The 461,373-nt window shown below is 50.6% G+C and carries 426 protein-coding genes, 4 tRNA genes, 1 other RNA gene, 12 pseudogenes and 5 riboswitches (2 of these 448 only partly in view); of the genes and pseudogenes, 324 read left to right on the top strand and 119 right to left on the bottom strand.

Going from position 1 to position 461,373, the window contains the following annotated elements; translation table 11 throughout:
• The 5 genes from ACZ5N7_RS10415 to ACZ5N7_RS10395 form a co-directional block, all read left to right on the top strand.
• Positions 1-863: the 3' portion of a ribulokinase gene (locus tag ACZ5N7_RS10415; protein ID WP_464654112.1), read on the top strand. Its footprint begins 808 nt before the window's first position; the window shows 863 of its 1,671 coding nt (coding positions 809-1,671); its start codon lies beyond the left edge, outside the window; it ends in the stop codon at positions 861-863.
• Between the two features lie 34 nt (positions 864-897).
• Positions 898-2,388, top strand: a complete 1,491-nt coding sequence (gene araA / locus ACZ5N7_RS10410) for an L-arabinose isomerase (RefSeq protein WP_464654111.1) — start codon at positions 898-900, stop codon at positions 2,386-2,388.
• A 210-nt stretch (positions 2,389-2,598) separates the two neighbouring features.
• Positions 2,599-4,107, top strand: coding sequence for an arabinosylfuranosidase ArfA (arfA, locus tag ACZ5N7_RS10405; RefSeq protein WP_464654110.1), 1,509 nt, complete (start codon positions 2,599-2,601; stop codon positions 4,105-4,107).
• 44 nt (positions 4,108-4,151) lie between these two features.
• Entirely contained in the window at positions 4,152-4,601 is a 450-nt protein-coding gene (locus tag ACZ5N7_RS10400) for an alpha-L-arabinofuranosidase C-terminal domain-containing protein (protein WP_464654109.1), read from the top strand.
• 49 nt (positions 4,602-4,650) lie between these two features.
• Positions 4,651-5,826, top strand: a complete 1,176-nt coding sequence (locus ACZ5N7_RS10395) for a sn-glycerol-1-phosphate dehydrogenase (RefSeq protein WP_464654108.1) — start codon at positions 4,651-4,653, stop codon at positions 5,824-5,826.
• Positions 5,827-6,281: 455 nt separating this feature from the next.
• Here the strand turns inward: ACZ5N7_RS10395 and glmM are convergent, their stop codons facing one another.
• A complete protein-coding gene (gene glmM / locus ACZ5N7_RS10390) occupies positions 6,282-7,661 on the bottom strand; it encodes a phosphoglucosamine mutase (RefSeq protein WP_464654107.1) in 1,380 nt (459 codons plus the stop codon).
• Between the two features lie 496 nt (positions 7,662-8,157).
• Here glmM and ACZ5N7_RS10385 point away from each other — a divergent pair, with 496 nt between their 5' ends.
• Both ACZ5N7_RS10385 and ACZ5N7_RS10380 read left to right on the top strand, forming a co-directional pair.
• Positions 8,158-10,425, top strand: a complete 2,268-nt coding sequence (locus ACZ5N7_RS10385) for an Ig-like domain-containing protein (RefSeq protein ID WP_464654106.1) — start codon at positions 8,158-8,160, stop codon at positions 10,423-10,425.
• A 307-nt stretch (positions 10,426-10,732) separates the two neighbouring features.
• A complete protein-coding gene (locus ACZ5N7_RS10380) occupies positions 10,733-12,115 on the top strand; it encodes an ADP-ribosylglycohydrolase family protein (RefSeq protein WP_464654105.1) in 1,383 nt (460 codons plus the stop codon).
• Between the two features lie 682 nt (positions 12,116-12,797).
• Here ACZ5N7_RS10380 and ACZ5N7_RS10375 read toward each other — a convergent pair.
• Complete coding sequence (locus tag ACZ5N7_RS10375; protein ID WP_464654104.1) at positions 12,798-13,016, bottom strand: hypothetical protein; 219 nt, start codon at positions 13,014-13,016, stop codon at positions 12,798-12,800.
• A gap of 579 nt (positions 13,017-13,595) precedes the next feature.
• Complete coding sequence (locus ACZ5N7_RS10370; RefSeq protein WP_464659227.1) at positions 13,596-14,300, bottom strand: DUF421 domain-containing protein; 705 nt, start codon at positions 14,298-14,300, stop codon at positions 13,596-13,598.
• 143 nt (positions 14,301-14,443) lie between these two features.
• Here ACZ5N7_RS10370 and ACZ5N7_RS10365 point away from each other — a divergent pair, with 143 nt between their 5' ends.
• From ACZ5N7_RS10365 to ACZ5N7_RS10235, 27 genes are all read left to right on the top strand, one after another.
• Positions 14,444-14,923, top strand: coding sequence for a hypothetical protein (locus tag ACZ5N7_RS10365; RefSeq protein WP_464654103.1), 480 nt, complete (start codon positions 14,444-14,446; stop codon positions 14,921-14,923).
• A gap of 228 nt (positions 14,924-15,151) precedes the next feature.
• Positions 15,152-16,186 (top strand): LacI family DNA-binding transcriptional regulator, encoded by a 1,035-nt coding sequence (locus ACZ5N7_RS10360; RefSeq protein WP_464654102.1) that lies wholly within the window; start codon positions 15,152-15,154, stop codon positions 16,184-16,186.
• Positions 16,187-16,478: 292 nt separating this feature from the next.
• Positions 16,479-17,375, top strand: coding sequence for a carbohydrate ABC transporter permease (locus tag ACZ5N7_RS10355; RefSeq protein ID WP_464654101.1), 897 nt, complete (start codon positions 16,479-16,481; stop codon positions 17,373-17,375).
• A gap of 20 nt (positions 17,376-17,395) precedes the next feature.
• Positions 17,396-18,280: a carbohydrate ABC transporter permease gene (locus ACZ5N7_RS10350; protein ID WP_464654100.1), complete on the top strand. Its 885-nt coding sequence runs from the start codon at positions 17,396-17,398 to the stop codon at positions 18,278-18,280.
• Positions 18,281-18,319: 39 nt separating this feature from the next.
• Positions 18,320-19,624 carry an ABC transporter substrate-binding protein gene (locus ACZ5N7_RS10345; protein ID WP_464654099.1) on the top strand — a complete coding sequence of 435 codons (1,305 nt, stop codon included), beginning with the start codon at positions 18,320-18,322 and terminating at the stop codon, positions 19,622-19,624.
• Between the two features lie 306 nt (positions 19,625-19,930).
• Positions 19,931-20,281, top strand: coding sequence for a substrate-binding domain-containing protein (locus ACZ5N7_RS10340; RefSeq protein ID WP_464654098.1), 351 nt, complete (start codon positions 19,931-19,933; stop codon positions 20,279-20,281).
• A 66-nt stretch (positions 20,282-20,347) separates the two neighbouring features.
• Positions 20,348-21,958, top strand: coding sequence for a response regulator transcription factor (locus ACZ5N7_RS10335; RefSeq protein ID WP_464654097.1), 1,611 nt, complete (start codon positions 20,348-20,350; stop codon positions 21,956-21,958).
• Between the two features lie 23 nt (positions 21,959-21,981).
• The gene (locus tag ACZ5N7_RS10330; RefSeq protein ID WP_464654096.1) at positions 21,982-23,757 is read left to right on the top strand and encodes a cache domain-containing sensor histidine kinase; all 1,776 of its coding nucleotides are present in this window, start codon (positions 21,982-21,984) and stop codon (positions 23,755-23,757) included.
• A 122-nt stretch (positions 23,758-23,879) separates the two neighbouring features.
• Positions 23,880-25,232 carry an ABC transporter substrate-binding protein gene (locus ACZ5N7_RS10325; RefSeq protein ID WP_464654095.1) on the top strand — a complete coding sequence of 451 codons (1,353 nt, stop codon included), beginning with the start codon at positions 23,880-23,882 and terminating at the stop codon, positions 25,230-25,232.
• Positions 25,233-25,310: 78 nt separating this feature from the next.
• Positions 25,311-26,264 (top strand): carbohydrate ABC transporter permease, encoded by a 954-nt coding sequence (locus ACZ5N7_RS10320; RefSeq protein ID WP_464654094.1) that lies wholly within the window; start codon positions 25,311-25,313, stop codon positions 26,262-26,264.
• Between the two features lie 12 nt (positions 26,265-26,276).
• Positions 26,277-27,113 carry a carbohydrate ABC transporter permease gene (locus ACZ5N7_RS10315; RefSeq protein ID WP_464654093.1) on the top strand — a complete coding sequence of 279 codons (837 nt, stop codon included), beginning with the start codon at positions 26,277-26,279 and terminating at the stop codon, positions 27,111-27,113.
• A gap of 14 nt (positions 27,114-27,127) precedes the next feature.
• Positions 27,128-28,126: a Gfo/Idh/MocA family protein gene (locus ACZ5N7_RS10310; RefSeq protein WP_464654092.1), complete on the top strand. Its 999-nt coding sequence runs from the start codon at positions 27,128-27,130 to the stop codon at positions 28,124-28,126.
• A gap of 4 nt (positions 28,127-28,130) precedes the next feature.
• Positions 28,131-29,000 (top strand): sugar phosphate isomerase/epimerase family protein, encoded by an 870-nt coding sequence (locus ACZ5N7_RS10305; RefSeq protein WP_464654091.1) that lies wholly within the window; start codon positions 28,131-28,133, stop codon positions 28,998-29,000.
• A 78-nt stretch (positions 29,001-29,078) separates the two neighbouring features.
• Complete coding sequence (locus ACZ5N7_RS10300; RefSeq protein ID WP_464654090.1) at positions 29,079-29,492, top strand: sugar phosphate isomerase/epimerase family protein; 414 nt, start codon at positions 29,079-29,081, stop codon at positions 29,490-29,492.
• Positions 29,493-29,509: 17 nt separating this feature from the next.
• Positions 29,510-30,562, top strand: a complete 1,053-nt coding sequence (locus ACZ5N7_RS10295) for an oxidoreductase (protein WP_464654089.1) — start codon at positions 29,510-29,512, stop codon at positions 30,560-30,562.
• A gap of 33 nt (positions 30,563-30,595) precedes the next feature.
• Positions 30,596-31,426, top strand: a complete 831-nt coding sequence (locus ACZ5N7_RS10290; RefSeq protein WP_464654088.1) for a sugar phosphate isomerase/epimerase family protein — start codon at positions 30,596-30,598, stop codon at positions 31,424-31,426.
• A 37-nt stretch (positions 31,427-31,463) separates the two neighbouring features.
• Positions 31,464-32,234, top strand: coding sequence for an SDR family NAD(P)-dependent oxidoreductase (locus tag ACZ5N7_RS10285; protein WP_464654087.1), 771 nt, complete (start codon positions 31,464-31,466; stop codon positions 32,232-32,234).
• 98 nt (positions 32,235-32,332) lie between these two features.
• Positions 32,333-33,100 (top strand): alpha/beta hydrolase, encoded by a 768-nt coding sequence (locus ACZ5N7_RS10280; protein ID WP_464654086.1) that lies wholly within the window; start codon positions 32,333-32,335, stop codon positions 33,098-33,100.
• 42 nt (positions 33,101-33,142) lie between these two features.
• Positions 33,143-33,904 carry an SDR family NAD(P)-dependent oxidoreductase gene (locus ACZ5N7_RS10275; protein ID WP_464654085.1) on the top strand — a complete coding sequence of 254 codons (762 nt, stop codon included), beginning with the start codon at positions 33,143-33,145 and terminating at the stop codon, positions 33,902-33,904.
• 27 nt (positions 33,905-33,931) lie between these two features.
• Positions 33,932-34,903 (top strand): sugar phosphate isomerase/epimerase family protein, encoded by a 972-nt coding sequence (locus ACZ5N7_RS10270; RefSeq protein ID WP_464654084.1) that lies wholly within the window; start codon positions 33,932-33,934, stop codon positions 34,901-34,903.
• Positions 34,904-34,948: 45 nt separating this feature from the next.
• Positions 34,949-35,722, top strand: a complete 774-nt coding sequence (locus tag ACZ5N7_RS10265; protein ID WP_464659226.1) for an SDR family NAD(P)-dependent oxidoreductase — start codon at positions 34,949-34,951, stop codon at positions 35,720-35,722.
• A 17-nt stretch (positions 35,723-35,739) separates the two neighbouring features.
• The gene (locus ACZ5N7_RS10260; RefSeq protein ID WP_464654083.1) at positions 35,740-37,731 is read left to right on the top strand and encodes a YjhG/YagF family D-xylonate dehydratase; all 1,992 of its coding nucleotides are present in this window, start codon (positions 35,740-35,742) and stop codon (positions 37,729-37,731) included.
• A gap of 19 nt (positions 37,732-37,750) precedes the next feature.
• The gene (locus ACZ5N7_RS10255) at positions 37,751-38,878 is read left to right on the top strand and encodes a Gfo/Idh/MocA family protein (RefSeq protein ID WP_464654082.1); all 1,128 of its coding nucleotides are present in this window, start codon (positions 37,751-37,753) and stop codon (positions 38,876-38,878) included.
• A gap of 48 nt (positions 38,879-38,926) precedes the next feature.
• The gene (locus ACZ5N7_RS10250; RefSeq protein WP_464654081.1) at positions 38,927-39,754 is read left to right on the top strand and encodes a sugar phosphate isomerase/epimerase family protein; all 828 of its coding nucleotides are present in this window, start codon (positions 38,927-38,929) and stop codon (positions 39,752-39,754) included.
• A gap of 300 nt (positions 39,755-40,054) precedes the next feature.
• The gene (locus ACZ5N7_RS10245; protein ID WP_464659224.1) at positions 40,055-41,641 is read left to right on the top strand and encodes a spore germination protein; all 1,587 of its coding nucleotides are present in this window, start codon (positions 40,055-40,057) and stop codon (positions 41,639-41,641) included.
• The gene (locus tag ACZ5N7_RS10240) at positions 41,631-42,857 is read left to right on the top strand and encodes a Ger(x)C family spore germination protein (RefSeq protein ID WP_464654080.1); all 1,227 of its coding nucleotides are present in this window, start codon (positions 41,631-41,633) and stop codon (positions 42,855-42,857) included. Before ACZ5N7_RS10245 ends, ACZ5N7_RS10240 begins: the two co-directional genes overlap by 11 nt.
• 24 nt (positions 42,858-42,881) lie before the next feature.
• Positions 42,882-43,982, top strand: a complete 1,101-nt coding sequence (locus ACZ5N7_RS10235) for a GerAB/ArcD/ProY family transporter (protein ID WP_464654079.1) — start codon at positions 42,882-42,884, stop codon at positions 43,980-43,982.
• Between the two features lie 34 nt (positions 43,983-44,016).
• Here ACZ5N7_RS10235 and ACZ5N7_RS10230 read toward each other — a convergent pair whose 3' ends face one another.
• Entirely contained in the window at positions 44,017-44,247 is a 231-nt protein-coding gene (locus ACZ5N7_RS10230) for a hypothetical protein (RefSeq protein WP_464654078.1), read from the bottom strand.
• Positions 44,248-44,442: 195 nt separating this feature from the next.
• Here ACZ5N7_RS10230 and ACZ5N7_RS10225 point away from each other — a divergent pair, with 195 nt between their 5' ends.
• From ACZ5N7_RS10225 to ACZ5N7_RS10090, 28 genes are all read left to right on the top strand, one after another.
• On the top strand, positions 44,443-44,649 hold the full coding sequence (locus ACZ5N7_RS10225; RefSeq protein WP_464654077.1) for a spore coat protein: 207 nt from the start codon (positions 44,443-44,445) through the stop codon (positions 44,647-44,649).
• Between the two features lie 16 nt (positions 44,650-44,665).
• On the top strand, positions 44,666-45,028 hold the full coding sequence (locus tag ACZ5N7_RS10220; RefSeq protein WP_464654076.1) for a spore coat protein: 363 nt from the start codon (positions 44,666-44,668) through the stop codon (positions 45,026-45,028).
• A gap of 21 nt (positions 45,029-45,049) precedes the next feature.
• Positions 45,050-46,186: a zinc-dependent alcohol dehydrogenase gene (locus tag ACZ5N7_RS10215; RefSeq protein WP_464654075.1), complete on the top strand. Its 1,137-nt coding sequence runs from the start codon at positions 45,050-45,052 to the stop codon at positions 46,184-46,186.
• A gap of 21 nt (positions 46,187-46,207) precedes the next feature.
• Positions 46,208-46,420, top strand: coding sequence for a hypothetical protein (locus ACZ5N7_RS10210; protein ID WP_464654074.1), 213 nt, complete (start codon positions 46,208-46,210; stop codon positions 46,418-46,420).
• Positions 46,420-46,716: a spore coat protein gene (locus ACZ5N7_RS10205; RefSeq protein ID WP_464654073.1), complete on the top strand. Its 297-nt coding sequence runs from the start codon at positions 46,420-46,422 to the stop codon at positions 46,714-46,716. Before ACZ5N7_RS10210 ends, ACZ5N7_RS10205 begins: the two co-directional genes overlap by 1 nt.
• Positions 46,717-46,858: 142 nt before the next feature.
• Complete coding sequence (locus ACZ5N7_RS10200) at positions 46,859-47,074, top strand: hypothetical protein (protein WP_464654072.1); 216 nt, start codon at positions 46,859-46,861, stop codon at positions 47,072-47,074.
• Positions 47,075-47,270: 196 nt separating this feature from the next.
• A complete protein-coding gene (fdhF, locus tag ACZ5N7_RS10195; RefSeq protein ID WP_464654071.1) occupies positions 47,271-50,237 on the top strand; it encodes a formate dehydrogenase subunit alpha in 2,967 nt (988 codons plus the stop codon).
• Between the two features lie 2 nt (positions 50,238-50,239).
• A complete protein-coding gene (locus ACZ5N7_RS10190) occupies positions 50,240-50,719 on the top strand; it encodes a helical membrane plugin domain-containing protein (protein WP_464654070.1) in 480 nt (159 codons plus the stop codon).
• 11 nt (positions 50,720-50,730) lie between these two features.
• Positions 50,731-51,138, top strand: a complete 408-nt coding sequence (locus ACZ5N7_RS10185; RefSeq protein WP_464654069.1) for a phosphate-starvation-inducible protein PsiE — start codon at positions 50,731-50,733, stop codon at positions 51,136-51,138.
• 6 nt (positions 51,139-51,144) lie between these two features.
• A complete protein-coding gene (locus ACZ5N7_RS10180) occupies positions 51,145-51,510 on the top strand; it encodes a Na-translocating system protein MpsC family protein (RefSeq protein WP_464654068.1) in 366 nt (121 codons plus the stop codon).
• Positions 51,497-52,318, top strand: a complete 822-nt coding sequence (fdhD, locus tag ACZ5N7_RS10175; RefSeq protein WP_464654067.1) for a formate dehydrogenase accessory sulfurtransferase FdhD — start codon at positions 51,497-51,499, stop codon at positions 52,316-52,318. Before ACZ5N7_RS10180 ends, fdhD begins: the two co-directional genes overlap by 14 nt.
• 142 nt (positions 52,319-52,460) lie before the next feature.
• On the top strand, positions 52,461-52,961 hold the full coding sequence (locus ACZ5N7_RS10170) for a DUF3892 domain-containing protein (protein WP_464654066.1): 501 nt from the start codon (positions 52,461-52,463) through the stop codon (positions 52,959-52,961).
• Positions 52,962-53,204: 243 nt separating this feature from the next.
• A complete protein-coding gene (locus ACZ5N7_RS10165) occupies positions 53,205-54,461 on the top strand; it encodes an ATP-binding protein (RefSeq protein ID WP_464654065.1) in 1,257 nt (418 codons plus the stop codon).
• A 52-nt stretch (positions 54,462-54,513) separates the two neighbouring features.
• Positions 54,514-55,422 carry an aldo/keto reductase gene (locus ACZ5N7_RS10160; RefSeq protein ID WP_464654064.1) on the top strand — a complete coding sequence of 303 codons (909 nt, stop codon included), beginning with the start codon at positions 54,514-54,516 and terminating at the stop codon, positions 55,420-55,422.
• Between the two features lie 563 nt (positions 55,423-55,985).
• Positions 55,986-56,690 carry an HAD family hydrolase gene (locus ACZ5N7_RS10155; RefSeq protein WP_464654063.1) on the top strand — a complete coding sequence of 235 codons (705 nt, stop codon included), beginning with the start codon at positions 55,986-55,988 and terminating at the stop codon, positions 56,688-56,690.
• Positions 56,683-57,543, top strand: coding sequence for a MurR/RpiR family transcriptional regulator (locus tag ACZ5N7_RS10150; RefSeq protein ID WP_464654062.1), 861 nt, complete (start codon positions 56,683-56,685; stop codon positions 57,541-57,543). The genes ACZ5N7_RS10155 and ACZ5N7_RS10150 overlap by 8 nt, the downstream gene beginning before the upstream one ends.
• Before the next feature lie 19 nt (positions 57,544-57,562).
• Positions 57,563-59,131, top strand: coding sequence for an ABC transporter substrate-binding protein (locus ACZ5N7_RS10145; RefSeq protein WP_464654061.1), 1,569 nt, complete (start codon positions 57,563-57,565; stop codon positions 59,129-59,131).
• Positions 59,132-59,162: 31 nt separating this feature from the next.
• The gene (locus tag ACZ5N7_RS10140; protein WP_464654060.1) at positions 59,163-60,116 is read left to right on the top strand and encodes an ABC transporter permease; all 954 of its coding nucleotides are present in this window, start codon (positions 59,163-59,165) and stop codon (positions 60,114-60,116) included.
• 21 nt (positions 60,117-60,137) lie between these two features.
• Complete coding sequence (locus ACZ5N7_RS10135; RefSeq protein ID WP_464654059.1) at positions 60,138-60,935, top strand: ABC transporter permease; 798 nt, start codon at positions 60,138-60,140, stop codon at positions 60,933-60,935.
• Positions 60,928-61,959: an ABC transporter ATP-binding protein gene (locus ACZ5N7_RS10130; protein ID WP_464654058.1), complete on the top strand. Its 1,032-nt coding sequence runs from the start codon at positions 60,928-60,930 to the stop codon at positions 61,957-61,959. Before ACZ5N7_RS10135 ends, ACZ5N7_RS10130 begins: the two co-directional genes overlap by 8 nt.
• The gene (locus ACZ5N7_RS10125) at positions 61,934-62,734 is read left to right on the top strand and encodes an ABC transporter ATP-binding protein (RefSeq protein ID WP_464654057.1); all 801 of its coding nucleotides are present in this window, start codon (positions 61,934-61,936) and stop codon (positions 62,732-62,734) included. Before ACZ5N7_RS10130 ends, ACZ5N7_RS10125 begins: the two co-directional genes overlap by 26 nt.
• Before the next feature lie 40 nt (positions 62,735-62,774).
• The gene (locus tag ACZ5N7_RS10120; protein ID WP_464654056.1) at positions 62,775-63,506 is read left to right on the top strand and encodes an MBL fold metallo-hydrolase; all 732 of its coding nucleotides are present in this window, start codon (positions 62,775-62,777) and stop codon (positions 63,504-63,506) included.
• A gap of 215 nt (positions 63,507-63,721) precedes the next feature.
• Positions 63,722-63,792, top strand: a tRNA-Gly gene (locus ACZ5N7_RS10115).
• A 9-nt stretch (positions 63,793-63,801) separates the two neighbouring features.
• Positions 63,802-63,874 (top strand) — tRNA-Arg (locus tag ACZ5N7_RS10110).
• 485 nt (positions 63,875-64,359) lie between these two features.
• Positions 64,360-65,340, top strand: coding sequence for an aldo/keto reductase (locus ACZ5N7_RS10105; protein WP_464654055.1), 981 nt, complete (start codon positions 64,360-64,362; stop codon positions 65,338-65,340).
• A 73-nt stretch (positions 65,341-65,413) separates the two neighbouring features.
• Positions 65,414-65,809: a MerR family transcriptional regulator gene (locus tag ACZ5N7_RS10100; protein ID WP_464654054.1), complete on the top strand. Its 396-nt coding sequence runs from the start codon at positions 65,414-65,416 to the stop codon at positions 65,807-65,809.
• 168 nt (positions 65,810-65,977) lie between these two features.
• Positions 65,978-66,295 (top strand): family 4 glycosyl hydrolase, encoded by a 318-nt coding sequence (locus tag ACZ5N7_RS10095; RefSeq protein WP_464654053.1) that lies wholly within the window; start codon positions 65,978-65,980, stop codon positions 66,293-66,295.
• A gap of 52 nt (positions 66,296-66,347) precedes the next feature.
• Positions 66,348-67,607 carry a multidrug effflux MFS transporter gene (locus ACZ5N7_RS10090; protein ID WP_464654052.1) on the top strand — a complete coding sequence of 420 codons (1,260 nt, stop codon included), beginning with the start codon at positions 66,348-66,350 and terminating at the stop codon, positions 67,605-67,607.
• Positions 67,608-67,709: 102 nt separating this feature from the next.
• Here ACZ5N7_RS10090 and ACZ5N7_RS10085 read toward each other — a convergent pair whose 3' ends face one another.
• Entirely contained in the window at positions 67,710-68,033 is a 324-nt protein-coding gene (locus ACZ5N7_RS10085) for a 2Fe-2S iron-sulfur cluster-binding protein (RefSeq protein ID WP_464654051.1), read from the bottom strand.
• 164 nt (positions 68,034-68,197) lie between these two features.
• Between ACZ5N7_RS10085 and ACZ5N7_RS10080 the strand changes: the two genes are divergently transcribed.
• Both ACZ5N7_RS10080 and ACZ5N7_RS10075 read left to right on the top strand, forming a co-directional pair.
• On the top strand, positions 68,198-69,103 hold the full coding sequence (locus tag ACZ5N7_RS10080) for a DUF2971 domain-containing protein (protein ID WP_464654050.1): 906 nt from the start codon (positions 68,198-68,200) through the stop codon (positions 69,101-69,103).
• A 126-nt stretch (positions 69,104-69,229) separates the two neighbouring features.
• Positions 69,230-69,949: a hypothetical protein gene (locus ACZ5N7_RS10075; RefSeq protein WP_464654049.1), complete on the top strand. Its 720-nt coding sequence runs from the start codon at positions 69,230-69,232 to the stop codon at positions 69,947-69,949.
• Between the two features lie 393 nt (positions 69,950-70,342).
• Here ACZ5N7_RS10075 and ACZ5N7_RS10070 read toward each other — a convergent pair whose 3' ends face one another.
• From ACZ5N7_RS10070 to ACZ5N7_RS10055, 4 genes are all read right to left on the bottom strand, one after another.
• Positions 70,343-71,671 (bottom strand): MFS transporter, encoded by a 1,329-nt coding sequence (locus ACZ5N7_RS10070; RefSeq protein ID WP_464654048.1) that lies wholly within the window; start codon positions 71,669-71,671, stop codon positions 70,343-70,345.
• 190 nt (positions 71,672-71,861) lie between these two features.
• Positions 71,862-72,026, bottom strand: a complete 165-nt coding sequence (locus ACZ5N7_RS10065) for a hypothetical protein (RefSeq protein ID WP_464654047.1) — start codon at positions 72,024-72,026, stop codon at positions 71,862-71,864.
• Between the two features lie 474 nt (positions 72,027-72,500).
• Complete coding sequence (locus tag ACZ5N7_RS10060) at positions 72,501-72,809, bottom strand: hypothetical protein (RefSeq protein WP_464654046.1); 309 nt, start codon at positions 72,807-72,809, stop codon at positions 72,501-72,503.
• Positions 72,810-73,125: 316 nt separating this feature from the next.
• A complete protein-coding gene (locus ACZ5N7_RS10055) occupies positions 73,126-74,640 on the bottom strand; it encodes a HEAT repeat domain-containing protein (protein WP_464654045.1) in 1,515 nt (504 codons plus the stop codon).
• 248 nt (positions 74,641-74,888) lie between these two features.
• On the opposite strand from ACZ5N7_RS10055, the gene ACZ5N7_RS10050 reads away from it, so the two are divergent.
• On the top strand, positions 74,889-75,569 hold the full coding sequence (locus tag ACZ5N7_RS10050; protein ID WP_464654044.1) for an MgtC/SapB family protein: 681 nt from the start codon (positions 74,889-74,891) through the stop codon (positions 75,567-75,569).
• 221 nt (positions 75,570-75,790) lie between these two features.
• Positions 75,791-75,955 (top strand): annotated as a pseudogene (locus ACZ5N7_RS10045) (cytochrome C); the annotation flags it as partial.
• A gap of 60 nt (positions 75,956-76,015) precedes the next feature.
• On the opposite strand, the gene ACZ5N7_RS10040 reads toward ACZ5N7_RS10045, so the two are convergent.
• Positions 76,016-76,204, bottom strand: coding sequence for a hypothetical protein (locus tag ACZ5N7_RS10040; protein ID WP_464654043.1), 189 nt, complete (start codon positions 76,202-76,204; stop codon positions 76,016-76,018).
• 5 nt (positions 76,205-76,209) lie between these two features.
• The gene (locus ACZ5N7_RS10035; protein ID WP_464654042.1) at positions 76,210-76,407 is read right to left on the bottom strand and encodes a cbb3-type cytochrome c oxidase subunit I; all 198 of its coding nucleotides are present in this window, start codon (positions 76,405-76,407) and stop codon (positions 76,210-76,212) included.
• Positions 76,408-76,867: 460 nt separating this feature from the next.
• Here ACZ5N7_RS10035 and ACZ5N7_RS10030 point away from each other — a divergent pair, with 460 nt between their 5' ends.
• Both ACZ5N7_RS10030 and ACZ5N7_RS10025 read left to right on the top strand, forming a co-directional pair.
• The gene (locus ACZ5N7_RS10030) at positions 76,868-77,272 is read left to right on the top strand and encodes a DUF423 domain-containing protein (protein ID WP_464654041.1); all 405 of its coding nucleotides are present in this window, start codon (positions 76,868-76,870) and stop codon (positions 77,270-77,272) included.
• A 46-nt stretch (positions 77,273-77,318) separates the two neighbouring features.
• Entirely contained in the window at positions 77,319-79,226 is a 1,908-nt protein-coding gene (locus ACZ5N7_RS10025) for a putative bifunctional diguanylate cyclase/phosphodiesterase (RefSeq protein ID WP_464654040.1), read from the top strand.
• A 654-nt stretch (positions 79,227-79,880) separates the two neighbouring features.
• Here the strand turns inward: ACZ5N7_RS10025 and ACZ5N7_RS10020 are convergent.
• Positions 79,881-80,429 carry a hypothetical protein gene (locus ACZ5N7_RS10020; RefSeq protein ID WP_464654039.1) on the bottom strand — a complete coding sequence of 183 codons (549 nt, stop codon included), beginning with the start codon at positions 80,427-80,429 and terminating at the stop codon, positions 79,881-79,883.
• A 169-nt stretch (positions 80,430-80,598) separates the two neighbouring features.
• Here ACZ5N7_RS10020 and ACZ5N7_RS10015 point away from each other — a divergent pair, with 169 nt between their 5' ends.
• From ACZ5N7_RS10015 to ACZ5N7_RS09975, 9 genes and pseudogenes are all read left to right on the top strand, one after another.
• Entirely contained in the window at positions 80,599-80,901 is a 303-nt protein-coding gene (locus ACZ5N7_RS10015; RefSeq protein ID WP_464654038.1) for a YunC family protein, read from the top strand.
• A gap of 166 nt (positions 80,902-81,067) precedes the next feature.
• A complete protein-coding gene (locus tag ACZ5N7_RS10010; RefSeq protein WP_464654037.1) occupies positions 81,068-82,330 on the top strand; it encodes a glucuronate isomerase in 1,263 nt (420 codons plus the stop codon).
• A gap of 19 nt (positions 82,331-82,349) precedes the next feature.
• Complete coding sequence (locus tag ACZ5N7_RS10005) at positions 82,350-83,201, top strand: sugar phosphate isomerase/epimerase family protein (protein ID WP_464654036.1); 852 nt, start codon at positions 82,350-82,352, stop codon at positions 83,199-83,201.
• Between the two features lie 175 nt (positions 83,202-83,376).
• Positions 83,377-84,861 (top strand): FTR1 family iron permease, encoded by a 1,485-nt coding sequence (locus tag ACZ5N7_RS10000; RefSeq protein WP_464654035.1) that lies wholly within the window; start codon positions 83,377-83,379, stop codon positions 84,859-84,861.
• Positions 84,862-84,886: 25 nt separating this feature from the next.
• The gene (locus tag ACZ5N7_RS09995; protein ID WP_464654034.1) at positions 84,887-85,252 is read left to right on the top strand and encodes a hypothetical protein; all 366 of its coding nucleotides are present in this window, start codon (positions 84,887-84,889) and stop codon (positions 85,250-85,252) included.
• A 125-nt stretch (positions 85,253-85,377) separates the two neighbouring features.
• On the top strand, positions 85,378-86,259 hold the full coding sequence (locus tag ACZ5N7_RS09990) for a YitT family protein (protein WP_464654033.1): 882 nt from the start codon (positions 85,378-85,380) through the stop codon (positions 86,257-86,259).
• Positions 86,260-86,774: 515 nt separating this feature from the next.
• Positions 86,775-87,734, top strand: a complete 960-nt coding sequence (locus ACZ5N7_RS09985) for an alpha/beta fold hydrolase (RefSeq protein ID WP_464654032.1) — start codon at positions 86,775-86,777, stop codon at positions 87,732-87,734.
• A gap of 10 nt (positions 87,735-87,744) precedes the next feature.
• A complete protein-coding gene (locus ACZ5N7_RS09980; protein WP_464654031.1) occupies positions 87,745-88,701 on the top strand; it encodes a D-2-hydroxyacid dehydrogenase in 957 nt (318 codons plus the stop codon).
• A gap of 126 nt (positions 88,702-88,827) precedes the next feature.
• Positions 88,828-90,165: pseudogene (locus ACZ5N7_RS09975) on the top strand (IS1182 family transposase); the annotation flags it as partial.
• 558 nt (positions 90,166-90,723) lie between these two features.
• Here ACZ5N7_RS09975 and ACZ5N7_RS09970 read toward each other — a convergent pair.
• Positions 90,724-91,494, bottom strand: a complete 771-nt coding sequence (locus ACZ5N7_RS09970; RefSeq protein ID WP_464654030.1) for a class I SAM-dependent methyltransferase — start codon at positions 91,492-91,494, stop codon at positions 90,724-90,726.
• Positions 91,495-91,727: 233 nt separating this feature from the next.
• A complete protein-coding gene (locus ACZ5N7_RS09965; RefSeq protein WP_464654029.1) occupies positions 91,728-92,606 on the bottom strand; it encodes a polysaccharide deacetylase family protein in 879 nt (292 codons plus the stop codon).
• 361 nt (positions 92,607-92,967) lie between these two features.
• Between ACZ5N7_RS09965 and ACZ5N7_RS09960 the strand changes: the two genes are divergently transcribed.
• The 12 genes from ACZ5N7_RS09960 to ACZ5N7_RS09905 all read left to right on the top strand — a co-directional run bounded on the left by ACZ5N7_RS09960 (position 92,968) and on the right by ACZ5N7_RS09905 (position 103,429).
• Positions 92,968-93,585: a DedA family protein gene (locus tag ACZ5N7_RS09960; protein WP_464654028.1), complete on the top strand. Its 618-nt coding sequence runs from the start codon at positions 92,968-92,970 to the stop codon at positions 93,583-93,585.
• Positions 93,582-94,259, top strand: coding sequence for a response regulator transcription factor (locus ACZ5N7_RS09955; RefSeq protein ID WP_464654027.1), 678 nt, complete (start codon positions 93,582-93,584; stop codon positions 94,257-94,259). The genes ACZ5N7_RS09960 and ACZ5N7_RS09955 overlap by 4 nt, the downstream gene beginning before the upstream one ends.
• Entirely contained in the window at positions 94,256-95,662 is a 1,407-nt protein-coding gene (locus tag ACZ5N7_RS09950; RefSeq protein ID WP_464654026.1) for a HAMP domain-containing sensor histidine kinase, read from the top strand. Before ACZ5N7_RS09955 ends, ACZ5N7_RS09950 begins: the two co-directional genes overlap by 4 nt.
• 22 nt (positions 95,663-95,684) lie before the next feature.
• Positions 95,685-96,296 (top strand): undecaprenyl-diphosphatase, encoded by a 612-nt coding sequence (locus ACZ5N7_RS09945; protein WP_464654025.1) that lies wholly within the window; start codon positions 95,685-95,687, stop codon positions 96,294-96,296.
• Between the two features lie 118 nt (positions 96,297-96,414).
• On the top strand, positions 96,415-97,338 hold the full coding sequence (locus ACZ5N7_RS09940) for a hypothetical protein (RefSeq protein WP_464654024.1): 924 nt from the start codon (positions 96,415-96,417) through the stop codon (positions 97,336-97,338).
• Between the two features lie 73 nt (positions 97,339-97,411).
• Positions 97,412-98,149, top strand: a complete 738-nt coding sequence (locus ACZ5N7_RS09935) for an ABC transporter ATP-binding protein (protein WP_464654023.1) — start codon at positions 97,412-97,414, stop codon at positions 98,147-98,149.
• The gene (locus tag ACZ5N7_RS09930; protein ID WP_464654022.1) at positions 98,142-98,885 is read left to right on the top strand and encodes an ABC transporter permease; all 744 of its coding nucleotides are present in this window, start codon (positions 98,142-98,144) and stop codon (positions 98,883-98,885) included. Before ACZ5N7_RS09935 ends, ACZ5N7_RS09930 begins: the two co-directional genes overlap by 8 nt.
• A gap of 13 nt (positions 98,886-98,898) precedes the next feature.
• Positions 98,899-100,386, top strand: a complete 1,488-nt coding sequence (locus tag ACZ5N7_RS09925) for a sensor histidine kinase (RefSeq protein ID WP_464654021.1) — start codon at positions 98,899-98,901, stop codon at positions 100,384-100,386.
• Positions 100,383-101,072: a response regulator transcription factor gene (locus ACZ5N7_RS09920; RefSeq protein ID WP_464654020.1), complete on the top strand. Its 690-nt coding sequence runs from the start codon at positions 100,383-100,385 to the stop codon at positions 101,070-101,072. The genes ACZ5N7_RS09925 and ACZ5N7_RS09920 overlap by 4 nt, the downstream gene beginning before the upstream one ends.
• Positions 101,073-101,774: 702 nt before the next feature.
• On the top strand, positions 101,775-102,077 hold the full coding sequence (locus ACZ5N7_RS09915) for an RNA polymerase sigma factor (protein WP_464654019.1): 303 nt from the start codon (positions 101,775-101,777) through the stop codon (positions 102,075-102,077).
• A 165-nt stretch (positions 102,078-102,242) separates the two neighbouring features.
• Complete coding sequence (locus tag ACZ5N7_RS09910; protein ID WP_464659191.1) at positions 102,243-102,539, top strand: transposase; 297 nt, start codon at positions 102,243-102,245, stop codon at positions 102,537-102,539.
• A gap of 8 nt (positions 102,540-102,547) precedes the next feature.
• On the top strand, positions 102,548-103,429 hold the full coding sequence (locus ACZ5N7_RS09905) for an IS3 family transposase (protein WP_464654018.1): 882 nt from the start codon (positions 102,548-102,550) through the stop codon (positions 103,427-103,429).
• Between the two features lie 64 nt (positions 103,430-103,493).
• Here ACZ5N7_RS09905 and ACZ5N7_RS09900 read toward each other — a convergent pair whose 3' ends face one another.
• Entirely contained in the window at positions 103,494-103,853 is a 360-nt protein-coding gene (locus ACZ5N7_RS09900) for a winged helix-turn-helix transcriptional regulator (protein WP_464654017.1), read from the bottom strand.
• A gap of 506 nt (positions 103,854-104,359) precedes the next feature.
• On the opposite strand from ACZ5N7_RS09900, the gene ACZ5N7_RS09895 reads away from it, so the two are divergent.
• A complete protein-coding gene (locus ACZ5N7_RS09895; RefSeq protein ID WP_464654016.1) occupies positions 104,360-104,767 on the top strand; it encodes a VOC family protein in 408 nt (135 codons plus the stop codon).
• 33 nt (positions 104,768-104,800) lie between these two features.
• On the top strand, positions 104,801-105,667 hold the full coding sequence (locus ACZ5N7_RS09890) for an aldo/keto reductase (protein ID WP_464654015.1): 867 nt from the start codon (positions 104,801-104,803) through the stop codon (positions 105,665-105,667).
• Between the two features lie 115 nt (positions 105,668-105,782).
• On the opposite strand, the gene ACZ5N7_RS09885 is transcribed toward ACZ5N7_RS09890, so the two are convergent.
• Entirely contained in the window at positions 105,783-106,028 is a 246-nt protein-coding gene (locus ACZ5N7_RS09885; RefSeq protein ID WP_464654014.1) for a hypothetical protein, read from the bottom strand.
• A 92-nt stretch (positions 106,029-106,120) separates the two neighbouring features.
• On the opposite strand from ACZ5N7_RS09885, the gene ACZ5N7_RS09880 reads away from it, so the two are divergent.
• The 9 genes from ACZ5N7_RS09880 (at position 106,121) to ACZ5N7_RS09840 (ending at position 117,311) form a co-directional block, all read left to right on the top strand.
• Positions 106,121-107,623: a tagaturonate epimerase family protein gene (locus ACZ5N7_RS09880; protein WP_464654013.1), complete on the top strand. Its 1,503-nt coding sequence runs from the start codon at positions 106,121-106,123 to the stop codon at positions 107,621-107,623.
• 26 nt (positions 107,624-107,649) lie between these two features.
• Positions 107,650-108,927, top strand: a complete 1,278-nt coding sequence (locus ACZ5N7_RS09875; protein WP_464654012.1) for a glucuronate isomerase — start codon at positions 107,650-107,652, stop codon at positions 108,925-108,927.
• A gap of 433 nt (positions 108,928-109,360) precedes the next feature.
• Complete coding sequence (locus ACZ5N7_RS09870) at positions 109,361-110,257, top strand: polysaccharide deacetylase family protein (protein ID WP_464654011.1); 897 nt, start codon at positions 109,361-109,363, stop codon at positions 110,255-110,257.
• Positions 110,258-110,312: 55 nt separating this feature from the next.
• A riboswitch (cobalamin riboswitch) is annotated at positions 110,313-110,499 on the top strand.
• A 241-nt stretch (positions 110,500-110,740) separates the two neighbouring features.
• Positions 110,741-113,029 carry a 5-methyltetrahydropteroyltriglutamate--homocysteine S-methyltransferase gene (gene metE, locus ACZ5N7_RS09865; protein ID WP_464654010.1) on the top strand — a complete coding sequence of 763 codons (2,289 nt, stop codon included), beginning with the start codon at positions 110,741-110,743 and terminating at the stop codon, positions 113,027-113,029.
• Positions 113,030-113,391: 362 nt separating this feature from the next.
• Positions 113,392-113,754 (top strand): CidA/LrgA family protein, encoded by a 363-nt coding sequence (locus ACZ5N7_RS09860; RefSeq protein WP_464654009.1) that lies wholly within the window; start codon positions 113,392-113,394, stop codon positions 113,752-113,754.
• Positions 113,735-114,436, top strand: coding sequence for an LrgB family protein (locus tag ACZ5N7_RS09855; RefSeq protein ID WP_464654008.1), 702 nt, complete (start codon positions 113,735-113,737; stop codon positions 114,434-114,436). The genes ACZ5N7_RS09860 and ACZ5N7_RS09855 overlap by 20 nt, the downstream gene beginning before the upstream one ends.
• 186 nt (positions 114,437-114,622) lie before the next feature.
• Complete coding sequence (locus ACZ5N7_RS09850) at positions 114,623-115,714, top strand: GGDEF domain-containing protein (protein ID WP_464654007.1); 1,092 nt, start codon at positions 114,623-114,625, stop codon at positions 115,712-115,714.
• Positions 115,715-115,799: 85 nt separating this feature from the next.
• On the top strand, positions 115,800-116,663 hold the full coding sequence (locus ACZ5N7_RS09845) for an MBL fold metallo-hydrolase (RefSeq protein WP_464654006.1): 864 nt from the start codon (positions 115,800-115,802) through the stop codon (positions 116,661-116,663).
• 12 nt (positions 116,664-116,675) lie between these two features.
• Positions 116,676-117,311: an SGNH/GDSL hydrolase family protein gene (locus ACZ5N7_RS09840; protein ID WP_464654005.1), complete on the top strand. Its 636-nt coding sequence runs from the start codon at positions 116,676-116,678 to the stop codon at positions 117,309-117,311.
• A 298-nt stretch (positions 117,312-117,609) separates the two neighbouring features.
• Here the strand turns inward: ACZ5N7_RS09840 and mtnA are convergent, their stop codons facing one another.
• On the bottom strand, positions 117,610-118,698 hold the full coding sequence (gene mtnA / locus ACZ5N7_RS09835) for an S-methyl-5-thioribose-1-phosphate isomerase (RefSeq protein WP_464654004.1): 1,089 nt from the start codon (positions 118,696-118,698) through the stop codon (positions 117,610-117,612).
• An 18-nt stretch (positions 118,699-118,716) separates the two neighbouring features.
• On the bottom strand, positions 118,717-119,922 hold the full coding sequence (mtnK, locus tag ACZ5N7_RS09830) for an S-methyl-5-thioribose kinase (protein WP_464654003.1): 1,206 nt from the start codon (positions 119,920-119,922) through the stop codon (positions 118,717-118,719).
• Between the two features lie 212 nt (positions 119,923-120,134).
• On the opposite strand from mtnK, the gene ACZ5N7_RS09825 reads away from it, so the two are divergent.
• The 6 genes from ACZ5N7_RS09825 (at position 120,135) to sufB (ending at position 126,195) form a co-directional block, all read left to right on the top strand.
• Positions 120,135-120,704 carry a DUF1802 family protein gene (locus ACZ5N7_RS09825; RefSeq protein ID WP_464654002.1) on the top strand — a complete coding sequence of 190 codons (570 nt, stop codon included), beginning with the start codon at positions 120,135-120,137 and terminating at the stop codon, positions 120,702-120,704.
• A gap of 160 nt (positions 120,705-120,864) precedes the next feature.
• Positions 120,865-121,698 carry a Fe-S cluster assembly ATPase SufC gene (gene sufC / locus ACZ5N7_RS09820; RefSeq protein WP_464654001.1) on the top strand — a complete coding sequence of 278 codons (834 nt, stop codon included), beginning with the start codon at positions 120,865-120,867 and terminating at the stop codon, positions 121,696-121,698.
• A 23-nt stretch (positions 121,699-121,721) separates the two neighbouring features.
• Complete coding sequence (gene sufD / locus ACZ5N7_RS09815) at positions 121,722-123,035, top strand: Fe-S cluster assembly protein SufD (RefSeq protein WP_464654000.1); 1,314 nt, start codon at positions 121,722-121,724, stop codon at positions 123,033-123,035.
• A complete protein-coding gene (locus ACZ5N7_RS09810) occupies positions 123,032-124,258 on the top strand; it encodes a cysteine desulfurase (RefSeq protein ID WP_464653999.1) in 1,227 nt (408 codons plus the stop codon). The genes sufD and ACZ5N7_RS09810 overlap by 4 nt, the downstream gene beginning before the upstream one ends.
• Positions 124,245-124,670 carry a Fe-S cluster assembly sulfur transfer protein SufU gene (gene sufU, locus ACZ5N7_RS09805; RefSeq protein ID WP_464653998.1) on the top strand — a complete coding sequence of 142 codons (426 nt, stop codon included), beginning with the start codon at positions 124,245-124,247 and terminating at the stop codon, positions 124,668-124,670. Before ACZ5N7_RS09810 ends, sufU begins: the two co-directional genes overlap by 14 nt.
• Before the next feature lie 127 nt (positions 124,671-124,797).
• Positions 124,798-126,195, top strand: a complete 1,398-nt coding sequence (gene sufB / locus ACZ5N7_RS09800) for a Fe-S cluster assembly protein SufB (RefSeq protein ID WP_464653997.1) — start codon at positions 124,798-124,800, stop codon at positions 126,193-126,195.
• A 416-nt stretch (positions 126,196-126,611) separates the two neighbouring features.
• On the opposite strand, the gene ACZ5N7_RS09795 is transcribed toward sufB, so the two are convergent.
• Entirely contained in the window at positions 126,612-127,664 is a 1,053-nt protein-coding gene (locus ACZ5N7_RS09795; protein WP_464653996.1) for a ThiF family adenylyltransferase, read from the bottom strand.
• 86 nt (positions 127,665-127,750) lie between these two features.
• The gene (locus ACZ5N7_RS09790) at positions 127,751-128,464 is read right to left on the bottom strand and encodes a molybdenum cofactor biosynthesis protein (RefSeq protein ID WP_464653995.1); all 714 of its coding nucleotides are present in this window, start codon (positions 128,462-128,464) and stop codon (positions 127,751-127,753) included.
• A 107-nt stretch (positions 128,465-128,571) separates the two neighbouring features.
• Here ACZ5N7_RS09790 and ACZ5N7_RS09785 point away from each other — a divergent pair, with 107 nt between their 5' ends.
• The 12 genes from ACZ5N7_RS09785 (at position 128,572) to ACZ5N7_RS09730 (ending at position 140,503) form a co-directional block, all read left to right on the top strand.
• On the top strand, positions 128,572-129,093 hold the full coding sequence (locus tag ACZ5N7_RS09785; RefSeq protein WP_464653994.1) for a hypothetical protein: 522 nt from the start codon (positions 128,572-128,574) through the stop codon (positions 129,091-129,093).
• Positions 129,094-129,121: 28 nt separating this feature from the next.
• Positions 129,122-130,552: a bifunctional metallophosphatase/5'-nucleotidase gene (locus ACZ5N7_RS09780; protein ID WP_464653993.1), complete on the top strand. Its 1,431-nt coding sequence runs from the start codon at positions 129,122-129,124 to the stop codon at positions 130,550-130,552.
• An 83-nt stretch (positions 130,553-130,635) separates the two neighbouring features.
• Positions 130,636-131,439, top strand: coding sequence for an undecaprenyl-diphosphate phosphatase (locus ACZ5N7_RS09775; RefSeq protein ID WP_464653992.1), 804 nt, complete (start codon positions 130,636-130,638; stop codon positions 131,437-131,439).
• Between the two features lie 136 nt (positions 131,440-131,575).
• Entirely contained in the window at positions 131,576-132,655 is a 1,080-nt protein-coding gene (locus ACZ5N7_RS09770) for an HD-GYP domain-containing protein (RefSeq protein WP_464653991.1), read from the top strand.
• Positions 132,656-132,686: 31 nt separating this feature from the next.
• Positions 132,687-133,817 (top strand): radical SAM/CxCxxxxC motif protein YfkAB, encoded by a 1,131-nt coding sequence (gene yfkAB / locus ACZ5N7_RS09765; RefSeq protein WP_464653990.1) that lies wholly within the window; start codon positions 132,687-132,689, stop codon positions 133,815-133,817.
• A gap of 78 nt (positions 133,818-133,895) precedes the next feature.
• On the top strand, positions 133,896-134,609 hold the full coding sequence (locus ACZ5N7_RS09760) for an FAD-dependent thymidylate synthase (RefSeq protein WP_464653989.1): 714 nt from the start codon (positions 133,896-133,898) through the stop codon (positions 134,607-134,609).
• A gap of 11 nt (positions 134,610-134,620) precedes the next feature.
• Entirely contained in the window at positions 134,621-135,658 is a 1,038-nt protein-coding gene (gene ytvI / locus ACZ5N7_RS09755; protein ID WP_464653988.1) for a sporulation integral membrane protein YtvI, read from the top strand.
• Positions 135,659-135,956: 298 nt separating this feature from the next.
• Positions 135,957-137,240, top strand: a complete 1,284-nt coding sequence (serS, locus tag ACZ5N7_RS09750) for a serine--tRNA ligase (protein ID WP_464653987.1) — start codon at positions 135,957-135,959, stop codon at positions 137,238-137,240.
• A gap of 85 nt (positions 137,241-137,325) precedes the next feature.
• Positions 137,326-137,583, top strand: coding sequence for a DUF7667 family protein (locus ACZ5N7_RS09745; protein ID WP_464653986.1), 258 nt, complete (start codon positions 137,326-137,328; stop codon positions 137,581-137,583).
• 141 nt (positions 137,584-137,724) lie between these two features.
• Entirely contained in the window at positions 137,725-137,937 is a 213-nt protein-coding gene (locus ACZ5N7_RS09740) for a hypothetical protein (protein WP_464653985.1), read from the top strand.
• A 192-nt stretch (positions 137,938-138,129) separates the two neighbouring features.
• Entirely contained in the window at positions 138,130-139,623 is a 1,494-nt protein-coding gene (locus ACZ5N7_RS09735) for a mechanosensitive ion channel (protein WP_464653984.1), read from the top strand.
• A 211-nt stretch (positions 139,624-139,834) separates the two neighbouring features.
• Positions 139,835-140,503 carry an HAD family hydrolase gene (locus ACZ5N7_RS09730; RefSeq protein ID WP_464659070.1) on the top strand — a complete coding sequence of 223 codons (669 nt, stop codon included), beginning with the start codon at positions 139,835-139,837 and terminating at the stop codon, positions 140,501-140,503.
• Between the two features lie 22 nt (positions 140,504-140,525).
• Here the strand turns inward: ACZ5N7_RS09730 and ACZ5N7_RS09725 are convergent, their stop codons facing one another.
• From ACZ5N7_RS09725 to ACZ5N7_RS09705, 5 genes are read right to left on the bottom strand one after another with little or no spacing between them, the layout of a single operon-like run.
• Positions 140,526-141,635 (bottom strand): YheC/YheD family endospore coat-associated protein, encoded by a 1,110-nt coding sequence (locus ACZ5N7_RS09725; protein ID WP_464659069.1) that lies wholly within the window; start codon positions 141,633-141,635, stop codon positions 140,526-140,528.
• Between the two features lie 6 nt (positions 141,636-141,641).
• Entirely contained in the window at positions 141,642-142,802 is a 1,161-nt protein-coding gene (locus ACZ5N7_RS09720) for a YheC/YheD family endospore coat-associated protein (RefSeq protein ID WP_464659068.1), read from the bottom strand.
• Positions 142,803-144,140 (bottom strand): YheC/YheD family endospore coat-associated protein, encoded by a 1,338-nt coding sequence (locus tag ACZ5N7_RS09715; RefSeq protein WP_464659067.1) that lies wholly within the window; start codon positions 144,138-144,140, stop codon positions 142,803-142,805. It lies immediately after the preceding gene.
• Positions 144,137-145,291 carry a YheC/YheD family endospore coat-associated protein gene (locus tag ACZ5N7_RS09710; protein ID WP_464659065.1) on the bottom strand — a complete coding sequence of 385 codons (1,155 nt, stop codon included), beginning with the start codon at positions 145,289-145,291 and terminating at the stop codon, positions 144,137-144,139. Before ACZ5N7_RS09710 ends, ACZ5N7_RS09715 begins: the two co-directional genes overlap by 4 nt.
• Positions 145,292-145,303: 12 nt before the next feature.
• On the bottom strand, positions 145,304-146,677 hold the full coding sequence (locus ACZ5N7_RS09705) for a YheC/YheD family endospore coat-associated protein (RefSeq protein WP_464659063.1): 1,374 nt from the start codon (positions 146,675-146,677) through the stop codon (positions 145,304-145,306).
• A gap of 215 nt (positions 146,678-146,892) precedes the next feature.
• Here ACZ5N7_RS09705 and ACZ5N7_RS09700 point away from each other — a divergent pair, with 215 nt between their 5' ends.
• From ACZ5N7_RS09700 to ACZ5N7_RS09675, 6 genes are all read left to right on the top strand, one after another.
• Positions 146,893-147,225, top strand: a complete 333-nt coding sequence (locus ACZ5N7_RS09700) for a YlbF family regulator (RefSeq protein WP_464659062.1) — start codon at positions 146,893-146,895, stop codon at positions 147,223-147,225.
• A gap of 105 nt (positions 147,226-147,330) precedes the next feature.
• Positions 147,331-148,380, top strand: coding sequence for an acyltransferase (locus ACZ5N7_RS09695; protein WP_464659060.1), 1,050 nt, complete (start codon positions 147,331-147,333; stop codon positions 148,378-148,380).
• 105 nt (positions 148,381-148,485) lie between these two features.
• Complete coding sequence (locus ACZ5N7_RS09690; protein WP_464659058.1) at positions 148,486-148,764, top strand: hypothetical protein; 279 nt, start codon at positions 148,486-148,488, stop codon at positions 148,762-148,764.
• 311 nt (positions 148,765-149,075) lie between these two features.
• Complete coding sequence (locus ACZ5N7_RS09685; protein ID WP_464659056.1) at positions 149,076-149,840, top strand: HAD family hydrolase; 765 nt, start codon at positions 149,076-149,078, stop codon at positions 149,838-149,840.
• A gap of 197 nt (positions 149,841-150,037) precedes the next feature.
• Positions 150,038-150,373 (top strand): DMT family transporter, encoded by a 336-nt coding sequence (locus ACZ5N7_RS09680; protein ID WP_464659222.1) that lies wholly within the window; start codon positions 150,038-150,040, stop codon positions 150,371-150,373.
• A 274-nt stretch (positions 150,374-150,647) separates the two neighbouring features.
• Positions 150,648-151,982: a DRTGG domain-containing protein gene (locus ACZ5N7_RS09675; protein WP_464659054.1), complete on the top strand. Its 1,335-nt coding sequence runs from the start codon at positions 150,648-150,650 to the stop codon at positions 151,980-151,982.
• A gap of 3 nt (positions 151,983-151,985) precedes the next feature.
• Here the strand turns inward: ACZ5N7_RS09675 and ACZ5N7_RS09670 are convergent, their stop codons facing one another.
• From ACZ5N7_RS09670 to ACZ5N7_RS09660, 3 genes are read right to left on the bottom strand one after another with little or no spacing between them, the layout of a single operon-like run.
• The gene (locus ACZ5N7_RS09670) at positions 151,986-152,291 is read right to left on the bottom strand and encodes a YtpI family protein (protein ID WP_464659052.1); all 306 of its coding nucleotides are present in this window, start codon (positions 152,289-152,291) and stop codon (positions 151,986-151,988) included.
• Positions 152,292-152,349: 58 nt separating this feature from the next.
• Positions 152,350-152,844, bottom strand: a complete 495-nt coding sequence (locus tag ACZ5N7_RS09665; protein WP_464659220.1) for a hypothetical protein — start codon at positions 152,842-152,844, stop codon at positions 152,350-152,352.
• 2 nt (positions 152,845-152,846) lie between these two features.
• Positions 152,847-153,182, bottom strand: a complete 336-nt coding sequence (locus ACZ5N7_RS09660; protein ID WP_464659218.1) for a YtrH family sporulation protein — start codon at positions 153,180-153,182, stop codon at positions 152,847-152,849.
• Positions 153,183-153,343: 161 nt separating this feature from the next.
• Here ACZ5N7_RS09660 and ACZ5N7_RS09655 point away from each other — a divergent pair, with 161 nt between their 5' ends.
• From ACZ5N7_RS09655 to ppk1, 8 genes are all read left to right on the top strand, one after another.
• Complete coding sequence (locus ACZ5N7_RS09655) at positions 153,344-157,129, top strand: DNA polymerase III subunit alpha (RefSeq protein ID WP_464659051.1); 3,786 nt, start codon at positions 153,344-153,346, stop codon at positions 157,127-157,129.
• A 95-nt stretch (positions 157,130-157,224) separates the two neighbouring features.
• Entirely contained in the window at positions 157,225-157,746 is a 522-nt protein-coding gene (locus ACZ5N7_RS09650) for a phosphatidylglycerophosphatase A family protein (protein WP_464659050.1), read from the top strand.
• Between the two features lie 372 nt (positions 157,747-158,118).
• The gene (locus ACZ5N7_RS09645; protein ID WP_464659048.1) at positions 158,119-158,307 is read left to right on the top strand and encodes a glutamate decarboxylase; all 189 of its coding nucleotides are present in this window, start codon (positions 158,119-158,121) and stop codon (positions 158,305-158,307) included.
• 58 nt (positions 158,308-158,365) lie between these two features.
• Positions 158,366-159,247 carry an acetyl-CoA carboxylase, carboxyltransferase subunit beta gene (gene accD / locus ACZ5N7_RS09640; protein ID WP_464659046.1) on the top strand — a complete coding sequence of 294 codons (882 nt, stop codon included), beginning with the start codon at positions 158,366-158,368 and terminating at the stop codon, positions 159,245-159,247.
• Positions 159,237-160,211, top strand: coding sequence for an acetyl-CoA carboxylase carboxyltransferase subunit alpha (locus ACZ5N7_RS09635; protein ID WP_464659044.1), 975 nt, complete (start codon positions 159,237-159,239; stop codon positions 160,209-160,211). The genes accD and ACZ5N7_RS09635 overlap by 11 nt, the downstream gene beginning before the upstream one ends.
• Positions 160,204-161,958 carry a pyruvate kinase gene (gene pyk, locus ACZ5N7_RS09630; RefSeq protein WP_464659043.1) on the top strand — a complete coding sequence of 585 codons (1,755 nt, stop codon included), beginning with the start codon at positions 160,204-160,206 and terminating at the stop codon, positions 161,956-161,958. Before ACZ5N7_RS09635 ends, pyk begins: the two co-directional genes overlap by 8 nt.
• Positions 161,959-162,104: 146 nt before the next feature.
• On the top strand, positions 162,105-162,524 hold the full coding sequence (locus ACZ5N7_RS09625) for an acyl-CoA thioesterase (protein ID WP_464659216.1): 420 nt from the start codon (positions 162,105-162,107) through the stop codon (positions 162,522-162,524).
• A 102-nt stretch (positions 162,525-162,626) separates the two neighbouring features.
• On the top strand, positions 162,627-164,705 hold the full coding sequence (ppk1, locus tag ACZ5N7_RS09620) for a polyphosphate kinase 1 (RefSeq protein ID WP_464659041.1): 2,079 nt from the start codon (positions 162,627-162,629) through the stop codon (positions 164,703-164,705).
• On the opposite strand, the gene ACZ5N7_RS09615 is transcribed toward ppk1, so the two are convergent.
• Positions 164,674-166,206 (bottom strand): Ppx/GppA phosphatase family protein, encoded by a 1,533-nt coding sequence (locus tag ACZ5N7_RS09615; protein ID WP_464659039.1) that lies wholly within the window; start codon positions 166,204-166,206, stop codon positions 164,674-164,676. The two genes, ppk1 and ACZ5N7_RS09615, sit on opposite strands and share 32 nt — an antisense overlap.
• Positions 166,207-166,470: 264 nt before the next feature.
• On the opposite strand from ACZ5N7_RS09615, the gene citZ reads away from it, so the two are divergent.
• The 4 genes from citZ (at position 166,471) to ACZ5N7_RS09595 (ending at position 170,740) form a co-directional block, all read left to right on the top strand.
• The gene (gene citZ / locus ACZ5N7_RS09610; RefSeq protein ID WP_464659037.1) at positions 166,471-167,586 is read left to right on the top strand and encodes a citrate synthase; all 1,116 of its coding nucleotides are present in this window, start codon (positions 166,471-166,473) and stop codon (positions 167,584-167,586) included.
• 120 nt (positions 167,587-167,706) lie between these two features.
• Positions 167,707-169,002: an NADP-dependent isocitrate dehydrogenase gene (gene icd / locus ACZ5N7_RS09605; RefSeq protein ID WP_464659036.1), complete on the top strand. Its 1,296-nt coding sequence runs from the start codon at positions 167,707-167,709 to the stop codon at positions 169,000-169,002.
• Positions 169,003-169,031: 29 nt separating this feature from the next.
• Positions 169,032-169,973, top strand: coding sequence for a malate dehydrogenase (mdh, locus tag ACZ5N7_RS09600; RefSeq protein WP_464659035.1), 942 nt, complete (start codon positions 169,032-169,034; stop codon positions 169,971-169,973).
• 338 nt (positions 169,974-170,311) lie between these two features.
• Positions 170,312-170,740, top strand: coding sequence for a hypothetical protein (locus ACZ5N7_RS09595; protein ID WP_464659033.1), 429 nt, complete (start codon positions 170,312-170,314; stop codon positions 170,738-170,740).
• 53 nt (positions 170,741-170,793) lie between these two features.
• Here ACZ5N7_RS09595 and ACZ5N7_RS09590 read toward each other — a convergent pair whose 3' ends face one another.
• Positions 170,794-171,942, bottom strand: coding sequence for a polysaccharide deacetylase family protein (locus tag ACZ5N7_RS09590; RefSeq protein WP_464659031.1), 1,149 nt, complete (start codon positions 171,940-171,942; stop codon positions 170,794-170,796).
• Positions 171,943-172,212: 270 nt separating this feature from the next.
• Between ACZ5N7_RS09590 and ACZ5N7_RS09585 the strand changes: the two genes are divergently transcribed.
• The 3 genes from ACZ5N7_RS09585 (at position 172,213) to ACZ5N7_RS09575 (ending at position 176,409) form a co-directional block, all read left to right on the top strand.
• Complete coding sequence (locus ACZ5N7_RS09585) at positions 172,213-173,760, top strand: fumarate hydratase (protein WP_464659030.1); 1,548 nt, start codon at positions 172,213-172,215, stop codon at positions 173,758-173,760.
• Between the two features lie 39 nt (positions 173,761-173,799).
• Positions 173,800-175,605, top strand: a complete 1,806-nt coding sequence (gene pnpS, locus ACZ5N7_RS09580; protein ID WP_464659028.1) for a two-component system histidine kinase PnpS — start codon at positions 173,800-173,802, stop codon at positions 175,603-175,605.
• Between the two features lie 87 nt (positions 175,606-175,692).
• Entirely contained in the window at positions 175,693-176,409 is a 717-nt protein-coding gene (locus ACZ5N7_RS09575) for a response regulator transcription factor (RefSeq protein ID WP_464659026.1), read from the top strand.
• Positions 176,410-176,638: 229 nt separating this feature from the next.
• On the opposite strand, the gene ACZ5N7_RS09570 is transcribed toward ACZ5N7_RS09575, so the two are convergent.
• A complete protein-coding gene (locus ACZ5N7_RS09570; protein WP_464659024.1) occupies positions 176,639-177,496 on the bottom strand; it encodes a helix-turn-helix domain-containing protein in 858 nt (285 codons plus the stop codon).
• A gap of 129 nt (positions 177,497-177,625) precedes the next feature.
• Between ACZ5N7_RS09570 and ACZ5N7_RS09565 the strand changes: the two genes are divergently transcribed.
• Complete coding sequence (locus tag ACZ5N7_RS09565; RefSeq protein WP_464659022.1) at positions 177,626-178,714, top strand: Gfo/Idh/MocA family protein; 1,089 nt, start codon at positions 177,626-177,628, stop codon at positions 178,712-178,714.
• Between the two features lie 127 nt (positions 178,715-178,841).
• Here the strand turns inward: ACZ5N7_RS09565 and cydS are convergent, their stop codons facing one another.
• From cydS to ACZ5N7_RS09545, 4 genes are all read right to left on the bottom strand, one after another.
• Positions 178,842-178,943 carry a cytochrome bd oxidase small subunit CydS family protein gene (gene cydS / locus ACZ5N7_RS09560; protein WP_464659021.1) on the bottom strand — a complete coding sequence of 34 codons (102 nt, stop codon included), beginning with the start codon at positions 178,941-178,943 and terminating at the stop codon, positions 178,842-178,844.
• Positions 178,944-178,950: 7 nt separating this feature from the next.
• On the bottom strand, positions 178,951-179,970 hold the full coding sequence (locus ACZ5N7_RS09555) for a cytochrome d ubiquinol oxidase subunit II (protein WP_464659019.1): 1,020 nt from the start codon (positions 179,968-179,970) through the stop codon (positions 178,951-178,953).
• Positions 179,963-181,312 carry a cytochrome ubiquinol oxidase subunit I gene (locus ACZ5N7_RS09550; RefSeq protein ID WP_464659017.1) on the bottom strand — a complete coding sequence of 450 codons (1,350 nt, stop codon included), beginning with the start codon at positions 181,310-181,312 and terminating at the stop codon, positions 179,963-179,965. Before ACZ5N7_RS09550 ends, ACZ5N7_RS09555 begins: the two co-directional genes overlap by 8 nt.
• Before the next feature lie 436 nt (positions 181,313-181,748).
• On the bottom strand, positions 181,749-183,665 hold the full coding sequence (locus ACZ5N7_RS09545; RefSeq protein WP_464659015.1) for a methyl-accepting chemotaxis protein: 1,917 nt from the start codon (positions 183,663-183,665) through the stop codon (positions 181,749-181,751).
• A gap of 238 nt (positions 183,666-183,903) precedes the next feature.
• Between ACZ5N7_RS09545 and ACZ5N7_RS09540 the strand changes: the two genes are divergently transcribed.
• From ACZ5N7_RS09540 to phoU, 5 genes are all read left to right on the top strand, one after another.
• Positions 183,904-184,785: a phosphate ABC transporter substrate-binding protein gene (locus ACZ5N7_RS09540; protein ID WP_464659013.1), complete on the top strand. Its 882-nt coding sequence runs from the start codon at positions 183,904-183,906 to the stop codon at positions 184,783-184,785.
• A gap of 197 nt (positions 184,786-184,982) precedes the next feature.
• A complete protein-coding gene (pstC, locus tag ACZ5N7_RS09535; RefSeq protein ID WP_464659214.1) occupies positions 184,983-185,822 on the top strand; it encodes a phosphate ABC transporter permease subunit PstC in 840 nt (279 codons plus the stop codon).
• On the top strand, positions 185,819-186,676 hold the full coding sequence (pstA, locus tag ACZ5N7_RS09530) for a phosphate ABC transporter permease PstA (protein WP_464659011.1): 858 nt from the start codon (positions 185,819-185,821) through the stop codon (positions 186,674-186,676). The genes pstC and pstA overlap by 4 nt, the downstream gene beginning before the upstream one ends.
• A 5-nt stretch (positions 186,677-186,681) precedes the next feature.
• Positions 186,682-187,440: a phosphate ABC transporter ATP-binding protein PstB gene (pstB, locus tag ACZ5N7_RS09525; RefSeq protein ID WP_464659010.1), complete on the top strand. Its 759-nt coding sequence runs from the start codon at positions 186,682-186,684 to the stop codon at positions 187,438-187,440.
• Positions 187,441-187,487: 47 nt separating this feature from the next.
• Entirely contained in the window at positions 187,488-188,147 is a 660-nt protein-coding gene (phoU, locus tag ACZ5N7_RS09520; protein ID WP_464659008.1) for a phosphate signaling complex protein PhoU, read from the top strand.
• 95 nt (positions 188,148-188,242) lie between these two features.
• Here phoU and ACZ5N7_RS09515 read toward each other — a convergent pair whose 3' ends face one another.
• On the bottom strand, positions 188,243-188,995 hold the full coding sequence (locus ACZ5N7_RS09515; protein ID WP_464659006.1) for an HAD family hydrolase: 753 nt from the start codon (positions 188,993-188,995) through the stop codon (positions 188,243-188,245).
• A 169-nt stretch (positions 188,996-189,164) separates the two neighbouring features.
• Here ACZ5N7_RS09515 and polA point away from each other — a divergent pair, with 169 nt between their 5' ends.
• From polA to ACZ5N7_RS09490, 5 genes are read left to right on the top strand one after another with little or no spacing between them, the layout of a single operon-like run.
• The gene (polA, locus tag ACZ5N7_RS09510; protein WP_464659004.1) at positions 189,165-191,813 is read left to right on the top strand and encodes a DNA polymerase I; all 2,649 of its coding nucleotides are present in this window, start codon (positions 189,165-189,167) and stop codon (positions 191,811-191,813) included.
• Between the two features lie 15 nt (positions 191,814-191,828).
• Positions 191,829-192,683, top strand: coding sequence for a DNA-formamidopyrimidine glycosylase (gene mutM, locus ACZ5N7_RS09505; protein WP_464659002.1), 855 nt, complete (start codon positions 191,829-191,831; stop codon positions 192,681-192,683).
• A gap of 60 nt (positions 192,684-192,743) precedes the next feature.
• The gene (ytaF, locus tag ACZ5N7_RS09500; protein ID WP_464659000.1) at positions 192,744-193,421 is read left to right on the top strand and encodes a sporulation membrane protein YtaF; all 678 of its coding nucleotides are present in this window, start codon (positions 192,744-192,746) and stop codon (positions 193,419-193,421) included.
• Positions 193,422-193,437: 16 nt separating this feature from the next.
• Positions 193,438-194,034, top strand: coding sequence for a dephospho-CoA kinase (gene coaE, locus ACZ5N7_RS09495; protein WP_464658998.1), 597 nt, complete (start codon positions 193,438-193,440; stop codon positions 194,032-194,034).
• Positions 194,031-194,609, top strand: a complete 579-nt coding sequence (locus ACZ5N7_RS09490; protein WP_464658996.1) for a lytic transglycosylase domain-containing protein — start codon at positions 194,031-194,033, stop codon at positions 194,607-194,609. The genes coaE and ACZ5N7_RS09490 overlap by 4 nt, the downstream gene beginning before the upstream one ends.
• A 70-nt stretch (positions 194,610-194,679) precedes the next feature.
• Here the strand turns inward: ACZ5N7_RS09490 and ACZ5N7_RS09485 are convergent, their stop codons facing one another.
• Positions 194,680-194,940 (bottom strand): small, acid-soluble spore protein, alpha/beta type, encoded by a 261-nt coding sequence (locus ACZ5N7_RS09485; RefSeq protein ID WP_464658995.1) that lies wholly within the window; start codon positions 194,938-194,940, stop codon positions 194,680-194,682.
• A 109-nt stretch (positions 194,941-195,049) separates the two neighbouring features.
• Between ACZ5N7_RS09485 and nrdR the strand changes: the two genes are divergently transcribed.
• Both nrdR and ACZ5N7_RS09475 read left to right on the top strand, forming a co-directional pair.
• Positions 195,050-195,529 (top strand): transcriptional regulator NrdR, encoded by a 480-nt coding sequence (gene nrdR / locus ACZ5N7_RS09480; RefSeq protein WP_464658993.1) that lies wholly within the window; start codon positions 195,050-195,052, stop codon positions 195,527-195,529.
• Between the two features lie 224 nt (positions 195,530-195,753).
• A tRNA-Ala gene (locus tag ACZ5N7_RS09475) sits at positions 195,754-195,826 on the top strand.
• 124 nt (positions 195,827-195,950) lie between these two features.
• Here ACZ5N7_RS09475 and ACZ5N7_RS09470 read toward each other — a convergent pair.
• The 3 genes and pseudogenes from ACZ5N7_RS09470 to ACZ5N7_RS09460 form a co-directional block, all read right to left on the bottom strand.
• Positions 195,951-196,766 carry a site-specific integrase gene (locus ACZ5N7_RS09470; RefSeq protein ID WP_464658991.1) on the bottom strand — a complete coding sequence of 272 codons (816 nt, stop codon included), beginning with the start codon at positions 196,764-196,766 and terminating at the stop codon, positions 195,951-195,953.
• A 111-nt stretch (positions 196,767-196,877) separates the two neighbouring features.
• Positions 196,878-197,243 (bottom strand): annotated as a pseudogene (locus tag ACZ5N7_RS09465) (transposase); the annotation flags it as partial.
• Between the two features lie 220 nt (positions 197,244-197,463).
• Positions 197,464-197,787, bottom strand: a complete 324-nt coding sequence (locus ACZ5N7_RS09460; RefSeq protein WP_464656153.1) for a transposase — start codon at positions 197,785-197,787, stop codon at positions 197,464-197,466.
• A gap of 398 nt (positions 197,788-198,185) precedes the next feature.
• On the opposite strand from ACZ5N7_RS09460, the gene ACZ5N7_RS09455 reads away from it, so the two are divergent.
• From ACZ5N7_RS09455 to ACZ5N7_RS09445, 3 genes are all read left to right on the top strand, one after another.
• Entirely contained in the window at positions 198,186-198,728 is a 543-nt protein-coding gene (locus ACZ5N7_RS09455; protein ID WP_464658990.1) for a TOTE conflict system archaeo-eukaryotic primase domain-containing protein, read from the top strand.
• An 8-nt stretch (positions 198,729-198,736) separates the two neighbouring features.
• Positions 198,737-198,913 (top strand): tyrosine-type recombinase/integrase, encoded by a 177-nt coding sequence (locus ACZ5N7_RS09450; protein ID WP_464658989.1) that lies wholly within the window; start codon positions 198,737-198,739, stop codon positions 198,911-198,913.
• A gap of 967 nt (positions 198,914-199,880) precedes the next feature.
• Positions 199,881-200,246, top strand: coding sequence for a hypothetical protein (locus tag ACZ5N7_RS09445; protein WP_464658987.1), 366 nt, complete (start codon positions 199,881-199,883; stop codon positions 200,244-200,246).
• A gap of 91 nt (positions 200,247-200,337) precedes the next feature.
• On the opposite strand, the pseudogene ACZ5N7_RS09440 reads toward ACZ5N7_RS09445, so the two are convergent.
• Positions 200,338-200,642 (bottom strand): annotated as a pseudogene (locus ACZ5N7_RS09440) (transposase); the annotation flags it as partial.
• Between the two features lie 241 nt (positions 200,643-200,883).
• Between ACZ5N7_RS09440 and ACZ5N7_RS09435 the strand changes: the two are divergent.
• Entirely contained in the window at positions 200,884-201,300 is a 417-nt protein-coding gene (locus ACZ5N7_RS09435) for a MarR family winged helix-turn-helix transcriptional regulator (protein ID WP_464658986.1), read from the top strand.
• Positions 201,301-201,532: 232 nt separating this feature from the next.
• A complete protein-coding gene (locus ACZ5N7_RS09430; RefSeq protein ID WP_464658984.1) occupies positions 201,533-201,919 on the top strand; it encodes a CBO0543 family protein in 387 nt (128 codons plus the stop codon).
• A gap of 17 nt (positions 201,920-201,936) precedes the next feature.
• On the opposite strand, the gene ACZ5N7_RS09425 is transcribed toward ACZ5N7_RS09430, so the two are convergent.
• Complete coding sequence (locus ACZ5N7_RS09425; RefSeq protein WP_464658982.1) at positions 201,937-202,452, bottom strand: recombinase family protein; 516 nt, start codon at positions 202,450-202,452, stop codon at positions 201,937-201,939.
• A 245-nt stretch (positions 202,453-202,697) separates the two neighbouring features.
• Complete coding sequence (locus ACZ5N7_RS09420; RefSeq protein ID WP_464658980.1) at positions 202,698-203,219, bottom strand: hypothetical protein; 522 nt, start codon at positions 203,217-203,219, stop codon at positions 202,698-202,700.
• A 364-nt stretch (positions 203,220-203,583) separates the two neighbouring features.
• Here ACZ5N7_RS09420 and ACZ5N7_RS09415 point away from each other — a divergent pair, with 364 nt between their 5' ends.
• The 4 genes from ACZ5N7_RS09415 to ACZ5N7_RS09400 all read left to right on the top strand — a co-directional run bounded on the left by ACZ5N7_RS09415 (position 203,584) and on the right by ACZ5N7_RS09400 (position 207,624).
• Positions 203,584-204,210 carry a DUF4337 domain-containing protein gene (locus ACZ5N7_RS09415; protein WP_464659213.1) on the top strand — a complete coding sequence of 209 codons (627 nt, stop codon included), beginning with the start codon at positions 203,584-203,586 and terminating at the stop codon, positions 204,208-204,210.
• A 196-nt stretch (positions 204,211-204,406) separates the two neighbouring features.
• A complete protein-coding gene (locus tag ACZ5N7_RS09410; protein ID WP_464658978.1) occupies positions 204,407-205,726 on the top strand; it encodes a hypothetical protein in 1,320 nt (439 codons plus the stop codon).
• 197 nt (positions 205,727-205,923) lie between these two features.
• Complete coding sequence (locus tag ACZ5N7_RS09405; RefSeq protein ID WP_464658976.1) at positions 205,924-206,472, top strand: hypothetical protein; 549 nt, start codon at positions 205,924-205,926, stop codon at positions 206,470-206,472.
• Positions 206,473-206,913: 441 nt separating this feature from the next.
• Entirely contained in the window at positions 206,914-207,624 is a 711-nt protein-coding gene (locus ACZ5N7_RS09400; protein ID WP_464658975.1) for a histidine kinase dimerization/phospho-acceptor domain-containing protein, read from the top strand.
• Between the two features lie 261 nt (positions 207,625-207,885).
• Here ACZ5N7_RS09400 and ACZ5N7_RS09395 read toward each other — a convergent pair whose 3' ends face one another.
• Together ACZ5N7_RS09395 and ACZ5N7_RS09390 are read right to left on the bottom strand one after the other, a co-directional pair.
• Entirely contained in the window at positions 207,886-208,605 is a 720-nt protein-coding gene (locus ACZ5N7_RS09395) for a glycosyltransferase family 2 protein (RefSeq protein WP_464658974.1), read from the bottom strand.
• Between the two features lie 72 nt (positions 208,606-208,677).
• A complete protein-coding gene (locus ACZ5N7_RS09390; protein ID WP_464658972.1) occupies positions 208,678-209,604 on the bottom strand; it encodes a cation diffusion facilitator family transporter in 927 nt (308 codons plus the stop codon).
• A gap of 318 nt (positions 209,605-209,922) precedes the next feature.
• Between ACZ5N7_RS09390 and ACZ5N7_RS09385 the strand changes: the two genes are divergently transcribed.
• Positions 209,923-210,885: a GGDEF domain-containing protein gene (locus ACZ5N7_RS09385; RefSeq protein WP_464658970.1), complete on the top strand. Its 963-nt coding sequence runs from the start codon at positions 209,923-209,925 to the stop codon at positions 210,883-210,885.
• Between the two features lie 39 nt (positions 210,886-210,924).
• On the top strand, positions 210,925-211,917 hold the full coding sequence (locus ACZ5N7_RS09380) for an HD-GYP domain-containing protein (protein ID WP_464658968.1): 993 nt from the start codon (positions 210,925-210,927) through the stop codon (positions 211,915-211,917).
• Between the two features lie 106 nt (positions 211,918-212,023).
• On the opposite strand, the pseudogene ACZ5N7_RS09375 reads toward ACZ5N7_RS09380, so the two are convergent.
• Positions 212,024-212,125, bottom strand: a pseudogene (locus ACZ5N7_RS09375) (hypothetical protein); the annotation flags it as partial.
• A gap of 62 nt (positions 212,126-212,187) precedes the next feature.
• Here ACZ5N7_RS09375 and ACZ5N7_RS09370 point away from each other — a divergent pair.
• The gene (locus ACZ5N7_RS09370) at positions 212,188-212,325 is read left to right on the top strand and encodes a helix-turn-helix domain-containing protein (protein WP_464658967.1); all 138 of its coding nucleotides are present in this window, start codon (positions 212,188-212,190) and stop codon (positions 212,323-212,325) included.
• 95 nt (positions 212,326-212,420) lie between these two features.
• Here the strand turns inward: ACZ5N7_RS09370 and ACZ5N7_RS09365 are convergent, their stop codons facing one another.
• Positions 212,421-213,254, bottom strand: coding sequence for a helix-turn-helix transcriptional regulator (locus ACZ5N7_RS09365; RefSeq protein ID WP_464658966.1), 834 nt, complete (start codon positions 213,252-213,254; stop codon positions 212,421-212,423).
• A 266-nt stretch (positions 213,255-213,520) separates the two neighbouring features.
• Here ACZ5N7_RS09365 and ACZ5N7_RS09360 point away from each other — a divergent pair, with 266 nt between their 5' ends.
• From ACZ5N7_RS09360 to msrA, 5 genes are all read left to right on the top strand, one after another.
• Positions 213,521-214,801, top strand: coding sequence for an ABC transporter substrate-binding protein (locus ACZ5N7_RS09360; RefSeq protein ID WP_464658965.1), 1,281 nt, complete (start codon positions 213,521-213,523; stop codon positions 214,799-214,801).
• An 83-nt stretch (positions 214,802-214,884) separates the two neighbouring features.
• A complete protein-coding gene (locus ACZ5N7_RS09355; protein WP_464658964.1) occupies positions 214,885-215,823 on the top strand; it encodes a carbohydrate ABC transporter permease in 939 nt (312 codons plus the stop codon).
• Positions 215,824-215,843: 20 nt separating this feature from the next.
• Complete coding sequence (locus tag ACZ5N7_RS09350) at positions 215,844-216,677, top strand: carbohydrate ABC transporter permease (protein ID WP_464658963.1); 834 nt, start codon at positions 215,844-215,846, stop codon at positions 216,675-216,677.
• 443 nt (positions 216,678-217,120) lie between these two features.
• Positions 217,121-218,647 (top strand): L,D-transpeptidase, encoded by a 1,527-nt coding sequence (locus ACZ5N7_RS09345; RefSeq protein ID WP_464658962.1) that lies wholly within the window; start codon positions 217,121-217,123, stop codon positions 218,645-218,647.
• Positions 218,648-219,198: 551 nt separating this feature from the next.
• Positions 219,199-220,176, top strand: coding sequence for a peptide-methionine (S)-S-oxide reductase MsrA (msrA, locus tag ACZ5N7_RS09340; protein WP_464658961.1), 978 nt, complete (start codon positions 219,199-219,201; stop codon positions 220,174-220,176).
• Positions 220,177-220,267: 91 nt separating this feature from the next.
• Here the strand turns inward: msrA and ACZ5N7_RS09335 are convergent, their stop codons facing one another.
• Entirely contained in the window at positions 220,268-220,654 is a 387-nt protein-coding gene (locus ACZ5N7_RS09335) for a Na-translocating system protein MpsC family protein (RefSeq protein ID WP_464658960.1), read from the bottom strand.
• Between the two features lie 123 nt (positions 220,655-220,777).
• Positions 220,778-220,946, bottom strand: a riboswitch (cyclic di-AMP (ydaO/yuaA leader).
• Positions 220,947-221,123: 177 nt separating this feature from the next.
• Positions 221,124-222,422 (bottom strand): alpha-galactosidase, encoded by a 1,299-nt coding sequence (melA, locus tag ACZ5N7_RS09330; protein WP_464658959.1) that lies wholly within the window; start codon positions 222,420-222,422, stop codon positions 221,124-221,126.
• A 175-nt stretch (positions 222,423-222,597) separates the two neighbouring features.
• Here melA and ACZ5N7_RS09325 point away from each other — a divergent pair, with 175 nt between their 5' ends.
• Together ACZ5N7_RS09325 and ACZ5N7_RS09320 are read left to right on the top strand one after the other, a co-directional pair.
• Positions 222,598-223,458, top strand: a complete 861-nt coding sequence (locus ACZ5N7_RS09325; RefSeq protein WP_464658957.1) for an AraC family transcriptional regulator — start codon at positions 222,598-222,600, stop codon at positions 223,456-223,458.
• A gap of 151 nt (positions 223,459-223,609) precedes the next feature.
• Positions 223,610-229,354 (top strand): HAMP domain-containing protein, encoded by a 5,745-nt coding sequence (locus ACZ5N7_RS09320; RefSeq protein ID WP_464658956.1) that lies wholly within the window; start codon positions 223,610-223,612, stop codon positions 229,352-229,354.
• A gap of 88 nt (positions 229,355-229,442) precedes the next feature.
• Here ACZ5N7_RS09320 and ACZ5N7_RS09315 read toward each other — a convergent pair whose 3' ends face one another.
• Complete coding sequence (locus tag ACZ5N7_RS09315) at positions 229,443-230,237, bottom strand: alpha/beta fold hydrolase (protein WP_464658955.1); 795 nt, start codon at positions 230,235-230,237, stop codon at positions 229,443-229,445.
• 278 nt (positions 230,238-230,515) lie between these two features.
• Here ACZ5N7_RS09315 and ACZ5N7_RS09310 point away from each other — a divergent pair, with 278 nt between their 5' ends.
• From ACZ5N7_RS09310 to ACZ5N7_RS09295, 4 genes are all read left to right on the top strand, one after another.
• Positions 230,516-230,677 carry a mechanosensitive ion channel protein MscL gene (locus ACZ5N7_RS09310; protein WP_464658953.1) on the top strand — a complete coding sequence of 54 codons (162 nt, stop codon included), beginning with the start codon at positions 230,516-230,518 and terminating at the stop codon, positions 230,675-230,677.
• An 81-nt stretch (positions 230,678-230,758) separates the two neighbouring features.
• A complete protein-coding gene (locus tag ACZ5N7_RS09305) occupies positions 230,759-230,899 on the top strand; it encodes a hypothetical protein (RefSeq protein ID WP_464658952.1) in 141 nt (46 codons plus the stop codon).
• 270 nt (positions 230,900-231,169) lie between these two features.
• On the top strand, positions 231,170-232,123 hold the full coding sequence (gene coaA, locus ACZ5N7_RS09300) for a type I pantothenate kinase (protein ID WP_464658950.1): 954 nt from the start codon (positions 231,170-231,172) through the stop codon (positions 232,121-232,123).
• Between the two features lie 31 nt (positions 232,124-232,154).
• Positions 232,155-232,451 carry a hypothetical protein gene (locus ACZ5N7_RS09295; RefSeq protein WP_464658948.1) on the top strand — a complete coding sequence of 99 codons (297 nt, stop codon included), beginning with the start codon at positions 232,155-232,157 and terminating at the stop codon, positions 232,449-232,451.
• A 15-nt stretch (positions 232,452-232,466) separates the two neighbouring features.
• On the opposite strand, the gene ACZ5N7_RS09290 is transcribed toward ACZ5N7_RS09295, so the two are convergent.
• Positions 232,467-232,625 (bottom strand): hypothetical protein, encoded by a 159-nt coding sequence (locus ACZ5N7_RS09290; RefSeq protein WP_464658946.1) that lies wholly within the window; start codon positions 232,623-232,625, stop codon positions 232,467-232,469.
• 213 nt (positions 232,626-232,838) lie between these two features.
• On the opposite strand from ACZ5N7_RS09290, the gene ACZ5N7_RS09285 reads away from it, so the two are divergent.
• Together ACZ5N7_RS09285 and ACZ5N7_RS09280 are read left to right on the top strand one after the other, a co-directional pair.
• A complete protein-coding gene (locus tag ACZ5N7_RS09285; RefSeq protein WP_464658944.1) occupies positions 232,839-233,132 on the top strand; it encodes a hypothetical protein in 294 nt (97 codons plus the stop codon).
• 128 nt (positions 233,133-233,260) lie between these two features.
• Positions 233,261-233,662 (top strand): hypothetical protein, encoded by a 402-nt coding sequence (locus tag ACZ5N7_RS09280; RefSeq protein WP_464658942.1) that lies wholly within the window; start codon positions 233,261-233,263, stop codon positions 233,660-233,662.
• A gap of 176 nt (positions 233,663-233,838) precedes the next feature.
• Here ACZ5N7_RS09280 and ACZ5N7_RS09275 read toward each other — a convergent pair whose 3' ends face one another.
• Complete coding sequence (locus ACZ5N7_RS09275) at positions 233,839-234,093, bottom strand: hypothetical protein (RefSeq protein ID WP_464658941.1); 255 nt, start codon at positions 234,091-234,093, stop codon at positions 233,839-233,841.
• A gap of 324 nt (positions 234,094-234,417) precedes the next feature.
• Between ACZ5N7_RS09275 and ACZ5N7_RS09270 the strand changes: the two genes are divergently transcribed.
• From ACZ5N7_RS09270 to ACZ5N7_RS09250, 5 genes and pseudogenes are all read left to right on the top strand, one after another.
• Positions 234,418-234,591, top strand: a complete 174-nt coding sequence (locus ACZ5N7_RS09270) for a hypothetical protein (RefSeq protein ID WP_464658939.1) — start codon at positions 234,418-234,420, stop codon at positions 234,589-234,591.
• Between the two features lie 4 nt (positions 234,592-234,595).
• Positions 234,596-235,033, top strand: coding sequence for a DUF86 domain-containing protein (locus tag ACZ5N7_RS09265; protein WP_464658938.1), 438 nt, complete (start codon positions 234,596-234,598; stop codon positions 235,031-235,033).
• Between the two features lie 654 nt (positions 235,034-235,687).
• Positions 235,688-236,359, top strand: a pseudogene (locus tag ACZ5N7_RS09260) (G1 family glutamic endopeptidase); the annotation flags it as partial.
• Between the two features lie 77 nt (positions 236,360-236,436).
• On the top strand, positions 236,437-236,775 hold the full coding sequence (locus ACZ5N7_RS09255; RefSeq protein ID WP_464658936.1) for a hypothetical protein: 339 nt from the start codon (positions 236,437-236,439) through the stop codon (positions 236,773-236,775).
• Between the two features lie 446 nt (positions 236,776-237,221).
• Positions 237,222-237,860, top strand: coding sequence for a helix-turn-helix transcriptional regulator (locus tag ACZ5N7_RS09250; protein WP_464658935.1), 639 nt, complete (start codon positions 237,222-237,224; stop codon positions 237,858-237,860).
• Between the two features lie 319 nt (positions 237,861-238,179).
• On the opposite strand, the gene ACZ5N7_RS09245 is transcribed toward ACZ5N7_RS09250, so the two are convergent.
• Positions 238,180-238,821: a bifunctional 4-hydroxy-2-oxoglutarate aldolase/2-dehydro-3-deoxy-phosphogluconate aldolase gene (locus ACZ5N7_RS09245; protein WP_464658933.1), complete on the bottom strand. Its 642-nt coding sequence runs from the start codon at positions 238,819-238,821 to the stop codon at positions 238,180-238,182.
• 139 nt (positions 238,822-238,960) lie between these two features.
• Between ACZ5N7_RS09245 and phnD the strand changes: the two genes are divergently transcribed.
• The 16 genes from phnD to ACZ5N7_RS09165 all read left to right on the top strand — a co-directional run bounded on the left by phnD (position 238,961) and on the right by ACZ5N7_RS09165 (position 254,289).
• Positions 238,961-239,884 carry a phosphate/phosphite/phosphonate ABC transporter substrate-binding protein gene (gene phnD, locus ACZ5N7_RS09240; protein WP_464658931.1) on the top strand — a complete coding sequence of 308 codons (924 nt, stop codon included), beginning with the start codon at positions 238,961-238,963 and terminating at the stop codon, positions 239,882-239,884.
• Between the two features lie 34 nt (positions 239,885-239,918).
• Positions 239,919-240,665, top strand: coding sequence for a phosphonate ABC transporter, permease protein PhnE (gene phnE, locus ACZ5N7_RS09235; RefSeq protein WP_464658929.1), 747 nt, complete (start codon positions 239,919-239,921; stop codon positions 240,663-240,665).
• Positions 240,665-241,411: a phosphonate ABC transporter ATP-binding protein gene (phnC, locus tag ACZ5N7_RS09230; protein WP_464658928.1), complete on the top strand. Its 747-nt coding sequence runs from the start codon at positions 240,665-240,667 to the stop codon at positions 241,409-241,411. The genes phnE and phnC overlap by 1 nt, the downstream gene beginning before the upstream one ends.
• 192 nt (positions 241,412-241,603) lie before the next feature.
• Entirely contained in the window at positions 241,604-242,662 is a 1,059-nt protein-coding gene (selD, locus tag ACZ5N7_RS09225; protein ID WP_464658926.1) for a selenide, water dikinase SelD, read from the top strand.
• Between the two features lie 47 nt (positions 242,663-242,709).
• A complete protein-coding gene (gene mnmH, locus ACZ5N7_RS09220) occupies positions 242,710-243,753 on the top strand; it encodes a tRNA 2-selenouridine(34) synthase MnmH (RefSeq protein WP_464658924.1) in 1,044 nt (347 codons plus the stop codon).
• A 163-nt stretch (positions 243,754-243,916) separates the two neighbouring features.
• A complete protein-coding gene (locus ACZ5N7_RS09215) occupies positions 243,917-244,387 on the top strand; it encodes a DUF948 domain-containing protein (protein WP_464658922.1) in 471 nt (156 codons plus the stop codon).
• Positions 244,388-244,389: 2 nt separating this feature from the next.
• The gene (locus ACZ5N7_RS09210) at positions 244,390-244,755 is read left to right on the top strand and encodes a YtxH domain-containing protein (protein ID WP_464658920.1); all 366 of its coding nucleotides are present in this window, start codon (positions 244,390-244,392) and stop codon (positions 244,753-244,755) included.
• 260 nt (positions 244,756-245,015) lie between these two features.
• Entirely contained in the window at positions 245,016-245,825 is an 810-nt protein-coding gene (gene racE / locus ACZ5N7_RS09205; RefSeq protein ID WP_464658918.1) for a glutamate racemase, read from the top strand.
• 203 nt (positions 245,826-246,028) lie between these two features.
• Positions 246,029-247,240: a M14 family zinc carboxypeptidase gene (locus ACZ5N7_RS09200; protein ID WP_464658916.1), complete on the top strand. Its 1,212-nt coding sequence runs from the start codon at positions 246,029-246,031 to the stop codon at positions 247,238-247,240.
• A 246-nt stretch (positions 247,241-247,486) separates the two neighbouring features.
• Positions 247,487-248,515 carry a BMP family lipoprotein gene (locus ACZ5N7_RS09195; RefSeq protein ID WP_464658914.1) on the top strand — a complete coding sequence of 343 codons (1,029 nt, stop codon included), beginning with the start codon at positions 247,487-247,489 and terminating at the stop codon, positions 248,513-248,515.
• Between the two features lie 296 nt (positions 248,516-248,811).
• Positions 248,812-249,045, top strand: coding sequence for a hypothetical protein (locus tag ACZ5N7_RS09190; RefSeq protein WP_464658912.1), 234 nt, complete (start codon positions 248,812-248,814; stop codon positions 249,043-249,045).
• 29 nt (positions 249,046-249,074) lie between these two features.
• Positions 249,075-249,785 (top strand): FadR/GntR family transcriptional regulator, encoded by a 711-nt coding sequence (locus ACZ5N7_RS09185; protein WP_464658910.1) that lies wholly within the window; start codon positions 249,075-249,077, stop codon positions 249,783-249,785.
• Between the two features lie 135 nt (positions 249,786-249,920).
• Complete coding sequence (locus ACZ5N7_RS09180; RefSeq protein ID WP_464658908.1) at positions 249,921-250,706, top strand: (Fe-S)-binding protein; 786 nt, start codon at positions 249,921-249,923, stop codon at positions 250,704-250,706.
• Positions 250,703-252,211, top strand: coding sequence for a LutB/LldF family L-lactate oxidation iron-sulfur protein (locus ACZ5N7_RS09175; RefSeq protein WP_464658906.1), 1,509 nt, complete (start codon positions 250,703-250,705; stop codon positions 252,209-252,211). Before ACZ5N7_RS09180 ends, ACZ5N7_RS09175 begins: the two co-directional genes overlap by 4 nt.
• Positions 252,204-253,157 carry a LutC/YkgG family protein gene (locus ACZ5N7_RS09170; RefSeq protein WP_464658904.1) on the top strand — a complete coding sequence of 318 codons (954 nt, stop codon included), beginning with the start codon at positions 252,204-252,206 and terminating at the stop codon, positions 253,155-253,157. The genes ACZ5N7_RS09175 and ACZ5N7_RS09170 overlap by 8 nt, the downstream gene beginning before the upstream one ends.
• Positions 253,158-253,608: 451 nt before the next feature.
• On the top strand, positions 253,609-254,289 hold the full coding sequence (locus ACZ5N7_RS09165; protein ID WP_464658903.1) for a uracil-DNA glycosylase: 681 nt from the start codon (positions 253,609-253,611) through the stop codon (positions 254,287-254,289).
• Positions 254,290-254,396: 107 nt separating this feature from the next.
• Here the strand turns inward: ACZ5N7_RS09165 and ACZ5N7_RS09160 are convergent, their stop codons facing one another.
• The 5 genes from ACZ5N7_RS09160 to map all read right to left on the bottom strand — a co-directional run bounded on the left by ACZ5N7_RS09160 (position 254,397) and on the right by map (position 260,174).
• Positions 254,397-255,512 carry a Ger(x)C family spore germination protein gene (locus ACZ5N7_RS09160; protein WP_464658901.1) on the bottom strand — a complete coding sequence of 372 codons (1,116 nt, stop codon included), beginning with the start codon at positions 255,510-255,512 and terminating at the stop codon, positions 254,397-254,399.
• Positions 255,502-256,644: a GerAB/ArcD/ProY family transporter gene (locus ACZ5N7_RS09155; RefSeq protein ID WP_464658899.1), complete on the bottom strand. Its 1,143-nt coding sequence runs from the start codon at positions 256,642-256,644 to the stop codon at positions 255,502-255,504. Before ACZ5N7_RS09155 ends, ACZ5N7_RS09160 begins: the two co-directional genes overlap by 11 nt.
• Complete coding sequence (locus ACZ5N7_RS09150) at positions 256,634-258,124, bottom strand: spore germination protein (protein WP_464658898.1); 1,491 nt, start codon at positions 258,122-258,124, stop codon at positions 256,634-256,636. Before ACZ5N7_RS09150 ends, ACZ5N7_RS09155 begins: the two co-directional genes overlap by 11 nt.
• A 165-nt stretch (positions 258,125-258,289) precedes the next feature.
• On the bottom strand, positions 258,290-259,402 hold the full coding sequence (gene ytvI, locus ACZ5N7_RS09145) for a sporulation integral membrane protein YtvI (RefSeq protein ID WP_464658896.1): 1,113 nt from the start codon (positions 259,400-259,402) through the stop codon (positions 258,290-258,292).
• Positions 259,403-259,424: 22 nt separating this feature from the next.
• Complete coding sequence (gene map, locus ACZ5N7_RS09140) at positions 259,425-260,174, bottom strand: type I methionyl aminopeptidase (RefSeq protein ID WP_464658894.1); 750 nt, start codon at positions 260,172-260,174, stop codon at positions 259,425-259,427.
• 228 nt (positions 260,175-260,402) lie between these two features.
• Here map and ACZ5N7_RS09135 point away from each other — a divergent pair, with 228 nt between their 5' ends.
• The 3 genes from ACZ5N7_RS09135 to helD all read left to right on the top strand — a co-directional run bounded on the left by ACZ5N7_RS09135 (position 260,403) and on the right by helD (position 263,386).
• Complete coding sequence (locus ACZ5N7_RS09135) at positions 260,403-260,705, top strand: HesB/IscA family protein (protein ID WP_464658893.1); 303 nt, start codon at positions 260,403-260,405, stop codon at positions 260,703-260,705.
• Positions 260,706-260,733: 28 nt separating this feature from the next.
• Positions 260,734-260,958, top strand: coding sequence for a YuzB family protein (locus ACZ5N7_RS09130; protein ID WP_464658891.1), 225 nt, complete (start codon positions 260,734-260,736; stop codon positions 260,956-260,958).
• Between the two features lie 166 nt (positions 260,959-261,124).
• Positions 261,125-263,386 carry an RNA polymerase recycling motor HelD gene (gene helD / locus ACZ5N7_RS09125; protein WP_464658889.1) on the top strand — a complete coding sequence of 754 codons (2,262 nt, stop codon included), beginning with the start codon at positions 261,125-261,127 and terminating at the stop codon, positions 263,384-263,386.
• A gap of 71 nt (positions 263,387-263,457) precedes the next feature.
• On the opposite strand, the gene ACZ5N7_RS09120 is transcribed toward helD, so the two are convergent.
• On the bottom strand, positions 263,458-263,625 hold the full coding sequence (locus ACZ5N7_RS09120; RefSeq protein ID WP_464659212.1) for a TylF/MycF/NovP-related O-methyltransferase: 168 nt from the start codon (positions 263,623-263,625) through the stop codon (positions 263,458-263,460).
• Positions 263,626-263,825: 200 nt separating this feature from the next.
• A riboswitch (cyclic di-GMP riboswitch) is annotated at positions 263,826-263,917 on the top strand.
• An 83-nt stretch (positions 263,918-264,000) separates the two neighbouring features.
• Here ACZ5N7_RS09120 and ACZ5N7_RS09115 point away from each other — a divergent pair.
• The 4 genes from ACZ5N7_RS09115 (at position 264,001) to ACZ5N7_RS09100 (ending at position 274,128) form a co-directional block, all read left to right on the top strand.
• Positions 264,001-264,297, top strand: a complete 297-nt coding sequence (locus tag ACZ5N7_RS09115) for a hypothetical protein (RefSeq protein ID WP_464658888.1) — start codon at positions 264,001-264,003, stop codon at positions 264,295-264,297.
• Between the two features lie 152 nt (positions 264,298-264,449).
• A complete protein-coding gene (gene ilvA / locus ACZ5N7_RS09110; protein ID WP_464658887.1) occupies positions 264,450-265,697 on the top strand; it encodes a threonine ammonia-lyase IlvA in 1,248 nt (415 codons plus the stop codon).
• A 235-nt stretch (positions 265,698-265,932) separates the two neighbouring features.
• Positions 265,933-267,036, top strand: a complete 1,104-nt coding sequence (locus ACZ5N7_RS09105) for an S-layer homology domain-containing protein (RefSeq protein ID WP_464658885.1) — start codon at positions 265,933-265,935, stop codon at positions 267,034-267,036.
• Between the two features lie 927 nt (positions 267,037-267,963).
• Positions 267,964-274,128 carry a PKD domain-containing protein gene (locus ACZ5N7_RS09100; RefSeq protein ID WP_464658883.1) on the top strand — a complete coding sequence of 2,055 codons (6,165 nt, stop codon included), beginning with the start codon at positions 267,964-267,966 and terminating at the stop codon, positions 274,126-274,128.
• A gap of 6 nt (positions 274,129-274,134) precedes the next feature.
• Here ACZ5N7_RS09100 and ACZ5N7_RS09095 read toward each other — a convergent pair whose 3' ends face one another.
• Entirely contained in the window at positions 274,135-275,289 is a 1,155-nt protein-coding gene (locus tag ACZ5N7_RS09095; protein ID WP_464658881.1) for a THUMP domain-containing class I SAM-dependent RNA methyltransferase, read from the bottom strand.
• Between the two features lie 119 nt (positions 275,290-275,408).
• On the opposite strand from ACZ5N7_RS09095, the gene ACZ5N7_RS09090 reads away from it, so the two are divergent.
• Positions 275,409-276,047 carry an O-methyltransferase gene (locus tag ACZ5N7_RS09090; protein WP_464658879.1) on the top strand — a complete coding sequence of 213 codons (639 nt, stop codon included), beginning with the start codon at positions 275,409-275,411 and terminating at the stop codon, positions 276,045-276,047.
• 483 nt (positions 276,048-276,530) lie between these two features.
• On the opposite strand, the gene ACZ5N7_RS09085 is transcribed toward ACZ5N7_RS09090, so the two are convergent.
• On the bottom strand, positions 276,531-277,766 hold the full coding sequence (locus ACZ5N7_RS09085) for an MFS transporter (RefSeq protein WP_464658877.1): 1,236 nt from the start codon (positions 277,764-277,766) through the stop codon (positions 276,531-276,533).
• Positions 277,767-277,923: 157 nt separating this feature from the next.
• Between ACZ5N7_RS09085 and ACZ5N7_RS09080 the strand changes: the two genes are divergently transcribed.
• On the top strand, positions 277,924-278,496 hold the full coding sequence (locus tag ACZ5N7_RS09080; protein ID WP_464658876.1) for a spore coat protein: 573 nt from the start codon (positions 277,924-277,926) through the stop codon (positions 278,494-278,496).
• A gap of 82 nt (positions 278,497-278,578) precedes the next feature.
• On the opposite strand, the gene ACZ5N7_RS09075 is transcribed toward ACZ5N7_RS09080, so the two are convergent.
• Positions 278,579-279,268 carry a GGDEF domain-containing protein gene (locus ACZ5N7_RS09075; protein WP_464658874.1) on the bottom strand — a complete coding sequence of 230 codons (690 nt, stop codon included), beginning with the start codon at positions 279,266-279,268 and terminating at the stop codon, positions 278,579-278,581.
• A gap of 195 nt (positions 279,269-279,463) precedes the next feature.
• On the opposite strand from ACZ5N7_RS09075, the gene ACZ5N7_RS09070 reads away from it, so the two are divergent.
• Positions 279,464-280,093: a fumarylacetoacetate hydrolase family protein gene (locus tag ACZ5N7_RS09070; RefSeq protein ID WP_464658872.1), complete on the top strand. Its 630-nt coding sequence runs from the start codon at positions 279,464-279,466 to the stop codon at positions 280,091-280,093.
• Positions 280,094-280,222: 129 nt separating this feature from the next.
• Positions 280,223-281,056, top strand: coding sequence for a DUF92 domain-containing protein (locus ACZ5N7_RS09065; RefSeq protein ID WP_464658870.1), 834 nt, complete (start codon positions 280,223-280,225; stop codon positions 281,054-281,056).
• Positions 281,057-281,222: 166 nt separating this feature from the next.
• Here ACZ5N7_RS09065 and ACZ5N7_RS09060 read toward each other — a convergent pair whose 3' ends face one another.
• The 6 genes and pseudogenes from ACZ5N7_RS09060 to ACZ5N7_RS09035 form a co-directional block, all read right to left on the bottom strand.
• Positions 281,223-283,610 (bottom strand): beta-propeller domain-containing protein, encoded by a 2,388-nt coding sequence (locus tag ACZ5N7_RS09060; protein ID WP_464658869.1) that lies wholly within the window; start codon positions 283,608-283,610, stop codon positions 281,223-281,225.
• Between the two features lie 218 nt (positions 283,611-283,828).
• Positions 283,829-284,104, bottom strand: coding sequence for a LapA family protein (locus tag ACZ5N7_RS09055; RefSeq protein WP_464658867.1), 276 nt, complete (start codon positions 284,102-284,104; stop codon positions 283,829-283,831).
• Positions 284,105-284,280: 176 nt separating this feature from the next.
• Positions 284,281-286,071, bottom strand: a complete 1,791-nt coding sequence (gene pepF, locus ACZ5N7_RS09050) for an oligoendopeptidase F (RefSeq protein ID WP_464658865.1) — start codon at positions 286,069-286,071, stop codon at positions 284,281-284,283.
• Between the two features lie 231 nt (positions 286,072-286,302).
• Positions 286,303-286,485 carry a hypothetical protein gene (locus ACZ5N7_RS09045; RefSeq protein WP_464658863.1) on the bottom strand — a complete coding sequence of 61 codons (183 nt, stop codon included), beginning with the start codon at positions 286,483-286,485 and terminating at the stop codon, positions 286,303-286,305.
• A 303-nt stretch (positions 286,486-286,788) separates the two neighbouring features.
• A pseudogene (locus ACZ5N7_RS09040) lies at positions 286,789-287,292 on the bottom strand (YjbE family putative metal transport protein); the annotation flags it as partial.
• Positions 287,293-287,625: 333 nt separating this feature from the next.
• Positions 287,626-287,859 (bottom strand): hypothetical protein, encoded by a 234-nt coding sequence (locus ACZ5N7_RS09035; protein WP_464658862.1) that lies wholly within the window; start codon positions 287,857-287,859, stop codon positions 287,626-287,628.
• Positions 287,860-288,048: 189 nt separating this feature from the next.
• On the opposite strand from ACZ5N7_RS09035, the gene ACZ5N7_RS09030 reads away from it, so the two are divergent.
• The gene (locus tag ACZ5N7_RS09030; protein ID WP_464658860.1) at positions 288,049-288,246 is read left to right on the top strand and encodes a cold shock domain-containing protein; all 198 of its coding nucleotides are present in this window, start codon (positions 288,049-288,051) and stop codon (positions 288,244-288,246) included.
• A gap of 473 nt (positions 288,247-288,719) precedes the next feature.
• On the opposite strand, the gene ACZ5N7_RS09025 is transcribed toward ACZ5N7_RS09030, so the two are convergent.
• Both ACZ5N7_RS09025 and ACZ5N7_RS09020 read right to left on the bottom strand, forming a co-directional pair.
• The gene (locus ACZ5N7_RS09025; protein ID WP_464658858.1) at positions 288,720-289,367 is read right to left on the bottom strand and encodes a nitroreductase family protein; all 648 of its coding nucleotides are present in this window, start codon (positions 289,365-289,367) and stop codon (positions 288,720-288,722) included.
• 224 nt (positions 289,368-289,591) lie between these two features.
• Positions 289,592-290,917, bottom strand: coding sequence for a multi antimicrobial extrusion protein MatE (locus tag ACZ5N7_RS09020; RefSeq protein WP_464658857.1), 1,326 nt, complete (start codon positions 290,915-290,917; stop codon positions 289,592-289,594).
• Between the two features lie 155 nt (positions 290,918-291,072).
• Between ACZ5N7_RS09020 and ACZ5N7_RS09015 the strand changes: the two genes are divergently transcribed.
• Genes ACZ5N7_RS09015 through pfkA form a run of 4 tightly spaced genes read left to right on the top strand, consistent with a single transcriptional unit; the run spans position 291,073 to position 294,118 of the window.
• Positions 291,073-291,390, top strand: coding sequence for a hypothetical protein (locus ACZ5N7_RS09015; protein WP_464658855.1), 318 nt, complete (start codon positions 291,073-291,075; stop codon positions 291,388-291,390).
• A 58-nt stretch (positions 291,391-291,448) separates the two neighbouring features.
• Positions 291,449-292,039: a hypothetical protein gene (locus ACZ5N7_RS09010; protein ID WP_464658854.1), complete on the top strand. Its 591-nt coding sequence runs from the start codon at positions 291,449-291,451 to the stop codon at positions 292,037-292,039.
• A 47-nt stretch (positions 292,040-292,086) separates the two neighbouring features.
• Positions 292,087-293,115: a tetraprenyl-beta-curcumene synthase family protein gene (locus ACZ5N7_RS09005; protein WP_464659210.1), complete on the top strand. Its 1,029-nt coding sequence runs from the start codon at positions 292,087-292,089 to the stop codon at positions 293,113-293,115.
• A 34-nt stretch (positions 293,116-293,149) separates the two neighbouring features.
• Positions 293,150-294,118: a 6-phosphofructokinase gene (gene pfkA / locus ACZ5N7_RS09000; protein WP_464658853.1), complete on the top strand. Its 969-nt coding sequence runs from the start codon at positions 293,150-293,152 to the stop codon at positions 294,116-294,118.
• A gap of 283 nt (positions 294,119-294,401) precedes the next feature.
• Here the strand turns inward: pfkA and ACZ5N7_RS08995 are convergent, their stop codons facing one another.
• Positions 294,402-295,568, bottom strand: a complete 1,167-nt coding sequence (locus ACZ5N7_RS08995) for a putative glycoside hydrolase (RefSeq protein WP_464658851.1) — start codon at positions 295,566-295,568, stop codon at positions 294,402-294,404.
• Positions 295,569-295,797: 229 nt separating this feature from the next.
• On the opposite strand from ACZ5N7_RS08995, the gene ACZ5N7_RS08990 reads away from it, so the two are divergent.
• On the top strand, positions 295,798-296,949 hold the full coding sequence (locus ACZ5N7_RS08990; RefSeq protein ID WP_464658849.1) for an MFS transporter: 1,152 nt from the start codon (positions 295,798-295,800) through the stop codon (positions 296,947-296,949).
• A gap of 703 nt (positions 296,950-297,652) precedes the next feature.
• On the opposite strand, the gene ACZ5N7_RS08985 is transcribed toward ACZ5N7_RS08990, so the two are convergent.
• The 5 genes from ACZ5N7_RS08985 to ACZ5N7_RS08965 all read right to left on the bottom strand — a co-directional run bounded on the left by ACZ5N7_RS08985 (position 297,653) and on the right by ACZ5N7_RS08965 (position 300,545).
• A complete protein-coding gene (locus ACZ5N7_RS08985; RefSeq protein WP_464659209.1) occupies positions 297,653-297,895 on the bottom strand; it encodes a twin-arginine translocase TatA/TatE family subunit in 243 nt (80 codons plus the stop codon).
• A gap of 82 nt (positions 297,896-297,977) precedes the next feature.
• Positions 297,978-298,166, bottom strand: coding sequence for a hypothetical protein (locus tag ACZ5N7_RS08980; protein ID WP_464658847.1), 189 nt, complete (start codon positions 298,164-298,166; stop codon positions 297,978-297,980).
• Between the two features lie 169 nt (positions 298,167-298,335).
• On the bottom strand, positions 298,336-299,157 hold the full coding sequence (locus ACZ5N7_RS08975) for a YitT family protein (RefSeq protein WP_464658845.1): 822 nt from the start codon (positions 299,155-299,157) through the stop codon (positions 298,336-298,338).
• 108 nt (positions 299,158-299,265) lie between these two features.
• Positions 299,266-299,970 carry a DUF4247 domain-containing protein gene (locus ACZ5N7_RS08970; RefSeq protein ID WP_464658844.1) on the bottom strand — a complete coding sequence of 235 codons (705 nt, stop codon included), beginning with the start codon at positions 299,968-299,970 and terminating at the stop codon, positions 299,266-299,268.
• A 41-nt stretch (positions 299,971-300,011) separates the two neighbouring features.
• The gene (locus ACZ5N7_RS08965) at positions 300,012-300,545 is read right to left on the bottom strand and encodes a DUF4178 domain-containing protein (protein ID WP_464658843.1); all 534 of its coding nucleotides are present in this window, start codon (positions 300,543-300,545) and stop codon (positions 300,012-300,014) included.
• A 333-nt stretch (positions 300,546-300,878) separates the two neighbouring features.
• Here ACZ5N7_RS08965 and ACZ5N7_RS08960 point away from each other — a divergent pair, with 333 nt between their 5' ends.
• Positions 300,879-302,450, top strand: coding sequence for a DEAD/DEAH box helicase (locus ACZ5N7_RS08960; RefSeq protein ID WP_464658842.1), 1,572 nt, complete (start codon positions 300,879-300,881; stop codon positions 302,448-302,450).
• A gap of 47 nt (positions 302,451-302,497) precedes the next feature.
• Here the strand turns inward: ACZ5N7_RS08960 and ACZ5N7_RS08955 are convergent, their stop codons facing one another.
• The gene (locus ACZ5N7_RS08955) at positions 302,498-302,593 is read right to left on the bottom strand and encodes a YjcZ family sporulation protein (RefSeq protein WP_464658840.1); all 96 of its coding nucleotides are present in this window, start codon (positions 302,591-302,593) and stop codon (positions 302,498-302,500) included.
• A 150-nt stretch (positions 302,594-302,743) separates the two neighbouring features.
• Between ACZ5N7_RS08955 and ACZ5N7_RS08950 the strand changes: the two genes are divergently transcribed.
• The 5 genes and pseudogenes from ACZ5N7_RS08950 (at position 302,744) to ACZ5N7_RS08930 (ending at position 305,831) form a co-directional block, all read left to right on the top strand.
• Entirely contained in the window at positions 302,744-303,607 is an 864-nt protein-coding gene (locus tag ACZ5N7_RS08950; RefSeq protein WP_464658838.1) for a YesL family protein, read from the top strand.
• 79 nt (positions 303,608-303,686) lie between these two features.
• A non-coding RNA gene (gene ssrS / locus ACZ5N7_RS08945) (6S RNA) lies at positions 303,687-303,866 on the top strand.
• Positions 303,867-304,034: 168 nt separating this feature from the next.
• Complete coding sequence (gene fsa / locus ACZ5N7_RS08940) at positions 304,035-304,691, top strand: fructose-6-phosphate aldolase (protein WP_464658836.1); 657 nt, start codon at positions 304,035-304,037, stop codon at positions 304,689-304,691.
• A 168-nt stretch (positions 304,692-304,859) separates the two neighbouring features.
• Positions 304,860-305,363 (top strand): annotated as a pseudogene (locus ACZ5N7_RS08935) (general stress protein); the annotation flags it as partial.
• A gap of 99 nt (positions 305,364-305,462) precedes the next feature.
• Positions 305,463-305,831, top strand: coding sequence for a YsnF/AvaK domain-containing protein (locus ACZ5N7_RS08930; RefSeq protein WP_464659208.1), 369 nt, complete (start codon positions 305,463-305,465; stop codon positions 305,829-305,831).
• Between the two features lie 51 nt (positions 305,832-305,882).
• On the opposite strand, the gene xylB is transcribed toward ACZ5N7_RS08930, so the two are convergent.
• The gene (xylB, locus tag ACZ5N7_RS08925; RefSeq protein WP_464658834.1) at positions 305,883-307,430 is read right to left on the bottom strand and encodes a xylulokinase; all 1,548 of its coding nucleotides are present in this window, start codon (positions 307,428-307,430) and stop codon (positions 305,883-305,885) included.
• A gap of 184 nt (positions 307,431-307,614) precedes the next feature.
• On the opposite strand from xylB, the gene ACZ5N7_RS08920 reads away from it, so the two are divergent.
• The 3 genes from ACZ5N7_RS08920 to ACZ5N7_RS08910 all read left to right on the top strand — a co-directional run bounded on the left by ACZ5N7_RS08920 (position 307,615) and on the right by ACZ5N7_RS08910 (position 309,568).
• Positions 307,615-308,793 (top strand): ROK family protein, encoded by a 1,179-nt coding sequence (locus tag ACZ5N7_RS08920; protein WP_464658832.1) that lies wholly within the window; start codon positions 307,615-307,617, stop codon positions 308,791-308,793.
• Positions 308,790-309,008 carry a DUF2905 domain-containing protein gene (locus ACZ5N7_RS08915; RefSeq protein WP_464658830.1) on the top strand — a complete coding sequence of 73 codons (219 nt, stop codon included), beginning with the start codon at positions 308,790-308,792 and terminating at the stop codon, positions 309,006-309,008. Before ACZ5N7_RS08920 ends, ACZ5N7_RS08915 begins: the two co-directional genes overlap by 4 nt.
• 170 nt (positions 309,009-309,178) lie before the next feature.
• Positions 309,179-309,568 carry a DUF1499 domain-containing protein gene (locus ACZ5N7_RS08910; protein ID WP_464658828.1) on the top strand — a complete coding sequence of 130 codons (390 nt, stop codon included), beginning with the start codon at positions 309,179-309,181 and terminating at the stop codon, positions 309,566-309,568.
• A 233-nt stretch (positions 309,569-309,801) separates the two neighbouring features.
• Here the strand turns inward: ACZ5N7_RS08910 and tpx are convergent, their stop codons facing one another.
• On the bottom strand, positions 309,802-310,320 hold the full coding sequence (gene tpx, locus ACZ5N7_RS08905) for a thiol peroxidase (RefSeq protein ID WP_464658827.1): 519 nt from the start codon (positions 310,318-310,320) through the stop codon (positions 309,802-309,804).
• A 114-nt stretch (positions 310,321-310,434) separates the two neighbouring features.
• On the opposite strand from tpx, the gene ACZ5N7_RS08900 reads away from it, so the two are divergent.
• Positions 310,435-311,031: a rhomboid family intramembrane serine protease gene (locus ACZ5N7_RS08900; RefSeq protein WP_464658825.1), complete on the top strand. Its 597-nt coding sequence runs from the start codon at positions 310,435-310,437 to the stop codon at positions 311,029-311,031.
• Positions 311,032-311,076: 45 nt separating this feature from the next.
• Positions 311,077-311,973, top strand: a complete 897-nt coding sequence (locus ACZ5N7_RS08895; RefSeq protein ID WP_464658823.1) for a LysR family transcriptional regulator — start codon at positions 311,077-311,079, stop codon at positions 311,971-311,973.
• A gap of 195 nt (positions 311,974-312,168) precedes the next feature.
• Here the strand turns inward: ACZ5N7_RS08895 and ACZ5N7_RS08890 are convergent, their stop codons facing one another.
• Positions 312,169-312,858 carry a zinc metallopeptidase gene (locus tag ACZ5N7_RS08890; protein ID WP_464658821.1) on the bottom strand — a complete coding sequence of 230 codons (690 nt, stop codon included), beginning with the start codon at positions 312,856-312,858 and terminating at the stop codon, positions 312,169-312,171.
• 35 nt (positions 312,859-312,893) lie between these two features.
• Complete coding sequence (locus ACZ5N7_RS08885) at positions 312,894-313,328, bottom strand: MerR family transcriptional regulator (RefSeq protein ID WP_464659206.1); 435 nt, start codon at positions 313,326-313,328, stop codon at positions 312,894-312,896.
• Between the two features lie 381 nt (positions 313,329-313,709).
• Here ACZ5N7_RS08885 and ACZ5N7_RS08880 point away from each other — a divergent pair, with 381 nt between their 5' ends.
• Genes ACZ5N7_RS08880 through ACZ5N7_RS08870 form a run of 3 tightly spaced genes read left to right on the top strand, consistent with a single transcriptional unit; the run spans position 313,710 to position 316,980 of the window.
• A complete protein-coding gene (locus ACZ5N7_RS08880; RefSeq protein ID WP_464658820.1) occupies positions 313,710-315,113 on the top strand; it encodes an ammonium transporter in 1,404 nt (467 codons plus the stop codon).
• Between the two features lie 37 nt (positions 315,114-315,150).
• Positions 315,151-316,239, top strand: coding sequence for a DUF294 nucleotidyltransferase-like domain-containing protein (locus ACZ5N7_RS08875; RefSeq protein ID WP_464658818.1), 1,089 nt, complete (start codon positions 315,151-315,153; stop codon positions 316,237-316,239).
• 3 nt (positions 316,240-316,242) lie between these two features.
• The gene (locus ACZ5N7_RS08870; RefSeq protein WP_464658816.1) at positions 316,243-316,980 is read left to right on the top strand and encodes an exonuclease domain-containing protein; all 738 of its coding nucleotides are present in this window, start codon (positions 316,243-316,245) and stop codon (positions 316,978-316,980) included.
• 5 nt (positions 316,981-316,985) lie between these two features.
• On the opposite strand, the gene ACZ5N7_RS08865 is transcribed toward ACZ5N7_RS08870, so the two are convergent.
• Positions 316,986-317,429, bottom strand: coding sequence for a M67 family metallopeptidase (locus ACZ5N7_RS08865; RefSeq protein WP_464658814.1), 444 nt, complete (start codon positions 317,427-317,429; stop codon positions 316,986-316,988).
• Between the two features lie 89 nt (positions 317,430-317,518).
• Positions 317,519-318,826 (bottom strand): MFS transporter, encoded by a 1,308-nt coding sequence (locus ACZ5N7_RS08860; protein ID WP_464658813.1) that lies wholly within the window; start codon positions 318,824-318,826, stop codon positions 317,519-317,521.
• Positions 318,827-318,979: 153 nt separating this feature from the next.
• Here ACZ5N7_RS08860 and ACZ5N7_RS08855 point away from each other — a divergent pair, with 153 nt between their 5' ends.
• Entirely contained in the window at positions 318,980-319,522 is a 543-nt protein-coding gene (locus ACZ5N7_RS08855) for a TlpA family protein disulfide reductase (RefSeq protein WP_464658811.1), read from the top strand.
• A 125-nt stretch (positions 319,523-319,647) separates the two neighbouring features.
• Here the strand turns inward: ACZ5N7_RS08855 and cimA are convergent, their stop codons facing one another.
• On the bottom strand, positions 319,648-321,267 hold the full coding sequence (cimA, locus tag ACZ5N7_RS08850; RefSeq protein WP_464658809.1) for a citramalate synthase: 1,620 nt from the start codon (positions 321,265-321,267) through the stop codon (positions 319,648-319,650).
• Positions 321,268-321,437: 170 nt separating this feature from the next.
• Between cimA and queF the strand changes: the two genes are divergently transcribed.
• From queF to ACZ5N7_RS08835, 3 genes are all read left to right on the top strand, one after another.
• Entirely contained in the window at positions 321,438-321,797 is a 360-nt protein-coding gene (gene queF / locus ACZ5N7_RS08845; RefSeq protein ID WP_464658808.1) for a preQ(1) synthase, read from the top strand.
• Positions 321,781-323,073 carry a DNA polymerase IV gene (locus ACZ5N7_RS08840; RefSeq protein WP_464658806.1) on the top strand — a complete coding sequence of 431 codons (1,293 nt, stop codon included), beginning with the start codon at positions 321,781-321,783 and terminating at the stop codon, positions 323,071-323,073. Before queF ends, ACZ5N7_RS08840 begins: the two co-directional genes overlap by 17 nt.
• A 74-nt stretch (positions 323,074-323,147) precedes the next feature.
• Positions 323,148-323,384, top strand: a complete 237-nt coding sequence (locus tag ACZ5N7_RS08835; RefSeq protein ID WP_464658804.1) for a ferredoxin — start codon at positions 323,148-323,150, stop codon at positions 323,382-323,384.
• An 82-nt stretch (positions 323,385-323,466) separates the two neighbouring features.
• On the opposite strand, the gene ACZ5N7_RS08830 is transcribed toward ACZ5N7_RS08835, so the two are convergent.
• Both ACZ5N7_RS08830 and ACZ5N7_RS08825 read right to left on the bottom strand, forming a co-directional pair.
• Complete coding sequence (locus ACZ5N7_RS08830; RefSeq protein WP_464658803.1) at positions 323,467-323,691, bottom strand: hypothetical protein; 225 nt, start codon at positions 323,689-323,691, stop codon at positions 323,467-323,469.
• 119 nt (positions 323,692-323,810) lie between these two features.
• Positions 323,811-324,275, bottom strand: coding sequence for a hypothetical protein (locus tag ACZ5N7_RS08825; protein ID WP_464658802.1), 465 nt, complete (start codon positions 324,273-324,275; stop codon positions 323,811-323,813).
• 192 nt (positions 324,276-324,467) lie between these two features.
• On the opposite strand from ACZ5N7_RS08825, the gene ACZ5N7_RS08820 reads away from it, so the two are divergent.
• The 8 genes from ACZ5N7_RS08820 to ACZ5N7_RS08785 all read left to right on the top strand — a co-directional run bounded on the left by ACZ5N7_RS08820 (position 324,468) and on the right by ACZ5N7_RS08785 (position 335,082).
• Positions 324,468-326,639, top strand: a complete 2,172-nt coding sequence (locus ACZ5N7_RS08820) for a 5'-nucleotidase C-terminal domain-containing protein (protein WP_464658800.1) — start codon at positions 324,468-324,470, stop codon at positions 326,637-326,639.
• Between the two features lie 353 nt (positions 326,640-326,992).
• Positions 326,993-328,456, top strand: coding sequence for a L,D-transpeptidase (locus ACZ5N7_RS08815; protein WP_464659205.1), 1,464 nt, complete (start codon positions 326,993-326,995; stop codon positions 328,454-328,456).
• A gap of 79 nt (positions 328,457-328,535) precedes the next feature.
• Positions 328,536-329,633, top strand: coding sequence for a quinone-dependent dihydroorotate dehydrogenase (locus tag ACZ5N7_RS08810; RefSeq protein ID WP_464658799.1), 1,098 nt, complete (start codon positions 328,536-328,538; stop codon positions 329,631-329,633).
• Positions 329,634-329,779: 146 nt separating this feature from the next.
• The gene (gene yjbM / locus ACZ5N7_RS08805) at positions 329,780-330,601 is read left to right on the top strand and encodes a GTP diphosphokinase (RefSeq protein WP_464658797.1); all 822 of its coding nucleotides are present in this window, start codon (positions 329,780-329,782) and stop codon (positions 330,599-330,601) included.
• Between the two features lie 85 nt (positions 330,602-330,686).
• A complete protein-coding gene (locus tag ACZ5N7_RS08800; RefSeq protein ID WP_464658795.1) occupies positions 330,687-331,088 on the top strand; it encodes a DUF309 domain-containing protein in 402 nt (133 codons plus the stop codon).
• A 98-nt stretch (positions 331,089-331,186) separates the two neighbouring features.
• Entirely contained in the window at positions 331,187-332,800 is a 1,614-nt protein-coding gene (locus ACZ5N7_RS08795; protein ID WP_464658793.1) for a hypothetical protein, read from the top strand.
• Between the two features lie 18 nt (positions 332,801-332,818).
• Complete coding sequence (locus tag ACZ5N7_RS08790; protein WP_464658791.1) at positions 332,819-334,333, top strand: RsmB/NOP family class I SAM-dependent RNA methyltransferase; 1,515 nt, start codon at positions 332,819-332,821, stop codon at positions 334,331-334,333.
• A gap of 5 nt (positions 334,334-334,338) precedes the next feature.
• On the top strand, positions 334,339-335,082 hold the full coding sequence (locus tag ACZ5N7_RS08785; RefSeq protein WP_464658790.1) for a pseudouridine synthase: 744 nt from the start codon (positions 334,339-334,341) through the stop codon (positions 335,080-335,082).
• A 141-nt stretch (positions 335,083-335,223) separates the two neighbouring features.
• Here ACZ5N7_RS08785 and ACZ5N7_RS08780 read toward each other — a convergent pair whose 3' ends face one another.
• Entirely contained in the window at positions 335,224-335,319 is a 96-nt protein-coding gene (locus ACZ5N7_RS08780) for a YjcZ family sporulation protein (RefSeq protein WP_464658788.1), read from the bottom strand.
• A gap of 201 nt (positions 335,320-335,520) precedes the next feature.
• Between ACZ5N7_RS08780 and ACZ5N7_RS08775 the strand changes: the two genes are divergently transcribed.
• The 5 genes from ACZ5N7_RS08775 (at position 335,521) to queC (ending at position 339,203) form a co-directional block, all read left to right on the top strand.
• Positions 335,521-336,636 (top strand): hypothetical protein, encoded by a 1,116-nt coding sequence (locus tag ACZ5N7_RS08775; RefSeq protein WP_464658786.1) that lies wholly within the window; start codon positions 335,521-335,523, stop codon positions 336,634-336,636.
• Between the two features lie 314 nt (positions 336,637-336,950).
• Positions 336,951-337,196, top strand: coding sequence for a hypothetical protein (locus tag ACZ5N7_RS08770; protein WP_464658784.1), 246 nt, complete (start codon positions 336,951-336,953; stop codon positions 337,194-337,196).
• Positions 337,197-337,313: 117 nt separating this feature from the next.
• A complete protein-coding gene (queD, locus tag ACZ5N7_RS08765; RefSeq protein ID WP_464658782.1) occupies positions 337,314-337,784 on the top strand; it encodes a 6-carboxytetrahydropterin synthase QueD in 471 nt (156 codons plus the stop codon).
• Positions 337,785-338,465: a 7-carboxy-7-deazaguanine synthase QueE gene (locus ACZ5N7_RS08760; protein ID WP_464658780.1), complete on the top strand. Its 681-nt coding sequence runs from the start codon at positions 337,785-337,787 to the stop codon at positions 338,463-338,465.
• A 15-nt stretch (positions 338,466-338,480) separates the two neighbouring features.
• A complete protein-coding gene (gene queC, locus ACZ5N7_RS08755) occupies positions 338,481-339,203 on the top strand; it encodes a 7-cyano-7-deazaguanine synthase QueC (RefSeq protein WP_464658779.1) in 723 nt (240 codons plus the stop codon).
• Between the two features lie 72 nt (positions 339,204-339,275).
• Here queC and ACZ5N7_RS08750 read toward each other — a convergent pair whose 3' ends face one another.
• Together ACZ5N7_RS08750 and ACZ5N7_RS08745 are read right to left on the bottom strand one after the other, a co-directional pair.
• Positions 339,276-341,015 (bottom strand): alpha-glycosidase, encoded by a 1,740-nt coding sequence (locus ACZ5N7_RS08750; RefSeq protein WP_464658778.1) that lies wholly within the window; start codon positions 341,013-341,015, stop codon positions 339,276-339,278.
• Between the two features lie 141 nt (positions 341,016-341,156).
• Positions 341,157-341,540, bottom strand: coding sequence for a helix-turn-helix domain-containing protein (locus ACZ5N7_RS08745; RefSeq protein WP_464658777.1), 384 nt, complete (start codon positions 341,538-341,540; stop codon positions 341,157-341,159).
• Positions 341,541-341,774: 234 nt separating this feature from the next.
• Between ACZ5N7_RS08745 and ACZ5N7_RS08740 the strand changes: the two genes are divergently transcribed.
• Positions 341,775-341,981 (top strand): helix-turn-helix domain-containing protein, encoded by a 207-nt coding sequence (locus ACZ5N7_RS08740; RefSeq protein ID WP_464658775.1) that lies wholly within the window; start codon positions 341,775-341,777, stop codon positions 341,979-341,981.
• 12 nt (positions 341,982-341,993) lie between these two features.
• Here ACZ5N7_RS08740 and ACZ5N7_RS08735 read toward each other — a convergent pair whose 3' ends face one another.
• Positions 341,994-343,163 carry a GGDEF domain-containing protein gene (locus ACZ5N7_RS08735; protein WP_464658774.1) on the bottom strand — a complete coding sequence of 390 codons (1,170 nt, stop codon included), beginning with the start codon at positions 343,161-343,163 and terminating at the stop codon, positions 341,994-341,996.
• Between the two features lie 314 nt (positions 343,164-343,477).
• On the opposite strand from ACZ5N7_RS08735, the gene ACZ5N7_RS08730 reads away from it, so the two are divergent.
• From ACZ5N7_RS08730 to ACZ5N7_RS08720, 3 genes are all read left to right on the top strand, one after another.
• On the top strand, positions 343,478-344,608 hold the full coding sequence (locus ACZ5N7_RS08730) for a glycosyltransferase family 4 protein (protein ID WP_464659203.1): 1,131 nt from the start codon (positions 343,478-343,480) through the stop codon (positions 344,606-344,608).
• A 149-nt stretch (positions 344,609-344,757) separates the two neighbouring features.
• Complete coding sequence (locus ACZ5N7_RS08725; protein WP_464658772.1) at positions 344,758-346,038, top strand: metallophosphoesterase family protein; 1,281 nt, start codon at positions 344,758-344,760, stop codon at positions 346,036-346,038.
• Positions 346,035-349,262 (top strand): AAA family ATPase, encoded by a 3,228-nt coding sequence (locus ACZ5N7_RS08720; protein ID WP_464658771.1) that lies wholly within the window; start codon positions 346,035-346,037, stop codon positions 349,260-349,262. The genes ACZ5N7_RS08725 and ACZ5N7_RS08720 overlap by 4 nt, the downstream gene beginning before the upstream one ends.
• A gap of 151 nt (positions 349,263-349,413) precedes the next feature.
• Here ACZ5N7_RS08720 and ACZ5N7_RS08715 read toward each other — a convergent pair whose 3' ends face one another.
• On the bottom strand, positions 349,414-350,178 hold the full coding sequence (locus ACZ5N7_RS08715) for an SDR family NAD(P)-dependent oxidoreductase (RefSeq protein ID WP_464658769.1): 765 nt from the start codon (positions 350,176-350,178) through the stop codon (positions 349,414-349,416).
• A 98-nt stretch (positions 350,179-350,276) separates the two neighbouring features.
• Positions 350,277-351,317, bottom strand: coding sequence for a YkvI family membrane protein (locus ACZ5N7_RS08710; protein ID WP_464658767.1), 1,041 nt, complete (start codon positions 351,315-351,317; stop codon positions 350,277-350,279).
• 138 nt (positions 351,318-351,455) lie between these two features.
• Between ACZ5N7_RS08710 and ACZ5N7_RS08705 the strand changes: the two genes are divergently transcribed.
• Complete coding sequence (locus ACZ5N7_RS08705; RefSeq protein WP_464658766.1) at positions 351,456-352,067, top strand: DedA family protein; 612 nt, start codon at positions 351,456-351,458, stop codon at positions 352,065-352,067.
• 267 nt (positions 352,068-352,334) lie between these two features.
• Here the strand turns inward: ACZ5N7_RS08705 and ACZ5N7_RS08700 are convergent, their stop codons facing one another.
• Positions 352,335-353,027 (bottom strand): hypothetical protein, encoded by a 693-nt coding sequence (locus tag ACZ5N7_RS08700; RefSeq protein ID WP_464658765.1) that lies wholly within the window; start codon positions 353,025-353,027, stop codon positions 352,335-352,337.
• A gap of 334 nt (positions 353,028-353,361) precedes the next feature.
• Here ACZ5N7_RS08700 and ACZ5N7_RS08695 point away from each other — a divergent pair, with 334 nt between their 5' ends.
• Positions 353,362-353,931 (top strand): xanthine phosphoribosyltransferase, encoded by a 570-nt coding sequence (locus ACZ5N7_RS08695; protein ID WP_464658763.1) that lies wholly within the window; start codon positions 353,362-353,364, stop codon positions 353,929-353,931.
• 66 nt (positions 353,932-353,997) lie between these two features.
• On the top strand, positions 353,998-354,324 hold the full coding sequence (locus ACZ5N7_RS08690) for a hypothetical protein (protein ID WP_464658762.1): 327 nt from the start codon (positions 353,998-354,000) through the stop codon (positions 354,322-354,324).
• A 111-nt stretch (positions 354,325-354,435) separates the two neighbouring features.
• Here the strand turns inward: ACZ5N7_RS08690 and ACZ5N7_RS08685 are convergent, their stop codons facing one another.
• The gene (locus tag ACZ5N7_RS08685) at positions 354,436-354,741 is read right to left on the bottom strand and encodes a hypothetical protein (RefSeq protein ID WP_464658761.1); all 306 of its coding nucleotides are present in this window, start codon (positions 354,739-354,741) and stop codon (positions 354,436-354,438) included.
• Between the two features lie 153 nt (positions 354,742-354,894).
• Here ACZ5N7_RS08685 and ACZ5N7_RS08680 point away from each other — a divergent pair, with 153 nt between their 5' ends.
• The 4 genes from ACZ5N7_RS08680 (at position 354,895) to ACZ5N7_RS08665 (ending at position 356,916) form a co-directional block, all read left to right on the top strand.
• Entirely contained in the window at positions 354,895-355,119 is a 225-nt protein-coding gene (locus ACZ5N7_RS08680) for a hypothetical protein (RefSeq protein ID WP_464658760.1), read from the top strand.
• Positions 355,120-355,254: 135 nt separating this feature from the next.
• Positions 355,255-355,339: transfer RNA gene (locus tag ACZ5N7_RS08675), tRNA-Leu, on the top strand.
• An 897-nt stretch (positions 355,340-356,236) separates the two neighbouring features.
• Entirely contained in the window at positions 356,237-356,776 is a 540-nt protein-coding gene (locus tag ACZ5N7_RS08670) for an accessory gene regulator B family protein (protein WP_464658758.1), read from the top strand.
• A 17-nt stretch (positions 356,777-356,793) separates the two neighbouring features.
• Positions 356,794-356,916, top strand: coding sequence for an AgrD family cyclic lactone autoinducer peptide (locus ACZ5N7_RS08665; protein ID WP_464658757.1), 123 nt, complete (start codon positions 356,794-356,796; stop codon positions 356,914-356,916).
• Between the two features lie 255 nt (positions 356,917-357,171).
• On the opposite strand, the gene ACZ5N7_RS08660 is transcribed toward ACZ5N7_RS08665, so the two are convergent.
• The 3 genes from ACZ5N7_RS08660 to ACZ5N7_RS08650 form a co-directional block, all read right to left on the bottom strand.
• Positions 357,172-358,098, bottom strand: a complete 927-nt coding sequence (locus ACZ5N7_RS08660; protein WP_464658755.1) for a hypothetical protein — start codon at positions 358,096-358,098, stop codon at positions 357,172-357,174.
• Between the two features lie 185 nt (positions 358,099-358,283).
• Positions 358,284-359,228 (bottom strand): YqhG family protein, encoded by a 945-nt coding sequence (locus ACZ5N7_RS08655; protein ID WP_464658754.1) that lies wholly within the window; start codon positions 359,226-359,228, stop codon positions 358,284-358,286.
• A complete protein-coding gene (locus ACZ5N7_RS08650; protein WP_464658752.1) occupies positions 359,225-361,012 on the bottom strand; it encodes a DEAD/DEAH box helicase in 1,788 nt (595 codons plus the stop codon). Before ACZ5N7_RS08650 ends, ACZ5N7_RS08655 begins: the two co-directional genes overlap by 4 nt.
• 157 nt (positions 361,013-361,169) lie before the next feature.
• Here ACZ5N7_RS08650 and ACZ5N7_RS08645 point away from each other — a divergent pair, with 157 nt between their 5' ends.
• Both ACZ5N7_RS08645 and ACZ5N7_RS08640 read left to right on the top strand, forming a co-directional pair.
• A complete protein-coding gene (locus ACZ5N7_RS08645) occupies positions 361,170-362,267 on the top strand; it encodes a hypothetical protein (RefSeq protein WP_464658751.1) in 1,098 nt (365 codons plus the stop codon).
• Between the two features lie 4 nt (positions 362,268-362,271).
• On the top strand, positions 362,272-363,117 hold the full coding sequence (locus ACZ5N7_RS08640) for a lipoate--protein ligase family protein (protein ID WP_464658749.1): 846 nt from the start codon (positions 362,272-362,274) through the stop codon (positions 363,115-363,117).
• A gap of 13 nt (positions 363,118-363,130) precedes the next feature.
• Here the strand turns inward: ACZ5N7_RS08640 and dat are convergent, their stop codons facing one another.
• Entirely contained in the window at positions 363,131-363,964 is an 834-nt protein-coding gene (gene dat, locus ACZ5N7_RS08635; protein ID WP_464658747.1) for a D-amino-acid transaminase, read from the bottom strand.
• A gap of 414 nt (positions 363,965-364,378) precedes the next feature.
• Here dat and ACZ5N7_RS08630 point away from each other — a divergent pair, with 414 nt between their 5' ends.
• On the top strand, positions 364,379-366,985 hold the full coding sequence (locus ACZ5N7_RS08630) for an adenosylcobalamin-dependent ribonucleoside-diphosphate reductase (protein ID WP_464658745.1): 2,607 nt from the start codon (positions 364,379-364,381) through the stop codon (positions 366,983-366,985).
• A 466-nt stretch (positions 366,986-367,451) separates the two neighbouring features.
• On the opposite strand, the gene ACZ5N7_RS08625 is transcribed toward ACZ5N7_RS08630, so the two are convergent.
• Positions 367,452-367,853, bottom strand: a complete 402-nt coding sequence (locus tag ACZ5N7_RS08625; protein ID WP_464658744.1) for a VOC family protein — start codon at positions 367,851-367,853, stop codon at positions 367,452-367,454.
• A 545-nt stretch (positions 367,854-368,398) separates the two neighbouring features.
• Positions 368,399-369,223 (bottom strand): annotated as a pseudogene (locus tag ACZ5N7_RS08620) (transposase); the annotation flags it as partial.
• 93 nt (positions 369,224-369,316) lie between these two features.
• On the opposite strand from ACZ5N7_RS08620, the gene istA reads away from it, so the two are divergent.
• Positions 369,317-370,555 carry an IS21 family transposase gene (gene istA / locus ACZ5N7_RS08615; protein WP_464655773.1) on the top strand — a complete coding sequence of 413 codons (1,239 nt, stop codon included), beginning with the start codon at positions 369,317-369,319 and terminating at the stop codon, positions 370,553-370,555.
• Positions 370,556-370,568: 13 nt separating this feature from the next.
• Positions 370,569-371,333 (top strand): annotated as a pseudogene (istB, locus tag ACZ5N7_RS08610) (IS21-like element helper ATPase IstB); the annotation flags it as partial.
• 110 nt (positions 371,334-371,443) lie between these two features.
• On the opposite strand, the pseudogene ACZ5N7_RS08605 reads toward istB, so the two are convergent.
• Positions 371,444-371,866: pseudogene (locus ACZ5N7_RS08605) on the bottom strand (IS110 family transposase); the annotation flags it as partial.
• 279 nt (positions 371,867-372,145) lie between these two features.
• On the opposite strand from ACZ5N7_RS08605, the gene ACZ5N7_RS08600 reads away from it, so the two are divergent.
• The gene (locus ACZ5N7_RS08600; RefSeq protein WP_464658742.1) at positions 372,146-372,949 is read left to right on the top strand and encodes a putative protein N(5)-glutamine methyltransferase; all 804 of its coding nucleotides are present in this window, start codon (positions 372,146-372,148) and stop codon (positions 372,947-372,949) included.
• Positions 372,950-372,957: 8 nt separating this feature from the next.
• Here the strand turns inward: ACZ5N7_RS08600 and ACZ5N7_RS08595 are convergent, their stop codons facing one another.
• From ACZ5N7_RS08595 to yyaC, 3 genes and pseudogenes are all read right to left on the bottom strand, one after another.
• The gene (locus ACZ5N7_RS08595) at positions 372,958-373,299 is read right to left on the bottom strand and encodes an alpha/beta fold hydrolase (protein ID WP_464658740.1); all 342 of its coding nucleotides are present in this window, start codon (positions 373,297-373,299) and stop codon (positions 372,958-372,960) included.
• Positions 373,268-373,475, bottom strand: a pseudogene (locus ACZ5N7_RS08590) (mercury(II) reductase); the annotation flags it as partial. The pseudogene ACZ5N7_RS08590 and the gene ACZ5N7_RS08595, both read right to left, overlap by 32 nt.
• A complete protein-coding gene (gene yyaC / locus ACZ5N7_RS08585; protein ID WP_464658739.1) occupies positions 373,466-374,047 on the bottom strand; it encodes a spore protease YyaC in 582 nt (193 codons plus the stop codon). The gene yyaC and the pseudogene ACZ5N7_RS08590, both read right to left, overlap by 10 nt.
• A 195-nt stretch (positions 374,048-374,242) precedes the next feature.
• Between yyaC and ACZ5N7_RS08580 the strand changes: the two genes are divergently transcribed.
• From ACZ5N7_RS08580 to ACZ5N7_RS08550, 7 genes are all read left to right on the top strand, one after another.
• Positions 374,243-375,184: a carbohydrate ABC transporter permease gene (locus ACZ5N7_RS08580; RefSeq protein ID WP_464658737.1), complete on the top strand. Its 942-nt coding sequence runs from the start codon at positions 374,243-374,245 to the stop codon at positions 375,182-375,184.
• Complete coding sequence (locus ACZ5N7_RS08575; RefSeq protein WP_464658735.1) at positions 375,181-376,029, top strand: carbohydrate ABC transporter permease; 849 nt, start codon at positions 375,181-375,183, stop codon at positions 376,027-376,029. Before ACZ5N7_RS08580 ends, ACZ5N7_RS08575 begins: the two co-directional genes overlap by 4 nt.
• Before the next feature lie 152 nt (positions 376,030-376,181).
• Positions 376,182-377,480: an ABC transporter substrate-binding protein gene (locus ACZ5N7_RS08570; protein ID WP_464658733.1), complete on the top strand. Its 1,299-nt coding sequence runs from the start codon at positions 376,182-376,184 to the stop codon at positions 377,478-377,480.
• Positions 377,481-377,621: 141 nt separating this feature from the next.
• Entirely contained in the window at positions 377,622-378,443 is an 822-nt protein-coding gene (locus ACZ5N7_RS08565) for a sugar phosphate isomerase/epimerase family protein (RefSeq protein WP_464659201.1), read from the top strand.
• A gap of 26 nt (positions 378,444-378,469) precedes the next feature.
• Complete coding sequence (locus ACZ5N7_RS08560; protein WP_464658731.1) at positions 378,470-379,660, top strand: Gfo/Idh/MocA family protein; 1,191 nt, start codon at positions 378,470-378,472, stop codon at positions 379,658-379,660.
• Between the two features lie 206 nt (positions 379,661-379,866).
• On the top strand, positions 379,867-381,477 hold the full coding sequence (locus ACZ5N7_RS08555) for a response regulator transcription factor (protein WP_464658730.1): 1,611 nt from the start codon (positions 379,867-379,869) through the stop codon (positions 381,475-381,477).
• 27 nt (positions 381,478-381,504) lie between these two features.
• A complete protein-coding gene (locus ACZ5N7_RS08550) occupies positions 381,505-383,256 on the top strand; it encodes a cache domain-containing sensor histidine kinase (protein WP_464658728.1) in 1,752 nt (583 codons plus the stop codon).
• A gap of 49 nt (positions 383,257-383,305) precedes the next feature.
• Here the strand turns inward: ACZ5N7_RS08550 and ACZ5N7_RS08545 are convergent, their stop codons facing one another.
• Both ACZ5N7_RS08545 and ACZ5N7_RS08540 read right to left on the bottom strand, forming a co-directional pair.
• Positions 383,306-383,443 carry a hypothetical protein gene (locus ACZ5N7_RS08545; RefSeq protein WP_464658726.1) on the bottom strand — a complete coding sequence of 46 codons (138 nt, stop codon included), beginning with the start codon at positions 383,441-383,443 and terminating at the stop codon, positions 383,306-383,308.
• Positions 383,444-383,573: 130 nt separating this feature from the next.
• Complete coding sequence (locus ACZ5N7_RS08540) at positions 383,574-383,894, bottom strand: NIPSNAP family protein (protein WP_464658725.1); 321 nt, start codon at positions 383,892-383,894, stop codon at positions 383,574-383,576.
• A 206-nt stretch (positions 383,895-384,100) separates the two neighbouring features.
• Here ACZ5N7_RS08540 and ACZ5N7_RS08535 point away from each other — a divergent pair, with 206 nt between their 5' ends.
• The gene (locus ACZ5N7_RS08535) at positions 384,101-384,856 is read left to right on the top strand and encodes a TrkA C-terminal domain-containing protein (protein ID WP_464658724.1); all 756 of its coding nucleotides are present in this window, start codon (positions 384,101-384,103) and stop codon (positions 384,854-384,856) included.
• A 247-nt stretch (positions 384,857-385,103) separates the two neighbouring features.
• Here ACZ5N7_RS08535 and ACZ5N7_RS08530 read toward each other — a convergent pair whose 3' ends face one another.
• Together ACZ5N7_RS08530 and ACZ5N7_RS08525 are read right to left on the bottom strand one after the other, a co-directional pair.
• Positions 385,104-385,379: a hypothetical protein gene (locus tag ACZ5N7_RS08530; protein ID WP_464658722.1), complete on the bottom strand. Its 276-nt coding sequence runs from the start codon at positions 385,377-385,379 to the stop codon at positions 385,104-385,106.
• 176 nt (positions 385,380-385,555) lie between these two features.
• Entirely contained in the window at positions 385,556-386,623 is a 1,068-nt protein-coding gene (locus ACZ5N7_RS08525) for a hypothetical protein (protein ID WP_464658720.1), read from the bottom strand.
• Positions 386,624-387,097: 474 nt separating this feature from the next.
• Here ACZ5N7_RS08525 and ACZ5N7_RS08520 point away from each other — a divergent pair, with 474 nt between their 5' ends.
• The 10 genes from ACZ5N7_RS08520 (at position 387,098) to ACZ5N7_RS08475 (ending at position 399,787) form a co-directional block, all read left to right on the top strand.
• Positions 387,098-388,816 carry an alkaline phosphatase gene (locus ACZ5N7_RS08520; RefSeq protein WP_464658718.1) on the top strand — a complete coding sequence of 573 codons (1,719 nt, stop codon included), beginning with the start codon at positions 387,098-387,100 and terminating at the stop codon, positions 388,814-388,816.
• Positions 388,817-388,895: 79 nt separating this feature from the next.
• The gene (locus tag ACZ5N7_RS08515) at positions 388,896-389,615 is read left to right on the top strand and encodes an ABC transporter ATP-binding protein (protein ID WP_464658716.1); all 720 of its coding nucleotides are present in this window, start codon (positions 388,896-388,898) and stop codon (positions 389,613-389,615) included.
• The gene (locus ACZ5N7_RS08510) at positions 389,612-390,904 is read left to right on the top strand and encodes an ABC transporter permease (RefSeq protein ID WP_464658714.1); all 1,293 of its coding nucleotides are present in this window, start codon (positions 389,612-389,614) and stop codon (positions 390,902-390,904) included. Before ACZ5N7_RS08515 ends, ACZ5N7_RS08510 begins: the two co-directional genes overlap by 4 nt.
• Positions 390,905-390,914: 10 nt before the next feature.
• Positions 390,915-391,799: a hypothetical protein gene (locus ACZ5N7_RS08505; RefSeq protein ID WP_464658712.1), complete on the top strand. Its 885-nt coding sequence runs from the start codon at positions 390,915-390,917 to the stop codon at positions 391,797-391,799.
• Positions 391,800-392,142: 343 nt separating this feature from the next.
• On the top strand, positions 392,143-392,298 hold the full coding sequence (locus tag ACZ5N7_RS08500; protein WP_464658710.1) for a CpXC domain-containing protein: 156 nt from the start codon (positions 392,143-392,145) through the stop codon (positions 392,296-392,298).
• A 53-nt stretch (positions 392,299-392,351) separates the two neighbouring features.
• A complete protein-coding gene (aceA, locus tag ACZ5N7_RS08495) occupies positions 392,352-393,641 on the top strand; it encodes an isocitrate lyase (protein WP_464658708.1) in 1,290 nt (429 codons plus the stop codon).
• A 20-nt stretch (positions 393,642-393,661) separates the two neighbouring features.
• On the top strand, positions 393,662-395,254 hold the full coding sequence (gene aceB / locus ACZ5N7_RS08490; RefSeq protein WP_464658707.1) for a malate synthase A: 1,593 nt from the start codon (positions 393,662-393,664) through the stop codon (positions 395,252-395,254).
• Positions 395,255-395,551: 297 nt separating this feature from the next.
• A complete protein-coding gene (locus ACZ5N7_RS08485) occupies positions 395,552-396,892 on the top strand; it encodes a DRTGG domain-containing protein (RefSeq protein ID WP_464658705.1) in 1,341 nt (446 codons plus the stop codon).
• Between the two features lie 68 nt (positions 396,893-396,960).
• Positions 396,961-397,132, top strand: a riboswitch (M-box (ykoK) riboswitch).
• Positions 397,133-397,269: 137 nt separating this feature from the next.
• Positions 397,270-398,517, top strand: a complete 1,248-nt coding sequence (locus ACZ5N7_RS08480) for a magnesium transporter (RefSeq protein ID WP_464658704.1) — start codon at positions 397,270-397,272, stop codon at positions 398,515-398,517.
• Between the two features lie 16 nt (positions 398,518-398,533).
• Positions 398,534-399,787: an Nramp family divalent metal transporter gene (locus ACZ5N7_RS08475; protein ID WP_464658702.1), complete on the top strand. Its 1,254-nt coding sequence runs from the start codon at positions 398,534-398,536 to the stop codon at positions 399,785-399,787.
• Between the two features lie 48 nt (positions 399,788-399,835).
• Here ACZ5N7_RS08475 and pssA read toward each other — a convergent pair whose 3' ends face one another.
• A complete protein-coding gene (gene pssA, locus ACZ5N7_RS08470) occupies positions 399,836-400,324 on the bottom strand; it encodes a CDP-diacylglycerol--serine O-phosphatidyltransferase (RefSeq protein ID WP_464659199.1) in 489 nt (162 codons plus the stop codon).
• A gap of 113 nt (positions 400,325-400,437) precedes the next feature.
• On the opposite strand from pssA, the gene ftsW reads away from it, so the two are divergent.
• Positions 400,438-401,571, top strand: coding sequence for a putative lipid II flippase FtsW (gene ftsW / locus ACZ5N7_RS08465; RefSeq protein WP_464658700.1), 1,134 nt, complete (start codon positions 400,438-400,440; stop codon positions 401,569-401,571).
• Here ftsW and ACZ5N7_RS08460 read toward each other — a convergent pair.
• The gene (locus ACZ5N7_RS08460) at positions 401,561-402,697 is read right to left on the bottom strand and encodes an FtsW/RodA/SpoVE family cell cycle protein (RefSeq protein WP_464658699.1); all 1,137 of its coding nucleotides are present in this window, start codon (positions 402,695-402,697) and stop codon (positions 401,561-401,563) included. The two genes, ftsW and ACZ5N7_RS08460, sit on opposite strands and share 11 nt — an antisense overlap.
• Positions 402,698-403,230: 533 nt before the next feature.
• On the opposite strand from ACZ5N7_RS08460, the gene ACZ5N7_RS08455 reads away from it, so the two are divergent.
• On the top strand, positions 403,231-405,954 hold the full coding sequence (locus tag ACZ5N7_RS08455; RefSeq protein WP_464658697.1) for an EAL domain-containing protein: 2,724 nt from the start codon (positions 403,231-403,233) through the stop codon (positions 405,952-405,954).
• 83 nt (positions 405,955-406,037) lie between these two features.
• Here the strand turns inward: ACZ5N7_RS08455 and bshB2 are convergent, their stop codons facing one another.
• Positions 406,038-406,730 carry a bacillithiol biosynthesis deacetylase BshB2 gene (bshB2, locus tag ACZ5N7_RS08450; protein ID WP_464658696.1) on the bottom strand — a complete coding sequence of 231 codons (693 nt, stop codon included), beginning with the start codon at positions 406,728-406,730 and terminating at the stop codon, positions 406,038-406,040.
• A 26-nt stretch (positions 406,731-406,756) separates the two neighbouring features.
• A complete protein-coding gene (locus ACZ5N7_RS08445; RefSeq protein WP_464658694.1) occupies positions 406,757-407,107 on the bottom strand; it encodes a YojF family protein in 351 nt (116 codons plus the stop codon).
• 672 nt (positions 407,108-407,779) lie between these two features.
• Between ACZ5N7_RS08445 and ACZ5N7_RS08440 the strand changes: the two genes are divergently transcribed.
• From ACZ5N7_RS08440 to ACZ5N7_RS08375, 14 genes are all read left to right on the top strand, one after another.
• Positions 407,780-408,961, top strand: coding sequence for a MalY/PatB family protein (locus ACZ5N7_RS08440; RefSeq protein WP_464658693.1), 1,182 nt, complete (start codon positions 407,780-407,782; stop codon positions 408,959-408,961).
• An 85-nt stretch (positions 408,962-409,046) separates the two neighbouring features.
• Complete coding sequence (locus tag ACZ5N7_RS08435) at positions 409,047-409,349, top strand: MFS transporter (RefSeq protein ID WP_464658691.1); 303 nt, start codon at positions 409,047-409,049, stop codon at positions 409,347-409,349.
• Positions 409,350-409,690: 341 nt separating this feature from the next.
• Positions 409,691-411,019: an ABC transporter substrate-binding protein gene (locus ACZ5N7_RS08430; protein WP_464658689.1), complete on the top strand. Its 1,329-nt coding sequence runs from the start codon at positions 409,691-409,693 to the stop codon at positions 411,017-411,019.
• A gap of 135 nt (positions 411,020-411,154) precedes the next feature.
• Positions 411,155-412,108: a carbohydrate ABC transporter permease gene (locus tag ACZ5N7_RS08425; RefSeq protein WP_464658687.1), complete on the top strand. Its 954-nt coding sequence runs from the start codon at positions 411,155-411,157 to the stop codon at positions 412,106-412,108.
• A 78-nt stretch (positions 412,109-412,186) separates the two neighbouring features.
• Entirely contained in the window at positions 412,187-412,951 is a 765-nt protein-coding gene (locus ACZ5N7_RS08420; protein WP_464659197.1) for a carbohydrate ABC transporter permease, read from the top strand.
• 210 nt (positions 412,952-413,161) lie between these two features.
• Positions 413,162-413,800 (top strand): TetR/AcrR family transcriptional regulator, encoded by a 639-nt coding sequence (locus tag ACZ5N7_RS08415; protein ID WP_464658685.1) that lies wholly within the window; start codon positions 413,162-413,164, stop codon positions 413,798-413,800.
• Between the two features lie 327 nt (positions 413,801-414,127).
• Complete coding sequence (locus tag ACZ5N7_RS08410) at positions 414,128-415,873, top strand: ABC transporter ATP-binding protein (protein WP_464658683.1); 1,746 nt, start codon at positions 414,128-414,130, stop codon at positions 415,871-415,873.
• Positions 415,857-417,728: an ABC transporter ATP-binding protein gene (locus tag ACZ5N7_RS08405; protein WP_464658681.1), complete on the top strand. Its 1,872-nt coding sequence runs from the start codon at positions 415,857-415,859 to the stop codon at positions 417,726-417,728. Before ACZ5N7_RS08410 ends, ACZ5N7_RS08405 begins: the two co-directional genes overlap by 17 nt.
• Before the next feature lie 94 nt (positions 417,729-417,822).
• A complete protein-coding gene (locus tag ACZ5N7_RS08400; RefSeq protein WP_464658679.1) occupies positions 417,823-418,785 on the top strand; it encodes an AAA family ATPase in 963 nt (320 codons plus the stop codon).
• Positions 418,786-418,795: 10 nt separating this feature from the next.
• Complete coding sequence (locus ACZ5N7_RS08395; protein WP_464658677.1) at positions 418,796-419,908, top strand: DUF58 domain-containing protein; 1,113 nt, start codon at positions 418,796-418,798, stop codon at positions 419,906-419,908.
• Entirely contained in the window at positions 419,905-421,179 is a 1,275-nt protein-coding gene (locus ACZ5N7_RS08390; protein WP_464658676.1) for a DUF4129 domain-containing protein, read from the top strand. The genes ACZ5N7_RS08395 and ACZ5N7_RS08390 overlap by 4 nt, the downstream gene beginning before the upstream one ends.
• Before the next feature lie 58 nt (positions 421,180-421,237).
• Positions 421,238-421,738 (top strand): DinB family protein, encoded by a 501-nt coding sequence (locus ACZ5N7_RS08385; RefSeq protein WP_464658675.1) that lies wholly within the window; start codon positions 421,238-421,240, stop codon positions 421,736-421,738.
• A 162-nt stretch (positions 421,739-421,900) separates the two neighbouring features.
• Positions 421,901-422,251 carry a hypothetical protein gene (locus ACZ5N7_RS08380; protein WP_464658673.1) on the top strand — a complete coding sequence of 117 codons (351 nt, stop codon included), beginning with the start codon at positions 421,901-421,903 and terminating at the stop codon, positions 422,249-422,251.
• 608 nt (positions 422,252-422,859) lie between these two features.
• Positions 422,860-423,873 (top strand): zinc-binding alcohol dehydrogenase family protein, encoded by a 1,014-nt coding sequence (locus tag ACZ5N7_RS08375; protein ID WP_464658671.1) that lies wholly within the window; start codon positions 422,860-422,862, stop codon positions 423,871-423,873.
• A gap of 127 nt (positions 423,874-424,000) precedes the next feature.
• Here the strand turns inward: ACZ5N7_RS08375 and ACZ5N7_RS08370 are convergent, their stop codons facing one another.
• Both ACZ5N7_RS08370 and ACZ5N7_RS08365 read right to left on the bottom strand, forming a co-directional pair.
• Positions 424,001-425,527, bottom strand: a complete 1,527-nt coding sequence (locus ACZ5N7_RS08370; RefSeq protein WP_464658669.1) for an NAD(P)H-hydrate dehydratase — start codon at positions 425,525-425,527, stop codon at positions 424,001-424,003.
• A gap of 39 nt (positions 425,528-425,566) precedes the next feature.
• Positions 425,567-425,860, bottom strand: a complete 294-nt coding sequence (locus ACZ5N7_RS08365; protein WP_464658667.1) for a hypothetical protein — start codon at positions 425,858-425,860, stop codon at positions 425,567-425,569.
• Between the two features lie 257 nt (positions 425,861-426,117).
• Between ACZ5N7_RS08365 and ACZ5N7_RS08360 the strand changes: the two genes are divergently transcribed.
• From ACZ5N7_RS08360 to ACZ5N7_RS08300, 13 genes are all read left to right on the top strand, one after another.
• Positions 426,118-426,453 carry a hypothetical protein gene (locus ACZ5N7_RS08360; protein ID WP_464658665.1) on the top strand — a complete coding sequence of 112 codons (336 nt, stop codon included), beginning with the start codon at positions 426,118-426,120 and terminating at the stop codon, positions 426,451-426,453.
• Positions 426,454-426,653: 200 nt separating this feature from the next.
• Positions 426,654-427,631 carry an ABC transporter permease gene (locus ACZ5N7_RS08355; protein ID WP_464658663.1) on the top strand — a complete coding sequence of 326 codons (978 nt, stop codon included), beginning with the start codon at positions 426,654-426,656 and terminating at the stop codon, positions 427,629-427,631.
• Between the two features lie 22 nt (positions 427,632-427,653).
• On the top strand, positions 427,654-428,532 hold the full coding sequence (locus ACZ5N7_RS08350) for a carbohydrate ABC transporter permease (protein WP_464658662.1): 879 nt from the start codon (positions 427,654-427,656) through the stop codon (positions 428,530-428,532).
• A 51-nt stretch (positions 428,533-428,583) separates the two neighbouring features.
• Positions 428,584-430,113, top strand: a complete 1,530-nt coding sequence (locus ACZ5N7_RS08345) for an extracellular solute-binding protein (RefSeq protein ID WP_464658660.1) — start codon at positions 428,584-428,586, stop codon at positions 430,111-430,113.
• 201 nt (positions 430,114-430,314) lie between these two features.
• Positions 430,315-432,666 carry an AraC family transcriptional regulator gene (locus ACZ5N7_RS08340; protein WP_464658659.1) on the top strand — a complete coding sequence of 784 codons (2,352 nt, stop codon included), beginning with the start codon at positions 430,315-430,317 and terminating at the stop codon, positions 432,664-432,666.
• Between the two features lie 87 nt (positions 432,667-432,753).
• A complete protein-coding gene (locus ACZ5N7_RS08335; RefSeq protein ID WP_464658657.1) occupies positions 432,754-433,410 on the top strand; it encodes a TetR/AcrR family transcriptional regulator in 657 nt (218 codons plus the stop codon).
• A 98-nt stretch (positions 433,411-433,508) separates the two neighbouring features.
• Positions 433,509-434,102 carry a DUF5317 domain-containing protein gene (locus ACZ5N7_RS08330; RefSeq protein WP_464659196.1) on the top strand — a complete coding sequence of 198 codons (594 nt, stop codon included), beginning with the start codon at positions 433,509-433,511 and terminating at the stop codon, positions 434,100-434,102.
• Positions 434,103-434,275: 173 nt separating this feature from the next.
• On the top strand, positions 434,276-436,129 hold the full coding sequence (locus ACZ5N7_RS08325; protein ID WP_464658655.1) for a bifunctional diguanylate cyclase/phosphohydrolase: 1,854 nt from the start codon (positions 434,276-434,278) through the stop codon (positions 436,127-436,129).
• A gap of 385 nt (positions 436,130-436,514) precedes the next feature.
• The gene (locus ACZ5N7_RS08320) at positions 436,515-438,689 is read left to right on the top strand and encodes an efflux RND transporter periplasmic adaptor subunit (protein ID WP_464658654.1); all 2,175 of its coding nucleotides are present in this window, start codon (positions 436,515-436,517) and stop codon (positions 438,687-438,689) included.
• Entirely contained in the window at positions 438,686-441,838 is a 3,153-nt protein-coding gene (locus ACZ5N7_RS08315) for an efflux RND transporter permease subunit (protein WP_464658653.1), read from the top strand. The genes ACZ5N7_RS08320 and ACZ5N7_RS08315 overlap by 4 nt, the downstream gene beginning before the upstream one ends.
• 41 nt (positions 441,839-441,879) lie before the next feature.
• Positions 441,880-444,693: an RCC1 domain-containing protein gene (locus ACZ5N7_RS08310; RefSeq protein ID WP_464658652.1), complete on the top strand. Its 2,814-nt coding sequence runs from the start codon at positions 441,880-441,882 to the stop codon at positions 444,691-444,693.
• A 93-nt stretch (positions 444,694-444,786) separates the two neighbouring features.
• A complete protein-coding gene (gene lepB, locus ACZ5N7_RS08305; protein WP_464658651.1) occupies positions 444,787-445,338 on the top strand; it encodes a signal peptidase I in 552 nt (183 codons plus the stop codon).
• 30 nt (positions 445,339-445,368) lie between these two features.
• On the top strand, positions 445,369-446,079 hold the full coding sequence (locus tag ACZ5N7_RS08300; protein ID WP_464658650.1) for a cyclase family protein: 711 nt from the start codon (positions 445,369-445,371) through the stop codon (positions 446,077-446,079).
• A 31-nt stretch (positions 446,080-446,110) separates the two neighbouring features.
• Here the strand turns inward: ACZ5N7_RS08300 and ACZ5N7_RS08295 are convergent, their stop codons facing one another.
• A complete protein-coding gene (locus ACZ5N7_RS08295) occupies positions 446,111-446,749 on the bottom strand; it encodes a DedA family protein (protein ID WP_464658649.1) in 639 nt (212 codons plus the stop codon).
• Positions 446,750-446,924: 175 nt separating this feature from the next.
• Here ACZ5N7_RS08295 and ACZ5N7_RS08290 point away from each other — a divergent pair, with 175 nt between their 5' ends.
• The 10 genes from ACZ5N7_RS08290 (at position 446,925) to ACZ5N7_RS08245 (ending at position 455,759) form a co-directional block, all read left to right on the top strand.
• Complete coding sequence (locus ACZ5N7_RS08290; RefSeq protein WP_464658647.1) at positions 446,925-447,344, top strand: GTP pyrophosphokinase; 420 nt, start codon at positions 446,925-446,927, stop codon at positions 447,342-447,344.
• A 39-nt stretch (positions 447,345-447,383) separates the two neighbouring features.
• Positions 447,384-448,025 carry a LytTR family DNA-binding domain-containing protein gene (locus ACZ5N7_RS08285; protein ID WP_464658645.1) on the top strand — a complete coding sequence of 214 codons (642 nt, stop codon included), beginning with the start codon at positions 447,384-447,386 and terminating at the stop codon, positions 448,023-448,025.
• Between the two features lie 132 nt (positions 448,026-448,157).
• A complete protein-coding gene (locus ACZ5N7_RS08280; RefSeq protein ID WP_464658644.1) occupies positions 448,158-449,672 on the top strand; it encodes an acetyl-CoA hydrolase/transferase family protein in 1,515 nt (504 codons plus the stop codon).
• Positions 449,673-449,944: 272 nt separating this feature from the next.
• Positions 449,945-451,018 carry a Gfo/Idh/MocA family protein gene (locus tag ACZ5N7_RS08275; protein WP_464658642.1) on the top strand — a complete coding sequence of 358 codons (1,074 nt, stop codon included), beginning with the start codon at positions 449,945-449,947 and terminating at the stop codon, positions 451,016-451,018.
• 131 nt (positions 451,019-451,149) lie between these two features.
• The gene (locus tag ACZ5N7_RS08270) at positions 451,150-451,455 is read left to right on the top strand and encodes a hypothetical protein (RefSeq protein WP_464658640.1); all 306 of its coding nucleotides are present in this window, start codon (positions 451,150-451,152) and stop codon (positions 451,453-451,455) included.
• A gap of 169 nt (positions 451,456-451,624) precedes the next feature.
• Positions 451,625-451,888 carry a YciI family protein gene (locus tag ACZ5N7_RS08265; protein WP_464658638.1) on the top strand — a complete coding sequence of 88 codons (264 nt, stop codon included), beginning with the start codon at positions 451,625-451,627 and terminating at the stop codon, positions 451,886-451,888.
• A gap of 31 nt (positions 451,889-451,919) precedes the next feature.
• Positions 451,920-452,717 carry a sensor histidine kinase gene (locus ACZ5N7_RS08260; RefSeq protein ID WP_464658636.1) on the top strand — a complete coding sequence of 266 codons (798 nt, stop codon included), beginning with the start codon at positions 451,920-451,922 and terminating at the stop codon, positions 452,715-452,717.
• Between the two features lie 3 nt (positions 452,718-452,720).
• Entirely contained in the window at positions 452,721-453,380 is a 660-nt protein-coding gene (locus ACZ5N7_RS08255) for a response regulator (RefSeq protein ID WP_464658634.1), read from the top strand.
• Positions 453,381-453,429: 49 nt separating this feature from the next.
• Positions 453,430-455,058: a copper resistance CopC/CopD family protein gene (locus tag ACZ5N7_RS08250; RefSeq protein WP_464658632.1), complete on the top strand. Its 1,629-nt coding sequence runs from the start codon at positions 453,430-453,432 to the stop codon at positions 455,056-455,058.
• Positions 455,059-455,078: 20 nt separating this feature from the next.
• Complete coding sequence (locus ACZ5N7_RS08245) at positions 455,079-455,759, top strand: YcnI family copper-binding membrane protein (protein ID WP_464658631.1); 681 nt, start codon at positions 455,079-455,081, stop codon at positions 455,757-455,759.
• A gap of 281 nt (positions 455,760-456,040) precedes the next feature.
• On the opposite strand, the gene ACZ5N7_RS08240 is transcribed toward ACZ5N7_RS08245, so the two are convergent.
• Positions 456,041-456,289, bottom strand: coding sequence for a hypothetical protein (locus ACZ5N7_RS08240; protein WP_464658629.1), 249 nt, complete (start codon positions 456,287-456,289; stop codon positions 456,041-456,043).
• Between the two features lie 78 nt (positions 456,290-456,367).
• Positions 456,368-456,501, top strand: a riboswitch (cyclic di-AMP (ydaO/yuaA leader).
• Between the two features lie 215 nt (positions 456,502-456,716).
• Positions 456,717-456,983 carry a hypothetical protein gene (locus tag ACZ5N7_RS08235; protein WP_464658628.1) on the bottom strand — a complete coding sequence of 89 codons (267 nt, stop codon included), beginning with the start codon at positions 456,981-456,983 and terminating at the stop codon, positions 456,717-456,719.
• Between ACZ5N7_RS08235 and ACZ5N7_RS08230 the strand changes: the two genes are divergently transcribed.
• From ACZ5N7_RS08230 to ACZ5N7_RS08220, 3 genes are all read left to right on the top strand, one after another.
• Entirely contained in the window at positions 456,959-457,363 is a 405-nt protein-coding gene (locus ACZ5N7_RS08230) for a CAP domain-containing protein (RefSeq protein WP_464658626.1), read from the top strand. The genes ACZ5N7_RS08235 and ACZ5N7_RS08230 overlap by 25 nt on opposite strands.
• Positions 457,364-457,507: 144 nt before the next feature.
• Positions 457,508-457,942, top strand: a complete 435-nt coding sequence (locus ACZ5N7_RS08225; RefSeq protein WP_464658624.1) for a GNAT family N-acetyltransferase — start codon at positions 457,508-457,510, stop codon at positions 457,940-457,942.
• Positions 457,943-457,954: 12 nt separating this feature from the next.
• On the top strand, positions 457,955-458,197 hold the full coding sequence (locus ACZ5N7_RS08220; RefSeq protein WP_464658623.1) for a hypothetical protein: 243 nt from the start codon (positions 457,955-457,957) through the stop codon (positions 458,195-458,197).
• A gap of 127 nt (positions 458,198-458,324) precedes the next feature.
• Here ACZ5N7_RS08220 and ACZ5N7_RS08215 read toward each other — a convergent pair whose 3' ends face one another.
• Positions 458,325-458,879 carry an acyl-CoA thioesterase gene (locus ACZ5N7_RS08215; protein WP_464658621.1) on the bottom strand — a complete coding sequence of 185 codons (555 nt, stop codon included), beginning with the start codon at positions 458,877-458,879 and terminating at the stop codon, positions 458,325-458,327.
• 150 nt (positions 458,880-459,029) lie between these two features.
• Here ACZ5N7_RS08215 and ACZ5N7_RS08210 point away from each other — a divergent pair, with 150 nt between their 5' ends.
• Positions 459,030-459,923: a LysR family transcriptional regulator gene (locus tag ACZ5N7_RS08210; protein ID WP_464658619.1), complete on the top strand. Its 894-nt coding sequence runs from the start codon at positions 459,030-459,032 to the stop codon at positions 459,921-459,923.
• Between the two features lie 23 nt (positions 459,924-459,946).
• On the opposite strand, the gene ACZ5N7_RS08205 is transcribed toward ACZ5N7_RS08210, so the two are convergent.
• Positions 459,947-461,373: the 3' portion of an LTA synthase family protein gene (locus ACZ5N7_RS08205; RefSeq protein WP_464658617.1), read on the bottom strand. Its footprint extends 676 nt past the window's final position; only the last 1,427 of its 2,103 coding nucleotides appear in the window; its start codon lies beyond the right edge, outside the window — the gene reads right to left on this strand; the stop codon is at positions 459,947-459,949.

Below are 461,373 nucleotides of genomic sequence, written 5' to 3'. Positions count from 1 at the left end.
GCAACGTTGACGCGCATGCCGCCGTAGCGGGAGTGGGCGTGGTTACACCAGGCAAAATGGTAATGGCCATGGGGACCTCAATCTGCCACATGCTGCTCGGCACGGAGGAAACCCATGTGGAAGGCATGTGCGGAGTGGTGGAGGATGGTATTATCCCGGGGTATCTGGGCTATGAAGCCGGCCAATCCGCGGTGGGAGATATTTTCGAGTGGTATGTGGAAGAAGGGGTCCCGTCCTATGTAAAGGAAGCAGCGCAAAAAGAAGGTGTAGGTATACACGAATGGCTGGAACAGCGGGCATCTGAGTACAAACCCGGCGAGACCGGCCTGCTTGCGCTTGATTGGTGGAACGGCAACCGCTCCGTCCTAGTGGACACCGATTTAACTGGCCTCTTGATCGGCTGCACTCTGCTGACCAAGCCTGAGGAAATTTATAGGACGCTGCTGGAAGCGACCGCTTTCGGAACGCGCAAAATAGTGGACGCCTTCCATTCAAACGGAGTTGAAGTGAACGAGCTGTATGCATGCGGCGGTCTTCCGCAGAAAAATCGCCTGCTGATGCAGATTTACGCCGATGTCACCGGCCGGGAAATTAAAGTCGCGGCTTCCAGGCAGACTCCGGCGGTAGGGGCGGCCATGTTCGGCGCCGTGGCGGCGGGTAAGGAGAAGGGCGGGTTCGATTCCATTGTAGAGGCGGCACAGCAAATGGCCCGCGTACGTGAAGAGACGTATAAGCCGATTCCTGAAAACGCTGCCATATATGAAAGGTTATACCAGGAGTATTCCAAACTGCATGATTACTTCGGACGCGGCGGGAATGACGTGATGAAGCGCCTGAAGGAAATTAAAGAAACCGTGAGCTAAATTAGCCTGACTATGAAAAGGAGGATTTATACATATGTTAAAAGTTAAACCTTATCAATTTTGGTTTGTAACCGGAAGCCAGCACTTATACGGTCCCGAAACATTGAAGCAGGTGGAAGAGCATTCGAGAACGATCTCGGAAGGCTTGGATCGGGACGACGCGATTCATTTCAAGCTTGTATTCAAGCCCGTATTGACAACACCGGATTCGATTCGCAGATTGGTGCTCGAAGCGAATGCGGATGACGAGTGCGCGGGCCTCGTTACATGGATGCACACTTTCTCTCCGGCCAAAATGTGGATCGCCGGTCTGTCGCAGCTGCAGAAGCCTCTGCTGCACCTGGCGACGCAGTACGACCGCGACATTCCGTGGGAATCGATCGACATGGATTACATGAACTTGAACCAGGCGGCGCACGGCGACCGCGAATACGGCTTTATCGGCGCGCGTATGGGGATCTCCCGCAAAGTCGTGTTCGGCTATTGGGAAGACGCTCAGGTCCGCCGCCGCATCGGAGGCTGGATGAGCACCGCCGCCGCTTTTGCCGAAAGCCGTAATCTCAAGGTCGCGCGTTTTGGCGATAATATGCGCCAGGTAGCCGTCACCGAAGGAGATAAAGTGGAGGCGCAGATCCAGTTCGGCTGGTCCGTCAACGGCTATGGTGTGGGCGATCTGGTGGAGCGGGTGAACTCCGTCTCCGAACAAGAACTGAATCGTCTGATGGACGAATACGCGGAGCTGTACGAAATTGTGGCGGAAGGTCAAAAAGAGGATTCGGTGCGCGAATCTGTCCGTTACCAGGCGCGGATCGAATTGGGATTGAAATCTTTTCTTGAAGAGGGCGGGTTCGGAGCGTTTACAACAACCTTCGAAGACCTGCACGGACTTAAGCAGCTACCAGGTCTTGCCGTGCAACGCCTTATGGGCCAAGGCTACGGTTTCGGGGGGGAAGGCGATTGGAAGACCGCCGCTCTTGTGCGGCTCATGAAAATTATCGCCGGCAATGAAGGCACCTCCTTCATGGAAGATTACACTTACCATCTGGATCCGAACAATGAGCTCGTACTGGGAGCCCACATGCTGGAGATTTGTCCGACGATCGCGGCGAACAAACCGAGGCTCGAGGTGTATCCGCTCGGCATCGGCGGCAAGGAAGATCCGGCCCGCATGGTATTTGACGGCAGATCGGGGGCAGCGATTAATGCGTCGATCATCGATTTGGGCGGCCGCTTCCGGCTGCTTGTCAACGAAGTGGTTGCTGTGCAGCCGCAGATCGCTCTGCCGAAGCTTCCGGTAGCGCGCGTGCTGTGGAAGGTGCTGCCGAACCTGAAGGATGGCGTGGAAGCATGGATAAATGCCGGCGGCGCCCATCATACCGGGTTCTCCTATGTCGTGACAACCGAACAAATGACGGATTTCGCCGAAATGGCGGGAATTGAATGTGTGCTCATTAATAAAGATACGACTCCGCTTGCTTTCCGCAATGAACTTAGATTGAATGATATGGCTTGGAGGCTGCGGTAATAATACGGCGACTTAAGCTGAATAAAGCTTGCCTGCCGCCTGCCCTGCGGGCGGCAGCAAGCAAGCTCGTTAACGGCAGGGGCTTACAAGGACTTGCCTTCAATAATTTTGTATTCAACCAAAGGCGGGCAATAAGCGGTGCGGGTTTCCATTTGCCTGACCCAAGAATCCTATTGATTATACAATCACATTTCCAGGAGGCATGCCGCAATGAGTTCGCTAAAAGCCAAAATGATTCTCGACAAAGACTTTGCCATCTCCGCCATCGATCCCCGGATTTATGGTTCGTTCATCGAACATCTGGGGCGGGCCGTTTACGGCGGGATTTACGAGCCGGGCCATCCGCAGTCGGATGAAAATGGTTTCCGCAAAGATGTGGCAGATCTCGTACGAGAGTTGAACGTTCCGATCATTCGTTATCCGGGCGGGAACTTCGTTTCCGGCTACAACTGGGAAGACGGCGTCGGTCCGGCAGCCAATCGTCCCCGCAGGCTTGAGCTGGCATGGACAACGGTGGAAACGAATGAAATAGGCACGAACGAATTTGCCGAATGGGCCAAACTGGTCAATTCCGAAGTGATGATGGCGGTCAACCTGGGTACGCGCGGGCCAGATGAAGCAAGGAATCTGGTGGAATACTGCAACCACAAGGGAGGCACCTACTGGAGCGACCTGCGTGCCAGCCACGGTTACAAAGAGCCTCACAAAATAAAAACATGGTGCTTGGGCAACGAAATGGACGGTCCTTGGCAGATCGGCCACAAGACAGCTGAAGAGTACGGCCGCATCGCCGAGGAAACCGCGAAAGTGATGAAATGGGTCGATCCTTCCATCGAGCTCGTTTCGTGCGGCAGCTCCAGCACGAAAATGCCGACATTCCCTCAGTGGGAAGCGACGACGCTGGATTATACTTACAATCACGTCGATTTTGTATCGCTTCACCAATATTACGGCAACCGCAACAACGATACACAGAGTTACCTGGCTTATTCGCTTGATATGGATCATTTTATCCGCACGGTCATTTCGGTTTGCGATTATATAAAGGCGAAAAAACGCAGCAAGAAAACGATCAATTTAAGCTTTGACGAGTGGAACGTGTGGTTCCATTCCAATGAAGCGGATAAGAAGATTGAGCCGTGGTCCATTGCTCCGCCGCAGCTAGAGGATGTGTACAATTTCGAAGACGCTCTTCTGGTCGGCTGCATGCTGATCACCTTCCTGAAGCATGCCGATCGTGTCAAAATGGCGTGCATGGCGCAGCTGGTTAACGTGATTGCGCCGATCATGACGGAGAACGGCGGGCGGTCCTGGAAGCAAACGATCTTCTATCCGTATCTTCACGCGTCCGTTTATGGCCGCGGAATTGCGCTCAATCTGGTCGTGAATTCCCCGAAATACGACAGTAAGGAATTCACCGATGTGCCGTATCTGGAGACGACGGCGGTGTATCGTCCGGAGAACGAAGAAGTGACGATTTTTGCCGTGAACCGCAGTCTGGATACCTCGCTGCAGCTGGAAGCCGATATCCGCAGCTTTGCGGGATACCGTGTCATCGAGCATCTTGTGCTGGAGAACGACGATTTGAAGGCAGTCAATACGGCGGTGCATGAGGCTGTCAAACCGCACAGCAGCGGTAACGCCAACGCCGAAGACGGGACACTGCTCGCGAACCTGTCCAAAGCGTCATGGAACGTCATCCGGTTGAAAAAGCAATAACCGATGTCTCTGTATCCAGGCATCACAATAGCATTTGATTTGCCGTGAGCATTAAGGGAGGCGCCGGGCTTCGGCCCGCTGCCTCTCCAATGGCGGACGCCGTGATCAGCGCATGCTTTTTTAACCAATGCCTCAAGCACTTCGACGTTGTCGGCATGGCCAACTTCGCCCCGACGGTTAATGCGCGCGGATCGATTTACGCGCATAAAGGAGGCATCGTTCTTCGTTCAACGTATTTTGTGTTCCTGCTCTACACCCGGCTGATGGGGGATACCGTGATCGACTCGTGGATGCCGGAAAACGAGGTTGATTTTGAGGTGGAGCATCGCGGGGAACGGTTGAACGTACCGGCCATAGATATGATTGCCACAAAGGTTTCGGCAACCGGCCGCGTCAGCGTGTCTATCGGTATACGTGTTAGTGCTCTCCTAAAGAGAAATTGCGTTTATCTTTTAAGACAGCCCGGGTTCGATAACTTACCGAATGCGGGTTGACCTGTGTAAAGGGGCTGTAAAATAAAGGTATGGAAAAGGGGGAATCGGCATGGCGGACATCTTGAATAAAATCAGGCAGGCGGCGGCAGGACTGGACGAGAATACCCGGAGAGCGATCGACATCGATATCATTGCTGTAGAATCCGGCGCGATCGGGCAGGTTGCCGCGTATTTGAAAGATAAGTCCTTTAAAAAAGTGACGGTAGCGGCTGACGCTAACACTTATGAGGCTGCCGGCAGAATGTTGATGGAGTCTTTTGCAGACGCCGGCATACCCGCTTATCTTACGCTCGTTGAGCCGGACCATCAGGGCGACGTAATCGCCGATGAGGCTTCAATCATTCAGCTCATTCTCGACATGCAGCAGTGTTCGGCTGAGGTTGTGGTTGCGGTTGGTTCCGGTACAATTCATGATATCGCGAGATATTCCGCTTACACGGTGGGTGTCCCTTTCGTTTCAGTACCGACGGCGCCGTCGGTCGACGGGTTCAATTCCAAAGGAGCGCCGATCATCATTCGCGGAGAAAAGAAAACGATTGCGGCTATCGGACCGGATGCGATTTTCGCCGATCTGGACATATTGACAAAAGCGCCTGCAGCTATGGTGGCGGCCGGTTTTGGTGATATGCTCGGGAAGTATACGTCGCTTTTCGACTGGAAGTTCGGAAGCCTTACTGCCGGCGAGCCTTACTCGCAAACTGCGGCTGATATTACCAGAAACGCGCTGCAGATGTGCGTGGATCATGCAGAAAGCATAGCGAAGCGCGACGAAGACGGTATCCGCCTGCTTATAAGCGCGCTGATCGAGTCCGGCCTGGCCATGCTCCTGTTCGGGCAGTCGCATCCGGCGTCGGGTGCGGAACACCATTTATCGCATTATTGGGAAATGGAGTATATCCGTCTCGGCAAAAAGCAGCTGCTGCACGGAGCAAAGGTAGGCGCGGCCTGCGCGGAAATATCGGGGCTTTACCACCAAATAGCAAACGGCCAGGACAAACGTATAGCTGCATCAGCCAACTGGGAAGAGATTGAAAAGGAAATCCGTCAAATTCCGGACCAGGAATCGCTCCGCGCACTGATTCGGACGGTTGGCGGCCCCGTTACTCCGCAAGCGCTCGGCGTGGACGATGAGCTATTGGCGCGCAGTTTGCGGGAGGCCCACCATGTCCGCCCTAACCGTCATACGCTGCTTCGGTCTTACAACGAAGTGGCCATTGTTCGTTAATAGTACTCACTCGCGGTTCGTTGCACCGTATAAGTGGACAGGCCCGTTGTGCGATGGCCTGAGTGAACCTTGCTGTGCGCATCGGTATTTCTAATAGATTTGCTCACCTACTTAAAACGAAAGTAGACCGCCCCTCGACAAAGGAAAACGGTCTACTTTTCGGTAGCTAACCAACTTCTTTTGAAGCCTGCCGCCCTTAAAAGCGGCTGTCAACGAATTGGGACGGTGTTACTAGCACCGTTCCTTTTTACTGCTGATTAACCGTTCCTCACCCAAAAACGTTAATTTGATGCCAGTGGTCGATACCTCAATTACACCATACCCAATTTATGGTCGCAATATTCCGCATCATCTTTCGGGAATATCTCTCGTAGCTGGCACCCACACACCTTCGAACACCCTAAATGACACTTTTTTACCAAGAGAACCTACATTTAATCGCGGTCGCTCATGTATTAAACGGTGACAGCTTCTTCGAGCATTTCCCTTCTATGATCCCCTAACTCTTCACTAACGACATGGGCAATTTGCTTCACATAGGCCTCCAGCTTGGCGGCATCGGGTCCCTCCACCATGATGCGAATCAAAGGCTCCGTTCCGGAAGGACGTACCAGCACGCGCCCCTCGTCCCCGAGTTTGGCCTGCACGGTCTCTATCGCGTTCCTGATGTCAGCATTCGACTCCCAACCTTGTTTGCTTGCTACCTTCACATTCACAAGCAGCTGCGGATATTTGCGCATGATTGTACGCAGCTCGCTTAAAGGTTTGCCGGTTTTGGCCATAACGCTTGCCAATTGAACGGCTGTCAGGATTCCGTCCCCTGTCGTGTTATGATGGAGCATAATAATATGGCCCGACTGCTCTCCACCCAAGACAAAGCCTCTTTCGCGCATGGATTCTATCACATAACGGTCTCCTACAGACGTCTGGACTAATTTGATGTTTAAGGCTTTCATCGCTTTCACAAAGCCCACATTCGACATAACGGTCGTAACGACTGTGCGGTGGTCGAGCTGCCCTTCCTCCAGCAGATGACGGGCCAATATGGCAACCGTGTAGTCGCCGTCTACAAGCTCTCCGCTCTCATCGACTGCAATCAAGCGGTCAGCATCGCCGTCGAACGCAAGGCCCAACTGCGCCCCTTCCCTCAGGACGGCGTCCTGCAGGGCTTCCGGATGAGTAGATCCGCAATTGTCATTGATATTTAAGCCGTTCGGTTCTGTTGCCAATAGTACGAGATCCGCGCCTAAGGCCCGGAACACTGCCGGAGCAATGGAAGATGCGGCTCCATTCGCACAGTCCAAAACAATCTTCATCCCGTCCAGGCGTTCATGAATGCTTTGCTCCAGAAATTTTACATACAAATCGGCTGCGGCTTCACGATAGAAGATTCGTCCCACATCGGCGCCGGAAGGACGCGGCAGAGGGTCAGTCGGCTGATCCATCAATTCTTCAATCAGTTCCTCCATCTCATCGAGCAGCTTAAAACCGTCATGGCCGAAAAATTTTATCCCGTTGTCGGCCACCGGATTATGCGAAGCCGAGATCATCACACCGGCATCCGCTTGCAGCGTACGGACCAAATAAGCGACACCCGGAGTTGAAATGACGCCCACACGAACGGCATGAACCCCCACCGAAAGGATGCCGGCGATTAATGCCGATTCTAACAAATCACCCGAAATACGGGTATCTTTACCCACTATGATCGATGCCTGTTTTTTTCTTTTGGTTAACACAAAAGCGCCCGCACGCCCTAATTTATAAGCCAGCTCCGGAGTCAGCTCTTGATTGGCTACACCTCTTACACCATCCGTACCGAAATAAAGTCCCACTGATTCATTCCCCTTTTCTTAAAATAGATTGGTTTTCAGCATGCTCAGGTACAAGCAGACTCTCCTCTGGCGAGGTGACCGGTGTCTATGTACATGCTTGATTGTACCATAGCGTTCGTTATATAGAATGGTCCCAATGTATTATTTTGCTTAAAGTTCTATTAAGAATAGATAAAAATGACATGAGATACCTCTCATCGACAGAATGATTCGACACCCGCAGGCAGGTATTTGGTCCCATTCCGCTTCCAGGAAGCGCATCTTTTGCAGGCCGGTGTTGATTGTATGTGGGGTTTACAGAAATTTAAAAATATTTTTATTTATTGAATAAATACTACAAGATTTGAGTCATTTTTTTAACTTGTGGGCTTATACTTAAATTATTAACATTTTCTTAATATGACCTCCGGACAGGGGGGCGGAACCCCAGGACGAGAACAACGGTCCATGGGTGAAAGAGGAATGGATACGCAAAAATTTGAGAGGAGGATTTGGCATGGCAGTCAGAGCGATTAGAGGTAACCTTTTGTGCAAATGTATGGCGTTATTGGTGGCATTTGCGCTTCTGCTCCCGGGGGGATTGTTTCATCCTTCCAAAACGCTCGCGGCAGGAGGAGTGACGATCGATTCACATTCAAATGGCAGCCCAGTCCCGGTCGGAATTGTCAAGGTTTCAGGAAGTTATACGAATGCATACGACGTCAAGCTTTTTATCAATGCGGAAAAACGGGTAGACGTCCACATGGTTGATCCCAACGGACACGACACGGGAACCTGGTATTACGATTTGGACACCAGTGCCTATGACGGCAAAATTGAAATTGTCGCCTTGGCGATCGATACGGTCACCCGGTACGGGATATGGTCGCCTTTTGTCAATTTACAGGTGGACAATGCAGCCGCGAATATACCTGCAGTCTCAATCTGGAATCCTTCGGATGGAGCTTCCGTAAGCGGCATCGTGCCCGTTAAGGTATCGGTCCAGGCAAGAAATCCGGTGAGCTACGTGCAGGTCAGGGTAAACGGAGGGCAGTGGCGTCCAGCGATAAAAAACGGAAGCTCCTATGTATTCAACTGGAACACATCGGGCATCGGCGACAAAACCTGCAGTATCGAAGCCAGAGCCTTCGATTCGATGGGGAACATCGGCAGGAGCCTGACCGCTTACGCCAACGTCGGAAAGGGAACGCATGAGCAGGGCAAGGCAGCGAAGCAAGACCGCGCGATGTGGATATGGGAGCTTTCGGCGTATAATCTGCTTCTCAATCCCGGTTCCAGAACCATCCTGGATACAATGGCGAAGGATACGGCCTCTTTTAACTCGAATCCGGTCACGACCTTATATTTCGCGGTTGGCCAATACGGGGATAGAGCAATATTGGAGGACGATCCGGCCAAAGTCCGTAATTTTATAGCCTGGGCCCACAACAAGGGCTATAAGGTGCAGGCCTTGATTGCAGGCAACACGACACCCGCCGCTTTCGGAACATACAGCCGGTATCACGACAGGGCGGTTAGACTGATGGAGCAGCTGATCAACTATAACATCGCATCCGGTTCCAACGAAAAATTCGATGGCGTCAACGTGGATATCGAACCGTACATTGTACCCGAGTTTGCCGCCCAGGGCGCATCCATACAAACCCAATACCTGGACGGCCTGAGCAAAATGATTCAAAGAAGAAATGCATCCGGATTGTACTTGCCGTTCGGGCCCGCCATTCCCAAATGGTTCGATTCGCAAACCTTTAACCTTACCTGGAATGGCTCTACGAAGGTGCTATCCCAGCATGTGCAGGATATAAGCGATTACATTGCGATTATGGATTACAGGGACACGGCGGACGGACCGGCCGGAATTATCCAGGGCGCGAAGGACGAGATCGATTATGCTAACGCTATAGGCAAAAAGAACTCCGTTATCATAGGCGTGGAAACGTTAGACATTGCGGACGGCGGGGATCCTGCAACGATCACCTTCCGTGAAGAGGGCAGGACGTATATGGAGGGCGAGCTGAGAAAAGTATACGCGGCATACGGCGGCAATGCGGCTTTCGGAGGAATTGCGATGCACCATTACGATTCCATCCTCGCTCTTCCGTCGGATTGGAGCCAAACCGGCAGTTTATGGCTTCCCCCTGCGGACTCTATAGCTCCTTCAGCGGTCACAGCGGACCCGGAAGCCGCCGTTTTCGATTTTCAGAGAATCGATCTCCATTATGGAAGAGCGTACGATAATATGGATGTGGACCATTATAACATCTACCGGGGATTGGCCACCGGATTTTCGCCGGGACCGTCCAACCTCGCCGGCAGTACAAAAGAAACCGATTTCCAGGATGCAGGTCTGCTGCCGAATACCACTTATTATTATAAAGTAGCCGCGGTGGACGCCAGAGGCAATGTCGGGCCCGTTTCGGGAGAAGCCTCGGCAACGACGGGAACGACCACACTGAAACCGATGATCATTGACGGCATGTCCGTCTCTTACACCGGGACTAATGCCACGGTTACCTTAAGGGTAGTGGATAAAAAGACGAAAGCGGGAATTACAGCCGCGGTGCACGGACGGTTTACTTCCTCGGGCGGCAGCTATGTCAACATTACCACGGCGCCGGACGGTTCGGCGAGCGCCTCCTCCGAAGCGATTGCGAGCGGCCTTCAGGTTGGTTTCGAGCCAAAGCGTGTAATGGCGGACGGATATTATTGGGCGCAGGCTTACGATAACCCGCACACTGCGGTGCTTTTCAAGACTTCCCCGTAAGCGGCCGCTGCACAAACAACATCAAAGGCGGGGAAAAAGTTTAGCGGTTCAAACTTGGCTTCCAAGTGCCGCAGTATAAACCCGCCGACTGTTCAGCCAGAGGCGCATGGAGCATCCGTGCGCCTGATTTCAGTGTGTCGACATGATTCAAAAAATTAAATTACCATCTTTTCTATTGCAACTATATCAGTAAAAGTAGGAGTGTTTTCGCGGATAATCCGAACTGTTCAATTTATTTTGCAGGAATCATTGCCGGGACGGTTTGGCTGTGGTATGTATAAGATAACAATCGCAGGGAGTGGATGATATGGCGGGTTGGGAAGGTCTGGCCGAGTTATTGCGCTTGGAGGTCGTTCAGCGGCGGGAGGAAGGCTGCAAGGTCGACGGGTTTATTGAAAGGGTGGAGGAAGCGAAAGAGGATGAGGGCCGGTTAATGGAGGTGTACGAGCAGCTGCGGCAGTTGGAGGTGGACGAATCATTTCCTTTTTCGGAGCCTTCCGAGCTGCAGGAAATCCGGTCCCAGCGTCCGGCCGGTCCGAGGAAACTCCCGCTCGAGCTGTCGGAGAAGGAGCTGCTTGACAAGTTTCATGGCGCTTGGTTGGGAAGGTCGGTGGGGTGCGCGCTCGGCAAGCCGCTTGAGGTGCCGTGCTTCATGAAAGGGTCGGAAGGACGTCCGGGTTGGAAAAATGTGCAGCTGTGGTTCGAAGGCGCGGAAGCCTGGCCGATTCGCGATTATACGCCTTCATCTTCCCGCGCGAGCGAGGCCTTTAACCTGAAGTTTCCCCATTTGAGCGCGAAGAGCGAAAGGGGGAACATCCGCTTCATGGAAAGCGATGACGATATAAGATATACGGTGCTCGGAATGATTTTGCTTGAGGAAAAGGGTACCGACTGGAGTACCTGGGATATCGGCAAGCTTTGGCACAGCCACCTCGCTTACAGCCAGGTTTGTACGGCGGAGACGCAGGCATTTTTGAATTTCGCGCAGGTCACTTCCCACATGGAAACGAGCGTGCCCGACGATTGGGAACAGAAAAAGCACTGGGTGCGAGCTTATTTAAACCCTTACAGGGAATGGATCGGAGCGCAAATCCGGGCGGACGGACTGGCTTACGGTTCGGCCGGGAACCCGCAGCTGGCAGCGGAGCTCGCTTGGCGGGACGCTTCTTTCTCTCATGTGAAAAACGGAATATACGGCGAAATGTTCACAGCAGCAATGATTGCGGCCGCTTTCGTGGAGACGGACCCGCGCAAGCTGGTGGAAATAGGGCTCAGCGAAATCCCGACTCAAAGCCGTTTGGCTCACGATATTCGAAAAGCAGTAGAAATTGCAGGCCTGGCGAAGGATCAACTGGAGCTGGTAGAGAAGGTGTGGGACGCGTTTAAACATTACCATGAGGTTCATACAAACAATAATGCCGCTTTAGTGGTCGCGTCGCTCGTATTTGCCGAAGGAGATTTTGAAAAGGCCATAACGACAGCTGTTCTCGGAGGTTGGGATACGGATTGCAACGGAGCGACCGTCGGGTCCATTATGGGGGCGATGCTGGGTGCCGGCCAATTGCCGGAAAGCTGGACTTCCAAGCTTAATGATACCCTCTACGCTGAGTTCAGCGGGTTTCATCCGATCGCCATCTCGGAATGCGCCCGGCGAAGCTACGAAGTATTCCGCAAAATCAATCCTGTTTGACGCAGGACACGAAATCGGAGGCGCATACTCCGATTTTTTTACATTATAGATGGGGGAGCATTAGGGTTTCCCTTTTCGCGCCGCTTTAAAGTCAGATACATATATAAGTCCAACTAAAGCTTGAAACGGTCGCTTATGCCTCAAGCAACAGGAAAGTTCAGCTAGAGTTTGGAATGGATACGGTTACGCATCAAGCAACTGGAAAAGCTCCATCTAATCTGCTTTCTTATATTTACGTATTGGATCTAACGGGATTTTCTCCATGTAATTGGGCACTTTGTCCCTACAGGAAACGTTTTCACATCATTAACTGGAGCTTTTCCAGCAAAAGTCTCCTGAAGATCGCATCCGGGCAAGATTAGCGGGACGTTTTCCAGTTAGTCTTGTATGCGATTTTAGCAAAAAGAAGAATCAATGACACCAAGGAAATTTCCCGAATATGCAATATATCTGAGGTTCAAGTAAGTGCAGCCTTACAATTGTTGGCCTGCAAGAATTTAATTCCTGATGCTGGTTGATGAAAGAAATTGGCAGCAACCATCTGTGAAAAAAGAGTCAATCGGTATTACCGTCATGACTCTTTTTTGATGCTCAAGCTTCCCGGTTTTACCGTTCCAAAATCCTAAGCGGCCCCGGGAAAAATGTCCGGGTATCAGGTGAAGCATTCTCAATGTGTAGTACGCTATGAGTTGGATCCCTCTTCCGTCGTTATATTTTGTTGATCATCTTTTAACTTCAGCATGGATAATTGATTTATCGCTATTTCTACAAAGTGCAGAGTTTGTCCTATTTCCCGGTCATCGTTTTCGAATCGATTAAGCGCAACGACCTTTCTTGCTCCCCTGAGGTCCCTAATCGCCGCATGTAGATCCCTGATCGCTTTCTGTTGACTAATTTCCATTTTTTACACTCCCTCCCTCCGTTGTGTATTGTGAAAACGTTTTTCCAAGTCTTTGCAAAATTCGTCGTAAACTATTTCAATCGGGAAATCGGAAATGAATTCTCTTGTAAGAAATTCATACCACAAGTGATCAAAAGACATATTTACTTTATAGTGCGTACTCATGGTTATAAGACGGTCCCATAATCTCCAACGAATTTTTTCTAATTCAGAACGTACGACCATTCTTCCTCCTGAAAACCTTCATCCCAATACCCCAAATACAGCTCAGGCATAGCTTTGGTTGCTTAGGTTTGTATGAACTCTGAATAACAACAACAGTGTATGGGGAAGAACCTAAGATGGACACGGCATTTGCCTAAGTTTGTACGGGCACTGGGCATATGGCCTGCTGGTTGGAAATAATGAATGGAATTTATAGGTGGTTTAGATTATTCATTGAGGAATTTAACGAGCTTGTCCGGCGCGGTTTTCCAGAAGCTCGATAGACTTGTACACAAAATAGACCATTTCCCATAGTCTATTTTTTCGCATCCAATCATACTGACCTTAACCCCCGTGGTTTCAGGTCAAAGCCGTTCACTCTTGATCAATGGGATGCCGGATGTGGTCCTGGTAAAGATCGTAGAACAGTTCCCCATTGCTGCCCCTTACAGCGTAACAGACCTCCTCCGCGGTCACGCCCCGCTTTTGCAGCTGCTTTGAGAGCCACCCTGGCGACAGTCTATGTTGCTGCAGGTTAGCGTTCATAATCTTTCCGTCCATAATGAGCTCAACGGGGAATTGCGTCTTGGCCGGGCTGGCCAAATGCAAGTCTTTCAGCGTGACCGGCCGATATTCAGGCTTTTTCAGCACGGACAGTTTGCCATTAAGCTCGAGGACGGCATATTCAACTTCTTGAGGGTCAAAAATATCTTTCTCCCGCAATTCCTGATTTAACGTATCAAGTGAAATTTGGATTTTCCTCAAGTTCTGTTCCATGATTTTACCGTTCTCGATCACTATCGTCGGCTTGCCCGCAAACCACTTGCGGGTTTTTCGGCTTTTCAAGCAAAGAAAGGCGATGAGATAGGCGATCCCGCTAAAAGTCACGAATGAAACGATAAGATGCCACATCTTCAAATGAGTGTTAAACGCAAGATTTGCGGTGATCGCCCCCAGTGTAACGGAAGCTACAAAATCATGATAAGTCATGCGTGAGATCGCATGTTTCCCGATAACCCGCGTAATGACCATTATAAGCGCAAAAGCAATCACCGTCCGAAGAATAGTTTCCAGCAGCATACCCACCACGCTTCACCTCCAAGCACCAGTATAGGTAATATGTCACCCGGTGATACCTTGAAGTGTCGAAATTAAATGAATCATTTTGCCGCTCACGCATACACTGTATTGTTTATTCAAACAGCATTAAGGAGAGATCAACATTGCTAACCGCACAGGCAACTATGGCCAGTATACCATCCCCGACCAAATGGGGTATCCACGCCGATATAATAGGCAGGCCGGTAGTTTGGGGCACACTCGTCATTAACTCAATTTCTGATAACAGGGTAACGGGCGCGATTAATTTTCGCGGTATGCCTAATGCAATCCATGGCTCCTGGAATGAAGGCACTAAACAAATCGCATTTGATTCACCTTATGCCACATACTATGGTCACTTAACCATATTTGACGATACTGTGATTAGAATCCGGCATTTTGTTTTAAACGGACGTCTTGTTATGAAACCCCCCTCTCTGCAAGCGGGTCAACGTGGGACCTGGATTGCCGCAACTGACATAAGTCTGGACGAATACCCCATGGCCGGGACCGCCTCGCCCGATACGCACATTGATCAACTGCCTCCTGTCGGAACCTTTTTAACATCAAATTTACTGCATCAGCAGAATTTCAGGAGATAATTGGTCTTGATTAAAGGATACGTTTTGCCGAAAATGAAGAATCAGCTCATGACGGAATTTTTCCGGGACATGGGCTATTTTTTTGCTATGAACGCACGCGCGCGAGACCATTGTCTTCCAAGGGGAAATTCATTTTAATAAATTGTTAATTTCAAATTATTGAATTATAATGAATTTAGATTGAATTCCATTTTGTGCGATGGATGCTGAGGACACGGAGGCTTGGAAATGGGAAAAGGAAGAACAACGATGAAAGATATCGCGGAGGCGCTTGGGGTTACCCCTTCCACGGTATCGCTCGCCATGAGGGACGACCAGCGCATCAGCAGCGTGACAAAGCAAAGGGTTCTGGCCATGGCAAAAGAATTGAATTTCCGGATGACTCCCCATCTGATTGCGCAAAACCAGGCGACCCATACGATCGGCATCTGTATCTACGGTTATGATTTCGCAACGCACCCGTTTCACGGCGGCACGATCAAAGGTATTGAAAGCGAGGCGGCGAAATACGGCTTCTCCTTGCTTTTATGCAGCAACAATATGGATCACGCGGGGAACAGCCGGAATACCTTCTTTGTCAACCTGGCGGAGGAAGGCAGAATCGACGGCCTGATTATTCACCGCGGGAAAACGGAAGACATTCTGAAGGTGAGAAGCTTGGGCGTGCCTGTCGTACTGCTGCATACGCATAATGAAGATCTGCCCGACGTTCCTGTAATACATGTTGATTTTGAGCATGCGGTCCGCACGGCGACGGAACATTTGATCGAGTCCCTGGGACACCGGAATATCGGGTATATCGGCTCTGACTTGTACGATTTGGTCGGCAGGGAAGGGCTTTCGGGATATAAGGCCGCTCTCGCCAAGCACGGTGTACCTTTTGATGAGTCCAAAATCAGGTTTGCCGAATATGACGATCCCGAGCAAGAGTACAAAAACGCACTGGACCTGCTTTCCGGCGATGACCGCCCGACCGCGGTCGTAACCATAGACGATTATTTCGCAATGTATACGATGAATGCCGCCTTCGATTTGGGGCTCTCGGTGCCGGAGGACGTCAGCATTACCGGAGTGTATGATTTTCCGACATCGGCCATGCTGGTCAAACCGTTGACGACGGTGAGAATCGGCATCCACGAATTGGGTGTAAAGGCGTTTCAACTGCTGCACCAGCAAATAGAAGGAATCGAGCTTGATCAAAAGAAATATTGGATACGGGGAGAGCTGATCTCCCGCAAAACAACCCGGTTTGCCAAAAGGTGAGGTACACCTCAGCTAAAGCCCGCTTATTAAGGTAAGCGGGTTTTTCTATGCCCTGGGTCATGGTTTTATGATCAACTTTCAATTATTTTAACGAAAAATTAATTTTATTGAATAAAACAGTTTACAATTGAATAGGTATTTTGTATGATAAATCTACAACAAGAGAGCGGATCTAATAATCACCTAAGGTAAGGAAGGAGCGTAGAGCGAACACAATATTCTGAACTGACGCGTGCGGTCGAAGTCACAATACGAGATTCAAGCTAACGCATTGTGAAAAGGAGAGAGAATTTTGAGAAGAAAATATTCAGACTATGCGGCAGGGTACCTGTTTACTCTTCCCTATATGGTAGGAGCGGCAGTTTTCTTCTTAATACCGGCGTTCATGTCTCTTTACTACTCTTTCACCAAGTTTAAGGTCATTTCCCCGCCGGTTTTTAACGGATTAAGCAATTTTCGGGAATTAATGAAGGACCCGCATTTCTGGACTTCTTTTAAAAATACCTGGTATTTTGCATTGCTGTACGTCCCTGCGCAGGTGCTTGTACCCTTATTGTTTGCCGTTTTGCTGTATAATTCAGTCAGTTTTTTTAATGAAAAATTTGCTGCTCTGCTTAGATCGATTTATTACTTCCCTGCTATTCCCTCCTGGTTTATCGTCGGCATGGTGTGGATCTGGATGCTTAACACGGACGTCGGTATGATTAACCGTTTCATCTCCTTGCTTGGCATGCAGAAGATAGCGTTCCTCGAGCCCGGCTCAACTACTTTAATACCGACACTGGCGGCCGTAGGCGTGTGGAAAGGTCTCGGTTACGCCATGTTCATTTATTATATCGGCCTCAGGAATATTCCCCTGTCATTATATGAGGCTGCTGATATAGACGGCGCGAACTGGCTGCAAAAGCTGATAAACATTACCGTTCCCATGCTTTCACCTACTACTTTCATGATCTTGATATTATCCATTGCCGATGCTTTCAGAACGTTCGACCAGCATTTTGTAATGGTATACAACCGAAACGAATATGCAGACAGCCATACTATGATTTATTTATATATGAAGGCATTCAGATTTTTGGACATGGGGTACGCTTCCCTTATAGCTTGGATCATCTTCGTTTGTCTAGTTGCGGTAACGCTTTTCGTGATGGCTCTTCAGAAGAAATGGGTTCATTATAATTATTAAAGCAGCGGGCGGTGGAAGGGATGAAGGGCACGATTATCGTGGAAAGCAACAAAAGATTGCGGGTGCAAAGCAAAGTGTCACTGTTTGAATTGTTTTGCAGCGCGGTCGTAATATGCGGGGCGGCCAGTATGCTGCTGCCGTTTTTCTGGATGCTGCTCGCGTCTCTCAAAACCAATGCGGAGTTCTATAATTCGTTCAAATGGTTCCCGCAACATTTGCGGTGGTCCAACTATCAAGAGCTGTTGTTTCCGAAGCAAGGTTACACTTTTATTCATTATTTTTATAATACCGTGAAGGTTACACTCCTTTCTGTAATCGGTATGGTCCTGTCTTGCAGTCTTATCGCCTTTGCCCTCGCGAGAATTGATTTTCCCGGGAAAAATATCATTTTCACATTAGCGATCATGTCCATGTTTTTGCCGACTCAGGTTACGATGATTCCCCAATTTATTATATTCAAACATCTGAATTGGCTTGGTACGCATTATCCCTTGATCGTGCCGTCCTTCTTTGGCGGGGCGTTCGGAATTGTTTTGATGAGACAGTATTACCTATCCATTCCCAGGGAACTGGACGAGGCCGCAAAAATAGACGGGTGTGGTTGGTTTCATATATACAGCAGAATTCATCTTCCGCTCGTTATCTCTCCCATGGTTACTCTTGCCATTCTTACTTTCCAGGAAAAATGGGCCGAACTCCTGTCCCCAATGATTTACGTTGGCAGAAATCAAGCGCTTTGGACGATGGTTTTAAAGATCAAAGATATTTCAACAGGACAATACAACTCGAGGCCAGAGCTGGAAATGGCCGGAGACGTCATGTTAGTGCTGCCGGTTGTGCTTCTGTTCATCTTCGCACAGAAATACTTTACTCAGAGTATAACGGCGGAAGGCGTTAAAGGTTAACTCTCTTATACTTAAATCTGAAATTGCGAGGGGAAAAGTATGAAAAAATTAGCGGCAGTGTCACTGACCTCCACACTTGTTTTTTCGCTTGTTTTAACGGCTTGTACAGATACCGGCAGCACAAGCAATCCTCCCACTTCAACGCCAGGCAATGAAAAACAAGTAACAATCAAAGTTGCTTACTATGCCGATGAACCTGCCAGACCGACAATGGATAAGATCATAAACAAATTTATGGAACAAAATAAAAGCATCAAAGTGCAGATATCGTCCACGGATTGGGAAACGCACTATAATAATTTAAAAGTGGATTTGGCCGCCGGGCAGGGACCAACCGTATTTTTGCTTGACGGTCCTTATATACCGCAGTATTCCAAAGAAGGAACAATCGCAGATCTGACGGACCGGCTCAAGGACTTGAATTTAAATGATTACTATGGCTTTGATGTCATCAAAAACCCGAGCGGCAAAATTTTCGCCGTACCGCAGGCAATTCAGGTTAACGTTCTTTATTATAATAAAGATATGTTCGATCAGGCCAAGATTCCTTATCCTAACGAAAATTGGACGACGGATGACGTTTACAATGCCGCATCGAAATTATTTGATAAATCAAGAAAGCAATTCGGCATAGGGCTTCCGCAGCATATCCGCTATGGTTGGTATACGGTTGTACGCCAATTTGGCGGGGATCTGCTTGACAAGGAAAGAAAACACAGCACATTCGCTTCCAACCCAAAGGTAAAAGAAGCATTCGAATATATGAAAAAGTTCTGGGATCAAGGGTTAACCCCTAATTTGAAAGATCAGGCAGGCGAAGCAAGCGAAAAGTTCAATACATGGATTTCGAGAAAAATTGTCCCTATGTTTTATGACAACTATCAAAGAAGATTGTCAAACGATAAGGAAGGCATCAATTACGACGTAGCGGTCGTTCCGAAAGGCGCAAACGGAGGAGAACACTACAGCGCATTTGTTGCAAATACCTGGGTATTGAATGCCAAAGCAAAAGAAGAAGAGCAGAAAGCCGGGTTAGCTTTCATGAAATATTTCCTCGGAGAAGAAGCGCAAAAAATAAATGCATCGATGGCAGAAGGTATTACAGCGAACAAGAAAATTGCTCAGGAAGTCATCGCTAATAATCATGGCAAACCGGAACATAGCCAAGTTTTCCTGGATAGCATGAAATATGCCGGCGATTTAGGCGACAGTCCTGTGTGGGAAGAATGGCTGGGAGCGGTCAATCCTGTTATTCAAGACTATTTATCAGGTAAAACGGACATTAACAAGATGCTGACAGACGCCGATAAAGCGGCACAGGCGGTGCTTGATAAAGCAAAATAACTTTTAAAATGCAGTTTAATCCGCAAAAGGGGCGATTCCATGCAGGCAAAATCTGCTTATGGAAGTCCCTTTTTTTCATGAAAGAAAAGTGTTGCAACCGCTTACGCAAGAAAATATAATGTAGTAACGGATATGACGATGTCAGCGAGCGGATAAGAAGAAAGATCAGGAAATAGCGGAAAATCTGGATTATTCTCCCAATGTTACGGCAAGAAGCCTGGTATCCAAGAAAACCTATACCGTAGGAGTCATCTTCTACGGAGTCGAGTATGCCGGAGTCAAAGGCAATTTCGCTTTTGAACTTTTATGCGGAATCACACCAACATCGCCATGATCAATGGATACCTGGAGGCGTATGTTAGCCAGCAAAGATTGCAGGGTTATCAGCAAGCGCTTTCAGCTGCCGGCTTGTTGTTCGATCCCTCCAAGGTGTTCAACGGCGAGTTCACGGAAGAAGGGGGAGAACGGGCGATGCAACTCATTTTATCCCGGCACCCCGATGTGTCCGCAGTTTTTTGCGCCAGTGATATTATGGCCTTGGGTGCTGTGAAGGCGCTTGAACGGCTGGGCCGCCCGGTCCCGGATTCGGTCTCTATCGTCGGCTACGATGATATGGTGATCTCCTTATACTGTACTCCTATTTTCTCTTGCAGATGAAGCAATCTAACTACAAATGGGTTGCTTCATTTGTATCTACAGTCCATAGAATGGGGGCAAACGGTGATGTATACCTTGCTTATCGTCGATGATGAAAAGTGGGTGCGTGAGGGATTGCGGTTAACGATCGATTGGGAATCGGAAGGAATACAATTGCAGGGGGAAGCGGCTGACGGAGAGGAGGCCTGGAAATTAGCCGAGGCCCATGCGCCGGATATCATCATTACAGATATCAAAATGCCCGGGATGGACGGCATTGCGCTTATCGAGACTTTGGCGGCGCGCAAATTCCATACCAAGATCATTATTATCAGCGGATACAGCGATTTCAATTATGCCCAGAAGGCATTGAAGTGCGGTGCGTTCGATTATGTTTTGAAGCCGATCGAGGAAACGAATATATTGGAGGTTGTGCGCAGATGCGTGTCTGTATTGGAAAAAGAGCGATCGACGCACGACCAGAAAGAGAAGATGTCAGACTGCATCAGGGAAAGCTTGCCCCTCGCGCGCCAGCGTTATTTGGAAATGATATTGCAAGGCGAGACCGCATCGCTGGGAAACGTGCAGAGACAATGGGAAGTTCTGAGCATCAATTTGGACCCTGATCATGTAACAGCGGTGACCGTGAAAATTTTCAATTGGGGAATGCGGGGAAAGGAAAAAAGAGAAAGGCCGCTGATCCGATACGCTTTGGGCAATATGGCGGAAGAAATAGGATCCGGGTGGGGAAGCACAGTGGCATGTCCGCTTCATAACCATGAGGACGCAGACCTGGTCATTTTACAATCCGCACGGGGACTGTTTGCCGACCAGAATCAATTTAACAATACAATCGTTTCTTTCATCCAGGCTGCGCACAGTTATTTGGATGTCGAGGCCAATGTCGGCGTGAGCCGGAAAAGAACGCGGACGATGCTGTCCCAATCCTTTGAAGAAGCGGTTTATTCAGCCGCTTACGCTTTTTACGACGGCTACGGAAAAATATATCATGCTGCGGAGCTGCCGGAAATGAGCAGTCCGCATCAGGAATACAGCGGTCTGGATGCTTGGGAAACACGTCTGGTCCATGCAATGAAATTAGGGGATGAAACAGTACTAATGCAGTCGGTACAGGAAATTGTAACCCAGCTGCAGATCAGCCGAGATAAATATTGTCCGCTGGTTTTACAACGGGCCTTGAAACTGCTGATGCAAAAGGCGGTAAAGAAACTAAAATTATGCTATCCGCTCCTTGATTCCCAAGACAGCGTCATTCCGGAGCTGCAGGTCCCTTTATGCCCCTTGTCCGAGTTGAAAGACCAATTATGGAATACATTGATGCAGTTCAATCAAGTCATCCGCACTCTCGGCAACCGTAAAAAGGTGATAGATTCGTCGTTGAAATATATAGAGGAGCATTTTATGGAAGGCATTATGATGAATGACGTCGCGGAACGCCATTACTTGAATCCTTCTTATTTCAGCAAGGTGTTCCATGAAGAAATGGGGGAAACGTTCAGCAAATACCTGCAGCGTATCCGGGTAGAGAAAGCCAAGGGATTGTTGAAGCAGTCCAGCCTCAAAATCTATGAGGTCGCCACCGAGGTAGGGTACAACGATTTTCGGCACTTTGCCAAGACGTTCAAGGAAGTGGAAGGCATCACCCCCGCTCAGTACCGGGATTTCGGAATAGAATGACGATGTTAAATGGAGGGCTGATTTTGCGCAAGTGGGGATCGGTTGGATATAAAGTGTTTATTCTCTATTTTGTCAGCATGTCGATTTCTATTACCTTCATGGGTTACTTTTTCTATCGAAAGGCAAGCGAAATCATTAAATCCAAGGTATCCGAAGTGGCTTTGCAGACCATCCAACAGGCGAACAAGCGGCTTGAAAACATTTTCGAGGAATATGAGAACCGATCCCAATTAATCATGGGCTATAAGGATCTGCAGAAAGGCATTCTGAGCAAATTCCCCGATTCCTATCAGCATAATCAGAATACAGTGCAGATCATCAATTTTTTGTCCAATATGGTCAATTCCAAAAACGACACGGTTCGTGCCTATATTCTTGGCGAGCAGATGGCCTCTTACCGCTATTCGGTGAACGATACCCCTACCATAGCCGAGCTGCCTCCCGTGGGTAACGCAATCCGGTCCCAGGACTGGTACAAGAAAATAAAAGAAGCCGACGGACGGATTGTCTGGTTCGGCATCCGGCCGTCTTTCATAAAACAGGAGGGGGCGGCGGAGGATAAAAGGCTGGTTTTTTGCCTGGGACGTGCATTGAAAAACCTGGACCATATGGATGAAGTCATCGGAGTTACATTATTGGAAATCGAGCCGGACAAGATACAGAATATTTTATCGGAGCTGGATTTTCATGCATTTGGCACAGCCATTATTGTAGATAAGGACAACCAGGTGGCTGCGGACGCCGGCGGCATGCATACCATGCAATCCTCGGGTTTAAAGCTTCCGGAGGCAGACAGCGGAATAGAGCACAGTGTCGTTCAGGGGGAGGAAATGATTACTGTTTTTGACCGATTAAGCGTAGGCGGCTGGAAGCTCGTAGGGATGGCGCCCGCCAAAAATCTCGTTCAGGATACAAGTGAAATCGGGCTTTATACATTATATCTTGCAACCGGTTTCATGCTCGTCTCCATCTTGCTTGCCTTCATAGCCGCCAGGGAAATTCAGCAGCCCGTGAGAGTGCTGTTGAAATCGATGCGCAAAGTGAGGGAGGGCGATTTCGACGTGCAGATCGACAGCCGCAGGAAGGATGAGTTCGGCGTCCTGTTTGAAGGATTCAATGTGATGGTCACGCGCATAAAAACTTTAATTGATGAATTATATGTCCAGAGGCTGCTCAAAACGGAAACTCAGTTGAAAATGCTTGGCTCACAAATTAACGCCCATTTCTTGTACAATACGCTGGACTCGATACATTGGATTTCGCGCATACACAAAGTCGATAAAATCAGCGAGATGATTTTCGGCCTTTCCAAATATTTACGGATCAATTTAAGTGAAGGGAAAGACCTGGTATCGGTGAGGGAAATCGACGAGCTTCTGGAAAACTACCTGTTGATCCAAAAAATGAGATACGAGGATAAGTTTGAGGTGAATATAGAGCTGGAGCCCGGATTGCTTGATAAAAAGGTGCTCAAATTCGTCTTTCAGCCATTGGTGGAAAACGCCATCTATCACGGGTTAGAAAGCAAGAAAGAGAAAGGAAGGCTGGATATCCGATGGTTGAAGCTGGACGAAATTTTATGCTTTGAAGTGATCGACGACGGCGTCGGTATCCAACCGGATAAACTCTCCGAGTTGAAAGAAATGCTTGACAATCAGGATACGCCGGGGGAGGACAATTTTGCCCTGAAAAATATCAATATGCAAATAAAGCTGACTTATGGCCCGCAGTACGGCTTATACATAAAAAGCGAACCTGGCATAGGGACGAAAGTGGCGATGGTGTTCCCTTTAAGATAGCAGGAATAAATTTCCAAAAAATAATACACCAAAAACAAAAATAGCCTCATTACTATTTGTATTGAAAGCGGATACAATTTGATTGTACTCGTTCGAGAGTATAAAAAAGAGGAGGTTGCGAAATGAAACAAAGCAGAGAACCATGGCAAGGAATGAAACCGCTAAGTGCGCTCTTGATCGTCAGTCTTGTTTTCAGCTTAGTGCTTGCTGCCTGCAGCGGCACGGATAACAAGAAAACCGACACGAAGGGCGCCGGTAAAGAGGCTGTCACCATTGACTTCTGGTTCCCGTGGGCGGGAGATTACCAGAAGGATTTCAAAAAGAATGTGGTTGATGTATTCGAGAAGAATAATCCTAACATCAAAGTGAAAATGACGTTTGTCGAAACGACCGGTTCCACCCAGGCATCAGATAAACTGCTGACGGCCATCGCCGGGGGCAATCCTCCCGATGTTGCATTGTTTGACCGCTTCCTGATCGGGTCGTGGGCCGCCAAAGGATCGCTGACAGATTTGACAGATTATATGAAAACAAGCGGCATCAGCGCTACGGATTATTATCCGGGGCTGTGGAAAGAGGCCGTTTATAAAAATAAAGTGTATTGCCTCCCTTGGGGTACGGATACCCGCGCGCTCTACTATAACAAAACCTTGATGAAAGAGGCGGGCCTTGATCCGAACACTCCTCCGAAAACAATTCAGGAATTGGATCAAATGGCCGAGAAAATTTACAAAAAAGGCGATAACGGAAAATACTCTCAAGTCGGCTATATACCGTGGATGAACCAGGGATTCTTCTACACGCAAGCCTGGAACTGGGGCGGCAAGTGGGAAGACGGCCAAGGCAAGATCACAGCCAACGACCCGCAGAACGTAAAAGCGCTGGACTATATGGCTAACTACGCCAAGAAATACGACATTTCCAACTTGACGAGCTTCTCCGACGCTATGGGCCAAACCGGAATGAATCCGTTCTGGACCGGAAAAGTCGGATTCGTCCTCGACGGAAACTGGATTATGAACGATCTTAACAAATATAAGCCAAAATTCGAATGGGGCGTGGCTCCGATGCCTCCCGCCGAAGGGTACAAGCCTGTGACCTGGGCAGGCGGTTGGTCCTACATTATGCCCAAGGGCGTCAAACATCCGAAAGAAGCATGGGAATTCATTAAATTTGTAGCGCATAAAGAAGGTACGCTGCTGTGGGCCAAACGCCCGACTGCAGGAAACGATCTTACGGCCATGCCTGCAGTGAACGAGGAATTGAAATTGGCTGACAACCCTAACCTGAAATTGTTTGTTGACGGATTGCCCACAGTTTTTACAAGACCGGTGTCCCCGGTAGGCTCCTTCCTGTGGAACGAAACCATGCGCGTGCAGGATCTTGCGATTCACGGCAAAGGACAAGCACAGCAGCTCCTTGATGAGGTACAGAAGAATGTAGACGCGGAATTGGCTAAAGCTGGCCAGCAGTAAGCGCGGGAAAAGGGTAGCGGATAAATCTACCCTTTCTTTTATACATCTTTGATAGTATTCTAAAAGGAGGTCATGACATTGCCTGATATTGGTTCTGCAGTAAAAACAAACCTAAAATCAGCCGCCCAATTGAAACGCAAAGGGAACCGATTCGAAAGAAAACTGGCCGTTATGGGCGTTATCTTTGCTTCCCCCTGGATATTGGGATTTATATTGTTTCACGCCTATCCGCTCATCATGTCCGTTTATTACAGCTTCACTTCGTACAGCATCCTGGAAGCGGGCGAATGGGTCGGATTGGAAAATTACCGCATCCTGGCACATGACGACATCTTTTGGAAAAGTATATACAATACGCTGTTTTTTACTATATTCTTCGTTCCCGTCAGCATAATCTTTGGAGTAGGGCTTTCCATGATATTAAACGCGAAAATCCGCGGCCAGGGGTTTTACCGGACGGTGTTTTTCATGCCCAGCCTCGTTCCGCCGATTGCGACGACGATTATTTGGTTGTGGCTGCTAAACCCGCAGTTCGGTTTAGTCAATTATTGGCTCGACCAGATCGGCATTTCCGGACCTCCGTGGATCGGTAGCGAGCATTGGTCGAAGCCTTCCCTCATATTAATGAGTTTATGGGGGGTTGGGCAGTCCATTGTCATATATCTCGCCGGACTGCAGGACATTCCGCAGGATTACTACGATGCGGCGGACGTGGACGGGGCAGGGATGTGGCAGCGTATCAGGCATATTACATTGCCTCTGCTTACTCCGGTCATCTTTTTCAATTTGATTATGGGCACGATCGGCGCCCTGCAGAACTTTGTGCTGCCTTTTGTGCTCACTAACGGCCAGGGGACGCCGGCCAACTCCATGATGTTCTATGTGATGTATCTCTATTTAAACGCTTTCAGCTATTTGAAAATGGGGCTTGCCTCCGCCATGGCATGGATCCTGTTCCTGATTGTGGGCCTGCTCACGGCGGTCATTTTCATTACGCAGAAGCGCTGGGTCCATTACCAGGGAAGGGAATAAGGGGGTCATCGGATGAGAAGTCAAAGCTCAGTTGTACGCGCAAAAGCAGTTGCGGCCCATACCTTTCTGGTTTTGGTCGGACTCTTTTTTCTGTCGCCGTTCCTGTGGATGGTCTCCACTTCCTTGAAATCGAATGACGAACTGTTTTTGTGGCCGCCCAAATGGATCCCTAGCACCTTAGTGTGGTCCAATTATCCGGATGCGGTTAACTATATCCCTTTCTTTACTTATTTGGGGAACACACTGACGATATGCGGGCTGGCCACTCTGGGTGTGCTGTTCTCCTGCCCGCTCGTAGCTTACAGCATGGCGAGAATTCCCTGGAAAGGCGCCAAGCAGCTGTTTGCGATCACGCTGGTCGTGATGATGATCCCCTACCAGGTTACGATGATCCCGATTTTTATCGTTTTCAAGCATTTCGGTTGGGTGGGTTCCAATATTCCACTTTGGCTGCCCGCATTTTTCGGCGCTCCGTTCTTTATCTTCCTGCTCCGCCAGTTTTTCATGGGGCTGCCTAAGGAGCTTGAGGACGCGGCTAGAATGGACGGGGCCTCCGAATTGCGCATTTACTGGCAGATTATTCTTCCTTTATGCAAGCCTGCGCTGCTGACCATCGCTTTATTCCAATTTATGGGGAGCTGGAACGATTATCAGGGACCTCTCATCTATTTGTCGGATGAGGCGCAGTACACCTTGATGCTCGGAATGCAGGCGTTCAAATCCCAGCACGGCGCCGAATGGCAGATGATGATGGCTGCACAGGTTTTGGTCACTCTGCCGATTATCATACTCTATTTTCTGGTTCAAAAGGCGTTCATCAGAGGCATTACGTTTTCAGGAATAAAATAATGGGAGGCAAGGACATGGGAAAAATTCGTTTGGGTATGATCGGTACCGGAGGCATCGCACATTTGCATGCACGCCAGCTGCAGGAACTGGAAGAAGTGGAGTTCGCGGCTATCGCGGATACCAGTGCCGCAAACAGGGATAAATTCGTTTTCAAGTTTGGGCTCCAAAGCGTCAAGCAGTTTGACGGATATTTGGAGATGCTGAATCAGGTGGAACTGGATGCAGTTGTTATTTGCTCTCCCCATACGCTGCATTTCCAGCAGGCGACCGATGTATTGAACCATGGCTGCCACGTATTGATTGAGAAGCCGATGACCTGTTCGTCCGCGGAGTCGGAGCTATTGATTGAAACCGCGAACAGAGCGGGCAAAATACTGCAGGTTTCCTATCAGCGCCATTTCCAGCCGGAGTTTCTGTATATTCGGTCGGCCATTGCCGATGGGACGATAGGCAAGCTCACATCCGTCACAGCGTCGCTGTACCAGGAATGGAAGCAGGGTACGACCGGGCTGTGGCGGCAGGTACCCGAGTTATCGGGCGGCGGCATGCTGATGGATTCGGGCAGCCATATCATGGATGTGCTGCTCTGGACGACGGATTTGACCCCGGCCGATGTGAAGGTGCAGCTGCATCAGCACGGGGCCCCGGTGGAGATCGATTCGTTCACATCCCTCCGCTTTGAGGAAGGCCCGGTCGCTGGAGTCAACATAGTGGGCTTCGCACCATGCTGGCATGAAACGTATGTCTTCTGCGGCGAGGACGGCGGCATCTTCTATGATAACGGTAACATCACAATTCGGCGTCTCGGACAGGAACCGGTGGTGCCGGATCTGCCGAAGCAAACGACGAACCAGGACAAGAGCTTCGTGGATGCCATCCTGGGACGGCATGAAGTGATGGTGCCCGGCAGCTTTGCTCTCAAAGTGGTGAAATTGACCGAAATGATCTATCAAGTGGCAGGCTATAATCCGTACTCCGCTTTCTCCGAGCAGCTTGTAGAGGAGGCTCAATAAGAACATGGGTTTCAAAATAGGCATGCGCATCCCGCCCAAAATGGGCGGGGAAGGGCTGGAGCGGTTGGCTTCCTGGAGTGCACAAGCAGGGCTTGACGTACTCGATGTACAGAGGCTCACGCCGGAAGTGAAGCAAATTTGTGACGCAGCGGGTATGGGTATCGGTTCCGTCGATTCGGTCGAGATGGGCGGTCTGTTAAGCCGTGACGACTCTCGCCGGATGAACGCTGTTGAAGCGGTAAAGAAACAGATGACCGAGATGTCCGGCTTGGGCGCCCGGGTTATGTTCATGTGCCTCGTGCCGGAGGACCGCAACACACCACGCGAGGAAAGCTTCGCGATTTGGAAGGATACGTTCCCGGACCTCGTCCGCCATGCGGAACGCGAAGGCGTGTATATCGCCATAGAGGGCTGGCCCGGACCCGCTCCCCAATATCCGACGATTGGCTGCACTCCGGAGATGTGGCGCGCGATGTTCGAGGCGATTCCTTCGAAGCATTTCGGGCTGAATTATGACCCGTCCCATCTTGTTCGTCTGGGAATCGATTATTTGCGGGCGCTGACGGAGTTCGGCGAGAGAGTGAACCACTGCCACGGCAAAGATACCGAAATCCTGCATGACGAATTGTATGAGTGCGGTATTCTGCCTGCAACCTTCGGCGCCAAGTACGGATTTTCGGAAGGCTCATGGAGATATACGATTCCAGGGCACGGCGAGGTGGAATGGAGCAAGGTAGCGGTTCGCCTCGACCGTCTGGGGTACCGGGGGGCCGTCAGCATTGAGCTGGAGGACCACCGGTTCTGGGGCACTTTGGAGAAGGAACGAGAAGGGATTGTCAAGGCTGCCCAACATTTGGCTTTATATTTTAAATAAAATACGTCAGGGATGAGGGGGATTCGGATATCCTCCTGATCCCGTTTCTATTGGATTAAACGCGAAGGACGGTTAAAAATGAAAAGGTTTCCAATCGCTTTGCAGCCGTATACGATTCATGACTGGGAGTTCAAGAAAATCGGCGGCGAATACATTTTTGATATTTTGCTGCGTGAAACCGATGCCGAGTATGTAAAGCTGGAACTGGATACGTACTGGGTGAAACGCGGTGGGGAAGATCCGGCGGAATACCTCGAAAAGCTGCATAACCGCTGTCCGCTGCTTCATATCAAGGATATGGAGGAAGGGGACGAACAATTTTTTGCGGAAATCGGGGAAGGCATTCTCGATTTTACGGAGATCGTGCAAATGGCGGAGAAAGTCGGCACCGAATGGCTTGTCGTGGAACAGGATGAGAGCCGCAGAGACCCGTTCGAAAGCTTGGCGATCAGCTACCGCAATTTGAACAGAATGGATATTATCGAGCGGTAAAAAGGGGGAGACACGCAATGGGCAACCAACTCCGTGTAGGCTTGATCGGCTATGGCTTTGCCGGCAGGACCTTCCATGCGCCGGTCATTACGGCTGTTCCCGATTTGAACCTGGCAAAAGTAGTCCAGCGCAGCGGCACGTCGTCCAAGGAGAGGTATCCATGGGTCGATGTGGTGGACAATGTCCAGGATTTATACCGAGACGGCAGTATCGACCTGATCGTAGTTACCACTCCCAGCACCGACCATTACCAATTCGTGAAGGACGCCCTTCAGGCGGGGAAGCATGTCATTGTCGAAAAGCCGTTCACGGTAACAACCGCCGAAGCGGACGAGCTGATCGATCTGGCACGGGAAAGGGGAAAAGTGCTGAGCGTGTTCCACAACCGCCGTTGGGACGGAGATTTCCTCACAGTCCGGGAAATAGTCCGCCGGGGGATGCTGGGCCGGATCAATGAAGCCGAATTTTGCTGGGATTCTTATCACCCGAAAGTAGGGTCGAATTGGCGGGACAGCGGCGCGTCGGGTTCGGGTGTGTTTTATGATCTTGGCGTGCATTTTCTCGACCAGGCGCTTTCATTGTTCGGCACGCCGGCAACGATCAACGCCGATATCGGCAGCACGCGCCGGAACGCTGCGGCAGACGATTACTTCAGTGTGGTGTTGGGCTATGAAGAGGGGTTAAGGCTGCGCCTGAAGTCTTCCTTGCTGGTGCGCGAGCGCGGTCCGCGTTATACGCTGCACGGGACGGAAGGCTCATTTATCAAATATGGAATCGATCCGCAGGAGCAAGCGCTCATCAACGGAGAAACGCCGTCAAAGCCGAACTGGGGGACTGAGCCGGAGAGCCGGTGGGGAACACTGAACACCTCCATAGCGGGCCTCCATTATGTGGGCCGTATCCGTACGTTGCCAGGCTCATACACCTCCTACTTTCAAAATGTTTACGACGCCGTCACAGGCCGCGACGAGCTTGCCGTCAAACCGGAGCAGGCCCGCATGGCCATCCGGTTGATCGAGCTGGGGCTGCAGAGCAGCAGCGAAAAAAGAACCTTTGAAGTGACGCCCTAGGCGTGATCTTCAAGAAAGAAAGGAGCAGCAGAGATGTTTCCGTTTAAAACGGCGCTTAATGCGTCGACCTTGTTTCCTTTTAGCCTGGATGTCCGTGAGCAGGTGCGCATTGCGGCTGAAGCCGGATATGAGGGGATTGAGCTGTGGGTCAAAGATGTGGACGCTTACCTCGCCGGCGGAGGCACCGTCAATCAATTGAAAAGGTACATCTCGGACACGGGCATAGCGGTTGTGAATGCGATTGCTTTTTTTAAGTGGTCGGATGAGGACGATGCGATAAGGGAGCGGGCATACGTGCAGGCCGAGAAGGAAATGGCCATGCTTGCGGAGCTCGGCTGCGCCGCGGTGGCGGCGCCTCCTTTTGGCGATGTGGAACAGGTTTCCCTGGACAGGATGGCTGAAAATTTTGCCAGGCTCTCGCAATTGGCAAGCAGCATCGGGATCAAGCCGTATCTGGAATTTTGGGGCAGGGCCAGGAAACTGTCCCGCTTAAGCGAGGCGATGTATGTAGCGATGGAAAGCGGTGTGCCGGATGCGCAAATTTTGCTGGACCCGTTTCATATGTACACGGGCGGCAGCAGCGTGGACAGCCTCAGCTATGTGAACGGGAAACGGATCGGCATCGTCCATGTAAACGATTATCCCGCCGAGCCGGCAAGACAAGCGATTGAGGACCGGCACCGCGTTTTTCCGGGAGAAGGCAGCGCGCCATCGCGGCGGTTTGCCAGTTCGCTGTACGAGATCGGTTATAGAGGATATTTATCGCTGGAACTGTTTATCGAAAGCTATGGGGGGCAAAGCGCTCTCGAGGTGGCCAGGTCGGGATTGGAATCAGTCAAGAACACTTACAGTGCAGGCGACTGAAAGAAACTTCATTACATAAACGGGGTGAAACAAAACTATGGGAAACAGGCTTAGCGAAAAGGTTGTCGTCGTGACAGGGGGAACAAAGGGAATCGGAAAAGGCATCGCTTACATGTGCGCCGCAGAGGGTTCGCGCGTTGTCATCAACGGCAGGAATGAGCAGGACGGCACAAGGGTTGTGCGGGATATCCAGGAAAAATATGGTGCTGAAGCGTTGTTCGTAAAAGGCGATATCAGCCGAGAACAGGCCTGCAAGGAGCTGTTCGATGAAGCGGTGGGCCGTTTCGGCAGAGTTGACGGCCTGGTCAATAATGCGGGCATTTTCCCCCGGGGTACGATGGTGGATACATCGGAGGAGCTGTTCGATTCGATTTTTGCGGTCAATATGAAGGGCGCTTTCTTTTGCTCCAAGTATGCGATTCAATCGATGTTAAAAACAGGCGGAGGCTCCATCGTCCACATCGGTTCCACGAACGGCTACAAAGGCGCCAAAGAGCTTGCGGCCTACTCCTGCTCGAAGGGTGCGATGCTTACATTAAACCGCCACATTGCGGCCCACTACGCCGGGGAACACATCCGCTCCAACTGGGTTACGGTCGGCTGGGTGGCCTCCGAAGGCGAGATTGAGCTGCACCAAAACATGGGCCTCAGCCCGGATGAACTGAATAAAATGGCCGAATCCCGAATCCCTGGCGGACGCATGCAAACTCCGGAAGACATGGCATACGGCACCGTCTTTTTATTATCCGACGAAGCCAGCCAAGTGACGGGCACCGAGCTGCACATAAACGGGGGCCTCGGCTTGTAATTTGCGTGCACAGCTGTGCATCCCGCCCCGGTCATGAAAAGCGTATGCTGCCTATGACGCGGCTCGGCGCTTTCACTCTATCGTATAGGAGGATTTACATGGCTCTCATTCAATGTCATTTTTTTTCCGAGGTGCTTGGCTTAAGCACTTCCATGACCGTCATCCTGCCGCAGCAAACGAAGAAGCAGATCGGCATGGAAAATGTGGCTTCATCCGGCAAACGCCATCCGACGCTCTATCTTTTGCACGGGTTGTCGGACGATGACACGATATGGCTCAGACGCACGTCGATCGAACGTTACGCAGCTCCGCTTGGGCTGGCGGTAGTCATGCCGCAGGTGCATCGAAGCTTCTACACCGATATGGCTTATGGCAGCCAGTACTGGACATTTATCAGCGAAGAGCTGCCTGAAATCGCGCAATCGTTTTTCCCGTTGTCGGATGCGAAAGAAGACAACTTTGTTGCCGGCTTGTCCATGGGCGGTTACGGGGCTTTCAAATGGGCGTTGCGCCAGCCTGAGCGCTTTGCAGCGGCAGCCAGTTTATCAGGGGCGCTCAATATGGCGCAGAGAAGCAACACCATGCAGGATTACCGTCTGATCTTCGGCGATGAAGGGATGGAAGGGACAGAGGACGACTTAATGTGGCTGCTGGGGCAAAGGGACACGGAGAGCGATTCGAAGCCCAAGCTTTATCAATGCTGCGGCACGGAAGATTTTTTATATGAGGAAAATGTGGTTTTCCGCGACGCCTGCAAGGGGACAAGCTTTGAGCTCACTTATGACGAAGGACCGGGAGCCCACGATTGGGCTTATTGGGACAGCAAAATCCAGGATGTACTCGCATGGCTGCCGCTAAACAAGTAGTCCGTCATTCTACTTTCTCTTCTAAAGGAGATGCATAGGTGCATGGTCGATTTTAGGCTGGATGGAAAAGTTGCTGTAATTACAGGCGGCTGTCAGGGATTGGGATTGGAATTTGCCCGCTCGCTGGCCAAAGCGGGGGCAAGTGTGGCCGTGACAAGCCGCGATGCACAGAAAGCGAAAGAAAGCGCGGATGCGATCCGTGGCGAAACAGGGCGGGACGCTTTAGCTATCGCCGTGGATGTGACGGACTCCGTTCAAATTGGGCGTATGGTAGAGGAAGTGGTCGGAACCTTCGGCCGTTTGGATATTTTGGTCAACAACGCCGGGGTCAATATCCGTAAACCGATTCTGGAGTATGACGAGCTGAGCTGGGACCTTGTCCAGAACACGAACCTGAAAGCTCCGTTTTTGTGCGCGAAAGCGGTGGCCCCGCAGATGATCAAACAGAAATTCGGGAGAATCATCAATATCGCCTCCATGCTGGGTACGGTAGCGCTTGCCGAAAGGTCCGCTTATTGTTCGAGCAAAGGCGGTTTAATTCAATTGACCAAGGTTATGGCCCTGGAATGGGCTGAACACAACATTACCGTTAACGCGGTCTGTCCGGGACCTTTTGCTACAGAATTGAACCAGGTGGTTATCAATAATCCGGAAGCCAACCAGTTTTTCCTGAGTCATTTGCCTGTTAAGCGATGGGGCCAACCGGAAGAATTGACGGGACTGATCATTTATCTCGCCTCCGATTTATCCAGCTTCATGACCGGATCGTCACTCGTAATCGACGGCGGATGGACCGCCGAATAAGGAACGGAACAAGGAGGCACCCGATCAATGAAATATGGACTAACTGCCTACGGGACAGTCTATTATATGGGGATCCACCCGGAAACGAATCGGGACCGCATCACGGCGGTGGAGCTCATGAATATGGCCGAATCATACGGTCTTCAAGGTATTGAGGTCCCTTATGACATTCTGAAGAGCGGCGATCCGGATGAGGCAGCCGAATGCGCGAGAAAGAAAGGGATGTTTATCAATATTGCTGCTGCGGGCTTCGACCCGGCGGGGCTGAAGGAAGCGATGCAGCTTGCGCAGCGGGTCGGAGCGCTGACGGTAAGAACGGTTGTCGGCGGGGCTAAGCTTGGAGGCGACCGGCGCCATATGGCGGGTTCGTGGAAACCGTTCCTGGAAACGATTACAAGGTCGCTGCAGGAGGTTGTGGATTCGGCGGAGCCGGACGGCCCCAATCTTGCGGTCGAAAATCATCAGGACCTGGCCTCGGAAGAACTGCTTTGGCTGTGCGAAAGCATCGGTTCCGGGAAGTTCGGGATTACGCTCGACACGGGAAACCCTTTGGCGACGGCTGAAGAGCCGGTGGACTTCTTTCGCCGGGTTGCACCTTTTGTGAAAAACGTTCATTTGAAAGATTATGCGATCTATTGGTCGGAGGAAGGTTATCGGCTGGTTCGCAAACCGCTCGGTCAAGGAGTCATCGACTTTCCTGAATTGCTGCGCATTTTTAATGAAGTCAATCCGCAAGTAACCATGTCCGTGGAACACGGCGCTTTGGAAGCCAGACACGTGCGGGTGCTGGAGGAAGATTATTGGACGGAGTATCCTGAACGCTCCGCTCGGCAGTTGACCCGTTTGCTACGCTTCGTGGAGAATCACGCAAGAAACAGGGGCGACTGGCGCACGCCTTTCGAGAAAGGCGCATCGCCTGACGAAATCGCCGGTTACGAAATCGAGGAATTGAACATCGGTATGGCCTATTTATCGTCCTTGCTCAAGCGGTATGCGTAAACATGGAGCTTTTAATTATCCAATGGGGTGATGCGGGTGGAAGCGATGGATTTGACAGGGAAAAATGCACTGGTAACCGGTTCCAGCCGGGGCCTTGGAAAGCAATATGCTTTGGATCTGGCGCGTGCGGGAGCGAGTGTGATCATTCACGATGTGAATGAAGAGGCGGCGGTGCAATTTAACGAAGCGGCTTCAGGCAGCGACGTTGCGAAAGAGATTGCCGGGCTCGGCGTTAAGGCTGAATTTATCGCCGGCGATTTGTCCGACCCCGATCATGTGAAAGCATTAATCGAACAATCGATCCAGGCGTTGGGTTCGATCGATATTTTAGTTAACAACGCCGGAGGCGACATCGGCCGCAGAACGCCTCGCCCTGAGCCTAATGATGCCCTGGATATTTCCGTGGACGATATTCGTTCCGTCGTGGAACGCAATTTGCTGTCGACAATGTACGCGTGTAAATTTGCCGGGATACATATGCGTGAGCGGCGCTTCGGGAAGATCGTGAATGTAGGCTCGATCGCCGGACATCTGCCCGTGCGGGAGGGTGTAATTTATGCTGCGGCAAAAATGGGGATTTCGCAATATACGCGAAGTTTAGCTGAGCAGCTGCGGCCATATGACGTGAACGTAAACTGCATATCTCCGGCGCCGACTTATACCGCGCGTTTCCTCGCAACGAGGACCGTCGCAAGCGAGGAAGGAAGATCGCGACTGCAGAGAATCGCCCAGCCAGAGGATATGTCGAACATCGTTTTGTTCCTCTGCGGGCCGCAGTCCGATGCGTTATCCGGCGAGACGATCGTCTGCTGGAAATAACCTTGGCGAGGTGAAAAATGAGCGAAGCGATGACTTTTATCATGGGGCAGGAGGACACGGAAAGCTTTAGGCTCCAAACTCATGCGCCCGGCCCGGAGGGAACCCTTCCGCTGACAAGCGACATGCTTCTGAATTGGCCAAGCGGCGATTTATTCGGACTCAGCCAAAATGTAGGGATGGGTTGGAAGCCGGATCGTCTGAACGGGAAGCAGATCCTGATTCTAAGCACGCAAGGGGGACTGCGGGCCGACGACGGCACGCCGATCGCCCTCGGCTATCATACCGGCCATTGGGAAGTCGGCCTGCTGATGAAAGAGGCGGCGCTGGAAATTGGCGAACTGGGAGGAGTTCCTTTCGCGGGATACATAAGCGATCCCTGTGCCGGGCGTTCCCAAGGAACGACCGGCATGTTCGATTCCCTGCCTTACCGCAATGACGCGGCCATCGTATATCGGCGCTTGATCCGCTCGCTGCCGACCCGCAGCGGGGTGATCGGAATCGGCACCTGCGACAAGGGACTTCCCGCAACCATGATCGCGCTTGCATCGATGCACGATCTGCCCTGCATCATTGTGCCCGGCGGGGTTACGTTGCCGCCGACGCAGGGCGAGGATGCGGCCAAGATCCAAACGATAGGCGCCCGCTTTGCCCAGGGACAAATTTCGCTGCAGGAAGCGGCGGATATGGGCTGCCGTGTTTGCGCGACTCCGGGCGGGGGGTGCCAATTCCTGGGAACGGCGGCGACGGCCCAGGTAGTGGCGGAGGCCCTTGGCATGGCCCTGCCGCATTCCGCCCTCGCGCCATCCGGGCAGCCGTTGTGGAAAAATATAGCCAGGCAATCCGCAAGGGCCATCTATCGGATGCAGCAGGGCGGCTTGCGTATGGGCGATATTTTGACCGACGCCGCAATCGCGAACGCCATGGTCGTTCATGCGGCTTTCGGCGGATCCACCAATTTGCTGCTGCATATCCCTGCGGTTGCGCATGCTGCGAAATGCCGCATTCCTGATGTTGGCGATTGGAACCGGATCAATAAAAATGTGCCTCGCCTGGTCAGCGTTCTGCCGAACGGACCGGAATATCATCCGACTGTTCGAGTTTTCCTGGCCGGAGGCGTTCCGGAAGTGATGCTGCATCTGCGGAAACTCGGATTGCTGGACGAGAAAGTGAAGACGGTTGCAGGCGAAAGCCTTTCGGCAGTGCTCGACTGGTGGGAGTCTTCCGAGCGGAGATATTTGATCCGAAAGCATTTGAAGGAGACGGACGGCATCGACCCGGGTGATGTCGTCATGAGCCCCGTACAAGCCAAGACGCGGGGTTTGACGTCTACGGTTACTTTCCCGACAGGGAACCTAGCGCCGGAGGGCTCTGTCATCAAATCGACGTCCATTGATCCCGAGCTGGTCGGGAACGATGGCATCTATCGCCACACTGGCCGGGCTAAAGTGTTCACAACGGAAAAAGCGGCGGTCAAGGCGATAAAAGAGGGAAAAATCGTGAGAGGCGACATCCTTATTTTAATGGGCAGGGGGCCTTCTGGGACGGGGATGGAAGAAACCTACCAGCTGACCTCCGCGTTAAAGCATCTCCCTTTCGGCAAATATGTCACGTTGATCACGGACGCGCGTTTTTCCGGCGTATCGACAGGCGCATGCATCGGGCATGCAGGTCCGGAAGCATTAGCCGGCGGCCCTATCGGAAAGCTTCGCAACGGGGACTTGGTCGAAGTGACGATCGATGTGAACCGTTTGGAAGGAAGCGTGAACTTCATAGGGCAGGAGGAAGAGCGGTTCAGTCCGGAAGCCGGGGCGGAAATCCTCGCTTTGCGCGCTCCTCATCCTGAGCTTCAACCGGATCCGCAATTGCCGGACGATACGAGGCTGTGGGCGGCTCTGCAGGCCGCAAGCGGAGGGACGTGGCGCGGAAGTGTCTACGACGTGGATCGGATCATCGAGGTACTGAATGCGGGTCACACTTATTTGCAACTGGATAGAGAAAGCGGAAAGTAAAATAAGGAAGGTGATTGTGATGCAGAAAGTGAAAATCGGCCTTATTGGATGCGGAATGATAAGCGGTATTTACCTGAAGAACTGCACGCAGGTTTTTAATCATATTGTGGAAGTTGCCGCCTGCGCCGACCAGGTGCCCGAGCTCGCCGTAAAACGCGCGGAAGAGTTCAATATCCCGGTGGCCTGTACGGTCGAGGAGCTGCTTGCCAATCCGGAAATTGAGATCGTTCTCAATTTGACGGCTCCCGCGGCACACGCACAGATAAATTTGAATGCGCTCCAGGCCGGCAAGCATGTGTATACCGAAAAGCCTTTTGCCCTGACGCGCGAAGACGCACACGAAATATTGGCGCTTTCCGAGTCCAAGGGTTTGCTTGTCGGCTGCGCGCCCGATACCTTCCTGGGAGCCGGGCTGCAAACTTGCCGGAAACTGATCGATGAAGGGTGGATCGGCACCCCCTATGCTGCAAACGCAACCATTATTATGGGTCACGCAGGAGACGGCACGCATCCGAACTTCCACAATTTCCTGAAGCTTGGCGGCGATCCGCTTATGGACATGGGGCCTTATTATTTGACGGCACTCGTTAACCTGCTGGGACCTGTGCGGAGAGTAACCGGGTCGGCTGGCCAGCTGCACAAGGAAGTAACCGTCCACAACCCCAAATCCACCCGCTATGGGGATACCGTTCCGGTGGAAGCGCCTACCAATGTCACGGCTGTACTCGATTTTCACAATGGGGCGATAGCGAGCCTGCAGGCGGCCAAAGAAAGCTTCGGCTATAAGCCGAGGCTTGAAATCTTCGGGACGGAAGGCAATATGACTGTGCCTGATCCGAACTTTTTTGGACCTGTCCCTGGCCTCGACAGTACAATCCGCATTCAATTCAGCACCGGACAGACAAAGGAGCTTCCGCTCTCGCACGGATTTACCGAGGACAGCCGGGGAATCGGAGTGGCCGATATGGCTTATGCGGTCAGAACGGGCAGAGCTCATCGGGCAAACGGCCGATTGGCTCAGCACGTTCTGGATATTTCGCTGAGCATTTTTGAAGCGTCGGTATCGGAGAAGCATGTTCATATTCAATCCGCGGTCGAGCGTCCCGCTCCGCTGCCGATGGGCCTCAAGTACAACAAGCTGGATTAACCGAACACTCGTTTTATAGACTGGAAATTACACTGAGGGGTGAAGAAAATGCCTTATTTATCTCTGACTACATGGAGCTTGCACCGGAACCTGGGACCATTGCGCTGGACCCGCTGGGACGAAGAAAAAGGAACCCAATCGACCGACATCAATGTTCAGCCCGAGACGATTTCGCTACTGGAGCTGCCGGCTTATATCGCGGATAAGGGCTACCGCAGTTTGGATATATGCCATTTCCAGATTCCCGATACCAGCGAAGATTATTTACGCCAGCTGCGGAGCTCGCTGGAAGAAACGGGTATCCGTTTATACACGCTGCTCATCGATTATGGCGACATTTCCAGTGAAAATCCGGCCCGCAGAAAGTCGGACATCGAATGGATGATGCAGTGGATAGACATCGCGGCTTTGGCAGGCGCCGAGCGTGTCCGCATCATTGCAGGCGACGCGGATCCTGCCAACCGGACGGCTCTTGCCCGATCGATCGAGTCGCTGCGATTTCTGTGCGATTACGCCTCCGGCAAAGGAGTCCGTATAGTGACGGAAAATTTCCGTCCCCTTTCTTCAAGCGCGGACAATTGTCTCGCCCTTCTGGACGCTTGCGGCGATCGTCTTGGTTTGATTGCGGATTTCGGCAATTTCAAAGGACCGCAAAAATACGAAGAGCTGCAAAAGATCGTACCCCGCAGCGAGTCGATTCATGCAAAGGCGCTGACGGACATGCAAGGGCTTCCCGACAGGGAAGAATTCCTGGAGTGCATGGAGATTGTCAAGCAGTCCGGCTTCGAAGGACCCATCACCATCGTATATGACGGACCGCATGACATGTGGGAAGGGATTGAACGGGTAAAGGAGCTTGCTACTCCTTTCCTGTGACGTGAGGAACCCATACCCTTTTACGTAGAATCCGCATAATTATGCTTTATATTAGGCTCTGAATGGGTTTGTCAAGCTGAATGAATTACATTAAGCGCCTTTTCAGTGGGCGGTCTTCTTTTGGTCAGTATAAATTGGGAAGCCTTAAGGTTTCCCCTTTTTGATTTTCCGCAGCTTCTCCCTCCCGCAGTCCACGTTCGCCATACACACGTATAAAAAAAAATCTTATGTCAATAAATGTCTATATATGTTGAAGCAGGGGGGATAAGCTTGTCCTTTAAAGGCCGGCTTCGTAGAAATATGAACAGGGGCAATGGAAACGAAGAAACGGCGAGCGATGCCACAACACCCCTTCCCCGTGACTTAAAAATCAATATGAAGCAGATTCGGCAGAAGTTTGGAAACAGCCCGGATGTGGTTATCCGGGAATTCCGGATTGCAAGCCTGCAGGTTCAAGCGGCCGCGGTTTTCATCGACAATTTGATCGACAAGAAATTGGTCGACGATTTTGTCATGCGTTCCTTAATGATCGATACTGCCGAGGAGACATTCAAAAACCTGGCATCCGATAAAAATGTCCTTGATATCATCAAATATAATGCTTTGGCAGTCGGAGAAGTAAAGGTCATCAAAGATTGGAACGCATTACTAACGGGCATATTATCTGGAGATACGGTCATCCTAATCGACGGCTCCGCCGAAGCGATCAGCAGCAGCACGAGAGGAGGGGAATCGAGGGCGGTTGAGGAACCGTCGTCCCAAGTGGTCATTCGAGGACCGAAGGACGGTTTTACGGAGTCCATCGCGACTAATATTTCCCTTGTCCGCCGGCGGATTAAAAGCCCTAATCTGTGGTTAGAGGGTATGCAAATCGGCGATGTGACCCAAACGAACGTGGGGATCATGTATATCAAAGGGATTGCCAACGATGAAATCGTGCAGGAAGTAAAGAAAAGGCTTAAGGGTATACAAATTGACGGCATCCTCGAATCCGCTTATATCGAAGAGCTGATCCAGGATCAAACCTTCAGCCCATTTCCGATGCTTTACAATACCGAGCGGCCGGATAGCGTCGCCGCGAATTTGTTGGAAGGCCGAATAGCCATTTTCGTGGACGGTACGCCTTTTGTCCTCATTGCTCCAGCTACGTTTTTTATGTATTTTCAATCCGCTGAAGACTACTATCAACGTTACGATATCTCAACGATGATTCGATTGCTGAGGTACGTATCCTTTTTGATTTCATTATTGGGCCCTTCTATCTATATTGCGGCCATCACCTTCCACCAGGAGATGATTCCAACTCCTCTATTGATCAGCCTGGCGGCACAGCGGGAAAATGTCCCTTTCCCTGCGCTTGTCGAGGCTTTAATGATGGAAGTCACTTTTGAGATTCTGCGCGAGGCAGGCGTTCGAATGCCGCGGGCGATCGGTCAAGCGGTATCGATTGTAGGCGCGCTCGTATTGGGGCAGGCGGCGGTGCAAGCGGGGATTGTATCGTCAGCTATGGTGATCGTGGTATCTATTACCGGGATTGCCAGTTTTGCCACACCGGCTTTCAATATGTCGATTTCCATTCGTTTGCTCCGGTTTGTGATCATGATTGCAGCTGCGACATTTGGTTTTTACGGGATTGCAATCAGCAACATAATCATCATTGCCCATATGTGCAGCTTGCGTTCTTTCGGGGTTCCTTATATGTCTCCTCTTGGCCCGTTCATTGCGGCGGACCAGAAGGATGCAGTGCTGCGTTTGCCCTTATGGTCACTCCTTACCAGACCCCGGTTGATCGGCTCAAATAACAAGACCAGGATGGGACGAAATCTGCAGCCTTCTCCTCCCAAGCAAAAAAGCAATATGTCTAAGGGGGATATGGATGAAAGCTAAATGGGGGTTACGAACCGTTATTCTTTTTGGAGCGGTGCTGCTGCTGACAGGCTGCTGGGACAGCAATGAGCTGAAAAATATGGCGATTGTCATGGCGATGGGGGTAGATAAGGCGCCAAAAACAGATCAATATCGGGTATCGTTTCAAATTATCAATCCGGGTGCCATAGCGACAGGAACAACTGGAGGAGGAGGAGGAGGACTAACTGTTACCCCGGTAACGGTCTATACGGGAACAGGCAGTACTCTGGCAGAAGCGGTCCGCAAATCATCGCAAAAATCGCCGCGGCAGCTTTTCTTTCCGCATCTGCAGCTGCTGATCATTGGAGAAGATTTTGCAAAGGATGGAATACAGGACTTATTTGACATTTTCGAACGGTCACATAAGGCCCGTCTCACTACTATGGTGCTTGTCGCAAGAGGAAGCGAAGCTTATCCGATTCTCAGAACCCTGACGCCATTGGAGAAAATACCGGCAAATGCTGTTGCAGGGAAAATCAAAAATACGGCCAAACTTTGGTCTGAGAATAGTAAAGTCCAAATTGATGACCTGATTAAGTCGTTATCAAGCAAAGGAGATCCGATTATCAGCGGAGTCCAACTCGTCGGGGACCCGGAAGCAGGATATAAGAAATCCAATGTGGAACGGTCTGCACTGCCAGCCGAGCTGGATATCAAAGGGATAGCCCTTTTCAAGGACGGAAAGCTAAAACGCTGGCTGGATGGACCTGAGGCGCGTGGAACCGTATGGATTAAAAATAAAATGAAGGGCACTATTGTCAGTCTTGATTGTAAAGATAAAAAAAATGCCATCGGCATAGAAAATATTCGTTCACATACGGATGTTAAGGCGGAAGTCCAGGACGGGAAGCCGATTTTCCATATCCGTATACGGGAAGAAGGAAATGTGCTCGAGGCTAAATGTCCAATTGACCTGAGCAAGGCAGAGATAATCAACGGACTTGAACAAGAGTGGGCAACGGAGACAAAGACAGAAGTCATGAAGGCTGTGAAAGCCGCCCAGAGCGAACAAAGCGATATCTTTGGTTTTGGAGAAGCCGTGAATCGGACAAACCCGAAAGCGTGGGAGAAAATGAAGAAAGACTGGGGCAAATCTTTTGCTGAAAGTGAAGTAGACGTCCAGGTGGATGCTTACATCCGGCGTACAGGCATGCGGTTGAAACCGTATATGTCAAAAAAAGAGGAACAAGAGTGACCATGAAGGGCGGAACAGGATGAAATGGAAAAAGCGAGGATTAACGCAAAGCAATTGTTCGCTTTGATCGTGTTGTTTGAACTCGGTACCGCAATTGTTGTTCCAGTGGGACTAACGGTACAAAGGGGTGTCTGGCTCTCGATCCTGTTGGCTTTATTAGGGGGGATCCTGTTATTTCTCGTTTATGAGTATCTTTTTCGTCAATATCCCGATCTGCCTATAAGCGGATATGCTCGGAAAATTCTCGGCAAATATGTCGGATGGCCCTTAGGGCTGTTATATGTTGCTTTTTTTATTTATATCGCTGCAAGGGACCTGCGTGATGCAGGCGACCTGCTCATCACCTCTGTGTATGACCGGACGCCGCTGTTTGCAATTAATGCTTTGATGATTGTTGCGGTTGTTTATGTACTCCATAAAGGGATCGAAGTGCTGGCAAGAACGGGAGAAATCTACCTGGTCATACTGATTGTTTTAGGTTTTTTGGGCAATCTGTCTGTGCTGTTTTCCGGAATAATCGATCTTAAGAATCTGCTTCCATTGTTAGAAAAAGGGTGGAAACCCATATTAACGGCAGCATATCCCAATATATTCATGTTTCCGTTCGGTGAAATGATTTGTTTTACCACGATGCTTCCCTTTTTAAATAAACGCCGATCTGGGAGGAAGACAGGATTGACCGCCCTGTTGTTCAGCGGCATTATATTAAGTGTGACGCATGCAATTCAAATCTCTGTTCTTGGGGAGGACATTTACGGCCGGGCTGTCTTTCCTTTATTGACAACGATCGGCAAAGTGAACCTGGCCGATTTCCTGCAGCGGATGGATATCATTGCGATCCTCACATTCTTTATCGGCGACTTTTTCAAGGTCGCAATCTTTTGTTATGCCGCAGTGATAGTGGCCTCGGATTTATTCAAGGTGCCGAAACTGCAAAGGCTGGTGCTGCCTGTCGGAATCATCGTCCTATACTCCTCAATGATGCTGGCAAGCAATTTCCCGGAGCATTTGCAAGAAGGGAAACTTAATCTAATATTTCTGCTGCCCCTTTTTTCTGCCGTAATTCCCGTGTTGCTTTTGGCAGTCCATCTGATCCGCAAACGGTTTGGCCTATACCGTCCGTAAACCGTCCTTTAAGCTGAGCGCAAACTGCGGCTATTTACCGGTTTTGGCCTGTTTCCTTTTGTTTGAGGTAAGAGACAACAGGAGGAATGAATACAGCTGACAGCAGGACAACGAAGATGGCATACTCCGGGATAGTCATGACGCGGAAAGGGTTTGCAAGATTTCTAAGCGACATGGAAAGATTCAGCCCCATCATCAGATCCATCACTATAACTAAGGCTACGCTCATTAGAAAAAACAGGAAAAAAGCAAAGATTATTTTCATGCGGCAAACAGCTCCTCAGGCGACGCTTGATCGGAATTTACAAAGGTTAATCTAACCAAACCCGGATCAATTATGTATGTTGCACGCTCATTTGAACTCATGTTCCCTACTGCGGATTTGAAGTTATGGTGAATGGATAGCCTCAAATGTTATGGAGAAAATAGCATTGTTCAATGAGTGGAGGTGAAGGGCAAGATGGAACGACAAAGTTTGGCGCCGCATGAATCAATGGAAATCCATGAAATGCTGAATTTCAAAACGATTTGTTTGACCAAGTCGAAAATGATGCAGGGCCTGGTTTTTGATAAAGACCTGAAAGCACTGATGCAAAAAGACGTAGAGCAGTCGATGAGAGCGATCAAGGAACTGCAGAACATTTATACAAAGGCTCCAATCCATTAACAGGAGGCATGTAACATTGAACTACGATTATTTAGACCCGATCAACTCCAAAGGAATGCCCAACATGGCCGACTCGATGTTTGCCCTCGATTTTTTGATGGCTGCCAAGAATGGGGTTAGAAACTGCTCAGTGGCACTGTCGGAAACGGCTACGCCTGACGCCAGAAAGATCCTGCGGAGGCAGCTGGAGGAAGCCCTTCAGCTTCATGAGGAGATCGCCCAGCTTATGATCAGCAAAGGTTGGCTGCATCCCTATAATCTGGACCAACAATACCAGCTGGATATGAAGTCCGCGAAGACGACGGTCCAGATTGCCGAGATGAAGATTTTCCCTGACCACACCTCCCGCCTTGGCACATTCGCAGACCTGGATCATTAAAATTAGGAGGTCATCCCTATAATGAAAGCCGTAACGTATCAAGGCATCAAAGATGTGAGGGTCAAAGAGGTTCAAGATCCCAAAATCGAAAAACCGGACGATATCATTGTCAAACTCACCAGTACGGCGATCTGCGGGTCGGATTTGCATTTGATTCACGGAATGGTCCCCAATTTCCCGCAGGACTATATTATCGGGCATGAACCGATGGGAATTGTCGAAGAAACGGGCCCGGACGTAACCAAAGTGAAAAAAGGGGACCGCGTCGTTATTCCTTTCAACGTGGCCTGCGGTGAATGCTTTTTCTGCAAGCATGAGCTGACCAGCCAGTGCGACAACTCGAACCCTCACGGGGAGGCCGGGGGCTACTTCGGATATTCCGAAACTTTCGGCGGGTATGCCGGAGGGCAGGCCGAGTTCATGCGGGTGCCGTACGGCAATTTCACCCCTTTCCGGCTTCCTGACAACTGTGAAGTGGAAGACGAGAAACTGGTGCTGATCGCCGACGCGATGTCGACTGCTTACTGGACGGTCGATAACGCCGGAGTAAAAGACGGGGACACGGTCATTGTGCTTGGATGCGGTCCGGTTGGACTGCTCTCGCAAAAATTCGCTTGGCTGAAAGGCGCAAAAAGGGTCATTGCGGTCGATTATGTCGATTACCGCCTGGAGCACGCCAAACGCACTAATAAGGTTGAAACGATAAATTTTGAGCAGGAGCAAAATATAGGAACTCACCTGAAAGAAATTACGCAGGGCGGGGCTGACGTTGTATTGGACTGTGTCGGCATGGATGGCAAGATGACGCCGCTGGAATTTCTTGCGACCGGTTTGAAGCTGCAGGGCGGTTCCATGGGCGCGCTCGTGATAGCTGCCCAGGCTGTGCGCAAAGGCGGCACCATCCAGATCACGGGAGCTTACGGCATGCGGTATAACGCCTTCCCGCTGGGAGATATTTTCCAGAGAAACATTAATATCAGGTCCGGGCAGGCGCCGGTCATCCCTTATATGCCGCACCTGTACAACCTTATAGCAGAAGGCAAAGTAGATCCGGGGGATGTGGTCACCCATGTCATACCGCTCGACCAAGCCAAAAAAGGATATGAATTTTTCGATACCAAAACGGACGGCTGCATTAAAGTCGTTCTGAAGCCATAGCTGCCGGAGGTGAATAATCAAATGGATACCAAATACGGGCTGCACGAAACGCTAGAGCTGCATGAGCTCACCGTATTCAAAACGGTTTGCATGACTAAATCCAAAACCATGCAGGCTCTTGTCGAAGACAATGATCTGAAGAATATTTTACAACGGGACGTCCGGATGTCCACCGGGCAGATCCAGGAGCTGGACGGATTGCTTTCAAACGCGATGAAACAGGAGATGAGATAATGAACAGGATCATTGAAAATTTAACGGGAATGAACATGCTGACCGACCAGGTCATTGCGGCGGATTTTCTCATTTCGGCTAAATCGGGGATCAAAATGTACTCGCTGGCCCTCACAGAAACCGCCACACCCGAGATTAAAACGGTGCTGCGCAAGCATCTTGAGGAAGCCGTCGAGACACACGAGCAAATCACGGCTTATATGATGCAAAGAGGTTTTTACCATCCATATGATGTAACCGAGCAAATCCAGCTTGATCGTAATAATGCCCAGACCGCTTTAAATATTCCCTCCTGATCGTCAGTCCGCAGCACCGAATCAGCCTTCATGCCGAGTTCATGGAGGTTTTTTTGTTATGCAGCAGCAATTGAAACCGGTTCGCGTTGGAATTATTCCCATAATTTGAGGTTCGAAATAGACGATAACACGGGGAGAGGGGTTGCGTAAGAATCATCCGGTGGAAGAAATCGGCACGATATTTCATCATGCCTACATGTATGCCCCGACTGGTATTGCGATAGTCTCACCCGACGACGGCGTTTGGCTGCGAGTCAATCCGTCCTTCTGTAAAATGCTGGGTTACGGTCCCGACAGTCCGGCAGGGGCAGCCGGCAAAGATAAATTTGCCCGTTCCATTGACACATCGGGCCAGTAGGTCTATCATAAGTAACAATGCGATGGCGGGTGGACTTGGTATGAAGTTCATCCACTATGGATAGTTTGGATGATTGGATTGGTAAAAGGCATTTTGCGATGCCGGCTATACATCCATCATAAAGACCAGCCATTACCGGTAAAGGTAAATGGTTGCTTTATGATGGATCTTTTTATTTTAAAGGAGGCAATTCTACATGAGATCCATTTCTGTAACCATTAATGGGCAGACACAAGAAGTTGACGGCCAGACGCGCATTCTCGACCACTTGCTCAAAGAAGGCGTCGAGCACCCGCATATTTGTTACTCCGAGGTCATGGGCCCGATCCAGACATGCGACACCTGCATGGTCGAGGTCAATGGCCAACTGGTGCGCGCCTGCGCGACCGAGATCAAGGACGGAATGGTCATTGAAACGCAATCGGACCGCGCCAAAGGTGCGCAGGCCGAAGCCATGGACCGCATTTTGGAGAACCATCTGCTGTACTGCACAGTTTGCGATAATAACAACGGGAACTGCCGTGTCCACAATACCGCCGAACTGCTGGAGGTCGAACACCAGACACGTCCTTTCCGCAGCAAAGGCTATGAAAAGGACATGTCCAATCCTTTTTACCGGTATGACGCCGATCAATGTATTCTTTGCGGACGGTGTGTAGAAGCCTGCCAGGATTTGCAGGTCAATGAAACTCTGTCCATCGATTGGGAAGCGGGAATGCCGCGGGTCCTTTGGGATGGAGGGAAGCCGATCAACGAATCGTCCTGCGTGTCCTGCGGGCATTGCGTAACGGTGTGCCCTTGCAACGCCCTACAAGAGAAATCGATGCTTGGGGAAGCAGGCTTCCTTTCCGGCATCAAAGACCCTGTGCTTCAACCGATGATCGATTTGGTTAAAGAAGTGGAGCCCGATTACAAAACGATTTTTGCGCTTTCCGAAGTGGAAGCTTCCATGCGTGACACACGGACGAAGAAAACCAAGACGGTTTGTACGTTCTGCGGAGTCGGCTGCAGCTTCGAGGTGTGGACGAAGGACCGCAAAATCCTTAAAATCGAACCTGTGGAGCAAGCGCCGGTCAACAGTATCTCCACTTGCGTCAAAGGGAAATTCGGCTGGGATTTCGTCAATGCCGACCAGCGTTTAACCACACCGCTCATCCGCAAAGGCGATTCGTTTGTGGAAGCCTCCTGGGATGAGGCGCTGACTCTGGTTGCGGAAAAGCTTGCTGGCGTCAAGCAGACTTACGGCAGCGACGCGATCGGATTCATCAGTTCTTCCAAGATGACTAACGAAGAGAACTACTTGATGCAGAAATTGGCCCGTCAAGTGTTCCAAACCAATAACGTCGATAACTGCTCCCGGTACTGCCAGTCTCCGGCTTCTTGGGGCCTGCAGCAAACCGGCGGTATTGGCGGCGACTCCGGTTCGATCCATGACATTGCGGCCGCAGGTCTTGTGATCCTGGTCGGATGTTCCCCCGCCGAAGGACATCCTGTTTTCGCGACTCGCATCAAACGCGCACAAAAGCTGCACGGCCAGAAGCTGATCACAGTAGACCTTCGCAAGCATGAAATGGCCGATCGCGCGGATCTGTTTATCCGTCCGAAGCAAGGAACCGACTATGTGTGGCTAACCGCCGTGGCTAAGTATATGATCGACCAGAAATGGCACAAACCTGAGTTTATCGAACAGCATGTTAATTTCTATCCCGAATATCTTAGATTGATTGAGAGATTCACATTGGAATTTGCCGAACAGGAAACAGGCATTTCCAAAGAAACCTTGATCCGGGTGGCGGAAATGATCCGCGACGCGGACGGCACTGTAATCTGTTGGGGCATGGGCGTCACTCAAAATATAGCAGGCTCGCATACATCGGCCGCTATTGCGAACCTGCTGCTTGTTACGGGTAATTTTATGCGTCCCGGCGCGGGTGCATATCCGCTGCGTGGACATAATAACGTTCAAGGCGCGGCCGACATGGGAACGATGCCTAATATTTTCCCCGGCTACCAGCCGGTGGCAAACGATGCGATCCGCTCGAAATTCGAAGAAGCCTACGGCGTTCAAATTCCAGCTAAGCCGGGTATGGATAACATACAAATGCTTGAGGCGATTCACCGCGGCGACATGAAGGCGATGTACATCTCTGGGGAAGACATGGCCTGGGTGGATGCAGACTCCAACCATACTCAGGATATTCTGGCGAATGTTGACTTCCTTGTGGTGCAGGACATCTTCCTGACTACGACGGCCCAATTTGCCGATGTCATTCTGCCGGCTGCTCCTTCCCTTGAAAAAGACGGAACATTTACCAATACCGAGCGCCGCGTACAGCGTCTTTATCAAGCGCTTGACCCGCTGGGGGACAGCAAACCCGACTGGTGGATCTTCAGCCAACTGGCTAACCGTCTGGGATTTGACTGGAACTACAGCCATCCGAGTGAAATTTTCGCCGAAATGGCCTCCCTTACGCCGTTCTTCTCGCAGTGCGATTATGGCGTTCTGGCAGGCTGGAACAGCTTCCATTGGGGATCGCCGGACGGCAGCAATACGCCGCTTCTCTTTACCGATGGATTTAACTTCCCTGATAAAAAAGCGCGGCTCGCGATCCTCGACTATGTGCCGCCTGTGAAATTCCCGGAAGAGTTCGATTTGACGCTCGACAACGGACGTTTGCTGGAGCATTTCCACGAGGGCAACCTTACAAACAAATCCGAAGGCATTCAATATAAATTCCCTGAAGTTTTCGTGGAAATTTCTCCTGAACTGGCCAAAGAGCGGGGAGTCCTTGACGGAACGCTGGTGCGTCTGGAATCGCCATATGGCGCGATAAAACTTCGCGTGGTGGTCACCGACCGTATGGAAGGACACAACATTTACGTTCCAATGCACTCCGCAAGCCACGAGAGCGCGGTGAATCTGCTCACAGGCGGGTCGTTCGACGTTCAAACGAACACTCCGGCCTACAAGCAAATCAAGGTGCGTATGCAGATCCTGCAGCTGGAAGGGAAAAATCCGCTTCCTAAATACAATCCGCGCAACGCCAAACGGACACCGCAAATGGGCGTGGAAGTTTTCCGCAAATGGGGCCGGTCCGATTACGACCCTATCGCGGATACGAATGAATATATCAAACCCGGCTCCCGTCAAGGAGGGAACTAACCGTGGCTAAACCGATCACTACTGTACAAAGTCCGGAACCAACGCCGCAGCAGCAAAACGAACAGACTCTCAATCAATTGATCGGCACCTTGATCGAGAACGCGGACGGGGTGAAGCAAACCGCAAAACTGCTGCAGGAGTTGAACGGGAGCGGCATTCTGCCCGCTCTCCAGGCGCTCCTGGAAGCAAAGGAACAGGTGGCGGAGATTGCCGTGAATCAAATGCTGCGTCCGCCTGTGACCAACATGATGAACAACGCCATGGCAGCAGCCGGCGCTCTCACTTCAATCGAACCTGAAACGACGAAGAAGCTTATGGCAAGTCTTGCGGAGGGACTGAAAAAAGCGCAGCAAGGATTGTCGGACAACGAAACTACCAGCGTGTGGACCCTGATGAAAGTCATGACGGACCCGGACATAAATCGCGCATTGACCTTCGGGCTGAACCTGCTCAAAGGCCTGGGCCGAGGATTAAAAGAATAGGAGCCTGTCTAATGACTTCCAAATGGAACCGTAATGTCATCCAGTCCGCGCAATTTATGATGAACGTGTCTTTGATCGCCGTTATGCTGGTTCTCCTGTGCCTCATGGTCAAAGAAGTCGTTTCCATTGCAGTTCTCGCGTGGCATGGCTCCTCGCAGGTGCATGAAGTGCTCGCTGAAGTGGTGAATTTCTTTTTGTATTTCGCGTTCGTCTCAATGATCGTGGTTTATTTTAAAGAGGACTACCATTTTCCGATCAGATATTTGCTGTATATCGGGATTACAGCCACCCTTCGGTTTATCATTATCAGCCGGGATAATGCGACGCAGAATCTGCTGCTGTCCGTGGTGATCGTTTTGCTGCTTATCGGCTACCTTTTGCTTGACCCGAGAGGCAAGAGAAAATCCTCGGAAGGATGATATGCGATGCAGAAGAAAGAGCATTTATTCAACGAGATGGTCCGCAGGGTCCGAAAGGAATTGTTCGGAAAAAGCCCTCACGATGTGAGGACGGTGTTTGTGGACAACATGGCGATTACAATGATGAGAGGCAATTTGACGCCGGTGGAAAAGTTCTTGACTCAGACCGAGCAGGGCGTCCATATGGTCCATCAAGCCCGGACGAGGCTGATCCAGGAATACTACGAGCGCCAGGTGCCGGAGGGAATGGAAGAATTGATAGGCTCCAAATTTTTGAGCTTGTTTTCCGACATTCATGTAAAAGAAGATGAGGCCGTCTCGGTGTTTATTTTTGAACAGCCGATCAGGAGCGATGTCAATGGAACGGATTGAAACGAATCGAACGATGTTTCACTATGATCAAGGCGAGTGGTCCAAACGGGAAGATACGGTGGTCACCGAGTTTGCGCTGACGATCAAGCTGAACGAACGGGAATTTGCGACAATGGTATGTACGCCCGAATATATGGAAGATCTGGTGGTCGGATTTTTGGCTTCGGAGCATGTGATCTCACGCGCATCGGACATAAAAAATCTGTGGATCGACCGTTCCCTGGGCTTCGCGCACGTGACAGTGGACCAAAGGAACGACCTGTACGACCGGTTCCATTCGAAGCGGTACATTACATCATGCTGCGGGATGTCCCGGCAGGGCTTTTATTTCGTCAATGACGCCATGACCGCCAAAAAGATGCATCGGAACCCGATTTCTTTTACGCCGGAGCAATGCATTTCCCTGATGCAGATGATGCAGTCGCAGGCCGACACGTTTCAGCGGACAGGCGGCGTCCACAACGCCGCTCTCTGTGACCGCGATGGCGTAGTCATATCTCGAGTGGACATCGGACGGCACAACGCGCTTGATAAAATCTACGGCCATTGTCTGAAAAACGACATTTCGCTCGAGGACAAAGCGCTGGTCTTCAGCGGCAGGATTTCCAGCGAAATCGTGGTCAAGACGTCCAAAATCGGCTGCGCCGTCCTGCTGTCCAAATCGGCCCCTACCGAATTGGCCCTGCAGCTCGCGGATCAGCTGGGCATGACGACGCTGGGATTCATCCGAAATCAATCGTTTAATGTCTATACGCATCCTGAGCGGATCTTGTCATGCCCGGGAAGCGCACCAAGTGACACTCCATAGAATCCTGCATGGAAACAGGCATGCTGCTGCGGCGGCATGCCTGTCTTGCAGTTCCGCCGGCTTACGGTTGGCATAACGTTCATAAAAGCGACGCATGCTATAAATGTTGGCAAACATCCTAACGAAAGGAGCTGGTCTGTCTATGCCGCGACGCCGACGCGGGCTGCAAAACAGCCAAAGTCAGCAGTATGGGATGATGAATCAACAAATGGGCCCGTCTCCAGTTTACGAGAATGCGGAGGCAGGCAGCTTGAATGCCCCATATGGGCAGCGCAACACAGGTATTAACAATGCGGATGCCCGCAGCGTGGGCTTTCAAGGGGGCTACACCGGCTATGGCCCTGACGGCCAACCGGTCCAGTACGGCACTTTTATGCGAGATGGAACCCAGTATGGAGCAGGTCCCCACACAATTGATCCGAATAAGGCGATCATCCGGGCCGTCCGCTATGATGGGGGCGGGATCAGCGCCGTACAGTTTCAGGACGGGACCGTAGCGGACATCGCGTATGCCATAGCTATGGCGGAAGCGGGCATGATAGAAGACGTAAACACAGGCAGGAACCGTGAAGGCCAAAAGACGCTGAGATCCTATCCCGACGGTTATCCAGGCAACAATCTGTCGAACCTGCCCCGTTTCTAATGCCCACACGCGCACCTCTCCCGGCGCGCGTCGTGGCGTTGCAGCCCCAAGGAGGTAGAAGGTTCGGCGCCGCGCCCAAGGCTTGTCAGGCATGTCAGCAGCTGTGGCAGCGACCTGATGCCTTGGGCGCTTTTCATTTTTCTCCAAACGGCTGTAAATCATGCGTGACAACCCATTCCGCCAATGTTACTATAACTATGGTAGAAATTAGCACCCAAAGCTTACAGATATGGGGATTAACCAATGATCAATTATCATAAAGACTTCCTATTGAATATATTCTTTATTTTTTTTCCGCTGGTGTTTTATCCATATACCCTTAAAGCTAGGAGCAACCTCCTGCTTCATCGCTTCTTACTATATATCCTTTTTGCTGTGCCGCTCCTATCGACCATGTCCTTTCCTTTGAAATTAAACGGATTAATTTATGATTTGCGTTCCATCCCTTTGACGATTGGTTTTTTATACGGAGGGCCGCAGGTCGCAATAATGCTGTACATAACCCTAGTGCTGTATCGTTACGTTATGGAGAATCCCAGCAATCTTTTATACTGTATTGCATTGCTGCCAACCTATTTCATAGTAATTTGGTATATGAAAACATGGCATTCCCTGAAAGTATACCGTAAAGTGATTGATTCGATTATTATATGCTCATCTATTAAATTGCTGACGTTCACGATCTTCCTCTCATTGACTTCCAACCTTCAACTTTTATATAATTATCCGCTTCGGCATCTGGAAACTTTTCTTTTGCAAGCGTTCATTGTCGGTTTATATGTGTATCTGCTGGAGTCGGTGAACAAATATTTTATTATGCAGGATGAAATTATCAAAAGCGAGAAAATAAAAATTGTAAGCGATATAGCGGCATCGGTGGCCCATGAAATCCGAAACCCGCTGACCGCCGTGAGAGGTTTTATACAACTGATGGGAAGCGATAAGCTGACTCAGGACAGAAGGGAGTTTTATCAAAAAATATCCCTTGAGGAGCTGGACCGGGCGCAGCTTATTATTTCGGACTATCTTTCGCTTGCCAAACCGGATCCGGACCACATCGAGAAGATAGATATCAACGCCGAAATCAAATATGTCTCGAATATTCTTTGGACTTACGCCAATTACAAAAACGTGCAGATACACGTGGATTTATTGGAAAATAGGCTAATTTTTATTAGAGGAGACAGGTACAAGCTTCGCCAGGCGTTAATCAATATCGGAAAAAATGCGATCGAGGCGATGCCGGAGGGCGGAGTTCTGGATTTCAAGCTGAACGCGGCGGGTGAGGCCGTTGTACTGACCGTGTGCGACACGGGAGTCGGGATGACGGAGCAGCAGATCAACAGACTGGGCACCCCCTATTACTCGACAAAAGAAAAAGGAACCGGTCTCGGCACCATGGTATCGTTTGGTATCATCAGAAAGATGGACGGGAAAATCGATATAAAGAGCGAGCCCGGAAAGGGCACGGAATATAATATCAGCTTCCCTGCAGTTTAGTCGCGCTTGCTCGCCCGGCTGCCGATAAACGAACAAAGAAAGGAGCAATGCAATGAAGATCAATCGTTTGGGGTCATCCGAGTTGTATGTCAGTGAGATAGGATTCGGCTGCATGTCTTTGGGAACCGATGAGTCAAAGGGGGTTGCCGTTATACATGCAGCCCTAGACCGGGGCGTAAACTTTCTGGATACCTCCGATTTGTACGATGAAGGACGCAATGAAGAGATTGTCGGCAAGGCGATTCGGGATCGGCGCGCGGATGTTATTTTGGCGACCAAGGTCGGCAATCGCAGAGAAGCCGGTAAGGAAGGATGGACGTGGGACCCGTCGAAAGCATACATAAAAACGGCGGTGAAGCAAAGCCTCAGGCGGCTCCAAACCGATTTTATCGATTTATATCAGCTGCACGGAGGCACTTTGGATGACCCGATTGACGAAACCATAGAAGCTTTTGAAGAGCTCAAGCAAGAAGGAGTCATTCGTTATTACGGAATTTCCTCCATACGCCCCAATGTAATCCGGGAATACGTGAAGCGGTCGAACATTGTAAGCGTAATGAGCCAATACAGTATTTTGGACAGTCGGCCGGAGGAGGAAGTGCTGCCTCTTCTGGACGAGCATGGGATTAGTCTGATAGCGCGGGGGCCGCTGGCTAAAGGGATTTTGACCGACAACGGCTATGCTAAAGCGGACAACGGCTTCCTGGACTACACCAGGGAAGAGCTGCTGGAGCTCCACGGGAAGCTGATTACGCTGCTAGACGGCGGAACGAATCTCACACAAACCGCTCTGCGCTACCCGCTGTCGCATCCCGCCGTTGCCACCGTTATACCCGGAGCGAGCACGTTGCATCAGCTTTTGCACAATATTCAAGCGGGTGACGTACAGCCGCTCCCACCGCAGGTATGCGAGGCAATCCGCAGGATAAGCAAACCGGGCCGCTACGCCCAGCACCGCTAGGCTGCTGTCCCGGACTGCTCACGCGGCACCGGGCCTACACACAGCACGCGTTATGCTGCACAGTCCGGTCGAAGCAATCACGTTCACTTCAGCTGAGGAGGTGGCAAGCATGCAGGAATTTGTCGGTCATTGCGCAAAGTGCCGGAAGCAGATTTTCTGTCGCGACGGGTTTCTGGACGGTATAGTTCTGGAGGATAAATCGTTGGTATGTTTTGATTGCGCAGATGAAGAGAGAGACTCTCACACGAAAGAAAGCAAAATTTGATAGTACCAAATATTCCACAACCGGCTGCGCAAGAGCAGCTGGTTTTTTTGTTGTATAGGAAACTATGCGGAAGCAAGTTCTGTGGATAACCGAGCAATAATTTGATTTACTGCAATGATCTACAGGACGCCGCCAGGCGATTTTTTTCGCTTAATCAGTACACAGTTCGCTTAACAATTTATTTAAAAACAATTAACACCGGGATGACAAAGCAGGATTACTATAAAAAATGTAGCCAATCCTTCATTGAATGTAAAATGTAGTCTACACAACCGGAAAGAATTGGAGTGGAACTGGGTTGAAAAAAGTAATCGGATTCGATTTGGGCTACACGCTTCTTTATTTGGAAAGAGAAAAGCCCTATCAGGAGGCGTTAAAAAGCATCGGCATCCACCGTTCTTTAGAGAGCATCGAGCGGGCCCAGCATTGGGCGGACAAATTGTTCATGAGAGAGTTTGGGGGGGTGCTGGGCAAACAAGCAGATACATATTTTCCATGGTATACGGGAACTGTCAACTATCATTTGGGTGTATCCGTCAATTTGTTTGATTTTTGCAGGACTCTTGCGGAAGCGAAGGACCGTGAACGGCATTGGGCCGTATACCCGTGGACCCATGAGGTTTTGGACAAGCTGAAATCGCAGGGCTATCGTCTGTTTCTGCTGTCCAATTGGGATCAAACGGCGCGGGAGATTTTGGGCAAATTCAAACTGGAACGCTATTTCGATGAAATCATCGTATCTTCCGAAGCGGGCTGCGAGAAACCGGATCCCCAAATTTTTCAACTGGCTCTTAAGCGCATGCAGTCCAAACCGTCCGAAGCCTTATATGTAGGAGACAACTTTTACGACGATTGCGTCGGAGCGGGAAATGCGGGGATAGCGTCCTTGCTTATTAACCGGTTTGAACGCTTCGGGATTGAAGAAATCCGGAACCAGACCGTGATCAGAGACATTCGTTTTCTACAGGAAAACCTGGACAGGGAGAACGAAGAAGTTGGATAGACGGGAATCAACAATTGAAGCCATTATCGATAACAAGTTCGGCGGTCTGAGCAAAAGCATGAAAAAGGTCGCGGCCGAAATCAGGCGGGACTGGGTCGGTACAGCGTTTCTTTCGGCGTCGCGAATCGGTGAAATTTCCGGGGTGAGCGAGGCAACGGTGCATCGGCTGGCGACTGCCCTGGATTTCAACAGTTTTTCGGATATGCAGGAATTCCTGAAATCCAAAGTTATGGAAAATCGCACGATCGTGCGTTTGAAAAGCTCTACCGAGACCTCCCGGGGGCAGTTATTCAAGCCGGATCAAGCGCAGCTGACTGACATTGAAAATTTGCAAAAGACGCTTGACCTCCAGCAAAATGTACAGATTTGGGCTGCCGCCGACTTGATCTGCAAAGCCAAACGCATCCACGCGGCCGGGTGGAAAGCCAGTCTCTCCGTCAGCGGGTTTCTCGCGTACAGCCTGCATTTTATGCTGGGCAATTGTTCGCTGATCCAGCAGGGAGATGTCGCTGAAAGAGTCGCCGTCCTGGAACCCGGGGATTTATTTTTGGCGGCGGGGTTTCCAAGATATTCCCATATTCTGCTGAAGGGGGTAGAAATGGCCAGGCAGCGCGGGGCCCAAATCGTGGTTATCACGGACAGTCCGATTTCTCCGTTTTGCCAATTTGCGGATGTGTCGCTTTTTGCAGCTACATCTTCGGACGGGTTCCTGGATTCTTACACGGCCCCGTTGTCGCTCAGCAACAGCCTGATTCAAGCCGTCAGCCACCTTTGCAAAGAACGGGTGTTGGAGCATTTGGAAAAAATGGAGCAAAGCCTCAAAGAACTCCGTGAAATATATCAATGGAATTAAACATTAGGAGATGAAACCAATGACACGGTTTACCAAAAAGCACGGAAAACTCTTGACAGTCTGTTTATTGACGGCAGCCCTTTTGGCCGGATGCGGGCAAAACGCTCAACCATCGAGCGGCGCTTCCGATAAGGGCTCGAAACCCGAGAAAGCCGCTTCCGCCCCGCAGCAAGGAGGCACGCTTCGAATAGCGGTACAAAATGATGTGGACGGTCTGGATCCTCAGCGCACCGTATCCGCTTCAACGTTCCAGGTGACCAACAGCATTTTTGACACGCTTGTGGGGACCGACCCGAACGGCAATCTTATTCCGCGCCTTGCTTTGAAATGGACGCCTTCGGCTGACGGCAAGATTTGGGTGTTTGAGCTTCGCGACGATGTACAGTTCCATAACGGAAGAAAATTTACGGCGGAGGACGTAAAGTTTTCCCTGCAGCGTTTGATGGAGAAAGGCAGCCCTCGCGCGGGCGATTATGCCCTGATCGAAGATATTTCCGTTGACGGTTCCTCGAAAGTAACCATAAAACTGAAAGACGCAAATACGCCTTTTCTTTCCTCGCTCGCCATGCCTTGGTCCGCCATCGTCCCCAAAGAAGCTGTGGACCAGCTGAAGACGCATCCGGTCGGCACAGGAGCGTTTGCATTTAAAGAGTGGACCCCGCAGCAAAAAGTAGTACTAGAGAAAAACAAATCTTTTTATATGAAGGACCGCCCTTATCTGGACAGCGCCGAGTTTCGGGTCATGCCCGACACAGCGACACAGCTGATCAATTTGAAAAGCGGGCAGATCGATGTAGCCACCGTGGACGGGGAACAAGCCGATCAAGTAAAGAAGGATTCCAACCTGAGCCTGGTTACGAAGCCTTCCAACGCCGTTCAAATTCTGACCATGAACAACTCGGTCGCTCCGCTTGATAATTTGAAGGTTAGACAAGCAATTAATCTGGCTGTTGACAAAAATGTGGTTATCGCCGGTTCCAACTGGGGATTTGGCGATCCGATCGGAAGCCATATGTCTCCCGCGGACCCCTTTTATGCCGACAAGAACAATGTGTGGAAGACCGATATAGCTAAAGCAAAAGCGCTGCTGAAAGAAGCGGGCTTTGAGAAAGGCTTTGACATCACGCTGTCGCTGCCCCAGCCTTATGCGATCCACGTAAAAGCAGGACAGGTGATTGCGGACCAGCTTAAACAAATCGGTATCAATGTGAAGCTGGAGACGGTGGATTGGGGCAAATGGGTGAAGGACGTGTATACGGGACGGAATTATCAAATGACCGTCATTTCGCACACCGGGCGTTTGGATCCTGACGCGATGCTCAGCCGGTACGAGTCCGCCAATAAAGAAAACTATATGAATTATAAAAATCCGGCGGTCGACGAAGCCCTCAAAAAAGGCAGGACAGTAACGGACAAAGCTGAGCGGAAAAATATTTACGCATCCATCCAGGAGCAGCTGGCCAAAGACGTGCCGGCCGTCTACCTGCAGACTCCGAGAACGCTGCTTGGAACCGGCAAGAAAGTGACGGGGCTTGAAACTTATCCGATAGACATTTACGAATTATCGACAGTGTATTTGAATAAATAATAAGTTTCGGAATATTGGGAGGAAAGATACGATGCCGCAAATTTTCATTAAAAAGTTGACAGGCGCTTTAGGGCTCATGTTGACCGTATCGTTCCTTGTCTTTTTCTTTCTCCAGATCGTGCCGGGGGATGCCGCGCAGATCAAGCTCGGCATGGACGGTTCCCCGGAGGCGGTGCAGGAGCTTCGGCATCAATTGGGATTGGACCGGCCTTGGCCTGTCCGATATTTACATTGGCTGGGTCATGTGCTGGCAGGAGATTTGGGACAGTCGTCGGTTTATGGCAAACCGGTGGCCGGCTTGATTGCCGAGCGGCTGCCGGCCACTGTTTCTTTAGTGGTATTCAGCCTGTTTATCAGTGTTGTGCTCGCGCTGCCTCTTGGAGTGCTGGCTGCGGTGCATGCGAACCGGTTGGCCGATTACGTATGCAGGATATTGATGCAGCTGGGGATGGCGGTTCCGTCATTTTGGGTCGCTATTGTACTCATCATCGGTTTTTCCATTTATCTTCCCTGGTTTCCGCCAGGCGGCTACGTTGGTATGGGAGAGAGCCCCGGCGGGTTTATAAAAAGTCTAGTCCTCCCTTCCCTGTCTCTTTCCATCATTGAAACGGGTGTTCTGCTTCGCATGGTGCGCGCTTCCATGCTGGAGGTGCTGTCTCAAGATTATGTTTACTTTGCCAGAAGCAAGGGCATCAGTGCATTTCGCTTGTACTTCCGCTATGGACTGCGCAACGCCTTGATCGCTCCGGTTACTTTGATCGGACTGCAGATTGGCGGCCTCTTGGCCGGCGCGATTGTAATCGAAGAGATCTTCGCGATCCCGGGCATAGGCAGATTGATACTTGTAGCTGTACAGCAAAGGGACGCGATGCTGCTCGAAGGGTTGGTTTTATTTGTAACCGGGATGATCGTATGCCTAAACCTTGGCCTTGAAATGCTGTACCGTAAGCTTGATCCCAGGATGGAGCAGACTTTAACGGTGTAAATACAGAAAGCGGGAATAATTATGATAGTATGGAGATATCTCGGAGTGACTCTCGTTTCCATAACGGCGTTGCTGGCCTTGACTGCCCTGTTCTATACGCCGCATGATGCGAACCAGATGAATATGGCGTTTCGGCTGGCGAAGCCGGATGCGAGCCACTGGTTAGGAACGGACCAATTCGGGCGTGACGTGTTAAGCCGAATAATGGTAGCCTCGAAAAACGCTTATGAGGTCGGACTGGTTTCCGTCCTTCTCGGCGGGCTTGCCGGAAGTTTGATAGGCGGTATCGGAGGCTATCTGCGGGGCTGGGGCAGCGAGATCTTGATGCGGTTCGTCGACGGATTATTCGCTTTCCCGCATCTGCTTCTCGCCATGATGATCATTGCAGTGATGGGTGCGGGTAAAATCAACGCCCTCGCGGCCATAGCCCTGTTTAACATTCCGGTGTTCGCCCGTCTTTCGTATGGAATGGTCATGGAGACCAAACAGGCGCTATTCGTCAAAGCGGCACACACGTACGGCGCGGGAGCGGGGTATATTTTATTTCGGCATATCCTGCCCGCCTCCTTTCATCGTCTGCTTGCTCAAGCCACTTCCAGCTTCGGCATTGCCATTTTGACGGAAGCTTCTTTATCCTTTCTGGGACTGGGCATTCAGCTACCGGAGGCCAGTTGGGGCGGAATGTTGGAGGAATCGCGCAAATTTATGGCGCTCGCCCCTTGGTTTCCGTTTATTCCCGGGCTGGCGTTGATCATGACGGCGCTGGGCGGAAACTTGATCGGAGATTCGCTTCGCAAAGGGAGGGGATCGCATGAATAAAGGGGTCATGGTGGAAGGACTCACCGTTGAAGTTAAGACGGAACGGGGCTGGCAGCCTTTTGTCCGCGACTTCTCCTTCCAGCTCGGCGCCGGCAAAGTGATGGGTATCGCCGGCGAATCCGGTTCGGGAAAATCGATTACCGCCAAAGCGATGGCGAGGCTACTGCCGCCTACCGTGCGGCTCGTTTCGGGGAACGCGTCGCTGGACGGGGAGTCTTTTCTCGATATAAAGGATGCGGCGTTCAACCGTAACTTCCTCGGCCGCAAAATTGCCTTTGTGCCGCAGAACCCGATGACGTCGTTAAGTCCGACCCTTACGATCGGGGAACAGATGATGGACGGCTATCGATTCCATTATCCGCACGAGTCGAAAGCAAGCGTCCGGGACTGGGCTTTCGATCTGCTCGAACAAGTGGGGATTCGTGACCTGAACCGCGTTTTTAACGAATATCCGCACCGTTTAAGCGGCGGGATGAGACAGCGCGTCATCATTGCGGCGGCAATGATGTGCCGTCCGTCCCTGCTGATTGCGGACGAGCCCACAACCGCCCTGGATGTGACAGTGCAGGCGCAAATACTGAAATTATTGAACGATTTTCGCGAGAAATACAGTCTGTCGCTGTTAATCATCAGCCACGACTTGGGGCTGCTCGGACAAATCTGCGACGATATTACGGTCATGTACGCCGGCCGGATCGCAGAACAAGCTCCAGCGGCCAATATATTTTCATCGCCCGCGCATCCTTACACGGAAGCCCTTTTTCGGGCGACACCTTCACTGCACGATTCACTTGACGATTTGAGAGGTATTCCCGGCAGCGTACAGGCGCAGACTGCAGCCGGTCAAGGCTGCGTTTTTCATGAGCGGTGCGCGTACAGACAGGAGCGGTGCCTAGCCGTGGAGCCAAGCCCCGTGCCGGTTTCCTGTACCAAGGAAATGCTGCACAGGGCGGCATGCCATCATCCGTTAGTGCACTTTGAGAAGGGAGGCGGGGCAGATGCCAAACCATCAAAGTTTGCTTGAGGTGGAAGGTGTGGTTAAAAGCTACACGCACAAAAGATTATGGGGCAAAAAAGAGACTTTTACCGCAGTGGACCGAATCAGTTTTCATGTCGAACAAGGCACGACGATCGGCATCGTCGGAGAAAGCGGAAGCGGCAAGTCCACATTAGGAGAGCTTATTCTTGGTCTAAAGCAGCCTGAAGCGGGGAAAATTTATTATAAAGGAATCGACATTGCCGGGGCTAATTCGGAGCAACGGAGGCTTGTCAGGCGCGACATGCAGGTCATTTTCCAAAATTCCGTTGAAAGTCTCAACCCCCGGATGAATGTCGAGGAATTGATATCGGAACCGATGAAGATCCACCGGATGTATGCGTCCCGGGAAGTGCTGCGGAAGGAAACATATAAGCTTATGCGGGAAGTCGGATTGCCGGAAGAATTCGGGCATAGAAGACCGGCGGAATTAAGCGGAGGACAGTGCCAAAGAGTTGGCATAGCGAGGGCCTTGGGGCTGAAACCGAAGCTGCTTGTCTGCGATGAGATCGTATCCGCGCTGGATGTCTCCTTGCAGACGCAGGTGCTTTTGCTGTTAAAAGACCTTCAGCGCGAGTACGGGATCACCTGTTTATTTATATCACACGATCTGCATGTAGTGCGGTTGATCTGCGATTCTATTCTGGTCATGAACCAGGGTCAAATCGTGGACAGAGGCTCCGCGCGTTACATTTTTGAGGAGTCCGTCGTGCCTTATACGAGACGGCTGATTGAATCGATTCCGAAGCCCGTATTTAATTGAATATCGCTGGAGTAGTTATAGAAGTCAGGAGAAGAGCATAATGAACATAACAATTCTAGGCTGCTGGGGGGCATACCCTGAAGCCGGCGAAGCGACGGCAGGGCTGCTGCTCGAATCCGCAAACCGGCGTATTTTGCTGGACTGCGGAAGCGGAGTGCTCGCCCAATTATTTCGTCATACACAGATCGAAGACCTGGACGCCGTCGTTTTAACCCACTATCATGCGGATCATATAGCTGACTTGGGCTGCTTGCAGTATTCGGCTCTGATCGCGACCCAGCTCGGGAAAATGAGCCGTCCGCTTCCCATCTATGGGCACGACCAGTCCGGGCATTTCTTCAAACTTTCCTACGAATCCTATACGAAAGGGCACCTGATACAGGAGAAAGAAGATCTGGAAATAGCCGGTCTCAAGTTCCGCTTCCAGGGAACCGTTCATCCCGAGTACAACCTGGCGATCCGGATTGAATCGGAAGGGAAACATATGGTGTATACGGGGGATACGGCATTCGACGAAAGACTGGCGGATTTCGCTGCGGACTGCGACCTGCTCATCTGCGAATCAAGTCTGTACGACGGCCAGAATGGCGATAAAATCGGTCACTGCACTGCACCCGAAGCCGGGAAAATTGCTCAATTAGCCCGCGCGGGGAGGTTGATCCTTACACATCTGCCTCATTATGGCGACAGAGAATTGTTGGTTGAGCAAGCTTCCCGGACGTTTGCTGGGCCGGTCGAAATGGCAAGATCAGGTATGCGCATCACGCTTTAACCTTAAGGCACTGTCCTGAAATATAAGGATAGTGTTTTTTAATTCGAGGGATTTCCTTTTTTTCAACGAACTGCAACTAAATGGATAGCATAGACGTGATATGATAAATTAATTGTCCCCGGGTGATGTCAATGTACAACGTCATACGAGGGAAGCACTAGTTAGATGCTGTGGTTTTGAGCATGCCGTGTTAATTCCCACCATGGAAAAAGTGCGCGGATGTAGTTCAATGGCAGAACTCCAGCTTCCCAAGCTGGTGGCGTGGGTTCGATTCCCATCATCCGCTTAGTCATTTGTCTTAGTAGCTCAGCTGGATAGAGCAACGGCCTTCTAAACCGTGTATCAGGTTTCGAATCCCTTCTAGGACGTTTTCCCGTTAAAAATCTTGTCAGATCAACGTTTTTCGTATGTTGAATGTGACGATAGGCTAATAAAACAACAAGCGTTAGATTACGATTTGGACAATGCCTTCGGTTTGTTTTATAACGTTAAGAAAGCCGAAGGTATGCGTGAGCGAACGTTAGCAGACTACAAAGCACACTGGCGGTATTTCCGTTATTGGATTGACGCCTGTGCATCCCGGCATACAGCTACGCGAAATAACACCGATCATAGCGCGAGAATACGTTTTATACATGACGAACGGTCGCATTAAATACAAAGGAATCTCTAACCGCGAAAAATCAGGTGAATCGCTATTCGATAAATCACCGTAGCAAGATGAGGACGAATTTGAGGCCTTTACAGACGAACTATTTCGCTTGCTGCTAGAATCGCTTGACTTGGAGTTAACTCCAAGGAGTAAACTACATTTGAAGGAAATAATATCTATTGCAAAGTGAGGAACAATCAAATGGAATATGTGAAACTTGGGAATACCGGCTTGGATGTATCTCGGCTTTGTCTTGGCTGTATGAGCTTTGGTGTAGCAGAGCGGTGGGTTCATCCATGGGTACTTGATGAAGAGCGCAGTCGTCCTATTATTAAAAAAGCCCTTGAGCTTGGCATCAATTTTTTTGATACGGCGAATGTATATTCAGACGGAACAAGCGAGGAAATTGTTGGACGTGCTCTAAAGGATTATGCCAATCGTGATGAAATTGTCCTCGCGACAAAGGTTCATTTCCGTATGCATCAAGGTCCAAATGGTGCTGGTCTTTCCCGAAAGGCAATCATGAGTGAAATTGATAAGAGCCTGAAGAGACTGGGAACAGATTACGTAGACCTTTATCAAATCCATCGGTGGGATTACAATACTCCTATTGAAGAAACGATGGAAGCATTGCATGATGTTGTGAAGGCTGGGAAGGCGAGATACATTGGTGCTTCTGCCATGTACGCATGGCAGTTTCTGAAGGCGTTACATGTAGCTGAGAAAAATGGATGGACCCGGTTTGTATCGATGCAGAATCATTACAACCTCATATACCGTGAAGAGGAGAGGGAGATGCTGCCGCTTTGTAGGGAGGAAAAAATCGGAGTGATTCCATATAGCCCGCTCGCATCAGGAAGATTGACGCGTGATTGGTCGGAAACAACATATCGCTCCGAAACTGATCAAGTTCAGAAATCTAAATACGATGCGACTGCAAATACTGATCGGTTGATTGTGGAGCGCGTTGCAGCAATCGCAGAAAAACGTGGCGTTCCCCGAGCTCAAATCGCACTTGCCTGGTTGCTGCAGAAAGAACCAGTAACAGCTCCCATTATCGGTGCTACGAAAATGTCCAATCTCGAGGATGCGGTAGCTGCTCTTTCGATTACGTTAACACCAGAAGAAATTGTGTGGCTAGAAGAGCCATATGTTCCCCATCCGGTAATTGGTGCAGTTTGATATAAGAAACGACAAGAACGCCCTAACCATTTTCATGGGCGTTCTTGATCTGAAATTAGGAGGTGAAATCTGCATGTTGATCGCAGAAGTAAGTGAAAAATTTGATCTCTCACAGGATACACTCCGCTATTATGAACGCATCGGACTTATTCCACGGGTGAACCGCAATAAAAGCGGAATCAGGGATTACACGGAAGAAGACTGCAGGTGGGTCGAATATATCAAATGTATGCGAGGCGTAGGACTTCCTGTTGAACTTTTAATTGAGTATGTTGGGTTGTTTCAACAGGGGGATGAAACCATTGAGGCTAGAAAAGAACTCCTGATCAAACAGCGTAAGCAGCTCATAACAAGCATGGAAGCTATGAAGAAAGTGTTGGAACGCCTGGATTATAAAATTGCAAGATATGAACAGACATTAGTTGAAAAAGAAAAAACACTAAAAAGACCTGCAGGATTTGTTTTGTGAATTACAACGGGTTTGGGAACCATTCCTCGAGCCGTTCGGACAGGTACGGCGAGACGTTTGTCATTGTACCGGCCCTTGTGATTACGATTTCGGCTTTGATTGTCTTGAGCTTCTCGACCGGAAGTTTGGCGTGCTCATTTCGGCGGTTCTGTACGGTATTGCTCTGTTGTGGAAACTAACGCGATTTTCAGCCGTGACAGCATTAAACCGGTCGTTTCTGGCCAGCTGCCGCCTGAAATCAATAATCTCGTCCTGCGTCATGTGCTGAATCAAGAGACCACTTTGCAAGCGGCGCTGCGCACGGATAGGGATAAAGCTTCCCGCGCCTTCGTGAACGACCCGCTGGTAAGTTTGCCGCCCGCTGAGGCCAAAGAATTGTTTGATCAGATGCTGAATACACCAAAGCTTATCTGCCAGGATGGCCGTTGTGATCGCAGATTCTTTTTGAATAAAAAAGGAAATTTTCTGGGATTGACGAATAGTTAGTATAAGATAAAAACCTGCTGCCGAGTTTATACCAACTATACTAACAGATAGGATGCATAGGATGAACAGAATTCAAAACGAATTGACTGTCAAAATTGCAGCCCGTCCTGCAATAAGGTTACACAGGCTGTGGCTGGCTTTTGTGTTAGGGGCGCTGGCTGCTTTTGGTCCGCTGTCCATCGATATGTATCTGCCTTCCTTTCCGACGCTTTCCAAAACTTTACACGCCAGCACATCGCTTGTCCAGCTGAGCTTGACGGCCTGCCTGCTAGGGCTATCTATGGGACAGCTGCTGGCAGGTTCCGTAAGCGACGTTTACGGGAGGCGAAGGCCTCTGTTGGCAGGGCTCGCAGTCTATGCGGCAGCATCGCTGCTATGCGCATTCAGCCCTTCGATCTGGGCATTAATTGTGCTGCGGTTTATCCAGGGGATGGCCGGAGGCGCAGGGATCGTGATTTCCCGCGCAGTCGTCCGGGATTTATACTCCGGGCCGGAGCTGACGAAGTTCTTCACTCTTCTGATGCTTGTTAACGGCACGGCTCCGATTCTTGCGCCGATTGCAGGCGGACAGATTCTGCGGATAACCTCATGGCCGGGAGTTTTTCTGTTGTTGGCGGCTGTGGGCGTCGTCATGCTGCTGATCGTTTTTTTCGGTTTGCCTGAGACGCTAGTCGACGAACGCCGTTCCAAAGGCGGTATCAGGAACACTTTATTTACCTTTCGCAGGCTCGTCAGCGACCGCAGCTTTATGGGTTATGCCTTAGCCCAGGGACTTGTGTCTGCCGGCATATTCTCGTATGTGTCGGGATCGCCGTTCGTCATCCAGGATATTTTTGGGGCGTCCCCGCAAATGTTCAGTTTGTTTTTTGCGATCAACGGTTTCGGTATCATCGTCGCCGGACAAATCACCGGCAGATTGGCCGGGCGCATCAATGTGAGCAGGCTGCTTGTTTTCGGACTCGGCATAGCCGCTGTGGGAGGCGTTTCCACACTTGCCAGTATAATGACAGGAATGGGGCTGTTCGCCCTGATGCCTTCCTTGTTCCTGGTCGTATCCAGTATTGGGATCGTGGGCTCCACCAGCTTTACGCTAGCCATGCAAAAGGAGGAAAAATCGGCGGGCAGCGCTGCGGCCCTGCTGGGGTTAATCTCTTTCATCGCCGGCGGAATTGCAGCGCCTCTTGTCGGTCTGGGCGGCAGCCACACAGCGGTACCGATGGGGGTTATGATCGCCGCGTCGGATGTGGGAGCGGCACTTTGTTATTATTTCCTGGCCAGGCGCGGACAGAATGATTCCAAAGGCCTTAAATAAGCGGCCATAAAACGCTGAAGCTGCGATATTTTGAAGAAAACCGCGCTGCTTTCCTCCCGGAGGGGAAAAGGCAGCGCGGTTTTGTTGCCGGCAATCACTTGTTTAATCTTGAGGCCGCTTGCCCGGTTCCAGACCGGATCCGGATATAGTCATCACCGGCTTCACGGTCAGGTCGGTATGTATGCGGATCTGGCAGGAAAGACGGACGTTCGGCTCCGTTATCCCCTTCGTCTCGCGAATAGCCGCTTCCGCTTCACCCATTGGACCTGGGATCCCCTCCAGGATTTCCACTCTGCAAGTTGTGCATCTTGCGTTACCTCCGCAGCGGTGCAGCATATCCACCCCGTTGTCCTCCAGCGCAAGTACCAGTTTCTTGCCTTCCTCGGCTTGGAACGAGCCTTTTCCTTCTACTTTAATCGTTGGCATTTGCATTCCTCCTTTCTATTCTATTTTACCTGAAGTAAGCATTAAAAAACGAGGGCAAGTTAATGGAGGATGAAAATAAATTGATTACCTGGACCGCTGTAAGGATGTGCTTTTGATTCCGCCATGTTCCCGCCGGGTAATCATTTGTGCAAGGGGGAATTAAGATGAACGATTTGACTATCGAGCAGCTTAGAATTTTTATTCGTGAACGTCCCATGCCCATCCCCGAAAAGCCGGAACAGTACATGCTGTATCATTATACAAGCGTCGAAGGGCTGCTGGGCATTCTGGATAACTGCACGATATGGGTGACGAAGAGTGATTTTCTAAATGATTACTCGGAGCTCGTCTACCTTCGCCAGGTGTACGCAAACCTTCTGCTGCGATTGAAGTCGGAGAAGGATGAAATGTTCCGGTGCAAGCAGTTCTACGCTATACTGGCGGGGATTATGGAAACGATAGACAATCCGGGATGGCTGCAGGAGCAGGACCTCTTCGTGCTGTCGCTCACACATCATGCGGACTCGTATACCCTTTGGTCCAATTTCAGCGGCCACCACGGCTACAACATCCAATTCGACTATTCCAGCCTGCTTGAGGTGTGGCGGGAGGAGGGTTTCACGCCGCTGTGCATGGGCCGGATAGTTTATGACAAGCAGGAGCAGAGGAACATTTTATATCAAGACCTGAATGAAGTGTACCATACCTGGGAACAGGCGGATAAAGGCTGCAGCCATCTGAAAACGGCGGAAATCGTAAGGGAAGCCATTTTGGACCGCTGCAAGATGTATTCCATCTTTTTCAAAGACGAGTGTTTTACCGAGGAGAACGAATACCGCATAGTATTCACCGCGGAGCGCGATACCGTACGTTTCAGGCTCAGGAACGGAGCCATTATCCCTTATATCGAGATTCCGGCCGGGAGCCGGGAGTCCAACGCCATTTTCGACATCACCATTGGCCCGAAGCTGAACATAGACATCGCGGAGAAAGGCATGGTTTACTATCTGAAAACTAAAGGATATTCCGAAGCCAAGGTGAAGCGTTCCCGAATTCCTCTCAGGTATTGAGTTTGAATGCCGGTCATTTTGTAGCCAAAGTTTTAGTTTATATTCATCTTTCATTCATGTCGCTTTAAGAAACCTGGGTTATATTTCTAATTGTAAGGCAAACCCAAAGAAAAGGTGGAATAAAGCATGAATTCGATCAAAAAGAAAATCGTTGCAGGTACTATGGCAGCCGGAGTTATTTTGGGAGGCGGATGGGTTGGAGTGCTACATAACCAGGCTTATGCTGCGGAAAGCACAAACACAACGGCGGACGCTGCTTCTCCAAATAAGGCGGAGCACGGGAAACACAAAGGCTTTGGCCATGAAACTCATATGATTAAAGAAGCCGCAACTATCCTAGGCGTGGATGAGAAAACGGTCATAGACCAATTGAAGCAAGGCAAAACGCTGGCTCAAATCTCCCAGGACAAAGGTGTGAGCGAGGAAGTTCTCCTGCAAAAGCTGACTGAGGCCGAAAATCAATCGATTGATGCTGCAGTGGCTGCAGGCAAGATTACTCAAGCCCAGGCAGACAAGCATAAATCCGGATTGGCGGATCGATTGAAGAAAGAAGTCGAGAGCACCGTTAAACATGTCCATCATGAAAAAGGCCGTTTTGAGCCATTCGCCGACAGGGCAGTGTTATCGCAAATCCTCGGGGTCACCCAGCAGGAACTGGCTGCAGATTTAAAAGCAGGTAAATCTCTCTCCGAAATTGCGCAAGCAAAAGGGATCGAGAAGGATCAACTGGTCAGCAAAATCAAAGACAGCATGACGGACAAAATTTCGAAATTTGTAGACAAAAAGCATAAGGATGAAAAAAGAACGCCTGAAGCTGCCGACTCAGCCGCGACACCCGCAAACTAATAGCAATCCGTACACCAATTCAAATTCAGCAAACCAATACAAGAGCAAGAGCCCTGCAGACCGGCTGCAGGGCTCTTCGCCCATCGGGTTATATCGTGGAGGAACGATTCAGCTTCAGCTATGTTTCCCTGGCTTAACGGTTTGTGCACCCGCCGTGCAGCACCGTAACGCGCTCCGGGAGAAGTGTCGCATGGATAACCTTGCGGCGCTCGTTGGGATAAGTTAACGGGAAATCATGGATCTATTTGACTCATATCGCTAGAGGGGGCATTTACCTGGAAAACTTCCATCAAAATCAGAGGTTTTTCTAATTATAAAAAAGCTGTGCGGTAAAACCGGAGTGACGTGAATTTCTATTAACGAACACTCTGGTTTTTACTGTACAGCTCAAAGTCAAGAGGCAGCCGAATCCGTCTTATTATTGACCGATTTGCGCTGGATCCAGTTAAGGACGAGCGGGGACAGGATGACCAGGAAGCATAACGCGCCGAAGATCCGGGCGGCCCCTATCATTGACATGCACGCTTCGTAAGACACAGAGGAAAAAAGCCTCATGCCCACGAGGGGAGCAAAAATCGCCGAAATCTGAGAAAGCGTCGTATAAATCGCGATTGCCCGCTGCCGTCCCTGCTCCGGGACGATTTCCAGTAAACGGTTAAACATCGACTGCTGAAAGCCCGCCGTGGCGAACCCGCCGATAAAGTCATACACATAGACCCAATTCATATTCGGGGCGTAAATCCAGAAAATCGGGGTAAGCGCTAACATCAGGGCCGAACAGAACACGGTCCATTCCGTGCTTTTGCGGTCTGACAGCATGGCCCACGGGCGAAATCCAAGCAAAGAACCGATCGCTCCGGCAATCGTATCGATACTGATCATAGTATTGGTTGCGTGCAGCGTGTCGACTTTAATTTTTGTATAAATCGGCCAAGCCGCCTGCCATGCAAAGATATAGATCAAGGCGCTGACGCAGAATAAATAGTAGGCCACGCCTGCGTTCAGCTTGTATTTGCCGATAGCGCTGCGAAGCGCAAAACTGCCGTGGCCGCTCTCACGGCTGGCAGAGGCACCAGAGGCATGAGCGGCAGACTCCGCTGGCTGCCGCGGAGCGCTGTCGGGTTCCTCGCTTGGTATATGCAGCCTCATAAAATACCAGGTCTCCACCAAAGCTGCGATAAATCCGATGGTAAAAGCTGCCTGATAACCGTACGGATACGGAACCCGGTCAATCCCCCACCCCGCCACAAAAGCCACCAACATCCCGACAAGTCCCGTCCAGATATTGCGCTGTGCAAATACACGGTTGCGGTACTTGATGGGAATGATTTCACCCATCATCGACTGCCAGGCGACGGCAATGACCGTATTGGTGGCATTATACATGCCGACGAGCAGGATCAACGCCATCATCGCAGAAACATGGAGCAGAGGGACGAACACCAGTAAAAAGTAAAAGAAACGGGACAAAAGAATCATACCGGCAATGATCCTTTTTTGCTTCCGAAAACGGCTTATAATGACGGCGGCCGGCAGGGTAATAAGAATGGTCAGCAGCGCGGGTATCGAGGAAAGCAGCGCATAGTCATTGTTAGTGGCGCCCAATTGGGCGGCGAGCACTCCGATAAAGGGAGTGACGAAGTTAAAGCCGATGGCCCAGGCAATGCCGTTCCACAGATTATTTTGGATGTTGCCGCGCAGTACTCTGTATTCTGATTTCATGAGGTCACCTGGATCTCCGTGCAAAAGTTTGACATATCTCTCTCATTGTATCTCATCCGGGCCGGTCCATCCATTACAATTTTGTTTAAATGATGTCCAATTTTTGTATAGAAAGAGATTAGCTTTGTTAGCAAAAGGAGACAGGCAGCATTGAACCGGTTCTTGCACTGAACAAGTTTAAATAGAAGAATTAGCGAAGGCGGGCAAGCCGCGGTGAATCAAGCGACAAAGGCCTCGGCTGCGTTCGGATAACGAGACGAAGCTTGGAAAATTGGCCGCCCGCAGCACCTTCAAGCAAGCGCCTGCAGAACCTCGAAGCGGCGCCAGCAAACATTGCAGCCAGCGTTCGCAGCATGTCATAGCCACCGCTCGGAGCCCCTTCAAGCTGCCACTCGCAGAACCTCCTAGCTCTAGCAGCCGCCCGCAAGCGATAGCGTACATTTTTTCCGCTATTCTCAAGTTATGCTACATATCGACTAAAATAGCGGAATCTAGTTCCGCTATTTTATGTGAATTGGTTTTTTTACGCTTTTTACCCGAAATATCGAGATATAAAGGAACCGCGTTCTGCTAATTTTGGGAAATTTCCGGGAAATAGAGCTTTAGCGGAAAAAAATTCCATTATGCTGATGCGCTGTATCGGACAACTGGCGAGAATTGGCATGGTTGCCTTGCTCTCGCAGTCGAGTCCGCATTAGTCAAAGGAAAGTCCATCCTAAACTTGAAATCACTTCGAATATAGCTGTCGTCAAGCACCCAAAGCACACGGCAGTTCTCACGGCGCCCGCTGCGGCAGTTATGGCACAACCCTATTCCGATTATAGAAGGTTTAACGTCCGCTCTGCTTTCGTTTTCCGATTTCCTCCGTCACCACGAAAGCCAGCTCGTCGTTGTCATAGAGCGATAAAACGCTGAGCAGCGTTTCATCCGGGACTTCGCCGGCTTCCTCTTCAGGTACGGTCAAGTCGACAGCCTGCTGCAGGGCGGGGCTTGCCGCTTGATGCGGATATGCGCGCAAGTACAACTCAGTCGGATCCAGATCATGGTTGACGCACCACTGCGCAAACAGGAGGACCATCATCTGTTCGTCCCGCTGATAGCTGCGGATGATCTGCTGGTCCCTCTCTTTTTGATTCATTGTAAATTCACCATCCAGACGGTAATATGGGTACATTATAGCGAAAGTTCAGGTGGAGCCACAATGATCATTAATGAGAAAATCAAGGTGGCGGAAGTTCGGCTGACGTCCAGCTAGCCGGAAAACAGGCAGCCGTTCAGGTCGATCCGTTGTAAGGCTTTTCATTTGAGGCAAAATGGAAAAAGCCACGTTCTCTCATGACAGAGCGAGCGTGGCAAAAGGTCGAAGCACATCGCACATGCTCCTCCACCCAGAAAGCGCGGCTTCACCAGTCAGACCCAGATGCTCTGCCAGCCCTAGTGCGCGGCTTTACCGGTCAGAATGTGCTCGCCTTTGTAGTGGCCGCGCACCAACGGGACGTTCTTAGAACGCTTAGCAGAACTTCCTTCGCTTTTTCCGTACCGATGCGGTACAAAGCTTCCATGGCGTTCGCGCGCACATACCGGTCCTCGTCCTTGAGTGACTCAACAAGAGAATCGACCGCTTCTTCAGCGTCGGCTCCGAGCCGGGCGATGGACAAGCCCGCGGTGAAACGCACTTGGGAATCGCTGTCGCGCAGGCTGGAGCACAGTCCGGCAATGACCGGCTGGCTTGGAATATCGATCAAGCCTAATGCCTCGACAGCAGATCTGCGCACGAGCTCAGAGGAATGGCTCAGCAGGGCAAGAATATTGGGCAGAACCTCTTCCGAATAATGCCGCAGCTCACCCAAAGCGAACACCGCATGTGCCGCCGTGTCGGGATTGAAGCTCTGCAGCGCTTCAGCCAGCGGCTGGACGGCGGCTGGCCCCGCTGCGGCTAAGCCGTATCCGGACAGGCGGATAAGCGGCTTCGATCCGCTGTTCAATCCGCGCATCAAAGCCTCGACGCCGCGTTGACCCGCACGTGCAAGTCCGTAAGAAGCGTTCAGCGCCACAGGCTCCCACTCATCCTGCAAAGCGTTTTCCAGAGCGGACAAGACAGCATCGGAAGAATCGGAATTCACTCGCAGGGAGAGTTCGTCGGCAGATTTCACGCGAATATTGCGCTCCTCGCTGCCAAGGCCCGCCAGCCATTCAGCAGTCTGCGCATCGTCGCCAACTGCAGCCTGCTGTGCGGGCGAGCCGTTGATTTTGCCGGTCAGCCAGTCCCAAGCTTCACGCCACTGTACCTGCTGCGAAGGAAGGGAGGTTGTGAAGGCTGCCGGATTCCGCCATTCCTCATCCTCGCAATTCCATTCCGGCTGAGCGGGAGCCTGTGTGCGCACAAACTGGAACTTCAGCATGTAGCGGTCCTTTCCCGCCAGATTGGCGTTGGAACGGTGCCAAATATCGTAATGCACCAAAGCGAAGGTGCCCGCCCTGCCTGCCGCCTTAACCTCTTCCGCCGTTTCATCGGATTCGAAATACCGGCTTTGATGGTTCTGGCTTCCGGGCATCACACCGGTCGGGCCCATATCTATTGTACATTCCTGCGGGAAGTAGAAAATCATCGCCCACCAGGAGTGGTGGTTGCGAATTTTGGAGTGGCCCCAATAGCTGTCTTTGTGCCAACCGCCGGGATCGGACACCTTGTTGAAATGGCCGTGCCGGTGCGGGTGCATCATGTAGCCGCAGCCGAGTACGCTGGTCAAAGCGCCGGTGACCGCAGGGTGGTCGAATACTTTTTGCAGTTCGGGGATCCTTGGCAGAATGTTGTTTCCGGGGTTTCCTTCGTTCTGGTAAACATCGTTTAATTTCTCCAGCAGCCCATCATGGAATTCCTGTGGAAAATCGGTATTAAGAAGCAGAAAACCTTCCGAAACAAACTTCCTCATTTGCTCATCCGTAAGTAAAAATTCGCGATCCGACAAGGGGACGACCTCCTCATAATCGATTTCCAAGCCAACCGGCGGCCGGCTGGTACCGTAATTTCATTGTACGGAGTCCGCCTCCAAAACTGAATGGAAGAAGCTAATTTCTACTTGCACAATATTAACCTTTTGCAAAAAGAACATCCCCGCCCTGAACGGAGTACTATGGTATCGAAGCCTCCGGTTGCGTATCGAACGAGGGCCTCGAAGAGAGCGTAAGGCACCAGTGATGGAAACGGGGAGAGCGAATGACTTATGAAATTTTGGCCCAGTTTGGCTCAGCCATGTTTTTGGGGCTTCTGATCGGCATCGACAGACAACTCAGGCACAAACCGCTGGGCATAAAGACCAGTATGGTGATTTCGGTGGCCTCCTGCCTGCTTACGATCGTTTCCATCCACTCCGTCCAAAAGTATGCTGTGCAAGGGCTAACCAATATGGATCCGATGCGCCTTGCGGCACAAATCGTAAGCGGCGTGGGTTTTATCGGGGCGGGCGTAATTCTTCGGCGCAGCAACGACATGATCTCCGGCTTGACTACAGCGGCTATGGTCTGGGCGGCTTCGGCGCTCGGTATTGCATCGGGGGCGGGATTTTATACGGAGGCTTTTGCCGCCGTGCTGTTCATCATTTTGGCAATCAATCTGTTCCCGCTTATCGTCAGGATGCTGGGCCCCGAGAAGCTGAGAGAGAAGAATATTTCCGTCAAAGTGACGATGAATTATAACGAAGAAATTCTGTACCTGATCGATTTTATCCAAAAGAAGCACAGAATCAAGCATATAAAAGTAAAAGACTTGCCCGGAGACCGGCAGGAAATTCAAATGATCATCACCGCGTCGGAAAAATACCGTACCACCAAGATGTATTACGAGATTAAACAATTAAAGCATGTGCTGGCAGTCGAGGTGGAGAACGTTTCTACCTGACGGGCCAGGATTATTCCAATGTTAAACGAGGACGTTTCCCTATTTCCAAAAGTGCGGGAGAGAGCTTTTTGAAGCTTTAACTCGCGGTCGCTCATCCATATAGGGCCTCGATAAAGGTTTTCTTATGCGTAAAAAGGGACTTTCAGACGAAAAAGTTGGCAAAAAAGATTTCCCGGAACCAACGTTAACGCAATGATCGTGCCCGGAGAGGTGAACCACTCGCCTTCTCCATGTTCGCCACCTTTGAAATCAGAGGCCGCGCACTTGGCGCCAAAAGGCTGTTCGGCTGGTTCCGCAAGCTGCCCTGGAAGGACGCCCGATTCTTCGCGTCTTTTATGGTAATGGTGATCTTCATTCCAGTCGGAGCCGGAGGCATTATCAATGCCATCGTTGTCTTTTTCCGCAAAGAAAGCCAGTTCGAACACGATATACAGTATCATCAGGACTCAGATAAAAAGAATTCCACCGCCATATGCCATCAGCCGCTGCAAAGGAATCCACGACAGCGCGTCAGCGGCTCCGCCGTACAGCGTATAAGCCGTTCTGCGGGGAGCGCCGAGCAGACCAACGGTATGCATCGGACCCGACAAAAGGAACATGCCGATCACCCATACCCAGGTTTGGGCAATGGCCATTTTGTTCATTTCCGGGTGAACTTGCGACCGCTGACGACAGGGATCAGCCAATATGCAATGCCGAAGAAGGTCAATGCCATGCTTGTCGCCACGGTCAGATGAAAATGTCCCGTCACCCACAGCATATTATGGATTACGGCGTTCATCTGGTTGCTGGATACAGGAATTCCCTGTTGCGGAAGTATCGGAGGACGCTCAGCCAACTCCCGCTATATTCGAGCGCTGGGGACTGTGGGTCGGCATTTTGGTGGTGCTGATCGTCGTCGTGTATACCGTTCCTGTACTCGATACTCTGCGGCACGATATGCCGGGCTCCAAACCGTTTATTACATGGTAGACTGCGTTTCACAGACCGGTCCTTTCCTTGGAAAGGGTCGGTTTTTTTGTGTCCGAAACATTTGGGATATTTTTACTTGCGACAATATTCACGAATTGTTGGCATTATTCGGCAGGATTCTCATGTTTCTAAGCGAATATTAAGGTGAGACACTACGTAACAAAGTTCACGTACAGGATCAATCGGCCTGTTTAGAATCCGCGAAATGGAGACAGACTGGTTTTTGAAGGCAGCCCTCCCGTAGGCGGTACATATACCCGGACAAAGTGAAGAAGCTCCGGAGCACCGGGGCGTCGCCGCAGAAAGCTTATTAAAGGAGAGACATCATGGCAAACAGCGAATCAAATTCCGTTTTTCGGACATATGCCGCATTAGGCAGTTTGAATTCATTTCTCTGCATTGCTATAGGAGCCTTTGGGGCGCATGCGTTAAAGCCGGTCCTCGGAGCGCAGCAGTCCGTATTCGAAACCGGAGTGCAGTATCACATGATGCATGCTTTGGGCCTGTTCGTCGTCGCCTTCCTGGCAGACAGGCTAGGCCCGTCCAATTCCCTCCTATGGGCCGGAAGGCTAATGCAGCTTGGAATCATCCTCTTCTCCGGTTCGCTTTATGCGCTTGGAATCTCCCACGTTTCCGTACTTGGAGCGATTACTCCCTTGGGCGGGGTTTCCTTCCTGCTGGGCTGGTTTCTGCTCGGAAGGGCCGTCCGGAACTCAGCCGGGGTCAAATGAAAGACTGTAAGATGAGCTTCGGTGACGAGGCGGGAGGAGAGTTCGATTGAAAAAGTTTACCTTGGTAAAAGGAGCGCCGGCTAAGTGGATTCCGATTATTGTCTCGGTATACGCCCTGGCCGGCGCGGTTTGGCTTCAGTGGCAGGCGGGCCGCTTTCTTTGGGGCCAGCTGATTATGATTGCACTCGCTCTCATGGCGATTTATTTGCTTATATTTAAAGATTCGTTGGCTGCATTCGTTCTTGGACGAGAACAACAGGAAGCTCTGGATCGCCTGCACACCTCCGAGAGTGAGTTTAATTCGTTTTTTCACTATAATCCGAACCTTGTAGTTTTATTCGATAAGCATGGCGGTTTCCGGAGAGTGAACGAAACGGCCAAATCGCTGCTGGGCTATTCGGAGGAGGAGCTGCTGGCGGCCGGATGGAGCATTTTTGCAACGGGAAACGACAGGCTTAAGGCAGGCGAGCAGCTCAGGCATGCGTTCGGCGGATCGCCTCAACCGCTCGATACGGCTATGCTGCACAAAAGAGGCTACCGGATTGACCTGCGGGGGACAGTCGTGCCGGTTCAATCCGGCACGGGCAGCGGGGGAGCTTTCCTGATCTGCCAGGATGTGACCGACAGGATGAGGACTGAAGAGCAAATACGGCATCTGGCTTATTACGATGATTTAACGGGAGTACCCAACCGCAGGCTGTTTACGGCCCATCTGCAGGAGGCCATAGAAGCGGCGCGCAGCCATCAATCGCTGGTTGCGGTCATTCATCTGGATATCGACCGTTTTAAGCTGGTGAATGACAGCTACGGCCACGATTACGGGGATATGCTGCTGCTGCAGGTGGCGGAGCGTTTAACCCGCGTTTCGTCGGAGAATTCCTTTGTGGCGCGGACGGAAGGAGATAAATTCGCCGTTTTCTGCACGGGGCTCACGGACAAGGATGAGGCGTTGAAAATAACAGCCGGGTTTTCCCGTATATTGGACCAGCCCTTTTATCTCGAGCAGTATGAAATCCACACCACTTCCAGCATAGGGATCGCTCTATATTGCTCGGGAAATGACGATGCGGAGGCTTTGATCAAGCAGGCCGACATCGCACTTTCCCGGGCCAAGGAGACAGGAAGGAACAACTGCCAGATATATAATTCGGATATGGCGGTGCAATCGATCCAGAAGCTGACCTTGGAGAACGAGTTGAGGAGAGCTTTGGCGCAGGATGAATTCGAGCTGTTTTACCAGCCGCAGGTCGATATTTCCAGCGGCATGATCATAGGGGTTGAGGCGCTTATCCGGTGGAACCATCCCGAGAGGGGACTCGTTGCGCCGGGCGGATTTATCCCTTTTGCGGAGGAGACGGGACTCATCGTGCAGATCGGCGCGTGGGTGCTGCAAACAGCCTGCAGGCAAAATAAACTTTGGCAGGACATGGGCTTGCCCCGCATTCCGGTTGCCGTTAATTTGTCCATACGCCAATTCATGCAGAGCGATTTACGTTTGCAAATAGAGCATGTGTTGGATATGACCGGATTGCAGCCCGAGTATCTGGAGCTGGAAATCACGGAGAGCATGGCCATGGACGCGGAAATTGCGGCAAGGTCGCTGCGGGAGCTGAAAGAACTTGGAGTGAGGGTTTCGATCGACGATTTCGGCACAGGCTACAGCTCGTTCTATTATTTAAAAAAATTCCCGCTTGACAAACTGAAAATCGACCGGTCTTTCGTTCGCGACATTATGGAGGATCCGAATGATGCGGCTATCGTGGCCTCCATTATTGCCATCACACATCACTTGAACTTGAAAGTGGTTGCCGAGGGAGTCGAGACGGAGGAGCAGCTGCAGTTTCTGCACAAAAACCGGTGCAACGAAGTTCAGGGCTATCTGTTCAGCCCTCCCGTTACCTCCGGAGAAATGCTGTCAATGCTGCGCGGACAAAGCCGCATAGCTCTCGTATAATCGGAAAAACCTCATGGACGAGGGAAAGCTCCATGAGGTTTTTTTGAAAGGACAGAATGTATTAATCTGAGGTCAGCGGGCTCCCTTCAGTGGCAGAAACTTCTGTGAATGGTGCATGAACGGCGGTAACGGTTTTTTATTTCTTTATTCACAGATTTCCCGCTCCCAGCCTGACATTAACGGAATTCAATTCCTCTATTTTTGGCAAACAGGCTTTTTACCCATCCGGACCAGCGTTGTTGACATAAATAACAGAAGCATTGTCCGTTAATTCCGGGCAATTACAGGGAAATACCGCATTAGCAGAATAAAATTCTTTTAATTTCGGGAAATGTCCGGGAAATAGCCAGGAAAACGGAAAGACATCTCGGAGTAGACACAAAAAAGAAAAAAGGGTATGGGCAGGTGAAACGGACACTTCGCGATGGGCCGCCTTTGGAGTCGTTTTCCCGCCTCTTAACCCTCATCAAGGAATGAGGGCACCAACAACGGCTGGAACCCCATACCCTTTTCTTCTCCACGCCCAATAGTTTGGTTTAATGCAAGGATCTAAGGACGCCGCCAGGCGTTTTTCTTACGCTTCGGCGGTTCAGCCGGCGCGGCAGCTGTCTATGTGAACTCGCTTATCCGGCAGGCCCGGTTTACTTTCTTCGTTTACTGCGTGACGATTTCGTCAATCTCATTTAAATGGAAGGTGTAAACCGTCTTTTCATCTACATGATACACGGACACGTTGCCGCTCCCGGCATCCATGTTAAGAATCCGGCAGGGAAGACTTAGCTTGATCCCTTTGGCTTTGATCACGTTCAAGCGCACGAGCACATTCTTCCGGCGGTATTCCTGAAGGACCTCTTGAATGCCGAGATTGCCTGCTGAAGCGGTGAAGAACGGCTTATCCGCCGGATTGGGCGAAGATCCGGGTGAAGAATGTCCAAGCTCACCGTGCCCAGAAGAGCTGCCGGAAGCCGCGTCCGGCGCGCTGTTTGCTTGCGGATCGGCCGAAGTATCGGACGATTGGCGGTTAAGAGCCGCAGAAATCACCGGACCCAGAGCAATGCCTCGTATAATACGGTAATCGCTGATTTGCGGGTTATCGAGCAGCCCGAGCAATTTTTCCAGTGCCTTGCCGTTCGTCTCTTCTTCAATCAGTATTTCGACAGTAAACAGATGTCCTTGTTTGTTCGATTGTTGTTTACTCACCATCAAAACGCCTCCGTGTTTAGTACAGCAGTGATCCTATTGTATCATTAAAGCGAGTCGGCTTGTATAGGGCAATCGGTCGCTTTTTCCCGGCAAAAACCGTTCGCTGTACACTTCTTTCCGAGTGTCTTCATATACTGTAGCGAACACGGTAAAAAGGGGATGCTTGAGAATGATGAGAATGGAGCCGGTTTCCATAGGCGGAAGGACCGCTCTCGCGGTCGAGGTCAAGCTTCCGAAGACCACATTGCTCGCCGTGACAACCGATAAAGGCTACATTATGTGCGGTGCGTTGGATGTCGGACTTCTGAACGAAAAATTAAAAGACCGTGGAATCATAGCCGGCAGGGCTGTAGGCGTAAGGACGATCCAGGAGCTCCTGGAGGCTCCGCTGGAATCGGTTACCCTGGAAGCCGGGCGGATGGGAATCCAGCCGGGGATGAAAGGGATCGACGCGGTCGCATTGATGTTCTAAACCTGCCATAGTCAACACCCAAAGCTTTCTCGAGGATATGGTCCTTTACGACGATGCCGAGGAGAGCTTTTTTTGCGTTGAGTGCAAAAAACTGATACCAATAGAGCGCAAAGTATTCTATAATAGGAATTGGAATGTTAACGTGTGCATAAAGGAGGGGCTGTCCATGTCCATTACAACTAAAGAACAACTGCAGTCAGCTGTGAAGGAAGCGGTAAAGAACCAAAAAGTAACCGACATGCACACCCACCTGTACTCGCCGAATTTCGGCGAACTTCTGCTGTGGGGAGTGGACGAGCTGCTCACTTACCATTATCTGATCGCTGAGGTGATGCGCTGGAGCGAACTGGATGTCGAGGAGTTCTGGAAATTAAGCAAAACCGGGCAGGCCGATCACATTTGGCAGACGCTGTTCATAGACCATTCTCCGGTCAGTGAGGCTTGCCGGGGAGTATTGACCTCTCTGCAGGGCTTCGGGCAGGCGGTGCAAACCCGCGATCTCGCTGCGTTCCGTGAAGCTTATGCGAAGTCGGATGCTTTTCAGCATACGGATAAAGTGCTGGAGCTGTCGAATGTGGACCATGTGGTGATGACTAACGACCCGTTTGACGACCTGGAGCGCCCGCTGTGGATGGATGGCATGAAGCCGGATCCGCGCTTTCATGCGGCTTTGCGGATCGACCCTCTGCTTAACGATTACGGGAACAGCAGGAACAAACTCCGCGAATGGGGATACCAAGTGGAGCAGGAGTGGACCGCGCAGTCTGTGAAGGAAGTGAGACGCTTCCTGACGGATTGGATCGGACGGATGAATCCGCTGTATATGGCCGTTTCACTGCCGCCGACCTTTGCTTTCCCCGAAGAATCGGACCGCGGACGGATCATACGGGACTGCATCCTGCCGGTGTCCAGGGAAACGGGGATTCCTTACGCCATGATGATCGGGGTGAAGCGGGCGGTCAACCCTTCGCTGCGCGGTGCCAGCGATACTTTGGATAAAGCAAGCCTGGAATCGTTGGAATATATACTGAAAAATTATCCGGACAACAAGATCATCACTACCTTCCTGTCGCGGGAAAATCAGCATGAGCTGATCGTGCTTGCCCGTAAATTCCGCAATTTGCTGGTGTTCGGCTGCTGGTGGTTCCTTAACAACCCGAGCCTCGTGGACGAGATCACCCGGATGCGCGTAGAAATGCTGGGCCTAAGCATGGTTCCTCAGCATTCGGACTGCAGAGTGCTGGATCAGCTCATTTACAAATGGAGCCATTCTAAAGAGATAATTGCGGGTGTGCTGATCGACAAATACAACGACATTATTCGTACGGGCTGGACGATCGAAGAATCGGAGATCAAACGCGATGTAGCGGATCTGCTGCGCAACAACTTCTGGCGCTTCGTCGGAAGGAACGATATGGTCCAATATTAATCGAGGGGGATGGAAGTACATGAAATTATCCGTATTTACTGTCGTAACACCCGATCTGACTCCGGAGGAGCTCGCCGCAGCCGCGAAGGAAGCGGGCATCGAAGGAATCGAATGGCGCTTTAAGGAAATTCCTGAAGAGGCCAGGCATGAAGAGCCCTCCTTCTGGAGGCACAACCGCTGCTCCATCGATCCCGCCGCGCCGGACGAAGAGCTGGAACGCTTCAGGAAAGCGGCCGCAGACAACGGGTTGACCGCTGTCAGCGTGACGCCTTATCTTCAATGCGGCGACCTGGAGGCAACCGAGCATGTCATGCGCGTGGCCAAGAAAGTCGGCGCCTCCACGATCCGTGCCGGGGTCCCGGGATACAGCGGAAAAGAAAACTACAACGCCCTTTTCGACAAAGCCGTGGAATATCTGCACGGCGTGGAAGAGCTTTCCCGTACATACGACGTGAAAGCGCTTGTGGAAAGCCATCACATGACCATTGCCCCAAGCGCAGGATTGTGCCACCGTCTGGTGAGCAGATTCAATCCCGACCACATCGGCGTCCTGTACGACCCGGGCAACATGGTGCATGAAGGCTATGAGAACTTCCGTATGGGTATGGAGCTGCTCGGGCCTTATCTGGCGCATGTGCATGTAAAGAACGCGGGCTGGATTCCCACAGGAGGGCGCAAACACCACGCGGCAGAGTGGAAATCCGTGTGGTTCCCTATCATGGAAGGCGCCGTACAATGGAAACAGGTCATCCACGACCTGAAAGAGGTCGGATATGACGGCTGGCTCGGCGTGGAAGACTTCAGCGGAGCGTACGGGTCGAAAGAGCTGCTTCACAGCTACGCCGCCCAAATGAGACGGATGTTGGAATAGCGGCTAGTAACAGATAAACTCCAAGCTGTCCTTAGCACAGGACGGCTTGGAGTTTTTTTCATACATTTCTTTTTTGATAATGAAAATCATTATTGACAACTGCACTTAAACTCAATAAAATAAATCTTGTGCCAATCAATGATAATGATTATCAATCACAACAAAGGGAGGGCATATGAATAGATACAGCTTTCTTATAATACTCCTGCTCCTGCTGCTTTTTCCCTCGACGCTGCATGCCAAGGGAGTAGAACAGGAACTGGCAGCGGCCGACAAACATGTACAGCAAGCGGTACAACTGGCCAAACAGAATGATTTGAAAGCGGCCAAGGATGAATATGAGCTTTTTCATTCCGGCTGGTATCAATTTGAAGAAGGTGTGAAAAAGAAATCCAAAGGAGCCTACCGGGCGATTGAGGATCAGATGGGGGAAATCGGGTTTTCCTTCGCCCAGCAGCCCCAGAATAAAGACACCGTGGTCAAGGCGCTGCAGGGACTTGCAGACATCAACAAGAAAGTGATTGAAGGAGACTTTTCGTCGTTCAAGGATGCCTCATCGTCAGGTGACGGCAAAGCCAGTGTGGCCGGACTTGTCTCCCTGCTCGATCAATCGCTGGCCGATTTAAAGCAGAACCATCCCGCCGAGGCCAAAGCCAGCATCCAAAAGTTCCGTGAATCATGGCTCGAGATCGAGGGTGTGGTGCTGACGCAATCCAGTAAAATTTACACCGACGCCGAACGGGATATGGTCAGTTCCTACGCAATGCTGTCGTCAAACCCGCCGGATACGGCAGGAGCGGAGCGCACGATACGAAGCATGAGGGACTATCTGGCCCCTCTAAGCGCCAAAACCAGTTATACGGTGCTGGATGTCATTACGATTTTGCTGCGCGAAGGCCTTGAAGCCCTGTTGGTTGTGGTCGCGCTCCTGGGGTTTCTGCAGAAATCCGGCCACGAAGACAAGAAAAAGTGGATCTGGTATGGTTTGGGCAGCGGAATGGTGGTCAGCATTATTTTGGGTGTGGTGGTGCAGCTGTTGTTCTCCGCCGGGGCGTTTGGCAGCAACAACTTTCTGATTGCGGGATGCACGGGTATTTTTGCCGCAGTCATGCTGCTCTATATGAGCTACTGGCTGCACAGCAAGTCAAGCCTGGCTAACTGGCACCAATACATAAGCAGCCAGAGTACGAAGGCGCTCGCTACAGGCAGCTTGTGGTCGCTGGCAATCCTGTCGTTCCTCGCGGTATTCCGGGAAGGGACCGAAACGGTGCTGTTCTTCATCGGTATGGCGTCATCGGTTGAGTTGTCCACGCTCCTGCTCGGAATTGCATCGGGCGCAGCCATTTTGGGAATTGTCGCTTATTTGGTGCTTAAGGTTGGCTTGAAAATCCCGATGCGGCCCTTCTTCCTGGTTTCGAGCGTGCTGGTGTTCTATCTGTGCTTCAAGTTTCTGGGCATGGGCATCCATGGGCTGCAGTTGGCCGGAGTACTTAAAGCTTCGCAAATTAAACACCTGCCGACAATAGATTTTCTGGCGCTTTATGCCACATGGCAAAATCTGGTACCGCAAGCAATTTTGCTGATACTGGCAGTGGCTGCCGTTCTCTGGAACCGCAAGCGCGACCAGGTGATCAAAAAGCAGTTTAACGCACAATCTTAAAATAAATTACAAGGGAGAATTATAATTGAAAATCAAATTACTTATTCCTTTTATCGCTATCATGATGGTCATCCTGTCGGCCTGCTCATCCTCGTCTATTTCTATCGCTGACGGAAGCAAAAAAATGAAGGAAACGATCGTGGAGCTCAAGAAAAGCGTAGATGCCGGCGATGCCTCCAAAGTGAAGAAAGAGTACGAGGACCTGGAAGCAAGCTGGGTGAAATTCGAAGATGATGTGAAGAAGAAAGACGCGGCTTTATACGGCAAGGTGGAAGATCCTCTTCATGCGATCAAAGCAGGCGCCAAAGCCGCCAAAGTGGATGCAGCTTCGTTAAATAAATCGATCGCCGACCTGAACTCCGCTTTGGATCAAGTGCAGAATTTGAAATAGCCCGATAAATTGTTCGATTAGGCAAGAGGACTTTAACCTGTGAAGGTTGAAGTCCTTTGGTGCTTTTTACAGGGGAGGCCGCTGTGCTAAAATAGTAGTTACGCGATAAAAATACAGGAGGAGCTATGCCGCCAATCAAAGACTATTCCAAGCGTTCCAAGTTATCTCCATTGAAGCTGTTAAGCCGTATTCTGCTCCTCGTGCTGGGAGCTTTTCTCGTATCCGCGGGCCTTGAAATATTTTTGGTCCCCAATAATATTATCGACGGCGGAATCACAGGGATCTCGATTATGCTGTCGCACGAAACCGGTCTGCCGCTCGGAATTTTCCTGACCCTGCTCAACCTGCCCTTCTTATTTCTGGGATATAAGCAGATCGGCAAAACGTTTGCCCTTTCCACTTTGTTTTCCGTCATCGTTTTGTCCGTCGGCACGGCGCTGCTGGTTCCGGTTCCGGCCATTACTCCCGACCCGCTGCTCGCTTCCGTATTCGGCGGAATTATACTCGGGATCGGTGTCGGCCTGGTCATCCGCTCGGGCGGATCGTTGGATGGAACCGAGATTGTCGCTATCCTGATCGGCAAGACAAGCCCTTTTTCCGTTGGCGAGATCGTCATGTTCCTGAACATTTTTATACTTGGCAGCGCCGGGTTCGTGTTCGGTTGGGACCATGCCATGTATTCGCTGATTGCTTTTTACATAGCTTTTAAAATGATTGACGTGACTATCGAAGGGATCGATCAGTCCAAATCCGTATGGATCATCAGCGACATGCATGCGGAAATCGGGGATGCGCTTACGGACCGGCTCGGCCGAGGCGTGACTTATTTGCACGGAGAAGGCGCTTTTACCGGAGATGACAAGAAGGTGATCTTTACGGTCATCACCCGTCTGGAGGAAGCCAAGCTGAAAGCCATCGTCGACGAATGGGATCCTAAGGCCTTTGTTGCGATAGGCAATATTCATGACGTAAAGGGCGGCAGGTTCAAGAAAAAAGACATTCACTGAGGCCGCGGTTTTCGGTGGGAAGCGATCGTCCGGAAAATGCGTTCAAGAGCCATGGCCGTAAAATCGGTAAAGGAGAAGAACATGGCAAGAGCAAAAAGCAGCTGTGCCATTTAAGGCTCTGGACGCTGAATTTCCTGGGCGAGATTGATATTTTCTGTGTACGATTGCTACCTTCCTCGAAGCCTGCGGCATTCTATCCGGCCGTTTGGACAAAGAAGAACAATGGGTATTTCCGCTTGCCGAGCAGGTGCTGACGGATATGGATTATTTGTTTGCTTAGTATGGATAATGGGTAGAGCAGTCAAAGGGAAAAGGGCCTTGGGGGGAAAGAATGCGCTTCATTGGTCCTTTTGTGTATGTCGATGCATAAAAGTTCAAGCCAATCCTCCCGGCACCCAAATTCCTCTACCTTAACAATCCAATATCTTGTAAAATGGGGCTTGAGGAAATTTGCTGCTTGGGCTCAGGCATAAATGCCCCTTTGCAGGGAGCCGACTGATGTGGGAGGAAGAAAAATGCCGCTAATCGACATGCCTTTGGAACAATTGAAGGAATATCAAGGAAGGAATCCGCGGCCGGATGATTTTGAGCTGTATTGGGAAACCGCATTGACGGAAATGAGGGGTGTCCGCGCGGATGTTGCGCTGGTTCCATCGGATTTTACGGTTCCTTTTGCCGAGTGCTTCGACCTGTATTTTACCGGTGTCAGAGGAGCGAGAGTGCACGCCAAATACATAAGGCCCAAAAATGTAAGCGAGCCGCATCCCGCCGTTGTGCAGTTTCACGGCTATACCGGCAGCTGCGGGGATTGGCAGGACAAGCTCCAGTTTGCCGCGCTGGGCTATTCCGTCGTTTCCATGGATGTCCGCGGGCAAGGCGGTCAGTCGCAGGATACGGGGAATGTGCTTGGGAACACGCACCACGGCCATATCATCCGCGGATTGGACGACAAGCCGGACAACCTCTTTTTTCGGCAGGTGTTTCTCGATACTGCACAGCTCACTTCCATTGTGATGGAGCTTCCGGAGGTGGACGAAACCCGTGTGGCAGCGGCAGGCGGATCCCAAGGAGGAGCCTTGGCCCTGGCTTGTGCGGCACTGGAGCCCAGGGTGGCCAGAGTCGCCGCCAACTTTCCTTTTCTATGCGATTACAAGCGGGTTTGGGAAATGGACCTGGCCAAAGACGCTTATGCGGAGCTGCGCACTTATTTCAGATTATTCGATCCTCAGCATAAGCAGGAAGATGGCATTTTTACCAGGCTCGGCTATATCGATATCCAATACCTGGCGCCCCGCATACGTGCCGAAGTGCTTGCAGGAGTCGGTTTAATGGATACCGTATGTCCGCCTTCCAGCCAATTCGCTGCGCTGAATAAAATCAGTTCGCCGCTCCAGCTGGAAATTTATCCGGATTTCGCCCATGAGAACCTGCCCGGCATGCAGGATAAAGTGTATCAATTTTTAATGGGATTGTAGGGTGAGAAAAATGAACATTTCAGTGCTGGACGGCTATACGCTGAATCCGGGAGATTTAAGCTGGGACGCTCTCGGACGTCTGGGAACCTTATCGATATATGACCGTACTGCTCCGGAAGAGATCATTGAACGGGCAGTTTACGCAGAGATTGTGCTCACGAACAAGACTCCGCTTTCCGCGCAGACGCTTGCCGAACTGCCCAAGCTGCGTTATATCGGCGTGCTGGCTACCGGCTATAACGTGGTGGACATTGAAGCGGCCGCTGAGCGGGGTGTCACTGTAACGAATGTGCCGACTTACGGCACCCAGTCGGTAGCCCAGTTTGTGTTTGCGCTGCTGCTTGAACTGTGTAGCCATGTCCAGGCGCACAGCGACGCCGTGCACGAAGGGGAATGGACGCGCAGCAGGGACTTCTGCTTCGCCAAGACGCCGCTAATCGAGCTGGCCGGCAGGACGATCGGGCTGATCGGCCTCGGCCGGATCGGCAGCCAGACCGCGCGCATAGCCAACGCGTTCGGGATGCGTGTTCTGGCGGTTGGCAGCGGCAGAAGGACTCCTCCGGATGCGGAGGGCGTGGAGTGGGTGGAGCTGGATGAGCTGCTGGCGCAGTCCGATGTGGTCAGCCTCCACTGCCCGCTGACGACGGACACGGAGAAGCTCATCAATGCCGAGCGGCTTGCTCTGATGAAGCCGACGGCGCTGCTGATCAACACTTCCCGCGGAGGCTTGATCGCAGAACAGGATTTGGCGGATGCGCTGAATGAAAGCCGGATCGCCGGCGCCGCTGTGGACGTGCTCAGCTCGGAGCCGCCTGCTCCGGATAATCCGCTGCTGTCTGCCCGCTGCTGCATCGTTACTCCGCATATCGCCTGGGCCACGAAAGAAGCGAGAGCGCGCCTGATGGACACGGCGGTGAACAATGTCTCGGCCTTCCTGGAAGGCCGCCCTGTGAATACGGTAGTGTAAACCCTGCTGAAAGAAAACCCTTCATTGGAAGGGTTTTCCAGCCTGTAGACAAAGTTCCGCGAGGAGCAGGATCTACAGGCTTATTTGTCGTATAGATAAGGAAAACGGTGAATTGAGGTATGGGAGATGCTGAGTAAGAACAATTACGAAGGCCGGTTTCAGGTTTCCGTTCATTCGTTGGACGAACTGGTCCCCAAAAATCATTTGGTTCGCAAAATTGAAAATGCTATTGACTTCAGTTTCATCTATGATTTGGTCCAAGATAAATATAGTGCAGAAACGGGACGTCCGAGCGTCGACCCCGTTGTGCTCATCAAAATTGTACTCATTCAGTACCTCTTCGGAATCCGCTCCATGCGTCAGACGATCAGAGAGATCGAGACGAATGTGGCGTATCGCTGGTTCCTTGGCTATGACTTCACACAGCCCATTCCACATTTCACAACGTTCGGGAAAAATTACGTACGCAGGTTCCGGGATACCGACATTTTTGAGATGATCTTTTCACGCGTCCTTGAAGAGGCTGTCGAACAGGGTTTTGTTGAGCCGGATGTTCTTTTCGTGGACGCGACTCATGTGAAAGCCAATGCGAATAAGAACAAGTATGTAAAGGCACTTGTACAGGAGCAGAGCAAGAAGTACCAAGAGCAGCTTGAGGAAGAAATCAACGAAAACCGCATCAAACACGGAAAGAAGCCGCTTGGAAAAAAGCCTGAGCCTGCTCTGAAAGAGGCGAAAGTGAGCAAGACTGACCCTGAGAGCGGGCTGTTTGTAAAGGGTGAGAAAGAACGCGTATTTGCCTACACATTCCATACGGCTTGCGATCGAAACGGCTTTATTTTGGGGGCGAAAGTGACACCTGGAAATGTACACGATAGTCAAGTGTTTGAGGACGTATTGGAACTGGTTAAAAAGCCATTCGGAAAGCCAACGGCCGTTGCGGTAGACGCAGGCTACAAAACGCCCTACATAAGTAAATTGCTAATGGATGATGGTATTCGGCCAGTCATGCCTTACACCCGGCCCCACACAAAAAATGAATTTTTCAAGAAGCATGACTACGTCTACGACGAGCACTACGATGCGTATATTTGTCCAAACCATGAGTTTTTAACTTACGAACTGACGAACCGTGATGGATACCAAATGTACCGTTCCAATCCGGAAACATGCAGAAGCTGCCCCTTCTTGAGTCGTTGCACGGAGAGCAAAGATTTCACCAAAAGGATCAGCCGCCACATCTGGGCGGACTATTTAGAAGAGGCAGATCACCTGCGCCACACGGCAAAGAACAAACAAATTTACTCGCAGCGCAAGGAAACGATTGAACGCGTGTTTGCGGACATGAAAGAAAAGCATGGCATGCGATGGACCACCTTACGAGGACTGCGGAAGGTGTCCATGCAGGCGACGCTCGTTTTTGCTTGCATGAATCTCAAAAAATTAGCCACCTGGCTCTGGAGGACAGGTGGCTCGAAACGAAGATTCGTTACATTTTTATATTTCATAGCCATGAAACAAAACAAACTCCTGAGTTCCATTCGGAACAAAGGAGTTTGTCTGCAATCTGGAAAACCCTTCATTGGAAGGGTTTTCTTATCTGTTACATGCCAGGTTGAACAAATGAGCCACACGTGTTACTTGATAGCTCTGCAGCCTTCTGCGCGGCATGGCACGGCATCCACTTCAGCGCAAAGCACCCGACAAGACGAACAGGAAAAGCTCCAGCTAATCTTGTCCGGCTGCGCTCTGTAGGATCCTCTTGCGGGAAAAACTCCCGTTAATGTTGTGGAAAATGTCTCCTGCATGGTCAACGTGCCGAATTACAGGGAGAAAATCCAGTTAAATCTTATACATACATCTGAGAAAGCGGATTAGATGGAGCTTCTCCATTACTTGATGCGTAACCGTATCCATTTCAAACTTTAGTTCAACTCCCCTCGGTTTATCTAGGTCATGGAGCAACCTGAAATACAATGGAGAGGGAATTAAGAGCTTCGCTCAAAGGGAAGCCGGGGAAGCTTAAGGCTTGAAAGCCACAATCCGCAGCCGCTTGTAGTCCGCGTACCAGGAACCGCCGCGAAAAAGCTCTCTTCTTAGCGCCGAGGCGATTTTGCTGAAGATTATCCTTTTCTGCTCCTCTGTGAACTCCGCAAAAAAATCATCGCCGAAGCTCGTCAACCAATGGTCCAAGCCGTCCTCGCCATCTTCCAGCTTCGTGTCCCGGTCGAAATGGCAGGCGTAGGCAACGCGAAAACCCTGACTCTCAAGCAGCTGGCTGTATTCGCCGATGCTGGGAAAGAACCAGGGATTACGATCCAGCGGGTTATCTATCCCGAAATCCCGTGACAGCACTTCGGCAATCGCGTCCGCGATTAGACCGACGTTGCCTTTTCCGCCAAATTCCGCGACGAATCTGCCACCATGGCGGAGTGCGTCCCACACGCAGGCGATAACTTGTGACGCCTCCTTCATCCAATGCAGCGCCGCATTGGAGAACACCGCATCAAATTTTCCCTCCAAATGAAAGCTTTGCGCATTGCCCGTTGTAAACTCAATATCCGGATATTTGCTTCTGGCTTTCCCGATCATTGGCGCCGACAAATCCATCCCTGTGACAATTGCACCTGTCTTGGCAATTTCGTGCGTCAAATCGCCCGTTCCGCATCCCAAATCGAGAATGGTCTCCTGCGGTTTGGGATCAAGCAGCGCTACGACGCCCCTGCCAAATTCAGAAACAAATCCGAGCTTGCTGTCATATAATTCAGGCTTCCAGCTGTTAATGGAGTTCATGGTCTTCCTCCTCCTTGGTTTGAGCTTAAGACCATTGTCACATTAATTGCATTATTTATGAAATATATAATAATGATTAGTTTTATAGGATTTAGCTATAGATAACGGCCCGAATGACGGCCAGAGAGACGGCCCAAGAGACGCTCCGCCAAACGACCCGGGCCTATCCCCTGGCGGGCTGCACGGTCCAATCTTCCGGCGTCGATGCAGATCCTTCGCTTCAAAACAGCCCGCTACTTGTCCTTCAGCTGCAGCAGCTCCGGAACGGTGACGAGGCTGTAGCCGTCCGCCCTGAACCTGTCGATCAGCTTGGGCAGTGCTTTCACTGTCCCGCTCAGATCCTCTTTCGCTCCCCCCGCGCAGTGCTGCAAAATAATAGAGCCCGGGATCACATTTTTGGTGATGTTGTTGTACACCGCGGCTTCACTCAAATTTTTCCAGTCCAGCGAATCCACATTCCAGTTCACAATGAGCAGATGGTGCATCTGCGCCCACTTCAACTGCTCCTCATTGATGGCGCCGTACGGCGGCCGGAACAGTGTGGGCGCCTGCCCGGTCAGCTTTTCCAGAATCGACTGCGTGCTCATGATTTGCGTTTCGAAAGATGCCATCTTGAGTTTGGTGAGCAAAGGGTGGCTGTAGGAATGGTTGCCTACGGTATGCCCCTCGCTGACCATCCTTTTGACTATGTCGGGATGCGCCTCGGCATGCTGCCCCGTGATGAAGAAGGTGGCCTTCACTCCATACGCTTTCAAAATGTCCAGAATTTGCGGGGTATACTTATCATCCGGTCCGTCGTCGAAGGTAAAGGCCACCTTCATTTCGGCCACGGAACCGTGCAGCTTGAACACGTCGGGATATTTTTTGGCGAGTTCCGACAGGGTCAACTGATGGTGCTTGTGCGCCTCAATGCTTTTGCCGCGTGTGTGCGTAGAGTCCAAAGGAGCCCGCTCGTCTGACAGAAAGGATTGCTGCGAAAAAGATTCCGTCGTCTCATAATCGGGTACAACGTGCGGCATTGGCCCGTTGTACCCGGAAGTTGTACTCGGTTTGGCGCCGCAGCCTATAGCAATTGTCAGGCATAAGAAACCGGCGATACATGGATTAATCAAGTTCCCACCTGCTATTTTTTAGTTTTCGACGGGGTTATTTTGCCTAAAATGGGTGAAAATCATCCGACGGACGATAAAAGTAACAGGCAGCCAACTTATGAGTTTATTCACGAGAAGCCGTCAATGCTATCGTAAAGTGCGCCAACTTATCAGTTTATTTGCGCTGCTCACGATAGGTCGTCAATGCTATCGTTCAGTACCAACCGATGTGTATATTTGCGTTGTTCACGATTGTATGGTAAATTAACGCCACAATTTTGGCGCAACTTATATAGGGGCTTTTTTTCTCATCAAATTCTAATCCGCTTTTCATCTCCTTTTTCATTGCCGCTATTATGCTTGGGTTGAAAGGGTGAGACGAATGAAGCATATGGTCATGGCATTGATGGAACAGTACGGTTACGCAACAATTTTCGCATCCATGATGCTAGGTATTATCGGGGTGCCATTGCCTGACGAATTTATTCTCTTTTTTGCCGGTTCCCTGGCGGGCGCCGCTCGGATAAATATGTTCCTGCTGGTAGCCGCTGCTTGGGCGGGATCTTCGCTGGGGATGAGCGTCAATTTCTATCTCGGACATAAAATCGGACTAAAGCGCATCAGTAAACTAACCAAATGGATCCACATGCCCGAGGAACGGCTTGCCAAATGGGCGGAGCAGTTTCAGCGGAGAGGCCCGTGGTTTATTTTTATCGGTTTCTACGTGGCCGGCCTGCGCCATGCCAGCCCTTTTATTGCCGGCGCAAGCGGGATGCGGTTCAGACGGTTTGCGGTATATGCCTTTGCAGGCTCCCTGCTGTGGATTTCCATCTTCGTCGGGCTGGGAGTGCGCTTCCGCAACGAATGGCACCGTGTATCGGCCATTACGCATCACCCGCTGCTGGCCGCATCGGTATGCCTGGCCATCCTGGGCGTCTACGTGATCCGCAAGTGGAAGGTATCCGGGAAGGCAGTGAAGTTATCGGAGGGGAACAGATGAAGAAGATCATGCTTGTTGAAGACGAAAAAAATTTGGCGCGTTTTATCGAATTGGAGCTGCAGCATGAATCCTATTCCGTAACGGTCGTGCATGACGGTAGAACGGGTCTGGAGCTTGCTCTTGAAGAAGAGTGGGACATCCTCCTGCTGGACATCATGCTGCCCGGCTTAAACGGGATCGAAGTCTGCCGCCGCGTAAGAGCGGTAAAAAAGACGCCGATCATTATGATTACAGCGCGAGACAGCGTGATGGACCGGGTATCCGGGCTTGACGCCGGAGCTGACGATTACATCGCCAAACCTTTTGCGATTGAAGAGCTGCTGGCGCGGATACGCGCTGTTTTTCGGCGGATGGAGGAAGGCTGGAAGGATGAGGAAACGGTCCTCAAGCATCGCAGCCTGCAGGTGGATTTAAGTGCGCGGACGGTGAAAACAGGCCAAGATCAGGTGGAATTAACGAAGCGGGAATACGACCTGCTCGTCATGTTCATGCAGAATATTAACCGCGTCCTGACCAGAGACCAGCTCCTGGACAAAGTGTGGGGCTACGATACGGGGGTTGAAACCAATGTGGTGGATGTGTATGTCCGCTACCTTCGCAGCAAGATTGACCGTCCCGGAGAAGAAAGCTTTATCCATACGCTGCGGGGAACCGGGTACGTGATGCGCGAATGAACAAGCTGACCCTGATGTTATCCAGACTGCCGATACTTTGGAAGCTTACTCTCTATTCCTCGCTGCTGCTCTGCCTGTTATTTGTCGGTTATAACACCATCCAGTATTTTGTGATAAAACATTGGATTACATCGCAGACAGAGGCCGCGATCCAGAAAAGTATGGGAGAGCTGCAGGTTTATTACCAGGAAAAAGCCCCCGCGCTGGATGTCAGGCATATTCAGGAGAGCAGAAGCTTTATTGAAAAATTAAACCAGAACAACCAGATGATCCGCATAGTGGACAGCAAAGGCGCGCCTGTGCTTACAGTTTCCAATGGGCTGCCTCCGGATTGGGTAGCGCCGCGTTACAAGTCTGAACCCGAGATGGCTTACACCTGGCACATGGAGGATCACTTGTTGGTCCTGCGCAGTCCCCTGGTCTCGAATTCTTTTCAAGGCACCATCGAAATCGTCAATCATCTGGAGACCTTCGATAAACTGAACGATATCATTTTTGTCGTGATGATTGCCGGCGGGCTCGTCGCCATTTTCTTCAGCGGATTGGGCGGGAGGCTTTTGGCCCGCCAGCTGATCAAGCCGGTCCAGTCCATTACGGATACGATGGGCAAAATCAAGCAGACCGGGCTGCAGGAGCGGGTGGATTTCATAGACAACCATGACGAAATTTCCGATCTGGCCCGGATGTTCAATGAGATGATGGATCAGCTGGAGGATGCGTTCCGGCAGCAGCAGCAGTTTGTAGAGGACGCCTCCCATGAGCTGCGGACGCCGATCGCGGTCATAGAGGGACACTTGTCCCTGCTCACCCGCTGGGGGAAGAACGATCCCGCGGTGCTCGACGAATCCCTGAACGTTTCTCTGCAGGAGCTGCGGCGGTTAAAAGAGCTAGTGCAGGAGCTGCTCGTGCTGTCCAAGGCGGAATCGGAGCATACTGACGCAAAAGCCGGGGTTGTGAATCCGGAGCAGGCGATCCGGAACGTTATCAAGAAAACTTCAGCCGTCCATCCGGAGTTCGTGTTCGAACAGGACCTCTCGAAGCTGCACAGCGCGACTATCCAGATAGCGCCCAGGCATTTCGAGCAGATCCTTTTTATACTGCTGGACAACGCGATGAAGTATTCGGCGGAAAATAAACGGATCAGGGCCGAAGGCTCCGTGCAGGACGGCTTCGCGCAGATGGAGCTGAGCGATTGGGGAGTGGGCATTCCGGAGGAGGATCTCCCTCATGTGTTCGACCGTTTCTATCGCGCGGATAAAGCGCGGAGCAGAGCCCATGGCGGACACGGGCTGGGACTTGCCATCGCCAAGCGCCTTGTGGAGAGGTACGGGGGCACCATCGCCGTCAAAGCGAACCCGGAGGGCGGAACGACCGCGGTGCTGCGGTTTCCGGCGGTAGACTAATCATAAAAAAGAAAGAGAGAAGATGAATATGTTATCCGGTATAGATTTTCAGCTATTTCAAAGCATCAACAGCCTGGCGGGACAGGTGAAATTCCTCAATCCGCTGATGAGCTTCCTGGCGCAGGACGCCGAATATTTATTTTATCTCGGCATCATCATTTACTGGTTTACACGGACCGAAGAGAACCGCAGGATGGTGGCGGAAGCCCTTATATCCGCCTGCGTCGCTCTCGGGATCAGCGGAGCGCTGGGTTCGCTCTTTTACCGGGACCGTCCTTTCGTCACTCATTCCGTAATCCAGTTGATCAAGCACGCGGCCAACGCTTCTTTCCCAAGCGACCATGCTATAGGCGCCTTCGTGATTGCCGCGGCGATCTGGCTGTTCCGCCGAAATGAAGGCAAGGTCTGGCTGGCTCTCGCGGCGAGTATCGCTTTTTCCCGGGTATGGTGCGGCGTCCATTATCCTTCCGACGTCATTGCCGGGGGACTCATCGGATTTGCTGCCGCTTTAGCCGTACATCAGCTGTTCGCCCATTGGACGCCTGCGGGCAGAATCCTTGATCTGTTGATCGATACCTATGAAAAGCTGGAAAATAAAGTGTGGGCGAACAAGAAAATCTCTTCCCGCTCATAAGGCCGATTTTATAATAGTTTATTTTTATTTAAGATTTGATTTATAGCAGGTTAAGATTTGAAGTTTAAGATAATAGAGGGAAGTCTATAAGCAGTATAAGCATGGAGGAGGAGACAAGATGAACAAAAAAATGATGATTGCCGGCGTGATCGGCATCAGCAGCATTGCGATGGTTACCAGCGGATTTGCCGCCATGGCGAACACATCCGGGTACGACGCTTACAAGGCGGCCGTGAAGCAAACGAAAACGCTGCAAAGCTTGAGCGTCGACGCAAAGGCCGACCTGCAGGACAACGGGAAGCAGCTCGCGGGCGCCGCAGGAAGCGCAAAGGCGGTCTTGGCCGGCGAGGCGGGAAGCGGAACAGTGACTATTGACAGCAACGGCAGCCAGCAAACTTTGAATTTTTACCGACAAGACAACCAGACGATCGTGAAAAGCAGCGCAAGCGATGTCTACACTGTAGAGCAGGAGAAGCAGGGCAAGCGTCACAAAGAAGCGAACAAACCCGACCAAATGTCTAAGGAAGTCGAGAACGTCATCGACTCTCTGGTAGGCAACCTGCAGGATCATATCACAGTTGACAACAAAGCGGACGGCACCAAGGAAGTATCCCTTCAACTGTCCGATACGCAGGTTCCCGCAGTAGTCAATGCGGTAGGAGCACTTATGGTCAAGAAAGCCGCCGAAGAGGAAAAGAAACACGCTCAGGGCACGCAAGAGCAGCAGGACCCCGCCGAAGGGTTCATGCTCCAGAATATGAAGCCTAATCTTCCAAAGCTGACTCAAGACATCAAGATTAAAGCTGTAAATGTAAAAGCCGATATCGACGCTTCCAATTACATCAAGCATCAAGAGGCGCATATTACCGTGACCGGCAAGGACAGCGCGGGGGCGGACCATGAAGTGGTACTCAATCTCCAGGCTGATCTGTCTGGCCTTAACAGCACGACTCCCGACAAAGTGGATTTGACAGGGAAGAATGTAAAGACTGTCCAGCACGGCCATGACGGCGAGCGCAAAGGACAAGGAAAACAGCAATAAAAGTTCCGGCACATTTGCAGGTAGAGCGGAATCCGTGCTCTATCTGCATCTGTATTTACAGGGGGCCCTAAGTATGGAGAAAATCATAGAAATCAATGGAGTTTCCAAAAAATATAAAAATGAACGTGGAATTTCGGATATCAGCTTCGACGTTTGCCGGGGCGATGTCTTCGGCTTGTTCGGGCCTAACGGGGCGGGCAAGACGACACTGCTCAAAATCATCACCGGCTTGTCGAGAGCGGGTAAAGGCTCCGTGCGTTTGTTCGGCCACGGGATTGACACCGAATACGAGAAAGCGATGGAGCGGGTAGGCTGCATCATAGAGACGGCGGAATGCTACGAATATTTAAGCGCATACCATAATTTGAAGCTCGCCGCTTCCTTTTACCCGCAGGTCACGGAAAAGCGCATTGAAGAAGCGCTCGAGCTTGTAGGTCTGCTCACCTACCGCAAGGAAATGGCGAAGCAGTTCTCCTCCGGGATGAAACAAAGACTGGCGCTTGCCGGGGCTCTGCTATCCAATCCCGAGCTGGTCATCCGTGACGAACCCACGACAGGGCTGGACATTGAAGGCATGGTCGATTTCCGGAGGCTTATCGGGCAGCTGGCCGCGGAGCGGGAAATCACTTTTCTTATTTCCAGCCATATGATCAATGAAATGGAACTGATGTGCAACCGCATCGGTATTATATATAACGGCAAGCTCATCTCACAGGGGCTTGCCCGCGAACTGCTAGCGGGACAAACTTCGCTTGAGCAGTATTATATTGACCGGATTCAGCAGGCCAGAGGAGGTCACGGATATGAATAGCTTGAGCGCGGGCATCAAAAACGAACTGATCAAACTGTATTTCCATAAAAAAATATCAGCGATATTTATCTTTTCCGCTTTGGTCCCAGCCGCAGCCGCCCTGCTGATCAGCAAGCTGCAGAGCCTGCTGGGAATCATCGCTCTTAATGAAGCTTTTCCCGTACAGGTCCTGAGCCTGTTCACCTTTTTTTTGCTGCCGCTGTTCATTTTCCTGATTTCGGCGGATTTATTTCCGGAGGAGCTGGCTGCCGGCACTCTCAAAATCACACTGCTCCGTCCCATCACGCGGTTCCGCGTCTTTCTGTCCAAAACGGCGGTCCTTGGTATCTGTATTGCCGCGCTTCTCCTGGTGATTGGGATCTCATCTGCGGTCGCTGATCTTTTTATCGGCTCCGGCGCCGGTTTGGGTATCCTGTCTGGCGTAAAAGCGTATGTAGCCGCTTTTATACCCATGATGGCGCTCGGTATCGCTTCCGTGTTCGTGGCTCAATTTTTCAAGGGGACGAGCGGGGCTATCGTTTTCTCCATCCTTCTGTATGCCGCGGCCAAACTTCTTCCATTATTCTTCCATTCTGCCTCCGCTTTTTCCATTGCGGCCTATACGGACTGGCATACCTTGTGGCTCGGCGGCCAGGCGGCGTCAGGTAAGCTTGCGAGCACCTTCCTGTTCCTTGTTTCCAGCTCTGTCTTGCTGTTCACCGGCGGGTATTATATGTTTGACAGAAAAGAACTGTGACAGGTGATGCCCGATGTCGATAAGACTTAGACTCATTCTCAGCTATGCGGCGATGCTGATCGTTCCGCTGGTTCTGTTTATGCTGGCCGCGCTTCTGCTGGTTCTTGTTTATAAGGGGGATTTGCAGAATATCCGCAATATTTATATCGCTAATAACTATAATGCCTCCTTATTTACAGACCACGAAGATAGAGGCTTGCGCAGGGAACTGAAGCGGACGCTGGAAAAAAATCCTGACGCTTTCACGGACGTCTCCTACTTATCCGAGATAGACACTGAGCTTAAAAACTCGCATATTGGGGTGGCAGTCAAGAAAAACGGCCGCTTTACCTATATTTCTAACCCCGTGAATCAACCCGATATTATGAATGAGCTCCCTTCTGTCCAGAAGGCGGGCCTGCATGATGACGGATACACCAAACGGATCGGCGGTAAATTTTATTCGTTCGAGCATTATGAAATGCATTATTCCGACAAAAGCCCGGGCGATTTATACATGGTGGGCGAGACGAATCCGCTGACGAACTTTGCCAGAAGGTTTTTTCCGCTGCTGTTCTTCTCTCTGCTGGTCATTCTGGTCGTCACCAACTCGGTGCTCACCTACCTGGTGTCTAGGAGCATTATCAGGCCGCTGAACAGATTGAAAAAGGCAGCGGAGGAAATCAAAGAAGGCAATCTAGATTTTAGCGTCGAATCCGCGTCCCGTGACGAAATCGGCCAGCTCAGCAACGCTTTTGAAGAGATGAGACATCAGCTTAAGGTGTCTATCGAGCGGCAGCTCAGGTTTGAGGAAAACCGCAAGGAACTGATCTCCAACATCTCCCACGATTTGAAAACGCCGATCACGGCAATTAAGGGGTATGTGGAAGGAATCCAGGACGGAGTCGCGGACACGCCGGATAAAATGGACAAGTACGTCAGGACGATTTACGCAAAGGCGGACAGTATGGACCACATGATCGACGAGCTTTTTCTCTATTCCAAGCTGGACCTGAAGCATCTTCCGTTTAATTTCGAGAGTGTCGATATCGGCGCTTATCTGCAGGACTGCATCGACGAACTTTCCTTTGACCTGGAGAAAAAGGGTGTCCGGCTGCATACCGGCATTTCGGCAGTCCAAGGCTGCTTGGTTACGGCGGACAGGGAAAAGCTAAAGCGCGTCATCTTGAATATTATCAACAACAGCGTTAAATTTATGGATAAGGCCGAACCCGAAATCAGTATAGACGCCAAGGAAACGGAATCCGTGGTCAGTATCTCAGTTGCAGATAACGGGCAGGGGATTCATCCCGAAGCGCTGTCGTCCATTTTTGACAGGTTCTACAGGGCGGAGCTATCGCGTAATACGGAGACGGGAGGCACCGGGCTGGGACTCGCGATCGCCGAGCAGATTATTGAAGGGCACGGCGGGAAGATCTGGGCGGAGAGCGCTTTGGGGATGGGGACGACGGTCACTTTTACGCTAAGAAAAAGGGCGGATAAAGCTGGTGAAATCGCATGAATAAAATATTGATCATAGAAGACGAAGTCAGCATCGCCGAGCTGGAACGGGATTATCTTGTGATGCACGGGTACCAGGCGGATATTGAGGGAAGCGGGCAACAAGGGCTGGCAAAAGGGCTGTCGGGCGAGTATGACTTGATTATTCTCGATTTGATGCTGCCCAAAGTGGACGGGTTTGAGATCTGCAGGCAAATCCGCGAGCAGCGGGATATTCCGATTCTTATGGTTTCGGCTCGTAAGGACGATATCGATAAAATCCGAGGCCTCGGGCTCGGGGCGGACGATTATATTACGAAGCCTTTCAGTTTGGGCGAGCTGGTGGCGAGGGTGAAGGCGCATCTTTCCCGGTATGAGCGTCTGATGGGCAGCAAACAGCATAAAAATCAGGAGGTCCGGATCCGCGGGCTGGTTGTTGATTTGGACTCCCATAGAGTGTTTGTGCGCGGCAGGGAAGTCAATCTGACGAACAGGGAATTTGAGCTGCTGGCTTTTCTGGCCGTGAACCCGAACCGGGTGTTCAGCAAGGAGCAGCTGTTCGAGAGAGTGTGGGGGCTCGATTCCCTGGGGGAGATCCCTACGGTGACCGTGCATATCCGCAAGCTGCGGGAAAAGATCGAGCTGGACCCCTCCAACTCCGAATACATAGAGACCATTTGGGGAGCCGGGTATCGGTTTAAGGTCTAGCTTGGGGTATTTTGAAGTGGGCGAGCTTATTTAAAGTGGTCGAAAGGGAGTTGAACTAATGGATCACACGTGATGCTTGGTTACTCTGCAGCCATCTGCACGGTATGGGCAAGGCACCCGCTTTTGTGCAAAGCACCGGATATGATCGGCGTGGCAAAACTCGGGCTAATCTGACGCGGCAGCGCTCGTGCGGCATAGTATGGCACCCACTCTAGCGCAAAGCGCCGGATAAGATCGAAGTGGCAAAACTCCGACTAATTTGTCCCCGGTTGCGTTCGTGCGACATAGTACGGCACCCACTTGAGCACAAAGCGCCCGGCATTAGCGAACTGGAAAAACTCCGGTTAATCTTTCCCGGATGAGCTCTGAAGACTCCTTTTGCTGGAAAACCTCCCGTTAATGTTGTAGAAAATGTCTCCTGCATGGTCAACATGCCGAATTAAAGGCAGAAAATCCCGTTAAATCCTGTCCATACCTCTAAGAAAGCTGATTAGATGAAGCTTTTCCTGTTACTTGATGCGTAACCGTATCCATTTCAACATATAGTTCAAGTGCGGCGTGCGAGGGGGTTGATTATTTGGGTCTGTTGTCGGGTTGCGCTCATGGGTACCTCCCTTTGACCGAGCTTCCCAAGGATTGGTTCCTTGTTCCAGCGGTCCGAAGTTCCAACCAGGTAGATACGACCCGAATGTAAATTATAATATGCTGCGGATCATCGAGGATCAGGATAAGTCCGATGCCGAGGATATTTGTCAGGAAGTACTTATCAAGGCATTGCAGCGGGCCAGAACTGGAGTTCTGCAGGAAAAAGCATGGCTAATGCGAATTGCAGTCAACCTGTGCAAAAATCATCTGGGACGGAAAACGAGAGGCACGCACAAAGAAATCCGGTCATTCCTTCTTTTGGGAACAGTTCATGACCAACGTATCGAAGAACTTGTGGAGCGCAAGGAACTTTCCGATGAACTAGGCAAAATGTTCGGTAAACTTCCGGTGAGCCTTTGATAATATATGATTTGGCAGTTAATTGGTGGATAGCTGGCCGAACGAGGCATCTGGTATAAGCGTTGTATTTGAAAACAGAACCCCCCACCCTTTGATACGATCCCCTCATAGTAGACAGAAAAAAGAAAGCCATTTACTATGTCTATTGTGGAGGGGATTTTTTCTATGGGCGAAATAGCGAGAACATACGATGTTGCATTCAAGAAAAAGGCAGTAGACCTTTATCTTAAAGAAGGAATGGGCTATAAGACCGTAGCGAGGGAATTAGCGATTGACCCTTCCCTTGTTCGTCGGTGGGTGAAGAATTTTGAGGCAGAGGGCATAAAGGGGCTTGAGGAAAAACGGGGAAAAGCAAATGGCCCTGGAAAAGGCAGACCGAGAACACGACCCGAAGATCCGGAGGTGAAGCTGAAACGTCTTGAAGCGGAGAATGAACTGCTAAAAAAGCTCTTAAAAATGTGAAAGGAGGCATGGATGCTGTACAAAGCGGTAAAAAGTTTGCCATTATCCAGGAATTAGCCAGCAAGGGTTACGATGTCATCTTGCTATGTGAGCTGGCCCAAGTGTCCAGAAGTGGTTTCTATAGATGGAAAAAACGACAGACATTTGTGTCCCAAAAACAACGGGAAGACGAGGCAATTAAAGGGAAAATGTTAGAATGCCATGGACAATTGAAAGGGATTTATGGATACCGTCGTGTAAAGGTCTGGCTTATGCGGAAACATGGGCTGCACCTCAACCATAAGCGTGTGCAAAGGCTCATGCGAGAGCTAGGGATAAAGGCAGTCATTCGAAAGAAAAGACCTTACTACGGCAAGAAAGAGGCTTACGTTATCTCGGACAACCACCTTAACCGGGAATTTACAGCCTCTAATCTAAATGAGAAGTGGGTAACCGATATTACTTATCTAATTTTCAATGGACAGAAACTTTATTTGTCTGCGATTAAAGACCTGTACAACAATGAGATTGTAGCCTACCACATCAGTCGCAGAAACGATTTAAAGCTGGTGTTTGACACGATCAGGAAGGCAAAGAGAAAACGGAATGTGAAAGGGATCCTCCTGCATAGCGACCAAGGCTTCCAGTACACGTCTCGTCAATTTAACAACTTGCTTAAACGATACCATATGAAAGGTAGCATGTCCCGAAAAGGAAACTGTTGGGACAATGCATGTATGGAGAACTTTTTCAGTCATTTTAAGTCAGAGTGCTTTGATCTTTATTCCTTTCATTCGGTTGAACAAGTAAAGCACGCTGTTCAACGTTATATCCATTTTTATAACAATGAACGTTTCCAGAAAAAATTAAACAACCTGAGTCCTTATGAATACAAGACTCAGGCTGCTTAAAAGTTCTTTTTAATAGCTGTCTACTTGACAGGGGTCACATCACTTTGGGGTGGGAGAGCTGTTATCAGGTCCATTTGGCGGACCAAAGCTTCATCTCTTTAAGAATCTGGTGCAGGTCCTCGCCTTTGGGCGTCAACGAATATTCGACCGTCACGGGTACGGTAGGAAAAGCGGTCCGTTCCAGTACTCCCTGCTCCTCCAAATGGCGCAGCGTGTCCGTAAGGGATTTCGGATTGATTCCTTTGATGCTCCGGTTGAGCTCGCCGAATCGTTTGGTGCCGCAGAATAGCTCTCTAAGCACAAGAAAGGACCATTTGCCGCCGATTACATTTAAAGTTTTTTCTACAGAGCATTCAATTGTTGCAGGCTGCTTGGGCATATAATTGTCAGGGACAACAGCTTGTTCGCTTCTTGCAGTAGACATGGGCTTGTATGCTCCTCTCCATTGTTTGATTCTTCCACTTCCGGCATTAATGCGCTTTCAAAGAGTAAGCTGCTATGTAACAAATAACTTGATGTAAACCTTTGCACTACTTTCATAGTAAACCATTACTGTCGGGAATAGCAACTAAACTAGAGAAGGAAGGAGTAGAAAAATAAGTGACCGTGGGAGTTCGTGCCGAATCGGCGCAAAAACTGTGGAAGCATCAATGGCGGCAACACAACGAAAAGCGCCCTGCTGCGGCAAGTTTTAACCGCCAGACAGGGCACAGCTGCTTTGCAAGATAAAGCCCATAACTCTGGAGTGGAAGTGGCTGTTAATTACTGAAAATGTTGTTCCCTAGTAACGTAAACTTAAGTAATCCCTTATTTTAAAGAATGGAGAATAGTGGAAAATGAATCCGATTACATGTAAACTGGAAGGGTAAGCCTTCATTAGATCATGTGATGCCATACTATTTCCCATTAAAACTAAGGAGGTTCTTCGATGTGATTAAAGGGATCGGACATATCGCTTTAAACGTGGAGGATATAGAGTCGTCGCTGCATTTTTACTGTGATATTCTCGGTTTTTCCAAAGCTTTCGAGCTTCGTGACGACAAGGACGAGCCCTGGATCGTCTACATCAAAGTGGCCGAGCGGCAGTTTATCGAGCTGTTCTACGGCGGAAAGAACAAGCCTTTGCCGGTTGAACGGCAGATCGGGTATAACCATTTGTGTCTGGAAGTGGACAGCATTCAGGAGATTGCAGAGCATATGAAGGAGCACAGCGTTACTTTGGATGTCGAGCCGAAGCAGGGGAAAGACAAGAATTACCAATGCTGGGTGAAAGATCCCGATGGAAACCGGATTGAATTTATGGAGTTGAATCCGGAATCGCCGCAGATGAATTGCTGACAGGAAGTACTTAATCAAAAGGAGGCAAATACGATGTTGAAAAGGGAACTTGGGAGACTGAATTACCAAAGCTCTGTTGTCATGTTCGGGGCAGCCAGCTTGGGGGATGTGACACAGGAGGAGGCAGACGCATCCATTGCGTATGCGCTGGAGCATGGGGTTAATCATTTCGATACCGCAGCAAGCTATGGCGACGCCGAGTTAAGAATGGGTCCTTGGATGCCGAAGATCCGGAACGATATTTTTCTCGCCACCAAAACCGGGGAGCGCACCAAGGAGAAGGCCAAGGAGGAAATTTACCGTTCTCTTGAGCGTCTGCAGACGGATCGTCTTGACCTGATCCAGCTGCATGCTGTCGGTACGTTGGACGAGCTGGATAAATGCACCGGCAAGGATGGAGCGCTGCAGGCGGCAATAGAGGCAAAAGAAGAAGGGATCGCCAAAGCGATCGGCATTACTGGGCACGGCCATCTTGCTCCCGCCACCCACCTGGAGGCACTGGACCGGTTTCCTTTCGACACCGTGCTGCTGCCGTTGAACTATCATATGTATTCGCTGCCCGAATACCGTGAAGCCTTTGACCGGCTGGTGGAGGAAGCGGGCAGGCAGAACACGGCTGTGAGAGTGATCAAGGCAATTGCCAAGGGGCCATGGGCTGAGAATCAGCAAAGGACGTATGCGACCTGGTACGAGCCTTTTGACCACCAGCAGGTGATCGACGCCTGCGTCCATTTCGTCCTGTCGTTCCCGGGAATAGCCGGCTTCGCCAGCGCAGGGGACGTCCGGCTGTTCCCCAAAATCGTCGACGCAGTCGAGCGGCTCGGCTCGATGGACGAGGAACAGTCGGAGCGGATATTAAGCGGCATCAGCGGATACAGCTCGCCTTTTGTAAACGCGTAACAAGACGCAAGCCCTCGGGATTTCTCCGGGGGCTGTCGTTTTTTGTTGTTTGATAGTAAATTATGATTTTTGGCGGCTATGGATAAAGTATTTATTGTGCGTAAGTGTGGGTCCGTCATGCACCACCGCGACGCACTCCGGGAGAACCGCGTGTTGGGATAAATTTATTGGAAAGGATGATTTCATTTCCGATTTTCCAGCCGACAGCGGGCGATAAAGCTTGCGGTATGTTTGGGGAGCATGGTTTGTCAGCTTTTTGAAGCGCGCCCGAAACGAAATGAGAGATGTTGTCAAAGCCTACCGGCCCCTGGAAAACAGCGGTTTTCTTTTGCATAATAGAAATCGCTTTCATGTTCAGCAAGAATTGCATACTCAAACACGATCTTAGCAAAAATCGCGGTGAAAGCCGTCCTGTTTTGCATTACGATAAAGAAAACCGAGGAGGATGAATGCATGAGTGCTGTTGCGAGTGTGGCCCAAGCGTTGAGGCAGGGCGAAGACGTATTTTCCGCTGGCGAAGAGGTAAAAGTGTACCCGCGGTCAATCACCGAATCCGGCTCCACCAAGCTGGTGATGATCAAAATAAACCAAACGAAGTATGTTCTCGCCGTGGGTGAAGGCCCGTTGTATAACGAGCTGCAGGGAACCGAGGAAGAGGGGGGCAAGAAGTGCCCGCTTACCCACGAAAACCGCCTGATCCTGAACAAATATCTGGATTACACGGTGCCGCGCGCCTTTGGAACCCAGGTGGCCACCTTCGGATTGGGCGACCGTCTGGGGATCGCGTCTCCCGGCCATATCCAGACGATTCGCGGACGCGCCGTCTATCCGATCCTGGCACAGCAAAGCATCCGCGAGCTGAACCTGACCGGACGCGACTATAAGCAGGTCGTGGACGCCGCGTGCTTCGCCGTGTTCCAGGAGGGCTTCAAGGACGGCTTCGGCGCAGACGGCGACCATCTGAAAGTGGAGCAGGACATCGAGATGGCGCTGGAGCTGGGCTTTACGATGCTGACGCTCGACTGCTCCGAGAAGATCGACAACTCGGTGGAAGGTGCCTCCGCAGCCGAGCAGGAAGAGAAATACGCCAAGCTGCCGGAGGAGCTGCGCAATCATTATGAGTCCCGGTATCTGAATCAAACTTTCCAGGTTGCGGACACCGTTATCAGCTTCAGCCGGGAAACGCTAATCAAGAACGTGCTCATTTATTCCGCAGCGATCGATTATATGGAGCATATCCATAACAACTACATCAAGAACGCATCCCGTGAAGTCGATTTCGAAATCTCCATTGACGAGACGGCCACTGCGACGGCGCCGGAGTCCCATTTCTTCGTGGCCCAAGAGCTGTATGACCGTGGCCTGGCGATCTTTAGCATGGCTCCCCGCTTCTGCGGAGAGTTCCAGAAAGGGATCGACTACATAGGCGACATTGCCCAATTCGAGAAAGAATTGATCGTGCACGCGCAGATTGCCGACCATTTCGGCTACAAGCTAAGCATCCACTCCGGAAGCGATAAATTCAGCGTGTTCCCAATCATCGCCAAGTACACTAAAGGACGCTTCCATGTAAAAACGGCCGGAACCAACTGGCTGGAAGCCGTGCGCACCGCAGCGAAGGTCAACCCATCCCTGTACCGCAGAATGCACCAATACGCGCTTGAACATTTTGAAGAAGCGGCAGCTTACTACCACGTCACTACCGATTTAAGCAAAATTGCACCTTTGGACGAAGTTAGCGACGCCGGGCTTCCCGAATATATGAACGAAGACAATGCCCGCCAGCTGATCCATATTACCTACGGCATTCTGCTGCAGGCAAAGGACGGGCAGGGCCGGCCGCTGTTCAAGGAGGAGTTCTTCCGCACGCTGAGCGAGCAGGAGGACGCTTACGCTCAGTCGCTGGCAGCCCATATCGGCAGGCATCTCGAGCTGCTGGGCAAACAGGCCAACTAAACAGGAATAGGGGAGGAGAAAAATCGATGGCGATTCAAACGAAAGAGCAGCTTAAAGCGGTTGTGGACCAAACGATCCGAAATACGCCGATTTCCGATATCCATACGCACTTGTTTACCGAAGCCTTCGGCGACATTCTGCTGTGGGGCATCGATGAGCTTCTTACTTACCATTATCTCGTTGCCGAGATGTTCCGCTTTCGTCCGGAGCTGCCTTATACCGAGTTCTGGGCGATGAGCAAAACGGAGCAGGCCGACCTCATCTGGCAGACGCTGTTTATCGAGCATACTCCTTACAGCGAGGCCTGCCGAGGAGTGCTAACCGTCCTGAGACGGCTCGGGCTCGATGTGGAAAGCCGCGACCTGCAGGCGTACCGCGATTATTTCAAGAAGATGACGACAGGCGAGTACATCGACCTTATTTTCTCTCTGAGCAACGTGGCCAACGTATGCATGACGAACGACCCGTTCGTGGACGCGGAGCATGAACAATGGGAACGCATGGGCTCTGCAGATTCCCGCTTCAATACAGCGCTGCGTATCGACCCCTTGCTGAACCAGTGGGAAACAGCATGGACGAAGCTGAAAAATTGGGGATATGAAGTGGAACAGGAGCTGACGGAAAAAACGTTTGGCGGCATCCGCAGCTTCCTGAAATATTGGATCGCCAAGATGAACCCGCTTTATATGGCGGTGTCCCTGCCTCCGACATTCGCTTATCCGGCAAAATCGAGCCGCGGCCGCATCATCGATGAGTGTATCCTGCCTGTCGCGCGTGAAGCGGGCATCCCGTTTGCGATGATGATCGGCGTGAAAAAGAGTGTCAACCCCTCCTTGGGCGATGCCGGGGACAGCGTGGGCAAATCCGACATTTCTGCGGTCGAGAACATCTGCGCCCTGAATCCGGACAACAAGTTCCTGTGTACGGTTCTGTCGCGCGACGACCAGCATGAACTGACGGTAGCGGCGCGAAAGTTCCGCAACCTGCATGTTTTCGGCTGCTGGTGGTTCCTGAACAACCCGAGCATTGTCGAAGAAATGACCAGGCTTCGCTTGGAGCTTCTGGGCGCGAGTGTAACCCCGCAGCACTCGGACAGCCGTGTGCTCGACCAGCTGCTCTACAAGTGGGACCACTCCCGCGCGATCATCGGCAAGGTGTTGTACGACAAGTACAGCGACGTAATGGACACCGGCTGGAAGATTACGGAAGCCGAGATCCAGCGAGATGTTGCCGACTTGTTCGGCGGCTCGTTCTGGAGGTTCCTCGGCAAGCCCAATCCGGTCAGGGTGCAGGTGAATGTGTAAGTTTCCCGTGTGAAAAGGGAACAAACAACAAGCTGATCTCTAAGTGGATATATTCACTTAGAGATCAGCTTCTTTTGCGGCGGGATGGATTGCTTCATCGTCGCAACCAGTCCAATGCTCGCGACAGGCCAGTCAATCAAGCGCAGCCAAGCTAATCTCCTATCTCATAAGCGGCTCTAAGCCGAATCGGATAGAAGGGCAGCAATGGGCCGCCATTAGGGGCAACTCGCGCATTAGCAATTGTATATTACAATAATTACCAATTCTGAATTGTTTATTTTTTTAAGCGTTGCTTGAAGTATCATTACATTGGTTAAAAACTTTGTACAGCAGAAAATTAATCCAACTGCCGCTGCCATATTCGTGCTATGATAGGAACGGATTGATAGTTTTGCGAAAAAAAGTATTCTTTATATGTGGGTGGGACTAATTAATGAAACCGAATTTTAAGCGTTTGATGGTGCTGTCGCTTTCTTTCTCTTTTGCATTGACCGGATGCCAATCTGCTAACAAGCCCTCTTCCCCTGCAAAAGATTCCCTTTCGGCCGATATCAGCCATGCTGGTCCCGCAAAGCAGGCTGAACAGCCGCAGTCCGCGGATATGACGCCTTCGGCGAACATGAAGCCAATTGAACAACCGACTCCAGTCGCAGCTGAACAGCCGTCCGCGGAGGTCGTTCCGAAAGACTTTGAAAGCGGCAAGGCCAAGGAGGAGCCCAATGTTCCGGCCGCCGGGGCCAAGAGCAGGCAGTCGGGCCTGCAGCCTATTTACGGGGTGGATAATGGTACGGTCGCGATTACGATAGACGACGGGCCGACGAAATATACGAACGAACTCTTGAAGGTATTGAAAGACAACGACACGAAGGTCACCTTCTTTTTGCTGGGACAAAATGCCGCGGCTTACCCTGACTCCGTTATCAAAGCGGTCTACGACGGGCATGAGATCGGCTATCATTCCAATTCGCATCCCAAGATGACGCAGCTCACGTTGAAGCAGCAGGAGAGCGAGTTCGAGCTCGGGCTTTCCAAGCTTAAAAAGCTGGACAGCAAGCCGATTCAATTATTTCGGCCGCCTTATGGCGCTTACAACAACGACACGAAAGCGGTCATCGAGGAACATAACATGAACATGGTGCTGTGGAATGAGGATCCGAGAGACTGGGCCACCACAGATCCCGCAAAAGTAGCCGACAACGTCCTGTCGCAGGTGCACTCGGGCAGCATCATCGTTATGCACGATCGTCCGTCTACTATAGCCGCGCTTCCTACTATCATCAATGGAATTAAGAAAAAAGGACTGAGGCTGGTTACTATCGGATCCAAATAATCGTTGCACATCTGGCCAAAACGCTTTATGATAGGAACAGTTTAACTGAAACAGTTGAATATTTGTGGAAACAGGTGCTCCGGTACATCCGGAGCTTAATAGGGAAGTTCGGTGCAATCCGACGCGGTCCCGCCACTGTACAGAGGAGCTTGCGGCAAGAAGCCACTGATCGGAACGATCGGGAAGGCGGCAGCAGGCGATGATTCTTTAGCCAGGAGACCTGCCTGTTTTGACGACACTGCTTTTACCTACGGGAGATAGGGAGGTGTTAGACGGCTGCCGCCGATCATACGGTGAACTTGTGGCGTCTTGACCTTTGTTTTCTTTGGGTGAAGACGCCTTTTTTGCGTGCTTTTTTTGTATCCGTGCTATTTTTCGTCGGGGCTCCCCGCACAATAGTCGGCATAGGCTTCGAAGGTTCAGTCACTTTGCGAGGAATATTTTGGACTGATTACAATTCAATAACTGGAGGGTGTAGGCATTATGGGAATAACAGCAGGTAATTTGGGCTATCCGAGAATCGGAGCGAACCGGGAGTGGAAGAAGGCTCTGGAGGCTTTCTGGGCAGGGCGTCTGGAGGAGCAGGCGTTCACGGAGGAGATGAAGCAAATCCGCCTGGGCCATCTGAGGCTGCAGCGGGAAAAAGGGATCGACTGGATTCCCGTGGGAGATTTTTCTTTTTACGACAGCATGCTGGATATGGCCTCGATGTTCGGGGTGGTGCCGAAGCGGTTCGGATATGAAGGCGGGAAGGTGCCGCTGCAGACGTACTTTGCCATGGCCAGAGGAAACGAAACTGCGGCCGCCTGTGAAATGACCAAGTGGTTCAATATGAATTACCACTACATTGTACCGGAGCTGAAAGAAGTTAAGCCTCAGCTCAGCGAAAACCGTCCTCTTGCCGCTTACCGGGAAGCCAAACAGGAGCTCGGAATTGAGGGCAAGCCGGTGATGATAGGGCTGTACACGTTTATCAAGCTTTCGAAGGGATACGAATCCGGCAGGATAGGGGAGATTATTGAGGATTTCCTGCCCTTGTACATACAGGTGCTGCAGGAGCTCAGCCGGGAAGGCGCGGCTTGGGTGCAGATCGACGAACCGGTTCTTGTCACTTCGCTGCAACGGGAAGAACTCAAGTGGATCCAGGCCATTTATTCGAAAATAGGACAAGCGGTTCCCGGTCTGAATATTATGCTGCAGACTTATTTTGACGATGTGGAGTTCTACGAGGAGCTGTTGGCTCTGCCTGTTAAGGGAATCGGGCTGGACTTTGTCCACGGCAGCGGACGCAATCTCCAATCACTGCAAACCTCCGGATTTCCGCAGGACAAAGTGTTGGGTGCGGGAGTGGTCGACGGCAGGAACATTTGGCGTTCGGATGTCGCAGCGAAGCTGCTTCTTATGGAGCAAATCTCCGAAGCCGTTGCGCCGGAGCGGCTTGTTCTGCAGCCTTCCTGCTCTCTGCTCCATGTGCCTGTCACCACGAAGTCGGAAGCGGAGCTGCCTGCGGATTTGACCGCCGCCATGGCGTTTGCCGACGAAAAGCTGGAGGAAGTCGTGCAGCTGTCCCGAGCCGCACAGGATGCTGCACTTGCAGACCGCCTTGCAACCGAAAGCGCACAAGTGCTGGGCCGGTTGAACGCCAATCCATCAAGGCACAGGGCTACCGTGCGGGAAGAAACGGCTCGGTTCGCACTGCTGCACAGCGCACGGAGCAGCAGCTTCGCGGTACGGCAGGACGCCCAGCGCCGGAAATGGAATTTGCCGTTTCTGCCGACGACAACGATTGGGAGCTTTCCGCAGACGAAGGAGGTACGTGCCGCCCGCCAAAAGTGGAGAAAAGGCGAATGGACGGACGCCGGATACACTGCTTTCCTGCATGAGCAAATACAGATCTGGATCGAGCAGCAGGAACAGATCGGACTGGACGTGCTCGTCCACGGCGAATTTGAACGCACGGATATGGTGGAATATTTCGGCGAAAAGCTGGGCGGTTTTGCTTTTACAACCAATGGCTGGGTGCAGTCCTACGGTTCCCGCTGTGTGAAGCCTCCGGTAATATACGGTGACGTGGAGTTCCTGGAGCCGATGACGGTGGCGGAGAGCATGTTTGCCCAGTCGCTGACCCTGAAACCGGTGAAGGGCATGCTGACCGGTCCCGTTACGATCCTGAACTGGTCTTTTGTGCGGGACGATCTTCCCAGAAGCCAAACCGCCAATCAGATTGCACTTGCGTTACGCAAAGAAGTGGAAGCGCTCGAGGCCGCAGGTGTTGGCATGATCCAGGTAGACGAGCCGGCTCTGCGAGAAGGACTGCCGCTGAAAAAGAGCGAATGGCAGCACTATCTGGATTGGGCGGTCAACGCCTTCCGTCTGGCGGTTGCCACAGTCAAGGATGAAACCCAAATTCATACTCATATGTGCTATTGTGAATTCCACGACATCATTGACTCGATCCGAGCGCTTGACGCGGATGTGATTTCCATCGAGACCTCGCGCAGCCACGGCGAGTTGATCCACAGCTTCGAGGAGCATACGTACAACCAGGGAATCGGCCTCGGAGTATATGACATTCACAGTCCGCGGGTTCCTTCGGTGGAAGAAATGGAGGCCATGATCGACAGGGCGCTTCAGGTGCTGGATCCGTCCCTCTTTTGGATCAATCCCGACTGCGGATTGAAAACCCGGGGGATGGCGGAAACCGCCGCCGCCCTGCGGAACATGGTGGAAGCCACAAGGCGGGCAAGGCAGAAACGTGCGGCCGTGAAATAGCCGCCAGTAAGAAACAAGAAAACGGAAATTTCAACAACTTTTACCGCACTACAAACGACCGTCAGGATATTTCCTGGCGGTTTTTGTAATCTTTTTTATTTTACAATTATCACCTATTATCCTATTCCATGTTATATAATAGATTTGCTAGGATTAATCCGTCCCAAAGGCATCATTACTATATTATTGCGCAGATGAATACAATGGCTGGATCATTTATAAAGGCGTTTCCTTGTTTCAAAGTGTGCATATAATCCGGCTGGACACGCTTTACGGAAAGCGTTCTGATGGCTATGTGCCATGCGAAAGAGATGGGAGCGGACCATTAACTACATCATTTGAATCAGGCAGGAGTGGACATCATGACCGGATTGGCTATTCTGACACTGTTTTATTTTTCGGGCATCGTGCTGCGGACGGTTTTGGGCATTCCTCTGCCGGCCAATGTTATCGGGCTGTTGCTGCTGACGCTGGGGCTGTTTACCAAGACTTTCAAACTGGAATGGGTGGAAGACGCAGCACAATTTTTGCTCAAGCATTTGATGCTTTTTTTCGCGCCTTTTATCGTAGGGACCATCGTCTTTTTTCCGCTGTTCCGAGCGCAGTGGGAGCTGCTTGTCGTTTGCCTGGTAGGAGGAACCCTTCTGCTTCTGCTCATTACGGGAAGTGCAGCCAAAGCACTCGAAAAAAAGGAGGATGGCCGCAATGAACCCGATTCCCTCTGAGTTGGTTCAATCCCCGGCTTTCGGGGTGGCTGTGACATTAACCGCATATGCGGCTGCGCTCGCGCTGCGCCGGAAGTGGAAGTGGATTCATCCGCTGTTTGTCACCTCGGGGGCAGTCATGCTTTTGCTGCTGGCCGCCCGGATTCCTTACCAGGAATATCAGATCGGCGGGCAGATGCTGAGCTTCTTTCTGGGACCCGCCACCGTCGCCCTGGCCGTACCGCTGTATAAGAACGCAGCGAGAATCAAGGAGCATTTTCTTCCTATTATGGCTGCTCTTGTAGCCGGCAGCGTCTCTTCGCTGGCAACGACAGCGCTGTTCGTATGGCTGCTGCACGGGTCCAGGGAGCTGCTGCTGACTCTGCTGCCCAGGTCAGTGACCTCACCGGTGGCTATAGAGATTGTGCGCAATCTGGGAGGAGTGCCCGAGCTGGGCGCCGTAGTGACCGTGCTGGCGGGGCTGCTGGGCAGCATGGTAGGGCCGGAAGTGCTGAAGCTGGCCGGCATCCGGTCGGATATCGCCATCGGCACCGCTGTTGGAACGATATGCCATGGCATCGGCACGGGGCGCGTGCTGCAGGACTCGGAGCTGCAGGGCAGCGTCAGCGGCTTCTGCATGGCGATGAACGCCATTGTGACGTCCGTACTCGTGATCCCTCTCTACAGCTGGCTTGCTCAATGAAGAAATTTCAAAACAAATGTTTAGATGGCGTAAATTTTGGGTAAAGACAATTGATTGAACATAAGCAAGATAGATAGCAAGATAATAGTAAAAGGAATAATTTGTAAAAATACATAAAAACCTCGGGTTCCTTACCAGCTTGTTATCGCAATATGCAATGGCGACAGGTTTTAGGGAGATGAATACATGGAGCATGATTCCATTGACAGCGTAAAGCTGTTGAATGCAAGGATTTTAAAAGCATACTGGTTTGTTATCGGGACGGTTTTTTCGATCGAGATGGTTTATCTGTTGGCTTCCCCGCCGCAATCCGGCAGCCACTGGATCGCGTGGGAGGCCTCTGCCTCATTGTATCTTCTGTTGATGCTGCTCGCAGAGTGGATTAACCGCCGTGCCAGGCGTCCGCGGCCCATGTTTTTTGTCCTTACGGGAGCGGCGCTGACCAATATAACGATTCTGGCGCATGCAGGAGTGCACGGCATCATTTCGCTGTACGGCATTCCGATGCTGGGTTCCGTCTTTTATTTGAACAAAAAATTTTTGCTGGCCAGCTGCGTGCTGAATGTTCTTTCATTTGCGGTTATTTATTTACTACACCCTGTTATGCAAGCCCATATGACTGCCAACGATTTCTGGTGCGTGCTCGTCATTCTAGTGGGCGGCGCTTATATGGCCAAGATGATAGTGGACAGGGGAAAGGAAGTTTTCGACTCGCTGCAAGAAACGCTGGTGACCAAGCAGGAATTGATGGTACGCAACATCCTGATGGACAAGCTGTCAAAGATGGACACCCTGACCGAATTGTATAACCATATGACATTCCATGAATATCTGGATAACCTGATTGAACAGAATGCGCAATACAAGTTTCCGATTCTGCTGGCCGTCCTGGATATCGATAATTTCAAAAGGGTCAATGACGAGTACGGACACCGTGCCGGAGACTCCGTCTTGGTTCGTGTGGCGGCGGTCATCCGCGATAAGCTGAGGCCCAACGATTTTGCCGCAAGGTACGGCGGTGAGGAATTTGCAATCATATTTGCGGACTGCAGCTTTGAAGAAGCCTACACGGTTGTGGAGCGAATCCGGCGGGAAGTGAGCGCGATTGTCCATGAAGAACTGGGGTATCAAGCGGTGACCTTGTCCGCGGGGCTTCAACAATACGAGGCCAACACAGGGAAGGAAAAGCTCTTCAAAGGAGCTGATTCTTCGCTTTACGCAGCCAAAAGAAGCGGCAAAAACAGGACCATATGCGGCAAGTCCGCCGAGGCTGTTTAAAAACGCAGGCCTTTGTGCGGCGTGTGCAGAACTATTGAGCAACAGGTACCGGCAGATGTCCACAATTAGACAGGGGGGCTGAAGTTTGTACAAGGATTACAAAAAAGGGGTCACCGGGCAATCGCTCATCGAGCAGATGAACGGCACCGAAGTGAATAACAAAGAGTTGGGCCTTTGGCATTTAGGGCAGTTGGGCTTTGCCGTAAAGGGCGGCAGCAGCATGTTCTACTTCGATCCTTATTTGACCGATGCTTTAAACGGGAGCGGCAGCGCTCCGAGAGCTTTCGAATCGCCTATTCTTCCGGAGCATGTTTCCAATGCTGATTACGTAATCATTACTCATGACCATGGCGATCATCTCGATCCCGCTACGCTCCAGGCGATCTCCCGGATTTCGCCCCAGTCCAAATATATTGTACCGCCTCATTGCCGGCAAACGTTGATCGATCTCGGCATTGAGGATAACCGGATCATTTCGGCCAAAGCGGGAGAGGTCATTTTTGCAGAAGGAGCCCGTATTTTTCCTGTGGCTGCGGCCCATGAAACGTTCGAATACGACGGGGAAGGAAACCACAAGTTTCTTGGATATATTCTTGAAGCGAACGGAGTCACTCTCTATCATGCCGGTGATACCATCGTCTACGACGAGCTGCCGGAAAGCCTGAAGGCATTCGACGTCGAAGTGGCCTGTGTGCCGATCAACGGGAGAGATTGGAAGCGCCGCGCGGCCAATCTGGCAGGGAATATGAATTACCGGGAAGCGGCCGACTTAGGGGCTGCGATCGGCGCGGATCTGTTGATTCCTTTGCACTATGACCTGTTCCGGAGCAACTCCGAGAACCCTGCTTACTTTGTGGACTATTTATATCATGAATATCCGGGACAGCGGTTCAAAATGTTTGCGCCCGGCGAAAGAATGCTCTATTTATCCGAACGGAATAATGCCTAAGGAGGAACGGAATTGGACGTAAGAATAAAATCCAACGATGTCGTGGTTTTCCAGGGAGACAGCATTACAGACGCGGGACGGAGCATCGGAGACAGCGCGGATTTAGGAAAAGGCTATGCGCTGATGGCGGCCGCTTTATTGGGATCCAAATATCCGGAGAGACAAGTCACGTTCAAGAACCGCGGGATCAGCGGCAACCGGGTAAAAGATTTGCAGGGCCGTTGGCGGTTGGACTGCCTGGACCTGAAGCCTGATTGGGTTTCTATCTACATAGGCATTAATGATACCTGGAGACGGTATGACAGCAATGACCCTACTTCGGCGGAAGCCTTTGAGGAAGGATATCGGGATCTGTTGAACCGCACCAGAGAAGCAGTGGGCAGCCAAATTATCCTGCTCGAGCCGTTCGTGCTGCCGGTTAAGGAAGGACAAGAGCAATGGCGTGAAGATTTGGATCCCAAAATTCAGGCGGTGCGCCGGCTGGCGAAGGAATTCAAAACGCTGCTGGTACCGTTGGACGGCCTGTTTGCCCAGGCTTCCACTCTGGTTCCAGGCGAATATTGGGCCGCAGACGGAGTTAATCCCACCCCGGCAGGACATATGCTGATCGCAAAAGCATGGCTTCAAACCGTAGGGCTCGAGGTATAAGCTTGAAAGTATAAATCCGAGGGCAGCGTGCTCTATGCAGTGGCGGGTACAACTCTGAATGGTGCATTCGCGTTAATGGATTTTTACCCATCCAGGCCAGCGTTTTGGCCATAAATATCGGAAGCGCAGTGCGTTAATTCTGGGCAATAACCGGGAAATACCGCATTAGCGGAATAAAATTCCTTTATTTCTGCTGCAAAGTTCTAAAGGACGCCGTTAGGCGTTTTACTTCCATTGATATTGCCTTTGGACAGCAATTACGGATATCTCTTCCGTCTGAAGCGCTATTTCCCCGTAATCAGTCCTCAAACAATTTTCTGAGATTCTCGGAATAAGGCGCGCGTACGATACCCTTTTCCGTAATAATCGCAGTCACGTACTCATGGGGAGTCACGTCAAAGGCCGGGTTGAACACTTTAATCCCCTGAGGTGCGGTCCTCTTGCCGAACCCTTCGGTGATTTCCGCTTCATGCCGCTCTTCGATCGGGATCTCCGCACCGCTGGGCGTGTTTAGATCGATGGTAGACATCGGGCACGCGACATAGAACGGGATGCCGTGCGCCTTGGCCAGGACGGCTACGCTGTAAGTGCCGATCTTGTTGGCCACATCGCCGTTTGCGGCGACCCGGTCGGTTCCCACGATGACCGCTTGAATCCAGCCTTTGGCCATCACCGAACCGGCCATATTGTCGCAAATCAGCGTTACATCCACGCCGGCCTGCTGCAGCTCGAAAGCGGTGAGCCGCGCGCCTTGCAGAACGGGCCGGGTTTCATCTGCAAATACTTTAATGTCCCAGCCTTTTTCTTTGGCAAGGTAAAAAGGCGCCAGCGCCGTACCGTATCTCGCGGTAGCCAGCCCGCCGGCATTGCAGTGGGTCAGCACACCCATATCGTCCTCGAACAGGGTAAGTGCATACTCGCCGATCATCCGGCACGTTTCCTCGTCCTCGGCTTGAATTTGTCTCGCTTCTTCCAAAAGCGCATTTTTCAAAGCGTCCAGCGCGGGTTTTTCTTCGCCCGAGACGAGCTGGGCCGCGCGGTTTTTCATCCGGTCCAGCGACCAGAACAGGTTAACGGCTGTCGGTCTCGATGTAGCCAAATATTCCGCTTGCCTCACGACATTTTCCTGAAACAGCCGGTAATCCTCCGTTTGCGACCCGGTGGATGACAGGCTTCTGACCCCCAGATAAATTCCGAAAGCAGCAGCGATGCCGATCGCGGGAGCCCCTCTGACCTTCAGCCGGGAGATGGCCTCCCACACCTCCTCCGCTGTAGTAAGATCCAGATAAACGATATCTTCAGGAAGCAGCCGCTGATCCAGCAGTTCAAGATGATCCCGGTTCCAGCGCAGCGACTGCAACCAATTTTGAGTTTCCTGTAGGCCCATGTAGAGACACCTCCAACATTATTGAGTGTATAGTTTGGCAATATCGATCAATTCTTCAATGGACGCCGATTTTCTGTGGTGCTTAATCGCCGCTTTCCCGATCGATAGAGCGAGTCGCTGCGCCTTTTCTCTAGCCGCGTCATCCTCAATCCCGTCGATGTCCGCCACATGGGCCAATCCGACGATTCTGCGGACCATTTTGGCGCCGGTAAAACCGATTGTCTCCTGAAGAAGCCCGCTTATAAAATGCTCCTGGAACTGAGGCGTCGAGAACATCCGATCCGCCCCGTGCTGCTGCCACAAGGAACGGAATTCCTGCTCAAAGTTCGACCACACTTCCTTCACCGTTTGAAGCAGATACTGCCTATAGGAGCCGCGGCTCTCCGCGTCGGCGCTCCAGCCTTCCTGTCCGGCATAATTCAACAGCAGATTAGCGATTACCGCGCCGATATCAAAGCCCATCGGGCCGTAATAAGCGAACTCCGGGTCGATCACTTTGGTGGATTCCTTGGTTATAAAAATGCTTCCCGTGTGCAGGTCCCCATGCAGCAGCGATTGGGCCTTCGTCAAAAAAGCGTGGCGCAGCAGGGCAACTTCGAAATGCAGCGCGGTGTCGCCGCGCAAAGCTTCGGCCTCATCCTTTATCGCAGCCTCGAAATTATTGGTCTCCGCGTTAGTATAAGGATGGTCGAAGATCAGATCCTCCGTGATTTTGCACAGATCGGGATTGACGAAAGTCTTCAAACGCATTTTTTTCTCCTGCTGGTTGCTGCCAAAGTCTGAAGTGTAAAACAGTGTGCGCGCCAGGAAAGTTGCGATATGCTCGGAGAATAACGGATACTTGTTGCGTTCGATCAACCCTTTTCGCATGATGACATGGTCGCTTAAATCCTCCATTGCCGTCATGGCCAGATCCGGCTCGTACGCGTAGACCTTGGGCGCGAGGCCCGGGCAGATGTCGCCGTGGAGCAATAAAGCTTCGTTCTCGATCCTCGCCCTGTCCAGCGACAGCGGCCAGGATTCGCCGACCACCTTGGCGTAAGGAAGCGCCTGCTTGATGACGATGCTTTTGTCCGAACGGGCGTCGGTTATATGAAATACAAGATTCAAGTTGCCGTCCCCGATTTCGCGGCAGTGCAGCTCGGCTTCGCCGTCGAACAGGTCCGGAATGCTTCTCGCGTACTCTATCGCTTCGTTTTCCGAAAAAGGATGATATGTGGACATGGAACTCCCCCTGACTCAAAACAATTAGTTTCCAATTAGTATAGATGAATTTGCTGTTCCAGGGAATAGCCTGAGCCAAAATAGAGCAGCCGCGCCATGAACGTTTACGGCATTTTAATAGAGCGCATATGGTCAGCGATTTGCATGCGCTCCTCGACAATTCTATAATAGAGAGTGATTTCAGTAACGGAAAAACGAGGTGGGGGCATCTTATGGACGAATCGGCTTTGGCTTTGAAGGAATGGGCTTCGGCCCTTAAAGCTATGGAGGACGGACAGCAGGTCGTATTATTGAGAAAAGGGGGCATCATAGAGGAAACAAAAGATTTCCGGGTGCAGGGGAATTCCTTTTTCTTATATCCGACTTACGAGCATCAAAGAGCCCATCTATTGAAGGATGATCACCGGCATTATGTCGAGGAAACGCTTCGGGGATGGTCCCCGGAAGATAGTGATGTCCAGATCCGCCTGCACGCGGAGTTGATTGAGGATCTCGAGATTGGAACCCGGGAAGAGCTGGACAAGCTGGCCCCTTTTCATATCTGGACGGATGAATTCGCGGACGAAAGGTTGAGATGGAAACGAAAGCAGCCGCTTCATGTGCTGGTTCTGCGGGTATATGTTTTGGATGAGACTATTGCGCTGCCGGTGAAACCGGAATACCTTGGCTGCAAGTCATGGGTTCAGCTTCAGGGGGTCAAGGGTCGGCGGGGGACGAAGCCCGTGCTGCCCGAAGAAGAAATGAACCGTAGGGTGCATGAGTTGAAGAGGGAGCTGCAATAACAGAAATTTTATGAAAATGGGCGGTTGAAAAGGTTCTTTATTGTTTTCCATGTATAGGTTATAATAAAATAATATCATTGAGAATCACTGATAATCATTTTAGAATGATTATTTAGATAAAATAAAATTAAATTAACAATTCACGGAGGAATGCAAGCAAATGAGTACTTCACCGAAACTTACGATAGAAAACCTGAAAGCGGCTATTGAAGGAAAAGAGATTTTGAAGGGCCTGAACTTGGAAATCAAGGGCGGAGAAGTTCATGCCATCATGGGGCCGAACGGAACGGGTAAAAGTACGCTGGCATCCACTTTGATGGGCCATCCCAAATATGAAGTGACCGAAGGATCCGTAACTTTGAACGGTGAAGATGTTCTGGACATGGCTGTCGATGAGAGGGCGCGTGCCGGACTGTTTCTGGCTATGCAGTATCCGAGCGAAATCACAGGCGTCACCAACGCGGATTTTCTTCGCAGCGCGATCAACGTAAGACGCGGAGAAGGAAACGAGATTTCGCTAATCAAATTTATCCGCCAAATGGAAGGCAAAATGAAGACTTTGGAGATGAATCCCGAGTTCATGCACCGCTATTTGAACGAAGGCTTCTCCGGCGGGGAGAAGAAGCGCAACGAAATTTTACAGATGCTGCTTCTGGAGCCGCAGATCGTAATCCTGGACGAGATCGATTCCGGCCTGGATATCGACGCGCTCAGAATTGTGGCGGAAGGTGTCAATTCCCTTCGTTCCGAAGAGCGCGGGTTCCTGATCATCACCCACTACCAGCGTCTGTTGGACTACGTCAAGCCTGATTTCGTACACGTGATGATGCAGGGACGCATCGTTAAGTCCGGAGGCCCTGAACTCGCTGAGCGTCTGGAGAAGGAAGGGTATGATTGGGTGAAAGAGGAACTGGGCATCGTCGATGAAACGGTTGGCCAGGAAGAAGAGGATTTCAAAGTACCCATGAACACGACAGCACCGAAATATAATTGAGGCGAGATTTTAGGAGGAAAACCATGAGTACAGAAACCATTCTTCCCATCGACCGGAATACTATCGAGACCGGATCCCAGGCGGCGGCCGAGCCGGAATGGATGACCCGGCTTCGTCTTAGGGGCTTGGAGCTGGCAGGATCGTTGGAACTGCCCCGGTTGGAGAAAACAAGAATTGACCGTTGGAACCTGGACTCCTTCGGATCCTATAAATCGGCGCAGCCCATAACATCGATTGATGAGCTGCCGGAGACGGCGGCCAAGCTGCTGAAGCCGGAAGGGGAGACTTTATCCGAATGCCTGATCGTACAGCGGAATTCCAATGTGGTATACAGCCAGCTGTCCGAGGAAGTGAAGAAGCAGGGCGTCGTGTTTGCTTCCCTGCAGGAAGCTTTGAAGACGCATGGAGACATTATCAGCAACCATTTCATGCAGGTAATCAAAGCCGATGAACACAAGCTGACGGCGCTTCATTCCGCTATGTGGAGCGGGGGGATATTCCTTTATGTTCCCAAAAACGTTCAGGTGGAAGTGCCGCTTCAAGCGCTGTTTCTCACCGACGATGCGGAAGCGAGCTTATCCCCTCACATTCTGGTTATAGCCGAGGCGAATTCTTCCGTAACCTACGTGGATAATTTTACATCGGCGGGGACCGGCGGACCTTTGGTACAGAACGGCATCGTTGAAGTTGTCGTCAAATCAGGAGCCAAAGTGAATTTCGCATCGGTGCACCATTTTGGAGAACAGGTTACGGACCTGACCTTCCGCCGCGCCCTTGTGGAGAACGACGGGCAGATCAACTGGGTTATCGGCGAAATGAATGAAGGAAACGCCGTTTCCGACACCACCTCGGTGCTCAGAGGCAACGGTTCGAATTCGGATGCGAAAGTCATATGCGTCGGTTCCGGCAGCCAAAAGCTGAACATTACGACCAAAGCCGTCCATTTCGGACTAAGCTCGAACAGCGACATGATTACCCGTGCCGTAATGAGGGACGAAGCGACAGCCATTATCAACGGCATCACGAAGATCGAGAAGGGCGCTACCGGGGCCAACGGACAGCAGACGGAGAAGGTGCTTATGCTGAGTCCGAAATCCCGCGGAGACGCGAACCCGATCCTGCTCATCGACGAGGATGACGTAAAGGCGGGCCATGCGGCCAGCGTAGGCCAAGTCAATCCCGATCAGGTATTCTACATGATGTCCCGGGGAGTCACCAAAGAAGAAGCGCAGCGTTTGATCATTTACGGGTTCCTTGCCCCGGTCGTTTCCGAAATTCCGTTAGCCAATTTGGAATCGCAGCTGCAAAGCATGGTGGAAAGGAAGTTAGGACAATGAACACAGCCGACATACGTGAACAGTTTCCCATCCTTCATCAATCCGTAAACGGTCATCCGCTGGTCTATTTGGACAGCTCCGCGACCTCCCAGAAGCCGCGGGCGGTCATAGAGGCAGTGAAGAAGTATTACGAGTGGGATAATTCCAATGTTCACCGCGGCGTTCATACTTTGGGCTCCAGAGCCACCGACGCTTATGAGGGCGCAAGGGAAAAGCTGGCCCGGTTCCTCAATGCGCAAACGACAGGGGAAATTATCTTTACTCGCGGCAACACAACGGCAATCAATATGGTTGCCTCCGGTTACGCCAGAAAGATCTGCGGCGAAGGTGACGAGATCGTGATCACTCCAATGGAGCATCACAGCAACTTGATCCCGTGGCAGCAGGCGGCGAAGGCCACCGGAGCTACCTTGAAATATATTCCTATGCAGGAGGATGGTACGATTTCTCTTGCAGACGTTGAACAAACGATAACTGCCAATACCAAAATGGTCGCGATCGTCCATATTTCAAACGTTCTCGGAACGATCAATCCGGTGAAGGCTGTCGCCGAGATCGCTCACCGTCACGGGGCCAAAATCCTGATCGATGGCGCCCAAAGTACTCCACATATGAAGGTCGACGTGCAGGATCTGGACTGCGACTTCTATACCGTTTCAGGACACAAGATGTGTGGACCTACCGGAATTGGGGTATTATATGGGAAAAAGGCGCTGCTCGAGCAAATGGAGCCTTTTGAGTACGGCGGCGAGATGATCGACTTCGTCGATCTCTATGAATCCACATGGAAGGACCTTCCATGGAGGTTCGAGGGCGGCACCCCGATTATCGCCGGTGCCGTGGGTTTGGGAGCAGCTGTAGATTTTTTGCAGCAGATCGGTATGGACGAAATCCATCAGCATGACCGGCGGATTACCCAGTATGCCATGGAGAAGCTGTCGGGAATTTCGAATCTGGTTATTTACGGTCCGGAGAAGGACCGCGGCGGACTTATTACTTTTAACCTCGGAGATATTCATCCCCATGACGTCGCTACCGTACTGGACGCCGAAGGTGTGGCAATTAGAGCCGGGCACCACTGCTGCCAGCCGCTGATGAGATGGCTGCAGGTATCGGCTACCGCCAGAGCCAGCTTCTATCTGTACAACACGGAAGAAGATATCGACCGGCTTGCAGCGGCGTTACTAAGGACAAAGGAGTACTTCGACGATGCAACTGGATGATCTTTACCGCAGAGTTATCATGGATCATTACAAAACTCCGCGAAACCGCGGAAAGTTTGAAGACGGTGCTCTGACGATTGATATGAATAACCCTACGTGCGGAGACCGGATTTCTCTGCAGCTTCGCATTGAGGACGGTATGGTGAAGGACGCGAAGCATACGGGAGAAGGCTGTTCTATAAGTATTTCCTCGGCTTCGATGATGTCTGATGCGGTTAAAGGCAAATCTGTCGAGGAGGCGCTGCGGATTGCTGATGATTTTTCCGGATTGATGAAAGGCGAGCCTGCGGAATTTGAGTATGAAGACATTGAGGCGCTGTCGGGCGTAAATAAGTTTCCGGCAAGGATCAAATGCGCCACATTGGCCTGGAACGCGCTTCGCAAAGGAATTGAGCAGAGCAAACAGGGGTAAGCCGGGTGTGACCACCCGCCGTGCAGCGCCGCAACCGCGCGCCGGGAGAACCGCTGCTGACGGCTTTTGAATAGGTGTGAGAGTTGGCAAGAGTAATTAGTGATATAAAATAAGGAGGTTGTCAACGATGGCTAAAAAAATGCCGGAACTCGGCGATTACAAGTATGGCTTCCGTGACGAGCACAAGGCCGTTTTCCAAACGGGAAAAGGTCTCACTCGCGACATCGTCGCCGAAATTTCCAAAATGAAGGGCGAACCGGATTGGATGCTGGACTTTCGTTTGAAGTCTTTGGAGATTTTTCAATCGAAACCGATGCCGCGTTGGGGCGGTAATATGGAAGACCTGGATTTCAACGACATTCAATATTATGTAAAGCCGTCCGAGAAGCAAGGTAAAACATGGGAGGAAGTTCCTTCCGAGATCAAAGAAACGTTCGATAAATTGGGAATTCCGGAAGCCGAGCAAAAGTTCCTTGCAGGCGTATCCGCACAGTATGAGTCCGAGGTTGTATATCACAGTATGCAGAAGGATCTCGAGGATCAGGGCGTTATTTTTACAGACACGGATACGGCTCTTCGCGAGCATCCTGAAATTTTCAAGGAATATTTCGGTACGGTGGTTCCGCCAGCGGACAACAAATTTGCTGCTTTGAACAGTGCGGTTTGGTCCGGAGGCAGCTTCATCTATGTGCCGAAAGGCGTGAAGTGTGAAATTCCTCTTCAAGCTTACTTCCGCATCAACTCCGAGAACATGGGACAATTCGAGCGTACGTTGATCATTACGGACGAAGACAGCTTCGTTCACTATGTCGAAGGCTGTACCGCTCCGATCTACAGCACGAACTCGCTGCACAGCGCCGTTGTAGAAATCATCTGTAAAAAGAATTCCCGCGCTCGCTACACTACGATTCAGAACTGGGCTCCTAACATTTACAACCTGGTAACGAAGCGTGCTGTGGCAGAAGAGAATGCGACGATGGAGTGGGTCGACGGCAACATCGGCTCCAAGCTCACGATGAAATATCCAGCTGTAATTCTCAAAGGCCGCGGAGCGAAAGGAAGCGTGCTTTCGATCGCCGTAGCGGGCAAAGGCCAGCATCAGGACGCCGGAGCCAAAATGATTCACCTGGCGCCGGATACTACTTCGACCATCGTGTCCAAGTCCATTTCCAAGCATGGCGGAAAAGTGACTTACCGCGGTCTTGCCACCTTCGGACGGAACTCCCAGGGTTCCAAAGCGAACATCAAGTGCGACACGCTGATTATGGATAAAGAATCCACTTCGGATACGATTCCATACAACGAAATCATGAACGATAATATCACTTTGGAGCACGAGGCTACCGTATCCAAGGTATCCGAGGATCAATTGTTCTATCTGATGAGCCGCGGCTTAACGGAAGCTGAAGCGACCCAGATGATCGTAATGGGCTTCATCGAGCCGTTTACGAAAGAGCTTCCTATGGAGTACGCCGTGGAAATGAACCGTTTGATCAAGTTTGAAATGGAAGGTTCCATCGGGTAACGCAGTTTTAGCCGCGATCTGTTTAGATCCCGGCTTTTTTGTGTTGATTTTAAGTGATACATCACTACGAACTTCGCATAATGGGCTCCATCCGCTGTTGAAATGGAGTCCCCTTGGATCAGGCTTATTGGTAGGTACTCCATTTCAAAGGCGGACGCTCTGCTCTTCCACCCCTTATGCAAGCTCTCCACTGCAGCATCACACAGCAACTACAACCAAGCTGCGCTCCTTTTAAAAAGGTTCGCGGTTAAAACGTGAGAAGCAGTACAAAAAAAGATAGCGTCCCCTTCGTTCTGCCAAGTAGGGAAGGGCCCGCCGAGAATCGCAGGTTTACCAGGCGTTTCCCGTGAATAAAGCAAGGGACCGATCGTAACTTTCGGTCTCTTGCTTTTTTGAACGATAAAGAAAGCTTAAAATCACATCCCGATGTAGCGGCTGTACAAGCTCTTGGCGGCCGTGACGTCATCCGTACCTTGCACGAGTACCCGTCCGTCCGGGAAGAGCACCAGCCTCACCTGCTCGCTCGCATGGAATTTTAGCAAGAACGGATTTCTCTCTACATTGCCAAGAGGGGCTAAACGTTCCTCCCATTGGGCTAATGACCAAGTGGAAGGACGCACGGGCACGATCTGGATGGTATCCCTTCCGCAAAGCGATTGGATCGTATCTTCTTCCATATTCGCATTCAGGTAGGGAAACTCTCCTTTGCCGCACACCGGACAATCGCTTTTGCGCGCTTGCGACAGGTCGATTCCTCCGAAGTGGTTATACCAAAGGTCCCACTGCATCATTTTGGTGTTTAGGCGGCCTGCGTCCCCTACGAGCAGTTTGAGCGCTTCAGCCGCCTGATAGGAGGCGACCACATGAATGATGGAACCGATGACGCCCGAGGTGTCGCACGTTTCCGTTGTGCCCTGAGCGGGAGCTCCGTCGAAAATACACCGCAAGCAGGGGGTTGTTCCCGGTATTATCGTGAAAGCTGTTCCTCGTGAAGCCACAGCCCCTCCGTATATCCAGGGAATGCCCAGCTTCACGCTGACCTCATTAAGAAGAAACCGGACCGAAAAGTTGTCGGTCCCGTCAAGTATCAAATCGACCTCGCCCAGCAGGGATTCGGCGTTCATGGTGTTAAGATCGGTTACAACCCCATCGATCCGGACCAGGGAATTGATCTCCCTCAGCTTTGCGGCTGCGGCCTCTGCTTTTGGGGAGGACGCCAGCGCGTCTGCCTCGTCATAAAGCATCTGGCGCTGGAGGTTGCTCGGCTCGACAAAGTCTCTGTCAATCAGCCGGACATATCCTACTCCAGCCCGAACCATATGGTTCGCGAGCACCGAGCCCAAAGCCCCCATCCCCACTATGGCAACCCGGGATTGCTGCAGCTTGCCCTGCCCTTCCGGTCCGATCGGTTTGAACAGCATTTGCCTGGAATATCTGGCATCAATTGCCGTATCTATTGTTTCAGGCATGAAAAACCCTCCAGTGAATGTAAATTGATGTAATGTTGTATTGAGCTTCCCCCCAAGGAAATTTCGATCGATACTGTTTACCACCGTTATAGATTCATCGAAGCCATCGGATTCCATGGACCTGTTTGGTGGCCTTTCCATTCCGAACCGTCTTCCCATATTTCTTTCTTCCAGATGGGCACGATCTGCTTCAGCCTCTCAATGGCGTATCTGCTGGCTTCATAGCAATCCGCGCGGTGCGGAGAGGAAACGGTAATAATGACGCTGATTTCCGCTATATCGACTTTGCCCAACCGGTGGGAAATCGCGCATAGAGTGCCTGGCCATTGTCTGGCGACTTCTTCGCCGATCTGCTTCAGCGTACGCCGGGCCATTGGAATGTAGGCTTCATATTCAAGGTGGAGGGTCCGCTTTCCCTGCGTGAATTCCCGAGTTGTGCCCACAAAGGTGAGGCAGGCCCCATGATGGGGATGGATCACTTTGCGCGTAACCTCATCCACGGAGATTTCATCGTAAGTGATTTCATACAAGCGCTCATCGGCTGAAGGCTCTTCCCCTCCGGATACAGGCGGAATCAATGCGATCTCGTCTCCCTCGGAAACCGTGGCGTCCGGACCGGCGTAGGCCTGATTTTTGGCGAAAAAGGCGCTTTGAAGATGGGCTGACAGCTGCGGATACCTCGAGGCGATCAGATCTTTAAGTTCCTTTATTTCAATAGTATCCATTTCCGTTTCGACGGTCAGATAGGGCTCGCCGAAAGCGTCAGCCAAACCTGCAAACAAAAAAATCGTTAATCTCATGTCAAACCTCTATTCTTATGTAGGCTAAGGTCCTTTAAGCATATCATATTTTTAAATAGAAGTGATATAATGGGAGTAGCCTTAATGAAGCGGGAGGACGGCAAGCTATGATACGTATATTTGACGAACTGTCGGGCCAGGAAGAAATGACCGTAGAGAGGATGGCGGGTCTGGCGCCGCAGCATTTTGACATATCGGAGAGAGTGCCGGGAACAACGGGGATGGCTTTTGACTTCATGGTGTGGGTCCGGGCATGGAGAGAATCGCGCGAAGCGGCGGAAAACGGGAAACCGGGCACGGATGCGGAAGGCTCCACCACGCGTGCAGGCGTGGAATCGGTCAATAGGGTGAATTACACGCATATTAAAGTCCGGGCAACTGATGAGTTTGAGGCGTTGATTCCATGGAGCGAGCTTTCTAAAGCGGCTTTTTTGTACGAGCAGGACGGCAAACCGTTGCAAAAAGGATATCCAATCCGACTTTACGTGCCGGACGGAAGCAGTACTTGCCTTAATGTAAAAAGCGTGTCAGCTCTTTATCTGCTGCACGATACGCAGTTGGGCCGGGAAGCTGTGTACGGGTACCGCAATCAATTAAGCGCAAACGATTTGAAGAAGAAACCGCTATAAAACATCACAAAATGCAGGGGGTGGTCTAATGTCCGATTCCGGCAAGCTCCTCATTCTTCACACGAACGATATTCACAGCCATCTGGAGCAAACGGCCAAGGTCGATACTCTGTTTCGAAGCCTTAGATCCGGGTATGGGCCCCACCAAACGCTGACACTGGACATTGGCGACCATATGGATCGGATGCGGATGGAAACCGAGGGGACGGACGGCAGGGTTAATATAGATATCCTTCAAAGGACCGGGTACGACGCCGTTACTCCCGGGAACAACGAAGGGCTGACTTTCTCTGCAGACGTATTGGAACAGCTGTACAGTGACGCCCCTTTCACGGTGATCTGCTGTAACTTAAAGGAACAATCCACAGGGGAACACCCCCGCTGGATGAAGCCGTACGATATCCTGCAGAAAGACGGGGTTACCATAGGCCTGATCGGCGCGACTGCGGCTTTCTCGGATTTTTACGAGCTGCTGGGCTGGACGGTGTCGGAGCCTGTGTCGGAAATACAGCTGTGGGTGGAGCGAATCCGGCCGCAGGTGGACATCCTTATCCTGATGTCTCATCTTGGACTCCGCGATGACGAGCATATTGCCAAGACGATCCCGGGGATTGATTTCATTCTGGGCGGTCACACGCACCACCTTTTGGAAACGCCGAGGAGGATCGGGAATACATGGATCAGCGCCGCGGGCAAATTCGGCAACTATTGCGGCATGCTGGAAGTTGAATATGATCTTGTCTCACGTGCCGTCAGCCGTGTAAAGGGCTGCTGCATCGAAACGGAACCGGCAGAGCCTTCCGCCGAGATAGATCAGGTTATTGAGGAGCATGTGCAAAAGGCCGCGGCAAGATTGGACCAGTCCGTGTGCGTCCTGCCGGAGAAACTTGAGATTTCGTGGGGAAAAGAGTCTCCGCTCGGTAATCTCTTAGCGTCCGGGCTGCGGAGCTGGGCTAAAGCGGACATCGGCATCGTCAATGCCGGACAAATTCTGGAAGGGCTGGAGCCGGGCAAAGTGACCCAGGGCAGGCTGCTTGAAATTTGCCCTTCGCCCATCAATCCGTGCCGGATTAAGCTGAAAGGAAAGTATATCGTGCAAGCTCTGGAAGAGTCGCTTTTGCCCGAATTTATCCAAAAGAGCATCTACGGCTTCGGGTTCCGCGGAAAAGAATTGGGCACGCTCTGTGTAGACGGCATGACGATTGAATATGACGACGGTCTGCCGCCTTACAGCAAGCTGAGAAGCGTGTGGGTAGGCGAGGAGCCTCTGGACCCGGAAAAGGAATACATCGTCGGGACGATCGATATGTTCACTTTCGGCATCGGCTATCTTTCCTTGGCGCAAGGGACGGACATCGTCTATTATTTGCCGGAGTTTCTCAGAAAGGTTCTGGCAGAGCTTCTGCTCGGCTTCCGCGGCGGTTCTGCGATACAGACTCCCCGCTGGAGGACGTTATAATTATTTTATTTGAATCCCGTGTAAGTACAATGTAGAATTAAAAAGGTGTTTTTTCAGGAAAAAGACAATCTCAGGAGGAAGTTATGTTAAGTTTATGGGTTGCATTTATTATCGGAATTGTTGAAGGTCTTACCGAGTTTTTGCCTGTGTCTTCGACCGGGCACATGATCCTTGCCAGTTCACTGCTCAATATCCCGGAACAGGATGAACTGTACAAGTCTTTTGAAGTGGTTATCCAGTTCGGAGCCATCCTGGCTGCGGTCATTATTTACTGGAAGAGGATCCTGTCGCTATTCGGTCTAAGCAAAATCAAGACAACCGGCCCTCAAATGAACCTGGTCCACATTCTTGTCGCTATCGTGCCGACCATGCTTCTCGCGTTCATGTCGAGACACTTCATTAAAGACTATCTGTTTTCTCCTTACACTGTTGTAATCGGGTTGGTGCTCGGCGGTATTTTCATGATCATAGCCGAAAAATTCCAGCCTAGAGTAACGGCCGACAATGTGGATGAAATTACATACAAGCAAGCTTTCCTAATCGGGGTCTCCCAATTCCTTTCCTTGTGGCCCGGCTTTTCCCGTTCGGGTTCCACGATGGCTGGCGGAATGCTTGCCGGCACCAGCCGCGCCGCGGCCGCCGACTTCACGTTTATCATCGCGATTCCGATTATGACGGCCGCAGCCGGGTATGAATTGCTCAAGAGCTACCATTCCCTTTCCTCCGATTACCTGGCATTTTTTGCAGTAGGCTTTATTGTGTCGTTTGTTGTCGCATTTTTGGCGGTCGTTACCTTCATCAAGTTTGTGCAGAGGGCTTCCTTGACCTATTTTGCTTACTACCGGTTCCTTGTGGCTATTATTTTCTGGTTGTTTTTGCTGAAATAGCGTCCGATGGTGATTCGGATCCCGTTTGACTGCGGCGTTTCCTCTCTCACATTGATTCTTGGCGCTTATTGACATTTTGGAGGAAACTATTACAGTAGGGAATAGACTACAACATTTAGGAACGCGGGGGCTGTCTATGCGCCTAATGCCACTGGAGAACGTGGTTCCCGGTATGAGGCTTGCCAAGAGTATTTATAACCAAGACGGTATGGTGCTGCTGAGTGAAAATGTCGAATTGACTCATAATTTGATGCAAGCTCTCAAGCGCCATGGATTTCTCAACGTATATATCAGTGAGCCGAGCACGGACGATATTACTTTCTTAGACCCGATTTCGGATGAAACCCGTCTGCGGGCGATTTCCGAAATCCGCTTGAATTTCCGCAAGGTGATGGATGAGAACAACCGGAAGAGATTGCCCAGCTATCATCTGGGAAAATCCTTCAGCAACGTAATGACCATGATCATTGACGATCTAAGCTCTCACCAGGACGCGATGATCATGCTTACGAATATTTGCATCGTCGACCACTATTTGTATCAGCACTCTTTGAACGTCTGCATTTATGCCACATTGTTAGGCATTGCATACGGTTATTCCAGGGACGAGTTAATGACGCTCGGTCTCGGAGCGCTGCTTCATGATATCGGGAAAACCCTGATCAGCCCAAATCTGCTTCAGAAGCCCGGTGAACTCAGTGATGACGAATATGACGCGGTGAAGAAGCATTCCGAGCTTGGCTTCTCGCTGCTGAAGGATGAGCCCAATATTCCTCTGCTTTCGGCCCACTGCGCCTACCAGCACCATGAAAGAATCGACGGGAGCGGATATCCGCGAGGCATCAAAGGCGATGAAATCCATGACTACGCCCGTTGGATAGGGATGGTTGACTCCTACGACGCGATGACGAGCAACCGGATTTACCGTAAGGCTATGCTGCCTCACCGCGCGCTGGAGGTTCTTTTCACCGGAGCGGGGACGTTGTATGACAAGAACAAGATCGAGCTGTTCAGAGACAAGCTGGCCATTTATCCGATCGGTGCCGGCGTTGCTTTGAGCACACTCGAGAAAGGCGTGGTAGTCGACCTGAACTCGGTATCCCCGCAGCGGCCGATTATAAGGATTCTGCAGGATGCGGCCGGACAGAAGCTTGAAGTTCCATACGAGATCGATTTATCGAAAAAGCTGTCGGTCATGATCGTCGATGTGGAATGATTTTTATTTTTTTAAGTCAGGTGTGAAGTACATGAACGACAAGAATGGTATTGCGCGACTGGCTCCGCTTACCCCGCACAATGACCCGTGGGATCCGATCCGCTCTTTGACGCGGCACGGCCGGCATGTGCTGACCAGCGTCGAATTCACGGTCACCAATCTTTGCAATATGAGATGCGAGCACTGCGCGGTAGGCGACGCGCTCGCGATGAAAGAGGGACCCAAGCTGCCCCTCTCTTTCATTTTCAAGAAGCTGGACGAAGTAGAGCATCTGGAAACGATCAGCATCACCGGGGGAGAACCGTCGTATAACAAAAACACGGTAAGCGAGTACATCGTTCCGCTGCTGAAATACGCCAGGGACCGCGGAGTCCGGTCCCAGATCAACTCGAATATCACGCTCGATTTATCGCGTTATGAAGAGATGGCGCCGTATCTGGACGTTATGCACATTTCTTTTAACTACTTGAATGGCGACGATTTTCACGAAATCGGTTTCGCCGGATCGCATCATCAGGTTGCCAGGGAAACGGCGTGGAAGATGTATGAGCGAATGATGGACAATGCCAAGGCGTTAAGCCAGGGCGGTGTGTTCGTTTCCGCCGAATCGATGATTAACTATAGAACCCGCGATAAGCTGCCGCAAATCCACCGGTTGATCGATGAGATGGGCTGCAGCAGGCATGAGGTCCATCCGATGTATCCAAGCGCATTCGCCTCCCGTCTGCCGATCCTTTCATTAGATGAGTTCCGTCAGGCAATCCATGCTCTGCTCGATCACCGCAATCCTTCGCTTTGGATGCTGTTCGGCACTCTTCCTTTCTTCGCCTGCAGCGATTCGCCTGAAGATCGCCGTGTGGTGCAAAGATTAAGGGAAGAGCCGAACGTAACGGTACGCAACGATCCGGACGGCCGCAACCGGCTGAATGTGAATTTGTTTACAGGCGATATTTTTGTGACGGATTTCGCGGATTTACTGCCCTTGGGCAACATAACGCGTGATGATACGCTGGATGGTGTGTTCGAGGCTTGGGCGGGCCATCCGCTGAACGGAACGGTCAATTGCCACTGCCCGGCGGCGAGCTGCTGCGGGCCGAATCTGCTGGTGGCTGATTCTTACTATAAAAGCGTAGACTTCAAAAAGAGAACAGCGCTGATTTAACCGTAATGGCGCAATTTTGATATAATGTTGCCGGAACGTCTGTTTAATCGGGGCGGACAAAAGGGGGAAGCGTTATCCATGTTTGATGTAAAGCTGATCCGTTATTCGGATCCCGAACGCACTTATTTGGCTCATTCAGCCGCCGTTTATTTGGGCAAGCCTGATGTGGACAACGTGAAAAGGCCTCTCAGCATCATCCGCAAAGGCGACACTCTGGCTATTTTCCGCGGCGAGCATGCAAGGTTTGAATTCAAGACGACCAAAGTCGTATATGATCATTTGATCACTTATACGACCCAGAACATGAGAGCCTGCGGCGGACTGAGGGCTAACGAGGCGACCGTGTTCGTTCCGCCTGTCGAGGATGACGATCCGGTGTATTCGGAGCTTGGGATGAAGCACCTGAAAGCTTATCAGGACCTGGTGCACGGAATTGATATCGAAACCAACGACCCCGTGAAAAAGAAAAGGCTGCAGGCCGCCAGATCCGTCGCTCCGATGAGTGTGCAGCTCCACTATGTGTTCGAGTTTAACCTGGGTACTTTAATTGAGGCCATCTTTCCGCAGCGGATCTGGACACCGGGCGCCCAGCTGGACACGAAACAGGTGGTTCAGCGTATGTATGAGCTTGTGCATGAGCAGGACCCTGAGATGTGGGACCTCATATATGACTATTACGGGCCCGAAGCCCAGGCATGGAAGAAGGTCAGGAACAAGCTGAGAAAAGAAGACCCGCAGCTCTACTCTCAGATAATGGAAAAGTACGGAGCAATGAAATCCATGTGGGAATAGGAGCAGCGTGAATGCCATATCAAACGTTAGCGATTTTAGCTGCAGGCTTCGCTTTGCTTTATGGTTTGTTTACCGTAGGATCTCCCTTTTTGCTGGCTTTGGTTACCGTCATCTTCCTGGATCCTCTGATTGTGTTAATCATGAAATACAATAAAATGGGGCGCATGGCCGCGGCTTCGATCGTGTGCAGCCTGTTCGTCCTGCTGACGCTCTTCCTGACGTATTTGATCGGCCTCAAAATCGTCACCGAACTGGGGGCCTTTGCGGCCAACGCGCCCAGGTATCTGAATGATGCCAATCTTTATCTGCAGGACGCCTCCGACCGTTTATACAACGCGCTACCCGGCAATATTGCCGAAGGGCTGAAAGGGTGGCTCGCAGGCGGATTTAATACGCTGACAGACACGCTGAAAAGCCTGATCGCGGGCTTCTCGTCGTATGTCCTGAATGTGGCCAAGACGATTCCGGGTTTATTTATCTATTTGATTGTGTACACGATGGCAGTCTATTTGTTCGCGTTCGGCGTGCCTTCCTTGAAGGAATCGTTTCTCGGGCTGTTCGAGCCTGCGTCACGGGCGAAAATGGATACCGTACTCGGCAAGCTGAGGGGAGCTGTATTCGGTTTTCTGCTGTCGCAAATCATTTTGAGCCTCCTTACTTATGTTATGACTTTATTCGGCCTTCTCATTCTGGGCGTGGATTTTCCGCTGGCGATCGCCCTGCTCATTGTTGTTGTGGAAGTTCTGCCCATTCTGGGCACTGGCTCTGTGCTCATACCCTGGGCCGTATACGAGTACATAGCCGGCAGTGTGTTTCTTGGCAGCGGACTCGTTGTCATGTTCCTGCTGATTTCGATCGTCCGACGAATTATTGAGCCCAAAGTCCTCGGCAACGCCGTAGGAATTAACGCCTTGGCTGCATTAATTTCCATGTACGTCGGATTCAAGCTTTTCGGTGTCATGGGATTGATTCTCGGGCCGGTTGCCGTAGTCGTCTATCAAGCGATGAGAAAAGTGGGACTGCTCAGTTTTAAATTTAAATTGGAATAATCGGAAGCCTGGATTGTAATTTTCTTACAGCCGGGTTATAATAATTGGAAATCGAACATGAGCATCAGGCCGATGAAGAGAATCCAACTCGGAGGCGTTTATGACCAGAGCGTCTGGAATCGAATTGCTCCCTAAATAAACCGGGAACCGTCCCGTTATCGCGGAACCAAGCGGACTGTGTTTGCTTTTAAGGCAGATATGGTCAAGTTGGGTGGCACCGCGAGCAGAGCGCTCCTCGTCCCAATCGGATGAGGGCGCTTTTTGTGTTTTTTAGAAATATAAAAAAGGAGACGGTGCTATGTTAAGCATCAGGTTTATCAGGGAGCATGCGGAGGAGCTGCAAGCGGCAGCCGAGCAAAAAAAGCTGAAGGTCTCGATCAAAGAAGTGCTGCTGCTCGATGAGCGCAGGAGGCAATTAATGCATACCGTTGAAGAGCTGCGCGGGGAGCGGAATGGGAAGTCGCAGGATATAGCCGCAAAGGTGAAATCGGGAGAACTGGAGGAGGCCGAGCGGATCCGGGCGGAGGTAAAGAGGATCAACGGGCAGGCCGCACCCTTGGAACGCGAACTGGCTCTGGCGGAGCAGCGCTATCAGCGTGAGATGGCATTGGTGCCCAATCTGGTGTCGCCGGATACACCTGCCGGAGAGTCGGATAAAGATAATGTGGAGATCAAAAGGGCGGGCGAGCCTCCTGTGTTTGATTTTCCGGCGGAGGATCATGTGCAGCTCGGCGATAGGCTGGGCCTGATCGACATACCGAGAGGAGTGAAGGTGGCTGGCACCCGGAATTATTATCTGAAGGGAGCCGGGGTCTATCTCCAGCGCGCCGTCCAGCAGCTTGCGCTGGATATGCTGCATGAGCGCGGATTTACTCTGCTTGAAGTGCCGCATATGGCCGGCGGGGAAGCGATGTTCCATACTGGATTTTTCCCTCTGGGCGAGGATCAGACGTACCGGATCGGCGAAGAGGACAACAAGTGGCTGATCGACACGGGGGAAGTCCCTTTGGTCGCTTATTACAGCGGTGAAGTGATCGATGTATCGAAGCCCGTCAAGCTGGCTGCGGCGTCGTATTGTTTCCGCAAAGAGGCAGGCTCGGCAGGGCGGGATGTGCGCGGCCTGTACAGGGTGCACCAGTTTGCCAAAGTCGAGCAGGTGATTATATGCAGGAACGATGCGGAAGAAGCGGAGGCGATTTTGCAGGAGATTACGGAAAATGCCGAGGAGTTTATGCAGCGGCTGGAGCTGCCTTACCGGCTGGTCGCTGTATGCTCGGGGGATCTCTCGCAGAAAAATTACAAGCAGTACGACATCGAAACCTGGATGCCCAGCCGGGAAAGCTATGGGGAAACCCATTCGTCATCTCTTTTGCTCGATTTTCAGGCCAGACGGTCGAACATCCGTTACCGTGACGAAGAGGGCAGGCTGCAGTACTGCTGCACGCTTAACAATACGATGGTGGCTGCGCCCAGGATCCTCATTCCTTTGTTGGAAAACCACCAGAGAGCGGACGGGACGGTGTATATTCCTCTGGCACTCCGCAAATATATGAACGGGATTGAAGAAATCAGGCATGCATAAAAGCTTTCCCCGCTGTGTTATATTTTCGCCAAATTTTGTAATACTGGGTACTATAGGCGAATTCAGAACAGGACGGGTGATTACGATGCAGGCAGTATATCAAAGAATGGCGGAGCTCTGGACGACCAGAAAACGGAGGAAGCTGACGGATGAGGAACAGGATGAGCTCAATCTCTGTCTGGAGGCAAACGCAACGCATATTTGGAAGAAGCTTAGAATCGAGAATTTATCCTTGCTCGCCTCGATGACGGGCGATTACGACTGGCTGCATGAGCTGTGTGCGGAACTCGAGCAGATGGAACCCAAGCCCCCGGCCAAGAAAGAAAACGATTCCTGCGGATAGGCAAAAAGTAACAGTTGCCGTTCCGCTTTTTTTTGCATATAATAAGAACAAGTGTTCTGTTTATCGGGATTCAACGAGTGTTTTGCAGATAAAGCCGTCATACTTAGACTCGTTTTACAGGGAAATCCGGGAGGTGTTCTAATGAAGGAGTCACTGCTTCGCTTGGTTGGCAGAAGGGTGGAAATCGTCTATTTAGACAGGCATAACCGATTCAGCCAGAGGTACATCGAAATTCGCAGCATAGAAGGAAATCAGGTGAAAGCCTTTTGTCTAACCCATGGAGCCCCGCGTGTTTTCAGGACCGACCGTATTTTGGCGCTAAGACCGGCAGGTTGGAGGGCGGCTGGACAATAGCGGCTGAATTCTAACTGCGGCAGGTCCCCGGATCCTGGAAGGTCTTCAGAGCACAAAAATGGCTTAATTCCAGTGCGTATTTTTCCCTTTTTGTTCCAAGCTTGAAGGTATTCATTCAGGGATTGTTTCATCTGTGTGTACTCGGGTAATTCAGTATAGGAAAGTATATGTCGAGGAGAGGGAGATCAACAGATGGACAATAGTGTAAACGATTGGAATTTCTTTCTTATGAACAATGGCGGGGTATGGCGAATCCTGGCTGGGTTGCTCGTTCTCTTCGTGGGACTGGCGGTCGCCAAGTTTGCGGGGAAAGCGATACACAAAAGTTTGGCGAGAACTTCTTTGGACAATCACGGGAAAGTATATTTTCCCGAGAATATGAGCCTCAGCTCTGTGATTGGCTCGGTAGTAAGAGGCTTCCTTGTCCTCGTTACTTTGCTGATTGTATTGGAGCTGCTCAGATTCAGTTTCATCCTGAATCCGTTCGTCGGCATCATTAACGGCATTACGGCCTATGTTCCTCTGCTGCTTGGCGCCCTGCTGCTTGCCGCCGTCGCTCATATTATTGCTACAATCGCAAAACGGACGGTACAGTACTTGCTGGGCACGGAAACCGCCAAGCGGGCCGTTCCCTATCTCGCCCAGTATAAAGATGTCGCTGGAAGCTTGATGTATGCGCTCATTCTTCTGCTGTTTGCTCCCAACATCCTGGATGCGCTGCAGATCAGGGCCATCTCCGAGCCGATCGGCATGGTTGTGAACTTGATCATAAATTATCTGCCGATGATTGCGGCTGCACTTATTTTAGTTATAATCGGACATTTTATAGCGAAATTCGTCGCCACTTTGACGGAACAGGTAGCCCGTTCCCTGAATTTGGAAAGATGGACAGGACCGGAAGTGAATGCGCCGGTGATTCTGGGCCGCACGGTGTATTTCCTCATCCTGTTCCCTCTCGCGGTACAAGCATTGGGCCTGCTTCATATCAACGCGATTCAGGAACCCGCCCAGCGCGTTCTGGATACTGTGATGTCCTGGATTCCGCGGATTGCTATCGCGGCAGCGCTGATCTATGTAGGGTATCTGATTGCCAGGATCGTCTACAATCTGGCGCTCACCTTTCTGTCCCCGCTTAAGATAGATGAGAAGCTGGCTCGTTTGCTGCCTTCCATCCGGACGAAACCGGATTTGTTGAACGCGGACGGCACGCCGTTGTCGGCTTCGCCGGGAGCAGCAGAGGAAGCTCTTTCCAAAGATTCCATCGCCGGAAGCAAATCTTCTATTACCCATTGGATCAGCTGCCTGATTTCGGTGTTGGTATTCGGATTCTTTCTGGTCGAAGCAACGAATTTGCTCGGACTGCAGTTTATCTCAAGCTCAGCGGCGGCCTTGATGGTACTGCTTCCCAGATTGGTGCTTGCGGCGATTATTATCTATGCGGGAATCTTTCTTGGAGAATTGGTTGAACGCAAACTCAGCGCACAGAGCCCTTTTAAAGGATTCATGAAGCCTGTTATTGTAGTGCTGGCGGTAGTGATCGGACTAACGGAGGTAGGTTTGGCCTCGATCATTGTCACCTCCGGGTTTATGTTCGTCATGGGCGCTATGGCCGTAGCTTTTATGATCGCAGTAGGAATCGGCAGCATCCCGGCCGTGAAGCGTTTCTGGGAGCACAGACAGCAATAAGCTTCCGGAATATGCATAGATACAGCAAAGCCAAGAGCCTCCTCCATGAGGCTCTTGGCTTTGCTGTATTTCTATGTGGCTGCCAAGTTTACCACAGCGGCCAAGCTTGCCTCACTTTTGCTGCATAGATTTTTGTGCGGCTAAATGCGGCGATGTATGCTAATATGGGTAATAGTGTGAACATATACAAAAACAAGGGAGAACCGTGAGAATGACTGTGAACAAAGTCGCGCCAGAGGCTATGATTTTTGACTTGGACGGCACGCTGTTTCAGACGGAAACGCTGCTCGTGCCTGCTTACCATGCCACTTTCGAGAAGCTGAGAGAGGAACGGCTGCACACCGGAGAAACGCCCGACGTCTCGATAATGCTGGGCTGCCTGGGCATGCTGCTGGAGCAAATTTGGAAGCAGGTCATTCCCGACGCTTCACCGGAAGCGCATCGCAGAGCGGACGAGCTGTTGGAATATTTTGAAGATCAGGGGTTAAGGCTGGGACAGGGACTGTTATATCCTGAAGTCAAGGAAACTTTGGATCAGCTGCACAGGAAGGGGATCCGCCTGTTTGTTGCGAGCAACGGCCTGGAGTCGTACGTAAAGGGCGTCATCCACAGCAAGGGCCTGGCTCACTTGTTTGATGGGCTTTACAGCGCGGGAGAATACAAAACGAAAACGAAAGTGGATCTGGTGCGGATACTTCTGGAAAAGCACGGTGTGAAGACGGCCTGGATGGTAGGCGACCGTTCTTCCGATGTGGAAGCGGGTAAAGGCAACGGCCTGGAGGTGGTCGGCTGCCGCTATGCAGGGTTCGGGAAGGAAGACGAGCTGGCGGGCGCGGATCGGATCATTCAACAGTTCAGCGAGCTGGCCGTGCTCGTTTAAGGAATAAAACAAAGGAGGCTTCCTAAGACGAAGTCTCCTTTGTCTTTTTCTGCTTCAGCAGCCAAGCCGCGTACTCCAGCGGCCTTGAAATGGCCTTCTTGTACGTTTCCGTTTCTCCGATCCTGTAGAAAATCTCCCGGGACGGTTTCGGATTCACTTCCAGAATCCAGGGATGGCCTGAAGGATCGACGGCGATGTCGATACCCAGCTCACACAAATGGCCGAATTTGGTCTCCAGATACTCCGCCGTATCAAAGCCTAATTTATTCAGCTTGCCGATCACCTTCCCGATCCTTTCTTCGGAACTGAATGTGCGCTTCAGCAATGTTTCCAGAGGAACGGCGGCGCCTCCGCCATGCAGATTGGATGTGATGCTGCGCTTCGGCCCGATCCGGCCCGCGCATCCGGTGATGTCCCATTTTCCGCTTCTGTCTTTCTGGATCAAAAGGCGGTAATCGTGGACCCGCCCATCGGAAAGGGTCAAAGGAATACCTTGCTGAATGACATATTTGTCGGACAATCCCCATGCTTTTAATTGGGCTGTAATCTGCCGCTCGGTCATTCTGCGAGGGTGGAGCATGTTTCTTTGCGGGTCTCTGCCCTGTACAATATATTCCTGTTTGGAGAGGCGATGCAGCTTGAGCACTCCCCTTCCACCGGTGCCGTTGATCGGCTTGAGAATGAGCAGGCTGTGGCCCGGAAGAAAGCTGCTCAGGTCCTTCCCGCTGCTGTATTTGCACGTCTTCGGTATATGCCGCGTCAGTTTGTCGCAATCGCTTAAAATTCCATGCATGACCCACTTATTGGCAAGCGGCTTCCCCAAGTAGTCGATATGGGAGTTCCTTTCCCGGAAGTCTTTTACTTTTGCCGACATCTCGGCACCCTGATAACGGGCCCGGTCATAGACCAGGGAAGGAATGCGGATACGTTTCCTCACCCATTCGCAGGATAAGGCATTATAGTATAAAGCGTTCACGGTGCCCTCCTCCGGAGCCTCGTCGTCAGGAGTAAAAACGAAGACCTCGATTCCATATCTTTTTCCCTGCAGGCACAGCTTCCTGAAATAGGAAATTTCCTCCAGCTTATTGCCGTTTAAATATACGGCTAATACCCCGAGTCGTGCTTTGGCCAAGGCTGGTCACCTTCTTTTTCTTTCGGCAGTCTTTACCCCAGTCTTCTTTCGCTTTTGTTTGCACAGGAAAAGGCTGTACCTTATGATCTGTTCCAATGAGGTTTTCCGTATGTCAGGCTCATCGAACTTCATGGGCTTGGAGTTCGCCTCAAAAAACCAGATTTGCCCCTCCCGGTCGACGCCGAGGTCCATGGACATTTCGCCCAAGGTGTTGCCGCAGGAGTTTTCAATTTGCTTGGCTATCAGCAGTGCGGCCTGCTTCGTCCGGGACAGTACGCGTTTGGCGTCACTGACGCCGAAGGAGGAAGTGAGCAGCTTGCCGGGATCATCGATCATACCGCCTCTCGGGACATGCGTCGTAATGCTGAGCTTGCCGGCCACTCTCGCTCCGATGCCCGATAATCTCCATCTTCCGGCGGAGTTTTTCTGCATGAGGACGCGCAGGTCGTACGGCCTTTGCTTATAAGACGCCAGATCGATCCCCTGCTGGACGATATAATCCTCTGTGTTGATCTGCAGTAATTTGATACGGTTCCAGACGCTGCGAATGTCAGGGTAGCTGGAAATGTGGCTTAGCTTGCCGTCCTGTATCGACAGCCGGAACTCTCTTCTTTTGTGATTGCCGCTTCTGCGTTCCAGCTTCATAATCCCTTTGCCCGCTTTGCCTTTGCTCGGCTTCAGATATACGGAGGAGTAGCTTTGCAAAAGATTCTCCAGCGTCTCGGCATCCGTCAGTTTATGAGTGGAAGGGATATATTTTTTCGTCGCTTTGGATTTATTCAGCCATTCGAACAATGTCCATTTATTGAAAAAGCAAGGGTTGAACAGTTTCACCGAACTGCTCTTCATGCAAGCCTGTATGGCCTGCTGCACCTCGGGGAGCTGTTCCTGGGAGCGGTAAGGAACGCGATTATATACCACCTTGGGAGCAGGAACGCTCGTGCGGTACCACTTGCTGTTCAGAAAATTGTATTGAAACCCGTTCAAATGAGGGACGGATAAAGAAAACTCTTTGGCTGTCACTACATACACCAACAGCCCATGCTGCTGCCCGGTCCGGATCAGGTCGATAAAATTTTCCTGATTCCCTTTGAACAACCCCGCCCCGTCATCCACGGTCAGGATCGCCATTGCCGGTACGATGTGCTCGTGGTAGGTGAATCCCATTCAGGAGTCCCTCCTCACGCGGAATTTACTTAAATACAGGCAGTAATCCACCAGATTCTCAATCGATTCCCTGCCCTGGGATTTCAAGGAGGGGTGCTTGAAGATAGAGCGCCCCGGTTTGGCGTTGGCTTCGAACATCCACACCTTCTCATCCTGGTCGATCCCAAGATCGAAGCCGAGCTCACCCAGCAAATATTTGTTGTTCTTCTCGATCTGCTGCGCCAGCATCACGGCGGTTTCTTTGGCGTTGTCGAGCACGGCTTCGGCTTTGGGGCCAAAGGTTTGCTTCAGCGCCTGTTCCGGCGTCATCAGCACGCCACCGCTGCGGATATGGGTCGTTACGCTTCCCTTACCAGCCTTCTTGGCCCCGATTCCAGCGACGATCCACTCGTTGTTTCCGTTCTTGGTCATATGGAAACGGAAGTCGATCGGGCAGGAATCGATTTCAACCAGCCGGATGCCCTGCTGCGCCACATACTGGTTGAATATGGATTTATTTTTGAACAGCTTCATCAAGTCGCTGAATTTGTTGAACCGAAGTAGCACATTTCTGCTGCCGCTGCGGTATCTTGCAAAATATCCCCGTTCGGGCGCATAGGTCAGACGGTAAATTCCGATGCCCAGGCTCCCGCCCGTCGGCTTTAAATAAACGAATTTGTGCTTTTCAAGCATTTCCTTCAGTTCCGCGGCGGTTGGGTTGGTAATCGAATCGGGCACATGCTTGTGGGCCTCCTCCCCTTCCAGCAGCCGGTAAACGTCGGATTTGTCAAAAAAACTCCAATTGTAAAGCGGAATATTCCTTCGCACGAACCTTTCTTTAAACTCGTTGATTTGAAGCGTGGCTTCCACTTTGCGGTTGTGCAGCCGGTTGTAGACGATATCGGGCAGCGGGACGGTTTTTCTTGACCAGCCTCCGTTCTGATGGATAAAATAACCGGTTATCGTCTCCTGCTGCCAGTTCACATCCGAAGGAGTAAAGGCGAAGGGGATGGACTTTTTGGCGCAGGCCTGCACAAAGGATTTGATGAATGCGTTGGGCCCGGAACCGGTCAGCACGCCGATCAGCGGGCCCAGCCGGATTTCGTTTATGGAATCGCTCTGGATTGAACAGGCTCCGGTTTTCGGTATTTTTAACAAGTTCATTATGGAGACCGGGATATGAATCTGGTTGCCTATTCTTTTTACCGCTCTGACCTGAACCGTTACCGATTTCGAGCCCAGCTTCAGGGAGACGGTCTTTGCTTTGCCAAGTTTTAGAGCCTTGATTAAGGATGAGGATAAAAAAACCGCTTTTTCCGTACGCTGTGCGGCATGGATCGTGCAGGTAGTCAAACTCATGGGTAGCCTCCTAAAATCACTCTATTCGATAAGGTCCGGTCAGCCAGATAGCGGGCATACCGGAGCGGATTGACCACGGAACAGGCTTTGATTTGCTGATCGGGCAGATGCTCAAATGCGGAGCGGCCTGGTTTGGAGTTGGCTTCCAGAATCCAGATCCGGCCGCTCCGGTCAATGCCGTAATCGATGCCGAGCTCAAGCAGCCTGCCGAAGGACTGCTCAAGCAAGGGGGGGATTTTGGCGGATAAACGGTTTAATGTTTGCAGGATAGCGGAGCTTTCATCCGCGCCAAACAGCTTCTGCAGAAAGGGCGCTGCCTCCCAAGCGGTCCCTCCGCCGTGCAGGTTGGAAGTGATTCCCCCTGCTGCGCCTTTCCTGGCGGCGAATCCCGTCAGCGTCCAGCCTCCGGTGCCGTCCTTCTGCACAAGCGCCCGTATATCGTACGGCTCCCCCCAGAAGTCGGTCAGCTGCAGGAAGGGCTGAAGCAAATACCGGCGTTGTCCGGTGAAGGCTTGCAGCCAGCCCAGCAGCTCCCGGGAGTCCCGGAAGCTGATCTCAATTTGCCGGTTGTTAAAATCTCTTCCCTTGACCGAATATTTATCCTCGGAAGGCTCTCCGCAGGAGCGCCTCTCGACCAAGAGGCCTCCTTTGCCTTGGGAACCGGCTTCTGGCTTAAGATAGGCAGCATCGTGCCGCTGAAGCCAGGTGAGCAGGGCCTGCTTCTCCAGCTTAATCGTATAAGGCAGGCAGGGCTTGATTTCGGCATCCGCTGCAAGCGCCGCGTACACATCGGCTTTGCCTTTGAGTACGCTGCCGAGCAGCCGGATGCCGGGTTCCCTGCGGATTCTGCGCAGCTGGGTCGCGTATTCGTTGAACTGGCTCCCGTTTGTGCAGAAGCAGCGGTCATACACAAAATCAGGGAACGGGCACAATCGCCGCTCCCATCCGGAGGTTTTCCCGGAATAAACATAGCCGGTGACATGGCCGGCCTCCCAGTGGATATCGGCTGGAGAGAATACAAAAACATAGAGTCCCAGACGGCTGCCTTCCCTGCAGAGCCGGCTGTAAAACTTTTGGCTGGCGAAGGGCGGAAGGCCAGGGGATGCGGCGGTCATGATGCCTACGCTGATGTTTTTCCTGGATGAAGCCATTATGGACCACCTCTAGAACTTCGCCAGGTAACGGGCGTAAGTTACGGTTTTGTTTACGGACGGCCGGATTTTCTCTCCCCCCGAGGTGGAGGAATTATCGTCCTTGGAAGGCTTGGAATTGACTTCAAGCAGCCAAATCCTGCCGCTCCGGTCTATGGCCAAATCCACACCCAGCTCGGCAAAATGGCCGTCGACATACTTTTCGATGCCTGACGCGATCTCCAGAGCGGCCCTACGCAGCTTCGGGGAGTAACCGGTTTTGGCGCCGGCCTCCAGATCCGAGTTGGACGTGGCATCATTCACCGAGCTTAACCGGCCTCCTTTGGCAATATTGGATACAAAATGCTGCTTGCCCGCAATCCGTGCTACAGCCGATGTCACGCTCCACTGCCCTTTGTCGTTTTTCTGCACCAGCACCCGGAAATCCACCGGACTTCCGTCTACGGACATCAAGGATAGCCCTTGTTGGATTTGGTAGTTCCGCTGCTTGATTTTTCCCGACAGCCGGGAGTAGAGCTGGCGTAACCTGGCGAATGACGTACGTTTAGCGCCGTCCTCCCGGGTTACGTGGCAAATGTAAGAACCGTTTCCACGGCTGACACGGATAATTCCTTTACCCAAGCTGCCGGTGATCGGCTTCAGGAACACGGAATCATATTTTGACATCATTTCTTTGAGTACTGCATAACTTTGGAGCATATGGGATTCAGGCAAATATTTATGAAGGCCGCGCTCGTTGTTTAAAGCGTCGAAGACTTCATTTTTGTTCAAATATTTTTCGTTAAACACGCCGGCGCCATGCTTTTCCTTGACTTCACTCATAAAATGCTGCACGGCCTGGAGATTCTCCAGCTTGCGTGAGGTCAGGCGGTTATAGACGACATTCGGCACGGGAAAGGTTTTTTTCTTCCATCCGTGATGAAAGGTGTAGCCGCTGATCGCTTGGGAACCCTCTTTCAATTCCTGCGGAGTAAAGAAGAAGACGAAGGCTCCATAATTGGAACAGGCTTGTGTCAACTCTTTGCAAAACGAAGTCGTAGATCCGAACGGACGATCCGGAGTGTGTGTATGGACGCGGGAAACCAGCACGCCGATGATGGGACCGAGCCTTAACGTCCGGGAACCGGTTTGGCAGCTTGCGCAAAGCTCCATATCGCGTTCGATCTGCATCCTGCCGGCCAGGCTCACATTCATTCTAAGCAAGGATGGGTGGGCGGACGGAACGGCTTTTACCTCCTGCTTCATGGACCCGAACTGCAACTGGACCGTTTCCCCCGACGGAATCCTGCATTTTTTCATAAAAGTTTGGCTGAGCATGATCGTTTGGTCTGTAAGGGAGCTGCTGGCGCTTTGGATCTGAATTTTTAATTTGGCTCTGATATTCATTCATGAACCTCCTTCCAGCATCGCAGATACCTGTTTCTGACTGCCAATTGACTACTCCATCATATGAAAGCCCAAAACTCTTGGTGAAAATAAAGCGGAAAACGTTTTGCCGGGCAGAAAATGACGAAATGAAGAAGCTCATTGATTCATGAAGCGAATTCTGGCACAATAGAGGGTGCATTGACACTTGCTTTAATTAAAGGAGAGATCATCAGTTGAATATCCACGACATTGCCCACGATTTGGCGAAAGCACTTAAAGCAAGCCAGGAAATAAGCGACATTAAAAAATACAGAGCCGAAATTGAAAAAGATCCGCAGACAAAAGAGATGTTCGACGACTTCAGAAAACGCCAATACGACATCCAGCAGCAGCTGGTTTCGGGACAAAGCCTTTCCCCGGAAACATCCGAAAATATGGACAAGCTGTATCAGGCGGTTAATTCCAACCCGCTCATCCGTCAAATGTACGAAGCAGAAAACAGGCTTTCCGTCATCATGGACGATATTCAGAGAATTATTACGGAACCGATCAGGGAAGTATTGTAAATCATCGGGGGCTGTTGGAACTCTGACAGTCCCTTTAAGTTTCATTCAAATCCACTGCACGCTTGTATAGACAAAAAGAGGTGACAGGGAATAAAAAAGCAGAAGTTGACGGAACTGGGTGTGGTCCGGGCGCTCGCGATTCTCGCGGTGCTTGTTATCCACGTCACCGCGCAGGGGACAGTTACCCTCCCGCAGACGGGGCTGTCCGGACTTGCTTATTTATGGGCGAACAAAATCAGTTATTTTGCCGTGCCGCTGTTTATCGCGCTGAGCGGCCTGGTGCTTTTTTACAGGTATGACGGAGATTGGTGCGGCCGGCAGGCCGTACAGTTTTGGATAAAAAGAGTGCGCCAGATTGTAATCCCTTATCTGATCTGGACGGTTATCTACACTTTGTACGAGGCCTGGGTATATGACCCGAAGGCGTTCAAGCTCAATTTCGACCGTTTTGGAGAAACGGTATTGTGGGGAGAAGCGAAGTACCATTTGTATTATCTGGTCATTATGGTTCAGTTTTACCTGCTTTTTCCTTTGCTGATGACGCTCGTGCACAAGTTTAGAAGCTTCAGGGTCTTGCTGCCCGTCGCAGGTGTTGCCATTCAGCTTGCCGTGTACGTGTACAGGTACCGGCTGGAGAAGCCTCTTGAGCACGCCTATCTGTATTGTGCGACCTATTTCGGTTATTTTGCGGTCGGCAGCTTTATCGGACTGCACTACCGTGCCATCCACGAATGGCTGGGCAAGCATAAAACGGCGGTTTACTCGCTGTTTGCCGCTGCGGGAATCGTTTACTCAGGCATGTTCCTGCTGAATCGGTTTGAATTCTTTTTCCCCGGCTACTGGTATGACCTGGTGTACTTCATGTACTGCTGCGCTGCGCTTCTGTGCTTTATACTGGCGGGAAGCCGGCTGCCGGGCCGGATGCCCGGAGTTTACCGTGTTCTGAATGCTTTAGCCGGTGTTTCCTTCGGAATTTATCTCATCCATCCGATGGTTCTTACCGCGTGGAACCTGAAATTTACGGACCATGCTGCACAGCATACATTTTTGCTGATGTCCTTGCTCGGGTTTGTTGTGACCCTTGCCGTTCCTTGGCTCGCGATGATTGTGTACAGAACAGGCCAAAAGCAGTTTAAGCGTAGGGTATCCCGTTAACAGCAAATCTGACGGTCAAGCCGGCTGACTGAAAAAGCGATCATATTTTCTCTCCCAGGCTAATAAAATAGAATGTACAAGTAGTCAGATGGGGGAGTGAGGGCCGTGAAAGGTACCAAAAATATGGTTTATATGGCTGTTGCACTGGGAATGCTGATTTATGCGCTGCCCCAGTTGGAAATTGGACAAGGGCTGACGGCGCCTACGATTTTCGGGATTTTGTGGATTTGCCTGGCGCTGCTCATTATCGCTGCGCATCTGCATGAGCTGCTCGGTGTGGACGCGGAGATGAAACAAAGAATGGCGCAGGTGGAACGCATGAAAGCGTGGCAGATGGAGCAAGCCGTCCAAGGGCGCCGTAAATTGTTTCAGTTCCGCAAGTAGGAGATGACGGTGTCTTTGACGCATCTTTTCTCTTTTAGCGCGAGCTTAAAAAAAGCCGGATGCAGCGATCAACTCGCGCATCTGGCTTTCTATTTTAACGTTATAGAAAACTGCCGGAGGGCAAATGGAGCATCTTGGTTCTTGCTCTTTCCGCAGAGGAAACCGGTTCTGTAGGACGGTAAGCAAACGGCGGCGGAGCTCAATGAGCAGGCGGTTTCGCAAGGCTTGGATTTTATAGTCATCACTTAACACAATATTCTGCAGGCCGCTTGCGAGGATTTAAAGCAATATGCATAATAGGAGGGGCAAGAATGCCGGTTTTGACCGTTCAACAACAGCAGTTTTCCATCGAAGGGATTCTGTTTGATAAGGATGGAACGCTGTTGGAATTTTTGCGGCTGTGGGGCGTATGGGGCAAACTGATGAGCGATCAGGTTTGCAACAGGGTGGCCGCTTTGGGCGGCGACATTTCGGGTGAATTCAGGGGCAAGCTTCTCGGCACTCAATATGATTCACTGGGGCAGCTCGCCGGCTACGATCTGCAGGGCCCTTTATCGATAGCTTCGATTCCCGAAGTGGAAGGCATTCTCGCCTGGCAGCTTTACAAACACGGCTTGCCATGGAATGAATCCCTCACCGTTATCCGCGGCTTTCGCGATAAAGCGAATGAGGAAATCGAACGAACACGTCCGGCAGTCCCTACGCCGGGACTGCTGCCATTCCTCGAACAATGCGTGTTATCCCGAATTCCTCTGTGTGTGGTGACTGCTGACGATACAGCTGAGGCTCGTAAGCATTTGACATGGATGAATGCCCTGCACTATTTTCAGGATGTCATCGGAGACGACCAGGTGACGGAGGGAAAGCCGGATCCGGAGATGGTAAGACTCGCTTGTGAAAGATTAGGGATTGAACCCTCGAGAGTGGCCGTGATTGGAGATACGAACGGGGATATGCAGATGGGAAGAGCGGCTGGAGTTGCCGTAACGATCGGTTTAAACGCGGATCCCGAAATCCGTTTGAAGCAAGCTGACTTTATGATCACCGATTTCAGCCAACTCAGCGTACTTGCTTGACAGACAGACATGCAAGATGGAGCGGTGAACGAATGAAGAAGCATGCCCAGGCATTCAGGACACGTGAAGCACGCCGGATGCCTGAAGCACGCCGGATGCCTGAAGCACGCTGGCTGCCTGAAGCATGCCGGATGCCTGCAATAGTTTTCGCACCCCCTTCGCGTACCTGAATAAAATGAATGGAATGATGAATAATGATCGGCTGGTTGTTTTTAGCTTTAGCGATTGTATTTGAGCTGGCCGGGACGATAACGATGAAGTTTTCAGGGAGCTTTACCAATCTGCTTCCTTCGATCATCATGTTTGTCCTTTACGGCTGCTCTTTGACCTCTTTGACCTTTGCAGTAAAAACCATCGACATCAGTGTAGCCTATGCAATCTGGTCGGGACTCGGAACAGCGCTAATCGCGATTGTCGGGTTCTACGTTTTCCACGAGCACATCACGCTGTTAAAAATATTGTCCATCTTCATTATTATTGCGGGAGTTGTGGGTGTAAACCTGGCCTCGGGTTCGAGTCATTTCCTTCGGTAGCGGATTGCACGAGCATACAATGAAAAACGAGCGGCGTAACTTTTAGCAGCCATCGCTGCACGTTTTTGTAATAGAGGCGTTGTGCTCACTCCCGCAGAAGCAGCTGCCATCCAACTGACGATCCGTATTCCCGTGACCGTTATACTTACACTGCACTTTTCACCGCCACCTCTCTTTTCGCCGACTCCTCGTTTTGCCGCATACCTTGCTTGTGCTCTGTTCTAATACAGATTATAATAAAAATAGTAGTACAGTTTATGAACGGGGTGTCGGTTTGGACCGGACAAGCAATGATTCCATAACTAAACACGAAAACATTCTTCAATATATCGAGGACTTGAAGCTCGGTTCCAAAATTTCCGTAAGGAAAATCGCCCAGCGAATGAAAGTGTCCGAAGGCACGGCCTATCGCGCAATTAAAGAGGCGGAGAACCGGGGACTGGTATCTACCAAGGAGCGCATAGGGACCGTCAGGGTGGAGCGCAAGCACAGGCAGGACATCGATAAGCTTACTTTTGCCGAAGTCGTTCACATAGTGGAAGGAGAGGTGCTGGGCGGCGAAGGCGGAATGGGCAAAACGCTGCACAAGTTCGTTATCGGAGCGATGGAACAGGACGCGATGCTGCGTTATATCGAGCCGGGCAGCCTGCTGATCATCGGCAACCGCTACCAGGCCCACAGCCTTGCGTTGGAGCATGGTGCGGCAGTGCTCATCACCGGCGGCTTCCACACGAATGACGAGAACCGGAAGCTGGCGGACCAGCTGCAGCTTCCGATCATTTCAAGCTCCTACGACACGTATACGGTGGCTTCCATGATCAACAGGGCCATCTACGACCGGCTTATCAAGAAGAAAATTATGCTCGTTGAGGACATCATCGCCCCCGGCGCACCGGTGAGCACGCTAAGTCCAGGCTCAACCTTGACCGAATGGAGGCTGCTCTCCGACGAAACCGGGCACAGCCGCTTTCCCGTCGTGGACGAGCGGAACCGGGTGATCGGGATCGTCACCCCCAAAGATATGGTGGGAGCAACCCCCGACCAGACGATCGACAAGATGATGAAGCGCAATCCGCTCACCGTCTCGCCCCACACTCCGGTGGCATCGGCGGCCCATCTCATGATCTGGGAAGGGATCGAGCTGCTGCCCATGGTCGATGAAAGCCGCAGGCTGCTCGGCGTCATTTCCAGGAACGATGTGATGAAAGCTATGCAGTATATCCAGAAGCAGCCGCAGAACGGCGAAACGTTCGAGGACTTGATCTGGTCCCAGTTTGAGGAAGCGACCGACGAGCAGGGCCGGCTGATCTATAAAGGGACGATTACCCCGCAGATGACGAACCACCTAGGCACGGTGTCCGAAGGCGTGCTCACCACACTGATGACCCAAGCCGCATACCACGTGGTCCAGGAGCACAAAAAAGGTGACATGGTCATGGATAACCAGTCCACCTATTACCTTAAGCCCGTGCACATCGAAAGCCAGGTGCAGATCTGCCCCAAAATTCTCGAATCCAGCCGCAAGTTCAGCAAAATCGATGTCGAAGTGTTCCACGCCGGATCGCTGGTCGGCAAAGCGCTGATCACGGCTCAAATGATCGAAGGGTAGCGGTCACCGCCTGGGCCGAGTATAAAAGCCGAAATTGCGGATACCGGCAAACAAATTGAACAGCCCCAGCAAAAAACACACCGTGCCAAACATGCGCCTGGTATTGGAATCCGAGAAAAAGAACAGCTGCGTCACCGCGATAGCGACCAGCATCATGCCCATCGCGATATTCATCTTGGCGGCATAAGTCCCGCGAAGCTTGGGCTCCTGCTGCCTTCTGTATTTGAAGCTGTAATAGACGGAGACGCCTGCGGATAGGCAGATAATTAGAAAAAGTGCGGTTTGAATCGTCTGAAGCAATGGGATCATCCTTTGGAGGTTTTGCTTCTACTTTATCGATTTCGGACGGCAAAATCAAACGTTTTCCTCAAGGCTCCACCCCTTTGAATACATCGGCGTTAATCCACACGATCAGTTCCGTCTGCACAAGCATCATCGTCCGTACCGTCACGGTGTAATTTTTCTCGAGTATGCCATGGTAGACTTTCCCGGAGATCAGCTTCTCATAGAGCGGATAGCTCTCCCCGAAGGCGGCGCTATCGCGTCCCAGAACGATGCTGAGATCGTCCCTTACCCTTCTCCTAAGCTCCTGCTCCGTCCCTTTGTCAATCGTGTTCTTGCCCCCCTGCAGCACGCGGATATCGAGCTTTTTGATCACTCCGGCTCTGTTGCTGGTTTTGTGGAGCAGTTTCATTTCTTTATGCAAAATCTCTATTTGCGCTTGCAGTTCCAGGTTCCGGGTATAGACCAAATCGATTGTACGGCGGTTAACCGCCAGGAATAATGCACAGCCGACAATCACCCCGACCAGAAAAAGACCCGACCCCTGCATCAGTCTGCGGTATCGTTCGAAAGGAGGCACCCTCAAGACTGTCCGCCGCCTTTGCACATCCATTGAATCAGCGAACAGGACATGGAAGCGCCTATAAAAGCGCAGACGATCAGCAGGATTTGCTTTACGGCGGGGGACAGATGGCCTTCCACGAAATTGGATTCAATGACCCGGATCGGATCGATCGTGCCGCCGATGGCCGCGACCATGGCCCATATCTTGATCTGTTCGGAGATGCGCAGCATCGTTTCTGTCGGAGGCTGAAGGATCAGCACCGCGCCGATCCCGCCCAGCAGGCTGCCGCCAAGCACAACTCCAAAGGCTACAAAAAAATCCAGCGCCATTTTGGCTATAAAATTAATCGGCATCGATATCCCTTCTTTCACAAGGCTAGTCCATTTCCACATGAAGCGGCTGCCTAGATTGCACACTCATTGCTATATGTATATGGGAATCTATGTTCTATTATGATAAAATAATTTTAAGAAACCCCGCGGGCAGCAGCCGGGAAAATGAAGGGAGAACGAACATGAGCCAGTTTGTGCATCTGCACGTTCACAGCGAATACAGCCTTTTGGACGGAGCGGCCCGGACCAGCCAGCTGGTGGAGAGGGCGGCGGAGCTCGGCATGACTTCGCTGGCCCTCACGGATCACGGGGTCATGTACGGCGCCATTCCTTTCTACAAAGCCTGCGCTGCCCGCGGGATCAAGCCGATCATCGGGTGTGAAATGTACTACACCGCCGGTTCGCTGAGAGATAAAGGGACACGGCAGGAGCAGCCTATCTACCATCTGATTCTGCTCGCGAGAAATATGGCCGGCTACCAGAATTTGATGAAGCTTTGTTCGATTGGCCATTTGGAAGGCTTCCACTACAAGCCCCGCATCGACCACGAGCATCTCGCCCTGTACGGGGAAGGGCTGGTGTGCCTCAGCTCCTGTCTCGGAAGCGAAATTTCCCAGCATCTGCTGTATGACCGGAAGGAAGAAGCCAGGGCGGCTGCCGAGCGGTACAGGGGCATTTTCGGGGAGCATTTTTATCTGGAAATCCAGGATCACGGCCTTGTGGAGCAGAAAAAAGTAATGAAAGCGATGATCAAGCTGTCGGAAGAGACCGGGATCCCGCTCATTTGCACCAACGATGTGCACTATGTCGCGGCCCAGGACGAACCCGTGCAGGACATTCTCGTCTGTATCGGCACGGGCAAAACGGTAGAGGACGAAGACCGGCTGAAGTTCTCGACGAACCAGATGTTCCTGAAGAGCGCGGAAGAGATGGAGCGGCTGTTTCCCCATGTTCCGGAAGCGCTGGCGAACACTTTGAAAGTGGCGGACAGCTGCTCCTTGGAGCTGGAATTCGGCCGCTCTATCCTGCCGGAGTTCAAGCCTGTGCCTGACGGGCAGTCAGCGGCGGACTATTTGGCGGATTTGTGCTGCAAAGGCTTGTGGGACAGATATTCCCAAACTGCAGGCTGGGAGGAACAACCGCACCGCAAAATGTTGGAGGACAGGCTCCGGTACGAGCTGGATGTCATCGACCGGATGGGCTATTCGGATTACTTTCTGATCGTCTGGGACTTCATCCGGTATGCCCATGAGAACGGGATACCGGTAGGTCCCGGACGGGGATCGGCCGCAGGCAGTCTGGTCGCATACGTGCTCAAGATCACGGACGTCGACCCGATCCGTTTCGGGCTGCTGTTCGAACGGTTTTTGAACCCGGAGCGGGTGTCGATGCCCGATATCGATATCGATTTCAGCGACGAGGACAGGGACCGGGTCATTGATTACGTCGTGCAAAAATACGGCTCCGGGCATGTGGCCCAGATCATCACATTCGGGACGATGGCCGCGAAAGCGGCTGTCCGCGACGTCGGAAGGGCGCTGAACGTTCCTTATAACGAAGTGGACAAGGCGGCCAAAATGATTCCTTACGGAGCCCATAATTTGGAAGAGGCGATAAAGCTGAATCCGGACCTGAAAACGCTGGCCGAGCGGAGCGCCCGCACCGCGGAGCTGCTGCAGATGGCGATGAAGGTGGAAGGCATGCCCCGCCACGCTTCCACGCACGCGGCGGGCGTCGTCATCTCGCGTGAGCCGCTCACCCGCTACGTTCCGCTGCAGGAAGGCTCGGAGCAGACCGCGCTGACGCAGTATTCGATGGAGAACCTGGAATCCATAGGCCTGCTCAAAATGGATTTTCTCGGCCTGCGGACCTTGTCGATCATTCAGAGGACGGTCCGCTGGATCGAAGAGCAGTATGGGGTTGCGATTGATTTTCAGAACCTTCCGATGGACGATGAACCGACCTATGAGCTGCTGAGCAAAGGGGATACGACCGGCATATTCCAGCTGGAGTCCGCGGGCATGCGGCGGGTGCTCAAGGAGCTGAGGCCGTCGGAATTTGAGGATATCGTCTCGGTGCTGGCTTTGTACCGCCCGGGACCGATGGAATTTATCCCGAAATATATTGCCGCCAAGCACCAGCAGATTGAGGCGGAATATCCGCATCCCGATCTGGAACCGATTCTTGCCGATACTTACGGCATCATCGTCTATCAGGAGCAGATTATGCAGATCGCGTCCAGAATGGCGGGATTTTCGCTGGGTGAGTCGGATTTGCTGCGCCGCGCCGTAAGCAAGAAAAAGCGCGAAGTGCTGGACGAGCAGCGGGCGCATTTCGTGGCCGGCAGCGCAGATCAGGGGTACACGGAGGAAGAGGCGAACAAGGTGTACGACATGATCGTCCGGTTCGCGGATTACGGCTTCCCCCGGGCGCACGCGACCGCATACGGGGTGCTCGCTTTCCGGACGGCTTACCTGAAGGCGCATTTTCCGGTGCAGTTTATGGCTTCGATGCTGACCGCCGTAGTCGGCAACCACAGGAAAACGGCCGAGTACGTCGACGAATGCCGCCGGATGGGGATTCCGGTGCTTCCTCCGGATGTGAACGAGAGCGGCGTCGCTTTTACGCCGGTGGAGAACGCTGGGCAGAGGCGGGCTGCGGCCCCGCTTGAAGCAGGCGGGAGCGCCGGATGGGCGGGAGGAACCGGGTCTGCAGCAATGGCGGCGGACGAGGCCCGCCAAGGCTTGGTAGCCGCGGGAGCTGCAGGACAATCGGAAAATAGAGCGCGCGGACATGAGGCGCCTATGTTTGGGGCGATCCGGTTCGGCTTGGGAGCGATCAAGAATGTCGGAACTCATGCCATCGATACGATCCGCACAGAGCGGCGCGAGAGCCCGTATGCGGATTTGCTCGATTTTTGCCGGCGCGTCGATCTGCGCGTATGCAACAAGCGGGTGATCGAGTCGCTGATCCACGGCGGCGCGATGGATTCGCTTCCCGGCCACCGCGCCCAATTGATCGCGATGCTTGAGGAAACGCTGGAGGCTGCCGTCAAATGGCGCAAGGAACGCGAAGCGTTCCAGCTTTATCTCGAAGGCTTCGAGGAGCAGATCAACTGGACGATCGAGTATCCGGACATCCGCCCGTTCAGCGCGATGCAGCAGCTGGAGATGGAACGCGAGCTGCTCGGCCTGTTCCTTTCCGGGCATCCGCTCGATGCTTATGAGGAGGCCCTGAAGGAACTGGAGCCCGATCCGCTGCATCTGCTCCAGGAATATGAGGACGGCGCCGAGGTGACGGTCGCCGGGATGATCGTCTCGCTTAAGACGATCGTCTCCAGGAAAGGGCAGGCGATGGCCTTCGCCGAGCTGGAGGATCGCATCGCCAAGGTCGAGGTCGTCCTGTTTCCCGAAACTTGGAAACAGGCCTCCGCCCTGGCGCAAAAAGGGCGCCTCGTCCTGCTGAGAGCAAAACTCCAACAGCAGGACGAGGACGCCAAGCTGCTGGCGGACCAGCTGCTTCCGCTGGAGGAGCCGATGGATCGGCTCCTCCGGCTGAAGCAGCGACGGTCCGCCCCAGCCGCGGCGCCGGCGGCGCAGCGCGCGCAGCACGCGCGCACGGCTCCGCCGGCGGCGCAGCCGCAAGCGGCCGCCGCCGGCGCTGGCGCCAGCGCCGCAGCGCGCGGCCCGCGGCGGCCGACTGCGCCCCGCGGCGCGGCGTCGGCAGCACCCGCAGGCAGCGCCCAGCGGGTGTTCGTCAAGATCGGCGCGGCCCTCGAGACGCCGTACAGCCTGGAGCAGCTCAAAACGCTGCTCCAGTCGCACCCCGGCCCGCTCAAGGTCGTCCTGTTCTACGAACGCACGAAGCAGGTGATCGAGCTGACCGGTCCTTACACGGTCAAGCCCTCCCCCGAGCTGTTCGGCCAAATTGAAAGCATCATGGGCAAAGATTGCGTAAAAGTGAAATAATCCGGCATTTCCCGGCATAGATTTAAGAACCCGTGAGAGCGCAGCTCTATGCGCGGCACGACCTTGGCGGGGTAAAGGATCCGGGAGGTTTGCCTATGTCTCAACATTTAGTCGTACTTTTGGAACAGCGAGGCGTAAAGATCGACGATATAGCCGATATCGTGTTCGCCCTGCAGAAGCCTTACAATGACCGGCTGAGCAAGGACCTGTGCACCGAAAGCGTGCTGGCCGTGCTGCAGAAAAGGGAAGTGCAGTATACTTTTTATACCGGGATCGCGCTGGACGAATTGGCGGAACGGAAGCTGCTGCCGGAACCTCTGCAGTCGATCATGGAAGCCGATGAATCGCTGTATGGCGTCGATGAGACGCTGGCGCTGGGCATCACGAACGTTTACGGAATGATCGGACTTACTAGCTTTGGCTATTTAGATAAAGTAAAGCCGGGCATCATCCAGGAATTGAACAACAGCGCGACCCGTATCCACGTGTTTTTGGACGATTTGATCGCTGGTTTGGCGGCGGCGGCGTCCGCCCGTATCGCCCATAAGAACAAAAACGCGGCGAGCTACCACCAGCCGGCGGATCCTTGTGGAAACCCGGCAGACGATGTGGAATAGCCTCAAAATCCGTCCAATCCCCGGGGTTAACGAGCCAAAAACCGGACTTGCCTCCAAGGCGGGTCCTTCTTTTTCTATGGTTCGGCAGCCCTTTAACTTCGATCAGGAAACGCGGGAGCAAGCATCCAGGAAGATCCTTCCTTTTCTATGGTTCGGCATGCTTCGCTCCTCCAAGCGGAGCGGTAGCATGCCCGGGAACACACCGTTTTGCGCCCGCGCCAGGCCGATGATCCCGTCATTCAAACCCTGATCGCTTATAACCGCTGTTGCGGTAAAAAAACAACTTATGTTATTATTATTCCATTATGTCGGCGTGCTTTGTGTGAAAAGCTTTATCAATCGGCTGCTGCATTCGATCGGGAGGTTTGTCCTATGTGGACGGTAATTTACATTGCCCCAACGGCTAGAATTGCCGAACGAATCAAAAACAAGCTCTCCGAAGAGGGCTTTCTCGTACAAGTCCGGGCTGTTTCTTTGAACAACAATCAATACGAAATCCTGATTCCCGAAGGGGAGCTGGAGGAAGTCCAGGAAGTTCTCAACGCCATTTTACATAGGTGAAAATGGTTTTTTAGTCTGTCCGTCCCGCGTCACAATAACGGCTTGGTGAGGTGTATACGTGTTAAAGGACTTATTTCAAAAACGAAAATACGCAACGATACCTTCGGAGACGGCAACAGCGCGGTCTGAGCGGCGGGAGATCCCCGAAGGATTGATGATTAAATGTATAAAATGCGGCACCATCCAGTACAGCAAGGAGCTGGAGAAAGGCCTGAAAGTATGCTCGGCCTGCGGCTACCACTTTAAGCTTACGGCAAAAGAACGGATTGCCATGCTTATGGATGAAGGCCGTCTTTTTGAATTTGAACAGGATATGGTGTCCGAGGATCCGCTGCTCTTTCCCGATTACGCGCAGAAGTACGCAAAAGCACGGCAGAACACCGGACTTAACGACGCCGTAATTACAGGTGAAGGCACAATCGGCGGATTTCCAGTCGTGGCCGCCGTCATGAGCTTCGATTTTATGACCGGGACATTGGGTTCGGTGGTCGGCGAGAAGGTGACCCGTGCGATAGAGACGGCGATGCAGAAGAAATATCCGCTCATTGTGTTCTCCACTTCCGGAGGGGCGAGGATGCAGGAGAGCATCCTGAGCCTAATGCAGATGGCCAAGACCAGCGCCGCCCTATCCCGTTTCAACGAGTCGGGAGGACTGTTCATTTCCGTCATCACCGATCCGACATACGGCGGTGTGACGGCAAGCTACGCCATGCTGGGAGACATCATCCTTTCGGAGCCCGGCTCCGCTTTCGGCTTCACCGGACCGAGGGTCGTAGAGCAGACCATACGGGCGAAGCTGCCGGACAATTTTCAGACGGCTGAATTTAACCAGGCGCACGGTTTGATCGATAAAGTGGTGCACCGCAAGGATCTGAAGACGGTGTTGACCGGGCTGCTGGACATGCATATGGAAAAGGGGGACCGGTCTTATGGCAAATGAGATGCCTTTTGAGCAGCCTCTGGCGGAACTGCGCAGCAAAATCGAGGAATTACGTAAATTCGGCCTGGATAAAGGAATCGACTTCAGCGAAGAAATCAAGCGGCTGGAAGACAGATACCGCCAGCTGGAAGCGGAACTGTATCAGGGAATGAGCACGTCCGAGCAGATGCAGCTGGCGCGGCATCCCCAGCGTCCCACTACACTCGACCTGATCCCTCATATTTTTACAGATTTTATGGAGCTGCACGGGGACCGTCTCTATGGAGACGACCAAGCGGTTGTAGGCGGGCTCGCCAAGCTTAACGGCATTCCGGTCACTGTGGTCGGCCACCAAAAAGGAAAAGACACGAAAGACAATATTAGCCGTAATTTCGGAATGTCCCATCCCGAAGGCTTCCGCAAAGGGCTTCGTTTGATGAGGCAGGCGAACAAATTCAAAAGGCCGATCATCTCCTTTATCAATACGCCGGGGGCTTTTCCCGGGAATGCGGCGGAGGAGCGGGGACAGGGCGAGGCTATCGCCCGGAATTTAATGGAGATGGCGTCCTTTGGAGTTCCCATCATCTGTGTTATTATAGGGGAGGGAGGAAGCGGCGGGGCGCTGGCTTTGGCAGTAGGCAACCGTGTGCTGATGCTGGAGAACGCCATTTATTCCGTCAGTACGCCCGAGGCGGCGGCTTCCATTCTTTATAAGGACGCGGGCAAGTCTATGCAGGCAGCCGAAGCGATGAAAATCACGGCGGACCACATCCATTCCCTGGGCGTGGTCGACGAAATCGTGCCGGAGCCCAAAGGCGGGGCCCACCGTGATGTGGCCGGACAAGCCGCTACGATCAAAGAGATGGTATGGCGCCATCTGCAGCAGTTAATGCCGATGACAGATGAAGAGTTGCGGGAAGACCGCTACCGGAAATTTAGAGAAATCGGCAGATTCACCTATATTCAGGAGGGAAACCATGCGTAAAACCAAGATTGTCTGTACCATCGGACCTGCCAGCGAATCGCTCGAGAACCTGACGAAACTGATTGAAGCGGGTATGAACGTAGCTCGCCTGAACTTTTCCCATGGAGATTTTGACGAGCACGGCAACCGGATAAAGAATATTCGGGAAGCCGTCAGGAACACAGGCAAGAATGTAGCTGTGCTCCTCGATACCAAAGGCCCGGAAATCCGTACGGGAAAGATCAAGGAAGAGCCGATCGAGCTGCAGCAGGATGACCGCATCATCCTGACGACGGAAGAAATTCTGGGCGATGCGAGCCGCATTTCGGTCACTTATAAAGATCTTCCCAATGATGTTTCTAAAGGATCGACAATTCTGATCGACGACGGATTGATCGGTCTGGAGGTGCTTTCCACCAGCGGGACGGAAATCGAATGCCGCATAGTCAACGGCGGGCCGATCAAGAGCAAGAAGGGCGTCAATGTGCCGGGAGTGAAGATTTCCCTGCCCGGCATAACCGAAAAGGACGCGAGCGATATCGTTTTCGGAATCGAACAGGGCATCGATTTCATCGCCGCTTCTTTTGTGCGCAAAGCGGCCGACGTCCTTGAGATCCGCGAGCTGCTGGAGAAGCACAATGCGACGCATATTCAGATCATTTCCAAAATCGAGAACGAAGAAGGCGTGGAGAATCTGGATGAAATTCTGGAAGTGTCCGACGGTCTGATGGTTGCCCGAGGAGACTTGGGGGTTGAAATTCCGACCGAGCAGGTGCCGCTGGTCCAGAAGACAATTATCCGAAAGTGCAACATGGCCGGCAAGCCGGTTATCACCGCAACGCAAATGCTGGATTCCATGCAGCGCAACCCGCGCCCTACGCGCGCTGAAGCGAGTGACGTGGCGAACGCTATCTTTGACGGGACGGACGCCATCATGCTGTCCGGTGAAACGGCTGCGGGCAAGTACCCGGTCGAATCCGTGGAAACCATGGCCCGCATCGCGGTTAAAGCGGAATCCGCGCTAGAATACCGCGAAATTTTCCTGAGACAAAGCAACGCCCAGCAGACCTCCGTTACGGAAGCGATCTCTCAAGCGGTGGCGAACTCCGCGCTGGATCTTCACGCCAAAGCGATCATCACGGCTACGGAAAGCGGATATACCGCGCGTATGGTATCCAAATACCGCCCGAGTGCGCCGATCATTGCCGTCACCTCCGATGAAGGAGTTATGCGCAGGCTGGCACTCGTATGGGGTGTCATTCCGATTCAGGGAGAACAAGCGAAGTCAACCGACGACATGTTCGATCTGGCTGTTGAGAACGGCAGGAAGACCGGCATCATCGGCTTGGGCGACCTCGTCATCATCACCGCGGGGGTTCCTACCGGCCGCTCCGGCTCCACCAACCTGATCAAAGTGCATCACGTCGGCGAAATGATCGCCAAAGGTTTGGGGATCGGCACCCAGACCGCTACCGGGAAAGTCGTCGTTGCCCGCTCGCCTGAAGAAGCGGTCCGCAAAGTGACGCAGGGCAGCGTGCTCGTTACCGTCACAACGGATAAGGACTATGTCCCCGCATTCGAGAAGGCGGCCGCCGTCATCACCGAAGTGGGAGGCATCACTTCCCATGCCGCTATCGTCGGCCTCAGCCTGGGCGTACCGATTATCGTAGGCGTGGACAAGGCGACGGAGCTGCTCAAGGATGGAATGGAAGTGTCCTTGTATCCTGAAGTCGGCGTTATTTACAGCGGTAAAGCGAAAGTTCTGTAAGCCTTGCCCGCTTGAAAAAAATACGACGGATAGAGTGAAGTCAGAGGCATCTGATATTTCACTCTTTTTTTCTTCAAGGAGAGGTTGACTTGATTAAAAAGTGGTTCAAACACACCATCAGGGTGCGCTACCAGGAAACCGACGGCATGGGAGTCGTCTATCACGGCAACTATATCAATTGGTTCGAGCTGGGCCGTACGGAGTTGATCCGCCAGCTCGGCCTGTCCTACCGCAGGGTGGAGGAGCTGGGGCTCATGCTGCCCGTCCTCGAGGTGGAGGCCAAATATCATCTGCCCGCCCGTTACGATGACATTATCGACATATACACCCGTATAGATTATTTTGACCGTCTGAGGATGGATTTTCGCAGCGAGATTCGCAGGAAGCATGCTTACACGGAAGGAAACGACAAGCTCGCACAACCTGGCTCCGCCGGGGAGCCCGCAGGGGAACTCTTGGTGAGCGGGGGCACGAGGCATGTCTGGGTCAACGGCGAATGGAAGCCCGCCCGGCTGGACCGGAGCGCTCCGGACTTATACAGGCTGCTGCAGGAAAGTAAAGCATGATTGTTCCAGCCTGGAGGGCATAGTAAAATATGCTTACATACACAAAACGGTTCTATCCGTAATCTTGGATAAACTACTGTTTTATTGGAGGCTTCTTGATCGATGAACACAAATGGAGAGCAACCGGTCCGGGAATATATCAACCGGGATTTAAGCTGGGTGGAGTTTAACCGAAGAGTTCTGGAGGAAGCGCAGGACGAGACGACGCCTTTACTGGAGAGGGCTAAGTTCCTGTCTATCGTTTCTTCCAATCTGGACGAGTTCATGAGCGTACGCGTGGCAGGAATTCACGACCAGATCAAGGCGGGCTATGCCAAGAAGGATTTTACGGGATACACTCCTGGAGTGCTTGTGCGGCGAATTATGCGAAGGATCGGAAAGATGGTGTCCGACCAGTATAAGACGTACCGTACAATCACGAAGGAGTTTGCCAAAGAAGGAATATACATTTCCCATTATAAAGATTTGAACGCAACGCAGAAAAAGGCAGTGGACGCCTATTATCACGATATCATTTTTCCGGTGCTTACTCCTATGGCGGTGGACCAGAGCCGTCCTTTTCCGCTCGTTCACCATCATTCGGTCTATTTATCCGTGGTGCTCACCAGCAAGGAGGAGCTCGAAACGGATGAGCCTTATTTTGCCATTCTCCAGGTGCCTTCGAATTTGTCCCGCACGATCCGGGTGCCGTCACGCCCCAACAGCAAAAAGCAGGAGTTCATCATGATGGAAGACCTGATTGAGCAGCATATTCAATCCCTCTTCAGCGGCTATATCCCGATCGACGTGCACGCTTTCCGCTTGACCCGCAACGCAGACCTGCCATTGAACGAGGAAGGGGCCGAGGATCTCCTGGAAGAGATTGAGAAAGAGCTGCTCAAAAGGCGCTGGGGCGCTCCGGTCAGACTGGAAGTGGAGAAGGGCATACACCCGTACGCGCTTGATATGCTGAAGGAAGAATTCGAGATTACGGATGAAATTTTTATGATTGACGGACCGGTGGATTTGACATTTTTGATGAAAATGGTTTCGGGCCTAAGCGGTTTTCATCATTTGCGCTATGAGCCGATCGAGCCGGTCTACCCGGCAGAGCTGGCCGATACTGACATCTTTGCAGCGCTGCGGCAGCAGGATGTAGTGGTGTACCACCCGTATGAGTCGTTTGAAGCGATGACCGATTTTATATGCAGGGCCGCTGTAGATCCTCAAGTTCTGGCTATCAAAATGACGCTGTACCGGGTGAGCGGAAATTCCGCGCTGATCCAGGCGCTCGGCCATGCTGCCGAATCGGGCAAGCAGGTTACGGTCGTTGTGGAACTGAAAGCGCGGTTTGATGAGGAACGCAATATCGCCTGGGCGCGCAAGCTGGAGAAAGCCGGCTGCCATGTAGTTTACGGGCTGGTCGGTCTGAAGACTCACGCGAAGATCACTCTGGTCGTCAGACAGGAGCAGGATTCGCTGAGAAGGTACGTTCATGTGGGGACAGGCAACTATAACGATAATACCGCGCGGCTGTACACCGATGTAGGGCTGTTTACTTCCCATCCGGTGATCGGGGAGGACGCGTCGGAGCTGTTCAACGAGATGACGGGGTATTCCACCCCTCACGAATGGAAGGCTTTTGGCGTGGCTCCAAGCATGCTCAAGGCGTCGCTGTTTGATCTGATCCGCCAGGAGGCGAGGAATGCGGCGGAGGGGCGCAAAGCGAGAATTATTGCCAAGATGAACTCGCTCTCCAATCAGGAAATGGTGGACGAGCTGTATGCCGCTTCCAGAGCGGGGGTCAAGATTGACCTGATCGTGAGAGGCGTATGCTGCCTTCGTCCGGGTGTGGAAGGACTGAGCGAGAATATTACGGTAAGAAGCATCGTGGACCGCTACCTTGAGCATTCGAGGATCTTTTACTTCGAAAATGACGGAGAGCCCCTTGTATTCCTTTCCAGCGCGGACTGGATGACCAGGAACTTGACCCGCAGGGTGGAATTGATGTGCCCGGTATTCGATCCCGGCATCCAGCGGATCGTCATCAGGATTCTCGAGCTCAGCTTGAATGACAATGTTAAGGCGAGGGAGCTGTTGTCCAGCGGCCTGTACCGCCGTATAACCGATGACCGTCCGCCGCTGCGCAGCCAGTTCGAAGCGATGGATATCAGTTCATGGAAACCAAAGGGGAGAAAATGACCTGCAGCCGCCAGATTTTTTCAAAATCTTTGGAGACGGCCTCGGCTTCCCTCAGCTCTACGGAAGCCTCTCCCTCGCATTTCAGCTGCAGCCGCAAAATATCGTTCTTGACCTTGGCGGTCAGTTCCTGGACCGGCTGTGTCTGGCTGCGGTCCAAGGCGATAGCCAAATTTACCAGCGAACCAAGCTGGCTGATCAGTTCCGGATCGGACTCCTGCAGAATATCGGCGTATTTGCCCGCGGTCTGTTGGGTCTGATTTTTTGTTTTGAAAGAGGCTGTCATGGCGCACAGCAGAATATCCCGATGGGTTAAGCCGTCTATGCGGGAATTTGCGATCATGTAGAACGTGTGCTTGATAAATTGATAATAATTCACAGTCACCCCTATCCGGTAGAGCAGCGCCGCCGTGCGGATGTAGGTTTCAGCTTTGGGATCCAGCTGCCGATGCTGTTTCAGCCCGTCGAACAAAGCGCAGGCCAAACGGCTCACCTGCTCAACATGGCGGACGGTGGAAGTCGGGTGCAGCGCCAGCAGATTGCGTATGCTGTATTCCAGGACATTGTCCAATTTGGGCCTATCCGGTTGGACGATCTGGAAGAACAAGCCGTCTCTCAAGCCTGAGCCGCTGGTGACATATTTGCCGGCGCCCACGGTTTTGCCTACCGTTTCCAGGATGGCGGCCCCGGAAACGATAATATCGGCGCGCTCTTTGGACAGGCCGTCGATTTTCTTTCTTTTGTCTAGAGGCATCTCCGCCATCCAATGGATTAAATCCTCCATCTCCCTGCTGGAGATCTCATAGTTGTGCGTTAGCGGAAGAGAGTATCTCGTCCTGCGCTGATGGATTTTGCCCAAGCTTCGCATGGTCCCTCCCAGGCCGATGAGCGGAACGCCGGGAGAGTTCAACGTCCACGGATGCCGTTCCATGGCGCTTTGTACCATTTGACGCAGCTCCTTCAGGCTCTCCGGACTGAACTCTCCCGACTTCGCATAGCGGCGGGTCGAATTGACGGCGCCGAAGGGAAAAGAGTAGCTGTTCACGATTTCACGGTCACGGAACAAAGTGAGCTCCGTGCTGCCGCCGCCGATATCGACCAGAAACCCTTTGTCGACATCCATCGTGTTGGCCGTTCCCAGAAAGCCGAGATACGCCTCCTGCTCGCCGGAAAGAATCTGCACGTCCAGTCCCGTATGGGCTTTCAGCAGGGAGACGATTTCGAGCGAATTCGAAGCGTTGCGGATCGCGGCGGTTGCCACGGCCTTGACCCGGGTGGCGCCGCTTGCTTCGCACAGCGCTTTAAAATGGGAGAGAATGGATACAATATTCATGATCTGGCTATGGGCGAGCCTGCCGTCGGCTCCGATGCGTTCGCTCAGCCGAGGGGATTCCTTGGCTTCGTCTATGATCCGGTGGGAATCCGTAGTAAGTTCGTAGATAACAAGACGTATTGAATTCGAACCGATGTCTATAATGCCTAACCTGGTACCCTTTGTGTCCATCGAGAAGCCTCCGTTGCTTGATTTACAACTATTTTACCATCGTTTCACTGGCCGTCCAAATGGCATGCAAGAAAGAAAGTTTATAGTGGCGATAATGAAGTTTTATGTCTTGTTTTGTTCCTTTCGGTCGTAAATTCCTTTATAGTAAAGATTAGGGCAATGTATTTTACATGAAATATCGATCTTATGTTTCTGGCTGGTGAAATGAAGCCAGCATTCCAGGCTGCATGGAAATGTGACAAGCACTGCAAAGGAGAGATATGAATGACAGCTACTAAAGGTTTGGAAGGCATTGTCGCCACGACGTCCGCTATCAGTTCCATTATTGACGGTGTGCTCACTTACGCCGGTATCGATATTGACGAGCTGGCCGAACACGCATCGTTTGAAGAAGTTATTTATTTACTGTGGTTCAAGAAGCTCCCTACGCAATCCGAATTAAATCAATTGAAATCGGACCTCGGCGCCGGCGCTGCAATCCCCGCTGAAGTCATTGAACAAATCAGGCAGTATCCGAAGGACGCGAATACGATGGCGGCTCTTCGTACCGCAGTGTCCAGCCTCGCTTTATACGACGGCGAAGCCGACGATATGAGCTACGAAGCCAACGTCAGGAAGGCAATTCGCCTGCAGGCGCAGCTTCCGGCAGTTGTCGCAGCTTTCGACCGCATCCGCAAGGGGCAAGAGCCTGTCGCACCGAAGAGCGGAGTTTCCCTAGCAGAGAATTTCCTGTACATGCTGACAGGCAGCGAGCCGAATGAAGTCGCGATCAAAGCGCTGGACAAAGCCTTGGTGCTCCACGCCGATCATGAGCTTAACGCTTCCACTTTCGCCGCGCGTGTAACCGTTGCCACACTGTCCGATATTTATTCCGGCGTCACTTCAGCCATCGGCGCCCTGAAAGGGCCTCTGCACGGCGGGGCCAATGAAGCGGTCATGGCCATGCTTGAAGAGATCGGATCCATCGAGAATGTCGACGCTTACATCCATAAAAAATTCGAGAATAAAGAGAAAATCATGGGATTCGGGCACCGCGTCTACAAGAACGGCGATCCCCGCGCCAAGCATCTGATGAAAATGTCCAAGGAGCTCGGCGAGCGCAACAACAACTTGAAATGGTACGATATGTCCATCAAGGTGGAAGAACTGGTTACCCGTATGAAAGGCCTTAAGCCCAACGTGGATTTCTATTCCGCTTCCGTGTATACTAGCTTGGAAATCCCCCGCGACCTGTTTACGCTGATCTTCGCAATCAGCCGTACGTCCGGATGGACGGCGCACATTCTTGAGCAGTACGAGAATAACCGCTTGATCCGCCCGCGGGCGGAATACACCGGACCGGTGAACGCGAAATTTGTTCCTGTCGGACAGCGCAAATAATAGCTTTATAAGTCTGCAACGGGCGGAATCGCATGGGAGGCGTCCACATTGAAGGAACGGCTTCGCTCGGTTCTCCCGTTGGTCCGTGTTTAAAGCAATCGAACCCAGGGAGGAATAATCATGGCTCAGTTTGAAAATTATGAAGCTCCAACGCAAGGCGAGAAAATTACGATTCAGGACGGCAAACTGCAGGTGCCAAACCAGCCCGTCATCCCTTTCATCGAAGGCGACGGAACAGGCCCGGACATCTGGGCGGCTTCCCGGCGCGTCCTTGATGCTGCGGTTGAGAAAGCCTATAAAGGCGAGAAGAAGATTGCCTGGTATGAAGTGTATGCAGGGGAGAAAGCTTTTAACAAATACAACAACTGGCTTCCTAATGATACGCTGACTGCAATGAGAGAATATATAGTATCCATTAAAGGGCCTTTGACCACTCCGATCGGAGGCGGTATCCGTTCCTTGAACGTGGCGCTGCGCCAGGAGCTCGATCTGTATGTGTGCCTGCGCCCTGTCCGTTATTTTGACGGAGTCCCTTCTCCTGTGAAGCATCCTGAGCTGGTGGACATGGTTATCTTCCGTGAAAATACCGAAGATATTTATGCAGGCATAGAATATGCCGAAGGCTCGGCTGAAGTGAAGAAAGTGATCGATTTTCTGCAGAAGGAAATGGGAGCGAACAAAATTCGCTTCCCTGAAACTTCCGGTATCGGTGTAAAGCCTGTTTCTTCCGAGGGCTCCAAGCGCCTTGTACGCGCAGCTATCGAATACGCGATTAAGCACGGCCGCAAGAGCGTGACGTTGGTTCACAAAGGCAACATAATGAAGTTCACTGAAGGAGCTTTTAAAAACTGGGGTTACGAGCTGGCCGAGCAGGAGTTTGGCGACAAGACCTTTACTTGGGCCGAATACGACCGTATTAAAGCGGAGCAGGGCGCGGAAGCAGCCGACCAGGCTCAAAAGAATGCGGAAGCATCAGGCAAAATCATCATCAAAGACGCTATCGCGGATATTGCTTTGCAGCAGGTGCTTACCCGCCCCAAAGATTTTGACGTGATCGCAACTTTGAACCTGAACGGGGACTACCTGTCCGACGCCTTGGCTGCGCAGGTTGGCGGAATCGGTATCGCGCCCGGCGCCAACATCAACTATGTGACAGGACACGCCATTTTCGAAGCGACTCACGGAACGGCGCCTAAGTATGCGGGCCTTGATGTGGTCAACCCTGGCTCTGTAATTCTTTCCGGCGTTATGATGCTGGAGCATCTCGGATGGCAGGAAGCGGCCGACCTGATTTATAAAGGCATGGAAACTTCCATCAACAACAAAACCGTAACTTACGACTTCGCCCGTCTGATGGAAGGCGCTACGCAGGTGAAATGCTCGGAGTTTGCCGATCAAATCATCGAAAATATGTAATTGATCTTTATCCCAAGGAGGTCTGCCCCATGGCTATTCGCCGTAAAAAGATCACTGTAGTCGGAGCGGGATTCACCGGTGCAACGACTGCTCTCATGCTTGCACAGAAAGAATTGGGCGATGTCGTTCTTTTGGACATCCCCCAGCTGGAGAATCCGACCAAAGGGAAAGCGCTGGACATGCTGGAAGCAAGCCCGGTGCAAGGCTTTGACAGCAATATTATCGGCACATCGAGCTATGAGGACGCGGCAGGTTCCGACATCGTAATCATCACTGCGGGTATTGCGCGCAAGCCTGGCATGAGCCGCGACGACCTGGTCAACACCAACGCCGGCATCATGAGATCCGTCAGCGAGAACGTGAAGCAGCAGTGCCCTGATTCGATCGTCATCATCCTGAGCAACCCGGTTGACGCCATGACTTATGTGGCCTTCCAGACGCTCGGTTTCCCTAAAAACCGTGTCATCGGTCAATCCGGCGTCCTGGACACCGCCCGCTACTGCACATTCATCGCCCAAGAGCTGAACGTATCCGTCGAAGACGTCCGCGGCTTCGTGCTTGGCGGACACGGCGACGATATGGTGCCATTGGTTCGCTACTCCAATGTGGGAGGTATTCCGATCGAGAAGCTGATCCCGCAGGACCGCATCGAAGCGATCGTTAAACGTACCCGCACAGGGGGCGGCGAGATCGTCAACCTGCTTGGCAACGGCAGCGCTTATTACGCTCCGGCGGCTTCCTTGGTACAAATGACGGAAGCGATCCTGAAGGACAAGAAGCGCATTATTCCCGCCATCGCACTGCTGCAGGGCGAATATGGGTACGATAACCTGTTTATGGGCGTACCGACTTTGCTGGGCGGAGACGGAATCGAGAAAGTGTTTGAATTGGAACTGACCGCGGAAGAGAAAGCGGCATTGGACAAGTCCGCCGAATCCGTTCGCAATGTGATTCAAGTGGTAAACGGCTAAGCAGCGTATAAAGAAAGGAAGGCATCCGGCATTTATGCTGCGGTGCCTTTTTCTTGATAGGAAATTGTGATTGAGGATCGATTCAGTCCCAACTCACTTTTGTCCCTGTTCGCGGCCTCTTTTCAAACCCTTTTCCCGTGCTTTTGAACAGCGACTTTCTTTTTGCTCTCCTTCTTTAGGTGCTTTGGGTTCAACGTGGCGATACAAACGTATTCAAACATTGCATAAATGAAACCTGGAGAAACCGTAAGGCTGTGCGGGCCCATTAGCTTGTGCTGTCTTTCACAATCCTTTATAATTAAAAACAAATAAAATCATCGTACTGATAGGAGGCATCCATGCATCAGCTGTTCGTTTTTCTTCATGTGCTAAGCGCGATTTTTATGGGGATATTCCTAATGCTGCCTTTCCTTGCCGCCAGAATCGGCTCCCTTTCAGGCCAGGCGCAGGCCGGTTTCCTTGGTGTTCTCAGAGCGGCTGTCCGCTCATCGCAATATGCGATCCTGGTCGCTTTCCTGACCGGCGGCTATTTGGTCGGCAAAGCAGGTTATTCCGTTCTATGGATGATTCTGGCGGTTGTACTGCTGCTTGCGCTCACTGCCTTCAGCGGAATCCTTCTGAAACGGCTGAGACTGTTTATGCAGCAGGTGAGTGGAGGAGGCAAGGGGACGGAGTCGGACCTTAGCCGTATCAAGACGTTCAGCCTTTTATCGGCGGTTGTGTTCTTATTGATCATCTTCTTGATGGTTTACCCGAATGTTTTTTAAACAGACTCAAAAAGAGCAGTCCTCACGGGATCTGCTCTTTTTTTGTATGCTGATCAATTCGCTGCATTAGTCGTCGCGCGGGCGGAAAACTTTTGAACATTAGGGTTGTAAACGATCTGGAAGCCTAACACCGTCTGAAGATCATCCAGGGAGATCAGGGCTCGATTGTTCTTTTGAATGATGGGCTTGACGAGATTTACATTTTTGCCCCCGGTCGAGAGCGTTTTGGAGTTCACTTTCCCGGTCCACTGCTTGCCTTTGTATTCGATGGTCAAGTTCTCTTTGTCCACTGCAAGTTTTCCGCCTAATTGTTCCAAAGCATCCGCAAGGCTGATCTCGCTTAACGGGGAATTCGCGGCAACGACACGTCTCAATATGGATGAATGAAGGCCTTCCGGGGTGATCGAAGGATTACCGGCATTAATTCTGGGAATCTGCATAATGTCCGTTCCACGGGTCGTCATATCAGGAGTGACTGTAAAAGCGTACTTGATTCCGCTCTGCATAAGCAAGCTTGTGGCTAGGGGCGTGAAGATTCCGAAAGGATAAGCAAATGAGTCGACTGGCTCGGGATACAGCTCGCTGATCTTCTGGACGCACGTTTTGGTATCGTTCAATATCCGCTGCTTGTACTCGGCTTCCGTTTCTTTCCTGGCGCCTGCGTTGTCCAATCCGATCAATGCGGCGCTGCCGTCGGCCATCTTATAATGAAGCTTGTCGGTATGGCATTGGATATCGATGAAGTTGGTGTCGTGTGTCATTTCGATGATTTCTTCGCGTGACATGGAGGGAATGTAGCTGGCGAGCGGGTTATCCAAATCTCCGGTTATGGCGAAGTTCACTGCGGGTATTCGCATGCTTTTGAGGATAGGGTAAGCATTGTCGTAAAAGCTGGCATATCCGTCATCAAAGGTAACCAGAACCGCGTTGTTGGGAACGGATGAGCCCTGCAAATATTCTTTGAACTGCTTTAACGTGATAAATTGATATCCTTTTTCTTTCAAATACGCGAGCTGGTCCCGGAACAGCTTGGTTGTAACCGTACCCGAGCTTCTCGCCATATCATCCACATGGTGGTACATAATGACGGCAACCTGTTCCTTATATAATATAGTGTTGTTTTTGTCGGCTCTGAGAACAGGGGCGATGATCGTTATCCCAATTAGAGTCAGGATAAAAATTTTCAACAAATTTCTTGTCATGTAGTTCGATACTCCCTTACTTATGTGGTTCAATATTCCCGATATTATAATAATTAGTCCTATTTTCGCAATATCCTGCTTCTAGTAATTATAGATTGTGTAAATATAAATTCGCTTCCAAAAATTGTAATCGCTTTCATTATAATTGCCTAGCTATTTTTTCGCAATAGTAAAACCGCTCTTTCGGGGATCAATTATGCTATAATGGAATTACTTTAATTTGGAGCAGTCTACTTTATTCTATGAGTCCCGAGAGGAGTTATGCGATTTATGCAAGGTTTTCAAAAAAGTATATACCATCTCATTGTAGAAGCATCCAGCAACCTGCCGGCAGACGTAAGAAAAGCGATCGCAGCGGCGCAGGAGCGGGAGGACCAAGGTACCCGTTCGGCGCTTTCGCTCAGTACGATTGCGGAGAATATAAGCATGGCCGAAACGAACGTGTCCCCGATCTGCCAGGATACGGGAATGCCCACGTTTATTATACACTGCCCTGTAGGCGCGAATCAGATCGCTATGAAGAAAGACATACTCTCCGCCATCAGGCAGGCGACACTGGAAGGCAAGCTGCGTTCCAACTCCGTAGACTCCCTCACTGGCGCCAACAGCGGAGACAACCTGGGACCGGGGACTCCGGTGATTCATTTTGAACAGTGGGAAAACGACGATATAGAAATAAAGCTGATCCTGAAGGGCGGCGGCTGCGAGAACAAAAATATTCAGTACAGCCTGCCTGCCGAGTTGCCCGGACTCGGCAAGGCGGGACGCGATCTCGACGGAATCCGCAAATGCATTCTGCATGCGGTCTATCAGGCGCAGGGCCAAGGCTGCAGCGCGGGCTTCATCGGCGTGGGCATCGGCGGAGACCGTACGACAGGGTACGAGCTGGCCAAGCACCAGCTGTTCCGTAAGGTGGACGATGTGAATGAGAACGGTCAGCTGCGCGAGCTGGAAGACTATATTATGGAGAACGCCAACAAACTTGGGATCGGAACGATGGGATTCGGCGGACAGGTTACGCTTTTGGGATGCAAAATCGGAGTGATGAACCGGCTGCCCGCCAGCTTCTTCGTCTCCGTCGCCTATAATTGCTGGGCTTACAGACGCCAAGGAGTGCTGCTGGACGCGACCGACGGAACGATCAAGGCATGGGTTTACCAAAGCGGCAGCGAGCTTCCGATGTCACCGGGCGCGGCCGAGCCGTCGGAAGCTGCTGCCTTAGGCCAGCCTGAACGCAGAGAGGTGGTGCTGCACACGCCGATCACGGAAGAGCAGGTGCGCCAGCTGAAGGTCGGAGATGTGGTGATTATCAACGGGTTGATGCACACCGGCCGGGATGCTCTGCACAAATATTTGATGGACCATGACGCACCTGTCGATCTGGACGGATCGGTCATTTACCACTGCGGCCCGGTCATGACCAAGGATGAGCAGGGAGAATGGAAGGTCAGAGCCGCCGGGCCGACTACCAGCATACGGGAAGAGCCTTACCAGGGCGATATCATTAAGAAATTCGGCATTCGTGCGGTAATCGGAAAAGGCGGCATGGGAGCGAAGACGCTTGCAGCGCTTGGAGAGCATGGTGCTGTCTATTTAAACGCCATCGGAGGAGCGGCGCAGTATTATGCCGAATGCTTCAAGAAAGTGAAGGGAGTCGATTACATGGAATTCGGTATTCCCGAAGCGATGTGGCATCTGCAAACCGAAGGCTTTGCGGCTATCGTGACCATGGACTCCCATGGAAACAGCCTTCATGCGGACGTGGAGAAGAATTCAATGGACAAACTTTCCTCGATGAAGGAACCGGTATTTCAGTAAAGTACAAATGGTGCAGTGTGCAGGGAGGCTGTCATTTTCGTGTTTAAATTCCGTACGAAGCTAACGTTTATATTTATTACTCTCATCGGCCTGTCTGTTCTTGCATCCGGAATTTTCGTAGCTAAAATGGTACAGCAATCCCATATTGAAAATTTGCGCAACCATTTATTACGTGAATTGAGAATTATAAGCACGACCGTCGACTGGCAGCGCACAGGCTCCGAATCCGAGCTCATCGCCTACTACTCGGCTGAAGTAAACAAGCTGAAGGAATCGGCGAATGCCCGGATCACGTATATCCGGGCGGACGGCAAGGTGCTTGCCGACTCCGACACGGATCCGGCCCAAATGGACAACCATCTGACACGGCCGGAAATCATCGAGGCAGGCAGAAACAATGTCGGCGAAGCGATCCGGTTTAGCCAGACGACGCAAAGCAACATGCTCTATGTCGCCGTTCCGATGAAGAACGACGGTGCCGTCACAGGATATTTGAGGCTTTCCATAAGCCTTACGGAAATCGAGCAGTCCATCGAACATATATGGTACGTCCTAGTGGCCGGTTTGTTCGCTCTCTTCATCGTCGCGGGTCTTATTTCCTTCCGCATAGCGCACGGGATTACCCAGCCCATTGCGAAAATTACAAGGGTGGCGCAGCAGATTACGCATATGAATTACAAGGCGCGGGTCAAATTCCGTAAAGGCGATGAAATCGGGCAGCTCGGGCAGGCGATCAACCGGATGGCGGATTCCCTGCAAATGCAGATGGACCAGATTCTGGAAAATGAAAGCAGGACCAAAAGCGTGCTGGAGAACATGCCGAGCGGCCTGCTCATGATCGATAAAGACGGCAGGATCATGCTGCTCAACCGCTCCGCAGAGGATATTCTGGGCTTTTCTTCCGCCGAGCTGGTGGGCAAGCCTTATAATGAAGCGAAGCAGCCTTTTGAGTTTACCCAGATGATCCAGGAATGCATAGATACCCGTCAGCCTCTCAGGGATGAGATTATTTTCTATTATCCGGAGGAGCGGATCCTGGAAATTTCACTTAGCCCGATCTCGCAGGCGGACGAGGAGTGGTCCGGAGTTTTGGTCATGCTCCACGATATAACGGCTGTCCGCAGGCTGGAGCGGATCCGCAGCGAATTCGTGGCCAATGTGTCCCATGAGCTGAAGACCCCTATTGCCGCGGTCAAAGGCTTCGCGGAAACGCTGCTGGCCGGAGCGATGAACGATAAAGAGACGACCAGGTCGTTTCTGCAGATTATTTTCGATGAGAGTGAGAGGCTTAACAGGTTGATCGGCGACATTCTGGAGCTGTCCAAAGTGGAGTCGAAGCGGATTCCGCTGAATTTCTCGCCGATTCATATGCACAGCTTTATCTCCAAATCGCTTGACATGATGAAGACCGAAGCGCAGAAGAAGAAGATCGGTCTCGAGATGTCCGTCCCCGAATCGATTTATTTGGAGGCGGATGAAGACCGGCTGCGCCAAATTATAATCAATCTTTTGTCTAACGGGATCAACTACACTCCCGAGGGGGGACATGTCCGCGTGAAAGTGGAGCCCGTCCTGAACGGAGATGGAGAAGACGAGCTGCTGCGGATAACGATATCGGACACCGGATTAGGCATTCCCAAGAAGGATCTGCCGCGCATCTTCGAACGTTTCTACCGGGTGGACAAAGCCCGCTCGCGCAGCTCCGGCGGCACGGGACTCGGGCTGTCCATCGTGAAGCACCTTGTGGAGCTGCACAGGGGAACGATCCGGGTCGAAAGCGAAGTTTCGATCGGATCGCGGTTCATTATTGAGCTTCCTATTGTCCATGAGCAGCGGGGGCCATAAGAATTAACATGAATTTTACAATTGTTTTGTAAAATCATGATATGATAAGTTTTGATTAAGTAAGTATTTATAAATCGGGGGATTCCCATGTCGCACAAAATTCTTGTCATTGAGGACGAGCCTACGTTAGCGAGACTTTTGTCCTACAATTTGAATCAAGAAGGCTATCAGACCCAAGTCATCGATCATGGGGGAGACGGCCTGCAGGCTGCTCTTCAACAGCCTTTCGATCTTATCGTTCTCGACATTATGCTGCCCGGTCTCAGCGGGTTTGAAATTCTTTCCAAGCTGCGGCAAAAAGGGATAAAAACTCCTGTGATCATCCTTACAGCGCGTAATGCGGAAGAAGAAGTCGTCCAGGGGCTTAAACACGGAGCGGACGATTACATTACGAAGCCGTTCGGGGTCGCCGAGCTGCTTGCCCGCGTAGCGGCCGTATTAAGGCGCACAGCGGCGGAAGAAATCGTAATGGACAAACCGGACGATGGGGAAAAAGTGATCACGATCGGAGAACTGAATATATATCCCGAGAAATATGAAGTGCTTCTGAACGGTGAGTCAATCCAATTGAGGCCGAAGGAGTTTGAAGTGCTGCTTTACCTGATCCAAAGGCCCGGAGTGGTCGTAACCCGTGACGATCTGATGAACATCGTATGGGGCTTCGATTATATAGGCGGCCAGCGCACGGTAGATGTGCACGTGAGCTCGCTCCGCAAAAAGCTAGAGATGAATCAGCAGTCCATACAGATCGAATCGATCCGGGGAGTAGGCTATAAACTTGTCTCCCAGACAAGCAAGAAATAGCTTTCTATGCGAGCCTTCCGGATGTACATTCTTGACGTTAAGAAGGCAAGTTGTCGATAACGGTAAAGCCGCTTTTTCACAGTGTTGGCTGCGAGGGGCGGCTTTTTTGTTGTATAGGAAATTATGCGAAGCAATTACTGTGGGATCAAGGGCGTTCCTCCAAAAGTAGTGGAAATATATGCTTCGCAGGTTTGTTTCACTTTTGGGGGATTTGTTCCGTCGGGCAGGTTTAAAGCATTTTCTTGCGGAATTCGTTAGGGGAACAGTGATTGAACTTTTTGAAGATTTTATAGAAATGGGCCATATTGGGCATACCGATCTGCTCGCCGATATAAGCCACGCTGTAGTCCTGGGTAAGCAGCAACTGCTCGGCTTTTTTGATCTTTTTGTAGTTAACGTAGTCGAGGAATGACATCCCAAGCACCTTTTTGAAATATTTCACAAAATAATAATAGCTGATATTGGCAACCCTGCTGGCTTCTTCGACATGGATCTTGTTGGTAACGTTTTGTTCGATGTAGTCGAGCACGGGCTTTAAACGCATTATATCGGCGGAATCCTTCTGCGTCAGCCCTTTCCTGGTGTCGTTGCGCACGAGGGTAAGCACCATTTGTTTGATCAAGATGGAGATAGCGATCTCATAGCCTTCCTGTTTGGCTACGGTTTCAAAATAGATTGCGTTTACATTGTTATAAATAGCTTGTCTGGCCGAGGCATTTTCCTGAAAAATGTAATTCAGTTCGCTTAAAGGAGTATGCGTTTCTGAGAAAAACTTCAAATAAGGAAGCGTGCTGGGATCAAAATATTGGCCTACATCAAACTGCAGTATGATATAATGCAGACCTGCGCCTTCATAGCAGCGGTCCTTGTGCAGCTCGGAGGATCCGATAAATAGCACGTCCCCCTGTGAGAGTTGATAGACATGGTCTCCAATGTGAATATCCATATAACCTTCAAGAATGACCAGAATTTCGAGCTCTTTATGGTAGTGCCATCTTCCGAAGGATTCCTGGTTTCTCTGAGTCCTGATCACCTTCATGGAAAGAAAAGGATTTTCGTAGCTGATCTTCTCGTTAAATGCTTCCATTACTTGGCCTCCAACAACAAAATTGCATACAAGTTTCCCTATATACGCAATATCTTTTTTATCAAACAAACTCTATATTATATATTGTAGTATTCCATCGCTCAGATTAAAAGGAGGATTTTTTAGGACATGACCAGAAAATTGTTCAGAATCGGAATTATCGGCTGCGGCGGAATCGCCAACGGCAAACATTTGCCCAGCTTGTCTAAATTGACCAATGTTGAGATCGTTGCTTTCTGTGATATTGTCATGGAGAGAGCGCAGGAAGCGGCTGCAAAATATGGGACGCCCGAAGCGAAAGTCTACAGCGATTACACTGAACTGCTTGAAGATAAAACACTGGATATCATCCATGTGTGTACGCCAAACGATTCCCACGCGGAAGTTACCATTGCCGCTCTCGAATCCGGCAAGCACGTTATGTGCGAGAAGCCAATGGCCAAAACAGCCGATGACGCGCGCCGTATGGTGGAGACGGCGAAGCGCACAGGCAAGAAGCTGACTGTCGGCTACAACAACCGTTTCCGTCCCGACAGCCAACATCTACATAAGATTTGCTCCGAAGGAGAGCTTGGCGAAATTTACTATGCCAAAGCCCACGCGATCCGCCGCCGTGCAGTTCCTACTTGGGGCGTGTTCCTGGATGAAGAGAAGCAAGGCGGAGGCCCGCTGATCGATATCGGAACCCACGCATTGGACTTGACATTGTGGATGATGAACAACTACAAGCCCAAGGCCGTCCTTGGAACTACGTTCCATAAATTGTCCGGTAAAGAAAACGCTGCCAATGCTTGGGGCCCTTGGGATCCGGCAAAATTCACAGTGGAAGATTCCGCTTTCGGCATGATCACTATGCAGAACGGCGCAACTATTGTCCTTGAATCCTCTTGGGCATTGAATACGCTTGATGTGAAAGAAGCCAAGTGTACGCTTTCCGGTACGGAAGGCGGAGCCGATATGGAAGACGGCCTTAGAATCAACGGCGAGAAGCACAGCCGCATGTATACTACCAACATCGCGCTAAACTCCGGCGGAGTGGCTTTCTTTGAAGGCGGCAAGGCGGAAAGAGATTCGGATCTGGAAATGAGACTTTGGATCGACGCCATCGAGAATGACAAAGAGCCGGTTGTAACGGCAGAGCAGGCTTGCGTCGTTTCCGAAATTCTTGAAGCGATCTACGAGTCGGCTAGAACCGGGCAAGCAGTATACTTTGAATAATCTATAACCGTCATACCGTGGCCAGCAGCCCATTTGGGATGCTGGTTTTGCTTTTGCCGGAGGGAAGCGTGGGGTGCGGCAACCCGCCGTGCAGCACCGCAACGCGCATTGGAAGAACGCACGCCCGTTAACGAATGTTGTCCTTAGTCAGCGTCCCCCATACGAAAAGCCCGACAACGGCCAGCATTACGACAAGGGGCGGGGCGATCATAAGCAGAAAAAACTCCATGGCTGGATCATCCTTTCTTGATTTTTCCCTGCACATAGGCGGCGTCGAACAGGAAAAGCCGCATGAGGAGATACAGTGAAGGTATGAGCAGGAGCAGCCCGGCAATAAATGCCACCACCAAGGCCAGCGCCATCGTATCGTTGGTGAAATTTTCATATAACGAAATGTACGGGTAAAGAATGTAAGGCAGGTGAGACGCCCCGTACCCGAAGAAGGCGAAGGCAAACTGCAGCATGATCATGAAAAACGCGAAGCCGTACCGCTTTCGCTGCCAAACGAAGTACACGGCGGCCAGAAAGCAGAGGAACGACAGGACGAACATCCAGGACAGGCGCACCATGTTGTTGAAGTGTTCGGGATTGTGCCGGCTTATGGCGAAAAATACGAGCAGGGAAGCGAGGATGGTAGGCGAGCTCCACCACAGCATATAGCCCCGTACCAGCTCAAGCGCATCCTTATCCTTGGCCTTATCGGCGTAATAAGTGAGAAAAGCGGAGGAAATGTACAGGACACTCACGATGGCCAGCAGGACGACGGACCAGGAGTAAGCGCTCGTGAACAATTTTTCATACAAAAGTATGACGTTCCCGCCCGTTTTGGTAATATAACCTCCTTCGGAAATCGTTAAAACCGTGGACAAAGAAGCCGGAATCAGCAGCCCGGTCGCCCCGTAAAGAAACAAGTAGATCGGCGTATGCCTGGTGCCGTATGTGCTGAAGGCGTAGTATGAGCCCCTGATGGCCAAAAGCACAATCGCAATGCTGCCGGGGATAAGCAGCGCCGTGCCGTAGTAATAAGCCGCATCCGGGAAAAAACCGACCAGTCCGACAAAGAAGAACACCAGAAAGACATTGGTCACCTCCCACACCGGGGATAAATAACGTTCGATAATTTTCTGGATAATGTGGTTTTTGCCTGTTTTTAAGCTGTAGTAGCTGAAAAAGCCGGCGCCAAAATCTATTGATGCGACAATCAGATAGCCGTACAAAAATATCCAAAGAGTGGTAACGCCAAGCAGCTCATACATGGGCAGGCCCTCCTTCGATCCCTTTTGCTATCAGCTCGTCCTCTGCGGTATTGTTGCGAAACATTTTTCTCAGTACTCTGGCGGAGGTCCAACCAAGCACGATATATAAAAGAAGGAACATGATGAGCGTCAGCCCGACATGGCCCGAGGTCGTCGCTCCCTCGGCTGTTTTCATGTAACCTCTCAGAATCCACGGCTGACGGCCCACCTCGGCGAAGATCCAGCCGAATTCAATGGCAAGCAGCGCAAGCGGTCCGCTGGCGACAATCAGCCGCAGCAGAATGCGGTTGTAAGGATTCCATCTGCGCAAGGTGGAAGACACGACGAACATGAGGCTGACGAGGCTCAGCAGAATGCCGATCCCGACCATGGCATCGAACAAATAATGGATAAACAGCGGAGGAGTGTTCTCCTTGGCGATCTGGTCGAGGCCCTTAACTTCGGCGGCCGGGTTCCCATGCGCCAAGATGCTTAAAGCAAAAGGAATTTTAATCGCGAATTTCACTTCATTGTCATGGGTTAGCACGCCGCCGATCAGCAGCGGGGCTTTCTCCACCGTTTCAAAATGCCATTCCGCCGCAGCCAGCTTCTCCGGTTGATAGACCGCAAGGAACTTGCCGGACAAATCGCCGACGAATGCCGTAGTCACCGAGAACACGAGGGCGGACACCATCGTGAACCTCAAAGCTTTGCGGTAGTACACATGCGTACGGTTCTTGAGCAGGGAGTAAGCCGCGATGGATGCCAGCACGAATGCGCTCGTCATGTAAGCGGAGGACAGTACGTGAGCCACTTTGCTGGGAGTGGCGGGGTTAAACATAGCCGTTAAAGGCTGAATGTTCGTAATTGTGCGGCCCGCGAGAGTAAAGCCCTGAGGTGTATTCATAAATGCGTTGACGGTCGTAATGAAAAATGCGGATGCGGAAGATCCGATCACGACGGGGATGACCAATAAAAAATGCTTGAGCGGATTGCCGAACCTGTCCCAAGTATAGAGATAGATACCCAGGAAGATGGCTTCAAAGAAGAACGCGAACGTCTCCATAAAAAGCGGCAGCGCAATGGATTGGCCGGCTATCTGCATGAAGCTTGGCCAGAGCAGGCTTAGCTGGATCCCTATACATGTGCCCGTGACGACGCCGACGGCGACGGTAATCACGAATCCACGGGCCCAGCGGCGGGCTAGCAGAATATAGTGGGGATCTTTTTTATGGATTCCGACCCATTCAGCCAATGCCACCATGAGAGGCACACCCACCCCGATTGTGGCGAAAATGATATGAAAGCCCAAAGTCAAAGAAGTCAGCATTCTGCTGTATGTTGCCGGGTCTTGATTGAACATGAATAAAATCACTCCTTTGGTTGTTCGTGGGTTACAAGTGCTGCACACGGATTACTTTAATGAAAAAAATGGCTCGCGAGAGACAGAAGCATAACGAAAGCGACGACCGCGCACAGAAGGATCAACCGTTTTTCCTGTTTTCCGTACTTGTCCATAATGGAAGGCTCCCTTTCTATATTTTATGCCGAGTATGTGATTTTTTTCACAATAAATATGTTCATTGTATGAAAATTGTTTGACGGGTTTATGTACATGCGGCCGACGGGAAAGGATTTTCAAACATACAGATATTACTAAAAGATAATTACCCAAAACAATTTAACTTGAAAATCAAATCAAATCAAATAGAAGCTGCCCTTAAACGGATATTCCCGCATATCGGACAGCCCCTTATTATGGCTTTTCGTTCATTCCGCCTGACAGCTGGTTATTCGCTTTACACCAGCACGGGCTCTTTTTCTGGCTTCGCTTGTTTTTCATCGCTTTTGCCGTCCGTCTCTTTGCTGTCCGTTTTATCCGGCTGCTGCGTCGCATGTCCTTCCTCAGTCTTGCCTCCTTGGTCGGGAGAGTAAGGAGGGGTGTCTTCAGACGGAGCGGCGTCTTCGATCCGGAAACGGTTTATTTCCATGAATAAATTCTGGGCCAATGTGTTCATGTCGGCGGCCTGAGCGGCAATTGCGCGAATGGCCTCATCCTGCTGGAAGGAGGCGGAGTTCACTTCCTGGACGCCGGCCGCAGTCTCAATCGCGGTGGCGGAGACGGTCTGTGCGGACTTTGCCAATATGGCGCTGCTTGCCGTAGCCTGGTCTACTTTCGTGTAAATCTGTTCGATCTGGGAAGAAATGAGCTGTATCGATTCCCGGATGGAATCGAAGGAGTGATGGGACTCCTCCACCTTCGAGCTTTGGGACTGAAGCGTTTCCCTGGCCAGCCTCATCTGGCTTTGCACTTTCTCCATCTGCTGCTGCAGGGTGTGGATCATAACTGAAATATCCTTGGAGGACTGGTTTGTCTGCGTGGACAAATGCCTCACTTCGTCCGCAATAACGGCGAAGCCTTTGCCATGCGCTCCCGCCCTGGCCGCTTCTATTGCGGCGTTTAAAGCCAGCACGTTGGTCTGGTTTGAGATTTCGGTAATCGTATTTACGATTTTCCCGATTCTAACGGAGCTCGCGCTTAACGTTTCCAGTGAAGTATACACCTTGTTCAGCATGTCTTCGGACAGCTCCGACGACTGTTTCAGGGAGTTCACGGCTTCATAGCCTATACGGGTCTTCTGGTTCGCCTGGGTGCCTGTTTCCTTCATGATGTCCGTATATTTGGCGATGTCCGAGATTTTGTCCTCCAACTCGTTCAGGATACTGGCGCTTTGTTCCGCAGCGGACGCCTGATTGTCGGCACCGACGGCGATATCCTCAATAGCTTTCAGAATGTCCGCGTTGGCATGGGCGGTGACTGATGACGATGATTGGAAGTCGAGGGAGGAGCGGGACAGTGACAGGGCAATTCCCTGCAGGTTCCCGAGCATGGCTCTGACGTTTCCGGTCATTCTGTCAAACCCCCTGCTTAAATCCCCAAGCTCGTCTTTACGCGTTTCATTCAGTGTATGCCGGAGATCTCCCTCCGCCATGAACCCTACCGCATGCTGAAGTTTCAGAATAGGGCCGAGCAAGGAACGAAGCAGAATGTACCCGATGACTGCGGCGAACAAGAGGGCAATGACAGAGGCCCAAAGCATAGCCCTGGAGGTGTTCGCGGAGGTTTGGTGCAAGGTCGCTTTAGCCTGGTCCGCTTCATTCGAGAACCTGACGTAAAATTGATCAACCAGACCGAAAATATTATCCTTAAGCATTTGAGATTCATTGTATAGATAAAGCATGTTTTTATCGATATCGACAGGATTCAAGCTTTTGTCCTGGACGGTCCTGGCGGCTGCATCAAAGTTGTTGATATAATCTGTGGAAGCCATAATCAGCTGGCTGCGGAGTTTCATTTGTTCAGCCGTCATGGCAGTTTCTCCCAACTTTTTGACCATCTCATTATAAGGCGCCTTTTTTTGGTTATACTTATCTATGTATTCAGGTTTCTTTGACAGTTCCAGGCCCGAAGCGATGATATTCATCTCCTGCACCGTCTCTTTCAATTCCAGGGAGAGCAGTTTCAACTGGACTTTGGCATCCTGCGTTTCAATGTCCCGGTTGATCGCCCTCATCTGCTGGAGGTTGAAGATAGCGACAATCAGGAAAAACGCCAGGACGATGCTGAAGCTTAAAATCAGTTTAGCGCGCAAAGAGAATTGCAAAGAGAACGGCAGCATTTTTTGGATTCTTTCGTCGATAAACTTTCGGAACACGTCGATTCCCCCACTTATGTAATGGTTCAATACAGTTTCACTACTACTATAAGGTTGATATGTTAAGAGAAAAGAACGCATTTGTCAATCCATTGTAAAAATATATCGAAAAAGCGAAAATTCTATCGAATCCTATCATTTTACAGAGAGTTTACAATTATCGGCATCATCGTTTACAAACCATTGATATGATGACGTGGTAAGGAGATTTTAACCATTTGATAGGAGGACATGGGAAATGTCGAAAAAGCTTGTCAGCTTCACCATGATTGCGATTCTAATCTTGGGGGTTCTAGCCGGATGCGGAAAGAAAGCAGAAAACACACCGACACCGGGCGCACAACCGACAACGCCAGCACCTAAAGCAGAAGAAATAAGCGGAACGGTAACAGCTTCAGGGTCAAGCGCGCTGCTTCCTCTGGTTAAAGAAGCTGCAAAAGATTTTATGGATAAGAATCCTAAAGTTACGATTAACGTAACTGCCGGCGGTTCCGGTACTGGCTTGAAGAACGTTGCCGACGGAACATCCGATATCGGTAACTCCGACGTGGCAGCAGGCGACGAATACAAAGATAAAGGTCTTGTTGACCATGTGGCCGCTATCGCTCCTTTTGCTCTGATCGTTAACAAAGATGTAACTATCGATAACTTGACCAAACAGCAAGCTGCCGATATCTTAACCGGCAAAATCAAGAACTGGAAAGAAGTTAACGGCAAAGACGCTCCGATCGTTATTGTGCACCGTGCAGAAGGTTCGGGTTCCCGCAAGCTTGTACAGCAAATCGTTCTTGATAACAAAGAGTTCACTAAAGAAGGCGTAGTACAGGATTCCAGCGGCGCAATGAAAACTGCAGTAGCTTCTACTCCTGGCGCCATCGGTTATGTGGATACTCCTTACGTGGACGACAGCTTGAAGGCATTGAAATTCGAAGGCGTAGCATTCAGCAAAGACGCTATCCAAACTAAAAAATATCCTCTATATGGTATTGAACACATGTACACTAAAGGTGAAGCTAAAGGTGCTGCCAAAGCATTCATCGACTACATTGTAAGCAAAGACTTCCAAGATAAAAAAGTCGAAGAGCTGAAATTCCTTCCTGCCAACCTGTTGAGCAAGTAATAACTGCTTGAATGACTATAACGGGACGCTATGATAGTGTCCCGTTATTGCCATGATCGGAAGTAAATGTTAATCTTTTGTAAAGAAAGAACAGTGTGAGGGGGTACCCTATCTTGCTTGAATCTGTAAACACAGACAAGGCACGCAATTCTTGCAATGCGTCCAAATGGACAAGATCTCAACAGAGCATCGACGTAATGATGAGATGGCTATTTATTGTCAGCGCTGTTCTTGTATCCATAGTTGTATTTTCCATTATTATTTTCGTAGGTTTACAAGGGTTGAAAACATTTCAGGACGTTTCACCGGCCCAGTTTTTCTTCAGCGGGGAATGGACGCCCAGTCAAAATAAATTCGGTGCTTTTTCTTTTTTGTACAGCACTTTATTGTTAACGTTTCTTTCCGTACTTTTTTCCGTTCCGCTAGCATTGTCCGGCGCCGTGTTCCTGGCCAAGATCGCGCCGAACTGGATGAGAGAAATAATGAGGCCGGCTACGGATTTGTTTGTAGGCATACCGTCTGTTGTGTACGGATTAATCGGACTTACCGTCATTGTGCCTACGCTGGGAAAGATATTTCATAATATCGGGTACGGCATTCTTCCGGCGGCCATAATATTGGCGATAATGATTATGCCGACGATTCTTTCCATTTCTGAGGATGCCATCCGAACCCTTCCCCGAGGCTTGGAGGAAGCGTCCCTGGCTCTGGGAGCGACTCGTTGGCAGACCATCTGGAGGGTGCAGATCCCCGCGTCGCTGCCTGGAATACTGACGGCGATCATTCTTGGCATGGGCCGCGCGATTGGCGAGACGATGGCTGTGTTTATGGTCATCGGCAACTCGCCAAAGCTGCCGAAATCATTGATGGATTCAACCACGGTTTTGACTACCGCAATCGTTAAAGATATGGGGTATACCCAGTACGGCACCACTTGGAACAACGCTTTATACCTGATGGCGCTCGTGCTGATGATTGTTTCGCTGCTTTTGATTTTGATCATTCGCATTGTGGCAAGGAGGAATGAGATTAAGTGAACAGTAAAACGACGGACCGGATTGCAACGATGTTTTTTTGGCTGTCCGGAATACTGATTATTCTTCTTTTGTCATGGTTTATCATCCGCATTCTCGGAGACGGGCTGCCTTATCTTACCTCGAAATTTATCTTCGGCAAGCCCCAGGAAATTATGGCCGGCGGAGGAGTAGGGCCCCAGTTGTTTAACTCCTTTTATATTCTCGCTCTTTCTTTGCTGTTCTCTTTGCCGATCGGGCTCGGGGCCGGAATTTATATGGCGGTGTACGCCAAGCAAAACAAATTCACCGATTTCATCAGGGTGTCAGTGGAAGCTTTGTCATCCGTGCCTTCCATTGTACTGGGGCTGTTCGGATATTTGCTGTTCGCCAACCTGATGGGCCTTAAATTTTCCATTCTCGGCGGGGCGGCCACTTTGTCCTTGTTGAATTTGCCGATCTTGGTCAGGGTGACTGAAGAATCCATCCGCAGCGTGCCGGGCTCTTACTGGGAAGCCTCTCTTGCACTTGGCTCCACGAAGTGGCAATCTATTCTCAAGGTGCTGATCCCTTCCTCTCTGCCGGGCTTGATAACCGGTGTGACCTTGGTCGCGGGCAGGGCCCTCGGGGAAACGGCGATTTTAATCTATACGGCGGGCCTGTCCGTTTCCCGACATTTCCCGGATTTCAATCCGCTCACAATGGGAGAAACATTATCCGTACATCTGTGGTATATCCAATCGGAAGCGATCGTTCCGGACGCCAAGCAGATTGCCAAAGGCAGCGCCGCGCTGCTGCTCATCATCGTCCTGATCTTTAATCTTCTCGTTGGAATACCGAGCCGTATTCTCCAAAAACGACTTTCCGGGGGGAACTAAACACTATGGCATCGCATAAAATTAAAGTGAATTCACTGAATCTGTTCTATGGCAGCAATCAGGCCCTTTATGACATAAAGATGGATATTTTGAGCAACTCGGTGACAGCTTTGATCGGACCATCCGGCTGCGGGAAGTCTACATTCCTGAGAACGCTGAACCGGATGAACGACCTGATCGACAATGTGAAAATAACCGGGGAAGTTCTAGTGGACGGCCAGAATATTTATGATGCCGATACGGACGTAGTCGTCCTGCGCAAGCGCGTCGGGATGGTATTCCAGCGGCCTAATCCGTTTCCTATGAGCATATACGACAACGTTGCTTACGGATCGAGAATCCACGGCACGAGAAAGAAGCAGGTGCTGGACGGGATTGTGGAGCGGAGCTTGAAGCAGGCGGCTCTGTGGGACGAAGTGAAGGACCGGTTGAACAAATCGGCGCTTGGTCTATCCGGCGGACAGCAGCAAAGGCTTTGCATTGCCCGGCTGCTCGCGGTCGAGCCCGATGTGCTTTTGATGGATGAACCCACTTCCGCGCTCGACCCGATCTCTACCTTAAAGGTCGAAGAGCTCACCCAGCAGCTGAAAGAGCGGTACAGCATCATTATCGTAACCCATAACATGCAGCAGGCGGCCCGTATTTCTGATTATACTTCCTTTTTCCTGAACGGAATCTTGGTCGAATCCGATCAAACCGAGAAGATTTTTACAAACCCAAACGATCAAAGAACCGAAGATTATATTACCGGAAGATTCGGCTAGCCTGGAAAGCGAGCTGATAAATGCAGTCTTGAGAAGGGGCGAACATAATGGATACAAGATTCAATTTTCATCAAATGGTGGAAGATCTGCAAAAGGATATCCTCACGATGGGAGCTTTAGTCGAAAGCCAGATCCGGCAGGCGGTGGAATCTCTTGCCTCTTTGGATGAAAAATTAGCCAGGGAAACCATTGGCAGAGACGACAAAGTCGACAACATGATGCTGGAAATCGAAGAAAAATGTCTCCGTCTGATCGCTCTGCAGCAGCCTATGGCGAGCGATCTGAGAATCATCGGCATGGCTTTCAAAATCACAAGCGACCTTGAGCGGATTGCGGACCATGCGGTCGATATCGCCAAGATCGCGCTCCGGCTGTCAGGCGAAAAGCTGTTCAAGAAGCTGATCGATATTCCGAGAATGGCCGAGCTGACCCAAGAAATGATCCGTGAGGCCCTGCTAAGCTATACGGAGAGAAATGTGCACAGAGCCGCTTCTCTTGCCGAGAAAGACGACGCTGTGGATAAGCTGTACGGCACGGTCATGACGGACACGACCGCAGCTCTGGGAGCCGACGCGGCTTTGAACAGGCAGGCGGTGCAGCTTATGTTTGTCGCCCATTTCCTGGAAAGAGTCGCAGACCATACGACCAATATCGGGGAAGGCGTAATTTACATGGTGACCGGAAAAAGAAAAGATTTGAACATCTAGGAAGTGAATGTGACCGCGGACAACGGGACCGGCGCAGGTTGGACAGATCTGAAACGACAGGCATGCAGGTCTCCCGCGCAGAGAAAGTGTTGCAGTCAGAACAGATCGAGCAGTTGTTTGATTTTTACAATCGTAATCACTTTACCGTTCCCAACCTTGCGTTGGGACATTTTTTTTGCGTGGTTCGGATGAATCCATACGGCGTCCATGCCGGATTGGGTGGCACCGCATATGTCGTTTCGCCAGGAGTTTCCCACCATTACGCTTTGGCCGGATTTAATGTCCATCGATTTCAGAGCATGCTGAAATATGGTCGGGTTCGGCTTTTTGTATTCCCCTTTTATCGATGTGAAAATGTTTTGTTCGGGAAAAAACTCCGAAAGGTTCAGGCGCGTCAGGTTGGACTGCAGCAAATCCTTGTTGCCGTTGCTGATGATGGCAAGAGAATAGGAGGGAGATAAGGCGGTGAGCGTCTCCAGCACGTCGGGGAACAGCTCCGTATGGCTGCCTTGAATCTCCTTCATGCGGGAAAAAAACATTTTCGGGAAATTTTCACTGACCGGCACAGAAAATGAGGAAATGGCTTCCTTGAGGCAGAGCTGCTGGATTTGTTCTTTCGTTTGGTTTTCCGTACGGTATCTGAGCTTGCCTTTATCATTCCAAAGGTTCTGGTAAGCGTCAAGCACAGCCTCCGGTTTCCACTCGGCTTCCTCCGCGGACCACCTTCCAGTAAATTCATTCAGTACTTCCAGAAAACAGCCGTAAAAGGTTTTCTTTTGATCGACCAACGTATTGTTCATATCAAAGAAGATCACTTTCTTTCGGCCGGGGGAGAAAAAACGTTTCATCTTCGATCCTCCTTCCCAACAAACAATGGCTCCGTTATCACTCTATATATTATGTTATGTAACGAAGCTTCACCAAGTACCTATAGAGCTTGATTGGAAAGGGTTTTCTTTTTCAGTTGGGCGCGCTTTATGATATGATGGTTGTAGAATGTAAAATGAGGTGCGGCAAATGGGCAAATTGATTTTGGTCGACGGCAACAGTATTGCATACCGGGCGTTCTATGCCCTTCCGTTATTGACGAATTCCAGCGGGCTGCATACCAATTCGGTGTACGGCTTTACAACTATGCTGCTGAAGCTGATAGATGAACAGAAGCCTACTCACTTCCTTGTCGCTTTTGACGCGGGGAAGGTAACGTTCCGGCACGAGGGCTATGCGGAATACAAGGGCGGACGCGAGAAGACGCCTTCGGAATTGAAAGAGCAGTTCCCGCTGATCAAGGAGATGCTTGAAGCTTTTCGGATCAGGCAGTTTGAGCTGGCCGGCTATGAGGCTGACGATATTATCGGGACTTTAACCCGCCTTGCGGATGAAAAAGGGCAGGAAGTGCTGGTCGTCACGGGAGACAAGGATATGCTGCAGCTGGCTTCCGACCATGTGACCGTTGCTTTGACGCGCAAAGGGATCAGTGAAGTGGAGCTGTACAATCCGGATGCGATCCGTGTGAAATATGATTTGAACCCGGCCCAGATCATTGACCTGAAAGGTCTGATGGGCGATCCTTCGGACAATATTCCGGGAATTCCGGGTGTTGGGGAAAAGACGGCGCTTAAGCTGCTGCACGAGTATGGCTCTGTAGAATCTGTGCTGGACAATGTGGAACAGTTGAAAGGCAAAATGAAGGAGAGAGTGGAAACTCACGCCGAGGACGCACGGATGAGCAAGAAGCTGGCTACCATCTACCGGGAAGTGCCGGTGGATTTGCAGCTGGACGAGCTGGAGTTCACTGGCGCCAAAGGACAAGCGTTGGCGGAATTGTTCCGTAAGCTGGAGTTCAAATCGCTTCTGGAGAAGAACGATTTCACCGGTCCGGAACAGGTAGAGTCGGCGGAAGAGGAAGTGATCGAATTTATAGTGGCCGATTCGTCCGACATCGCTGCTTTAATACAGTCGCTTCCCGAAGTGCAGACGATCCATGTGGAAGCCTTCGGCGATAATCCGCACACAGCTTCCGTCCATGGCGTCGCTTTTCATTACGCGGACAAAGGCTACTATGTGCCGCTGGAGGTGCTGCAGGGAGCGCCGGCCGCTCCTGTCAGGAAATGGCTGGCGGACCCGGCCTGCAGCAAATGGATGTTTGATCTGCACAGGGCGGAGGTCGCTCTAAGCTGGGAAGGCATTGAACTCAAAGGCGTAGCCTTTGATGTACTGCTGGCAGCCTATCTGCTCGATCCTACGGAGTCCACACGCACCTTGAACTGGCTCGCTTCAAAGTATGGCGTACCGGGGTTGAAGCAGGATGAAGAAGTGTTCGGCAAAGGGGCCAAGTTCAAGCTTCCCGGGATCAGTGTAACAGGCGAGCATATGTGCCGCAAGGCGGCCACAATACAGCATCTGGTGCCTCTTCTGCAGGCGGATCTGGAAAAGAATGAGATGAATCCGCTCTGCTACGATCTGGAGCTTCCATTAGCCAAGGTGCTGGCCGACATGGAACGGCAGGGCATTAAGGTGAATGTGGAGGAACTTAAGGAGTTCGGCAAAGAGCTCAGCGGCAAGCTTGACCTGATTATGGCCAGCATCTATGGACTAGCGGGAATGGAATTCAACATCAACTCTCCGAAGCAGCTTGGGGAGATACTGTTCGATAAGCTCGGCCTGCCGGTGGTGAAAAAGACGAAAACCGGTTATTCCACCGATGCGGAGGTTCTGGAGAAGCTTGAACCGCATCACGAAATCGTAAGAGAGATTCTGAACTACCGGCAGCTTGCCAAGCTGCAGTCTACCTATGTGGAAGGCCTGCTGAAAGAAGTAAAGCCGGAGACGGGAAAGGTCCACACCTATTACCAGCAGACGATCGCTGCTACCGGCCGGCTGAGCAGCCAATTCCCGAACCTGCAGAACATTCCGATCCGGCTGGAGGAAGGCCGCAAAATCCGCAAAGTATTCGTGCCTTCGGAGCCCGGATGGTTCATCCTGACCGCGGACTATTCACAGATCGAGCTTCGCGTCCTGGCCCATATTTCCCAGGATGAAAGGCTGATGGAAGCGTTCCGGGAAGATATGGACATCCATACGAAGACTGCAATGGACGTATTCGGAGTGGACGAGTCCCAGGTGGATTCCAATATGAGAAGACAAGCCAAGGCGGTCAACTTCGGGATCGTCTATGGAATCAGCGATTACGGCTTGTCCCAAAACTTGAATATTACCCGCAAGGAAGCGGCTGCCTTCATTGAGCACTATTTCCATGTGTTCCAAGGGGTACGCAAATATATGGAAGATATAGTACAACAAGCACGCCAGAACGGCTACGTGACTACGCTTTTGCAGCGCCGCCGCTATTTGCCGGAAATCACTGCTTCTAATTTCAATTTGCGCTCCTTTGCCGAGCGGACTGCAATGAATTCGCCCATCCAGGGAACGGCAGCGGATATCATCAAGCTGGCCATGGTTCAGATGGACGAGCGACTGCGGCGGGAGAAGCTGCAGAGCCGAATGCTGCTGCAGGTGCATGATGAATTGGTGTTTGAAGTGCCGGAATCCGAGCTTGAGACGATGCGCTCCCTGGTGCCCGAGATTATGGAGGGCGCGTTGAAGCTGGACGTGCCGCTCAAGGTCGATGTGGATTATGGCAGCAACTGGTATGAAGCAAAATAAGGAGGAGGGAGACCGATGCCGGAACTGCCGGAAGTCGAGACGGTCAAGCGGACGCTCAATGAGCTGGTCGCAGGGCACACGATCGAACGGGTAACCGTCCTGCTCCCCCGGATCATTCAATATCCCGATGATATAGACCAGTTTGCGCTGATGCTTGCGGGTCAGACCATTGGGCGTGTTGAACGAAGAGGGAAGTTCCTGCGCTTTATGCTCGATGATTATGTTATGGTGTCCCATCTACGGATGGAAGGCCGCTATGGCGTGTACCGCAAAGAAGAACCACTGGAGAAGCACACTCATGTCATTTTTCATTTGACTGGCGGGCTGGAACTAAGATACAAGGATGTCAGGCAGTTTGGAACGATGCATCTGTTCCCCGCGGGCCAGGAGCTGGTATCTCCACCGCTGGTGAGGCTGGGGCTCGAGCCCCTCGACGACAGCTTTACTTTCGAAGCTTTCAAAGCCAGGATCGGCCGCCGCACCACCAAGATCAAGCCGCTGCTGCTCAATCAGGAATATATTGTCGGTATCGGAAATATTTATGTGGATGAGGCGCTGCACAAAGCTGGAATCCATCCGGAGCGCGAGGCGCATGAATTAAAGAATACTGAATTAAGGAAGCTGTATGAGGCGATTATCTCGACACTTTCGGACGCGGTAGAGGCCGGCGGCTCTTCAGTCAAATCGTATGTGAACGGTCAAGGAGAAATCGGGATGTTCCAGTACCAGCTGCAGGTATACGGACGGGCATCCGAGCCCTGCAGAAGCTGCGGACATCCGATCGAAAAATATTTCGTGGGCGGAAGAGGCACCCATCTATGTACCAAATGCCAGCCGCTGAGAAGGAAAAGAAGGACACCGGCAAAGTAACGCCCTGCACCATCTTTTTCCGAAGCCCATATGATAAGGAGAATGGAAAGGAGGAGAAGAATGCTTCCTATATTTTCCTTATTCATATTAGCTTTAGGCGCAAGCCTGGACGGCTTCAGCGTCGGGGTCACTTACGGACTTCGCAAAATCCGTATTCCGCTCCTGTCAGTGACGATTATTTCGATTTGCTCCGGTCTGGTCGTTTTGAGTTCCATGTTGATCGGTGCGGCCCTGATCCGTCTGCTTCCGCTGGCTTATACGAAATCTTTGGGAGCAATGATCTTGATCTGTGTGGGAGTCTGGGCCTTATATCAAATAAAAAAGAACAGGGAGGATGCCGCGGGAAAAGACGCTGCCGAAATGGAAGCCGCTTCCAAAACCGCCGAGCCTACTGTGAGGCAAATTATTCTCATAGAGCTTAAACGGCTGGGAATCGTCATTCAAATCATTAAGACTCCTTCTGCGGCGGATATGGACAGATCAGGGAACATTTCGGCTTCAGAAGCGGCTTTTCTGGGAATCGCCCTTTCCCTGGATGCTTTCGGCGCGGGAATCGGCGCTGCTTTGATCGGATTTTCGCCGCTGGTTACTTCTTCAGTGATCGCTTTGGTAAGCGGCACTCTCCTGACAATGGGACTCCGTGTAGGATACACTTATTCCGATTTAAGCTGGATCCGTAAACTGGCTGTAGTGCCTGGGTGCCTGCTTATCATGATAGGAATTATGAGGTTTTTTTGAAAGAAGGTGTCAAGCCATGAATATTGGTTTAACAGGTGGGATTGCCTGCGGCAAAAGCACAGTTGCGGAAATGCTGGTTAGCCGGGGGGCAATACTGGTGGACGCGGACCGTATAGCGAGAGAAGTGGTTGAGCCGGGCAGCCCTGCCCTGGCTCAAATCGCCGAGCGGTTCGGACAAGCTGTCCTGCTGCCCGACGGTTCATTGCACCGCAAGGCGTTAGGGCAAATTGTGTTTGCTGATCCCGCTGCGCGCCAAGAGCTGGAGGGCATTCTGCATCCCCGTGTCAGGGCGTTGATGAAGCAAAGGATGGAAGCTGCGGAAAAAGAACAGCCGGACAAGCTAGTCGTAGTGGATGTCCCTTTGCTGTACGAGTCGGGATTGCAGCAAACGTATACGGAAGTGATGGTCGTGTACGTACCGAGAGAGATCCAAATAGAGCGGTTGATGAACAGGGACGGTTTGGCGAGGGAGGAAGCCGAGCGCAGGCTGATGGCCCAATGGCCAATCGACAAGAAAAGGAAGCTTGCCGATATTGTCATTGATAACGGTGGATCTCTTGAGAAAACGGAAGCGCAGGTGGAAGAATTCCTTCGCGCCAGAGGACTGCAATGAGGCTTTTTCGGCGAAAACGGTGGTTCATCCTGCTGCTGATCGTCTTTTTGGGAATACTGTTTTTCAACAGTACCTTGATCGGCAAATGGTTATACCCGATCTATTACCAGGATGAAATCAGGTCGAATGCCAAGGCTTATGGCGTAGATCCGTTATTAATCGCGGCCATCGTAAGAGTCGAAAGCAAATATCAAACCGGAATCACTTCCAAAAAAGGGGCCATCGGCTTAATGCAGCTTATGCCGGACACTGCGCAATGGGTTATGGAGAAGGGTGATTTTGCCAATCATACGATCGACCAGATCCATGAGCCGCATGTTAATATTCAGATGGGCTCATGGTATCTTAGCTGGCTCTCCACACAATATAACGGGAATATCGTGGCCGTCACGGCGGCCTATAACGCTGGACAAGGGAATGTGAACAAGTGGATCAGCAGCGGCCGATGGGACGGCACCTATGAGCACATTAATTCGATTCCTTTTGGAGAGACCCGGCACTATGTACAAAGGGTCATGTATTATTATCATAAATATGATAAAATTTATTCTAACGCGACGGACCGGGAACAATAGAAGAAGCATTGGACAACTCGGGGAGAGTTGATCCAATACTTCCGGGTTATCCGTTATAAGCTGTTAAAGCTTATCGGGATTGACCACCAGTTGGAAAAGATTGGCTAGCAAGCTGCTCTTCAGCCAATTGGATCATACGGCGTACCATATGTCCTCCGATAGCTCCAGTATCGCGAGTAGCCATATAGCCGTAGTAGTTGTCTTGAGGAACTTGGATACCCAATTCCTGAGCAACTTCATATTTCAGTTGTTGCAAAGCTTGGTTAGCTTGAGGAACGACCAGAATGTTCTGGTTACCGCCTCCGCCGCCTTGACGACCGCCTCCGCCCATTGAATTCACCTCCTTTTCTGTTGGTAAACATATTATGTGCGGTTTTCTGAGGATCATAACAGGGAAGGATTGGTAATAGAATGACGCTTCCGGAAAGGAGTATTGCGTGATGAAATGCCCTTATTGCGATTATTCGGGGACCAAAGTGCTCGATTCCAGATCCGCGAACGATAACAAATCCATCCGGCGCCGGCGTGAATGCGAGCAGTGTGCCAGAAGGTTTACCACCTTCGAAACCATAGAGGAAACGCCGCTGATGGTGATCAAGAAAGATGGCAGCAGAGAAGAGTTTAGCCGGGATAAGATACTAAGAGGCGTAATCCGCGCCTGCGAGAAGCGTCCAGTGTCTGTTGACCGTCTCGACACCCTGGTGTCTGAAGTGGAGAAAAGGGTGCGCAACACCGCGCAAGCCGAAGTGGAAGCAAGGGACATCGGGGAATTGGTGATGGAGGAACTGTACACAGTGGATGAAGTGGCCTATATCCGCTTCGCTTCCGTATACCGCCAATTCAAAGATATAAACATGTTCATGAAAGAACTGAACGAGCTCTTGGGCAAAAACCATCTGGACGACTCCCGCGGCAAATAGTAGTGGAAGAAGCAAGAGTTGTTCCAGTAAAAAAAGCTTGCATTAGCGCCTCACTTCGTGTAAAATAAATTCTTGTCGGCGGTTTGAAAATCAGTTGGGGCCGTAGCTGAGCTTGGGGCGGATGCGGGTTGGTTACACTGGTTTACAGCTTAATTAGCTCAGCTGGGAGCACAAGTTTCTTGGTTACAGTGCCTCAAGAATTTAATACCAGCATGTTTATGCACGGGGAATTAGCTCAGCTGGGAGAGCGCATCGCTGGCAGCGATGAGGTCAGGGGTTCGAGCCCCCTATTCTCCATAATAAGAAGCATGAAGAAAACCCTTGAGAAATCAAGGGTTTTTTGCATTCTTTGCTTCGATGTTGGGAAGTATAAATTATGTGGAAACTAGTATTTGGTGGCATTTTGGTGGCATACTGTAATTTATACCTTGGAAAGGAACATTTTCCCGAAATTTTTTGCTACTTCTGATTGCATGTTTGGCAATAAATGTGAATAGGTGTCCAAGGTGATTCTAATGTCAGCATGTCCTAGACGCTCTGACACCACTTTGGGGTGAACGTTTTGTTTAAGTAATAACGAGGCATGAGTGTGCCTTAAGTCATGGAATGAAATCCTTGGAATATCTGTGTTTTTAATTAGCCTATAGAATGATCTAAGTAGGTTCCTAGGGATAATTGGAGTTCCAATCATTGTGCAAACAATCAGATCATTATTCTGGTACAGACTTCCGCTCTGTAATCTAACTTGAGCTTGGAATGATTTATGTTTTCGAATTTCTTCCAAAGCTTCAGTTGGCAGCGTAATCGATCTATTCCCCGCTCTAGTCTTGGTTTCAGGAATAATCTTCTTGCCATCATGGCTTAGTGTTTGATTAACTGAAATGATCCCAGCATTCAGATCAACGTCTTTCCATCTAAGACCTAAAATCTCAGCTTGACGCATTCCTGTGGAAAGAGCTAATAGGAAAGCTACGTAAAGTGGATCATTTTTCGAGTTAATTAAAAACTGCTCCATCTCAAGTTCATTCCATACGTGAACTTCCTTTTTCCGTGCTCTCGGTTTTTCAACGAAAGTTGCCACATTCTTGGATAAATACCCCCATTGAACAGCTTTATGTAATGAGTTATGTAGTACTACATGGATATCCTTTATTGTTCTTTCTGAGATGTTGTGTTCGCTTCTTGGCCTATGATAAAACTTGTGAATCATTTCCTGATTTAAATATTGCAGTTCCACATTACCTAAATTCGGGCTTATATACCTTGTGATATCGGCTAGGCCCCCTAAATCCGGAGTCCGCACCAATTAAAACCGTAGTTTATCAGAATAGCTCTATTTCTTGAGATTTTACAGGGCTTTGTGGAAGATCGAACGGTCTTCCAGTTGCATGACCCACTCTGAAAATTTAGCAGGCGGCATTCGTTTTAAGCTGCCGTGCATTTTTCGATTATTGTAAAAGTCCATGTAACGATCGATCTCGGCGTAAGCCTCCTCAAAGGACATGAAGTCCATCTTTGAAAAGAGGTCACGTTCCAGCAAGCTATGGAAGGATTCAATATATGCATTCATGTTTGGGGTTCGCGGCGGGATCCGCTCATGAACCATTTCGAGACTTTCACAAGTATCTCCGAAAAGTGTGCTGACGAATTGAGGCCCGTTGTCCGTGCGAATCACGGGTAGCGTTTCTCCCGCATGGATTCGCTTCTGTAGCGCTCGCCATAACGCAAGAGCCATTCTTTAATCTGTTCATCGCTTATTTTCTTCCCTTCGGTTGTCAATGAATAACCGGGGCAGGGCCTACCTTTCTGGCCGTTAGACGCGTGAACTGTCTCTGTAGCCGCTCGCTTCCTCCGATCGTAGTAAGTTGACTCTGACAGACCTATGATTCGCAGAACTAGCGCTGCTTGTTCACCCCGCTTAATAAACCGGTCTGCTATTTCGTATTTTTCGGATAAGCGGGGTTCTTCTTTTTTAAGAGTTCACGCAGTATTTCAATCTCAAGCTCTTTTTCACCAAGAATTTTGACTGCTTTCTCATATTTCTCTTCGACCTCTTGAAGCCTTTTCAGCTCCTGAATTTGTTCATCAGTCGAAGGGATTTCGTCGGTACCCACTTGATCTCGGTACTCCCTAAGCCAGTTACGGATGGTCTCGGGATGAATCTCGTATTTTCTAGCTAATACCGCAATCTTGATCCCTGAGAGGGCCTCTCGAACGATCTTTAACCGAGTCTCTTCAAATACTTTTTTCGAACGCATTTTGTCCCGCCTCCCATTACCTTCAGTCTAATTTATTGGGGGCTCGGACTCCAGTTTAATTAGGGGGCCTAGGAGAAACAACAAGGGAAGCGGGTTGTGCATTTATCCGCAATCCCGCTTCTCAAAAATTAAAATTGATTTTATACAAATTGGGTGGGGGAGTAGGCTTTGTTTCCCTACTTTCCCTAATAAATTTAAGGAGCAATTCATATCAACAATAACAAGCGGAATGGCGAAAATTTCATTATTAAATCGCAAAGGTTGGCGGGATGGCTGATGTTGAACGGGCAAAAACTCCATAATAAGAAAGTCTCAAACGTTGGGAGTAAGTATCTTTTTCAGCTGCAACGAACAATTTTCAGATTTGATTGATGAATGTAAAACCAGAAAGGGGATAAGTGAGCAAAACCAAAAGTACGAAAACAAATGTAGAAGAGGTCAGCAAACGTTTAATTGATTTATATTTCGTTCAGGCACAAAAGTATCTTGTACAAACCAAAAAAGCCGAATACATAACGTGTGATACGAAGAAAAAAACTGCTAAAGGTAACAAAATTCATCCAGTATGTGATTGGCAGATTATTAACCACTTAAAATACAAACACACATTAGGTGCATACGGTGGAGTTTTCAAAAACAAATTCATTTGCTTTGACGTAGATTTTCATGACCCACAAATTGCGAAATGGATTACATATAAGGTTGCAAATGCTCTTGATGAATTAAGGATTGATCAATATTACATAAGTTTTAGCGGCGGTAAGGGTTATCATATTGAACTGTTTTTTGAAGACTTGATCTTACTCGATAACGCTAAAAAATTCTTTGAACTTGTATTGTCTAAAGCCGATGTTCGACGACACTCTAACGAAGCCAATAAAGTAGAGTTTCGAGTAACAGACCGTCAGGGTGTAAATGGGTTAAATATCGTCAAACATTAACGAAAGAGATGTATTGCGATTCACCTTATCTATTCGTTTCAGAGCGTACTGGTAAGCTTGGAGCAAGAGGAATCCAAGTTATGTTAGATAAATATGCTGAACTAGCACATATGGATAATATAACTCCTCACAGATTGAGACATTCATTTTGTAAAAACCTTGCCAATACCGGAGTTCTGTTATAAGACGACTAGCTAGACATGAGAATATACAAACAACAGCAATTTACGTTGATTCATCACAAAAGGAACAAATAGATGCATTGAGAAGAATGTAAGATGTGAAGAAGGAGTCAATGGAATTACAAACACTATTCTAAAAACCATTCGGTTATCGATAACAATGTTTATGCATATCGCTTAAACCCTTGATTTATAAGGGTTCTTTTTTAATTTTTATGACTCGACTTTGGTCTTTTCCTATATTAAACATACATGTATCAAAGATTAAAGAGCAAATAGCCTTTATTTATAAGGGTGTAACGCTTCACGACGATGTGGTGTTACGATTGAATTTTTATACATTTTATGTATATTCAAGTGAAGCTTATAATGAATAATAGTGAAAAATCCTTATTCTACAAGAGTTTTAACTTATTGATAAAAACCCTCAATGTATAATATGCATAAATTTAAAGCTCAATTTTTTGCCTAATCCAATCGCATATTAACAATCTTGTCAGATTACGTCACTTATTTACATTAAAGTATTAACGATTTATTGCTGTAACACATTATCGCTTTAAATATTTTAATATTTCTTTCACCTGTTAACACAAATTCTAATAAAACATGTCTTGATGAACCTGAAGTTCCAGGTCGATGCTCCATTTTGTTGTTGAATCATTTTCCCGGTAACTATTGCATTGACATATTGATGAGGGAGTCTAACACATGGCATCAACATAACGTTGAAGATGCTGATTGGAAACTTCTTATCATTTCCACCTGTTAAATTATTAAGCACTTGTTATTATTCGATTGTACATTAGTATTGGACTATGTACTGGTATTGGACATTATATAGAGGTGAAAGCACGTAGGTTTCATTTCTTAGGTCAAGGGTAATAAATAACTGCTCATTATTTCAGGTTATGTAACGAAAATATTGTTTATTTACTATTTCTTTAGTTAGAACAAGGAGGCGATATTTGTGGATTGGAAAATTGTTGGGGTATTTAACACGGAATACGATGCGATTAAAGCGCTTGATGATTTGAGGATCCGGGGATATCATTCCGATCATATTTTCTTAGTAGGGAAAGAAAAAAATCTGAAAAACATTCCGGTTACAAAGATTCAAGAAGTGATTATTAGTTGGGAAAAATTTCATTATCTAAACGGTATTGACCTTCCCAGATGCGAAGTAAGACAATACCGAAATTTTGTAAGTCGTGGAAAAATGCTATTGTTAGTTAATACAAAAGCAAGAGATATTAATGATATCGACAATGTGTTTCAGACGAATCACGTGCTAGCTGGCGGGCAATTTCTTTGTTTGCAAAAGCAGATACAATAGAAAGTTAACCATAAATTTAATACTGCATTTCAAAAAGTTCACGACCTGTGCCTACTTGAAATTGTTCTTGCACGCTCAGATTCAACAAAGAGATGGGCTGCGTGAAGTCATAGCCAAGGAACCAGCGATACGCCAATTCGTTTCGATCTCTCTGATCGTCTGACGCATGGAGCGGATTCCGAAGAGGTACTGAATGAGCACAATTTTGATGAGCACAAAGGGGTCGACGCTCGGACGTCCCGTTTCTGCACTATATTTATCTTGAACCAAATCATAGATGAAACTTAAGTCAATAGCATTTTGAATTTTGCGAACCAAATGATTTTTGGAGACCAGTTCGTCCAACGAATTAACGGAAACCTGAAACCGGTCTTCGTAAATGTTCTTACTCAGCATCTCCCATTCCTCAATTCACCGTTTTCCTTATCTATACGACAAATAAGCCAGTAGATCCTGCTCCTCGCGGAACTTTGTCTACAGGCTGATATGTATAATACATACATCTTCAGGAAATTATTATGATGTTGCATTTACAACTAGAAGGAGGAATCATACACTGTGAACGATCATTTAAAAAAGCAAATGGTATTAACGATTAGAGCGTTATATTTCTCCATACTCGAGGAATGGTCCGTTGGTGGAAAGATCACATAATCTTTCTTCTGCACAACAACACATTCTTTTTATTTTATCATCGAGTGACGAGCCTCTGACAATAGGTGAAATAAGTAAACTAGGTTCTTGGCATAAATCTACAGTAACGAGGCTGTTACAGCCATTAATGCGAGAAGAGTACATAATGATTAAAAATGGAAATGGTAAATACAAATATGTTTCGCTAACCGAGATGGGAAAACAAAAATTAAAGAAATTGGCTCTAGGTGTAATGTGGAAGGATGATGATTTCCCTTTCAATTTCACAGGTCTTGATAATAAATCGCTTGAAAAATTTCTGCAAGTTGGTATGAGGATGCTGGAAAACAAAAAAGGTAAGTGTTTTACTCAATGGTTAAATGAATCGGAACCAAAAGCTATATCTATGGCTTTGAGATAAAATGAATCTGAAGACGAATCGAGGTGAGGTCAATTAAATGTCTGATAAGGGGATTTACTTTAACAAGGCAAATGAACTGTATGACAGAATTGCCGCTATACACGCTGAAAAAAAGGCGTTTTGGATGGAGAATGTCCTTTTCACTTGGCAATGGTGGTTCGGTGTCACATTAACGGTGATCCCATGAATTATTTGGCTATTATACATATGAAAAAAAGGATATGCGGTTCGATTGTTTGCATCTGGTGCTTTCGTTATGGCTATTAGTTCTTGGTTGGACTATATCGGAGTCGCGCTTGGGCTATGGCATTATAACTATGATGTTATTCCATTGCTGCCCGCTTTTGTACCTTGGGATTTCACATTAATTCCAATATGTATCATGGCCTCAATTCAGTTAAAACAGCATGTACATCCATTTATAAAAGCAGTTATTTTTGCCGGATTAAGTGCATTTATTGGAGAACCATTCTTCCATTGGATACGAACGTATGATCCTGAGGAATGGAAATATATATACTCGTTTCCCATCCTAATCGTGATTTATATGATTGCACATTTCATAAGTTCAAAAGACAAGCTAAAACGAACATTATTAACCCAAAGAGACCCTGTGTAGAGGGTCTCTAGCCCTAATTACAGGGCTTCTCTTGTTTGATTACGTTCCTTCAGCGCTCTATACAATGTCGGTTTCATAATTCCTGTTGCATCAATGATTTCTGCAACTGAATGAGTATTTGTATCATAAAGCTTCAAAGCCTTATTTATTATCTTTGAATCGGTCTTAGGTCTTCCTCCATTACGTCCTCTTGCTCTAGAAGCAGATAAACCTGCTTTAGTTCTTTCAATAATCATTTCACGCTCTAATTCAGCAATTACACCAATCATTTTAAACATCGCCCTTCCAGTTGGTGTTGTCGTATCTAATCCATCACATATACTGACTAATTCAACTCCAAGTTGAGTCATTTGTTCATATACCTCAATTAGCTTCTTAGTTGAACGTGCCAAACGATCAAGCTTGTAAACAACGAATACGTCACCTTCTCTTAAAGAGTCTAAAGCACGTTGTAATTCCTTACGATCATCCTTTGCTCCACTCGCTTTCCCTGTATAGATACGCTCACACCCTGCATTATTTAGTGCATCCATTGTAGCTAACCATTCATTTCGTTTGTAACTTTTTTACTTTACTGAGATAAAGCAATTTGCACATCAAGCAACAGAGCGCTGTTGAAGGTGAAGCGATTGGTAGTATTTATAAGGGTTTTTAAGTAGGAGGGGGATATTTTAGCATCAAAAAATTTTAGGCGTGAAGTAATCCCTAATGTCTCTGCAGCTAGAAATAACCCACCAGAGAGTTACATACTTGGAGGGTTACTTTTTAATAAACATATTTAAGCAATTTGATTAATTAAATTCCCACTGGAAGTATTACTTGAGAAGAGTTGACTTGCTTGGGAATATGCCGTTTGCATCAGGTTTGTGCTGTATAAAGCATTCTGTCCTAACGCTGATGGTGCAGTGTTATTGTTCATGTAAGCAAATTCACTGCTTGTCATGCTTGAAAGTTGGTCAAACGAATTCATCCAAGATGTATCTGGAGTGTTTGAAGTTAGGGATGAATTATCAACGGACATCATGCTGCTGACGATTCCGCCATCAATTTGTGAGTTGAATTGATCAATGCTTGGAAAACTGCTTGAATTACTAATTGTTGGCTGACTAAATGGGCTATTTGCATAAGGATTTCTATACAGATAGAGATCAGTCGTATTCCCCGACACTGTTTGATTTTGAACATTAGTACTGGTTGGGGGTGTCGAGGTATTCGTTGTACCGTTTGAACTATTATTTGAACTACTGATAAAAGGGCTGCTATATATGTAAGGACTGTAAGAAAAACTACTAATATTCATTGTCTTCACCTCCTCTCTGAAAGTAATAATAAAACTATTCATTGATTCTGCTGAAGGTTATGAATAGCTATATAATGAATATCGTCAAAAGTAAATTGATATTTTAGAATCTTACCTCACAGTTGCTGTTTTTTTGGGGTTGTAGTCGTTGCGGCTACATACAAAAGAGCGAAGGGAAAAATTCTTGTCTCGTCTTATCTGACCAGAAATAGGGCTTTTCTTATTCTGATTCTTCGTAGTTTAAATTAATTGAGGAACATGATATTATGAATCGTCACAAAGATATCGTAAGTGAAAATCAGCTTTTTACTAAGTGATTTAAAGTACAAAAATATTTAAATTGAGAGAACGGAGTTTGATTCAAGTGGAAGAAAACTTTGGAATTGAGAATCCTCTGGAAAAAGTCGAAGAAGAAGTCAAAGAACTCGAAGAAAAAGAGAAAAGGCATGAAAGGGAGGAGCAGAAACGAAGCAGATTTAATAATTTTGTGGCCATCACAATAAGTATTTATGCCGTTTTTACTGCTCTTGCGGGTTTAAAGGAAAGTCAAATAACAACTGATACTTTGCTACAAATGGATAATGCTGTTCTTTTGCAATCACAAGCATCCGATCAATGGGCATATTATCAAGCTAAAGGCATTAAAGAAGAGATCTACAAAAGTCAATCAAAATCACTTTCCGTAACTGGAGATCAACGTTCAACAGAGATTCAGAAAGAGTTTGAAGCGAATGCAAGCCGATACGACAAAGAAAAAAAGGATATCGAAAAGAAGGCAAATGAGCTAGAAAAAAATCGAGAAGAAAAAATAGGGGAAACATCAGCGCTCGTCCATAAACATCATAGTGCTGGAATGGCGATGACTTTCCTTCAGGTTGCAATCGTTCTGGCTTCTGTATCCAGTTTATTACGAAAGAAATTTTTGTGGTTTGGAAGCATGGGTATAGCCGCAGTCGGATTAATTTATTTGTTTCCATTACTCTTCAAATAGCATTCGCTTGTCAAAAGCCGAAGGATACCCTCCCTTGGGCTTTTTTCTTTGTTCCATGGAGCGGGATTATGAGGTGATGAATGTCGGATTTTATTGACTTTTAGAACTTAAATAAGTCAATAATATCAAGGAATTATCAAAGGTGATCTTTAATAAATAAGTCCGGGTTTCCCTATACAAGAAGAGGGAGTGTGTTTTGTTTCGGAAAAATAAGATAATGATATTATGTATCTTCTCTGTACTTCTTTTTGGTTGTGATTCTCAGAAATTTAAACAATATGTTGCAGAAGGAAAAAAAGCTTTAGACGAAAATCGGTATCAAGATTCTATTGATGCATTTAATTTAGCACTAAAGGAAAAAAACAATGATAGTAACGTAGAGAAGTTACTTGATGAAGCCCGAAATAATTTAGATGTCCAAAATTATTTTATACAAAATAACAAAGACTGGGATACAGTCATAAATAAAGACCTAACTAAATTTTTTTTAGCAATCGGTAATAATAATAAACTTGCGGAAGCCGTTTCTCAACTAGAAAAAACACTTAACGGAGTAAAAAATATGAAAGTACCTGATAATGAGCAAGTCGAAAAGTATCATCAGGATTTTATTAACTGGGTTGAGAGGTATTACCAATCTAAACAAAAGTATTTAGATGGAAGTAAACAAAGAAATCTTAAGTTAATGGAAGAGGCTAATAATGAACAAAAAGAACTGAACAAAGAGATAACCTTATTAAGACAAAGAGCAACTGAACTTAATAAGAAGAAGAGTGATGATTCTGTTTCTAATCTAAATTTAAAAGAACCGGAGGTAAAAAATAGTGATGAACAGTATCCAGAACCATATAAACTTGCCTTAAATCAACTTAAACAAGGCAATATTGAAGATGTTATTAAATATCTAGATTTAACAATAACTGATTTCCCAGACAGCAATTTTGTGTATAATGCTAATTTATTAAAAAGCATTATATATGTGTCAGAACTGACCACGAGTAGTACTTTGGCAGATATACTTTCAACAGGAGCACAAAAAGGAAATGTTCTGTATAAAGACGAAGATTTCAAACTGTTAAAGAATTATGGAGATAATCTTCAAGGAGATTTTAATGAATATTCTTTGAAACTTTTTGAAGCTGCGGAATATGTGATAAATTATTATTCAGACGATAAAAATAGTTTAAACTTTAAAAATATTTCATTTGAAAATAAATTAGGTTCGCGTGATTTAAAATCTTTTAAAAGTGTAGGTTATCCTATTCCAAAAGAAGATGAAATTTTAGATTATAAAAAATCCTCGGATCATATGTTGTTTTCCTCGCTCATTACTCAAATTATAAAGGACAATAAGGTGTTGTATTCGGAATACTTTAAATATATGGGTTATGGAATTCGTGGTAACGATAAAATTTCAGCAAAAAAATATTTTGAAAAAGTTATCCAACTTACAGAGGATGATAAGTATAATAAGTCCCGATTAGATGCGGAAGATGCATTGAAGAAACTTAAATAGTTACAGTAAAAACACAATGAAGTGTTGTGGTCAATCCCCAATATAGTAGACACTAAAAAAGCCTCTAGCTGTTTTCATAAAACGTTAATGGTTCGATAAATGTATGAAGATGATTTATTAACAAAATGCGGTCATGAATTGGATGATGATAATTTGTTTTATGTATTGATTCAAGCATACAAAGGAGCATTATCAGTATGAAATTACACTTTATTTTGCTTGGAACAGTTGTCGCGATAGCTTTGTCGGCTTGTAGTAACACGAACAAAACTACATCTGCTGTCCCTACACTAGCTAATGCAACAGAAGTTCAAAGACCCCAAGTGACTGTGAAGAATTCTGATTATGATTCGTTAGCCGTAAGTGCTTTGAGTTCAATTACTGATGTGCTACTTACATGTCAGAAGCAAATCGTTAATGCTGGTGATTTACCAGATGGTAATTTGCCAAGCGCTAAGGATTTGGTACTCGCCAAAATCAATACTACTGAATATAATTTCAAAAAAATCGACTATGTACCTGAAGAAAGAAAGGATATACACGAATCTTTAACCAAAGCAGTAAACTCCGTTCTCGACATCAAAAATGATATTGCGTCTTATCAGAATACTGCGGCAGAAAGGAATAAGATTAACGAAAAGCTTAAAAGCACTATGTTGCAGGTATCAACATTTATGACAAAAAGAGACTTGATCAGGCAACAAGAAATCGATAAGATGAAGAAAGACCCTCTTTACCTACCTTAGCAAACAGGGGTATTCAACACACTCTCAAAGAGTGGAAGCGATAACAGCCACAAAAATATCTTTTATTAAACCATAAAAATAACGATAGTTCTCTATTCTTATTTGGTGGCATTTTGGTGGCAAACCAATAATAATCAAAAAATAACCACAATGTATAATTGAGATCAACATTGTTGAGATACTTGATAATAAAGGATTGTAGGGTACGAAAAATAACTTGTAACCATTACTTCTCTACGCTGGCAGCGATGAGGTCAGGGGTTCGAGCCCCCTATTCTCCATAAGAGATTGGCGAGAAAACGGCAGAGATGTCGTTTTTTTTGTTTTTGATTTTGCTTTTCCCTTTATGCCGGAAAACGAAGAAAGTAGATTGAAAATGTATCAAATTATGGCTATCATTCGGTCAAAGCAACATTGACTGAAGGATAGCCTTTTTTTACGATGATAGCCAAATGGGTGTATCAACATGGTGAAGCGGCTGGGAAGGGGTCAAGCACCTTGAGAGAGACCTCCGGCTTTTATGTTCCATTGCGTATCGAGGATCAGGTTTACGGAGTTTTGGCTGTAAAACTTGAGAGTACGGATGGTACACTTTCACCTGATACTCGGCGTTTACTGGAGGCTTTAGGCGGACTGGCTGCCATAGGTATCGCCCGAGTGAAGCTGACAGAGGAAGCAAAGATCGCTCATCTTACTGCCGAATCGGAAAGACTAAGGACTGCATTACTCGATTCCGTTTCTCATGAACTAAGAACTCCACTCGCAACCATCATCGGTTCTGCAACTGGATTAATTGAAGGAGACGTGCTATTCTCCACTGAAGATAGACTGGACTTACTTACCACGATTCGAGTTGGTGCTTTGCGGATGAACCGTCTTGTCACTAATTTACTTGGGATTGTTAAATTAGAAAGCGGTATGCTTCGGCTTCACAAGGATTGGTGCGATGTAGAAGACATCATCGGGGTGGCTTTGTCCCAGCTAAAGGGTTTTCAACAGCATCGAGATATACGCGTAAGGTTACCGGAACGTGTTCCTTTGATTTTGGGAGATGAAGTGCTGCTGGAGCAAGTGCTGGTCAATATCTTGAGCAATTCCATCAAATATTCTCCCGATTTTGCCAGGGATTGGGTATCGGTTTCTTTCTCGTGATTAAAGATTTTTGTTCCAAAGGCGCACCGAGATAGTTCTTTGACTCTGGAACGGAATGGGCTGCTTCAACTAAGACAAATTTTAGAAGACAAAAAAAACGGCAGTTATGCCGTTTTTTTTGTGTAAGCAATTATGGGAAACAGGAAAAGGGTCTGAGGGATTACTTGTGAGAGCATGTCAGAGTTTACAATCAATATGCATGAACAGTATCACAACAAACACTTAATCGTCACAAAAGAACAGATATCCCGGGTCTTGTTCCTATTTTACTTTTCGAATAGCGATGGCACGGTAACGTATCGTTTTCGCTACGGGCTGGCTTCCCGCCAAGTAAAAGCGGTCATTGGCCTTCCATGTATGGTTGCTCTTGTTTTTTCTACGAATATAAACGTAGTTATATGGGGAGGTAGCGTACACTTTGTAGCCTTTCTTCCTGCAGGCGCTCAAGAATGTCACATCTTCACCTACGGTTCGATTGGCAAAGCGAACTTTTTTTAAAACACGCCTCCGGAACAATATAGTTCCTCCCTGCACAAAGTCTAGGAATTTATTTTTCTCGCTGGGAGACCGGATGATAACCTTCTTTGTTGCAGCCAGATAAACCAGACACGCGTGTTTGCCGACAACATCGCTGCGTTTACGAACGAGCGCTTTGACCTGCTCCAACAAATAATAAGGCGAGTAATAATCGTCGTCATCAAATTTGGCAATGAGAGGGAATTTGGTTTTGACGATTCCACGATTTAGGCAATGGCCTAGAGATATGTTCTGTGGTACCTTATATACGGAAACATTCGGATAGGGAAGAGCTTTTTTGCGAAATTTATTTAAATCCATACTATTTTTATTTAAAATAATGATTAATTCTTTATGCCGATAGCGTTGACTATGATAATTCTTCAGAATATTCATAAAAAATCGGGGGCGATTGGTGCAAGTGATAATTGAAACTCCATATTTCTTGCCGATTGTTGCAGTCAAAGTGCATCCCTCCGTTTCACTCTCTTCATTGTATGAGGGTCGGAGCTGAGGGGTTTGGGCACTTAACCTTGTTCAAACAATTTCATCCGGTGCCAAACCACATTCAAAAGAGCCGTTCTCGATCTGAATCGTACAATGCTCGATGCCGAATTGATCGTGCAGTTCCTTACACACGTTGTGCAGCAAAGCATCTTGATCATTGTGCCGGTCCACTACGAGGTGGGCGGTGAGGGCTGTCTCCGTCGTACTCATGCTCCAGATGTGAAGGTCATGCACCTGAGTCACCTCAGGAAGACCCGCCAAATACGCTTTTACAGCGGTAATGTCAATTTCCTCTGGAACGGCGTCAAGCGCCATATTTATCGAATCTTTAAGCAGTCCCCATGTGCCGAGAAAAATGACGGCAACGATAAGCAGGCTTACGGCAGGATCGAGCCACAACCAGCCGGTGTATAAAATAACGATTCCGGCTATTACAACTCCAAGCGAAACTATCGCGTCTGAAGCCATATGCAAAAATGCTCCGCGCTGATTGATGTCACCCTTGCGGCCCGACAGAAACAGCAAAGCGGTTGCCCCGTTGATCACTATTCCTGCCAGCGCGACCCAGATGACAGTCTGTCCTGTGACCGGTGTCGGATCGCTAAACCTTCGAAAGGCTTCCCATGCAATAGCTCCGATCGAAAATAATAAAAATAGCGCATTGAACAATGCAGCTAATATGGAAGAGCGGCGATAACCATAGGTCCGCCGTGCGGAGGGAACCCTTTTGCTTAATGCGCTGGCTGTCCATGCAAGCAATAGTGACAATACATCTCCTGCGTTATGCCCTGCGTCCGCAAGCAAGGTAAGGGAGTGTGAGACAACTCCGTAAACAGCCTCGACTATGACAAATGCCGTATTGAATATTATCCCCAGAGCAAAAGCTGTATTAAAATTCGGCGGCCCGTGTAGATGACCATGGGAATGTCCGTTACCGTGCAGGTGGGAGTGCCCCATAAAATACCCCCCAATCATGGCAAACTTAATGTTAGTTTATGCAGGAAGCGCGCCCGCGGAAATTTGTCCATTGCCAAACGGCTGAGCCTGGATTGACTGCACCGCCCGCCGGTGCTTCCACAATGGTTTACCTCGCTTATGCTACTCTTTTTAAAACATTTTCACAAAAGAGTAACAGTAATAAACGATTTAAGCATATCGAAATTTGCCGAATTATGCTACATTTTATTTGTATGCCAAATAGATGTTTTGAAGGTGGTTGCGAGAGACTAAAATATGATTTGATTTTGGTGATTCCTAACATTGGAGTGTATTTTAATGGAAAAGTGGAGTACTGTTCCCAGCCTGGAAGAGATACATATACAGCCCGGCCACACAGTTGATGAGAATCAGCTGCTGGGTGATTTTATGAATACGATAAAGGCGCAAAAGTCGTCTAACCGTATATATGTCGTTATGAGCGGCGCGAAGCCGGTCGGGATTATCCGCAGTGTGGATATGCTTCGCTTATTAGGGACTCCTTTTGGCGTAGCATTAAATTATAAAAAGCGACTAAGCGAAGTAATGTACTCAAATATTCTTATAGTCGACTCCGGTATCCAAGTGGATGAAGCATCGAGAAAAGCTATGGCAAGAACGTATGAAGATATCTACGATGACATTTTAGTGACCAGGGCGCAGCAGTTTATTGGAGTAATACCCGTCTATGAATTATTGAACTTTATGACGGAGTTCAAGCTTAAGGAAGCCGTTCAGCAGAATCCTTTGACGCGGCTGCCGGGAAACGAATATATCCATAGTTATCTCGTGTTTAAAATAGAACAGAAACAACCGTTTTCCATCATTTATATAGACATCGACCATTTTAAATCCTATAACGACGTGTATGGCTTTAAATACGGTGACGACGTGCTTAAATGGGTTGGCAGAATTCTGTCCTCCGTTCATTATACTGAACTGTTTGTCGGACACATTGGCGGCGATGATTTTATCTCATGTCTTCCCTCCCATCATGCAGAAGAGTATTGCAAGAAAGTGATTGAGCAGTTTGAATTGGAAAAAAGCCGTTTTTACTCGGATGAAGATTATTCAAACAATTACATTTATTCGCTGGATAGAGATCATAAAATGCAAAAATTTAAGCTTCTAAGTTTATCCATGGTGATTATAGACGTTTCCTCGCAAAAATTCACGCAGCTTTCCGAGATTTCATTGGCAGCAGCAAAGTTCAAGAAGCAGGCAAAGCAGATAGACGGAAGCAATTATATTAAGGTAAGTTAAAATGGTAACCATCAAAAAACATTCAGTTGTAGGAGAATTATGGCTAACTCTTTAGCGGAAAAAATTTTAAATTGGTTGTTTGAGCGCCGGGTTTATACGCGCTGCGTCTTCTTTGTCACTTTTTTGATGTGTGCCAGTATAGATTACTATTATTCCAAAGTAAATTTAACCGGCATCTACATTCTGCCTATAACTATTGCAGGATTTGCTTTCTACAGCACGATTTGGATACGAATTTTCCTTGCAGGTGTCAGCACCTATACGCGTTACAAATTGGCTCCGTATAGTTCCCCGGGTGCCGGTATTTTTGCTCTTCAATGGCTGACTTATTTTATAGTAACAGAAGCGACATCCAGTCTAATCAGAAATAGAATCAGAGAAAAGGAGCATACACTCAATTTAACAATGGCCCTAGCCAAATCACTCGATACACGTGACCCCTATACGGCTTACCATTCTGAGAATGTAGCGAATTACGCGTTAATGATTGCAAAAGAAATGAAGCTGTCCAAGACAGTGTGCCACAACATTTATGTAGGCGGGCTGCTGCACGATATCGGCAAGATTGGGCTCCCTGAAACGATATTAAGCAAGCCGTCCAAACTGACTGACGGTGAATTTGAAAAAATCAAACAGCATCCTGTCACCGGATACGAAACGCTTAAGCATGTCTCTTCGTTTGAGAAGAATGGGGTTTTGGATATGGTTTTATACCACCATGAAAGATATGACGGAAAAGGCTATCCCACAGGGTTAAAAGGAGATCAAATTCCTCAGGCGGCAAGAATTATGGCAGTGGCCGATTCTTTTGACGCAATGACCTCACGGCGAGTATACAGGCAGCAAAATAGTTTGGAATACGCTGTAAAGGAAATACGTAAAAGTGCAGGGGCGCAGTTTGATCCTGAAATCGCAGAAATTTTTTTGGGGATCGTAAAAAGAGAAGGAAGCCGGATTTTAAGGAAACATAATGAAGATGAAAAAAATAAATGTATCCAGCTGCAAAAGAATATTCAAACCAATCTCTCGTAAATCGATGAGCGCAAGCTTTACTGGCAAAACATCAAAAAAGCTGGCGCCGCAAATGATGCGGACGTCAGCTTCTTGCTCTTACTCTACTCTCACCTCAGCGTCCGAGCTACTCGTTCCGGATCCATACCGCCATTTCGCCCGGTGTGCGGTTGCTCCAGGCAAAATAAGGAATCGCTTTAAACGCGGCCGGAACTCGCCGATAAGCATGCGTTGTATATAGAGTGCCCTCGTCGTCAGGTGTAAGCTCGCTGCGGGTACCGGTGTCATGCCATGGAAGAGATTTCGGTGACCGATGTTGCGCAGAAGTTTATGTACAATAAAGATTATCTCTCCCGCTTTTTCAAGAAAAAGACAGGGTTTACCCTCCAGGAATACATCCACCTGATGAAAATATCCAAGGCAAAGTAACGATGAAAAAGATTTTATGCGGCTATTCAAGAGATACGAGAATATGACGCCGACCGAGTACAGACAAGCTTATTATAAATCCATATGAACAACCATTAGCTGTGAAGCTTCCTGAACTGGTCGGGCGTCATGCCGACCGTTTTACGGAAAGTAGCGATAAAATGGCTGGCGTCGAGGAAGCCTACTTTATTGGCAACCGATTTGACGGTAGACTGCTGATCCGCGACAAGCGCTTCCTTCGATTTTTGAATGCGGAGATGAACCAGGTAGGAATACGGGCTAACGCCAAAAGTGCTGCGGAACAACGTGTTCAAATGCTGCGGGCTTAGATGTACCCTCTGTGCCATGGCGACCAAATTAATGCTCTCGTCCGGATACACCTCTTTTAACCAATGAAGCAGCGGCCGCAATCTTTCGTACATCCGCGACAATGAAGTCTGGTTATTGATTTGGCCGTATTTTTTCAGGTAAATCAAAAATTGGTACAGTTCAATAGAACCGTCCAGCCCGGAGAAATCCGGATCATTTTTTACTTTTAACAGGATTTGTTCGACGATTTTGCCAAGCGGCGAGCAGTCTTCCCAACTATAAAGTGTGGAAAAATGCAGACCGAGCGTAGTCAAAATGGACTGCACCTGCAATCCGCCGAAAGTGATATACATGGTTGTCCATTTGGATAGTTTCCTTTCATAGGAATGAGGAACATCGGGGAATAGAAATATGCCATAGTTGACGGGGAGAGAGAGGCGCTCGCCGGAGAAGTGAAACTCCCCCTCACCTTCCAGTGTCTGGAGCCAATGAAAGTAAGGATATCCTTCTTTTCGATGAATGGGCTCCTGGTCCGACATGATGCCGATACTTTCGATAAACAAGGGGAGATGCTGATCCATCAAAGACAACAGAAAAAGTCTGCGAAAAAATTGGCTCATCTAGAAGCAACTCCTTTTTCTCTGGAAATAGCAATCTTCATTTTCTCATATATATCCAGAATTATACTATATTTACTAGGTATTACCATCGTTTTATAATAAAAATATGTTATATATCTCTTAGGGAGGGGCTGCAATATGATTCATCGAAATTCAGCAATGAGGTTTATGGAGGCGGTTACAGCTTAAAAATCGAATTAATGTAAGCGCTTTAACGCATGTATTGAATTAATTTACCTTTATTAAACTTAGGGGGAGAAATGCAAATGTCGAGAAAAACATGGGTAAGCCTGGTCTTGATTGCAGCGTTAATGATAGCGTCAGTTGGATGCAGCAGCAGCCAGCCGGCCTCAACCGCGAAGGACAGCGGTAAAATACCGCTCACATTATGGTATTGGAACCGCTCCATTGACGATAATTTGCTCAAAGAAGTCGGCAAGCAGTTTCCTAATATCGATTTGAAAGCGGAAAAAATCGGCGGCGACTTCAAAGCCAAATTAACGACTACATTGGCGGCGGGAACCGGCGGACCGGACATAGTTGGTTTGAACGACTGGGTTGCGGAGCTGTTCCCGAACAAAGACAAGTTCGTCAATCTGCTTGATTACGGCAGCGATAAGGAGCTTGCGTCTACATATCTGGAATGGAAATGGAAGCAGACGATCACTCCTGACGGAAAATACCAGATAGCTTTGCCTATGGATACTGGCCCGACCGCATTCTTTTACCGCACGGACCTGTTTCAACAAGCGGGCCTGCCGACGGATCCAAACGAGGTAAGCGCGCAAATTAAATCTTGGGATAACTATCTGGAGGCAGGAAAAAAACTTTCCGGGTTATCATCAGGCGGCAAGAAGGTTTACATGTTCGATAATATCACCAACGTTTTCAATCAAAGCCTGGGTCAAAACGACAAATTGTATTTCGATAAATCGGATAACTTTATAGGTGATAAAGAGCATGTGAAAAGTGCATGGGACAATGCCGTAAAGGTCCATCAACTGGGATTGAACGCCAAAATCAGCGGCTGGACACCGGAATGGAACGCGGCGATGAATAACGGCGCGGTGGCTTCCTTTATCGGCGCTGTGTGGATGAAGAAGGTACTGGAAGACGCAGCTCCCGACACAAAGGGAAAATGGCGCATTGCCAGAGCGCCCGGCGGAGACGGAAACCAGGGCGGTTCCTTCATCGGCATCACCAAACAGTCCAAGCACCCGAAAGAAGCCTACGAGGTCATCAAGTGGCTGATGACGCCAGAACACCAGCTCAATTCACTGGTTACGATGAATTTGTTCCCTTCGACGCCAAGCATTTTTAAGGATGCCAAGATGACACAGCCAGAAGATTTTTACGGCGGCCAAAAAACAAATGAGATCTTTATCAAGTCTGCCGAAAATGTAAAACCTGCCTATCGCGGATCCAAATTTTCAATTGCCAACACGATCTTCCAGAACGAGCTGACTAACATCGAGAAGCAAAACAAAGATCCGGAAAAAGCCTGGAACGATGCAATCGCCCAGATTAAGAAGGAACTGTCACGTTAATAGTTCTCCACAATAAATCTATTGGGATTCGGACATTCGAATCCCGATAGATTTCATTCCAATATAGAAGGAGGATTAAGCTGATGAACAAATTGGATACGCTGCCGGTCCGTGCGCAGAAGACCGGAGGCAGCCAAGTGAAATTATGGCGGGAAATTTATCGCAATAAAACGATCTATTTATTCATTTCTCCGTTCTATATTTTATTTTCAATATTCGGCTTGTTTCCCATCGCCTTTTCTTTTTACCTCGCTTTCCATAAATGGGATGGCATAGGGCAAATGGAGTTTGTCGGGTTAAATCAGTTCCGCTTTCTGCTGACGGATGCTGATTTCTGGAAGTCGATCAAGAACACTTTCGAAATATGGGTATACTCGACGATCCCTATGCTGTTCTTTGCCTTGCTCATTGCCTTTCTGCTGAATTCGGCTTTTTTGCGCTACAGGAATGTTTACAGGATTTTTTATTTTTTACCTAATGTCACTTCAATTGTAGCCGTTGCCATTATATTTGGGACGTTATTCGGTAACAATTACGGCTTCCTGAATTTTATCCTGACCACTTTAGGGTTGCAGCCGATTGAATGGTTGAACTCGCCTTTCTGGCTTAAGATTGCTATCGCATCCATGATTGTATGGAGATGGACCGGATACAATGGGATTATTTACCTGGCGGGCCTGCAGAGCATACCGGGTGTGCTGTACGAGGCAGCGCGTATTGACGGAGCAAGCACGGCCCAGACATTTTTCAAAATAACGATTCCTCTGCTTAGGCCTGTCATTTTATTCACTGTCATCACATCAACCATCGGCGGCATGCAGACTTTTACTGAATCCCAGATCTTGACGGGAAACACCGGCGGTCCGGGCGGAGAAGGAATGACTGTCGTCCTGTATTTATACCAGCAGGCTTTTGTTAAAAATTTATTTGGTTATGGTTCCGCAGTAGCCTGGGGATTGTTTGTCGTGATTGCGCTTTTCTCTTTAGTGAATTGGAAAATTGTGCAAAAGTCTGAATCATAATAACAGAAAGGGGTTTAGACATGGCAGGCAATCAGGCATATATAAAAAAAATGTTTTTACACGTATCGTTGCTCGTCGGGGTCATGCTGTCCATGTTTCCGTTCTACTGGCTCACGGTGATGTCAACAAGAACAACCAGCGACATTTACCGATTTCCGCCTAAGCTTACTTTTGGAACGCAATTGCTTACTAATATAAAAAATGTTTTGGCGAACATTGACTTTTTTGGCGCTTTTATGAACACTGTTTTTGTAGCCGCGGTATCTACGCTGCTGGTATTGTTCTTTTGTTCTCTGGCCGGTTTTTCATTTGCCAAATTTGAATTTCCCGGGAAAAAAATATTGTTTATACTGCTGCTGGCGACCATGATGATTCCGGGACAACTGTCCCTAGTGCCTTCCTTTATCATTATGCAAAAGCTGGGTTGGGTCGGCACTTACAAAGCGCTGATCATTCCTCATATGGCTTCTGCCTTTGGAATATTCTGGATGAGGCAGTATGCATCAGGGGCGATACACGATGATTTGTTGAATGCCGGGAGAATAGACGGCTGTAATCATTTCCGTTTGTTTTGGAATGTGGGGCTTCCTGTGCTGCGGCCGGCTCTCGCTTTTCTGGGGATCTTCACTTTTATCGGAAGCTGGAACGACTACTTGTGGCCGCTGATCATCCTCAATAATCCAAAAAAATATACACTTCAGATCACTTTGTCGCAATTAAACGGTATTTATAACACGGACTTTGCTATGGTCATGGCAGGCACATTGATGGCGACGCTTCCTTTAATCATCATGTTTCTGCTGGTCAGCCGCCAATTTATCTCCGATTTAGCGGCGGGGGCTATCAAGGATTAAACTATCAGCTTGCGCTGACAAAAAGAACCTCCTGACAGGGCAGGAAAGGTTCTTTTTGTCTTTTCCATGATTCGCTAACGCTTAGCATCTGACACGACAATAAAAACTACCTGTAAAGTACTTAATAATATATTCCAGCATACTCCGACAACAGTTTTTCTTATTTCGCGTTCTTCGGGAGCGGGCAAAAGTTTCGGGACTTGATTTCACCTAGTGACTCGTTGTAGTAAGGTACTTTTTTTTCGTTATTTACAACTTCTCGTGCATGCAAGAAATCATAAAGGAACTGTATTCCGCTATTTGATGTCCAGAGGGGGTATTTCGGGCAGAGTGTTTTTTTAAGCTGAAAGATACAAAACGTATCCAGTTGTCAATATAAGGATTGGCAGTAGTATTCAACATATGATACAATATGTATCAAAAACTGACAGGAGGACAACCTTTTGGAAAATGGGGAAACTTCGGCCGGAACGGTGCAGGATACGGTGCATCCTCGGTTTAAACATTATTTGAAATCCAATTTGATCCATATTCGCAAAAATCTTTACCTGAATTCGAGCGACCCTTTATTTTATGAGAAAATGCTGCGCTACTCTGATCCCAAATCCCCTGAAGCACATTACATGCTTGCCAGGAAATACGAGAAAGACGGTGCTTTGGCCAAGGCGCTGTTTCATTACCAGGAGGCAGCCGGAACGATCACTTCTCCCTATGCAATGAAAGCGAGACAAGCGGCAAGAAACTTGAGAGGCCTAAGTCAAGCGGGACAACAGCAGCTGCACATGATGGCTCCGCAAAGGAAAGTCTCAGGCTGGGTTAAATGGCTTCTGCTCATCCTCCTTGCCGCCAATCTGGTGCTTCTCATTTTATTGTTGAACATGGATACGGTAAAAGCCGTTGTGTCCAAAGCCAGACATTGGCCGGTTGGAAAGGAAGTGGTTTACGAGACGGTTGATGTCTCTTTTGTGATCTATCTCCCCTACAACGAGGCAGTCGAGAAAATAGAAAAGACACTATACGGCAAAGCGATGGAGATGGCAAGCAATCAGCCGGGACGCAATATTCAGCTTTTCGGCATCATGACCTCGGACCGGTCGCTGCTGGGCAGAACGATTCCTTTAACCAGCGAAGCTCTAAAACAATCGGCTTTCGTACAAGCTGAGTATAACGCTTCCATCGACCCGTCGGTGAGGATCCGGTTCATAAATCGCGATGTCAGCAAGCAAAGCGCTGTCTCGACTCCACTTAATCAGGTGGCGGTAAATCTGGTGAGAACGGCGCTTCAGTCATACATACAGGAGAAGGGTTCTCCCCCTACCAGCATAGAGTCCCTCACAGCCGATTACCCCGATAATTATTTAAGCATCATTCCTGGCGAGGCAGTGACGGGGGATAACCATGTTGCAGCCAGTTTTGACGGCAAGGGGGGATGGGTGTTCCATCCGAGCGCAGGACAGGTTGAGGATATGTTCTATCCGAACAGCGTGGACGAGCAGCAGGCGAAGCAAATTCCCTATGAACCTGTAAAAATCATAGTCTCGAAGCAAGACTACACCTTGAAGTTGGTGAGCGGGTCCACCGTTATTGCAAGCAAACCGGTGGGGCTCGGTAACCAGGATGCGACGCCGGAAGGGGATTTTACGATACGGGAGCGGGTGATCAAGCCGACGGGCAGTCAGCCGAATGTTTATGGTGAAGCGGGTCTGGGCATGGGCCAATACGCGATTCACGGTACAAATGACCCATCGTCGATAGCGGCGAATAAATCGCTGGGCTGTGTCAGGTTATCCAATCGGGATATCACGGAAATATTTCCACTCGTTCCGAAAGGGGCTCCCGTTCAAATCGTGCAGGGCTTCCCGCCGGCATATGAGAATATTGTTGCATTGAATGTCGACAGACTTATTTCCAACCAAAAGCCGAACAAGAATGAAACCGCTGCCAAATCCGTTTTTTATTGGTTGGGATAAACAATTGAAAGCGGATTTTTACGTGACTTACTCTTGAGTAATCAAGGTTTTTTTGCGTTCATCGGCTTGCATATTTCTTTCTTTTTTCATCAATCAATGCCTACACAGGCATTTCCTACTTCCTTAAGCTCAAAGACAGAAGGATGTACCGACGGATTATGGACTATAAAAGAAGCTTCTGATCGAAGCGTTCTTGAGGTTGGTGCGTAACGTGCATTTAGCATAGCGGTACGGCCGGGGCCAATGCCGGTAAATTCGGAGCCGACTATTACAACTTTCAACAGCGGCTTCTTCCCGTTTAAATGGGGGAGCCGCTTGGTTTTTGCTTAAACCTGCAGTGATGCAGGGATCTTAAGCGTTCAGCTTCCTGTGCGGTTGGAACTCGTTCAACGTGCTGAATTCGATAGGACTTTCTTGGAATTGAAAAGGTATTTCAATGATTACTGCCGGAGAGCCATTATGACGATCTGATCTTAAACCGGATCCGGAGGGCGGGATTTTTATTTTGCGCGGCGATTCTGGTATGCTGTTAGGTAAAGGAGAGTGATCGCATGAGCGCAGAGCAAATGGAATCAAAATATGAACTCGCGACTTTTGCAGGGGGCTGCTTCTGGTGTATGGTCACGCCGTTCGAGGAACTTCCCGGCATAATAAAAGTGGTATCCGGTTATACAGGCGGGCACAAGCCGAATCCGACGTACGAGGAAGTATGCTCGGAGACTACGGGGCATGCCGAGGCGGTTCAAATCACATTCGACCCGGGCATTTTCCCTTATTCAAAGCTGCTGTCGATTTTCTGGCAGCAGATCGACCCGACCGACGCGGGCGGGCAGTTCTTTGACCGGGGCGAGTCGTACCGTACGGCGATTTTTTATCATAACGAGGCGCAGAAGGAACAGGCGGAGGCCAGCAAAAAAGAGCTGGAGGAAAGCGGCCGATTTGACCGTCCGATCGCCACGCAGATCGTTCCCGCAGCGGAATTCTATCCGGCCGAGGATTATCATCAGGACTATCATCACAAAAACCCGATGAGGTATAAAATGTACCGTAAAGGCTCGGGCCGCGACGCCTTCATCGACAAACACTGGAAATTCACCAAAAACCCGGATGAACTGAAGTCAAGGCTGACTGAGCTGCAGTATCACGTCACGCAGAACAACGGCACGGAGCCTCCGTTCCGCAATGAATTCTGGGATGACCATCGGGAGGGCATATATGTGGATATCGTATCCGGCGAGCCTTTGTTCAGCTCCATGGATAAGTTCGACTCCGCGTGCGGCTGGCCGAGCTTCACGAAGCCGATGCATCAGAGCCAAGTGATCGAGAAATCCGATTTGAGCCATTCCATGGTGCGGACGGAAGTACGCAGCAAACAGGCGGATTCCCACCTGGGTCATGTCTTCAACGACGGTCCGCGCGAAACGGGAGGCCTGCGTTACTGCATCAACTCCGCTGCACTGAGGTTCATTCCCAGGGAAGAGCTGGAGCGGGAAGGCTACGGAGAGTATTTAACGCTGTTTGACAAATAGAAACAAATACAATAACTCACAAAATAAAACAAGCAAGCAAAACATCCTGTTTTGCTTGCTTGTTTCAAAAGAGGCGAACATGGAAATCGGGTTAGTCGCCTAACTGGTGCGGCGTCTCCAGGATGTTCTCAAGGTTGCAGTCGAGGGTGTACAGCTCCGTCTTCTCGCCTGTCACCTCGCAAACAGCGGTAAAAGAGGAAACCACCTCGCAGCGCGTAACGAAGGAAAGGGCTTTCTTCATCAAATCGCCGCCCGCCTCGTCCGTTTCGCCTTCGCCTGTCTGGGTCGGCTCCACGTCGGGCGCACCTGCGAAGGCAAAGGTTTCTTCCACCGGAGTTCCCTGAGAGATAATCAGGATTTTATTCTTGACGATATGAATTTCGGTCCGCTCCGAACTGCTGCCGAGCATTTCCGTTTCGTAGTGCTTATACCATTCGCTGATCGACTGCTTCATAGCGGCTCTTGCATCGGTTAACATTGTGCTTTCACTCCTATTCGGCAATGTTTTGCGGGAGACAACAAAAGAAGCCCGTCGAAATAGAGGGAACTCTATTCGTGGACTTCTTCCCACACGGCGGAAGCCGTGCATTGCACGATAGTTGTTGCCTCTCCCTATACGCTTGCGAGGTTAGCTGACGGATTCGGGCGTGAGAGTCACCCTACCAAAGAAGCCTTCCTGTGGATTCACCCCTGGAATTGCCGGCGCGCCGGCAGCTCCGATTGGTTCCCCCGCTTCTCATTCGAAAATGAGAATTCAGCGATTTAAAAGTTCACTTAAACAGATAAAGTGCTGTACATCTATTATAAACTACAAAAGGCACTCCTGAAACCATGTCAAACCGCTAATATGACCGTTTACAGCGAATATTTGAAGATTATTGGCGAAAATAATGATATTTTATTCAAGGTATCTGCCATATACTCTCGAAATCTGTCGTTTACACAGATTATTGGTATTTGGGCAGCCAAGAGCCATGGGCTTCAATCAGCTCGTCGCACATGGCCACGATGTCGTCAATCGACAGCTCGGCGGCTGTGTGAGGGTCTAGCAGCGCCGCATGGTAGATGTGCTCTTTCTTCAGCGTCATTGCCGCTTCGATGGTCAGCAGCTGGGTGTTGATATTGGTACGGTTCAACGCGGCCAGCTGAGGGGGCAGATCTCCCACATAAGTCGGAGTGACGCCGTTCTTGTCCACCAGGCAGGTTACCTCCACGCAGGCTTCCTTCGGCAGGTTGGTGATCAGTCCGGTGTTCATCACGTTGCCGCCGATGCGGAACGGCTCGTTGGTTTCCATTGCCTCGAACATATAAGAAGCGTACTCTTTGGAACGCGTATGTTCGAGATTCTTGTTGTTCACCATCTCTTCCCTCATTGTCTTCCAGCGGTCGATCTGGCGGACACAGCGGCGCGGATACTCGTCGAGCGGAATATTGAAGCGGTCGATCAACTCCGGATAATTTCTTTTGATGAAGTACGGGTGATATTCCGCATTGTGCTCGGAAGACTCGGTCACGTAGTAGCCGAAGCGGAACATCATCTCGTAGCGCACCATGTCGTCGTGCTTTTCTTTCTGTCTCTCGGCGGCTCTGCGCTTGATCTCGGGATACAGGTCCCGGCCTTCCCTGGTTACTTCCAGCAGCCAGGCCATGTGGTTGATTCCGGCGATTTTGGCCTGCACTCCTTCGGTGTCCATTTCGAGGCTTTTGAACAGATGCGGGATGCATCCCTGCACGCTGTGGCAGAGTCCGACTGTTTTCACTCCTCCGTAAGTGTTCATTACATTGGTGAGAACAGCCATCGGGTTCGTGTAATTTAAGAACAAAGCGTCAGGGCACACTTCCTGGATATCCCGGGCAAAATCGAGCATCACCGGGATCGTGCGCAGGTTGCGGAAAATGCCGCCGATTCCGACAGTGTCGGCTATCGTCTGGCGCAAGCCGTATTTCTTCGGAATTTCAAAATCGGTAATCGTACAAGGGTCGTATCCGCCGACCTGGATGGCGTTTACTACAAATTTCGCGCCCCTGAGCGCTTCTTTGCGGTCGCTGTAAGCTTTAATGCTGCAGCCGCTGCCTGTAGTGGCCTTCAGGTTGTTCAGCATGTTCTCCGAATCCTTCAAACGCTCAGGGTCGATATCGAACAAAGCTAATTCATAATCCTGAAGCGCGGGGGTCATCATGCAGTCTCCAAGGACATTTTTGGCAAAAACGGTACTTCCTGCTCCTAAAAAGGTAATTTTCGGCACAGCTGTGTTCCTCCTTGAAAGTGGTTTCATTTCTAAACAAACTATACGCCTATATACAACGGTTTCGAATGGAGAGATTCCACTTTCATATGGACAGATGTAGTTTTTTGTTGATAAAATGAGAAATAATAGCCTGAGTTCCTGTGAACCGGAAAATCCGAAAGGAGTGCGGCTTATGCCGGCCTATTCACATGCGGTGGCGATCAATCCCTCTCCCGGCAAAGGTGAGATCACAGTCCTGTTCAGCGGAGAATCGCAAACCCGGGCGTCCCATAAAGTGGGCCCCCAGCTTTTGGATTATTATTTGCTGCATTTTGTAACTTCTGGTAAAGGAAGCTTTTATTCAATGGGAAAAGGATATGAGATTGGGGCGGGCAGCAGCTTTATTATTTTTCCGGGAGAGTTGTCCAGCTACGAATCGGATCCGCATGAGCCCTGGAAATACCGTTGGATCGGATTCAGGGGCGACCGTATCGCGGAATATCTCAGCCAAATCGGAATTTCTCCCCACCAGCCTGTCATCCATACGGAACAGAAGCGGAGAATCAATGCGCTGCTGAGCCAAACCTTCGTCTGCCTTCAGAGAGCCGAAAGGGGCTGCGACATGAAGACGGGCGGCTATATGAGGCTGCTGCTGGCGGAATACGCCAAAGAATCGAAGACCTCGGTAAAGGAGCAGAAGGTGAGCGAAGCCATCCGCCAGCAGGTGGAACAAGCGGTCCGGTGGATTACACTGCAATACTCCCAGCCGGTTTCGATCGAAGAAATGGCACGCTCGCTCGGGTACCACCGCACGTATTTGTCCAAGATGTTCAAGCAGTTCACTGGGATGTCGCCGATGAATTTTCTGCTTAAAGTACGGATGGAGCGCGCCAAATTGCTGTTGGACCAGCCTTTGACGATTGAGGAGGTCGCTTCTTCGGTGGGTTTTGCGGACCCGCTCTATTTTTCCAAGCAGTTTAAAAAATGGTACGGCTGCTCCCCGACGGAGTTCCGCGGCAAAATCCATACGGAAGACGGTAACTGTGTCGTATGATGAAAATAAAAGACTGCCGGGCCTTGTCAAATCCGCGGTCAATGTGCAATATTTTACAAGACAAAAGAGGGAGTAAAATAGTACAATAGAATGTGGGAGAAAATAGGCAACTCGTACTGACAGCAAAACTGATCTGGAGAGGATACGGAATATGTCGGAACAGGAAAATAACAACGGACAGGACCACAACCTGCAAAACAACCAATCTGATGTGCAAATAGATACCAGAGAGCTGCTCAACGCGTTGATTGCTCTGAAGAACGGAAAGTTTGACTACAGGATGCCGTACGACCAGACCGGAATCACGGGAAAAGTCGCCGATACCTTCAATGAGATCATGGAGATGCAGGAAAGTCTCGTCAATGAGGTCAAGACGGTGGCGAGAGTCGTCGGCAAAGAAGGAAAATTGTCCAGAAGGTTTACGCATAAAAATACGGGCGGCAGCTGGCAGGATTGCTCCGAGTCGCTGAACGGACTGATTATCGACCTCATCCAGCCTACCAGCGAAATGGTCCGCGTAATTAACGCGGTGGCTCAAGGGGACCTGTCGCAAAAGGTGGAGCTCGAGTACGAAGGGCGCGCCCTGACAGGCGAATTTTTGAGGACGGCCAACAACATCAATATGATGGTGAACCAGCTGTCGACATTCGCTTCCGAGGTTACGCGCGTTGCGCGGGAGGTAGGTACGGACGGCAAGCTGGGCGGGCAGGCGGACGTCAAGGGCGTATCCGGAACATGGAAGGACCTGACCGACAGCGTCAACAACATGGCGAGCAATCTGACCGACCAGGTCCGTAACATCGCCGGAGTGACGACGGCTGTGGCGAAAGGGGATCTGTCGAAGCAGATCACCGTTAACGCGAAGGGCGAGTTCCTTGAGCTGAAGAACACGATCAACACGATGGTGGATCAGCTTTCCACGTTCGCCTCCGAGGTTACGCGTGTGGCGCTCGAGGTAGGTACGGAAGGGAAGCTGGGCGGCCAGGCGGACGTGAAAGGCGTCTCGGGCACATGGCGCGACCTGACCGAAAGCGTGAACAATATGGCGAGCAACCTGACCGGCCAAGTTCGGAACATCGCGGTAGTCACCACTGCCGTGGCGAACGGGGATTTGTCGAAGAAGATTACGGCGGACGTTCAAGGGGAAATGTTCGAGCTGAAGAACACGATCAATACAATGGTGGACCAACTCTCGACATTCGCCTCCGAGGTGACGAGGATGGCCCGTGAGGTCGGCACCGAAGGGATTCTCGGCGGACAAGCCGAGGTTACGGGCGTTGCCGGCACATGGCGCGACTTGACCGAAAGCGTCAACTATATGGCGAGCAATTTGACCAACCAGGTGCGCAACATCGCGGAGGTTACCACAGCGGTCGCGAACGGAGATCTTGGCAAGAAAATCACCGTTGATGTCAAAGGGGAAATGCTGCAGCTCAAGAGCACCATCAACACGATGGTGGAGCAGCTGTCCACTTTCGCTTCCGAGGTTACAAGGGTGGCGAGAGAGGTTTCGACGGAAGGCAAGCTGGGCGGGCAGGCGGACGTGAAAGGCGTGTCGGGCACCTGGAAAGACTTGACCGACAGCGTGAACTACATGGCGGGCACATTGACCGACCAGGTGCGGAATATCGCCGAGGTAACGACCGCGGTCGCCAAAGGGGATCTGTCCAAGCAGATCACCGTCAACGCGAAGGGCGAAATCCTGGAGCTGAAGAACACGATCAATACGATGGTGGACCAGCTCTCCACTTTCGCCTCCGAGGTTACAAGGGTGGCGCGCGAGGTTGGTACGCTCGGAATACTTGGCGGACAAGCCCAGGTTAAAGGAGTTGCGGGCACATGGCGCGACTTGACCGAAAGCGTTAACTATATGGCCAGCAATCTGACAGACCAGGTGCGGAATATCGCCGTAGTCACCACTGCGGTGGCGAACGGGGATTTGTCGAAGAAGATTACAGCCGACGTTCAAGGGGAAATGTTCGAGCTGAAGAACACGATCAATACGATGGTGGACCAGCTTTCCACGTTCGCCTCCGAGGTTACGCGCGTGGCGCGAGAGGTAGGTACGGAAGGGAAGCTGGGCGGCCAGGCACAGGTGAAAGACGTAGGCGGCACATGGAAGGATTTGACCGAAAGCGTTAATAACATGGCGCGCAACCTCACCGACCAGGTGCGGAATATCGCCGACGTGACGACGGCAGTTGCCAAAGGGGACTTGTCGAAGAAGATCACGGTAGATGTCAAAGGAGAAATTCTGCAGCTTAAAAACACCATCAATACGATGGTGGACCAGCTGAGCAACTTCGCTTCCGAGGTTACCCGCGTATCGCGCGAGGTAGGCACGGAAGGAAAGCTGGGCGGCCAGGCGGATGTGAAGGACGTTTCCGGAACGTGGAAAGATTTGACCGACACGGTGAACTATATGACGGGCAACCTGACTTCTCAGGTGCGTAACATCGCAGGAGTAACCACAGCGGTCGCGAACGGCGACCTTTCGAAGAAAATCACGGTGGACGTCAAAGGCGAGCTGCTGGAGCTGAAGAACACGATCAATACGATGGTGGACCAGCTGAATTCCTTCGCTTCCGAGGTTACGCGCGTTGCGCGCGAGGTAGGTACGGAAGGTAAGCTGGGCGGCCAAGCGACGGTCCGCGGCGTAGGCGGTATCTGGAAGGACCTGACCGACAACGTTAACATCATGGCGAGCAACCTGACCGACCAGGTGCGGGGAATCGCCAAAGTCGTGACCGCGGTAGCGAACGGTAACTTGAAGCAGAAGCTCACCGTGGATGCAAAAGGCGAAATCTCGGAGCTGACCGATACGATCAATAACATGATCGACACGCTTGCCACCTTCGCCGACCAGGTAACTACGGTTGCCCGCGAAGTGGGCGCGGAAGGGAAACTTGGCGGCCAGGCGAATGTGCCGGGCGCCGCGGGAACTTGGCGGGACCTGACCGACAACGTTAACTACATGGCGAGTACGCTGACCACCCAGGTGCGCGCGATCACGAACGTTGCGACCGCGGTTACCAAAGGAGACCTGTCGCGTACGATTGCGGTTGCGGCGGCCGGAGAGGTTGCCGCTCTGAAGGATAACGTCAACGAGATGATCCGCAACCTGAAAGAAACTACACGCATCAACACCGAGCAGGACTGGTTGAAGACGAACCTTGCGAAATTCAGCCGGCTGTTGCAGGGCCAGCGCGATTTGTACGCCGTATGCCGGATGATCCTGTCCGAGCTGGCTCCGCTGGTGTCGATGCAGCACGGTGTGTTCTATATGAACGAGCCTGTGAACGGAGAGCCTGTGCTGCGGCTGTTCGCAAGCTACGCTTATCAGCAGCGCAAGCATTTGTCCAACGAGTTCAGGCCGGGCCAAGGGCTGGTAGGCCAATGCTACATCGAAAAGCAGCGCATTCTGCTCACGAATGTGCCCGGCGACTATGTGGTCATTTCGTCCGCTTTGGGAGAAGCGACGCCGCTTAATATTGTGCTGCTGCCGATTATTTTTGAAGACCAGGTACAGGCGGTCATGGAGCTGGCTTCGTTCCGGCCGTTCAGCGAAATCGATATCGACTTCCTGGATCAGCTGACCGAATCCATCGGTATCGTGATCAATACGATGCAGGCGAACCAGCGTACGGAAGAACTGTTGATGCAGTCCCAGTCTCTGACGGAAGAACTGCAGAAGCAGCAGATGGAGCTTCAGAACACGAACGAAGAGTTGGAGGAAAAAGCGAAGCTGCTGGTCATTCAGAAGGCGGAAGTGGAAAGCAAGAACAACGAGGTGGAGCTGGCCAAGCGCTTCCTAGAAGAGAAAGCGGAGCAGCTTGCACTCACATCCAAATACAAGTCCGAGTTCCTGGCCAATATGTCTCACGAGCTGCGGACGCCGCTCAACAGCCTGCTGCTGTTAGCCGAGCAGCTGTCTGAGAACCCTGATGAGAACCTGACGGACCTGCAGGTGAAATTCGCAATGACGATCCAGGAATCCGGCCTTGAGCTGCTGAATCTGATCAACGATATTCTCGATCTGTCCAAGATCGAATCGGGAACGGTGACTCCGGATTTGGTCGAAATGCCGATAGTGGAACTGACGGAGAGCCTGGACAGAACTTTCCGCCATATCGCGGAGGACAAGAAGCTGGACTTCAAGATCAAGACCGAGCCTAATGTGCCTCAAGCGATGGTGACCGATCCGAAGAGGCTGCAGCAGATTTTGAAGAACCTGCTCTCCAACGCCTTCAAGTTCACTGAAAAAGGGCAGGTCATGCTGCTGATCCGGCGCGCGTACGAAGGCTGGAGATCGGACAACGAAGCTTTAAACCGGGCCAAAATGGTGGTCTGCTTCTCCGTCAGCGACACAGGAATCGGTATTCCGCAAGAAAAGCAGCAGATTATTTTCGAAGCGTTTCAGCAGGCGGACGGCAGCACTAACCGCGAGTATGGCGGCACTGGGCTTGGACTAGCGATTTCCCGCGAAATCGCGGCTATGCTGAACGGTGAAATTTCGCTCTACAGCGTCGTGAACATCGGAAGCACGTTCAATGTGTACCTCCCGCTGGACGTGGAGCAGCTTGATCTGCAGCCGCAGCCGCCGAAGTATGTGCCGGAAGTGATTGACGTCACACCGCCCAAGCGCACCCGCGGAACATCGCTTGCCTTGAACTCAGCCGGAGAGCTCACGGACGACCGCGACTCCATCAAACCGGAGGACCGGGTATTTCTTATCATCGAAGACGACGTGAAGTTCAACCAAATCCTGCTGGAACTGCTGCGGAAGAAAGGCATTAAAGTGATCATTTCCACGACCGGCAACAATGCGCTCGAACTGGCCCGGAAATATCAGCCGACGGCGATTACGGTGGACCTCCGCCTTCAGGACACGGACGGCTCACTGGTGATAGAGCATCTGAAGAACGATATCAGCATCAGGCATATTCCGATCTGCGTCATCACTGTGGAGGAAGACGAGGTCAAGCTTCTCCAGCGCGGGGTTTACGATTATGTCTGCAAGCCTGTGAACAACGAAGAGCTGGAGAAGGCGATGGATAAGCTGAACGCTTTTGCCGAAAGGACTTCGCATTCCCTTCTTGTAGCCATACATGATGAAGAACGGCGCCAGCAAGCGCTGGAATACATTGAGAATACAGATATTAAAGTGATAGTGAGCGACACCGGCCGCAAGGCTTTGAACCAGCTGAGGACCAAGGATTTCGACTGCATCCTGACGGATATGGATTTGCCGGATATGAGCTGCGTCCATTTTGTCCGGGAGATGCAGAAGAACGCCAAGAACAGGCTTAAGCCCGTCATCATATACCGCAGCAAGAAGCTGAGCAGCGAGGAAGAAGCCGATTTGGAAGAGCTGCTCAAGACGGCTGTCGTGAAAGAAGTGAAGTCGCCGGTCGGCATGATGGACGAGACTACCTTGTTCCTTCACCGCAAAGCGGAAAATCTGCCGGAAAGACAGCGTGAAACGCTGGTAAAGATCCACCAATCCGACGAGATGATCGAGTACAAAAAGGTGCTTGTCGTCGATGACGATATACGGAACATTTTTGCTCTGACTACGATTCTGGAGAGGCATAATATGAAGGTGATACCTGCCGAGAACGGCCAGGACGCTATCCAGATTCTCGAGCAGACGCCGGACATTGAAATCGTGCTGATGGATATCATGATGCCGGTGATGGACGGTTACGAAACGACCCGAGCGATCCGCCAGAATCCCAAGTTCAAGGATCTGCCGATTATCGCCCTGACCGCGAAAGCGATGAAGGGCGACCGCGAGCAGTGCCTCGAAGCCGGGGCATCCGATTATATTACGAAGCCGGTGAACAGCGCCCAGCTGCTATCGATGATGCGCAGTTGGCTGGACAGCGTGCAATAAGCAAAGGAAGTCCCCGCCCTGTCGGTCGATAGACGACAGGAAGCGGGGACTTATTTGTTTTTGGGCATATTTAAAGAGGCGATGCGCGCTATTTATCTAACGTTTCCAGAAACTGCTCCAGGGCGCGGTTGAACTGCTCAGGCTGTTCGACCGGAGTCAGGTGCGCAGCCTGCTTGATTTCTGCCATTCGGCTTCCGGGAATCCGGTCCGCCATGTTTTTCATGATCTCCAGGGTTGATATTTTGTCGTTGTCTCCCGCAATGACCAGCGCAGGCACGGAAATCCGGCTCAACTCCTCGCTTGAATCTTTGCGGAAGGCCATCGCCAGGCTGGCGTGGACCAAGCCAAGAGGGTCCATAGCATCAATCATGGAGCCCAGAAATTCGACCAGCTCGGGCCTTGTTTCATATGTCTGCTCTGTGAGCATCTTGGGAACCATAGCTTCCTTGGCTGCGGACGTTCCTTTTTCCAGCAGGTCTGTCGCCATCTTAAGGCGGTTGATCTGCCCTTCCAGAGTGTCCGCTTCAGGACGCGTATTGGCCAGCACGACCGCTCTGACTCTTTGCGGAGCTTTACGCAGAAGGGAGAAAGCGATGTAGCCTCCCATGGAGAATCCGGCAACAACGGCTTTTTCCAGCTCAAGAGCATCCATCAGCTGAATGACATCCTGCGCCATGGCATCCAGGGAAGAGACGTCGCGGTGCAGCTCCGTCCGGCCCATACCCCTTAGATCGGGCGCGATGATGCGATACCGCTCTTGGAAGAAGCCGATTTGGCTCCTCCACATCGTATGGTCTAATGGAAAACCGTGCAGAAGGATGACAGCATCCCCTTGCCCTTGATCTTCGTAGAAATACTGCAGCCCATTGATTACAGTAAACATAAGAGGCACCCCTAAAATAAAATTTATGGTTACGCAAGACGCTGCCCTGATTATGGTCACGCAGGTTTTTATATCATTTTACTCCAAACCCGTCAGATTGAAACATATTTCAGCCGGCCATATGGCGGGATGGGGCGTGCGCAATGTGCCGCATTTTTGATACAGAATTAACAATGTTCACAAAAACGATAAAGTTTAGCGCATCTCGCTTGACACTCTTTGCCTACAATGAACGTATAAATGACAGATACATAAAAAGAAATGGAGAGGAACCGCCCATGGTTGTGTTTGATGTTGTGGTAAACGGCGAGGTCAAAGAGACGATCAGGCCTTTAAACCAGCGGCTGAAAGACATTTTGAAGCTCATGCAGGCACAGAAGCAGGTCATCGCCCGCAAATACGGCAGCAATGCAATGATCAAAAGAAGAATCCTTTATTAAGCAGAAAGAACCTCCGGCGGAGGCTTTTTTTGTTTTTGGCTTCGCTCGTTGAGCCATACTAACTCCGGAGGTGAAGGCAATATGCCGGAGCAATTCAAGAAAACCGAAGGCGGCAAGTACAATAAGAATGATAATTACGCCGATCAAGTGCTAAAGAAGAACACCGGTCATGAAGCGCAAATGAATCTGGAGAACAACACCAAAGCGAGAGACCAGATCTAACGGCGGCGCCCGTGGCCAAAAGGCTTGCTCTTAACAGAGCAAGCCTTTGCTGCGTTGGAGCTCGGCGTTGCGGCCAAAATCACTTCCAAAGCCGCAGCCACGAGGTTCATCATAGGCCTTTGCTGCATTGGAGCTCATCGCGCCTGCGGCACATTTTGCGGAAAAATGCTGCGTAATTTACGGACTGTACGTACAAATGTCGACTTTTAACGGAATTGGCATTAGAATAAGCTGTATGATCAAAAAGGACGCATGCAAAGGGGCAAAGCGATGGTGACACAACGACTGGATAAAGTGAAATATTCGCCATACGTGACGATGAGCAGGGAAGAATGGAGAAAGCTGCGCGACAACACTCCGCTGACGCTTTCTGAATCGGATCTGTTGCAGCTGAAGGGAATCAACGAAAATTTGTCGATGGACGAGGTCGTCGATATTTACCTTCCGCTCTCCCGCCTTCTGCACCTGTACATAAGCGCTACCAAGGATTTGCACCGTGCTACGAACACCTTTCTCGGCAAGCCGACGGCCAAAGTGCCGTTTATTATCGGCATCGCCGGAAGCGTCGCGGTGGGCAAAAGCACGACTGCGCGCGTACTTCAAGCGCTGCTCGCCCGCTGGCCCCATGCGCCGAAAGTGGAGCTGGTAACGACGGACGGCTTCCTCTACCCGAATGCCGAGCTTGAGCGGAGAGGGCTGATGCAGCGCAAAGGCTTCCCCGAGAGCTATGATGTGCAGAGCTTGATCCGGTGCATCGCCGATGTCAAATCGGGACGCCCTGAAGTAGCGGCGCCTGTGTATTCACACTCGTCCTACGATATCCTGGAGGAAAAAGAGCAAGTGATCAGGCAGCCGGACATTCTCATTGTCGAAGGATTGAACGTACTGCAGGTCGGGGAAACAAAAAAGCAGCGGAAAGTGTTCGTTTCGGATTTTTTTGATTTTTCCATTTATGTGGACGCCGGCAAACCGGATCTGCAGAAGTGGTACATCGAGCGGTTCAAAACACTGTGCCGTACCGCTTTCAAAAGGGAAGACTCCTATTTCCACCGGTTTGCGTCGCTGACGGAAGCACAGGCGATTGAGACGGCGGCAAGGATCTGGAAGGAGATTAACGAGGCGAATCTGGACCAGAACATTTTGCCTACCAGAGAACGCGCCCAGTTGATTCTGACGAAGGGACAGGACCATTTTGTCCACCAAATCAAGCTGAGAAAGCTGTAAGCCGGATTGGCGTATTCGGAGTGTGAAATCTATGAAATTTATGTCTAATGAAGCTTTATATTGGGTGTTGCTGTTATTTATTTTTGTGCTGACTATGGTTGCCGGACTCCTCCTGATGCGAAAAACGAATTCGCTCAAGACGTCTTTTTTTGTTTCCCAGGCGTTGAATTTTGTGCTGTCCGCAGCGGCAGCCTATTGGTGGGCGGGCATCGACGAAGCGCATTACAGCAGGCTGTTCCACATAGGCTTTTACGGGATCGCTTTCTTCAACAATCTTCTGCTGACCATGTTCGCCGTTCTCTCCATACAAAAGAAAAACCCCCGCTAAGGAGGATCGCGCCAGCTATAGCCCGCATGAACCAGGATAACCGTCGCTGCGCTTCATTTCATCCAAATGCTCCCGCATTTCCTGGTCCTGAGGCATTTCCGCCACAATTTTCGGTTGATCGTCACGCGCAGCGGGCCCGTCAGCCGCTTTTTTGTTTTGATTATCGTTATCCACTGCCATCCCTCCCGTATTCGGTTGAATATCGTTGACAGGATTAGGATGCTCGTCTTTATGGACCTTTATTCTAGCGGAAAAGCTGGATCAGCAGCAGGACCGCTTTGTTCAGCGCTTTGGGCTTCGGTTCCCACCACAGCTTTCGTTCCACGCGTTCCTACGCTTTTTCTTCCAGCTCCATCCTCACTATCTCACACTTCGCAAAGCCTATACATGATGGCCAAGGAAATGCTGCAGGACGCGGATCTCATTCTTAGCGAGTTTGTGATGGGAGAAGAATACGACTTGTCACAGCTGGAGATCTATCAAATGACAGGACGTTATCTAAGGGAATATATGGGCAAGGAGATGGAAAGCATGGACCGGCTCGTCGACGAGCTGTTGAAGGAACCGCTGCCGGCGGAGCGAAGGACCAAATTGAGGAGCTGGAACGGCTGCTCACCCCGCAGGCGGGAATCGTTTTTCTGCTGCATAAAAAATATGTGGCTTCATTTCCCCGTTCGGTAAAAAGGGATCTCTCTCACTTCGTTGGGGATGATAGATTTCAAGCAGGTATGGTTCCAGCCGGAGCATTCATAAGAAGAGGCGCACAAGGAGATACTTGGTACATCACAATGTGCCCAAAGGAGGTCTCCATGTTTAAAGTAAACAACGCGCAAACGATGATGGTGGTAGAATACGACGACAAGCCCTGTGCATTGGTCGAAGTGGAGCTTCAGGGCCATGAGGATGAATACATCGCGGGTTTCTCCGAGCTATGCTTCAATGTGCCGGAACTGATGATGGTGTATCGCCGCGATGCGAGCGATGAGTCAGACTCGTTTGATAACGATCTCCATGAAGCGTTCCAGGAAGCGAGCAGCGACCTGTTCGGCGGCGGCGAAGCTGTAATGGGGAGCAGCCGCGCAGCTTTTGTCGATGCGGTGCTTAGCTTCGGCAGCGTGAGGGAGGATATCCGCACCGCGCTGAGGCACTACAGCATTATGGATCTGGAGGCAGGCCGCGCCTCGGACGAAGCTTCCCAGTTCAGCTTCTAGCAGAATGGAAATTAACAACCCGATGGATGCACTCAGGGCGTTGGCTTGACCGGTTTGTTAGGGTGAAGCGAGAGCGGCAGGAGTGGGGTCTGGCCGACCCGCCGTCAGCGCCGCAACACGTTGGAATAACCGCGCGGTGTAGCTGATATCGGGTTTTTTGCATGCCAGCGGGACCGTCAGGAAGGACCTCCGCCGTATCTGCGCTCCATCGATTGCCAGCGGGCGGTGCCGATGAAGAAGCCAAGGGTGGCGAACACTGCCAGGCGGACGAAGAAGAAAGGCAGCGACACCTGATGAATGGCAAACACCTCTATCAACGAAAACAGCACAGAGAGCAGGAGCCCCCAAGCAAGCACCCCGTAATATAAAACATATTTGGATCTGCCGATCTGTTTGCAACGCTTCCATTTCAACATCTGCCGGTCGTTCATAAGGAAAATCCGACTCCTTTTTTTGTCTACGAATAATCTTCGGTTGCAGTATCGCTTTCATCATAACAAGGGGCTTTGTTTCCGTCAAAAGGTTTGTTCACGCGTGCCCTGCATAGTATCTTGTTGTAACCGCGAAAGAGAGGACGCCAGTTATGGATCTGACTACCCGCCGTGCATCCCCGCAAAGCGCGTCTTGACGCTGGGCGGAGGCAGGGATACACTGTAAAAGTAAAAAAGCGTGTACAAAAGGGAGCTTTCTCACATTTAGAAGGCAGGCCTGAACAAGATTCGAAACTCATATAAGATGATAAAAGGGTGAACCTGATGACGAATACAGCAGCCATGTATCTGCGGGCTTCCACCAACCTTGCAGCCGGAGACAGCAAAGACCTCTCCCTGGAATATCCGATGCAGGCGATTACATTGATTGTGGTCATTATCGCCACATTTGCGGCCATGCTTGTTTGGTCCAAATGGAACAAAAAGAAACGGAGATAACTCTATGTATTTTCTTAATGAAGAGCAGATCGAGCTGCGACTCAGCTTTCTTTCCGAAGTAACTGAAACGTCGAGGCAGGTGGCGGAACAATGGGACGAATCCAGCCTCGTTGTCAAATATGCCCATGACCGTGTGCTGCATCTGGCGATCGAATGCGTTACCGACATCGGCAGCCTGCTTATCGACGGATTCATCCTGCGGGATGCGAGCTCCTACGAAGATATTATCGATATTCTTTCTACGGAAAAAGCAATAACCGCCGAGGTGGCGGAGCCTATACTGGAGCTGGTCCGCCTGCGCAGGCCTCTGGTGCAGGATTTCGCCCAGCGGCCCATTACAGGGCTTCATCCGCTCATTCCGGCGCTGCCGTCGCTGCTGTCCGCTTTCGAGGCTCAGGTCAGGGCATTTATTAAAGCTGAACTGGGCAGGCAAGAAGCGTGAGATTCTAACGTCAATCGTCAGTGACAAATGTCATTATAAATAGCCTTAATTGTTCAGTGAAAATGTCACATTTGTGTGGTGAAGCGAGGGGTTGACTGGGAGCCTCTGTCAGCTGAGTGTGAAGGCGCCGCGGCAACTCCCCGTAGAGAGGGAGTCACCTTGGCAAGCAGCCTACTCGACCGCCTTCTCCCTGTAAACCCATCTAGGCAAGGCGCTTCTTGTTTACCAATTGCCTTGCGCATAACTGTTGTGCTGAGAGTAGATGGCGTCTGGGAAGCGAGATTATATAAAAAATGGTTCAGTAACAAAGTCCGGGCAATATAGATCGACAAATCGACAAGAAAAGGAAAATCCAAATCATCGTCGTAATGGTAAAGTACCGCTACCCACCATACGAAAGGGATGATTTGGATGCTCTCCCATTTTAGCATGGCGTCTGAAATAAAAACAGAGTCTTATCGGATTTTGCATCAAGTCGAGATTCCTTACGGTTATCCGAATGCTGGCCTACACCGGCAATTAGCCCTTCATACTCACGGAGGGCACTTTCCGGACTGCGGAACATGGTCCGGTAACGTTTATGAACAAGTACAAAAGTGGTGATTTCAGGAGAAGGCCTTACCTTCTGCAACTGTAACTTCTCCAAATTGGTCAGGTTACGTGGTCGATACTAGCGCAGGTAATGCCCCCTACACAAAAATTGCAGGTGATTTTGTGATACCGGACGTTTCTTCATCAACGCAAGATTCCTATGAATGCAGTTGGGTAGGACTTGGTGGATATGGAGATGCTCGTTTAATTCAAGCAGGCACCGAATCTGACGCTACTACTCATTGGTTCGGGCCGACGACTGCCAATTATTATGTTTGGACCGAGCAGTTGCCGGATCAACCGACAGAACAAATGATAAGCAATTTCCCTGTCTCACCGGGTGACCAAATGTATGTACACCTTGAATATGGTACGCACATTGATTCCTCTGGTGTAGAGGTTGGTAACGCAACATTTTATATTCAAGATTTGACTAAGAATACTTACACTAGCTTTACCAGTGGTGTAAATGCAATGAATGATTATTTCGGTGGAACTGCAGAGTGGGTTGATGAACGTCCTGCATTTAACAATGTGCCTGCATCTCTTGCTAACTTTAATACCGTACAATGGACAAATCTGTTTGCTGCAAATCCCAGTGATTCAAAAAAATTAGGCGACTGGGGCCGTGATCAAATCATTATGGAAAACGGCACTAACGTACTTGCTTCTCCCTTAGCCTCTTATGATTACAATACCAACTCATTTGTAAATCGCTGGTTCGATTATAACTAAACGTGCATAAACACGGTAGCAACATTATCGAACTCCAAGCCGTCAGATATGTATATCAGTGCAAAGGAGCTACTCAAATGAAGACTATTTTATTATTACTGGCTCTGCTGACGGCAGGTTGTTCCTCCGTCACTCAAGGCAATAAAGGGAGTGCAATATCCGTCGGTTATCGTGATGTAAATGGAGTTCGATACATTGCCACCATTGAAGGAATCAAGCAGGTAGGAAAGGAAATACCTTCAAAAGAATCAAAGACCTCTGAGTTTTTTGAAATACCAGACTTAGATCCCAATGAAGCTATTGCAATGAAAAAGGATAGCGGGGGGTATATTAAGTTAGTGCGAAAAGATATCTGGTGTGCTTCACCCCAGGCATCAGATCCAGCTTTGCAAACGGCGGGACAATGTACAAAATGATTATGTGGATATGTTGAATTCCTACGGATGCAATTCCAATGATTGAGCAGGTCACCACAATGGTCTTGCTCTTTTTTTTGCTTTTTAATTCATAAACGTTTTTGCTATGCTGAACTTGCTTCTGAGTGTGGTCAATCGGTGTTTTCCACGGAGGTCCAGCGGCGGGTTTAAGTGGTGACGCAGAGCTCAACTTTTTTGCGTTTTGTGGTGCAATCGCACGTTCCGGTTATCCGGTTTCTCGCAGTTGAACTGCACTGCCTTGACGAAACACGACGACGTTTCCTAGCATGGTTTCACGGACCGCTACGATCGTCTTGGCATCAAAGGTCACACCTGGCTTGAGGCTATGGTGTACAACGACAGAAGCGTGAGATTCTAATTTACTAAAAACCGGGTATCGGTTAAAATAGGGGAACAATCCTTACGAAGCGGGGAGCGGCAAGCTCATGAACGAACAGAAATCCTCGACGCGCAAGGTGGTCCTCACTCTTTTAAAGACGGAAGGCTCACTTAGCGTGAGCGATCTATCCAGGCAGTTAGGCATAACCGAAATGGCCGTCCGCAGGCACGTCAATACGCTGGAGCGGGACGGGCTTATTGAAGCGAAGCTGGTGCGCCAGCCATTGGGCCGGCCTGCCCAGCTTTATTCTCTGACACGGTCGGCGGATGACCATTTTCCCAAAAGGTACCACCGTCTGGCTCTGGAGCTTTTGTCCGAGCTGATGGAGGAAGAAGGGGAAGAACGGGTCGGCCGGCTGTTTGAGCGCAGGAAAGAGACAATGTACAGCAAATACAGCGGGCAAATCGAAGGGAGAGATCTCGTCGAGAAGGTTGCAGAGCTGGCAGCGATTCAGAACACGAACGGTTATATGACCGAGTGGTCCCAGGAGAAGGCGGGCGAGTTCCGGCTCACGGAGCATAACTGTCCGATTTCCAGAGTGGCGAATAAGTATCAGCAGGCGTGCGCTTGTGAGCTGGCCTTATTCCAAAGGCTCCTGGGCGCCGAGGTGGAGCGGACGGAATGCCTGGCTGAAGGCGGGGCCAAATGTGTGTACCTGATCCGGTCGGTGGCCTCCATCGGCTAACATCTTTCACAGCAGGGCGACAGGTTAGGTGAACGAAATTGTACATGGCAGCCAATTGGCTCACTGCGGTTTAAAAAAGACTCTGTTCGCATCGTGCGGGATTCACCGTACCACGTGACAAAAAACCTCATTGCACATATTCTTGCTGCAAATCCATAAATTTAGATACTTCCGCTAACGAATCAGCCACGTACCACGTCAATTCCTCGGGATGTGGATTGGCACTGACGATTTTCTACATGGACTGGCTCGAAGATTTCTGCATATGGACCAGCGCCGTTGCCCGGCCGGGCGGCTGCGTCCGGCCGAGCGGCTGCAGTTACACCCGACTAGTCGACAAAGCCGACAGTCTGCTTGCTTTCTCCTTGACCCAACCATAATTTCCTTGGCGGATTTCTTTCAAGTTGATCAGCGAGCCACCGATGCCTAGAGCGTAGCAACCAGCGTCCAAATATTGGAGCAGGTTGTCTTCCGTTATGCCGCCAACGGCGATGAGAGGGATATGATTGAGCGGTGCGATGACATCTTTGATGTACGGCAATCCGACGCTGGCGCAAGGGAACAGCTTGACTGCGGCGGCTCCCGCTTTCCAGGCCTTCACGATTTCCGTGGGCGTAAAGGCGCCCGGAAAGATCGGCACACCCTGCTCCACCGCATAGCGGATGACTTCTTCCTCCATGTTCGGGGTGACCAGGTAAGCAGCTCCGGCCGCAATGGCCTCTTTGGCCTGATCCACATCCAGCACCGTTCCGGCTCCGATATACATTTTCTCCCCATGGGATTCCTGCAGTCCGGCTATCATAGACACCGCTCCGGGCGTATTCAGAGTCACTTCCATCACGGTTACTCCACCTTCGTACAAGGCATCCGCCACAGGAGCCAAATGCTCCCGTTCTACTCCCCGAAGAATGGCGATGATCCGCGTTTTTTCGATTTCGCTGAGCCCTTTTTCACGTTTCAATGTCTATCACACTCCAATATTGGTTATGCCATCTATTATACATGCTTTTATTATAATGCAAACTGTGCTAATCTCATGGATGGGCCACTCTCCCGAGGGAATAAAACCATCCCTAATATGGAAAGGAGTTTATTTTGTCATGAAAAAATCTGTTTCTGCTTTGTTATGTTTATTGTTGATGGCCTCCGTGCTCCTCGCAGCCTGCGGCAAGAAAGAAGCGGCTCCCGGAGGAGGGACGTCGTCTGCACCCGGTAAGGCAAGCGCCCAGAAGGAATTTCTGATCGGCGTCATCCCCGCTTTCACTGAAGGGAATCCCAGGGTGGCGATGGACAAGCTCGGCAAACTGATGTCGGAGAAGCTGAACCGTCCGGTAAAAGCCTCCCAGTATCCGGATTACAACGCCGTAGTTGAAGCTTTGGGAGCGGGCAAGATCCAAATGGCCTACCTGGGACCGCTCACTTACGTCATCGCGAACGAAAAGTACGGCGCCAAAGCGATCATGGCTATCGAAGTGGGCGGGAAGCCTTACTATTATTCTTATCTGATCACGCACAAGGATTCGCCTTACAATTCCTTCGATGATGTGGTAAAGAACGCGGATAAGATCCAGCTTGCGTTCGGCGATATCAATTCGACTTCGGGCAGCCTCGTTCCGGGCATGGCTTTGAAAAAAGCGGGAGTATTCGAGTCCAAGGACAAATATAAATTTAAAAAAGTGACCTACACCGGAACCCATGATGCAACCGCCCTGTCGATCCAGAATAAAACCCAGGACGCGGGAGCGATTGACAGCGCGATTTATGATACATTGGTAAAAACGAACAAGATCGACGGCAGCCAGTTTAAAGTGATCTGGAAGTCGGAGCAGCTGTTCCAGTATCCTTTTGCCGTGGAAAAATCAGTGTCCGATGCCGACATCAAGCTGATTCAAGACACTATGAAGGACATCAAGGATCCGGACATCCTGCTGGCGTTCAACGGCGCGAGCTCCTTTATACCTGCGAAGAACGAAGATTACGCCGCCATCCTGAAAGCAGCCAAAGAGGACGGCAGGATCAAGTGACGCGTTCCCGCAGGAGAGAGGAAGATCAGGCGCCATGAGAAAAATAATCGCCCTGCTCACAGTGCTGTTCCTGCTGGTCTGGTCCGCTTACGGCATCGGCTTCGATTGGAAGGCTTTCGGCGATATCGGCAATACGGTGAAGTTCGTTGGCAAGCAATGGTTTCCCCTCGATTGGAGCGAAGCGGGCTACGCCTTGAAGGAGACGGCGGCGACGCTGCAGATCGCGCTGTTCAGCACTTTGGCCGCTTTGTTCGTCGCGCTGCCGGCGAGCTTCCTGGCTGCACGGAACACAACGCCATTACCGGGCATTTATCACGTTATCCGGTCCGTGTTTAATTTTGTGAGGTCGGTGCCCGAAATGGTGCTGGCCCTTATCTTTATCCCAACGCTCGGTCTCGGGCCGATGCCGGCCGTCATTGCGCTCATTATCCACAATGTCGGCGTGTTCGGCAAGCTGGTCTCGGAGATGATCGAGGCGATGGATTCCGGGCCGCAGGAGGCCGTCGAATCTGTCGGCGGAACCGGCGTGCTTGTCGCGCTGTACGGGATTATGCCGCAGATGGTTCCGCATGTCATTTCGCAATATTTTTACAGATTGGAAGTGGCGATTCGGACTTCGCTCATTCTCGGCGTCGTTGGGGCTGGAGGAATCGGCCAGCTGTTGTATAATGATTTTAAACTGTTTGCGTATCAAAAAGTGGCTGTAGAGGTTTTATTCATTGTTGTGCTGGTGACCTTCGTCGATTACCTGGGCGCATATATCCGAAAGCGGGTGCTGTAATGCTGGAAATCCAGGGACTGAGGAAGATTTACCCCGGCGAGAAGCAGCCCGCATTGGAAGGGATTGACCTGACTGTGGAGACCGGAGAGTTTGTGGCCGTGCTCGGCAAAAGCGGAGCGGGCAAGTCGTCCTTGATCCGCTGCATCAACCGGCTGGTCGAGCCGGACGAGGGACGGATCGTGTGGAACGGGCGGGAGATCACCGGCCTGCCCGCCAAGGAGCTGCGCAGAGCGAGAGGGAAGATCGGCATGATCTTCCAGCGCTTCAATCTGCTGCCGCGGGTCGGTGTGCTGACGAATGTGATCGTCGGCGATTTTTCTTCGCTGCCGCTGCGGCGCAGCCTGTTTTGGAGCTTCTCCCGGGCGGAGAAGGACAAAGCTTTGGCGGCGCTGCGCGAAGTGGGCCTGGAGCGTTATGCGGGCAGGCGGGTGGACGATTTGAGCGGCGGCCAGCAGCAGCGCGTCGCGATTGCGCGGGTGCTGATGCAGGAGCCGGAGCTGCTGCTCGGCGACGAGCCGGTCGCAAGCCTTGATCCGCTCACGTCGGAGCGGATTATGCAGTTCGTCGCCCGGCTCCATCGGGAGCGGGGAATGACCGTCATCATGAATCTGCATGATGTCGGTTTGGCACGGCAGTACGCGGCCAGAGTGATCGGCTTGGCCGATGGCCGCGTCGTTTTCGACGGACCGCCTGAGCTGCTGGACGATGAGGCGCTGAAGCTGATTTATCCGCAGGACGAGGAATGATGGATAAGTAACAGGAATTCGGACAAGGGCTGGGGGTATACTGAAGACGGAATGGGCTATAGAATGGGCTCCGACCACCCGTCGTTCAGCGCCGCAACGCGCCGGGAGAACCGCGCGTTGGGCGATCTGCTGCGTGGAGGATCAATATATGGCAGGGCTATCACTGTATACCTTGAAAGGATGAATATTCGTATGAGTGAATCACAAGAAACCCAGGTAAAGCTGACGTCGTTTTCCACGAAGGGAGGCTGCGGCTGCAAAATCGGCCCGGCGGACCTGTCGCAGGTGCTGCGCAATTTGCCGGAGGCGGAAGCCGACCCTAATCTGCTGGTCGGCCTGGATACAAGCGATGATGCTGGAGTTTATAAGATCAGCGAGGATCTGGCTTTAGTGCAGACGGTCGACTTCTTCACGCCGATCGTGGACGATCCGTATTCGTTCGGACAAGTCGCCGCTGCGAACGCGCTCAGCGATGTCTACGCGATGGGCGGCAAGCCGCTGACGGTGCTGAATATCGTCGCTTTTCCGATCACGAAGCTGGATAAGTCGATTCTGGCGGAAATTTTGCGCGGCGCCGGCGACAAGGTGCGGGAAGCCGGCGCGACGCTCGTCGGGGGCCATTCGATCGACGACAATGAGCCGAAGTTTGGCCTCGCGGTAACCGGCGTCGTCCATCCGAACTCGGTGAGGACGAACGCGGGAGCAAAGCCGGGTGACCGGCTCATTCTCACCAAGCCGATCGGCGTAGGCATCCTGACGACGTCGATCAAGCGCGGCCTGCTCAGCGCGGAGGAGATCGAACGGGTCACGAAGGTGATGACGACGCTGAACAAGACCGCCGCTGAGATCATGGAAGGCTACGACGTCCACGCCTGCACGGACGTCACCGGCTTTGGCCTGCTCGGACATGCTTCCGAGATGGCCAAAGGCAGCGGCGTCGGCGTGCGCATCGGGCGCAGCCAGGTGCCGGTGCTGCCGCGCGTCCGCGAGCTCGCGGAGGCGGGCGCGGTGCCGGGCGGAACCAAGAACAACTTCGTGCACCTCGAGGGCTCGGTCACTTTCGCCGAATCCATTGACGAGCTGGGCCAATGGATTCTGTGCGATGCCGTGACCTCGGGCGGCCTACTGATGGCGGCGTCCGCCGAGCATAGCGAAGCGCTGCTGGAGGAGCTTCGCTCTGCCGGTGTCGAAGCGAGCCTGGTAGGAGAAGTGACCGCCGAGCATCCGGGTCACATTACGGTAACGGAATAAAGGGGTGATCCCCTTGTTCCGTCTGCAGCACAAAGGAGAGTTATCCATTGTTTGAGGACATAACGATAGAAGAACTGCTCGAGATGAATAAAAAGGGCGAGGTTGCGCTGGTCGATGTCCGCTCTCCCGGGGAATATGAAGAGTTTACGATCCCCGGGGCGGTCAATATTCCGTTGTTTACAGACGAAGAACGCGCAGAAATCGGCACGCTTTATAAACAGGAAAGCGTCATTGCCGCCAAGGACAAAGGACTGGAGATCGTGTCCGCCAAACTGCCCTCTTTTATCAAGGAGATGGGGGGCATGTCGAGGCCGAAGGCGGTCTTCTGCTGGAGAGGCGGCATGAGGAGCAAAACGTCCGCGACTGTACTTGCGCTGATGGGAATGAAGGTGTACCGCCTGACGGGCGGGATTCGCGCGTACCGCCAATGGGTGGTGGAGACGCTTGAGAACTTCGAATTAAAGGTCCCTTGCATCGTTATCAGCGGAAATACGGGCTCGGGTAAAACCCTGATTTTGCAAAAATTGGCGGCTGAAGGATATCCCGTCATTGATATAGAACAGATGGCTCAGCACCGGGGCTCTATTTTCGGGGAGATCGGAATGCATGCCAACAACCAAAAGGAATTCGAATCGCTGCTGGTGACGGAATTATTGAAGCTGGAGGGCCGGCCCTATTTTCTGATGGAATCGGAAAGCAAACGGGTGGGCAAGGTCGTGATGCCTGATTTTCTGGTCAAAGCCAAGGAGGCGGGAATTCCGTTCCAGCTTGAGATGCCGATGGAGGAAAGAGTGCGCTACATTTTGGAGGATTACAAGCCGCATCTGCACAAACAGGAATGCATAGAGGCTTTTTCCCGTATAAAATCACGCATCCATACGCCGGTAGCCGCCGAGATTGATAAGCATCTGCTGACCGGGCGTTTTGCCGAGGCGGTTGCTCTTATGCTGGAGCACTATTACGATCCCCGTTACGAATACGCGGGACAGCAGTATATGCAGGATCCGGTGAATTTTGAAGTGTCCGATGTGGATGAAGCGATCGAGCGGATCAAGGAGAAGCTGGACGAGATGTTTCCCTCGCGGCATTGAGGAGGTGGCGGCAAAATATCGTAGTAGTTGCATCCTTGGGATTTTTCCCAAGGTTTTTTCTTTTTTCTGTGTCAAAAAGGCACCCGCCGCCATATGGTGTTATCAAATAGGCTTGAGCCTATGGGAGAGGAAAGCCGGACCAGAAAGGAAAGTGGGCGGGCGTATGATAATTGAAGTTTGCGCTGTCATCGCTGTTCTCGCATTTGTAGCCGCTGTGGCGGCATGGATCCGGACGCTGAAGCAAGCGAGTGAAGCTTTGGAAGAACTCCGGAAGTCGTGTGCCGATATTCAAAGCAAGGTGGATTCGGTCAGCGCGCAGTCCATGCAATCCTTGGAATCCGCCCGGAAGCTGACCGAGGAAGTTCGGGAGAGGCTGGGTTCTATTGGAAATCTGTTTCAAAAGGCCGACATGATGGTAAGTAAGAGCAAACAGGTAACGCAATCTTTACAGAATGCGAAAGCCGCCATTAGTGGCACTCCCAAAGATGCCGAACAGAACATCGCCGCAAACCGCATGGACATAGCGGAGATAGCGGAATGGACTGCGGGGGGTATCCGGCTCTGGCAAACCTGGCAAGCCCATAGGCAATCCAAGGGGAATCAGCCGAATCAATTTAAAAAAGGAGATGAGTAACAATGGCAAACGGAATGATGACAGGCGCAATTGTTGGTGGATTAATCGGTGCGGTTTCCGCGCTGCTGCTGGCGCCAAAAACAGGTCGCGAGATGAGGGAGGATCTGGCTAGCCAATATTCTTCCCTTCGCGATAAAACAAAGGATATTGCTTCTACGGTAGGACAGAAGGCACAGGAGGTGGCAAGCACTGTTTCCAGCCAAACTTCCGATTATGTAAGCAAAATGAAAAGCACCGCTTCCGATATTTCTTCCGATCTGAAGGATTTGAAGAACCAGGCAGCGGAAAAAGCGGAAAACCGCATGGAAGATATCAAGCAGGATTATAAGCCGTCTACGGCTCCTAACGCTAACCCTGCAGGAGTATAATCTTCCGGTCAGAAACCGAAACCTCCGGATACGTTCCGGAGGTTTCGTCGCGTCTTGCCGCTTTATTTAGCGGTTCGATGCGTTGGCTATCGAGATTTCGGACAGGTTTGGGGCATGAGATTTCTTCCAAATGAAGGAGTTCATTTGATATTATTGACGACTCTTTGGTAGAATGGCCTAGGTACGTTTGTTTGGAGCGTGTCATATGGTGTACCAAGGAGCAGTGTAATTCAAAAACATGGCAAAGGAAGCGAGTACTTGTGCAGCAAGCGATAGCCATATTGGATTCAGGAGTGGGAGGACTAACCGTAGTCAAAGAAGTCATGCGCCAGCTCCCTCAGGAAAAAATCATCTATTTCGGCGATACGGCGCGAACGCCGTACGGACCCCGGCCTGCGGAAGAAGTTACGCTATTTACCAAGCAGATTGTCGATTACCTGGTAAAGTTCGATCCGAAAATGGTAGTGATTGCCTGCAATACAGCTACAGCCATAGCCTTGGACGAAATCCGCTCCAGCTTGAATATTCCCGTCCTCGGGGTGATTCACCCGGGAGCACGGGCGGCGATAAAGCATACACGCAGCGGCCAAGTAGGTGTTATCGGAACGGAAGGGACGATCAAGAGCGGGGCTTACGAGCTGGCTTTGAGGCAGATTTCGCCCCAGATCGAAGTGGTTTCCCAGGCTTGTCCCCTTTTGGTGCCGCTTGTAGAACAAGGAAAGTTCGATGTAGAGCAAAGCTTGGAAACCGTGCATTTATCCTTGGATCCTATTCTGAGCAAACCGATGGATACATTAATCCTCGGCTGTACGCATTATCCTTTTCTGGCCAGGGCGATTTCGCGGGTGATGGGGCCCAGGGTGTCCATCATTTCTTCAGCGGACGAAACAGCTCGCGAAGTCAGCACAATCCTGCACCATAAAGGCCAGCTCAATACATCGGGATTAATGCCCGTCCATCAATTTTTCTGCAGCGGCAATCCACGCGTTTTCCGCAGCATTGCGGAGACCTGGCTTGGAGAGCAGGTTCGGGTTAGACCTGTTGTGTGGCAGATCCCGCATATTATTTAAAAATCCGTCAATCCCGCCCGCTTGGGCACATATGGCGGCGGGCAGGTTTGTGCGATTGAACCAGGCTGGCGGGAGGATTTTTGAAGCCTGGAGGGCAAAACGGCTGCCCGCAGACTTCCTTGACAAAATGGTAATAATTTCTAACTAGAGAAATGCGAGAAGCGATATAATGTGTACATAGACTCTTAGCACGGGAGGCTGCTGTGTTGAGCAATGGTCCGATGTATGTTGTCCAGATCGGCGATACGATCCATCGTATTGCGAGAAAATACAAGATTGCAGTCCACAGCCTGCTGCAGGCGAATCCCCAGCTTGCGCTGGCAGAACAATTGCGGGCCGGGCAAATGGTCGCGATTCCACCGCAGCCGCCAAGCTATTATATGATACAGCGGGGTGATACTTTCCACGCGATTGCCGAGGGAATGAATGTAAGCATTCCTGATTTGCTGGAGGCCAATCCCGGAATTCAGCCTTCGCGGCTGCTGATCGGGCAGACGATAGTGATTCCGGCCGGCCGGGCCTTTAGAGTGGTCAGCTCTCACTATGAATACGGGTACCAGGAGCTGGAGGAGGACCTGTCTTTGCTGTCGGGGCAGTATCCTTTCCTGCAGCTGTCGAGCATCGGGAACAGCGTAATTGGAAAGCCTCTGTATGCGATACGAATCGGGACCGGCAGCAAAGAGATCCATTATAACGGCGGAATTCATGCCAATGAATGGATCACTTCCCTGATGCTGATGACTTTTCTGGAAGACTATGCTATGGCTGTTCGTCACGGTCGACTTTTAAGAGGAGTTTCGGCTGCAAAGCTCTATGAAGAGGTTTCTTTGTGGGTTGTTCCGATGCTGAACCCGGACGGCACCGAGCTCGTGCTGCAAGGCTGCCCGCCCGGCCATCCTCACAGGGAGCGGCTGCTGGAGTGGAACGGCGGGTCCCAAAGGTTTCAACGGTGGAAAGCGAACATACGCGGAGTCGATCTCAACGACCAATTCCCCGCAAGCTGGGAAGAGGAGCGAAGACGAAGGAACGCATCCGGCCCGGGACCCTGTCACTATGGTGGGACGGCTCCGTTGACCGAACCGGAGGCTGAGGCCCTGGTCAATTTTACCCGGGAGCATGACTTTGCCTCCGTCTTCGCTTTCCACACCCAAGGCCGGGAAATTTATTGGAATTATCGCGGTCTGGAGCCCAGCCATTCGGAGAACGCGGCCCGGCTGCTCGGTCAGGCAAGCGGCTACCGTCCGGTGAAGCTCACCGAAAGCGATGCGGGATATAAAGATTGGTTTATCCAGGAATATCGCCGCCCCGGCTTCACGATTGAATCGGGAGTCGGAGTAAATCCTCTACCATTGGAGCAGTTTGCGGAAATGTACGAAGATACCATCGGGATTATGGTTCACGGACTTCTGGTTTAACGCGAGATTTGTTTTAGGTGACAGACATGTCTCATAAGTTACGAATAAGCGCATCCAGCCAAGCTTCGAAAGCTTAGCTGGATGCGCTTTTTGTTGCGGCTTGTTTTGAGATCCCAGTGAAAGGAACCGGATCTGGCTCAGACGCTTTGTTTCACTGAGTGGCAAATAACAGAATAAATGCCCAATATTTATTCATACTAATAGTGACTTTTTAAAAATTTGCACATCGCTCAGGAGGTATTCCCTTTGAAACCAATAATCAAGCTCGGTTCGGTTTTGTTAATCTCTATTAGCCTGATTCTCCCGGGCTGCGGAAATAAAGGGCCAGCAAGCAATCCCGGCACCTCCGGACAAGGCAAACCAAGCGGCCCGCACATCGGAATGGTCACCGACACAGGCGGGGTCAACGACAAATCTTTTAACCAAAGCGCATGGGAGGGCCTGCAGAGACTTGAAAAGGATACCGGCGCGCGGGTAAAGTATTTGCAGAGCAAGTCTGATGCGGATTACGTGACAAACCTGAACACTTTTGTAAAGGACAACTACTTGTTAAGCTGGGGAATCGGATTCCTGATCTCCGATGCCGTCAAGCAGGTGGCGGCACAGAACAAGGATGCGAAGCTCGGGATTATCGATAACGTGGTGGATGCTCCTAATGTGGTATCGGTTACTTTTGCGGAGAATGAGGGCTCTTACCTTGTCGGTGTCGTCGCGGGAATGATGACCAAAACGGGAAAAGTTGGCTTTGTGGGAGGAATCGATTCCCCTCTGATCAAGAAGTTCGAAGCAGGCTTTAAAGCCGGGGTTGCGGCAGCGAATCCATCTGTAACTGTAGCGGTGAACTATGCGGGAGCTTTTGACAAGCCGGATACGGGAAAAGCGGCGGCTTCCACTTTATACAATAACGGTGCCGACATTATTTTTCACGCGGCAGGGGCTACGGGAAACGGAGTGTTCAATGAAGCGCGGGACCGCCAGAAGAACAGCTCAAAAGTATGGGTTATCGGTGTGGACAAGGATCAATCCCTGGATTACGGCAACGACATCACGCTGACCTCGATGGTGAAACATGTGGACCAAGCGATTTACCAGGTCTCGAAGGATGCGGCGGGCGGGACATTGCAGGGCGGAAAGGTCATCACGTTGGGATTGAAGGAGAACGGTGTGGGGCTGCCGGATACCTCCAGAAAGAACGTGCCTGAGGATGTTTTGAAAAAGGTGGACGAGTACAAGCAAAAAATTATCAACGGTGAGATCAAAGTGCCCGTCAAGTGAAACGTGCGCTGTTCGGACTCAGAGCGGTGTGGAAGCTTCGGAAAATGACCGCGATACCAAAAAACTCTCTATAAAGGAGCGGTATACCGTACCGTTCCTTTAAATTCTTTTTTACCGGGAAATATCTGTCGAAAACCCGGGTTCCGCTAAATTGGCTGGCAGGGGCACGAGGAACTCGTGACCAGCAATAACACCGCTGTAGTGAAACGCTCACTTTTTTGCTGGAGTGTCATTTTACGGTGTACCGGGTATTGGAGTATAATAAACAGTAAAGTACGAACAGGAGGCAGACCGCCATGAGAAAGTTGCTGTCCTTACGCCACTGGTCCCATGTTTTCCGGCGGGTTTTCCGACTGCTCAGATCGCCGCAGATCCCTTTGTCCGAAAAGCTGCTGCTTCTCGTTCCCGCCATCCTTTACTGGGTGCTCCCGGATATCATGCCGTTCGTTCCTATTGACGATATAGCCGTTACGATGTTCCTCGCCAACTGGTTTTCCGCCAGAATGGAGAAAAAGTACCCTTTGCAATGAAGACGACCTGAAGCCGAAAGAGTGATGTTATGGAGATAGAGAAGCTGGCTCACCGCAAGATTTACGAAGTGATTGCCGACAAAATGAAGGCCCAGATTATCGAAGGCCGGCTGCAGCCGGGAGAGAAGCTGCCTTCCGCACGGGAATTGTCCGAAAGCTTTCAGGTCGGCCGTTCTACGGTAAGGGAAGCGCTCAGCGCTTTAAAAGCAATGGGGCTGGTGGAAATCCGTCACGGAGAAGGCACTTATGTGCGAAGCGTAGATCCGGCCTCCCTGGAGATGCCGCGTTTGGATTCGTTCCTGTTAAGCCGGGAAACGGTTCTGGAGCTGCTGGAAGCCCGCAAAGCGCTGGAGGTGGCCAATGCCGAACTGGCTGCGGTAAAACGCACGGAAGCGGATCTTGCAGCCTTCGAAGAAATACTGCAGCGGATGGAGCGGCATCTCGGAGATGAACGCGAGGGGGAACAAGCGGATGTCCTTTTTCATACGACTCTTGCCCAGGCCACTCATAATTCCATAATGGTCCGGCTGCTGGAGACGATCTCCGAGAAGATGGAAGCCGCTATCCGCGAGACACGCAGGCTGCAAATGTATTCGTCCTCTTCCGTGTCCGCGCAGTTGTGGCAGGAGCACCGGAGCATTTTTGAAGCAGTGAGGAAGGGCGATGCGGGAGAAGCGGCGGAACAGATGAAGGTGCATCTTTTTCATGTCGAGAAGGTGCTGATCAGCCATTTGAGATAAGGCAAGCCGGCTCTGCGGGGAGCCTGATTTTACCGGTGTTCCGGGATATCACTCTGTTGCTATATAATTTGGCTTCACAAAATTCAACTTATCTGATAACCTGATAAGTAATGAAGACCAAAAGAGGTGACTGATGTGAAGGTTTCCCTGTTTATTACCTGTCTTGCCGACCAATTGTACCCGCAGGTTGGAGTAAGCGCTGTCAGACTGCTTGCGCGGTACGGCTGCGAAGTGGATTTTCCCGAAGGGCAGACCTGCTGCGGCCAGCCCGCTTTCAACAGCGGTTACCAGGACGAAACGCGCGAGGTGGCGCGCCGGATGATCCGGGCTTTTGAGCACAGCGATTATGTTGTCTCCCCTTCCGGTTCCTGTACAGGCATGATCCACCATTACTATCCTTATCTGTTCGAGAAGGAGCCCGAATGGAAGAAGAAGGCCGAACAGCTCGTGGAGAAGACTTACGAATTCTCGCAGTTTTTGGTGCAGGTTCTTGGTCTGGAGGATTTGGGGGCCGAGTTTTCCGAAACGGTGACCTACCATCCGTCATGCCATGCGATGAGGCTGCTGGGAGTGAAGGAGGAGCCCGTCAAGCTGCTGTCGTCGGTGCAGGGCATGACAATGGAGGAGCTTCCCCATAAAGAGGACTGCTGCGGGTTCGGAGGGACTTTTGCCGTGAAAATGGCGGATATGTCCGAGGCTATGGTCTGTGAAAAAGCGGTGAATGTGTGCAGGACGGGGGCTTCTGTGCTGGTGGGAACCGACATGGGCTGCCTGATGAACATCGGTGGACGGTTAAACAAAGAAGGCCGGCCGATTCGCGTGATGCATCTGGCGGAGCTGCTGGAGGAAGGCGTGAACAATAAGGAACGCAAGCCTGGAGCGGACCGGGCGGCGGCAGGGAAAGGAAGTGGAACTGAATGAGCCGGGCATTGGAAAAGGAAGCGCTGATCGGCAGCGGGTTAAAGGCAAGAACGGAGAAGGCGCTGGGCGACGAGTTTCTGCGCAAAGCGGTAGCGTTTACAACCGACAAACTGCGGACCGGCCGGCTTGGCGCGGCTGCTGATCTCGGCGATTGGGAGATTTGGCGGGAACGGGGGAGAGCTATCCGCCAGCACACGGTTTCCCATCTGGACTACTATTTGACGCAGTTCAGCGACAATGTGGCCAAGGCGGGGGGCCATGTTTACTTTTGCCGTACAGGGGCAGAGGCGGTGCGCCGTTTTCTGGACATTGCGGAGAGCAAACAGGCCAAGCTGGTCGCCAAAGGAAAGTCGATGGTGTCCGAGGAAATGCACCTCAACCATCATTTGGAGGAGAGAGGCATCGAAGCGATCGAAACCGACCTCGGGGAGTACATTCTCCAGCTTGCCAAAGAGACGCCTTCGCACTTGATTATCCCTGCGATCCACAAAAACAAGCAGCAGATCGCAGATTTGTTCGCTGATGAGTCGGGCAAGCAGTTTCCGCCGGAAACGAAGGTACTCGCGGCTTACGCGAAAGAAAAGCTTCGCAATTATTTCCTCGAAGCGGACATCGGGCTGACCGGCTGCAACTTCGGCGTGGCAGAATCGGGGTCTATCACCCTCGTGTCGAACGAGGGGAACGGCCGTATGGTGTCGACGCTGCCGAAGACCCATGTGGTCGTAATGGGGATGGAGCGGCTTATCCCGACGTTCGAGGACCTCGAAGTCATGCTGAACCTGCTGGCGCGGAGCGCCACCGGTCAAAAGCTGACGACGTATACGTCGTTGATCACGGGACCCCGCCGGCCGGCCGACCTTGACGGGCCGGACGAGCTGCACGTGATCATCCTGGACAACGGGCGCTCGGCGCAGCTCGGCGACCCGGTGTTCCAGGATGTGCTGCACTGCATCCGCTGTGCAGCCTGCCTTAACGTATGCCCGGTATACCGCCAGGTCGGCGGGCATACGTACGGCTCCGTGTACAGCGGCCCGATCGGCGCTGTACTGACCCCTCTCCTTCAGCAGGACATGAAGGAGGCGGGGCAGCTTGCTTACGCGTCCAGCTTATGCGGCGCGTGCTATGAGGCGTGCCCGGTGAAAATCCCGCTGCACGACATGCTGGTTCACCTTCGCCACCGCAAGGTGAAGATGAAGCTCACGCCGATTGCCGAGCGGATGGCCTTCAAGACCTTCCAATTCGCCTTCGGGAATGTGGCGGTCTACAAGGCCGCGACGAAATCGGCGTACTACATGCAGAAGCCGCTCGCGCGAGGCGGCTTCATCAAGAACGGGCCCGGCCCACTCGCGGGCTGGACACAATCGCGCTTCCTGCCAATGAAGCCGAAGATGTCGTTCCGCGAGCGCTGGCAGGCGCTGCAACAGGAGCTGAAGCATGCTGCACGGCAGCAAGCGCCTGAGGCAGCCGCCCCTCCCGCTTCCAGGGGAGGTGACCTGCATGGCTAATGCCAATCAGACCGGCATTATACAAGGCCGCGAAGCCTTCATGAGCAATGTGGCCCGGCGATTGGGCCGCGGCGAGCCTTTGAAGGCTCCGCCGGAAAGGCAGCACGTCGGGGCACCGGAACATTACCGGGCCATCCGCTTGAATCAGGACGAGAACGTCCGATTGTTTATGCAGAACTGGACGGCGCTGAGCGGAAAGGTGCTGGTCGTCCGGGAACAGGAAGCCGAGCCCGCTGTCAAAGCTTTCCTGCTGGAAGCGGTGCGGGAGCTGGAAGTAAATAGAATCACCCGCTGGGAGCATGACGGGCTGATTGCGCTGAACCTCGACGACTGGTTAGCAGACCAGGGCATCGCTGTAGTGCCCTGGCGGCAAGACGCAGACGAAGCACCGGCAGCATCCCTTAGCTCAAACGCGTCTGAAGCACTAGGTTCACCCGCTGCTTTGTCTGCCCTTACCTCAAACGCATTAGCAGCGTCGACCGGAGCCCTTGAGCCAGCTGCAGCAAAGGCCGAGCTGCCGGAGACTCCGTTTGCCGGTGACAGCAAACTGTTAAACTCCAAAGCGTCGCAGGCACTGGAGCAAGCGGCTGCCGAGGCCGGGCCGACGCGCTGGAGCCGGCGCAGCGGGCTGCTACAGGCGGCGGAGCGCTGCCAGATGGGCATCGTCTGGCCGGACTACGCAATAGCTAATACGGGAACGCTGGCGCTTGCCGCACACGGAGGCAGAGGAAGGTCGGTCAGCCTGCTTCCTTCCATTCTTTTCGCCGTGTTCCGGGCGGACCAGCTCAGGACACGGATGGGAGAGGTGTTCGCCGAATTGGATCCGGATGAGATGGCTTCGTCGTTTAACCTCATCACCGGCCCGAGCCGAAGCGCAGACATCGAGAACGATTTGACAATCGGAATCCACGGTCCCGGCAAGGTGTACGCTGTCATTATCGAATAGCCGGCACTCCCCGGCCTTGCAATCGCATTATCAAGCCGCTCCCCGTCTTCAATACGGTGTGAGCGGTTTTTTCTTGCAAGACAAGAAAGTATAAATCCCAGGGCAGGGGGCTCTATGACCATTACATCGCGTGGCTCGCCAGCCTATCATGCCCGGCCCTCCATGTAAAGCCGCTTTTAGAATCGTAAACGTATTTTTATTCTGTTTGCAGTGCGTTAATTGTGGGAAATAACGGGGAAAAACCGCATTAGCGGATTAAAGATCCTTTATTTCTGCTCTTGCAATCAGCCTGAAATTGACATCCGGCAGTGGAATTTATAGAATAAAATAAAATTTAAACGACTTAGAAATCGCTAGCATTTGATTAATTGTTCCGGCGGAGGCCGTACTATGCTTGAGCAGGTCAACCTGTGGGAACTTACCGTATGAAACCGTGCAGGGGGTGATGTGCATGCTCGATTTGCCGAATGACTGGCAGGCTTTATTGGAGCCGGAAATGGACAAGCCGTATTTCAAGGAGTTAACCGAATTTTTGGAGAATGAGTACCGATCCGGCCAAATATTTCCCGGTCGGGAGCATTTGTTTCAAGCGCTTCGTCTAACCTCCTATGAAGACACCAAGGCCGTAATCCTCGGCCAGGATCCATATCACGGACCCGGTCAAGCGCATGGACTGAGCTTTTCCGTCCGGTCGGGAGTCGCCGCTCCGCCTTCCCTTAAGAATATTCTGAAGGAGTACAAGGAAGACACCGGCAACCCCATCCCTGAGCACGGCTGCCTGACGGACTGGGCGGAGCAGGGCGTACTGATGCTCAACACCGTCCTAACCGTTCGATCGGGCGAACCGAATTCCCACAGGAACAAGGGTTGGGAAAAATTTACCGACCGGATTATTTCTCTGCTTAACCAGAAGGAGCAGCCTGTCGTTTTTATACTGTGGGGATCCCCGGCGCAAAAAAAGCTGCATTTGATCGATACCGCAAAGCATGGTGTGGTCGCTTCAGCACATCCCAGCCCGCTTAGCGCGAGACGCGGATTCTTCGGCAGCAGACCGTTCTCCAAAGCTAACGAGTTCCTTGTACGCCAAGGCTTGGAGCCGATTGACTGGAAGCTGCAGGACTGCCGGCTGTGATAGTACGTTCATATTGACTTCACCTTGCGAGGGTTGCTTTGTACCGGGGGATCCCCGCAAAGTAATAGGAATAAGCTTTCAGAGGTGCCTTCACTTTACGGCTATATTCACTGTGCCTTTCCGGTACGCATGATCTTCGTTTGAACATCGATGTCGAACTTTGCTTTTGAAAAATCGCTGTGCCACTGGTCATGAGTTATATTCGAATTCCGGTTGGAAGAACGGTACACTTCCCCAAAACCAAAAGGATCCACGGGAATCTGCTGCATCTTCTCCAACAACTGCCGGCACTGCGCCTGCAGTTTATTGTCTATGGCCTTTTCAAGCTTTCCGAGCGTGCCGGGATCTCCGAAATTAAAGCTGGACGTCGCCTCCTGAAGATCCACTTTCATCTTGATTTTTACTTTAAATTGTAAATTTTCAGCCGACACAAGCTTTAAACTGCTTCGGCTGTGGATGTTATTGAGCACCACATTCAGCCGATCCCCTTCTGCAGGCAGATCGCCGATATCATCCTTTGTCAGATTAAACTCCATAAAGCCGGTCTTGAATCGGCCTCTGATCAGCTTGATCAGCAGGCTGTCGCGCATAGACAGAGTATGCACCATTTTGTCATTGTTAAAAACGGCTACATTCTTTATTACAATTTGATCCCCCTGGCGCGCCAGTATCGGAAGGACCGGATCCTCCAAAGCGTACAAGGAGTACAGAAACTCATGCAGCGTACAGGAAATCAAATCTTCTCCCTGTATATTCTGACGCAGCAGATTGAACAAGAAAGCGCCGATATTTTTGATATGGGAATATCTATGGGACAGAAAATCATGCACATCCCCGTCGACAACGGACAAATACACGGCGTTCGAAATCTGCGGGTCCCGGAATAAAGTGCCCGTCAGGCTTTGCAGCCCTTTTTGAGCAAGCTCTTTACTGTACAGAACAACACGAAGCTGCCCGGCCAGCAGTTTTTTACCGGATTTTCTGTTTTCATTTTCGCGCAGTCCTTTGCTTGTTGCGGCGGTACTGGTGATGACCTGTACTTCCGTTTGCGAACCGGGTTCGACCTGCTGGACTACGGTAGAAGCTTTCAAGTTGCCGTCAGTCCCTGTTTCATATCCCGCTGCGACCACAAGCCCGATTCTCTCCAGAATCCTGGTCGTGGAGCAGCCGGTTAATGTGACAATTGCCAGCAGAAGCAGGCCCGCTCTCCAATTACGCTTCATTGGCTTCACCCTTTTTCCGGTGTTTTTTGATTGCGGCTTTTAGCAAAACTGCAAGATAAAGGACCAGAGGGTAGATGAACAGGAGGTAGAACGAAAAGTTGGAGAACTGGTTGTTTAAGGCATCGATTTGCTGGCGAGACTGAAAAAACAAGCTGCCGATAAAGATAAGCAGGACTGCAGGCACTACAGCTTGTTTTTGTTTAATGTGCCACATTTTTTTTGCTCCTTTGCTTGCCGCCCAAATGTACAGCGACATGTTCGGAATAATGACCAAAAGCCATATACTGACACCTACAAACTCGAATCTCTCAAGAAACGGAAACCTGATGTTGGACATCATCGTAAATGTGGCCCAATCCGAACGGACCAGCTCTTCATCGCTAAAAAATGCTATGGCCGACACGATGACGATCGTGTAAATCGTCGTAGTGAGCCATGAACCGCTATGTGCATATAAGGAAGCTTTACTTTTCTGCTTAATATAGGGGTAGACGAAATAAATCAATTCGAATCCGGCCATTGTGAAGGACATATCTTTAACGCCGCTCAGCAGCTTCCCCGGGTTCGCTTCCATTATGGGAAGAAGATGTCTCCAATGGGCGTATTGAAGCGGTGCGTAGATTAGAAAGATCATCCACAAGGTAAAAAGCGAAAAAAGCAAGCATGTCCCTACAAGGACCCGAATGCCCCCGGTTATGGTGTAAATTGCCAGGCAGGCCAGCAAGAGAGCGATTGCCCATGTGTTTATGTCGGGGAATAGCCAAACCTGCACCATTTCTATGTAGTTTCTCATGATAACCATGCTAGCGATAAGCAGATATAGTATGTATAGCGCATTAACCGCGTTTCCCGCCCATTTGCCGTAGATTTCGCGTTGAATTTCAAAAAGATCCTTGTCTTTGAATTTTTCCAATGTTTTCAGCATCACCGAAATCAGGATATGCACGCAGACTCCTGAAAGCAGCACGGAAATCCACGCGTCGTGTCCGGCGTCTTTATAGATTACGCGCTCAAAGCCGACAAGGCCGACTCCCGTTTGGACTTTATAAACAACAAAAACAAGCAGGAAAGCGCTGAACAGGAAAGGTCTGCTTGTTTGCTTTCCTTCGGTTGTTAAAGTATCAGTCTTCATCGATATCTTTTCCTTCTTTCTTGCGGTTTGTCATGTGCCATAGATCCTCATTTTGGATGAGCGGCGAACGTATACCGAAGAAAGCAAAAGGCATTCGGAATATCGTGTCCTTTACTTTAGACGGCTTGAGCGGATAGAAAGGAAAAAGATACGATTTTTTCAGCGAAGTCTGGCGGATCAGGTGAATGAGCAGAAAGGCCATGCCTGCCGTAATTCCCAAAAAGCCGAGAGTTCCGGCAAGAAGAATCATGGGAAAGCGGAGAATCCTTATGGATGTGCTCATGTTGTAAACCGGCGTGGTGTAGGAGGACAGCGCGCTTAGAGCGACAATAATGATCAGTATATTGCTGGTGAATCCGGCCTGCACAGCCGCCTGTCCGATCACGATACCACCTACGATACCGATCGTTTGGCCGATTTTGGTTGGAAGCCGCGCTCCCGCCTCCGCAAGCAGCTCGATAATGTACTCCAGGAACAAAGCCTCGAACAGCGGAGGAAATGGAACCTGGGTGCGGGATCTGGATAAAGAAACGACTAGCGCCTGCGGGATGACCTCATAATGAAAAGTAAGCGCCGCAACGTAAAAAGCGGTAAACATCAAAGACATGAATAAAGCCGTTACCCTTAACAGGCGAATAAATGTGGTTCGCTCCCAGCGAGTGTAGTGGTCTTCCGTCGATTTGAAAAAATCGATGAAAGTCACCGGAGTAATGATGGCAAAGGAGCTTCCCCCTACAAAAAGGACCATTTTTCCCTGCAGAAGGGCAAATACGGTGCGGTCCACCCGTTCGGTCATCAGCATTTGCGGAAATAAAGACATCGAATTGTCTTCGATCCACTGGACCAGCATCGCGCTGTCAATAACCGCTTCAAAATCCACGTCCTGGATTTTTCGCTTGATAAGCTCAACGTCTTCCTGCTTGACGAGATCTTTCAAATAAAACACAGCCACCTGCGTATTTGTCCTCTTGCCTATATTCAGCGATTCCTGGACCAATGAAGGGCTTGGCAGATATGCGGTGAGCAGATTAATGTTGCTCTGTATGCTCTCCGTATATGCAATCCTTGGGCCGAGGATCTGGTCTTCCACTTTAGGCGTGTCTACCGATCTTGCAGCCCGTTTGTAAGTATTGACGAGTAAACCTTTAGCGGTGCCGTCCACCTGCATATAAGTCCATCCGGCGAGAATGAGACTTATTATTTCTTTGAAATCCTTCGCCATTCTGTTTTCCGCTACAGGAATTTTGTGCAGCAGATGGTCTACGGTTACAGGCTCCGATTCCCGAAACGTGATGGCAGGCAGGAGGTCCCGATTCATCATGGCGCTGTCCACCAAGGATCGAAAATAGAACAGACATATCTTTTTATTGTTGTATTGAATACATTTCATTTGCAGATCGGCATTATCGGATAAATTTACCTTCAGAGAATCCTGCATTTCTTTGCAGGATTGGGGGATATCGATTCTGCTCAGAAGCATATCCGGCGCTCCTTTCCGGTGCATGGTCTGATTTGTAGCTTTTCCCATCACGGGTAAAAAAATGTACCGGACATGCCTCCACACATATGAATCACCAGGTGAGCGGCAAAAAAAACCGTTTCGGCGGAAACGGTTTGGATGGAGAAACGATATCGTTTCGATCTATTATTTATACACTGCAGCTTCGTATTCTTCCTCAGGCAGGCGGATCCACTTCTTCAAGTATCCTTGTTCGTGCAGAGCTTTGATTGTAATGATCAGCACAGGAGCAATGATCAAGCCGGAGACGCCGAACAAGGACAGCGAAACGATCATGAACGACAGCATTGTAAAGGCCGATACGCCGAGAGTGTCTCCTGTAATTTTGGGCTCGAGGATCTGCCTCGTCCCCATCGCGACGGCCAGGAGCACAAGCAGAGACACCGCCATATTGGTATTGCCGACAATGAACAGATAAACGATCCACGGCACGAAAATGACAGGCACGCCAAGCAGCGGCAGGATATCGAAAAAGGCGGACAAGAGCGCCAGTGAGAACGCGTTGCCTACTCCCAGGATAATGAGGCCGGCCAGAACGATGGCGAAAGTGATGGAAACCAGCTTGAGCTGGGCTTTGATATATCCGATTATGCCGCGCAAGACATTGTGTTTAACGAAATAGTAAGCGGTTTTGAACGTTCTCGGGGTATTCTCTGCCGCTGATCTTTTCCAGAAATCGATCTCCGTGCTCAGGAAATACGCCAGGACAATACCTATGACAAAATTGGCGGCAAAAGAGAAAATCGCGCCGGAGAACGAGGTCAGAAAGCCGTAAATCGCTCCAAGCAGATAGGTGGCGATTTTGGACAGGTTATCCGTAAAGGAAGCGAAGTAATCTTTGATCTGCTGCACAAGATCTGGCGGGAGCGATGCCCACCGGTTCTGCAGGTCGGGAATCCTGTAATTGATCTGCTCCTGCAGAAGGGCGGTATAGCGCGGAATGATTTCCTTCAGCGCCAGAATCTGCGAAGCCACAATGACGCCCAATCCGACCAGCACGGCCAGAACCAGCAGTACGAAGATAAGGGTGGAGAAGGCGGAGGCCATCGGTTTCTTCAATCCTCTGCGGTGAAGGAGACGGGCCAGCGGTTCGATGATCAGGAAAATGATAAAAGCGAGAAAGATCGGCGCCGCAATCCTGTAGATATAGCTGAAGAGCAGCATGAATAAATACACGGTCAGCAGCAGCAGCGCGATGTCGAACGCCGTTTTGTAGTATTTTTTATAGAAGGAAAGCATCGTCCTACCTCCGAAATTCCGATTACTTTTGCTCGGTCAGGATGAGCGGCCCGTCCGAGGTTATGGCGATCGTATGCTCATACTGCGCGGACAGGCTGCCGTCCCAGGTTCTTGCGGTCCAGCCGTCTTCTTCCACGTAGCTGTAGTGCTGGCCGATATTGAGCATCGGCTCGATCGTAATGACCATGCCTTCCTTGAGGCGTGTTCCCCTGCCAGCCGGGCCGTAGTGCGGAACCTGCGGTTCCTCGTGCATCTGCTGTCCGATCGCATGGCCGCAGAAGTCCCGTACGACCGAGTAGCCTTTGCTCTCGGCGTATTTCTGGATCGCGCTCGATATATCTCCGATCCGGTTGCCGACCACCGCTTTCTCGATGCCGAGGTAGAGCGATTCCTTGGTCGTCTGAAGAAGGCGCCTGGCTTCATCCGAAACTTGGCCGACCTCATAGGACCAGGCCGAGTCCGCCAGCCAGCCGTTAAGGTTGACGACCATATCGATCGTCACAATGTCGCCTTCCTTGAGCGGCTCGGCCTTCGGGAATCCGTGGCAGATCACATCGTTGATGGAAGCGCACGTGGCGAAAGGGTATCCGTGATACCCTTTCTGCTCGGGAGTCGCCCCGTGGCGGGCCAAATACTGCTCTACGAATTGGTCGATCTCTATAGTCGTAATGCCCGGCCGTATCATCCGCGCAATTTCTTTGTGGCAGGAGGCCAGAATTTCTCCCGCTTTCTTCATGTAACCGATTTGTTCTCTTGTCTTGATCGTCATCATGGTTGATGTTCACCTCTGTCTTAAGGGTAGCGCGGCAAAAGCGCATACAGCCATCATACCGAAAATCGGCTTCAGTTTCCATTGGCTGTATAAAAGAAAGAAAATCTTTTTGATGTTAATATACCCACGGAAGCGGAAGAAGGGGAAAGAATCGAATTATCCGCGCCTGATTGCAATCCGTTTCACGATTCTTTACAATATAGAGAAACTGAGAGGGGAGTGGGCGGCATGAAAGTGAAGATTTCCCGCAATGCGGCGAAAATGCTGCAGCAGGAACTGGACAAGGAAGAGAACAAGGAGCTGAAGCTCCGCGTGCTCGTTACTCATACACATGGAGACCATGCCCACTACGGGATGGATATGGACAAGCCCGGCGAGAATGACGAGGTGGTCATGACCGATAAAGGGATAGAAGTGGTTGTCGCCAAAGACGAACCCCTGCTTGACGGGATCCGCATTGATTATTTTTATGTGCCGGAGGAAGGGTTTGCCATTACAAATCCATCCCACGGCAATCATGGGGACCACTAAAGGCTCTACAGGAAGGTGAAGTTATACCATGGCGAATGACATAAGAATTTGCAACAAATGCAAGCATATGAGTGTCAAGACGGCACTGCCCAAAATCAACAAAATCGCTCCGGAAGCGGAAGTGAAGGTAGGCTGCAAATCCTACTGCGGACCCTGCTCGCGGTTTGCTTTTATCTACATCAACGGCCGGTATGTCACCGGCGCAACCGAGGACGAAGCGATCGAAAAAGCAAAAAAGTATGTAAAACCGTAATCGGACGTGCAGGCGTCCTTTTTTATCGTTCAAGAAAGAAGGATAACCCGGGCGGATTATCCTTCTTTCTAATTCCATTATAGCATACAAATCCACATTTTTACAGACTGTTTCTTCGCGGGCTTTTCTGGTTATAATGCATCTATCTTTATGGGAGGTGCGGAGGATGAATTCATTGGAATGGCAAGCGGAAACACAGCGTCTGGATGAAGTCAAAGGGGTGATCCGGCGCCAGATCGACAGTATGCAGGACACCGTAGAGCACCGCAAATCGGAAATGCGTGAGCTCCGCGAGGAGTTCTGGGACGACACGACTCTGAATACAGCGAACAAAGACGACCTGATGGAAATGAAAGCGAGCATAACGCAGCAGTCGAGGCTCATCCAGGAACAGGAGCGCAGCTACTCCAGAGCCGAATTGGCTATCAGGGCACTGCGGAGGCTGCTGCCTTCCCCTTACTTCGGACGGGTGGATTTTACGGAAAAGGGCGCAAGCGAACCATATACCATTTACATTGGTGTGGCTACGATAACGGATGAAACGTCAAACGAACCCGTCGTTTTGGACTGGAGGGCCCCGATTTCCCAGCTGTTCTACGATCACACTCACGGACCCGCGGAGTATGAAACGCCGGTAGGAAAGCAGGAAGTGGACATACGCTTGAAGCGGCAGTATATCATTCGAGACGGGCGGCTCGAGAATATGCTCGACACGGGCGTCCACGTCGTGGATGAAATGCTCCAGACGATGCTGACGCAGAGCGCCGATGACCGGATGAAGTCGATCGTCACTACGATACAGAGCGAGCAAAACCAGGTGATCCGTGAGACGCGATATCCCCTTGTCATCGTGCAGGGTGCTGCGGGAAGCGGTAAAACCTCCGTTGCCCTGCAGAGGGCGGCCTATCTGCTGTACAAATACCGGAATACGCTGGCAGCCGAGCAGATGATCCTGTTTTCGCCGAATTCCCTGTTTAACGACTATGTATCGAATGTCCTCCCGGAGCTTGGCGAGAACAATATGCGGCAGACAACGCTTCCCGATGTGGTGGCGCATTCCTTGCATGCATGGAAGAAGGAGACGGAGGACTCCTACGGGCAGCTGGAAGCCCTGCTCACTGCGGAAGACGGACCGGATTATGAGGCAAGGCTGGCGGGAATCGAGTGGAAATCGTCGCACGATTTTGTCCGGCTCATTCAAACTTATGTGAAGATGCTGCAGGAACAAGGCATGATGTTTACAAGCTTCCGGATTGAAGATAGAGATATACTTTCGGGGCACAGGATCGGGAACTATTTTTACAGTAAAAATACCCACCTCCCGGTCAGCAGACGCCTGGAAAAACTGAAAGAGCGAGTCGAGGGCGAGCTGGAGGTGCTGCAAAAGGAAGAGGAGCGCGCCCTATACCAAGAGCTGGTCAGGGTTCCCCAATATATCGGGACGGACGTGGAGCTCAGGCAACAGAGCCGGAAGACGATGAACAAAGTTTTCACCGATTTCAGAGCCAGCGTAGAGCGCCTCGAATTTATCGACGTGGAATCGATGTACAGACGGATTTTCTCGGATATGGAGCTGCTGGATAAGCTTCTGCGCGAAAGCGGTGTGAACAAGCCCGAACAATGGAATGCGATCGCTTCGCAAACGTTGGAAAAGATGGAGCATGGAATTATCGCCTACGAGGACGGCGCGGCTGCGCTTTATTTTATGGAGCTGCTGGAGGGAAACCGGCTTTACTCCGGGATCCGCCACGTCATTGTGGACGAAGCCCAGGACTATTCTCCTATCCACTATGCGCTGCTGCATGCGATGTTCCCTCACAGCCATATGACCTTATTGGGAGACCTGAACCAGGGCATCTTCCCTTATTCAAGCGGCCGGAACTACGAGTATGTACGCGAGCGTTACGGAAGCGACAGGACCCGGATGTTTGTGCTGCATAAGAGCTACAGATCCACGAAAGAAATTGTGGAGCTGTCAAAACGCATTGTACCGGAAGGAGAAAATGTGAAGGCCTACAGCCGCAGCGGCGAGCAGCCGGTTATAGATAAGGCCACTTCCCAAGAGGAATTGACCCGGCTGGTCTCTTCGGACATACAACGTCTTCAGGAGCAGGGCGCAAGATCCATTGCGGTGCTATGCAAAACGGCAAAAGAAAGTCTGGCCGCCTATGAGCTGCTGCAGCCGCTTGCGCCTTTGAAGCTGATCACGAAAGATACCCGCACCTTTGTGTCCGGAGTGCTCCTGATGCCCGCGTACTTCGCGAAAGGCTTGGAATTCGACGCTGTCATCATTTTTAATGCCGATGAGGAGATATACGGAAGAGAGAACGAGCGCAAATTGTTTTATACCGCTTGTACAAGAGCGCTGCATCACCTGCATGTATACCATACGGGCCGGCTGACCCCTTTTCTGAGCGGCAATCAGTAATTTTTATAGTAATAAGCGCAGGTTGAAGCGGAGGGATTATCCTTTTCTGGACAATTCATAAAACCGCCCTGTTAGGGCTGTTGATAATAAGGGTTGGAAAGCACAGTGCTTCTCAACCCTTTTATATCACTTTTCTCCAAATAAACACCCATTGCACCCAATACGAATTGCATACATTGATGCAAATTATCCATGCGAAATCTTCCAATCATACTATGTGCAAATGCAGGCCAATCCAGACCTTATGTGTGCCAGTTACTTCAATAAGAAAATCAACATAAAAGTTTAACATTCTCGTTATTTTGGTACATTTCGGCGTGCAGTAGGCCTTTGGCATTAGTCCGCTCAGTAGGAAATAGGTTGCAAGTATGTTGCATTTAGACCATGAATCCTTTATTCTATTTATTAGGAATTACATATTATAACAAGATTCGATAGAAATCGATATTGGCATACATGACGAAAGTCAGCGACGCAATGCTACAGGAGCTTACGCGTATCTGTGGATCCGCATGCCAGCCAGTTGCCGAAGAAACAAGGGATGCTAGTTATAGCAGAATCCCTCCTTCTTGATGGGGAGGTTTTTCATATTTTTGCAGGGAAGGAGGCTCCTCATGCCGTCGATGTATCAGGAAGTGAGAAATGAAGGGTTTTATCTGAAGAACGGGGAAGATGCGATTAAGGTTTCGTATTCATCCAAAGGACCGCTGCTGACCGTAAATGACGAAAGCTACCCGCTGAGCGGCGATAATTGGGACGTTGAGTTCTACGCCGGCAAAGTGTCCCATGTTTTCGTTCTCTATTGGGAAGGTCAAGTGAAGCTGTCTGTACGTTACCCTGCCAATCTCGATCTTCTGATGAACTTGTACCACTATCTTCAGTGGAGTCGCGTAAATAAACAGCTGGCCTAGCCGGATATCATAGAATTGATTGATACTAAAGGATCTCATTTGGAGGTCTTTTTTTGTTAAAATGATACTACTTTACATACGCGGGACAAAAGAGCTATGATTAGTCTAATTTTGATGGATTAGAGCTTGTCTCGCCTGGGGAGGTAACGTTTTTGGGAAAGGTTACGATAGAAAACATCTTGGCTGCGTACCATACGGTAAAAGAAGCCGCCGTGCAGACACCGCTGCAAAGAAATGCCATTTTATCGGACAGATATCAATGCAACGTTTATTTGAAGAGGGAAGACCTGCAGGTGGTCAGATCCTTCAAGATCCGCGGAGCCTATTACCTGATGAAAAGCCTGTCCGATGAGCAGCTGGCCCGCGGAGTGGTATGCGCCAGTGCGGGAAATCACGCCCAGGGGGTTGCTTTTTCCTGCAAAGCATTGGGGGTCACGGGCAATATCTTCATGCCGTCCACGACGCCAAGGCAGAAAATTACACAGGTGAAGCTGTTCGGGGGCCCTTTTGTGGAGGTGATTTTGACGGGGGATACGTTCGATGACGCTTTGAGTGAAGCGTTGAAATATTGTGAGGACCACTCCAAAGTGTTCATACATCCTTTCGACGACGCCAAAGTGATTGCGGGACAAGGGACGGTTGCGGTAGAAATTCTGAATGAGATCAAAGTTCCCGTGGATTATTTGTTCACCTCGATAGGTGGGGGAGGCCTCGCTTCCGGGGTAGGTACCTATATCAAAGCGGTCAGTCCTCATACCAGCATGATCGGAGTGGAGCCGCAGGGGGCGCCGTCCATGAAGCAGTCTTCGGAACGGCAAGAGATCGTCGTGCTGGACAATATGGATAAATTCGTGGACGGGGCCGCTGTGCGCCGGGTCGGCGAGATCACATTTGACATATGCAATCAGGTGATCGACGAATACGTGCTTGTTCCGGAAGGAAAAGTGTGTACGTCCATACTGGAGCTCTATAACGAGAACGCTATCGTTGCGGAGCCCGCGGGCGCCCTGCCGATTGCAGCGCTGGATGCTTACTCGGAGCGGATCATCGGGAAGAACGTGGTCTGTATCGTAAGCGGCGGCAACAACGATATTGAAAGAATGCAGGAGATTAAGGAAAGATCATTGATTTATGAGGGGATGAAGCATTATTTTACGATCAACTTCCCTCAACGGGCCGGAGCTTTACGGGAATTTCTGGATGAGGTTCTCGGACCGACGGACGATATTGCGAGGTTCGAATATACCAAAAAGAACAGCCGCGAGAATGGTCCCGCACTTGTAGGCATTGAGCTCAAGCATAAAGATGACTATGAGCCGCTGATTGATAGAATGGTCAAGAAAGGCGTGCAATTCGCCGAGATCAACAAAGACCCTTATTTGTTCCATTTGTTGATTTGACGGGTGTGGAATTATAAATTGTCCAAAAGAATCTCCCAAAAGTAGAATCTCCTATTGCCAGAAACGAGGTATAGTGGTAATATAAACAGGAAAGTGACGAGCGGAGGAACCGCCTGTGATTGCGTGTATACGTGATCCGGGCGGTTTTTTGTTTTTCTCACAATATTTGTCCTCATTGCCGAAACAAGTAATGCTAGAATTTTCAATTCACAATCAATAGAACGGAGTGACAGTTATGTTTAACGGCAGACTTGCAGTAACTTTATTGCTGTCTTCGATTGTCGTATCGGGCTGCAGCCAGACCGGCTTTACGCCAACGGCGGCAGCGGAGACCAGGAAGGCCGTACAGTTTAAGGATATTGGCGGCCATTGGGCAAAGGACACTATTAGTCTGGCGGTGAGCAAAGGCTATGTTGACGGGTACGTTGACGGAAGTTTTTTGCCGGATATGAAGGTAACGAGAGCGGAGTTTATTAAATTAACGATGTCAGGCTTAGGAAAATATGTTGTCCCTGATAATGGGCTCGAATGGTATAGACCCTATGTGGCGGCAGCGGTCAACGGAGGGATTCTGACAGAGGGAGAGTTTTCGGGCAGCCAGATGAATGAGCCGATCACCCGCCAGGAAATGGCCCGGATCGTCGTCCGCGCAGCAGCTCCGAGTGTAAAGCCGGCGACGGACGAGGAATTTATGTATGAAGCGACGAAAGCGGGGCTGATTCAAGGTTTGAGCGGTGGGGAGCTTGGCAGGGAAGAAGCGACTACTCGGGCGCAATCGGTCACTGTGATTGAACGGATTCTTACAGTGAAGTCGGGCGGCAAGCTGCCGGTGGACAAAGCGGCAGTCAGCTATGCAGAAGTGGACTGGCGCGGGACAAACCTGTTCACGATGTGGAATTCGAAGCCGGTGCAGTTTCCTTTGGAAATTACTCTTGGAAGTGGCATTAAACTAACGATCTATCAGATGATTGTCGTGGATATGACTGATCCGAGTGGGGCTTATTATGAGGGGTTTAGGCAGATGAATGTAGAGGGACGTAGAGGGCCTCTCAATAACGAGTATGTCATAGGTTATAAAATCAGCGTCAAGAACGAAACAGTAAAGCAGCATGAGACAACTGCACTGCCGTTTTTAATGAATATGGTGGATTACAATTGGACTTATTCTAACCAAGATATCAACGGGTTCTGGCTAGATCAAGTCGCGAACAAAGATGGTTGGCTATTCTTTAACCAAAAGAAAGACATTGTTGACGAGAGAATTAAAAAAGTGGGGTTTGTCAGAAATATATTTTTAAACAAGGCCATAGGTGGGTCCGTACCTTTAAACAAAGAATAATCCGCTGCTGCTGAAAGTCCCTGATTAAAATTGGGGACTTTATGGAGTCATCTGATTAGGGGAGTGAAGGCTGTGAATAGTAGAAAGAGAATAATAACCAGTGGAATATCCATATTGCTTGTCATTACTATTGTGATCGGATCTTTTTTATTACCTGCCGATTCCGCGCAAGCTCAAAGGCTATATATTGATTTTACAAATTGTTCGTTGTCCGGCAGTACATTGCAAGATTTCTATTCGCCAAATAAAAGTTTGCCGATGAATCTCAACTTGGCCGGAGGGGGCCCCATTCTAGGTTATAAAGTATATGACAAAAATGGGTTATTGCTCACCAATCAAGGCACTCTAAATGGCAATACATTAGCGATCACGGTAAATGGAACAGCTCAAAAGTTATACGGAAAAAATTCTACCAATCCGGGTCATCATATTTATCGTCTTCCTAACGGAAAGCGTTGGGAACATAAGGGACAAAAAACTCCTGCCATTCAATTTAACCCTCCGTCAGACACCTTCAAAGGGGGAACTATTACCCAATATCCAGGCATTATCCCCTTGGATGGATATGATCGGGATACCAGTAAAGTATTACCACAATACCCGACGGACTTAAGATATGCGTATAATTACGATAATTCTAATATGCCCGTACAAGATCAGGCTCCCAATAATGATTTTGTGGGGGCAGCTGTAACCAGAGCTTATGAAGCGCCACCGGCAACAGAGTTTTACCCACCTCTTGCTGGCTCAGAACCTGGTAAAGAGGTACCTGATAAAAATGGACCAATGCAGACATTGGATAAATTAGACCTCTCTAGCATTACCATACATTACGCAGAAGCAACAGCTGACACCCCACATATTCAGCCTTTCTTTTGGGGACCATCACCTACTAAAAGTGGTTTTGGCGATATTAAAGTTCGTTTGATGCTAACCGAAAACCTTACCGATCCAAAGGATTATTATCAAACACCAGACCTCACGGATCCCACCGGCATCGGTGAAGATCGCAACTATTTTATGACCGTGGACACTTTCTGGAGCGGGACGACTTACGTATACAGCGGTTATGTGGAAGTCGAATATGACCTAACCAAACCGGATCTGGTGCCGGTCAGCATCACCACCCCTGCAACGATACAGATCAACACGCCTGTGGACTTTGATTTTTCCTTTAAGAATAACGGTCGATACATAAATCAACCTTTTGAGATCAAGATCATCGATCGGGACACGGGGAGCACTGTTTTCCAGAAAAGGTATACCGGATACAGTGACCAGAGTCGCTTGGATAAGGGCGGAACGGTGACCGGAAAGTTCACCACCAGCTTCGCCACCAAAGGCACCCAGTACCTGCGGATATATGTGGATTCAGCAAACGATATTGATGAGGGTACAGACGGCGGGGAGAACAACAATTATGCGGATTACCCGTTCACGGTAAATTTCGGCTTAGACGGGGATTTTGAAATAGAACCTAATAAAATCCAATTCAGGGACTCTTTTAAACTGACACCGAAGCCTTTCACCATTCCAGCCGGCTGCAGCTATTTCTCGCATCAGTACAAATTTGAGGGGCTTCAAACGTGGGTTTCCAATCTTATCAACAATCCAACCGCCGAGACCAATATGAGTTATTCGGACTATCAAGGCAAAATTGGAGTGGGAAGTACACCGGTTTCCATCAATATTAGCACGGATTGCGGAGACAGCGGCTGGATCAAGCAAAAGCTGCTGCAAGTGGATACGAGCTCCCGGCCGAACAGCCCGCCGCAGTTTAATATCGGATGGTTCACCGACAGCAACCGCTATGGTACAAGCCCGGATGCGAATCCCACCGTTGTAGGCGGGAAGGTAAACGTAAGGGTCATTCACGATGCCGGTGCGGGAGAACCAAAAGACCCTGATGGTGACCCGATTACTTATACATGGGACTTTGATTCCAGCAGCAGCGCCTGGGTGCGAAATGTCGGCAACCAAGTGAAGGGCTCGTATGGACTGCATGATGAAGGCTATTACAATTTAATGGCAGATACGGCAGGGTTCCACACCGTAACTGCAACCGCCTGCGATTCCTTGGGAGCCTGCAGCACGCGCTCATCTACTTTTGAAGTGATTCCGCCGAATCCCATCCCGAAGGCGGCCTGTCCGCCCGAAACGAAAGCATTCCGGCCGGTTCCCGCTTCATCGTTTAGCGCTCAGAAAAGCTACAGCCCGCTGGGAAGAACCATCGATCACTCCAAGGATGTATGGAACAATAAATTACCGAGCTATTCCAACGATACGACGAACGATATAACAGCCAATGTGACGCTTGCGCAGGTGACGGACAGTAGCGGATTACAGTCTCTTTCCAAAGATGCCGACACCTGCAGTATCGTTGTACATCCGGATTTGCCGCCGATTGCGAAGCTGCAGGTGCCGCCGCTTGGAATCCGGAACCAAAACATTACCATTTTGAATAAATCGTATTCTCCAGACGGAGACCCTATTATTCGGATGAATTACAAATACAAATACGATTGGGGAAACAACGGATTTTACGATGATGGATGGTATGACATTCCGGGGGATCTGAACGGTTTCAATTTCAACCCGCCAAAGGTCGGGAAGTACTATTTCTACGCGCAGGCCTGTGAAGAATATCAATGCGGCGACACCTCCTCGACGAATGTTTTTTCGCTGGTGCTTGATGTTGTGAATGACGCTCCTGAGGTGTCCTTTACGGCAGCGGGCAAAAATGATCAGCCGACACTTACCGTTGCTTCCTACTACTCACCGGATGCGATCTATAACAATTGGCCTTTATATGAAACGGATTCGAATACCGTGATCCAAGACAAGTCCAAATCGTATGAGCTAAGGAACGGATATTTGAGGTCAAAAGAAGGAAAAGACTTCCATAATCAGGATTACGTCCTGGATGCTAAGAATGCTATGGGTGGGGGATATACCATTGAACCAGTTACGATGCCTGACAACGGCTATGGTAATAACCGGCTTTCGCCATGGAGATCCATTGCTGGAAATGTGACTTATCGTCCAATGAAAGACCCGACTGACGTAACAAAAAACATCCCTGCTTATACATGGAAATCTACCGATCAATCACAAGACCCTAATGCCCGTAATTGGCTTTATAACAGCAGACCCTATTTTGGATTCAATAAGAAATACGTCTACTTTAATTACAAGGGTAAAATATGGGGCTTAAATAAGTATAAAATGAATGACCCTAACCCTTATGATTTTACAACAGGAAATTTTGATATCGGGGGAAAAAAGGGAATCTTTGCGGAAAATAATTTCTACGTTGCGGACTCCGTTATTTTCGCTCAGAGATACGCTACTTATTGGAATGATAACGGTGATCCGACATATGACCGTGATTTGGTATCAATCGATGCGGTAACAGGACAAAAAGTTGGAGAATCTTACAATAAGAATGTACCCATTCAGGCCATTACCTCAGCCTTTACTTACGGTGACAATATCATTGTAAGTGACGGCGTGGGTGATGATGTAAGACACTTTGCCGAATATGATAAAAACTTTAACGTACTCCGTCAATTGACCTTGCCTAATCTGGCTCCCGCTTTTCGGTCCGGCTATAGCAGCTCTTATACTTGGAAATTCATGACTTCCAGACCGTTTAGAGGGGCGGACGGAGAATTGTACGTCTATCAACAAGCGTATGCGGTAGGCGCAACCAAAGGCGGAGCAGGTATTCCGCTATATGGCGATTATGCGGTTGTCATAAAAATCAATAGAGATTTGAGTATCGGGGGAACAACTCCGCTTATACTTCCGGGAATGACAAATGCAGGATGGTATAAAGGCACTTATTGTAGCTCCTGCGCTGAGAATGACGGTATTACGGATAACTCTTTCCCATCCATTGTCGTCAATCCGTTAGCGAAGTTCATTATTGCCAGAAGCTATGGAAATGAGATTACAGATTCTGCTTATAACAAAATTTGGATGAGCAACATGTCTTCCTTCGAATCCAACAGAGGCAGCTATGAACAAGGGAGATTTTATGCAAGCAACGGCAGCTTCAGATTTGATTGGAATGGAAATATAGCAGGCACACAATCAGGAACAACAACTTCTGATGGCTATTACATGGACAGAAATGCTATCTATGATGCTGGCGGTGCCTTAGTTTCAAGCTTAAATCCCTACTCGGCAGCTCAGGGAGCATCAGGCATGCAGAAAATAATCTTTAATGAATATGTCGGTGACGGCATCATGCTTACCTTAACCAATGCGATCGACTCTAAAGGACTCATTTTTGGAATCGCAACAGGAACACCATCAACCAATCCGCTTGTTCATAAGGGCTTTGCGGTTGGACAGTTCCGTTCGCCCGTTGCAAAGGCAGATGCAGAGATTGGGTTAATCTTGAATATGGCGGATATAGATGGATCGGACAGAGCGGGGCTGTCTTTCCGGATGCAGGACTCCCTGAATAAATATACTGTAGAGACCGATGGTTCAACTGTATATCTCGCCCGCTATATAAACGGAAGTCGATCCGTGCTAGCACAGCAGGCTTACCCTTTAGTAAAAGGTACGGATTATGCCATTAAGGTAAAAGCGCAAGGCTCGACGATGAACGTGTGGTTTAATGGAATCCCGATGTTCAGCAATGTATCCGATTCGGCGTTCTCCAGCGGAACCTTTGGCATGTATTCCAATCGCTCCTTTGTAAACTTTAAAGGATTATATGCGAAGGACCTGGACCCGGGTAATTCAACCGACTGGCTCACCAACTACGCGATTTGGGATGCAGGAACCGCCCGAGCCGACGTCCGCTACGATAATATTACCTGGACGGACCCGGAGAATGACCCGATTGCCGGAAGCTATAAGTGGAAATATGTTCAAACGCCGAAATTTTTGAACAATCAAGGATATTCAGCGATGAATGGCCAGACGTATGACGGCCCTCAAATGGTTTTCGACAAAGTGGGCGTCTACGCAGTGACGCTGAATGCGCGAGACGATCCGCATCCGGATCACCGGTATCCGGACAACGCGTTTGACAGTTACAGAAAGTGGTCAAACTCCTTTACTCAAAACGTCGTCGTGCACAGAAGACCGGTGGCGCAGTTTACGCTCTCTGCCAATGGTGACGGCACGATTGCATGGAACGACACTTCCTGGGATCCTGACCGGTTTGATCCGAACACCGGGGCAGCTTCGGCTCCTGATGTGACAGGCTACAATTACGCGGCGAACCGGGGGATTTTGGAACGCAAATACTCTTATACCAGTCCGAGCGGTACCTTCGTAAACGGCAAATTGACCCGTCCATCGGAAGCGGGAACCTATACCGCTTATCTGCAGGTAAAAGATGAATATGGTGCTTGGAGTACTCCGGCCAGCTTTGACATTTATTCGGCAGGCGGATTGCTGCCTCATAACAAACCGGCGGCAACACTTACTTATCCGAATGGTTCGCAAGCCAGTCCGACACTGGTTTATACGACCCGGCCGAACCTCACCTGGGCACAGTCCGATCCAGACGGGGATATTCTTAAGAGTTATGATATCCAGGTGCTCGATGAGTCCGGGGCTTACATTGTCGGCAGCGGGGAGACAGCGCAGTGGAGCAATGTGACCAATTGGACGGTACCGCTGGATTTGCAAACAGGAAAGAAATATCAAGTAAGAGTCCGGGTTGCCGACGACTACGATTGGTCAAATTGGTCCAATACCGGATGGATGATCATCAACTCGCCGCCGAAAGTGAGCATCACCGATCCGAACGGACGGGACAAGGATACGTCAATGCTTATCGTCGATAACCGCAGGCCGCAGATCACATGGAGACAATCGGATAAAGAAAACAATTTCTTCAAGAAGCTTTATATCCAGGTATTGGATCAATACGGCAACCTTCAGTATGAGACGGGATGGGACACTTGGCAGAATACGGGCTCAAATACCAACAGCTTTACGATCCCGCAGGATTTGCCGACGAATGTGCCGCTGCAAGTAAAGATGAAAGTCACGGACGACGATCCTAATATATGGTCGGATTGGAGCAACACAGCTTGGCTGCTGATTGATATGACACCTTCCGCGGATGTGACGAATCCATCCGGCAGCCAGACAGCGCCTGCGCCGATGAGTCCGACACCGATGATCTCATTTAACGAATGGGATCCCGATCCGTTAAATGCATTTGCCAAATACCAGGTGCAATTTATTAATGAAGCGAACACCGCTGTCCTGCATGACTCAGGAGAGATGTCTCAAAACTTGGCTGGACAATGGAGAGTGGTCAATTACAAGGTGCCTGACTATGCGGCGCTGCCTGCAGGGGTGAAGGTACAAGTCACGGCTAGGGTATATGACGGTTATGTATGGTCGCCTTGGTCTCCAAGAAAGTGGCTGCTTACGAACAGGCCTCCTGTGCCTGATTTCGATTGGACACCCAAACCGGTCTGGGAGGGGGATCCCGTTAATGTGATCAACCGGTCTTCAGATCCGGACGGAAATTCTCTTTCTTACGAATGGACAGTGAGAAGGCCGGATGGCACAGTATATACAAGTACAGCTGTGAATTTGAGTTTGCTGTTTACGCAGGCAGGCGGGTATGAAGTCATTCTTACCGCCTCGGACGGATACGAAAGCCGTACTGTCGCCAAAACGATAACCGCACAGCCGCTGACGATCCGCTCCTCCGTAAACCATACCGCCGAGTGGCAGGCTAACCATGTACGGGAAGGCCACAATACTTCCCGACCGCCAAAAGATTTTTATTCAGGTGAGATCTTTGTAGTGGATACGGAAAGCTCGCCGACCGCGGTCGGCGAGGTCACTTCCTGGATTGACGCCACAGGGATAGACGGCAACCGAATACAGATTGCCGCCCAGCTTACGGCGGCTCCAGGTTCAACACTCTATAAGGGGGAGTTGTTCGACAAGAAGCTGATGTCCATGACAGAAGGACTTCCCAAAGGGCTGCAGAACATACGCTTCCGCATACGGTACGGGAATGGTGTGATAAAAGAAGAGACAGTGCCGGTCCGCATCATGGGCAATGTCAATGAGGCAGTGCGTGTGCACCGGAGGCAGTAGCATTTCTTAATCAGTCGGCTGTTCCTTATTTCGCGGAGGCAAAGGGCCAAAGTACTGGTAGTAATGGCACTCGATCCGACCGTTGAACAGCTTTCGCTTTTTGTCGGCAGGGCGGCCCAGATAATGCTCGACCTGTTTGTTAGGGTTTAACACGAAGACCGACCAAGTGGGCAGGCTCCGGGCAACGGAGCCCAGCTGCCGCAGGACGGTCTCTACTTCGCTGCGGTCACCTAACCGCTCCCCGTAGGGCGGGTTGGTGACGATGCACCCGTAGTCGCCGCGCGGGCGGACCTTGGCAACAGGCTCCGCATGAAAGCGGAGCTCCTTGCCAAGGCCGGCCGCCTTAGCGGCGGCCAAAGCGACATCGACCGCCTCCGGGTCGATGTCAGAGCCTGCGATCTCGAGCGGGATATCATCCCGCACGAGATCGAACGCCTCCTCGCGGGCGTCGGCCCAAAGTGCCTCTGGCACATTGGGCCACGCCTCGGAGGCGAAGCTGCGCCGGATGCCCGGCGCCAGGTTCCACCCGATCATCGCAGCCTCGATCGGGATCGTTCCGGAGCCGCAGAACGGGTCGTACAGTGGCCTGTCGACCCGCCAGCGGCTCAAAAGCACAAGCGCCGCCGCCATCGTCTCTTTCAGCGGCGCCTCAGTAACAAGCTTGCGGTAGCCGCGCTTATGCAGCCCCACCCCTGTTGTATCCATCGTCAGGGTGGCGATGTCATTAAGGAGCGACACCTCAATGACAAATCGGGCTCCGGTTTCCAGGAACCACTCGGTCCCGTACCGCTCTTTCATCTTCTCAACGACGGCCTTCTTCACGATGCCCTGGCAGGCGGGGACGCTGGAAAGCTGCGATTTATGCGAGCGGCCTTCCACAGGGAATTCGGCATTCCCGGGAATCCAGTCCGGCCAATCCAACGCTTTCGTTCCTTCGAACAGCTCGTCGAAAGTGACGGCCCTAAACTGCCCCATCTTGACGAGCACCCGGTCCGAGGTGCGCAGCCACAGGTTACAGCGGGCTATTGCCGACGCGTCGGCACGGAACGTAACCCTTCCGTTCTCGACGGTCTGGTCCGTATATCCCAAATCTTTCAGCTCCCGGGCTACAATAGATTCCAGCCCCATGGGAGCGGTAGCGATCAATTCCAAAAGCGGCATACTGGCTAAGTCACTCCTTTAAGTTGATCTCTCCCCGGAAAAATCATACAATTAAGTATAGGACAAACCGGGACCGCATACAAATAAACACCTTATTTTTAACGAAAGAAGGGATACATATGACAGAAATTCTGAATGCGGAGCAGTACAATGAATCTTTATACCCGAGGGACGAGCAGCTGGAAAAAGTGCTTGAAGGCATCGCAGCCCACCAAATGCCGCAAATTTCAGTTAAGCCAGGCTACGGCAGGCTATTGACGCTTCTGGTCAAAATGTCCGGGGCCCAAAAGGTGCTGGAGATCGGAGCTTTGGGTGGTTACAGCGGCATCTGCCTTGCCCGAGGACTGGATGCGGAAGGACGCCTTACGTCGCTTGAACTGAAAGATGACTACGCACAGCTCGCACACCGGCATTTGACGGAGGCGGGACTGGGTGACAAAGTGGAGTATCGTGTCGGCGAAGCTCTGGACAGCCTGAAGCTGCTCGAGGAGGAGGGGCGGCGGTTCGATTTTTACTTCATTGACGCTGACAAAGGAAATTATCCGAATTATTTGGAATACGCGATCCGGCTCTCCAATCCGGGCGCCGTCATCATCGGTGACAACACATTAATGCACGGCAGGACAATGGACCCCGAGGAAAAAGGCAACTCAGTGACGGCGATGAGAGCGTTTAACGAAATGATGGCAACGGATTCCAGGCTGGACAGCACCCTTCTTTCCGCATACGACGGTCTGGCTGTAGCCCGTGTAAAGTGATACGCTCCGATAAGAGCTTTCCCTGACACAGGAGAGCTCTTTGTTTCTATTTGATAGGAATATATGAAATTTGGCAGAGTCGATAAAGTATCCATTGTGCATAAGTATGGCTTTAGATACATTTAACCGCTAGTGAGAGGTTGTTTTGCATCGCAAATCCCTCTGTTTCGAATCCGGTAGATCGACTTTTCGCCCTCCGGTGTCATATCGTGCAGGATCGATTAAGCCTCAGGGATATTTCTCTGGCTTAACGGTAGGAACACCCGCGGTGCAGCGCCGCACTCGCGCCGGGAGCGCTGCGCGTTCTAATCATCCTTTGTCCCTCTCCCAACTTCTCTCCGGCAAACCCGGTGACCTGACCGCCTCTACCTCTCCCAACCTTCTCTCCTGGAAACCTTCATGTAAAAAACTTCCCTTGTGGGATGCTGTCTCCGATTTCAACGGACAACGAGCATGATCTATTGTGCACTTGTCCGGCGGGATTTATTCCGATGGGTGCGACTGTACGGGATCCAATTCCAAGAGGGAATGGGCACGGCGGATCAGCGATTTCCGAACCCAGAAAAAGTTGCCCACAAGCAGAGCCGCTGCTATATAGAATATCCCTCTCACTCCCAACAGGCCAGAGAAAACCCCGCCCATGACAGGGCCCAGCATGTTGCCGAAGGCCAAGGCGCTCGTATTGTAAGAGATGGAGCGGCCCTCCATTCCTGCGGGAGTATATTTGTTGATCAAGGACAGAACCGAGGGAAGCAGACCCCCCATAAAAATGCCGAGCAGGAACCGGCAGCCAAGCAGCTGCCACACATTCTGTACGAGCGCCTGGGGAACAAAAGACAAAGCCGCCCCAACCAGGCAGAACCCGAGGATTTTCTCCGCGCCGAGCTTATCGCCCCATTTACCGAACACAGGCGAAGAAATCATATTGGAGAAGCCTGTGATTGAGCTCACCAATCCGGCAAACAGGGCGATGCTTTTGCTTGGCCCATAGAGCTCCTGCACATAAAGCGGCATGATAGGATTTGTGCTTAAGAAGGCGAATTGAATAAGGATGGTCACGGAATAGAGGGCGGGCAGCTGGGGGATGGCGGCTATTTGCCTGAGTCCCTTGACGAACGGTACTTTAGGCTTCGCCGCCACCGACTTGCGGTCAAAGTTTTCTTTCACCAAGAGCATCGTAAACACGGTAGCGATAAACAGGCAAACCCCGGTTATGTAGAAAATATCTTTATACCCTATATATTGCGCAAGCAGCCCTCCGATGAGCGGCCCCATAATCGTTCCGGCGACAGCCCCGGACTGCAGCGTGCCGAGCGCAAAACCGATTTTTTCCTTGGGTGTGTTGGTTGACATAAGGGCCGTTCCGGCAGGAATAAACCCCGATATTACGCCGTTCAGCAGCCTCAGGAACAGAAGGTGGACCGGCAGCGTGGCAAATCCCATAGCTCCCGTGACCAAGGCCATTCCGAATCCTGAGCGAAGCAGCATGATCTTGCGTCCCTTACGGTCCGCAATGCCACCCCAGATGGGCTGGAACATAAACGAAGTGACGAAGTTCGCAGCGAAAATGACACTGGACCACACCGCGACCTGATGAGTCTCCTTGACACCCAGCTCCTGTATGTAATAAGGAAGAAAAGGCATCACCATGCTCATTCCGGACATCGCCAGAAATTGGCCGAACCAGAGCACGATGAGATTGATTTTCCATCTTTCCATGGTGGGACCTCTTTTCTTGGCTGAAGAATGAACCCTATGAAATGGCACTGCCATTATTATACCGTTTTCGAAAAGTAAAAGGAATCGATGAATACACTCCGGAGTGTGGGGGAATAGTAAACTTTGGAAAAAGGAAACTGATGAAGGAGTGTTTACTATGCCTTTCGGCGCCCACGAGACGATGGAAGTCCATGAATTGCTCAATGAAAAAATGAATATGATCGCTCACTTTTCGTTATATTCGCAGCAGGCACGCACTCAGCAAATCCGGGAACTGGCGCAGCGCCACCTGCAGATGGTGGCAGAGGGCTATGACCAGATGGTCGGCTACACGCATGATTACAACGCGGCGGAAGGCGGCGCACAGATGGCAGGGATGCAGGCGGTCGATCCCCGGGACATCGTGTACGGGCTGGATAATCCAAGCACAGTCGCGCCGCAGACGGGCGGAGGGCTGGACGATCGGCAAATTCTGAGCGCCATGCTGGTCTGTCACAAGAACAGCGCCAAGAATCATATGGCCGGTTCCTTGGAAATTGCGGACCCGAATATCCGGCAGATGGCGATCAACGGGGCGGTGAGCTGCTCCAATATGGCTTACGAGATATTCCTTGTAATGAACCGCGATGGGTTATACCAAGTGCCGACCATGCACGATCACACCGCGAAAACGATGCTTCACACGTACCAGCCGATGAATTATCCGACGGAGCAGCGTTTTGACCAATAGTTGAGGGGCAGTGCCCTGGGACCGGCAAAAAGCCGCCTTGTTCCCGTACGGACAAGGGCGGCTTTCCTATTGTACTCTATTTTCACATTGAAACGGCATCGGAGGCTTTGAAAGGAACGACTTTATTCTTTTGTCGTTTGGCTGTGTACATAGCTGCATCCGCATTCATCACCAGTTCTTTTAATGAAGAACCGTTCGCCGGCAAAGAAGCGACCCCGGCGCTGATCGATGCTTTAATCTTCTCCCCTTTGCTTGTGTCGATCGCCAGCTCGCTTATGAGCCTCCTGATCCTCTCCGCAACCGCTAACGCTTCCTTCTCATCCGCCCCGGGCAGAACTACCGCGAACTCCTCGCCGCCCCAACGGCCTACGAAATCACCCTTGCGCACGCCTTTGCAGATAGTTTCCGCTATCGATAACAGCACTGCGTCTCCTGTCAGGTGCCCGTACTTATTGTTAAAGCTGCGAAAATCGTCCACATCTATCACCGCGAGGCCCAATGAGCTGCGGTCACGCAGCGCCTGCTGGTGCTCGATGGCCAGCCGCCGGAACAGGTAACGGCGATTATACAGCCCGGTCGCGTCATCCTTGATGCTTTGCTCGTGCCAGCGCGATCCGATCAGCGTCAGCACCGCTCCCCCGGCAGCCGTGAACAATATTGCCGTAACGACGCCGTACGCAGACAGCCGGGCGAGGACCAGCCCGCCAATCATCGTCAAAGCGCCCATCAAGGCTCCTGCCGCTGCCATTTTGAATATGGATAATCGGTCCAAGGGCCGTCTCTCCTTTCGAAGCGGTAGAAGCTGAAAGTTTTGCAATGTCATAGTTTCGTAGTTTCTGTGTTTAATATTATAGGTCTTTAGTTACTTATCTGTCAAATATTTACATAAATTGCCATCCGGTTCATAGACGTATTTGCTGAATTTTGTTAGGATGTAAAGAGCACTTATACAAAGGAGAGCACGATAATGAACAGCATTCGCAACATTTATTGCGTAGGACGCAACTACGGGCTGCATGCAGCGGAATTGGGAAACGATATTCCGGAACAGCCGATGATTTTTATGAAGCCGACTCATGCGGCGGTGTTTATGGATGGCAGCGAAATTACGCTTCCTGCCGGCCGAGGCTCCGTTCACTATGAAGGAGAGCTTGTACTGCGGGTTGGAAAGCCATATGAGCAGGGGATTCCGGTGGATCAGCTGGTCGACGGCCTGGCGCTGGGCATCGATTTCACTTTACGCGATGTGCAGAGCGAGTTGAAGAAGAAGGGTCACCCGTGGCTGGCGGCAAAAGGGTTTCCGGGATCCGCGGCGCTCACTTCTTTCCGCCCTTTTCCCGGGGAGAACGCTTTGGCCGCTGTTCCTTTTTGCTTGGTCAGGAACGGCGAGGAGGCTCAAAAAGGGACGGTAACGGAAATGATCTTCTCACTTCAGCAGGTTGTCGATTTTATTGCGGCTCATTTTGGACTGGGTGAAGGGGATATCATTTATACGGGTACCCCTGCCGGTGTGGCAGCCGTGCAGAACGGCGACCATTTCTTGCTCAAGCTGGGCGAGGACACACTGGGTGATTGTGCTGTGAAGCTGAGTGTTTAATGGCATGGCGGCCGATGACGGATGGGTTTGATGCCCGGCTGCAAACTTAGAAGGCGTACTCGTATCGGCAGAGCATGTGTATAGTCAACCATTATTGCAGAAAGATTAGGGCGGAGGTGTACTCGACTAGTGTACACGGATTGGGCAATCGGCTTTATCGGCTCTTTGTTTATCGCGGGGGCCGCTTATTGGAAGAAGTCTTTATCCGGATCGGGCATGGCGGCGGCCGTTGTCCTAGGAACCGTTATGTATGCGGCAGGCAGCGAAGCGTGGTTCGGCACGTTAATCGCCTTTTTCGTTACATCGACACTGTTGTCCAGGTGGAAGAAGAGAAGAAAATCCGCTGTGGAGAGCGGTTATGCCAAAACCGGGAGACGGGACGCAGGCCAGGTTGCGGCAAACGGAGCCCTGGGCGGGCTGCTGTGTGTGTTGTTCGCGCTGAAGCCAAGCCCCGTATGGTGGGTTATGTTCATTGGAGTGATGGCAACGGTGAACGCGGACACCTGGGCTACGGAAGTCGGTGGACTCAGCAGGACGCTTCCCCGCTCTATTGCTACAGGCCGCACGGTTCCGGCCGGGACTTCCGGAGGAATAACAGCGCTGGGGTTGACCGCTACGGCGGCGGGAGCCGTATTCATCGGAATTGCCGCCTGGTTGTTCATGCATTTGGACAGGCGATCGACAGTCGGAGCACAATGGGAAGCTGCGTCTCTTGCCGGTTTTTGGCCGTTGACCGCGGCAGCGGGAATAGGCGGGATTGTGGGTTCCTTGGCGGACTCTTTACTAGGCGCCACTGTCCAGATCATGTATAAGTGTCCGTCATGCGGTAAAGAAAGCGAAAAAAAGCATCACTGCTCTGTGCCGGGCGTGCCTGTGAGAGGATGGAGTTTTATGACGAACGACGCGGTAAATGCGCTCAGCTCACTGATTGGCGGGGCCGCCGCGCTGGCAGTCAGTCTTTGAAATCAACGATACTAATTTGATAGGAAAAACTCCGGCCGGGTAAGCGTCAAACCTAATTTTTCCTGTGGGAGTCCGCTCTTTACTTTTAAAATAACAATCGCCCGCTTTTTGGCTGATCCGGCCTTAAGCGGGCGATTCGTCGTGCTGACTTTTGTGCTGGAACTTTTTAAGGAATCTGCAGCGTATTCTTATCCTCTAAAGTGGACAGGTCGTTTGCCTTGACCGTTCCTAGCGATACCGTGTACAGTGTGTTTCCAATGTACATAATGCGCAGGACATGGTGATCGCCAAAATACTGCTGGCCTGATTTCTGCAGCTCTTCCTGTGTGATATGCGTGATCTTTCCTTTAAGCTGGAAGCCCTTGGCAAGGTCCAGATTATAAACATACGCGCCCTGGAAAGCGAATTTGCCGTTTTGCGGGAAGCGTCCTGCCTGCGGCGATGACTCATTCGGATCGATTTGCATCACCTGTACAGGGAAGGACAGCAAATTCTTCTCTTTGTCGAACAGCAGCGCTTTATGGTAATGAAGAAGCTCCGAGTCGGTTCCGCGGTCTCCGATCGATTCTTTATACAATTCCTTTGGATGGTTCACGTCGGTGACATCAAACAGCGCGATTTTCATACCCTGATAAAAGGCGGCCGGGGTGTCTGTGCCGTTCACGCCTTTGCTGCTCAATTCAACCGTATCTTTGCCGAAGCCGATCAGATGGTTCTCGTCATAAGGCTGCAAATAGTCGCTGTAGCCCGGAATTTTGAGCGCCCCCAGTATCTTCGGCTTGGCAGGGTCCTTCACATCGATGACAAAAAGCGGGTCCACATTTTTGAAGGTCACCATGTAAGCCCGGTCCCCCATAAAACGCGTGGAATAGATCCGCTCTCCCGGCGCGATGTTCTCGATCTTGCCATATTGCTTCAATGCGGAGTCCAGGATGTAAACGTTGTTCTGCGCGACATTGCCCTGCTGGCCCCAGACTTCGCCGGTCGTCGTGGTTAACCGGAAATAGCCGTTGTATTCATCCATGGAAAATTGGTTCAGCAGGCGCCCGGGCACTCTGGCCGTGTTTTTGTATTCGGTTTTACCGCCGTTCATCGCAAATTGATAGATTACGGTTTCCTGCTTGGGCGGCTCGTACGGCTGGGGCTGAGGTGACGGCAATCCCTTGGCAGACGGCCGGATTCGGGACATCCCATTCTCTGTTACCGCGACATACATGTTCTTTTCGGATGCGTAAACGTTTTGTCCTGAGCCCAAGTAAGCCGTTACGTTGACTTTTTGGTCCAAAAGGTTCAGGTCCAGTCCTCCGATGAGCACGTAACCCGGCTCGACCGCTTTAGGCAGGTAATAGACCTGGTCAAGCGGTACGGAGGTAAAGTTGGCACCGTCCAAAGAGTCCCGGTAGGAGGGGGATAGCTGATCTTTGAAATCGTCAGATCTGCTGTTGTCCTTGCCGTTCATGATATAGTGGTCTAAGTTTTTATTTGCGATAAAATAGAGCGATGATCCCACTTTGCAGGAGGAAACATAATACCCTTCAAGTTCAGCTTCTTTTACGAGATTCAGCTTGCTTTTGTCGGAAAGGTCATAGACCCTCACCTTCGTCGTTTGGCGGCCCATCGGGGGATAGATCATCATTTTCCGGTCCGCGGCTTCATTCGCAGGGGTCACCTTGCCGGCGGCTGGAGTATAGCTCTGCCCAACCAGTGTGAGGTATTTGTTGTCAACGTACATTTCCCTGGGCTGGAAGGAGCCCTGGTCAAACGTGAGCGTGGAGATAACCTTCATCTGATCCGACGGATAAGCCTGGGAGACGACGACCCGATTTTTGCTTACCTGGTAAATATAGGTGCCGTCATTCTTGACGATATCCGACTCCTCTACGCCTTCAACCTGAACGTTCGTCTTTGAATAATCGGCTGCACTGGCAGACTGCGCGGAACGGGGTGCGGATTCGGCTTTGGAATCCGCCATGCTTCTGCTTCCGATAGCGATGGCGGGGGAAGCTGCCGGTGCCGCGCTGCCGGTCGCGGTCATTCCTTTCAATGCAATTTCTGCTGAATTGCGATTCTGCGTAAGAAGCGTCAGCAGATGGTCCGCAGTTCCGACAACCGGCAGACTGCCCGTCAGCCTCGTAATAGCAACGGCTCCTGTAACCGAATCCCAGCGGACGACGTGATTCAAGGTTTCGGCAAAGAAGCGGATCGGAACGAGCAGCGTTCCGTTCTCGATGTAAGGCGTTCCAGATGTCGTAATCGCTTGATCGCCGAGCAGGGCATAATCCGAGTCCGCGGTCAGCTTCAGCTTGACGTCTCCGCCTGTGAAGGTTGCGGCTCGCTCCGCGTTGTCCCATGCCACGTCCATGCGGAAGGCTGCGGCCAAATCCCTTGCAGGAGCCATGAGCACACCGCCTGCCACCTTCGGCTCCTGAGTAAATGCCACAGGGCTTCCCTCCAAAAGGACGGCGGGAGCGGCCGAAGTTCGAACGGGGGAACCCGTCGATGTGAACACGGCGGCGGCGAGCAGTGCAGCGGCTAAAACGGATTTCGTTTTCATCCAAGTTCATCCTTTCGCAGCATAGTGGGCATAAGCAAATTTTGTCTTAATACCCTCTTAACGGATGAACCGCCCTTTTTGTTACACGGAAAGAAAAATAAAAAAACCTCTATCGAGGCCATTCAAGGATGAGCGACTGCGATTTAGAGGAATACCGGTCCGGCATTTCCTCTTTGGCCACAGCCCCGCGGGAAACACTGGAACGAAGCTTGTCGCATTTAAGAGAAGATCTCAACACCGGCTTTTATTTTCAAATCGCCGATCTCCTTCTCGAGCTGTTGAATCTTTCGCTTCATCCGGTACTGGCGGATAATGCCGACAAGTCCTATCATCATGCCGCCCAGCAGCACCGAGCCCAGAATGACCAGTATGAGCGGAATCCTGGCGGAGCCGAACAAATAGTTGACCTGGACGGAGTCGACATTAATCACCGCGAAAACGGCAGTAATCAGCGCAAAAAGTAATATGACAATAATCGTCGATTGAGTCTTCATCAAATGCCTCCCTAGCAAAATTACCCCACAAAGATAACCCCACAAAGTGAAGTGAAGCTTCGAAGTTTAATCCGAGTACTTTGCGGGGAGCCCCGAAAGGTTACCCCACAAAGCCTGCCGTTTTAAGTAAAAAGCGGGGCTCAGCCGTTACCGTCATAAGCCCCGCCGCTTCCGAATTACTTGGTCAGCTCTTCCATTTGATTGATAATGCCTTCAAACACGCTCATCGCCTGCTTGATAGGCTCCGGACTGGACATATCGACACCGGCTTTTTTGAGGATGTTAAGCGAATAATCGCTGCCGCCGCTGCTGAGGAAGCCAAGGTAGCGGTCCACGGCAGGCTGCCCTTCTTCCAGGATCTGTTTGGAAAAGCTCGTCGCCGCCGAGAAGCCTGTCGCATATTTGTACACATAGAACGAAGTGTAGAAGTGGGGAATGCGCGCCCATTCCATTTCTATATCTTTGTCTACTGTCATTTCTTTACCATGATATTGAAGATTCAAATCATAATAAATTTGCGAAAGCTCTTGCGGTGTCAGGGAATCGCCTTTTTCCATTTTTTCATGCGTAATCATCTCGAACTCGGCGAACATCGTCTGCCTGAATACCGTGGTACGGAAATCGTCCGCGTAGTGCGTCAACAAATACAGTTTTCCTTTAGGATCCGTGGTCTTTTTCAGCAAATAATTCATCAGCAGCGCTTCGTTGAGAGTGGACGCCACTTCGGCAAGGAAAATCGTGTACTGCGCGTAACGGTATTTTTGATTCTCGTCGGACAAATACGAATGGATTGCGTGGCCCATTTCATGCGCCAGGGTAAACATGCTGTTGACGTTATCTTTATGGTTGAGCAGCACGTAAGGGTGGGTGCCGTATGCGCCCCAGCTGTAAGCGCCGCTTCGTTTGCCTTCATTCTCGTATATGTCGATCCACTGGTCGTCAAAGCCTTCCTGCAGAATGCCCAAATATTTCTCGCCAAGCGGCTTCAGGCTTTCTTTTACCATTTCCTGCGCTTGCTTGTAGTCTACGCTCATTTTGTACTCTTCCACCAGCGGAGTGAACAGGTCGTACATATGCAGCTCGTCGACCTTGAGCAGCTTTTTCCGCAGTGACATGTAGCGGTGCAGCAGTGGAAGCGCGTCGTGAATAGTGGAGATGAGGTTCGTGTACACTTCTTTCTTGATGTTGTCCCCGAACAGCGACATTTCCAGGACAGACGGGTAGTTGCGGGCTTTCGAGTAAAAAATGTTCTTGTTGATATTGGAAGTCAACGTAGAGGCTAATGTGTTCTTCTGCTTCCGGTACGTGTCGTACATCGCGTGGAAAGCGTTCTTGCGCACTTCGCGGTCACGGCTTTCCAAAAACTGGATGTAACTGCCGTGAGTCAATTCCACTTCCTTGCCTTCTTCGTTCTTCACTTTCGGAAATTTCATATCCGCGTTGTTGAGCATCCCGAATATCGTGCCCGGAGCCTGGGCCATAGTGCCCGCTTGCGCTAACAGCGCCTCTTCCGGCTTGGACAGGACGTGCGGCTTCTGCCGGATCAATTCCTCCAATGAACGCTTATAAAAGCCCAACTCAGGCGATTCTACAAGCTTCTTCAACTGCTCGTCGGATAAGCTTAGAATTTCCGGAGAGATATAAGAAGTCGCTTCTCCGGCTTCCACGCTGAGCTTTTTGGCTTTGTCGGACAGCGCCTGGTTGCCAGGCTCGGCCATATCCTCGTGGTGCCTCATGTTCGCATATACGTAGAGCCTCTCCGTGTGCTGGGAAATTTCATCGTCCAGCTCGAAGCATTCCTTGATGCTGTTCGCGTTGTTCAATTTGCCTTCGTACTGCTTTACTTTGGCCAGAAGCTGTTTGACCTCCTGGTATTCCTTGTCCCAAGCCCCTTGGTCTGCAAAGAGATCTTCGAGCTTCCAGCGGTGTTCTGCAGGCACATCTTTTCTGGCAACGGTTCCGTTCATTGGAGTCCTCCTATAGCTTGGTTTAATTTGGTTTCGGTCGGCAGCATATGTAAGAAATGGGTTTAATGCGGCGGCCAGAAGGCCGGTTGTCACAATCAGAGGGATCCATCTCATCTCGCACGCTCCTAAAGCATGGAAAATCCAAATTTCCCGTTAGTATGACCAATGTTACCAATTCTTATGATAGCAGAAAACAGCGTTTTGCCCAAATCTTTCCTTATCGTTTAGAGCTCACTGTGACATGGTAAAGAAGCTGTACACAATGAATCCGAAGGCTAAAACGATCATCACCAATGCCAACAGCGCCATCGGCCTTTTTGCGCGGTGAGGGATCGAGTCCTTTTTGAAAATAAGCACAAGCGCGAAAGCGAACGAAACAAGAATAAACGTTAAAAGGGTGCCTGAATTCGTCATGGCGTTAACCTCCAACCGGGTCTTAGGGTTCCGGCTTTAAATTTTCCATCCGGCAGCATGGGGTCTGACTACCCGAAGTGCAGCGCCGCAACGCGCGCCGTGAGAACCGCGTTTTGACGCCAGGGAGTAAGCCAGAGACAATAATGCTATTGTATATGTACTTAACCAGTTTTCCAAACAGAACGCGCTTCCTAGTGCAGGAGTGCCGGGGGCCGCTCAAAGCCCGGAAAACAACCCGAACATCTGTAGATCTCCGGGCGATAAGGCTAGCCTGCGGTTTGGCCGTACACATCATTGTCCGGTTCCGATTTCACGAGTTACGGGAAACCTTTCTATGAGACGGATGAACAGTGTGCTTCCCCATAGGACGATCGGCACGCTGACGAGCAATCCCAGCAGAACAAGGGTAAAGCTGCCGTGTGCAGCCCCCGCGACAGCGATCACGTTATCCACTCCCATAGCTGCGTCTGCGATAATAATAGTCCGAATGGCTGCGCCCATGCTCTTCTTGGACGCGATGCTGTGATCCTTTTTGTCCACGAGCAGTTTGTAAGCGATCCAGAGGAGCAGCAGGCCTCCCACAAGCATTAACCCGGGCAATTTCAGCAGATAGACGACGAGAAAAGTACCGATCGCCCTGATCAGGATTGCACCGAGGGTTCCGTACAGCACGACTTTTTTCTGCTGCTCCTTCGGCACATTTCTGGCCGCCATACCGATTACGATAGCATTATCGCCGGCAAGAACCAGATCGATAACAATAATACTGAGCAATGAAGACATAAAACCTTGAGATAACCAATCCATACACGTTCACTCCTTCTTTTTTTCTAGCCATAAAGGCATTTGCAGCTTCACTTGCGCTTGACTATAGCGCCCGCAAAACACCTTTTGAGCTGAAAGCGCCGAATAGAAAAAGGGCCCAACCGCTGAAGCGGCAAGGCCCTGTAGAACAGAAAAGACCTTCACCACTCGCGATGGCAAAGGTCTTGCTAACAACGTTACGTTGCCAATAAAGCCGGGGCATATGCCCGAATTGACGACTTTACTGTAACAGCTACTCCTCTTTGAAAGGAATATTAAATTTCTGCTATTGTAACTATAGGCCATTCTCTTGTCAAGCAGCCTTGTCAGATTGTGTCAAATCTCGCGGAACGCATCCAGAATGGCTTCCCGCTCTTCTTCTCTGCCGGCGTATTTTTCTTTAGAGAATCTATGCTCGGCCCAATTCATCATTTCCGGCCTGCTCAGAAAGGTTTGGGATTCCTCTCCCCACTGGTCGGATATCTCACGCAGGATAAAACGCGTACCGTTCACCTCAACGGTCATCATATTCCATTTATCATGCTTATAAATTTGATGTTTTTTGATCATATCGAATACTCCAATCATCGGATAGTTACTATGGCAGCATTTGGTTGAATAATACCTTAAAGGTTAGAATAAATCAACAGATCCGAGGGATGATTTCAAAGGCCGGGCCCTGGATTTGATTTATAAAATGCATGATGGTATAATGTCTTTACTCGTCATAGATGACGATATTTTTAGGAGGTTGTAAGTATGAAAGGTTCAGTTAAATGGTTCAACGCAGAAAAGGGATATGGCTTTATCTCAGTTGAAGGTGGAGAAGACGTATTCGTACATTTCTCCGCAATTCAAACCGAAGGATTCAAAACTCTTGATGAAGGTCAAGAAGTTGAATTCGACATCACCGATGGAAACCGTGGTCCTCAAGCAGCTAACGTAACTAAATTATAATAGAATAGCTTCCTTTGAAGTTATTCGGGGATGCCGGACGCTTTAAGCGAAAGTTTTTCTTGGACAATAAGATTAACATCCAGCGCCATCGGATTATAATAAGTTAAATGAGCTAATAAACCGGAGACAGTTAGGAATTTTATTCCTAGCTGTCTTTTTGTTTTGAGCGGGCTCTGCGAGGAAACGGTGAAGACTAATGCTGGCAGCGGCGGGTGTGCAAGTGGATACCAGCGACAGAACTCGGGATTTATGCATGGGGTCTCGCCACCCGCCGAGCAATGACGCAATATGCGCCGAAAACCCGGCGAGCAGAAACGCAACGTGCGCCGACAACCCACGCCGGCGACCCGCTGAGCAGGGCCGCAACGTGCGCCGGCAACCCGCTCCGGGAGAACCCCGCAATGGATAAACCGCTCAGCCAAACAGAGAACGCAGTTCACCTGTCTTCGAACGGCATATCGCTTAATTACACACTACTTCACGACCGTCAGGATCTCGTCCACTTCTTTTCGCGCCAGGCGTCCAGGCTGTTCCGCAGGATGGCCGAGAGCGATGACCATGTTGATCTGCTGCTCTTCGGGAATATTCAAGTATTCTGTCAAACGGTGCTGCGCAAGAAGGACGGGACCTGTCATCGGGCAGGTTGCGAGGCCTTTGGCATGAGCGGCCAGCATTAAGTTCTGGGAAGCCAGGCACGAGCTCTTGATGCCTTCTTCGGCCCATACTTCTTCTCCTACAAGCCCGATCGGTTCGAAAATTCTTTCCCGGAACTTGGATTCGTACGGAGTGGCGAGACAGATTATCAGCACCGGGGCGCCGGAGAAGGCTGTAGCGTAGGGTCCGAACGATTTCAGCAGCAGCCGTCCCTCCCGGCTTAGGCCTTTTTCTTCGGCCTCGGCCGCTTTTTTTCGCAGCTCTTCCCAGGTCATTTCTTCGATAGCTTTAATTTTCTCCGGGTTCATGACCGCCATGAAATGCCACGTTTGTGAATTCGTATCGCTTGGAGCGTATCTTGCACAGTCGATAATTTCACGGATATCCTCTACGGAAACTTCATCTTCGGTAAATTTGCGGATGCTTCTTCGATCCAAAATAATATTTTTAAAATCCAGGTAATTCAAGATCTCACCTCATAGGCCAGTTTCAACACTTGGTACTAATACTTAATCCTAATTATATGCGGTCACGCCGAAGAATTCAATTGATGGGAGAAGGAACTGTTTTTATAGACGGCATGTGTGAAAAGAAAGCCGGACATCGAAACAAATGCCAGGCCGGAGACAACGAGATAAACTGCATAGGCACCCCACGTATCGAACATCTCTCTCTCACTCCATAATAGATGCTATAGGCTTGGGGACAACGGCTTTTGCGCGCTTCGGGCTGCGGACAGCAGCACATAAGCGACCACGGAAAGCTCTGCGGCCGTGCCGAGCGATTGGGCCAGCGCGCCGATCATCCCGTTCCAGCCGGGGGACAGGGAGACCAATATGAACAAGGTGATGAGCGTAACCAGCAGGTTGGCGGATTGGGACCAGAGCATGACCTTCGTGTCGCCTTTTAACATCAGGAGGCCGTTGCAAAAATCAAGCCATGGAAACACGAGTGTGGTCAGCATAAAAACCCGGAGCGTATGAATGGAGGCCGCCATCAACCGTTCATTCACTCCCATTATATGTGTCATCAGCCACGGACCAACCGGAGAGTAAGCCAAAGCCGCGATCAGAAAGGTAGGGATAAAGCCTGCAAACAAAGCGAACCGGGCAACGGCCTTTTGATCCCGCAGGTAAAAATTCAATACGATTTGATGGATGTAGGAGAAAAAGCTCAACACCAAATTCATCAGGGAGAAAGCAATCGCATAGGAAGCTATGGCGAGCTCGATTTGGGATGTTTTCCCCAGCATTGCGTTAATAGCAGGCCCGGACAGGACAGCCAGAAAGGAAGAAAGCAGCAGTGGCCTCAGAAACTCAAACACCTGCCTTCTGCGCTCGATCGCATGGCCGGCTTTTTTCAAAGGGATTTCTTTTTGTAAAAGGAGCCTGCCTTCCAGGAAGCTGACCAAGCTTTCAACCATCATACCCGCCAAAAAAATAACGGCGCCTGCATTTCCGGAATCAATCCCTCCCACAGCTATGTAATAATAAGAAATGCAGGCCATCACCAATAACCGGATCACCATGCCTATCGTAAGCCATTTCGTTCTCATGTTGAAAATGATGATGCCCTGGTACAAGCAGCGGATACCGGAGAACAAGCTGACAAACATCATGATTCGATAAACGTGGACGATAGGATCCAGCAGAGACGGGTTCACTCCGAAAATGCCTAAGAATATCCATTTTCCAAGCGGTGTGTACGACACAAGGGCCCCGAAAATAAGGAGGCAGGCGAACACATAGAAAGCGATGGAAGCCATGGCGCGAAAAGAAAGCCGGTCCCTCACCAGCGCCGAGCAGGTCTGTCGGATTAGGATCGCCGGCCGTTCCGTAATGCCAAGAAGGCTTAAAGCGATGGCGTAGGAGGCGATCACCGTTTCGGGGCTTGACGCTCTGGCCAGCGTAGAATTAATTATAACATGAGAAACGGTGACGAGTGTCGCTGAAACGCCCAAAGGCAGGAAGAAAGCGCTTAACTGTTTGAAGCTGACGGCATCACCCCGATGAGGCATTGTACACCCCTCCCCCTGAATGCAAAGTTAAATAAAATTATACCATGAAATCGATTCTGAAATAGCGATAAAATAGGAAAGCAGTTAATCTATTGGAACATATTATGATATAATGTCTTGAAGCGTTCTTTACCGGATTTGGAGGCGGGAGCAAGATGACCTGGACATTCGAATATAATGAAAGATTGGGAATCGAACTGCCTCATCTTGAACTGGAGTGGGAGGAATATTCGGACAACCAGCGCGAGCAAATTGTACTGCGGTGGGAAGAGATTCGGGGCGCCATTCCCGAGCAAATCTTGCAATTGGAAAAAAAGATCGTCCTCAAACAAAATCAGCTGGAACAGGAGGAGAACTTTGCGGTTTCCTGCCTGTTAACTTATCAAATAGCCGATTTGGCCAGCGCAATCAACGACCTTCATCTATGGTTCCGGATCAATCAGGACCTTCAGCCGTCCGCATCGCACTACTGACACAACCTTTAAAACTTGATAATTATGGGAATACTGGCGAGAGGAGGAAAGCCAAGGAATGCAATCGATGCCCGCATTTATCGGGAAGCTGCTGGAACGCCGGCCTTCCCTCTATCCGAATGAAGAATGGGATGACATTCTGGATATCCAGATCCGCAAATATTCTCCCGAGCTGCGTACGGACCGGCCCGATGCCGGAGAGTTTTTAAAAGCGTTCAAGGCCGGTTTGTATCTTTTAAATGAAAGCCTGGACGCTTCACACGTGTTATCCCAGGACTTGGAGCAGTCCACAGGAAGCTATTGGCACGGCATTATGCATCGTATGGAAGGCGACTACAGCAACGCCAAGTATTGGTTTCGCACTGCCGGCCGCCATCCCATGCTGGAAGACCTTTGGATGCAGTCCCGGCCGATACTGCAACGGCACGAGACGTCTTCCCTCCAAAGCGTCAGGCTTCGCGGGCTGCTGGCTGAGATGGCGAAGACGGTACAGTGGGACCCGTATCTTATGACGGACGCCGTGCAAGTGCAGGTGGGCATGGCCAGGGAAGCTGAAGGAGAAACCGTTTTACAGGAGCTGCAGGCGCTTGAAATCCGTCTGATGCTGGCGTATTCTTATGAGCAATGCTGCGGAGGGAAATTGTTTTGAATACATCCAGAACTGACACTCGAATCCCCAAGGGGCCTATGAGGCTGATGTACAGGGTTTATAAATATGTGCTGCCTGAGGTAAGGTCCAGGCTGGCCGAATGGAGGAAGCAAGCGGAACGCATACCTGATTCGGAGCTTCGCAAGCAGGCGATAGACAGCATGTCCAGCAAGCAGTTTCACTGCGAAGGCGGCTCCGTGTACGCTGCGGCGAATCTCGAATATAAAGATGTCCTCGTCGAAGTTATCGTGGCTTTCCAAACGATCAGCGATTATCTTGATAATTTATGCGACCGCAGCACCTCCCTGGATCCCCGGGATTTCCGCCAAATGCATCAATCGATGCTGGACGCTGTGGACCCGGCCGCTCCGGTCAGCGATTACTATATGTACCATCAAGAGAAAGACGACGGCGGGTATCTGCTTAAGCTGGTGACCACATGCCAATCCGGGCTCGCTCTGCTGCCTTCCTACAAACGTGTTGCGCCGGAAGTGATCGAGCTGGTGGGCTTATACTGCGACCTTCAGGTGTATAAGCATATTCGCCATGATCTGAGGGAGGCGGAGCTGTTCAAATGGTGGCGGCTTCATCACGAAAAGTATCCCGAATTGGGCTGGAATGAATTTGCGGCCGCCACGGGCTCGACTTTAGGGATGTTTATGCTGTTTGTAGCTGCGGCGGAACGCGACATTGCGGCTGCGACAATAAATAATATAAAGAAAGCTTATTTTCCCTATATATGCGGCCTTCATATTCTCCTCGATTATTTGATTGACCAGGAAGAAGACCGTAAGGGCGGAGACCTTAATTTTTGCTTTTATTATGACAGCATGGAAACCACGGTCGGCAGAATCGCCTACTTTGCCAAGCAGGCCCGTTCCCATACCAGGCACCTGGAGTACCCCCGTTTTCATAAAATGATTATTGAAGGATTGTTAGCTCTCTATTTGTCCGACCCTAAGGTGAGAAGCCAGAAAGAAGTCCGGCAGATTTCCCGTCAGTTGATGCGAAACAGCCCGATGGCCAGAGTATTTTTCATGTTTAATACGATGTTTATCAGATCCACTTCAACTTAGATAAATAGCGATAGGAGTATAGGAGGAAATCATCATGTCAGCAGTTAAGTCCATTGCAGTATTAACCAGCGGGGGAGACTCCCAGGGAATGAATGCGGCTGTCCGCGCCGTTGTCAGAAGCGCTCTTTTTCAAGGAATCGAGGTTTACGGAGTCCAGAGGGGATATCAGGGATTAATTAACGACGATATCCGCAAAATGGACCTGCGCAGCGTCGGAGACATTATCCAGCGCGGTGGAACGATCCTTCAAACTGCGAGAAGCAAGGAGTTTATGCTGCCGGAAGGCCAGCAAAAAGCTGCTGATCATTTGCGGAACCGCGGAATTGACGGATTGGTGGTCATCGGCGGCGACGGCTCTTATCAAGGGGCGAACAAACTGAATAAACTCGGCATCAAAACGATGGGCCTTCCTGGCACCATCGACAACGACATTTCGTATACCGACTTCACTATTGGTTTTGATACGGCTGTCAGCATCGTCGTCGACGCGGTCAATAAGCTGAGGGATACGATGTCTTCGCACGAGCGCTCCTCTATCGTGGAAGTCATGGGCCGCTACTGCGGGGATATTGCTCTGTATGCCGGACTTGCCAGCGGAGCCGAAACCATTCTTGTACCGGAAGTGCCCCATGATTGCGACGAGATTGCAGGCCGGATGCAGGAAAATTTCCTTAAAGGCAAAAGGCACAGTATCATTCTCGTCGCCGAAGGGGTTGGTAAAGGAGAAGACATCGCGAAGTTGATCCATGAGCGCAACGGTATCGACGCCCGCGTCACTGTCCTGGGGCATATCCAGCGCGGCGGCACCCCTACGCATAATGACCGGATTTTGGCGAGCCAGCTGGGTGATTTTGCGGTCAGAAGGCTAATGGAAGGCGACTCCGGCAAGGCGTGCGGCATTATTAAAGGAGAGCTGGTCGCTACAGATATCGATGTTGTCGTAAATACAAAGAAGGAATTCAATATGGAGCTGTATGAGCTGGCGCTCCGCCTTTCCCAATAAGCATAGGGAAGACGGCATGTTTCTAAATAAAGTGGAAATTGTATTATCTGATCACACGGTCTATATCATTGTACTCGGGAAAATTGAAGGCAAGGCCTTCGATTATGTCGAGTGAATTGATCCGGCATTTCATAGCGCCTCTATTGGTGAAAGAGTTAGCGATAATAGAAGCCGGTCTTAATGGGGGCGGCTTATGTGATTGAAACGATGTGAAACTGCCTCTCACGCAAAACCCAGCCTCGGGCATATCCAAATCCGGGGCTGGGTTTCTTTGTTTCGCTTTTTACTTGTAATCGACTCCAGGTGTATACGTGTTGACTGCGTTCCATAAAAGATACTCTTCAATTCCATTATCTTTGAGGGCTTTAATCTGCTGCTCCACTTCGTTCTTTCCGTACTTGATGTGGCCGGGTATCCATGAGGCGGTAAAATCCTGGATCCAAGGGCGCACAATCGGCTTCTGCTCGCCCAGAGGCTCAAGCTTTTTGTTCGTGTCGACCGCAGCGCCATTGATAGTTTGGTAGGGAGCGGCATCAGGCACTTTCGATCCAAACCAGTCGGCGCCGTAGTGGCTCGGGTAGATCATAGGGCAGATGACGTTCACGTTCTGGGATATTTTCTGGAAATCCTGGCCGATCCCTTCGGCGGCGGGGACGGAGGCGGCATAACCGAAGATGTCGACGGACACCCTTGCACCTAGCGGTTCCAGCTGCTCTCTGGCGTATTGGACGAATTGACTGACCGCTTCGGTTCGCGTGCGCTCGTCTTTCTGATAGAGCAGTTTATCTGCTCGGTTCTCAAATCCTTCCGGGAACCTGACATAATCGAACTGTATCTCCTTAAAGCCTGCTTTGACGGCTTCTTTGGCTACGGCTACATTGTAGTCCCACACTTCTTTGCTATACGGATTTACGAAGCTGTCGGGCGGATTCTTGCTGTTGCCCCAGACGCTGCCGTCGGGGTTTCTGTATGATAGCTCAGGCTTCTTCTTGGCCAGCACCGTGTCCTTGAATACTACGACTCTTGCAATCGGATATACTTTATGTTCCTGGAGAGTGGTCATCAGCTTGGGAATATCCGCTATGATCTTCTGGGTGGTTCCCATAGCTTCCAGATCAGGGTTGCCGGTGTTGTATGTAATATATCCCCAATCATCCTTGATATCGATAACCAGAGAATTGAGTTCCGTGTCGTCAAGCAGCTGAAGCAAGGTGCCCAGTCTTGACCCGCCCGCGCTGTGCGCTGTGGCATACAGCCCTTTTACCTTGGGAGCGTCTTTCTGGGGATCCGCTTTATTGACCGGAGGCAGGGAAGGGTCTCCCGGCTTGGACTGGACTACCGCCGTTTTGGAATCCATAGAAGCTTTTGCCAGCTGTTCCAGATTGACATCCTGATGGCCTGCCGTCACATTTCCCCAAAGCAGCACTAATGACGCGAGCAAAAGCTCCATATCTTTTCTACTCTCCCTATTGATTCTAGTTGGACAATTCTATTATAACCGAACCTTCATTCCAATCACATAAAAAAATGTCGCTTTTAAAGAATCATCCGGTTTTCTGACAGTCAAATAAAGCCTCTTTCCGAAATAATAATTTTATAAACAAACTCTACTCTTTTGAACCATTGTAAGGTAGGATAAGAGAAGATTTAATCATCATGCAAACGAAGGGAACAGCACATTGAACAGGCAGATTGTGACATTGAGAGGGTTATTTTTCACTTATTATGCAACTACCGCGATCCTGGGCCCGTATTTGCCGCTGTATTTTCAAATGCAGGGCTATACCGCTTCGGAAATCGGATTGCTGATTAATATCGGACCTTTTATCGCCATATTGGCCCAACCGTTCTGGGGGTTTGTCAGCGACAGGCTAAATTCCGTCAAATCGATCATCGGCGCATTGTGGGCCTTGACCGTCTTGTGCAGTATCGGATTATTCACCACACAGGGCTTTGGCTCCGCGTTTTGGTTTGTACTTCTCATGTTCTTTTTTATGCTGCCTTCCGTGCCTCTGCTTGATGCCTTTGCCGTCAAATCCGCCAGCGCGCTGGGAATCGGTTACGGCTCCGTACGGATGTGGGGGTCACTCGGCTACATGTCTGTCGCCACTTTATCGGGCATTGTGCTGGCGGGACTTGGCGGAGTCGCTAATATTCCGTACCTTTATTGGGTGCTGTGGCTGCTTCCGCTGCTGCTGCTTTTCTTTTTGAAGGATGAAAAAGGGGCCGGGGAAGGTGTATCACTGCAGTCGGTCCGTAAAATAGGGCAAAACGCGACTTTTCTATGGTTTTTATTCCTTATATTTCTCATTTCGGTTCCGCACCGGATGAATGACGCGTTGTTCTCTTTGTATTTGGGAAGCAAAGGGGCGACCGAGGGCATGGTCGGTTGGGCATGGGCTTTTGCGGCGGGAAGCGAAATTCCAACCTTTGCGCTGCTGAACCGTTATATGAACCGTTTTAACGAACTGTCCACGCTTGGTGTGGTGTCTTGCATCTATGTGGTACGGTGGCTGTTTGTAAGCGTAACGGACGATCCATGGATCCTGCTGCTGACTCAGGCTTCTCACTGTATTACTTTCGCTGTGCTGTGGATCGTGGCTGTCCAATATACGGCGAGGCTTATGCCCGGGGAATTCAGCTCTACGGGACAATCGCTGCTCGGAGCCGTGTTTATGGGAATGGCCGGACTTACAGGTGGCTTGGTGGGCGGATGGATCAACGATGCGTTGGGCGGCAGGCAGATGTATGTTTTCGGCGCTGTCATGTCCTTTATTGCAGCTGTTTTATTTTTTGCCACCCAGATGTATGAAAGAAGGAAGCGGGTTTAGTACGTCTTCAAGAATATGGATCTTTATGGTAAAGAAAAAAATCACCCTGCGGGTGAATAAAGAAGTGTTTCTAAGGATCGGGACTGTCTTGTTCATACATTATAATCAGGGATAAGTGACGAAGAAAATACCATTCCATTCTGACGAGTGGGAGCAGGACGTTTTTCTGTTTTTATGGAGGGGTATGAGAGACTGACTTGGCTGGCCGTTCCCGCCGAAAGAGGTAGAGCGTCATTTTTTAAAACATAAGACGGGGGTCTTGATGTGGAAAAAGTTATGTACAGAAGGCTGGCTGCCCCCTTCTTTGCGAGGCAATGGTGTAAGGGTTGCCCGGAATGTGCTGGCCCGCGGCATGCTGGATTGCTTTGATTAACAGGAAAATATGCTGATATTTGCTCGTTTGATTGCCTTCCTATCATCCCGCGATTCTCCGGGCGACGATGCGACACTGCACGGTAAGTGCTCAGACCTTTAAAGCAGGGGAAATATCCGATGAAGCTGAATCGATGCAACACAACTATAACGCTAAGGTGATCTTCTGGATTGGAACAGAGGGGATTTACCAAAACAACATCTCCCAGCGGATGAATGTATCTACCCACACTTATCCACAGCTACCGAAAATCATAATTTCCTTATACAACGAAAAAAAATCCCGACTCCTGAGCAGGAATCGGGATTGCTGTATACCGGGAGCAGCTTCTTATTTGGAAGCATCTTTCGGAGCAGGTGCTTGATGAACCTGGGTTCCAGTCTGCACCGGTGTTTCGATCGGCTTCACCTCTTGCGCCTGCACTTCTTGCTTCGACCGATTGTCATCTGACATCATCCCGCTAGTCGCGTCTTTAAATTCACGAAACATTCTTCCGAAACCGCGTCCCAATTCAGGCAGCTTGCTTGGCCCGAATAAAATCAAAGCGACAATGGCAATGAGCAGGACATGCATGGGAGTCAACAAATTACCCACTTACAAACACCCCAATTCAAAACTTGATGATTTCTATTATAACAGGAACCCGTACAAAAACCTACTGTAAAAACGCATCTTTCTGATGTTCGGAAATACTGAGCTTGACAATTTCAGCGGCGTCTTCGGGATCGAGTGACCCAAATCCGTACCTGAGGATAATATCCGAATCCAATTCCGTCTTCTTCAAGAATGGAAAGAGCTCCGGAGTTAATTCCGCTACAATCCTGGACAGTTTTACCGTTTCCACAATGCATCACCTTCCAATCGTCATTTGGTAGTTCGATCAGAAAAGATTTCAGAAATGCAGGCAAGGGAAAACCAGAACTATATGAAATTACCCCTTTATTATAACATGAAAACCTTAATTTGTCGGGTACAAAATTGTAAAAACGGTGTATTTGCCGTATAAGCTGCAGCTAATTTTTATTGAAAAGTCCCATCACGCCTACGGTTTCCGTAATATTAACGAAAGCTTTCGGGTCGGTTTCCTTGATGATTTTTTTTAATTCCATGAGCTCGTAGCGGGTGGTCACCGTCATCAGCAGGTCTTGTTCTTTTCCTGAGAAAGATCCCTGCGCTTTAATGACTGTTACGCCCCGCGGAAGCTTAAGGAGCTTCTGCAGCAGCTTGTCCTTCTGCTGGGTAACGATAAACACCGTCACTTTAATGTGTTGGATATACACCGTATCCATAATTTTGACGGACACAAAAATAGAGACCATGGAGAATAAAGCCAGGTCCCAATTGTTTTTATAATAACCGAGAAAAAGAATGACGGCGCCGTTCAGAAGCAAGATAACCGACCCGATCGGAAAATCAAAGCGCCGGGTCAAGATCGACCCGATGATATCGAAGCCTCCCGTAGAGCCGCCGGCTCTAAGCGACATGCCGCTGCCCAGGCCGACCAGCAGCCCTCCGAACACCGCCCCAAGGAGGGGGTCCTTGGTGATGGAGGCCGGCTGTACTAGCTGTAAAAACCAGCTGGTAAGAATGACGGAAATGACGCTGAGCACAATGTATCTGCGCCCGATCACAAGCAAGCCCCAGACAATGACCGGCAGGTTGAGCAGAAGATAGAGATAGCCGATATTCCAGTTTGTAAAATACCCTATAATCATCGACACGCCTGAAATTCCGCCACTTAGCAGCTGGTGGGGAATCAGCATGAAATTGAATCCCGCCGCCACGAGAAACGCGCTAATGGCAATGACGACAACAGCGAAAATTTGTTTCAACAAATTCACCTCAAATTTAGTATGTTATCTTATACCAATATAATGCATCCGAAAAACAAATAAACCAGGGCGAGTAAAATACAAAAAAGCAGGCTTTCCTGAATGGAAAGCCTACTTTTTACGAGAGAAGGAGCCGGAACGCGAACTGGTCGACGGCTTCGAGCTGGAGCTCGAGCCGGATTTGTAGCTCGGCGTCGAGCCGTCATTTTTTTTGATTGAATCCGAGCCTGGAGAAGAACTGCCAGCGTCGCCCCCGGCGTCTTTCCCGAAGCTGCCGGTACGGTCGGAAGTCGAGGGTTTGTCAGACTGGCTGCCGGTGGAAGAATTCGGTGAGGAGTATGAGCCGCCCGGCGAATAATTTCTTGGAACGGAAGTATACCCTCTGTAAGTCGACGGCTGACTGCTGTTAAACCAGCCGCCTCCGAGTACCGAATGCAGCACGGCTGCGGTCAGCATCCCCTGCAGGAACGAGGAGTCATAGTTCTGTCTCGCATACTCGATCGTATCCACTTCGACCAAAGTATTCTCTGGATGATCCGGATTTTTCTGCAAATTAATGATTTTGTCCTGATAAACGAGAAACATCTGGTCCTGGGACGTCTTGCTCGTTTCCTTCGGTTTCTCCTGGTCGGCAAGCTCCCTGGCTACAGTTGGGACATCTTTGCCTTCCGCTTCATATATCTTCGCGGCGGTTTTGCCTTTGCCCTGCACATTTACCAGCGGATATTGGTCCTGTACATAGCCTGTGGCGTTGCCGCAGCCCGCGAGAAGCGAAAGGATAAGTAGGAAAGCCAGCGCCGGCTTCCATGCTTTCATTGATTTTCACCTGCCTTTGACGCTTTGGGTTCACGAGCGGATTAGTTAGAACCTTTCATGAATTTTATTTGGCTTGCCGGAGTCCGGGCCCCTTCCAAAGCGATAAATTTGCCGTCCTGCCATTGAAGGAAGAAGTACTTGTCTTCCGGTCCGTAATATCTCCAGAATAACACTTCGTCCCCGTTTCGGAAATCAGTATTTCCTTCCGTCTTTGTCACATCCGTCCTGTAATGCTCAAGTTCATATAAAAACCCGCCGCCGACATCGAGTTTGCTCGGAACGTCGTTGGGATCGTCCAGCGCGCCCTCCATGAAATGGCAAAGGATGCAGTCATAATTGCGGCCCTTTTCTATTATAAGACAGGAAATTTGTTTGCCGTTCTGCAGGTAATAGGCGAAGCGGTGGTTTGGAAAGCCTCTGTCAAAATACGAAACCTTGCCGGAAACGACATATTCCTCCAAATCGACATTGATGATGTCCCCGACTTTGGAATCCTCAAACGGATTGGCCGCCGGAACAGGCTCCTGAGGCTTATTGCTTTTTATAATCGAGCGCATTCTTTCAAAAATAGACATGAGCGCATTCCCCTTATACCTTTTTTGAATTCTTAAATATGTATACGCTCGGGATCCGGCTTGGTTTCATTCCGTGCAGAGAATGGATTAGACTGGCAATCACTCTTTGTTTTATGCTATAATGTGAAAGATATTCTTAAGTACGGACACTTTTATGCGTGAATACACGCTTAACTATGTACAGATACCGGTCCGCTCGGGCAAAAATAAATGTGAAATTAACCTTTTGTTATGGACGGATTGTGGATACTCTATAAAAGTATAGGACACGCACTTAAGGGTATACAGAAGAGAAGGGCTGAATCTGCCCTTACGCAAAGGAGATTGGACGATTTGAAAAAGTTTGAAGAGTTTGGCCTGGAGCCGAAGGTACTGCGCGCGATTACGGAGATGGGGTTTGAAGAATCGACGCCGGTTCAGGAGAGAACGATCCCGCTGGCCATGGAAGGGCGCGACCTGATCGGGCAGGCGCAGACAGGAACCGGGAAGACAGCCGCTTTTGGTGTTCCGTTGGTCAATAAAATCGATATCAAGGAAGAGCGCATTGTCGCGCTGATCATGTGTCCCACAAGGGAGCTGGCCATTCAGGTGGCTGAAGAAATAGCGAAACTCGGCCGTTTTAAAGGTACTCGTTCCCTGCCGATTTACGGCGGTCAAGATATCGTCAAGCAAATTCGCGGGTTGAAGAAGAAGCCGCAGATCATTATCGGAACGCCGGGACGCCTGCTTGACCATATCAACCGCAAGACGATCAAGCTGGACGATGTCCAAACCGTGATCCTTGACGAAGCGGACGAGATGCTGGACATGGGCTTTATGGACGACATCCAGTCCATCCTGTCCCTGGTGCCGGCGGAGCGGCACACAATGCTGTTCTCCGCTACAATGCCGGCCAACATCCAGAAGCTTGCGCATCAGTTCCTGAGAAACCCTGAGCATGTTTCCGTTATTCCCAAGCAGGTCAGCGCACCGACCATTGAACAATCCTACATCGAGCTGCACGAAAAGCAAAAATTCGACGCTTTAAGCCGTTTGATCGATATGGAAGCGCCTGAACTTGCGATCATTTTCGGACGCACCAAGCGCCGCGTAGACGAATTGTCCGAAGCCCTGCAAAAGAGAGGTTATGCAGCCGAAGGGCTGCACGGCGACCTGTCCCAGAACCAGCGCGATAACGTTATGCGCAAATTCCGTGACGGCAGCATCGACGTTCTGGTCGCGACAGACGTAGCCGCCCGCGGACTGGACGTGTCCGGCGTCACTCACGTAGTGAACTTCGACCTTCCGCAGGATCCGGAAAGCTATGTTCACCGTATCGGCCGTACTGGACGGGCAGGCAAAGAAGGAAAAGCCTACACCTTCGTAACTCCAAGAGAAATCGATCATCTGCATTTCATAGAGAAAGTCACCAAGCACCGTATAACCAAGAAGCCGCTTCCGAGTATGGCTGAGGCGATCGAGGGCAAGCAAAGGATGACGGCGGAGCGGATACTGGAGCAATTGCAGGATGAAGGACATAACGAATACAAAGGCGCAGCGATCCAATTGCTGGAGCAGTATGATTCGGTCAACCTGCTGGCCGCAGCAATCAAGCTTCTGACCGGTGAGAAGAAGGAAGTTCAGATCGACCTGACACCGGAAGATCCGATCCGAGCCAAGAAAAGATTCAATGACGTCCGCAGCCAAGGCAGACGTGTGGGCGGCTCGTACGGGGGCGGCAACCGGAACGGCGGAGGCCGCGGCGGCTATTCCAACGACCGCGGCGGCTACCGTGAAGGCGGCCGCGGCGGATACAGCAAGGACGGAGGAAACCGCTCCTCCTATAAAGGCAACCGCGATGGAGGAAGCCGGGAAGGCGGCAACCGCGATGGCGGCGGCAGAGACCGCAACCGAAACTATGTATAATAAATAAAGTGAGACGAAGGCCGATGAAGCCTTCGTCTTTTTCACTCTTAGTAGAAGAAAGATCTGGTGATGATAACCAAAAGAATGAACAGCACCAAAATGGCTCCTACGGAGTGTCCGTATCCTACACCTACACCTGTCATGAGTCTAACCTCCTTTGCTCTTTGCTCCTTACTGCCAGAGGAACACTATATCTTATGCTATTTGTCTGGTTCGGACTAGACGTCTACCTATACATAGCAAAATGGGCTATAATACGAACATAGACATACTAAAAGAAGCAGGAGGCTGCCATGGAATTCAACGGGCTGATGGGCGGTTTTTACAAAATTTGCGAATGGATCATGAGATTGTCAACAATTAATGTTTTATGGGTTGTTTGCTCGCTGCCTTTCTTTTATCTTGCTTTGGCAGGCTTATATTCCGGCGGACCGGAGGTGCTCCCGATGATGGGCATCCTTGCTCCGTTTACGTTGTTTCCGGCTACGGCCGCAATGTTTGCCGTGGCGCGCAAGTGGGTGAGCGGAGATGCGGATGTGCCTCTTCTGAAAACCTTTTTCCGCAGCTATAAAGAGAACTATAAACAGAGCATGCTGGGAGGGATCATTTTTCTGATCCTGGGCGCGGTCATCTACACGAACTATCAGTTCTACCATAAACAGAGCGGGGTTCTGAGCGTTCTTTCGATTCTGTTCATTACTTTTACGGTGGTCATGACGGCGGCATTCTTTAATTTCTTCTCCATTATGGTACATTTGCATATGAAATTCTGGCAGCTTGTGAAGAACAGCATCCTGATTACGGTCGGACAGCCCATCAATTCCATCGTCATCCTTGTACTAAACATTACAATTCTATATGTCAGTTTGGTCAAATTTACATTTCTCGTTCCTTTCTTTATGGGAAGCTTAATGGCGATCATCTCGTTCTTCATGTTTTACCGAAGCTTTAACCTGCTTCAATCCAAGCACTTGGCGACGGAGGGAGATGTGGCGGCAGAGCAACAGGAGGAAGGTGAGAACACTGGAAGCGGACATACAAGCTTCGGCCGGCAGCCCGGATGGAGCAAAGAGCAGTCTGATCAGGGTGACCATGATGGCAAGAAGACGGAGAACAGCGCGGAGACGCTGCCAAAGAAAGGAAAAAGTGTGGACTAGCCTCCGGCTTTGACATTTATGGGTGAATTTCACAGAGCGGCAAGGTTTACTTTCTGCTGCTGAACGTCTATAATGGGGATACATCCTGCGATGCACGTTACGATTTAAAGTTGTTTTGAACCAATGACTGTTTCTTGGGAGACCTACATCGCCCTGCGGCTGACATGCCCTCGAAAAGGGACTTCAAAAGCACGGTTGCGGACACCCACCTGCGAGAGCGGGTTTGAAGCAATAAATCGGACGGCAAAGCGGGTTCTTTTTTACATATATATGAAAACGCTTTCATAGGCGAGACTTGATAAATTTTGTAATAAAATCTATACTAAACAAGAAATAATCCCGCAACCTTGCGATGCGTATTAGCTTATTCGGATTGTGGGCAGCTGTAAAAAAATAAAACCTTTACCGATGGAAGGATGGGAGCAAAGTGCATATTTTTATCGACACAGCGAACGTAGAAGATATTCGCAAAGCTCATGATTTGGGAGTGCTGTCCGGAATTACGACTAATCCGTCGCTGATCGCGAAAGAAGGAAGAGACTTTTTCGAAACGGTGCGCGAAATTATCGAGATCGTTGGAGATATTCCTATTTCTGCCGAAGTCGTGTCTCTCCAAGTGGATGAAATGGTCGAGCAGGGCAAAAAGCTGGCCGCTCTGGGCAACGGTGTGGTTGTGAAAGTGCCGATGACCACTGAAGGCTTGAAAGCGACCAAGAGATTGACCGATCTCGGAATCAAGACGAATGTCACGTTGATCTTCAATTCAACCCAAGCACTTTTGGCAGCGCGCGCGGGCGCCACTTACGTATCGCCGTTCATCGGGCGGCTGGACGATATTAACCAAATCGGCATGAATTTGATCAAAGAAGTTAGCTCCATCTTCACGATCCATGGTATCACCTCGCAAATTATTGCAGCCAGTGTACGCCATACGGCTCATGTCATCGAAGCGGCTCTGCTCGGGGCCCACATCGCTACGGTACCTTATAAAATCATCGAGCAGATGACCAAGCACCCGCTGACAGACGCAGGCATCGAAAAGTTCACCAAAGATTGGGAAGGCGCTCAGCAAAAACCGTTCTGATAACAAATACATAACCGGAGAGGAGAAATCCTTTCCGGTTTTTTGTGCTTTGAAGGAAAGTTGGTTGACGAATCTGGTGCATTCTCATTTTTTTGGTGCAGTTTCCTCCATTAGGGTTAAATAAAGGAGGTGCAGCACTACAAACCCAATCACAAGGAGGCACTTACCATGAAAAAGAAAATTGTTGGAGTCTTTGCATCGGAACAGGAAGCCATTCGCGCGATTGAGGAGCTTAAAAGTTTGGGTTATACTTCGGATGAGATTTCCGTGGTTGGCAGAAATAAGGAAGAAATGAAGACAATTACTGACGAAACGGGCTCGAAAGCTCCAGAAGGTGTGGCCACCGGCGCCGCCACCGGAGGTATGCTGGGCGGTTTGACCGGATTTCTTGCAGGAATCGGGGCTTTGGCTGCTCCAGTTGTGGGTCCGATCCTTGCGGCAGGTCCGATAGCGGGGGCACTGACAGGAGCGGCCGTTGGGGCCGGTGCGGGCGGTTTGGTTGGCGGTCTGATCGGTCTTGGAATTCCTGAAGACGAAGCGAAGCGCTATAACTCTTATGTAGAGGAGGACAAACTGCTGGTTATGGTCGAAGCGGATGACGCCCACCGTTCAAGGGTCTATGACATTTTCCGCAATCACGGGACTTTAAACTCTGATTTGTACAGTTACGATACTAATAAGGATAGCGATATCCTTTCCGATAAGGCCGCCGCAGGAGAAGTCAATGTTGGCGAGCGCGACAAGCTGCGTCTTCATGAAGAAAGATTGGACGTGGAAAAGGAACGGGTAAAGACAGGAGAAGTTCAGGTTCATAAAGAAGTGATAAAAGATAATAAAACTATCAATGTCCCCGTTCAGCGCGAGGAAGTCGTTATCGAGCGGAACGCCCTGGATGAAAGAGCAGCTGACGGAGAGGTGATAGGCAAAAACGAAACCATCCGCATCCCGGTAAGCGAGGAGCGGGTGAACGTGAAGAAGACGAATGTCGTCACCGGCGAAGTATCCGTCGGCAAACGGACGGTGCAGGACAACGAGCAGGTAAGTGACACGGTCAAGAAGGAAAGAGCGGACATCGAACGTACAGGCAACGTTCGGGTGGAAGGCGAGAAAGAGTTGACAGGTCGCAGAGACCGCCGATAATCACTGCAAAACCAAGAAGCTTGGACCCGGTTGGGTCCAAGCTTCTTGGTTTTACATCGGGCTTTCGGCGAATTCCGCCAAGTCCGTCAGCTGGTGAAGGGTATTTTTTAAAGCAGGATAAAGGCTACGGTAGACGGTATAATATTTGTCGTATCGTGTCTGGTTTTGCGGGTGGGGTTCTACCTGGTCTACCACTTGAATCCACTCCTCGCAAAGCTCGGCGATCGGCCTGCCAAGCACCCCGGAGGCAGCCATAACCGCAGCGCCGTAAGCGGGTCCGTCCGTGGAGTTGACAGTGACCACGGGATAGCCGAAAATATCGGCGATCATCCGTCGCCAGAAAGCGCTCCTGGCGCCTCCGCCATTTACCCGCAGCTCCGATATCTCGATGCCGGAAGCCTTAATCAGTTCCATCGAGTCGCGGAGCCCGAAGGTGATGCCCTCCATGACGGCGCGGGTCAAGTGAGCTTTGCCGTGGCGGAGATTCAAGCCGATAAAGCCGCCTCTGGCCTTCGGGTCGGGATGCGGGGTTCTCTCTCCCGTCAAATACGGGAGAAACAGCAGCCCTTCGCTGCCCAGAGGAGCGGTCTCGGCGATTGACGTTAAATATTCGTAGACGTCGCGGCCTTCCTCCTGAGCCTTCCGGAGCTCCTCGAAGGCGAAGTGGTTTTTCCACCACTGGAAGGAGCCTCCGGCTGACAGCATTACACCCATGCGGTGCCATTTGCCCGGCACGCCATGGCAGAAGGAATGAAGCCGGAACGCTTCATCCGCCTGATAGCTGTCGTCGTGGACGAACACGACGCCTGAAGTGCCGAGGGCAACGCTGGCGATGCCCTGCTTGACGACGCCGACGCCGACGGCGCCGCAGGCCTGGTCGCCGCCGCCGGCGACCACAGGCGTGCCCGCAGCCAGGCCGGCGGCGCGCGCAGCCTCGGGCTGGACGGTGCCGGCCACGGCGTTGCTCTCGAAGAGCGGCGGCAGCCATTCCATCGGAATGGCCAGCTTAGCCGCCACTTCGGCGGACCAACGCCTGCCCGCCACGTCCAGCAGCAGCGTGCCGCTCGCGTCGGCCATGTCCATGCCGAGCTCGCCGGTCAGCTTCAGCCGGACGTAATCCTTCGGCAGCAGCAGATGCGCTACGCGGCTCGCATGCTCCGGCTCGTGCCGCTGCAGCCAGACTACCTTCGGCGCAGTGAAACCGGTCAAAGCCCGGTTTCCGGTGAGGTGCCCCAGCTCGTCCCGGCCGACAGCGGCTTCGATCCATTCGCACTCCGACGCGGTGCGCTGGTCGCACCACAGCAAAGCCGGGCGAATGACCTGCAGATCGGAGTCGAGGAATACCGATCCGTGCATTTGGCCGGAGAGGCCGATTCCGGCCACCTCCGTGCCCTTGACGGCCGCTTTGCCCAGCAGCACAGCGATACATTCGACAGTGCCGTTCCACCAGTCCTCGGGATGCTGCTCCGCCCAGCCGGGGTGCGGCTGAAGCAGAGGATACTCCACACTGTGGCTTTTTTTGACATTTCCCGATTCGTCTACTAAAATACATTTCACAGCCGATGTGCCCAGATCAATGCCAAGAAAATAACGGCCCAAAAAAATCACCTCGCAGTTAAGGTAAAAAGAGTGAGGCCTGAAGCCTCCGCACCCAAATCTTTGTTTAATTATTATACAAAGATTGTTATACTATATTCTCAGTCAACAGGCAAATCCCTTCTAAGGCACATCAATTTACAGGCATGGTTTGCAGCAACTTTTATCAGGAATAGAGGTCACTTCAATGAAAAGCCTACACGTCTCGGGAGACAGCTCATTGCTGAAAGCGATCAATAAAGAAGCACTGCTTAAGCTAATCCGGCGGTTCGCACCACTTTCAAGGGCGGATCTTTCTAAAAGGACGAAGCTGACGCGCGCCACGGTATCGGCTCTTATAGAGGAGCTTATCCAGGGGCATCTCGTCGTGGAGTCGGGTATCGGAAGCTCTTCGGGCGGCCGAAAGCCGATGTTGCTTGAGATTAACCGGCGCGGAGGCTTTGTGATCGGAGCGGATCTGCGGGCAACCGGGATTTTTATGATTGTAACAAACCTGAACGGCGAGAAAATATCCGCAAGATATATCAAATATAAAGATTCCGCTAAACCGGAGGCCGTGCTGCAGCAGCTGATTGAGGCGACAGCCGGGCTCCGCGACGCACTCCCTCAATCGCCGCTCGGTTTGATTGGCCTCGGCCTCGGCATACACGGCTTTGTCCAGCACCCTTCGGGGCGGATTTTGTTCGTACCGCATTTCGGCTGGCATGAGCTGGAGTGGAAGGTTCGGCTGGAGGCAGCGCTGGGAGTGCCGGTGTGCATTGACAATGAAGCCAACCTGGCGGCCCTTGGAGAGCTGGAGCACGGAGCGGCTGCGGAATGTTCGAACGTGCTTTATGTCAGCGTCGGTTCCGGGATAGGCGCGGGGATTATTTTTGAAGGCGAATTGTTTAAGGGCAACTTCGGTTATGCCGGGGAGGTCGGCCATACGACGATCGAGCGGGAGGGCCGGCTGTGCACCTGCGGCAACAGGGGCTGTTGGGAAATGTACGCGTCCGAGAAAGCATTCGCTTCGCTGCTGGGGCTTCCTTATACGCCCGAAGTGCAGCGGGAAATCAGGCACAGGCTGGACGCCGGGGACCCTGCCGCCCTGGCTGCGGTGCACAAGATTGGAGCAGCACTTGGCGTTGGATTGGTGAACTTGATGCATACCTTAAACCCCCAGATGATTATAATCGGCAACGCGATGGCACAATATGCTAAGTGGATCGAAGCGGAGGTAGTCCAGGCGTTGAACAGCCGGATTCCGTTTCCTCATATGAGGGAGATCAGCGTAAAGTATTCCCGGCTTGGGGCGGAAGCCTGCCCGATCGGCGCGGCTGCGCTGGTCATCCGAAATTTTATGAATTTGGAAGAGGTGAAGGCATGAATCCCGTTGCAAAAATGTTAATCACAGGCGGAATCGTTTTATTGGTGATCGGGCTTCTGTGGCAGTTCGGAGGAAGATTTCTGCATCTGGGCAGGCTGCCGGGAGATATTTCGGTGGAAAAAGGAAATGTCCGGTTTTATTTTCCGATTGTCACCTGCATTGTCATTTCTGTCGTTCTTTCTTTGATCATGGGACTTCTGCGCTGGTTCAGGTAAGTGATGCAGCGGAAGTTGCTGCTGCGGGCGGAAAACGGCGTTTCTCTTAAACTACTTTTTTTACTCTTAAATATTCCGGAAAATGTTCAAATTGCCTTTGATTAATGTTATGATTGAAAGTAATATAAAGAGAAGTGTGAGATTCGGAGTCGAGTTGAGGGGGAAGGCTGTTGCTGAAGAGATCATTAATCGGTTTGCTCCGCAGTTATGAACAAACAGGCGAGAAGGCAAAAGATCCGCTTTTAAAGACCAAATTTTACAAATTATCGATGGACAAGGCATGGGAGGAAGTTAGTACCACACTCAAGAAAATGAACGGCTACAGAGTGCTGCACGAGGTGCGTAACGTCGGCGAGATCGTGCTTGAAAAACGGACGGTGACCGGGCGGACGCAGGATATTACGGTCACTCTTTTCTCCATTAATCCGCTGAAGACCGCCATAGACATTTACTCCGCTTCCAGAGGCTCCCTTGGAGATCTGGGCTCCAACTACCGCACGATTCTCGATATTTACAGGCAGTTGGACAAACGGTTAGCGCAGTATCGTTCGAACGACTAGATCCGGCGATGTGCTTCCTCCTTGGGGAGCATTTTTGTTTGCCGGGAAAAGAAAGAGGCTCCGCAGAACCATACAGCTCCAGGACGGCAGCTGAATAGCATTGAGGGAAGCGGCGGTTCATCCGGCGCGCGATACTGCGATCCTCGGCGTCTGGTCAGACCCCTCCCCATCACAGAAAAAAGACGCCTATCACTTGAAGTCATAAGCGTCTTGCTTCAGGACAAACTATAGCATTAAAGCAAGCTTTTTACAGCCGCAATCGCTTTGTCGTAATCAGGATGGTTTGTCATTTCTGGCAAGTATTCTACATAGCGGATCGTGTCGCCAGCGTCCAGTACGAAAATGGAACGCATATCCAAACGCAGTTCTTTAATATGTACGCCATAAGCTTCGCCGAAAGACATGGATTTGTAATCGGACAAAGTGACCACTTTATCGATTCCCGCGGCACCGCACCAGCGCGCTTGAGCAAACGGAAGGTCGGCGCTCACGGTAAGAACGACAACATTCTCTCCCAGTTCAGCGGCAGCTTCGTTAAATCTGCGTGTTTGAGCGTCGCAGACGCCAGTGTCCAGGGAAGGCACAACGGAAATCAATTTCACTTTACCCGCAAAATCGGAAAGGGAAACCTGGTTCATCAAATCTTTGTTCAGCTTGAAATCCGGGGCTTTGTCTCCCGCTTGTAATTCCGGTCCGATTAGTGTAATCGGATTGCCTTTCAGAGTGGCAACACCCGTGCGTTCTTGAGCCATGTTCTTCTGATCCTCCCTTAATTTAAGCATATTGAGATGAATTACCTTTTCTATTATAATCTTTTGCTTTGGAACTTGTCCAATTGCCCATCCATAGCCGAAAGGATTGAAGAGATGTTTGTCAGGTACGAAAGCCCCCGGCAGTATGTACGCATGTATCCTGTGACGACCCTGCTGATCGGAATCAATGCAGTTGTGTTTTTGCTGCTTACGGTAAGCGGAGGTTCTACAGACACAAACACGCTGCTCCGGTTTGGGGCGATGGTTAACGCGGCACCTTACCAAACGGAGTATTGGAGATACGCCGCGGCGATGTTCCTCCATATCGGCTTCGAGCATCTGCTGTTCAACGCTTTTGCGCTGCTCGTGTTCGCACCGCCTCTCGAGAGCATACTCGGATCGCGGCGGTATTTTCTTTTTTACATTGCGAGCGGAATCATGGCCAATATTGCCGGTGTGCTGCTGCAGCATAACGCCGTATTGTCTGCCGGAGCTTCCGGGGCGATCTATGGAGTATACGGGGCGTATTTATATATCGGATTATTTCAAAAAGCTGATCTTGACCGCGGCTCTCGCACTACGATTATTACGTTAATCGTGACGGGGTTCCTGTATTCCGTAGCGGTCCCGCAGATCAGCCTGATCGGCCATTCGGGAGGTTTTGCGGCCGGTTTTATCCTGTATCACTTATTGAAACGGTCTATAAAATAAGAGGGCTATCAAGACAAATTATCGACAACAGTACGGAGGATCCGTGTGGAATTAAGACAATTATATTACTTTGTCAAAGTGGCCAGAAAACAGCATATGACTCACGCCGCCGAAGAGCTGCATGTGGCCCAATCGGCGGTAAGCAGACAGATTCATCAGCTGGAGGAGGAACTCGGAGTCCAATTGTTCGTGCAAAAAGGGCGAAACCTGCAACTGACCTCGGTCGGCAAGCTGTTTCTGAGCCGTGTGGAAGCGATTATCGCGGATCTGGACAGGGCGGTGAATGAAATCCACGAGTTTCTTAACCCGGAGGCGGGTGAAGTCCGCATCGGGTTTCCCCACAGCCTCGGAATTTCTCTGCTTCCGACCGTCGTGGCGGACTTCCGTAAAACCCATCCCAATGTCAAATTCAAGCTGCGCCAGAGCACCTTCAACAGCCTGATACGTGACGTAGTGAACGGAGAGATCGATCTGGCTTTTATATCGCCTTTTCCGGAGCGGCATGAGCAAGTGACCGGGGAACTGCTGATCACGGAAGAACTGTTCGCGATTCTGCCTTCCGCCCACAGGCTGGCAGGGCAGGAATCTATCAGGCTGGAGCAGCTCAAGGAGGAGCCTTTTGTCATGTTCAGCGAGGCTTACTCTTTGCGTGCCATCGTTCTGGAAGCATGCGCTGAGGCGGGATTCCGGCCGATGATCGGGTTTGAAGGCGAGGAAACGGATACGATCAGGGGGCTGGTCGCGGCAGGCATGGGAGTGGGCCTGCTGCCGGAAATGGCGCTCACCGAGATCAGCGAGCTGATGCCCGCCAAGGTGAGGGTCACCGACCCCCGGGTCACCCGCACGATCGGTCTCATCCGCCGCAAGGGCGAGAAGCTGCCTCTGGTGGCAAGGGTGTTTCAAGCCTTTTTGTTCGACTATTTTCAATGCGATAAAAAATAAAGCGTGCAGGAGGCGGACCGATTGGCCCGCTTCCTGCACGCTTTATTTATTGTATAGGAAATTATAGATGGCTGTCAGACAGATGTGTGCCAGGCCCCATAAAAATAGAAAACGTCCCGCTTCCACTCGTCAGAATGGAACGGGACGTTCTTCGTCACTTGCACAATCCGAAGAGCTTTCGAGCAAACGTGCTTTTTAATCATCCGATCGGCTGTTGAAGATCATGATATACTTTGCCAGCTCCAGCACGGAAATCAACGCAGCGGCTACGTAAGTCAATGCAGCGGCATTCAGTACTTTAGCCACACCGTGTTCTTCTTCGTTAGTGATAAAGCCGCTGGCCACCATGATATCCCTTGCCCGGGAGCTTGCGTTAAACTCAACAGGCAGGGTCACCAGCTGGAACGCTACCGCCGCCGAGAAGAACAGGATGCCCAGCCCAAGCAGGAAGTTGAACTGCTGAAAGAACAAGCCGGCTAGAATCATCAGAGGGGCCACGCCGGAAGCAAAATTAACGACAGGGAACATATTATGCCGCATAGTAAGCATCGGATAATGTACTTTATGCTGAATAGCGTGCCCGACTTCATGGCAGGCCACCGAGACAGCAGATATGGAATTTTCATAGTAGACTGGTTCGGAAAGCCTTACTACCCGCTGGACAGGATCATAGTGATCCGACAAGGCGCCGGGCACCGGCTCAACCGGCACATCGTAAAGGCCGTTCGCGTCCAGCATTCTTCTGGCAGCTTCGTATCCGGTCATACCGGACTGCACAGGGTTTTCGGACCATTTGTTAAATGTGCTTCTTACCCTGAATGAAGCCCAAAGCGACAGACCGAACGCGATAAAGATAAAGATATCCATGAAATGGAAACGAAACATGCCTTACTCCTCCTATATTCATTTAATGCGAGCCCTTATAGATTAAGAGGGCCCTCCCCTAGAAGGATCAACAAGGCTTCGATGCAGGCAGCGGTATAGGGCGTCAGCATCTTGTGATACTGCTTTACCTGTTTCGGACGGAGACTGTTGATAATCGGTCGGATTTCATGCACTTCATCCGCCAGCTGTTTTAAATGAAGCTGCAAAGATGTAAGTTTATCTGCCGCCTGTTCATCCGGGCACACCTTGCTCCACTGCATCAGCTTGGTCTTAATTTCTTCTAGGCTATATTTCTCTTTTTTCAATTTTTCAATACGTTTCAAACGGGATAAGGTTTCATCGCTGTAAAATCTGTAGTTTGCAATAGACCTTGTCTCAGGCCGGATCAAACCGAGCTTGGTGTAATAGTCGATCGTCCTTGGGCTCATGTTGCACAGTTTGGCGAGCTCGCCTATTTTATAAAGCTTTATATCCCCATCTGTATTCACCTCTTGTCCGACTTAGTATGGAGAACCGTAGTTTCCGACAAATCCGCATAATAAATGTTTCATTGCACTCACCATCAACGTGATTTTATGATACTAGAACTCAAACTATACAGTCAAACGTAATGCTTCGCATTAAACATTCGTTACAGGAATGTATTTCCCGCTTCATGTCAAGTTTATAACAGATCCCTGCCTCTATATTATGAAAAAACCGAATTATGCTTGTTATATGTCAGGTTATTTTCGTATTTACTCATAATTATTAAAAAATATGTTGTCAATGAAGGGTCGGATGTATATAATGACATTAAGAATTTCATTTAATGTTATAAAATATAACATTTTGAGGGAGTGGTCAATTTGATGAAAAAGTTTATTCCGGCTTTCGGCTTCATGGTTATGTTATTCCCTGCCTTCGCCTTCGCTGCGGATGAAGCACCGAAGCCCGAGCAGCTGCAGGCCGCGATAGACGGCGTTTGGGTAATGCTCGCCGCGATTCTGGTCATATTCATGCAGGCCGGCTTCGCATTGTTGGAAGCGGGATCCACCAGGATGAAGAACGCGGGACATGTTGCCGGCAAAACGATCCTGACTTTCGGAATTTGCGCCATTGCTTTCTGGGCCGTTGGCTTCGGATTCGCCTTCGGCGACGGAAGCGCGTTTCTGGACAACAACCTGATCGGAATTTCCGGATTTGGAATGGACGGAACGGAAGCGCAAGCTAAACAAGTATTCGGCTCCTTGTCAGCTTCCGACGCGCCGATCTCCATCAAATTCTTGTTCCAATTGGCCTTCGCGGGTGTGTCACTGGCCATCGCCTGGGGCGGATTCGCCGAAAGAGCCAAGCTGCCTGTCTATTTTATCTTCGGAATCTTGTTTACGGTCATCGTTTATCCGATTGTGGCTCACTGGGTATGGGGCGGAGGCTGGCTGTCCAAAATCGGCATGCAGGACTTTGCCGGGTCGACGGTCGTTCACCTTCAAGGCGCTACGGGAGCATTGGTGGCTACCTGGCTGCTCGGGCCCCGCATCGGCAAATTTAATAAAGATAAAACCCCAAATTTGATTCCCGGCCACAATCAGGTATTGTCCGTACTGGGTGTGATCATTCTGTGGATCGGCTGGTTCGGATTTAACCCGGGCAGCACTTTAAGCGCGATGGGAGACGGATTCTTCGGTTATATCGCACTGACTACCAACCTGGCGGCGGCGGCCGGCGGTGTGGCTGCCCTTATCGTATCGTGGATGTATTTCGGCAAGTCGGATATTCCAAGCATGCTGAACGGTGTATTGGCTGCCTTGGTTGCCATCACAGCGGCTTGTGCTTTCGTTACTCCGGGAGCTGCCATTCTCATCGGAGCCATCTCCGGCATCGTGACCTTCTTTACCGCCCAGTGGTTTGAAAAGGCCGGGCTGGACGATCCGATCTACGCCTTCTCCGTGCACGGGATTGCGGGAGTCTGGGGAACTTTGTCCACGGGTTTGTTCGCAACGCCTGAATTGGTCGAAATCGTAAAAGTCGGCAAACCCGGGTTGCTCTACGGCGGGGGTTTTGGACAGCTTGGAGTTCAAGCTCTGGGCGTGCTAGGCGCGTTCGTGTTCGTCCTTGTCGTATGTTTGATCATTCTGGGAGCCATCAAAGCAACTATCGGCCTGCGCGTAACGGAAGAAGAAGAAGTAATCGGCCTCGACCTTTCAGAGCATGGAAGCTACGGTTATCCGGAGCAAATGAAAAAGGCGTCTGTTCAGGATCCGGCAGCTGTGTAATACTGAAATCATTGAACCGGATGAAGGGGATGACACCATGGAACAACTTTCATGGCAGCTGCTGATGGAGCGTATCGAAAGGACTGACGACCTGGATACACTGAGCTCCCTCCGGGCAGAGGCCCATGCAAGGCTCCAAGGGCATCTCCTTTTTTCTTCCCAAGTGGAACGGAATGAGTTTTTGAACCGGTTCCACGATCTGCTGATGAGAAAAGTCGTGCTGCTCACCGAAACGGTGATGGTCGGCAACGGATGGGGTGCACCGCCGGCGGAATACGCTTTTCTGGCGTTCGGCAGCGGGGGAAGGAGAGAGATGACCCTATGGAGCGACCAGGATAACGGACTTATATATGAGGATGTGGAAGAATCATTCAGGGATGCGGTGGAGCGGTATTTTGCCGCTTTTGCCGGAAGCTTGGTAGCTTCCCTTGAGAAGGTGGGTTACCCGCCTTGCGAAGGAAATGTACTGAGTACGAATCCGCAGTGGAGAAAACCTCTCTCTGCGTGGATCCGCATGATTGCGGAGTGGTTCGGCGAACCGGACTGGGAGAACGTAAGGTATCTTCTCATTACCGCCGATTTTCGCTGTGTGTGCGGGCAGGAAAAGCTTTTGGATCAGCTTAAAGAGGTTTATTTCAATTATGTCAAAAGCCGCCGTTCCATCATCCTTCACATGCTGCACAACACTTTGCACCATAAAATATCTCTCGGTGTCTTCGGGCAGCTGATCAAAGAACGGTACGGACAGGATGCGGGCGGTGTAGACGTCAAGTATGGGGCATACATTCCGTTTGTCAACGGGGTTCGCCTGCTTGCGGTACAGCATCATATCCGCCGCTCTTCCACGTTAGACAGATTAAATGCGCTTTCCGAAGCGAATATTCTTCCCGCGCAGCTGTCTCGCGAACTTCTGCAGGCGTGGTCCTCAGCGGTTAAATTCAGGGAAATGACACCTTACCAAGAAGAAAACGGAGTGTTTCGGACGAGAGGAAAACTGGCCGCCAATCAGCTGACGAAAGAAATCGTCCAGGAATTGAAAAGCTGCCTGAAAACGGGAGCGGAGTTCCAAAGGTATATCCTTAAAATTGGAGAAGAAATTCGACTCTATGAGAAATGGAGGCGGTGAGGCATGAAGGACATGAGGCCGATGGGAAGAATGTGGCATTTATACAAAATGGGCGGCCTTACCCCTGCGATCACGTCTGTCTTCGACGCGCAAAACGCTCAGCAGATGGCTTTCATCCGCTCCATGATCAGGGAGCAAGAGCGCAGCTCGCTGTATGAAATTCAGCTGGACACGCTTGATGTGGCAGTTTTCGACCTTGAGACGACCGGCTTCTCCCCTTATAACGGGGATGAAATATTATCTTTCGGGGCGGTAGCCGCTGTCGGATGGCAAGTTCAGGAGCAGGAGACATTCTATACCTTGGTCAATCCCAAAAAGGCAATCCCTGAAGAAATTGTGAGGCTGACCGGGATCACCAACGATATGGCGGGTGAAGCGCCGGAGCTCATTGCGGGATTAAGGGGTTTTCTGGAATTCGTCAGCCACAAGGTGCTGGTCGCCCACGGCAGCGGCCATGATAAACATTTTCTCAATTCCGCGCTGTGGAAAACGTCCAGGATCAAGTTCTCCCATAGGCTGCTGGATACAATGATGATCGGGAAATGGCTTCATCCCGGTATGAAGAAGTACGGGTTGGACGAACTCCTCGATTGTTATGGGATAGAGATCGCCGGCCGCCATCACGCTTTGGAGGATGCCTTGATGACGGCCCGTTTATGGACTAAAATGCTGCAGGAAGTGAGGGACAGAGAGATCTGCACGTTGGGCGATTTGTATGAGAAGCTGAGCATCCACGTTTGAATGGTTTACACTATGCGAATTGGAAAAGGCTTGAACGGCAGTTCGGCGGCTGTTCTTTTTTTCGTCCAGGTATAGGCATGGATCACGGGATTGTCCGGTTCCTCGAATGAAAGGATAATGGCCGCGGTTTGTTTCCATAATGTGTTTGCGTCTTTGGAAGAGGGTACGGCCGGTGTCGTTGGGTGCGAGTGGACAAAGCCGATGAGCGATTTTTGCTGTTTTTGTATGTGAAAGAGATGCTCCGTCAAGGCTTGGGCGGACATTTCAAATTCATGCAGACGGTGGGATGAAATATTGGGGACCGGCACGAATTCGGTGACGGTCAGGCGGCTTGCGCCCGTCCCGGAATTCTCTGGGAAGCCCGCAAGCAGTCCGCAGGCTTCCTCGGGCAAAAGCGATTGGCAATAAGCTTTCATTGCTTCCCAGACGGATCTTGGCAGCATGATCATTGCAAAGTGTCTCCTGACGGTGATTTGGTACCTTGTAGCATACCAGAAAAACGACCCGTATGAAAGGAGATGCGTAACTGGGTATGTCGTCAGCTGATCTTACCTTGCGGCTTAATCAGAAAGAACACCAGTCCCAGCGTTATAAGCGACAGACAGGATACGGTGATGAACACGATTTTGTCGGAGATGTCCATAAGGAATCCAAACAGGGGAGGACCCGCCGCCACCCCCAGAAACCGCAGCGAGCTGTAAAGGGAAGTAATCATGCCTCGCTGGGATTTTTCCACGGAACCGGTGATCATCGTATTCAGGCAGGGAAGCAGCAGGCCCGTGCCGATCGAGCTGACAGTAAGCAGCGCAATGAGAACGTAAATATTTTTTGTGAACAGGATAGCCAGTCCCAGGGAGACGGTCATCAGAACCAGGCCGATATTGATGAGCCATCGCATCAGTGTGCCGTTTTTCTTGATCAAAGCCCCTGTCGTGTAAGATGTAGTGACCAGCCCCAGCAGAGGAATAGCAAGAATGCAGCCCTTCAGCACCCCGTCGATATTGTAAGGTGGCTCTTCGAGGATGTTGGATAAGTAAAACAGAACTCCGAACAGGATAAACAAACCAAGGGAACCCGCGAAAAAAGAAGTGATCAGCCACCGGCCCTTTTTTCTCAAAATCGAAAGAGTGGTCTTGACAAATTTGCCCAGCTTTTGGGGCTGCCCCTCCTTTTTCGGCTCCTTCAGAAGGAAGATCACCGCAAGCAGGGAGAGCACGCAAAAAATCGGAAATGCAAAAAATGCGGCATACCATACTATAAGCGCCAAAGCTGATCCCAGGATCGGCGAAATTACTTTTCCCGCTCCATTGGAAGCTTCCGTCAGTCCCAGCGCTTTACTTTCCGTTCCTCCCGAATAGAGGTCTCCCGCCAGGGCCATCGCGATAGGAGCGGTTCCCGCGGCGCCGAATCCCTGGATTGCACGGGCGATAATAACCACTGTATACGAGTTCCACACCGCCCCGAATCCCGCGAGGACACCGGCAGCGCCATAGACGATAAGGGAAGGGATCATGACTGCTTTGCGGCCGAAGCGGTCGGATAAATAGCCTGCTATCGGGATGATCAGCCCGGCCATTACGGAGAACAGGGTAATGACAAGCGAGCTTTGGAATTTGGAAATGCCCAGTTTATCTTCCATCACCGGCAGGATGGGCACAAGCATCGAATTGCCGAGTACAAGAACCAAAGGAACGGTGGCGATGGCGATGAACTCCCAGACTTGCCCTTTGGAGCTTGGCTTCTGCTTTTTCTCGCCTGTTTTCTCTGCCCCCTTCGGCGCCCGGTCATCGGGTTCTATGTCGCTCTCAAAAATGATGTCCAGCTTTCTGTTCTTTGTTTTTTCCATCCGACAAACCTCCTCCATAAAGAATCGTACTTTTAATCTGCCCGGATGCCTTTTACAACATACCTTATATCGAAGTTCCCGCAGCGAGGTTGAAAACCGGCATGGAAGGGCCATACTATAGCTGAAAAATTCAAAGGATATTTGGAGACATGTATGAAAAAAAAAATTCAGTGGATCGTGGCCGCGGGCGCACTCATCCTGTTGCTGGCTGTCGGAATGAGGTATTGGGGCAAGACTCCGCAAGCTGAAGCCGAGGCGATCGGTGCAGCCTCTCATGTCGGGCAGACGGCGGCGTCGTTTCAATTGATCGGTCTGGACGGTAAGCATTACAAGGTTGGAGGAGGAAGGGACAAGCCGGTGCTCGTTCATTTCTGGGCCTCCTGGTGCGGTCCGTGCAGGGAGGAAGCTCCGGCTTTGGAAGCCGCATACGAGAAATATCGGAAAGACATTGATTTTTACGCAGTTAACGTAACCCGGGCGGACAAGCTGGAGGAAGTTAACGCTTTCGTTCAAAAGTACGGTTTGAAGTTCCCGATCCTCCTCGACCGTGACGGTAAAACCGCGGAGAACTACCGCATATTGGCGATTCCAACCTCGTTCCTGGTGGACCGCGGCGGAGTGATCCGGGATATTTTTCATCCGTTGCCGCAGGCGGAACTCGAAAGAAAAATTGAAGCGGCAATCAACGCAAAATGACAACAAACACAACAAACTCCCTGGCTGATATAAAAGCACAGGGAGTTTGTCTTTCATCTGAAGTGACTTCGGAAGTCAAAAGTTTGCGTAACGAATTTTCACTCCGAGATTTTTTGTGAGTGCGATCAATGGTTCGCAAGGCCGAGACGTTCCTTGTGCGCTTCATGGGAGGAGCCTCGGCATTCCTTGCCGAGCAAGGCATAGCGGATGCTGTCCGTCAGGGCGAGCCAGCTCGCTTCAATAATGTTGCTGGAGACGCCGACAGTGTTCCAGGTGTTGTCGAAGTCCGTGTGCTCCATCACGACCCTTACTTTACTTGCGGTTTCCCCTTGGTCGTCGATGACTCTGACCTTATAGTCGGTGAGATGCGTTTCCTGGATGGACGGGTAATATGAAACCAATGCTTTGCGCAGCGCGTTGTCCAAGGCGTTGACCGGGCCGTTGCCCTCCGCCGCGGTCAGCATCGTTTCGCCGTGCACGTTCACCTTCACGATCGCCTCGGAAACGACGGACTGCTTGGCTGATTTTTCATAAATGATCTTAAAGGATTCCAGAGTAAAGATATTCTCCATCTCGCCGAAGGCTTCCCTCAGGATCAGCTCGAGCGAGGCGTCCGCCCCCTCGAACTGGTAGCCTTGATGCTCAAGCTCTTTAATGTGCTGGATGACCTGTTTGGTCTGTTCGTTGTTTAAATCGAAGTCCAGATTCAATTCCTCGGCTTTGAACATCAGGTTGCTCTGGCCGGCCAATTCGGAGACGAGCACTCTCTGCTTGTTGCCTACAAGCTCCGGCGAGATGTGCTCGTAGGTTTTGGCGTTCTTCAGGATCGCCGAGACGTGGATGCCGCCTTTATGGGCGAATGCCGCCGTTCCCACAAAAGGCTGGTTCACAGGCATCTGCATGTTGGCGATTTCGCTGACCGCGCGTGCGGTTGAAGTGAGGTTCGCCAGCTGCTGCCCGCTGATGCAGGAATAGGACATTTTTAACTGCAGGTTCGGCAGGATCGAACAGAGGTTGGCGTTGCCGCATCTTTCTCCATACCCGTTGATCGTTCCGTGAACTTGGGAAGCTCCGGCGGACACGGCAGCCAGAGTGTTGGCAACAGCGAGCTCGCAGTCATTATGAGCGTGAATGCCGATAGGGGCGGACACGCGCGCCTTGACTTCTTTTATAATCGAAGAAATTTCGCCTGGAAGGGTACCGCCGTTGGTATCGCAAAGCACGACCCAGTCTGCCCCCGCTTCCTGCGCTTTCAGAATGGTCCGCATCGCGTAGTCGGGATTATTTTTGTATCCGTCAAAAAAATGCTCGGCGTCGTAGATTACTTCCAGGCCGTTAGCTTTTAAATAGTGAACGGAATCGTAAATCATGGCCAGGTTCTCTTCGAGTGTGGTCTGGATCGCTTTATGGACATGAAAATCCCAGGACTTGCCGAAAATAGCGGCAGCCTTCACACCGGATTCGAGAATACGGTTCAGGTTGACATCCTGTGCGGCGGCGGTGTCTTTTCTGCGCGTGCTGCCGAAAGCGGTGATCGTGGCGTTAACGAGTTTGATATCTTTGGCGCGGTGAAAGAATTCTATATCTTTGCTGTTGCTGCCCGGCCAGCCGCCTTCTATATAATGAACTCCAAGAGCGTCGAGTTTTTGTACAATTTTGAGCTTGTCGTCCACGGATAGGGAAATGCCCTCCCCCTGTGTCCCGTCCCGCAGGGTCGTATCGAAAATTTTCACTGCAGCAGTCATAAACCTGTCCTCCCGGAAACTGATTTCGTTAATTTATAATTATATCACAGTTTTTTCTTGTTTTGGAGCACGAATTGTTGGCGCTCAGTTAAGATATGCTCATTTTGCTTGACCAAACAGGGCTCCGGCTGTATTCTTGTAGTGTCTTATTATCTATGGAGGTGCTTTGTGTGTCTACCAAACCATCAAGAACTTTACAGGCCGTACCGAATCCGTATCCGGATCGTGAATATGAAGTGGAAATCGAAACGCCCGAATTTACCGCGCTTTGCCCGGTGACGGGCCAGCCTGATTTTGCTACCATCACGATAAAGTACACACCAGGCCCTTATATCGTAGAATTGAAGTCGCTTAAGCTGTATATGTGGAGCTTCCGCGACGAAGGCCATTTTCATGAAGCGGTGACCAACATGATCCTTGATGATATTGTGGCACAGATCCAGCCCCGCAGAGTGGAGGTACTGGGGAAGTTTAATGTCCGCGGCGGGTTGTACACTAATGTGCGTTCCGTGTATGAACAGGACAAGTGATTATTTTCCAAAGAACGGAAGGGTCATCCTTCATATCGATATGAACGCTTTTTACTGCTCGGTGCATGAAGCGGTGGAGCCCGAACGTTATAAGGGCAAACCGCTCGCTGTCGCAGGCAGCGTCGAGCTGCGCAAAGGCATCGTAGTAACATCTTCCTACGCCGCGCGAGCCCGGGGAGTAAAGACAGGAATGCAGGTCAGGCAGGCTCTGAGAGTATGTCCTGACCTTATTGTTATTCGGCCGGACTTTGATTTGTACAGAGGGTTCTCCAGACGGTTTCTCGACATCGCTTATGCCTACTCCCCCCTGGTGCAGGCGATGTCCATCGATGAGTGCTATGTAGATATCACGGGCTCCAAACAGTTCGGCACCCCGCTAGAAATCGCGGAAACGATTCAGCTGCGCATCCGGGACGAGTTGGGTTTGCCCTGCTCAATCGGAGTGGCGCCCAACAAACTTCTGGCCAAGATGGGATCCGACATGAAGAAGCCGAACGGGCTCTCCGTTCTCAGGTTGCGGGATGTTCCCGGTGTCCTGTGGCACCTTCCGTGCTCGGATCTTTACGGAATCGGGAGGAAGACGGCGGACAAGCTGGGTAAGCTCAATATCCGCAATCTGGGCGAGCTCGCTCACTCGAACGAGGAGTTTCTGACCCGGCATTTCGGTGCGCTTGGCCCCGCGCTCAAGCAGGCTGCTAACGGGATCGACCACTCCCCTGTCAACCCAGAACGCGACCAGAGCAAATCCATTGGCCATACCACTACCCTGCCTTACGATTACACGGACGAACAGCAGATCGACAAAGTCTTCCTGAATCTGTCCGATGCGGTTGCACGCAGGCTCAGAAGGCAGAAGCTGGTCGCCCAAACGGTGCAGATTACGATTCGCGATCCCTATATGAAGACCATTACGCGTTCAAGCACGCTGTCTGTACCGACGGAAACGACGGATGAAATCTATAAGGCGGCCTGCTCCTTGTTTCATTCCCATTGGGAAAAGGGGAAGCCCGTCCGTCTGCTCGGTGTGACACTGCAAAATCTGAAGCTGAAAGAAAATTCGGCGATGCAGCTGGACCTTTTTGAGTACGAGAAACAGGCGCGTCGAGAGAAACTCACCCAGGCGATGGATGGCATACGGGATAAATTCGGCGAAGATGCAATCGTTACTTTAGGAATGGTGGGAGACGATCCTTCCACGCTTCTAAGGAACAAGAAAGTCAGGGGAACTTCTCTGCAAATGGATTTTTTGAAGAGCGATGGAGAAGATAAAATTTGATAGGAAACGTTTGAAGTTTCCCCCCAATTATATTATATTGTACTTTGAGGATATCTTTGAGGAGGAGTTTGGAAATGGCAAAATTCACCTGGGTCGAAAAAGACACATGCATCGCTTGCGGCGCTTGCGGTGCGACCGCTCCCGACATCTACGACTACGATGATGAAGGATTGGCGGAAGTGATTTACGATAACGATGGCAATACCGGTAACACAGAGATTCCGGAAGACCTTTACGATGATCTTCAGGATGCTCAGGATGGATGCCCAACGGACTCCATTAAAGTTGCGGACGCTCCTTTCAATAAATAAGCTACTGCCATTTATACTTAGGAGAAAGCCCCTGGACCGGCGACGGCGACAGGGGCATTTTGGTATTAGCCGGTATATAGCGTCAATCATTTTCCCAAAAGAACAAGCCGGCTACGGCCAAAACGATTAGCGCTACAAGAAAGCCGACTATGAGAAAACCGATGCCTCCAACAAACGCCAATGCCTTAGGGAAGAAAATAAATGCAAGAATTCCGGCCAGGATGAACCAAATCAGGGAACGAAAAGTTACCTTTATCATTTTCCAAATAATTACAGCCGCTGCGATACCGACGAGAATGTGCAGCATCCTCTATCACCTTCTTGTGTTAATTATAATACTATATGGCTAAAACGTGCCTTCCAGACATATTCTTCATAAATCTTGCTTGCGTCAGCAGCCGTCAAGCGTCCGCTGACGGTAGTTGTTTACTCGTATTTATGCCCCTCGTACACGACATAGCCAAGCGGGTGATGGGTGAAGTGAAGCACCGGGTCGCCGGGATTGTCGCGGGACTTGGATGCGTGCTTGCGGTCGATGTACTCGCCTTGCATCTCAATGTCCGCACCTTCCTTGAGGTCCGGTATCGGTTTTGGCAGGCCAAGCGAGTCGCCGTACCGAATGGCTACGAACGCTTCCGGCTCGACTTCGGAGGGGTTCAAATTTTCCGTGCCAAGCACGCGTATGTGATCCACGATAATATGCTGATGTCCATTGCCCGCACCTTCGTACCTCTTGACCGTCGCTTTGACATGGACCACGTGGCGCTTTTGTCCTGCACCGGCCTGCTGATTGTTGTCTGCATTATTGCTGGCAGTGCAGCCGGCGAGCCAGGCACCAACGCCGGTGAGCAGTAACAGCGCCAAGAGAAGCATCCAAATTCGTCTTTTCATTTATGTTCCAGCCTTTTAAACAGTTTCTCCTCCGATTATGGCAGGCTGAGGGCGGTATATCAACTGCTGCCGATGTGCTGTCATCAAAACATACAAAATCTTAACATAGAGTTTAAAAAGAATTTACATTCACCCCTTAGACTAAAGTAGCTGCTGCATTCATTATCTATTTTTAAGAAAAGGGGCCAATATATGAATAAGATGCTATCCTTGGCATTAAGCTTTGCTTTGCTGGGTTCTGCGATAGTTCCTGCAGCTACCGCTGCGGCTGCACCGGCTGCCTCAGTGAAAGTGAAACTGCTCGGCATCAACGATTTTCACGGACAGCTCGACACGGTGGCAGACGTGAAAGATGCCAGCGGCAAAGTTGTCGATCAGCGCGGAGGAGCCAGCTACCTGGCCGCATATTTGAAGGAGCGCAAAAAAACGAATCCGAACACGCTGTTGGTTCATGCCGGTGATGCGGTCGGTGCGAGCGCTCCTGTCTCCGCCTTGTCGCAGGATGAGCCTACGATCGACTTCCTCAACAAGCTTGGTTTTTCCGTCGGTACAATGGGGAACCACGAATTTGACTATGGAGTCGCGGAAGCCAAACGCTTGGTATATGGCGGCCCGAATCCTGTTACAGGCAAAAACTTTGCCGGCGCCAATCCTGATTTTAAATACGTGATCGCCAACGTCGTAGACGAGACAACGAATCAGCCGGTTTTTCCGGCTTACACGATTAAAGAAGTGGGCGGCGTGAAGATCGGATTCACCGGCGTGGTAACAATGGAAACTCCGAACATTGTGAACCCGAAAGGCATCAAAGGGTATAAATTCATCGACCAGGCGGAAGCGGTAAACAAGGCTGTCGATGAAATGAAGAAGCAGGGCGTTAACACAATCGTTTTGCTTGCTCATGATCCCGGCTTCGGCACCAATGACCAGGATGCAAACGGCGAAGTCGTCGATCTGGCGAAAAAACTCGGCAGCGGTGTCGACGTCATTTTTGCCGGACATAACCATGGTCTGTTAAACGTCAATGTTAACGGCAAGCTTATTGTACAAGCTTATTCTTACGGCACTGCGTTCTCCGATGTCGACCTTGAAATTGATCCGTCAACCGATAAGGTAGTCAGCAAAAAGGCGGAAATCGTAAGCACTAATCACAAAGGAGTAACTCCCGATCCGGAGAGTGAGGCTTTTGTCAATAATTTGATTGCCGCAACTCCGAAATTGACTGAAGCGGTAGGAACTGCGGCTAAGGATATTGACCGCACTGCCTCCGCAGCCGGAGAAACCGCGCTTGGCAACTTGATCGCCGACGGTATGCGCGCTGCAATGAAGACTGATTTTGCATTCATGAACTCCGGCGGTATCCGCAACGACATTCCTTCCGGAAAAGTCACTTACGGCAACCTCTTCAAGATGCAGCCTTTCGGCAACGTGCTGATCAAAATGACGCTCACTGGAGCCCAGTTCCGCGAACTGCTGAACCAGCAGTGGAAAGGACAGGATCCGCAAAGGCCGCGTATCGGCCAAATCTCCGGCTTTACCTATACCTGGGATGACAGCAAACCTGCCGGCGAAAAAGTGATGGATATTAAAAAGCTTGACGGCACTCCTATCCAGGACAATGGCTCTTACACCATTACGGTCAACGATTTTATGGCTAACGGCGGGGACAAGTATACGCTGCTCAAGTCTGGCACCGAGCGTGTCGCTGGACCGGTAGACCTGGACGCGACTTTGCAGTACGTCAAGGATAACTTTACGGCAAAAGGCCTTCCGATTACCTCATCCGTCGAGAACCGGTTTATTAAGGTCGAAGCCCAATCGGTCAAGGAATTCAAAGATGTAGCTCCAACGCACTGGGCATACAATGTCATTAAGCAATTAAGCTCCAAAAATGTAATAAACGGAGTGTCGGACGATCAGTTCGCACCAATGCAAAGCGTGAGCCGGGCGCAATTTACCGCTATGCTTGTCCGCGGCCTCGGTTTGAAAGAGACTGTCGAGATGCGTTTCGCTGATGTTCCTTCAACTTACGCTTATGCAAAAGAAATCTCGGCCGCATTCAAAGCAGGCATCATTGACGGCATCTCCGAATCGGTATTCGCGCCGGACCAGACAATCAAGCGTGAAGAGATGGCCAAAATGATCGTGCGCGGTTATGAAGTGAAGTCGGGCGCAAAAGCGAAATCGTCGAAAGCGGCTGCTTTCAACGACTTTACAGCAGTCAGCGAATGGGCCAAAGTTTACGTCAATGTAAGTGCTGAGCTTGGATTGATTCAGGGACGCCAGGATGGCATTTTCGACCCTAAAGGCGAAGCTAACCGCGCGGAAAGTGCACAGATTCTCTCTAACTTGCTACTGAAATAATAATGATATCATGTTTCATTTATTGAACGATTAAGCAAAGCTTGTAAACGAGCGGGCGGCGACAGCTGCCTGCTCGTTTTTTTTGCAGCGACGGGTAAACGGGTGGCACGCACGCTTCCTGCCTAAGTTCAGCGTACCAATTAGCTTGCCCCGGGCAGCTGGTGGTGGTCGCGGATTTGCCGACAAGGCTGCTAAGCGCTGTTCTGCGCTGCTGCTAGGCGCAGTTCGAGCGGCGTTAATTCATTTTGCCCGGATTTCTTCCGATATAGATCTTGAATAAGTCAGCGGCCGGGAGGAGCAAGCTTGTGAAGGATAAGGACGATTTTAATGATTTATTCTTGCAGCAGAACTCTATGGAGGATTCTGTATATTTAAAAAAATATGTCCAGGACCACCCCGATAACAAGATGGCGTGGTATTTGCTGGGCAGGGATTACATGTCAAAAGGACAGCACGGCAAAGCCACCTACTGCTTTACTCAGGCGGGCGAGGTGTATGAAGCTTTCGAGCAGCAGGCAGCCCCGGTGATTCCCCACGTCGTTACGGAAAACATGAAGCATATCGTGAAAGCTATAGAGGAAGAGCAGCTCAGAGTGAGCAGACGCGCTCAAAAACCGGGTACGAAGCTTCGGGCTGCCCTTCTGATGCTTTTGCTGCTTGTGGTGTCTTTTTTACCTGTTGACGTCGAGAAAAAGGAGTCCTTCAATAATGAAAAGAGTCAGGCGGCCGAAAGCGCCCATACCAAGGGGGCTAAAGCGGCGCAGCAGGGACACGGCGGCAAGAGCGTGATCCAAACGCTTTACCTTTTTGATTATGTGACTAAAGAGAAATGGGAAGCGTTCCTGCCGGAGTATATGAAAATGGCCAAACAGAGCAAGCAGCTGTTCACGCTGGTGCAGGGCGGCGCTTCCGAGGACAAACGCTGGACCGACTGGCTGCTCTCCCCTGTTGTGCATATGACCATTGACGGGCGGCCGGAAGCCGGCAAACTGGAAGTCAATTATTACAGCACAGAAGGCTGCAGCTGCACACCGGGCGACGCGAACGCCGTAAAGGCGGGATTCACTCATTGGCAAAAATCGGAGGAAGAAGCCGCCGTTCTTCGCTCTGCTATGGCTGCTTACAGGATCAAGAACTCGAACTTACCGGATGCGATTGGGCAGCTGGCGCAGCCGTATCCGAATAATGTACTGCCGGGCTTTACTCCCGGGATGGAAGAGCAATTTGCACAGGAACTGCAGCGGATCGCTTCTCAGCAACAGACTGCCTCCGGTACCGCGCTAACGCCCCCTCTGAAGCTGGCTCCGGTGCCTTCTGCTTTCGGCAAACAGGTTGCGGAAGCGGACAAAAACCGGGCATCAACAGCTCCATTGTCGGAGCCGCTGAGGATTATCGTGGATAAAGATGCTCACAGACTGGGTTTGGTGAGCGGAAGGGTGCTGATCAGAAGTTACCCGGTCGGCTTGGGAGGCTCCCGTACTCCGGAGGGAGAGTTCACCGTGACGGAGAAAGTGAGGAACCCGAACAACAAATCTAACGGCGAATACGGCAGCCGCGGAATGACGCTGTCCGACAGCTTGTACGCGATCCACGGCACCAATCAGCCTGACAGTATAGGCAAAGACCAATCTCTTGGCTGCGTGCGGATGGTGAAGGGGGATCTGGAGGAGCTGTACGATATGGTACCCAAAGGCACCAAAGTCACCATAACAAAAGGCGTGCTGCCCAAAGACAGCCAAAAGCCGCCTGCTTCTTTCGCTCTTCCTCTGCTCACGGACGACGGCAACCCGAATAAATTATACAGATGGTTAAATTAGTTAGGAAGCGGCTTTCTTTTTGGTACCGAAAACGATAAACTGTTCGATAGAAATCATGTTTCGAATGGAGTTGTCGAGTTTGCTTTATACAAAGTTAGCGAAACCTGTTCTGTTCCGCATGGATCCCGAGAAAGCGCATCATCTGATTATTGACAGCCTAAGCTTGGCGGGGAAGCTGCCGGGGATGCCGGGCCTGATTAGCGGAATCTACGGAGTCCCGGGCTCGCCGGAGCTTTCAATGCGGCTGTGGGATCTGGCCTTTCCCAATCCTGTCGGATTGGCCGCCGGTCTAGACAAGAACGGTGAAGCGGTTGCCGGCTTCTCTTCGATGGGATTCGGATTCATGGAGGTCGGAACAGTTACTCCCAAGGCTCAGCCCGGAAACGAGAGGCCGCGTTTGTTCCGTCTTCCACCCGATCAGGCGTTGATCAACCGGATGGGCTTTAACAACGTCGGAGTTCAGGAGATGGCTGCCAATTTAAGAGGTACCCGGCATCGCCCGATCCCTGTGGCGATAAATATCGGCAAGAACAAAGTTACCCCGAATGAACGGGCGCAGGACGATTATAGGGAATGCATCCGGGTTCTTTACCCGAGTGCGGATTTTTTTGTGGTGAACATCTCTTCGCCGAACACGCCGGATTTACGCAGCCTGCAGCACGGCAAAGAATTGGAGAGCCTGCTGCATGCTGTGGTCGAGGAGATGAATATCCAGAAGCAAGCTCGCGGAGGAGAAGGCAAACACATCCTGGTAAAAATCGCCCCTGATTTGAAAGATGAAGAAATTGATTATATGATAGATACAATTATGAACAGCGGCGTGTCGGGAATAGTAGCGGCAAATACGACCGTCTCGCGGGAAGGGCTTGCGCACTCTGATGCCAAAGAATCCGGCGGGTTAAGCGGACGTCCCCTGACCTTCAGGTCCATGGAGATCATCCGCAAAGTTTTTGCCCGTACAAAGGGATCACTGCCCATTATAGGCGTAGGCGGAATCTTCACGGCGGAGGACGCGTACGCCAAAATTCGCGCCGGAGCCAGCCTTGTGGAAATTTACACCGCTTTAATTTACGAAGGGCCCGAGCTGCTGCAGCGTCTGAACAACGGGCTTTTGCAGCTTTTGAAACGAGACGGCTTCACTCATATTTCCCAGGCGGTGGGAGCGGACGCTCGCTGAATGACGCCGGTGGCGCCGCACGTGTTCCAGTTTACCCGGGGCTCCCTGGAAAGTATTCGGAATAAGCTCCCAAACTTCGCTTCGCTTTGATTTATGAGTTTTTGTTACTGTGTGGTTTTGGAAGTGCTTGCGAATGGAGGCAGTTTATGGATAGTCGCGATTGGAGGAAGTTCCTCCTTCCTTACGATCAAGCGGTCGAAGAGCTGAAGGTGAAGCTGAAGACGCTTCGTTCGGAGCTGAAGACAAGGGAGGAATATTCCCCTATAGAATTTGTTACCGGCAGGGTGAAAAAGGTGTCCAGCATCCTTGCCAAAGCCAAGAAGCTGAATGTGCCGATGGAGGCGCTGGAAACGGGAATCGAAGATATCGCAGGCATACGCATCATGTGCCAGTTCGTTGAGGATATTGAGCGGCTCGCCCAGCTGATCTCCGAGCGTGAGGATCTAAAGCTGCTTTATATAAAAGACTATATTACGAACACCAAGGAAAGCGGGTACCGCAGCTATCACATGATTGTGGAGTATCCGGTACAGACCGCGTTAGGCACGAAAAAAGTACTGGCGGAGCTCCAGCTTCGCACGTTGGCGATGAATTTCTGGGCAACGATCGAGCATTCGCTGAATTACAAATATAAAGGCGTTCTCCCACCTGACGTTGTGGCCCGCCTCAGCAAAGCGGCAGAAGCCGCCTTCGCGCTCGATCAGGAAATGTCCAGCATAAGGGATGAGATCGTGGAAGCCCAGAAAATTTTTGAAGACGAGTCGAATAGGGTGACCAAAATCCTGAACCACATCCAGGAGCTGTATTTTTACAATAAGGCCAAACAGGCTGCGGAGTTCCAGATGCGTTTCAATGAGGTATTTGAAGAGGCGGATGCAATCAAGCTCAAGGATCTAGCCATAGAAGTGGAAATCGCCCTGGTCAGCGCCAAAATGGGCAACCGGACCGCCAATCGTTCCGGCGATTAAAAAAAAACTGCGAAAAGCCTTCCGCTCGAGGTTCCATTGTTCGAGTCAGAGGGCTGTTTTTCTATAAACGGGAGGAGCTGCTGGTATGGAGAAATATGATCCTTTGTACATCTCTTTTTTCTATCATTTCAACGTTGCCAGAGATTATTTCGAATGTCATGAGGTGATGGAGGAGCTGTGGCTTGAGGAAGGGAGATATCCGTTCTATCAGGGGCTGCTCCAGATCGCAGTCGGTTTGTACCATCACCGGAACGGCAATGTGAATGGAGCGGTGAAATTGTTCACAGCGGGCATGCAGAAGCTCCGGGATTACCGTTCGCCCTGGACGGGCATCGATTTGGAAGGCTTGCTGCGGGACAGCGAAATTTACCTGGACAAGCTGGAACGGATTGCGGAAGCCCCGTTTGAACAATACGATCTTAGCATCACGATAGTGGATCCGGCCTTGCGCAGGCAGGTGGAAGAATTTGCGGACAGGCGGCAATAAGTGAGGTTTTTGAATAGACTCCGACAGGAGTTTTTCTTATAATAGATGTAGATACGGCTTGTTAAAAGCCTCAATTCATCGGGAGATGAGATTGCAGCATGCTTGACACCATTTATCGCAAAAAGCTTGTTTTGGCGTTGGTCTATTTATTTGTTCTATCCGGCGTGTCGCTTGGATCTTATATGATCTACCATCGGAACGCCAACTCATATACGAACGCCCCTCCTGACAATGACACTTTTCACAGCCAGCTTATTCAGGCCCCTCCGAACTATAACGTGCTGGAAGACTTTAAAACCCGCAACGGCGGGCTGACCGCGAACTCCTTCGGCGAACTGGAATTGGTGAAAACGAAGCACAGCCGGGCGAACCAGGTTTTGGTGAAGGATGCGGATATCATCGGCGAATATAGCGACCCGGATAAATCGATGATGTATTATTTTGTACAGCGCACTAAAAAAGAGGAAGAGCAGCAGTGGACTCAGATCGATCTGCTCTTGTTCGACCCGGCCACACAAGGCACGCGGCAGGCCCCGATTGCAATCGTGGAAGGGGATTGGGGCGAGGCGGCAGCAAAAGGAACACAACTGAGCGGATTTGCAGGGAAGGATACCTTTATTTTTATCAGCCCGCGCAGCCAGAAGAACAGCATGGTTTACACCGTTAACCGGATGGAGCTTAAGGATTTGAAGGTTGTTCCCCTGTTTGATTTTGCCCGGATAGAGAGCGGACCGAATCCCAAGGCGGTGTACCGGGACAGCTGGCTTGCCAAAGACCAGCAGACGCTGGCCATCCGAAGTCACGGGGACCAGATTAAACAGTACTCGCTGAAAACTGCGGAAAGTACAGTGTTGCTGGAGGCTTCCGCTCACGACACGGCGACTTCCAGCCTTCTGCTCTCCCCGGACAAGAAAAGCGGCGTCTATGTGTCCGAGCCTTACCGGAACAACGCGTGGCTGCTTAACTTCGGCAGCAAGGAGAAGAAACAGCCGTTTTTGACGGAGAAAGGGTACGTAGAGCCCGGGTTTGACGACACCGGAACGGTTCTTTATTATAACTTTACATATAGCCCGTCCCCGGAGCGCATCCTGAAGGGAGAGCGCAGAACACTGCTGCAGAGCCGCGGCGTGCAGGTGATGGATCTGAAGGGTAACTCGATCAAGCGGTTTGCGCTGCCGCAGGACGGCAAAGAAGGGCTGGAGTTCGCCGGGTATGTGGACGACCGCAAGGTGGTGCTGCTGCACAAGTATGTGCTTGAGCAAAATACGGGCGGACAGCCGTATAAGAAGACGGTCGACTGGCTGACCGGGGATTTGAAGACGGGGGACATGCTGTCGCTTGTTCGATTGAATGTTCCGGACAATTGGGACAAGAAGGACGTTTATCTGGCCACGGCAACGATGGACAGCTTCTCGGAAAACGCCAGGCAGCACGCATTCGTCAATCTGCTTGACGGCACTTATGTCATTCCTCGTTGGATGCAGCAGGAGATCGCCGTCAGCCGGGAGGAAGACCTGGTCTTGTATCTTGATGACAGCGGGAAGCGCGTGGATATGACGTCCTTTACCCGGCCCGACCTTGTGGTGACCACATTGAATTACAAAAAGCACAATATGCCGCCCAAGCCTTTCTACTGGACCAAAACCCATTGGCTGGTCAGGGTGTCCCCCGCGGCGGGCGGGCAGTGGATATTCTCGTTTCCTGTAAATTGAGCGAAGAGAGTGAATAGGATGGGCGCCAAGCTGCCTGAAGCTTTTACCGATAAATTGAGGCGCATGCTGGGAAATGATTACGAAGCTTTCTTGGCTTCCTACGACGACCCCCGTAATTATGGACTGCGTGTGAATACATTAAAAATCGCCGCCTGCGACTTCTTGCAGATTTCCCCTTTTCAGCTGGAGCCGGTTCCATGGGCGCCTGCAGGCTTTTATTATAAGGAGGGGGAACGGCCGGGCAAGCACCCTTTCTATCACGCAGGCCTGTATTATATCCAGGAGCCGAGCGCAATGTCGCCGGTTGAACTGCTCGATGTGAAGGCCGGGGATCGGGTGCTCGATCTTTGCGCGGCTCCGGGAGGAAAATCCACGCAAATTGCCGCCAAGCTTCAGGGACAAGGGGTGCTGGTATCAAATGACAACCATTACGTCCGCACAAAGGCTCTTACGAAGAATATAGAATTGGCCGGGATCCGGCACGCCGTTGTGACGAATGAAACGCCGGACCGCTTAGCCGGCCGCTTCGAGCGTTATTTCGATAAAATACTGATCGACGCGCCCTGCTCCGGAGAAGGCATGTTCCGTAAAGAAGAAGATATGATCAAGCAGTGGGAGCCCCAAGCGGTGGAGCGGTATACGGCTATGCAGCGGGATATTCTGCGGGAAGCGGCCAGAATGCTCGCTCCCGGCGGCCGGATTGTGTATTCCACCTGCACTTTCTCCCCGGAAGAGAACGAATGCATGGTCGGATGGTTTCTGCAGGGGCATCCTTCTTTTCGAGCGGCGGAAGTGCCGCTGCCGGGAGGGGCTTCTCCCGGACGGCCGGAATGGATGGAGGTCGGAGGTTGCGCCGATTTGCCTGAAGCAATTGCTGACGAGCTCACCTGCACAGTTCGCCTCTGGCCGCATCTTGTGAGGGGAGAGGGGCATTTTGCCGCCGCCCTCCAGCATAATGGAGCTGGAGACGACGATGTGCAGCGGAGCAAGCCGGATATCGCAACCGAACAGGAGAGGCTGGAGCGGTGTTCCCAGGGCGCCTGCAAGCCGCGGAGCGGCGGCACAGGGACTGTCCGTCCAACCACCGGGAGAGGCAAGGATTTGTCGCCGGTAGAGGAGTTTCTTCTCACCCATACGAAGCTTGCGGTAAAGGGAACAGAAGCCGCTCACGGGGAGCAGGTTTATTTAATGCCGGACGGACTGCCGGATTTGCGGGGGCTTAAAGTGGTCCGGCCGGGCTGGCACCTGGGAGTGCTGAGAAACGGCAGGTTCACTCCTTCCCATGCCCTGGCGATGGGACTGAGGATGGAAGAATGCGCGAGGACCGTTATGCTGGCTTCAACGGAACCAAGTGCGGTCAGTTATCTGAAAGGGGAGACTCTCGAAATACCGGAAGAACGTGTTGTGAGAGATCCCGGGCTCCCTGCCAAAGGCTACTGCCTGGTCGGGGTGGACGGCTTTCCGGTCGGCTGGGGTAAGTGGCTGGATGGAATCCTGAAAAACGAGTACCCGGCCGGCTGGAGGTGGACTTGATAATAATGAAAAGGCAGCGTCTCGATAAAATTCTCTCGCATTCGGGGTACGGTTCCCGCAGCGAGATCAAGAAACTGGTAAAGAACGGCGCGGTCACCGTTAATGGCGCAGCGGTCACGGACAGCGGGATTCAGGTATTTCCCGGCCAGGACGCTATCCAGGTCGATGGCGAAGAGGTGCTGTACCGCGAATTTGTCTACCTGATGCTGAACAAGCCTCAGGGCATCGTCTCGGCTACGGAGGACAATAGAGACCGCACAGTGATCGATCTGCTGGATGACAGCTACGGCCATTTTGACCTGTTTCCCGTTGGCAGGCTGGATAAGGATACCGAAGGCCTGCTTCTGCTGACCAATGACGGGAAGCTGGCGCATAACCTGCTTTCACCGCGGAAGCACGTGCCCAAAACGTATTATGCGGAGGTGGAAGGCCCGCCTGTCGGACAGGAGGACGTAGAAGCTTTTCGCCAAGGGGTCACACTCGACGACGGTTATGTAACAATGCCTGCCCAGTTGACAGTTCTGGCCGCGGAGGAGTCGAGGTCGAGGATCAGGCTGACCATACACGAAGGGAAATTCCATCAAGTGAAGCGGATGTTTCAATCCGCAGGCAAGCGGGTCGTATTCCTCAAGCGCCTTCAGATGGGACCACTGAAGCTCGATCCTGATTTGACTCCCGGCCAGTATCGGGAGCTTTCGCAGACGGAGCTGCAGCTGCTGCAGAAGGGCCATGAAATAGAGGAAGGATAAATGCCGGAGCATTTATCCTTTACGCTGTGGTGGTTGATGGGGGACTCCCTGCAAACCGGTCAGTCGGCTTCAAAGCTGTGTGCGGGTTCGCGGGTGTGTTTTTGCGCCCGCTGCGCGGTTCGTTTTGAATGAGGATCGAAATTAGTAAATGAAGAATGTTCTTGTGATGATAACCAACAGGATAAACAGGACCAAAATAATTCCAACGGAAGAATATCCGTATCCTACACCAGTCATGAGAACTCCTCCTTTAAATATGATCTGCCTGGGTCTGATCCTCAAGGATGGACGGCAACCGTCAACCCTCTTGGTGATACCTATTTTATGAACAATTAGCTCAGAGGACTGGACGTTTGCCGCGGGTGCATATAATTTGGGCGCTCTCAGGTTATTCTAATGAGAGGCAGTGCATTCAAACATCTCAGGAGGCGAGAGGTCATGGCGCAGATCACGTTAAGACCGGATTTAAAGACTGCTGGCGGGGAAGTGTGCGACATTCTTGTCAATCAACGCTATGTGGGATCTCTGACTTTACTCTACAGAGAATCGGATCGGATGGCCGGTTCGGTTCAATTGGATGAAAGCTCTTTATCCGAAGAAACCAAAGAAGAAGTTATTCTTTTCATTCAAAATCACATTCAAGCTTTGGTTGACGCTCTGGACTTGGAAGAATGCGATGTCGTAGTCACTTACAGCCCGTATGACCTGGTCATATCCTCGGATGATCACGATGCTTTTGCGGATCGGATCGTGGATGCAGAGGACGAGCTTTACTTGGACGATGCCAATAACGATTATCAATGGGCCGGCGATGAGGCGAGCTTTAACGATGTGGACCCGGAGTCCTGGGAAACATCCGAGGCGGATCTGGACGCTGTAGATGAAGCGGAATATTATGATTTGTCGGACGATCTGCTTGAAGGCAACGAATATGAACTCGTTATTATCGACGAAGCGCGCAACCGGGTGGATTACCATGTGTATGACCAGGACCAGGAATTTGTAGCGGAGATCTTCGCCAAAATTTACGGCAGAGACCTTATCTGCACCGTGAATTGGATGTTTGAGCCCGATGAAGATGAGATCGATCTGGTTGCCGACCTGCTGATGCAGGATTTTGATGAAGATGAAATTGACACGGCTGTCATTCATATGAGCTTCGAGGGCAAGTTGGTGGAAACGATCGAATTGACCCATGAGGACCTGCTGGATGAGGCAGACGATGAAATGTACATGGACAGCGAGGATATGGACGAGGAAGAATATTCGGTCATGCTGACCCGTGATGACGGAGATACGCTCACTTATGAGATTTACCAGGACTCTTACGGCGAGCTGCCGATCGGAACGGCCACTGTCGATATCAGCCAGCGGCAGTTGACCGGTTTTATCGATTTCCGCGAACCGGGCTCTGCCGACGACCGCGAGTTCATTGTTTCGATGCTGATGCAGGAACTGGATAAAGAAAAGGACTACGACGGTCTGAATATGTCGATGATGTATAATGATGAACTGATCGACGAGATCTTCGTGGAAATGGAGCAGGTTCACTGATACGGCGGCAGGGGGGCATATGCCCCTCTTTTTCATGTAGAGGAAATAATGTTTGGCGGCTGCAGATAAAATGCTGATAAATTCGACAAACTTGGGGATTGCGGCGGGGTATGGTCGCATCGGTTGCTGGTGTTCAATCCAAATGCAGCACCGCAGCTTTTCCTGTGAACATATGCAAAACCTCCACGTTGGAGCAGCCCCTGGAAGGCCGGTTTACAGTTTCCCTGGCAAATTTGTTCTTTCAAGTTTCGACAAAAAGTTGGATAATAGGGAAGGAGCGGTTTTAGGTCGCAGCTTGGTTTGGGGGCATGGTTATGAAGTTGAGCCAGGAAGAAATCTCACATATGGTTTTTCTGACTGAGGTTATATTGAACGGAAAAAAGAAATCCCGTATGGAAGCGATGCTGCAGTGCTTGCTGTATGTCGTCAAATCGTTGGAAGAGGTAGAACTGCCCGATTCCGTGGCGGAGAATATTGCGGAGCTGCTCAGCCATACGGAATTGGAGCTGCGATCGGAGAATGACCGGCTTCAGGAAATCAAGTCCAACTTGCAAAAATAAGTGAATCGGTTCACATGCAAGTTTTCATTTGCTCCCGCGTAAATATGAAAAGATTGAGCATTCATATGATCGCGTGCTATAATGAATAGTATTTTTTTAACGATAGAGGTGGTGCTCGTGGGTTACGAAATCCCGAGAAAAGTCCAGATCTTAGGTCAGGACATTCAACAGGACCAATTGAAATATCATCACAAAACAGTGCTCGTTTCCAAGGAATTTACATTTGACAGCGCGCATCATCTTCACTGCTACGAGGGCAAATGCCAGAACCTCCACGGCCACACTTATAAGCTGCAGGTGCTCATGGCAGGCAAAGTGGATGAGAGAGGGATTGCGATCGATTTTACGGATATCAAAAGGATTGTCAAAAAGCGGGTCCTTGACCGGCTTGACCATAAATATTTGAACGAAACGCTTCCTCCGATGAACACGACTGCGGAGAACATGGTCGTCTGGATGTATGAGCAAATCGACGGAGCTTTGAAGGATGAAGGCTTGTACCCGGACATCAAGCTGGAAGAAATGCGGCTGTGGGAAACGCCGACAAGCTATGCGGCTGTGACCAGGGCATGGATGGAGGAAGAGTGAATGCGGGATATCAAAATACCTATGGTGGAAATTTTTGAAACCGTCGAAGGAGAAGGCACCCGCGCCGGGTTTCCAACGGTGTTCGTCCGGCTGTTCGGCTGCAATCTGCGCTGCACCTGGTGCGATACGAAATACAGTTACCCTCCGGAAGAAGCGGAAAGCGTAATGACGATCGCCGAGATTGTGGAACAGGTCAAGCGGTATTCGTCGAGGCATATCTGCCTGACGGGCGGGGAACCGCTGCTTTATAAAGAAAAATCGCTCGCTTTGATCGAGGCTCTTTTGGAACTTGCGCATATACAGGACATTCATATCGAAACGAACGGCGCGGTGGACCTGCAGTTTTTCATGGAGCGCGTGAGCTCGCCGAAGGTTCGTTACATCATGGACTACAAGCTGCCGGCCTCGGGCGAGACGGACGCCATGCTGCTTACCAATCTGCCTCTGCTTCGCGGCCAGGATGAACTGAAGTTTGTCGTCGGCAACGAGGCCGATTTCCGTGCGGCAAAGGAGCTTTTGGAAACCCATCCGACGAAGGCGCTGCCTTTGTTCAGTCCGGTGTGGGAAACGATGCCCCCGGTGAAACTAGTAGAGTTAATATTGGCTAACGGCTTATCCCAAGTGAAGCTGAACCTGCAGATGCACAAAATCATTTGGGATCCCGCGGCCAGAGGAGTATAGGAAAGAGGTGCGGCTATGATGAACGGAGAGTCTGCAGCAAATAAAAAAGCGGTTATCATCCTGAGCGGCGGCCTGGACAGCACAACTTGCATGGGAATGGCCAAAGACCAAGGGTACGAGCTATATCCGATTTCTTTCGATTACGGGCAAAGACATAAGAGAGAGATAGAGAACGCGAGACAGGTGGCCGCATTTTACGGTACGGCCAACCGGCATACAGTAATCCAGCTGGGATTTCTTCGCGATTTCGGGGGCAGTGCGCTGACCGACGACAGCATTGACGTGCCTAATGCAGCACAAGGAGGCATCGATGCGGACGCTTCGGAAATTCCCGTCACCTATGTTCCGGGGAGAAACCTGCTCTTCTTGTCCATTGCCACTTCGTATGCGGAAACGATCGGAGCGCAGGCCATTTATATCGGAGTGAACGCGCTCGATTACAGCGGTTACCCGGACTGCCGCCCCGAGTTTATCGAGAAGGTGCAGGATGTAATCGCCTATGCGACCAAGGTGGGAGTAGAGGGAAAGCCGATCTCTATAGAAACTCCGCTGGCGGATATGACGAAGGCGGATATTGTCAGCGAAGGCATTCGGCTCGGAGTCCCATACGAGCTGACCACTTCATGTTACAACGGGCAGGAGGAAGCCTGCGGCGAATGCGACAGCTGCCGGCTGCGGCTGAGAGGGTTTGAGCAGGCGGGGTCGAAAGACCCGATTCGTTATAAACAGTTGGTCTGATGGGATCGCGAGCAGCAAAAAAGCGGGAAGAGCCAATGGTCTCTTCCCGCTTTTTTGCTGCTGCAGTCTGTGTCATTGCTCCTTAAGAATGTAGAATCCGTTGGGTGCCAGCTTTAAATTCAACACACCGTTCGAAACAGCTAGCGCCCTACCTGCGATCAAGTCTGTCCATTTGCTTTGTCCGCACTGCATCGTGTATTCGGCTGCATTCTCGTCGCCGTTCAATATAACAACAATGCGTTCGCCGCCGGACGTGCGCTCGTACACTACTGTCTTATCGTTCTCCTTGCAGTGCAGGAAAGCGATAGATCCATCGCGCAAAGCCGGCTCGCTTTTACGGATAGAAATGAGCTTCTGGTAGAAGCGGAAAAGCTTCCGATCCTGCTTCTCCGTCTGCCATTCCATACATTTGCGGCAGTCCGGATCGTTCTCGCCGCTTAATCCGATTTCATCGCCATAAAATATGCAGGGGGTACCCACATAAGTAAACATCACCGCTGCGGCCAGCATCTGCTTTTGGACGTTTTCACCGCAAACTGTGAGAATACGGGCGGTGTCGTGGCTTCCGAGCAGGTTAAACGCCACCTCGTTGACCTGGCGTTGATGGCCCATTAAATTCGTTGTCAGGCTGTGGGCAAATTGGGCGCCGTCCGCCTTCCCCGTCACGAATTTATGCATCGCATACATAAAAGGATAGTTCATCGCCGCGTCGAATTGGTCGCCCTGCAGCCATACCCGAGCGTCGGTCCAAACTTCTCCCAGGATGTAAGCGTCGGGATTGAGCTCCTTAACCAAGTCCCGGAATCCCCGCCAAAATTTATGGTCCACTTCATTGGCCACATCCAGACGCCAGCCGTCAATCCCCGTTTCTTCCATCCACTTTTTCACCGTGTCGTACAAATATTTCTTGACTTCCGGATGTTCTGTACGGAGCTTTGGAAGAGATCCTTCAAATCCGAACGCTTCATAAGAAGGGACTCCGTCTTTTACCGTAATCGGCCATTCCTTGACATGGAACCAATCGGCGTATTCGGAAGCCTGCCCGCGCAGTATCAAATCCTGGAAAGGAGGAAAGCCTTTTCCCGAATGATTGAAAACCGCATCCAGGACAACCCGGATTCCTCTTTCATGGCACGCCTTCACCAGTTTTTTAAGCGTCTCTGCGGTGCCGAAGTGAGGATCAACTTTACGGTAATCTACAGTGTCGTATTTATGATAAGTGTGCGCTTCAAAAATGGGAGTGAAATAGATCGCGTTCACGCCAAGCTCGCTCAAATAGTCCAGCCGGTCGATCACCCCCTGCAGATCCCCTCCGAAAAAGTTGTCCGCTTCCGGCTTGCCGCCCCAAGGCTGTACCTGCTCAGGGTCGTTCGAACGGTCGCCGTTAGCGAAACGGTCGGGCATAATCTGATAGAACACCGATTCCTTCACCCAGGACGGCGGGCTCAATGTATCGCCAGCATGCAGGTAAGGAAACTCAAAGAAGCCTTCAAACCCTTCGGGCGTCTCATCGGGAAAGCCATTCTCCGTGAACCAACGGACGTCGTCCCCCGAATGCAGCTCGAAGCCATAGACCAGACGTTTATGCGGAGGCTGCACCTCCGCCTGCCAATAATCGAATAGAAGGTCCGTGCCGATTTTGGACATGCGATGCCGGCTGGAGGTTCCCCCCCAGTTGTATTTGTCCCCTGCGATTAAATAGGCTGCATCGATATCGTCTTTCTTCGTCCGCAACCGGATATGTAAGGTGCGCTCATCATATGCATAGATCCAATTGTTTTTGATGCGGTGATAGATAGCTTCCATCTGCATTGAACAATCCCCCCGAGTAAAAAATTTGTAGAATAATTTACTTTCTCTTTATCCGGGAACTCACTTTTTTAAACAAGAAAAAAGCCCCTCACGGAGCTGATCGTGAATGTCAGCCTGCTCGGAGCGCAGTCGCCATGGGACTTACGAGGTTTCCGAGCGCTGCCGTTCTTTCCAGAAAAGCACGGTCAGCATGCGCTCCACCCATTCTTTGTCTTCTTCCGTGAGCAGTCTGCCGTCAAATATGAGCTCATTGTCCCGCAGAAATCGGCGCAGATTAACCGGGCTGCGCTCGAGGACTTTGTCGGAGGATTTGGGCTCAAGATATCCGGCCAGCTCCATTAAGGTGTCATAGGAGGTGTTCAGCCCTTCGGACAGCTTCATCAGGACATCGGGAGAAGGTATTCCCCGGTTGCCGTTCTCCAGCTGGGAAATGTAGGCGGTAGACACGCCTGACCGGTCGGCCAGCTCCCGTATGGTAAAACCTTTCAATTTGCGCAAGTCTTTCAAGCTTTCGTAGAAATCCAAGGAATTCACCAACTTTGAATCTGGATAATGCGGGGACAGCTGCCGCAGGTAAATATTTGTATAATAATTGTAGTTTATCAGCTATTGACACCGCCTTCAAATAAAAACTTAAAACAAAAGTAAAATTTAATATAACAAAAGTTATCATTATTTGTTGCTTTAGTAAATTCATGTGTTATAATGGGAAAAATTGAAGGTTTAACCAAAACATCTCCAAGATAGGAAGTGCACTGAATGAAGATCCACGCCAAAACTGAAGCTTTTGCAAAAGCGAGAATTTTGAAGGGACTCACCCAGAGGGAATTAGCCGCCCGGTGCGGAATCAGCTATGCTTACATTTCCCTGCTGGAAAGGTCGTTAAAGAGCGTGGGACCGGCTACTGCCAAGAGAATCAGCGAAGAACTGGAGAAGCCGGTGGAAGAAATATTTGTTTTCAAATAAAGTTCAAATAAGCTACACGGAAACGATGGCAGACGATTTCCTGCCTTTTGCGTAGGGCACCACCCGGTTCTTGCCTGTCGTTTTGGCGGTATACATGGCTTCGTCGGCTCGTTGGACCAGCTCTTCCGCAGACAGCTTTTCTTTATGCTTGCTGAATCCGATGCTAAGCGTCACTATCGTCTCCTGCTCGACTCTGCGCCTGATCTTCTCTGCGATTTTATCCGCTTTGGCATCCTCCTCCATAATCAGCGCAACCATCTCTTCACCGCCGTAACGGCCGGCATAGCCGAAATCATCCGTTTCTTCGCGCATGATCCGGGCCACCTGCCGCAGCACCTCGTCGCCGACCTGATGTCCTTCGGTGTCGTTCAGCAGCTTGAAATTGTCGATATCGGCGAAAATGACGGAGACCGGTATTCCGCGATTCAAACAGCGGGCCAGCCGGTTATAGACAAATTTGCGGTTATACAGGCCGGTCAACCCGTCGGTCACCGAAGAATGGTACATAGCCTGCATCAGCTCCAGCACCCGCTCGAACAGGATGAGGAACATCAAAAAGTAAAACAGCACCGGAAGGTCGTATTCCAGGAAGGCCAGCACTGTTTGAACGCCTTTGAACATGTAACTGTTCAGCAGATGCGAAATTTGTGCGAAAAAATATATGGTTGCGCTGATCTGGAATTTGACCGTTTGGCCGATGGAAGGCGCGACCAGGTACAGGCTGAGAAAAATCAGCACGAACATATACAGCTCCAAGCCTATTCCCCGCCAGAGCTCCTGCGCTTCCGCCGCTGCCGAAAGCATAAATCCCGGAGTATAGAAATATGGCAGCGACAATGCAGCGGCAGCGGCGAAGAGCCCGAAAACGAACAAATAATGCTTGGTCCGGGTCCGGTTGTAAAGCTGATAGATGCCCATGTTGATAAGCAAGTAGGAAACGGTTTTTAGCAAAAGAGACAGGTAATTGGAAACAGGCGCCGCCGTTCCCGATTCCATCCGAAAGAGCAGGAGATAATGGACGATCAGGATCAATAGAGACACAGTCGTGGAGAAATAAGCTTTCTTCCGGTGGCCGATCAGCAAGCGGACGGATATGGCCAGCATCATGACCAGAATCACCAGTATAATCGTATATGTATAAAAATGTCCCGTGGAACCTGCGATAAACTCAAAGTTGGCCACTGGCCGTCCCTCCGCATCAGGCGATTATGTGCTGTGTAAAAAGTACGAAAATGCCGATTTTTTCTGCACCCATACTATTTTACCATAATTAAGGGAACGCATGTTTGATTTTTTTAAGGGGAAAGACTTTCATGCCGGGTATGGGTAAGGTTGAAATTTCCCGGGCCGGGTATGCTTTTCTATCTTGCCGGATGGAGTTACAATAAAGGGAGAGAAATAACCCCGCAAAGTGAAGTGCTGCCATGGAGCTTGTTCCGGGTGCTTGACGGCCGCGGGGAGCTGGATAAATAATAGATAGCCGACGGAGGGAAATGATGAGAATTCTGCAAGCTATGTTCTTTCCACCGGAGCAGCCGGGCGGGGTGTCTTCGATGGTGCCCTACCTTGTGGAGCCTTTTAACGGAATAGGTTGGGAGATGGATATTTTTTCCTTGCCTAAAAGAATCCGCAGCAAAGGCACCGGAGAAGTAGTATTTACAACCTTCGATTGGCGGGATTTCGCCGGAAACCCGATCGTCGATAAATATATACAAACTTATAAAGACTATGTCTGGTGGACCAAAATGCGGATGACATCGAAATACGACCTTATACATGCCCATCATCCGATTGCCGCATTGGCTATGAAAGAACTGTTTCCGGAGACACCGGTCATTATGACCATCCATTCCTCTTTCGAAAGGGAATTGCTGCTGAACGGAAGAATCGAAGAGAACGGCCCGGAACAGGCTTTTCTTATTTCCATTTACGGGGAGCTGGAGTATAAGCTCGATCAAATTCTGACCGTGTCGAACGCTTTCAAAAAATATTTGTCCGAGTATATGCAGGATCCCGACAGGGTCGGAGTCATTCCTAACGGTTTCGACGAGAGAAGATTCCGGCCTGTCATCCACGATAATACCGTGACCCAGTTTATTACAGTCTGCCGTCTCGTGCCCGCCAAAGGGCTGGATACGCTGCTGCTCGCGTGCGGGGAATTGAAAAAGCGGGGACACAATTTCGTGCTTCACCTTATCGGGGACGGACCGATCCGGCAGGAGCTCGAGAAGCTGGCGGTCGACTGCAATATATATGAGGAGACGATTTTTTACGGCTACATGCTTCATCCCGAGGAGTTTATGCCGTTCTTCGACGTGTTTGTCCTGCCTTCCCGCGCGGAATCGTTCGGTTCGGTGTTTGCGGAGGCGGCTTTGTGCTGTCTGGCATTAGTCGGTACGAATGAAGGCGGAATTGCGGAGCAAATCGAACACGGCAAGAACGGGATGCTGGTCCCGGTAGGGGACCCTATGGCGCTGGCATCGACACTCGAGAGAATGGTGACCGACGCCGCTTACCGCAATCTGCTGGCCAGGAACGCGTGGGAGCATGCCAAGAACAACTACTCCCTGAACCGGGTCATGGCCCAACTGAAGGCGGTGTATGAGAGCCATAAAAGGCGGAGCTGAGAGCCGGTTTGACGCCGGAGGAGCGAATCGATGCCGATGGTTGGCGAGAGACGTGGAGCGGCTTGGTGGAAAGAAAGAAGAAAACCGGAGGCAATTTGAAACTTGACAGATAAGAAGAATTGGAGCTGCGGGGTTGGAGGTTTTTTGATTTGAAATTATTTCGTTTTATACATGCCGCGGATCTGCATCTGGACAGCCCCTTCCGGGGGATGCAGTCTCTGCCGGAAGCGGTCAGGGAACGGGTGAGGGAGTCGACCTTCACCGCCCTGAACGGACTGGTTGAGCTGGCTGTCCGGGAAACGGCCGATTTTGTGGTGATCGCAGGAGACGTCTACGACGCGTCCGACCGGTCCCTGAGAGCCCAGATCCGCTTTCAAAAGGCGATGGATGCCCTGCACAAGCACAATATACCGGTATTCATCATTCACGGAAACCACGATCCGCTGGACGGACGGGGAGCGCAGCTGAGCTGGCCGCCATCCGTCCATTTTTTTCCGGCTGACGATGTGAGGACGGTGCCTGTGCGTATCGGGGATCGCGGCGTCGTCGCACATATCCATGGGATTTCTTACGGATCGGCGGCGATGACCGAAAATTTGTCAGGCCGTTATGCCGTAAAGGATGCGTCCGTATTCAATATCGCCCTGCTGCACACCAATGTGGACGGCGACGGAGCGCATGACAACTATGCCCCATGCCGGCTGGACGAACTGGTCCGCTCGGGATTCCATTACTGGGCCCTTGGACATATACATAACCGGCGGGTTCTAAGCGAACGGCCGCCTGTCGTCTATCCGGGCAATCTGCAGGGAAGAAGCGTCCGGGAGACCGGCGCGAAAGGCTGCTATGTTGTCGATGTGGCGGATGATTTTCGGACCGCTTTGGCGTTCCATGCCCTGGATGATGTGCGGTGGCAGGTGGAACGGCTGTCGATTCAAGGGATGGAGAATGTGCAGGAGCTGAAGGATGCTGTAGAAAATGAAATGGAGCGCGTCCGGACGAAGGCCGGGGGAAGGGCCTCCGTTATCCGGCTTGTGCTGGAAGGCAGAGGCCCGCTGCATCGGCTGCTGGGACAGGAACCTTTGCTGCGGGATTTGACGGCGGAAATTCGTGACGCCGAAAGCGGCAGAGTGGACTTCGTCTGGATTGAGTCGTTTGAGACGCAGACCGGGGCGGATCTTGACCGGGAGGCATTAAAAGAGCAGAACGGTTTCCTGGGCGAGCTGATGCGGATGTCGGAGCGGCTCGCAGACGATCCCTTAGCGCTTGGGGCCTTCGCCGACCGGGCTCTAGAGCCGCTGCAGGGGCACATTAAGCTGGGCAGGCATTTAGCAGGCGCGCGCAGCCATGAAGAGCTGCAGGCGAAGCTGCGAGCTGCTGAGGAGCTTATCCTCGAAAGCCTGGCTGGCGACGGGGGGTGGGATGGATGAGGATCGAATCCATCGACCTGAAAGGCTTTGGCGCGCTGCGCGACCTTACGCTGCGTCCCGGTCCGGGGTTGACGCTGTTCTATGGCGCGAATGAAGCGGGCAAGAGCACGCTGATGGGATTTATCCGGGCGACGCTCTTCGGCTTTCCGCCCCGGGGCTCCTCTGCAGGCCGGTACGAACCGCTGCACGGCGGCGTCCACGGCGGCTCGCTCACGCTTCTTGACCGGCAGGGACAGCGGATCCTGGTGGAACGTTATGCCGGAGGCCGGGCCGGAGCCGGAAGCGCGTCAGAGGCGGGGGCCAGAGGAAGGAGCTCCTCCGGTACGGTGAAGGTTACGCTGGGGGACGGCACGGCCGGCGGTGAAGAGCTGCTCCGCTCGCTGCTCGGGGGGATGAGCGGGGAGCTCTACCGCAGCCTCTTCGCGTTCGGGCTCAGCGAGCTGCAGGAGCTGAGGACGCTGCAGAGCGAGGAGATCAGCGGTTATTTGTACAGCGCGGGCCTTGGAACTACAGGCCGCGCCATCATGGAGACCGAACGCAAGCTGGCGGCGGAGATGGAGCAGCTGTTCAAGCCGAGAGGCCGGAACCAGGAGATCCACCGCCTGCTCCAGGAGATCGAAGAGACGGAAGGGGCGCTGCGGCGGGGGCGCGAGCAGGCTGGGCGGTACAACGAGTGGACCGCCGCAGCCGAGGAGCTCAGCCGCCGCATCGAGGAAGCCGATGCGGCACGCAGCAGGGCAGCCGGCGAGGCCGCCTGGCTGGAGCTGTGCCTCAAAGCGGGGCGCCACTGGCCGCGGCTGCTGGAGCTGCGCAGGGAGCTGGACGAGCTCCCTGCGATAGAGGCTTTCCCCGAGGACGCCGTCCCTCGGTGGGAGGCACTCGGCCAGGAGTCGGAACGCCTCCTGGCCGAGCGCGAAGCGAAGCTGCGGCGCAGCCGGCAGCTTCAGGCGTCGCTGCAGGCGCTAAGCCTGCAGCCGCAGCTGCTCGCGCGCAAAGCGGAGCTGGACGCCATGCTCGAACGGATCTCGTCCTATCAGGACGGGATCGTTCGAGCGGCGGAGCTCCGCGCGGAGGCGCGGCAGCGGGAGCAGGAGCTGCGCGGGCTCCTGCGGCAGATCGACGAGCGCTGGGACGCCCGGGCGCTCGCAGCCTTCCCGGCGACGGTCGCCGGGAAGGAGCTTGTCCGCCGGTTCCAGCGGCGGCTTGCGGAGCAGGAGCGGCAGCTGTCGCTCCTGTCCGCGGAAGCGCTGCGCGCGGCGGAACAGTACCGCCGCGCGCAGCGCGAGAAAGAGCGCCAGCGCGACCTGGCCCAGCGGCTGGCGGAGAGCCTGTCGGCCCGGTATCCGTGGCCGGACCGGCTGCCTGAGGCGGACCTGCCCGCTGCGATCGGGCAGGCCCGCAAGCTGTTCCGCCAGTGGCGGCAGGCGGAAGACGAGCTGCAGAGCGAGAGGCGGCGGGAGCAGGACCGCCTTCGCTATGAGGAGCTGCTGGCGAATGAAAGAGCCGCAGCCAAACCGCCCGCTTCGCGGACTCATCGCCCGGTGATGTGGACGGTGGCTGCCGCCGTGCTTCTGCCGGCTTCGCTGCTCGTATTCGGACAAAAAACCGCGGCCCTCACGGCCTTCATCCTCTTAGCTGCGGCGGCCGCCGTGTTGTTTCCGCGCTCCGCCGGCCCGTCCGGGCGCTCGGACAGGCCCTTCGGCGGAGGCGGCAGTCCGGAAGTGTCCCCAAGGGTGCAGCAGCAGGAAAATCAAGCCAGGCTTTTGAAGCAGGAGCTTCAGTCGCAAACGGAGTGGCTGTCGGGAGCTTTGGAAGCTGCGGTTTCTTCGGACGCCGCCGCAGATGGCGGCCGCTTTGAAACCATTCTGGATGAATGGCAGAGCCTTGTGGAGGACTGGCGCCGGGAGAAGGGCGAATTGGCCCATCAGGAAAGCAGGCTGACGGAGATGAACGAAGCTCTGGAAGAAGAGGCGCGAATTCTGGGCGAGCTTGAGGCCAAGGAGATACAGGCTGAAGAGGAGCTCGCCAAGGTGCGGAGCCAGTGGATGGAATGGCTGGAACAAATGGGCCTCCAGCCTTCCTTGACGCCCGAAACGGCGGGAGAAGTGTTCCTGCTCGTCGAACAGGGCCAGCAGGCGATGCAGCTGGAGAACAACGCGTTGTCCAAGCTTCGGCTGCTGGAATCGGAGCAAAAAGCATTCAAACAGAAGGCGGCCGAATATTTGGGGACACAGGCGGAATCCGACCCCGTGACCGCCCTGAAGAAGTGGAAGGAAGCTGCGGAAGAGCAGGTCCGGCTTCTTGAGCTTCAGGCCAACCTGCAGTCAGAGCTTTCCTCTATAGAGAGTGAGCTTCTGGATTTGAACGGACTCTTTGAAAGAAACGCCGGAAAAATGTCCCGCCTGCTCGAAGAAGCAGGCGCCTCAGGCGAGGAGGAGCTGCGTTCGCGGGCGGCTGTCCATGCCCGCCGCATGCGGCTCAAGCATGAACTGCTGCAGCTTAAAATAGCGTTGGAAACGACGGTGGGCAGGGATCAGCTGGACCGGCTCGCCGCCTGTCTTGAGTCCAAAGATTTGGACACTCTCCAGGAAGAAGCGCGTTCATTGCAGGAGCGCCTGGCTGCGCTGGAGCAGGAATGCGGCGAGCTTCGTGACAGAAGAGGCAGAGTGCGTCGTGATATCGAGGCTTTGGAAGCAGGCAGAGAACACGGCGAGAACCTGCAGCGGTACCAGGAGCAGCTTGCGTCGCTTCAGGCGGCTGCGGACCGCTGGATGATTTTGTCCTTTTCCTTGAACCTGCTCCGCAAGGCGAGAGAAGTGTACGAAAAGGAAAGGCAGCCCGGAGTGCTGGTCCGCGCCTCGCACTATTTTGCCGAGCTCACGGGCGGGCGGTACCAGCGCATTGTCGTGCCGATGGACGAGCAGCGGCTGATGGCCGTGCAGGACGGCCGGTTGATCGATACCGCGCTGCTCAGCAGAGGAACCGCCGAAGCTCTGTATTTGGCCATGAGATTGTCCCTGGCGGATGAATATGCGCGGACGGTAACGCTGCCGATCGTGATGGACGATATTTTCGTCAATTTCGACCGGGAACGGATGGAACGCAGCCTTATTCTGCTCCGGTCGATGTCCGAAAAGCATCAGATCCTTCTGTTCACCTGCCACCCTCACGTGCGGGATGCTGCGGTCAGATGGGTACCCGGCCATACCGGCATCAACTTGTGAAATTTTGCCACACACCTCGGCTGACTCCCGTTCTACTGTCCTGCCGGGGTGCGATTTTCCCCGAAACCTCCAACCGGCTAGATGTTTATTGGGTCCCCCGCAAAGTACCAGGTACCAACTTCAAAGTTTACTTTTCGGCGTTCAGCCACCCTTATTCCTCGTAGATCATCTTAATCGTCATCCCGCCGTCGATGACAAGATGTTGCCCGGTTATGAAGCCCGCTTTCGAGGAAGACAAGAAAAGGCAGGCTTCCGCAATGTCTTCCGGTCTTCCGACCCTCCCTGCAGGGTGCTGGGACTTGTCCCGCTCCGAATGATGAGGCTCCTGCGCACGCGAGGAAAGCTGCCAATCGCTCACTTCGATCCAACCCGGCAGTATCGCGTTCACCCGGATGCCGTACGGCCCAAGGCTGACGGCCATCGCGTGGGTCAATGCGGAGATGCCTCCTTTGGAAGCGGAGTAGGCCTCCGTATTCGCCTCAGACATCAGCGCCCTGGTGGAGGACATATTGATGATGCAGCCTCCCCCGGTATCCTTCATCAGCTTTGCCGCCTGTTGGGAACAGATGAACGTGCCCCGGAGATTAACCGAGAGCACACGGTCAAATGCCTCCAAAGGCAGGTCAAGCGCCGGCCCGTTATGCATGATGCCCGCATTGTTGACGAGCACGTCCACTCTGCCGAAATCGGCTACAGTCAGCTCCAGCCAACGTCTGACCTCATCTTCTCTGGATACGTCCACCCGCATAAACATGGCCTTATTCGTATACTGCCGCAGAAAACGGATCGTTTCCAGCCCGGCTTCCTTGTCAGTGTCCGCGATCGATACGCAGTAACCTTCTTTCGCGTAAGCCAGCGCAACCGCCCTTCCGATTCCTTGGCCTCCTCCGGTTACGGCAACGGTTTTAAGGTACACGGCCCACACCTCCCATGATTTCGATATCTTTACCCAAAAATGTACCAAACTGCGCGTCCAAAGGCAAAAATGCTTTCATCTTTGCAGCTTGGCCTCTTTTACGGACGGGTGGAGTTCTTTCTCCAAATCATCAGGGCGAGCCAGATCAGGCTGAGGAAGCCAAAGAACGGATACAGCGATGACAGCAGCGCTTTGAACCCGATGAGGCTGAAAATATAGCTTAACAGCAGAATCACGGGAATCAGGAAGGGCAGGCCGATGCCCGAACGCTGTCCGATCTGCAGGGCTAATCCGTAGGCGTTGGCAATAAAAGTAGTAAAAATCTCCCCGTAAATCACAAGTATAAACAGGATCTGCACCAGCCTGCCCAAATCGACCACGATATGAGCCATTGGAATTTCAAATTGAACGATACCGGGCATGCGCGCCGACAAAGCGTAGTGGCCGGCAAGCAGCATCAAACCGATGCATAAGCCTCCGAGCAGGCCCCCCCAATAAAGAACACTTTTGCTTTTTACCGTAGAAGCTAGCGGCACGAGGACGGCCTGGGCCGTCATCAAATTAAAAGCAGCATAGAGCAAGGGCGAGAACCAGATTGTGGCGGCCGAATAGTCCGAACTTAGATGAAGCCAATTGCTTTCCCCCGGAAAATGCGTAGTGCTCCACACAGAGGCGAGGCTGAAGCAGATCATCAGCGGCACGACCACCGAGTTCACGGCCACAATCGCCTGAATTCCCCTGGACAGCACCCAATAAGCAAGGCACAGCGTAATCAGGAGGCCCGATTGATAGGAAAGATGAAGCTGCTCCAGGAATACCGTACCGCCGCCCGCCAGCATGACAGTGGTGACCCCGAACAAAATAACGAGAGTAAAGGTGGATATCCAGACTCCGAGCTTTTTGCCGAACAGCAGCGAGTTGAGGTCTTCATAAGTTGTCGCCTTCATATCGTGAGCCAGGACCATCAGCTTCGTGCCCAGCCAAACGAACAGCAGGCTCGCAAGCGTTATCGTGGCCACCGCCCACCAGCCGTACCGGGTAAAAAATTGCAGGATCTCCTGTCCCGTAGCAAACCCCGCTCCCACCACCGTACCCACATACGTGAAGCATACCTGCGCTATTTTGCCCAGATGTCTCATGGGTTGCCGCCCCCTTTGCAAGCCAAGCTCTAATATTACAACGTATGAAAAGCCGGCGACGGCCATGACAAGCTCGCTTGGGAAAAGGGGAAGAATCTGTTAGAATAGGGCTACTGGAAAAAGAACTGGAGTGTGCGTATGGAGCAATCCATTGTCGAGATCATTTCTCAGCACGGTTATTTGGCATTATATATTTTATTGGTTATAGGAATCATCGGGCTGCCTCTGCCTGACGAAACGTTAATGACGTTTGTCGGATCTTTGACCGCGGAAGGCGGCATGCTGAAATACGGCACTACGCTTGTGATCAGCTATTGCGGCGCTATGACGGGCATGCTTGTATCGTACCTGCTCGGCTACCGGATCGGGCAGCCTTTTCTGTACCGGTTCGGCAAATGGGTTATGCTGACTCCGGCCCGTTTGGACAAGGCAGAGGGATGGTTTCACCGATATGGGTTGTGGACGGTTTTTTTCGGGTATTTTGTTCCCGGATTAAGGCAGCTGACCTGCTATTGGGCCGGAGTAACCCGGGTTCCGTTATGGAAGTATGCGCTTTACGCCGGGTCCGGGGGCTTATTGTGGGCTGCCACGTTTGTCACTTTGGGACATTTTATCGGCGGCAGCGTTCAATACGTGATGCCGCTTGTTCACCGGTACATGAGAGCCGCTGTCGCGATAGCTGCGGTCGCAGGCGGGGCGGGGCTGTATCTGTACTGGCGTATGCGTAAAAAAAAGAAGTCCGAGTCTTGACAGGTTGAAGATCTGAACAATTAAGCTGTCTGATCACACCCCTTGCTCGTAGGCAATTCATCCCATGTCCGCAGGCATGGGCTTTTTTGTTCAACGCCTCAAAAAATCCCTATATCTCTCGCATACAACCTCTTAACCCCCTGATTGGTTGGAGCAACTAGATGCTGTAAGTTTACCACCAAAGTGAGTGGAACTCCCAAGTTATAGCAGGAACTTAGGGGAGCCCCAAAATAAAAACCCCGAAAGCCTCGCGGCTTCTCGGGTTTTTCAATAGATTGAGAACAACGTAATGGCTCGGATGATTTGGGTGTCCGGATCGGCGTCCAGCTTGAGGATCGTTCCCTGTGATTTGTAGGTCAGCACGTATTTGGTATTCGTGTCGGGGGTGCCCAACGCTTGGACCGCGTCCTGCGTCGTTTCGCCGAGGCGCAGGCCGTTTAATCCGGGGTCGATGTCGGATGAGCTTATAGTAATAAACTGCAGCAGCTCGAACTGATTGAAGCCGAGAGAAAAATCCCCGTAATCCAGCACGGTCATCGAATCCTTCCCGTTATTCATGACGTATTCCTGAAGCGGCTTGCCGAATTGCCGGCGGAGCGTTTCGATATGTGTTAGCAGCTGCGCTCCGACCAGGGCGGGCCTGCTCGCGCTGTAAGCGTTCTGCCGGTCGATCCGGATCTTGCCGGCGGTTTTGCCTGCTTCAGGCAGCGGATGCGCAGAACCATGCTTGGTCTCGACAGTGTCTGCCTGCGTTTTGGGAACCGCCGCGTAAGGAGAAGAAATCTGCAGCGGATTTCCCTGACCCTCAGCTTCGGACGGAAGTTGATAAGCGGCTGCGGAAACCGAAAGGGCGGAGGGCAGCGGGGAGTTATGCAGTCCCGTCACTTCGCAGCCCGGCAGCACAGCGGCGGCCAAAAAGGCGGATAGGGCGGCAGCGATCGGCTTTGGAGTTAGTTTCACCTTTTATCTGTCCTTCCGGATGAGTGTTCGACCATGCCTGAAAATTTTGGCAGCTTGTACTATCATAATCTTGAAAATCCATATAAACAATGCCCATTTTTAGCCAATCGGTAAAGCTGGCGGCGCTGCATTTGGACTTAACTCGTTGTTTCATGGCGCGCTGCATTTGGACTTAACTCGTTGTTTCATTTTGAAGAAAGTGCTTTTAATATTTATATAGACGGTTCTTTCTGCCAAAAAGTTTCATACATAAGTAAAGAAAAGCCCGTTCCACTTGAAACGCTCCTTGGGATTATGATAAGTTAAACAGCAAAGCCAAGGTGGAGGAATGAAGATGAATTTGCTTAAGCAGCGTATTCAAGAAGTGGGCGTTGTGCTATCCGATCAAGTGTTGAAGGTGGATGCCATATTGAACCATCAGGTGGATCCCGCGTTGATCATGGCTTTAGGCAAGGAATTTGCCTCTCTTTACGCAGAATGTGATGTTACCAAGGTGTTAACGGTAGAGTCGTCAGGAATACCGCTGGCCATGGCTGCGGCATATGAGCTTCATGTTCCTTTTATCTTCGCCCGCCGCAAAAAAACGTTAACCACGGATCAAGACACCTATTGCGAGCGAGTGCCTTCCTTCACCAAAGGAATTGTAACGGATATTATGGTTTCCAAGGAATTTCTGCAGCCGCAGGACCGCGTGTTGATCATCGACGATTTTATTGCCAACGGGGACGCCGCCAGAGGGTTGATTCGAATTGTCGAAATCTCCGGAGCCGAATTGGTGGGGGTGGGAATCGCCGTCGAGAAATCGTTCCAAGCCGGAGGCAGAACCATCCGCGAAAGAGGGATCCGAGTGGACTCCCTGGTCAGAATCTCATCTCTTGAGAATGGAAAGATTACCTTCGAATAATCCTTCCATATCATTAGCTTTTCCTTTATAATAAAATTATGTAACATTAAGGAGGCAATGAACGTTATGGGAAGCGAACTGATTTCAGCCGATTTTATGAAAACCCAAATTGAAGAGGCCAAAATTCATTTCGAACGTGCCCTCGATTGTAAACATACAGAGTTTGACGATCTATATCCCTATATGATTGAGCATCCACAGTTTTTTTGGTATAAGCGTTACGTTGCCTGGTCCGAATTGTTGACGGTTATCAAGCTGTGCAATGAACTTTCCCTGGAATGGAAAGGCCAGTTCTCGTCGCTGCAGGTGGAATATCTTGAATCCCGCGTGATGTCCGGCAAGGTGCTGGACTGCTGGTACGAGAAGAACGATTCCAAAGAGCACGTAAGCTGATCCTGTTCATAAATCCAGCCCGACAAACCGTTCATACGGCCGCCGGGCTTTTTTTACGTCTTCGTTGAAACAAGGTATAAAAAGCTGTGAAGTCTGCGTCACTTTGCGGGGTTATAGTATATTCATCTGTTCGATGTGCCGTTTCGTTTTTTGGTCTCCGAGATCGTGGATCATCTGGTAAATTTCTTTCAGATATTCATCGTATTCCACGTTTGGATTATCTTTATGATATTCTTTGTAGGGTGTACCCGCACGGAAGAATGATGCATCGTCGGTATCGGCGCGCTGTTCGAATAAAGCGCTGAGCTTGTCGATTTCTGCGTCGGTAGCCTTAATTTCATACTCGAATTCGGCAGCTTCGGGATCCTCGAGTATTTCTCCCGAACCTACGCGGATGTAATACGTTTTTTTATCCATGGCAGACTCCTCCTCGGTCTTTTTCTTTATACTAACCATCTTTGTGTAAAATGAACCGGCAGATCCCCGCAAGCGGGCCGAGCTGCACGAGCGTAGCTTCTGCACCGATGTTGTTGTATTCTAAGTAAAGGTAAAATAAAAGGAGGAGCAATCATGATCACTGACGAACAATTGGACCGCTTTCGCGTGGAAGGCACCAAGCTCCGGATCATCCGGGACATCCATGAGCAGAACGATGTGAAGGGAATTGTCGTCGCCTGGGATAATCAATCCGTATTGATCCGCAAGCAGAACCGCAAAATCGTAAAACTGGACCGCAGCTACAAATACCAGCCTTTTGAAGAAGCGAGACAGGCGGATTTCATTATGGAGGATTGAGGGGGAACCCTACACGGTTCAGTAGGGAGTGCGGACTCGAGAGAGTTCGAGAAAATTTATTAAATAAAAAACTTGACTTCCAATCTTCAGCCGTGATATTATATTTCTTGTCGGCTACGAGATATTTCCCGATTTGCGGTCGTGGCGGAATTGGCAGACGCGCACGGTTCAGGTCCGTGTGGGCTAACCCCCCGTGGAGGTTCGAGTCCTCTCGACCGCATCACTCAAACAAATAAGCCACTAGACGTTTTTATGTCTATGGCTTTTTTTGTGTTGTAATGTGGTTTATCCTTAACTTTCCGCAATCATGGTTATAGAATGCATAGCCTTTATGTCATAAAGAGTTCATATTTGTCCTTACATCCCTGTAGAATACAAGTATAATATTAATTGTCGATTTTAACATCAGGAGGTACTTACGCATAATGGAATTGTTGATCAGCCTGTTTGTTTCGCTCATTTTGTACAGTTGTGTGGTTATTTTGAGTTTTAGCATTTTTCGCGTCCGCATACGGGAGAACAAGAACAGGATAATCGTCCTTGGAGTTTCCTTGGGCCTGATTAATTTCTTTGTGAAAAATTTACTGCAGACGCCGATCTTTTCGTTGATTATTCTCATTTCATTCATTTGCTTGATCACCATCACAAACAACTATCCCATTTTTTATTCTTTTGTATTTTGCACAACCTCCTTTTTTATCTATGTCGTAATTGAAGTTGTAGTGGATTATGCCATAATGGCCTTAAATTTGACGAATCATGACTGGGTCGCTAATCCGGAAACGCAGTATGCGTTTATGAGCCTGCTTTTATGCGGCTTTTATTTGGCGGTCTCGGCTGTATTGCGGAAATTTGACATCGGATTTTCTTTTATCATCAGGAGATTTTCCAACAAGCAGATTCTGAAGTCGTATAATTTTATGTGGGCCAGTATACTCATGTCCGGTATAATCATTTTCCAGTTTATCATTTATAAAACAGAAATTTTTTCCTTGAATGGAACTATTTTATGGATTCTTTTGTTTGTATTTCTCTCAAATTTTTGTTATTCTTATATTCAAAATAAGAAGTCTATCAAAATCAGGTATCCCAAATAGGATTGGGGTTCAATAAACCTATGTCTGAATTCCTGGCTAATAGAATATCTGTCTACATACACAACAACGTTAAGGATGCTTCCTCGATTGCCGTACTGAAGTACGCGCTGCAGAATCTTTTCAATGCAATCTTTGTCAATATCATTACTTTGACGATCTGCGCATTAACCGGCCATTTCATCGATGGGTTAATTGCCGTGACCGGATTTCCAATTCTGAAATATTTCAGCGGCGGCATCCATCTGAAATCGTCCAGCAGCTGTATTGCCTTCTCCTCAGTATTAATGTTCATCGCTGTTTACATTCCTATCGACTTTTGGTATACCGGCCTTCTTTTTACCTTTGCTTCTATTGCCATTTTACTGCTTAGAGCTCCGGCTGGAATCCACGGAATCAGCAAGATCAAGGAAGAGCATTATTACATTCTTCGAATCATCGCCGTACTGATTGTTTCAGTCAACTTTTTTCTCCAATGGCCTGTTCTTTCGTGGGTGTTTTTTCTGCAATCCCTGCTCTGTCTTAATTCAGCGCAGCGGTTTGTAGATTATTATAAAATATGATAGAAGAGGTGTTGAAAATGAAAGAAATGGTCCTGAAGATGGTAAACAAAGGCTTGACTTCTCTTGCGAAAAAGCTGGTTCTGACCAACTGCGTAGCATGGTGCAACCGCGGAGAAACTCCTGAGGAGCTTTTGAAGTAAATATCGGCAGCAAACAAGGCTGCGAGTGAATCTTGGGATTCACTCGCAGCCTTGTTTGACGTTTGACATTAAAGCATTTATATCTTTTCGGGTGTTTACAGGTGAACTTGCTTGATACAGTCAACAACGCCCCGAAAATCCGCTATATTTCCCAATGCACCCAAAAAAAAAGAAAAGCTCGCGGGCTCTTTTCCGCTGACGCAAACGGAAAAGAGGGGGCCGGAAGCTTTTCTATATAGGAAGAGAGGAGAATAACTATAGGTTATAAAACTGCCCTCCCCGCAGGAAGGTGAGGAAAGGAACGAATCTGCTGCCCTCCTGTTCGAACCGCAGGTAAAGTCCGCTGTCCGTCAATTGATAGCCGGTCAGGGCAAAAGCTAAAGTGGTTCTGCCTGAAAAAGGATGACTCACCAGCGCAATTTTTTGAAACCGCTGCATGTCTTCTTTTAACTGTGCGAAATTATGAATAACGGCGGGGGGCTTGACTACCCAGCCCATATTCTCGTAAGGGTCGAATGAAGCGACGGAAGCTGTTTCCAGGATCTTCGGATCCGGTGTGAAGGATGGTGGTTCTTCGACCGGCGTTTCTGCAAGGATCTCTTTATCCTGTAAAGGCAGCTGTTCCGCAGTTTTGGCGTCAAAGATCAGATTCTTTCCGTCCAGCTGAAGCTTCCACAAGGCGTGGAAAGCGTCCTTGTACCAGCGTTCCGCTTTGTAGAACGACGCAAACTGTGCATAAGTGACTGTGGAAGGGATAATTGCCTGCTGCATCAAAGATTGATACAGCGTGATAAGACTGAATAAAGGATGCTCTCCTGTGCCGTATTCGGCAAGCTCGAAGGTGCCGTCTTCCCTGGCGTTGATCACCATATATCCCGCATCTTTGCCATCCTTGGAGATATGGACGATCCAGCCGTGTACGCCGGGTCCCAAAGGATACACGCGAGTTATGGCCCCTTGCCAGGCTTCAAAGCCTTTTTGCAGCTGCAGGGTATCCATCCACTTTTTTATGAAAGTATCCAGATCCCTGCCGCCCGCAGGATGATCGGTGGTCGGCGCCGGGGGCTTATCCGGCGGGGCCTTGCCTGGACTGTTCTCCATCGCAAAGGAAGGGAAGGTCAAGGAAACGGCAATACCTGCAGCGAGCAGGGCGGATGTCAGCCAAATCCATTTTTGCTTCATGATCTTGTCACCTGCTTGGACGTTTCGGGAACGTGTCGATTCAGGCATAGAGGAGAACTGCAAGCTCTATGCTTTAATAGTAAACAATATGTCTGAAAAAGTTTGTTAGAACTTGCATGTCGAAAACTTTTTTTCTGCCAGCCGATCTTGCCGCTTTATGGCGAGTCCCGTCCTGCTGACGCGGTTCATTGCTGCGGCAGGCCGTTCAAATGAAATAAACCGCTGTTAATGACGAAAGCGCCCACTCGCGGACTGTACTGCCATTCCAATTCGTGCCTTCGGTGGTTCCATTGTTCGGTGATCGCAAGCTTCACCTCCGGATCCTCTGTCTCCTTCAGAAGGCTGTCGTAATAGCCATGCACACGCTGGAGTTCTTCCTCAAGCCGGTTATGGGCTTCATAAGACCAGCTGTGGTCATAAGCTTGAAGCTTCCGCAGCAAATATTCCTCCGCCAAATATACGGCTCTTTCCAAAGAATATTGGCCGCGGTTGATATGAACATGGGCAGGGAGCCGCGGCGTGAGCTTCCGGCCGAGCATCTCTTCAAAAAAGTTTTCACGGATCGCTCCGCTGGAAAGATTGATGCCCAAAGAGTGCATCTCGCTGCGCTTCATGTCGCAGGCCAACTCGACCTTCACATTCATATTCAGCCAGGATTCGTATCCGCGGGAGGAGGCTGCGCCTCGGCGCGCCGTCTCGGGTTCCTCGAACAGCTGGACGAAACGTCCCTTGCTTTTGATGGAGGCGAAAATCTGTTCCAATCTCCGGCTTCCGTAGGTGACTTCATCCGTCGGCACCCGGGCAATGACGGGAGTCGGAACGTGGCTGAAGTACCTGCCGAGAACACTGTCCGAATTAGGACTCGATCCAGCAGGCGGCGCGACGGCCGGTTTTGGCGGCTGCTTGCCGTTATCGAGTTTGGCGGGGTCGAGCACCCATTTCATCGTCAGTGTCTCGGGCTCGATACCGCACCTTTCCACAAAGCTCCAGTAATAAGCGCGGTTCGTCAGGTCCTTATCGGCTTCCGCTGAAAGCTTGACCGTGATATAAGCGGGAGTTTTCTCCAGAATCTGGCAGTCCATCGCCTCTAAATACTGGAGGACGAGCGATTGAATTTCCTCAATATTCACGGCTTCACCTCAACCGTCCGTCCGACCGCATTCAATATATTTTGCAAAGGAGCCCTGCCGCTCTGATCCTGCTCCACTTCCGCTTGGACGGATAGAATGTTTTCACTGAGCTCGTCAAATTGCCTGCGAAGGTCGGTGTCGTCCTTGGATTCCAGCACCATTCTGGCGAGCTGGGTTTCGAAGGACGTTTTCTTTTTTTCAAAGCGTTCCAGAATCGTGTCCAGTTCTCCGATCACCTGCTCAAACATGTTGATTTTTTCGTGGAGCAAAGAAAGGATATGCTCCTCGATGGTGCCTTTGGTGGACAGGTTATAGATCCGCACGTCCTGCTGCTGTCCCAGCCGGTGCACGCGCCCGATTCTCTGCTCCACTCTCATCGGATTCCAAGGCAGGTCGAAGTTGATGATATGATGGCAGAATTGCAGGTTGATTCCCTCGCCGCCGGCTTCAGTAGCGATCAGCACCTGCGCGCGGTTGCGGAACAAATCCATCATCCAGTCCTTTTTGCCCCGGTTCATACCCCCGCGGTAGGGTACGGCGGAAATATTATGGTCCTTGAGGAACTTCATTAGATATTCCTGGGTCGCCCGGTATTCGGTGAATATAATCACTTTTTCCCCGGCCTCCCGGATGATTTCAAGCACTTTGTCGCCCTTGGTATTGGCTTTGATTCCGCGGATCATCTCCACAAGCTCCCAAATGCGGGCACGCACCGGGGAATCCTCCGTGGTTTTCTTGAACAGGTTGACCAAGGTGATAAACACCGCGTCCCGTGAGGAGCACACCTCCCGCTGAAGCGTCACCAGTGCGAGGATGGAGGTGATGTCTCCCTTGGCATCCTCATATCTGCCTTTTACAAAATTCGTCACCCCATCGTACAGCTTCTGCTCTTCAGGAGAGAGCGGCAGAATGATATTTTTCACCATACGCTTCGTAAATTCCACATTTCCGTCGCCTCTCCGGTTGCGGATCATGATTTTGGAGAGCTCGTGCTGGAGCTGTTCCTGGTTCTTGGGTACCCGCTTATCGACGACGAAGTTCGCCTGAAAATTTCCCTGTGCCCCCAATTGGCCGGGTTTAAGCAGGGTGATCAGGTTATACAGCTCGCTCAGATCGTTCTGCACCGGAGTGGCGGTCAGCAGCAGGCAGTATTTTTTTTTCAGCTGGTTGACGAACTGGTAGTTGGTGGTTTTCTTATTCTTCAGTTTGTGCGCCTCGTCGATGATCACCATATCGTACTGCATGCCCATGACCATGTCCCTGTGGGGATTCCTCTTGGCCGTGTCCATGGAAGCGACGATGATATCGGCGATTTTCCACATGTAATCTTTCTTCTGGGCGGCGGCGGGAATGCCGAATTTCTGGTTGAGCTCACGGACCCACTGCAGCACGAGGGAGGCGGGCACGAGGATCAGCACCTTTTTGACCAGGCCGCGCAGTATATATTCTTTCAGGATAAGCCCGGCTTCGATGGTCTTGCCCAGTCCCACCTCATCTGCAAGAATCGCCCGTCCCCGCATTTCGTTCAGAACCTTCTGGGCGGTCTCGATCTGGTGCTGCATCGGCACGATTTGAGGAATATGCTTCAGGCACTGGAGCTCGTCAAAGCTATGAATCAAGCCCGTCTGCTCAGTCTGGTAGGCAAGCTGGTATAAGGTCCAATGGTCCCAGGGGCCGTTGCGTTCGGATCTCAGCATCATCTCTTCCAACCATTCCCTGTCAAAATGAAGCTGGAGACGTTCATGGATATGGCGAATAGGATCTTGCAGATCTGTTCTACGCATATATGGCCTCCCTGAGCGGTTATTTTTCATGAAAGTTTTTCTTAGTATGGTCGAATCGGGATTCTTTCATAACCTTCCTTTCTATTTTCAGGATAAAAGTATGGTTTTCTGCCGGAGGTTGTTTTATCATTAATGTAATAGCGTGAGGTGATCAGCATTGAGAAGACAGTGGATGAGGCTTTTGGCAGGGCTGCTTGGTTGTGCCGTGGTGTTGCTGGTCTCGGGGTGCGGCTTGTTAAGAAAACCCGAGATTCCCATGGAAAAAAAAGCCGTGTCGGCGATGGACGGGAGCGGTATCCTGCTTGTAGCGGATGAGAAAAACGTATACAGTGCGGGCGGCCCGGGTGGAACGCCGGTGCTCGTGTTTACTTCGGCACAGCCGATCAGCGATCTTGGGTATTCCTCCGATTATATGGTGGTAGCCGTAAGTCCGGGCGACGATAAATCGTTCAAGGGCTTCTATTTGCGCGTCAAGCAGGAGGAGCATTTCAGTCCAGTGCCTACCCCGTCCATACGTCCCAAATTTTGCTACCTGTCCGGAGATTATCTGTTTCTGGCCGGTTCAGACCTTATTCAGCAGAACGGAGCCGGCTACACCAAGGTGGGTATCATGAATTTGTCTACGCGGACCTGGCTGAAGGAGTGGACCATTCCGGGCAGGGTGGATGACGTAAAAGGCAGAGGCAAGGAGGTTTATTTTGCTGCGTCCAATAATGAACTTACGAGCGCAAATGTATATCGGACGGATATGAGTGCAGGGGATATGACCAAACTGATTGGCGAGGAGCGAAGATATCCTGTAGATACGGTTGCGGTGGAGAAGACGGGCGAGGTTTACTTTATGATCTCACAGCGGGCGCAATCTGAATTTTCCAACAAAATATTTGTTTATAAGCCGCAGGACGCGGGCTACGGCCTGATCAGCCACTTTGTGTCCAATACGAAGAGTCATTCAAACAATATTACGGCAATGAACCATAAAATATTGATCACGCGCCTGGACCAGTCCGAAGCGCGCGCAGACCTTGATCCGTCTTTGTCATTGCTTGACATAAAGCTCCGAAAGCAGCAACATATATCCTGGGACCACAAGCCGGTGGCGGTCGACCAAACCAATGACCGGTTCGCGGTGCTCGGCGAGGACGGCACGATTGCGTTCCTGAACACCGACGATCATCCTCAAATAACACAGGAGATTACGATACCGGACATGGTCCATGCAAGAAGGCTGGCTGTAAAAAAGGAAGGAAAGTAGCGCTATGTCATCAGTTTGGAGATTTATACATACAAGGGCCGGTTCTCCGGCGGGGAACATGGCTCTGGATGAAGCTATTCTTACCGCGCACAGCGAGGGACGGGTTCCTCCGACGGTGCGGTTTTACGAGTGGGAGCCTGCTGCGCTGTCTATCGGATATTTTCAGAAAGCGGAAGAAGAAGTCAATTTTGAAGCTTTGGAGCGGGAAGGGATCGGCTTTGTCCGCCGCCCGACAGGAGGAAGGGCCGTTCTGCATGACCGGGAGCTGACATACAGCATTATCGTGTCGGAGGAACACGAGGGCATTCCCAGTACGGTGACGGAGGCATATCGCGTGCTGAGCGAAGGGCTTTTGCTCGGGTTCCGATCTTTGGGCCTGGACGCCCGGATGGTGAATCTTGCTACGGAAGAGGAGAAGGCCAAGTACGAATCGATGGGGTCGGCCGCGTGCTTTGATTCCCCATCCTGGTACGAGCTGGTGGTGGAAGGCAGGAAAATCGCAGGAAGCGCCCAGACACGGCAGAAAGGCGTAGTCCTGCAGCACGGCTCGATCCTGCTGGATCTGGATGCCGATCAGCTGTTCAGGCTGCTGAGGTTCCGCAGCGAGCGGCTGGAGCAGAGGCTGAAGGAATCGTTCAGGAGCAAGGCGGTAGCGATTAACGATCTGCTCCGAGGGCTGGCAAGGCCTGCCTTGGAACTGTCCGACCTGGTGCCGGCCTTTCGAGGCGGCCTTGAGCGGGGATTAGGCGTGGAACTGAAGGAAGGCGGCCTGACGGACTACGAGCGGGCACTGGCTAAGCGTCTGGCGGAGGAGAAATACGGCAGCAAAGAATGGAACCTTAGGAGGTGATCCTAAGGTTCGGTCAGGATTGGCGGATCAGGGATTCGAAGGCTTCCTGCAGGCGTTTGGTCAGGGAGCCGGGCGCACCTGTTCCAATTTGGCGCCCGTCCACTTCGACGACTGGGGTTATCTCGACGGTAGTGCCGGTGATGAACACCTCATCCGCTCCGTACAGAGTATCGATGTGGAAAGCTTCTTCTTTGAAGGGGATTCCAAGCTGACCGGCCAGCCGTATGATTACAGCCCGGGTCACTCCATGCAAAATCAAATTGTCGGCAGGGTGCGAATAGACGGTGTCATTTTGTACGATCAGCAGGTTGGAGGCGCTGCATTCGGTCACCGTACCTCTGCGGTGCATGATGGCTTCGTCCACCCCACGGTCCAAAGCATGCTGCTTGGCCATCGTATTCGGAAGCAGATTAAGCGATTTGATATCGCAGCGCAGCCAGCGGATATCGTCCATTGTAATGGCGCGAATCCCGCGTTGCATCGATTGAAGCGGTCGGGCATAGCCGTTCGTAAACGCCAGCTCGACAGGCGTCGTGTCCTTCGGGAACGCATGACTCCGCGGAGCCTCTCCCCGTGTGATCTGCAGGTATACCGTGCCTTCATTCAATCCGTTTATGGAAATAAGCTCCTTCAATCTCTCTTCCATCTCGTCCATCCCGTAAGGGAGCTGAAGCTGAACGGAAGCGGCACTTTTTTGGAGACGTTCAAAATGAAGGTTTGTTTCAAACAGTTGGCCGTTGTATACCCGAAACACTTCGTACACTCCGTCGCCGAAGTAATAACCGCGGTCGTCGGGCGAGATCGAGCAATCTTCTTCAGGGATGAGAGCGCCTTTGTAAATGATCAAGGATCTTCCTCCGTTCCATATTTTTTTCGGGATTGTATCTGAAATATATGCGAACACGTGTTTGCTTTTGATCTTATATGGTGATAATATATAAAGTAACAAAGAAGCAGGGCATATGCAAATACTGGCAGAGCTTTTTTTGAAATAGCCGTGTATTTGTCCATTAGTTCCTCAGCCGAATGATATTATTTGATAAACGAGTATATTAAAAAATAGAGAAAAACCAAGCAAATAGAAGAAAAGAAAAGCATGGTTTGGACAAATGTGCCAAAATCCGACACGAGTCGCTAGATGCACAACATATTGTATTGTATAATGAAGTACGCACACAATATATTGTGCCAAATGCTTACATATCCTAGTACTCTAGTCCTTTTTGGCGCTATATAGAATTATTACTTGGGAGGTTTTTTTTTGGAGACAACAGAGCAGCTGAAACGATTGGAAGGGTTAAGCGAGAAGATATTTCTGGACCGGTACGCGCTGAAGAACGCCGATACAAGTCAAACCAAGGTGGGCGACACCGTGTTGGTTCTTACCAAAGACGATCCGAAATTCCCTGCCAAGGAAGTTGGGGAAGTGCTGGCGCGTGAAGGCAATAAAGTCACGGTCAAGACGCGCAGCGGCGAACTGGTCGAATCGGACGTCGAGAAGCTTACGCTGAACATCGAGAAAACTCCAGAAGAACTGTGGGACCGCCTGGCAGGCGCGATGGCCTCCGTCGAGGCAACTCCCGAGAAGAAGAAAGAATGGACGGACAAATTCAGATATATTCTTGACGACTGGAAGCTTGTTCCCGGCGGTAGGATTGCAGCGGGAGCGGATGCAAGCGATGAGCTGACGTTGTTCAACTGCTACGTTATTCCTTCTCCCCACGACAGCAGAGGCGGCATTATGGCCACCTTGTCGGAAATGACGGAAATCATGTCCCGCGGAGGCGGAGTCGGCATCAATCTGTCTTCCTTAAGGCCGCGTCGTTCCGTTGTTAAAGGCGTGAACGGTTCGTCCAGCGGGGCCGTGTCCTGGGGCGGATTATTCAGCTATACTACGGGTTTGATTGAGCAGGGCGGAAGCCGCCGCGGAGCGTTGATGCTGATGATCAACGATTGGCATCCGGATCTGCTGGATTTCATTACCGTGAAATCGACTATGGGCCAGATCACAAACGCCAACTTGTCGGTCTGCGTCAGCAATGGATTTATGAAAGCCGTCAAAGAGGATCTGGAATGGGAGCTCGTGTTCCCGGACACTCAAGATCCCGATTACAACGATATATGGGACGGAAACCTTGATAAATGGAAACAATTGGGCAAGGCGGTCAAGACCTTCAGAAAGGTAAGAGCCCGCGACGTTTGGCATACGATTATTGAATCCGCCTGGAAATCGGCTGAGCCGGGTGTAGTATTCATGGAATATTACAACCAGATGTCGAACAGCTGGTATTTCAATCCGATTATTTGTACCAATCCTTGCGGAGAGCAGGGCCTGCCTGCATGGGGCGTATGTAATTTGTCAGCAATCAATCTGTCCAAATTCTATGATGAAGAGAAGCATGACGTCGATTGGGCAGAATTGGGCAAGGTCGTTCGCTATTCTACCCGTTTCCTGGATAACGTCATCGACAAGACCCCTTACCACTTCGAAGAGAACCGCATCAATCAGCAGGGAGAACGCCGTGTAGGTCTGGGCTCGATGGGATTAGCGGAATTGATGATCAAGCTGAGAATCCGTTACGGCAGCCCGGAATCGCTCAATTTCCTTGACCGGCTGTACGGTTTTATGGCTAAAGAAGCTTACCTGGCTTCCTCTGAAATCGCCGGGGAGAAGGGCTCCTTTAAGCACTATGACTATGAGCCTTTCATGCAGAGCGGATTTATGAAGAATATGGTCGGTACATACCCTGAAGTGGGAGAGGCCATTAAGAAGAACGGTATGCGCAACGTGACGGTAATCACTCAAGCGCCTACCGGCTCGACCGGTACCATGGTGGGAACTTCCACCGGCATTGAGCCTTACTTCGCGTTCGAATATTTCCGCCAAAGCCGTCTCGGCTTCGACAAGCAGTATGTGCCTATCGCCCAGGAGTGGAAGGACAGGAACCCGGGCAAAGACCTTCCGGATTATTTCGTTACCGCTATGAGCTTATCTGCCGAAGACCATATCCGGGCACAAGCGGCCATTCAAAGATGGGTAGACAGCTCCATATCCAAGACGGCTAACTGCCCGGCGGACTTCACAGTGGAAGATACGAAGCAGCTCTACGAGTTGGCGTTCGATCTTGGCTGCAAGGGCGTAACGATCTATCGCGACGGCAGCCGCGACGTGCAGGTGCTGAGTACTGCAAAAGAAGAGAAATCCACAGACAACGCTGAAGAACCGAAAGCGGAAGCCGCCGTTGTGCAAGAGGAATCGAAAGAAGCTGCTGTGCTTGCCGGCGTGACCAACACAATAAGCGCGGCATCAGAGAAGAAGGCTGACCGCGTCCTGGATAAAGAATACAAGAGGCGCCCGCACGTTCTTCGCGGAGCGACTTACAAAATCAATACGCCATTTGGCATGGCTTATATTACAATCAACGATTTGGATGGCATTCCAAGTGAAATTTTCCTGAACGTGGGCAAAGCAGGCTCCGACGTATTCGCGATGTCTGAAGCGCTGGGACGCGTATGCTCTTTGTTCCTGCGCTACGGAGATCACGGCAACAAGACGAAGCTGCTGATCAAGCACCTCAAAGGCATTGGAGGCTCTGGCGCCATCGGCTTCGGCGCTAATCGAGTGGAGTCTATCGCTGATGCGGTTGCGAAAGCTTTGGAGATGCATTTGGATTATTCGGCTAATACACCGCAGTATGTCACTGCAACCGAAGAAACCGCCGAAACGGCTGAAGTCGAGGAACACTCGGCTGCAACAACCGAGGCGGCCACTTCCCTCGACCTGTGCCCGTCCTGCGGATCCGCTTCACTTGTGAACATGGAAGGATGCAAAAACTGCACCAACTGCGGCTACAGCCGCTGCAGCTAATAAAGAGCGGCACTAGCCGCTCTTTTTTTATGTGAAATTCCGTAATTCGTTAGAAATGTTTCAGAATTCGTTAGAAAACTTTACTTATGCATAATTGAATAAAAATGCAATAAGGTGGGCTATCCTGACAATTGCCCACCTTATTTGTTCTTTGAATATTTCGGTCTAAAAGAGCCATCATTCCGGTAGGTAATGAGCGGCCCCTCCGGAAATAATGAGCCACTTCTCCGGTGGATGGAGCCACTATGTACCAGCTGAACTAGCGGGCAGGTTGGTTCCAATATGTGTTAATATAGTTTATGTAAGACCAATAAATTAACACGGGCTAACCCAGGTGATTTGTATTAGTTTAACCCAGGAATTTTTCCTTCTAAGCAACGATTTTGATTTGAATGACAGATATGAGATTATACGGGGTGTAAAAAAACGCAGGTGACCTTAAGCAGGTGACCGGCGTTTCCATATATTAGCGTTTCGGCATTTTGCTCTCATCCATGTACAGCAGGTTCCAGCGGTGACCGTCCAGGTCGGCAAATCCTGCGCCGTACATCCAGCCGTCAATTTCACTCGGCTTGCCAAAGATGCTTCCTCCGGCAAACTCTACTTTTTGAATAAAGGCATCTACTTCTTCTCTGCTTTCAGCGCCAATGGAAAATATTACTTCTGCGCTATGGGAAGTATCTGCGGTTTTTGAACCTGTAAATTTCTCAAACGCCGCATCCGGGAACAGCAGAATCGTTGTTTGACCTATGGCAAGCTTGGCTCTCTCGTTGCCAACGCTCACCGCATGGAATCCAATCTCATTGAAAAAGACAGTTGACCTCTCAACATCTTTGACCGGCAGGTTAATCCAAATCGCCTGTGACATGGCTGTAGCCTCCTGGAATATATTTTCAACTACTCCTACTATACTCTACTTCTGGCAGCAGAAGCGAATCTTATAAAAGAAACCGCAACATAAATGATACAAGTACCATTTACTCATTATCAAAGATGTCGGCTGAGGAGGTTTACCAACTGATGATGAGTTATTATTAAGCTCCCTCGAAATGATTCAGTATCCTCACTCAGGCTCATGAATTCGCAGGATTTCACTCTTAGCTATATGTGGGAGAAGGAAGTACACGGAGGAGCAGGTAGCTTGAGGCAGTCTAAAGGGCATACAGGAATAAGGGTGAGGCATAAACACCCAATTTGTTCCATATCCTGCACGTCTCCATGTAGCCCCTAGCGATTCTCACTCCCATGTCTCAACGGGTCTAAGCCCTTTCATTCCTTCGTCACATCTAACTAAGGGTGTGGAGGTCGGTCTTTCTAACGGAACGGGTCCGAGCCCTTTTGCGTAACGTCTCCCGATACTCCGTGCTTCTGATTTATCCTGCGAATGCATCAGCTGGTGAGAGTAGACTGATCTTAGGCTGCTTGCGGAAAGACTTTAGTAGAGTCATAAGCTTCGCTACTCTTGGCCAGCCCGACAAGCATACGGGCAACTTTACCGCATAATTTCATAATGGATTTCATTTTCTTTAACTTCTTCACTTCAACGTTGGAGTGGTGCAAGGCCCTGACATCCGGATTGGTCATCACCATACACATCGTCATGAGATAGAGAAAATGACGCAGACGAGGGCGGCCTCGTTTGCTGAGTACCATCTTTCCGCGCCATTTCCCGGAACTTGCCTCAGCTAGATTCAAGCCAGCATGTCGTAGTAGAGCATTTCCGTGTGCATAGCCACTTAGATCACCGGCTTCGCCTAGCACACCGGCTAAGCTCGTTGCATTTACACCTCGTATTTCAAGTAACTTTTGCGCATAGGGAATACGCCCCAGGATGAGATGGAGTTCATGCTCAATCTGTTCTAGCTGACGCTGTGCCAAATCGTATTCCTCAAGCAGTTGACTCAAGTGAAGCTTGTAGGCGTGGAGTGCCTGCGTAGCACCAACACTGCATTTGGCTAGTGCAATGAGCTGCTCCGCTCGTTTAACGCCAGCATGACGTTTGACATATTGCTTCCAACCGGCAAGGACCTGTTCAGTGGTTAAAGATCTGATTTCCTCCGGTAAGGGAAAGAGCCTAAGCGTAGCAATGCTACTCGTGCAGGTAAGGATCTTAAAAACCTGGCGCAGCTCAGGGAACACAATATCTACCCAACGATGAATCTGGTTAACAGCGCTGTTGAGCCGTTTAGTAACCGTGTCCCGGTTAGCCATGAGAATCCGTAGTTCCTCGAAGGCTTCTGGATGGTGTGAACGGCAGTGCTAAAATCCCCAATAATGGCACTTGAAAATTCCCCATAATCGGCAGACACTCTTCCTTATGGGGGAGAGACAATGATCAGGAATGGGGAGTTTTACGTGATTCAGCACATGAGACAAAAAGGAATGAGCAAGACGCAAATCGCCGAGGAACTCGGCCGTGACCGGAAGACCATCGGGAAGTGGCTCCGGGAAGACGGTCCGCAAGCTTACAAGCGGCAAACGCCGAAACCGAGCATCCTGGCGCCGTTCCAAGACTACATCCGTTCGCGAATGGAAGAAGGCTGCCTGAACGCAGCGGTACTGTTCGACGAAATCAAAGCCAAAGGCTACATGGGCCAGATCCGACTATTGCGTTCGTTCATGGAGCCACTGCGGCCAGCGGTGCTCGCCAAAGCGACCGAACGTTTTGAAACGCCGCCCGGCAAACAAGCGCAGGTGGACTGGGGACATTTCAAAGTCGAATGGAAGGGCGAGGCGAAACGGCTGTATGCCTTCGTCATGGTGCTTGGCTATTCCCGGACGATGTACCTCGAATTTACGGAAGACGAACGACTGGATACGCTGATGGGCTGCCATGTCCGGGCGATGCAGTATTTCGGCGGCAGGCCGGAAACCGTGCTCTACGATAATATGAAAACCGTTGTCACCGGTGTGGACGATCAGGGCCACCCGGTATGGAATGAGCGGTTCGCCCGTTTTGCCGCTCATCACGGGTTCCTGCTCCGGCGCTGTGCGCCGTATCGTCCACGCACCAAAGGGAAAGTGGAAAACGGTGTCGCGTATGTACGCAAAAACTTTTGGCCGCGCGTGCGCACCTTTACCGGTTTGACCGATCTGAACATCCAAGCCCGCTTGTGGCTCGATACGGTGGCCAATGTCCGTATCCACGGCACCACGCATGAAGTGCCGCTGCAGCGTTTACAGCAAGAAGTTCTGCAGAAGTTTAATGTGCGCCCCTTCGATGAAGCGGAGCGGCATGCCCGCAAAGTGTCCGCCGACTCCCTGATCTCCTATGCGGCGAATCGCTACTCGGTGCCCTGGCGGTATGTGGGGCAAACAGTGGAGGTGCAGGATGAGCGCAATGGCCGCCTCCGAATTTTTGCTGGGGACAAGCTCATCGCCGAACACGACAAAGCCACTGGGCACCATGAGGTGGTCTTCGACCGCAAGCATTCCGAAGGCATCCGCTCCGCAGTCGGGAAGCCCAAGCAGCTGCCCATGCCGCGCTTAGTCCAGCAAGCGTTGCCCGACGTGGTCGTGCGCGATCTGTCGGTCTACGAGGCGTTTCTGAATGAGGCGGTGATCCAATGATGGTGGTCACCGACGGTTACAAGAGGCTTTCGAAGAACTCGGGTGGAGCCGGATTCCGGAGATTCTGCACCACCATGCCGAGGAAGCGGCGGCACAGAACCGGACATATCTGGAGTTTCTGGATGGGCTGCTGCAGGAGGAACTGTCCGCTAAGCATGACCGGTTCATCCGCATGAAAACCCGCATGGCACACTTACCGTACCACAAAACGCTCAATCAGTTCGACTTCGGCTTCCAGCCGTCGGTCGAAGAGCGGCGCATCCGGGACCTGGCGACACTGCGCTTTGTCGAGCACCAAGAGAATCTGGTCTTTTTGGGGCCGCCCGGTGTGGGTAAAACCCATTTGGCCGTAGCACTCGCGCTGGAGGCGATTAAACGGCGCTACACGGTGTATTTCACCACCGCACACGATTTGGTACAGACCTTGCAGCAAGCGCATCTCAATAACACGATTACGCAGAAAATGAGGGCGCTCACCAAACCGAATCTGCTGATCATCGACGAGATCGGCTACCGGAAGATGGATGAAACTGCCGCCCACTTCTTCTTCCAGATCATCGCGGAGCGCTACGAGTCTGGCTCGATCATTCTCACCTCTAACAAGTCTTACGGCGCCTGGGGAGAAATCTTTGGGGACTCGGTCCTCGCTACCGCCATCCTCGACCGCCTCCTCCATCACTCCAGCACGATTAACATCAAGGGGGAGAGCTACCGAATCAAAGAGAAGAAAAAAGCCGGATTTTTCCGACCCGATCCGGATGAGGAAAAAGAAAATTAAATAGATTTTCACCGGCCTCACGCGGGCCTTCTACTTGCACCTTTTGGGGAAAATTCAAGTGCCGGTTTTGGGTAATTTTCGTTTGCAGTTGACAATGGAAACGTACAGGGGGAGTAGTACCCGTTTTTGATCATATCCGCGATAACAAGTGCGTCTTTCCGGTCACTTTTAGATGGGGTATTGTCGCGGTTTTCTTTATTCTTTTTGACGAGGTGGGGATTTACAAGAACAACTTCAATTCCTTGAGAAGAGAGCCAACGAGCCAAACTCAGCCAGCAATGACCGGTTGGTTCCATGCCAACGATCACTTTGTTCAGCGTGTAGGTTTTGAATAGATCCTGAATCCAACGGCCCAAGTGTTGAAAACCTTCGTTGTGATTTCCAAACTCCAGAGGTGTGCCCAGGGCGATTCCACGAAAACTGACAGCGCGAGCCACATGAGCTTCCTGGGCGATATCTACACCGACGACAAGATGGCTTGCGGTAATGTTTTCAATGAGTTGATTTTGTTTGTCTTGTGCCTTAAACTTCATAGTAGAGCGACCTCCTGATGTGGGATTTTAAGGGCTTTTGACCCGTTGCGTACTCCCATCGTACAGAGGCGCTCCTTTTTATTCAAACTCCTAATTATTCGTTTTACAGGAATTCTAACGGTAGGACAATAGCATGACAGCAGGCTGCCAGCATAATCGGCAGCCTGCTGAACTATCGGGCAGGATAATTTAAATATAAGAAATTTCTATCTTTTGAGAAAACGGCAATAACATGTAGACTGGTGTTGATACAAAATACATGCCAAAGTAGGATGATATGTGGATTATTGCGATGATGGAAGTGCCATTTGGAAAACGATTGTTAGGAAGCTTCGTTCTGCCGGTTGTGTTTTTGCTGAGGATGAGGCTCGGTTGCTTATGTCTTCTTCACGGAATTCTACCGAACTAGCCAAACTGGTGGATCGGAGAATTGCTGGTTTTCCCCTTGAACACATTATCGGATGGGCGGAATTCTGTGGTTTGCAGATTCAGTTGGATCCCGGAGTTTTCGTACCCCGGCCACGAACCGAGTTTCTTGTTCGACAGGCCGTGGCCCTCACTCAACCAGGAAACATAGTAGTTGACCTATGCTGCGGTTCTGGAGCTGTGGGTGCGGCCTTAGTCGCTTTGATGGAGCGTATTGAATTGCACGCGGTTGATATCGACCCTCCAGCAGTACAATGCGCCCGTCGTAATATTCATTTAGACGAGAGCTTTGTGTATAAAGGGGATCTCTACGATCCGCTACCTGTTCAGCTTTATAACCGCGTCAATGTTATTATAGCCAATGCCCCATACGTACCTACCGAGGCAATAAAATTCATGCCAATGGAAGCCCGCGTCCACGAGGCAAGGATTGCGCTTGATGGAGGAGCTGATGGACTTGACGTCCAACGAAGGATAGTAGCTGAATCTCCTCTCTGGCTTGCAAAGGGGGGCTTTCTCCTAGTCGAAACTAGCGAGAGGCAGGCGCCGTTGACTGCCGAACTCTTTGCTCAATACGGATTGCTTCCAAAATGGGTTCGTTCCGCAGAACAGGACGCTAACGTTATCATTGGAATCCGAACAGACCACGCAAGCTAAGAAGAAAGTTACTTCACTAAAGAATAAACCTCTTCCGGGTGTGTTAGGTTGATCTTGTGGTCTACCCCTTGAATTTCAACAAAATGAATGTTAGGAACCGCCCGGAAATAGTCGGCTATCCGGAAACCATCAGCAAAATCGGATGTTCCTAAAATGAGTAGCGTTCTTGTATGGAGTTGGCCCAATCGTTCAATGGCTGGAGGCTTCGGCCAAACCGTTTTCGGAGTAGCCCACTCGAACATCTTTTTGATGTTATGCGCTGTCATTTCCGCCATTATGCCACGCAGTGGGCTTTTACTTCCGGGTTGGTCAATTTTCCTATCCGGCACAGCAAGATAATTTTCCAACATCCTTATCTAACGTTATAGCCGCCAATTTCAATCCCTCCGCCATTGTTAAATACGGAGCAAGGCTTTCACGTAAATCGATAACGGTTAATCCATGTTTTACGGCTAAGGTTGCCGCATAAATGACTTCTCCCGCATTGTCAGCAACAATATGTACAACCCAATACTTTTAACGTTTTAGGAGATTATTCTTTGAAACGGTCGAAATCGCTCTGAAAAGACTGCGTGCAATCAGCTCGGCCATGCTCATAACTAAATGAAGACGAGTGTTTTGCAGTACTAGATACTCCATTAAACCGCCGACATTCACTATACCCGAAATATGAATATCTCCCACCGGAGTCAATTCCTTGTGTACCCCGCTTCCCGGACGGATAGGACCTTCTCCGATATGGATGCAGCCGACGCTGGCAGCTTGGCCAAGACAGGAATCAATGCCGATTATAAAAGGGCAGGCAGTGTTGGAATAAATCTGTTCCAGTGTTGTATCGAGATTCATTGCATGAACGGGTTCTTCAAGTGTTCCAAACAGATCAAACAATGAAGAACGGAATTTACGAAGTGAGGAGCCTGCAATGGGGCCTAACGAATCGCCGGTGGAACGATCGGTGCCTAAGCAGACAACCACAATTCGTCTGTTTGTATGCAGCCCTTCGAGAAAACCATTCAACTGTTTGGCAAGCTGCAGGGAGGCTGTAGGATTTTTATATGCAATTTTTAAGACATCCTGTATAGACTGCTCCGTTTTCACACAATCAGCCTCCTGTAATCAGAGATTTTTGCACGGGTTAGTTGCACTTATCCTTTATATTCCTTCTACCATTATTCCTCTGTATTGAATCCTCAATATCTTAATATTTTGAAAGAAATCGGAATCTAACCTTATAGGCATGCTGCCCGATCGATTCTATAATGAAATAAAAAGACAAACGAGGTGATCTCCAGAATGGAAGCCCTTACAACAATGCGGGTAGCTAAAAGTAAAGCCGTCAAGCTGAAACGTTGGGATTCACCCATTGCCGGATATTTGTTTATCTCCCCCTGGCTGCTTGGATTTTTTACGTTGACCCTTTACCCGATGATCCAATCCCTTTACTATTCGTTTACCGATTTCTCTTTGCTTGAGGAACCGAGCTGGGTAGGATTGCGGAATTACCAAAAGATTGTAACGACGGACGACAGATTCATTCAATCCGTAAAAGTTACGTTTCTCTACGTATTGGGCTCCGTCCCGCTGAGATTGGTTGCCGCTCTGTTCATTGCCATCCTGCTGGCCAAAAGCCTAAAGGGCATGTCGGCATACCGCACCGCAATCTACTTTCCCTCCATGATCGGAGGAAGCATCGCCGTATCCCTGCTGTGGAAAAATATTTTCGGCAAGACAGGATACATCAATCACCTGCTCGGCTATTTGGGCATCGAAGGCACCGGATGGGTGACAAATCCAAATACTGCGTTATGGACTTTGGTTTTACTTGTGGTCTGGCAGTTCGGTTCGGCTATGGTCATTTTCCTTGCAGGCCTCAAACAAATCCCTAACGATCTGTATGAAGCATCTTCAGTAGACGGAGCCGGTAAAGTGAGGCAGTTTTTCAACATAACGCTCCCAATGCTATCCCCTACTATCTATTTCAATCTTGTAATGGGAATCATTTCGGCTTTTCAAATGTTTACACCGGCGATGATTATTACAGAAGGCGGACCGATGAATGCTACCTACGTGTATGCCCTTTATCTATACGAGCGGGCCTTCAGCCAGCTTCAGATGGGCTACGCTTCAGGTCTCGCCTGGATCATGCTGTTGATTATCGTGGCATCAACCTCTCTTATTTTTTTAACCTCCAAATACTGGGTTTTCTATGAATCGGAAGGGGGCAAGAGTAAATGATGAATGCGCTCAAGCGTAAAAATATAAGCCGCCATCTTCTGCTTGCTGCCATGAGCCTCATTATGATCTATCCGGTCATTTGGTGGATAGGGGCATCCTTGAAATCGAACGAGGAACTCAGTCTGCCCGGCCTGTTCCCGACCATGCCCAGGTGGAGCAACTTTACTCAGGGCTGGCACGCCATACCCGGGCATTCGTTCACAGATTTTTACATCAACAATTTTCAGCTTGAAATCGGGATTTTGTTCACAACGGTGATTTCCTGCAGTCTGGTTGCGTTCGGTTTCGCCAGGCTCGACTTCCCGCTCAAAAACTTCTGGTTCTCCATTCTGATGCTGACTCTTATGCTGCCGGGGCAGGTTACGATTATCCCGCAGTACTCTTTATTCCATAAATTCGGATGGGTCAACACGTATCTGCCTTTTTATGTGCCGCATCTGCTGGCTGCAGGCGCAGGCGGGACCTTCTTCGTCTTCCTGCTTGTGCAGTTTATACGGGGAATTCCGCGCGAGCTGGATGAATCGGCAAAAATGGATGGCTGCAGCTGGTTCGGAATTTACTGGAGAATCATCATGCCATTGATGAAACCGGCGTTGGTGACTGTGATGATCTACTGCTTCCTCTGGAACTGGGATGATTTCTTCGGACATCTGCTGTTTATCAACTCTGTCGACAAATATACGGTGGGACTCGCGCTCCGCATGTTCAACGACTCCCAATCCGCCCAGGCATGGGGCCAGCTTTTGGCTATGGGGCTCGTATCCGTCATCCCGTCTACCATTATCTTCTTCATTGCGCAAAAGCACTTTGTGGAAGGGATCGCAACTACGGGTATCAAGGGATAAGATGCCCAATCTTACGAGGCGATTTCCGGGATGGGCGACTTTTAGGCAGGGTTCACTGATAAAAGAAGTCTCATTTCGCTTAAGCGAATTTATACTTCGTTTATCGTTAAAATAATCAATTCTGTACAAGCAGAGAAAAGGGGATTGAAAATATGACAGCAAAGCGAAACAAACTGGTTCTTACGGTTATTACAGCCATGCTCGGCCTTTCCTTGACAGGCTGCGGCGGCGCTGCGAAACCGGCAGAAACCAAAGCCGGCGATGCGTCAGCAGCAGGCAGCAAACCGGTTAAGCTCCGTATTACCTGGTGGGGCGCTCAGTCAAGACACGATGCCACGCTGAAGATCCTTGACCTTTACACCAAGAAGAATCCCAATATCACATTTGAGCCCGAATATTCCGGATGGGACGGCTACATTGACAAATTGACGACGCAGGCAGCGGCCAAAAACGCGCCGGATATTATGCAGATGGATGCAGCTTGGCTTGCCGATTGGAATGCTAGGGGCCAATTGGCGGATCTGAGCAGCGTCAATGTGAAGGATGTCGACGCCGGCCTGTTGGCAGAGGGGAAATACAAGGACAAGCAGACCACAGTCCCGCTCGGCAAGAACGCCTGGGGACTCGTTTATGACAAGTCTGCGTTGGAAAAGCTTGGATTCCAACTGAAGAACGATATCACCTGGGATGAGTTCTTCCAACTTGTCAAAGACATCAAATCCAAGGTGGGTAAGGATCAATACGTTATGATGGATGGAACGAACAATCGCGGCCTTTATTCCTCCTACCAGCTGAGCAAGGGCAAAGGGCACCCGATTACTATGGATGGTAAATTCAATTGGGACAGGGACACTTGGCTGGAATGGGTGAAGATTTTCGATGACTTCCGCAAACAGGGTATTGTTCCTCCGGCGGATATTGCCGTATCCGATAAAGAATTGGATCCGAAGCTGGACTTGATGGTGACGGGGAAAGTGATCTTTAGAGCGGCTCACGCGGCGCAGGCTTCTTCTTGGGACAGCTTGAAGCCGGGCAGCATCGGTGTTGCGGCAATTCCGAAGGGCCAGCAGGGCGGTGGCTGGTTGAAGTCGACCTTCTTCTTCGGGGTAAGCCAGGATTCAAAGAATAAGGAAGAGGCCAAGAAGTTCATTGAATGGTTTATCAATGATCCGGAGGTCGCAGAAATTGCCGGCACAACTCGCGGAATCCCGGTGTCGAACAAAATCGTCTCCAGCCTGCAGCCGAAATTCACCGCCGCCGACAAATTGACGGTGGAAATGATCGAGAAGGCGAAAGCAGGTGCGCAGCAGTTCAACCCGGGAGCCAAAGGCTGGAACAATTTCGAGACCAAAGATTTCAAAGCCATCTCTGAAGCGCTCATGTTCGGTAAATCCACCGCTGACCAGTCCTTTGAGGATTTGAAGAAGAAAGCGAAGGAATACGAGAAGTAACACGTAGCTGAAAGACTTTAATCTTCAATTAAAGATCACTATATAGGGTTGTAAAAGGTTAACGCTCGATCCCCTTTGAGGCGGTTACAAGCTGATCGGGGGATCGTTACCTTAAAATTAATTGGGAGCTGGGTGTTTGTGATGGTGACCTTAACCGGTTTTGCGGATGAGATTTCTCCTCATCTCGAGGAGCAGATGAATGTACTGGAGTCCGAGGGTATTTCACATATCGAATTCCGCGGAGTAAACGAAAAAAATGTGCTCAAGCTGACGGACGAAGAATTGAAACAGGTCAAGGAGCGGCTCAATTCGCGTAATTTCAGCGTTTCTTCCATCGGATCCCCGGTGGGCAAATACGGAATCCGGGATGATTTCTCGGTTGAGCTCGGCAATATCAAGCGGGCCTGCGAAATCGCGGGCTATCTGTCGGCCCCTTACATACGCGTTTTTTCTTATTTTATGCCCGAAGGGGAACAGCCGGCTGTCTACAGGGATGAAGTGATCTCCCGCATGAAGCAGCTGATTGACGCAGCTGAAGTTTACGGGGTGACGCTGCTGCTGGAAAATGAAAGCCATGTGTACGGCGACATCGACGACCGCTGCCTGGATCTTCTCGAGTCTTGCAGCAGCCCGCGGCTGCGTCTCGCCTTTGATCCCGGCAACTTCGTAATGAACGGGGTGAAGCCGGTTTCCCAGGCTCTGCCCAAGCTGCAGCCATACCTGGAATACGTGCATGTCAAGGACGCATTGGGCGAAGAGCGCATGTTTGTTCCGGCTGGGGAAGGGGACGGGGAGCTCGCTCCATTCATCCGCAGCTTGAAGGACAGCGGGTTTTCGGGCTTTCTTTCCATTGAGCCGCATCTGCATAACTATCTGCCGGATCTCGATAATCCAGGCCGGTTCGTCCGCGCCGTCCAGGCGCTGAAAAAGCTGCTCGATGCGGAAGGTATTGTCTGGAATTAAGAAATTAACCAAAGGAGAGCTGAACAATGGATGCCAACCGGAAACTGAAAATCGGCCTGATCGGACTCGGAAATATCGGCGGCAACCGCCACATACGGTATCTTGGAACGATGGATAACGTCGAACTCGTCGGTGTCTGCGATGTCGTGAAAGAGAAAGCGGACACCTATGCGGCGGAAGCGAACACTACGGCCTATTACGACTACAACGAGCTGCTCGACAAATCCGGGCTGGAGGCTGTCATTATTGCCACACCGCACTATTACCATACTCCGCTCACCGTAGAGGCGTTCAACCGCGGTCTGCATGTGCTGTGCGAAAAGCCGCTCGCGGTCCATGTAAACGACGCGCAGAAAACCATCGACGCCTATGAGCAGGCGAAAGCAAAAAATCCAAATCTCATTTTCGGCATGATGTTCCAGGAACGTACCCTTCCTTTCTATAAGAAAATGAAGGATATTATCTCGAGCGGCGAGCTCGGCCAATTGACGAGGGTGACCTGGATCAATACGGCATGGTTCCGCTCCCAGGCTTACTATGATAGCGGAGGCTGGCGCGCTACCTGGTCCGGAGAGGGCGGAGGCATTCTGACAAACCAATGCCCGCATAATCTGGATATGTATCAATGGCTGTTCGGGATGCCTGCCCGCATCAGCGGCCATGCCCACATCGGCAAATACCACAACATTGAAGTTGAAGATGAGGTAACGGCCTACTTTGAGCATGATAACGGCATGATCGGACATTTTATCGTAACGACGGCCGAGACTCCGGGCACCAACCGTTTTGAAGTGATCGGGGAGCACGGTAAGCTTGTCTACGAGAATGAGAAGCTCGTTCTATACAAGAATCGCATGTCAATGCTGAAGTATCTGCAGGAAACCAAAGAGGGCTTCGGCAATGTCGAAACCTGGTACACGGAAATTCCGGTGAATACCAATGTACCGAATGGCCATGATGTAGTGGCTGATAAATTCGTCAAGGTCGTGCTGAACGGAGGAGGAGAGCTGATCGCAGAAGGCACCGAGGGCATTAAGGGGCTAACCATCGGCAACGGCATCATGCTTTCTTCTTTCACCAAACGGATGGTCGATGTTCCGTTCGATGCCGATGAATATGAGAGCCTCCTGAAAGAGCTCATCAAAAACTCCAAATTTGTGAAGAAAATACAGGAACCGGTGGAAACGGATATCGCCCAATCTTTCTCCAAAGCTTGATCCAAAGCTTTAAGCAAGCCGCCATTATCGATGATAATGTCGGCTTGTTGGCCATTTGCGGACTGCGGCGTGCTGCCCTGATCATCGACATCCCCCGCACATTCGTGTATGATTTGACTTAATACTACAAATACCAGCGCTTACAATCGCATGTTTTCGTCGATAGCCGGAAAATTCGCCCCATTTTTGCCGAAGGAGCGGTTCGTATGTGGAAAATTGTAATCATCGATGATGACAGACAAGTACTCAAAGGCATGAAACAGGTTATTCCCTGGGAAGAGATCCGCGCCGTCTGGGCAGGGGAAAGCATGTCTGGAGCAGAAGGACTGGAACTCGTGCGTCAAACACAGCCTGATATCATCATTACCGATGTTTATATGCCCATTATGGACGGGCTCAAAATGATTGAAATTTTGCGTGAGGAGCAGTACGCCGGCAAGATAGTGATCCACAGCGGCTATTCGGACTTTGAATTCGCCCGTAAAGCTCTGCGGTTGAACGTGGATGATTACTTATCCAAGCCGGTTTCCAAGCTGACTATTCGGGAAGTACTGCTGCGGGTAATCGGCGATTTGGAAGAACAAAACAAAAAGAAAGCAGATCAGGAGAAGCTGCGCGATAAGTTGATGCTTTACGAACCTTTCGTGCGAAAGGAACAGCTGAAAACGGCGATTATCGGGACGTGGGAAAGCGAAAACCGCAATGATCTGCTGTTCCCGGACGATGAACCGTGCAATCATCTTGTGCTTGGAATGGAAATTGCGAGAACGCCCCGAATTTCTAACGTGCGCGCGTCTGACCGCTATTTGTTCCGGTTTGCTATTCATAATATCATCCAGGAAATTTTGCAGGCTGAGAACGCCTGTTTCGATTATGTCGAGCTGCACGGTTATCAATCGGCGGTCATACTGCATTTCAAGAAATCGGCCGATTATGAAGAATTGATTCAGGAGTTGAGGAAAACAGCTAAACGGATTACAGAATCCGTGCATAATTATCTCAATATCAAAATACGAATCGGCATAGGCGGCTTGAAAGAAAGCTGGGCGGCACTGTCCGATTCGCTGGAGGAAGCGTTCCAGTTTCTGTCGGAAGAAGCGCCTGGCATACTTTCATCTGAGCCGTACGAATATTATCGTTCTCCCGAGCTGCCCGGCCAGGTAAACCCGGCTTCTTTGAAGCCGATGAGATTTTATCATCAACTGATTGAGGACATTAAAAATACCCAGGGAAGAAACGCCGAAAAAATCATTGACAGATATGTCAGCGGTCTGAAATACGGCAGGACACACAGCTCCGGGCAGTTGCAGAAGATCGGCGGCCAGTTTTGGGCCATTTTGCGGTATGCTTTGAATGACGAGGAAATACGGCTGGAGGATATTTATCCGGAAGAGCAGATGGAATTTGAGCTAAACCGGATCAGCACGGCGGATCAATTGGAGCATTGGTTAAAAGAGAAAGTCAGCGGAATCTTCAACAACCGGCACTGGCAGGAAAATATGAAGCATAAGCGGACTGTAGATTTTATCAAGCAATATATCCATGAGAACTACGACAGGGAGCTGACGATCGCAGAACTGGCCGAGCACGTAGTCCTGTCACGGAATTACCTGTGCCAAATTTTTAAGAACGCGACTGGGGAAACGATCAACAACTACATCGTCCGCGTAAGGATGGAAAAAGCCAAGGGACTGCTTCTCGAAGGAAAGCTTAAAATTTATGAAATCGCGGACTGCGTAGGCTACCGGAACATTCCTTATTTCAGTACGACCTTTAAAAAGTATTTTGGCGTTACACCTGCCGATGTGAGCAGATAACAGGGTGCAGCGGGGAGCGGGTGGCAGGTGAAAAACATCTTCAAAAAGCACCGGATAGATTACTTGCTGTACGGCGGCTTCTCGGGTTTTTTGGTCATTCTGCTGGCTGTGGTCATCGGTTTGAGCTATACACTGTCGACCCGGGAAACCACCAGGAATACATCTTTCTACCAGCAGTCTTTACTCGGCGAACTGTATAATAAAGTCGAAATCCAGATGCGTTCGGTCGAAAATATTTCGCTTGCCGCCGCGCGGAATGCGGTTTTAACGGAATACGCCGGAGGAAGCGGCGACCCCTATGCGGATTATCGGAAAAGAGAAGAGTTGAAGTCGTTCCTGATGAACATCGTCAATGCGACACCTGTCATTCAGTCTATCCATTATTACACCAACCATGAAATTCCATCGGACACGCTAGGGCCGGTGGTATTTATCGATAATGAAAAAACTCCGGATGAACCATGGTACGGTTCCATCGAGAACGCGGATTTCGCCTGGCTGGGTGAGCATAGGATCAAATCTTTCAACGGAGAAATTCCCGTGATAAGCTTCGCAAGAAAGGTATATTCCGAAGCGGGTGATTATCGCGGCATTCTGGTGCTGAACTTGAAGGCGTCCGCCATCCAAAATTTGATAAGCGGGGAGAGGCCGGGGGTAAACCGGATTTTGCTGGACTCGGGCGGCCGGATTCTCACCTTGGTCGGCGACCCATTTATCGAACAGAAAATCGCGGAATATTTGTCAAACATGCACGACACGTCCGGTTATCTGAAAATTAGCAAGCCACAGGCGGAAGAGCATCTGCTCGTCTGGGCCAAACATTTTAACGGCAGCTGGATTCTTGTCGAGCTTACGCCTTGGGCACAGATTACGCAGGGCAGCGTGCGTACGGCGGTTGTTTTGGCGGCTGCAGGAGCATCTGCTGTGGTCATTTCCATGTTATTCACTTTACTTTTTTCAAACCAGTTCCTCAAGCCCATCCGCCTTTTGCTGGCGGAGATGGGCAGATACTCGGGCAGCGCGAAAAAAATCAATTTGCCGGAGGATTACCGGAACGAATTCGGTGTCCTTTTCTCCGGCTACAGGAAGCTGATCGACCGGATCCAGCAGCTGTATGTGTCACTGGAGGACCAGTATAAGCGTCAGCGCAGCGCCGAGATAAAAGCGCTGCAAGCGATGATTAATCCGCATTTTCTGTACAACACACTCGACCAGCTGAACTGGATGGCCATCGAAGCGGGACAGGACCGGATGAGCAGGATCCTTGAGTTGATGGGTACAATGTTCCGGATCGGACTGTCCAACGGGGAGAGCCTGATTACACTGCGTGAAGAGCTGCTGCACACGGAATGTTACCTGAAAATCCAGCAGCTGCGCTGGGAAGAAGGGCTGACGGTAGAGATCGACGTGCCGGAACAGCTGCAGCATTTTTTTATCCCCAAGATGACACTGCAGCCATTTGTGGAAAATGCGGTCATGCACGGCTTTACCGGGAGAAAAGAAGGCCGGATAGAGATTAAAGCTGCGGAGGAAGACGGAATGGTCGCTGTCCGCATCTCGGATAACGGCGTCGGGCTTAAACCGAACTGGGATGAAGCAAAGAAACGAAGTACCGGCGGATACGGCATCCGCAACGTGAGGGAACGGTTCGAGGCCTTTTTTGAAGGGGTGTACGAGCTGGAGATTAGAAATAACGACATTGGGAACGGAGTGACGGTGCTCCTTCGTCTGCCCGCTCTCCTCAGCAGGGAGATGGAGGAGGATCGCAACCGCGCTTGAACGAAAAAATCCCGCCCTGACAAGGGCGGGCTTCTGTGAAACTGCTATACTAATCGGCAGGAAAATTGGGACCATCCAGTTTTTTGTCAATATTACCGTCACCGTTGGTGTCCTCGCCTCTGTGGCGGTTTATATTTTCCTTTTCCTGCTGCTGCTGCATCTTGGAGTCTTTTTGTCGATTTGCCATTCCGCATTCCTCCCTCCGTCATCAATCTACAATTATAATGTTTGAAAAAGGTCCGCTTTTTATACCATATAAAAGACCTGCCTGGCTTTCATGTTTTCCTTAAGAACAAAAAGGGTAAATAAAGCCCCGACTATTGTGGAAAATAAGATGCTCTCTTCAGGAAGATACTTTCCACCTTTTCCACGATCGGGCCGTCTTGTTCCGACTCGCTCTTCACTTTCTGCCACTCCGGGTCGCTGCGGAAAGCTTCAAACCCGCGGTCGCGCGCTTCCATGTCAGCGAATTCCATGATATAGTAAAGCCGGTTGTGATCAGGGTCGATATCTTCCCAAAACTCGGTTACACGCATCCCGTGCTTGGCGAAAATACCCAAAGTGAAATTCGCAAAGCGGTCGTTGATCGCTTGCATTCTGCCTGGGTGCATGTGGTAAATACGGAGCTCGTAAAGCATGAAACATTACCCCTCTCGATCATTTGGTTGGGCTAGCTATAACCATTATAATCGAACATCCTTTTGGCGGGAATGAAAACACCGGAGGAAATGCAAAAAAATGGGCACCCGATCCTGGAGTTTTATCCATCTTCCTAAGAAAAACAAGCCCGCCGCAAGATACGATCTCAAAACACGAGAAAAGGGAGGTTTAACCGCGGCGAAAGATGGTAATTATTCATAAAAAGCAGCAAGGAAGGGAGAGGGCCGATATAGGATTCATTTTTATCCTGATCTATTTTGCCGTGATTTTCCTCGTTGTGGAAATTGCTATCGCGTTATTGATCACCACCGGCCTGGAGCCCCAGATTGCCAGGTTTCAAGTGGTTTCGATGATGACGTCCACAGGATTTACGACCAAAGAATCAGAGCTGATTCTAAGGCATCCCATACGCCGGAAAATTGCGGTGTTCCTCATTTTATTCGGGGCTTTCTCTCTGGCTGTAGTGATTTCGTCCATAAGCAATATTTTGGCGCAGAGCTTTCGAATCCCTCAGATGATAGGCATTTCTTTGTTTTTCGGACTTGTATTGCTTGTAGTCAAAAATAAAACCATCAGCGGAATGCTCTCAAAATCATTTCAGCAGGAGATGATAGATGATTTTGAACTCCATGAGCTGCCAATACAAGAAATTCTTTACATCAAGGAGACGGATCTGCTAACTGAAGTGCATATTTATAACGACTCCGAATCGGCAGATAAAGACATCGCTGACGTTTTTGTTCCGGAGGAAGATATGATGCTGCTTTTTATCCAAAGAGGCGATGAAAAAATTCGACGTGACCGCGAAAAATTGACCATACAAGCGGGAGATATTCTATTTATCTATGGAAACAAGACGACTATAGAAAAGACGTTTAAGTACGAGCTGAACAAAATGAAAAACATCATTCATGATGAGGGGAATATCTCGGCGTTGTAGTAAAACGAAGGCAGTCCGAACATGTTTTCACATTCGGACTGCCGCTTGGCTTGTACGGTTAGAAATGGTATAGTCAAGATCCTTGCTTTCATAAATGCTGCCCGACGGGAAGGAAATAGGCAGCGAAGCCGCAAAAGAGCTAGTCTCCGTCATTGAAAATCTTGTCGTACGAAAATCAACTGCGGTGCATTCAAGGGGATAACATCGATATACGCGCCGAACCAGGTCTGCCCACCCGCCGTGCAACTCAAAGAGTGTCGAACATCCGCTCGTTCGATTCCGTTCCCGGCTCCGCATATTGGATGGACATGTTGGCGGAATGCTCTCTCCAGCGGCGGTTGGCCTCATACAGCTCGATTTCGAGACGCTCCGCCTGTTCATGGGAAAGAGCAAAGGCAATTTCATTATTATTTTCATCATATGCCGTAATAAGGACATAGCTGTCTTGGGTTTCACGGGGAGTGACGTTGCTGATTTTCAAGTCCATATTTGACAGGCCGTATCTGACTTTCATTTCGATCATGGAAATACCTCCATAGCTGTTCTATACGTTAAGGTTCGCTATTGTGCGGTCAAATATGCAACAGGCAGTAACAGGCGAGTGGTGATGCGGGAGAACGTGAAGAAGCGGACCGCTTCGGGTCCGCTTGGACTTTTGTTCGAATGGTGAACTTGATCTTTCTGAAGCCAAGCCTGAAATTAAAAAGTTCGGCCGGAGAATCCGCCGAAGGAGCTCTGTACGCCTTGTCTGTTGTCCGGATTCACGCCTGCTGTAAAACCAGTGCGTCCCAGGTAAGCACTGCCGCCCATTTGAGCCGGACGGGAGGAATCTCCGCGCAGGTCCTGGTCATGTCCCGGCTGGTCTCCCTGATAGTTAGCCGCATGGTACTGCTGCGCGTACGGGTTGAATTGGCCGTAGCCGGCTTGGGACATGCCTGTATTGCCCATGCTGCTGCCCATTACGCTTTGGCCCATGCCGAAGGAGCTTCTGCCCATACCAGCACTACCCATGGAGCTGCCCATTGTGCTTTGTCCACCGAAAGAGCCTTGGCTCATACCATAGGAGCTTTGCACTCCTTGTCTGTTGTCCGGATTCACGCCTGCTGTAAAATCGGTACGTCCCAGGTAAGCACTGCCGCCCATTTGAGCCGGACGGGAGGAATCTCCGCGCAGGTCCTGGTCATGTCCCGGCTGGTCTCCCTGATAGTTAGCCGCATGGTACTGCTGCGCGTACGGGTTGAATTGGCCGTAGCCGGCTTGGGACATGACTGCATTGCCCATGCTGCTGCCCATTACGCTTTGGCCCATGCCGAAGGAGCTTCTGCCCATACCGGCATTACCCATAGTGCTGCCATAAGTGTTTTGACCCAGGCCGCTTCCGTAAATGCTTTGTCCGATGCCTCCGCCAAAAGAGCTTTGACCCATCCCGTAGGAGCTTTGTACGCCTTGTCTGTTGTCCGGATTCACGCCAGCCGTAAAGCCGGTACGGCCAAGGTACGCGCTGCCTCCCATTTGAGCCGGACGGGTGGAATCTCCGCGCAGGTCCTGATCATGTCCCGGCTGGTCTCCTTGATAGTTAGCCGCATGGTATTGCTGGACGTACGGATTGTATTGACCGTAGCCGGCCTGGGACATACCTGCATTGCCCATGCTGCTGCCGATTAGACTTTGTCCGCCGAAGGAGCTTTGGGACATGCCGCTGCCGATCGAACCGATCCCGGTGGAACGATTTCCAGTTGAAGTTGGGAAAGATTGTTGGAAGTTCATCGTATTCCTCCATAATAGGTGTACTTCCGGGACATATCCTTTTTTTCAGTCCGAAGGAAGCCTTTTATATTTTCAGTTACCGCTCATTTTTTTATGAATGGTTTTTATTGGAAATTTATAGATAGAAGAATAACAAAAACTCCTGTCGGAGGCTGTTTTAACCATAAAGAAAGTTTAAGTTCGTCTATGGCTTAACTCTCCCAAAATGAAAGCGCCAGGTATTTCGGCCGAAGATTTCCTGGAAATTTCCAAGCGTCTGAAAGTGGCGGCAAATATCCGTTAAATACCTATGCCTTTTCGGAGCCGGCGGGGTTTTATTGTTTTATGCAGCACCTGAGCAGTTTTTTCACATATTTTACATTATATCTATTAATAAACATCCGCTTAACATTATTTTAATAGTGCGATAACAAATTGAAACTACACTTATGAAGTAGACAAGCAATTAAATAGAAAAAAGCGGAGGTTGTTTCGTTGAAGAAAGTAACAAAGACTATAGTGGCTTCCAGTTTGGCCCTCGGTTTAGTTTCGGCTCCTTTCATTGCCCAGTACAAGGATGTAGCCAAAGCAGCCGAGGTTAAAGCTCCCTCGAAGAATTTGATTGTTATCATCGGAGACGGTATGGGGCCTGCACAAGTAACGGCTGCGCGCTATTATTCCAAAAAGTTTTTGGGCAAGGACCGTCTGGAAGGGTTTGATAATGGAACTTACGTAGGGAAATCCACTACATACTCGCAACAGAGCCCTTACAGCACCGAATCGGGTGCGGTGACGGATTCCGCAGCGGCGGGTACGGCTTTTGCGACAGGCAATAAAACGTACAACAATGCAATCAGTGTTTCCAATAACGAAGTTGCCAAGCCTTTCGCTTCCGTCATTGAAGCTTCCATCAAAGCGGGCAAAGCAACAGGACTTGTGACAACCGACAACATTAACGGAGCTACACCTTCCGTGTACGCGACTCACGTCCGTCTGCGCAGCAACCAGAATGCCATCGCCTCGCAGTATCTGGACAGCGGAGTGAATGTGTTGTTCGGCGGCGGCAAGACAAATTTTGTAACGAAGGAAGAAAAAGGAAAGCGCACGGATAAATCCATCATTGCCGATTTTGAAGCTAAGGGTTATAAGACGGCATATGATAAAAGCGGTTTGAATGCCATCCCGAACGACACCGACAAAGCGCTTGGAATTTTCGCGATGAACGAAATTCCTTACGTGCTGGATCGCAATGACAAGACGCCTTCCTTGCCGGAAATGTCGCAAAAAGCGATCGAAATCCTGTCCAAAAACAAAAATGGCTTCACCATGATGATTGAGGCAGGGCGTATCGACCACGCCGGACATGCCAACGACCTTCCTGCCAATATTCAAGAGACTTTGGAAATGGATGCGACGATTAAAGCGGTGATGGAGTTCGCCAAAAAAGACGGCAATACCTCCGTTGTTGTCACAGCCGACCACGAAGCAGGCGGAATGACGCTTGGGATCAACAATGTTTACGAATTGAATGTGGATCTGTGGAACAAAGAAAAGCACTCTTACGAATACATTGATAAAATGCTCCAGGAGGCCAAAACGGCCGACGAGATCAGAAAAATTGTTGCTGACAATACAGGCTTCAATGACCTGTCCGACGACGAAGTCAACCTGATCCTGAACGGTGACGGATCTTCCTATAAGCGTGCCGGCGGTTACGATGCGGTTATGTCCAAGAGACTTTCCGTAGGTTGGACCGGACATGGCCACACTGGGGTAGACGTAGGAGTTTGGGCATACGGCCCTATTGCCGACCTGGTTAAAGGAGATATCGACAACACGGATATCGCCAAATCCGGAGCAAAAGTGATCGGTGTGGATCTGAATGCCGCTACACAAGAGCTGCAGGCCAAATATTTATACCCTATGTTTAAAGTTTCGCGTGAGGGAGCAGTCCTCTTCCCGGTTAGAGCATTGGCAACGGAATTGGGAGCAACTGTAGCATGGGACGATGCCGCACGTAGCGCCGTTCTAACACAAGGCAGCAACAAATTTGAGTATAACGTAGATTCCAAGAAGCTGATGCTCAACGGAGCTGACAGCAGCATTAATGCTCAAGTGGATAACGGTTCGCTCTATATGAGCCTGGACGCGTTCAACCAATTGACCGGCAAGAATATGACTTGGGATAAACTTTCGGAGAGAATTGTAAAGTAATTTAACCTGGTTTGAAAATTCTTTGGGATCGGCAGGGAAGCATGCTTCCCTGCCGATTTTTCCTAATGGAGGTTTAGTGATGATTGAGATTTCGAATATGAAGAAAAGCTTTTATTTGCACGGTACGGAAGTTCCCATCCTGGATATTAAAGAATGGAACGTTAACAAAGGACAAAGAATCGCAATCATCGGACCGAGCGGATGCGGGAAAAGCACGCTCCTACACCTTCTGGGAGGCGTGATAGCCGTGGACCGCGGAGAACTGGCCGTTGCTTCGAAACCTCTGCATTCGTACACCGAATCCCAGCGCGACGCATTCAGGGCGGCAAATGTTGGGTACATTTTTCAGGATTTTCACCTGATTTCCTCGCTGACGGCAAAACAAAATGTGGAGTTAGTGTTACCGCGAAAATTAGGCGCCAAAGAAAAACGGGACCTGATACATCAGTGGTTTGAAAAAGTTGGGCTGCAGGACCGTATGAACCATCTGCCTTCCCAGCTTTCCCGCGGCCAGCAACAAAGGGTAGCCATTATACGCGCTTTGATCAATAATCCGCCGATTATTTTGGCTGATGAGCCGACAGGCAGCCTGGACTGGGAAACAGCCGGCGAAATTATGAATTTGCTGCTCGAATTATGCGAAACCGAAGGGTCAACGCTAATAACCGTTACGCATGACCTGCATTTGGCCAAGCTTTTTCCGGCACAGGTTCACATGACCGACATTAATGTGCTGGGCCTCAGCGACAGGGATAAGCAACACTCCAATCAAGAAAGTAAAGGGGAGAAGGTAGGATGAGTTTGCTTCATCTTTTATGGAGAAATATGATTTACCGCAAAATGCTTTCCCTTCTTACCGTGTTTTCCGTGGCTGTGACAGTGGCGTTAATTATTTTTCTCGAGCTGTGCAGCGCGGGTGTCGAGCATGGAGCCGAAAAAGGATACGGACCTTTCGAACTTGTCATCGGCGCAAAAGGCAGCAAAACGCAGCTGTCTTTGAACACTTTCTATCATGTGGGCACGCCGACGGGCAATATTCCTTATGAGATCGCCGAACAACTGAAGAAGGAAGATCAGGTTGACGCTGCTTATGCAATGACTACTGGGGATAATTACAACGGATATCCGATCGTGGGGATTGACCCAGGTTATTTTAACACAAGATACGGCGACCGCAAACTGGCCTCAGGCAAGCTGTACGGACAGCTGGGGGAAGCGGTGGTAGGCTCTTATGTCGCCAAAACGATGGGACTTAAGGTCGGGGATACGTTTAAAGGCGGACATGGCTTGGTAAAAGAGAGTGGACATGCGGGGGAAGAACATCACGCTGACGGCCATGATTCGGCTGGGCATGACGCGGCAGGCAATAATGCAGCGGGCCAGGATGCAGCTGGCCACGATGCGGCTGGGCATGACGAAGACGAGCATGACCATTTTGTTTACACTATTGTCGGCATTCTTCCTAATTTAAATACTTCCGACGACCGCGCCGTATTTACGACATTGGACTACGCTTGGGCTGTGCACAACACGCAGCAAGGTGAACACAAAGACGTGACCGCCCTGATGGTCAAACCGAAATCGCTGCTTGGAGCCCAGACCATTAAATTGAAATACGACAAAATCGATAACGTGCAGGCGGTCTATACGAGCAAGGCGGTTGCCGATGTGGTCAATATGGTCGATAAAGGAACCCAGGTGATTAGTGTCGTAACCGTTATTTGTATCCTGCTCGCGGCAATTTCCATTCTGCTGTCACTGATAGCAGCGGTGAATGAAAGGAAAAAGGATGTCGGACTGCTGCGTTTGATAGGAAAGTCGAGAAGATTCGTTTGGCTCGTTTTAATCGGGGAGGGCTTGCTTTTGACCGCGACAGGACTTATTTTAGGTATGGTGATCGGTCATATTGGGAGCTTCTTGAGCACCGATGCTCTGTTTGACTTTTCCGGTATTCAAATCGACGCATGGACGTTCGCATCAGGCGAATGGTTGCTGATCACCGGCACATTGATTATTGGCGCCCTGGCATCTTTGGGTCCGGCTTTGAAAGTGTATCGGGTCGATCCTCTCCAACTGTTCAGATCTTGAGGTGATTGTATTGAAAAGAAATCATATGATATTTGCTTTGGCTTTCTTGATTGTGATGGCCGGGTGCGGAAAGAAAAGTGAAGTTGCCGACAAAGGCCCGCAGTCATTTTCGATGGCCCAGAGCAATCAAGCTTCAGGCACGGATAATCAGCCCAAAGCCACACAGAGTGATGCCGGCAACAGTGCTGCAAACAGTGCTTCAAGCTCTGCGAGCCCAAGCGAGACTAATAAAGCTGACGTCCACAAGCCGGCACCCGCTGCTCAGGCGGTTCCCGAAGCATCTCCCTCTGCTGCGCAACCCGCGCCTGTCCAGACATCTGCGGCGGCAGCGGAGAAAACACCTGCTGTAAAGGGGACAAGTCCCGCAGCGCCTTCAAATGCACCGGCTGCTCCACAGAATAAAACTGCCCCCGCAAGTAAAGAGGCGGAGCCGGTTAACCCGGCCCCGGCGGCGAAGGAAGCACCCGTTTCGGAGGTGAAGCCGGAAAAGAAAAATGCGGCCGCTGCAACAAACTCTGGCGCAACAAACTCTAATGAGATTAAGTGGTCTGAATTTTTCGATAACGACAAGCAGACGACTCCGTCAAACAAATTCTGGGATTTAAATGGGAAAACGGTGCAGATCAAAGGGTTCATGGGCGAGGTGCTTTCCTTTGAAAAGCACTGGTTTCTGATCATTCCCCAGCCGGGTGCAGAATGCCCGTTCGACAATGGCGATGAATCTTATTGGAACAAGATCATGATCGCCTTCGTCCCCGACGATACGAAGCTGAGGTTTACTTCTGGCCCGCTTAAAATCACCGGAAGATTGGATGTCGGCATTAAGTTGGACCAATCCGGATATAAAACGATGTTCCGGCTGTATGACGCCCATTTTGAGAAAATAAAAGAGTAAGGCCTGTACTCTTCGCGCAAACAACGGCGAAAGGGTATGGAATGTGCTTGTACAAGAGCCGTCCTATTAGTGGTTTTATCCACTTGGGACGGCTTTTTGTGCGCTTGTCAGCGAAATCGACTAAGGAGTAAAAGTCTCCTGTACATCGCTAGGCAGTTCAATTGGCTTGGCCAACTTCGCCCCGAAGACTGGTCTATTTGAAGTATCAGCGGATTCACACGACTTTATTATATAACAATAAAATTTTTAAAAAACAGTATTGCACAGTGTTAGATTGTGATATATAATAAAAACATAAATAAACAACTGTTATAGTACATAAAACAAGAGAGGGGGTGTTCGTATGGACTGCCCGAACTGCGAAGGAAACGGAGAACTGGAACGTCCCGCTTTTGTTGCCGAGAAGGAAGACCGCGAAGGCACGCATAAGGAAGCGCCCGGCAGGATGGTTAACGTTGTATGCCCCAGATGCAATGGAAGCGGATATCTGGAAGTGTGATCCAAGTGTTCAACGATTTAACAAATAAAATCTTTTTACAAGGAGAGGTTACGATGAATCGTCAACAACAATTGGAAATGCTGCAGGACAGCTGGAACTCTGAACGCTATGCAGGAATTAAACGTCCTTACACTCCGGAGGATGTGCTTCGGCTCCGCGGTTCGCTGCTTGTGGAGCATACGCTTGCCAAGAAGGGCGCTGAGAAGCTGTGGAAGCGGGTGAACGAAGAAGATTTTGTACCGGCGCTTGGCGCATTAACAGGAAACCAGGCGGTGCAGCAGGTAAAAGCGGGTTTACAAGCGATCTATCTGAGCGGTTGGCAGGTGGCGGCGGACGCGAACCTTTCCGGCCATATGTATCCTGACCAGAGCTTGTATCCGGCCAACAGTGTGCCGCAAGTAGTGAAGCGGATCAATCAGGCCCTTCAGCGCGCCGATCAAATCCAGCATGCCGAACAGAAAGGAGACATCGACTTCTTCGTGCCGATCGTGGCCGATGCGGAAGCGGGCTTTGGGGGAACGCTCAATGTGTTCGAATTGATGAAAAGCATGATTGAAGCAGGTGCCGCAGCCGTACATTTTGAAGACCAGCTCGCTTCGGAGAAAAAATGCGGACATATGGGAGGCAAAGTGCTGCTTCCGACCCAGCAGGCGATCCGTCATTTGATTGCTGCAAGGCTTGCCGCCGATGTAATGGGAGTGGAGACGGTGCTGATTGCAAGGACGGATGCCAACGGAGCAAAGCTTCTTACGAGCGACGTGGATGACTACGATCACCGTTTCATGACGGGCAAACGCTCTCCCGAAGGCTTCTTCTATGTGAATGACGGCATTGAACAAGCCATCTCCCGCGGCCTGGCCTACGCTCCTTTCGCAGATATGATCTGGTGCGAGACGTCCGAGCCGAATCTGGAGGAAGCGAGACGTTTTGCCGAGGCCATACATGCAAGATATCCGGATAAATTGCTGGCCTACAACTGTTCACCGTCGTTTAACTGGAAAAAGAAGCTGGATGACGCAACCATCGCGAGCTTCCAGAAAGAACTCGGACGGATGGGATACAAATTCCAGTTCATAACGCTTGCAGGCTTCCACACTCTGAACCACAGCATGTTCGAGCTCGCCAGGGATTATAAAGAACGCGGCATGTCCGCCTACTCCGAGTTCCAGCAGGGTGAATTTGCAAGTGAGGTACGCGGCTACGAGGCAACGCGTCATCAAAGAGAGGTTGGAACGGGGTATTTTGATGAGGTGTCGCAAATCATTGCGGGCGGAAGCTCAACGACAACAGCATTATCGGGCTCAACGGAAGAAGAACAGTTCATAATGAACTGCAGCTTTTAATCGGACTGGGGGATGGAAGAATGTACGGTGAAGGCATACAAACTAAGGAAACGGCCGGCAAACATAGCTATGATGATATTCTTACTCCGGAAGCGATTGAATTTGTTTCAAAATTAGAAAGACAGTTCGGACCCGAGCGCAGAAAGCTGCTGGAATTAAGGAAGGAGCGGCAGGCGAGGATAGATGCTGGTGAGCTGCCCGACTTTTTGCCCGACACAGGGCATATCCGGAGCGGAGAGTGGAAGATTGCTCCGATTCCGCAGGATTTGACGGACCGCCGAGTCGAAATTACGGGCCCTGCGGGCGACAGGAAAATGGTCATTAATGCCTTCAATTCAGGAGCAAAGGTTTATATGTCAGATTTTGAGGACGCGAACTCGCCGACTTGGGAAAACACGCTGGACGGTCAGATCAATCTCAGGGATGCGATTAACGGTACGATCAGCTTCACGAATCCCGACGGAAAGACCTACAGCTTGCAGCCTGACGCAGCTGTGCTGAAAGTCCGCCCCCGCGGATGGCACATGGAAGAAAAGCATCTGTACGTGGATGGAGCGCCGGTTTCCGCCAGCATGTTCGATTTCGGACTCTTCTTTTTCCATAATGCTCGGACTTTGATTGAAAAAGGCAGCGGACCTTACTTTTATTTGCCCAAAATGGAAAGCCATCTGGAAGCACGCTTGTGGAATGATATGTTTTTGTTCGCCGAGCAGGAGCTCTGGATGCCCAAAGGCACCATTAAAGCGACTGTGCTGATCGAGACGATCCTGGCAGCGTTCGAGATGGATGAAATTTTATACGAGCTGCGCGAGCATATGGCAGGATTGAACTGCGGCCGCTGGGACTATATTTTTAGTTATATCAAAAAGATGCGCAACCAGCCCGATGTCATTTTGCCGGACCGCAGCCTCGTTACAATGGAATCTCCTTTTATGGAGGCGTACTCGCTTCTTGCCATCAAGACCTGCCACAAGCGCAATGCGCATTGCATCGGCGGTATGGCGGCCCAAATCCCGGTGAAAGGCGACCCCAAGGCTAATGTAGAAGCTATGGATAAAGTGCGGAACGACAAATTGCGCGAAGCGCGGAATGGACACGACGGAACTTGGGTGGCGCATCCCGGACTGGTAAAAGTGGCGATGGACGTATTCAACGAAGCGATGCCGACGCCGAACCAAATTCACAAACAGCTTGACTCGATTAATATAGACGCTTCCAAGCTGCTCGAGGTTCCGAAGGGACCTATTACGGAGCAGGGGGTACGCACAAATATAAGCGTAGGCATCCAATACCTGGAGGCTTGGCTTAGAGGAAATGGCGCGGTGCCGATCCGCAATTTGATGGAAGATGCAGCGACAGCCGAAATTTCAAGGGCGCAGCTGTGGCAATGGATCCGCCATCCGCGCGGGATTCTCGATGATGGACGCAAATTGACCGTTGAATTATTCCGTCAGATGATGAGTGAGGAGCTGGAAGCGATCAAGAACGAATCGGCGCCTGCGGAGCGGTCTGACAGAAAGTTTGACGAGGCCGTCGAATTGTTTGACAAAATGACCGCGGCCGATGATTTCGAGGACTTTTTGACGCTGCAGGGTTACAGGTATCTGGATTAATCTCTTGAAGGAGTGAGACGGATAATGATGAGTACAGAAACAGCCCGCAGATCGGTGGACTGCCCAAGCTGTGGCGAAACGCACGAAGAACCGGCTATACACGGTGGCAGCGAATGCCGGAGCTGCACAGAGACCGCGCTGTATCCTTTATCGCCTCTATATATGACATTGTATAACAGTCTAATACAGGAGTAATACAGTTTGTTTGCAGCTATTCTCGGGAATAGCTGTTTTTCTTTCTGTTTTAGGTTATAATGGCTGAAACAGTATAATACAGTTTTGGCTGAGGTGTTCTATATGAGTGAAGATAATCACGAAGAATTGGTAACCAAGCACGAGCAAATTATTCAGTATATCGAATCTCTCGAAGTAGGAACCCGGTTGTCCGTCCGCAAAATAGCCAAGGAACTCGAAGTGAGCGACGGCACCGCCTACCGGGCGATCAAGGAAGCGGAAAATCTCGGCATCGTCAGCACGAAAGGAAGAACGGGGACGATCCGAGTGCAGCGCAAAGAGAATGTGAAGATCGACAAGCTGACTTTTGCCGAGATCGCGAGTATGGTGGATGGAAAAGTGCTGGGCGGAGCCGCCGGACTGAATAAATCGTTAAACAAATTTGTTATCGGCGCCATGCAGCTCGAAGCGATGCTGCGTTATGTCGAGCCGGGTAATCTTGTTATTGTGGGCAACCGCACCAAGGCTCAGTTCAACGCTCTTACCCAGGGCGCAGGGGTTCTGATTACAGGAGGATTCGAACCCGGTTCTGAAGTAATACGGAAGGCGGATGAACTGGAGCTTCCCGTGATCAGCTGTTCTTACGATACTTTTTCGGTGGCGACGCTCATTAATCGCGCAATCGACGATCGGCTGATCAGGAAGAAAATTATTCTCGTCGAGGATATTTTGCGCCGGGATACACCCATTGTTTCTTTAAGGGAAAAAAGCTCGGTCGAGGACATGCGGAATCTGGTTGAAGAGACGCGCCATACCCGATTCCCCGTGCTGGACGGGGCTGGACGGCCGATTGGCGTAGTTACGACCAAAGACGTCATTGCGGCGAATCCGGGCGAAATCATCGATCATTATATGACGAAAAACCCTCTTACCATTACGGCCCAGACCTCCGCTGCCGCAGCAGCCCATACGATGGTGTGGGAAGGGATAGAGCTGCTGCCGGTCGTGGATCCCGAGCAGCGGATGGTAGGGGTCATTACCCGCAAAGACGTGCTCAAAGCGATGCAGTCCATTCAAATGCAGCCGCAGAACGGCGGGACCTTCGAGGATATGATCTGGTCGGGATTCAAGGAAATGCGGGACGAGAAAGGGAGTGTGTATTTTCGCGGAGCCGTCTCCCCTCAGATGACCAATTACATCGGAATGGTATCCGAAGGGGTACTCGTTACCTTGCTGATGCGCGCCGCTTATCACACCGTCAAGGAGCATAAGAAGGGCGACCTGATTGTGGACAGCAATGCGAATTATTTTCTCGTACCGGTTCAAATGGAAGACATCATCGATATTGTGCCGAACATAATTGAGATGAGCAGAAGGTTTTGCAAAATGGACATTGAAATTTTCAGCAAAGGGAACTGCATTGCCAGATCGATGTTTACCGCCCGTTTAATCAACAATGCTTGAACCGGCTTTACAGTAAATTCGTTTGACATGTCAGTAAACAGGACGTAAAATTATTTTACTGTCTTACATTAAATTCTCGTTAGGCGAGGCTACTATACAAACACAGGCCATTGCCCGGAAACGTCGAAAGACGCCAATGGGTCGAACAGGTATTGCCGGATTAAGGCTTTACTTAACATGGCTGAGCCAAAGCAGTTGCTCTACGTTGTATAGTGCTAAAGCTAAACTAGGGGGATGCTGACTTCGTTTTGTGTTGAAGTTTTCACCCCCTAACTTGTTTAGGGGGTTTTTGTTCTAAGACAAGAAAGTATAAATCCAAGGGCAGAGGGCTCTATGCAGCAGCCGGTACTACTACCTTGGATAGGGAGGAAGTCGCGATGCCGGCAGCAAAAACATTCTATTTAAGCCGAATTCTCGGCAATAAAGTATGGGCAGGGGATGAAGCGGCGGGAAAGCTGGCCGATCTCATTGTCGACGTAAGCGCGGTCCGGCCGCGAGTGATTGCGGTTAAGCTTAAAATGGCGAATAAGGTAAAAATCGTCGATTTTGCGGATTTCACGATTTCGAAGAGGAGCAAGCAGTATTACATCGAATGTGTGAATATGAGAGACATTGCCGTACCTGCCGAAAATACGCTGTTTCTCGTCAAGCATGTGCTCGATAAACAAATCGTCGATATGTTCGGGAGAAAAGTGGTCCGGGTGAACGACCTTCGTCTTGCCGCTCTATCGGACGGCATCTATCTGGTCGCCGCGGATGTCGGGTTCGAAGGTCTGTTAAGGCGGCTGGGTGCGGCAAAGCCTCTCAAAGCCATGCTGAAGCCGCTGGGGATCAGCATACCGAGCCAGCTGCTGCTTTGGGACGACGTGGAAACAATCGATTTTCAGCATAAGGGCATTATGCTTTCCAAGTCGTACACGAAGCTGTCCACACTGCATCCATCCGATCTGGCGGACATACTGGAGGATTTGGATCGTTCCACGCAGCTCGCAGTTTTTGCTTCTTTGGACGAAGAGAAGGCGGCCGATGTGCTGGAAGAGCTTGAAACGGACGCCCAGATCAACGTGATCGAGAGCCTTTCCGTGGATAAAGCGGCGACGATGCTGGAGCGGCTGCCTGCTGATGAAGCGGCGGATATTTTGGAGGAAATGGATGAAGACAAGGCGCAGGAAATATTGAATGAAATGGAGAAAGAAATCTCGGAGGAAGTCCGCGAGCTCATGGAATATCCCGAGAAATCAGTCGGCAGTCTCATGACGACCGACTTCATCGCTTTCACTGAACGGACGACAGTGAGCGAGGCGATTCAGGAACTGAGAACGCTGAAGCCGGAGTCGGACACCGTGTATGACCTTTATATTGTAGATGAAGGCGAAAAGCTGATTGCCCATCTTTCATTGAGGGATTTGATTCTGGCGGAACCGGACAGCATACTGGGAGAAATCGCGAACCGGGAGATTGTCTTTGTCACGGACGATGAAGAATTAGACACCTTGTATGAGACGCTATCCAAGTATAATTTATTGTCCGTGCCGGTGGTAGACGGCCGGATGGTTCTTTTGGGAACGGTCGTCATTAACGATGTAGTATATAACCTGCTGAAATCGAGAAGAAAAAAAGCATAGAAGGGAGGAAATGGCCATGGGAATGAGCGGGGTTAAGAAATCGAATTGGTGGAGCCGGTTGCTGGTATTTTTAGCACTGCTCGGTCCGGGAATCATTACTGGCAGCGTGGATAACGACGCCGGGGGCATTACAACCTATTCCGTAGCGGGAGCGAGTTACGGATATAAGCTTTTGTGGACACTGATCCCCGCATTTATCGTGCTTTTAATCGTGCAGGAGATGAACGCCAGGATGGGTATCGTCACCGGAAAGGGTTTGGCGGACCTCATCCGTGAAAATGCCGGCGTAAAGGTCACCTTTTTCATTTTTGTGGGCCTGCTGTTTGCCGATATCACCAATACGATGACAGAATTTGCCGGTGTCGCGGGCAGCATGGAAGTATTCGGCGTTACCAAATATATCTCTGTCCCGCTTGCCGCGGCGGCAGTGTGGCTGTTGGTCGTCAAAGGGACGTACCGGTTTGCCGAGAAAATCTTTTTGATTTTCAGCGTGGCCCTGCTTTCCTATATCGTATCCGCGTTAATGGGCAAACCCGATTGGTCCGAGATCGGTCACGCCGTGAGCCACCCGGAAATGAAGTTTAATCTGGATTACATTTCCACTGTCATCGGCATCATCGGCACGACGATCGCACCATGGATGCAGTTTTACATGCAGTCCGCAGTCATCGAGAAAGGTCTTAAAGTGGAGGATTACAAATACACCCTGCTCGACGTAACGGTTGGCTGTGTGGCTACGATTGTGGTTGCTTTTTTCATTATGGTTGCATGCGGTTCGACGCTTTATGCCAATGGACACGGCACGCCGATCACGGATGCCAAGGATGCGGCGCAAGCCTTGAAACCTTTTGCCGGCGCCATGGCTTCACAGGTTTTCGCATTCGGCCTGTTTATCGCTTCCATTTTCTCGGCAACGATCCTGCCGGTTGCTACAGCCTTTTATGTATGCGAAGCGTTCGGATTTGAAGCCGGTATCGAGAAAAAGTGGAGGGAAGCGCCCCAATTTTACACGCTTTATACGATCATTCTTATCCTGTCCGCAGGGATCATCTTGATACCGAACGCTCCGCTCATTTCCATCACGCTTTGGTCCCAGAGATTCAACGGCATCCTGCTTCCGGTGGTTCTTATTTGCATGATGCTCCTGGTCAACAATAAAGAAGTGATGGGCGAATTTACCAACAAAACATGGAACAACGCGATCGGTTGGGTGACCATCGTCATTCTGGTGGTTTTATCGCTACTGCTGTTCGTTCTTTCCCTGTTTTAACCGCCCGGGCCATTAATATCGCATAATTATGGCGCCCGCATTGGATGGCTACAGCTTCTTGATGCGTATTTTGCTGATCATCAAAAATGCCAGGATCAGCGCGGCGTAGGCAGCGAAACCGTAAACTGCGGGAAACCAGAGCAGCACACTTAATATCAATCCTCCCGCCGTGATCGGCAAACCTTCAAAATATCCTTTGGTCGGATGGGTGTTGAATCGCGCCAATCTCAATGCGCCCGCCATCGGAAATACCATTAAAGCGGCTGTGGAAGCGATTTGATGGGGGACCGTTTCAAACAGCGCGAGTGCCGGAACAACTCCAAAGCTGACGACATCCGCCAAAGAATCAAGCTCGACGCCAAATTCGCTGGTGACTTTCAGGGTGCGGGCTATTTTTCCGTCAAATAAATCAAACAGGGCCGAGCATAGTACCAAAACAGGGGCGATGATCGGCAGATTATGGACGATGAACACCAGCGCGAGGATCCCGCAGCCTAAATTCAATAAGGTGAAAAGGTTGGGAAACATGCGGACCATTCGCTGCAAAGAATCATATCCTCTCGTCGACAGGTTTATAGAAAATTTAAAGCAGGCGTGACGTTTAACTATTTTTTCCATTTGTCAATCTTGCTATACCCGGAGGAACAGAGATGGATCAAGTGAAAAGGAATCCGCCAGATTTTATTCTTTTATTTTTAACCATTCTATTGGTTTGTATAGGCCTGTGTGTCGTATTCAGCGCAAGCTCGATGACATCGATCATTAAATTCAAGGATGCCTGGCATTTCGAGACAAAACAATTAATGTGGGCGTGCCTGGGCATGACAGCCATGTTCTTTTTTATGAATCTGCATTATTTGAAATTAAGGAAATGGTATTTGGCGCTCTTTGCGATTGTTTCTTTTCTGCTTGTCCTGGTTATTCTGGTGGGAACTAAGGTGAACGGACATAGAAGCTGGTTTGGGATCGGTTCTTTCGGAATCCAGCCTACTGAATTTGCAAAGCTGGCTTTAGTTATTTATTTGGCCGCTCTCATTACTAAAAAAGGCGACAATTTTTATCTTTTTAAAAAGGGGCTGCTGCCGGTCATTATCATCATCGGCCTCGTTTGCGGGTTAATTATGATGCAGCCGGATATCGGTTCGGTGATTGTCATTGTACTAAGTTCGGCAATTTTAATTACTGTCGGCGGGGCCAATGTAAAGCATCTTCTCGGAATCGTTCTGGTCTTTTCCCCTCTCGCGGTCATTATCGTATCTGCAAAAAGCTACCGGATGGAGCGGTTCACCTCCTATTTGAACCCGTGGAAAGATACGCAGGGCTCTTCTTATCAATTGGTGCAGTCGATTTACGCTTTTGCACATGGAGGGGTAGGAGGTGCAGGATTCGGAAGAGGCATTCAAAAGGCGTTTTATTTGCCGGAAGCCCATACCGATTTCATTTTTTCCGTTATCGGCGAAGAATTGGGGCTCATCGGGAGCGTGCTTTTTCTGCTCATTTACTTGCTGCTCATTTGGAGAGGAATTATTGTATCCCTTCGCTGCTCCAGCGAATTCGGCACGTTGGTGGGGATCGGTATCATTTCCATGATTGCCGTACAGGCTCTCATTAACTTGGGTGGAGTAACGGGAAGCATTCCGATCACGGGAGTACCTCTTCCATTTATTAGCTATGGCGGTTCTTCTTTACTCTTTTGCTTGTCCGGTATGGGAATTCTATTAAATATTTCTCGTGATTATAAACAAAGCAAACAAAAAATGGCCGAGCATGAAATTACAAAGTAAGTAATTCATGCTCGGCTTTATGATGCAGCTGTACGCTAAGCACCAGTCCGATCGAAATGATATTCGTCAATAAAGAACTTCCCCCGTAGCTGACAAAAGGCAGAGCAATGCCTGTTAGAGGCATTAATCCGGTATGCATGGCGATATTCTCAAAAATCTGCACAGTAAACATAGAGATGATCCCCACGACAATGTAGCTCCCAGATAGATCCTCGCAAGAGATAGCAATCCGTATAATCCGATAGATCAGCAGAAAATAAAGCAGGATTAAAACCGCGGATCCCACGAAACCGAACTCTTCTCCGATCACGACAAAGATAGAATCCGCATAATCGTAGGGAATAAACCCGGCCTGGACAAGGGGACCCTGTACAAATCCCGCGCCTTTCATTCCTCCTGTGCTTATTGCGCTGATGGAATTTACAACGTGCCAACTGTGCGCCGGGTCGCTGGAAGGATCCAGGAACGTCTGCACGCGGTGCAGCTGGTGGGGTTTCACGATTTTCGAGAAAAGTGCAAAGTCATAAAAGTACAAGCCAGTCACGAAAGCTATTATTGCTGAAAGGGATATGCTGCCGATCAGTACGTGGGACATTTTGATATTACCGAGCCAAAGCATACCCAGGAAAATACATACAAACACAATCGAAGTTCCCAGATCCGGCTGCATAAAGATCATAATGAAAGGTACGGCAAGGATGGCTCCCAAAGGAACAAGATCTCCCCAAAACCGAAGCTCTTCCCCATTTCGTTTCTCCAACCATTTAGCGAGCAGTAAAACGATAAAAACCTTCATCAGCTCCGAGGGTTGAAACTGCATCACCGCGAGGTTGATCCACCTTCGAGAGCCGTTGATGTTCATTCCTTTAAACATAACGAAGACCAGCATGAGAATCCCCGCGCCGTAAAGGTAGGGAGACAGCTTTCGCACCAGGAAGCGATAGTCCATTAAAGCAATTGCCAGCATGGGCAGCATCAGAACTGTAAAAGTGACTAAATTATTGATGTGCAGCCCCTGGTACTTGGTGTTGTGTGTGGCGCTGTAGATGACAGCCGTACTGATGACCAAAAAGCATCCCAAAATAAGTAGAATTCCGATATCCAATTGTTTTAATTTTCTAAGCATGAAGAGTCTCCTGTTTGTCGATTAGCTTCAATGAAGATTATATAACAGATTGATTAAATGTCGATTAAAATTTTGGCCTCGGGAAAAACTGCCTGCCGCAATGGATGCGACAGGCAGTTTTTTTGTTTTAGTAGAGTGTCTGGAAGCTTTAACCTAGTCAATCCGGCAAGATTTCCGGACCAAACGATACAATGTGGTAGGTAGCGATGAAGATTTTGTTAAAGTCTTCCAGTTCTACTTCGGTAGGACCTTCGACTTCAACACTCTCTGCAGGGTTGTTGCTTCTTTCCAGCACGATAAGAGGACTGGAGACCCACGCTATCTGAATATTCCGGCGTATATAAAAAACAGTGAACTTATGATAAAATAAAGTTATCGTCTGATCCGTGCACAGTGCGGATTTTTTTCTGTCAAATGAAAATTTTTGTTAAAATTCTGTGAAACCAATTATATGTGATATTGCGTATTGTCTCCTACTCGATAGAACCTGATGCAGGATCATTACGCTGGCAGCAGCAGGAGGTGCATAAGCTATGAATGAAGAACCTGGTCCCGGCGTATGCCAAAACAATCATGAAGGTTATTACAGCTTTTACAGCACGGAAATGGATAAAAATGGCTTGTCCTCAATGGAGAAGGAATTGCGCGGGGCTTTGGAGCGCCGCGAACTGACGGTTTTTTATCAGCCGCAAGTCAATATCCGTAATGGAAAAGTAGTCGGGATTGAGGCGCTTATCCGTTGGAAGCATCCGGAGCGGGGCATGGTTGCCCCTGATGAAATTATCCGTTTGGCCGAACAAACCGGACTGATCTATCCTGTTGGAGAGTGGGTGCTCAAGACTGCCTGCGCACAAAATAAAGCTTGGCAGGACCAGGGCTACGAGCCGATGGTTATGTCCGTAAACCTCTCTCCCCGCCAGTTCGAGAAGAATGATATTATCGATGTGATCATCAACACACTGCATGAAACCGGTCTTGCTGCAGAATATCTTGATCTCGAAATTACCGAGACGATGGCGATGAACGTGGATCGCACGATTAGCACTTTACAGAAACTGAAATCGCTCGGCGTTCATATTAGCATGGACGATTTTGGAAAGGGTTACAGTTCGCTGTCTTACCTTAAACTTTTCCCCATCGACAGCTTGAAAATCGATCAATCCTTTATACAGGAATGCCCGTTCGACGCCAGTGACGCCACGATTGTCAAAACCATTATTTCCATGGCGCATAATCTGAATCTGAATGTGGTCGCGGAAGGCGTGGAAACGAGGGAACAGCTTGTATTTCTGCAGCAGCATTTGTGTAATGAGGCACAGGGTTATTTGTTTAGCAAACCGCTTTCAGCGGGGGAACTGGAGCAGCTCTTCTTTGAATTGCCCAACAAGTTGCAGGAGTATGGGATGGACAACGCTGTCACCGAGCAGGTCTGGATCGAGGAACAGCTTCGCGCTGCCCGGCAGGATCTGGAAGATACGGTCCGTCGGCAGCAGGGAATGACCTTCAAGATTAAAAAGCAGGACGGGCGATTTATTCATACGCTGTGTGACGGTGAGCTGCTTTATCGTTTGGGGTTCTCTCCGCAGCAAATTATTGGAAAAGAGCTTTTCGATTTTTTGCCTGAAGATCAGGCCGTCCGCAAGACTTACTATTACAGCAGGGCTTGGACAGGAGAGGAAATCACCTACGAAAGCGAATTGAACGGGATTTGGTATATGGCCTCCCTGCGGCCGATCAGGCGCGGAGGCAGCGTGGTCGAGCTGATCGCTTCTTGTGTGGACATCACAGGACGTAAGCGCACGGAGGAGGAGCTTAAGGCGACCAAGGATCAACTCGAGTCCTTCATCGACAACAATTCTGACGCCATATGGATCGTTGATTTGCAGAAGAAGGTGCTCAGGGTGAATCAGGCTTTCGAAAAAATGTTCGGCTGGAGTTCGGACGAGTTAATAGGCCAAACTATACCTTATATACCCGAGGGGTTCGAAAATGAGTTTTGTTTTCTGATTGAACTTTTATTAAAAGGCGATGTCATTACCAACTATGAAACGGTGAGAACCCGTAAGGACGGCGCAGTGATCGACGTAAACATGACCGTGTCGCCTGTCCGCGATTCAAAAGGGGTTACCGTGGCAGCTGCCGGCGTACTGCGTGATATATCCGAGAGAAAGACAGTGGAGTCGGCGATTAAAAAAACCAACGAGAAATACCGGCTCATTGCGGATAACATGTCGGATTTGATTTTGATGCTGGAAGTGAACGGGGAAATAAGGTATGCCTCGCCTTCCCATGAAAAGGTTTTAGGAATCCTGCCCGTGCATATTGAAAGGAAATCGATTTTCGATTTGGTGCTTCCTGCCGATAAACCCGGCATTGAACAAGCTTTCTCGAAAATGCTGATGACAAAGTCCCCCCAGCAAGCTGAATTCTCATTAAAACTGCAAAACGGGAAAAGGACCTATGTTGAAGCCAAAGGCACCCCGGTATTGAGGGAAGACGGCGAGTTGGACAGCATTATCGTTGTTTCCCGCGATATTTCCGAGAGGAAAGAAGCCGACGAGCTTTTGCGCAAATCCCAAATATTGGCCGCGGTAGGTGAATTGGCTGCGGGCGTGGCCCACGAAATCCGTAATCCGCTGACAGCGATTAAAGGATTTGTACAACTATTAAGGCGCGAGAAGGTTAAAGCCGAATATTTTGAAATCATTTTTTCGGAATTTAAATCTCTTGAATCCATAATCAATCAATTTCTTATGCTCGCCAAACCGCAAACATCTGAACACGAGCCTGCGGATCTGGAAAAGCTTTTGGAAGAGGTATTGCTGATTTTGGAGGGACAAGCTGTTCTTAATAATGTACGAATCATTACTGAATACGACAATAGGCTCATGCAGATAATCGGGGATAAAAATCATTTGAAGCAAATGTTCGTGTATCTTGTAAAAAATGCGCTGGAATCCATGCCCCAGGATGGCAAAGTGCTGGTACAAACGAAACTGTTGGATAAACAGAAAATCAAGATCAGTGTCATCGACCACGGATGCGGAATCAGCGAAGAAAGATTGAAACGGTTAGGCGAACCGTTCTACAGCAACAAAGAAAAGGGAACCGGGCTGGGGTTAACCATTTGCCACAAAATTGTGAGAGAACACGGCGGTAGCATCCAGTTCTTCAGCGAGGAAAGCAGGGGCACGACAGTTGAAGTCATACTCCCCTGTGAGCTGAGACATGAGATGAGGGTAGCTGAAATGGATTAGGACTTGCTTGAAAAAAAAACAGATCCGAATGCCGTGCAGGGTCTGCTTTTTTATTTGTATAACTATCGACGAGGAAATAAAGATTATTCAGCGGTTAGCTCGGCCTTTGGCCAGCGGTAAGTCCAAAATCTCTCAGTCATTTGCATAGCCAAAATCTCTTCTTTACGGTCGGGATTTTCGGCAATGTCGAGTTCCAGTTTCTTCATAAAAACTTCCGACTGTGAGCGGTGAGCTCGTATGGCGGCCATTTTGCGGTCGATCACACTCGATACGTCTATTACGATGTCCGGCGGGCCTAACACTTCGGGGCAATTTTTGGAGAATGCTGTACCGTGAATCTCCGGTCTTTCAGCTTCCGGCAGACGCCGGACCGCACGGATGGCAGCTGCCGAAAGAGCATCATGGTCGGGATGCACGCCATGTTCCGGATAATAAGTGTAAATGCGGAACGGACGGATTTCCATAATCACTTCAAATATCCTGTCAGCGAGTTCTTCCGGATCTTCGAACTGAAGAGTCTTGTCGCGCAGCCGCCACAGACGCAAGTCCTGTATGCCGATGACTTGACAAGCGTCACGCAGTTCCTGCTCGCGGATTAGCGGTAAAGATTCCCGGTTGGCAAAAAATGGTTTGCCCATTCGGCGCCCCATCTGGCCCGACGTGGCACAGATCAGTGTAATGGGCACGCCCGCATTGGCATGCATGGCAAATGTACCTGCTTTGCCGAAAGTCTCGTCGTCCGGATGCGGATATACAGCCAATATAGGTTTAGTCATATGCCTTGCTCCTTTCTGTCTGGCGGTTATATTTCAAACGGCTCAGTGCTTAGATGGAGGGCGATTCTCAGCTGGCCGTCATCATCGTGTCCGGCAAGCAGCAGCTGCTCTCCGTTCATAACTTCATAATCGGTCAATCCTTCGGCGTAAACCCAGCCGAGCTGCATTTTCAATCCGACGCAATAGGGACCGCTGCCTGTGATTTGACCGCGCTGGTAATTTATTGTGCCGTTGCGGATGAAGGCGCATGTAGAAACTGCACGCTCCCCCTGCAGGGAGGCGTACGACCCGTTGGTTGTTTCCAGATGAAGGTAAACTTTCCGGTCCAGAAATTCATCCAGCTTCTCTTGAACTAAATGTTTATCAATGACCTGCATCCCACTTTCAACTCCCTCTGATTTAGTGTTTTTCACTTTGGAACCTGTGTCATCCGTTAATATTCTTCTTCCACTCCAACAGCTCCCCGGCACATCGTTGCTCGACCAATGAATGAAAGCTGTAAGGCGGCAGCCGCCTCGCCAAGGTAAATTGCCCCGTTAATAATTTAATAAAATATCTTTCCGGTTTCTTACTTCATTGACCATGTTAAAACGGGAAAATATATTTGTCAATTGTGCGGTATTCAGTCGAATTTCGGCTGAATGTGTACTTCGGGTGGACACATATTGCGGGATTATGTATTCTAGAATGATCAGTGCGTTCGGTGTGTTTTTGATGAGACAATTTTTGCTCGGTGTCACGAACGATCTGATGAAGCCACGCAGATATAAGTTGAACTGCTATGCATCATATGTGTTACTTGATTACTCTGCAGCTATCGACGCAGCATCGCATGGCACCCTCTTCAGCGCAGAGCACCAGGCAAGACGAACAGGAAAAGCTCCTGCTAATTTAGCCCGTGAGCTCTTTAGGAGTTTTCCCGGCGAATGCATTTGTTTTTTTCGGTGGAAATCCGGCCCGGATTCTTAAGTTGAAACACGCAAAACCGGTTATAATTGAATAAACACCTAGAGAATACGGGGAAAAGAACCGAGAAGGAGGTTTTTGTGATGGATTATAATTTTGACGAATGGATTGAGCGCACCGGCACAGGCGCTGCCAAATGGGACGCCAATGAAGCGCGGGTCGGCCGCAAGGATACGATACCGCTGTGGGTGGCCGATATGGACTTTATGTCTCCCCAGCCCGTCGTGGAGGCGCTTGTCAAGCGCGCAACCCACGGCGTGTTCGGCTATGCAATGCGACCCGACTCGTGCCTGGATGCGGTTGTCGAATGGCTGGGCCGCCGGCATGGGTGGCTTATCGACAGGAAATGGATTTCGCATAGTCCCGGCGTCGTGACGGCATTAAGTGTCATTGTTCGCGCTTTCACGAGCCCTGGAGATGAAATCATCATTCAACCGCCTGTCTACCACCCTTTTTATGACGTTATTGAGAAGCAGCACCGCGGGTTGGCACTAAATCCTTTACGTTTTGACGGCATACGATATGAAATGGATTTTGAGAATCTGGAATCTGTCATTACGGAACGCACCAAGATGCTGCTATTATGCAGCCCTCATAACCCTGTCGGCCGCGTATGGTCTCCCGATGAGCTTCGGAGGCTTGGTGAAATTTGCGTAAAATACAATATTCTCATTGTGTCTGATGAAATCCATAACGACCTGGTGTTTAAAGAGTTTGCTCACACCCCTTTGGCGTCAGTGTCCGAGGAATTTGCAAACCTGAGTATAACCTGCATAGCCCCCAGCAAAACCTTTAACCTGGCCGGCCTGCACACGTCGTTTGTGATCATTCCGAACCTTGACCTTAAAAAGCGGTATGATCAGGAGCTGTCGAATTCTTTTATCGGGGGCGCCGATGTGTTTGGGACTGTGGCGGCGGAAGCCGCATACCGGCACGGGGATGAATGGCTGGATCAATTGATTCGTTACCTGCAGGGAAACCTGGATTATTTGATTGAGTTCATCTCCACGCATATCCCGCAGATAAAAGTCATTCCCCCGGAAGGCACATACCTGGTATGGTTGGATTGCAGAGACTTGGGTTTAGGAAAGGAGGAGCTGGACAGGTTTATGATTGAGCAAGCAGGCTTATCCCTGAACGCAGGCCACATGTTCGGACCGGGCGGGGAGGGCTTTCAACGCGTTAACTTTGCGTGCCCTCGGCCGCTGCTGGAAAAGGCGTTAAACCAATTGGCGGACGCTGTAAGGGGCTATCAATCATTGTGACGGGCTGGCTCGCTGAGCGCAATGGAGGCTGTTGGACGATTGGCGTGGAGCCGGTAACGATTCATAAAAGAGGAGCGGTCGGGTGATGCTGCCCAAAACATTCTCTTCACCCGGTTACAGAAACTTTCGTTTTTTATGGTTCGGCACGGCTATGGCGAACAGCGGACAATATGCATTTACCGTTGCAGCCAGTTGGCTGGTCTATTCGCTTTCTCAATCTACTGCTCTTGTGGGGACGACTGTATTTGCTTCCATGATCCCGGGCGTATTGTTCGGCCCCTTGGACGGCGTCTTGGTCGATCGCTATGTGAGGAGGCGCTTATTGACGCTCTCTTTCTTGCTCGGCGCCTGCAACATCGGATGTTTGGCGCTGCTTCTAAGCTTCTGATATGCAAGACCTTGGGTCATTATCCTAAGCGTTTTTTTGTTAGGGATCTCTTTCAATATGCAGATAACGTGCTCCAACTCGCTTTTGCCTCATTTCGTGCCCAACAAGATTTTGTTCAATGCAACCGCGTTGCAGGGGGCCGTACAGCAGGGAGCGGGGTTTTTCGGTTGGGGCTTAGCCAGTCCGCTGCTTTCTTTGTCGGGACCGCAAAAGGATCGGGTAATTTCGAAAATTTACTTGTTTTAATTTTGTTTGGAAAGGTTTATATTAATCTAGTAACCAGATTGTAAGCGCTATTAATGGTTATGATGTATTATTTTTATAGAAATGGGAGGTCAAACATGAATAGTTATGTGAAAACGTTTTCTATTATGCTCACCGCATCTATGGCGTTAACATCATTGGCTGCTTGCAGCCGGAGTGAAGACACAGCGGCACCCGCCAAAACCAATGACCCGGGAAAATCGGCACAGCAAAAAGAAATTACGCTGAACTGGTCTTTTGGTAAGGACGCTACGGGGGTCAGTCCAAAGCTGGCCAAAATGTTTGAAGAGAAGAACCCCGGCACCAAAATCAATGTCATGGAACAGCCTTCAAAATCCGACGCCCAGCACAACGATTATGTAACCAAGCTGTCTTCCAAAGATACCAGTATCGATGTCATGAATATCGACATTATCTGGCCACCGGAATTCGGCGCTTCCCAATGGCTGGAACCGCTGAACGATTACTTTACGAAAGAGGAGCTGGACAAATTTCTCCCTGGTCCGGTACAAGGCAACACCTATAACGGCAAATTATACGGCATCCCTTACTATACCGATGCGGGGCTGCTTTATTACAGAAAGGATATTCTGGATGAGGCCGGAGTTAAGCCCCCCAAAACATTAGACGAGCTGAATAACCTTGCCAAAACCTTGAAAGGCAAGGGCGGGACCGAATTCGGCATGGTTTATCAGGCTAATCAGTACGAAGGGCTTGTGTGCAACGTACTGGAATATATCTGGGGCAACGGTGGAGATGTTCTCGGACCGGACAAAACAGTGGTCATCGATTCCCCTAACAACCAAGAAGCCTTAAAGCTGTTCGCCGGCATGACACAATCCGATCTCGTACCTAAAGGAATCACCACATATTTGGAGGCGGATTCACTCGCTGTTTTCACGGAAGGAAAATCCGTATTTTTAAGAAACTGGCCATACGCTTGGGCAGCCTCACAGGGGGAAGGCTCCAAGATTAAGGGCAAGGTCGGAATCGTTCCGATGCCGATGGGTCCGTCAGGCAAAAGTCCGTCCGCGACGCTTGGCGGCTGGAATCTCGGTATCAACGTTAACATTTCGAAGGAAAAGAAAGACGCTGCGGTAAAATTTGTAAAATTCTTGACTTCCGACGAGGCCCAAATATTCCAGGCTGTCAACGGCGGCAGAATTCCGGTGCGCAAGGATTTGTTCAAAAACGCCGATGTACTGAAAGCCAATCCGCACTTTGAGTCTCTTTACGATGTGTTTATCAACGCTAAGCCGCGTCCGGTTTCACCGATTTACCCGCAGATTTCGGACGTTATGCAGATTCAGGTGCACAAAGCGATAACGGGTGCTCAACCTGTGGATCAATCCTTGAAAAATATGCAAAAAGACATCACCGACCTGCTGGCCAAATACAAAAAGTAGCACTCATAAAATGGGGCAGGCCCTTCGCAGGGGCTGCTTCCTTTCTTCGCTCGAGATATCAGTGCCGGATTCGCCTCGAACTTTTCACTATAGACCTGGCGATGAAGGCGTAATGTAAGCAGGGAGGTTTTGCACGTGAAGAATCAGCCTGTAAATTTGGGGGGGCCGTCCGTCAACGCAAGCAAGAAGCGGTACTTCAACAGCCAAAGACAGGAATCGCTTCTGGCTTACCTGTTGGTGGCGCCGGCTCTGCTGACGATCGGTTTGTTTGCGTTATATCCGATTTTAAACACCGTCTGGCTCAGTTTGCACGAATTAAAGCTTAATATGCCTTATTTGGGAAATCCGTTTGTCGGTGTGAAACATTACGCAGTTATCGGTTCCGATGAAAGATTTTGGGCTTCTCTTTGGAATACGCTTTATTTCACCTTTTTCTCGGTTCTGCTTGAATTGGTTTTTGGATTTGCGATAGCGATTTTGATTAACCGCAGCTTCACGGGCAGGGGGATTGTCAGAGCGGCCGTGCTTGTGCCGTGGGCCATCCCGACTGTAGTGTCCGCCATGATGTGGAAATTCATGTTTAACGACCAGCTGGGGATTGTGAACGATCTCTTGGTGAAAGCGGGCATTCTCGACCATTATATCGCTTGGCTCGGGAGCAAGGGGACCGCTTTGTGGGCTATTATTATCACGGATGTATGGAAAACTACACCCTTTATGGCTTTATTGATCCTGGCGGGCCTGCAGGTAATCCCGGCCGATATTTATGAAGCTGCCAAGGTTGACGGCGCGACGCGTTTCCAGCAGCTTGTCAGAATCACGATGCCATTAGTAAAGCCCGCCGTTATGGTGGCGCTGCTGTTCAGGACGCTCGATGCGTTCCGCGTGTTCGACGTCGTATTCGTGATGACCGGCGGGGGGCCGGCCAATTCGACGGAAACGCTGTCGATGTATGCGCAGACGACCCTTATGCGTTATCTGGATTTCGGTAAAGGGTCCGCTTTAGCCGTAATTACTTTTCTTTGCGTTATGTTCATCAGCTTCTTTTACATTAGATTCCTCGGAGTCAATACAGATAAGAGGGCGTAGGAGGGATTCCCGTTGCTCATTGATCGCTTGAAAACCGTACTGTTCCATGCCGCCGTCTGGCTATTCGTGCTCTTTATCATGTTTCCTTTTTTCTGGCAGATCATTACATCGTTTAAACCGCCGGAGCAGCTGTACAAAATGCCTCCTGACTGGTTTCCTTCCCCCGTTTATTTCGGCAGCTATATATCCACCTTTACGAAGCACCCGTTTACCATTTATTTGGAGAATAGTCTGATTGTCGCGTCAGCCAGCACATTATACAGCGTCGTGTTTGGATCGCTGTGTGCGTATGCCGTTGCGCGGCTTCATTTTAAAGGGAAAAATGTGATACTGATGGTGGTCCTGACAGTATCCATGTTTCCGGCGATAGCCATTCTTAGCCCGCTTTATATTTTGCTCAGGGACTTCAAATTATTAAATACGTTTCAAGGCTTGATCCTTCCCTACACGACACACGGTTTACCGCTGACCATCTGGATTCTGGCAAGCTTCTTTCGAGAGATCCCATCCGAACTGGAGGAGTCTGCAAGGATCGACGGTACCTCCCGTCTCGGCGCATTCTGGAGGGTCATCGTTCCGCTCGCCACTCCCGGTATATTTACGACCGCTATTCTTGTCTTTATAGGAGCGTGGAACGAATTTTTGTTTGCACTTTCTTTTATGTCCAAAGACATTATGAGAACGGTGCCCGTTGGAATCGCGATGTTTCAGGGAGAACACGACCTGCCATGGGGAGATATTTCGGCTGCCTCGGTTATCGTAACGATACCGCTTATCGTGATGGTGCTTATATTCCAGAGAAGAATTATCTCTGGGTTGACGTCGGGAGCCGTGAAAGGCTAGTCGTTTGATTTCGTGTTGTTTGAAAAGCGCCCGGTAAACGGGTGTTTTTCTTAACGTTAAAGAATGTTTAAGTGCGTTAAAGGATTAAAGCGAAATGAAAAGCCAACTGAAATATTATTATTGACATTACAGGTAACCATTGGTTATTTTTCACATTTGCCGAGATTAGCCGAAAGCGATTCAGTTTTTTTGAAAGGAGTAGATAAAATTATGCCAAGAAGACTGGAAAGCCGGTCACAAGATACCAAAAGGACCATTTTAGCAGCAGCGGGGCAATTATTTGCAAAGAATGGATATGAAGGGGTAACCATGCGGGAGATCGCCAAGGAAGCCGGATGTTCTCATACGACCATTTATATTTACTTTAAAGATAAAGAAGCGCTCCTGCATGAGCTTTCTAAGGGGCCGCTTGAAGCGTTAAAGCTGCAAATGGAAGCGGAATTATTAAACAAAGAGTTATCTCCCGCGGACCGGCTGAAATCAGTGGGCAAAAAATTCATCTATTTTTGTCTCGTCAACCGGACTATGTTCAATATTTTCTTTCATGCAAAAGCGTCCAGGGTGGATGAAGAGCATCCCGCATCAGAAATTCAGAAGCTAAGAAACCAGCTGTTCGCCATGCTGGGTAAGGCACTGAAAGAGTGTTTGCGGCAGGGTATGGATGACGATGCGCTGCTGGCTTCTTCACGTGTTTATGTTTTTCTCCTGCACGGGATGATCGGCACTTATATCAGTTCTGAGGAAGACGCGGACGGGTTGATGGGGAGACTGGATTCGACTTTTGATCTGGGTCTGGAGGTACTGACAGCCGGATTAACGGATAAGTTTGCAGTTCACAGGAGGGAGTAGGGCAATGAGTTTTATAGTGTTCATGATTCTTTTTACTGTTGTGCTGGGATGGTTTGACATCCCGCATTACATTGTGGTAACCAAAATCTCCATGTAATAACACCGGGAAATCATGTCATTATTTGAGCTATATTTCTCAAGTATTAATGAAAGGAGTGAATTTCCAACAATAAACTACATATGAAGTCCAATCCGTCCATCTATTATAAAACTCCGAAATATTCAGCAAGGATTATGAGAGCAGCAAATCGAATAAGAAAGATATGATGCTTTTAAATGAAGTCACTATAATGCAGAATCGCTAACTTGACGAGGGGGGAAAGCCGGTTGCAATTCATGACAAAATATATCCGGAAATACTGGAAGCTGTTCTGTCTTGCGGTTTCATGCGTTACGTTGGAAGCCGTGTGCGATCTGCTGCAGCCGACCATTATGTCCAGAATCATCGATGTGGGCGTAGCGAACAGACAGCTGGACTACATTCTGCGCATGGGAGGGCTTATGCTGCTTATCACGGCCTTGGGCGCGGTGTCCGCTTCTTCCCGCAACATCGTGGCCAGCCATGTATCGCAGCGCTTTGGTACGGAACTGAGATCCGACATGTTCAAGAAAATTCAATCCCTTTCGTTTGAAAACATCGATCATTTTGAAAGGGCTTCTCTGGTGACCAGGCTGACCAACGATGTCACACAGGTGCAGAACTTTGTGAACGGGCTTATGCGCATTTTTGTGAAAGCGCCGCTTTTGTGCATCGGAAGCCTGATCATGGCCGCGCGGCTGAACCCGCATCTGTTCATAGTCTTGGCTGTAGTCGTGCCCGTTATCGCCCTGCTGGTCGCCTGGAATATGAAAGTCGGCTTGCCGCGATTTATGCGGGTCCAAAAGGCGCTTGACAAAGTAAACGGAGTCATCAGGGAGTATTTGTCCGGGATCAGGGTTGTCAAAGCCTTTAACCGTTTTGATTACGAAACGGATAAATTCAATGCGGCTAACGCTGAATACCAGGACAAATCCGTACGCGTTATGCGGCTCACCTCCATCTTTAATCCCGCCATTATGCTTACGGTGAACTTCGGAATAATCGCTGTCATTTGGCTGGGCGCCTTGGGGGTGCAACGCGGGCAAATGCAGGTGGGGCACATCATCGCGTTTATCAACTACATGACGCAAATTCTTTTTGCCTTAATGATGATTTCCATGGTGTTCAATATGTTTGTGAGGGCCCGGGCTTCAGCCAGCCGGATGGGAGAAGTCTTCTCCCAGGTCAACAGCATGCAATGGAAGGACGGGGCTTCACCAAACCCCGATGCAAAAGGAAGGGTGGATTTCGACAATGTTTCGTTCTCATATGAGGGTCCGTCAGGAGCGCCTGTCATTAAAAATATAACCTTCACCTGCATGCCGGGAGAAACGGTTGGGATTATCGGGTCCACCGGTTCGGGGAAAAGCTCGCTGGTCGGCTTGATTCCAAGGTTCTACGATACCGTCAGCGGTACAGTCAAGGTCGGCGGAGTGGATATAAAGAAGATCGATCCGAAAAAGCTGAGAGAGAAGATCGCGGTCGTTCCGCAGAAAACCGTCCTTTTTACGGGCACTGTCATGGAAAACATCAAATGGGGAAAAGCAGACGCGACGCTGGAAGAGGTTGAGAGCGCAGCGAAGATCGCCGAAGCCCATGAATTTGTTACATCTTTTCCGGAGGGCTACCAGGCGAGGTTGGGACAGCGCGGGGTCAACTTGTCCGGAGGGCAAAAGCAGCGTGTTTCGATTGCAAGGGCTTTGATCAGAAAGCCGGAAATCCTGATACTGGATGACTGTACGAGTGCGGTTGATGTTGCTACGGAGGCCCGAATCAGAGAATCCTTGAAAAAATACGCCGCAGGCCTGACCTGCCTGCTTATCACCCAACGGATCACTTCTGTGATGGACGCGGATAAAATCGTGGTTCTGGAGCAAGGGGAAATCGCAGGCATCGGCACTCACGAGCAGCTTTTGCGAAGCTGCGAGGTTTACCGGGAAATATTCCAATCCCAGTCGGGGAAGGAGATGCGTGCAGATGTCAAAGCCGAATAGCCCGAAGAATGCCAGTCGAAGTGAGCCGGACGCCCCTCTTCTGCACGCACCGGGCAGGCCGGCAGGCTTGGGCGGCCGCGGCGCTCAAGGTGCTGCCGCGAAACCGAAGAATTTCAAAGGGACCCTTGGAAGGCTGTGGCTTTACCTGGACAGGGAAAGAAAACTGTGCTTGACGGTCTTTTTATTTATTTTGCTCGATTCTGCCCTTACTTTGGCCGGCCCCTATCTCATCGGTGTTTCGATTGACGCGTTGACGGGCGGAGCCGTCAATTTCAGGCTGCTTGAAATCGCCCTTGCCGCTCTTATCGCATCCTATTTGATGGACGGCTTGCTCACCTTTTTGCAGAGCTGGTTAATGGCAGGGTTGTCCCAAAGAATCGTAATGAATCTCAGGCGCACTTTGTTTGATAAGCTTCAAAAGCTGCCCTTGTCTTTTTTCGACGCCCGTCCGCACGGGGAAATAATGAGCCGGCTGTCTAACGACATCGATAACGTAAGCAACTCAATCTCCCAATCCATGGCGCAGCTGATGTCCGGATGCATTGCTGTGACGGGCTCCCTGGCCATGATGCTCTGGCTTAGCCCTACGCTTACACTGGCGAGCCTGATTACGGTGCCTTTAGTGTATTTGCTCGCACGAACCATAACCCGCAGGACGGGTGTGTTGTTCAAGGAGCAGCAGGCGCAGCTTGGGAAGCTCGGCGGCCATATCGAGGAAACGATCTCCGGCATCGAAATGGTCAAAGCCTTCAACCACGAGGAAAAAGCGGTCGAAGAGTTCGAGTCGGTGAACACGAAGCTGTTCGAAGTCGGATTAAAGGCGCAGATCTGGTCGGGCTTTCTAATGCCGCTGCTGAGCGTCATCAATAATATCGGTTTTGCCGCTGTCGCCATAGTCGGGGGGATGCTTGCAGTGCAAGGAAATATAACGGTTGGGGTTATCGCCAGCTTTTTGAGCTATTCGAGACAGTTTGTCAGGCCTTTGAATGAGCTCGCCAATATATATAACGTATTGCAATCCGGGGTGGCAGGCGCGGAAAGGGCGTTTGAGGTACTGGATGAACAAGAGGAGCCCGCGGATCCGCCGGGAACCGTCGTTTTGGACAATCCCAAAGGCCATGTCGTTTTTGAAAATGTCAGCTTCGGCTACCGGCCGGAAGTGCCTGTATTGAAAAACGTCAGTTTTGCCTCATCGGAAGGGACCAGTTCCGCACTGGTAGGACCCACGGGAGCCGGAAAGACGACGATCGTCAATCTGGTAACCCGTTTCTATGACGTCACGGGCGGTGCCATTTACATAGACGGCAGGAACATCAGGGAGTATACGAGGGACAGCTTGAGGCGATGCTTCGGAATCGTCCTCCAGGACACTTACTTATTCTCGGGCACAATAAAGGAAAACATCAAATACGGCCACCCGCAAGCGACAGATCTGGAAGTGAAGGCGGCAGCCGCCGCAGCCAACGCCGACTCGTTTATCGAACGCCTACCCGAACGCTATGAAACCGTACTGACGGAAAATGGAGGGAATCTAAGCCAGGGACAAAGGCAGCTTTTGGCGATCGCGAGGGTCATCCTGGCCAAGCCTTCTATACTCATTCTGGATGAGGCGACAAGCAGCATTGACACGCGGACGGAGCTGCATATCCAGGATGCTTTGTTGAAAATTATGCAAGGGAGGACCAGCTTTGTCATCGCCCACAGGCTGAATACAATACGCGAAGCAGACACGATCATGGTTATCGACCACGGAGAAATCGTGGAAAAAGGCAGCCATGATGAATTAATTCGTAAGAAGGGCGAGTATCACGATATGTTCTTCAACCAGTTTAAAAATCTGGAACAAGCCCAATAATAGTCGTTTACGTGAATACTTGGTTCTGAGCGGTGTTGGTTGAGATTGGATATCTGATATGATGGACAAACAAAAGCCAAGAGGGGGTTTTTCCGTGCACATTGCGCAAATCAGGGAAATTGCCGAAGCCATCAGACGGAATGTGGGCCAGGTCATCGTCGGTAAAGAAGAAGTGATCGACAAGCTTATTATTGCTATCATCGCCTCAGGCCATATCCTGCTTGAGGACGTGCCCGGCACAGGGAAAACATTGCTCGCCAAGGCGGCAGCGAAGTCCATCAACGGTTCCTTCAAACGCATTCAATTTACGCCGGACCTGCTTCCTTCGGATCTCAGCGGAATCAATTTTTATAACCAAAAGCAGTCTGAGTTTGAATTCCGCCCAGGGCCGCTTTTTACCAATCTTCTGCTTGCCGACGAGATCAACCGGGCCACACCGCGCACGCAGTCCAGCCTCCTTGAATGTATGGAAGAACGCCAGATCACTATCGACGGGGAAACGCGAGCGCTTAACCGGCCCTTTATCGTTATCGCTACGCAGAATCCCATTGAGAACCAGGGTACCTTTCCTCTGCCTGAGGCGCAGCTGGACCGGTTTCTTTTTAAAGTACGGATGGGGTATTCGAGCCCGGACGAGAGCCTTGCAATCCTCAAAAGATTCAAGTCCGGCAATCCATTGGAAACGATTACAGGGGTGGTGGCCGCTGAAGATATTGTTGCCGCTCAAGAGAGCTATTCCCAGGTCACAGCCGATGACGATGTGCTGAGATATTTGATCAGGCTTGTAGACAAAACGCGAGAGCACAGCGAAGTTTCGATAGGGGTAAGCCCGCGCGGCGGGCAGGCGCTTTTGAAGGCGGCACAGGTGCATGCCATCCTGCAGGGACGCGATTTCGTTACGCCCGACGACATAAAAGCGAATGCCAAGACTGTGCTTGCGCACCGCATTCTTTTGAAGAACGCATTAAGAGCGAGAAGCGGCTCGGCAGAGGCGGTTATCGACGGCATCCTGCAGGAAGTGCCGGTGCCCGCGGAAGAACAGTTGTTTTCGAGATAGGACGTGTGGTATGGGAATCCATTGGTTTCTTTTTATAACGGCCATCATTCTTATTATTCAGGGGTTTGTTTCTCGCAAGTTTGGAACCAGAAGGCTGAGCTATCGAAGATACTTCAGCACGAATGCGTGTTTTCAGGGAGACGAAATCGAGATGGTGGAGCAAATCGCGAACCGCAAGCTGCTGCCGGTGCCATGGCTGCGCCTCGAATCGCTGCTGCATGCCAGCCTGAAGTTTGAACGCCAGCAAAACCTCGATATCAACGATGGGCATTGGTTCCAGAACCACAAAAGCTTTTTCAGCCTGCTGCCGTACACTCAGATTACAAGGCGGCACAGGGTTGTCTGCCTTCGCAGAGGGTGCTACCGGCTTCACACGGCTTCCTTGACCACAGGGGACGTGATGGGTTTGCACAAAACCACGCTGCAGGTTGACTTGGATGCCGAGCTTCTGGTTTATCCGTCCATTGCGAATGCCGGAGAATTGAATCTGCCTGCGAGCAGCTGGCACGGGGATATGACAGTGAGGCGCTGGATTGTCGACGATCCTTTCCTGATTTCCGGTGTCAGGCCGTACCGCTTCGGCGATCCGATGAAAGGCATCAATTGGAAAGCGACAGCGAGAATCGGCAGCCTGCAGGTTCACAATCACGATTACACGGCGGAAAACCGCTTCATGATTTATTTGAATGTGGAAGACCACGAGAATATGTGGGACAAGGTTGAAAATGAGGACTTGATCGAGAAAGGCATCTCTTATGCGGCAGCCGTCGCTCAGCAGTCTGTCGATAGCGGGATGGAGGTCGGTTTTGGCAGCAACGCGCATCTGATCGATGCCACGAAGAAGGCGATCAGGATCGAGCCCGCACGCGGATCGGACCAGATGAATGCCCTGCTCGAAACCATGGCACGAATGGTGGTGGCCAGAAGTATTCCTTTTGACACTTTCCTGGAGGAAGAGGCTTTGCGCGCACGTACCCGGCAGGACATTCTTATCATTACAACGTTTGTCAGCAGCAAAATGCAGGCCCCAATCGAGCAGCTTCGTTATGACGGTAATACGGTGGAGATTATTGTGCTGAAGGATGAGACCTCGGAGAAAAGGAAGGCAGGTGCCGGAACATGAAAAAGAAATGGATGGAATTTCTTATTGTTCTCTTAAAAGGGGGAATCGAGCTTCTGCTCTTTCTGCCGGTGCTTCTCGCGGCGGGCTATTTTTTGCCTGTTCCTTCTTCCGTCTGGGTGTGGATAGCGGCGCTGCCGTTGTGCTACCTGACGGGTTTTGCGGCGAGAAGCTTACTGCCCTTGCAGCGGGTATACCAGGTTTCTTCGCTGTCCCTTCTGGCGGGGGCAATCTGCAGCTATTCCTTGTCCGGCGCCTCCTATGCTTTCTTCCTGATGCTGCCGCTCTGCTGTTTGGCGGTTTACAGGGGAGCTTTGCTGGTGTCGGCGGCCTGGTCGGATGCGTTTCCGGCGGTTCTTTATATTGTCGGGTTGATCACTTACTTCGTGTCATCCGTTATTTTTCGGTTTATCGCGGATTTTCCGTTTTACCCGCTTCTCACTTGGGGCGGTTTGGCGGCGCTTGTCGTCACTCTTCTTGTGTGCAACCAGCTGAATATGAAGGCAGAAACCCTGTCCGGAGGTAAAGGCGCTGCGTTGACTCCCGTCGTTCTCTGGCAGAACCGTGTTTGGGTGCTGCTTCTGTTCTGCGTCATTGTTGCGGTATCTTTGTATCGGCAGCTTGCGGAGCTTTTCGATCAATTGAAAAAATTGGTGTTCGCCCTGCTGCTCAGGCTATTCGCCGAACATCCGCTGCCGCAAAAAGATGCGCCGGATTCTGTAGCGCAGAACAACCTGTTCGGCTCAGGGCATTCTGCGCCGCCTGCAGCTTGGCTAATTTGGTTGGAGAGAGCCGCAGCGGCCATGGCGGTCATTATCGGGTTAGTGCTGCTTTATTTAGCAGGCAAAGTGATCTTCTCCATGCTCAGGCGCTATTTTGTGTGGCTTATTCGGGTGTTCCAATCGGGTTATAAGGAGCGCAGCGGAAACGGTTACCGGGACGAGGTGGAAAGTATCGCGGATTGGGGCCGGATGCGGTGGCCGGGTAGGCCGAAAAGCCGCCGCCGGACTGTAAAGCGCTGGGAGCAGCTGAACGGCAATAAGGAGCGGATCCGTTATTTATACCAAAGCGTGCTGCGGCAGACTGTAAGAAAAGGGTATGGACTCAAGCCGTATTTTACGCCGAAGGAAACGGATGAAGATATCCGGCGCTGGAATAAGGAGGACGGACAAGGACTTGGCCCTCTGGTTTCACTGTACGAGCGGGTGCGGTATGGAGATAAAGAAATCAGCGACCGCGAGGTGGAGTCGGTGAGACATATTGGAGAAAAGTGAATGGGAACTCGTCTTTGTTTATAATAAAGTTATACGACCGAACAGTGGAGGGATTTTTATGCCGAATCAAATAATTCAGTTGTACGAGTATCATGTTTGGGCCAATCGGCGCGTGTTTGAGCATTTGCGGAAGTTGCCGGAAGACTTATGGACCAAGGACATGATAAGCGTGTTTCCATCTGTGTGTTCATTGATGTCGCATATCTACGCAATGGACACGATGTGGTTTAGCGTAATGCGTGAACGTCCGTTCGACGAGGCGAGGACACTAGTAATGCGGCTGATTGAGGAATCAAAAATGGAGAGCTTGGAAGGCATGGAAAAGCGATTCATGGAAACAGAGGCTGAGTATAAGGACTTTTTGATTACGTGTGAGCCAGAGAGGGTTATCTCCCTCGCACATCCCGTGTTCGGTTCGGCTGACACTCCATTGTCAGGCTTAGTACAGCACGTCGTGAACCACGGCACATACCATCGCGGCAATCTGACGGCTATGCTGCGTCAATCCGGACATCCTGGAGTTCCGACCGATTACGCCTTTTATTTGTTTACGGTATGAAGCTATTGGCCTGAACCAAAAACTTTTTGCATGAAGAATTTTAGTTGACAAATTATCGAATACATGATAGAATTAAATTCTTTTGGCATGATGTTCATTGCTTGCTATGATAAAACCCTAGTCCGGATTTGGGAAAAATAAACAACGGCATGGAGGGGTCATATGCAAGTTGCCGCTGGAGTAGAAATGCTGCAAATTTCAGCAACCATGCTGGGAAAAGTGGATGTTATCCATCCTACGCTTCTCTGGGACGAAGATATGGTGATTTTGATAGACACGGGGTATCCCGGCCAACTTCCATTGTTCCGTGAGGCTATGCAGAAGGCAAACGTTGACGTACAACGCATCTTAGAAATAGCAGCTTTATTGATCAAAGGCATCGAAGAAAAGCCACCTGAACGACAGTTATGTCTCAGAGGCTTTTTTTTGTTGTTAAACGCGCTCAATTCGTATGCCACATGCAGTGTGGTAAAAAAATGTTTGACTATCCATCCAAGAAATGTCAATTTATAACAGAGAGGCACTTAGCAATAGCGGAAAATAATGGAATGGAATATACGCCCCAAATTGGGGATCCTCACCACTACATAAAGAGACAGCTGGAATTAAATATTGACAGATCTTCAAGTTGCAGTGTCCAATTTGGAAGGGCCCTCGAATTTTATGCAAAGGTGTGTGATAGTGATGCAAAAGCAGCTGTCAGCGTTCGAAAAGCCAGACATTAAAGCTTGGTTCCGTACATATTCCAATCGCTTGCACAGTGATCCATATCCGTTTTATGCTTAGTTGCTTGAGCACGAGCCGCTTTGTTTTATAGAAGAACGCGGGTTTTGGGCGGCCTCCGGATACGAAGATGTCAACCGGATCTTGAAGGATCCGGTGTTCGTCCGCGAGTACCGAAACGCCGTGCCTCAGCAGCTGCAGCAGGACCCCCCACCTCCCCCTAATGAATGGATACCGGTGAACGATCTGCTTGACCTCACCAGTGAACCTATTACCCGTATAAAGGAGGTTTCTATTTTGGTCGAAAAACTGACATTGACCAATAAAGAGGATGTTTGTTATGGTAATATCGTCCTATGTAAACGCTTAATTTTTAATCAAGATGGAGGCGTTATAGTATGAGAACGATCGTTTGTGAGGAACCCAACCGCTTTGTCTTGAAGGAGACGGATCTGCCTTCAGCCGCTGAAGGAGAAACTGTGATCAGGATACGAAGGATCGGCATTTGCGGAACCGACCTGCACGCTTACAGGGGAAATCAGCCGTATTTTGTTTATCCGAGAATTTTGGGCCATGAACTGGCGGCGGAGGTAGTGGAAGCAGGACCCAATGAGCAGGGGTTGAAAGCTGGCGATTTCGTTACCGTAATGCCCTATTTTGAATGCGGTCAATGTGTCGCCTGCCGGAACGGGAAGCCCAACTGCTGCACCTCTTTGAGCGTGCTTGGCGTCCATAAAGACGGGGGGATGCGGGAATATATGGCGGTGCGGACGGACCATTTGATCAGAACGGACGGGCTAACGCTCGATCAAGCCGCGGTTGTGGAATGTTTAAGCATTGGCGCGCATGCGGTTCGAAGAGCCGGTGTTGTTCCAGGCGAGTTTGTGCTGGTCATCGGAGCGGGACCGATCGGGCTGGGCGTTATGAAATACGCCAAATTGGCGGGCACCCAAGTTATCGCGCTGGATATGAACGAGGAGAGGCTGCAGTTTTGTAAAAGGTGGGTACCGGCTGATTTTACGGTGAATGTGAAGAACGATCCGGTGAAGGAGATCGAGGCGATTACCCGAGGAGATTATCCTACCGCAGTGCTGGATGCGACGGGCAACGTCAAATCGATGGAGAGCGCCCTGCAATATTTGGCCCATGGAGGCCGGTTGGTGTATGTAGGCTTGGTAAAAGCGAATGTTTCCTTCAGCGACCCGGAACTCCACAAGAGAGAGGCGACGATCATGAGCAGCCGCAACGCGGTCCGCGCCGACTTTGAACATGTCATCGGGAGCATCAGCGCCGGTCAGGTGGACATCGGTTCGTACATTACTCACAGGTCGGCTTTCGACGAGATGATCGGGCATTATGAGTCTTGGCTGAAGCCGGAAACCGGCGTGATTAAGGCCGTTGTGGAGTTGTAGGCTTGCAAGGCTGGTGAGGGGAGGGGAAGGCCTAAAATGGTCATTTTGTAAGCGCTGTCGCAGCGTGGGAGCCGGTGGATGTGCAGGGATCAGCAGGGATCAGCTCCCGGAGGGAGCTGTAAAGCGGCTACAGCTCCGCAATAATGTCCCCGGCGATGAGTGAGCCGGGGGCATGGCGTTTGGCCGCGGCGCGGTCCCCCGCAGCGCCGTGCCTGTACACGCCGAGGGCGGCAGCCTGCTCGGCGGAAAGCCCTTGTGCGAGCAGGCTGCCGATCAGGCCTGCGAGCACATCGCCGGCGCCGCCTGTCGCCATGCCCGGGTTGCCGGTGACGTTTATATAAACGTCACCGGAACGGGCGGCGCACACGGTGCGCGCGCCCTTCAGCACGAGCGTCACGCTGTGCTGCACGGCATAGCCGCGAGCCAGCCCGATGCGGTCGCGCTGCACTTCGGCCGTGCTGAGCCCGGCCAGCCTGGACATTTCGCCGGGATGCGGCGTGAGGATGGTCGGCGCCTGCCGCTGCGGCCAGGCCGAAAAATCGCCCGCACCGGCGATCATGTTAAGCGCATCGGCATCGATCAGGAGCGGGATGGCGCAGCCCTCCCAGACCGCGCGCAGCCATGCGCTGTCGCCGTCCCAGCGGCCCATGCCGGGGCCGATCACGAGAGCTTGCTTGCCGCGCGCGAGCTCGAGCACCGCCTCCGGCCTGGAGGCGCTCCAATCGCCGAGCCCTTCGTCTTCGACGGGGACGAGCATCAGCTCTGGCCGCTGCCCGAGCAGCGGTCCCATAACGCTCGCGGGCACAGCCCAGCTCACGAGCCCGGCTCCTCCCCGCAGCGCTGCGCTGGAGGCGAGCAGCCCAGCGCCGCTCATGGAGCGGCTGCCGGCAGCCACGAGCACATGGCCATAGCTGCCCTTGTGCGCATCCTGCGCCCGCTCCGCGTCCTGCTCGACGCCGAGCCGCGCGGCAAGCACGTTCTCGCTCAGCTCGAACACGCCAACCTCATGCTCATCGGCCGCCCTGGCGGGGATGCCGATCGAGCGCACAACCACTTCCCCGGCACAGCCTGCGCCGGGGAACTGCACCAGGCCGCGCTTCTTAAACGCCAGCGCCACCGTAACAACCGCGCGCATACACGGGTCGTACACCTGCCCGGTATCCGCGTCAAGACCGCTCGGGATGTCGATGGCCACGATCGGCATCCCGCTTTTATTCGCCTGCGCGATCAGCTCGGCGTACGGCCCGCGCGGAGCGCCGCTTGAGCCGGTGCCGAGCAGCGCGTCGACAATGCCGTTGTACCCGCCCCAGCCGGGTTCGTCAACACCATACCGCAGGCAGCGGATCCCCAGCCGCTGCGCGATATCCCGCTGAAAAGCAGCTTCGCCCGTCAGTTCCGCGGGATCTACAGCAAAAAACACAGTGACGCTCAGCCCTGCGTCCTGCAGGTGCCTGGCCGCCACGACACCGTCGGCTCCGTTGTTGCCCTTTCCCGCGAGGATCAACCAACGCGGTCCAACCGTGGGGGCAAGCTTCAAGGTCTCTTCGGCCACCGCACGGCCTGCATTTTCCATCAGGACCAGAGCAGGGATCCCAATCCGTTCAATCGTGTAACGGTCAATTTTTTTCATTTCTTCCGCAGTCAGCACATGCATGCCGAAGCACCGCCCCTCGCATGGTTGATCACCATCGCGCTATTTAAGGTTCACCACATGAACAACCTGCGAGTCCGAATAAATTTTAATCACATGAACGGAAGGGTCATAATGCACGGAGCCGGAGCCGACACTCATTTTCGGTTCGGAGCCCAGCGCATAAAAAAGATCGTCCGCGAGAGTGCGAATGTATTCCTGCCGGTCCTGCATCTGGAGCGCCTCCCAGTCTTCCCGGTTCATTTCAAAAGTACTGTGGCAATCCTCGATATGGCCGATGGCATTGGCCAGGTCTGTGACGATTTCCTTATACTCCCTGTTGAATTTAACACCCAAAACGATCACAACCTTTTACCTGAGATATTCGTCCCGCAAAAACAAATAGCCAAATGAGACGTGTTTTACCAAGAAAACAAAACTTTAAAACGCGGTCGCTCATCCCTGAACCGCCTCGGGTAGAGGTTTTCTTATGCCGGGCATGCAACAAAGCGATTTGTAAACGGTTCCGGTAGAATTATTCTTAACCCTATTTTATTCGGGTATAACCAAACCGCGTCAAAAAAACTAAATTTTACGTTAAGAAGCACCTGCCGGTGGATAAAATGAAACCCGGAAAGCGGCGGGCAGCTCCTTGCAACAATCGTTGCAGCAGCCTGGAAGATCACAGACCGACACTCGGTATATCCAGTATTAACCAATATTTTCTGAATGTAAAGGAACAAGTGTACATCATTTACGTCCCGTTTCGTCCTTTGCGCCATCAAGCAGACGCTGCTTTGTGCCACCAACCAGCGGCCACAGCCTTTATCAATCATCGCAAAAAAGTGTTATCAGCGGAAATTGGCCCGCAAAAACTTCTGATGGGCGGAAACGGAGATTGCAAGATTTTTGGATTGCCGGAAATAAGACCTTCACTTACAGTGATATAAAAGCGCTTTCACATAGAGACAAAGACAGATGCACACTACCGGATGTTACCTAACAAATGCTCTCTACCGCGACGTTACCTGCCTAATGCTTGCAGACGCTCACTACCTAAAATGCTGACCTACCCAGATGCCACCTATCAACCGCCAGCTCTTGCCACTACTCAAACACTACTACTCAATTGCTACAAGGAGGATATCTTATGGCACAAAACTTGATCACAGTCCAAGAACCCCCGCTTGAGAAACCTCGTTCCGCGACCGCTGCCTCTAATCGGAATGCAGTATGGTCAGGCATCAAAAGGGACAAGTTCTTGTACTTGCTGGCGCTGCCCGGGCTGCTGTATTTCCTGCTGTTCCGCTATGTGCCGATGTGGGGGGTGCTCATTTCCTTCCAGGATTATTCGCCTTATCAAGGATTCTGGCAAAGCCCATGGGTAGGATTCGAGCATTTCCAGCGTTTTTTCTCCAACCCGGATTTTCTCGTGTTATTCCGGAATACGATGGCGATTAATTTGCTCAGTCTGGTGTTTTTCTTCCCGCTTCCTATCTTTTTGTCGGTATTGTTAAATGAATTAAAAAATATGACTTACAAGAAGTTCGTCCAATCGATCGTCTACCTGCCCCATTTCCTTTCGTGGGTCATCATTGTAGGGATTACGTTCCTGCTTCTGTCGACGGGAGACGGAATCATCAATAAGCTGCTCGTTAGCTTCGGCATGGATAAGATCGATTTTTTGACCAACAAAAATTACTTCTGGGGCCTCCTCACTTTACAATCGATCTGGAAAGACGCGGGATGGGGAACGGTCATTTTCCTCGCCGCCATCGCCAGTGTCGACCCGCAGCTGTATGAAGCCGCCAAAATCGACGGAGCCAACCGTTTCCAGCAAATGTGGCACGTCACTATGCCGGCCATTCGCTCGGTGATTGTCATTTTGCTCATTTTAAGAATCGGCCACATTATGGACGTCGGCTTCGAGCAGGTGTTCCTGATGATGAACGGGGCGGTCTCCGATGTTGCGGACGTGTTTGACACTTATGTATACAGGCTTGGAGTCAAGCAAGGACAGTTCAGCTTCAGTACGGCGGTTGGATTGTTCAAGTCGGTTGTCGGCTTGATCCTGGTGGTCGCGGCCAATAAATTGGCCAAAAAATTCGGCGAAGACGGCGTTTACTAATCTGCAGGGGAGGCCCGCGAAAATGAAAGAAAGCCTGGGTGACCGCATATTTTCTGTTGCCAATGCCATTTTTCTCGGCATCATCGGCCTGATCACATTTTTTCCGCTTTACTATGTGTTTGTCGTGTCTTTCACCGAACCTTCCGAGTACATCAAGGGCGGGGTCATCCTGTTCCCGTCTCAGTGGAGCCTTGCTTCCTACAAATATCTGTTGTCGACGAACGCTTTTCTGAGGGCCATAGGCAACAGCGCGTTCCTCAGTATCGTGGGCACGGCACTCAGCCTGATCATCACTTCCGGTTTATCCTACGCCGTTTCCAGAAGACGGCTGCAGGGCCGGCGCATCTTTTTGCTGCTCATCCTGCTCACCACATTGTTCAACCCGGGCATCATTCCGCCTTATATACTCGTCCGCGACCTGCACCTGATTAACAGTATATGGTCCTTGATCCTTCCTGTCTTGACCAGCGGGTGGTATGTACTGCTCATGAAAGGATTTTTCGACAGTATCCCGTCCAGCCTGGAGGATGCCGCAAGAATAGACGGCTGCAACGACCTTAGTGTATGGTATCGCATAATTCTTCCTCTGTCGCTTCCGTCGCTTGCCGCATTCGGACTGTTTTACGCGGTCGCTTACTGGAATACCTTTTTTACGGCTCTGCTGTACATCAACGATTTTACCAAGCATCCGCTGCAGGTACTGCTCCAGAACATGCTGATTGACGCGTCGACGGCAGCGGGAGGTTCTGCGGCGGCGGAAATGATCTCTGAGCAAAGAATTCCCCCGGAGACATTGAAAATGGCGGCTGTCGTCATTGCCACGGTTCCGATTCTTGCGGTTTATCCATTTTTACAGAAGCATTTCGCTAAAGGAGCCATGGTCGGTTCGGTTAAGGAATAAGGCGATTTCCCAGGAAATCCCGCTATTTTAATCATACAGGGAGGGTTTAACATGAAATTTGGAAAAAGATTGGCACTTCTCGCGGCAGCCACGCTGACAACATCATCCATGCTGGCAGCATGCGGAGGAAACAATGGGACCGACACCGCCGGCGCGGCAGCAGACGCGAAATCGCAAAAGCCTCTTGAAATCAGCATTATGTCCATGTATTATACGCCGGAGCCGCCTGGACCCGACAATGTTGTGGTAAAAGAAGTGGAAAAAAGAACGAATACAAAATTAAAGATCACGTGGGTTTCCCCAAACAATTACGCGGATAAAGTGAATGTCACCCTTGCCTCCGGCGATATTCCGGATTTGATGCTGCTTGATAATCCTTTTACCTCTCAAGTCAGACAAATGGTAAAGCAGGGGGCATTCTGGGACCTCACGCCTTTTATCAAAGATTACCCTAATCTTTCCAAATATCCGGCGGAAACCTGGACAAACACGAAACAGGCTGACGGCAAGAATTACGGAGTTCCGCGGGTTCGTCCGGTGGAAGGTGGAGGGACATTGTATATAAGGAAAGACTGGCTGGATAATTTGAAGCTTGAGGTTCCCAAGACAATGGACGACCTGTACAAAGTGTTGAAAGCATTTACCTACAACGACCCTGATGGAAACGGTAAAAATGACACCATCGGCAACGCAAGCTACGTGAACGCCAATGATATGGGCAACTTCTATTGGGCCCAGGAAGCTTTTAACCAGGCAAACGGCGGCTGGAAGCTGGCCGACGGAAAACTGGTGAACGTCAATCTTCTGCCCGGGACGAGAGAAGCTCTCGTATGGCTGAATAACGCCTACAAAGAGAAGATCATCCCGGAGGATTTCGCTGTTTTAAAGCAAAGCCAAAGCAAGGATATGATGAATTCCGGCAGAGCGGGAAGCTTCGCCGACACTGTGGAGGCTGCATGGGAACCGACGGAAAACCAGCGTAAAGTGAACCCGAAGGCTGACTTCCTTCCACTGACTGAACTGAACGGTTACAACAAAAAAGATTCCGGTTTCTTCGGTATGTTCGCGATCCCCAAAAAAGTGCCCGAGCAAAAAATGAAGGCCCTGCTCAAGTTCCTCGATTACGGCGCATCCGATGAAGGCCATGAGCTGGCGTGGTACGGCATTGAAGGCACACACTTCACTAAAAAAGACGGCGTGTACACGGTTCTGGAGCAGGCCAAAAAAGACATCGTCGCACAGCAGGCGTTCGGGCAAATTTTCGGGAAGTACGACATGTACCAGAGGGCATACCGCAGCGGTATGGATCCGGCAACTCTCGAGCGCAACAAGAAAATCATCGATACACGCGCAAAAACGAGCACGCCGGATTACGCTACCGGACTTTACTCGGAAACGGCTGTGCTGAAAGGCCCCGAGCTTGATAAAAAGATTCAGGATTTGAAAACCAAAGTCATTCTGGGCAAGGAACCGATAACGGCTTGGGACGATTTTGCCACCAAACTCAAGACGGATCCGGATATGGTTAAAATGACGCAGGAAATCAACGATTCCTATGCAAAGCGCGTAACCGGAAAGTAACAAAGCGGCAGCTAAGGCCCTCCCTCCTTCCGGAAAAGAGCCGGTGACGGCTCGGGACGAATCTGCGGTTAAGCTGATCAAACGAATAAAAGCCTTCTGTTTCCCGATTGTTGGGCCAGAAGGCTTTTTTCTTTAAAAAAAGCTGTTGAAATATCCGGATTATTGTAAAATGGGGATACACTTAAGCAAGGGGGAGAGTGCATGATCGGCCGGATGAAACAGCTTTGGCATTGGTGGAATCAACGTTCCATAAAAAGTAACTTTTATCGTAAAAGCTTGATCATTGTACTCTGCATCACCAGCCTTCCCACGGCGATTATTGGCGCTGCCACGTACATCATGGGGAAAACGCAGATCGAGAAGGCGGAGAATCACGTCCACCAAGTCCTTGTCACAAAGGCGCTCGACCGGATCAACGACGATTTGACTCATCTCGAGCTGACAGCCACCCAATGGGCCTTTGATCCCAGGTTCGACGAACAGCTGCGAAATATCAATCTTAAGGAACGGTATGACGTAACATATAATCTTTACCGCTCGCTGAGCGTGATGAAGGGTTCTTATCCCTTGATCGACCAGGTGTATTTATATTTGAACCACAGCACTCCCCTGGTCGTGTCGGACTCCGAGGGAGTGAGTCCTATCCTGAACGAAGATCAAAAGAAGCAGTACCGGCAGCTATTGACAGGTTCCAAAGGTGCCTTCTGGCTGGATAATTTTCGGCGGGTCAACCAGAAAGGGGAGCCTGCGATTGCGCTCGTGCACAAGCTTCCGGGCATAGGCGAGCCTTACGGCGCGTTAATAATTTATCTGGACAAAAACAAACTGGTCAAAATGGTGAAGGAACTGTCGGCTGACGAGCAGGGAGGTTCTTTCATTCTGGGCGACGAAGGGCGTTTTATCCTCAGGGGCAGTTTGGATTCGCCGCAACCTACCGATTTTGAAAGCGCTTTAAAGCAAGAGGTGGCCAGCCGGGGTACGGAAAGCGATGCTTTTTTGTTCACATGGAAAAATAACAGCTATTCGGTCTCTTACGGAGAGTTCTCGCGTTTGGGGCAGAGATGGAAGTATGTCACCGCTACGCCCCTTTCCAAAATCACCGAACCGGTGGTGCTCATGTCGAGAATTATATTGGGAATCAGTCTGATGGGCTTGATTATGGCTGTCCTGCTGTCGTGGCTTGCTTCCAAGCGGCTGTACAGGCCGATCCGCCATTTGGTCGGGTTGTTTCATGAAGCCAGGTATTCGGGAGAAGTAATGACGGATGAAGTTGAATTTATTGAAAGGCAATGGCGGCATCTGACGCGGGAAAGCAGAGAGCTGCAGGATAAACTGCAGCAAGCGCAGCCTTCCCTGCGAGCCGGATTTGTGCTCCAGCTGGTGCAGGGTCATTATTACTCATTGACTGAAACACAGATCAGGGAACGGATGGAAGCTTTCGGCTGGGATACCGCGGGTAAAGGCTTTGTACTCATTCTGGTGCAGATTTCGGGATTTTCCAACCCAAAGGGGAAGTTTACCGATAGTGACGAGCAGCTCGTTACTTTTGCAGCCGCCAACGTCATTCAGGAATTAACGGAAAAAAGCGCGCAACAGGCGGATGTCATCAATTTTCAGGATTTGTCGGTCGGTTTGCTTACGGCGTACTCGCTGAATATGCCGGGTGAGCAGGTTAAATCCGAAGTGCTTCAATTAGCGGACGAACTTTCGCATACGCTAAGCGCACTGCTCAAAGTGCACTGCACCGTCTGCATCGGACAGTTTACTCCCGAAATCAAGGACATACCGGAATCCTTGCGAAGTGTCCGGCAGGCTGTGAGGTACCGCGACCTGCAGGAGGACAACCAGATCCTGTTTCTCGATGAGCTGCTGCCCGGCAAGCATAAAGAAGTGAACTATCCTTTTGAGCTGGAAAAAGAAATTATACAAGCCATACGCACGGGGTACAGGGAAGAGTCCATGCAGCTCGTGCAGCGGTTCATAGAGCTTTTGGCCGAGAGGGCGGGCAAGGAAAAGCTGGTGCAGGAAGGAGTACTGCAGCTGCTCGGAAGCATTCAGCACGCGATCCTGGAGTCGGGGTATCATCCTCACTATTTGTACCATGGGGGCAATTTGTACGAGCAGCTGTACCAAATGCGGGAGCCGGAGAAAATGGTCAAATGGTTCCAGCATAAAGTGATCCGGCCTTTCATGGATCAGCTAACCGGTGACCAGGACTTGCAGATGAAGCGGCTGATTGACAAGGTGACCGAATATTTGCAGCTGCATTATTTGGAGGAAATCTCGCTGGAGCAGTGCGCAGACGCTTGTAGTACGAGCTATTATACGCTGAGCAGAGCGTTCAAACATATCACCGGAGTCAATTTTATCGATTATATCACCCAACTGCGCATTGAAAAGGCGAAGGAGCTGCTGTACGATCCAAGCCTGAAGATCAATGATATCGCCGAAAAACTCGGCTACCAGCCGTCGTATCTAATCCGTGTGTTCAAAAAATATGTAGGCATGACCCCGGGGCAGTACAGGGAACAGCTCAATGTGGTAAAAAAATAAAACCGGGTGATTTTGCTAATGGTATCTAATATAATGACAGCAGGGAACTAACACTCGATAGTTTACATCATAGAGGAGGTGCTTTGTGTGGAAGCAGCCAGCGAAAGCAAACAGTTTGTCAACCTGGACGGCGAGCCTGTCCGAAACAGCAACAAGAACAAAATAATTCAAATCGCTATCGATCTCTTCTCGTGCAACGGCTTTAGCGCCGTGTCCATACGCGATATCACCCGGGAAGCGGGGATTAAGGAAAGCTCGCTGTACAATCATTTTCGTAGTAAGGAAGAACTGCAGGAAACGATCTTTTATAACTTCCGCCTCGATGTGGCCCGAATTATGCCGCCGGTGGAGATGCTGGACGCCATTCTTGATGCAATGACTCCCGAGGCTTTCCTGAATCGGGGTTTTCAAAATTTTATGGAGCACATCAAGGATCCGAATATGGAAAAAATCTGGCGGATCGTTCATCTGGAGCAATGGCGCGATCCGCTGGCCCGGGAGATTTATCTCCATGATATCGTCAGGCAGGTGCTTACTTTTATGGAGACGGTGTTCGCCAAAATGATCTCGCTCGGCAAGGTCAGAGACCATAATCCGGGACTGCTTGCCGCCGAATATCAGTATCCTCTGTTCGCTATGGTTACTGATTACCTCCTGCTCAGGCTGGACGGGAATGAAACGGCGGATATCCTGTCGCGAATGGAGGGCCATATCGCATTTTTCATTAAACAAAACTTGATTTGACTGCAAAAAAAATTTTGGAAATTCCAGAGACAAATAGAGGATTATTACAAAATGTATCGAATAAATACTACAAAATACTACAAAATGGAGCGAATCTGATGGTTTTCGACGGCATTATTTTCTCCATCGTTATTGCCCTGTTTCGGGGCGGCAGCTTCAAGAGCTTTGCCGATCTTCGCTTGAAGAACGGGTGGGTTTTTCCAATACTGCTTATCGTGCAGATCATTATTTTCAGTTTACAGACAAAGGTGCATTGGGTTGCGGTACTGAGCGATTATTCGTTTTTGTTGATTTATGTCGTGGGCTTGTATTTTCTTTGGGTCAACCGTCAGCATACCGGGTTTCATTTAATCCTGATTGGAGTGGTCATGAATTTTATCGTAATGGCCGCAAACGGGGGAAGAATGCCGGTTTCGGAAGAAGCGGCGGCAGTGCTTGATCCCAAATTTATTCAAATGCTGAAAGAAGGGCTCTACGCCAAACATCAAATCTTAACGGATAAAACCTGGTTTGGGTTTCTAGGAGATATTATTCCTTTGTCCAGTCCATACCCCAGAACTCAGGTAATAAGTGTTGGTGATGTGGTCATGAATGTAGGGATATTCTTTTTTATTCAAAATATACTCCTATCGGGTAAGAAAGAGAAATCCTACAGATCTGCTTTAAAAGAATCCACTTCTTCATGTTCATAAAAAGGAGGTGAAAACATGGGACTGAAAGTAAAAGTAATTTTGTTTAACCTGGTAATTATCGCTTCTTTGGTTGTTGGTTTAACATCTGGGTTTCAATTTGAATAACTTTTTGGTACGGGGAGGAGTAACTTTACTTCTTCCCTTTACCTTCTCTAGGAAAGGTTGAATTTTAGATGGATCGAGCAGCAAAGTTTAAAACAGAATTTTTAAAACCTACTAACTTATATTTTTTGAGCTTGTCAGTGGTTGGGACTGCTTGCTTCCTATTAAATATAAAATTAATTTCACCATCCCAGTCAGAGTGGGTTATATTATATTCCTTGATTGGCTCTATATTATTGCTAAATCAAGTTAAATTTCAGCTTCCTCCTAAGGGAAATAGTCTATCCATGGATTCCGCTTTATATTTGGCGTGTATGTTCACATTTGGATTACAGACCACTTTAAACGTACTCTTTGTGAGTACTTTTATATTTGCCTTTTATAAACGTAAGGTCAGCTGGTGGAAGCATCTGGGTAATTTTTCTAATTATTCTCTAATGATTTCCAGTGCTTACTACATATTTATCAAAACTGGCGCTGTCAGCGGACCAATGGACACCGATCGCATAGGTTCTTACATCCTCGCATTGACAGTTTATTTTACACTTAATGTGCTCTCAGTTGGACTTTATTACTTATTATTAATTGGGGGCAATCTGTTTCAAGTTATAAAAGGCATCATAAACGACACTGTGGTTGCATATATAAGTACGCTTGTTATGTCTCTAATGTTAACTATGATTTTTCAGCTGTATTTTTACTTTGGACTTTTCTTATTCCTCACGATCGCCGTCCTCTTATCCATATCCTTTAAACACCTCTTTCGATTATATGAGGAAGTTTCCAACAAAGCCATCCGGGATCAGAGGACCGGCCTCTATAACCACGGCTATTTTGAGGAATTATTGGAGAAAGCACTGAACCAAGCCAAAGATACGCGCTCCACTTTCAGCCTCGCTATTCTGGATCTGGACAGTTTTAAAATATATAACGACACATACGGGCACTTAAAAGGAGATAAACTGCTTGAGTTTTTCGGGAAGCTGCTTTTGAGCGAGTGTGAAAAAAACAAGTATATAGTTGCGCGTTACGGCGGTGAAGAATTTACGGTCCTTCTACCGGGATTGCATGAAAAGGAAGCTTTTTCGTTTGTTAACTCGCTGAGGAAGAAGGCCAATGATTCCTATTTCGAAGGAGTCGATGTTTTTCCGCATGGCTGCCTATCTTTTTCGGCTGGAGTAGTTGAATATAAAAAAGACATATACGATAAATCCATTCTTCTGGATAAAGCCGATCAAGCGATGTACTATGCCAAAGCCCAGGGACGAAACCTGGTTCATATCTACAATAAACAATCGATCATACAGAAGAGCATTGACATTGAGAAGGATATCCAGGAAATTGAGCAGCAGTTAAAAATTTTCCTTTCCAAAGACGTGTACACGTTCCAGCACAGTAAGCGGGTATTCAGCTATGCAATGGACCTTTGCAATTATATCCCTTTGAGCGATTCGGACAAGAAGACGCTGATGCTGGGTTCGCTGTTCCATGATATCGGCAAGCTCGAGGTGCCCAAGCATATTCTCAAGAAAAAGGAAAAGCTGACCGCAGAAGAATGGGAAACGGTGAAGAAGCATGTCGAATGGGGCAAGGAAATCGTGTCTGCCATCGACAAGTACAAGGAATTGCTGCCGCTGATTGAACTCCATCATGAACGTGTGGATGGGAACGGATATCCCTATGGCCTGAAAGGGGAAGAGATTCCAAAGCTGGCGCGAATCTTGTGTGTCATTGATTCGTTTGACGCGATGACTACGGAGAGGCCTTATCAGCAGACGAAAACTTTTGACGAGGCGATCCTGGAACTTAGACGCTGCGCGGGCGAACAGTTCGATCCTGAGTTTGTAGAACCGTTCATCAAGATGATTGTTACGAAGTATGATTTCAAGTTGGATTTTGAAAAGAATTCGGATGAGGTAGTTTAAATCGGCAGCGCACCCAGCGTTTGCCGATTTCTAGAACGGTGATGTTCAACGGTTACTACAAATCTTTAATGAGCTGCCTTGTAACTATTAGGGCCTTTTTTTGTTTCTTAGCTTTCTTAATGTATAGAAAGTTATAAATTTGGGGGAGATAATGTTTTTCTTTTCCCAGGTCATCTCACTCGCTCGGGATTTTCAATGGGTCAACTTCGTCCAGGCTGATTTGGGGAGCCTTAAGGTTTCTCTTTTGAGTTTATAATTTTTTTACTTTTTATTCATATTTTTTTCATGTTTGCGTGCTAAATTTTACCTGAATTGCGTTATCGATAAAATAGGGTAAGCAGTCGGATTTAACAATTCGGATGAATGATCAAGTGGAGGGTATGGAATGAAGAGAAACGCTGCTCTAAGAATGATTGCGGCTTCCGTGTTGGTTGCGGCAATCACAGCTGCGATGACCGGCTGCGCCAAAAGCTCGGCGGCCGGCTCGGCAGGCAAGCAAGGTGCCGGAGGAAACCGTGCGCCTCGCCAAATGGCTGTGGAGACGCAGATCGTCCAGCTGTCGGACGCCTCGGGCGGGCAAATTTTTACAGGCTCGATTGCACCTGCTTTTACGACAAATCTGTCATCGAAGATCAGCGGCAGGGTAACTTCGTTGGAAGTAAAGGTCGGAGACCACGTCAAAGCAGGACAGGCCCTTGCCAGGATTGACACCGCGCAGCTGCAGCAGCAGCTGGATCAGCAGAAAAGCGCGGTGGCTGTAACGCAAGCCCAATACAACAAAGCGGTGAGCGATCAGGCTAATACGGTAAGCAACGCGGAAAAAGCTCTGGCCCTGCAGCAGGCGTCATACGACAAGACCGTGGGCGACCAGCAGAATGCTGTAGCTTCTGCCAAACAAGCGGTAGCTTTGGCGCAGGCTCAGCTGAATAACGCAATCACCACGCAGCAGAATGCCGTAGCGACAGCCAGGCAAGGGGTGGCCAGCTCACAGGCTTCTTTAAACAATTCCCAGGCGAGCTCTTCCACCGCGATCACGGTTGCCCAGAATAACCTGAATGCTACACTGGACAACTTGCTGACTCAGCAGAATAATAATTTGCAAACTTATCAGCTTAACATGCAGCAGGCTCTCTCTTCCTATAACACTGCCGCCCAATCCGGCGTAAAAAAAGATATCGATGCGGCTCTATCCAAGGTTCAGTCCAGCCAGCTTCAGCTGCAGCAGGCTCAGCAGGCGCAATACAAAGACGCGCAAACCGCGCAGCAGTCGGCGCAATCGCAGCTTACATCATTGCAGAACGCGCTGCTTCAGGCACAGAGCTCCCAATCCGTGCAGGTGGCGCAGGAAGCTCTGAATTCCGCTCTGCTCACATTGGCTAACGCACAAGGCTCGGCCGCATCTCAAATTGATGTCAGCCAGCAGCAGCTTTTCCAGAGCCAGCTGGGCATGGTAAACGCACAGGGGGCTCAGCAGGCGTCTTTGAACAGCGCTAAGGCCTCGCTGGATCAGGCCGAGCAGGCTGTGAAAGCGGCTAAATCCACGGAGGCTCTGCAGGTGAACGCCGCTCAGTTGCAGCAGGCTAAAACCAATGTGCAGGTGCTCAGCGAGCAGCTCCAGGACGGTATGCTTACAGCTCCCTTTGACGGCGTAGTAGCGAGCATTGGGACTCCGCCTGGGCAGAACGCCGGTGCACAGAACGCCATCGTGAGCCTGGCTTCGATGGATCAAATCCTGGCCACTGTGAACGTGTCCGAAGCTTCTATCGGCAAGATCAAAGCAGGCATGGGGATGTCCGTGAAGGTGCCTACATTGAACAAAACCTTCGAGGGTCAGGTTACGGCCATCCGCCCGACGATGGATGCTGCGACCAAATCTTACGGAGCGGATATCAAGCTTAATGATCCTAATCACGAGCTGCTGCCGGGTATGTTCGCCGAATCTTCCCTGAAGAATGAAGGGCGCCAGGCGATTATGGTTCCCGCAGATGCGGTTTTGAGCCAGCCATCCGGCAACGCGGTATTTATTGTCAAGGATGGAAAAGCAGTGAAGGTTCTGGTGAAAATTGGTCAAATGACAAGTCAATCTTATGAGGTTACAAGCGGCTTGAACATCGGAGACGAGCTTGTGGTGAAAGGGCAGGAGCTGCTGTCGGACAATGTACCGGTGCAAGTTGTGCAGCCGGGTCAATCAGGCCAGAAGCAGAGCGGAGCCAAAGGCGGGCAGCAAGGAGCGCCGCAGGACGGGCAGCAGGGAGCGCCGCAGGGCGGCGACAGAAGCCAGAAGCCGCAGAACGGCCAAAAGGGCGGGCCAACCGACAGTTCCGCCGGGCAGCCGTCCGGAGACCAAGCTGCAAAAGATAAATCCTCCGCCGATACAGCGCAAGCAGATCAAGCAAGCCAGCCAGGCGGACAGGCCGGAGGCCGTACGCAAGGCGGGCATGGCAGCCGTCCGCAGGGCTCACAAACAGGCCAGCGTCCTGCAGGCGATAATTCCGCCGGAGCGGGCGCGGGCGCTGCCGGAGCCGGTACGGGCGCTGCGGGAGCGGGGGCCGGAAAGTGAAATTAGCCAACTTCTCGGTTCACCGCCCTGTCACTATCTTCATGGTCATGATCGCTCTCGTTATTGTTGGAGTAATTGCCGTTCCTCTGTTGCCTGTGGATTTGTATCCGAATATGGAAATCCCGACCGCTTCCGTCTCCGTTTCATGGAGCGGAGCCTCTCCGGCACAGGTCGAGCAGCAGATCACCAAGCGGATCGAGGCCTCAATGGCGACTGTAGCCGACGTGACGAGCATCACGTCAAGCTCTAGAAACGGCAGCAGTAACGTCACGGTTCAGTTCAATTATGGCGCAGACATCAATCAGGCGACTTTATCCATGAGGGATAAGCTGGACCGCGTCCGGCGCCAGCTCCCGTCAGATGCCGACGCGCCTGTAGTCTCGCGTGTCGACCCCAACAGCAGCCCCGTCATGAGCTTGGCTTTGTACGGAAAGACGGATCCCGTTACGCTGCGGGATCTGGCGGATAACGTGGTCAGCCCGGAAGTGCAGCGAGTCAACGGAGTAGCATCAGTGGGGGTCACAGGGGGAAGGGTAAGACAGATCCAGGTTCTGGTGGACCAGAGCAAGCTATCCCAATATAACATCTCTTTTAACACGATCGTGACAGCTCTCGGCAATGACAATACTTCCATAGATGCGGGTCTTGTCAATAAAGGGCAGCAGCTGATCCCGCTGCACATCGATGGAGAATTTAAATCGACAGCAGAAATTGCCAAAGTCCAAGTGCAGATAGGAAAAGGGCAGACGATTGCGCTCGGCGAAATCGGCCAGATCATCGACACTTACCAGGATGTTACTCTGGAATCGCGCAAGGACGGGATTCCCAGTGTCTCCTTATCCATCTTGAAGCAGTCCGACGGCAACACTGTTTCCGTCTCGGACAATATCCAGAAGTCTTTGAAAAGCATACAATCCAAGCTTCCCGATGGTGTAAAGGTGGCCGTGCTCAGCGATCAGGCCAAATTTATCAGGCAGTCGATCAATACCGTTATTGACCACACTCTGCTCGGGGCATTGTTCTCCGTCATCGTGCTCATTCTATTTCTGCGCAGCATACGGGCGACGCTTATCATCGGCGTCGTCATTCCAATATCCGTCATATCTACTTTCAGCATGATGTACTTCGGACATCAGACGATCAATACGATCACTCTCGGCGGTCTTGCTCTTGGTCTCGGTTCGCTCGTTGATTTTGCCGTTGTTGTATTGGAGAGCATTTTCCGTAAGCACCATGAAGGTCTATCCCCGGTTGACGCTGCCAAACAGGGAACGGCGGAGGTCGGGACGGCCGTGATGGCTTCGGCTCTCTGCCAAATTGCGGTTTTCGCCCCGACTGCGTTTATCAACGGTTTATCCAAGCAGTTCTTCGCTCCAATGGGGATTACCGTCAGCTTTTCGCATATTGCCGCCTTGTTCGCGGCCATTACGCTGGTGCCTATGTTTGCGGCCAAAATGCTCCGTGGAAAGGTGGGAGAAGAGCTTCCGATCGGAAGGAGCTACAACCCGTTGGTCTGGTTCGGAAGGGGCGTGAACCGGCTGACTGACGGCTACGGCGCTCTCCTGCGCTGGTCGCTGCTTCACCGGTGGGTGATCGTGCTGCTGACTGCCGCCTTGTTTGCGGCAAGTATCTACTCCCTTCGCTTTGTAGGCTCGGAGCTCACTCCGAAGACGGACCAAGGCCAAGTCAATGTCAATATCAATCTGGCTCAAGGGGCGGCTTTTGAATCGACCAATGCGCTTGCGGCCAAAATTGAAGACAAGCTTAAAGATATACCGGAAATCGAAACTGTGTTCACTTCCGTCGGTTCCCAAGGCGGCGGGGCTTTCCAATCCTCGGCGACCAACAGCGCAAATATTCAGGTCACTCTTAAACCGCTTAACCAGCGGAAGCTGACGACGGATCAGGTTGCCGAAAAAATCAGGACGCTGACACAGGGCAACCCTGGGGCACAAATCAGTGTTAACGTCCCCTCAGGCAGTGTCCGTTTGCCTGGTCTTGGAGGCGGAGGAACTGGAGGTTCGGACATCCAAGTCAACCTGGCAGGCCCGGACATGGCCGTTCTTCAAAAGCTGGGTGATCTTGTCGTAGAGGAAATCAATTCTGTGGATGGTACACGAAACGTCCAGAACACACTCGACAGACGGGTTCCGGAATACGATTTGACTATTGACCGTGACGCAGCAGCTCACTATGGGGTATCCGTCAAGGAAGTCATGACCGCTCTTCGGACAGCATACCAAGGAAACGTCGCGACAAACTTCAAAACCGCCAATTCACAGATTTCCGTTCTGGTGAAATATCCAAACGAGTTTACCAATAAGCTGGAGAATTTGAACAACGTGGTAATCAACACTTCAGGCGGAGGGCAGGTAGCCCTCAATCAGATCGCCAAAGTGGCACCGGGAACAGGCCCCGCGCAAATCCGCCATCAGGATCAGCAGCGTGTGGCTACCGTACAGGCATCCGTATTCGGAGCGTCCATCGGTGAAGTCCAGCAAAAGGTAAAAGACAAGATCGATGCCATCCAAGCGCCCGACGGATATACTGTGGCGATCGGAGGCCAGGCATCCAGCCAATCGTCGTCGTTTCAAAGCTTATATTTTATGCTGCTTCTCTCGCTGGTGCTCGTTTACATGGTAATGGCCAGCCAGTTTGAATCGCTGTACGGCCCGTTTATTATCATGTTCTCCATGCCGCCGACATTCATCGGAGCTATACTCGGGCTGGCGGTTACCCATAGGACAATCAATATGAACTCGATCATGGGGATGATCATGCTGGTGGGCATCGTGGTGAACAATGCGATTGTTCTTGTAGACTATGCCAATCAGCTTCGCGGCAGGGGAATGACACTATTCGACGCCTTGATCGAAGCGGGCAAGGTTCGTCTCCGGCCGATCCTAATGACGACCGGCACAACGGTGCTTGCCATGCTTCCGCTTGTTATCGGGTTTGGCGAAGGAGCGGAAACTCAGGCTTCGATGGCAACCGTAGTTTCGTTCGGATTAACGCTGTCTACGATGGTTACTCTTGTGCTTGTTCCTGTGGTGTATACGCTGATGGACGGAGGGCTTGACTTTATCAAACGCCGCTTCAACAGAAAACCCGTCGAGAACCTGCCGGTAGAGACGAAGGTCGCGATGTAACAGGCCTCTGAAAAACATAATAGTTTACGAGGAGATTGGATATGAATCTATTGACAAGAACCCTTTCTTTCCTGTTGTGCTGTCTGGTTGCGGCCTGGTTTGCCGTTCCGCTCCAGTCAGGCCGGGCCTTTGCGGCGGAATCCCACGCTTTGCTGCAAATTGTCGGCGGAAAGGGCTTCACCGTTGCCCTGAAAAAAGACGGCACAGTCTGGACTTGGGGAGACAATCTGCGGGGCAAACTTGGAAGCGGAGTGGAAAACCGGACCAAACCCGCGCAAATCAAATCATTATCCGGCATCACGGCCATTTCGACGGGAGGTTTCCATACGCTTGCCCTGAAGAATGACGGAACCGTGTGGAGCTGGGGACAGAATACGTTTGGGCAGCTTGGCGACGGCTCTGCGATGGACCGCAGTTCTCCTGCGCAGGTTCCCGGGCTGAATAATGTCATCGCCGTAGCTGCGGGATATTATCACTCCGTCGCCTTAAAGAGAGATGGCACGGTCTGGACCTGGGGCGACAACAGCTACGGCCAGCTCGGAGACGGCAGTTCAGACAAGCATGCATCCCCCGTACAGGTACGAACGATTGGAGGCATTCAATCGATATCCGGGGGGGCTTACCATACTTTGGCGTTAACTCAAGACGGCACGGTCTGGGCCTGGGGAGACAATTATTTCGGCGAGCTTGGCTACGGCAGCAGCGCCAATACTTTAAACACCCCTGTGATGGTCACGAATGTGTCGAAGGTGAAGCAGGTTGCCGCAGGTTATAATTATTCCTTTGCGCTTACGGAAAGCGGCTCCCTATGGAGCTGGGGCGCCAACAGCTCCGGACAGCTTGGAATTGGAAGTACTAATGACCAAAAGCTTCCAACCATGCTGACAGGGTTAGGAGAGATTGCATCGATAAGCGCGGGCAACTCCCATGCTGCGGCAGTGACCAAGGACGGTCAGGTGCTCACTTGGGGAACAAACGGCTCCGGAGAGCTTGGGATCGGTTCAGTAGACGGTCATATATTTCCGCAGAAAGTGAACGAGCTGCAGGATGTGGTTTCCGTAACCGCTGCGTTTAACTTTACCTTTGCCGTAAAAAAAGACGGCACGGTCTCCTCGTGGGGCAGCAATGTTTACGGGCAGTTGGGAGACACTACCCTTTTGAATCAGAGTTCGCCGGTTCCCATGACGGCAATGGATCAGGCTTCCGCTGCTGTTCCAGTGCCAGGCTCCGGTCCGGCACTGCTGTCGGGAATTGCCGCCGTACCTTTGGCCGCAGGTGATAGCGCAGCAGCAGCAGTGACAAGCGGGCGGGTGTACACTTGGGGAGATAATGTTTTCGGACAGCTAGGAGACGGGACAAATGCATCCAAAGTGTCTCCCCAGCTTATATCGCTCACAGATACGGCAGCCGTGTCGGCAGGGGCATCTCATCTTTTGGCAGTCAAAAAGGACGGGACGGTATGGTCTTGGGGTCTGAATTTCTTCGGTCAATTGGGAGACGGGACAACCGATAACAGAACCTCGCCATCCCAAATCCCTTCCCTTAAAGGTGTCGCTGCAGCAGCGGCGGGAAACAACCACTCGGTCGTTCTGTTGAATGATGGAACGGTGTGGACCTTTGGAGACAATACGTTAGGCCAGCTTGGCGATGACAGCAATTCGTTAAGCCGGTCCCTGCCGCTGTCCGTTCCTTCGTTAAGAAATATCGTATCGATTGCTTCCGGTGCGAATTTCACATTGGCATTGCAGAATAACGGAACGGTTTGGGCTTGGGGGGACAACACCAACGGCCAGCTCGGGGACGGAACGTTAGCTTCCAGACGCCAACCCGTGCAGGTAACCGGATTATCCGGCGTAACAGCGGTTTCCGCGGGGAAAAATCATGCTCTTGCGCTTAAAAGTGACGGTACCGTCTGGGCCTGGGGATATAACCAGTTCGGCCAGCTCGGCGACGATAATACAAGCAATCATTTGAAACCGGTGCAGGTCAGCGGAATTTGGGATGTTAAGGCGGTCGGCGCCGGGGGCTACCACAGTTTGGCGTTGAAAAATGACGGAAGCGTATGGAGCTGGGGCTACAACGCCTTCGGACAGCTTGGCATCGGTACGGCGGCCAGTCAAAGCACTCCCGCGCCAGTGAACAGTTTGGCGAATATAGACAAGATCCGGGCCGGAGGTTCGTCCAGTTTCGCTGTAAAGGGCGACACTCTCTGGTCCTGGGGAGCGAACTATTCCGGCCAGCTGGGGGACGGTACGCGCAGCAATCGGCGGATACCGGTCCAGATTAGCGGCATCGGCCCCAAATTCACCGATCTGGCAGGGCATTGGGCAAGCGAATCGATATATAAAGCTGCTCAAAAAGGTTATGTCGACGGCTACAGCGACGGCTCTTTCAAACCGGAAGACCGGGTTACCCGCGCCGAATTTATAAAAATGGTGGCCACGGCTTTACAGCTTCCCGCCGAGCCTTTGATTCAGGCTGACTCTTGGTATCAAGGATATGCCAATGCGGCCCGGGCTGAAGGCATTGTTCAGGAAGGGGATCTCGAGGGGGATTGGAACCAGCCGATCAGCAGGAAAGAAATGAGCGCGGTCGCCCTCCGGGCAGTCGATTCCTCGCTGCATAAGCCGAAGACCTTGATGAGTACCGATTATGTCCTGTTTAATGCTGTCGTCAAAGGCATTCTGCAGGGCTTGACCGGAGGCCGCCTTGCTCCCGAAGAAGCCACAACACGTGCTCAGTCGGTCTCGGTAGTGGAACGGATCCTGTCTGTGCAGCAGGGAAATACGCTGCCTGTCGACGAGATGGCGGTTCAAGCCGCCGAGTCTGCTTATCACTCGTCAATAAGGCGGTAAGATATATCCCGACAGTCACCTGCAAGCGGTGAAAAGGCTTCCTGGATATGATACAATACGGAAAACAGACCATTTTGAAAGGCAGCTGGGGACATGATGACCATCAAAAAAATTTGGGGCTGGATCACATCCATTGGAATTGCTTTTGTCTTCACGCTCTTCATCGGCGTCTTTCTTGTTCAACCCTATAAAATAGAAGGCCACTCCATGGATCCCACCCTGCACGACAAGGAACGGGTTTACGTTTCGAAACTGCCGCATACTTTTGCCTACCTGCCTGAATATGGGGATATCGTCATTATCGACAGCCGTGTAGACCGCAGCCGCTCTTTTAAAGACGATATTATGGATTATCCCTTGATACAGCTTATGACGGGGCCTGCGGACCACACTTTCTTTGTAAAAAGGGCTATCGGCAAGCCGGGGGATACTTTGGAATTCAAAGATCATAAAGTATACCGAAACGGTGAAGCTCTCAATGAACCGTATCTCAAAGAAACGATGAATTATGCTTCGGATAAAAAATGGATCGTACCGGAAAACCACATTTTTGTAATGGGCGACAACCGCAACAACAGCCTGGACAGCAGAGAGCTCGGATTCATTCCTCTTGATCATGTGATGGGAAAGAAACTGCTGCAATAATACTTAATAATGGAAAAAGCGGGTGCACTTATGTCTCATATCATGTCAATGTACAAGCAGTTGGCCCAAATGAAGGTCATCGATCTATCCCATGTGCTGGAAGAGGATATGCCCGTGTATCCCACGCATTCGAGATATTTTCATACGCTGTGGGACAGCTTTGAAACCGGAAGCCCGGCTATGGTGTATCAGCTGATCATCAATGAACACTGCGGAACGCATATGGATTCTACGGCGCATTTTTTGCGGAAGGACCATCCTGAACACAGGGATATGGCGGATACTCCGGTGAACCGGTTTTTTGGCCGGGCGCTGACATTGGATTTTTCAAGTTACAGAGATACGGACCCCGTCTCACAAAACGAGATTGAACTGTGGGAGAACAGCAATTTTGCCATCGAAGAGGGGGACATCGTGCTGTTCCGGTTCGGCTGGGACCGCTACTGGGTACCCCGTTCGGCCGATTCGGCCTATACCCGTTTTTGGCCCGGGCTTAGCGGTGAAGCCGCACAATACCTTGCCGGGAAAAAGATCAAAGCCGTGGGATGCGACACTTTGGCTATAGACAGCTCTTATTCGGGTGCAAACCCGGCTCATTATGCGCTGCTTGGCAGCGGAATCAACATTATCGAGAATTTGACACGGCTGGAGGAAATCGTGGGAGAGTCGCTGCTTTTTGCCTTTCCTCTCAAAATCAAAGAGGGATCCGGCTCTCCGATCCGGGCTCTGGCATTCAAGTAGGCTGCCAGCTTCCGATTCAATCGTTCTTATATCATTCCAGCCCGGATTCATGAGCGTCTTGATTTTTTTCTTGCTTCGATTTTTTCCGCTTTACAATAATGAAAACCAGAATGATTACGAGCAGGCAGACGATCATAACAGGTATAAAAATCCCGAGGTGGTCCATAAATTCCTGCATCCGCTTCCAGTGTTTTCCAAGTATTTTTCCCGCAGTGATAAAAGTGAAGCACCACAGGCTGGCGCCGGTATAAGCCACTAACATGTAATTCCGGAAGTTCATACGCGAAATTCCTGCCAAATAAGCGGCAATATGGCGCAGTCCGGTCACATAATAGCTTACGAATATAATAAAGAAGCCGTATTTTTGGAAAAGAAGCTGCGATTTCTCAATTTTCGCCGCGGTGATGAAGATGTAAGGGCCGACTTTTCTCAGAAAAGGCAGACCGAGCCTCATCCCGAGGAAGTAGCTGATTGAAACGCCGCATATCGCCCCCAGACAGGCGCTGAGAAGCGACATTTCATAGGATAAAAGCCCCTGCTGAACCATATACCCGACAAAGGTCATAAGGATTTCATCAGGAAAAGGCAGACCAATGATACCGAGCGCCATAGCTGCAAATATTCCAAGATATCCGAATTCCCCGATCAGCGTGATAAAGGTTTGTTCCATTGGTTGTTCCGACCCGCCTATCTGTTGGTTGACTTGTTCCTACTATATAATGCTGCGCTGACCAAAAATATGGCGGCATCTATCTAAAGCTACAGCACAATTGTTAACAGAGATGCAGAACTGCTTAAAATTTTTATGAATTTTCAAAGTTAATATAGTAAAAGGAGGGATGTTCATGGCTACACTGGCTAAAGCGATTATTTTAGCGGCTCAAAATCATGAAGGACAAACGGATAAAGGCGGCAATCCCTATGTTTTTCATCCGTTTCGCTTAATGCTGAGAGCTTTGACGGAAGAGGAGCAGATCGTCGCCGTTCTCCATGATACCATTGAGGATACGACGCTTACACTGGATGATTTGCGCAATGAAGGATTCAGCGAGGAAATCGTGGCGGCGGTAGACAGCTTGTCCAAAAGAAAAAAGGAGCCGTACGAGGATTTTATTGTGCGTATTAAGGAAAACTCCCTCGCCCGGAGAGTAAAGGTGCTGGACCTTCAAGACAATATGGATTTGACGCGAATAAAAAAAATGACGGACAAAGACCGCAAGCGGCTGGAAAAATACAGCAAGGCGCTGGACGTTTTGCTAGGTTGACACCCAAGAATACACTTAAACGCAAGGCAGGTGCCCCGCATGGAACCATTTAAAATGGAATCGATTTTTGACGCTATCGGGGAATTGTTTTCAGACGAAACCTCTATCGCCGTTTCCAATACAAAGGAATACATCTATTACCGGCCCAGCAAAAGGATCAATCTTAAAATAAAGCAGGGCGATCCTATAAAGGAAGGGACGATAACGCATAAAGCGTTAGCCGCCCAGCAAAGAATCTCCGAGTTTATTGACCGGGATATCTTCGGAGTCCCTTATTACGGCATGGCTGTCCCTTTGTTCAGCGGTGGTGGGACGGAAGGCTGTGTCTCGGCCATTTTTCCCACCTTGACGACAGGAAAATCGGTGGTAACCGTGAAATATGAGGACGGTTGGGTTCCGGTTCCTTACAGTGATGTCATGTATCTGGAAGCAAGCGACCGCAAAACGTATGTCGCAGCGGAGAAGCTGACCGGCATTCATAAATATACACTGAACGAGTTTGATTTCCTGCTGCCGAAAGATCATTTTGTTCGCTGTCATCGTTCGTTTATAGTGAATGTGAACCATATCAAGGAAATTTATCCGGACACTTCGAGCCTCGTGCTGATTATGAAGAACGGGGCGAAGATTTCCGTAAGTCAATCGTATGTCAGTTATTTCCGAAAACTACTTGGCTTCTGAATATATTTCTGTGCTTCATGCCGAAATAACTATGCTTCGCCCGGTATTTTCCCGTTTTCATCCACAAATGGCTTCCTTCCGTTTGACATAGGTTAAAATAATGTAAAGCACAAATGGAATGGGGGAGCCCTGATGGAAAACGCTTGCACTCGAATCAGAAATCACCGCTTACAAGACAGGGTCGTATCTGCGCAGGAAGCTGCATCCTGGATCAAGGACGGTATGACATTGGGCCTAAGCGGCTTTACCCGGGCCGGAGACGCTAAAGCGGTTCCCTTTGCGCTAGCTGAACGCGCAAAAACCGACAAGCTGAAAGTCAATGTGTATACCGGAGCTTCGCTTGGATCGGATATTGACAAATTATTCGCCGAAGTCGGCCTGCTGCACAAACGTCTTCCTTTTCAGGCAGATCCTACGATGAGAAAAAAGATAAACCAGGGCGAGTTTTATTTTATAGATCAGCATTTATCCAAAACTTCGGAGATGGTACGCGCGAGTGTTTTGGACCCTATTGATTTCGCTATAGTGGAAGCGATTGCAATAACGGAGGACGGCATGATTATCCCGACGACCTCCGTAGGGAATTCGATGGTATTCGCACAGTACGCGAAATCGGTGATCGTTGAAATCAACCTGGCTCAACCGCAGTCATTGGAAGGGATACATGATTTGTACGAACCAGGCAAACAAGGCGAACGTTCACCTATCCCGCTGACGAAACCGGATGACCGCATGGGGACTACAGGGATAGCAGTTGATATCAGCAAAATACGGGGGATCGTTTTTACTAACCAGGCCGATTCGCCGTCGACAATCACCGCACCCGACGAGGAAACGGAAACGATAGCGCGGCATCTGACAGAGTTTCTTCGCGGAGAGGTGCGGGAGGGACGCTTAACGAACAGCCTTGCCCCGCTGCAATCAGGGATTGGGTCCGTTTCCAATGCGGTCTTTCACGGTTTCCTGGAATCGGAGTTTACGGATCTCAAGGTCTATTCCGAAGTTTTGCAGGATGCTGTGTTCGAATTAATGGATGCCGGTAAAGTCAGCTTTGCCTCCTGCTGTTCCATTACGCTTTCGGCTGCAAAGATGGATCAGGTGTTTCCTGATCTCGAGAAATACAGGGACAGGCTGATCTTGAGGCCGCAGGAGATTTCCAATCATCCTGAGGTCATACGCCGGATGGGATTGATCGCAATCAATACAGCGTTGGAGTTCGATATCTACGGCAACGTAAACTCGACGCATGTGATGGGGACGCAAATGATGAACGGCATTGGGGGATCGGGAGATTTTGCCCGAAACGCCCGTATTGCGATCTTTGTCACCAAATCCATCGCGAAAGAAGGGAACATTTCGTGTATCGTGCCTTTTGTTTCGCATGTGGATCACACGGAGCATGATGTGGATGTCGTTGTCACAGAGCAGGGATATGCCGATTTAAGAGGGCTTGCGCCGAGAGAACGCGCCCAGCTCATCATTGAACGTTGTGCACATCCTATGTACCGTGAGCCCCTGTTGGAGTACTACAATGAAGCGTTAACCAGAGGCGGGCAAACCCCGCATGTGTTGGAAAAAGCGCTGTCTTGGCATACGAATTACGCGCAGCACCGAACAATGCTTCAGAAGGTTCTGCAAAGAGGATAAGGAGAACCGTCAGGATGATCTGTTCCTGACAGTTCTTTTTGGTCCTAGTCCACACGTTCTTTTCCCACGTCCGCCTCTCCCGGCGCGCGTTATGGCGCTGCACGGCGGGTTGTCAGACCCCATTCGTCTATACTGGGCGTACCGCTTTCGTATCCGCAGCACGCCTCGATCTATTGCGGCTAAATTTTTGTTTTCATGCACACGTTAAACTAGTATAATAGAAAAAGAAAGCATTTTCATTATAACGGTGTGAATAAGGGGATGAGCATACTATGGACAAGAATGACGGTATGAATTACGCGCCGCAGGGCAAGCCGAACAGAGTGGTTGAGCCAGGCGAATTCAGGTTTGCGGCGGTTGCATTGGACCACGGGCATATTTATGGAATGTGCAACGGATTAGTGGAAGCAGGTGCGGAACTGACAGCGGTATACGACCCGGACCCCAATAAAGTACAGGCTTTTATCGCCAAATTCCCGCAAGCCAGAGCCGCGGCGTCGGAGGAAGAAATTCTGAGCGACCCTTCCATCCTTCTGGTGGCCTCTGCGGCTGTTCCATCGGAACGCGGCCCGCTGGGACTGAGAGTGATGGAGCACGGAAAAGATTACTTTACGGATAAAGCTCCTTTTACGGCACTTGAGCAGTTGGAAGCGGCAAGGGACAAAGTAAAGATGACCGGCCGGAAATATATGGTTTACTATAGTGAAAGGCTTCATGTTGAATGCGCTGTCTTCGCCGGCCAGTTGATCGAACAAGGGGCCATCGGCCGTGTGGTGCAGGTGATAGGAACAGGCCCCCACCGTTTAAATGCGCCGTCGAGGCCGGAATGGTTTTTCCAGCTTGAGAAATACGGCGGAATTCTTTGCGATATCGGAAGCCATCAGATCGAGCAATTCCTGTATTACACCGGTGCCAAAGACGCGACCGTCGCGCACAGCAAAGTGGCTAACTATAACAGCAAGGATTATAAAGAGCTGCAGGATTTCGGCGATGCCACGCTAATTGCCGACAACGGCGCAACAGGATATTTCCGGGTGGATTGGCTGACGCCTGACGGGCTCGGCACTTGGGGGGACGGAAGGACGATCATCCTGGGAACCGGTGGATACATAGAGATGCGCAAATACATTGATGTCGCCAGGGACCGTAAGGGAGATCATCTATTCCTGGTGAACCACGAAGGAGAGAAGCATTTTGAACTGGGCGGCCAAGTGGGATTCCCATTTTTCGGGCAGCTCGTTCTGGACTGCATCAACCGTACGGAGAACGCCATGACGCAGGAGCACGCTTTTAAAGCCGCTGAGCTATGCTTGATCGCGCAAAAGCAGGCGGTTCAGGTAGAGTAGTTTTTGATCAAAAATATTTATCGATATTATAAATAAACTTCATCAAATGGGTTTCAATTCGTCCTAATGAGGTTATTCATATATACGCAGCTTTCCTTCTGCTGCTGAGAACCTTTAAGGATGTGAACATTATGATCAACACAAAGGGTTTGCATCACACTGACAATGTTGTTGCTGAGACGGGAAAGTACATTTGTGAGGCAGGTCAGGCGCAGGAATTGATGCATGGAGATACCTTTCCGGCATGTCCAGTGACGGGGAAGAACACCACGTGGAGACATAGTGCACACAAGCATAACACCGGAGAGATCGTGACGGAAACCGGCAGCTACAGCAGTGATACGGCTGAGCACATTATGCTTCAGGCCGGCGAAGTGTTTCCGAACTGCTTGAGATCGGGCACTCCTACCCAATGGACCCATGCCGAACACGTTTAATTACTGGCAAAAGTCGTTGTATTCCACAGTCGCTCATAATGTCGCTAATATAAACGGGTCACTCACCAGGACCGGTTCTCGCAGCGGAGCCGGTTCTGTTTTCATTATTATGCCATTTCATGATATGCTTAGAAAGGATATACATACCTGCTTAAGGAGGGATTCATGAATGAAATATTTTGCCGTTTTCCTGAAAATGTTCGATGAAGCCAAAAGCTTGCAGTACCGGCCGGAGCATCTGGCCTTTCTGGACGAGCAGCGTTCTAAAGGCACTCTCTTTGCCAGCGGGCGATTTGTCGACGGCGCGGGCGGCCTCGTTATTTATAAAGGCAATTCACTGGAAGATATCCGCGAGATCGCCGAGAAGGACCCTTATATTATTGAAGGCGCCAGGACATTGGAGATCCATGAATGGGATGCCAATATTGCCTGAACGAGTAAAGTTTGAAGGTCGCGGGGCTGGCATGTCGAATCGGTATCTCAAGCTGTTTACAGTTCTGCTTCCGACGATAATTATCGGCAGCTTCGAGTTTATACGGCATGGCTTTCTCATGCCGTATTTGACCATGGAAGCGGGCAATTTTGTTATTGTCCTGGTCACGTTGGTTCTCTCTTATTTGTTCTCTAACTGGATGTTCAACCTGATTGAAGCGAACAACGCCAAGCTGTCCGCGGAACAGTCCAAGCGAGCAGTATATGAAGAAAGAGAGCGGCTAGCCCGGGAACTACACGATAATATTGCGCAAATTCTTTTTTTCCTCAATGTGAAGCTCAAGATGGGCCATATCGACGAAGCCCGTTCCGCCATCTCGGAGATCGACAACCATCTGCGGCAGGCGATTTTTAATTTGAGGCAGCCACCGGATTCCGAGGTCAAGTTCCAGGATAGGTTGCACAAATGGCTGGAAGAGTGGAGCTTGGTGGCGGGGATCGAGGTAGAGCGTGAAATCGGCATCACGGACCGGACCTTTACTTCGTCTGAGGAAATGCTTATGTTCGGCATCATCCAGGAGGCTTTTACCAATATCCGGAAGCATTCCGGAGCTGAGAACGCCCGACTTACGCTAACAGGAACCGCCGGCAGCTGGGAACTGACAATCGAGGATGACGGCATTGGGCTTGAACGGCCGGGCTCGGCCAACCAATACGGCATATCCATGATCCGTAAGAGGGCAGGCGACCTGCAGGCGGATTTTAATATAGGCAAAAAGCGGGACAAAGGCACCATAATCCGGCTGCATTCGCGGAAGGGAGCGCCTTAGACAATGACGATGTACAAGGTCTTGATTGCGGACGATCATCCTTTTGCCAGAGAAGCTGTAAAAAGCCTGCTTACTGACGATCCCTCCTTCCGGGTCATCGGCGAAGCATCCAGAGGCAGCGAGGCGGTGGCTTTATGCGGACAACTGGAGCCCGATCTGGTGTTGATGGACATCCGCATGTCCGACCTGAACGGTTTGGAGGCTGCCAGAAGGATTAAACAGTCCCATCCCCATATCAAAATCGTCATGCTGACGGTGTCCGATGATATCGCTGATCTGTTCACCGCTATCCAGTTTGGGGCACAGGGATATTTGCTAAAAAATATGGACCCGGGCGATTGGATAAAGTATCTCCGGGCTTTGCTGGATGAGAATGCTGAGGTTTCCCGCGGGATGGCGGACAAGCTTTTTCTCAGGTTCCGGTCAGGTTCTGTGTCTTCGGATGTCGATCCCGGCGTATTGACCCAGAGGGAGCGGGAGATAGTGGCCTGTGTCGCCACGGGTGAGAGCAACCGCCGTATCGCTGAGAGGCTGAGCCTTTCCGAAAACACGGTAAAGAACCATCTGAAGAACATTCTTCACAAATTGTGTTTGGAAAACCGGGTACAACTCACGGCTTATGCGTTCAGAAACGGATTCACGCTTTCGTCAAACAATCCATAAAAATGGCCCAACCGGGCCATTATTTTTTTGCCATTTGTGGGATAAAGTGATGAATAGAAAGAAGGGAGGCGCCGTCTCAATTCGATACCGGTATTTATTTATCATCATTCTATTATTTTTGTTCACGTTTCCAAATTCGGCAGGTGCACATGCCGTTCTGGAAAAAGCGGTTCCCGGGCCGGAAAGCCGGATGGACGCATCTCCCGCGGAGGTTCGCTTAACATTCAATGAATCGTTGGAAACTCAGCTGTTCTATATCAGGGTGCTGGACTCAAACGGCAGGAAGGTCACATCCGATAAAGCCGTTATGAGCCTCGACCGCAAAGAGATTGCTGTGCCGCTTCCTGCCTTGAAAGAGGGATATTACACCGTCTCTTATCATGTCATTTCCCAGGACGGTCATCCGATTGACAGCTCCTACATTTTTTGTGTAGGGTATCCGTCTCCTCAGTCGCAAGCTCCGCAACACCTCGGCGGATACGGGCCTCGAGATCAGCTTTCATTTGCGCAGCTTTTGGGTTTTGCATTCCGAATCGTGTACTATCTGATCTTTCTCACTGTCACTGGTTGGGTATTATTGAGGCTGGTATATCCGCCTGAACCGGACGAAGCCAGACGAATCAACGATTTATGGAGACTGAACCTGCTGCGGATAATGCTGCTTTCGCTGATTGCAATGATAGGCTTTCAGCTACCCAACTATATCGAGGACTGGGATCCCTCCCAGCTGGGACATCTGATATTTGCGACAACGGTTGGCATTTCATGGCTGATATCGCTTGTTCTTACATTTGCAGCATTTGCTTATTTGGGGCGCAGAAGATGGTTCTCGTGGGTATGGCTGGCCGGAACGCTGATTTCCGAAAGCATCAACGGCCATGCCATTGCCACCGGGAATTCCGTATTTAATACTGTCATTCTGGACATAGTCCATCTCATGGCGGCTTCTTTCTGGGTGGGCGGTCTGTTCTATCTTCTCATTCATTGGAAAAAGAACCGGGAGCATGCACGAAGCTTTCTGCCGGTTTTCTCAAACATGGCTTTCTACAGCATTCTTTTCCTGGTTGCCACCGGCGTTCTGTGGACTTTAGTCATGGTCCCTCATTTGAAATATCTGCTGTATACCGCCTGGGGAAACCTTCTGATCGCCAAAAGCGCCCTCGTTATCCTTGTCATTGCAGCCGGCTATGCGATCAGGATTTTTATGAAACGGAATAAGGGAAATGCTGTTCATACAGCGGTAAAAGCGGATTTCGGCATCATGCTGGCTATTGTTGGGATCGTCGGCGTGTTTACTTACTTGAATCCGCTGCCTCAGAATGCGCCGCTCCATTGGCATGTGATGGCGGAGAAGATCCACATGACTGCCCGCATTACACCGAACAGCCCGGGAACCAACAAATTCACGGTCCGCGTCTGGCTGCCGGAACAGCGGGACATGCCTAAATATGTACAAATGTATCTCAATTACAAGGATGATCCAGAAGTGGCGCCGATCGAGGTTCCTTTGGAAGCTTCCAAGGGGCTGGAGCCGGAGCTCTTTCCGGGATTCAAACAGTTCAGCTACGAGAAAGAAGGACCTTACCTGCCGTTTGCGGGCCGGTGGGAGCTGGAGGTCCGTGTAATGGACAGCAATGATGAGGAGACAGTGTACCGCAAAGAAGAGTCAGTCTATTAATCAGGGGGGTTCTTTACAAAATGAAAAAGAAAATAGGTCTGTTATTCACGTCTGTCGCTCTGAGCATCGGTCTCTTTGCGGGTGTGGCAAGCGCCCACGTCACAGTTAGTCCGAAAGAAACGAGCCAGGGCTCTTATGAGAAGTTCACCGTTCGTGTTCCAACAGAGAAGGAGTCGGCTACAGTAAAGGTAGAATTGAAGATTCCTGTCGAGTCGGTGGACATTTCCAGGGTGGAGCCGAAGCCGGGCTGGAAATACGAGATGGCCAAGGGAGCCGACAACAAAACAACCGCCATCGTATGGTCCGCAGCCGGTGAGGGGCTTGGACCAACCGAATTTGGTGAATTCAATATCCAGGGAAAAGTGGCGGACAACGCCTCCCAAATCACCTGGAAAGCCGTCCAGACTTATAAAGACGGTTCTATTGTGGAATGGACGGGAGCGCAGGATGCGAAAACTCCGGCGTCCGTTACAACGGTTAAACCGAAGCAGGCCGGAGCCGCGGACGGCCATGGAGCGCCAGCTCCAGCCGCAGGGGCCGCGGACGGGCACGGATCGGCGGCTCCAGCCGCAGGAACAAGCGCACCGGCCGCAGCAGCAGGGCCAGCCGGTTCCTCCTCGCTGCCGCTGTACTTGTCCGTCGCCGCTTTAGCAATAGCGATCCTTTCCCTGATCATGAACATGATGAAAAAGAAAGCCTGATTATCAGCGCTCCTTCGGCATAGTGGGTCTGTTCAAAAAGCTCTTTTTGAACAGGCTCATAGAGCCGTAAGGAGTGTTTTTTTTCCGCGGTGAGCTGTGTTCCTCCCCCAGGTTGGTGATCTCCCGCCGGGTTTTTCTTACCAGATAGGGATTGAGTCTATCAACGCTCCTGTGGTACTGTAATAGGAGCAGACTCAGGTAGAAAGGATCCGTCTATGTCATCGATCATCGTTATTCTATTTTGTTTGATTATTTTGGGGTCACTTTTCAGCTATGCAGTTCTATGCTTTTTTCAGCACAAAAGAAGCAGAGGCTGGCTGATGCTGCTCTGCACCGTTGCAGCCATCGTCCTTTTCGTAATTGCGGTAAGCAACAGATGGATTATCCCGCCTGACAGTCCTATCAAAACGATTTGAGTGAAAAAGAGACCGGATCTTCTCTCTGGCAGGGAGACTTTCGGTTTCTTTTTTTTTTTCAATGAACGCTCTATCCATAACTTTCCATGTTTCAAAAGAATGCTGGCCCATCAAGGCTTTCAGAACTCTATGAGAATTACATTAGAACATTCTCATTGTAATTCCTCTGGGAATCTATCAGAATAGTACTCGAACAACAAACAGCCGAAGCTCTTAATAGAGAGCGCGGGGGATCCAAGTTAAGGGGTGAAGCCTTTCTCGTGAAGGCAGGGGAAACTCTCAACCGAATCCGTCAGCTAACCTCGCAGGCTAAGAAGGGAGAAACATCGAATGAAGAAACAGTTTGGTAAAATGATTATGACGGGGGCCTTGGTATTGGGGCCGCTATTGAGCGCAGGAACCGCTTTCGCGGCAACCGCCGATACAACCCAGGAAGCCCCTGTTCACCGCATAAGCTACAATGTACAAGCTTTTGCGTTTGACGGTTATACCTGGACACAGCTGCAAGGAAATAACTGGGAGCAAATCTTCAAGGATGTATTTACCGGGTTCCCTGGACAAGTAAATCTACCCGCTCCGACACCTGCACCACAACCTCAACCGCAGCCAACTCCTGCTCCGCAGCCAACTCCTGCTCCGCAGCCAACTCCTGCTCCGCAGCCAGCTCCTGCTCCGAAGCCAGCCCCTGCTCCGCAGCCAACTCCTGCTCCGCAGCCAGCTCCTGCTCCGAAGCCAGCCCCGGTTCCGCAGCAAAAGCCTGTGCAGAAGCCAGCGCCTCAGCCTGTGCAGAAGCCAGCCCCGGCCGCACAGAACAGCAGCGCATCCGAATTTGAGAAGCAAGTGCTGCAGCTCGTCAACCAGGAAAGAGCCAAAGCCGGCTTGAAAGCATTGAGCATGGACACGAACTTGTCCAAAGTTGCAATGGCCAAAGCCCAAGATATGTACAAAAACAACTATTTTGACCACAATTCTCCAACTTACGGATCCCCGTTTGACATGATGAAGAGCTTCGGCATCTCCTTCAACACCGCAGGAGAAAACATAGCTAAAGGCCAAACCAGCCCGCAGCAAGTGATGAACGATTGGATGAACAGCGCAGGTCACAGAGCCAACATTCTAAACAGCAGCTTTACCAAAATCGGTGTCGCTGAATATAACGGAGAATGGGTCCAGGAATTCATAGGCTAGGATCATAACAAAAAGGCTGCTTCCGGCATAACTGCCGAAGCAGCCTTTTTTTGTGGCAGCATAACAGGATAACCCGAAGTTAGGCGAATTGGCTTTCCATAAGGTATACTGTTGGGAAACAGTTTGTTTTTATGGAGTGATGGGATGCTTATCAATTTAAAGGACAGAATAGACGAAACAGATGTGAGAGAGCTGCTTGAATATTCCATGTTTGATGAACCTGAAAAGGTGGATAAAGCGTTAGAGGAGTACAGGTACGGCCCGGAGGTTGAATTATATGGGTTGGAAACCGTGGACAGGCTGGTTGGCATGGTAGGGTGCAGAAAGCTTGGCGGCGGTGAACTGGAGATCAGACATTTGTCCATTTTCCCGGAATTCCGGAGAAAAGGGTATGGGGCTTTGCTGATCAAGGAATTAGCCAAATTAAAGCGGCCTGAGACCATTTCGGCTGAGACGGATGACTATGGGGTAGATTTTTACAGAAATGTCGGCTTTCGCGTCATCAGTTTGGGAGAACGATACCCGGGCGTAGAGAGATACCGCTGCGAATTAGATTGGGCCAGCCATGAAGACAACTAGCATCGAAGGTGGATGAAAAACAAAAAAACCGCTAACTCAAGGTTAACGGGGCTCGTTTTTGCGGGTATTCCTACCATTCGACTGACCAGGCGCTCTCATAGGCACGGTTTCTTTGTGTACGGGACTGATTTGCTTCAGCAGCGGCGGGGGAAATGTAGCGCAGCGGAAGCGGTCTTGCCGGTTCAGCTGGAGCTGCTTGCCCAGGCACAAGCTTCAAGCTTGACGTCAAGCTACCTTGCGGCGGACGCTTCTTGATGCGTCAGATTCGGCTGACTTTCGCTTTCCTGTGTACAGTATTTAATTGTGCTTTCACTTGATGTTACCTTCCTCCACTATATGGAGCGGCACGCAGCCGTCGGATCAAATAATTTGGGCAAACGGCTTAAGGCAGCAGCAAATGCGGGTTTGCAAGATGATAATCGGGGCCGAAAATATCCGCGAAGGATTTGCTTTCCTTGCGTCTGATTTTCCGTGCTTCCTTACGGACCGGTGCGGTCTCGAACAGCTGCTTTTCTTCATCCGTTTCCGGAATGATAGCGGGTACTTCCGTTGGACGGTCATCTTCGCCCAGTGCGACGAAGGTGAGAAAGGAAGTGGCGCACACCTTGCGTTCACCCGTCAGCAGGTCCTCGGTCACAACCCGGACGAACACTTCCATCGAGGTTTTGTGGGTCCAGGTGACAAAAGCGGACAGGCACACTGCGTCTCCCTTTTTCACCGGATGGAGGAAATCCACTGAATCCGTGGACGCTGTGACCACGGGGCGCCGCGCATGCCGGGTGGCCGCTATTGTGGCCACATCGTCAATATAGGCCATCAGCTTGCCCCCAAAAATCGTGCCGTGATGATTCGTGTCCGGAGGCAGGACAATGGAGGCTTTTATTGTAAAAGACGCTCTCGCCGGTTTGGCGGGCAAAGTATCTTGAGGATTGCTCATTCGATTTCACCTTACCTATATAATATTTACTTCGTTTAAGTGTACAGGAACAAAATGGACAGGTAAAGTACATAATTCGAATGCTTTTTATTCATTTTATCTATAGGTCGTCGGACAGCCAAACATATCGTAAAGAACAGGAGTCAATTGATGGATATCCGCCATTTAACCTATTTTATAGCAGTAGCCGAACACCGCAGTTTCACAAAAGCCGCCGAAAGCCTTCATATTACCCAGCCCACTCTGTCCAAAATGGTCCGTCTGTTGGAACAGCGGCTGAATGTGACTTTGTTCGACCGCTCAGGCAAACAGATCGAGCTCACCGATGCGGGCCGGACCATTCTTCAATCCTCCCGGCAGATTGTGAGAGCTTTCGATAACTTGTCCGCAGAACTGGCGGATGTGGTGCAGCTCAAAAAAGGGATCATCCGCTTCGGGCTTCCCCCAATGGTGGGCGGACGCTTCTTCCCTTCTATTATTGAACGTTTCCATCTCAAATATCCGGACATTCGGCTGCAATTGGCAGAACAGGGAGGAAAGACGATCGAACAGGAGGTGGACAGCGGGGAACTCGATCTCGGAATGGTTGTGCTTCCGGTGGACGATGAGAGAAAATTTCACTTTTTGCACTGCTTGAAGGAGGATGTTCGGCTGCTCGTCCATACCGGCCACCGGCTCGCTTCACGGGTGCAAGTGCAGATAACTGAGCTGAAGCAGGAGCCTTTTATCCTGTTCCGTGAAGATTTTAACCTGCGCTATTTGATTCTGGAGGAGTGCCGGCGGGCAGGATTCGAGCCTGAAATCGTGTTAGAGAGCTCCCAATGGGACTTTATTACGGAAATGGTTGCTTCCAAATTCGGTGTGACTCTTTTGCCCGAGTCCGTATGCCGATCGCTTGACCCTGCGCGCTTTCGCACCGTCCCCTTGTTGAAGTCCGCCATTCCCTGGCGTCTTTCCATGATCTGGCGTAAAGATAAATATTTATCCTACGCGGCCAGGGAATGGATCCGTTTCATGCAGTCGATTCTTGAGGGAAAAGGATAAGCAACAAAGCCGCCCTGGGTTGATTAATGCTTCTCGAGCAGCAAAGTGACGTCCAATGCGTTCGTTTTCGCAATAATCATATCCTTGGAATCCAGCACCCTGACATCCGCCTGGTGGCGTCCCGTTTTGTTCAATATTTCTTCAGGCACTATCGCGGTCAGGCTGCCGTCCCGGTTCCAAGCCGTTGCGAGCCGCTTATTGTCCAGATACAGAATGGCTCCCGGAACGAAATTCCGGCCTGATACGATCAAGTCGGTCTTGCCTCCGGCTGAACCCGTTTTGACGGAAACCGCGGCCATGGCTCCCAACCCCAGGACGAAATTGCTGTCCACGATCCTGCTCTCGAACGGACGATAGCCGTATCTGTCGCCGAACAGAATGTCATACTGCAGCTGCTTGTACTGCCCGATTTGCTTGCCGTTATCCGTTAACGATTTGTAATTGGGAGGAATAACCGGCTGCTTTTGCGACAGCTTGTCCAGAAAATCGGTAAAGTAAGTGCCCTTCAAGCCTGTCAGCTTCAACACATAAGAACTGAGGAAGGAGGGGCTGATGCTGAATTGATCCTTCTGTTCGGGAAGATAATTGTTCCACACGACCACGGGGGTGCTGTACATTTTTCTCACAAAATCCGGGTCGTTCTCCGATAAATAATTGCTTTCTTTATAGACCTTGTAGTTATTCCCCAGCAGAGGCATATGATCCCCGAAAAAGACCACTACCGTTGGCTCGTCCACCTGAGTGTAATGTTCGGCAAGCATTTGCAGCATACCATCCGCATCGGCGATACCCGTAGCATAGGTTTCCAGCATTTCTTTCGATTCGTCGGACACAGGACCCTGCACCTTAAAGGTGTTCTTCTCAAATTTACCGTTATAAAAAGGGGCGTGATTTTCCATCGTATTGGCGAAGACGAAGTCCGGCCCAGGGGACTTATCCGTTTCGGACATGATCATTTTGGCTACTTCTTCATCCGCCAGGAAAGGCCCTTTATAATTGGGGGCAAAAAATTCGCCGGAAATAAATTTGGAAAATCCGAAATTTTGGTACACGTTCTTCGAGTTGAAGAACCAGTTATGAAAAGGATTGATTGCGGTTGCAGTGTATCCCTGCCTGGAGAGGATGCTGGCCATCGAGTCCACGCCTTTGGTGATGTACTGGTTGTAGGCGATCGAACCTTGAGGCAGAAACCGCGTTGATAATCCGGTCAGCACTTCAAACTCCACATTGGCCGTCCCTCCGCCGAATTGAGGGGACAGCAGCCATCCGCCCGGATAGTTCTGCTGCAGCGAGTGGAAGAAAGGAATCGGATCCCTGTCAAAGGATAGGTCCTTCAAAATGGTCGGATCCCAGAACGCCTCGCTCAGCACCACAATGACGTTAGGCTTTACTTTGGTTTGTCCGGTGTCCTCTTTGGCGGAGGCTAATTTTGCTATGGCCCGCATGCTGC

It is taken from the genome of Paenibacillus sp. JCM 18996 (assembly GCF_055392555.1).
The sequence above is the reverse complement of the archived record's forward strand: the minus strand, read 5'-3'. Positions and strand labels throughout refer to the sequence as shown.

Excerpts from the sequence above, each read along its gene's own strand:
- ACZ5N7_RS08950 (WP_464658838.1), top strand. The coding sequence starts at position 302,744 with ATGGAATTCAACGGGCTGATGGGCGGTTTTTACAAAATTTGCGAATGG.
- ACZ5N7_RS08280 (WP_464658644.1), top strand. The coding sequence starts at position 448,158 with ATGGAAAACGCTTGCACTCGAATCAGAAATCACCGCTTACAAGACAGG.
- ACZ5N7_RS08350 (WP_464658662.1), top strand. The coding sequence starts at position 427,654 with ATGAAAGAAAGCCTGGGTGACCGCATATTTTCTGTTGCCAATGCCATT.
- ACZ5N7_RS08225 (WP_464658624.1), top strand. The coding sequence starts at position 457,508 with ATGCTTATCAATTTAAAGGACAGAATAGACGAAACAGATGTGAGAGAG.
- ACZ5N7_RS08880 (WP_464658820.1), top strand. The coding sequence starts at position 313,710 with ATGAAAAAGTTTATTCCGGCTTTCGGCTTCATGGTTATGTTATTCCCT.
- bshB2 (WP_464658696.1), bottom strand. The coding sequence starts at position 406,730 with ATGACTAAACCTATATTGGCTGTATATCCGCATCCGGACGACGAGACT.
- phnE (WP_464658929.1), top strand. The coding sequence starts at position 239,919 with ATGAGAAAAATAATCGCCCTGCTCACAGTGCTGTTCCTGCTGGTCTGG.
- sufD (WP_464654000.1), top strand. The coding sequence starts at position 121,722 with ATGAGTACAGAAACCATTCTTCCCATCGACCGGAATACTATCGAGACC.
- ACZ5N7_RS09210 (WP_464658920.1), top strand. The coding sequence starts at position 244,390 with ATGGCAAACGGAATGATGACAGGCGCAATTGTTGGTGGATTAATCGGT.
- ACZ5N7_RS09405 (WP_464658976.1), top strand. The coding sequence starts at position 205,924 with ATGAAATTACACTTTATTTTGCTTGGAACAGTTGTCGCGATAGCTTTG.
- ACZ5N7_RS08290 (WP_464658647.1), top strand. The coding sequence starts at position 446,925 with ATGGCTACACTGGCTAAAGCGATTATTTTAGCGGCTCAAAATCATGAA.
- ACZ5N7_RS08740 (WP_464658775.1), top strand. The coding sequence starts at position 341,775 with ATGAAGATCCACGCCAAAACTGAAGCTTTTGCAAAAGCGAGAATTTTG.
- ACZ5N7_RS08920 (WP_464658832.1), top strand. The coding sequence starts at position 307,615 with ATGAAAAGCCTACACGTCTCGGGAGACAGCTCATTGCTGAAAGCGATC.
- ACZ5N7_RS08595 (WP_464658740.1), bottom strand. The coding sequence starts at position 373,299 with ATGTTGGAAAATTATCTTGCTGTGCCGGATAGGAAAATTGACCAACCC.
- ACZ5N7_RS08485 (WP_464658705.1), top strand. The coding sequence starts at position 395,552 with ATGAGTGAAGATAATCACGAAGAATTGGTAACCAAGCACGAGCAAATT.
- ACZ5N7_RS09780 (WP_464653993.1), top strand. The coding sequence starts at position 129,122 with ATGTCCGATTCCGGCAAGCTCCTCATTCTTCACACGAACGATATTCAC.
- lepB (WP_464658651.1), top strand. The coding sequence starts at position 444,787 with ATGATGACCATCAAAAAAATTTGGGGCTGGATCACATCCATTGGAATT.
- ACZ5N7_RS08325 (WP_464658655.1), top strand. The coding sequence starts at position 434,276 with ATGGATCGAGCAGCAAAGTTTAAAACAGAATTTTTAAAACCTACTAAC.
- ACZ5N7_RS08260 (WP_464658636.1), top strand. The coding sequence starts at position 451,920 with ATGTCGAATCGGTATCTCAAGCTGTTTACAGTTCTGCTTCCGACGATA.
- ACZ5N7_RS09360 (WP_464658965.1), top strand. The coding sequence starts at position 213,521 with ATGTCGAGAAAAACATGGGTAAGCCTGGTCTTGATTGCAGCGTTAATG.
- ACZ5N7_RS10075 (WP_464654049.1), top strand. The coding sequence starts at position 69,230 with ATGAATTCGATCAAAAAGAAAATCGTTGCAGGTACTATGGCAGCCGGA.
- ACZ5N7_RS08285 (WP_464658645.1), top strand. The coding sequence starts at position 447,384 with ATGGAACCATTTAAAATGGAATCGATTTTTGACGCTATCGGGGAATTG.
- ACZ5N7_RS10170 (WP_464654066.1), top strand. The coding sequence starts at position 52,461 with ATGCCGCGACGCCGACGCGGGCTGCAAAACAGCCAAAGTCAGCAGTAT.
- ACZ5N7_RS08390 (WP_464658676.1), top strand. The coding sequence starts at position 419,905 with ATGAAAAAGAAATGGATGGAATTTCTTATTGTTCTCTTAAAAGGGGGA.
- araA (WP_464654111.1), top strand. The coding sequence starts at position 898 with ATGTTAAAAGTTAAACCTTATCAATTTTGGTTTGTAACCGGAAGCCAG.
- ACZ5N7_RS08640 (WP_464658749.1), top strand. The coding sequence starts at position 362,272 with ATGTCATCAGTTTGGAGATTTATACATACAAGGGCCGGTTCTCCGGCG.
- ACZ5N7_RS09650 (WP_464659050.1), top strand. The coding sequence starts at position 157,225 with ATGTCTCAACATTTAGTCGTACTTTTGGAACAGCGAGGCGTAAAGATC.
- cimA (WP_464658809.1), bottom strand. The coding sequence starts at position 321,267 with ATGACTGCTGCAGTGAAAATTTTCGATACGACCCTGCGGGACGGGACA.
- ACZ5N7_RS09450 (WP_464658989.1), top strand. The coding sequence starts at position 198,737 with ATGTATTGCGATTCACCTTATCTATTCGTTTCAGAGCGTACTGGTAAG.
- ACZ5N7_RS08720 (WP_464658771.1), top strand. The coding sequence starts at position 346,035 with ATGAGGATCGAATCCATCGACCTGAAAGGCTTTGGCGCGCTGCGCGAC.
- ACZ5N7_RS09085 (WP_464658877.1), bottom strand. The coding sequence starts at position 277,766 with ATGGAAAGATGGAAAATCAATCTCATCGTGCTCTGGTTCGGCCAATTT.
- ACZ5N7_RS08835 (WP_464658804.1), top strand. The coding sequence starts at position 323,148 with ATGGCAAAATTCACCTGGGTCGAAAAAGACACATGCATCGCTTGCGGC.
- ACZ5N7_RS08970 (WP_464658844.1), bottom strand. The coding sequence starts at position 299,970 with ATGAAAGCATGGAAGCCGGCGCTGGCTTTCCTACTTATCCTTTCGCTT.
- ACZ5N7_RS08530 (WP_464658722.1), bottom strand. The coding sequence starts at position 385,379 with ATGATCGAAATGAAAGTCAGATACGGCCTGTCAAATATGGACTTGAAA.
- ACZ5N7_RS08690 (WP_464658762.1), top strand. The coding sequence starts at position 353,998 with ATGGGAAGCGAACTGATTTCAGCCGATTTTATGAAAACCCAAATTGAA.
- ACZ5N7_RS09590 (WP_464659031.1), bottom strand. The coding sequence starts at position 171,942 with ATGACAAGAAATTTGTTGAAAATTTTTATCCTGACTCTAATTGGGATA.
- ACZ5N7_RS08670 (WP_464658758.1), top strand. The coding sequence starts at position 356,237 with ATGTCTGAATTCCTGGCTAATAGAATATCTGTCTACATACACAACAAC.
- ACZ5N7_RS09305 (WP_464658952.1), top strand. The coding sequence starts at position 230,759 with ATGCCGGAGCAATTCAAGAAAACCGAAGGCGGCAAGTACAATAAGAAT.
- ACZ5N7_RS08255 (WP_464658634.1), top strand. The coding sequence starts at position 452,721 with ATGACGATGTACAAGGTCTTGATTGCGGACGATCATCCTTTTGCCAGA.
- ACZ5N7_RS09070 (WP_464658872.1), top strand. The coding sequence starts at position 279,464 with ATGAACAGCATTCGCAACATTTATTGCGTAGGACGCAACTACGGGCTG.
- ACZ5N7_RS09985 (WP_464654032.1), top strand. The coding sequence starts at position 86,775 with ATGCCGCTAATCGACATGCCTTTGGAACAATTGAAGGAATATCAAGGA.
- ACZ5N7_RS10275 (WP_464654085.1), top strand. The coding sequence starts at position 33,143 with ATGGTCGATTTTAGGCTGGATGGAAAAGTTGCTGTAATTACAGGCGGC.
- ACZ5N7_RS08430 (WP_464658689.1), top strand. The coding sequence starts at position 409,691 with ATGAATAGTTATGTGAAAACGTTTTCTATTATGCTCACCGCATCTATG.
- ACZ5N7_RS10070 (WP_464654048.1), bottom strand. The coding sequence starts at position 71,671 with ATGAAATCAGAATACAGAGTACTGCGCGGCAACATCCAAAATAATCTG.
- ACZ5N7_RS08760 (WP_464658780.1), top strand. The coding sequence starts at position 337,785 with ATGCGGGATATCAAAATACCTATGGTGGAAATTTTTGAAACCGTCGAA.
- ACZ5N7_RS09425 (WP_464658982.1), bottom strand. The coding sequence starts at position 202,452 with ATGGATGCACTAAATAATGCAGGGTGTGAGCGTATCTATACAGGGAAA.
- ACZ5N7_RS08515 (WP_464658716.1), top strand. The coding sequence starts at position 388,896 with ATGATTGAGATTTCGAATATGAAGAAAAGCTTTTATTTGCACGGTACG.
- ACZ5N7_RS08295 (WP_464658649.1), bottom strand. The coding sequence starts at position 446,749 with ATGGAACAAACCTTTATCACGCTGATCGGGGAATTCGGATATCTTGGA.
- ACZ5N7_RS09460 (WP_464656153.1), bottom strand. The coding sequence starts at position 197,787 with ATGCGTTCGAAAAAAGTATTTGAAGAGACTCGGTTAAAGATCGTTCGA.
- ACZ5N7_RS08875 (WP_464658818.1), top strand. The coding sequence starts at position 315,151 with ATGGAACAACTTTCATGGCAGCTGCTGATGGAGCGTATCGAAAGGACT.
- ACZ5N7_RS09135 (WP_464658893.1), top strand. The coding sequence starts at position 260,403 with ATGAAAGTGAAGATTTCCCGCAATGCGGCGAAAATGCTGCAGCAGGAA.
- ACZ5N7_RS10295 (WP_464654089.1), top strand. The coding sequence starts at position 29,510 with ATGGGCAACCAACTCCGTGTAGGCTTGATCGGCTATGGCTTTGCCGGC.
- ACZ5N7_RS10225 (WP_464654077.1), top strand. The coding sequence starts at position 44,443 with ATGGAACGACAAAGTTTGGCGCCGCATGAATCAATGGAAATCCATGAA.
- coaE (WP_464658998.1), top strand. The coding sequence starts at position 193,438 with ATGAATATTGGTTTAACAGGTGGGATTGCCTGCGGCAAAAGCACAGTT.
- ACZ5N7_RS09855 (WP_464654008.1), top strand. The coding sequence starts at position 113,735 with ATGAACCCGATTCCCTCTGAGTTGGTTCAATCCCCGGCTTTCGGGGTG.
- ACZ5N7_RS08710 (WP_464658767.1), bottom strand. The coding sequence starts at position 351,317 with ATGAGACATCTGGGCAAAATAGCGCAGGTATGCTTCACGTATGTGGGT.
- ACZ5N7_RS10000 (WP_464654035.1), top strand. The coding sequence starts at position 83,377 with ATGAATAGATACAGCTTTCTTATAATACTCCTGCTCCTGCTGCTTTTT.
- ACZ5N7_RS08380 (WP_464658673.1), top strand. The coding sequence starts at position 421,901 with ATGCAAGTTGCCGCTGGAGTAGAAATGCTGCAAATTTCAGCAACCATG.
- icd (WP_464659036.1), top strand. The coding sequence starts at position 167,707 with ATGGCTCAGTTTGAAAATTATGAAGCTCCAACGCAAGGCGAGAAAATT.
- ACZ5N7_RS09645 (WP_464659048.1), top strand. The coding sequence starts at position 158,119 with ATGTGGACGGTAATTTACATTGCCCCAACGGCTAGAATTGCCGAACGA.
- phoU (WP_464659008.1), top strand. The coding sequence starts at position 187,488 with ATGGATACAAGATTCAATTTTCATCAAATGGTGGAAGATCTGCAAAAG.
- ACZ5N7_RS09880 (WP_464654013.1), top strand. The coding sequence starts at position 106,121 with ATGAGTGCTGTTGCGAGTGTGGCCCAAGCGTTGAGGCAGGGCGAAGAC.
- ACZ5N7_RS09875 (WP_464654012.1), top strand. The coding sequence starts at position 107,650 with ATGGCGATTCAAACGAAAGAGCAGCTTAAAGCGGTTGTGGACCAAACG.
- cydS (WP_464659021.1), bottom strand. The coding sequence starts at position 178,943 with ATGGAGTTTTTTCTGCTTATGATCGCCCCGCCCCTTGTCGTAATGCTG.
- ACZ5N7_RS08685 (WP_464658761.1), bottom strand. The coding sequence starts at position 354,741 with ATGGATAAAAAAACGTATTACATCCGCGTAGGTTCGGGAGAAATACTC.
- ACZ5N7_RS10145 (WP_464654061.1), top strand. The coding sequence starts at position 57,563 with ATGACACGGTTTACCAAAAAGCACGGAAAACTCTTGACAGTCTGTTTA.
- ytvI (WP_464658896.1), bottom strand. The coding sequence starts at position 259,402 with ATGCTTTCCTTCTATAAAAAATACTACAAAACGGCGTTCGACATCGCG.
- ACZ5N7_RS08625 (WP_464658744.1), bottom strand. The coding sequence starts at position 367,853 with ATGTCACAGGCGATTTGGATTAACCTGCCGGTCAAAGATGTTGAGAGG.
- ACZ5N7_RS10240 (WP_464654080.1), top strand. The coding sequence starts at position 41,631 with ATGAAAGCTAAATGGGGGTTACGAACCGTTATTCTTTTTGGAGCGGTG.
- ACZ5N7_RS09945 (WP_464654025.1), top strand. The coding sequence starts at position 95,685 with ATGAATATGTTATCCGGTATAGATTTTCAGCTATTTCAAAGCATCAAC.
- pssA (WP_464659199.1), bottom strand. The coding sequence starts at position 400,324 with ATGGTCCGCATGTTTCCCAACCTTTTCACCTTATTGAATTTAGGCTGC.
- queC (WP_464658779.1), top strand. The coding sequence starts at position 338,481 with ATGATGAACGGAGAGTCTGCAGCAAATAAAAAAGCGGTTATCATCCTG.
- ACZ5N7_RS09365 (WP_464658966.1), bottom strand. The coding sequence starts at position 213,254 with ATGAGCCAATTTTTTCGCAGACTTTTTCTGTTGTCTTTGATGGATCAG.
- ACZ5N7_RS09350 (WP_464658963.1), top strand. The coding sequence starts at position 215,844 with ATGGCAGGCAATCAGGCATATATAAAAAAAATGTTTTTACACGTATCG.
- ACZ5N7_RS08825 (WP_464658802.1), bottom strand. The coding sequence starts at position 324,275 with ATGAAAAGACGAATTTGGATGCTTCTCTTGGCGCTGTTACTGCTCACC.
- ACZ5N7_RS10030 (WP_464654041.1), top strand. The coding sequence starts at position 76,868 with ATGGCAAACAGCGAATCAAATTCCGTTTTTCGGACATATGCCGCATTA.
- ACZ5N7_RS09175 (WP_464658906.1), top strand. The coding sequence starts at position 250,703 with ATGAGCCGGGCATTGGAAAAGGAAGCGCTGATCGGCAGCGGGTTAAAG.
- ACZ5N7_RS10250 (WP_464654081.1), top strand. The coding sequence starts at position 38,927 with ATGCCTTATTTATCTCTGACTACATGGAGCTTGCACCGGAACCTGGGA.
- ACZ5N7_RS09990 (WP_464654033.1), top strand. The coding sequence starts at position 85,378 with ATGCCGCCAATCAAAGACTATTCCAAGCGTTCCAAGTTATCTCCATTG.
- ACZ5N7_RS10305 (WP_464654091.1), top strand. The coding sequence starts at position 28,131 with ATGGGTTTCAAAATAGGCATGCGCATCCCGCCCAAAATGGGCGGGGAA.
- ACZ5N7_RS09015 (WP_464658855.1), top strand. The coding sequence starts at position 291,073 with ATGACCTGGACATTCGAATATAATGAAAGATTGGGAATCGAACTGCCT.
- ACZ5N7_RS08405 (WP_464658681.1), top strand. The coding sequence starts at position 415,857 with ATGTCAAAGCCGAATAGCCCGAAGAATGCCAGTCGAAGTGAGCCGGAC.
- ACZ5N7_RS08855 (WP_464658811.1), top strand. The coding sequence starts at position 318,980 with ATGAAAAAAAAAATTCAGTGGATCGTGGCCGCGGGCGCACTCATCCTG.
- ACZ5N7_RS08730 (WP_464659203.1), top strand. The coding sequence starts at position 343,478 with ATGAGAATTCTGCAAGCTATGTTCTTTCCACCGGAGCAGCCGGGCGGG.
- ACZ5N7_RS08575 (WP_464658735.1), top strand. The coding sequence starts at position 375,181 with ATGATGAATGCGCTCAAGCGTAAAAATATAAGCCGCCATCTTCTGCTT.
- ACZ5N7_RS08570 (WP_464658733.1), top strand. The coding sequence starts at position 376,182 with ATGACAGCAAAGCGAAACAAACTGGTTCTTACGGTTATTACAGCCATG.
- ACZ5N7_RS08650 (WP_464658752.1), bottom strand. The coding sequence starts at position 361,012 with ATGCGTAGAACAGATCTGCAAGATCCTATTCGCCATATCCATGAACGT.
- ACZ5N7_RS08985 (WP_464659209.1), bottom strand. The coding sequence starts at position 297,895 with ATGCATGTCCTGCTCATTGCCATTGTCGCTTTGATTTTATTCGGGCCA.
- ACZ5N7_RS10310 (WP_464654092.1), top strand. The coding sequence starts at position 27,128 with ATGGGAAAAATTCGTTTGGGTATGATCGGTACCGGAGGCATCGCACAT.
- ACZ5N7_RS08915 (WP_464658830.1), top strand. The coding sequence starts at position 308,790 with ATGAATCCCGTTGCAAAAATGTTAATCACAGGCGGAATCGTTTTATTG.
- ACZ5N7_RS08340 (WP_464658659.1), top strand. The coding sequence starts at position 430,315 with ATGATCGGCCGGATGAAACAGCTTTGGCATTGGTGGAATCAACGTTCC.
- ACZ5N7_RS08830 (WP_464658803.1), bottom strand. The coding sequence starts at position 323,691 with ATGCTGCACATTCTCGTCGGTATCGCAGCGGCTGTAATTATTTGGAAA.
- ACZ5N7_RS08525 (WP_464658720.1), bottom strand. The coding sequence starts at position 386,623 with ATGAACTTCCAACAATCTTTCCCAACTTCAACTGGAAATCGTTCCACC.
- ACZ5N7_RS09335 (WP_464658960.1), bottom strand. The coding sequence starts at position 220,654 with ATGTTAACCGATGCAAGAGCCGCTATGAAGCAGTCGATCAGCGAATGG.
- ACZ5N7_RS09825 (WP_464654002.1), top strand. The coding sequence starts at position 120,135 with ATGGACGAATCGGCTTTGGCTTTGAAGGAATGGGCTTCGGCCCTTAAA.
- ACZ5N7_RS09130 (WP_464658891.1), top strand. The coding sequence starts at position 260,734 with ATGGCGAATGACATAAGAATTTGCAACAAATGCAAGCATATGAGTGTC.
- ACZ5N7_RS09715 (WP_464659067.1), bottom strand. The coding sequence starts at position 144,140 with ATGAGTTTGACTACCTGCACGATCCATGCCGCACAGCGTACGGAAAAA.
- ACZ5N7_RS10370 (WP_464659227.1), bottom strand. The coding sequence starts at position 14,300 with ATGCTGCTGGAAACTATTCTTCGGACGGTGATTGCTTTTGCGCTTATA.
- ACZ5N7_RS08790 (WP_464658791.1), top strand. The coding sequence starts at position 332,819 with ATGGGCGCCAAGCTGCCTGAAGCTTTTACCGATAAATTGAGGCGCATG.
- ACZ5N7_RS09265 (WP_464658938.1), top strand. The coding sequence starts at position 234,596 with ATGTATTTTCTTAATGAAGAGCAGATCGAGCTGCGACTCAGCTTTCTT.
- ACZ5N7_RS10005 (WP_464654036.1), top strand. The coding sequence starts at position 82,350 with ATGAAATTATCCGTATTTACTGTCGTAACACCCGATCTGACTCCGGAG.
- ACZ5N7_RS10050 (WP_464654044.1), top strand. The coding sequence starts at position 74,889 with ATGACTTATGAAATTTTGGCCCAGTTTGGCTCAGCCATGTTTTTGGGG.
- ACZ5N7_RS09595 (WP_464659033.1), top strand. The coding sequence starts at position 170,312 with ATGCATCAGCTGTTCGTTTTTCTTCATGTGCTAAGCGCGATTTTTATG.
- ACZ5N7_RS09685 (WP_464659056.1), top strand. The coding sequence starts at position 149,076 with ATGCCGGTTTTGACCGTTCAACAACAGCAGTTTTCCATCGAAGGGATT.
- ACZ5N7_RS08415 (WP_464658685.1), top strand. The coding sequence starts at position 413,162 with ATGCCAAGAAGACTGGAAAGCCGGTCACAAGATACCAAAAGGACCATT.
- ACZ5N7_RS08800 (WP_464658795.1), top strand. The coding sequence starts at position 330,687 with ATGGAGAAATATGATCCTTTGTACATCTCTTTTTTCTATCATTTCAAC.
- ACZ5N7_RS08345 (WP_464658660.1), top strand. The coding sequence starts at position 428,584 with ATGAAATTTGGAAAAAGATTGGCACTTCTCGCGGCAGCCACGCTGACA.
- ACZ5N7_RS09355 (WP_464658964.1), top strand. The coding sequence starts at position 214,885 with ATGAACAAATTGGATACGCTGCCGGTCCGTGCGCAGAAGACCGGAGGC.
- ACZ5N7_RS10040 (WP_464654043.1), bottom strand. The coding sequence starts at position 76,204 with ATGGCCATTGCCCAAACCTGGGTATGGGTGATCGGCATGTTCCTTTTG.
- ACZ5N7_RS08775 (WP_464658786.1), top strand. The coding sequence starts at position 335,521 with ATGGCGCAGATCACGTTAAGACCGGATTTAAAGACTGCTGGCGGGGAA.
- ACZ5N7_RS09980 (WP_464654031.1), top strand. The coding sequence starts at position 87,745 with ATGAACATTTCAGTGCTGGACGGCTATACGCTGAATCCGGGAGATTTA.
- ACZ5N7_RS10060 (WP_464654046.1), bottom strand. The coding sequence starts at position 72,809 with ATGAATCAAAAAGAGAGGGACCAGCAGATCATCCGCAGCTATCAGCGG.
- ACZ5N7_RS10280 (WP_464654086.1), top strand. The coding sequence starts at position 32,333 with ATGGCTCTCATTCAATGTCATTTTTTTTCCGAGGTGCTTGGCTTAAGC.
- aceA (WP_464658708.1), top strand. The coding sequence starts at position 392,352 with ATGAATCGTCAACAACAATTGGAAATGCTGCAGGACAGCTGGAACTCT.
- ACZ5N7_RS10380 (WP_464654105.1), top strand. The coding sequence starts at position 10,733 with ATGGCGGGTTGGGAAGGTCTGGCCGAGTTATTGCGCTTGGAGGTCGTT.
- ACZ5N7_RS08210 (WP_464658619.1), top strand. The coding sequence starts at position 459,030 with ATGGATATCCGCCATTTAACCTATTTTATAGCAGTAGCCGAACACCGC.
- ACZ5N7_RS09870 (WP_464654011.1), top strand. The coding sequence starts at position 109,361 with ATGAAACCGAATTTTAAGCGTTTGATGGTGCTGTCGCTTTCTTTCTCT.
- ytaF (WP_464659000.1), top strand. The coding sequence starts at position 192,744 with ATGCTTCCTATATTTTCCTTATTCATATTAGCTTTAGGCGCAAGCCTG.
- ACZ5N7_RS08385 (WP_464658675.1), top strand. The coding sequence starts at position 421,238 with ATGCCGAATCAAATAATTCAGTTGTACGAGTATCATGTTTGGGCCAAT.
- sufB (WP_464653997.1), top strand. The coding sequence starts at position 124,798 with ATGGCTAAAAAAATGCCGGAACTCGGCGATTACAAGTATGGCTTCCGT.
- ACZ5N7_RS08250 (WP_464658632.1), top strand. The coding sequence starts at position 453,430 with ATGAATAGAAAGAAGGGAGGCGCCGTCTCAATTCGATACCGGTATTTA.
- fdhF (WP_464654071.1), top strand. The coding sequence starts at position 47,271 with ATGAGATCCATTTCTGTAACCATTAATGGGCAGACACAAGAAGTTGAC.
- ACZ5N7_RS09670 (WP_464659052.1), bottom strand. The coding sequence starts at position 152,291 with ATGATCCCATTGCTTCAGACGATTCAAACCGCACTTTTTCTAATTATC.
- ACZ5N7_RS09320 (WP_464658956.1), top strand. The coding sequence starts at position 223,610 with ATGTCGGAACAGGAAAATAACAACGGACAGGACCACAACCTGCAAAAC.
- ACZ5N7_RS09565 (WP_464659022.1), top strand. The coding sequence starts at position 177,626 with ATGACCAGAAAATTGTTCAGAATCGGAATTATCGGCTGCGGCGGAATC.
- ACZ5N7_RS08705 (WP_464658766.1), top strand. The coding sequence starts at position 351,456 with ATGGAGCAATCCATTGTCGAGATCATTTCTCAGCACGGTTATTTGGCA.
- ACZ5N7_RS10245 (WP_464659224.1), top strand. The coding sequence starts at position 40,055 with ATGAACAGGGGCAATGGAAACGAAGAAACGGCGAGCGATGCCACAACA.
- aceB (WP_464658707.1), top strand. The coding sequence starts at position 393,662 with ATGTACGGTGAAGGCATACAAACTAAGGAAACGGCCGGCAAACATAGC.
- ACZ5N7_RS10120 (WP_464654056.1), top strand. The coding sequence starts at position 62,775 with ATGAACATAACAATTCTAGGCTGCTGGGGGGCATACCCTGAAGCCGGC.
- ACZ5N7_RS08815 (WP_464659205.1), top strand. The coding sequence starts at position 326,993 with ATGGAGGATTCTGTATATTTAAAAAAATATGTCCAGGACCACCCCGAT.
- ACZ5N7_RS08275 (WP_464658642.1), top strand. The coding sequence starts at position 449,945 with ATGGACAAGAATGACGGTATGAATTACGCGCCGCAGGGCAAGCCGAAC.
- ACZ5N7_RS09515 (WP_464659006.1), bottom strand. The coding sequence starts at position 188,995 with ATGAAACGTTTTTTCTCCCCCGGCCGAAAGAAAGTGATCTTCTTTGAT.
- ACZ5N7_RS09045 (WP_464658863.1), bottom strand. The coding sequence starts at position 286,485 with ATGACGAATTCAGGCACCCTTTTAACGTTTATTCTTGTTTCGTTCGCT.
- ACZ5N7_RS08750 (WP_464658778.1), bottom strand. The coding sequence starts at position 341,015 with ATGCAGATGGAAGCTATCTATCACCGCATCAAAAACAATTGGATCTAT.
- ACZ5N7_RS08215 (WP_464658621.1), bottom strand. The coding sequence starts at position 458,879 with ATGAGCAATCCTCAAGATACTTTGCCCGCCAAACCGGCGAGAGCGTCT.
- tpx (WP_464658827.1), bottom strand. The coding sequence starts at position 310,320 with ATGGCTCAAGAACGCACGGGTGTTGCCACTCTGAAAGGCAATCCGATT.
- ACZ5N7_RS09540 (WP_464659013.1), top strand. The coding sequence starts at position 183,904 with ATGTCGAAAAAGCTTGTCAGCTTCACCATGATTGCGATTCTAATCTTG.
- pyk (WP_464659043.1), top strand. The coding sequence starts at position 160,204 with ATGCGTAAAACCAAGATTGTCTGTACCATCGGACCTGCCAGCGAATCG.
- ACZ5N7_RS09385 (WP_464658970.1), top strand. The coding sequence starts at position 209,923 with ATGGAAAAGTGGAGTACTGTTCCCAGCCTGGAAGAGATACATATACAG.
- ACZ5N7_RS08785 (WP_464658790.1), top strand. The coding sequence starts at position 334,339 with ATGAAAAGGCAGCGTCTCGATAAAATTCTCTCGCATTCGGGGTACGGT.
- ACZ5N7_RS09165 (WP_464658903.1), top strand. The coding sequence starts at position 253,609 with ATGCTCGATTTGCCGAATGACTGGCAGGCTTTATTGGAGCCGGAAATG.
- ACZ5N7_RS09095 (WP_464658881.1), bottom strand. The coding sequence starts at position 275,289 with ATGCCGCTTTTGGAATTGATCGCTACCGCTCCCATGGGGCTGGAATCT.
- ACZ5N7_RS09860 (WP_464654009.1), top strand. The coding sequence starts at position 113,392 with ATGACCGGATTGGCTATTCTGACACTGTTTTATTTTTCGGGCATCGTG.
- ACZ5N7_RS09105 (WP_464658885.1), top strand. The coding sequence starts at position 265,933 with ATGTTTAACGGCAGACTTGCAGTAACTTTATTGCTGTCTTCGATTGTC.
- ACZ5N7_RS09010 (WP_464658854.1), top strand. The coding sequence starts at position 291,449 with ATGCAATCGATGCCCGCATTTATCGGGAAGCTGCTGGAACGCCGGCCT.
- ACZ5N7_RS09190 (WP_464658912.1), top strand. The coding sequence starts at position 248,812 with ATGAGAAAGTTGCTGTCCTTACGCCACTGGTCCCATGTTTTCCGGCGG.
- ACZ5N7_RS08245 (WP_464658631.1), top strand. The coding sequence starts at position 455,079 with ATGAAAAAGAAAATAGGTCTGTTATTCACGTCTGTCGCTCTGAGCATC.
- ACZ5N7_RS10010 (WP_464654037.1), top strand. The coding sequence starts at position 81,068 with ATGTCCATTACAACTAAAGAACAACTGCAGTCAGCTGTGAAGGAAGCG.
- ACZ5N7_RS09030 (WP_464658860.1), top strand. The coding sequence starts at position 288,049 with ATGAAAGGTTCAGTTAAATGGTTCAACGCAGAAAAGGGATATGGCTTT.
- yjbM (WP_464658797.1), top strand. The coding sequence starts at position 329,780 with ATGGATAGTCGCGATTGGAGGAAGTTCCTCCTTCCTTACGATCAAGCG.
- ACZ5N7_RS10185 (WP_464654069.1), top strand. The coding sequence starts at position 50,731 with ATGACTTCCAAATGGAACCGTAATGTCATCCAGTCCGCGCAATTTATG.
- mdh (WP_464659035.1), top strand. The coding sequence starts at position 169,032 with ATGGCTATTCGCCGTAAAAAGATCACTGTAGTCGGAGCGGGATTCACC.
- ACZ5N7_RS10335 (WP_464654097.1), top strand. The coding sequence starts at position 20,348 with ATGTATACCTTGCTTATCGTCGATGATGAAAAGTGGGTGCGTGAGGGA.
- ACZ5N7_RS09910 (WP_464659191.1), top strand. The coding sequence starts at position 102,243 with ATGGGCGAAATAGCGAGAACATACGATGTTGCATTCAAGAAAAAGGCA.
- ACZ5N7_RS10080 (WP_464654050.1), top strand. The coding sequence starts at position 68,198 with ATGAACGATTTGACTATCGAGCAGCTTAGAATTTTTATTCGTGAACGT.
- ACZ5N7_RS09150 (WP_464658898.1), bottom strand. The coding sequence starts at position 258,124 with ATGCTTCTGAGCAGAATCGATATCCCCCAATCCTGCAAAGAAATGCAG.
- ACZ5N7_RS08375 (WP_464658671.1), top strand. The coding sequence starts at position 422,860 with ATGAGAACGATCGTTTGTGAGGAACCCAACCGCTTTGTCTTGAAGGAG.
- ACZ5N7_RS10270 (WP_464654084.1), top strand. The coding sequence starts at position 33,932 with ATGAAATATGGACTAACTGCCTACGGGACAGTCTATTATATGGGGATC.
- arfA (WP_464654110.1), top strand. The coding sequence starts at position 2,599 with ATGAGTTCGCTAAAAGCCAAAATGATTCTCGACAAAGACTTTGCCATC.
- ACZ5N7_RS09635 (WP_464659044.1), top strand. The coding sequence starts at position 159,237 with ATGGCAAATGAGATGCCTTTTGAGCAGCCTCTGGCGGAACTGCGCAGC.
- ytvI (WP_464653988.1), top strand. The coding sequence starts at position 134,621 with ATGCCATATCAAACGTTAGCGATTTTAGCTGCAGGCTTCGCTTTGCTT.
- ACZ5N7_RS09370 (WP_464658967.1), top strand. The coding sequence starts at position 212,188 with ATGGAAGAGATTTCGGTGACCGATGTTGCGCAGAAGTTTATGTACAAT.
- ACZ5N7_RS08540 (WP_464658725.1), bottom strand. The coding sequence starts at position 383,894 with ATGCTTTACGAGCTCCGTATTTACCACATGCACCCAGGCAGAATGCAA.
- ACZ5N7_RS09920 (WP_464654020.1), top strand. The coding sequence starts at position 100,383 with ATGAATAAAATATTGATCATAGAAGACGAAGTCAGCATCGCCGAGCTG.
- ACZ5N7_RS08395 (WP_464658677.1), top strand. The coding sequence starts at position 418,796 with ATGGGAATCCATTGGTTTCTTTTTATAACGGCCATCATTCTTATTATT.
- ACZ5N7_RS09170 (WP_464658904.1), top strand. The coding sequence starts at position 252,204 with ATGGCTAATGCCAATCAGACCGGCATTATACAAGGCCGCGAAGCCTTC.
- ACZ5N7_RS08780 (WP_464658788.1), bottom strand. The coding sequence starts at position 335,319 with ATGACTGGTGTAGGATACGGATATTCTTCCGTTGGAATTATTTTGGTC.
- ACZ5N7_RS09935 (WP_464654023.1), top strand. The coding sequence starts at position 97,412 with ATGGAGAAAATCATAGAAATCAATGGAGTTTCCAAAAAATATAAAAAT.
- ACZ5N7_RS09035 (WP_464658862.1), bottom strand. The coding sequence starts at position 287,859 with ATGATCAAAAAACATCAAATTTATAAGCATGATAAATGGAATATGATG.
- ACZ5N7_RS08900 (WP_464658825.1), top strand. The coding sequence starts at position 310,435 with ATGTTTGTCAGGTACGAAAGCCCCCGGCAGTATGTACGCATGTATCCT.
- ACZ5N7_RS10105 (WP_464654055.1), top strand. The coding sequence starts at position 64,360 with ATGGAATATGTGAAACTTGGGAATACCGGCTTGGATGTATCTCGGCTT.
- yfkAB (WP_464653990.1), top strand. The coding sequence starts at position 132,687 with ATGAACGACAAGAATGGTATTGCGCGACTGGCTCCGCTTACCCCGCAC.
- phnD (WP_464658931.1), top strand. The coding sequence starts at position 238,961 with ATGAAAAAATCTGTTTCTGCTTTGTTATGTTTATTGTTGATGGCCTCC.
- ACZ5N7_RS08435 (WP_464658691.1), top strand. The coding sequence starts at position 409,047 with ATGCTGCCCAAAACATTCTCTTCACCCGGTTACAGAAACTTTCGTTTT.
- ACZ5N7_RS10180 (WP_464654068.1), top strand. The coding sequence starts at position 51,145 with ATGCAGAAGAAAGAGCATTTATTCAACGAGATGGTCCGCAGGGTCCGA.
- coaA (WP_464658950.1), top strand. The coding sequence starts at position 231,170 with ATGGTGACACAACGACTGGATAAAGTGAAATATTCGCCATACGTGACG.
- ACZ5N7_RS09185 (WP_464658910.1), top strand. The coding sequence starts at position 249,075 with ATGGAGATAGAGAAGCTGGCTCACCGCAAGATTTACGAAGTGATTGCC.
- pepF (WP_464658865.1), bottom strand. The coding sequence starts at position 286,071 with ATGAACGGAACCGTTGCCAGAAAAGATGTGCCTGCAGAACACCGCTGG.
- ACZ5N7_RS09775 (WP_464653992.1), top strand. The coding sequence starts at position 130,636 with ATGTTAAGTTTATGGGTTGCATTTATTATCGGAATTGTTGAAGGTCTT.
- ACZ5N7_RS09720 (WP_464659068.1), bottom strand. The coding sequence starts at position 142,802 with ATGGGATTCACCTACCACGAGCACATCGTACCGGCAATGGCGATCCTG.
- ACZ5N7_RS08955 (WP_464658840.1), bottom strand. The coding sequence starts at position 302,593 with ATGACAGGTGTAGGTGTAGGATACGGACACTCCGTAGGAGCCATTTTG.
- ACZ5N7_RS09615 (WP_464659039.1), bottom strand. The coding sequence starts at position 166,206 with ATGGACACAAAGGGTACCAGGTTAGGCATTATAGACATCGGTTCGAAT.
- ACZ5N7_RS09255 (WP_464658936.1), top strand. The coding sequence starts at position 236,437 with ATGAAGACTATTTTATTATTACTGGCTCTGCTGACGGCAGGTTGTTCC.
- selD (WP_464658926.1), top strand. The coding sequence starts at position 241,604 with ATGAGTGAATCACAAGAAACCCAGGTAAAGCTGACGTCGTTTTCCACG.
- mutM (WP_464659002.1), top strand. The coding sequence starts at position 191,829 with ATGCCGGAACTGCCGGAAGTCGAGACGGTCAAGCGGACGCTCAATGAG.
- istA (WP_464655773.1), top strand. The coding sequence starts at position 369,317 with ATGATCAGGAATGGGGAGTTTTACGTGATTCAGCACATGAGACAAAAA.
- ACZ5N7_RS08795 (WP_464658793.1), top strand. The coding sequence starts at position 331,187 with ATGCTTGACACCATTTATCGCAAAAAGCTTGTTTTGGCGTTGGTCTAT.
- ACZ5N7_RS08270 (WP_464658640.1), top strand. The coding sequence starts at position 451,150 with ATGATCAACACAAAGGGTTTGCATCACACTGACAATGTTGTTGCTGAG.
- ACZ5N7_RS10210 (WP_464654074.1), top strand. The coding sequence starts at position 46,208 with ATGGATACCAAATACGGGCTGCACGAAACGCTAGAGCTGCATGAGCTC.
- ACZ5N7_RS10385 (WP_464654106.1), top strand. The coding sequence starts at position 8,158 with ATGGCAGTCAGAGCGATTAGAGGTAACCTTTTGTGCAAATGTATGGCG.
- ACZ5N7_RS10065 (WP_464654047.1), bottom strand. The coding sequence starts at position 72,026 with ATGCTGCGAACGCTGGCTGCAATGTTTGCTGGCGCCGCTTCGAGGTTC.
- ACZ5N7_RS09160 (WP_464658901.1), bottom strand. The coding sequence starts at position 255,512 with ATGAAGCGTAATTGGAGAGCGGGCCTGCTTCTGCTGGCAATTGTCACA.
- ACZ5N7_RS08300 (WP_464658650.1), top strand. The coding sequence starts at position 445,369 with ATGTCTCATATCATGTCAATGTACAAGCAGTTGGCCCAAATGAAGGTC.
- ACZ5N7_RS08555 (WP_464658730.1), top strand. The coding sequence starts at position 379,867 with ATGTGGAAAATTGTAATCATCGATGATGACAGACAAGTACTCAAAGGC.
- ACZ5N7_RS08820 (WP_464658800.1), top strand. The coding sequence starts at position 324,468 with ATGAATAAGATGCTATCCTTGGCATTAAGCTTTGCTTTGCTGGGTTCT.
- ACZ5N7_RS09315 (WP_464658955.1), bottom strand. The coding sequence starts at position 230,237 with ATGTTTACTGTAATCAATGGGCTGCAGTATTTCTACGAAGATCAAGGG.
- ACZ5N7_RS09785 (WP_464653994.1), top strand. The coding sequence starts at position 128,572 with ATGATACGTATATTTGACGAACTGTCGGGCCAGGAAGAAATGACCGTA.
- ACZ5N7_RS10235 (WP_464654079.1), top strand. The coding sequence starts at position 42,882 with ATGGAAAAAGCGAGGATTAACGCAAAGCAATTGTTCGCTTTGATCGTG.
- ACZ5N7_RS09380 (WP_464658968.1), top strand. The coding sequence starts at position 210,925 with ATGGCTAACTCTTTAGCGGAAAAAATTTTAAATTGGTTGTTTGAGCGC.
- ACZ5N7_RS10345 (WP_464654099.1), top strand. The coding sequence starts at position 18,320 with ATGAAAAAATTAGCGGCAGTGTCACTGACCTCCACACTTGTTTTTTCG.
- ACZ5N7_RS10230 (WP_464654078.1), bottom strand. The coding sequence starts at position 44,247 with ATGAAAATAATCTTTGCTTTTTTCCTGTTTTTTCTAATGAGCGTAGCC.
- sufU (WP_464653998.1), top strand. The coding sequence starts at position 124,245 with ATGCAACTGGATGATCTTTACCGCAGAGTTATCATGGATCATTACAAA.
- ACZ5N7_RS08320 (WP_464658654.1), top strand. The coding sequence starts at position 436,515 with ATGAAGAGAAACGCTGCTCTAAGAATGATTGCGGCTTCCGTGTTGGTT.
- ACZ5N7_RS09900 (WP_464654017.1), bottom strand. The coding sequence starts at position 103,853 with ATGTCTACTGCAAGAAGCGAACAAGCTGTTGTCCCTGACAATTATATG.
- ACZ5N7_RS09850 (WP_464654007.1), top strand. The coding sequence starts at position 114,623 with ATGGAGCATGATTCCATTGACAGCGTAAAGCTGTTGAATGCAAGGATT.
- map (WP_464658894.1), bottom strand. The coding sequence starts at position 260,174 with ATGATGACGATCAAGACAAGAGAACAAATCGGTTACATGAAGAAAGCG.
- ACZ5N7_RS09760 (WP_464653989.1), top strand. The coding sequence starts at position 133,896 with ATGTTTGATGTAAAGCTGATCCGTTATTCGGATCCCGAACGCACTTAT.
- ACZ5N7_RS09215 (WP_464658922.1), top strand. The coding sequence starts at position 243,917 with ATGATAATTGAAGTTTGCGCTGTCATCGCTGTTCTCGCATTTGTAGCC.
- ACZ5N7_RS10020 (WP_464654039.1), bottom strand. The coding sequence starts at position 80,429 with ATGGTGAGTAAACAACAATCGAACAAACAAGGACATCTGTTTACTGTC.
- ACZ5N7_RS08860 (WP_464658813.1), bottom strand. The coding sequence starts at position 318,826 with ATGGAAAAAACAAAGAACAGAAAGCTGGACATCATTTTTGAGAGCGAC.
- ACZ5N7_RS09960 (WP_464654028.1), top strand. The coding sequence starts at position 92,968 with ATGAAGCATATGGTCATGGCATTGATGGAACAGTACGGTTACGCAACA.
- ACZ5N7_RS09710 (WP_464659065.1), bottom strand. The coding sequence starts at position 145,291 with ATGGCTTCATCCAGGAAAAACATCAGCGTAGGCATCATGACCGCCGCA.
- ACZ5N7_RS08480 (WP_464658704.1), top strand. The coding sequence starts at position 397,270 with ATGCCGGCAGCAAAAACATTCTATTTAAGCCGAATTCTCGGCAATAAA.
- ACZ5N7_RS09055 (WP_464658867.1), bottom strand. The coding sequence starts at position 284,104 with ATGAAGACTCAATCGACGATTATTGTCATATTACTTTTTGCGCTGATT.
- ACZ5N7_RS09740 (WP_464653985.1), top strand. The coding sequence starts at position 137,725 with ATGAAGGAGTCACTGCTTCGCTTGGTTGGCAGAAGGGTGGAAATCGTC.
- ACZ5N7_RS09735 (WP_464653984.1), top strand. The coding sequence starts at position 138,130 with ATGGACAATAGTGTAAACGATTGGAATTTCTTTCTTATGAACAATGGC.
- ACZ5N7_RS09115 (WP_464658888.1), top strand. The coding sequence starts at position 264,001 with ATGCCGTCGATGTATCAGGAAGTGAGAAATGAAGGGTTTTATCTGAAG.
- ACZ5N7_RS10160 (WP_464654064.1), top strand. The coding sequence starts at position 54,514 with ATGAAGATCAATCGTTTGGGGTCATCCGAGTTGTATGTCAGTGAGATA.
- ACZ5N7_RS08680 (WP_464658760.1), top strand. The coding sequence starts at position 354,895 with ATGATCACTGACGAACAATTGGACCGCTTTCGCGTGGAAGGCACCAAG.
- metE (WP_464654010.1), top strand. The coding sequence starts at position 110,741 with ATGGGAATAACAGCAGGTAATTTGGGCTATCCGAGAATCGGAGCGAAC.
- pstB (WP_464659010.1), top strand. The coding sequence starts at position 186,682 with ATGGCATCGCATAAAATTAAAGTGAATTCACTGAATCTGTTCTATGGC.
- ACZ5N7_RS10300 (WP_464654090.1), top strand. The coding sequence starts at position 29,079 with ATGAAAAGGTTTCCAATCGCTTTGCAGCCGTATACGATTCATGACTGG.
- ACZ5N7_RS09570 (WP_464659024.1), bottom strand. The coding sequence starts at position 177,496 with ATGGAAGCATTTAACGAGAAGATCAGCTACGAAAATCCTTTTCTTTCC.
- ACZ5N7_RS10350 (WP_464654100.1), top strand. The coding sequence starts at position 17,396 with ATGAAGGGCACGATTATCGTGGAAAGCAACAAAAGATTGCGGGTGCAA.
- ACZ5N7_RS08455 (WP_464658697.1), top strand. The coding sequence starts at position 403,231 with ATGAATGAAGAACCTGGTCCCGGCGTATGCCAAAACAATCATGAAGGT.
- ACZ5N7_RS10100 (WP_464654054.1), top strand. The coding sequence starts at position 65,414 with ATGTTGATCGCAGAAGTAAGTGAAAAATTTGATCTCTCACAGGATACA.
- ACZ5N7_RS09705 (WP_464659063.1), bottom strand. The coding sequence starts at position 146,677 with ATGAATATCAGAGCCAAATTAAAAATTCAGATCCAAAGCGCCAGCAGC.
- ACZ5N7_RS10090 (WP_464654052.1), top strand. The coding sequence starts at position 66,348 with ATGCATAGGATGAACAGAATTCAAAACGAATTGACTGTCAAAATTGCA.
- ACZ5N7_RS08665 (WP_464658757.1), top strand. The coding sequence starts at position 356,794 with ATGAAAGAAATGGTCCTGAAGATGGTAAACAAAGGCTTGACTTCTCTT.
- ACZ5N7_RS08355 (WP_464658663.1), top strand. The coding sequence starts at position 426,654 with ATGGCACAAAACTTGATCACAGTCCAAGAACCCCCGCTTGAGAAACCT.
- ACZ5N7_RS09940 (WP_464654024.1), top strand. The coding sequence starts at position 96,415 with ATGAACAAAAAAATGATGATTGCCGGCGTGATCGGCATCAGCAGCATT.
- ACZ5N7_RS09890 (WP_464654015.1), top strand. The coding sequence starts at position 104,801 with ATGTTGAAAAGGGAACTTGGGAGACTGAATTACCAAAGCTCTGTTGTC.
- polA (WP_464659004.1), top strand. The coding sequence starts at position 189,165 with ATGGGCAAATTGATTTTGGTCGACGGCAACAGTATTGCATACCGGGCG.
- ACZ5N7_RS08660 (WP_464658755.1), bottom strand. The coding sequence starts at position 358,098 with ATGAAGCAAAAATGGATTTGGCTGACATCCGCCCTGCTCGCTGCAGGT.
- pstC (WP_464659214.1), top strand. The coding sequence starts at position 184,983 with ATGATGAGATGGCTATTTATTGTCAGCGCTGTTCTTGTATCCATAGTT.
- ACZ5N7_RS10285 (WP_464654087.1), top strand. The coding sequence starts at position 31,464 with ATGGGAAACAGGCTTAGCGAAAAGGTTGTCGTCGTGACAGGGGGAACA.
- ACZ5N7_RS10215 (WP_464654075.1), top strand. The coding sequence starts at position 45,050 with ATGAAAGCCGTAACGTATCAAGGCATCAAAGATGTGAGGGTCAAAGAG.
- ACZ5N7_RS10340 (WP_464654098.1), top strand. The coding sequence starts at position 19,931 with ATGCGGAATCACACCAACATCGCCATGATCAATGGATACCTGGAGGCG.
- fdhD (WP_464654067.1), top strand. The coding sequence starts at position 51,497 with ATGGAACGGATTGAAACGAATCGAACGATGTTTCACTATGATCAAGGC.
- ACZ5N7_RS08865 (WP_464658814.1), bottom strand. The coding sequence starts at position 317,429 with ATGATCATGCTGCCAAGATCCGTCTGGGAAGCAATGAAAGCTTATTGC.
- ACZ5N7_RS08565 (WP_464659201.1), top strand. The coding sequence starts at position 377,622 with ATGGTGACCTTAACCGGTTTTGCGGATGAGATTTCTCCTCATCTCGAG.
- ACZ5N7_RS09655 (WP_464659051.1), top strand. The coding sequence starts at position 153,344 with ATGAGCCAGTTTGTGCATCTGCACGTTCACAGCGAATACAGCCTTTTG.
- ACZ5N7_RS09295 (WP_464658948.1), top strand. The coding sequence starts at position 232,155 with ATGAAATTTATGTCTAATGAAGCTTTATATTGGGTGTTGCTGTTATTT.
- ACZ5N7_RS09955 (WP_464654027.1), top strand. The coding sequence starts at position 93,582 with ATGAAGAAGATCATGCTTGTTGAAGACGAAAAAAATTTGGCGCGTTTT.
- ACZ5N7_RS10265 (WP_464659226.1), top strand. The coding sequence starts at position 34,949 with ATGGATTTGACAGGGAAAAATGCACTGGTAACCGGTTCCAGCCGGGGC.
- ACZ5N7_RS09390 (WP_464658972.1), bottom strand. The coding sequence starts at position 209,604 with ATGGGGCACTCCCACCTGCACGGTAACGGACATTCCCATGGTCATCTA.
- ACZ5N7_RS09950 (WP_464654026.1), top strand. The coding sequence starts at position 94,256 with ATGAACAAGCTGACCCTGATGTTATCCAGACTGCCGATACTTTGGAAG.
- ACZ5N7_RS10260 (WP_464654083.1), top strand. The coding sequence starts at position 35,740 with ATGAGCGAAGCGATGACTTTTATCATGGGGCAGGAGGACACGGAAAGC.
- ACZ5N7_RS09905 (WP_464654018.1), top strand. The coding sequence starts at position 102,548 with ATGGATGCTGTACAAAGCGGTAAAAAGTTTGCCATTATCCAGGAATTA.
- ACZ5N7_RS08580 (WP_464658737.1), top strand. The coding sequence starts at position 374,243 with ATGGAAGCCCTTACAACAATGCGGGTAGCTAAAAGTAAAGCCGTCAAG.
- ACZ5N7_RS09420 (WP_464658980.1), bottom strand. The coding sequence starts at position 203,219 with ATGAATATTAGTAGTTTTTCTTACAGTCCTTACATATATAGCAGCCCT.
- ACZ5N7_RS08420 (WP_464659197.1), top strand. The coding sequence starts at position 412,187 with ATGTTTCCTTTTTTCTGGCAGATCATTACATCGTTTAAACCGCCGGAG.
- ACZ5N7_RS09250 (WP_464658935.1), top strand. The coding sequence starts at position 237,222 with ATGAACGAACAGAAATCCTCGACGCGCAAGGTGGTCCTCACTCTTTTA.
- ACZ5N7_RS09090 (WP_464658879.1), top strand. The coding sequence starts at position 275,409 with ATGACAGAAATTCTGAATGCGGAGCAGTACAATGAATCTTTATACCCG.
- ACZ5N7_RS09915 (WP_464654019.1), top strand. The coding sequence starts at position 101,775 with ATGCTGCGGATCATCGAGGATCAGGATAAGTCCGATGCCGAGGATATT.
- ACZ5N7_RS09280 (WP_464658942.1), top strand. The coding sequence starts at position 233,261 with ATGTTTAAAGTAAACAACGCGCAAACGATGATGGTGGTAGAATACGAC.
- ACZ5N7_RS09080 (WP_464658876.1), top strand. The coding sequence starts at position 277,924 with ATGCCTTTCGGCGCCCACGAGACGATGGAAGTCCATGAATTGCTCAAT.
- ACZ5N7_RS09325 (WP_464658957.1), top strand. The coding sequence starts at position 222,598 with ATGCCGGCCTATTCACATGCGGTGGCGATCAATCCCTCTCCCGGCAAA.
- serS (WP_464653987.1), top strand. The coding sequence starts at position 135,957 with ATGTTAAGCATCAGGTTTATCAGGGAGCATGCGGAGGAGCTGCAAGCG.
- ACZ5N7_RS08840 (WP_464658806.1), top strand. The coding sequence starts at position 321,781 with ATGAACAGGACAAGTGATTATTTTCCAAAGAACGGAAGGGTCATCCTT.
- ACZ5N7_RS08440 (WP_464658693.1), top strand. The coding sequence starts at position 407,780 with ATGGATTATAATTTTGACGAATGGATTGAGCGCACCGGCACAGGCGCT.
- ACZ5N7_RS09275 (WP_464658941.1), bottom strand. The coding sequence starts at position 234,093 with ATGAACGACCGGCAGATGTTGAAATGGAAGCGTTGCAAACAGATCGGC.
- ACZ5N7_RS10125 (WP_464654057.1), top strand. The coding sequence starts at position 61,934 with ATGCCAAACCATCAAAGTTTGCTTGAGGTGGAAGGTGTGGTTAAAAGC.
- phnC (WP_464658928.1), top strand. The coding sequence starts at position 240,665 with ATGCTGGAAATCCAGGGACTGAGGAAGATTTACCCCGGCGAGAAGCAG.
- ACZ5N7_RS08330 (WP_464659196.1), top strand. The coding sequence starts at position 433,509 with ATGGTTTTCGACGGCATTATTTTCTCCATCGTTATTGCCCTGTTTCGG.
- ACZ5N7_RS09550 (WP_464659017.1), bottom strand. The coding sequence starts at position 181,312 with ATGTTCAATCAAGACCCGGCAACATACAGCAGAATGCTGACTTCTTTG.
- ACZ5N7_RS09730 (WP_464659070.1), top strand. The coding sequence starts at position 139,835 with ATGACTGTGAACAAAGTCGCGCCAGAGGCTATGATTTTTGACTTGGAC.
- ACZ5N7_RS09585 (WP_464659030.1), top strand. The coding sequence starts at position 172,213 with ATGCAAGGTTTTCAAAAAAGTATATACCATCTCATTGTAGAAGCATCC.
- ACZ5N7_RS09810 (WP_464653999.1), top strand. The coding sequence starts at position 123,032 with ATGAACACAGCCGACATACGTGAACAGTTTCCCATCCTTCATCAATCC.
- ACZ5N7_RS08995 (WP_464658851.1), bottom strand. The coding sequence starts at position 295,568 with ATGGAGCTTTTGCTCGCGTCATTAGTGCTGCTTTGGGGAAATGTGACG.
- ACZ5N7_RS08475 (WP_464658702.1), top strand. The coding sequence starts at position 398,534 with ATGGGAATGAGCGGGGTTAAGAAATCGAATTGGTGGAGCCGGTTGCTG.
- mtnA (WP_464654004.1), bottom strand. The coding sequence starts at position 118,698 with ATGGGCCTACAGGAAACTCAAAATTGGTTGCAGTCGCTGCGCTGGAAC.
- ACZ5N7_RS08370 (WP_464658669.1), bottom strand. The coding sequence starts at position 425,527 with ATGCATGTGCTGACTGCGGAAGAAATGAAAAAAATTGACCGTTACACG.
- ACZ5N7_RS09100 (WP_464658883.1), top strand. The coding sequence starts at position 267,964 with ATGCTAACCGAAAACCTTACCGATCCAAAGGATTATTATCAAACACCA.
- ACZ5N7_RS09555 (WP_464659019.1), bottom strand. The coding sequence starts at position 179,970 with ATGTATGAGCTGCTTGGCGTTACCACTCTTTGGATATTTTTGTACGGC.
- ACZ5N7_RS09005 (WP_464659210.1), top strand. The coding sequence starts at position 292,087 with ATGTACAGGGTTTATAAATATGTGCTGCCTGAGGTAAGGTCCAGGCTG.
- ACZ5N7_RS10290 (WP_464654088.1), top strand. The coding sequence starts at position 30,596 with ATGTTTCCGTTTAAAACGGCGCTTAATGCGTCGACCTTGTTTCCTTTT.
- nrdR (WP_464658993.1), top strand. The coding sequence starts at position 195,050 with ATGAAATGCCCTTATTGCGATTATTCGGGGACCAAAGTGCTCGATTCC.
- ACZ5N7_RS10135 (WP_464654059.1), top strand. The coding sequence starts at position 60,138 with ATGATAGTATGGAGATATCTCGGAGTGACTCTCGTTTCCATAACGGCG.
- ACZ5N7_RS08510 (WP_464658714.1), top strand. The coding sequence starts at position 389,612 with ATGAGTTTGCTTCATCTTTTATGGAGAAATATGATTTACCGCAAAATG.
- ACZ5N7_RS10395 (WP_464654108.1), top strand. The coding sequence starts at position 4,651 with ATGGCGGACATCTTGAATAAAATCAGGCAGGCGGCGGCAGGACTGGAC.
- ACZ5N7_RS08870 (WP_464658816.1), top strand. The coding sequence starts at position 316,243 with ATGAAGGACATGAGGCCGATGGGAAGAATGTGGCATTTATACAAAATG.
- ACZ5N7_RS08695 (WP_464658763.1), top strand. The coding sequence starts at position 353,362 with ATGAATTTGCTTAAGCAGCGTATTCAAGAAGTGGGCGTTGTGCTATCC.
- ACZ5N7_RS10325 (WP_464654095.1), top strand. The coding sequence starts at position 23,880 with ATGAAACAAAGCAGAGAACCATGGCAAGGAATGAAACCGCTAAGTGCG.
- ppk1 (WP_464659041.1), top strand. The coding sequence starts at position 162,627 with ATGAACACAAATGGAGAGCAACCGGTCCGGGAATATATCAACCGGGAT.
- ACZ5N7_RS09400 (WP_464658975.1), top strand. The coding sequence starts at position 206,914 with ATGATAGCCAAATGGGTGTATCAACATGGTGAAGCGGCTGGGAAGGGG.
- ACZ5N7_RS09020 (WP_464658857.1), bottom strand. The coding sequence starts at position 290,917 with ATGCCTCATCGGGGTGATGCCGTCAGCTTCAAACAGTTAAGCGCTTTC.
- ACZ5N7_RS08965 (WP_464658843.1), bottom strand. The coding sequence starts at position 300,545 with ATGTCTATTTTTGAAAGAATGCGCTCGATTATAAAAAGCAATAAGCCT.
- ACZ5N7_RS09310 (WP_464658953.1), top strand. The coding sequence starts at position 230,516 with ATGGTTGTGTTTGATGTTGTGGTAAACGGCGAGGTCAAAGAGACGATC.
- citZ (WP_464659037.1), top strand. The coding sequence starts at position 166,471 with ATGACAGCTACTAAAGGTTTGGAAGGCATTGTCGCCACGACGTCCGCT.
- ACZ5N7_RS09155 (WP_464658899.1), bottom strand. The coding sequence starts at position 256,644 with ATGAAGACTGATACTTTAACAACCGAAGGAAAGCAAACAAGCAGACCT.
- ACZ5N7_RS10165 (WP_464654065.1), top strand. The coding sequence starts at position 53,205 with ATGATCAATTATCATAAAGACTTCCTATTGAATATATTCTTTATTTTT.
- mtnK (WP_464654003.1), bottom strand. The coding sequence starts at position 119,922 with ATGTCCACATATCATCCTTTTTCGGAAAACGAAGCGATAGAGTACGCG.
- ACZ5N7_RS10140 (WP_464654060.1), top strand. The coding sequence starts at position 59,163 with ATGCCGCAAATTTTCATTAAAAAGTTGACAGGCGCTTTAGGGCTCATG.
- ACZ5N7_RS09745 (WP_464653986.1), top strand. The coding sequence starts at position 137,326 with ATGCAGGCAGTATATCAAAGAATGGCGGAGCTCTGGACGACCAGAAAA.
- ACZ5N7_RS08310 (WP_464658652.1), top strand. The coding sequence starts at position 441,880 with ATGAATCTATTGACAAGAACCCTTTCTTTCCTGTTGTGCTGTCTGGTT.
- ftsW (WP_464658700.1), top strand. The coding sequence starts at position 400,438 with ATGGATCAAGTGAAAAGGAATCCGCCAGATTTTATTCTTTTATTTTTA.
- ACZ5N7_RS09575 (WP_464659026.1), top strand. The coding sequence starts at position 175,693 with ATGTCGCACAAAATTCTTGTCATTGAGGACGAGCCTACGTTAGCGAGA.
- ACZ5N7_RS09485 (WP_464658995.1), bottom strand. The coding sequence starts at position 194,940 with ATGGGCGGAGGCGGTCGTCAAGGCGGCGGAGGCGGTAACCAGAACATT.
- ACZ5N7_RS09625 (WP_464659216.1), top strand. The coding sequence starts at position 162,105 with ATGGGAGTCGTCTATCACGGCAACTATATCAATTGGTTCGAGCTGGGC.
- ACZ5N7_RS09060 (WP_464658869.1), bottom strand. The coding sequence starts at position 283,610 with ATGAAAACGAAATCCGTTTTAGCCGCTGCACTGCTCGCCGCCGCCGTG.
- ACZ5N7_RS09490 (WP_464658996.1), top strand. The coding sequence starts at position 194,031 with ATGAGGCTTTTTCGGCGAAAACGGTGGTTCATCCTGCTGCTGATCGTC.
- ACZ5N7_RS10255 (WP_464654082.1), top strand. The coding sequence starts at position 37,751 with ATGCAGAAAGTGAAAATCGGCCTTATTGGATGCGGAATGATAAGCGGT.
- ACZ5N7_RS08460 (WP_464658699.1), bottom strand. The coding sequence starts at position 402,697 with ATGCTTAGAAAATTAAAACAATTGGATATCGGAATTCTACTTATTTTG.
- ACZ5N7_RS09970 (WP_464654030.1), bottom strand. The coding sequence starts at position 91,494 with ATGAACTCCATTAACAGCTGGAAGCCTGAATTATATGACAGCAAGCTC.
- ACZ5N7_RS09270 (WP_464658939.1), top strand. The coding sequence starts at position 234,418 with ATGACGAATACAGCAGCCATGTATCTGCGGGCTTCCACCAACCTTGCA.
- ACZ5N7_RS08890 (WP_464658821.1), bottom strand. The coding sequence starts at position 312,858 with ATGTTTCGTTTCCATTTCATGGATATCTTTATCTTTATCGCGTTCGGT.
- ACZ5N7_RS08535 (WP_464658724.1), top strand. The coding sequence starts at position 384,101 with ATGGTAATTATTCATAAAAAGCAGCAAGGAAGGGAGAGGGCCGATATA.
- sufC (WP_464654001.1), top strand. The coding sequence starts at position 120,865 with ATGAGTACTTCACCGAAACTTACGATAGAAAACCTGAAAGCGGCTATT.
- ACZ5N7_RS08560 (WP_464658731.1), top strand. The coding sequence starts at position 378,470 with ATGGATGCCAACCGGAAACTGAAAATCGGCCTGATCGGACTCGGAAAT.
- ACZ5N7_RS08265 (WP_464658638.1), top strand. The coding sequence starts at position 451,625 with ATGAAATATTTTGCCGTTTTCCTGAAAATGTTCGATGAAGCCAAAAGC.
- ACZ5N7_RS09660 (WP_464659218.1), bottom strand. The coding sequence starts at position 153,182 with ATGCCGATTAATTTTATAGCCAAAATGGCGCTGGATTTTTTTGTAGCC.
- ACZ5N7_RS09930 (WP_464654022.1), top strand. The coding sequence starts at position 98,142 with ATGAATAGCTTGAGCGCGGGCATCAAAAACGAACTGATCAAACTGTAT.
- ACZ5N7_RS09790 (WP_464653995.1), bottom strand. The coding sequence starts at position 128,464 with ATGAGATTAACGATTTTTTTGTTTGCAGGTTTGGCTGACGCTTTCGGC.
- ACZ5N7_RS08220 (WP_464658623.1), top strand. The coding sequence starts at position 457,955 with ATGAAAAACAAAAAAACCGCTAACTCAAGGTTAACGGGGCTCGTTTTT.
- ACZ5N7_RS08770 (WP_464658784.1), top strand. The coding sequence starts at position 336,951 with ATGAAGTTGAGCCAGGAAGAAATCTCACATATGGTTTTTCTGACTGAG.
- ACZ5N7_RS09795 (WP_464653996.1), bottom strand. The coding sequence starts at position 127,664 with ATGCCTGAAACAATAGATACGGCAATTGATGCCAGATATTCCAGGCAA.
- ACZ5N7_RS10205 (WP_464654073.1), top strand. The coding sequence starts at position 46,420 with ATGAACAGGATCATTGAAAATTTAACGGGAATGAACATGCTGACCGAC.
- ACZ5N7_RS10315 (WP_464654093.1), top strand. The coding sequence starts at position 26,277 with ATGAGAAGTCAAAGCTCAGTTGTACGCGCAAAAGCAGTTGCGGCCCAT.
- ACZ5N7_RS10360 (WP_464654102.1), top strand. The coding sequence starts at position 15,152 with ATGGGAAAAGGAAGAACAACGATGAAAGATATCGCGGAGGCGCTTGGG.
- ACZ5N7_RS10375 (WP_464654104.1), bottom strand. The coding sequence starts at position 13,016 with ATGGAAATTAGTCAACAGAAAGCGATCAGGGATCTACATGCGGCGATT.
- ACZ5N7_RS09285 (WP_464658944.1), top strand. The coding sequence starts at position 232,839 with ATGATGGCCAAGGAAATGCTGCAGGACGCGGATCTCATTCTTAGCGAG.
- ACZ5N7_RS09770 (WP_464653991.1), top strand. The coding sequence starts at position 131,576 with ATGCGCCTAATGCCACTGGAGAACGTGGTTCCCGGTATGAGGCTTGCC.
- ACZ5N7_RS10085 (WP_464654051.1), bottom strand. The coding sequence starts at position 68,033 with ATGCCAACGATTAAAGTAGAAGGAAAAGGCTCGTTCCAAGCCGAGGAA.
- helD (WP_464658889.1), top strand. The coding sequence starts at position 261,125 with ATGAATTCATTGGAATGGCAAGCGGAAACACAGCGTCTGGATGAAGTC.
- ACZ5N7_RS08545 (WP_464658726.1), bottom strand. The coding sequence starts at position 383,443 with ATGGCAAATCGACAAAAAGACTCCAAGATGCAGCAGCAGCAGGAAAAG.
- ACZ5N7_RS08500 (WP_464658710.1), top strand. The coding sequence starts at position 392,143 with ATGGACTGCCCGAACTGCGAAGGAAACGGAGAACTGGAACGTCCCGCT.
- ACZ5N7_RS09925 (WP_464654021.1), top strand. The coding sequence starts at position 98,899 with ATGTCGATAAGACTTAGACTCATTCTCAGCTATGCGGCGATGCTGATC.
- ACZ5N7_RS10130 (WP_464654058.1), top strand. The coding sequence starts at position 60,928 with ATGAATAAAGGGGTCATGGTGGAAGGACTCACCGTTGAAGTTAAGACG.
- ACZ5N7_RS10015 (WP_464654038.1), top strand. The coding sequence starts at position 80,599 with ATGATGAGAATGGAGCCGGTTTCCATAGGCGGAAGGACCGCTCTCGCG.
- msrA (WP_464658961.1), top strand. The coding sequence starts at position 219,199 with ATGAGCGCAGAGCAAATGGAATCAAAATATGAACTCGCGACTTTTGCA.
- ACZ5N7_RS08445 (WP_464658694.1), bottom strand. The coding sequence starts at position 407,107 with ATGCAGGTCATTGATAAACATTTAGTTCAAGAGAAGCTGGATGAATTT.
- pfkA (WP_464658853.1), top strand. The coding sequence starts at position 293,150 with ATGTCAGCAGTTAAGTCCATTGCAGTATTAACCAGCGGGGGAGACTCC.